This window comes from Bacillus sp. FSL W8-0519 (assembly GCF_038005585.1).
Lineage (GTDB): Bacteria > Bacillota > Bacilli > Bacillales > Bacillaceae_G > Bacillus_A > Bacillus_A paranthracis.
In genome coordinates this window covers 3,732,524-4,193,896 of record NZ_JBBOTL010000001.1, presented here as the reverse complement: position 1 = coordinate 4,193,896, position 461,373 = coordinate 3,732,524, and the positions used below count along the sequence as shown (strand labels likewise).

Sequence of the window (461,373 nt, the reverse complement as noted above, 5' to 3'; positions counted from 1 at the left end):
CTTGAATTGCTCGTTCAATACCTTGAATAATATCATCTGTTGTACCAGTACCACCGTCATTCATGACACGATAAGCTAAAATAGAAGCATTCGGAGCAACGCCTTTAATTTTTCCGTTACCAGCAATAATTCCAGCTACATGAGTACCATGTACGTTACCATCCATTGGATCATTATCTTCATCAACTGTGTCATATCCACCGATATAATTTGCTTTTAAGTCAGGATGTGTATAGTCTACACCAGAGTCGATAATCGCTACTTTCATACCTTTTCCATCAAGCGGTTTGCCAGATGGGTCTTTTAAATTCCATGCTTCAATTGCACCAATTGTTGGTCCGCCGATATTTGGTGCTTCTTCATTAGTAGTACTTTTTGATGTTTCATGTAATTTATATGTTAAGTTCGGATAGACTGCTTTTACTTCAGGTAAAGAAGCAAGAGCGGTAATTTGATCTCCAGGAACTGAAATAGAGAATCCAGAAAATAACGTATTATACACTTCTTTAATTTTTGCACCAGGTGCTTTTTCTTTTATTTTCTTAGTTGTATCTTCTTGTGCTTTTTTAAGCTCGGTATGATAAGACTGTGCATGATTATTTTGTAAATCTGGAGCATGCTGAATGTTACTTTGTGAAGCGAGTGGAGCATGTTGCAATTCTACAATGACAGAAATTTCTTTTGATGTTTTTGTTTCAACATTTTGCGCAATTTTGTTTTCTCCCCATTGTTCAATGTTCGCTTTTAACTGTGGACTAAATTGCTTCTCCTTTTGTAGCGATTCAGCATGTGCGCTTAAAGCTCCAAAACTGGAAAAGACGAGCGCCATACTTAATAGTGTAGATGTAGTTTTTTTCATTGAAACTCCCTCTAATAAAAAGTGCTAATATTCCGAAAAAACATCTTACAAATTGATCTCGAATTACATAATCGGATGTTAGCTAAACTATATTTTCGACATAATTCATACCAATCCTCTATGAATTTAAAATTTCTTGGGAAATTTTTTCTGATTATGTCGAATAGGTATTTTTTACATATTGTAGGTGGACATTGAGGAATGCTATGAGGGAAATGGAGGGGTGTTATGAAACGGTTCATAGTAAGCGTTGGTACAATGTTAGTCGTATTTTTATGTTCAACCATTAATAGTAGCGCAGAAAATAATGAATTTAAAATTGCTTTTATTCGTCATCATGACCTCTGGATTAAAGTTGATGGAAAAGAAAAACAACTTACAAAAGGAGAGTATATAACAGGGCCAAAGTGGTCTCATGATGGAGAGTGGCTGGCATATGTAAAAGGAAAGAAACAAAGTAATCTTGAGTTATATCGGCTAAAAGATGGAAAGAAAGTTACGCCGTTTCACTCAGAAGTATCAAATTATCAATGGTCACCAACAGAAAATATAATTGCATTTATATTTACAGGTACATTACATACCTTCGAGGTAGAAAAAAAGAATGCAGATTTTGAAAATGTATCGGCTGGTGTAGGTGATTATGCATGGTACCCGAATGGAAAGAAGTTTCTTGTATCTTCTGAAGCACACTTACTTCCAACTGGATGGACAGGAGCTCAGCTATATGAAGTACAAAAAGATGCACATATGAATCCTCACAAAATGAAGCATTTGTATGCATTGCCAAATGAACATGATGATTTCCTAGCGTTAGTTGCAAGTGGCTTTCAGTGGTCGCCAGATCAAAAGTGGATTTCATTTTTAGCAGTACCGACAGCTTCATGGTCAGCTGATAGCAATACGCTTTGCTTAGTTCGTGCAGATGGTAGTCGTTTTGAAAAGGTAGATCAAATGTTATTAAACACACAATGGTTCAAATGGGCGCCAGCCAACAATATATTGGCCTATATTGAAGGAAGCGGGAGAGTTGCATTAGAGAATAAACATTTGAAAGTAAAAGAATTGCCAGCACTTCAGCAGAACACATTTACACCGAAAGGATATGTCGATTGGGATTTTACATGGAAGAACGATAACGTAATTATCGTCTCTCGAGCAAAAGAGGGAGGATTTGAAACATTGCCAGAAAAAAGGCCACTACCATCTTTATATGAGGTTGATAGTACAAGCAATGTACAGCATCGAATCACAAAGCCACCTCATAAGCAGGGTGATTATCATCCAATCTTTATGAAGAAGAGCAATCAATTAATATGGATACGTTCAGACCGTAAGAAAGCAGATGTATGGCTTGCTCATAGAGATGGAAAGCATGAAATGAAGTGGATTGAAAATATAGATGTACCAGAGTGGTATTATGAGAAATGGAATTGGGGAAATGTTATATCGGTGAAATAACAATAAAAAATCTGCCTAAAAGATAATTTTAAGCAGATTTTTTATTATTATTTATGTGTTTTATTTGGCTTTTTTTTCGCTGGGTTTCCGTTCCCTTGACGTTTTCTATTTTGTTCATCTTTTGCTTGTTTTTCATGCAGTGTATCTAAAAAGTCATTCGAGTTACTCATTTTTCTATCGCTCCTTTCCTTTCATCTTGTCCTAATTACTATAACCATTTAGGAGGATAATCATGAGATAAAAAGTTAAGCGCTTAATTTTCTTCGATAGTATACGTAAAATATGCCATACGTAATAAATAGCATAAATAAAATTTGTAACTCTACATTTTCTTTTAAAATAGTTGCGACAGAAGTTGGTAAGTATGGTGATGTATTACTCGTTTCTATACCTAACCATTTGTTTAAGAGATTAATGGTACAAAACATAAAAACACCGGACCAGCTTGCAATGATTGCCTTTTGCTTAATTTTTGTTTCGCGTTCATCATCTGTAATCCAAGGGTTAGCAGTTTTATCACTGCTAAAAAATCCGTTTATATACCCCCATATAATCATGCCAATTAAGATAGTTAGCCATTTCATATGCATGTTTCTCCTCTCTCTTGTAAAAAGTATTTTACACATATAATTGTAATGTTTTCCAATTTGTTGTGTCAAATATTTTTTACATATCGATGTTTCATATAGCAGGAATAAAGGATGGAATAGGGAAGAAATATGTAAGAGGATTTTATAGTGAGAGGAGGATGGGGATGAAACTCATCTTTGTTCGGCACGGTGAAGGAGAACATACAAAAGATTCGCCATCAAGTTTACAAGTGCCTCATCCACCGTTAACGGATGAGGGAAGGAATCAGGCTAAATTACTTCAATGCAATGTACCCTTGCAAGAAACGGATATATTAATTGCTAGTCCTACAATTAGAACTTTACAAACGGCAACAATATGGAGTGCGAAAGTAGCTTGTCAAAAAATTGTCCACCCATATGTATCCCCACGTATTTTTCCTTATCGAGAAGGAGCGACAACATTACCATGTGATCACATAGTAGATCAGGGGGTAATAACAAATTTATTTCCACATTTTTTGATAGAGAAAAGTACAAATAAACAGCTATGGACGGAAGGTATAAATACTATTCCAGAGAATCGTTTTCAGCAAATCGTAGATGAATTTCTTCTTTGGTGTTGTCAGCTAGGCGCTGAAAGAATTTGCATTGTATCTCACGACGGGACAATTACTGCGTATCGGCAATATTTACAAAAAGTCGTTTTAACTAGAGCTGATTTTTTGCAAGAAACGGGTATATATGAAATGGATGTATCCCTTAAAATTTTGATTGAGGAGATCTAATTATAGGATGGTGGGTGTATGTGGAATGTTGCACTAGTAGTTGGCTTTAATTCTGATTTAGAGGCACAATCAATCCGAGCATCACTTGAATACTTTGGGGCGAAAGTTATAACGTACTGGATTGGTAGACCGAAAGAATTCATCGACATTCTTTCTGGAAAGGGTTTATATAACGATATTAATTATGTCGTCTTTTGCTTTCATGGTGAGGAAGGAAAGTTTGTCATGGAAGAGTTAGGTGAAGATATATATGAACAAGATGAACCGAGAGGATACTTTGGTGCAGAAGAAATTTATAAATATGCAAAATTGCATAATACAAATATTGTAAATAGTGGGTGTACGTTAGGGGAACAAAAACTAGCAGAATCTTTCTTACGTAGTGGTGCGAAATCGTATATTGGATCGATAGATTATGTAGATGGAAATGCAGCACTTATGTTTACTATACGCTTATTTTATGGGGTTATTAACCATGGGAAAACGTTAGAAGAAGCGTTTCAAGAAGCGAGTTTAATTGATGAGGAGACACATACATTTCGATTATATAAGTAGTGTGAAACACGTTTATTCTATATTCGAATAAACGTGTTTCACATTTAACTCACATTTTTTTTACAATTTTTTCAATGAAAATGATTATCACCTGTGGTATGATATGTTCAAGTTTTTACAGGTAATAAAAGTTACTATATAAACGTTAGTTTTTAATGTTTCCTGCACATGTCACGGATTATTCATAATTAACGTTTGAAAAATAAGTAACTAATGTTATTATATTATCTGTAACTAACTTAATTACAACTTTAGGAGGAAGATATGGTTATTCAATTTTTAAGAGAAAACAAAGCAGTTTCTTTTGTATTAGCAGTAATTCGAGTATATCTTGGTTACACATGGTTAATGGCTGGAATCGGTAAACTACAAGGAAAAGGATTCGATGCAACGGGTTATTTACAAGGTGCAATTGAAAAATCTAAAGGTGCACAACCGGCTGTTCAATCTTGGTGGGCATCATTTTTACAAGATTTCGCAATTCCAAACGTTGATCTATTTAATACACTTGTAACATGGGGAGAAATTTTAGTCGGGATTGGTTTAATTGTAGGCTGTTTAACAAAAACAGCGGTCTTTTTCGGTCTTGTAATGAACTTTTCCTATATGTTTAGTGGGTCAATTGGTGTGAACCCTGAAATGGTTATCTTATCTATGTTTGTTCTTGTGTCCGGTATGAACGCTGGGAAATTTGGAATGGATGGATTCGTTATCCCGAAAGTATTAGGATCAAAAACTCAAAAACGCCAAAAGCAAGCTGCTTAATATATGAAAACGGGTATCTCAAAATGAGATACCCGTTTATTTTTCAGTTATTATAGGGTTTTTGCCAAAGAAATCTTTCACATACCCTACAAACTCCTGTGGTTCCTGACGAAATGGTGCGTGATAGCCTTTCTCGATAATATGGAAAGTACTATTTTTTAAAAATTGATGATACGTTTCTCCTTCTTTCCACGAAACGCTACTATCATTTCTTCCCCATATAATTAAGGTCGGTTGTTGTATTTCATTTGCATTGATTTGAAGACGTCTAGGCCATAATTTCATTTTATTGTAATGTTCTTCATCATTACGTTTAAATTTCACTTTGCTCTCATCATAATCTGCAATGGCAGAAACGGTATTTAAATCAGTCGACAACTGTGGTCTTGGTGATCCTTGTTTATTAACGAGTGTATGAGGACCGCCCGTAGCATCAGTTAAAATAAGGTGGGTAACGGATTCTGGATATAAATATGTTAAATTAAGAGAAATTTCTCCGCCCATTGAGTGGCCCAATATTGCAAACGAATCGTAACCTAGTTTTTTCATTAATTTATAATACAAATTTGCATGAGTTGGGAAAGAATAATAAAAATCCATCGGCTTAGATGAGCGCCCGAATCCTAAAGCATCTACAGAAATAATTGTATGATCTTTTGCTAAGTCTGAGTAAATCTTTTGAAAACCATCTGACGATCCTCCAAATCCATGGATCATAAGTAAAGGTGGTTTTTCATTGCCAATCTTTTTGAAGTAAATGGTTTGACCATCTATTTCTACCATTTTTTCCTCGGTAGCTAGTTTTGCTGTAAGTGTATTTTTAACTTGTTTTACTTGTTCTACTGGCTTTTCTGCTGCACTACATCCTACTAATAGTGTAAGAGTAAGACAACCTACCATAAAATAGCTAAATCGCTTCAATTAGGTGTCCCCTTTCTAACATAACGCTGTATCTATCATAGCAAATAGCATATTACGATTTCCAGGAAGTTCGCTACCATTTTTTATCATAAGAGGTGAAAGGAGCGTTTCTTGGAAATTTTCTATTTGAAGAAATTTGCGAAATGAAAATTGTGAATGTGGAACATCAATTCTTACTGTGCCATTCCAACATTCACATATGTTTTGTAGTAATTGAATAGCATCTTCTTCTCTTTTGGCGATAAGTGGATTGATACATAATATACTATCTTTTTGTATGCATAAGGAAAAAGCTTCTATACAGTTATGTCTCTCAATTTTAAAAGAGTGGCTCGTTCTTGGTAATAGTAATGAATAAAGTAAAGAACGATCGGCACCAGTTGTAATTTGATCGAGGGAAATAAGCGATATAAGATCTTTTTCTTTTATTTGTTTTGTATGAGTGATATGTGTCTTAGTAGTTTGTTTTTCAAAACGATGAATCGTCGTTACTGTTTGAAATCCGCATGATGTATACAGAGGCTCGCCAGCTTTTGTTGCAATAAGTGCAATTGGTTGTTTTGTAAGAGTGTGTTCTAAGCAGTGATTAAGCAAAATACGCCCGATACCTCGTCTTTGAAAATGAGGATGGACGATTAACATGCCAATAGTAGAAAACCTATCTTTAAAAGGAAATACGCCTCCAGCTGCAATCAGTTTATTTTCATGCATATAACCGACAAGTGTACCGAGAGAAAGGTACATTTCGAATTGTTTTTTCATAAATGCTTTATTTTGTAACCATCCAATAGCTTTACAAAGGTCGAGTAAATCAAAAATAAAAGATTCATCAAGCTTTATTATTTTCATACATGCTCACCACATTTCTATTAATTTTCATAAAAGTAGATGGAAAATGTTAAATAAGAGATTTACGTTAAATGAAATCCAACTTGTTTATATTTTGATTGTAAAGGTGAAGATGGTTGATATGAAAAGACAAACTTATACAAATTATAACTGATATTTACATAAGTTAACAAAAAATTTACATATAACTAATTTTCTCTTAATAGTCTTCTATTAAATTTGATAGTGGGAAATGAATAACCTAATTAGGGGGACAAGACAGTGAAAAAGTTTGTGAAAAAAGCATGGCCATTTGCAGTTGTGGCATCATTAGCAGTTACTTCGGTAGCAACATGGAATTTTACACGTTCTAGTGAAGTGAGTGCAGATGAGAACGGAAGCAATGCAAAGATTAAAAATGTCATTGTATTAATTGGGGATGGTATGGGCCCTTCATATATGACAGCTCACCGTTATATGAAAGATAATCCAAAAACTTTTGAGATGGAATCTACAGAGTTTGATAAACATCTTGTAGGAACACAAAAGACATATCCAGAAGATGAACATGAAAATATCACAGACTCTGCATCTGCAGCAACAGCTATGTCAGCAGGAATTAAAACATATAATGCGGCAATTGCAGTTGATAATGATAAAGCAGAAGTGAAAACTGTTCTTGAACAAGCGAAAGAAAAGGGGAAATCAACAGGACTAGTTGCTACTTCTGAAATTACACATGCAACACCAGCTGCTTTCGGTGCGCATGACATTAGTCGTAAAAATATGGACGCAATTGCAAATGATTATTTTGATGAGAAAATTAAAGGGAAGCATAAAGTAGATGTTATGCTTGGCGGCGGCGTAAAAAACTTTGTTAGAAAAGATCGCAATCTTACAGAAGAATTTAAGAAATCTGGTTATAGTTACGTAACAGATCGAGATCAATTGTTAAATGATAAAAATGATCAAATTCTTGGTTTATTTGCACCAGGCGGTTTAGATAAAATGATTGACCGCAATGAGAAGACACCTTCATTAGAAGAAATGACAAATGCAGCAATTGAGCGTTTGAACAAAAATAAAAAAGGTTTCTTCTTAATGGTTGAAGGAAGTCAAATTGACTGGGCAGGACACGATAATGATATCGTTGGTGCAATGAGTGAAATGGAAGACTTTGAAAAAGCATTTAAAGCTGCGATTGAGTTTGCGAAAAAAGATAAAAATACGTTAGTTATTGCAACGGCAGACCACGCTACTGGTGGATTATCTTTAGGTGCAAATGGTGAGTATAACTTTAAAGTAGATCCAATTAAAGCTGCAAAACGCACACCAGACTTTATGGCAAATGAGATTGCAAACGGTGCAAATGTAGAAGAAACATTGAAAAAATATATTGATTTACAATTAACACCTGAAGAAATTAAAGCGGTAAATGATATTGCTCCTTCAAAAGATGTAACAAAGATTGATAATGCGATTGAAGATATTTTCAATAAGCGTTCGGTTACAGGATGGACAACAGGTGGACATACAGGAGAAGATGTAAACGTATATGCATTTGGCCCTGGTAAATACTTGTTCTCTGGCGTTCAAGAGAATACAAATATCGCGAAACGTGTCTTTGATATTGTTGGCGGTGGCGACCCGAATAAAGGAAGACGCTAATTATAAACGAAAGTGAGGCGAAATGCCTCACTTTTCTTTTTAGGAGATGGGAAGATGAGAGCTTTTTTCAGGGGGATAGGACTCTTTCTAATAGGTGTATTATTGCTAGTTGGATGTCAATCCAAAGAGAATCAGATAGAACAAAAAGCTACTACAAAAGCTGAAGGAAAGGTACAAATAACGAAAGAAGAAGAGAAAACGATTCAAGGTGTGATAGAGAAATTTGTACGGACGACAAATGAAAAAAATCTTACTGAACATATGGAGTTATTTTCAAAGAACATGCCTAGTGCTGAAGACTTAAAAACGCAAAAAGAAGCAGCTTTTCAAAAGGGAAATAAGAAAATTGAATTGGAACATATAGACATAAAAGCTAGTAAAGCAGGGTATGTTGTTGTTGAAACAAAAGAAAAGGAAATAGATGGAGAAATCACTCTTCAGAAAAAAGTACAGTATGCACTTGGAAAAGAAGAGGATGGCTGGAAAATTGAAGAGGTTCGCACGATAGAGAAGAAATAAAGTGAAATTTTCCGTAAATAGCGCAAAAAGGTTCTCATTGGCGAGAACCTTTTTTTATAGTGGTAACATAATTTGATCTGAGCATGCTTCGATATCATCAATATCTTGGCGAATGGTTGCCATTTTATTATCAAGATCCTCAGCTTTCATTGCGGCATCATGTAGTTCATCTTTTAAATAATCAGGTATTTTCCCTTCATATTTATAATAAAGTTTATGTTCTAAACTTGCCCAAAAGTCCATTGCGAGCGTACGTAACTGAATTTCTGCAAAGACTTCTTTTGTACCAGAATTCAGTGATAAAGGATATTTAATAATCATGTGTAAACTTTTATATCCATTTTGTTTTGGATTAGCGATATAATCTTTTACCTCTATGATTTCCATATCTTCACGCTTTTGAATGACTTCTTTCAAATGATAGATATCTTCTACGAAGCAACATGTAATACGAATGCCAATGATGTCTTGTAAATGCGTTTGCGCATTTTCAACTGTCGGTAATAAATTTTTACGCTCAAGTTTTTTAATAATACTTTCAGGTTGTTTTAATCTTGTTTTTATATGTTCAAACGGGTTGTAATCCTCTAAAAATTGGGCTTCCCGGTTCATAATTTCAAATTTAGTTTTTAACTCTTCTAAAGCAAATGTATATGGTAGTACAAAAGCTTTCCAGTAGTTAACTGTTGATTGATTATATTCCATTTATATACACACCTTTTCCTATTTACAAGTGAGGTTGTTATTATACTAAACACCAAATCATGTAGGCGCAAGCAGCAAATGATGAGATCATAAAACGATATTTAGTTTTCATACTTTCAACTCCTTTCAAATAAAATTTTATATAAATAAACGTGATTGTTAATAAGTTCACTATGTACAGTTTCTATAGTAATAGATTCGTGTGAATTTCGTATGAACTAATTGTTTCAGCTTTTTGTCTTTTTTTTGCAAATCATCATTATTCTCGATAATTTAAAGTGTTTTTATTTGATTTATTCATTTTTATAAATTAATGTATATTTGAATTTATAGTTATTAAGGAGGCTATACGGTGAACTTTGAAGAATTAGCAATTGCTAGACGTTCTGCAATGAAATTTGTACAAGGAATAGAAATCCCAGATGAGGACTTTTAAAAAATATTTGAGCTCACAAAGCTTTCTCCATCTTGTTACAATTTGCAACATACACATTATGTTGTAATTCGTGATCAAGAGCGCAAAGAAAGATTAAAAGAGTTAGCCTTCGGACAATATAAAGTATCGAGTGCATCTGCGGTAATACTTGTTTGTGGTGACAAGAGAGCATACCAAAATGTCGAAAATATTTATTTCGGTATGAAGGTTTTAAAGATGATTGATGAATGTGAGTATGAAGATACAATTAAGCAAACGAAAGGGTTATATGAAGGAAAAGGAGAACGCTTCATGGAAGAGGAAGCGATTAGAAATGCTTCGCTAAGTGCGATGACTTTTATGTACGCAGCTAAGTATTATGGATATGATACGTGTCCAATGATCGGTTTTGATGAGAAAGCAGTACAAGGTGAATTGAATATGCCAGAGCATGTAGTACCTGTTTTAATGATTACGATAGGAAAAAGTGATACTACTAAAATTCGCCCACGAGGATATAGAAAACCAATTAGTGAGTTTGTTACATATGAGACATTTTAATACAAGGTATAGATTACTTAAATAAAAGGGTTCTATTTAGATCCCTTTTATTTTGCAATTGACAAATAGAATGAAGTTATATAATATATAAATCGTAATCATTACGATTTAGTTTGCGATCTTTAAAAGAAAGGAGAATTACATATGCGTGTAAATATTACACTAGCTTGTACGGAGTGCGGTGATCGTAATTATATTTCTAAAAAGAATAAACGAAACAATCCAGAGCGTATCGAACTAAAAAAATATTGTCCACGATTAAAACGGGTAACGTTACATCGTGAAACGAAGTAGAAGACTAGAGATATCTCTAGTCTTTTTTGTTTATTATCCTTTGGTTTTGTTTGTTATAATTACCTTAAATTGTAACAAGGGGGCGGTATGATGAATCAAAAAGATATAGAAAGAAAAGAGCAAGTGGCTCATATGATCAACATTCCAGATGATTATAGACTTGTTGTAGACGATCAAGAAGGCGTAGATGACCCGTATCATCTATTATGGTGGGAGCATAAAGAGGATGAAGAGAGAACGATACAAATTACGCTGAATAGACATACTGGTAATTTAATTGAATTTAGTATAGATGATGAAAATTCTTTTTCGGACGATAAGGAAGCTCTAGAGGAAAATCAAGCGAGAGAGATTGCAAATATATTTTTAACAAAATATACAAAAGAAGGATATGAATTTTATACATATGTAACTGTTAAGGACGACAGGCGTGGTTGGAAAGAAGTAAATTATATGCAAGAAGTGAATGGCTATCCATTGCCGAATACGGGGTGTGTTGTGCTAGTACATCCATTAGGTGATGTGATGCATTTTCATTATAATGGACAAAAAGCTATCGAGAAAAAACCGTTATGGCCAAGTGATATTGTTGAGGAGAACGTCGTCTTAGAAAATTTGAAGGCTAGACAAGATATGAGACTTGCATTTGTAGATTTAACACACTCCTCATGTGAGTATGAAAATGGAGAAGAAGTAAAAGGGTACCATCTTGTATATGAACCAGATCCTAGCCATGCGTTTATTAAAGCAAGTACAGGCAAAGATTTGTTTGGGCCAGATCACTATAGAATAGCTTCTACAGTACCGGTTGTTAAAGCGATAAAAAACAGTGAAAGAAAAGATGTGCTCGATTTATTAGATTGGGATAAAGAAAAATTTATAAAAGTAGATGAAAAAGAGGATAGGTATGAAATTCAGATGAGATTTGTACTGGAGAAAGAATTACAAAAAGAAAGAAAAGAGAAAGATGCATATTCAATGGAGGAATTCTATAAAAAGTATTCCCCGATATTGAAACATGATAACTTCGTTGTAATTACTTTAGATAAAGAAACAAATCAATTACTTTCCTGTTTAATGTGGAAGGATGAGCGAGAAAGGAAAACGCTCTTATCTAGAGACCAATGTTTAGACAAAGCACTTCAATTTTTGGAGCATATTATTCCGGATGCAACCAATTATGTTCAACTTTGGGATAATTATGAAAAGGAAGATGGAATTGAGAGATTTTCCTTTTCAATATATGTAAATGACATTCAAGTAGAGGGAAAATATATTATGATTAATATTAATACAGAGAATGGTGCTGTGATGCACTACTCTGGAGAGTCTAGCAATTTTATAAAAGAATTGCTCACATACGAAACAACACCAAAAGTAACAAAGGAAAAAGCGTTAGAAATATACAGAGGGGCCATGCGAGTTCATTTAGAATGGTTTTTAGAAAATGAGGTAGAGGAAACAATTTACGAACTATTGTATAAACAAACAACGGATGAAAATCATAAAGAATCCTTCGACTGTAGTCGAGAAATTCGTTATATTGATGCGCATACTGGGGAGAAAATTTGGAGTAAATAAACTTTTAAATAGGGAAAAAGGTCTTCGAGAGAAGACCTTTTTTAGAAAGAACGATTATTCTTCGTATGTATCAATTTTATATAACCACTTCTGTACACTAGCAGGCGGTCCTTCTGTTCTCCACTTTATTGTACACATTCCACAAGAACAGTGAACTTTTCCTTTTGCAAAAATACCGGCAATTTCAGGAGTATATCCCCATGTGTGTTTTGCAATATTCATTTTTCGACGCATTGTACGTTGACGTTGGTGTCTTGTATAAGCACGTGTTCTTTCAAATTTCATATTTGTAATCCCTCCTTGTAGTACAAGTAGCTTGCAAGAGCGTACAAGGAGTTCATCTCTTACAAGCTACTCAGGTACAAGAGGGAAATGAAATATTTCATATTCCACTCTCCAATCTTTTGTTTAAGTATACGTAGTGAAGCTTTATGAGACAATTATTATGCTTAAAAACATACGGGAATGATATCGTACAGACACAAACAACCTCATGCCCACATACACTTAGTAAAGACCACTATTTTGGCGGAGGTGAAAGGTTTGAGTCTATTCGCCGCAATTGGATATATGGTTCGAGAAGTGTTTGTTTTTGTTTCTTATGTGAAGAACAATGCGTTTCCGCAGCCATTATCATCAGACGATGAGAGAAAGTACTTAGAGTTAATGGAGCAAGGTGATGCTCAAGCGAGGAATCTGTTAATTGAACATAATTTACGGCTTGTAGCTCATATCGTTAAAAAATTTGAAAATACAGGGGAAGATGCAGAAGATTTAATTTCAATTGGTACAATCGGGCTCATTAAAGCAATCGAGAGCTATTCGGCAGGAAAAGGTACAAAACTTGCGACGTACGCAGCACGCTGTATTGAAAATGAAATTTTGATGCATTTACGTGTATTAAAGAAAACGAAAAAGGACGTTTCACTTCATGATCCAATCGGGCAAGATAAAGAGGGGAATGAAATATCGCTTATTGATATATTAAAATCAGAGTCTGAAGATGTAATTGATATGATCCAGCTTAGTATGGAGTTAGAAAAGATTAAAGAGTATATCGATATTTTAGACGAACGAGAGAAAGAAGTAATCGTGAAGCGTTTTGGACTGGGGCTTGATAAGGAGAAGACGCAACGAGAGATTGCGAAGGCACTTGGTATTTCCAGAAGCTACGTATCAAGAATTGAAAAGCGCGCTTTAATGAAAATGTTCCATGAATTTGTAAGAGCAGAGAAAGAGAAAAAAGTAAAAGAATAATGTACATTACAAGCAGCTGTATTTTAAAATGGGCTGCTTTTCTTTTTGGAAATAAGGAAAGAAAAAGAGTTGTGTTCAGAAGAAATCCATGTTCACTGTTGAAAATGACGGATTCTATCTGTAATATTAGAAGGTGCTAAACAATTTAAGAATGATACCGTACTTAGTTTTCTGCATGTATAATATGGCGGTTCTATATGATATGTGGGAATAAGAACTAATTTTACATATGATATAGAAGGAAAAGAAGGGGAAGCTAAAGTTATAGACTGATTAGGAGGTTCCGCAATTTGCGACGTACATTATATCGACTTATGATCGAACTTACAAATGGTCGTTTTACTTCTTATATATTACGTAAATTTGCACAATCTCGTTTGAGCTCTATCATTATTCCATCGTATGCGAAAGTATTTCAAATTAATCAAGATGAGATGGAAAAGGGTTTGAAGGAATATAGAACATTGCATGAATTATTTACACGTAAGCTAAAAGAAGGAAAGCGTAGTATTGATACAGATGCATCGAGTATCGTTAGTCCTGTTGATGGTGTTTTTGCTGATCACGGTCCTATTGAGGACACAAAAACATTTGATATTAAAGGCAAGCGTTATTCGATTGTGGATATGCTAGGTAATGAAGAACGTGCACAGCGATATGCAGGTGGTACATATATGGTTATTTATTTAAGCCCAAGTCATTATCATCGTATTCATAGTCCGCTTTCTGGTTCTGTGATTGAAAGATTTGTACTCGGTAGAAAATCATATCCGGTAAATGCAGCTGGTATGGAATACGGGAAAGAACCATTGTCAAAAAACTATCGCTCCGTTACAGAAGTGAATAGTGACGGTGAACATATGGCGCTTGTAAAAGTAGGAGCTATGTTCGTAAATAGTATTGAGCTGCTGCATGAAAGAGACACTGTTCAAAAAGGTGAAGAAATGGCATACTTTACATTCGGTTCAACAGTTGTGTTATTGTTTGAAAAAGATATGATAGAAGTAGTGCAAGAATTGAAGAGTGGACAAGAGCTTCGCCTTGGTGAAAAGATTGCTACTCGATTGGCTCATAAGTAAAAAAGATTTTATAACTGTAAGTAAGATTTATGGACAAAGATGCGTAATGATGAAATTCCCTAGATGGGAGTACTTGTTTATTCGAGAGCCATCGCAGGATGGCTCTTTTTACAAGTTAGTTACTTAAAATTTCACTTTATATGTAATCAAGACGATTTGACGAGCTTGTCCTCTAATGAGCGTCTAATAATTTCTTGTTTTATAAGTAAAATGAAGTCGGGATTTAATTTTAGTTCTTTTGCTTTATAATAAGACTCAGTGAGTAACTCAGTAGATAACTGTTCCATATGTTTTGTTTTCAAGGTGAGTCACCTCCTAATAATATAAGGATTGATTCGTTGTTGCATTTAATGTACCAAAAAAATATGACAGTCACAAACGGGTGGTTATCCACATACCTAGGTGGATAAAATGTGTATAGATTGTTAGTAAATTCCAAATTAACCGAAAAATTAATGTGGAAAATGTGTACAATTTTATCCACAGGCCATATATCGAAATATGTTGTCGAAAAATTTTTATGAAAACTCCTCAAAGAGGTGAAAGAAATTGAAACTATTTTTACCAAATGAATATGTGAAAAATGTATATCATGTTCAACCAGAAGATTTGAAAAAACGTGGAATTAAAGGTGTTATTACTGATTTAGATAACACTTTAATTGAATGGGATCGTCCAAATGCAACGCCACAACTTGAAGAATGGTTTTTGAAAATGAAAGAGCAAGGCATTCAAGTAACGGTCGTTTCAAATAATAATGAGCAACGAGTGAAAGATTTTGCTGATCCATTAGGCATTCCATTTATTCATAGTGCGCGTAAGCCATTTGTTCGTGCGTTTAAGCGTGCGATACGAGAGATGCAGTTGCAACCAGATGAAGTTGTAGTAATTGGGGATCAGTTACTGACAGATGTGCTAGGTGGAAACCGAGTTGGACTGCATACAATTTTAGTTGTACCAGTAGCACAAACAGACGGATTAGTAACGCGCTTTAATCGAAAAATTGAACGAAGAATTATGAGAAACATGAAGAAAAAAGGTTTAATTAACTGGGAGGAATAAAGTTTGACTGAAACAATTAAATGTATTGGTTGCGGTGTAGAAATTCAAACAGAAGATAAAAATGAAGTGGGATATGCTCCTGCCTCATCTTTAGAAAAAGAACAAGTCATTTGTCAACGCTGTTTTCGATTGAAACATTATAACGAAATTCAAGATGTCTCATTAACAGATGATGATTTCCTACGTATTCTAAACGGTATTGGAAAATCGGATGCGTTAGTAGTTAAAATTGTAGATATTTTCGACTTTAATGGTAGCTGGTTACCTGGCTTACATCGTTTCGTGGGAAATAATAAAGTATTACTTGTTGGGAATAAAGCGGATTTAATTCCTAAGTCAGTAAAACATGATAAAGTAAAGCATTGGATGCGCTATAGTGCAAAGCAGCTAGGATTAAAGCCAGAAGATGTCTTTTTAATTAGTGCAGCGAAAGGACAAGGGATTGCTGAGCTGGCAGATGCGATTGAGTATTACCGCGGCGGAAAAGATGTTTACGTTGTTGGATGTACAAATGTAGGGAAATCAACATTCATTAATCGTATGATTAAAGAATTTAGTGATGAGACTGAAAATGTAATTACAACATCTCATTTCCCAGGAACAACGCTTGATTTAATTGATATCCCGTTAGACGAAGAATCTTCTTTATATGATACGCCAGGTATTATTAACCACCATCAAATGGCTCATTATGTTGGAAAACAAAGCTTAAAGCTTATTACACCAACAAAAGAAATTAAGCCAATGGTATTCCAATTAAATGAAGAACAAACATTGTTCTTTAGCGGATTGGCACGTTTTGATTACGTAAGTGGCGGTCGTCGCGCATTTACTTGTCACTTCTCAAATCGTTTAACAATCCATCGTACAAAGCTTGAGAAAGCAGATGAATTGTATAAAAATCATGCAGGGGATTTACTAAGCCCGCCAACACCAGAAGAATTAGAAAATATGCCAGAGTTAGTGAAATACGAGTTTAATATTCGTGAACCAAAAACGGATGTTGTATTCTCTGGATTAGGATGGGTTACTGTGAACGAACCGGGAGCAAAAATTGTTGCACACGTACCAAAAGGAGTAAGTGTTTCATTGCGTAAATCTTTAATTTAATATGGAGAGGGATTTATGAAACAATTATATGGTGTAATCGGAAATCCAATTGGACATTCATTATCACCCGTTATGCATAACGATGCATTTGAACACTTGAATATGGATGCCTATTATCATGCCTTTCTTGTTAAAGAGGAAGTGCTAGGGGAAGCAGTAAGAGGTTTAAAAGCGTTAGGTATTTCAGGATTTAATGTAACAACTCCGCACAAAGTTGCGATTATGGATTATTTGGATGAGATTGACCCGCTAGCAAAACAAATTGGTGCAGTAAATACGGTGGTTCATAAGGATGGGAAATTGATTGGCTACAATACAGATGGAATTGGTTTTGTCAAAGCGCTACAGTCAATTAGTAGTGAACCACTTCAAGAGAAACGTATTTTATTGCTTGGCGCAGGTGGTGCTAGTCGAGCTATTTATTTTTCACTTGCTGATGTAGGTGTAAAAGAGATTGATGTAGCGAATCGTACAGTAGATAAGGCGAAAGAACTTATTACTGCATGTACGGCTACTGTTCATTCTGTTGCTTTATCGTTAGAGGAAGCAACAGAAGAACAAGAGAATTATGATATTATCATTCAGACGACAACGATAGGTATGCATCCACGTGTCGAACATACGCCGTTACAAATTTCTTCGTTGAAAAAGGGAACGATTGTATCAGATATAATTTATAATCCATTTGAAACGAAAATTTTATGTGAGGCGAAAGAGCAAGGTGCAATCATTCAAAATGGTATTGATATGTTTGTTTATCAAGGAGCGCTTGCATTTGAAATGTGGACAGGTTGCGTACCGAATATTGAACGAATGAAACAATTAGTTATAAGAAAGCTTGGAGGCTAACATATATGTTAACAGGAAAACAAAAAAGATTTTTACGTGCACAAGCACATCATTTAACACCAATTTTTCAAGTAGGAAAAGGCGGAGTAAATGAAAATATGATTAAACAAATTGCAGATACTTTAGAAGCTCGTGAGTTATTTAAAGTAAGTGTGCTACAAAACTGTGAATTCGATCGCCGTGAAGTTGCAGAAGAACTTGCAAAAGGTGCACGTGCGGAAATCGTTCAAGTAATTGGAAGTACAATTGTTTTATACAAAGAATCAAGAGAAAACAAGCAAATTAAACTTCCTCGATAAAAATAGCATATGTTATTTTTATCACTAGTAATGGTGTAGAGATCGAAACCAATTGAACTTTTATTAACAGTAAACTCTCTTCGGATGGAAATGAAGAGAGTTGCTGTATGTAAAAGGAAGGGGCGTTTCTTTTGAGAAAAATTGGCATCATTGGTGGTACATTTGATCCGCCACATTATGGACATTTGCTCATTGCAAATGAAGTATATCATGCTTTGAATTTAGAAGAAGTATGGTTCTTACCGAACCAAATTCCGCCGCATAAACAAGGGCGGAATATTACAAGTGTAGAAAGTCGCTTACAAATGTTAGAACTTGCGACTGAGGAAGAGGAACATTTTTCTATTTGTTTAGAAGAGCTAAGCAGGAAGGGCCCATCTTATACGTATGACACTATGCTACAATTAACGAAGAAGCATCCGGATGTGCAGTTTCACTTTATTATTGGTGGAGATATGGTTGAGTATTTACCGAAGTGGTATAACATTGAAGCGTTACTTGATCTTGTAACGTTTGTTGGGGTTGCAAGACCGGGTTATACATTGCATACACCTTATCCTATCACCACTGTGGAAATTCCGGAGTTTGCAGTTTCTTCATCTTTATTACGTGAGAGATATAAAGAGAAGAAAACATGCAAATATTTACTTCCTGAAAAAGTACAGGTATATATCGAGAGGAATGGGTTGTATGAATCGTGAGGAAGCACTTCATATTGTGAAACAACAAATGCATGAAAAACGTTATATACACACAATTGGTGTAATGGAGACGGCAATTGAACTTGCTAAATTATACGGTGTGGATGAAAAAAAGGCTGAAGTTGCAGCTATATTCCATGATTATGCGAAGTGTAGAGCGATTTCAGAGATGGAAGAGATCATTAAAAGTGAAGGTTTGCCGAAAGATTTACTTTGTTATAACAAAGAGTTATGGCATGCACCTGTTGGGGCATACTTAGTAGAAAAAGAAGTAGGTATTACAGATCCTGAAATCCTGCAAGCTATTACATATCATACAAGTGGTCATGAGAAAATGACGATGTTAGATAAAGTAATTTATGTAGCTGATTACATTGAGCCTGGGCGAAAGTTTCCAGGGGTGGAGGAAGCTCGTAAACTCGCATATACAGATATAGATCAAGCTTTATTATTTGCGCTAAAGAGAACAATTCAATTTTTAATGGAAAAAGATCAAACGATTTATCCATTAACATTCCAAACATACAATGCAGTTATCAAGGAGGAAATGAGTAAATGAAAGATAAAGATTTATTAGTATTAGCAGCAAAAGCAGCTGATGATAAGAGAGCAGAAGATATGGTTGTCCTAAATATGCAAGGTATTTCACCAATTGCAGATTATTTCATTATTTGTCACGGTAACTCAGATAAGCAAGTGCAAGCAATTGCACGTGAAATTAAAGCGAAAGCACACGAGTTCCAAATCGACGTACAACGTATGGAAGGTTTTGACGAAGCTCGCTGGGTATTAGTTGATCTTGGAGATGTAGTTGCTCATGTATTCCATAAAGATGAGCGTAATCACTATAATTTAGAGCGTCTATGGGGCGATGTGCCACGTGAAGATATTACAGAAGAGTTAGGCCAATGAACTACGAACAATTTGCGTTGCTGTACGATGAACTAATGAATGATGTCCCTTATGATAAATGGGTGGAATTCACAGAGGAAAGCTTGCAGCAAGCGGATATGAAAGAGGCGAAGATTCTTGATGTAGCATGCGGTACTGGTAATGTAACGCTTCCGCTTGTACAAAAGGGTTACGATGTAATCGGTGTCGATCTTTCGGAAGAAATGTTAGCAGTCGCACAGCAAAAACTAGGCGAGGCAGGATATTTTATTCCTTTTTACCAACAAGATATGCGGGAGCTTGATGTTCCAGGTGAGTTTGACTGTGTAACGATCTTTTGTGATTCATTAAACTATGTATTGCAAGAAGATGGAGTGCAAGAAACATTCCGAAGAGTGTTTCATCATTTACGTCAAGATGGTTTGTTTTTATTTGATGTACATTCTTTATATAAAATACATCATGTATTTCAAAATGAAACATACACAGTGAATGGAGAAGAAATATCTCTTATTTGGAATTGCTTCCCTGGTGAAGATCCAAACAGTGTAGAACATGATTTAACATTCTTTGTTCAAGACCCAGAAGAAGATGTGTACCATCGTTTTGACGAATGTCACGTACAACGTGCATATCCGGTTGAAGAGTTAACGAAATGGCTTGAAGAAGCTGGTTTTACAGTGCTTCGTGTAACTGGTGACTTTGAGCGACTTGAAGTTACAGAACAAACAGAGCGTATTTTCTTCATGGCGAAGAAAAACGGATAAAACAAAAGCAACCGAGAAGGTTGCTTTTGTTTTGTGAAGAAGCTGTAATTTTAGTTCTAGGATAATAAGAAAATGACATACGTGGATTGTGAAAAAGCTAGTTTAAGTAAAAATGTAATGTGAAAAATTAAGTATTTATAAAAAGGATTTGGAATGACGATGACGTATTTGTTATGTGTGTTTATTGAATTGCTGATCAACGCATTTTAAATCTTCATCAAATTTCTCGTGTGTCCGCTCGATTAATTTATGAAACATATCTCCAACATGTTCTTCTAAAACCCGAATACCTTCTCCTGTAACGCCGCCTTTCACACATACTTTTTCTTGTAAAGTAGGCAATGTGAAAATTCCTTTTTCGAGTAGTTTCCCCATTCCAACGACCATTTCACTTACTAAAGTAGTGGCTTCTTCATGTGTAATATTTGTTTTATCTACAGCAGCATTAATGAAACATTGTAATAAATAACTAAAGAATGCAGGGCCGCAGCTTGCTATATCAGATGAAACGCGCGTTATATCTTCTTCTATTACAAGGGGAGTAGAAATGTTTTTGAATAAGCGAAATAGTTTTTGTTGCCATTCTTCAGAGCAGTTACTTCCAAATGTAAATAGTGATGCGCCGGATAGGGCGCGGTTTGTAATGCTCGGAATAATACGGGCAACATGGCAAGGTACAAGTGTCTCTAATTGTGATGGAGATATTGGACTTGTGATAGAAACTAAGCACTTTTCATCAGAAAAATGTTCAGCATATTTTTGCAAGATTGGGTATATATCTATCGGCTTTACGCAAATAAAAATAAGATGTGATCGTTCGATTACCTCATCAATAGTTTTGGCTATATGAACAGAAGGGTGTTTTTCCTTTATATGATATGCTTTGGCGGGCGTCCGATTAATGATCGTAAGGCACGAAGGTTTGACAGCACGGGTTTCTAAAAATGCATCGATTAGTATATTCCCCATGTTTCCTGTCCCTATAATTCCTATGTTCAATGTTTCATCCCTCCTTCGTAACAGCTTTCTCCTAAACAATATGAATGATGTTATAAATTTATGATTAGAGGTGAAAAATGATGTGGGATTTTCCAAAGAAATGGTTAGGATTAGTTGCTATTATTGGAACTGTGCTTTTTCTTATTTTCTGGAAAACGAATGAGCATACAGAGCGATCAGTTATTGCAACGGATGTTCAAGAGAAAGATATAGAGAAGAAAAGTAAACCGAAAATATCGGATACAAAGCAGCAGAAAAAAATAATTGTAATTGATATGAAAGGGGCTGTTGTTAAAGAGGGGGTGTATGAAATGAAAGAAGGGGACCGGGTCAAGGATGCTATTGAAAAAGCAGGTGGTTTTTTGCCTGAGGCAGATAGGATGAAGGTAAATTTAGCACAAATGGTACAAGACCAAATGATTCTTTACGTACCGAATAAAAACGAACAAGTGCAAGAAGTAGCTGCTGTTTCAAAGGGAGAGGGAAAAGTTCAAATAAATGCAGCTTCTAAAGAACAACTTGAAAAAATTACAGGTATTGGTTCTCGGAAAGCAGAAAGTATTTTGAAATATCGAGAGGAACATGGTCCGTTTCAAAAAATAGAAGATTTGTTAGAGATTGATGGGATTGGTGTGAAGTCTTTGGAGAAAATAAAAGATCAAATTATTATTCCGTAAAAGATTGACGAAGTTTTTCTTCATTCGCTACACTACAAGTAGACAAAAAAGTAGGTGAAGAATATGGAACGAATTTCATGGGATCAATATTTTATGACGCAAAGCCATTTGTTATCTTTACGTAGTACATGTACAAGGCTTGCAGTAGGAGCGACAATTGTTCGTGATAAACGAATTATTGCTGGTGGATATAATGGTTCAATTAAAGGTGGCGTACATTGTATAGATGATGGATGCTACGTTATTGACAATCATTGTGTTCGTACAATTCACGCAGAAATGAATGCTTTATTACAATGTGCAAAATTTGGTGTGAAAACGGAGGAAGCGGAAATTTATGTTACGCATTTTCCTTGTTTACAATGTTGTAAGGCGATTATTCAAAGTGGTATTACAGCAGTTTATTATGCACAGGATTATAAAAATCATCCGTATGCCGTAGAGTTATTTGAAAAAGCGAATGTAACGGTGAAACACGTTCCGCTAGAATATGATATTGCAGCATTAGAGGATCAAAAACGTCATATGGAGTTAAAAGAACTATTTGCATCTTTAGAAAAAGAGAACTTATCAATGGAAGAATTACAGCATGTATTCACGAAAGCAAAAATGATGCTATAAGGAGTGGGTATGAGTTGCAAGGACAATGGGGCTATGTTGCAATCTCATTTATAATAGGGATTGCAATTGCCTTCTCCTCTTCAGTTGTATGGCTAACTTGTTGTCTCGTTGTATATGTTTTCTTTTGTTTATATCGTACTTCGCGTAAAACCTTCTTTTATTGTATGATAGCGTGTTTTAGTGGCGCTATGTACACCGCGTATGTTCAAGGGCAAAACAAGCCTCTGAGAGAGTCCTATGAAGCTACAAGAGGAGTGATACATACTACACCTCTTATTAACGGCGATCGCCTCTCATTTCAAGTTGAAGATCAGAATAAAAATATAGTGCAGTTAAGTTACAAAATGAAATCAGCCTCGGAAAAGAAACAAATGCGACAATTACATGCAGGAGTATCATGTGTATTCGAAGGTGAGAGGAAAGAACCACAAATAGCTCGGAATTTTCATGGTTTTAATTATCGTGATTATTTATATAAGCAAAATATTCATTTCATATTGGACGCTACATATATTTCTGAATGCCATAAAATATCGTTGTCACTGGTGCAGTGGATTCTTCTTTTGAGGCAACAAGCAATCTCAGAAGTTACAGAAATGTTTCCAGAACAATCAGGTGCTTTTATGAATGCATTAGTATTTGGTGATAGACAACAAATGACATTTGAAGTTGAAGAGCAATATCAACAATTCGGTCTCGTGCATTTGTTGGCGATTTCAGGATCGCATATCGTATTGTTAATGGTAATCGTGTATTTTATTTTGCTAAGAAGCGGTGTGACAAGGGAGGTAGCGACAGTATGTCTTATCTTCTGCATTCCTCTATATATGATTTTAGCAGGAGCGTCACCATCTGTTATAAGAGCTTCTATAACAGGAGTTTTCATGTTAATTGCTTTTATGTGTTCTATTCGTTTATCTAGCTTAGATGCTTTAAGTATAACAGCTATATGTATGCTTATATTTGATCCATATCTCGTGTTTAATATTGGTTTTCAGTTTTCTTTCGTCGGTAGTTTTGCTTTACTTTTATCTGCCCCGCTTTTACTAGAGAGTGGTAATGGAGTAATTCGAAATTCTATTTATATTTCTCTTATTTCGCAGCTCGTTAGTACTCCGATTTTGTTATATCACTTCGGTTATTTTTCTCCATATAGTATTTTCTTAAATATCCTATACGTTCCGTTTTTATCTCTCGTTGTATTGCCGTGCTGTATTGTTATTTTGATATGTATACCGATCATTCCGTTTCTGGCAAAAAGGCTTGGGAATGTATTATCAATAGGTTTGAATCTTTCTAATGATTTTTTAAGTTATTGCGAAAACTTACCATTTACCCGTCTTAATTTCGGACAAACACCTATACTTCTTGTAGCCCTATATTGCGTGAGTATTATTAGTATATTGATGGTTTGGGAAAGGCGAATGACGAAGGGGATTCTGTTTATATCTGCGGGTGTATTTTTTTTTATTAGTACATGCCATTATGTATATCCGTATTTTCGAGAAAGTGGGAGTGTTACCTTTCTCGATGTTGGACAGGGAGATGCAATATTAATTCGCCTCCCGTATGATCAAGAGATTTACCTTATTGATACTGGTGGAACAATTCGTCCAAACAAGGAAGAATGGCAACGTAAAAAGCATGAATTTTCTGTCGGAAATGATATTTTGATTCCTTATTTACAAAAGGAAGGTATTAAAAAGATCGATAAATTAATTATAACGCATGGAGATGCGGACCATATAGGTGCTGCACAAGAGTTGTTATCAAATATAACCGTAAAAGAAGTTGTATTTGGCCGAAAGGAACAAGATGCGGAATTAGAAAAAATAGTAAAGAAACAGGCTTTAGAAAAGGAAGTGAAAATAAGAGAAGTGAGAGAAGGAGAAAGTTGGAGCATAAATGGAGCGGAATTTTTCGTATTAGCGCCAACAGGGAAGAAGAGCAGTGAAAATAACGCTTCAATTGTAATGTTGGCAAAATTAGGAGGACTAACGTGGTTGTTTACAGGTGATTTAGAAGAAGAAGGTGAGAAGTTTTTAGTAGCTACGTATCCAGAGTTGCGAGCGGATGTTTTAAAGGTTGCTCATCATGGGAGTAATACGTCATCTACAACAACTTTTCTGAGCGTCGTACAGCCTAATATAGCCGTTATTTCTGCCGGTGAGCGTAATAGGTATGGGCACCCTCATAAGGACGTTATAGAGCGTTTTGAGAAGAGGGGGATTGAAATATGGCGTACGGATAAGCAAGGGGCTATCTCCTATGTTTTTAAAGGGGAAAACGGAACCTTTCGCAGCAAAATCACATATGATGAAACACATAATAGATAAAAAAGACTGCCAGTAAGCAGCAGTCTTTAAGAACCGATAAATTTAATAACAGTTGCAATGATGAAAAGTGTTGCGAAAAAACCAAATGAGACGATAAATCCTACCCCTGAATCAATAGCGTCATTGCGTTTACTTTGAACGTTTTGTTCAAAATCATTCATTTAGAATCCCTCCCCAACATTCCACTTTAGTATAAAATATTGTCAGAAAAAAATCTACAATTTCCATGTGAGGAGAAATAGAGCGTTTTTACTACTTTTAGATCATGAAGTAATGTGAATTTTTGTTTCCAAGCATGTTAACAGTTGGCACTTATACTCGAATTTTTATTGCGAATAATAAAGGGAAGGTGATTACCGCACACCAATAAGAAACCCGGGGCTTATTGCGTGGCGTTTAATATAAATAAAGGGACGGGTTATATTGCCTGTTCCTTTGTACTTGTAAAACAAAAGCTAGGGCATTAGTATAAATATATATTGCCAAGTTAGGGAGTAGGAAAAAGTATGAGTGATATACATAAAAAGATTAAAAAGAAGCAGTTTGCTCCGTTATATTTACTGTATGGAACGGAAGCGTTTTTTATAAATGAAACGATAAAGCTTATTACAACAGAAGCGCTTGAAGAGGAAGATCGCGAGTTTAATGTTGTTACATATGATTTAGAAGAAGCGTATTTAGAAGATGTGGTTGAAGATGCACGTACACTTCCTTTTTTCGGAGAACGTAAAGTGTTATTAATAAAATCACCACTCTTTTTAACTTCACAAAAAGAAAAATTGGAACAAAATATAAAAATTTTAGAAGAATATATCGGGGAACCTTCTCCCTTTTCTATTCTTGTTTTTGTTGCGCCTTACGAAAAGCTGGATGAACGAAAAAAAATTACAAAACTATTAAAGAAAACAGCGGATGTAGTAGAAGCGAATGCAATGCAAGTGCAGGATGTTCAGAAGTGGATTGTTGCTCGGGCGGATGAAGTACATGTGCATATTGATCATGCGGCTGTTAGTTTGTTGTTAGAGCTTGTGGGAAGTAATGTAACAATGTTGGCGAAGGAAATGGACAAGTTAACGTTATACGTCGGTATGGGCGGAGAGATTACACCAAAACTCGTTGCAGAGCTTGTACCAAAATCAGTTGAACAAAATGTGTTTGCTTTGACAGAAAAAGTGGTGAAAAAAGATATCGCGGGTGCGATGCAAATTTTGGATGGATTATTTACGCAGCAGGAGGAACCTATTAAATTGCTTGCGTTATTAGTAAGTCAATTCCGTTTACTGCATCAAGTGAAAGAGTTACAGCAGCGTGGTTACGGCCAAAATCAAATCGCGTCTCATATTGGTGTGCATCCATATCGTGTAAAATTAGCGATGAATCAAACGAAGTTTTTCTCTTTTGAAGCATTAAAAAAAGTGATAATGGAATTAGCGGAAGCTGATTATAGTATGAAAACGGGAAAAATGGATAAAAAACTTGTGCTCGAGTTTTTCTTAATGCGGTTAAATCATATGTGATGAAACAAAAAAAGTTCACGTGCTAAGAGCGTGAACTTTTTTGTATATAAAAAAACGATCCGAATGGATCGTTTTTTAAACGCCTTACGCGTTTACTTGTTTCGCTAAGCGAGATTTTTGACGAGCTGCAGCGTTTTGGTGGATAAGACCTTTACGAGCTGCTTTGTCAAGTTTTTTAGAAGCAGTTTTGAAAGCTTCTTTAGCATTTTCAAGATCGTTATTAGTAACTAAAGCTTCTACAGTTTTAACAGCAGAACGCATGTCAGACTTGATAGAAGCGTTATGTGCACGACGCTCTTCGCTAAGTTTAGCGCGTTTGATAGCAGATTTGATGTTTGCCATACTTTTCACCTCCCTGGTGCAATCGAATGACTCGATTCTTAACATAGAACAAGTGATATTCTATCAAACGGTGAAGAGAATTGCAATAGTATATCCATGAAATTTCACGTAAAGGAAAGAATGACCTTATATAACTTTGGGAAATCTAACGATATTTACTATGAATGACGGAGGAGATACGATGAAAGAACCACTAGATTTAAGTAAATATAGTGTTAGAACGGACCTTGCTGTAGAGGCACATCAAATGCTGCAAGAGCGCCAAGAAGAGCAACAAGGGATACAAGGAGTTGTTGTAAAAGAGAGGGAAGAAGAAGGTATTACCATTACAAAAGTAACGATTGATGAAGTTGCCTCGGAATCGATGGGTAAAAAACCTGGAAATTATTTAACGCTTGAAGTACAAGGTATACGTCAACAAGATACGGAGCTGCAACAAAAAGTAGAGCGTATTTTTGCAAAAGAATTTTCGTATTTCTTAGAAGAGGTTGGCGTTACGAAAGAAGCGAGCTGTTTAATTGTTGGTCTTGGGAATTGGAATGTAACACCAGATGCGCTTGGACCGATAGTTGTAGAAAATGTATTGGTAACGAGACATTTATTTCAATTGCAGCCTGAAAGTGTAGAAGAAGGCTTTAGGCCTGTTAGTGCAATTCGGCCCGGGGTAATGGGGATTACAGGAATTGAAACGAGCGATGTCATTTATGGAATCATTGAGAAGACAAAGCCAGACTTTGTCATTGCAATTGATGCATTAGCTGCTCGTTCTATTGAAAGGGTAAATAGTACGATACAAATTTCTGATACAGGAATTCATCCTGGATCGGGTGTTGGGAATAAACGTAAGGAACTCAGTAAAGAAACATTAGGTATTCCTGTTATCGCAATTGGTGTTCCGACTGTGGTGGATGCCGTTTCGATTACAAGCGATACAATTGATTTTATTTTGAAACATTTTGGCCGAGAGATGAAAGAGGGAAACAAACCTTCCCGATCTTTGTTGCCAGCTGGTTTTACATTTGGAGAAAAGAAAAAATTAACAGAAGAGGATATGCCGGATGAAAAAAGCCGAAATATGTTTTTAGGTGCTGTAGGTACACTGGAAGATGAAGAGAAAAGAAAATTAATTTATGAAGTGTTATCTCCTCTTGGTCATAATTTAATGGTGACTCCGAAAGAAGTGGATGCCTTCATAGAGGATATGGCAAATGTAATAGCAAGTGGTTTAAATGCAGCGCTGCATCATCAAATTGATCAAGATAATACAGGAGCATATACACATTGATGAGAAGAGATGATAATCATGTAAGCCGCTTTTCGCTTTTATGTATATGTAGTGCGGCTATATGCTTACTTATGGTAATAGCAGGGGTGGCACTTGCAAATCACGGATTGAAAAGTATGAAAGGATATCAGCAAATGTCGTATGAACAAATCGCTCATATGACAGGAACAAAAGGTGATGCTGCTGAATCAGAAATTTTGGAGAGTTCGTTTTCCGCCACTGAAAAACAAAAACAATTAGAAAGCTTAAAAAGTTTTAATATTGTAGAAGGAATGGGCATGGCGATAGCAAGCGTTGCCTATGAAATAACAAAGTTTGGAACAGATATAGTTGTTGGGAAAGTAAAAGGGATTTTTAGTTAAGAGTCAAACGGAGGACGGTTGTTTTACAGGTTTGTAAGACAGCCGTTCTTTAATTTGAAAAAGGTTTGTCTCTTATGGTTTGTTCGCATAAGATATAAATAGAATGATTTGTATTGTAAGCAGCACGAGTTTTCATTGAATCTTTGCTGCTCTATTGATATAATCAGTGCTAGTGTATATTGGCGAGACTATTAGGAGTTGAGAACATAGATGAACAAAGAAGAAAGAGCAAAAAGACAGTCCAAAATTCGTAATTTCTCTATCATTGCTCATATTGACCACGGAAAGTCAACGTTAGCAGACCGTATTTTAGAGAAAACAAACGCGTTAACACAACGTGAAATGAAAGCTCAGTTGCTTGACTCTATGGATTTAGAGCGTGAGCGTGGTATTACAATTAAATTAAACGCAGTACAATTAAACTATAAAGCAAAAGACGGCGAAGAATATATTCTTCACTTAATTGATACACCAGGACACGTCGACTTTACGTACGAAGTATCTCGTAGTTTAGCGGCTTGTGAAGGTGCAATTCTTGTAGTAGATGCAGCGCAAGGTATTGAAGCGCAAACGTTAGCGAACGTATACTTAGCGCTTGATAACAATTTAGAAATTTTACCGGTTATTAATAAAATCGATTTACCAAGTGCAGACCCAGAGCGTGTACGCCAAGAGGTGGAAGATGTAATTGGATTAGATGCATCAGAAGCTGTACTTGCTTCGGCAAAAGCTGGGATTGGCATTGAAGAGATTTTAGAACAAATCGTTGAAAAAGTGCCAGCACCAACAGGTGATTCAGAAGAACCGTTACAATGTATGATCTTTGACTCTTTATATGATCCATACCGCGGTGTAATTGCGTATATCCGTGTTGTAAATGGAACGGTAAAAGTTGGCGATAAAGTACGTATGATGGCAACTGGAAAAGAATTTGAAGTAACAGAAGTAGGTGTGTTTACACCGAAAACTACGCAACGTGATGAGTTAACAGTAGGTGATGTAGGTTTCTTAGCGGCATCGATTAAAAATGTTGGTGACACACGCGTTGGTGATACGATTACACATGCGAAACGTCCAGCAGCTGAGCCATTACCTGGTTACCGTAAATTAAATCCAATGGTATTCTGTGGTCTGTACCCGATTGACTCTGCACGTTACAACGACTTACGTGATGCGCTAGAGAAATTAGAATTAAACGATTCTGCTCTTGAGTTTGAGCCAGAAACATCTCAAGCGCTAGGATTTGGTTTCCGTTGTGGATTCTTAGGACTTCTTCATATGGAAATCATTCAAGAGCGTATTGAACGTGAATTTAAAATTGATTTAATTACAACAGCGCCAAGTGTTATTTATAAAGTATTCTTAACGAATGGTGAAGACATGATTGTCGATAACCCGTCTAATATGCCGGATCCACAGACAATTGATCGTGTTGAAGAGCCATTTGTTAAAGCAGCAATTATGGTTCCGAATGACTATGTTGGAGCTGTAATGGAAATCTGCCAAGGTAAACGCGGAACGTTTATTGATATGCAATATTTAGATGAAACGCGTGTTACTTTGACATATGAAATCCCATTATCAGAAATCGTATATGACTTCTTCGATCAGTTGAAATCAAATACGAAAGGATATGCATCATTTGATTATGAATTAATTGGTTACAAGCCATCTAAACTTGTGAAAATGGATATTCTTTTAAATTCTGAGCAAGTCGATGCTCTATCATTTATCGTACACCGTGATTCAGCATATGACCGTGGTAAAGTAATCGTAGAAAAATTAAAAGAATTAATTCCAAGACAGCAGTTCGAAGTGCCAATTCAAGCGACGATCGGAAACAAAGTTGTAGCGCGTTCTACAATTAAAGCGATGCGTAAAAACGTACTTGCGAAATGTTACGGTGGTGACATTTCTCGTAAGCGTAAACTTCTTGATAAGCAAAAAGAAGGTAAAAAACGTATGAAGTCTGTTGGTTCTGTAGAAGTACCGCAAGAAGCATTCATGGCTGTACTGAAAATGGATGACAACTAATAGTTGGAATGAAAAAAGAAGTCGTTTATGCGGCTTCTTTTTTACGTATAATTACTTTTTAGACATCTGAGTAGCTCTCATTTACAATAGTGAGAGAGCTTTTTAGTTCATATAAAGTTAGGAGTTTGTTAATGTCCGAAAATATTCGAAAAGATATTCAAGAAAAAATACAAAATGGCAATTTTAATTGTGAAAAGGAATTGACGCTTTCTATTATTAGTGGAAAGTGGAAAGTTGTGATATTGTGGCATCTTGGTGTGGAAGGGCCTCATCGTTTTAGTGAATTACAGCGATTATTTCCGAGCATTTCTCATAAAGTTTTATCAAACCAATTAAAAGAGTTAATGGAAGATGGGATTGTTGATCGAACAGTATACCCAGAAATTCCACCGCGAGTGGAATATTATATGACGGAATTAGGCATGTCGCTTTTACCAATCGTTGAAATGATGTATGATTGGGGAAAAATGCGAATGGAACAAATTCGTAATACGTTAGAGAAGTAAAAGAAGCCTCCCGAGCGTGGAGGTTTTCTTTTTAGAAAGGTAGGAGTTAGTTTTGGTGCAAGCTGCATATATTCATATTCCGTTTTGTCAGCATATTTGTCACTATTGTGATTTTAATAAAGTGTTTATTGAACGCCAGCCGGTCGATCAATATTTAGAGTATTTAGAGAAAGAAATAATAAATACAGTTCAAAAGGTACCGTTTGATAGTATGAAAACGATTTTTGTTGGCGGGGGAACTCCAACAGCATTAAATATGGAACAGACAAAGAAATTATTAAATATTATAAATCGTCGTTTACGTCCGTTTGCCCCGAATTGTGAATTAACATTTGAAGCGAATCCAGGTGATTTGCCGAAAGAGAAATTAAATGTATTGCTAGAAGGTGGAGTGAACCGAATTAGTTTTGGGGTGCAAACATTTCGAGATGAATTGCTTGAGAAAATTGGACGTAAGCATACGAGAGAAGATGCGTTTGTAGCAATTAGAGAAGCGCAAGAAGTAGGCTTTAAAAATATAAATGTAGATATTATTTATGCTCTGCCAGGACAGACGATAGAAGATGTAAAAGAAACATTAGACATTGCTTTTACGCTTGGTGTACAACATTTCTCGGCATATTCATTAATTGTGGAACCGAAAACAGTATTTTATAACTTAATGAATAAAGGGAAATTAAGACTTCCAGGTGAAGACCATGAAGCGAAAATGTACGAAATGGTAATGGATGAAATGGAGAAACATGGCTATACCCAGTATGAAATTAGTAATTTTTCAAAAGGGAATAATGAAAGTAGACATAATCTCACATACTGGAATAATGAAGAGTATTATGGATTTGGAGCTGGAGCGCATAGTTATGTAAATGGAGAACGTATCCAAAATGTAGGGCCGCTCAAGCAATATTTCAATAAAATCGATGAAATCGGATTTCCGTATTTAGATGTTCACGTGGTGACGGAGAAAGAAAAAATGGAAGAAGAATTGTTCTTAGGACTCCGAAAAACAAAAGGTGTATCTAAAATAGCGTTTCAAAAGAAATTTAATATGGAAATGGATCAAGTTTTCGCGAAGCAGTTACAAAACAACCAAGAACAAGGATTGCTTGAAGAGAGCGATGGATATGTTCGTTTAACGCGAAAAGGAAAATTATTAGGGAATGAAGTATTCCAATCATTTTTGATTGACTAATTAAATGTTCCATTAACGTGAAAAAGTTTCATTATTTCGTGACGTTTCCGTTGACAATTGAATGTCAATTTTGGTAAGTTATTAATAGATTTAGCACTCGAAGACAAAGAGTGCTAACAGAGGTGATGATGAGATGCTTACGGAACGTCAGCTCTTAATTTTACAAACAATTATTGATGACTTTATTGGATCAGCGCAACCTGTTGGGTCAAGGACGTTGGCTAAAAAAGATGAAATTACATTTAGTTCAGCTACTATACGAAATGAAATGGCTGATTTAGAGGAACTAGGATTTATTGAGAAAACGCACAGTTCTTCTGGACGTGTTCCTTCTGAAAAAGGATACCGATTTTATGTAGACCATCTTTTAGCGCCGCAAAATTTACCGAACGATGAAATTGTACAAATTAAAGATTTATTTGCTGAAAGAATTTTTGAAGCGGAAAAGATTGCACAACAATCAGCTCAAATTTTATCAGAGCTTACAAATTATACGGCCATTGTTCTTGGACCGAAGTTAAGCACAAATAAACTTAAAAACGTACAAATTGTTCCGCTTGATCGTCAAACCGCAGTCGCTATTATTGTAACGGATACAGGGCATGTACAAAGCAAAACGATTACCGTTCCGGAATCTGTTGATTTATCAGATTTAGAAAAAATGGTTAATATTTTAAATGAAAAGCTATCGGGCGTACCAATGTCGGAACTCCATAATAAAATCTTTAAGGAGATTGTTACGGTATTGCGTGGGTATGTTCATAATTACGATAGTGCAATAAAAATATTGGATGGTACATTTCAAGTTCCGTTATCGGAAAAGATATACTTTGGAGGGAAGGCAAATATGCTTTCGCAACCAGAGTTTCATGACATTCAAAAAGTTAGATCTTTACTTACCATGATTGATAACGAAGCTGAGTTTTATGATATTTTGCGTCATAAACAAGTTGGTATTCAAGTGAAAATTGGTAGGGAAAACTCTGCGACAGCCATGGAAGATTGTAGTTTGATTTCTGCAACATATTCGATTGGAGAAGAACAACTTGGAACAATTGCAATTTTAGGTCCAACGAGAATGCAATACTCTCGTGTAATTAGTTTGTTGCAGTTATTTACAAGGCAAATTACAGATGGACTAAAAAAATAAAGAATAAAGAAGAATACATTCGCTCAAGTGATAAGCAATACATCACTGTGTGTAATATATAACTATACTTAGGTAATCATGCTATGCATGATACCTAATACCTTTTAAGGAGGTGAAAATTGTGGAAGAGCGTAACGAACAAGTTGTAGAAGAAGTGAAAGAAGAAGTAAAAGAAGCACAAGTTGAAGAAGCCGTAACATCTGAAGACAGCGAAGAAACTGTTGAAGAAAAAAGTGAGGCTGCTCTTTTACAAGAAAAAGTAGATGAATTGCAAGCGAAACTGACGGAAACGGAAGGCCGTATGCTACGTCTACAAGCTGATTTTGAAAATTATAAGCGTCGTGTTCAAATGGATAAACAGGCTGCTGAAAAATATAGAGCACAAAGTCTTGTTTCAGATATTTTGCCAGCTCTTGATAATTTTGAAAGAGCGATGCAAGTGGAAGCAACTGATGAGCAAATGAAGTCCTTATTACAAGGGATGGAAATGGTATATCGTCAATTGTTAGAAGCGATGACAAAAGAAGGTGTAGAAGCGATTGAAGCTGTTGGTAAACAGTTTGATCCTCATGAACACCAAGCTGTTATGCAAGTAGAAGACAGCGAATTTGAATCAAATGCGGTTGTGGAAGAATTCCAAAAAGGTTATAAATTAAAAGACCGTGTAATTCGCCCATCGATGGTAAAAGTAAATCAATAATTTACATAAAAGTAGGAGGATTCGCCATGAGTAAAATTATCGGTATTGACTTAGGTACAACAAACTCTTGTGTAGCTGTTATGGAAGGTGGAGAACCAAAGGTTATCCCAAATCCAGAAGGAAACCGTACAACACCTTCTGTTGTAGCTTTCAAAAATGAAGAACGTCAAGTTGGGGAAGTAGCAAAGCGTCAAGCAATTACAAACCCAAATACAATCATGTCTGTTAAACGTCATATGGGTACAGACTACAAAGTAGAAATCGAAGGTAAAGAATATACACCTCAAGAAATTTCTGCAATCATTTTACAAAACTTAAAAGCTTCTGCTGAAGCATATTTAGGTGAAACAGTAACGAAAGCTGTTATTACAGTACCTGCATACTTCAACGATGCAGAGCGTCAAGCAACGAAAGATGCTGGTCGTATCGCTGGTTTAGAAGTTGAGCGTATCATTAACGAACCAACAGCAGCAGCGCTTGCTTACGGTTTAGAAAAACAAGATGAAGAGCAAAAAATCTTAGTATATGACTTAGGTGGCGGTACATTTGACGTATCTATCCTTGAGTTAGCAGATGGAACATTTGAAGTTATTTCAACTGCTGGTGACAACCGTCTTGGTGGAGATGACTTTGACCAAGTTATCATTGATCACTTAGTAGCTGAGTTCAAAAAAGAAAATAACATTGATTTAAGCCAAGATAAAATGGCACTTCAACGTTTGAAAGATGCAGCTGAAAAAGCGAAAAAAGATCTTTCAGGTGTAACACAAACACAAATTTCATTGCCATTCATTAGTGCTGGAGCTGCTGGTCCATTACACTTAGAATTAACATTAACAAGAGCGAAATTCGAAGAGCTTTCAGCAAACCTTGTTGAAAGAACATTAGAACCAACTCGTCGTGCTTTAAAAGATGCTGGTCTATCTGCAAGTGAATTAGATCGCGTTATCCTTGTAGGTGGTTCTACTCGTATCCCAGCTGTACAAGAAGCTATTAAACGTGAAACTGGTAAAGAACCATATAAAGGTGTAAACCCGGATGAAGTTGTAGCATTAGGTGCTGCAGTTCAAGGTGGCGTACTTACTGGTGATGTAGAAGGCGTACTATTATTAGATGTAACTCCACTTTCTTTAGGTATTGAAACTATGGGTGGTGTGTTCACGAAATTAATCGAGCGTAACACTACAATTCCAACGAGTAAATCACAAGTATTCTCAACAGCTGCTGATAACCAACCAGCAGTAGACATTCACGTATTACAAGGTGAGCGTCCAATGTCAGCTGACAACAAAACGTTAGGACGTTTCCAATTAACGGATATCCCACCAGCACCACGTGGTATTCCACAAATCGAAGTAACATTCGATATTGATGCGAACGGTATCGTTAACGTACGTGCAAAAGATTTAGGAACAAGCAAAGAACAAGCTATTACAATCCAATCTTCTTCAGGTCTTTCTGATGAAGAAGTAGATCGTATGGTAAAAGAAGCAGAAGCAAACGCTGACGCTGACCAAAAACGTAAGGAAGAAGTTGAACTTCGTAACGAAGCTGACCAACTTGTATTCCAAACAGATAAAGTTGTAAAAGATTTAGAAGGTAAAGTAGATGCAGCTGAAGTTGCAAAAGCAACAGAAGCGAAAGAAGCATTACAAGCTGCGATTGAGAAGAACGAGCTTGAGGAAATCCGTGCGAAAAAAGACGCTTTACAAGAAATCGTACAACAACTAACTGTTAAACTATATGAGCAAGCTCAAGCAGCTGCAGGGCAAGCAGAAGGTGCACAAGGAGCACAAGATGCTGGCGCGAAGAAAGACAATGTAGTAGACGCTGAGTTTGAAGAAGTAAAAGAAGACAAGTAATTCAACTTTAAACATAATAAGTAAGATGACAAAAAGTCAAAGTCAAGCGTGCCTTGGCTTTGGCTTTTTTCACGAATGAGAAGGAATGTGTAAGGGTCTTAAGTTTTTTACTTTGCATACTGTAAGTGAGGAAACTTTGTTGCAAAGCACTTTCTTTCGGTGTTAAAATTACGTTTATGTGAAAGATTCGGGGGTTGTAAATTTATGAGTAAACGAGATTATTATGAGGTCCTTGGACTTAGCAAGGGTGCTTCAAAAGATGAAATAAAAAAAGCGTATCGTCGTTTGGCTAAAAAATACCATCCAGACGTAAGTAAAGAAGAAAATGCAATTGAAAAGTTTAAAGAAGTACAAGAAGCATACGAAGTATTAAGCGACGATCAAAAGCGTGCGCAATATGATCAATTTGGTCATGCTGGTGCTAATCAAGGCTTCGGTGGCTTTGGCGGCGGAGGAGACTTCGGTGGTGGCTTCGGTTTTGAAGATATCTTTAGTTCATTCTTTGGCGGCGGTGGCGGCAGACGTCGTGATCCAAATGCTCCGCGCCAAGGTGCTGACTTACAATATCAAGTCACTTTAGATTTTGAAGAAGCTATTTTTGGTAAAGAGTTAAATGTTGAGATTCCAGTAGAAGATCCATGTGATACTTGTAAAGGTAGCGGGGCAAAACCAGGAACTTCAAAAGAAACATGTAAACATTGCTCAGGATCAGGGCAAGTAAGTGTAGAACAAAATACACCATTTGGTCGTATCGTAAACCGTCAAGCTTGCGGTCATTGTTCAGGAACTGGGCAAATCATTAAAGAAAAATGTACGACATGCCACGGTTCTGGTAAAGTTCGTAAACGTAAAAAAATCAATGTTAAAATTCCAGCAGGTATCGATAATGGTCAACAAATCCGCGTATCTGGAAAAGGTGAAGCGGGCGTAAATGGCGGCCCAGCAGGAGATTTATATGTTGTTGTTCATGTAAGAAATCATGAATTCTTTGAGCGCGAAGGAGATCACATTATTTGCGAAATGCCATTAACATTTGCGCAAATGGCACTTGGTGATGAAGTAGAAGTTCCTACTGTTCATGGTAAAGTGAAGCTGAAAATTCCAGCAGGAACACAAACAGGAACAGAATTCCGCCTAAAAGGAAAGGGTGCTCCGAACGTACGTGGATACGGTCAAGGAGATCAATATGTAGTCGTGCGTGTTGTTGTACCGACGAAATTAACTTCACAGCAAAAAGATTTATTGCGTGAATTTGCAGGACAAGAAGAGCAGGATGATAGTTTATTCGGAAAGCTTAAACGTGCTTTCAAAGGGGAATAATGGAAATAAAAAATGGAGTTGGTAAATTGTGAAATGGTCAGAAATTAGTATTCATACAACAGAAGAAGCAGTAGAAGCTGTCTCTCATATTTTACATGAAGCTGGTGCTAGTGGAGTTGCGATTGAGGACCCAGCGGAGTTGACGAAAGAGCGCGAGCAACAATATGGTGAAATTTATGCATTGAACCCAGATGAGTATCCGGCAGAAGGTGTGTTAATAAAAGCATATTTCCCGCAAACGGATTCTTTACATGAAACAATTGCAGGTGTAAAATCATCTATTGATGTGCTTCCATCTTACGACATCGAAATTGGTACTGGAAATATTACCGTTAACGAAGTCAATGAAGAAGATTGGGCTACTGCTTGGAAAAAATATTACCATCCAGTACAAATTTCTGATACATTCACAATTGTACCGACTTGGGAAGAATATACACCATCTTCTCCGGAAGAAAAAATTATTGAATTAGATCCAGGTATGGCGTTTGGGACAGGAACTCATCCAACAACAACGATGTGTATCCGTGCTTTAGAAAAAACAGTACAGCCAGGTAACACAATCATTGATGTAGGAACAGGTTCTGGTGTGCTGAGTATTGCAGCAGCAAAACTAGGTGCGTCTTCTGTTCAAGCATATGATTTAGATCCGGTTGCGGTTGAAAGTGCAGAAATGAATGTACGTTTAAATAAAACAGATGATATCGTGACTGTTGGACAAAATAGTCTTTTAGAGGGTATTGAAGGTCCTGTTGATTTAATCGTAGCTAACTTATTAGCAGAAATTATTCTTTTATTCCCTGAAGATGCAGCAAGAGTTGTGAAGTCAGGCGGATTATTTATTACATCGGGCATTATTGCTGCAAAGGAAAAAGTAATTTCTGAAGCGCTAGAAAAAGCTGGATTTACAATTGAAGAAGTGTTGCGAATGGAAGATTGGGTAGCAATTATTGCACGAAATGCGTAATATAGATTTTAGTCTATAATGAAAAGGGGAGTCTCTCACTATAAGGTGAGGGACTTGCCGTTTGTTATATGAAAAATGATAACGTTTCGTTCTTTTCGTAAGTATTGGCTTACGAAAGGAACGAAACTCTACTAAGGTGATTATATGCAACGTTATTTTGTAGAAGAGAAATATGTAAATGAGACAAGTATTCGCATTGTAGGTGATGACGTACATCATATAGCAAGAGTGATGCGTATGTCAGCTGGTGATCACATTTATTGCTGTGTAAACGGAAAAACAGCCGTATGTTCAATTGATGAAATTACCAGTGAATTTATTCATACGGCTATTGTAGAATGGGTAGAGACGTCAAGTGAACTTCCTGTTTTCGTGACGATTGCAAGTGGACTGCCGAAAGGAGACAAGCTAGAGTTAATTTTTCAAAAAGGAACTGAGCTTGGGGCAGCTGCATTCTTACCATTTCAAGCATCTCGCTCTATCGTAAAATGGGATGCGAAAAAAGCTGATAAAAAAGTTGAGCGTTTAAGAAAAATTGTGAAAGAAGCTGCGGAACAATCACATAGAAGTGAAATTCCAGAAGTACACACCCCAGCATCGTTTAAACAATTGCTGTCAATGAGTGGTGAGTATGATGTTTGCCTTGTTGCTTACGAAGAGGAAGCGAAACAAGGCGAGAAATCTAATTTTGCGAAAGCTTTAACGATGATGAAACCAGGTCAAAAGCTATTGATTGTATTTGGCCCAGAAGGCGGTTTAGCTGAGGAAGAGATTACAGCGCTTCGTGAACATAAATTTGTACCATGTAGTTTAGGACCAAGAATTTTAAGAACAGAAACGGCGCCGTTATACGCGTTAAGTGCTGCTTCGTATCATTTTGAATTGATGGGGTGATGATCAATGTCAACTGTTGCGTTCCATACGTTAGGTTGTAAAGTAAACCACTATGAAACAGAAGCCATTTGGCAATTGTTTAAACAAGGTGGATATGAAAGAACTGAATATGAAAAGAAAGCTGATGTATATGTTATCAATACATGTACAGTAACAAATACGGGAGATAAGAAAAGTCGTCAAGTTATTAGACGTGCTGTTCGTCAAAACCCAGATGCGGTTATTTGTGTAACGGGATGTTATGCACAAACATCTCCAGCGGAAATTATGGCGATTCCAGGTGTAGATATTGTAGTTGGTACACAAGATCGTGAAAAGATGTTAGGATACATCGAAGAATTCCGTAAAGAGCGTCAGCCAATTAATGCTGTCCGCAACATTATGAAAACACGTGTATACGAAGAACTGGATGTACCTTATTTCACGGATCGTACACGTGCATCTTTAAAAATACAAGAAGGTTGTAATAACTTCTGTACATTCTGTATTATTCCTTGGGCGCGTGGTTTAATGCGTTCTCGCGATGGGAAAGAAGTTATTAAACAAGCGCAGCAATTAGTAGATGCAGGCTATAAGGAAATCGTATTAACAGGTATTCATACAGGTGGATACGGTGAAGATATTAAAGATTATAACTTAGCTGGATTACTTCGTGATATGGAAGCGGAAGTAGACGGATTAAAACGTCTTCGTATTTCTTCTATTGAAGCGAGTCAGATTTCAGATGAAGTAATTGAAGTGTTAGATAAGTCTGAAGTAGTTGTACGTCATTTACACATTCCGTTGCAATCTGGATCTAATACTGTATTAAAGCGTATGCGTCGTAAATATACGATGGAATTTTTCCAGGAGCGCTTAGATCGTTTGAAAGAAGCGTTACCAGGTCTTGCGATTACATCAGACGTAATCGTTGGTTTCCCAGGTGAAACAGAAGAAGAATTCATGGAAACATACAATTTCATTAAAGAGAATCGCTTCTCTGAGTTGCACGTATTCCCGTACTCAAAACGTACAGGAACACCTGCAGCGCGTATGGAAGATCAAGTTCCTGAAGATGTGAAGAATGATCGTGTTCACCGTTTAATTGAACTATCTAATCAATTAGCGAAAGAGTATGCATCACAGTTTGAAGGAGAAGTACTTGAAATTATTCCAGAAGAACAATTTAAAGAGGGCGACCGTGAAGGCCTATATGTAGGTTATACAGATAACTACTTGAAAATTGTATTTGAAGGATCAGAAGAATTAATCGGTAAATTAGTGAAAGTAAAAATCACAAAAGCTGGTTATCCATATAACGAAGCGCAATTTGTTCGTGTCCTTGAAGATGATGTGAAAAAGGAATCAGCAAGCGCATAAAGTGAAACTTTAATGAGCGTGGGATTCATTCCCCGCTCATTATTAGCCCGCACCAATCGGGATAAAAAAGCATGCAAACGGAAACGATTTGCATGCTTTCTTTTTTAGTGGAGAAGTTAAGTACTGAAAATGTACGAAATGAGTAGTTTTTCCGTACGTTTCTGCATGAAAAAAGGTATAATGACAAAAATATAGTTGCCTTCAGGGGAAAAGATAACAGCTATCTGCATAGTTTTTGAAAAAGGAAGAGCATCTATTCTTCTTTTATTCTGTCAAATAGTTGACCTGAAGTGATAAAATGTATTATAATCGTAAAAGACATGCTGAAGAAGTGTTTCTTTTTGCATGCTGGAGTTAGTATGTAAGTGTGATGTTTCGGAGGGAGGGAAAGAGAATGTCAAAAACAGTCGTTCGTAAAAACGAGTCTTTGGAGGATGCACTTCGCCGTTTTAAAAGATCGGTTTCTAAAACTGGTACACTTGCTGAAGCAAGAAAGCGCGAGTTTTATGAAAAACCAAGTGTAAAACGTAAGAAGAAATCTGAAGCGGCAAGAAAGCGTAAATTCTAAGAGAGGGTGTAAGTTATGAGTCTTCTCGGTCGTTTAAACGATGATATGAAACAAGCGATGAAGAATAAACAAAAAGAAAAATTAACCGTCATTCGTATGGTTAAGGCTGCTTTACAAAATGAAGGTATTAAACTACAGCATACTCTTACTGAAGAAGAGGAACTAACAGTTTTAGCTCGTGAAGTAAAACAGCATAAGGACTCCCTCCTTGAATTTAAAAAAGCTGGTCGTGAAGACCTTGTTAATAAACTGCAAAGTGAAATTCAGATTTTAAGCGCATATTTGCCGGAGCAATTAACGGAAGAAGAGCTAGTTGATATAATCAAGCAAGTTATTTCTGAAGTTGGTGCGACGTCTAAAGCAGATATGGGTAAGGTGATGACTGCTGTTATGCCGAAAGTAAAAGGTAAAACAGATGGATCGCTTGTGAATAAGCTGGTTATCCAGCTATTAGCATAAAAAAACGTCTCATTTCGTATGAGACGTTTTTTTATGCTTTTTTCAGTTTGGACGTGATATTACAAGCTCTTTTTTCATACATATGGGATGAGAGGGGGTCTTTTGGGATGAAAAAATTAGAACAAATGAAGAATTGGTTAACGAAGCAAATAGACCTACCAGTGGATGTGCTAATGGATCTACCTCGGATCACGCTTGTTGGGCAAGTGCATATCTATATAGAAAATCATCGAGGTTTATTAGTGTTTTCAGATAAAGAAGTAAGATTGTTGTTAAAACATGGTCAGTTATTGATTAAGGGGCAGTCCTTTGTTATTAAAACAATCCTTCCGGAAGAACTTTTGCTTGAAGGGATAATTGAGCAAGTGACGTTTTTAGAAGACGAACAGAAAGAGAAGTAAGGGAAACTTCCGTATGTGAAGTTTTTCTTCTTTATTCTAATGATTTGTCCCTACTATTTAAGTTTATCCCGCTTTAATGGGCAGTAAGCCCCCGCCTCAAAATTCAGCGAAAGCAAAGAAGTTAGGTGGGGGTCGGGCTATCCATTAAAGTCCAATTGGTGAGGGCTGATTAAAGTCTCACTTTATCCCGCTATTTATGGAAAATAAAACTCTTTATTTCATTTTCGTACGAGCTATTTTGCTAATTAAAGTGAAAAGTAGTGTGTCTACTTTTGGAAAGGTAGTGAAGGTAGTAGATGAAAAATAAATGGTTTATAAAGTGGCTTGGATATGTGAAGGTACGAATTGAAGGTAGAGGAGCGGAGCGGTTTGTTAACGAATGTGTGCGTAGAAAATTATTAGTTTGGGACGTTAAGAAAATTGCCGATGAAACGTTAGTCTTTTGTATGCTATTACGAGATGTGAAAAAAATAAAGCCGATTTATAGAAAAAATGAGTGTAAACTATATTTTATTGGGCGTTACGGTTTTCCATTTTGGAATAAGCGCTTAATTAAAAATAGTGGATTCTTAATTGGTTTTTTAATTTTCTTCTTTGGTATGATTGCATTATCGAATATGGTTTGGAAAATTGAAATTACAGGAGCGAAACCTGAAACAGAATATATATTGATGAAAGAATTGGACAAAATGGGTATTAAAAAAGGAAAATTACAATTCCAAATGCCTAGTGTAGAAGATGTACAACGTCATTTGACGGACAATATTAATGCGATTACTTGGGCAGGACTAGAAGTAAGGGGAACGACGTACCATTTTAAAATTGTTGAAAAAAATGAGCCGAAAAAAGAAAAAGAACAAAGGCCGCAAAATTTAGTGGCAAAAAAAGAAGCGATTGTTACAAAAACATTTGTTGAAGTTGGAAAACCAGTCGTTTTAAAAAATGATCATGTAGAAAAAGGGCAGCTTCTCGTATCAGGGATATACGGTAATGAGGAGAGTCCAACCATTGTTTCGGCGAAAGGTATTGTATATGGAGAAACGTGGTACACCTCTGAGGTGAATGTACCACTCAAGACGCAATTTCAAGTATATACTGGTAATACGTATAATGAGCATTACCTTACATTTGGGAGTACAAAAATAAAAATATGGGGATTTCAGCATGATAAGTATAAACGTTCTCGTACGGAAAGTGTAAAACATGATGTGAAATTATTTGGTTTTACACTGCCGATTGCATATGAAAAAGATGTAGTGCGAGAAGAGGAAGAGGCGAACCGAGAATATACAGAAAAACAGGCAATGAAAGTAGCGAAAGAAATGGCCGAAAAAGAACTAAAGAAAAAATTGGATGAACATGCTATGATTGTAAGTGATAAGATTTTGAGTAAAGAGGTTGAGGCGGATCAACTAAAAGTCACTTTGCATTATACTGTGATTGAAAATATTGCAGAGCCACAACCAATATCCGAATCCGATATTCAAGGAGACTGAGTAATGGCAGAACAATTAGTAGAAATGAACCAACAATTGGAAAATACTAACGAAGCAATCGCTCTTTTTGGAGTCAATGATGCTCATTTGAAAGTAATTGAACGGGAACTGAATGTATCAATCGTAACTAGAGGTGAAACTGTTCATGCATCTGGAGCAGTTGAAACTGTGACACTCGTAGAAAAAATCTTACAACAACTACTTGTTGTTATTCGAAAAGGTGTGTTAATTACAGAAAGAGATGTTGCGTATGCAATTCAGCTCGCACAACAAGGGAAAATTGCTCAATTTGAAGAGTTATATGAAGAAGAAATCTTTAAAACGGCAAAAGGTAAATCCATTCGTGTAAAAACGATGGGACAAAGAAGATATATTCATGCAATGAAGAAAAATGATATTGTATTTGGAATAGGACCTGCCGGGACTGGGAAAACATACTTAGCTGTAGTAATGGCTGTAAGAGCTTTAAAGCAAGGGTATGTAAAGAAAATCATTTTAACGAGACCGGCTGTAGAAGCTGGAGAAAGTTTAGGATTTTTACCAGGTGATTTGAAAGAGAAGGTAGATCCGTACTTACGTCCATTGTATGATGCTCTGCACGATATTCTTGGACAAGAATATACGCAGCGTATGATGGAGAGAGGTGTAATTGAAATCGCGCCTCTTGCTTATATGAGAGGACGTACGCTCGATGATTCATTTGTTATTTTAGATGAAGCGCAAAATACAACGGGTGCACAAATAAAAATGTTTTTAACTAGATTAGGTTTTAGTTCTAAAATGGTTATTACGGGGGACCCTTCACAAGTAGACTTACCAAAGGGGGTAAAATCAGGGCTTACGCTAGCCGCTAACATTTTATCTGGTGTATCAGGTCTTTCATTCATTACGTTAGAACAAACGGACGTTGTAAGGCATCCACTGGTACAACGTATTATTGAGGCATATGATAAAATGGAATGATCCTATTTGTCAGGATCATTTCTTTTTGTATTAAGGTTGGCGAACGGCATATTTTTTACTATCATAAAAGATAAGAGAAATAAACTATAGGTACTGGTGTATAAAAATGTTACCTAAAAGTATCGTTGGCTAGAAGAAATGAAAGCTATAAATAGTTTCACTTTATTTCTAGAGAGGAGAAGGTATTGAAATCATGTTAAGATCTCAAGAAATTTCTAAGTGGTTTCGTAATTTACAACATTCGAAAAAACTAAGTTGGATTTCTTACGTTTTATTAGGAGCAGTGCTGTTTTTCGCACTTATGAATAATGTGAAACCAGAGCAATTAGATGTTGATATGTATTCTATTGCGAAAAAAACAATTCATTCTCCTATTAAAATTGAAGATAAGGTTATAACGGAAAGAAAAAAACAAGAGGCCGCTCAAAAAGTCGGGGATCAATATACATATAGAAGTGAATATAAACAAAATAGAGTAGATATTGTAAATGATGTTTTTGCTAAGGTGAATGAAGTAATTCAGGAGATGAAAGCTGCTGGACCTGAAGAGCAAAAAAAGATGACCGATGCGAATAAATTAGAAAAGTTGAAGAAGAAGTTGCCATCTAATTTAACGAAGGAATTATCGGATGAGAATTTATTATACTTTATTAATGCAGAACCGGATCAATTAGAATTAGCAAAGAATGCGGCTTTAACGTCTGTTAGCGTTATCATGGGTGGAAATATTAAAATGTCCGAAGAAATGGCAGCGAAAGAGCGATTTGTTAATGAAATGAAAAGCCTGAATGTGAATAGCGGATTGAAAGAAGCTGTGAATGCGCTAGGATCATATGCGATTACAGCAAATTATTTCTATGACCCGGCTGTAACGAAAGAGAAGAAGAAAGCAGAAGAAGATTTAGTTCCACCTGTTTATATTCTTCAAGGACAAGTTATTGTTAGAGAAGGTGAAACAATTTCAAGTGATATGTATAATCAGTTGAAATTAGTCGGTTTATTAGAAAAAGGTAATAGTTTTCAGCCTTATGTTGGATTAGCGGTGCTCATTGGTGTGTTACTATACTTTATGCATAAACAGTTTGAAGTATTTTTACAGCGGAAAAGAGAAGACAAACCGTACATTTTAGCGTATATTACAATTTTGTCTATCACGATTGTTTTAATGAAAATTATTAGTTTGTTTCAAAAGCTTGAATATGCAGGAATTGCGTATGTTGTCCCAGTTGCGATGGGAACGATACTTGTAAAACTAATGATTGGCGATCGATTTGTATTTTTAACAAGTATGATTTTTTCTGTGTGCGGAAGTATTATGTTTAATGAAGGAGTAACAAGTACACTAAATTATAGTGTAGGCATTTATGTGTTATTAAGTTCATTATCAGTGAGCATTTTCTTAAGAGAAAAAAATCGTCGTACGATGATTTTACAAGCTGGTATACTCGTTTCAATCTTAAATGTAGTCGTCTTGGCGGCGTTATTATTATTACGTAATGGGAATTTTTCGCCTCTTGAAATTGGTACCCAATTATTAATGGCTTCCCTTTCAGGAATTATCTCATCCGTTTTGGCTATGGGGATATTACCATATTTAGAAAGTGGACTTGGAATTGTATCAAGTATGAAGCTTATGGAATTATCAAGTCCGAATCATCCGCTGTTGCGTAGAATTTTATTAGAAGCGCCAGGGACATATCACCATAGTGTAATGGTAGCGAATCTTTCTGAGGCGGCTTGTGAAGCAGTTGGAGCAAATGGTGTATTAGCGCGTGTAGGGGCTTACTATCATGATGTAGGAAAAACAGTACAACCACAATTCTTTATTGAAAACCAGATGGGAATTGAAAATCCGCATGATAAATTAGATCCTGTGACGAGTAAAGATATTATCATTGGTCATGTAACCGATGGAGTAAAGATGCTCGAAGAATACCATATTCCGCAAGAAATTATCGATATTGCTGGACAACACCATGGTACAACGCTCCTGAAATATTTTTATTATAAGGCGATTAAAGAAGATAAAGAAAAATATACAGAAGAGATGTTCCGTTATCCGGGATCAAAAGCAACTTCTAAAGAATCGGCAATCGTTGGTATTGCGGATAGTGTTGAGGCAGCGGTACGTTCTATGAATCACCCAACGCCAGATCAAATTAATAATTTAGTACAAAGTATTATTAAAGATCGCCTGCAGGATGGGCAATTTAGTGAATGTGATTTGACATTTAAGGAACTACAAATCGTTGGAAAAACGTTATGTGAAACGTTAAATGGTATTTTCCATTCGCGTATTACATATCCGGAACCACCGGAAGATAAGGAGAAAGAATGAGTTTATTAATTGATTTCATTGATGAAACAGAAGAAGTGAAAGAAGAGTATGTGAATTTAATTCGTGAGATATTAGGAAAAGCAGCTCAAATGGAAAAAATAGAGGATGGTGCAGAGTTATCAGTAACATTTGTAGATAACGAACGCATTCGCGAGATTAATCGTGATTACCGAGATAAGGATCAGCCTACTGATGTCATTTCTTTTGCTATGGAAGAAATGGGAGAAGGAGAAATGGAAATTGTAGGTGTAGAGATGCCGCGTATGTTAGGTGATCTTATTATTTCTATTCCGAGAGCGAAAGAACAAGCTGAAGAGTATGGACATTCTTTTGATCGTGAACTTGGCTTTTTAGCGTTACATGGCTTTTTACATTTACTTGGTTATGACCACATGACAGAAGAGGATGAAAAAGAAATGTTCGGAAGACAAAAAGAAATTTTAGAAGCATTTGGATTAGGACGATGAAAAAAGGAAAACTTATAGATAGTTTTGGGTATGCTATAGTCGGTATATTCTTTTGTCTTCGTCATGAACGAAATATGAAAATTCATTATTTAGCCGCAGTTGTTGTTATATGCTGCGGCTTTTATTTCCATATTACAAAAGTAGAATGGATGGTATTACTTATTGTAATAGGAATTGTAATGAGTTTAGAGATGGTAAATACGGCTGTGGAAAAAACAGTAGATTTAGCGACTACCGATATACATCCGTTTGCGAAAGTCGCAAAGGATGTCGCGGCGGGAGCGGTTTTATTGTTTGCGATAATAGCCGTTATAATTGGTGCTATTATCTTTTTACCGTATGTGGTATAGTTGCATTCCAAAGCTTTTCTTAAGCTTTGAAGGTGCCGTAAAGGCCTTTAATAAGAGAGTGTATCTATTCACAGCTGTGAACAGGAAGGATGCGGGAATATGAATGGTCAACAATTAATTCAAGAAGCAATCGAAGCGCGTAAACAAGCGTACGTACCATATTCTAAATTTCAAGTAGGTGCAGCATTATTAACGCAGGATGGAAAAGTATATCGTGGATGTAATGTTGAGAATGCTTCATATGGCTTATGTAACTGTGCAGAAAGAACAGCTTTATTTAAGGCGGTTTCTGAAGGAGATAAAGAGTTTGTAGCTATCGCAATTGTGGCGGATACGAAGCGTCCAGTACCTCCTTGTGGAGCATGTCGACAAGTTATGGTAGAATTATGTAAACAGGATACGAAAGTATACCTATCAAATTTACATGGTGACGTTCAAGAGACAACAGTCGGGGAATTGTTACCAGGAGCATTTTTAGCGGAGGATTTACATGAATAGAAAAGGTTATAAATCAGGTTTTGTCTCTATTATTGGCAGACCGAATGTTGGGAAATCTACATTTTTAAATCGTATTATTGGTCAAAAAATTGCTATTATGAGTGACAAGCCACAAACAACTCGTAATAAAATTCAAGGTGTATATACAGAAAATGATTCACAAGTAATTTTTATTGATACACCAGGAATACATAAACCGAAACATAAACTAGGCGACTTCATGGTGAAGATGGCGCAAACGACATTAAAAGAAGTTGATATCGTTCTATTTATGGTGAATGCTGTTGAAGGCTTTGGTCGTGGTGAAGAATTCATCATCGAGAAGTTAAAAGAAACGAAACAACCAGTATTTTTAGTTATTAATAAAATTGACCAAGTTCACCCAGAACAATTATTAGAGCTAATTGATCAATATCGCAAATTACATGACTTTGCAGAAATCGTACCAATTTCTGCATTAGACGGTAATAACGTAGAGGCCCTAATTGGTACAATTAAAAAGTATTTACCGGAAGGACCACAATACTACCCAGATAATCAAGTAACGGATCATCCGGAGAGATTTATTATTGCAGAGCTTATTCGTGAGAAAGTACTACATTTAACACGTGAAGAAGTGCCGCATTCTGTAGCTGTTGTTATCGATGCAATTCAAAAACGTGAGGGCGGGGCAGTTTATATTAATGCAACGATTGTTGTGGAACGTCCGTCGCAAAAAGGGATTATTATCGGAAAACAAGGGAAGATGTTAAAAGAAGTCGGTAAGCGAGCTCGTTTTGATATTGAAGCATTACTTGGTTCTAAAGTATTTTTAGAAGTATGGGTAAAAGTGCAAAAAGATTGGCGTAATAAAATGTCTCAGCTTCGTGACCTTGGTTTCCGCGAAGACGAGTATTAAAATAGAGTAAAGCTGTAATCAGCGGATGTTTTGTTCATCCGCTGATTATTGGTTTTTACGAGTTTTGATAAATTAGGAAAAATTTTTCTCACATGAAAATGGACAAAATGGGTCAATTTAATAACAACAAAGGAAATTGGTTTATAGGCTACGCTTATTGAGAAAGGTGGATTCTTATGCTAGATTTTACCTGGAAGTTTTTCTCCAAAACAGGAAGCATTGAGACGTATTTGCTTTTGAAAGAAATGGAAAAAGACGTAAACGATGAGATGGATCAACATGAAGAGGAGCTAGCGCATCTAGACTCTCCAATTTCTTGACCCGTTTTGTTCAAACCTTGGATGGTGACGAACATGTTTCAAAAAGTTGAGGGCATCGTTATCCGTACGACAGATTACGGAGAAACGAACAAGATTGTTACAATATTCTCAAGAGAATTGGGTAAGGTAAGTGCAATGGCAAGAGGAGCGAAAAAACCGAAAAGCCGGTTAGCATCTGTTTCGCAACTTATGACACATGGTCATTTTCTTATTCAAATGGGATCTGGACTTGGAACTTTGCAACAAGGCGAGATTATTTCAACTATGAAAGAAATTCGCGAGGATATATTTTTAACTGCTTATGCATCATTTATTGTTGAGTTAACTGATAAAGCAACAGAAGATAAAAAACATAATCCATATTTATTTGAAATGTTATATCAAACGTTGCATTATATGTGTGAGGGTGTTGATCCAGAAGTATTATCATTAATTTATCAAACGAAAATGCTTCCGGTATTAGGGATGCGCCCGTACTTTGATACATGTGCGATTTGTCATCAAGAAACAGATTTTGTCGCCTTCTCTGTTAGGGAGGGCGGTTTTCTGTGCTCACGTCATGCTGAGCAAGATCAGTATCGTATACCAGTGGGGGAAGCCGTTCATAAATTATTACGTCTTTTCTACCACTTCGATTTACATAGACTTGGCAATGTATCAGTGAAGGATAGCACAAAAAAACAAATGCGTTTAGTATTGAATACATATTATGATGAATATTGCGGGATTTATTTGAAATCAAGACGTTTCTTAGAACAACTTGATAAGTTTCAAATATAATTTGGGGCCGTATACGGTCCTTTTTACATCCTTTCTTTTTCGAATAGCATATTTAGTATATAATATTTAAGAGATAGTATAACTTTTTTCGTTGTGCATTAAAGGTGGTGATTATCATAGAGCTGAATAAACGGCAAGAACATATCATTCAGATTGTAAAAGATCACGGTCCTATTACAGGGGAGTCAATTGCTGCGCAATTGGGATTAACACGTGCAACGCTAAGACCAGACTTAGCAATTTTAACGATGGCTGGTTATTTAGAAGCACGTCCACGCGTAGGTTATTTTTATACGGGTAAAACTGGGGGGCAGTTATTATCTGAAGCTGTTAAGAAAATTAAAGTACAAGATTATCAATCTAGACCGGTTGTAATTGATAAAAATGTATCGGTATACGATGCGATTTGTACTATGTTTTTAGAGGATGTAGGTACATTATTCGTTGTAGATCAATCGACTCTATTAGTAGGCGTTGTATCTCGTAAAGATTTATTACGAGCTAGCTTAGGGAAGCAGGATTTAACCTCACTTCCGGTTAATATTATCATGACAAGGATGCCAAACATTGCGATGTGTCGTAGAGAAGATTCTTTATATGATATTGCGATGGAATTAATAGAAAGACAGATTGATGCGATGCCAGTTGTAAAAGATACGAAACAAGGTTTAGAAGTGGTTGGACGAATTACAAAAACAAATATTACACGTGCGTTTGTAAACTTAGTAAATAACGAATAAGTGTAATTTGTTTAAAGTGAGGTAATGTAATGGATAATAAAATCGTATATGTCGTATCTGACTCTGTAGGAGAAACGGCTGATTTGGTTGTTCGAGCAGCAATGGGGCAATTCCCATTTGCTCCTGATATTAGACGTGTGCCGTATGTAGAAGATACAGGGACATTAAAAGAAGTGATTTCGATTGCTAAGAGCAATCAAGCACTTATTTGTTTTACGTTAGTAAAGCCTGACATGCGCCAATATTTAGTGACAGAGGCTGCAAAAGAAGGTGTAGAGGCATATGATATTATTGGTCCTCTAATCGATCAAATTGAAGAAATTACCGGGCAAGTGCCTAGATATGAGCCTGGTGTTGTTCGTAGGTTAGATGAAGAATACTTTAAAAAGATTGAAGCGATTGAGTTTGCTGTGAAGTATGATGATGGTAGAGATGCACGTGGTATTTTAAAAGCAGATATCGTGTTAATTGGGATTTCGCGCACATCAAAAACACCACTTTCTCAATATTTAGCTCATAACAAACGTTTGAAAGTTGCCAACGTACCACTAGTACCAGAAGTAGATCCGCCTGAAGAATTATATCAAGTGGCTAAAGAAAAATGCTTCGGTTTGAAAATTACGCCAGAGAAGTTAAATCATATTCGAAAAGAGCGATTGAAATCACTTGGACTAAGTGATGGAGCAACATATGCCAATATTAATCGTATTAAAGAAGAGATTGATCACTTTGAGAATGTAGTTAGTAAAATAAATTGTCAAGTAATTGATGTATCGAACAAAGCGATTGAAGAAACAGCTAACATTATTGTGAATGCAGTGCAAAACCAAAAAATGTTTTAGCACATTTACCAAAGGTGAATGTGCTTTTTTCGCTCGTGAGAAACACAGTGCCTGCTGATTTCGTAATAGATGATAGCGAAGTGGTTATGCTTATATTTTTCGGTCTTTTTATTATGCTAAAGGTAGGGTTTCGCTATCCTGAAATAGAAGATGAAAAAATAAAGGGATATGTAGCGTAGTTGAAGAAAATATATTATAATAAAAAATTGTGATAAAAACCTATATTTTACGTTTAGACTTTAATTTTTCAGAATAAACTAGGGATAGGATTTAAGAAATGACATGTAATTACGTTAAATCGACAAAATCTATACAAGAAAACGCACATTATGGAAGGATTCGCAGAAGGGATGTAGAATACAGAAATATGCAAAACATCAATATGGTATGAGTTGATGCAGATGCATATACTGTGAAGGCTGACAATTGTGCGAGCTGGAACGAAATTTCATGTCAAAATTTTGTTTGTCACATCGTATGCTCATCGTTTAAGGAAGCAGCGAGGGAATTTGGATCTATGTAGATGCTGAATAAGCAAAAGTTGATTTCTTTATATGTATCAACATGCAAAAAACAGATCTCGTGATCACATAGGATATGATGCTTGCTAGTCTTCTTATGAAAAAGTGCATATGTATTGTCTCCATGAGGTACATTTGTAATAGATGAGCAAATGGATACAATTTTATATAGTAGGTACGTATCTGCGAAGTTACGCAGAAAAGGGTCTGCAAAATCGCTTGATAACGTGATCGACAACATTTTCTAATAAGTTTAGAAAAAATATTGTCGAATTATAAAGGAATTTTTTAATTTATATCGAATACAAAATACGACACGGAGATGGAGTTATGGGGAACAGAATTCCTGAAGAAGTTGTTGAACAAATTCGGACATCATCCGATATTGTCGAAGTGATTGGTGAATACGTTCAACTTAGAAAACAGGGACGTAACTATTTCGGCCTTTGTCCGTTTCATGGTGAGAATTCTCCTTCATTCTCTGTTTCATCTGACAAGCAAATTTTTCATTGCTTCGGATGTGGAGAAGGTGGAAATGTATTTTCCTTTCTAATGAAAATGGAAGGACTGGCTTTTACCGAAGCTGTTCAAAAGCTAGGTGAAAGAAATGGAATTGCGGTTGCAGAGTATACATCAGGGCAAGGACAACAAGAAGACATATCTGATGACACTGTCATCATGCAACAGGCTCATGAACTTTTGAAAAAGTATTATCATCATTTATTAGTAAATACAGAAGAAGGAAATGAAGCACTTTCGTATTTGTTAAAACGTGGTATTACAAAAGAGATGATTGAGAAGTTTGAAATTGGTTATGCGTCACCTGCTTGGGATGCAGCAACGAAAATCTTACAAAAAAGAGGTTTATCGCTATCAAGTATGGAACAAGCTGGTCTTCTCATAAGAAGCGAGAAGGATGGTAGTCATTATGATCGCTTCCGTGGAAGAGTTATGTTTCCAATCTATACGTTACAAGGTAAAGTGATAGCGTTTAGTGGAAGGGCATTAGGAGATGACACTCCGAAATATTTAAATAGCCCAGAAACACCAATTTTTCACAAAAGTAAATTGTTGTATAACTTCCACCAAGCGAGGCCGTTTATTAGAAAACGTGGGCAAGTGGTCCTTTTTGAAGGGTATGCTGACGTACTAGCTGCGGTAAAAAGTGGTGTGGAAGAAGCTGTTGCGACAATGGGAACAGCTTTAACTGAAGAACAAGCAAAACTTCTGCGACGTAACGTTGAAACTGTTGTTCTTTGCTATGATGGTGATAAAGCAGGGCGAGAAGCGACGATGAAAGCAGGGCAATTATTGTTGCAAGTTGGTTGCCAAGTGAAAGTTACATCCTTGCCAGATAAGCTTGATCCTGATGAATATGTGCAACAATATGGGACAACTGCTTTTGAAAATCTTGTGAAATCAAGTATAAGTTTTGTTGGTTTTAAAATAAATTATTTGCGTTTAGGGAAAAATTTGCAAGATGAGTCGGGCAAAGAAGAGTATGTGAAAAGTGTTTTAAAAGAGTTATCGTTGTTACAGGATGCGATGCAGGCAGAATCATATTTGAAGTCATTATCGCAAGAATTTTCGTATTCAATGGAAACACTTTTGAATCAATTGCACCAATATCGCAAAGAACAAAAGGTACAGCAAAAACAAGTAAAGCAGGTTTCTAAGCCGTCTCAAATTGTTCAAACAAAACCGAAGTTAACAGGTTTTGAAAGGGCAGAAAGAGAAATTATTTACCATATGTTGCAAAGTCCAGAAGTGGCCGTTCGTATGGAATCCCACATAGAAGATTTTCATACAGAAGAACATAAAGGGATTTTATATGAACTATACGCATATTATGAAAAGGGAAATGAACCTTCAGTCGGAACATTTTTAAGTTGGCTCTCTGATGAAAAGTTGAAAAATATTATTACTGATATTTCGACGGATGAATTTATTAATCCAGAATACACAGAAGAAGTGTTACAAGGCCATTTGGAGACGCTTAGACGTCATCAAGAAAAACTTGAAAAGATGGAAATCATCTTCAAGATAAAACAAATGGAAAAAACAGATCCTGTAGAGGCTGCTAAATATTATGTAGCATATTTACAAAATCAAAAAGCGAGAAAATAGCTTTTTTGATAAATTTTTAGTATAATGAATGTTTGTATCTCGCGTAAGGAGGGGAACAGATGGCTGACAAACCAGCTCGTTCTAAACAAATTGAAACTGAAATGACCCTTGAGCAAGTGAAAGAACAACTCACTGAGCTCGGAAAAAAACGTGGCGTTCTTACATATGAAGAGATTGCAGAACGCATGAATGGATTTGAAATTGAATCCGATCAAATGGATGAATACTATGAATATTTAGGTGAACAAGGGATTGACTTAGTTGGCGACAATGACAACGACGAAGGCCCTAATAATCGCCAAATAGCAAAATCGGAAGAAGAATTCGACCTCAATGATTTAAGTGTACCACCAGGGGTTAAAATCAACGATCCTGTTCGTATGTATTTAAAAGAAATTGGTCGTGTAGATTTACTATCTGCAGAAGAAGAAATTCGACTTGCAACGCGTATTGAAGAAGGCGATGAAGAAGCGAAACGTCGTCTTGCAGAAGCAAACTTACGTCTTGTAGTAAGTATTGCAAAGCGCTACGTGGGCCGTGGTATGCTTTTCTTAGACTTAATCCAAGAAGGGAATATGGGTCTAATTAAAGCGGTTGAAAAGTTCGATTATCGTAAAGGTTTCAAATTTAGTACGTATGCAACTTGGTGGATTCGCCAAGCAATTACACGTGCGATTGCAGACCAAGCAAGAACAATTCGTATCCCAGTTCATATGGTTGAAACGATTAATAAGTTAATTCGTGTACAACGTCAATTATTACAAGATTTAGGACGTGAACCATCTCCTGAAGAGATTGGTGAAGAAATGGATCTTGCTCCAGAAAAAGTACGTGAAATCTTGAAAATTGCACAGGAGCCAGTTTCTCTTGAAACACCGATTGGTGAAGAAGATGACTCCCATTTAGGTGATTTCATTGAAGACCAAGAAGCAACATCGCCTGCGGACCATGCAGCGTATGAATTGCTAAAAGAACAATTAGAAGATGTGTTAGATACACTAACAGATCGTGAAGAAAATGTTCTACGTCTTCGTTTTGGTTTAGATGATGGACGAACTCGTACGCTTGAAGAAGTTGGGAAAGTATTCGGCGTAACGAGAGAACGTATCCGTCAAATTGAAGCAAAAGCACTTCGTAAATTGAGACATCCAAGCCGTAGTAAGCGTCTTAAGGATTTCTTAGAATAGGCTACCTTTAAGTTTACTTCACTTTTGTGAAGTAAACTTTTTTATTTTGTTAATTTTTGTTAAACTTTAGCTGTCAGCAACGATTACAATTTCTTGTAATTTATTTTACAGAATTGTCTTTTGATTTGCAAATGCTCATTTTTCGATTTTTCGATTAATTTTGTTTATTCTATACAAAAATATATGTAGAAAAGTGAAAAATATGATGAGAAACGTTAATAATTATCGAAATAATAAGCGATATAACAATAAAAAACAATAAACTGAATTTATGGAATATTTTTAACGATTAGTAGTTTACTCTTTTCTGATAGAGCGTTTTCAAGTACAATGGAAATGACTGAATCATCTAACTATTTAGGGGTATAGAGGGGGGAGAAGAGATATGAAACGTAATCCGCTGATTCCGTTCGCTCTTATTGCAGCATTGGGTATTATCGTTATGTTTGTATTTTCATTTCAGGGGCTAAATAAATCTAAAGAGTTAGCTGATGCAAAAAATGGCGGGAAGCCAGCACAAACAGCATCCAAGCCAGAGGATATTGTGAAGCAAAGCTGTACGAGCTGCCACGGTGATCAATTACAAGGGGCGGTAGGACCTAATTTACAAAAAATTGGTGGGAAACTTTCAAAGGATGAAATTAAAGAAATTCTTTCGAAAGGAAAAGGCAATATGCCAGCGAATATAGTTCCAGCTGATCAAGCCGCTAAAGTAGCTGATTGGTTATCGAAGAAAAAATAAAGTTCCGTATGACAAGCCTTTTGCTTAAGTAAAAGGCTTGTTTTTCTATATTTTCTAAAATACGATGAATGATAGAGAAGTGAATTGTTGTTATAGGCTTGCAACAACTACTATAAATTCATTATCATGGAGACAGACTGACAAGAGAAGGAGTAATGGAAATACATGAATGAAGTAAAGCTTTCAAAACGATTAGAAGAAGTTGTGCGTGAAATACCAGTAGGATCTACAGTTGCCGATATTGGATCGGATCATGCGTATTTACCGTGTTATACAATTATAAATAATATTGCTACTAAAGCAGTTGCTGGAGAGGTTGTAGATGGACCATTTCGCTCTGCGCAGGCAACTGTAGCTGAAAGTGGCTTACAAGATAAAGTAGATGTGCGTAAAGGGAATGGATTAGCTGTTATCGCGCCAGGAGAAGTAGATGTAATTACGGTTGCCGGAATGGGCGGAGCGTTAATTCGTGATATTTTAGAAAGTGGTAAAGAAAAATTAGAAGGTGTAACACGTTTAATCTTACAGCCGAATATTGCAGCGCATCACATTCGTGAATGGTTTATTGCGAATGGATGGGAGCTTATCCATGAAAAAATCGTAAAAGAAGATGGGAAAATTTACGAGATTTTAGTAGGGGAGCGAGGAAATATCACGGTTCCTTACTCTGAAAATAAACAGGCTGAATTATTTATGGGACCATTTTTAATGAAAGAAAAAAGTGAAACTTTCGTTGAAAAGTGGGAAGGAGAATTAAAAAACTTCCAAAATATTTTAAAGCAGTTAGAACGTGCGGCTGATTCTGAAGAAACAAAAGCGAAGCGTGCGGAAGTAGAAGCGAAAATGAAAATGATAGGGGAGGTTTTATCATGAGTAAAATTCCAAATGGCCATGAAATTATTTCGTTATTTGAAAGTATGTATCCGAAGCATTTGGCGATGGAAGGAGATAAGATTGGCTTGCAGATTGGAGCGCTTAATAAACCCGTGCAGCACGTATTAATTGCGTTAGATGTAACGGAAGAAGTTGTGGATGAAGCAATTCAATTAGGAGCGAATGTCATTATTGCGCATCATCCTTTAATTTTTAACCCGCTAAAAGCGATTCATACAGATAAGGCATATGGGAAAATTATTGAAAAGTGTATTAAAAATGATATTGCAATCTATGCCGCACATACAAATGTGGATGTTGCTAAGGGCGGGGTAAATGATTTACTTGCTGAGGCGTTAGGATTGCAAAATACAGAAGTTTTGGCACCGACATATGCAGAAGAAATGAAAAAAATTGTTGTGTTTGTGCCTGAAACTCATGCAGAAGAAGTACGAAAAGCATTAGGAGACGCAGGTGCTGGTCATATCGGCAATTATAGTCACTGTACGTTTAATAGCGAGGGTACAGGTACGTTTGTACCTCAAGAGGGGACAAATCCTTATATCGGGGAAACTGGACAGTTAGAGCGCGTAGAAGAAGTGCGGATCGAAACGATTATTCCAGCTTCACTACAACGAAAAGTGATTAAAGCAATGGTAACAGCACATCCATATGAAGAAGTAGCCTATGATGTGTATCCACTTGATAACAAAGGTGAAACGTTAGGGCTTGGAAAAATAGGGTATTTACAAGAAGAAATGACACTTGGACAGTTTGCGGAACATGTAAAGCAATCGTTAGATGTAAAGGGTGCACGAGTTGTTGGGAAATTAGAGGATAAAGTGCGCAAAGTAGCTGTACTTGGTGGCGATGGTAACAAATACATCAATCAAGCTAAATTTAAAGGTGCGGATGTATATGTAACAGGTGACATGTATTATCATGTTGCCCATGATGCGATGATGCTCGGTTTAAATATCGTCGACCCAGGACATAACGTTGAAAAGGTAATGAAGCAAGGTGTACAAAAGCAATTACAAGAAAAAGCAGATGCAAAGAAACTGAATGTACATATTCATGCTTCGCAGTTACATACAGATCCATTTACATTTGTATAAGAAAAATAAAAAACCGTTGCTCATATAGGCAACGGTTTTTATTATTGTTCTTTTTTCACTTTTACACGAGGTAATATTTTTTGTAACGGTACTTTTCGAACTCTTTCCCATGTAGCAGGATTCATTGGGTCATATTGCTCTAAGAAAGCGATAACCTCTTTTGTAATTGGTGTTGGAGTAGAAGCACCTGCTGTAACAGCTACGTTCTCGACACCTTGTAGCCATTCTAATTTGATTTCACTTACGTCCGCAACGCGGTATGCTTTCGTACCAGCGATTTCTTGCGATACTTGTGCTAAACGGTTTGAGTTATTACTTTTCGGGTCACCGACAACAATTGTTAAGTCTGCAACATCAGCTTGTTTGGCAACCGCTTCTTGGCGAACTTGAGTTGCTAAACAAATTTCCTTATGGAACTCTGCTGTTGGGAATTTCTTCTGAATGTCCTCCATTAAATGTTGAACATCCCATTGACTCATCGTTGTTTGATTTGTAACTAAAATTTTATCCGTTGGAATTTCTAATGTTTTTAAATCATCGGCTCTTTCGATAAGATGAACGATGTCAGGTGCGATACCAACTGCGCCTTCTGGTTCTGGATGATTTTTTTTGCCAATATAAATGACATGGTAACCTTCAGCTTTCTTTGCTTCAATAAGGTCATGTGTTTTTGTAACATCTGGGCAAGTGGCATCGATTGTTGTTAAACCTTTTTCTTTTGCACGTTGTTTAACTTCTGGAGAAACACCGTGTGCAGTGAAAATAACAGTACCAGAATCGATTTTATCTAAAATGTCTAATCGACTTGGACCATCTAGTGTGATGATGCCATCTTCTTCGAACGCATCTGTTACATGTTTGTTGTGAACAATCATACCTAAAATATAAATAGGTCTTGGTAATGATGTATCTAATGCGGCGTTACGTGCAATAACCATCGCGTCCACAACACCGTAGCAATAACCACGAGGGGAAATTTTAACAATTTTCATACGAGTAATCCTCTCCTTCTAAACAAGGGATACTTTTGTGCATAGTCTTTTACATTATAAAGGAGGAGTGGATAGAAAACAAAGGATTGTTACACATATAGTTTTGGTTTTGTTGCTATTTTTTGAACAGGCTCCTCTCGTACTTCTTTTTCTATGACTGGCTCAATCACCATTTTTTTTCTTTTTCTTTTTTTGGATGGAGGATGTGGAGTTGCTACCTCAACCTTTTCTGTTACGTCTTCAGTTTGATCTTCGGTTGGATTTTCTTCCGTACTTTTTCCAGAGGTTAGAATTTTAACAATGCTTGGTAGGTTACGCATAATGGGACCGTACTGTTCGACGACAGGGCTTACAGATTGAACGACTTGTGATACTTTTTCGATATTATTTATCATATTAGTTGGATTCGAAATTAAATTCGAAAAAAAACTACCGATGCCGCTACTTGATGTGTCTGTATTTGCTGCACCGCCGCGCGTGTCGTTTGATTCATACATTTGAGGAGGGATCATTTGCTCGGGATGTTGCTGCATGTATGGTTGATATTGCTGTTGATATTGTTGCGGGTATTGGTGTTGGTATTGTTGCTGATATTGCTGTCGATATTGAGGTGGCGGTTGCTGGTGCATCATTGGCGGTCCTTCCATTTGTCGATAAGGCGGAACCATTTGCATGAAAGCTTCGGTTGGATCGTGTTTTTTAAAGAGTTTAGCAAGAAATCCTTTCTTTTTTTGTGCCATCGGTGGTAGTTGTGGAATTGGATATGGTGTATAAGGTTGCTGCCCTGGATTCGGATACATTTGCCTCATGGGGGATTTTGGAAACATGTGAGAAATCCTCCTTTCTTCAGTTAGGTATATACACATACAATATGCAATAAGAGGGAAGAAGGTTAGTTTTTGAAGTAAAAACCTAAACTAAAGATGGATTTTACTTGTAGATTTCGATATAATGTAGACTTGACTGATTTGTGCGCGCAGTAGAAATTTAGAAAGAAGGTGTAACTTATGACACAACAAACTTTTACACAGTATGATTTTAAACCATTTTTAATAGATGCAGTTCGTGAACTACGCTTTACAGAGCCGACAGGAATTCAACAGAAAATTTTCCCGGTCGTGAAAAAAGGTGTAAGTGTAATTGGACAATCCCAAACAGGTTCTGGGAAAACACATGCATACTTACTTCCTACATTGAACAGAATTAACCCAGGTCGTGAAGAAGTACAACTTGTTATTACAGCGCCTACTCGTGAGTTAGCACAACAAATTTACGAAGAAATCGTGAAATTAACAAAGTTCTGTGCGGAAGATCAAATGATTACAGCACGTTGTTTAATTGGTGGAACTGATAAACAACGATCAATTGAAAAGTTGAAAAAACAACCTCATATTGTAGTTGGAACACCAGGACGTATTAAAGACTTAGTAGAAGAACAAGCACTGTTTGTTCATAAAGCAAATACAATTATTGTCGATGAAGCAGACTTAATGCTTGATATGGGATTCATTCATGATGTAGATAAGATTGCAGCACGCATGCCTAAAAACTTGCAAATGTTGGTTTTCTCTGCAACAATTCCTCAAAAACTAAAACCGTTTCTGAAGAAATACATGGAGAATCCAGAGCATATTCATATCAATCCAAAACAAGTTGCGGCTGGAAATATCGAGCATTATTTAGTGCCTTCTAAACATCGTAACAAAATCGATTTAGTGAAAAGAATGTTGCTACAATTTAAGCCGTATTTAGCAGTTGTTTTCACGAATACGAAGAAAATGGCAGATCAAGTTGCTGACGGATTAACGGAACGCGGCTTAAAAGTTGGACGAATTCACGGAGATTTATCACCTCGTGATCGTAAAAAAATGATGAAACAAATTCGTGACCTTGAATTCCAATATATTGTTGCAACTGATTTAGCAGCTCGTGGTATTGATATTGAAGGAATTAGTCATGTTATTAACTACGAACTTCCATCAGATTTAGATTTCTTCGTTCACCGAGTGGGAAGAACAGCACGTGCAGGCTATTCAGGTATTGCAGTGACGATTTATGATCCAGCAAACGAAGAAGCGTTAGATAGTTTAGAAAAACAACGTCATATCGAGTTTAAACATGTAGATTTACGTGGAGATGAGTGGGCGGATTTAGGTGAACGTCGTCGTCGTAAGAGCCGTAAAAAACCAAATGATGAACTTGATGTTATGGCAACGAAAGTTGTTAAAAAACCGAAAAAAGTAAAACCAAACTATAAACGTAAACTTGCAACAGAACGTGACAAAGTGAAAAGAAAATATAGCAATAAAAAAAGATAAGGGATTTCCCTTATCTTTTTTTATCCAGCTATTTGTGAGAGCCGTAATCAATATGGATAGAAAATATTGATTAAAGTTTCGCTTCATCTAGATAATGTAAATGAAGAGTATAGTCTGTTTAAATAGTCGTATAAATTTATGTAGTGCGTTTTTTGTGAACAAACAATTCACTACATATTTCTACAAATTATGCTATCATTATATCTATTGTATATTGAAGAGGTGATTGTATGTTAAAGATTGGATCTCATGTTTCTATGAGTGGTAAGAAAATGTTATTAGCAGCAAGTGAAGAGGCTGTTTCATACGGTGCAACGACGTTTATGATTTATACAGGTGCACCGCAAAATACGAGAAGAAAACCAATTGAAGAATTGAATATAGAAGCAGGAAGAAAACATATGGAACAAAACGGTATCGAAGAGATTATCGTACATGCGCCATATATTATTAATGTTGGAAATACGACGAAGCCAGAAACATTCCAATTAGGTGTAGATTTCCTTCGTATGGAAATTGAAAGAACATCAGCATTAGGTGTGGCAAAACAAATCGTTCTTCACCCAGGTGCGCACGTTGGTGCAGGGGCAGACGCTGGCATTCAACAAATTATTAAAGGACTGAATGAAGTATTAACGCCAGATCAGACGGTGAACATTGCGTTAGAAACGATGGCAGGAAAAGGAACAGAATGCGGCCGTAGCTTTGAAGAAATTGCCAAAATTATTGATGGTGTAACATATAATGAAAAACTATCGGTATGCTTTGACACGTGTCATACGCACGATGCAGGATATGACATTGTAAATGACTTTGACGGTGTATTAAACGAATTTGATAAGATTGTTGGTATCGATCGTTTACAAGTACTTCATATTAATGATAGTAAAAATGTACGCGGCGCAGGAAAGGACCGTCATGAAAATATCGGTTTCGGTCATATCGGTTATAAAGCATTGCATCATATTGTGCATCATCCGCAATTAATGCACGTACCAAAAATTCTGGAAACACCATATGTAGGTGAAGATAAAAAGGACAAGAAGCCGCCATATAAATTGGAAATCGAAATGCTGAAAAATGGTACTTTTGATGAAGGACTTCTTGAGAAAATTAAAGCGCAATAAGCAATAAGGAGGGGAATATCCCCTCCTTATTTTAGTAGTTGTTGAAATAAAGTATTTACTTGTTGGGCAGTAGCGGGCGAGGTTACTTGAGCTATTTGTTTTAAGAGCGCTAGTCGTTCGTCATTATCGTAAATGTTAATATTCTTTCCTTTCATAAGTCCAACAATTTGATCAGCTTGTGCAGTCGTAATTGGAACATCATATTCTTTACTATATTTCAATAATTCCTTTGTAGAAATATGATTTAATTTTTTATTTACAAGTTGTTTAATGAGGTTCATCGAGTTATCCTCCTTCACACGTTCTTCTATCGAAATATATGAGTACGTAGCTTGTACATATTCATATAGAGCTTCTTTTTTCATGAGAAAAAGAAGCGTATGTTATAATATAAGGACAAAACTATAGAAAAAGAGTATAAGGGAGGACTTATGGAGCAGAAGCAACATCGAAAAGAAAGTGTTATCCATCTTATGTATCGTTTAGTTATGATTATTTTTGGAGCAGCATGCGCAGCGGTAGCGATTGAATTATTTTTAATGCCAAATAAAATTATTGATGGTGGAATTATTGGTATTTCTCTTATATTAGATTATCTTACTCCTAATATTTGGTGGTTAAGTTTCTCTACTTTGGTCGTTATTCTCAATATCCCATTTATGTATTCGGGTTATAAGCAAATTGGAAAAACGTTCATGTTATCTTCGGCGTTCGGTATTGTAGCTTTAGCGTTTATTGAATCAACGTTACATGCTGTTCCGCCATTTACAACAGAGCCAATTTTAGCGACAGTGTTTGGTGGTCTTATTTTAGGGCTTGGTGTAGGGCTTGTTATTCGTCATGGTGGATCAATGGACGGAACAGAAATTATGGGTATTTTATTAACGAAAAAATTACCTTTCTCCGTAGGCGAATTTGTAATGTTTGTGAACTTATTCATTTTTGCATGGGCAGCATTTGTATTTGGTGTGGAACAAGCGATGTATTCTGTTATGACGTACTACATTGCATTCAAAACAATTGATACAGTCATTCAAGGTTTAGATGAAACGAAAGCTGTTTTAATTGTATCAGATCAATATGAGGAAGTATCAAATGCGATTTTGCATCGTCTTGGTCGTGGAACTACAAAGCTTGTAGCGAAAGGCGGTTACACGGATAAAGAAAAAGAAGTTATTTATGCAGTGGTAACACGTCTAGAAGTGACAAAGCTAAAATCAATTGTGTATGAAATTGATGCGAATGCGTTTGTTACGATTATGAGTACACAAGAGACAAATGGTGGTAAGTTTAAATCGGCTATTCACTAAAAAATTAATTATAATATCTTTTGAAAGCAGAGAATTTTTCTCTGCTTTTTGTTATAATAGTAAGGTTTCTTGAAAAAGTAGATATATTTTAGGCAGATTGGTTTACAACTATAATAAGCTGTACTATAATTCAAATAGATATAAATCGGAATCATTCTGAATTAAAATAGGTGAGATGCTATGAACAATATATTAGAAATAGAAGGATTGTCATTTCGATATGAAGATCGAAATGTGTTAGAAGATATAAATTTGCAAGTTCCGAAGGGAGCTTTTTTAGGTTTAGTTGGGCCAAATGGTTCAGGGAAATCCACTTTGCTAAAATGTTTATTAGGCGTTTTAAAGCCAAAACAGGGAAGCATTCGTTTGTTTGGTGTTGATAGTAAGAAGTTTAAAGAATGGAACAAAGTTGGTTATGTGTCGCAAAAGGCAAATAGCTTTAATTCTGGTTTTCCGGCAACTGTGTTTGAAGTTGTGTCAATGGGACTCGTTTCGAAAAAAGGGCTGTTTCGCTTTTTTACGAAAAACGATAAGAAAAAGGTAGAAAAAGCGATTGCTGATGTAGGAATGAGTGAGTTTCAAGGGCGTAATATTGGAGAACTTTCTGGTGGACAACAACAGCGCGTATTTATTGCTCGTGCGCTCGTTAGTGATCCTGAATTACTTATTTTGGACGAGCCCACTGTTGGAATTGATGTGAAGAATGTAGAAAGTTTTTATGAGATATTAGAGGATTTAAACAAAAGGCTAGGAATCACATTAATTCTCGTTACGCATGATATGGGAGCTGTTACCGAGAAAGTAACACATGTTGCATGCTTAAACAAACATTTACATTTCCATGGAAATGTAGAAAAGTTCCGAGAGTTAGAAGATGCAGAAATGTCCGTCTTATATGGACACCATGTTCATCGTTTAGAACACGAGCATGAGCATCACGGGAGGATATAATGATACAAGATTTTTTACAATATGACTTTTTACGTAACTCTTTATATGCAGGAATTTTAATAGGACTTGTTGCGCCGCTTATCGGTGTATTTGTTGTCATTCGCCGCATGTCGCTTATTGCGGATGCATTAAGCCACGTGACATTATCGGGTATTGCTGCAAGTTTACTACTAGAAAAAACAATTTTCACAGGGGGATTTTTAAATCCGTTATATATGGGGATGATTTTTTCTATTGGTGGAGCGTTACTTATTGAAAAACTACGTACTGTATATAAACATTATCAAGAATTAGCAATTCCAATTATTCTTTCAGCAGGAATGGGGATTGGCGTTATTTTTATTTCACTTGCAAATGGGTTTAACACAGATTTATTTAGTTATTTATTTGGTAGTGTAAGTGCTGTAACAAGTACGGATTTAATAATTATCGGCATTGTAGCAATTGTTGTTATCGTAACGATTACTTTATTATACAAAGAGTTATTTTTACTATCGTTTGATGAAGAATACGCTGTATCAACCGGTTTGAGTGCAAAGTGGATTCACTTTATTTTCATTATATTGGTTGCGCTTGTCATTGCAGTATCAATGCGTGTAGTAGGGGTTCTTCTCGTATCATCATTAATGACATTACCAGTTGCAGCAAGTATTCGTATTGCAAATGGATTTAAACAAACAATTTTCTTCTCCATTTTATTTGGTGAAATTGCAGTAATTGGTGGAATGTTTGCTTCGTATCAACTTGATTTAGCACCAGGTGGTACAATTGTTATGATAGCAGTTCTTATTTTAATTGGTGCGATTTTATGGAAGAAGAAAAAAACTGCATAAAGTAGGGATAGATATGAATCTAACAGAAGCTTTACGCCTAATGAAAGATAAAGGATACAAACATACTGGGAAAAGGGAAGAAATGCTCAGGTTATTTGCAGCTCACAATCGTTATTTAACAGCGAAGGACGTTTTAGAGCATATGAAGGATGATTATCCAGGTCTTAGCTTTGACACGATTTATCGTAACTTAACGGTGTTTGCTGAAATCGGTGTTTTAGAACAAACGGAATTAAACGGTGAAAAACATTTTCGTTTTACATGTTCTATTATGGAACATCATCATCATTTTATTTGTTTAGATTGCGGAGGGACGAAAGAGATTACTTCTTGCCCGATGGATTTTATGAATAAAGATTTTAATGGTTATGAAGTAACAGGTCATAAGTTTGAAATATACGGACGTTGTCCAAAATGTGCAAAGTAAAAGCTCGTTAGTTCTATAACTGACGAGCTTTTTTACGTAGAAAAGAAGGTTGCTCACAAATGTTGTGGGCAACCTTCTTTTTATTGTTCTTGTGTTTCTTTTTCTTTTTCTCGTTCAGCAGCCATTTCAGCAGCAATTACGTCGATTTCTTTTTTCAGTTCTTCTACCATTATTTCTTCTGGTACTTTACGAACGACTTGCCCTTTGCGGAATAATAGTCCTTCTCCGCGCGCGCCGGCAATACCGATATCAGCTTCACGAGCTTCCCCAGGACCATTTACGGCGCAGCCAAGTACTGCAACCTTAATTGGTACTTGTAGTGTAGAAATGTACTCTTCCACTTCGTTAGCGATGCTAATTAAATCAATTTCAATACGACCGCAAGTTGGACAAGAAATAAGTGTTGCTGCATTAGATGCAAGGCCGAATGACTTTAATAGTTCACGCGCAACTTTTACTTCTTCAACTGGGTCAGCACTTAATGAAATACGTAGTGTATTTCCGATGCCTTTACTTAAGATTGCTCCAAGACCAGCGGCACTTTTTACAGTTCCGGCAAATAACGTTCCAGATTCTGTGATACCTAAATGTAGTGGATAATCAAAAGCACGTGCAGCTTTTTCGTATGCTTCAATTGCCAAGTTAACATCAGAGGCTTTCATAGATACGATAATATCATGGAAATCTAAGTCCTCTAAAATTTTAATGTGATGCAGGGCGCTCTCAACCATACCATCTGCAGTTGGGTATCCGTACTTTTCTAAAATGTGACGCTCTAATGAACCTGCGTTTACACCGATACGGATTGGAATACCACGCTCTTTTGCTGCATTTACAACAGCTTCTACTTTATGGCGACGACCAATGTTACCTGGATTGATACGTACTTTATCAATGCCGCCTTCAATTGCTTTTAAAGCAAGACGATAATCAAAATGAATATCAGCAACAAGTGGAATGTTGATTTGTTTTTTAATATCAGCAATAGCATTTGCTGCGCGTTCGTCTGGAACAGCAACACGCACGACTTGGCAGCCAGCTTCTTCTAAACGTTTAATTTCAGCAACTGTTGCTTCAACATCATGTGTTTTTGTTGTTGTCATACTTTGTATAATTAATTCATTATTACCGCCAATTGTTAAATTACCGACTTTAACTGGACGTGTTTTTGTACGATGAGTCATTTCATTCACGAATAGATCGCTCTCCTTATAAAAGAAGTTTCTTATTTAGTCCCTTATATCAATGATAGTATACGTGATACAGGGCTATAGAAACCGAAGTGCTCGGTTTCACTTTTACTATTGTATCAGCGCCTTTATGTAATTGACAAGGATTAAGTGATTGCTTATTGATATAACGGGAATTTATAAGACTTTCCAAGTTGTATTTTTGTAGCAGGTGTATTTTTATTTAATTGTTTAAAATCATCAATTACTTTTTCGATAGAAGGAATTTTCTTCTTATTAATCGCTTCTGTAATGGAAAGAACCGTATCACCTGTTTTGACTTCAATTGTTTTATAAGTGACATCTGTTTCTTTTTCCGCTTTGTTTTCTTTCTTTTGTTTTGTATTTGTACTTTCTTGTTTTATCGTTTCGGCCGCATTTGTCTTTTTATATGAACTTAACATCGGTAAAGTGCCGATTTTTATATCGTAATAAAATATATAACCAAGAACAAGCACGAATAAGAATATACCTAATCTCTTCATATTCTTCACTCCTTTGCTAGGAATATATGCTTGTCCAAAAAAAAAATGCCTATTTAGGCATTTTTTTCGTTCGGTTTTGGAACTTCTTTAATTGTTAAGTATAGGACAATTAAAACAACTGCGATATAAATGAATGTTGAGCCAGGTACAACGATTTTGAATAAATCCATAATCATAAAGAAGATGGTTGGAATTGTGTAGCTGTAGGCAGTTAACGTCCATACTTGCTTATAAGATAATTTACGTTGACCACTCATAGCAGAACCGATAAACGCAAGTAAAGTAATTCCTAAGAAAGTAATGAACAATTGGAATAGATATACTAACACTCCGATAACAGCTAATAAAATTGGATAAATACTATCAAATACAGAAATGAAATCTTGCAAATCTTTTTTCTCAAGAGATGTCCCTAATAAATCATTGTAGGAGTATGTTTGCGTCTGGCCATTTCCTATAGAAACTACTTTATCTTTTAAAATAAATAAACCAGTTTTATTTTGATACTTTTCGATATCTGTTGTATTTGGATCAAATACGAAAAGAGCATCTCCCTCTTCTTTTTGAATAGGTTGTTCAATATCAGCTTTTAGTTCACCATTTTCGATTTTAAAATCAGGTAAATCTTTTTCAATTGCTTGATTTACCATAGTAACACTATCTTGGATAAAGCTACCGTAAAAGAATGTTCTTGGAATAGTAGTGATTAGACAAAGTAGCATAATATACAAAATGGTTTTTCCGATTTTTTGAAAACGGAATAGCGCCATATCTTTAGGCGAATATACGCTTTTGACTAATTGGGTAAATATGGACATAGATTCACTTCCTTTATATATGTATAAAATCATTGTAACGTAGGAATCTAGGGAATCTCAAGATATATTATATTTACATATAGTAGCGATAACTAAATTTCTTTTTATTAATTTTCTTCTTTTAAATGAAAAAAATACAATTGACAGTTTTCTTTTCTATATGGTAAATTTATCTTACATTTCTTAAAGGGTATATCCGATAGGAATTCCTTTATTTGATGTATTATTACATACATAATTGTGGACCCTTAGCTCAGCTGGTTAGAGCAGACGGCTCATAACCGTCCGGTCGTAGGTTCGAGTCCTACAGGGTCCATATCCATTTCACATGTTTATTATGTCAGTAGGAAGCTTCCTTGTAGAAGGGAGCTTTTTTTATGAAATATATGAGCATTTTAATTGAAAAGAAGTGGGAATTTTGCTACTTTAATGATAGCAAGACAATGTGATTTATTTGTTTGCACCCTATGGCAATTAGGGTAGAATGTAGTTGTATGTCACTTAAGTGGCAATACATAAACTGGGAGGAATATAACAATGGCAAAACACGAATTACCAAATTTACCTTATGCGTATGATGCTTTAGAGCCTCACTTTGACAAAGAAACAATGAACATCCATCATACAAAGCACCATAACACGTACATCACAAACTTAAACGCTGCTTTAGAAGGTCATGCAGAATTAGCTGACAAAAGCGTAGAAGAATTAGTTGCAAACTTAAACGAAGTACCAGAAGCAATCCGTACAGCAGTACGTAACAATGGTGGCGGACATGCTAACCACACATTCTTCTGGACAATCTTATCTCCAAACGGCGGCGGACAACCAGTAGGCGAACTTGCAACTGCAATTGAAGCGAAATTCGGTAGCTTCGATGCATTCAAAGAAGAATTCGCAAAAGCTGGCGCAACTCGCTTCGGTTCTGGTTGGGCTTGGTTAGTAGTAAATAATGGTGAGTTAGAAGTAACAAGCACGCCAAACCAAGATTCTCCTCTAACTGAAGGTAAAACTCCAGTTATCGGTTTAGATGTTTGGGAACATGCTTACTACTTAAATTATCAAAACCGTCGTCCAGACTACATCGGTGCATTCTGGAACGTTGTAGATTGGAACGCTGCTGAAAAACGTTACCAAGAAGCAAAATAATTGTAATAACGATAGAAAAAGCTAGGAGAATGCTCCTAGCTTTTTTCTATGCTTTCCTTTTACATAATTGAGCTTGTCTTTGGAAGACTAGAACATGAAGTAAAGGAGAGTTGTGTATGAAGTGGAAACATATAATTGGTGACGTTGAAGTGAATCGGGATTTAGTGTTATTACTCCTTATTGGAGGTTTATACACGCTCGCAATTTCTTTATCGAATACGTTTGTTAACATTTATTTATGGAAACAAACACAAAATTATGTGAATCTCGGCTTGTATAATTTGGCCAGCGTTGTATTGCAGCCCCTCACATTTCTTATAGGTGGGAAATTAGCGAAGCGTATTGATCGCTCGATCTTGTTACGAATAGGCGTAGGCACGTTAGCGATTTTTTTTATCGTTGTTTTAGTAGCGGGGAAAAGCGCTTCTCACTATATTTTATTAATGGGGGCTCTTTTAGGAGTCGGATATGGTTTTTACTGGCTCGCGTTTAACTTATTAACATTTGAGATTACAGAACCAGAAACAAGAGATTTCTTTAATGGGTTTCTTGGGCTTCTTACATCCTTCTCTGGCATGATTGGACCGATAGCAGCTGGATACACAATTTCACGTATGGAGAAGTGGAGTGGTTATACGGTCATATTCTTTCTCTCGTTATTGTTATTTGCAATTGCTGTCGTTTTAAGCTTTTTTGTATCTAAGAGAGAATGTGAAGGTCGTTATGAGGTTACACAAGTTTTGAAAGAGCGACGGATTGATAAAAATTGGGGGAGAATTACACGCGCTCATTTTTTCCAAGGATTGAGAGAGGGGACATTCATTTTTGTTATTTCAGTATATGTGTACTTAGCAACCGATAGTGAGCTTGCATTAGGGAAATATAGCTTAGTAAATTCTGCTGTATCATTTGTATGTTACTATTTAGTCGCCCGTATGTTAAAGAAAGAGTGGCGAAAAAAAGCAATTTTACTTGGAGGCATTATTTTATATGCTGTTGTATTTTTAGTTATATTCAATGTTACATACACAAAATTACTTATTTATGCAGCATGCATTGCGATTGCATACCCTATTTTACTCGTTCCATATGGATCGATGACATATGATGTAATTGGTAGAGCGAAAAATGCGAGAGAGTGGCGTGTAGAGTATGTTGTTGTCCGAGAATTATGGTTAAATGCCGGGAGAATTTGTTCAGTTTTAAGTTTTTTATGTGCTGTATTATTCTTTCCGCCTGAAAAGAGTTTACCTGTCTTACTATGTATTTTAGGTGCTGGACATTTTCTTATTTATTTTGCAGTTAAAAATGTCAAATATGATGAAGGAAATGCAGGGAACACAAGTGTCGTAGCGCAAGGAACCACGCAGAATCAAACAGAACCAGAAGGTTAACTTATCGTTTGTTTTATGCTAGAATAGAAAAAGATGTAAGACAGCAGTGAGGACACCTGTATGAAGGTGTCCCTTTCAAATTACATAGCTGTTGGTAGAGGGGGTTTGTATGGGCAAGAAGCAGAAACAACAAAAGAAAAAGACTCACGTGCCTTTTCGGTTAAACGTGCTGTTTTTCTGCGTGTTTTTAATGTTCTCCGCGGTTATTGTAAGGCTTGGTTATGTACAAATTGTTCGCGGTGAGGAATATAAGAATGAAGTGGAGAGGAAAGAAAACTCGACGATAAGTAATCCTGTACCACGTGGGAAAATATTTGACCGTTATGGGCGAGCTGTAGTAGATAATGCAGCTGTACGTACGATTACATTTACAAAAATGAAAGGATCAACTGCAGAGGCTCGCTTAGAAACAGCGAAAAGATTAGCAGATTTGATTGAAGTACCGACAGATAAATTAACAGATCGCGATAAAAAAGATTATTGGCTTGCTATTCATAAAGAAGAAGCGCAAGAAAAAATTACGAAAAAAGATCGTCAAGAGTTTAAAGATAAAAAAATTGACGATAAAGAATTAGATGAGCGTCAACGAAATCGCGTGACAGAAGAAGAAGTGAATCAATTATCCGCAAAAGATTTAGAAGTGCTAGCGATTAAAAGCAAAATGGACGGCGGATATGCGATGACGCCACAAGTCATTAAAAAGGATGCTACAGAACAAGAATATGCGATTATTAGTGAAAATCTAGCAACATTACCAGGTGTAGATACGAATGTTGATTGGGATCGAAAGTATATTTATGATGATTTATTCCGAAGTGTACTTGGCGGCGTGTCAACGTCTGATGAAGGTTTACCTAGAGAAAGACTAGATTACTATCTTGTTCGTGATTATAATCGAAATGACCGCGTAGGGAAAAGTTATCTTGAGCAGCAATATGAAGATAGTTTGCACGGTAATAAAGCGGAAGTGAGAAATATTACGGATAAAAACGGTAATATTTTAGAAACGATTAATGTATCAAAAGGGCAAAGTGGTAACAATCTGAATTTAACAATTGATATGGAATTACAAAAGCGTGTAGAAGAAATTATCACGAAAAATTTATTGAGATATAAAGGGGGACAACCTCTTTTAGATCGCGCATTCGTTGTAATGATGAATCCAAAAAATGGTGAAGTTTTATCTATGGCAGGGAAACAGTTAGTGGAAGAAAATGGCGAAACGAAAGTGCAAGATTTCGCATTAGGAACGATGACAAGTTCTTATCCGATGGGATCAACTGTAAAAGGTGCGACAGTACTTACAGGATATCAAACAAAAGCGATTCAACCGGGTTCCTACCAACTGGATGAACCAATCGTATTGAAAGGAACGCCGAAAAAATCTTCTTGGAAGACGATGGGATCTATTAATGATCTGACAGCATTAAAAATGTCTTCTAACGTATATATGTTTAAAACAGCGATGAATATCGCAGGTGTTCAATATGTGAGAGGTGGTACGTTAGATGTACCAAAAAAAGCATTTGATACGATGCGCTATTATTTCGGACAGTTTGGACTTGGTGTAAAAACAGGTATCGATTTACCAAACGAATCTGCGGGTCAAATAGGTAGAGGAAATCAGCCTGGTTTCTTATTAGATTTATCAATTGGACAGTATGACACATATACACCACTTCAATTAGCACAGTATGTTTCAACAATTGCAAATGGTGGTTACCGTATGCAACCGCAAGTTGTAAAAGAAATTCGTCAACCGGAAGCGAAACAAGGCGAAGTTGGAAAAGTCGTTCACTCAATGGAACCAAAAGTACTAAACCGTATTGATATGCCTGAATCACAAATTAAACGTGTTCAGGAAGGATTTAGACAAGTATTTAATGAGTCTGGTGGTACAGCTGCGAAATACTTTACAGGCGCATCATATAAAGCTGCTGGTAAAACAGGTACAGCTCAAACTGTGTATGGCGGAGATAAAGAGATTGGTAGAAAAGCAAACGGTGAGCGTAAAGAAACATATAACTTAACATTAGTAGGTTATGCGCCACTTGAAGACCCTGAAGTAGCATTTTCTGTTGTTGTACCTTGGGTAGATGATAAATCAGGTATTAACGGATATATTAGTCGTGACATTATGGACGCGTACTTTGATTTGAAAAAGGTAGAAAATGGCGAAGCTACACAAGAGGAAATAGATAAGAAAAATAAAAAGCAAGATGATGAATAAAAAAGTTGTAAAAAAAGCACACTATCTGAAAAGATAGTGTGCTTTTTTTTTTGATTCATGCATACGTTTTAATAAAGTGGACAAGCAGATCATATCGGAATTTTAAGGGACCTTGCAAATAATACGTATGCATTCACTATGGAAGTTATGGACCAATCCTCAGTGAAGATGAACAGTGCTACGGATTAATAATTTACCTAATGTTGATTCTTGTGGAACTTTACAAAACTTTTACAAACAATTAAAACCGAATTAATAGTTTAGCAGTATTCTTATATCTGTAATCCTGTTATTTCCGGTTACTTCTAGGAGGAAGAACACGTGAAATGGATAAGTGCATCAATTAAAGTTTTCATACTGTCGACATGTTTCTTTTATGTTGGCACGTCTACTGCATTTGCTGTGAATGAAATGGGAGAAGTGAGAGTTGATGGATCCTCAACGGTTTTTCCTATTATAGAAGCAGTAGCGGAGGAATATACAAAGGTGCATCCAAACGTGAAAATTTCCATCAGTGTTTCTGGGACAGGAGGAGGATTTAATCGTTTCAGTAAAGGAGAAGTAGATATAAATAATGCTTCGAGAGTAATGAAACAAGTGGAAGAAAATGAAATGAAGAAAAACTCCATTCAGTTTACACCGTTTGAAGTCGCTTATGACGGCCTTACGATCGTTGTGAACCGTCAAAATACTTGGGTAGATAATATGACGGTAGACGAGTTACGTCTATTATGGAGTGAAGATGAAAGTGAAAAGCGATGGTCACAAATTCATTCATCATGGCCACGTGAACAGGTAAAGTTTTATGCGCCAGGTGTAGACTCTGGTACGTATGATTATTTTCAAAATGTCATCTTACAAAAAAGTCGCATTGTAAAAAAAGTCTCTTTGTCTGAAGATGATCAAGTTATTATGCAAGGGGTAATGAATGATAAAAATGCCATTGGTTTTGTAGGATATGCTTATTATATGGCCAATCGAGATAAGGTGAGAGCAATAAAAGTGAATGGTGTACTTCCGACGAAAGATACCATCCAATCAGGTGAGTATAAGCCGTTATCTAGGTCGCTATTTGCTTATGTGAATCATGCATCTATCCGAAATAAAATGAATGTAGCAAATTATATTGAGTTTATGATTCAGCATGTTGGTAATCTTGCTGAAGAGGTTGGATATGTAAAATTACCAAAAGAAAAATACAATGAACAGCTGCGGATGTTAACAGAAATAAAAAGGTAATGTCAGGGTGGAAAGGGGTTTTCATCTTTGGCTTATAATGACAAAAGTCAAATTACATTTTCTGTACAACATTTGATTGAAAGAAATACAAAACATAGAAAAAAAACGCAGCGAATCAATCGAATCGTTCCATTATTACTAAAAATAATTGCTAGCGTGTCTATTGCGACGACACTTGGAATTATTTTTACGCTTTCTAATGAAACAATAATGTTTTTTAAAAAAATATCATTGCTCTCCTTTTTGACAGAGAAAGAATGGTTACCTTTTTTTGAAAATCCTAAATTCGGTATATTACCACTTATATGTGGAACGGTACTTGTAACAGCAATCGCTATGTGCGTAGCAGTTCCTATCGGTTTAGCGTGTGCCGTATTTTTAAGTGAATATGCTTCAAACAGTGTAAGAAAAGTATTAAAACCGATGTTAGAACTATTAGCAGGTATCCCGACAATTGTATATGGCTTTTTTGCATTAACAGTTGTTACACCGCTTTTACAACGGATTATACCTGATTTACAGTTTTTTAATGCGATTAGTCCAGGTATTGTTATTGGCTTTATGATGATACCTACAATTGCATCTCTGTCTGAAGATGCAATGAGAGCTGTAGCAAAAGGAACGAAAGAAGCTTCGTTGGCACTTGGAGCAACTCGGTTTGAGATGGTAAAACAAGTCGTGTTTCCTTTAGCTTTCGCAGGGATTATGGCAGCGATTATATTAGCTGCTTCAAGAGCAATCGGTGAAACGATGATCGTTGTAATTGCAGCAGGGTCCACACCGAACGTATCTCTCGATCCGACACACTCTATTCAAACGTTAACAGCTTATATTGTGCAAGTGAGTTTAGGTGATGCTCCGCATGGAACAATTACTTATTACAGCATGTACGCTGTAGGCGCAACGTTATTCTTGTTTACTTTTATAATGAACATCATTTCGCAGTTTATTATGCGCCGCTTTAGGAGGGTCACATAATATGCGCATGTTGAATCATAAAAAAATACAAGAAAATATGGCATCACGTTTTTTTAAAGATCGAATTTACAAATTGTTATTTTATATGGCAATTTTGTTTTCAATAGTAATCCTGCTTATTTTGCTTTTTCAAATTTTTGAAAAAGGTGTCAGTTACCTTTCGTTAGATTTCTTTACAAACTTCGCTTCGCGTAATCCGAAAGAAGCTGGGATTGCTGCAGCTTTGTCAGGAACAATATTATTTATGAGTATTGTTATACCACTCTCCTTTATATTTGGGGTCGGAACTGCTCTTTATTTAGAGCAATATGCGAAGGAATCTATATTTAAAAAGGTAATAGAAATTAATAATCAAACGTTAGCGGGAGTACCTTCCGTCGTATTTGGATTACTCGGCTTAACCATTTTTGTATACGCTCTTCACTTAGGTGAGAGTATTATTGCAGCGGCACTGACGATGAGCTTACTCGTCTTACCGACAGTTGTTGTAGCGAGTCAAGAAGCGATACGATCTGTACCGAGGTCATTATTAGAAGCTTCTTACGGGTTAGGTGCTACGAAGTGGCAAACGATGTATCAAGTTGTATTGCCATATGCGTTCCCAGGAATTATAACAGGTTGTACGTTAGCGATATCAAGAGCGATTGGAGAAGCGGCACCGTTATTAGTTATCGGGGCACTTGCATTTGCAAATTATGTTCCGTTTAGTATGTTTGATAGATTTACAGTTTTACCAATTCAAATTTTTAATTGGATGAGTAGACCACAGGAAGAATTTCAGTATGTAGCAGCTGCTGGGATGATTGTTTTGTTAGGTTTGTTGCTCTTGATCAATATAGTTGTCCTATGGTTACGAAATCGAAAATAAGTTGGAAATGGATGAAAGGGGAATTCAAATGGTAGCAACAGTAGTAAATGTACAGGTGAAAAACGAGGAGAAAATCGAGACTGCGCCAAAGAAAGTAGTATTTGATACGAAAAACTTAAATTTATGGTATGGAGAAGACCATGCTTTAAAAGATATTAACTTAAGTATTCATGAGAATGAAGTTACAGCAATTATCGGGCCAAGTGGTTGTGGTAAATCAACGTACTTAAAAACATTAAATCGTATGGTAGAGTTAGTACCAATCGTGCGAACTACAGGCGTAATTGAATATAGAGAGCGCAATATATTTGATAAATCATATCCAGTTGAAGAATTACGAACACATGTAGGAATGGTGTTCCAAAAACCAAATCCATTTCCAAAATCTATTTATGAAAATGTAGCATATGGCCCGAAAATTCATGGGATTAGCGACAAGAAAACGTTAGATGAAATTGTTGAAAAAAGTTTACGTGGAGCAGCAATTTGGGATGAGTTAAAAGATCGTTTGCATGATAATGCATACGGTTTATCTGGTGGACAGCAACAGCGTCTATGTATTGCACGTTGTTTAGCGATTGAACCAGACGTTATTTTAATGGATGAGCCAACATCAGCACTAGATCCAATTTCAACATTAAAAGTAGAAGAATTAATTCAAGAGTTAAAGAAAGATTTTAGTATCGTTATCGTAACGCATAACATGCAACAAGCTGCGCGTATTTCAGATAAAACTGCTTTCTTCTTAAGTGGAGAAGTTGTGGAGTATACAGATACAAATAAATTATTTACGACACCTTCAGATAAGCGTACAGAAGATTATATTACAGGCCGATTCGGTTGATGTCGCTAGCAAGGCTAAGAGCAAATACCCTCTTAACAGAGGGTATTTCTTATTTTTACCTTATTTAAGATAGGAGAAGTAATACTTCTCCTATCTTAAGGTTTATTATAAGTAGGCTAGGTAGGAGAGTTATATATAGTGGCACATAATATTGAGGGGGAAGAAACAATGGTACGAGAACAATTTCAATGTGATTTAAAAACGTTACAGCAAAAGGTGATTGAGCTTGGTGAACTAGCGAGAGAAGCTTTATTGCTTGCTATGGAAGGGCTCCATAAAAAGGATGTAGAGAAAGCGTTAGAGGTAATAGATGGTGATTATCGTATGGATAATTTAGAAGAGGAAATAAATGATCTTGCGCTTATGCTCATTACGAAGCAGCAACCTGTAGCGAGTGATTTAAGAAGGATTTTCATTTCAATTAAAACAGCGACAGATTTAGAACGGATTGCAGATCATGCTGTTAATATTGCGAAATCAACCATTCGTCTCGGGGAAAAAGACGTGTCTGTTAGTTTGCACAATCTTGATGAGATGTTTGCGATTGCAAATAAGATGTTACAGTTAGCGCTAGATGCATATGAGCAAGAAAATTTAACTTTTGCGAAGCAAATTGCCGAAATGGATGATTCTGTTGATGAAATATATGGGAAAGCGATTCGTGAATTTATATCTTCAGTTCCAGAACAACCAGAAGCAATTACACAAATTACACAATTATCCTTTGTAGCGAGATATATCGAACGTGTAGCAGACCATATTACAAATATTGCTGAAAATGTTTTTTATTTAGTAAAGGGAAAGCATTACTTATTAAATGAATAAAGAAAAAAGCAGGTGAAACATCACCTGCTTTTTTTAGTCAAAACATGACAAAAAAAGCTCGTTGTTTCCTTTAGTTTATGATGATAAGATGTATCATAATATAATGGAAAAAATAGGGCGTATATGTTATTCGCTTATTAAGTAATATTTTAAAAGTTAATAGTAAGCGCTTTCTTCAGTTGTTGAAAGGTGAATGTATATAAGGGGAACTTTACTGCCTGTCGGCCCGATTGGTCAAGGCTAATAATCAGTAGGGGATGAAGAAAACCTCCACTGATTAAAGTTTCACTTTATTTTATACTGCTAGTTAATGCTGGGTAGATAATATACATATCGTATATGAAGTTACTGAACATTATATAAGTGGAGGCTGAAGTATATGAAGGGGGTTATTTTAGCTGGAGGAAAAGGACGACGCCTTAGACCATTAACATGTAATACTCCAAAGCCGATGTTGCCATTATTAGAAAAGCCAGTTTTAGAATACAACATTGAATTATTGCGTCAGCATGGTATACGTGAGATTGCAATTACTGTTCAGTATATGAGTACAGCTATTAAGCAATATTTTGGTGACGGTAGCAAATGGGGCGTTAACTTGTACTACTTTGAAGACTCTCCACCGCTTGGAACTGCAGGGAGTATTAAACAAGCGGAAAAATTTTTGGATGAACCGTTTGTTGTCATAAGTGGGGATGCGTTAACTGATTTTCAATTATCAGAAGGAATTACGTTTCATAAACAAAAGAAAAGAATGGTAACTATGTTTGTAAAGGAAGTAGAAAATCCACTCTCATTTGGTTTAGTTGTAATGAACAAAGAACAAGAGGTTACACGATACATAGAAAAACCGAGTTGGAATGAAGTAGTCTCTAATATTGTGAATACAGGTATATATATTATGGAGCCAGAAATTTTTTCTTACATACCGCCCCGAGAATTTTTTGATTTTAGTCAAGATGTGTTTCCGTTATTGGCAAATAAGAACGCATTATTTGCATATTTGTCAGAAGGTTACTGGTTAGATATCGGTACATTTGATCAATATCGACAAGCACAATTTGATTTGTTAACGAAAAAATTGCAAGTACCTATCCCATATACGGAAGTATTACCGATGGTATGGATGGGAGAAGGGGTAACGATTGGAAAAGGAACGAAAATTCACGGTCCTTCTTTTATTGGTGAAGGAGCAAGAATTGGTGCTGGATCTGTAATTGAGCCATACTCTATTATCGGGAAAAATAGTGTTGTTTCAAGTTATTCTCATCTTCAAAAGAGTATTATTTTTGCAAATGCGCACATTGGGAAATATTGTGAGTTACTAGAAACGACAATAGGAGAACATACAATGGTGGAAGATGATGTTACATTGTTTCAAAAAAGCATTGTAGCGGACCATTGTCATATAGGGAAAAGTACGGTAATTAAGCAAAAGGGAAAACTATGGCCATATAAGGCGATTGATAGTCATTCGGTAGTAGGATCGGCTGGTGTTCAAGAAAGTGAGAAGAGTGCAGGATGGTTGCAAAAAAGCCGCATTGTAGGAAGAGGTAATGTGGAGATTACACCTCAATTTATTGTAAAGGTTGCGATGGCGTACGGATCTCTTTTTACAAAAGGGGAAAGTATATTAATCGGGAGTCAAGAACATATAGAAACGACTTCTTATAAAAATCTTTTTCTTCATGCAATTCATGGTATTGGGATTCATACGATGGAATGCAAAGAAATGAACGAATCACTTTTTCAGTACAGCATTCAAGATTTGCAATGTGCGGGCGGGGTTTTCATTCAAGCGGAAAAAGAAAAAGAGATTGTTATAAAGTTGTATGGTAAGGATGGGGCACAGTTAACGTATAAGCAGCAAAAAGCGATAGAACAAGTGTATATGTCTGAGTCGTTTTATTACGTATGTGAGAAGGAAATGGGGCGGAATAAGCTAGTACACGTTTCTTTACATAATTATATAGAGGCTGTATTAGAGCGTATTGATATTGAGAAAATAAAAAAACAGAAGTTCCATCTTCTTATTAATAAGAGAAATGATATGTTACAACATTTGCTTATGCTCTTTTTGCAAAGACTCGGATGCACAGTTACGTGGATTTATGCGGGCGAACAAAAGGATCATGTGAAAGCTTTAATGAAATCAAGTAAAGCAAATATGGCGCTTATGTTTTCAGAGCAAGGAAATTATTTCGAGTTATATGATAATCATAGTAATATTTACCAAGGGACGGATTTTGAAGAGATTGATATTCCAGATTTATTACTGGAATCGGCAGGAAATATTTACCCAATGTCTTTGAAATTAGGAGAATGTTATCTTCTATTTTATACGCAGGATGAAAAAAAATCGTTTCAAGCGAGATGGAAGCGAGATATTTTATATCGAATTGGAAAATTATTCGAGTTAATAGCATTGCAGGGAAAAACCTTTCTCAGCATAGTAGAGCAATCCCCGCCGCTTTATTTACTTTGTGATGAAGTTGTATGTTCGTGGAATGAAAAAGGGAAGGTGATGAGGAAATTATTGGCTGATATCGAAAGGAAGGAAGAAGGCATATTTGAAGGAGTACAGTTCAAATATACCGAAAAAGAGTGGTCTTATATCGTTTCTGACACAAAACAACCGAAATTTTTAGTGTATTCACATGCTAGAAACCCAGTAATAGCAAGGGAAAACATGAAAAATCTTATAGAAAAAATTAGACAATATCAAAAGGTGTAGAATTTTTATTTTAAAAGTGGTATTATAGTATAGTCTGATTTAAGTTATTAGTACTGGAGGGAAATAAGAATGCGTGTGAATATTACTCTAGCATGTACAGAATGCGGAGATCGTAACTATATCTCAAAGAAAAACAAACGTAACAACGCTGAGCGTATCGAGCTTAAAAAGTATTGCAAGCGTGACAAGAAGTCTACGTTACACCGTGAAACAAAGTAAGCAGTAGGAATATTTTCCTACTGTTTCTTTTTTTATTCGATTCCTCTCTTAAAAGTGATACACTATCATCGTAGAGCAAAGTATCACTGTGAGGGGGAAAATGTGTGAGAGAAGAGAAACTACGTTTACGTAAACAAATAATAGAGCACATGAATTCTTTATCAAAAGAACGGTATACAACTTTATCAGAGCAAATTGCATTTTCGTTGTATGCACAAAAAGAGTGGACTGAAGCTAAAACAATTGGAATCACTCTTTCAATGGAAAATGAAGTGAATACATATCCTATTATCGAAAAAGCTTGGGAAGAAGGAAAGAAAGTTGTTGTTCCGAAGTGTAATAAAGAAACAAGAACAATGTCCTTTAGGCAAATTAGTAATTTTGATCAATTGGAAACAGTGTATATGAATTTACGTGAGCCAATTCCAGCGCTTACGGAAGAAGTGAATGCAGATGAAATTGACCTTCAAATTGTACCAGGTGTAGCTTATACAGAGCGAGGAGAACGGATTGGATATGGTGGTGGCTATTATGATCGTTATCTCATGCATTATAAAGGGAAAACGCTATCATTAGCTTATAGTTTTCAAATGGTAGACCATATTCCAATAGAGCCGTTTGATAAAAATGTAGAAAAAATTATTACAGAAAAAGGAACAATGGTTAAAAATGGGCTTGTATAGACAAATAAAAATTGACGAGACTTTTTCTTCTTGATTATAATAAAATATGTGAACGTTTTCTTATTATAATTTTTTATAGTAAGTGAGCATAGAGGGTGATGAAATGTTATCTATATATGATATTCAGCAATTGCTAAAGAAATTTGGTACGATTATTTATACGGGAGATCGAATTGCAGATTTACAATTAATGCAAGATGAATTGCGTGAATTAAATCAATCACAGCTAATCGATTCACAAGACTATCAAACAGCTTTATTTTTATTGAAGCAAGAAATTCAAAAAGAGCTAAATAAGAATTAGATAAAGGTAGGTAAGTAACATGGAAGAGAAATGGTTAGTTGGTGTTGACCTTGGTGGTACAACGATTAAATTAGCATTTATTAATGTATATGGTGAAATTTTACATAAGTGGGAAATCCCTACGAATACAAATGAGCAAGGAAAACATATTACACTTGATGTAGCGAAAGCTATTGATAAAAAGTTAGAGGAGTTAGGCGAATTAAAAAGTAAGTTAATCGGTATTGGTATGGGAGCTCCTGGCCCTGTACACGTGGCGTCTGGAATGATTTATGAAGCGGTTAACTTAGGATGGAAGAACTATCCGTTAAAAGATTTATTAGAAGTAGAAACAGGATTACCTGTTGTGATTGATAATGATGCGAACTTAGCAGCGCTTGGTGAAATGTGGAAAGGTGCTGGTGAAGGAGCAAAAGATTTAATTTGTATGACGCTTGGCACTGGTGTTGGCGGCGGTGTAATTGCCAATGGAGAGATTGTACACGGCGTAAGCGGTGCTGCTGGTGAAATCGGACACATTACAGTCGTTACAGAGAATGCTTTCCCATGTAATTGCGGGAAGTCTGGTTGCCTAGAAACTGTAGCATCTGCAACAGGTATTGTGCGTGTTGCTATGCAAAAAATACAAGAGACTGATAAAGAAAGTATTCTACGTTCTATGTTAGCAGAAGAAGGACGTATCACATCAAAAGACGTATTTGAAGCACATGGACAAGGTGATGAACTAGCAGGCGAAGTAGTAGAAAAGGTAGCTTCTTATTTAGGATTAGCTGTAGCGAACCTTTCTAGCACGTTGAACCCAGAGAAAATCGTTATTGGCGGAGGCGTTTCTAAAGCTGGAGATGCACTTTTAGAACCAATTCAACGCTATTTTGAGCAATATGCTTTCTCACGTGCTGTAAAGAGCACGAAGTTAGCTATTGCAACACTTGGTAATGATGCAGGTGTTATCGGAGGAGCTTGGCTTGTAAAAAAGCACAAATACGAAGCGAAGATGATATAAGTTGTGAAGTATGAAAAGAGGAAGGGGAAACCCTTCCTCTTTTTGTGCGAAATCTTGATGAAGACGAGCATGTAAATGAATTAAGCTGCTGGTGGGTACCCGTTATATAGAACAGTCATGATTGTAAACCATCCGAAAACGAGTACAGTTGCAATTGCAAAGCCGCCCGCGAGAAAATTCTTTTCGCGAAGTGTTCTAAGCGTAGCAAATACAGCTAACAGAGTGACAAGCGTAAAAATAATAACAAGGCCCATACAATATCCTCCTCTGTCTACCCATTCCTTAATATGAGTTTTTGGAATATTTACTCTTTTATATTGTACATGTTTTAAAAATGATTGTCGAGATAGCATCCTTTCTTTTCCTAAGAGAAAAAAATGTTGTATCATTGAAAGTAAGTTTAATAATTGGAGGAGATTTTCATATGAAATGGATACAAATGCCGTTAGGCCCATTACAAACAAATGCTTATATTTTAACGAATGAGCAAAATGAGTGTATTATCTTTGATCCTGGTCACGAAGGAGAGAAGCTCGTTACATATTTACAAGAAGAACAATTAAAGCCACTGGCTGTTTTATTAACACATGCTCACTTTGATCATATTGGTGCTGTTGATGCGGTAAGAGACGCTTTTCATATTCCTGTGTACGTACATAAAGAAGAAGCAGATTGGTTAGGCGATGCAACTGTAAATGGTTCTCAAATCTTTATGATGAATCGCAGCATTACAGCAAAACCAGCAGATCATATTATTGATGCAGAAGGTGCATTAGCAATTGGTTCATTTAACTTTGAAATTTTTGAGACACCAGGACATTCTCCAGGCAGTATTTCTTATTACTGTAAAGAGGCGAATGCTGTATTTTCTGGAGATGTATTATTCCAAATGAGTATTGGAAGAACAGATTTACCTGGTGGAAGTTTTGCAGAGTTGATTGGAAGTATTGAAGAGAAATTATTTGTATTACCTGATGAAACAGCGGTGTTATGTGGACATGGTCCAGAAACAAGCATTGGTTTTGAAAAAGAAAATAATCCATTTTTACAGTAAGGAGCTAGTATGGGGATGGAGCTCATTTTAAAAGAATGGATGGAAAAAGAAAAGGATTATTCAATTTCATACAGTACATATATGAACCTCGCATTATATGCAGAGGAACATGGATATTATATGAAAGAACGTGAAAAAATAGGAAGACAAGGGGATTTTTTTACAAGTAGCAACGTATCCTCTGTGTTTGCAAAAACTTTTGCTAAGTTTTTTATTCGTCTTGTTGAAAATGGTGAAGTTGCTCCACATATTTGTGAGATTGGTGGGGGGACAGGAAGGTTTGCCTATGATGTTTTACAAGAATGGAAGCAATTATCACCGGAAACCTTTATTGATTTAAACTATTCGATAATTGAAATGAGCCCTTTTCATAGAAAATTGCAGCAAAAGACTCTTTGTTCGTTTTCTAATGTGTCATATTATACGTCGCATAGTGAAATGGGAGAATCGTTCGAGGGGATTCTTTTTTCGAATGAGTTATTTGATGCATTTCCTGTTGAAGTAATTGAGAAGAGAAATGGAATATTGTATGAAGTACGTGTTACGTACACAGAGGAAGGGAAACTTGCAGAAGTATGTAGGCCGTTACATAAAAGAATTGGTCGATACTTATTGAAATATAATATTCATCTCGCTGAAGGCCAGCGTTTTGAAGTGCCAATTGCGATGGAAGAATATATAAAAGAAATTGCGAAATGGTTTCAACGAGGTGTATGTATTACAGTTGATTATGGATATACAAAAGAAGAATGGATGCATCCTGCACATCAAGAAGGTAGTTTACGAGGATATTACGAGCATAAATTAATTCGTAATCCTTTAGCGTATCCAGGTGAAATGGATCTTACTACTCATATTCATTGGGACGAACTGAAAGAAATGTTTAGCCTGCAAGGTATGAATATGGTATGGCATAAGAAACAATCTGAGTTTTTGTTAGCAGCAGGAATACTAGAGCTGCTTACGAATCATCAAGATCGGGATCCTTTTTCTGAAATTCAACAACAAAATCGTGCAGTTCATTCTATGATTTTGAGCGGAGGATTGGGGAGTGCATGTGATGTTGTTATACATACGAAACATATGCAACAGTTACACTTGGATCGGTATTTGAAAATATAAAAAACAAGACACAGCATAGTTCTGTGTCTTGTTTTTTAATACGACTTATGTAGCATCATATATTTCCTCTCATGATATATATTTATATTAAAGATATGAGATGAAAAATATAAAATACATCCTTTTTTTCTGTCTATGAGTCCCTAACCCAATAATACGCGAACGAGTTGAATAATTGTCTCGTTTTCTACTTTGTAATAAATTTCCAATCCTTTTCTTTCACTTGAAACGATTTTAGCACTTTTTAACTTTGCTAAATGCTGTGAAATTGTAGATTGTGGCATGTTTAAGCCAGTGTACATTGTAGAAACGTTGCTTGGACCGCGTTCAATTAATCCTTTTACAATACATAAGCGAACAGGATGAGCAAGTACTTTCAATAATTCTGCATTGCTTTCATATAGTTCTATTTCTTTTTGAAAGGTTTCTAACATGTTCTTTTCCACCTCCGTGTGAGCTGTTATACCATACTATACATACCAAAAAATTAAAGAAAAGAAAACAGTTGTTGCAGAAAAACATTCCTAAAGTAAAGAAATTGTAAGAAAAGAGACCCTGATGTAAATAAAGTAGATAATTTAGCACGGTTTTGTAAAATGACATTTTTGGGTGAAAATTTCGATGCGTTTTAAAAATTGAAAGATATAGATATATTTGTAACACAATTTTATCATGATTTTCTTATTCTTTCAAATGAATATACGAAATTTTTAAAATAATATGACAAAGGAATTATAATGTTATATATAGAATATAAAACAGGTTAAAAGAAAAGAAGCCGAATGTAGTCAGCTTCTTTATGGTGAAAATGAAATGTTTGAATATAGCTGATAAATCTTAGAATTACCAAGATGTTAGTTATGTATTCTAGATTTCATCTTTCATCAATTTTAAAAATCTGTGGTTCCATATATTTTCATAAAAATCAATTGTCTCTTTTGCGGACATAAATGGATTATTTAACGTAGAGGTTGCTTTCTGGAACATGAAGTTTTCGTACCCTAGTCCATGGGCAAATTTAATCGTGGTATCCATACAGTACTCTGTTTGGGCACCACAAAATTCAATACGATGTACAGATAATTGATCTAAAATCTCTTTCAAGTTTGTGTTATAAAAAGAATTGGCATGTGTTTTTCTTACAAAAAAATCTTGTTTTTGAACATCTAAATCTGAATGAATAGCCCAAAGTTCTTTTTCAGGTACTAAATCATCATCACAATGTTGAACGAAAAGAATTGGTTTATTTGATTTTCTGTATGAAGAAATTCTTTTATTTACTTTTGTAAGTAAATTTTGTAAGTCAAATAAATGTTCTTCGCTATAACATACTCCATTTTGTAGATCGATAACGATTAAAATATCTGCACAAGTATCCATTATTTTTGCCCCTTTTTTACTTCTTAATATATCAATTAATTCATTACTTGGAAATGGGTGTACTCTTTCTTTTTTTATGAACTATACGAAAAGTAAAAAGTATAATCGAAAACATAAAAAGAAGATATGAAAATTTAATTTCATATCTTCTTTTCGCTCTATGCATTTACAGGCTCTTCTACATAAGAAAGGGCATTTTCAAAATCGGATATTAAATCGTCAACATTTTCAAGACCGACGGATAGCCGAAGTAATGAATTTGAAATCCCTCTTTCATCACGAGCTTCTTGCGATAGTGCTGCATGTGACATTTTAGCTGGGTAGGAAAGGATCGATTCGACAGCCCCTAAACTAACCGCAAAGACAGGTAATTTTACTTTTGATAAAAATTGGCGAAGTGCGTCTTCTGATTGTAAAGTGAAAGATAGGACAGCTCCTGCTGATGTAGCTTGAGATTGTTGAATGTTAAATCCAAGATGTGTTTGTAATCCTGGATAATAGACATTTTGAACTTTAGCGTGCTCTTGTAAATAGTGTGCAATTTTATTGGCATTAGCAGCTGAATGCTCAAGACGTACATGCAATGTTTTTAGACCACGAAGTACGAGAGAACAATCTTGCGGGCCTAGAATAGCGCCGAATGAATTTTGTAAAAAGCCAAGTTTTTGAGCGAGATCGGTATCTTTTACAACTGCTAATCCGGCAGTAACATCACTATGACCGGCAATGAATTTTGTGGCACTATGAAGAACGACATCAGCGCCAAGGTCAAGTGGTTTCTGGAATAGTGGTGTCAAAAATGTATTATCAACAAAAGTAAGGGCGCCAATAGATTTTGCAAGTTTAGAAACAGCACGAATATCTGTCACTTTTAAAAGTGGATTGGAAGGTGTTTCTACATAAAAGAGTTTTGTATTTGGCTTAATGTTTTGCTTTATTTCTTCTAAATTGGTCATATCAACAAATGTATGTGAAACACCGTAACGGGAGAGAACTTCAGTTATCATTCGATAAGTTCCTCCGTATACGTCTTCTGAAATGAGTACGTGATCACCTTGTGAAAGGAGGAGGAATGCAGTAGAAATCGCTGCAATTCCTGATGCGAAGGCAAATCCTTTTGTTCCGCCTTCTAATAAAGCAATGATGTCTTCAAGAGCTTCACGAGTTGGATTGCCTGACCTGCTATAGTCATATTTCCCGAACGTATCTACATCAAATTGGTGAAATGTTGATGTGTTATAGATGGGAACGTTAACAGCTCCTGTTTGCGAGTCATGTTTATATTGGTTGTGCAGTAAGAGTGTATCTATAGAATAACTCATATTCTTACACCTTCTTTTACAAGTTTAATGGCTTGCTTTAAGTCTTGAATTAAATCGTTACTATTTTCAATACCAACGGAAAATCGAAGAAGACGATTACATACACCGTTTGCTGTTCTAATTTCTTCAGGAATATCAGCGTGTGTTTGTGTTGCTGGATATGTCATTAAACTTTCAACACCACCGAGACTTTCGGCAAATGTAATTAAGGATAAAGATTGTAAGAATGGATTAATCCATGTTTCATCTTTCAGACGAAACGAGATCATGCCGCCTCTTCCAGGATAAAATACATCTGTCACCCCATCCTCATCATTTAAATAAGCAACAACTGCTTTTGCATTTTCTTCATGTTGTCTCATGCGAAGCGCTAACGTTTTCATACCACGGATTAATAGCCATGAGTCAAATGGACTTAAGACCGCACCAGAGGCATTATGATAATGAGCGATTTCCTCACAAAGTTCCTTTCCTTTTGCAACGACAAGTCCGCTTAGTACATCGTTATGACCACCTAAATATTTCGTTGCGCTATGAAGTACAATATCGGCACCTTCTGTTAATGGCTGCTGTATATAAGGTGTGTAGAATGTGTTGTCTACAATAAGAAGTAGTCCGTGTCTTTTCGCTACAGTTGCAACAGCGGCAATATCGGTAACTTGCATTAATGGATTAGTTGGAGTTTCTATGAAAATAGCCTTCGTTTTCGTTGTGATGGCTTGCTCAATTTGTTTAATAGATTGTGTATTTACGTATCTACATCGAACGTTCCACTTTTTTTCGTGCTCAGAAAATAATCGATAAGTGCCACCGTATAAATCTTCAGAAACAATAAGTTCGTCTCCAGAGCGGAATAGGGAAAGGACAAGAAGAACGGCTGCCATCCCTGAACTACAGGCATAACCTTGTTCACCGCATTCTAAGTCTGCGATTGCCTGTTCTAATAGGCCGCGCGTTGGATTTCCAGTTCGTGAATAATCAAATCCAGTAGATTTACCAATTCCTTCGTGACGATAAGCAGTTGAAAAATAAACAGGTGGATTAACAGTTCCTGTTGTAGTTTCACTCCGGTTTCCGATTTGCGCTAATTTTGTTTCGATAGTTGACATGTGAAAATTCCTCCTTTTTAAATTGAACCATTAGTTGAATATAAAATAAAAAAGCCTTCTAAGAAGAAGGCTTTCGGTTTGAATAGAGTCTTCTTCTCATCTGTCAAATCTTTCACAATTTGCTGGAATTAGCACCTTATTAACAAATGTTAATGGTTGCTGAGGCGTCATAGGGCCAGTCCCTCTACCTCTCTAGATAAGAATGTTCGTATGAAATTTTATTATGTTTTTAACTTTACAACAAAAGATAATTGAATTGCAACTTTATTTTAAATAATTTTTATTTTTCCGCAAGTGTCATTGACTTTTGTATTTGTGCGTGCTAAATTTATAAAAAAATTAACAAACATTGTTAAAAGGGGAACGCATTTCCTTTTAGCTACATAAATAAAATAATAAAGACAAACTCTTATTGAGAGCGGTGGAGGGAAAGGCCCTGTGAAACCCGGCAACCTTCAAACGAAATGTTTGAAACGGTGCTAATACCTGCAAAACGAATGTTTTGCATAATAAGAGGAGGATCGATTATGTCCCCCTCTTCAAAGTGAAGAGGGGGTTTTTATATTGATAGAAATGAGGGAGATTTGTGAAATTACTAGATTTATTATCAAAAGGAATTGTAATAGGTGATGGTGCGGTTGGGACGTTATTACATTCACATGGTTTGCAAAGTAGTTTTGAAGAATTGAATATATCTGATCCAGATTTAATTATATCGATTCATAAGCAATATGTAGCGGCTGGGGCAGATGTGATTCAAACAAATACGTATGGAGCAAATGAAGCGAAATTACGTATGTATGGATTAGAAAATCAAGTTACTGAAATTAATAGAGCGGCAGTAAAACTGGCGAAAGCATCTGTTACAGACAGAAATGCAATTTTAGGCACAATTGGTGGTATGAAACATATCGGGGCGGTTACGACAACTGATATGGAGCGAGAATTTATGTTACTGGAACAGGCAAGTGCATTATTAGAAGAACAGGTTGATGGACTGCTATTAGAGACTTTTTATGATGAGTTTGAATTACTTCATGCTGTCCAGGTGTTACGAAAAGAAACAAATATTCCAATTGTAGCGCAATTGGCGTTACATGAGGCGGGTACGACTCAAAATGGAAATGATGTAAATGAAATATTAAAACAACTTTTAGATTACGGTGCAAATGTTGTTGGATTGAACTGCCAACTAGGGCCACTTCATATGACGGAAGCTTTTAAAATGATATCGATTCCGAAAAATGGTTACTTGTCAGCATATCCAAATGCAGGTCTCCCAAATTATGTAGAGGGACGATACGTATATGAGGGAAGTCCAGCTTATTTTGAAGCGATGACACCGAAATTTATTGAGCAAGGTATTCGGTTATTGGGCGGTTGTTGTGGCACGACTCCAGAACATATTGAAAGTATGAAACGTGCTACTCTAAATGTTACGCCTGTAATAGAAAAGGATACGGTTCAAAGACCGAAAGTAGTTCATACACATGAGAAACGTTCAAAAGCTCATGTCACTTTAGCAGAGAAAGCAAAAAAACAAACGACCGTAGTAGTGGAATTAGATCCACCAAAAACGTTAGATACGCAGCGGTTTTTTGAAGGCGCAAGAGCATTGAAAAGAGCTGGAGCAGATGCTATTACTCTAGCAGATAATTCATTAGCATCGCCCCGTATCTCGAATATGGCAATGGGAGCATTATTAACGAAGCATGATATTCCGGTATTGACGCACTTAACATGTAGAGACCATAACGTCATCGGACTACAATCTCATTTACTAGGATTATCAGCGTTAGGCATGGAAGAAGTGTTAGCTTTAACTGGAGATCCAGCGCGCGTTGGTGATTTTCCAGGTGCCACTTCTGTATATGATTTGTCCTCTATCGAGCTCATTAAAATGATTAAAGAAATGAACGATGGGCGTTCCGTTTTAGGGAAATCCATTGGACCGGCAACAAGGTTTTCTGTGGGCGGTGCATTTAACCCGCATGTAAGACATTTAAAAGCAGCGGTTAAGCGAATGGAACGGAAAATAGATGCTGGAGCAGAATATTTCTTAACGCAGCCAATCTATGATATCGCGTTAATTGAAGAAGTGTATGAAGCGACAAAGCATTTAGAACAACCTATTTTTATTGGAATTATGCCATTAATAAGTAAACGGAATGCAGATTTTCTTCATTTTGAGGTGCCCGGTATTACTTTACCTGAAGCAGTAAGAGAGAGAATGGATGGACATGAAACGAAAGAGGCAGCAATTGAGGAAGGGATTCGTATTTCTCAAGAATTAATCGATGCGGCGATGAAATACTTTAACGGCATTTATCTTATTACACCATTTTTAAAATATGAAATTACAGAACATCTTGTTAAATATGTGAGAGAAAAGCAAGAAGTGAAAGAAGGTATTAATTGATGAAATGTATAGAAGAAAAATTACAAAATAACATCTTACTATTAGATGGTGCAATGGGAACGATGATCCAGCAAGAGGATTTAACTGCGGAAGATTTCGGAGGAGAGGAGTACGAAGGGTGTAATGAGTATTTAGTAGAAACAAGACCAGATGTTATTTTAAAGATTCATAAAGCCTATATTGAAGCTGGAGCGGATATTATTGAAACAAATACATTTGGGGCAACCAATATTGTACTAAGTGATTATGAGTTATCTCATTTAGACGAGGAGCTAAATGAGAAGGCAGCGCGTTTAGCGAAGCAAGCAGTCGAAGAAAGCGGGAAGGAAGTATATGTTGCGGGAGCAATGGGACCGACAACGAAAGCGATTAGTGTTACTGGTGGTGTAACGTTTGAAGAATTAATTGAAGCTTATACGCGGCAGGCAAGAGGATTGTTGAAAGGAGAAGTGGATGTATTACTCGTTGAGACGAGTCAAGATATGCGTAACGTGAAGGCTGCTTATATTGGAATTCAAGCGGCTTTTGATGAACTAAATACAGTTGTACCTATCATGATTTCGGGAACGATTGAACCGATGGGAACGACTCTAGCTGGGCAAACAATTGAGGCTTTTTACTTATCGGTAGAACATATGAAGCCATTATCTGTTGGATTAAACTGTGCGACTGGTCCGGAGTTTATGAGAGACCATATTCGTTCTCTATCTGATTTATCGGAGTGTTACATTTCTTGTTATCCAAATGCAGGTCTTCCTGATGAAGATGGACATTATCATGAATCTCCATCCTCGCTTGCCGAGAAAGTGAAGCGATTTGCAGAAGAAGGATGGGTTAATATTATCGGTGGTTGTTGTGGTACAACACCAGAACATATAAAAGCAATGAAATCCGCATTAACGTCTCTTAAACCTCGTGAACAGCAAGAGAGAGCGGGACATGGGGTTAGTGGATTAGAGGCACTGCAATATGATGACTCTATGAGACCGTTATTTGTTGGTGAAAGAACAAATGTTATTGGATCACGTAAATTTAAAAGATTAGTAGCAGAAGGGAAATTTGAAGAGGCTGCTGAAATCGCTAGAGCGCAAGTGAAGAAAAATGCTCATATTATTGATATTTGTATGGCAGACCCGGACCGCGATGAAATAGAAGATATGGAAAACTTCTTGGCAGAAGTTACGAAAGTGTTAAAAGTACCGATTATGATTGACTCAACAGATGAACATGTGATGGAGCGAGCTCTTACTTATATTCAAGGGAAAGCTGTTATTAATTCAATTAATTTAGAAGATGGAGAAGAGCGATTTAAAAAAGTGACACCGCTTCTTCGTAAATATGGTGCTGCAATTGTAGTTGGAACAATCGATGAAGATGGAATGGCAGTAAGTGCGGAAAGAAAACTAGAAATTGCGAAAAGAAGTTATGAGTTATTGACGACGAAATATGGTATACGCCCATCAGATATTATTTTTGATGCACTTGTATTTCCTGTAGGGACAGGTGATGAAGAGTATATTGGCTCGGCGGCTGCGACGATAGAAGGGATTCGCCTTATTAAAGAAGCATTACCAGAGTGTTTAACGATTTTAGGTGTAAGTAACATATCATTTGGTTTACCACCAGCTGGTCGCGAAGTGTTAAATTCCGTCTTTTTATATCATGCAACGAAAGCAGGGTTAGATTATGCGATTGTAAATACGGAAAAATTAGAGCGCTATGCGTCAATTTCTGATGAAGAAAAACGCCTTGCAGATGCATTGCTTTTTGAAACGACGCAAGAGACGTTGGAGAAATTTACAAACTTCTATCGCGTGGCAAAAAAGAAAGATGTTGTTGTCCAAGAAACATTAACACTTGATGAAAGGCTCGCAAATTACATTGTAGAAGGTACGAAACAAGGTTTACACGAAGATTTAAGTCTCGCACTTACAGAAGGAAGAAAACCTTTGGATATTATTAATGGCCCACTTATGACAGGAATGGATGAGGTAGGAAGATTATTTAATAATAATGAGCTTATCGTTGCTGAAGTATTGCAAAGTGCTGAAAGTATGAAAGCTGCTGTAAGTTATTTAGAGCCACATATGGAATCTAGCGATAGTGCGAAAAAAGGGAAAGTATTATTAGCAACTGTAAAAGGTGATGTGCATGATATTGGGAAAAATCTCGTTGAAATTATTTTAGCAAATAACGGATATGAGATTATTAATTTAGGAATTAATGTTCGCTCGGATCGAATTGTGCAAGAAGTACAAGAAAAGAAGCCTGATATTATAGGTCTTTCTGGTTTATTAGTAAAATCGGCTCAACAAATGGTAACGACTGCTGAAGATTTAAAAGCGGCGGATATTGATATTCCAATTGTTGTAGGCGGGGCAGCGTTAACGAGAAAGTTTACAGATAATCGCATTTCGCCATCTTATAAAGGGCTCGTATGTTATGCGAGTGATGCGATGACGGGGCTGGATATTATTAATAAGCTTCAAAAAGAAGAAGAGCGTGAGAAGATGAAGCAGGATAAAAAAGAACGTCATCTTCATATCGTAACAAAAGAAGAGAAGAAAGTAGAAATTCCAGCAGTAATTGAGCCATTACCGAAGGCTGAGGTTATCGTACCGGATTCAACAAAACGAATTGTATTAAGAGATGTTCCTGTTTCACATCTCGCGCCATTTCTAAATAGACAAATGCTGCTTGGACATCACCTTGGCCTAAAGGGAAGTGTGAAGAAACTTTTGCGAGAGGGAGATAAAAGAGCGCATGAATTAAATGATTTAATAGATGAATTATTGCAGGAAGGACAATCTTGGTTAAAACCGAAAGCAGTGTATCAATTTTTCCCAGCGCAAAGCGACGGACAGAATATTGTAATATATGATCCAGAAGATCATACGCGTGTTATAGAGCGTTTCACATTCCCAAGACAAGGAAAAGCACCATATCGTACTTTAGGTGACTATTTACGCCCAGTTGGAGATGAGATGGACTATGTTGCTTTCCTATCTGTTACGGTTGGAGAAGGTGTTCGTGAAATTGCTGAAGAGTGGAAGGCGAAAGGTGATTATTTACGCAGTCATGCTATTCAATCGTTAGCGCTTGAACTAGCAGAAGGACTTGCTGAAAAAACACATATGCTCATTCGCGATCGCTGGGGGATTCCAGATTCGCCAGAATTGACGATGGAAGAACGCTTCCGTACGAAATATAGAGGGATACGAGTGTCCTTCGGTTATCCAGCATGTCCAGAACTCGCAGATCAAGAAAAGTTATTTCGCTTAATTCATCCAGAGGAAATAGGTATTTCATTAACGGAAGGATTTATGATGGAGCCAGAAGCGTCTGTAACGGCTATGGTATTTTCTCACCCCGAGGCAAGATATTTTAGTGTATTATAGTCTAGAAGGGGGAGACGTATGAAAAAAATAGTCTTTACAGGTGGCGGTTCGGCAGGGCATGTAACACCTAATTTAGCCATCATTCCACATTTACAAGAACAAAATTGGGATATTTCTTATATTGGTTCTCATCAAGGAATTGAGAAAACGATTATAGAAAAGGAAGGCATTCCGTACTATAGTATTGCGAGCGGAAAGCTACGCCGTTATTTTGATTTAAAAAATATAAAAGATCCTTTTCTTGTGATGAAGGGTGTTATGGAAGCGTATGTAAGGATTCGAAAACTAAAACCAGATGTAATTTTTTCAAAAGGTGGTTTCGTATCTGTACCAGTCGTAATTGGAGGATGGTTAAACAGGGTACCAGTTTTATTACATGAATCTGATATGACGCCAGGACTAGCAAACAAAATTGCGCTCCGTTTCGCTTCAAAAATATTTGTTACATTTGAAGAAGCTGCGAAACATTTACCGAAAGAAAAAGTAATTTATACAGGATCTCCTGTACGTGAAGAAGTACTAAAGGGAAATCGTGAAAAAGGTTTAGCATTTTTAGGTTTTTCACGTAAAAAGCCAGTTATTACAATCATGGGAGGAAGTTTGGGCGCAAAAAAAATTAATGAAACGGTTCGAGAAGCGTTACCAGAACTTCTGAAAAAATATCAAATTGTTCACCTTTGCGGAAAAGGTAATCTTGATGATAGTTTACAAAATAAAGAAGGATATAAACAATTTGAGTATGTACACGGAGAACTGCCAGATATATTAGCCATAACAGATTTTGTTATTTCACGTGCGGGCTCTAATGCCATTTTTGAGTTTTTAACATTGCAAAAGCCGATGGTTTTAATTCCACTATCGAAATTTGCAAGTCGTGGAGATCAAATACTAAATGCAGAGTCTTTTGAGAGACAAGGATATGCTTCCGTATTGTATGAAGAAGATGTGACTGTGAAATCTCTTATAAGGCATGTCGAAGAATTAAATCAAAATAATGAAGTGTATAGAACAGCTCTAAAAAAATATAATGGAAAAGAAGCAATTCAAACAATCATTCAACATATTTCAGAGGCATGATGAAACAATCATGCCTCTTTTAGTAGGATGAAAGATTCCAAGAAACGGTGTTTTTATGTTACAATAGCAAATGGATTAGTAGGGAAATTCCAATTAATGAAGCGTGAAAATACGAATGGATTAGGAGTGACTGTGTTGGAGCTAAGTCTCTATGAAAATACTGCACTTATTATATGCTTTGTGTTGTACGTTGGTAGTGTTATTGTTTATATTTCAAGGAAGTTTTCGCAAGAAAGAGAGCTTGAAAAATCAGAAATAACAGCAGAACTAGAAATGTTAGCTGATGAAAGTTATAAAAAACAAAAAATAAAAGAAGACCATGAGGCATCCCATCATTTAAACGCAAATAAGTTTTAAAGATGGGGATTTTTTTTGAAGGAGATGCAGCAGAATTTGCATCTTATGTTATGAATCATGTGAAATAATAGTAACTATCTAAAAGGTTATAAAAGTGATCTTTTGGGTACAGTGATGATAAGAAACATATATAAAGGAGTACATAATATGAAATTAGAAAATGGATGGGAAACGAGCTTTTTAGAAGTCGTACAAAATAGCGAATTTAAGAAAGAGGCACTTCTTAGCCAATTACTTTTTGCAGATAGTGAAGAAGTTGAGGAGCTTGTAGATGATTATGGTTATGAAGAAATCATTGACCGCGAACATGATGATGAATTAGCTGATATTTTAGGAGAAGAACTTTTTAGTGAGATGGAACGACACGTATTCTTATCTTCACAGTCAGAAGAAAAACTTATTTCATTCGTAAATGGATTAGGTTTTCATGTGTTAGATTGGATCGTTCTTCTTGAAACAGAATTTGGCATCGATAGTGCACACTTTACGTCGGATGCTGTGAAAATGTTAGAAAAGCGTTTCAGACAATTTCCATACATAGAAGTTAAAACAATTTTTGACATGACATTTGGAGAAGCAATGGATGTATTAGAGTCTATTACAGGATTACAACTGAAAGAAAAGATGAATGTATAATGTAAAAAAAGAACGTGAGACTATCACGTTCTTTTTTTACATTATAATAATTTTATCATCTAGTTTCGTTTGTCCGCTAAGAAGTGCGTTTAAATATTCCACTTTTCTTATACAGGCTTGTATATGTCTTTCAACCTCTTGTAACTCTGCTTGGTGATGCGTTTCAATAGGATGAATTTGTACGTTGAATTTTTCAAATTGACTACTATATGTTATTTCTGCATAGCCGCTCATAATATCTGTTTCGTTATGAAATAAAAATTGCTTCGTTTTGTCACAGAATGATACATTCTGAAAGCCATATACTTTTAATGCTTCAATTACTTTTTTTATCATTTTTGTATTCATTTTTTTTAACCCTCTTTACGAAGTTCTACTTATACATTATAACATAAAAAATTACATAGAAAGCGCTTCCAAGTGTATTTTATTATAAACTTTACGTTTCAATCACAAAAATGAAACAAAGAAAAAATAATTGTAAAGAAGGAAGGACTCTTTTATTGTTTCGTCATATATATAGAGAAATAGTGCAATGAAAGGAAATTTTCCGAGGTGGAGATCGTATTTCCAATTTGAGCGCAGTAAAAGAGGTGAAGATCTTGAACTTTGATATTGTAGGACAAAAAGCATATATAAAAGATGGACCGCATCGGAACCGAATTGGAATTGTAAAGAAAAACGAGACAAAATTAGAATCGCAGTTTGCTATTGTAATTGGAGAACAAATCATTGAGGTAGAGCTAAAGGATATCGTGTTAGTTGGAGTAGACGTAGGACAATTTCATAAATGGTGCGAACAAAATGGTTATTTGTGAAAAGGACGGGCTGTGAGATAATGAAGTATATGTGAGGAAAGAGAATATGTTATTGTATTCTCTTTTTCTATGTGTAAGGAGACGGAGATGAAGTATACAGAACGAGATTTTACATTGGAGTTAAAAGAGAACATTCAATGCATGGAGAAGGAAATAGAGAGAATAGCATTTAAACTTTTTAAAGATTATTCACATTTGTACATAGAAAAAAACATGGAATTATTTATAGAACTCATCAGAGATAAAGAAAATCCTTTTGAAACAGGATATTCTTCATCAATTTCGATAGCTGTATTAGATGAAGAAGGAAAGATGGTTGAATTTTATACAGTTCCTATCTGGGAATGTTGTAGTTATTTTTTAGGAGTACCGCTTCCAATAAGGTTTTGGGGAAGTAAGTTAAGTGGTGAACTTGTTGATGAATCTTATTGTGAGATAGAGGAGGAGTTAAAGGAGCGGTTGGAAGAATTTTTACAGTTTGCGGGTGAGGAATAATAGTTAATCTGTAGTTTATAATTAATAGTTATTAAAAAAATGAAAAACGGTGTAATTTCTTTATATCTGTACATAGTGTTTGAAACAATATGTTATGCCTTATGTATAAAAGATAAAGAGGAAGATGAAAAGAACTAAAAAAGGACGCTAACCGTTTTGTTAGCGTCCTTTTCATTATGAAGCAATTTCACCAGTTTTTGTATCATCTTGATTGTACGTATCTTGATCTAATTCACCAAGCCATTTACTAGAAATAAGACCTGCTGTCATAGAACCACTTACGTTAAGAGCTGTACGCCCCATATCGATTAATGGTTCAACTGAGATAACAAGAGCGACAATACCGATTGGTAAGTTCATTGTAGATAGTACGATTAACGCTGCGAATGTTGCACCGCCACCAACGCCGGCAACACCGAATGAGCTAATCGCAACGACAGCGATTAAAGTTAAAATAAATTGTGGTTGTAATGGATCAATTCCTACAGTTGGAGCGACCATCATTGCAAGCATTGCTGGATAAATACCTGCGCAACCGTTTTGTCCGATAGATACTCCAAATGAGGCTGCGAAGTTTGCAATCCCTTCAGAAATACCAAGTTTTTCTTTTTGAGCTTCAATATTTAATGGCATTGCACCAGCACTAGAGCGAGATGTGAATGCAAATGTTAATACAGGGAACACCTTTTTCAAATATTGAATTGGATTTAAACCAGATAGAGCAATTAATAATAAGTGGATAACGAACATTACGATAAGTGCCACGTAAGACGCTAACACGAAGTTACCAAGTTTTAAAATAGCATTTATGTCGCTACCAGCAACTGTTTTTGCCATAAGAGCTAATACGCCGTATGGAGTAAGACGTAAAATTAATGTTACCATACGCATTACAATTGCATATACAGCATCAAGCATTTTCTTAAATAGCTCTGCTTGTTCTGGATATTTTCGTTTTACACCTATAAAGGCGATACCGATAAATGCTGCAAATATTACAACAGAAATTGTTGAAGTTGGACGAGCACCTGTTAAATCAAGAAATGGATTTGTAGGTAACAGCTCTAATAATTTATCTGGAATTGTTGTTTTTTCAATAGAAGTAAATCTTTCTTCAACTAGCTTCAGACGAGCAGATTCTGCATCACCTTGTTGCAGACCAGTTGCAGAAACATCAAATCCTGCACTTGCAGCGATACCGACAGCTGCAGCAATTCCTGTAGTCAGAATTAAAATTCCGATAATAAGACCACTAATTTTACCAAGGTTTTTCGTTAACTGTAATTTTGTAAATGCTGAAATAATAGATACTAAAATAAGTGGCATAACGATCATTTGAAGTAACTTCACATAACCGTTACCGATTAAGCCAAACCAAGTATTTGATTCAATAATTACTTTAGAAGTTGGCTCATAAATAAATTGTAATATAAGACCGAAGATAATTCCGACTCCTAAAGCGGTAAATACACGTTTATTAAAAGATACATGCTTACGTTGCATATAATATAATACGCCAACTAAAATGAGCATGACTGCAACGTTAATTCCGACAAGCAGTGTATTCATGATGATTCCCCCTAATTCCAATCTGTTATATAGAATATAAATCAATAAAACCTATAAGTCAACTAGGGAATTCCGGAATTAAAAAAAAGATGGCAAAATGCCATCTTTTAATGTCCAGCCCCAGGGACAAGTAAAAATGTCGTATAGTATGTAAATCCTATGAAGAAAACAGTTAAATATGCCCCGAATACGTATATATACATACGCTCTGTTAAATTTAAATAGCTTAAAAGTACGAAGAATCCTGTTTGTCCTAAAAATAGTAGTGCAGTCGAATGCATATCCCCTACGTAAAACATAACCGAGAAAATTCCAGTCCAAAAGCCGAGAACGCGAAACATGCGCTCCATGCCATCTCCCTCCTTTTCTAAAAAAAGTAAACCTCACTTCATTATAGTTTATTTTTCTTACTATTGTAAATATTCGTTCATATAAAAAGAAGCCAATTATAATTGGCTTCTTTTTATATGAGAAATCAAATTGTTAGTTTATAATTACAAGATTTACATCCATCTAGTAAACTATCATTTCGTGTTAATTCCGTGTTAGGGAATAGGATTTCAAAAATCCCTTTCATCATATCTCCGTGCATATTACAAATTTCAGTTGGGTGATGGACAGCAACTTCTTTAAATGGACAATTGTGTACATCATAGAAAATTTTTGTTCCATCTGCACTTAATTCAAATGCAGGTGATAAGCCAGCTGTTGAAAAGGCTTCCTTTGCAATTTGAACTTTTTGCTCCACTGTTAAAGCATCTTCGCTCACATTTAAGCGCTGCATATGTTGTTGCATTAATTCGGCCCCGAATTGTTTCCCTGTTTCGTAGAGCGCTTTTTCACCAGCAGCACCAAGGCTAAGTAAAGAATTAAACGCGATTCTTGCTAACAATTGATAGTCACGGAATGGGAATTGTAATTGGATAACATCTTCAGATAATACATATAATCTGCTTGGTCGTCCGCCTTTTCCAGTTTTCTTCGTTTCAGATTTCAGCATATGAACATCTTCTAATTTAGATAAATGTAAACGCGCTACGTTTGGATGAATGTCAAACTCATCAGCAATTTCTTGTACAGTTACGTAACTATGTTTTTGAGAAATATATTTATAAATGTAATAACGAGTTGGGTCAGCTAAAACACCTGTAATTTTTAAAGCTTGTTCCATGAGGATCTCCACCTTTATCACTTTATCCAAGATAATAACATTATAATACAGATAAACATGGGTATAGGTAATTTTAGACAATAATTCGGAAATTGTTCATAATTTCACAAACATATTTTTCCTTTTTTATCTAGTGAAAATGCAAAAATACCGATTTTTCAGATGGATTTCTTCATGCTATATACATAGTGGGGAGGGAAAAATGATGAATGGAATTGAAAGCTTTGCGAATACGATTTTGAAAGAGGCGTGTAGGGTACAAGCTTCGGATTTACATATTGTGCCCCGGAAGAAGGATGTAGTGATTCAACTGCGCATAGGGAAAGATTTAATGACGAAACAATACATTGAAAAGGAATTTGGAGAAAAACTTGTTTCACACTTTAAATTTTTAGCATCAATGGATATAGGGGAGAGGCGGAAGCCACAAAATGGTTCACTGTATTTACAAATGGATGGACAGGAAGTGTATTTACGTCTTTCCACGCTTCCAACTGTATATCAAGAAAGTCTCGTTATTCGTCTTCATTTACAAGCATCTATTCAGCCGTTATCTCATCTTTCGTTATTTCCAAGTACAGCGAAGAAACTACTTTCTTTTTTACATTATTCCCATGGGTTACTCGTATTTACTGGACCGACTGGATCGGGGAAGACAACAACAATGTATGCATTATTAGAGGTAATTAGAAAAAAGAAAACACGCCGCATCGTTACACTGGAAGATCCAGTTGAAAAAAGAAATGACGATGTATTACAAATTCAAATAAATGAAAAAGCAGGTATCACATATGAGGCGGGACTAAAGGCTATTTTGCGTCATGATCCAGATGTTATTTTAGTGGGTGAAATTCGTGATGAAGAAACAGCAAAAATCGCTATAAGAGCAAGTTTGACTGGCCATTTAGTAATGACGACACTGCATACGAATGATGCGAAAGGAGCAATACTTCGGTTTATGGACTTTGGCATAACAAGGCAAGAGATTGAACAATCTTTATTGGCTATAGCTGCACAGCGACTTGTTGAATTGAAGTGTCCGTTTTGTAAAAGAAAGTGCTCAACTGTATGTAAATCAATGAGGCAAGTAAGGCAAGCGAGTATTTATGAGTTGTTATATGGATATGAGTTAAAACAAGCGATTAAAGAAGCAAACGGGGAATGTGTCACGTACAAGCATGAGACATTAGAGTCTTCGTTGCGAAAAGGATACGCTTTAGGATTTTTAGAAGAGGATGTTTATGTTTAAGAAAATATGGAGTTTAAGTGATCAAGTAATATTACTGAAACGATTAGGAGAACTATTAGAAAAAGGATACTCTCTTTTGCAGGCATTAGAATTTTTACGGTTTCAATTACCTTTAGAAAAGAAAGTACAATTGCAGCGCATGATTGATGGATTAAAAAATGGAAAAAGTCTACACGATTCTTTTCATCAATTAAAGTTTCATCAGGAGATGTTAAGCTATTTATTTTATGCCGAGCAACATGGTGATATTTCTTTTGCGTTGCAACAAGGGAGTGCACTTCTTTATAAAAAGGATAAATATAGGAAAGATATGATGAAAATAATGCAGTATCCTATGTTTTTGGCGTTCTTTTTAATAATCATGATTTTGATTTTTAACCGCATTTTATTACCACAAGTTGACATGGTATATAGTTCATTTGGTTCTACAGCACCGTTACTCACAGAACAAATATTAAGTACAATTAAGCTACTACCCTATCTTATTTTTAGCACTATTTTTATTGTTATGGTGGGTTGTAGTGTATATATATTGTACTTTCGGAAACTCCCGCATATGAAGCGAGTAAAAATTATGCTTCGTATCCCCCTCGTAAAAACATTTCTTATTTTAAAGCATTCGCATTATTTCGCTACTCAATTGAGCGGCTTATTACACGGAGGACTATCAGTACTTGAGGCTCTAACAATAATGATGGAGCAAAAGTATCAGCCGTTCTTTCAGTATGAAGCGGGCCGAGTTAAACACCAATTAATTGCGGGAGAACCGTTGCAATCTATTATTGCTAAAAGCGGATATTATGAGGAAGAACTTTCTTATATTATTACACATGGTCAAGCAAACGGTAATTTGGCGATTGAATTAGGTGATTATAGTGATCTGATTATGGAAAAGATGGAGCAAAAAATTAAACGTATGTTAGTGATTATTCAACCGATTTTATTTACGTGTATTGGAGCAATAGTTGTTCTTATGTATTTAGCGATGATTATGCCAATGTTTCAAATGATGAATTCTATATAGGAGGCATTTACATGCAGAATGAGGAAGGGTTTACCCTTTTAGAAATGTTATTAGTTATGGTCGTCATCACTGTATTATTACTATTAATTATTCCAAATGTAGTTACGCAGCGCTCATCCGTCGAAGGAAAAGGATGTAAAGCCTATGTGAAATCTATAGAAGCGCAAATACAAGTATATCAACTACAACATAATAAAATTCCCTCGCTAAAAGAGCTAATTGATGGGAAATATATTACAAAGGATGAGTGTCCGAATGGTGAAGCTATTCATATTTCCAATGATGGCACGGTAACAAGTGGGAAACTGTGAAGCAAAAAGGTTTTACACTTTTAGAAATGCTACTCGTTTTATTTGCCATTTCTGTATTAAGTATGGTCACGTATTTTCATGTACATTCATTATACGAAAAACAAAAAATCGAACAATTTTTAAGACAGTTTTCAAATGATATTTTGTATATGCAACAATTAGCTATAAATCGTCAAAAACACTATACATTACGATGGCATAAAGATAGACATATGTATTATATAGGGGAATCGAGTACGGATCATTCTATCATTAAAAGAGAATATGATAGCGATATACAATTGGATTTGAATACTTTTCCAAATCCGATGACATATAATCCGAGTGGAAATATTAATAGAGGTGGCACGATTTTACTTTCGTATCGAAGTTATAAATATGAGATTGTATTCCAGCTTGGAAGAGGGAGATTTACGTATCGTGAAATGTCAAAAAGGGTCAGTGATGGCTGAAATGCTTGTAGCATTAAGTATAGTAATGATGATGGTATCTTTACTACTTCCGCAAACAGTATTGATTATGCAAGAACGAAAAAACATACAAATTCGTTATAAGGCATTTGTATTATTAAAAAAAGAAGCAGCTTTATATATGTATGAGAATGAGGCAAAACAACAGAAAGAAAAAGTCATAAATGGAAATGTATATTACACATATTGGGGAGGAAATGAAGTTTGTGCGATGTGGAAAGATGTGAAAGGAAAAATGATGGAACAATGCTTTTATGCGGGAGAAAAAATGAATTAGAAGTTGGATTTACATTAATTGAAATGATCGTATGTTTTTTTCTGTTATCACTTTTCTTTTTACTCTTACCACGTTTAAGCTTTATTGGAATAGAAAACAAGCAATCAAAAGGGTTAAATAATTGGGAATGGGATGTGTTTGTAGGACAGATACAATTAATTATTTTTATTGTTTTGATTACAATCTAGTTGAACATGAAGAACATTGATAGATAAGGGTTTTGCGGGTTTGTTTTCAGTTGTTTATGAAGGTGAATTCTCTGTGCGAAAACTGATTTGCCCCGCTTTTGCCCCGCTTTTTCTAGAAAATAAATTCTTGCCCCACATAAGCTTCATATTTACTTTGTTCATTTTCTATTATTTTAGGTGTGACATGAGAATAAATATTAGAAGTAATTTCGATACTTTTATGCCCCAATCTTTCTTGGATATATTTCATTTCTACTCCAGCTTCTAAAAGAAGAACAGCATGAGTATGCCTTAACCCATGAACACCGATTTGAGGTAATTCTGCGTTTTTTATAATGCGATCTAAAACATTTTTCAATGTTGATTTTGGTATTGGTTTACCTGTAGTTGTAAATACAAAATCATAAGTTTTATCATACCTAGCACCGAGTTTTAGCTTGCACTCATTTTGATAAGTTTTAAATGTTTTTAGTACAGAGACAAGTCTATCTGAAATAGTAATTGAACGCACAGAATCATAAGTTTTTGTTTTACCTATTAGGTCTTTACTATTCTTCTGTCCGGTAGGAGTATATGCGTGATAATTTATAGTTCTATCGATGTGAATCATTTTGTTATCTAAATCAATATTTGTGTCCCACTCTAATGCTGTTGCTTCGCCTTTACGCATACCAGTCTCTACTAAGGTATAGATTAATACATAATATATCATTTTGTCTTTGTGAGCCGTATTCAATAATTTTGATACTTGTTCTTTTGTTAAGTAATTCTCCTTTTTCGAATGCTGGTTGAAGTGATCCGCAGCAATTAGAATTCTGTTTGTGAAATCTTTGTAGACCATTTCTAAATCTATAGCGCGTTTTATTGAATTAGACATTGTTGAGTTAACAATTTCTACTGTTCGTTTGGAATAGCCTTTGTTTATAAGGTGATTAATAAATTTTTGGTATTCGATTTTATTCATATCCGCTAATTTGATATTTTTAAAATATGGGATGATGTGATTGTTAATATTGTTTTTATGGAGAATATAAGTGCTTTGCCCCACTTTACCTTTTTTATAAGTCTCCAGCCACTCAATTAGATATTCACTTAATAGAGTTTTCTTGCTGTCAGCAGCCATTCCGTGAAATAATTGACGCTCTCTTTCATTAGCATGAAAGGTAGCTTCTTTTTTTGAATCAAATCCACCTTTACTTATTTCTCGTTTTTTACCAGTGGTTTTATCAACGTATCGGATTCGATATTCCCATTTTTTGCCCCGCTTTCTGAAAGTCGCCATCAAAAATCCTCCTTTATATCGTGTCATAATACTTGATGTGGGATATGTTACTGTCGAACTTAATTAGAATAATATCACGACAACCTAATTAATGTAAAAATAAAAAAGAAGAGAGAGCCTTATGCCCTCTCTTCTTTAAATTGTAAAAGAAAGAAAATTTTACAATTTGAAATTGGAAATGATTTCTTTTATGATGAAATCAAATTAAAGTATTTCTTTGTTGTTTTGCAACATTTTCACATACAATGAAACTTGTTTTGCGAAACGGCCTTGCTGACGTCCATCAAGTTCCTCATAGGCTCTTTGGATATCATTAAATAGTAATTCTAATAACGCATCTTCTTTTTTGTTCTCAAAATTAAGAAGTGCGTCAGTGGAGGTGTTAAAATAAGACGCAAGTACTTTTAAACTTTCAAGGTCAGGTTCATGACGATCAGTTTCCCAATTTTTGATTTGTCCGCGCGATAAACCTGTTCTTTCAGATAATTGTTCTTGCGTTAAATCGAAAGACTTTCGTAACCGTTTAATGTTTTGTCCGACTGTAGTTTTCATAGTTTGAGTATAATAATCGCCTTATTACTATACCATAATTGGTCGATATCCTGACTTTTAAATTTATTAATGGTATCTTTAAGGACTTTTAAAAAACATATAGACAAACGTTTGTTTGGTGGTAAAATATTCATATAGAGAATTCGTATGATTTTATGTGAAATGGCATATCCTATTCTGTCGAACATAAGAAACGTTGCTACATAACAGTTTTTCAAATTTCTCAATAATTTTCAGATAACAGTTCGACAGAATTTTGGAAAATTTGTGTTATTATGATAATAAAATACACGGAACGAAAAAAAGACTCACAGCGTGTGTAAGAGTGATTCGCCCCACTCTTACACCGTTCGCCCGACTCACGAGGGGAACATCTGCCATAAGTCTCTTTTCGGTTACTACACGAGTAACACTTACATTATAACATGCCGATATTACTAAATCATTACTATGGTATTATTTTCCCTTTAAAAAAGTTGAGAAAACGAGCGAAGTCTTTGTTCCAATAGGAGGAGCAAAAATGAGAAAGTTAATGAACGAGGTAAGAGGTTTTATTGATTCCAACAATATGGTTAGAAATGATTTAGCCATAAAAATAGGTGTTAGTAATACAACACTATGTAATGGACTAAATGGAAAATTCGAAATGAAATTTGAGAACTTTTTGAAACTGTTGAATGAAGTCTATGATAATCAAAGAGAAATTAGATTGAAAATAAAAAAATTCGCAATGAAATGCACAAGTGATTTAAATGTGAAAAAATCTCTTTTTTATTGTCAAGCAGCTGGGGAATATGACACTATTCAGTATTTAATTAGAAAATATAAAGAAAACGAAAATTTACAAAGGTATATTGATGTATTTGAACTTTTCAATAAGAGGAACCGTAATGAAATGCGTGGACAAGAATTAAGCTATTTGGTCAATAAACTGACGCAAATAGAAGATGTAGATCGCCAAATACTTATTGAATTGTTATTAACAGTATGCATGTATGACCACGGGAATTATAGTGCGATGCTTCCGCATGCTGATAATGCTAGAAATGCACTACCCAAAGTGGAAAATAAGTTTATAAAACAATGTGTAGAATTACATTTTTATGAGCGTCAAGCCTATATACAGCTTCTAAATAACAATGTTAGCGAAAGCCGTAGAATAGCCAATAAAGTCGTAGAATCAAGTTTTAACGCCTTGATTACAAAAGCTACAGCATTATGTTGTATCGGAGAGTCTTATATATTTTCGGGAGAAATTTTAAAAGCTGAAAAGTACATCCTAGAATCTATTAGTTTATTAAAAGAAGTATCTTCTGCACAGAAAACTCGAAAATACAAATCATTTCATACAACATTAGCTTTTCTTTATATAGAACATAACTTTAATCTTGATAAAATTGATTTTACAGCAATAGATAAGGCTGAAATTGCTTTTTTTGAAGCGAAATATGGCGATCGAAACCTTGCTATTAAGTTATTAAATGAGTTGTTAGAAGAGAACGGAAAATTGACTGGGTTTCAATGGTATTACTATGCTTACGCTAGACCAGAAAAAAGAATAGAATATCTTAATAATGCATTGCTAGAGCTTGCCAAAAATGGTAATATATATTACATGCAGGCTATTCGTGAAGCCTTAACGAAAGAGCAGGTGAGTTAAATGAAAAAAATTATTGTAACAGTAATCTGTACCTTTGCCTTATGTACATTAGTATATAAGACAGACACAAAAGTTAGTGCCAATTCAAATGTTACACCTACAATTCAATATATGATGACGGATCCCGGTGGGCTTTAAGCTTAAAATAAGGGGATTTTAAAAAGACGCTACTTCGGTAGCGTCTTTCGTGCATTATAGGCTATAAAACTTTTTAGGGGAACAAGTAAAAGTTTTACGCTTGTGAACAATTCACAATCTATATAGATAAAAACGGGGGTTTTAGGTATGAAAAAGGAGAGTTTAGAAAACGTAACAGCAGCAGAGGTATTGGAATTCGAATTGCAATTATTAGATGTTATGAAAACAGCACATGAAGGTGATGAAAAATCACTAGAAATTATATCAAAAATGAAACAGGCGATCGGTAGCTTCTGATGCTATCAATCGCCCGTTATTTTCATTAAGTCTTTAAATAATTTCATAATTTCTTTTTGCTTTTCTGGATCTTTTTCTCTAAATTGAGCTATTAGTTCTTCGAATTCGTCCTGAGCAGTTGTTACAGGATTCTTTTCATCTGATTCACCTAATACATAAGCTACAGATATATTTGCAAGTTTTGCTATATCTAAAGAAGTTTTTCTTGATGGGCATTTATCTATTTCTTCGTTCTCCCACATTGAAACCGCAGATTTACTTTTTAGTCCGAGTGCATTAATGAATTCAGACTGACTCATTTTTAATATTTCAGTCCTAATTTCTTTTACCCTCTTACTAATTAATTTGTGGTTCATTTGTTTCCTCCCCTTTATAACGTTCACATATACCATTATCTTTTGCGTTTGTACATTAAATATATACTCAATATATATTTAAAATGTAACAGAAAAGTTCACTCAAAGACAACCTTTTTTAAGTTTTTTAAAGAAAATTAAATTTACAGGTTCACAAATAGTGAACATTGTGATATTATCAAATTAACGAAACGAACAAAGGTGATAAACATGAAATTAAATATAGAAAAAGCCAAAGCGTTACGAAAGAATCGTGGTTATAGTCAGGCTTATGTAGGTGATTATCTTGGATATTCAACAAAGTCTGCTTATTCACAACTTGAGTCAGGTAAGAGGCAACCGAGCTTATATAGACTAGGTTTACTATCTAAATTATATGGAGTTTCGGTAGGTGAACTAGTAGAAGGTTAACGAAAAGTTAACTATTATTTTTTAATCAAACGTTCACGAAATGTGAACCGAGAGAGGGGAAGAAAATGAATCAATTACATCTTTTACAGCAGCCAATAAGTGAATTTGTTTTTATTGAAGGAAGCCAAGTGGTCACAGACAGTCTAACAATGGCTCAAATGTTTGGAAAAGAACATAAAAATGTAATCCGAGATGTTGAGGTCCAGATAGAAAAATTGATTGAAGCAAATGAAATGGAATGGGGGCAGCTCAACTTTGAGCGTACCCAATATCAGCATCACCAAAATAAACAATGGTATCCAAAATTCAATCTTACAGAAGATGCATTTGCAATTGTTGCAATGAGCTACATAACACCAGAGGCAATGAAAATGAAAATTAAGTTCTTACAAGAGTTTAAACGAATGAAAGAACATATTCAAAAGTTACAGCAACAACCGAAAAGTGTTGAAGATGCAATTATCTATAGTATGACTGAACTCAAACAAATAAAATCACGACAAGATCATACGGATGAAGAAATGAACAAAATAAAACTTCTGGTAGATAACGAATTATGGCTTACTGAGCAACACAAAGGAGCTGTACAACGAAAAGTAAAACAACGTGTTTTTGAACTTAAAAAAGAAGGTTATGACAATGCATCGTATCAGGGAATCTACGGCGCATTAAAAAGACATTTCGGTGTCGCTAAATACGATAAAATACCAAGAAAATATTATCAAAATGCTATGCGATTTATCGCAGGATGGTATCCACCAGAAAGACCTAGTGCATTAGATGACTATATTTCTTAACCAATAAAATTAAAATTTTATAGAAAAGGAGACATGAAAATGATTAGTGTTCAAGTCGATGAAAAAGAAGTAAGAAATCTTTATCTTGCAAAAGTTGAAGAAGTAGTTAAAGAAATCGATGCGGAGTTAGTGTATTGGGACGCTAACGAGTTAAAAAGAAGAACTTGTATGGGATGGAATACCATACAAAAAACATTCTTTTTTGACCCTAGATTTCCAAAACACAAAGTAGGTGGTAAATGGTATTTCCCAGCTCAACAAGTAAAAGAGTTCTTGTTGCAATGGATATCTGAACAATAAGGAGGTGATCTAGTGGAAGATACAACATCATTAGTAGCATTCGCAATGTTTATCGCATTTAGTAATTGCTACTTTACATTACTTACGAACCGATAAAAAGATGGGCTTGGAGTGACGTAAAACAAAATAAAAAGACCCACGGCAATGGGTCATTTAGAAAAAACAAGTTGTTATAAGTATATCACGGAAAGTAGGGAAATAGTACATGGATTTAATCGAATATCAAGTGCTATTACCTAATAAGTTTTGGGATTTAGCAAAAAGCAAAGATGAATTAAAACGAATGATTGAAAAGTACTTTAAGGTTGGGTATCCACATTATGAAATACAACGCATTATCCAAAGTGGACAAGCATATGTGGCAGTTTGTACGAGGAGGTAAAAATAATGGCAGAAGTTAAATGGATAAAGCTTTCAACAAGTATGTTTGAGGATGAAAAAATACGTTTAATTGAGAGCATGCCTGAAGCTGATACCTTATTAATTATATGGATTAGATTATTAGCGCAAGCCGGGAAAACAAATGCGAGTGGGTACATTTTTCTTAGTAAAAACATTCCTTATTCAGATGAAATGCTTGCAACTCTATTCAATAGACCAATTGCGACAGTAAGGTTGGCGCTTCAAACATTTCAGCAATTTGGAATGATTGAGATAACAGAGGATCAGTACATTTGTATTTCGAATTGGGAGAAACACCAGAATGTTGATGGTCTAGAACGTGTAAAACAATTAAATGCAGAACGGAATAGAAAGTACCGTGAGCGTAAGAAACAACAGCAATTATCACTAGAAAATAAGGGTAGTGAAAGTGACGTTTTCGTGACGTCACGTGACGATACAGATATAGAAGAAGATAAAGAATTAGATAAAGAAAAAGAATTAGAAATAAATAATACATCTTCTTCTGACGAATCAGATACAAAAGTATCAATTCCTTATCAAGAAATCCTAAATTACTTAAATGAAAAAGCGGATAAGAACTTTAACCATAAAGCTGAAAGTCATAGAAAGTTAATTAGAGCTAGATGGAATGAAGGTTATACAGTTGAAAACTTCAAAACCGTCATTGATAACAAGGTATCACAATGGCTTGGAAAGTTTGATAAAGAAGGAAACTCTCTCGATCAATATTTAAGACCAAGCACATTATTTTCTCTAAAACACTTTGATAATTATTTGAATGAAACGGTTAGTAAACCTCAATCTAATCAACAACAATACGGTAATCACATAGATATTCCGGGGTTTAAAGGAAACATGCCATTTTAATGAGGTGAACAGAAATGCAAAAAATGCAGAAGTCATTTGAAAAGATAGCGGCATTAGAATTTGCAGATGAATATTGCGAAAACCATACATTTAGTAAAGGTGGGCAAGTAACTGTAAAGCCAGTAAGAAAGATGATTGATAAAAATGATGGTTCAATTTATTGCCCAAGATGCAAAGTAGAACAGCAGGATTCAGTCTTATTCCAACAAGCCAACAACTATTACAAGAAGATCAATAGAGAACGGCAGAAGAATCTTCTTTTTAAACATAGCGTTATTGAAAATCAATCAATTACAGAATCAAGGTTAGAATCCTATGAAACGGATTGTCCAGAAACTAAAGCAAATAAGAAAAAAGCTATAGCAATTTTGGAGCGTATTAAAAATGGCGAAACTCTAAACGTGTATATTGCAGGTATTCAAGGTGTAGGAAAAAGTCATTTAGCTTATGCAATGCTATATGAACTGGTAAGACATTATTGGACAATCTCTGATGGCGAAGCCCTTAATGATGAATACGCATTTAAAGAAATGAAAAGTTGCTTGTTTGTAGAGATAGAAAAACTAATTCGTTTAATACAAGACTCATTTCGAAATAAGGAGTCAAAATACACGATGGATTATTGTATTAGTTTGATGGTCGATGCGGATTTTCTGGTTATTGATGATTTAGGAGCTGAAAGTGGCTCTATGAATAGAAACGGAGAAGCGAGCGATTTTGTTCATAAAATACTTTATGGCGTTGCTAATGGGCGGCAAGGAGCAAACAAAACAACCATTACTACATCAAACTTATCAAGTAAGCAGCTATTTCAAAAGTATGATCCGAAATTAGCAAGTAGGTTGTTAAATGGAGTATCAAAAGATGAAACAATCGTGTTTAAAACAACAACAGATAAAAGAATTTTAAATTTAGATATTGGTTTCTAAGGAGGAATAAGCATGTGTGTATCATGTCGTAATACAGGCATCATTCGTAAAGAAACTTATCCAGGTGTAATTGAAACGAACGGTTGTAATTGTGAAGTAGCAAAGCAACAGCAACAAAAAGTTAGCTAACAAGAAAAAGGAGGATTTCAGTCGTATGAAGCCTACGAAAGTTGAAATCGATGTTACTGATAATAAAATTTATGTGGTTAAAAATGGTGAAGTTACTCCACTGAATCCTCCAGTAACAGGGTTTGGGGAACAAGTAATCACTTGGCAAGGTGGGAAAGTTGATCGTGTATCAACTACCATCACGGAAAAAATAAAATAACTGGGGATGCGATTATGAAGCAATTAACTATTGATGATGTTATGGGTAGTTTCAACTATGACGCGATAAGTACCAGTGAAAAGTTTTTGAATCCAAGCTATGAAGTCCATTTTTACGATAAAGAAGAACGGCAAAAGATGGATTGTTTTGATGCTAAGACTGAAGTTGAAGCTTGGAATGCAGCTATAGAAGAGCATGGGAAAGGTATTCAGAAGATTAGGATAACTTATTCGAACCGTAACAGAGCCGAATTTTTGGCACTCGATTAGGAGGGGAAATTGATGGCTTTCAATCGTTGGTTAACTGATGAGGAATATAAACAAGCTGAATCAAATGGTATTAGTAGAAGAGTTCTTTACATGAGGATGTACAGATACGGTTGGGAATTGCAAGAAGCATTAACGACACCACCAAGAACATATTGGCATATGGGCGAGGGGAAACACAATAAATGGCTAAAGTTAGCTGAAAAAAATGGAATTAATTCAAGTACTTTTTATAGCAGGGTAAATAATGGTTGGGATCCTAAAGATGCGGCAAGTATTCCGACGCGTAAACAAATGGACAGGAAGGAACTTGTTAAGATTGCTGAATCCAATGGCATAAGTGTAAGTACTTTCAGATCTAGATTGAGTTATGGATGGGACCCGTTAAAAGCAGCTACAACACCAGCTAAGTCCAAAAATAAAAATATTAGTTAAGAGGAGTAGATGAAAATGAAAGTTATGGAAAACGGTGTATTGGAAGCAACTAAATTAATTAGTGAAGCAAGAAAAGGTGAACAGGTTATAAAAGAAGCTACGGTTTTACAGATTGCAAGCATTTTATCAATCGGTGAATTAAACGATTATCAGGAAGCAACTTTACGTACTTGGAATAACAAAACTGATTTTGGAGGACGTGTTTCAAATGCAGCTTTAGGGCTTACAGGAGAAGCTGGTGAAGTTGCTGATATTGTTAAAAAAGCAATTTATCATGGACATGGTTTCCAACCATCGCATTGTCCAGGAGAGGAGGATGGAAACACTTATAAATTAGCTTTAGAACTTGGAGACATTATGTATTATGTATCAATTATGGCGCACGAACTGGGATATACGTTACAAGATATTGCTGAAATGAATATTGCAAAACTAGCTAAAAGATATCCGGATGGATTTAGTCGGGAAGCAAGTCAAAACCGTGTTGATGTGAAATGAAAAAAGGCTAGGATTTCACCTAGCCTTCAATCAAAAGGTTGTCGTACAAAAAAATGGAATGTTGGCAAATATAACATTTGCACTTTTAGTATATAAGGGTTTTTGGGTGAAGGGAATATATTTTATCAATCTTTATAAAAAATTAATATAAAATTTGAATTTTGTACAAAAGGAGAAGTGAAAATATGAGTGGCGGAAGTTTTAACTATTTATGTTTTAAAGACGCGAATGAATTGTTTGAGTATGGAAAAATAGAAGATCTTGAAGCTATGGCAAGTCGTTTAATTGAGTTAGGTTATGAAGATGCAGCGAAAGAAGTACTCAATATGAAATACACTATTCAACAGTCGTTAATAAGGGTAGATGTAATGCAAGAAAGATTAAAAGGCGTGATGAAGGCAGTTGAATGGTATGACAGTTCAGATAGTGGTATTGAAGCAATTGATCAAGCAATAAAGAAATATAGAGGAGAAATTGAATAAGAGTGTCATTTTAATAGAAAAGGAGTTTAGAAGAATGGAGACATATACAGGATTTAAAGCGATTGAGCGTATGAAAACAAACTGGATTACACCTAACTCTAATAATGGCAGTGCCTATAAATATAATGAAGGGGAAATTTGGATGATGTGCGGAGGTCTTGCGGGACCTTGCAATATAACAATTAATTCTTTCTTTGACGATGAATTTGTAGATTATGAAGAGCCATTACAAATGGAAGACTGGGTTACTTCCTTAAAACACACATTCAAAATAAAAGGTAAATATACGAAAGACGGATTAGATTTTGCAATCACTGATTTTTATTCATCTGGTTGTTATCAACACTATCCATTTGAATGCTTAAGAAAAGCTACACCTGAAGAGATTGAAAAAGAAAAACGTCGCAGGATGTTTGAAAATGCAGGGCGTGAACTGAATGAATTCAAAGTAGGTGATTGTGTAAAAGATGATAATGATTCTTACATGAAAGTAGAAGATGTTATCAGCGATCTGAAAATTGTGCTTTGTTCTTATTATGATTCTAATGCATGTGCCATTGTGAGGGGAAGATTCAAATCCGTCGAGTTAATACCAGTATTCTTTGTTGAAAATATTGTGCAAGTAGAAGATTAAAACCAAACAAAAGCGTTATTTTAATCGAAAAGGGGAATGGATATGATTCTTTCGGAAGCTTTGAAGAAACGTGATGCACTCAAGAAAAAGGCTAATGATATTGAATCTTGGCTCTTACATCAGAAATGGACAGAAAAGGCAGTTCCTTGGTATGAGGTTGAAAAGGCTATCGATAATGTAGTCGGAGATATTTATGAAGAATATAACGAACTAGACGAACGAATCGAAAAAGCGATAAAAGGCATAGAAATTTAAACAAAATAGTTATTCGAATAAGAAAAGAGGAGCGGCGATGAAGAAACAAAGATGGAGAAAAACAAAAGTTAAAACTTGTTACTTATGTGACAAGAAATTAAATATAAACCAGATCCGAGGCATAAATGATTGGAGTTATAAAAACAAAATTTTGTATTGGTGTGAGGATTGCGTAGAGTATTAAAACAAAATTCTTATTTTAAAAATAGAGAGCTCTTGCCAAAGAACTCTCTTACCAAAACTTATATTGAATGAATACACACCATAATGTATGCATGTTGTTTAGGTATGTGTAGTTGTACAATAAAATCTTTATTTGGAAAGAATTCAGCCCCTAACGGTGCGCTGTTAGGGGCTGAATCTCGAGAACTTTTATTAAAATTACATGAGGTTGATCAGTGAATGTAACTATCGATCTCTCGAATTATAGCACTAAGTAAATTAAATTTACAACTTAATATTTACATTTAGTGATAAAAGATATGGAGGGGAATGGAACGGATGAGACATACAAGAAATAGACAAATGACAAAAATAGGTGAAGAAAATTTTATGGGAATGAAGAATATCAAAATTTCAACGATACGAAAGTTTGATGGAGAGTTTAATAATAGATTAGATCCAACTTTCCGGTGGCACAGAGATTATCATGGTATGAATATTGTATCTTTTAACCGTAAGGGTGAAGCATTTAAAACTAATGTGATAAAAGTTAGAAATTAAACAAAATCGTTATTTAAATAAAAGAAACCCCGTTTGTCTGCGGAGTTCCTAAGGGTAATTGTCAAGTAATGACGTACTCGACTAAATAACTATATCATGAATTTTTTGGTAAAAATACTGGTAAATGTGTCCAAATGGATAGGAGTATTATTTTGAACAAAAACGCTATTTTAGTTAGAAAGGGTGTGAATATGAAGAAAGAGATTGATCTCTATAACATCGATATAATTATTCAAGCTTTATTAGAAATGAAACAGGAATATATGAAAACAAAAGGATTCAATGAAGAAGCTAAGTATCATAAATGTAGTGTATTAGAATCCAATATAAATCTAATCATTCGATTTGATAAATCGCGAAAATTATGGAATTGCAAATACGGAAAAGACGAGCCTTACTTTGGTAACTTGCTTAAACAATTTTCAAATTTAGAGAATCTTGATCACTATATAAAAGAAATGAAACTATTACGAGAAAGAGGAGCGGATGAATGATGAAAGAAAAAACATACTTACCTGAAGATGCTTATTGTGAAGAGGATATCGCAGCAGTTAAGGAATTGGTTGAAGTTTACGGAATACCTGAAGGGGAAGCGGTTGATTGTTTAGTGAGTCGTACAGCTGAAGAGATGCAAACGGTATTAACTTTCCTTAGAAGATATGGACGTATGATCAAGGTTTTATAATAAAAATTTCATTTTGTAGAAAAGGAGAGAAGACAATGAAATTAAATATTCCGTTACATAAACGTATCCATCAATTGTTTTGTAAACATGAAACAGTAGGTTGGAGTTGTTGCCAAGAAGGGATTAACCGTAAAGAAGGATATGATTACGTAACATATGAATGTGCTGATTGCGGAGTAAGTGTAAGTGAATGGTTTAAAAAGGGAGAATGGATCAAGTTAGATTTCCCTAAACAATATACATTTCAAAATAAAAGAGCAGCTAGCAAAAGCTAACTGCTCGCGTAAGGAAATCGGAGAAAAGATTACCGTGTCATCTACAGTATTGACGGAATATTGAGTTTTATTCAGGGGAGGAAGAGGAAAATGACAGAAAAAACAGAGCCTAAAATGGTTCCTATGGCATCTTATGGGTGGAATAATGAAAAACAATGCGTAGAGTTTCAACTGTTAATAAATGAAGAGATATATGTAATGCCAGTGTATGAGAAAGATGTAAGAGGCATGGAACAATTTTTCTGGTTAAGGAAAAATAATTTAATAAAATAATCCTTTTGAAATTATATAGGCATAATGCATATTCAATCAATTTTTTGAATGTAATAAGGTATTAAATTAATGAAAACACCCAAAAATGGACAGTAAAACTGTTTCGTACGAAGGAGTGAGAGGATTGAATAATTTAAAAAAGAAGAAATTGAAAAAAGCAATTTCTCGTCGTACAAAGGCTATACAAAAATATGAGAAAGAAAGATTAGATAAAGCATGGAGGAACCTTTTCATGCAGACAAGTATGACGAAATAAATATAGTCCGGCTAGAAAACTAGAGGACACCAATTCATTAAAGCGGCAATTAAGGCTGTTTTAGGAATAGGTGTCCTTTTTATTTTGAAAAGGGAGATGGGGAAATGAAGGCACTAAGAGATCAATTACGTGAATGGAAAAAGCAATCCAAGCAAGGAAAGAAGAAAAACCAGAAAAAAAGAAAAGAAAAATTAAGTACTCGTGACATTGAAGATTTAATGGGGATTCGTGGTCCGCGTTATGAACGTAGACGCGGAGCTTTAAGACAAAAGTAAAATTATTTAAGGAGGAACTCAAAATGAGAGAACAGTTATTTTTTAATATGCCAGTTGTTGATACAAAGAAAACAAAGAAAGCGGTAGAAGAAGTGTTGGAGAATTATCGTGAGTATTTGAATACATTGCCAAGTAATCTAATGCCGAAAGTAACGACAATGTTTTCAGAGGTTCCTCCGACATTTACAAATCAATTCCATAGTTCTACTGAAGACATTGCTATTGAAAGAATTGAACTAGAGCAACAAAGAAAAGAATACATGGATTGGGTACATCAAGCTGTGAATACGTTAAAACCTGATGAAAGATATATTATTTTTAAAAGCTATATGGAAGAAGAAATTGAATCAGATTTAAATATTTGGCTTGAATTAGGTGTAGGAAAGACAAAGTATTATAAGTTAAAAGGTTCAGCGTTACTACGTTTAGCGTTTAATTTAAAAGTGGAAGTATACAAGAAGAAAGCAAAACGTAAGGAGGAGGTGAAGAATGTATGAATCTTGTTCAGCCCATTAGAGATAGGGAAGCAATCCAGGAAATGAAGGAGTTTTTCAAGGAGCAGAATGAAAGAAACTACATTCTGTTCCTTCTTGGTATTAATACAGGATTACGCATATCGGATATATTACGTCTTCGCATTCGTGATGTGGAGGGTTGGAGTATCTTTATTCGTGAAAAGAAGACAAAGAAGGTAAAGGAAGTGAAGATGCCTCCAGAATTAAAGAAGGCAATACGTGAGTATGCGAAAGGGCGACCGAAAAATGAGTTTCTTATTAAGAGTAGGAATGGTAAGAATAAACCAATTACTCGATCCATGGCCTACATCATATTGAACCAAGCAGCAAAAGAGTTTGGCTTAGAACGTATTGGGACGCATTCTCTCCGAAAAACATATGGATACCATCACTATAAGCAGTTTAAAGATGTGGCAGTGTTACAACAAATGCTCAACCATACTGATCAAAAAGAAACGCTAAGGTACATTGGGATAGAACAAGATACGCTAAATGATTATCAAAAGAAATTTAAAATCTAGAGACCTATATTTTTTTAGGTCTTTTTTGAATTAGCTACAAAAGAAAAGTGTCAAATTCATTTTGAAGAATTAAAGCAAAGCCTTGTTACTCTAGGAAAAAACGGAATAGGTCAATTCAACACTCTATGGTTTATAGTGAATTCATTTCTAAGGATTAAAGAACATATTTGTTCAAAACTATGCAAAAAGGGACTGAAAAACGGTGCGGAAAAACGCAGAAATAAAAACGCGAACTATTTGCGAACTATTTACGGACACGTTTTGGTTTTTAACATGATATATTTGTATTGTGAGAAGTGGCGGAAAACATTTCTCACAGAATTCCTGATAATGAAAATGGATCGTCATGACCGGTGGCGATGGTTGCAGATTGGATGAATAGTTGTTTCTTGATTTCGCATTCAACTGTAATTTATGTTATTCAAGCGAAGAGGGGCTTTTGCTCTTCTTTGAGCTAACAACATCCTAGGTAGACAGAATTAGGAGAACCTGATAAGTTTTCCGATGGTGTCTGTCGTGGTTGTTAGCTCAAAGAAGAATAAAACTTCACGTACCACAATTAAAATACAAATGAATAATTGAGAGAAAAGCATCCATTCGGGTGCTTTTTATTTTGGAGGAGGATGAGGGATGGAATCTATAACAAAAATAATTGCTGATTTAGAAAAAAGAGTTGACGATTTACAAAGAGATAAAGAAGGTTTAATCCAAACGTTAGAGTGTGTTTTAACGAAGGTAGAAGCAGTGAATAGAAAGGTCGATATGTTAGAAGAAGCGTTAGCAACGAAAGCTGATATAACTCATGTTCAATAAGTGGTTAAACAATCTGAATTAATTAGAAAGAAAGTGGTGAAAGTTGATGAATAAAGCTGAACTTATTCAAAAGAAAATAGAAGAAGGAAAGTTAAGTATCAATGAAGCAAGAATATTAATGGACTTGGAACCTATTGAAACAGATGCGTGTTTTAGAACGGTCAATAACAAATTAATGGTTGAAGTAGGTGTAGATACAACTGAGGCGTTAGAAGGAATTAAAGAAGTAACTGAAGCTGCTAACGAATGTGCAGATGCGTTGGAGAAGTTGGAAAAGGTTATGGATAAGTTTACAAATAGAAGTGATACAGTGGAACTCTATTGTGAAGGTAAATTGTTATCGAAGTCTACAGTTAATCATACAGCTGATTCAATTCAAGGTCGTGTAATTAAAGGAAGTGAGATAAATGAAACTAACTAAACAAGAACAAGCAGTTATAATCAGCACATTCATTTCGATGTTAGGGACAGATCTTGTAAATGAGCGTATCGATAAACAAAAATTAGAAAGTGTGCTTCCTATCTTTAATGAGATGGAAGATAACACAACACCAAAGCAAAGAAGAGAAGCAATGGTTAGTTTGCTCGATAAAACAATAGATGAATTCTTAAAACAATAGCCATAAAAAAAGGAAAAGCAACTCGCATGGGGGCGAATCACTTTTCCAGATGGCAATGTTAATTTCATTATAACAACTTGTATTTATTTGTAAATATATAATCGGAATATTCTTTTAAATGAGGTGAGGTAGATGTGTGAGCATAAGTACCAAGTACTAGATAGCGAGACTACTTCTTTCTGCTTGGAAGATAATCGTTATGTTATAGATGTATCGGCTACTTTCTACTGTGAGAAATGCCTTGATATTCAACGCCGAGAGAAGCGGATTGATACAGGTACGATTGAGGTAAAGGGTAGTGAATGAATATAACACCAAGCAACAACGAAAGTTCTACGATAAATACAAACGGGATAAAGAAGCGAAGAAGTTCTATGATAGCACAGCGTGGCGAAGGTGTAGAGAGCTAGCGTTGATACGAGATAGCTACCGTTGCCAAGAGTGTATGAAGCATGATCCATTGATACCAGTGCCTGCTGATATGGTCCATCATATCAAAGAAAGAAGTGAATATCCTGAACTTGCATTAACATTAGAAAACTTAATTAGTTTATGTAATGCATGTCACAACAAAGAACATCCTGAAAAGGGTGGAGGGAAAAAGAAAAATAAAAGAAAGATTCAGTTCGTAAAAGTAAAAGCGAACAAAGAATTCATATAGCCCCCCTCCTTTTATTGTTCAGATCCGCTTCCGCCCAGACCGGACGCCACCTTCGTGTGCAGCGCAAGTGGTTTTTCTAAAGGGGGGTAAACCCTAAAAATAAGAGCTTTTTAATTTTAGATCGATACTTTTTATCCATAAAATGTAAGTGGGGTGATGTCGTGGATAAAGGATTGAATGAAAGGAAACCGCCTACTCATTTAAAGAAGGTAGGAAAAGACACTTGGATTCGTATTTGGTCTGTTTTAGAAGGAGAAGGTAAGGCTGATATCAATGATCCAATTGTAGTTGAAGCGATTGCCTTCAGTTATCAAATGTTTAGGGAAATGGCAGCCAATGTTAAAAAAGAAGGTCTGACAATGGAGTATACAAATAAAGCAGGCGCTACAAATCTAACTAAGCATACTTTAATTCCAGAGATACCTAAGTATTTACAGCAGATTCGTCAATATTTAGGGGAGCTAGGGTTGACTGGGGCAAGCCGGAAAAAGCTTCAGGAAGAGTTAACTGGAGATTCTGATGATGATTACGACAACTTCTAAGCCATCTGAAATAGCTAAGTGGTATAAAAATTGGCGAAATGAACAGATACAGCATTTTAATATTTTGATCGATCCATCTCCTGAACTAAGAACAACATGGTATGCCGAACAAGTTGTGAAAGGAAACATAATAGCTAGTAAGAAAAACATCTTGTCTTGTCAGCGTCATCTAAATGATTTAAAGAGACAGGGGACTGAGGAGTTTCCTTGGATATTTGATGAAGAAAAGGCTCATAGACCAATACGATATATCGAAAAATTTTGTCGTCCATCAAAAGGTGACTATAAAAGGTTAGTTCTTCAACCGTGGCAACACTTTGTTATAGGTTCTTTATATGGATGGATTCATAAGGATACTGGTTATAGGCGCTTTCGTGAGGGCCTTATTTTTATTGGGCGTAAAAATGGGAAAACGACAATGATTTCTGGTTTGTCTAATTATGCTGTTGCTAAAGATAATGAGCCAGGTGCTCGTGTTTATGTTTTGGCAAATACAAAACAGCAAGCTGGAGAATTGTTTGATGAAAGTCGTGCAATGGTTCAAAAATCCCCCCTTCTTCGGAAGCATTTACGTGAAAATCAGAAAGGCATTTTTCATGATAAAACGCATTCTAAAATTGAACCTCGCGCATCTGACAGTAAGAAGCTAGACGGATTAAATACACATCTTGGTATTTTTGATGAAATACATGAATTTAAGAATTTCAAGTTAATCAATGTTATTAAAAAATCACGTGGTGCACGTAAACAACCAATGATTGTTTATATCACTACAGCAGGGTATCAGCTTGAAGGACCGCTTGTTCAATACTATGAAATTGCAACGGATGTTTTGGAAGGGGTTATCGACCAAGATAGAAAGTTTTATTTCATGGCTGAAATGGATAATGTAGATGAAATTGAGAATCCTGAACTATGGATTAAAGCAAACCCTAATATGGGAGTTTCGCTAGACCTTCCATCGCTTATTGATGATTGGAATACAGACAAGCATACGGATGCTGAAAAAAATGACTGGATTACAAAGCAATTTAACATCTTTGTTGATAATGATGAAATGTCCTTTGTTGGTATTGAGATATTAAAAAGGAATGAAGGAGTTATTGATATAAAGGGATTAGCTGGTAAAGAATGTGTTGCAGGTTATGATTTATCTGCAACAGAAGATTTTACAAGTGCTTGTTTAGAGTTCCCTTTAGATGATGGAAATGTTTTTGTATTATCTCATAGTTGGGTTCCGCAGGCTAAAGTTGATCGTGATAACGAAAATATTAGCTTTAAAGAGTTTAAAGATAAAGGTTGGCTCACTATTATCCCTGGTGAGTATGTGAAATATGAGTATGTGTATGATTGGTTTGTTGAGCAATCTGAACACTATTTCATAAAGAAAATTACTTATGATCCAGCCAATGCTTATCGTTTAAATGAAGATTTGAAAGCATATGGATTTAAAACTGAACCAGTTCGACAAGGTCATTTAACTTTAAGCCCAGCATTAAAGGATGTAAAAGAATTGTTGTTAGATGGAAAAATAATTAGTAATAAAAACCGTCTTTTCCGTTGGTATATGAATAATGTAAAGCTTGTGGAAGACAGGAACGGGAACTTTTTACCATCTAAACAGAGTAAATATCGAAAAATTGATGGTTTTGCAGCGTTTTTAAATGCTCACACAGAAGTAATCCCTATGTTATCTCAATTACAAGGTGATGGAAATATTGAATTTATATCAGTTAACGATCTTTTTAAATAGAAAGGCGGTGAGAAATTGAAACTGATTAATCGTGTTAAGGGGGCAATTAAAGGAGCTTCATTGGGATGGAAAGGTGCTGGATATGACTTCACTTCATGGTTTGGAAGGAAGTTTTGGGGTATTGATAATGCGAAGTTAGCTACAAATGAGACGATTTTTAGTGTGATTAGCAGATTATCTAATACAGTAGCATCTTTGCCATTAAAGCTTTACAAGGATTATGACACGGTTTTTAACCAAGTGTCTGATGTTGTGATTAATGAACCGAATCCAAACATGACCGGATTTGAATGGATAAATAAAATTGAAGTTTCAAGAAATGAGACTGGAAATGGATATGCAGCTATTATCCGTGACATTCGATTTCAAGTGGAATCATTAATCCCTATTGAATCCGCTTATGTAACGCCTTTTTTAAACACTGATGATAATAATTTGTGGTATGAGGTACGTGGGATTGAAGGTACATATTATATCCACAATATGAACATGTTTCATGTTAAACACATCACAGGTATTTCAAGATGGAAAGGTATTTGTCCAATTGATGTATTGAGAAATACTCTTGAATATGATAAGGCAGTACAAGAATTTAGTTTGTCAGAAATGCAGAAGAAAGATAGTTTTATTTTGGATTATGCAACACAGGTAGATAATGACAAGAGACAAAAAATCATTGATGATTTTAGACGATTCTATCAAGAGAATGGTGGTATTTTATTCAGGGAACCAGGTGTGAATATAGAAGAAATGGAGCGGAAATACTTCGCTTCAGATACGTTAGCATCAGAACGGATTACTCGTTCAAGGGTTGCTAATGTTTTTAACGTTCCGGTTACATTTTTAAATGACACGGAAGGACAGAGTTATAGCAGTAATGAACAGCTGATGATTCAGTTTGTTCAAATGACTTTAACTCCTATTGTTCGCCAGTATGAGCAAGAAATGAACCGTAAGTTGCTGAATAAAAAAGAACGGCAAGAAGGCCATTACTTTAAATTTAACCTTGGAGGGCTGTTAAGAGGTGATACGGCTTCAAGAACAGCTTATTATCAAGCTGCAATTAGGAGTGGATGGTTATCACAAGATGATGTTCGTCAAAAAGAAGATGAACCGCCTGTGGGTGGTAATGCTTCAAAACTTTGGGTAAGTGGTGATCTATATCCGATTGATATGGACCCAACTCAACGGAAGGGGGTGAAAAACGGTGGCAAAGAACAAACAGAATAAGTTTTTTCAAATGAAAGCATCTGCCAATGGTAAAACGGCCGATGTTTTTATTTATGGAGAAATTACAAAGTATGCATGGGAAGAGTATGGAGAAGTATCTTCTATTACGTTCAAAAATGAACTTGATGAATTAGGTGACGATATTGAAACGATCAACCTTTACATCAATAGTCCAGGTGGATCTGTCTTTGAAACGATGGCTATTATCGCAATGTTACAAAGGCATCAGGCGAAGGTTATCTCTTATATTGATGGAATAGGCGCTTCATGTGCGTCAGTATTACCAATGATTTCAGACAAAATTATTATGTATGCTAATTCAATGATGATGATTCATAATGCGTGGACATACGCATCAGGAAATGCCAATCAGTTACGTAAAGCAGCGGATGACATTGAACGTATTAACCAGTCGATGGTACAACACTATTTAACTCGTGCTGGCGATAAGTTAGATGAAGATACATTAAAACAATTACTAGATGCAGAGACATGGTTATCAGCTGAGGAAGCAATGAATTATGGACTTTGTGATGAAATTATCTCAGAAAATAATGCGGCAGCATGTCTAGATGAAAAATGGATGAAAGAATACAAAAATGTTCCACAACAATTAGTAAACGCACAAGCTAACATACCATCCAACGAAATGTTAGAAAGACAAAAAATTGCCGAAGAAGCGAAAGCTAATGCGGACTATATAAAGACAATTTTAGGAGGAATTCATTTATGAAAATGAAAAATAAATTTCGATTATCTCTTGGTAACTTTCAATACTTTTCAAAAAATACATTATTTGAATTAAAGCAAAATTTATCCACTATTGGTCAACAGCTCCAAAAAGTAGAGAATGAGCTTTCTCAGAAGGCAATTGATCCATCCGCAACCATGGATAGTCTTCAAGCGTTACAACAATCTAAGAAAGACCTACAAATGCGTTTCGATGTAATTAAAGAACAACATGATACGATGGAAGCTGAACAAAAAGCACAATTCCAAAGTCGAACTGGTTTGCAAGCTATTGAAGATCCAAAACAAAAGGTAGTTGCAGCGAAAGCAGAATTGGTTCGGGCAACAATTCGCGGTGGTACCTTATCACAAGAAGCGCGAGCGGCTCTTGGTGATAAAAATTCCACAGGTGGAGAAAAAATTCTTCCAAGTACGATGACGAACGAACTATTACATGAGCCATTTGTTAAAAATCCATTAAGAGAGGTATCTACATTTACAAGTGTGACTAACCTTGAAATTCCCAAAGTTACATTTACATTAGATGATGACGATTTTATTGCTGATACAGAAACAGCGAAAGAATTAAAAGCTGAAGGTGATGTTGTAATATTTGGGCGCAATAAATTCAAGATTTTTGTCCCTATTTCAGAAACTGTTTTAGCAGCAACTGACACAAACTTAGTACAAACAGTAGATCAAGCACTAGAAAGTGGTTTAGCAGCAAAAGAGAAAAAAGTAGCATTCACAACAACTCCTAAAGCAGGAGAAGAATCCATGTCATTCTATAAAGCTGGTATTAAAACTATTAAAGGTGCTAATTTATACAAAGCTATTAAGTCAGCAATTGCAGATTTACATGAGGATTTCCGTGCAAATGCAACTATTAAAATGCGTTACGCTGATTATCTAGATATAATTGAAATGCTTGCTAATGGCAGTGCAACCTTATATAATGCTCAACCAGAACAAGTTTTAGGAAAACCAGTTAAGTTCTGTGATTCAGCAGTGAATCCTATTGTGGGTGATTTTCGATATTCCCACTTCAACTATGATCCAAATATGATTTATGATCGCGATAAAGATGTGAAAACAGGTATTGAACTATTTGTGTTAACAGCTTGGTTTGACCATAAAATCAAACTGAAATCCGCATTCCGTATTGCAGAAGTACAGACTACACCCTAATCCACCCCAAACTCCAACAGGATTAAAAGTTGATTCTACAACAGTAACAACGGCCAACATTAGTTGGTCTCCTGTTGTGTATGATGGGGGCATTAGAGAATATCAAATATTACGTAATGGTAAACAAGTAGGAACGTCAGTAGCAACAACTTATAAAGATACAGGATTAACAGGTGATACAACATATTCTTATCAAGTGAAAGCTGTTGGGAATAACGGATTAAGTTCAACGTTAAGCGTTGAATTATCAGCGAAAACAAGTGCTTCAGGATCGTAGGTGATAGCATGCTGGAGCTTATAAAAGGAAAATTAAAAATTGATGGGAATGAAGAGGATACGATTATTCAACTTCTAATTGATGGAGCAAAAGAAGCTTTACTAGGTTGTGGTGTTCCTGAAAGTGAAAAAGCCCTTTACAAAATAGCGATAATTACACATGTTTTATTAAACTATGAGAATCAAGATAAATCATTAAATGTCCCTGCGTTAAAACAGTCATTAGAAACTACCATATTACAATTAAGGGACTATAATAACGGTGATAATCATGAATCCAAGTAAATTAAATAAACGAATAACAATTCAAAAGGAAATTACAAATAAAAAAGATGAAGAAGGGAATCCAATTCCACCAGAATGGGAAGATGTTGTCACTGTTTGGGCAAGAGCAAAAACACCATTTGGAAAGGGATTTAACTATGAAATATTCGCTGGAAATACTGAAAATGCCGTGCGTACAGTGAATTTTTTTATGCGATTTCGTAAGGGAATTGATTCGAAAATGCGAGTCTTATATGATGACCGACTCTTTGAAATAAAAGCTGTTGTAGATGTTGATGAACAACATCAAGAGACATGCTTGGTGTGCGAGGAGCGATCTATATGGCAGAAGTAACAACCTTTGGAATACAAGAAGCAATTCAGCGTTTTGAAGCTTTAGGAAGAAGTGTAAAAACAATTGAAAACTCAGCATTAAAGAAAGGTGCTGGGGTAGTAAGGGATGCTTTAGAGGCAGAAAGTCCAGTAAGTGCACATCCGAAACCACCTTCACCAAAAGAATCATGGAGAACAGGTAAACATGCAAAGGACGAAGTGCTTGTCGGAAAAATAAAAAATCGGAATGGGGTTAAATCAATTAGTGTGGGGTGGGAGAAAGATGATAATTCTCCACACTTTTATATGAAATTCCAAAACTGGGGAACCAGTAAAATGCCACATCCACCACATAAAGGATTTATAGAAAAGACAGTAACTCACACGGAAGTAAAGGCAGTTCATGAGATGCGAAATGTCTTTGCATCGGCATTGCATATCGTATGAGATTTTTAGAAAGAGATGTGTTACGCGCTCTTACGAATCCTTTTATTGTAGAGAAAATTGGTGGAGAATATATCTACAATATGGTTCGTGGTGATGATAACGGAAAGACATGGATTACTTATTCTGAATTAGATAACAGTGCTAGCAGATACGCGGAGGGTGCGGAATCTGCTAGCACTGTTTTATTTCAAGTAGATATCTGGTCGTTTAGCCCTGTTAAGGGTGATCTAAAAGAAGCAGTAAATACTTCTATGAAAAATATAGGGTTTCAGCGTATTACAACAGCAAATTTATATGAACCAGATACGAAAATCTATCATTATGGTATGAGGTTTCGTACGGAATTAAAAATTTAGGAGGAAAACAAATATGGCAATTGCAGTAGATTTTAGAGATTTGCATTATGCACCTTTGACAGAAACACCAGATGGTAAGTTTACGTATGGAACACCTAAGAAAATTGGAGATGCGGTAAGTGGTAAAGCATCCCCTAAAAATGAATCTGTAACTTTTTATGCAGAAGGTGGACCACTAGCAACAGCTAGTGCCTTTGGTGGTGTAGAAATAGAATTAGAGACGGCGGATATTTCATTATCTACTTACGCTGAATTATTAGGAAAAAAAATAATTAAAGGTCAAGTAATTGATAATGTAAATGACGTTGCTCCATATGTAGCGTTATTATATCGTCTTCCAAAAGATAATGGGAAAAACCGTTTTTATTGCTACTATAAAACTAAATTTGAAATTCCTGAAGATGAACACAAGACAGCTGAAGATAAACCAACTTTCCAATCAGCTAAAATTAAATGTAAAGCGATTCAACGTTCAGATGGGAACTGGAGACATCGTTTAGATGAAGAAGAAGTTGGTTACGATGTATCAGTTGCATCCAATTGGTTCAAAACGGTACCAAGCCCACCAGCTAGCGCTTAATAAATTAATAAAAAAGGTACAGCATAACGCTGTGCCTTTTATTTATGGAAGGAGATTCAATTATGCAAGAAACACAAAAAACAGAAACGTTTAAATTAATTTTAAATCTATCTATTGGTAAAAAAACATTCTTTCTACCTAATTTTATTTCGGCTACTGATGCGTTTGCAGCGGCAGAGTGGACAGAAAAGCTAAATGCTGAAACTGTTCCGTTTGATTTGTTAAAAGAGGCTACTCAATTTGTGGTTAAAGTATTTGGTAATCGCTTCACCGTAGAGGAGTTTCTTGATGGCATACATGCTTGGTTTCTAACGTCAATTATTTACTCTATTTGTCTAGCAATTGTAGGACGTATTGCTGAAGCGGTTGCTATTATCAATGCAATTGATTCGAAGACAAATTCATCAAAAAAAAAGAAACCACGAAACAGAAGGAGCCATTCAAACCAACAGAAATGATGTTGGGTATTTATAGTATGCTTCAAGATTCTGGTATATCTCAAACGGATATAAATCAAATGGATTTAGTTCTCTTTTTTAAAACAATGGGATACAAGCACCAGCAAGAAGATAAAAATGTTGTTCGAACAGCTGATCAAGCACCAGCTTGGTTATAAAGGTAGGTGAAATAAATGGCTGGAGATATGGAAATTGGTGCAAGGGTCACACTTGACACCCAACGATTTGAAAATGGTGTTGCAGGTATTAATCGCGGTTTACGTTTAATAGATTCAGAGTTCAATTTAACGAGTGAACGTGCAAGATTACTTGGGAGTTCTGTAGATCAGCTACAAAACAAATTAACGCATCTGAATGAAAAATTCACTTTGCAAGGGCAAAAGGTAGAACATTACCGTCAAAAAATTGAACAAGCAAGACAAAAGCAAGAACAATTACAAGCATCCAATTTAACATTGGCAGCATCGATGGAAAGGCTTGAAACACAATATAATCAAGCTGTACAAAACTTTGGACGTAATTCACAAGAAGCTAAACAGTTGAAGCAAGAATTGAAGCAACTTCAAGCTGAATACACATCAAATGGTCAGGCATTACAGCGATTAAATACACAAATTGATAACAATACAATTGCTATGAATCGTGCTGAAACAGCTCAGGAGCGGATTCAAAATGAAATAAGAGAAACTAACCGCGAATTAGCCGAGCAACAGAATCGTCTTCATCGTACTGGAGAGCGAATGCGCGATACAGGAAATAAAATGCAGGATGTTGGCGGGCAAGTTGGAACTACCTTTGCGGCCATGACTGGTGTTATTGGTGCTGGACTTGCGATGGCTGTAAAAGAATCTATGAATTTCGAGCAGAAAATGGCTGATATCCAAGCAGTTTCTGGCGCAACTGGCGATGAAATGAAGAAAATTAGCGAACTTGCTGTAGAGATGGGAGAAAAAACGAAATATTCTTCTGTGGAAGCAGGACAAGGTATTGAAGAGCTAATTAAAGCAGGGGTAAGTCTGACAGACATTATAAATGGAGGTTTAGAAGGTGCTCTAAATTTAGCGACAGCTGGAGAATTAGAATTGGGGGATGCAGCAGAAATTGCTTCTACAGCTTTAAATGCATTTAAAGATGACAATTTATCAGTAGCTCAAGCAGCCGATTTATTAGCTGGTGCGGCAAATGCTTCAGCCACTAGTGTTGGAGAAATGAAGTTTGGATTATCGATGGTTTCGGCGGTTGCAGCTGGTGTTGGACTTAGCTTTAAAGATACAACTACAGCCTTAGCGTTATTTGCACAGAATGGTTTGAAAGGTTCCGATGCAGGTACTTCATTAAAAACTATGCTGGCAAACTTAATCCCTAAATCTAATGAAGCTTATGATATGTTTAGTGATTTGGGATTAATAACAATCGATACTGGAAAAGCAATGCAGTTTCTTGGAGAAAAAGGTATTAAACCAACTTCAAATTCATTTAAAGATGTAACGGGTGCTTTATCTGAATACGCAGCAAAACAAGCCGGTGTGAAGGCTGGGTCTGAAAAAGCAGAGAAGGCGTTTCAAAAATTAACTTTTGAAACGGGTATTATGACAAATGCCTTTTTCGATTCAAATGGTAATTTGAAAGAAATGTCCGATATTGCTGAAATTCTTCAAATGGCAATGCAAGGATTAACGGCTGAGCAAAGACAGTCGTATATGTATACATTGTTTGGATCAGATGCTATTCGTGCAGCTAATATACTTTATAAAGAGGGTGCTAATGGCGTTAAAAATATGTATACAGAAATGTCGAAGGTAACAGCATTAGAAGTTGCCGAGACAAAAATGAATACAACTAAAGGAAAAATTGAACAATTAGGCGGCGCTGTAGATACTCTGAAAAAGTCATTTGGTGATGCGTTGTTACCTATTTTAGTTGATGTAGTATCTGGTGTGCAAGGTGTTGTTGATTGGTTTAATAATCTTGACGAATCCACGCAACAAATGATCGCCAAAAGTGCTTTGTTAGCTTTTGGTATAGCTGGCGTAACTACAGCTGTAGGGTTCTTAGCTATGGGGATAGGGGCGTTGTTGGCGAACCCGATTGCTCTAGCTATAACAGGCGCTGTTTTAGCGGTAGGTGCGTTAGGTATAGCGATAGTTGATTTAAATGAAAAATCAAATCAAGCTCAAACAAATATGGCTAAATTTGGTCAGAATGTAAGTGATGCAACAAGTAAAGCGGCAGGTGCTTATGTTGATTTAAAAGATAAAGCCATTAATAATATGATGGATTTAAAACTCAAAACAGGTGAAGAAGCAAATAAGGCAGCTGACGAAACTATTAAAGCTTTTCAAAGGATGACAAATGAAGTCATTAAAGAGTTAGAAGGAAAGAAAAGTGATTTTAATAATATGATTAGTCAGCTGATGGGAGTTGTACCTGAAAGCGCTAAAGAAACTTTAACACAAGTTAAGGATGAAGTAATAGCGGCAATTGACAAGGAAATGGAGGTTGCTACACAGGCAGGTAAAATTCTTGAAGAAGGAATTAAGAGGTATCAAGGAGATACCTTGAAAATGCCAAAGGATTTCGCTCAAAAATTCGAACAAGCATTACAAGTGGCGGATAAAAATGTTAAACAATTTTATACAAAAGCGAAAGAATTGACGTCTATTTCAAAAGAAATAGAGTCAGGAGGCACACTTTCTTTAGATGCAAGTAAAAAACGTTTTGAAAGCATTATAAAGGTATATGAAGAAGGTGTGAAGTCTTTAGAAAAACAAACTAAAGGCTGGCGTGATAATGTAGAAAAAATGTTTAATAATGGAAATATACTTCCTGAGAAAAGAAAAGCTTTATTAGATACAATTGCACTTTATGAATCAAAGCATGTAAATGACTTACAGACTATCAGAAATGATGGATTTAAAGTGTTACAGCAACATATGAAAGAAGAAGATTCAGAGGTTTTAGCATCACAAGCTAAAAGGATAGAAGCAGAGGATAAAGGGTGGAGCGAAAGGTTCAAAGCGGCATATGGATTCCGTGAAAAATCGGCTGATTTGGAGCAGCGCTTTAGAAGTGATCAAGAAAAAGCTGAAAAAGATTATCAAGATAAGTTACTTCGATACGAGTTGCAATATGGTAAATCTAAAATTGAGAGCATAGGGATGTATCTTTCTGAATTGCAAAAGGGTACAGAATCATCAAGATTATTAGCCGAATCAATGGCAAAGGAAATTGACGGCAAAATGAAAATTGATTTAGGACCGGCTGGACAATTCACAATTGATACATTTTTACAGAAGCTTCAAAAGGGAGAATTAGATTCTTCAGCTGTAGCAATAGCAAATGCCAATAAACTGAAAGAAGTTTATAAAGTGGACCTATCACAAAGTGGTATTGAGTCTATGCAAAAATGGATTGATGGTATTAAAACAAAAGATACTGGTGAAGTGAGAGAGTTTCTAAGTAAAAACATGCAAGGTAATACCACAATTGATTTAGGAATCTACGGGCAAATGACAATGGATTCATGGATTACAGGACTTCAAACCGGAACCTTATCTTTTGATACTGTATTTCAGTTCTTCCAACAGCAAGTGAAAAATGGTGTGAATGTAGATACAACTCAAGAAGGTCAGAATAACATTCAAACTTTAATTAACGGGATGCAAATCGGCGCGTTATCTATACCACAAGTTGCACAAACAATGGGACTAGACATTAAAAGTAATGTTCAAGTGGATTTGGGGGAATCTGGACAATTTAATGTGCAGACACTCGTTCAAGGAATGCAGAATGGATCCATTAATGCTGAACTTGCGGCGAAAGCAATAGCTTTACTAGTTAAAAATGGTGCAAAGTTAGATTTAACGCAAGTTGGATTTGATATTAGTCAAACACAAGCTAATGGTATTTCTGGTAATACATCTCCTGAGAATGCGGCAACAGGAAAGAAACAAGCTGTGGAAAGTATTATGGGAAGTACTACAGATGGTGGCGGTGGAAACAAGAGTGGTAGCCAATTAGGACAAGGAATAATAAGTCAAGATGGTTATATCAAAGGGAGTGCTTTACAGGTTGTTGCTAGCGCTCATGGAGCTTTTAGTACTATTAACGGAAACCCAGCAGGAAATCAAGGTGGACAAGGTGTTGGAAGCGGTATTGTTAATCAAAAAGGCTATATCAGGGGCAGTGCTCTAGAGGCTGTTAATTCGGCTCATACTGGTTTTAATACAATCAATGGTACTCCACAAGGTCAAAAAGGTGGTGGCCAGTTTGCCCAAGGTATGGAAAATACAAAAGGTCAAGCGAGATCAAGTGGTTCTAATGTAGCGGAAAGCGGTAATTCTGGTCTGAAAAGTGTTAGTTCTATTAGCCCTGGCGAAGCGTTTTCTAGTGGGTTTGCTCGAGGTATTTCTAATGGAGAATGGAATGTTAAAAATGTAGCAGCAGCTTTAGCTCAAAGTGCATTTTCGGCTTTAAAGGCTACACTTCATGTAAACTCTCCATCGAGATTAACACGTGATCAGGGTGGTAAGCCTTTTAGTGAGGGATTCGCGCTTGGTATTAGAAAAATGTCCTACATGGCAGAAGATGAGAGTCGTACTCTTGGAGAAAATGCCCATAAGTCCCTTGTAAATACGCTACATACTAATAATTTAGCGTTTGCTGGGGTTCGTATGGCGCAAGGTATTGCTACAGGAATTAAAAGCCAATATTCTGTAGTACGAGATGCTTTGCAAGATACAGTATCGGATGCTATGGATGGTATTCGTTCTATTAAACCAGAAGAAATATTTAGTTTTAAAGGTGATGATCCACTAACAAAGTATTTTAATGCAATTTTTGAAGATGGAGATTGGCAAAACGATTGGATAACACACATTCCTGAGAGTATACGCAAGATGGTATCGGAAATCGGGCGTCAAATGGAGCGTTTTGAAGGTCTTTCAATCAATGATTTGGGTAATCTGTCTGGATGGAGAAAAATATTATCCGATAACCCGAATGTTGTTCAATATAGACAGAGCAACAATAACCAGGATAAACCAACAAGGCAGCCGGCACAAATCGTAAATCATTTTTATAATCAAGACACATCAGAAGTGATTAGACAGCAGCAAAGAGTGTTAAATGAAGTTGCTTTCGCATGGGGAGGGACATCATGAGCAAGCGAGTGATAATTGAAAATCAAAGACTAGAAAAAGTGGAATTCGGACCATTGCTACCATATGTCCTTACTTCAATTGATCTGTCGGGAAGTGAAGCTGAATTTTCTCAAACACAAGGATATATGCAAGATGGTTTTACACCTGTTTCGGTAACGATGAAAGGGATGCAGTATCCACTTGAATTTTATATCGAAGCATCTAACGCCAAAGAATTGTTCGAACTACGCAGGAATTTAAATCGTGTGTTAAATCCAAAGGCAGGGCCATTCACAGTCACTGTACAAATGCCACATGGTACATTTCAAAACACAATTATTATTGAAAATCTACCTAAGTACAGAGTAGAAGATGAACAATTCATGATTTTACAACAAGGATTGCTTCACATTACTACACCAGACCCGTATTGGAAGAACGAAACGGATATTGAAGTACCTTTATTATCTTGGGAACCGGTATTTAGTTTCCCTTTTTCATTCCGTCCTAAAGTGCAGTTTGGGTACAAGGGGGAAAAACAGAATGTAATCAATAATGGTGATGTTGAAACGCCCGTTAAAATAGAGGTGTTTGGGCCTTGTACAAATCCAAAAATCACGAATCTTACAACGATGAAATCTGTACAAATCAATCGGGATATTCTTGCAGGAGAACGTCTTGAAATCAATACAGCATATGGGCATAACACAGTAGAACTAATAAAAAGTGATGGAACGAGAATAAACGCATACAACTGGATTGCTCCAGGAGTACGATTGAATGAATTTAGATTACAAATTGGACTGAATATACTAGATTATAGTGCAAATGCAGGCAGAGAAAGCGCCACAGTTATAATACGTTTCAGAGAAAGATATATAGGAATATAAAATAAAGGAAAGGGGTGAGAACGCATGGCAGGAGAGCGTTCTTTTTTCTTTGATGGTGACGATAAATTATACAATTCTAGTGATTTCGCTCAATTATTTGATATGTTTTTTGGGACTGGGGTCGTAAAAGGCTATATGGACGAGTTGAGTATGGGACCGTTGACTAACGGAATGAAAGTAGTTGTAAATAAAGGATGTGCTGTGATATGCGGCAGGGGATACATTATAGATGGAGTAAAGATTTTTACTCACGACCCAGCACATACTACGCTAGATCGTATAGATCGGATTATCTTACAGTTAAATCTTGCGACTAGATCGATTAATCTTATGATAAAAAAAGGTGCTATAGCAGATGTTCCAGTGCCACCAGCTTTACAGCAAGATGACATGAACAATGGTGGGATTATCTATGAATTACCGATTGCGCAAGTTCGAATTACCAAAGGCAAGGCTTATATAGATAGTACACAAATCACAGATGATCGTAGTTTTTGTGATTTACAAGGGCAAACAGGTTTATATGCAAAAAAACAATTAGGTGTAAAAATGGTACCTAATTATTTAAATTATTGGTCGGATATGATGGTGAGTGACTACAGAAATCCTCTTAGATACTGGGTAGATGGGTACGGAGTCTATCACGTAGAGGGAACTTGTGGCGGTGGAGTTTACGGAACAAATAAAGATATTTGCAAACTACCCGTTGGGCCCTCAAAAGCTCAGGGGGTATTTGCATGGGGTTCTGATGGGAAAGCGCAATTCTTATATTTACATCCAGACGGATCCTTACGATTTACAAGTATTTTTTCGGAGACAAGTACAGTAATTATACCGGAGTTTTGTTTCAGACCATCAAGATTGTAAGGGGGTAAAACATGATTATATATACACCAGAATTAGAAAAAATCGGAGAAATTAATGATTATGAGTCGCTGACTTTTAAGAGAGTTTGGGAAGATGTTGGGACGTTTGAGTTCAAAATTCCGAATGATGCGCAATATGCAATAGCTTTATTTGACGACAATTTCATTTTAATTGATGAAAAACGCGCGGGTATTATTACTAGCTATCATATTGATAAGAATGATATAAGAACCGTTAAGGGCTATCAGATTAAGGCAATATTGAGAAATCGAATTATTATACCACCTTCTCATACAACTCATGATAGAAGGTATGCTGAGGCTGAAACGGTTATGAAACATTATGTAGATAGACATGCTGTGTATCCGTCTGATTCCGCTCGACTGATACCAAATTTAGTTTTAAAAGCAAACCAGAAACGTGGTAATTATCTTCAAGTCGAAAGCCGTCTTAAAAATTTAGCAGAACAGCTAAAGGAAATTTCTTTGGCTTCTGGATTAGGTTGGGATGTTTATTTAGATGAAGAGGCAAGGCAATTTGTGTTTGATGTACAAGCAGGGAAAAATCTGACTAGGAATCAACAGACATATCCGCCAGTTATCTTTTCAACAAGTCTAGAAAATGTCTTGGAAAGAGAATTTGAAAAAGATACATCCAGTTATAAAAACACAGCGTATGTTGGTGGGCAGGGTGAAGGTGAGGATAGACGAATTGTTGAGACGTATACAGAAGCAGCAACTGGACTTGCTCGTAAAGAAGTGTTCATCGATGCTCGAGATATAAGTAATCAAACCGAAGATAAGCAAGAGAAACCTGAATCTGAAATTATAAAGATGCTTAAAGATCGTGGGAAACAAAAATTAGAAAATGAATTTAGTAAGATTGTTTCATTTGTTTCTTATGTCACTGAAAAACCTGGAATGGAATATGAAAAGGATTGGACACTTGGGGATATCGTAACATGTGAAGATGATAAAATCGGTGTTCAAATGGATGCTAGGGTTACAGATGTGGAAGAGGTGTATCAGAACAACAAACGGGAGTTAAAAGTAACATTTGGAACAACACGTTTGGATGTAAGAAAGCTATTGCAGCGTGAATTCGCACAAATAAATAACATTATTAGAAACTAAGACCATAGTATGGGTCTTTTTTATTTTGCATAAAGGAGTGATTTTATGACATTCAAGACCTATGAAATTAACGTAGATTTAGTACATGATACATCAACAACTTATTCCAACCACTTTTCTCAAAATGATAGAAACTCCGCTAAATTATTAGTAACAATAACAAATAAAGGTGCGGAGCTTGATTTAAGCCAAGCAAAATCGGTGCGGATGTCATTTAGAAAACCGGATGGAACTCGTGTATTCCAAAACGATTGCCAACCGATTAATGCAATGAAGGGGAAATATCAAATTGTATTAAAGACTCAAACTTTGGCTTCAGTTGGTAATGTAATTGCACAGATCCATATTGAGGAAGAGGATAGAATCCTTGATACACAAAAGTTCTTTTTTGTAGTAAATGATTCGTTGTCAAGTGATGAAGCGATTGAAAGTACAAATGAATTTACAATTATTCAAAAAGCAATTGAAGCAGGTAAGAAACTTGAGGGTGTAGATATTAACGGGATTATTGCAGCAGGGGAATTAGCGAAGGGAGCATTACCAAAAACGGGCGGAACGATGACAGGTCCTCTTGATATTGATAATAATATCATCATGAGACTCAAGGGAGAAACAGGTAAACGAGATTGGCTTGTCTTTAGGGACTCTGCTCATGATAGTGTCGTAATGGCTCCACGGTTAGCGGATAACTCTGACTGGGACTGGAGCAAGCAAATAGAGTTCAGACCCGATAATTTCATAGTTAATGGTCAGACAAATCTCGTGAAGAAAACAGGCAGTACGATGGAGGGTTGGCTAAGATTTCTTACTAACCAAGAACTACAATTTCACACGAGAGAAGGAAAATCTATAGTTGCTCAAGCTATAGATGGTGAGGGGAATTACTTTGCTTGGAATTCCCCTGCAAGTAGGTATTTGTGGTTTGTTAACGGCAAGACTGGCGAAACAATCGTACAAGCAGACAACCTCCTTTCTAAAAATGGTGGCGCGATGGCAGGTACAGTTACTTATACAAATGCTTTCTCTAGTGTGTATAAGTCAGACTCAGGGAAGAGAGCGTGGGTGCTTCATCATCCTGATAGCGATAGTTTACTTTTTGCCCCTGAGACTACACCCGATAGTGGTGTGTGGGACTGGGCTAAAGGAATTGAGTTTAAAGGTGATGGCACTATCAAGATGGCAAAAGACGGACGTGCTAATTTAGTCTTGACGGCGGATGCTACTGCTATTAATCCAATCGGATACCCTAACGTGGCAACTCGTAGAGGAAATACAGTTACTGTGAACTTAGCTGTAACTCGAAATGTTGGTTCTACTGGAAATATAGTAGCAACTCTACCAGTAGATATGCGACCAATAGATAACTTTTATAGGTACGTGTTATCTGAGGATGGCACTCCCGTCTATATGATGATACAACCCGATGGTGGAATTCGTATAGACGCGTCTGGTAAGAATATGTATATTTCAGAAACTTACGTAGTCGACTAAAAGGAGGAAATATCATGGCTAAATACTACGGTTATTGTTATGACGAAAACGGCAAGTTTACGGAGATGATTCCTATTGAAGAAAAACCGATTTACGAGAAGAGAACTTTCGAACGTGAAGAACATAAAGGAGTTGTCATAGAAGAAAAGTTATGTGAGTTACACCAAACTGATGAAGAAGGTAAATACGAATGTCCTAACTGCGTAATGCGTAGCGTGGAGTTTGTAAAGGTTAAAGTACCGTATGAAGAAGACGTCATTGTAGGGTATGAGCCTGACCTACCTCCTAACTGCACGCTAGAGGTTTGTCCTTGGTTAGCTTATGATCCTGTATTCAAGGAAGGTAAATGGGTGAAAACGGTTGAACCTAAGCCAGAAGAACCACAACCACAAGAACCATCTGAATTAGAAAAAATTAAGAAGCAACAGGAATTAATGCAGCAAGCGATGGATGAAATGATTATACAAAATCCAACTCCAGATGAATTAGCAGAGTTAAAGAAACGCTTGATCCTTATGCAATCGGCGATTGATGATCTCATCATTTCTAATACTCCAGAAACACTAGAAGGAGGTAGTAACTAATGGCTGAATACATGGCACAACGTGTTATCGATGGAGCTTTTACGTATACGTTTATTATTATCAAAATGAAGGTGTACAAGGAGCGTATTGATAAATACCTAACTGACAATGGACGAGCTGATTTAATTACAGATAGCGTAGTAACGGCTTATTTATTATAAAATACGGCTTTGATGAGAAAAAGAGAGACATCATCTCTCCTTTTCTTTAATATAGAAGGAGAATATCCGATTTATGAAGTTAATGAAATATATGAGGTGAATAGATGGAACAGTTTATTTCAATAATTATATTTTCTTTACCAGGAATTCTAGCATATTTTTGGTTACAATTATTTGGATTGAATCCAACTGTGAAACATACTCCCACTGAAATGCTGGGGCTTGTTGCGTTATTATGGGTTCCTATTACAGGATTAACACTTGCAACATATAACTTAACTGTTTTTATATTTGCGTCACCTAAGATTTATATTACAAACCTTAATGAAATAAGTGCTTTATCTATGAATCTTTCATTTTTACTGTTTTATGTATTATTCAGTGTATTCTATAGTTTTGTAACAGCGTATGCGTGGGGAAGATACTTTAATATGGTTGTTTTAAAATTAGTGAATAAAGTGAGAGTTCAACGTAAGGTGTCAGTACTTTCAGAAGAAACCAGTGTTTGGGATGCATTTTTTATTAGTTTAGAAAAAGAGGAAGAGCAGGCTCTAATTGTAGAAATGTATAAAATAGATAAACCTGACGAAAAAATATATGGAGCAGTAATAAGGACGTCCCGCCCTTACGAGACGGAACGATCTTTAGTTTTAGACCAATCGGAGCAATGGAAAAAATCTCATGAGTATTATCAATATCCAGTCAAACGAAGTTATGTAGACGTAAAATCTGGAATGATAGTGAATGAGTTAGACCATTTAAACCCACAAATCCCATTTAATCGCGAGGGGGAGGAGTAGGAGCCTCAAAGGTTGGTCTCTTTACGGAACTATCTGGTAATTTGATAGGTTGTCCAGATGGTTTTGAAGAACCTGACATGTTTTACACCCCCTTCCTTGAGGGATATATTCAATATTAAATGAATTTAATAAATAATTAAATATGTTTATTTGAATGAGAGAAGCTGATTAATTTGCTTCTCTTTTTATTTTGAGGAGATGATCAGTGTGAAACGAATAGTAGATCAAGTAATTTATGAAAAGCATGTTAGCCAAGAAAATAAAAACCTAGTCAAAGATTTTCTAATTGAAAAGAAAGCACAAGGAAAAGCGGCAAGCACTTTACAGCAATATCATTGGGATTTACGAATTATTTTGTTTCTAATACATGAACACTTCGAAAATAAAAATCTTATTGATTTAACCCGAAAGGATATCCGAAATTTATCTATTACTTTTCAGGATATGGGGATGTCTAATGCGCGTGTAAATGGATTGATGAGTGCTTTACGTTCAGCACTTGAATTTTGCGCAGATGATGATGACTATAATTATGAATTCAATGTAGGTTCGAGGGTGCGAGGTTTACCTAAGAATCCAATTAGAGAAATTACATTTATTACTGAGGATCAAATCAATTGGTTAATCGATGAGTTACTTGAACAAGAGAAATATATGCTAGCAACTTATTTAGCTCTTTCTTATTACAGTGCAGCTAGAAAAAATGAGGTTTACCAAGTTCGAAAAGAAGGACTGACAGAACAATATTATACAAATGTTGTCCGAGGGAAGCGCGGTAAAAAGTTTAGATTATACTACAATCCCCGAGTACAGAAATGTATTCGTTTATATATAAATCAACGAGGTAAAGATGCTATTCCAGATTTGTTTGTAAGAGTTTATAAGAATGGTGAACGAAAAACGTTAAATAAGAGCGTATTTAATTATTGGTGCAAAATATTTGCTAAGATGCTATACGAAAAAGAAGGTAAGGAATATAAAATTAATCCTCACTGTTTCCGTCATAGCAGATTAGATAATTTAAAAGTGCAAGGTGTACCACTAGAAAAATTAAAATCACTTGCAAATCATTCGGATATTTCAACAACACAATCCTATTTAAAAGATAGGAGCGAGGAAGATATTGCAGATATTTTCGGAATGGATCCGAGTTGCTTTGCAGCGTAAAGAAGCATAATTTGGCTTCTTTTTATTTTGAAATGAGGTGATTGAAGTGGATGGACTACAAGAAGTAAGAAGTGATGTTCAAGAAATCAAGCAAGATATCAAGGACATTCGTTTAGAAATTAAAAGCTTAGAAATACGAACAACTGGTAACGAAAAAGACATTATCAATATTAACAAACAGCTAGATAAAATCAGTGCCAATACTACTTGGATCTTACGACTTATTGTAGGGGGAATTATTGGCGGAATTCTCACTTTCTTAATGAAAGGAGGTGGCATGTAATGGTTAGTTTAGCTGTAATGATTGGAATTGTAGTTGGTCTTTCCCAGATTGTAAAAACAATTGGATTACAAACAAAATATATTCCGTTATTAAACTTAACGCTTGGCATTGTGCTAGGCGTTTTATTTTTGGGCGGAGATATCAAAACAAATGTGTTTCAAGGAATCATCATTGGTCTATCAGCAAGTGGATTATTTGACCATACAAAAATTATGAAAAAGGATGCTGATGTGAAATGAAAAAGACATTTAAACATATTTCTTCTGTAATCTTTACTGTTATTTTAGTTTTATCTGTCGCAACAAGTGCTTTTGCTGATAGAACGCTTATTATTCCTGATTTACCTAAACAACCATACCGTAATGGTGTTGGTGTGTATGAAGGCGTTGTGGCGCATAGTACAGCAACTCCAGAAGCGCCAGCTATTAATATTCAAAAATATGAGTCTCGTACATGGCGTTCAGCATTCGTCCATTACGCCGTTGATTGGAATGAAACAATCCAAATTGCTGATACGAAATACATTGCTTATGGAGCTGGACCAGGGGCGAATAAACGATTTGTTCATGTGGAGTTATGTGAAACAAGAGATTATGAAAAATTCAAACGTAGCTATGATAAATACGTGAAATTATTGGCTAAAATCCTTCGTGACCGTGGAATATCAGTAGAAAAAGGATTGTGGACTCACTACGATGTGACGAAATATCTTGGCGGTACAGATCATGAAGACCCACTTGATTACTTAAAGTCTCATGGTGTATCAGAAGCTCAATTCCGCGCTGATGTACAACGAGCATACAATAACTCTAATGTTGAAGTTTCTATTCCTGAGAAGCCATCTAAACCAGCGGAGGTTCCAACGGCTGTAACAGATGGTATTGCTTATATTGAAGGTTACAACGTTAACTTACGTAAAGGACCTGGTACAAGCTATTCTAAGATTCGACAGTTAAACAAACCAGAAGCTTATGTTGTATGGGCTGAAAAAGATGGTTGGTTAAACCTTGGCGGTGAACAATGGGTTAAAAATGATCCATCTTATGTGAAATTTAGCAAGAAAAGTACAGTGGATTCCTCTATTGTAGGTAAACGCGTTGTTTCTAAAGTTAATAATCTACGATTCTATGATGCTCCATCTTGGCATGATAAAGATGTTGCTGGTTCTGTAGATGCAGGTTTAGGTTTTACAATTGACGCAAAAATAAACGTAAATGGATCCCCGCAATATAAAGTACACAATAGTAAAGGTAAAACGTACTATATTACTGCAAGTGAAGCCTACTTGTACGTGAAGTGATTTTTATAAAAGAATAGTTTGATGAATAAAATAAGAGCTGTCTTTCTGACAGCTCTTATTTCTGTATTAATATTGAATTTTAAAATTAAATGGCTTCATTTCTAATTCGTAATTTTCACTTGAACCTTCAAGAGATATTTGAATCTCTCCTTTATCTACAGGTAATTTTGGGAATGCTAATGTAGCATCGGCTGTAACTCCAGGCATTAGATCGTTTGGTATTTTAGGATATTTAGCTTCGTAGTTATCTGTACGTTCAAATTGTTGACCATTTACTACTAAATTTGACTTGAATTCGTAGAAATTAAACTTAGCAGCGGCCTCATTTTTTATTGAGAATAATACTCTTGTCTCGTTATCGGCGATTTCAATTTTTTTGATTGAAATTTTGTAACCATTTTGATTTTGTTCTTGATTGACTTCGATTGTTTTCTTCGCAGGAGCAAAAGCAGTTGCATAATCAGACTTCTCAATACTAGAAGCAAGAATTAATGGTGTTTTTAATGTTGCTCCAAATCCATTTTTTCCTTCGAAAGTATCTTTAACTTCACCTTTTATATGTATAATATCTTCGACTTGTACATCAATTTTAGTATCTTTAATACCAATTATAGTATTCATACTGTTGTTAGGGCCAGCCCATCCTTGTATGTATGTTCCGTCTTTGTCTCTTTCAGGTTGAACAAATACTTTAGCATAAAAATCAACTTTTTTCCCTTTATATTCTTTTGGGTTTGAGTACATTTTCTCAAATTCTTCTTTAGTTAAAACTTTTTCAGATTGAGTTTTTTGTGTTTCTGTACCTTTTCCTTTAGATGTTTCTTCTTTTGATGTCGTTTCTTTTGAACAAGCGGAACCTAAAATAATTAATCCACAAACTAAAGATAATAATAATTTCTTCACAGTGTGTCCTCCCAAATAATGTTTTAAAATTACAATATATAGTATATCAAAAAACGCGTTCTTTGTTGGTCAAAATGTAAGATTTTTTAATGATACGCAGATTATTCTTTTTTTGTATCTTCTATCCATATATCTTCTACTCGCACATCAAGGACTTTAGCGATTCTAATCGCAACTAAAAGTGTTGGTGATCCTCCTTGAAGCAAGTTGGTCATTGTAGAATTAGCTATACCAACTTTTTTAGCTACAAATCCGTAACGTAATCCTTTTTCATCTACAATTTGTTTTAAATTGCTACGTAACAAATTCCCACCCCCTATATGTATATTCTTGTGAAATCATTTTTGTCCTTTTAAAAAATAAATTTAAGATGGACAGGCAATGTATTTCATTCTAGTTCATATACCTATATCAAGACCACGAGGAATACCAAGTGGAACTAAGGACATCTAGAGAGGGAGAGGATTACATGCGTTGGCAGTATAACCACTTGAATACAACTCCATATTTACATCCTTCAAAAGAATTACGTCAAATGTATAACGAATCCAAATCAAGACTAGAAACGGAATCAATTATGAATCACATGAAAAATCATGAAGTGTTTAATAACAAGGAGTATAAAAGGTATTTCAGTTTATCCCAGGTTATTGAAGAGGATCTATACGGTGAGGAAGAAGACATTTTAAATTGGGAAACTTTAATGGACTGTTATGATGCAGTCCTTACAAGAAAAGGTATTGTATTCCGTGAAAAAGAGGAGGAATAAACATGACTCTTGCAGGAGAAGCGGTAATTGTTTGGACAGCAACCGGGTTGTCAGTAATTGCTATGAAGGCAGCAAAAAAAATGGGGAGAAGTGTTCCATATTGGCTTCCACGTGTAACCTTGTATACAACACTTACAGGCTCGTTTCTATACCTTCTACGTTATGTTCTAGTTGCGTTTCTATGAAGGAATACAATGTGGAAGATTTGGACATTAGGAAGGGTATAAGAAAAGGCCCGTCCCGTTATATTCCAAAAGAGTGCAACTATATCCTATAAGGATATATTAGGAGTGATTTGATATGTTGGAATTATTGGTGATTCCTACGGCAGCACTTACCTATGCCTTAGTAAGTGATAAGTTTAAAAGTAAAAACGATGATAGAAAGAAGATACAAGTGTTTTTTGAAGTAAGTGGAATTGCAATTAAGAAGGATGAGAAATTACATTATCCAGTCTTTCTTGAACGAAAAGAAGATGATCGTAGTACGACTTATGTATATAAATTACCATTAGGGATGCCATCGAAATTAATACAAAAAGTTGAGGACGTTGTTAGTGAAGGACTTAATAAACCTGTACGTATCAAATACAATAATTACAAATTGATGATTCGTGTTTTTCATAAAGATATACCGGAGAAGTGGGGATGGACTGAAAATTTAGTGGGAAAAGGTAGATGGCGTGTACCAATGGGGCAAAGTCTCGAAAGATTGATTTATCACGACTTTGATAAAACTCCTCATATGGTTTTAGGCGGTCTTACACGGATGGGGAAAACGGTGTTTTTGAAAGTACTACTTACTACCTTGATTGAGGCGAATCCGGAACATGCTCATGTGTATTTAATTGACTTAAAGGAAAAAGGATTGGAATTTAGCGAGTTTAGTAATTTGAAACAAGTGTCAGAAGTTGCTGATTCTGTAGAGAAAGCACATCATGTACTAAATAAAATTATGAAAAAAATTGAAGAGCGTGGAAAGTTTATGAAAAGTAATGGCTATAAAAATATAGTTGAAACAAAAGAAAGGGATCGATATTTCATTATTGTTGATGAAGGTGCAGTGCTTGCTCCAGCAAAAGGGTTACCGCGTCATGTTAACAAGATTCGGGAAGAGTGTCAGTATATGCTTAGTTATATAGCGACTGTATCGGGTGGCTTGGGTTTTCGTTTAATTTTGGCTACACAGTATCCTACGGTTACTTCAATACCATCAGTCGTAAAGCAAATGTCTGACGCTAAGTTAGGGTTCAGATTACCGACATACAAGGCGTCTGAGGTTGTCATTGATGAATCAGGATTAGAGACATTACCGTCGTTACCTGGTAGAGCTATTTATAAAACAGATCGATTAACAGAACTGCAGGTACCTTTTATTAGTGATAAGCAGATGTGGGCACATCTAAAACAATACGAGGTGAAGAAAGATGAACATCCAGACACATATCAAAATCAACCGTCAGATGACGATTCTGACCTCGATTAGAAAGTTGAAATTCGCAACCCGCAGGCATTTAATGGCGGTGCACGATATGGGTGGTATACGTAACGCAAATCGTATTTTGAAGGACCTCAGTCCATACGTAAATAACACAGTGTACCAAAAAGAGTACGTGTATTACTTAAATAAAAAGGGCCGTGAACTGTTCGATGATACAGAAAAGATTGTACCAAATAGTCGATTAGCTCACAGCCTTATGAGAAATGAAGCGTGGCTCTATCTGTTTTGTCCCGATGACTGGCAGATAGAAACACCTATACGTTATAAAATAGATGATAAAAAGCAGACAATTATTCCAGATGTAAAATTCCGAGATGAAGAAGGAATATTAAATGCTGTTGAGATAGATCGAACGCAGATGATGTATATAAACAGTGAGAAAATGAAAAGGTATGGTGAGTTTACAACATACTACAAAGATAAATATAAGGGGAAAATACCAATCGTTCATTTTTTTACAGTAACGGAATACAGACAAAAAACTTTAGAACAATTTGCAATAAAGAATGGCGTTTACGTGAAGGTGTATGTCGTCCCGGAATTTCAATAAAAAAGAGCTGAATGAAAGTCCAGCTCTTTTGCCCCCCTTTTTGTAGTAATGCCCCACCTTTGCCCCACTTTTTAGAAAAGACTAGAAAACAGTTGGAAAAGCTCGTTAATAAAAACCTTGATATAACAAGGTGTTTAAAAGGTCAGAAAAACAAATAAAAGGGGTGTATCTATTTGTAGGACAAGTACAGTTAGAGTTTCGTGAAGTATCATTTGTGGAAAAAATAGTTCCTGAAAATAGAGAGAGTATGTTGCGCTTCCGTCTTCGCACTGGAGATGAAGTGACGTATGAAAAATTGAATAATCACCTTATAAGAAAAGTAAACATGCGCGGAAGAGAAGTTATATTACAAAATGTTGAAATGGTTTCGTATGAAGTAACACCTCATTTGCTCTTTATCAATGTGAAAGATAGGAGCGGGAAAAAATATGAAGGTGTAGCTATAAGGTATAGCGAAATGGGAATACATGTATGATAAAACAAGATGGATTTACGATGCCAGGAACAATCATTTTTCTTATATTATTAACTTCGTTCTTTATATACGAAACGAATATGTTGCTTATAGATAAAAAATTTTATATTGAAATAGAGCAAAAGTTTGTACTGGAGGAAATACTAAATCAATCTATTACAAATATAAAAAAAGACTTACGGCAAAAAGAAAAGGAAGATACTTTTTTCTTTTCATATGAAAAGGGCGAAGCGAGTGGAAATTACGTATTTGAAAACGACGTTATTCTCGTTTCATTGCAGTGCAAAATAAAACAGGAAGTTTTCTATAAAGTAAGCTTTCGGTATAGAAAAAAAGATGAGAAAATATTCGATTGGATAGAAGGATAGTATGTGAAATATATGGATAAAAAACCATGATTTATCATTTGAAAATAGGCTGTTTTTTAAAAGGAAATGGATAAATAAAACAATTAAAAGTTTAAATTTTCTCAAAAAAGAGAAAGGTAGAAAGAATATGATATATTCATGCTATCCAATCATTATTTTTAGGGAGAATAGGGAAATGACAAACAACAATCAAATAGGTGAAAATAAGGAACAAACTATTTTTGATCATAAAGGAAATGCAATTATGACAGAAGATAGGGAAATACAAATTATTTCAAAATTCGAAGAACCTCTTATTGTCGTGTTAGGAAATGTATTAAGTGATGAAGAGTGCGATAAATTAATTGAATTGTCTAAAAATAAATTAGCACGTTCTAAAGTTGGTTCATCACGTGATGTAAATGATATTCGAACGAGTAGTGGTGCATTTTTAGATGATAATGAACTTACTGCGAAGATTGAAAAACGAATTTCATCTATCATGAATGTTCCTGTTTCGCATGGAGAAGGATTACACATTTTAAATTATGAAGTGGATCAACAATATAAAGCACACTATGATTATTTTGCCGAACATAGTAGATCAGCTGCTAATAATCGTATTAGTACGCTTGTCATGTACTTAAATGATGTAGAAGAAGGCGGAGAAACTTTCTTTCCGAAATTAAATCTTTCTGTGCACCCTAGAAAGGGAATGGCAGTATACTTTGAGTATTTCTATCAAGATCAATCACTAAATGAGCTTACGTTACACGGAGGGGCACCTGTAACGAAAGGTGAGAAATGGATTGCAACACAGTGGGTGAGAAGAGGTACTTATAGATAAAGCGAGTATGTTACGTTTTGTTCTTCAGTGTATAAGAAGAACAAAACGTTTTTTTATTAAATAAAGTAGCATCTTTCGTTATAATAACAAGTAATACATGACGATTGAGAGGAACGAAAATGAAATCTATATACATAACCGGCTATATGGGAGCTGGGAAAACAACAATTGGAAAAGCATTAAGTAAAGAACTTCATATGGATGTTATAGATACAGATCAAAAAATTGAAGAGAAGCAAGAGAAGGAGATTCGTGATATTTTTGCCGAAGAAGGTGAAATGGCTTTTCGGGAATATGAAAGTAAGATGTTACGTTCACTACCTGTTGAAAATGTAATCATTACAACTGGCGGTGGAATCATTGAGCGAGAGGAAAACCGAAAGTGGATGAAGGAAAATGGAACTGTCGTGTATTTATATTGTGATCCACATGTAATTGCAGAAAGGCTTCGTGAAGATACGACACGTCCACTATTTCAGAAGAAAGATATAGATGCATTTGTAACGAAATTCGAATCGCGCCGAGCTTATTATGAAGAGGCTCATATTCATATCGATACGACGAATAAGTCTGTAAAGCAAATTATGGATGAATTAAAAGAAAAGATTAATGAATAAAAAAGTGGACATACTAATCAAGTAGAGGTGATGATAATATGTCTACTAATGATTATGTTCGCTTTGTGACACAGCAGTTTGTGTCGTATATGGATGCTCCAAAAGAAGATCGTAAACAAAAGAAAGAACAACGTCGTGCTGAAAAAGAGCCATTTATGAATAAGTGGTTTGGTGTTATGCCGCTAAGTGCTGCTTTGTTTTATCAAAACGTAAAAAATAAAAGAAAAAAATCAAGTTAAAGATTTCGTAATATGTGTAGCAAAATGAAAATCCCCTAGTAGCATCATACTACTAGGGGATTTTCATTTACTGCATAGACTCTTTTTCTTCTGTAACGGCATGTATTTTATTGTTCACCCAGACAAATCCAATTCCGATACAAATGGAAATGCCCCATCCAACAGCGGTCATAATTGCTCTCATTTCACCGTAGCCATCTACACCGAAAACAGAGATGAAATAAATTTTTAAGAAGCTTTTTAATATGAATTGTAGACCGAAAAAGAGCGTTAAATATTGCAATGCTGGATAGATACGACTATCACGATACAGTTCACGACTTTTATCACGGTCATGGCCTTGCAGTGCAGCAATATCTGCTGCGAAATATAACATAAGTGGTTTTTTTATAAAAATTGTGCATATAACGATAATACCGAGTACGATGTGATAATACGCATCGTTCCACAACATTCGTTCAGCTGATCCAGATAATAGATCTACCGTTGTATTAGAAATGAGTGTAATTAAAATAAAGAACCCTGTTACGTTAAACTGTTTTTCTTTTTTAAAGGTATACAGTGTATAAATAATCCCCGGAACAGAGGAAAGTAACATTGCGTAATAAGGATCGATATAAGGTTTTGCAAATTTCCAAATGAGGAATGGGATTACGAGATAAAAGACAAGATCTAATATAGCTTTTTTATTTTGATTCATATACAGCCTCCTTAAGTCATACATATATTTTATAATATAATTTCTGAAAATTGTATAAGGTTTAGTGGAAAAAGAAAAAGAAAAAGAAAAAGTATATGTTTAGTAGATTGAAAAAAATACCCCTAGCGTAGTAAGTTTTTTTAGTATACAATAAAGGAAACGCTTTCATTTTTAGTTTGTTCACAAAATAGACGGAAAATCACATATTTACTATCGATATGTTGCTTTATAATGAAACTAATTAAATATACATGCATACAATATTGTGAAATAAATAACATAAATAATTTATATAAATGTAAACGTTAACAAAAGAGAGAGGTGGAGGCAATGAGTAAATTTTTCTTCAATCATAATCCAGCAACAGTAGAGGATGGAAGGCTTGTTGAATATGCTGAAATTATTTATGGAGAAGGCGGCCGTTCTGTATTAGAAAATTTAATGGTGAAGGCATCTATCAGATTGCGTGATCGTTATCCGAATAAATCTGACGAGCAGATCTCGAACCTAGTAAATAAAGGCATCCATGATATGTTTCAAAAATATGTGAGTGAGTAAGAAGTAAGAGTAGCTAACGGCTGCTCTTATTTTTTTGTATAAGGATGGTGTCTCTAGCTGAAAATAAGGGTGTATTTTGAAAGATATAAAAAGGAGGGGAAATAATGAGCAATGGAATTGGTCGTTCAAAAGAAAATCTTCCAACTGATGCTAATCATGTGAGTGCAAAGGATCGTGCGCATCAAAAACGCATGGCAAAGCAAAAACAACAAGAGCGTAATGGCGATAGAGGATAACTCAAAAAAGCTCCTTCTAAAACAGAAGGGGCTTTTTAAGTTAGAAAATGATTCGCGGTAACATAAAAGAGTCCACCGTTAATAATTTGTACTGTAATGCGGGGTTCATATTGTTCTTGCAGTGCTTGTTTTTCAATTTCATAGCTTTCAGGAAGTTCATCACTTTCTTCATAAAAACGATTTAAAAGGTCCAAATCGTGATTCCAGCGCACTCTTGCTTCTTTCGCCCACGTATGGTCATCTTCTGCAATAATGCTTTTTAAAGCATCCTCTATGCGTTGTAAACCGCTTTGCGGTTTAATAATAGGCGAGAGCGTAAAACAAAAGTCAGGTATTTTCGGTGTAAGTTTAATTTTAGTTAATGTTTCATGAAAGTTTGCAATCATTGTGCCAGAAATAAGATGAATGCCAATCGAGTGGAGGATATCTTTTTTTCGATCACATTGATAGGAAACTTTTATATTTACACCGAGCCACGGATGGAGCGGTGTATGCGTTGCTCCGCTATGCCGTACTTCCTCATATAAGCGTATGTAAGAGCCTAATTCTTTTGTCGTTTGAAAAATTTGATGAAGACGTGGTGAACCGTAGTGAATAAGTTCACCATCGTTTTCTTCATTTTCTGGATTTGTAATAAGAGTAAGGCGCATCGGATTCGGTACGCCTCCTGTCTTCTCAAGATAGTGCCAATAAAAAGGACGGTTCATTAATAATTTATCCATCTCAATTGTTAATTGCACATCCAATAGATGAGGAGAACGTTCTAAAATTTCACAGTTATTCGCCTCAAAAAAATTGTATAAGTAATTATGAATTTCATGTTGCTGCATAGCCTTGCACCTCAGCTTCATTTCGCTTCGCAAAGTCGATAATAGATGTTAAGTTTTCCATCTTAATTCGGATTTCTCCTTCGCTTTTTGATTGCGCAAATATTTCTTGAATGTGTGCGTCGATGTTTTTCATATTAATTCTCGTTAAAATTTCATCAAGTTCACCGATCACACGCTCAAATAAATTAATTTTTTCATATAACAGTTTCAAAATATGTTCTTCCACAGTGTGTTTTGTAGCTAAGTTATAAATATGAACATCATTCTTTTGACCAAGGCGGTGAATACGTCCGATTCTTTGTTCAAGGCGCATTGGGTTCCATGGTAAATCGTAATTGATCATATGGCTACAAAATTGTAAGTTAATTCCTTCACCACCAGCTTCCGTTGCGATTAGCACTTGCGCATGATTTTGGAAAAGTTCCTTCATCCAATCTTTCTTTCCCCGTTTAAATCCGCCGCGGAATGGGACAGAAGAAATACCGTGCTGTTGTAAAAACCATTGTAAGTACATTTGTGACGCTCGGTATTCTGTGAAAATGACGACTTTATCGTCAATTTCTTTTATAAGCTCTAGCGCTTTATTTGCTTTTGAGTTAAAAGGAATACGGTTAATTTTGTCCATTAGCACATCAATATGCGGATCTTTTACGTAATTCTCATTTTCCTTCTGTCGTTTTTCTACATGTTTTTTTAATGAATAGTAAACAGCCTCACGACTACTACACGCTTCCCGTTTTAAAGTTAACGATGAGAAAGCTGATGTGAATGCATCTTGTCCTCGCCAATTTTCAATATTGTTATATAAATCTTGCTCTTCTTTATTAAACTCAACAAAAATTGTACGTACATGTCTCTTTGGCCAATCAATCCCAGTATTATGGCGCCGATTTCGGACCATCACTTTGTTAATAAGAGCTTTTAAATCTTCATCAGATTCGGCTGAACGATTTTTTGAAGCGTAATATTCTTCAAAATTGGATTGATTGCCTAAGTGTCCTGGTTTTAATAAAGAAACAAGGTTGAAAATTTCATCAATCTTATTTTGAACAGGAGTAGCGGTTAATAATAAACAAAATTTCTTTTTTAATCGCTGTGCAAATTCATAGTTTTTTGTTTTATTATTTTTAAGTTTATGTGCTTCATCGATAATAATAAGGTCATATTCTAAGTTCAAAACGATATCACGATGTGGGGAACGTTTTGCAGTATCAATTGATGATACAATCACATCGGCTTGTTCCCACGAGTAGCTTTTCTTTTGAGCTACAGCTGGAATGAAAAACTTTGTATTTAATTCGTATGCCCATTGTGATACGAGAGAGGCTGGAACGAGTATAAGTACTTTTTTCACAAGGCCGCGGACCATATATTCTTTTAAAATAAGTCCAGCTTCAATCGTTTTTCCAAGTCCTACTTCATCTGCTAGAATCGCTTTACCATTCATTTGTTCAATAACATTTTGAGCGACTTCTAATTGATGAGGCAGTGGTGTGAAATGGGATAAATGTTTCGGTGCTTGTAATCCATCAAAAGTAGGAACAAGTAATGATTTTTCTGTTTCATAAGCTAAATGATATAAATCCCAGTTTGTCCAAGGACCATCTTCATCAATTCTATTTAAAAAATTGTTTTGCCACGTTCGATCTATGGAAATATCGACATTCATTACGACTCTCCCACCTTTTATAAACTAAAGTAATTATGAAAAAATCTTTACTATATAAGCCTTGTAATAAGGCGCTATTACACTTACTGAAAGGTAAACAATAAGTAAAGATAAAGGACTAAATCTTAAAAACTGTATGTAATAAGATTAAGCGTAAAAAATTCTAAATTATTTTTTATGCTAGAATATTGATGAAATATAGCGAATAATGTTAGGATAATGGTGTGAAATGTGTGGAATCTTTCGTATTTTATCCAAGAAAGTGATTTTTTATTTACGCTTTCATAAAAAAATATAATGAGATTCCGTATATCCTATCTTTTTAGAATGAAAATGTTTAGAAATGAGTAACAACTTTTATTGATTTGTCAGAGCATAAGGGGGAGAGATCATGATTACATTACAACGTACACCGTTATTTGATGTATACGCGAAGTATGGTGGGAAAACAATCGACTTCGGTGGTTGGGAGTTACCAGTTCAATTTTCAAGCATTAAAGAAGAACATGAAGCTGTACGTACAGCGGCAGGTTTGTTCGATGTGTCTCACATGGGAGAAGTTGAGGTAAAAGGTGTAGATAGTTTAGCATTTTTACAACGTGTTGTTACAAATGACGTATCTACCTTAAAGGTAGGGGGCGCACAATATACAGCAATGTGCTACGAAAATGGTGGTACAGTAGATGATTTATTAATCTACAAACGTGGTGAAGAAGACTATTTATTAGTTATCAACGCATCAAATATCGAGAAAGATTACGAATGGTTAGCTAGCCATGTAATTGGCGATGCGACAGTAGTCAATGTTTCTAGTGAAGTTGCACAGCTTGCAATTCAAGGACCAAAAGCAGAAGGCATTTTACAAAAAGTTGTGTCAGAAGATTTGAAAGAAATTAAGTTCTTTAAATTTAAAAACGATATTCTTGTAGATGGAATTCCAGCACTTGTATCTCGTACAGGTTATACAGGTGAAGATGGATTTGAAATTTACTGTAAGAGTGAAGATGCTGCAAAACTTTGGGAGAAACTTCTTGAAGTTGGAGCAGAAGAAGGCTTAAAACCATGTGGCTTAGGTGCTCGTGATACACTTCGCTTCGAAGCAACATTACCACTTTACGGTCAAGAATTATCAAAAGATATTACACCGATTGAAGCTGGAATTGGCTTTGCGGTAAAACCAAATAAAGAAGCAGACTTCTTTGGAAAAGCAACGTTAAAAGAGCAAAAAGAAAACGGTGCACCTCGTAAGTTAGTCGGCATCGAAGTAATTGAACGTGGAATTCCTCGTACGCATTACCCTGTATTTATTGGAGAAGAAAAAATTGGGGAAGTAACGAGTGGTACACAATCTCCAACGTTAAAGAAAAGCATTGGTTTAGCACTAATTGATGTAAAATACGCAGCAGTTGATACAGAAGTAGAAATTGAAATTCGTAATAAACGCGTCAAAGCAGTAGTTGTTCCAACACCATTTTATAAACGTTCAAAGTAACGGGGAGAGGGGTAGATTTCATGTTGCATCGTTATCTTCCAATGACAGAAGAAGACAAAAAAGAAATGTTACAAACGATCGGCGTTCAAACGATCGATGAGTTATTCTCTGATATTCCAGAGAGTGTTCGTTTTAAAGGGGATTTAAAAATTAAAGAAGCAAAATCAGAGCCAGAGCTTTTAAAAGAGCTATCTCAAATGGCTAGTAAAAATGCGAACTTAAAAGAGTATGCTTCTTTCTTAGGAGCAGGCGTATACGACCATTACGCTCCAGTAATCGTAGATCATGTTATCTCTCGCTCAGAATTTTATACAGCTTACACGCCATACCAACCGGAAATTTCACAAGGGGAATTACAAGCAATTTTTGAATTCCAAACAATGATTTGTGAGTTAACAGGAATGGATGTAGCAAACTCTTCTATGTACGACGGAGGTACAGCTTTAGCTGAAGCGGCAATGCTAGCAGCTGGCCATACTCGTAAAAAGAAAATTCTTGTATCTAGCGCAGTTCATCCAGAATCAAGAGCTGTACTTGAAACGTATGCAAAAGGTCAACATCTTGAAGTTGTTGAAATTAATCATAAAGATGGTGTAACAGATTTAGACGTATTACAAAGTGAAGTAGATGATACAGTTGCTTGTGTAATCGTTCAATATCCAAACTTCTTCGGACAGGTTGAAAAATTAGCTGATATTGAAAAAATCGTTCATCAACAAAAATCATTATTTATCGTTTCTTCAAATCCATTATCATTAGGCGCATTAACACCACCAGGAAAATTTGGTGCTGATATTGTCATCGGTGATGCACAACCATTTGGTATCCCAACGCAGTTTGGTGGACCACACTGTGGTTACTTTGCAACGACGAAAGCATTCATGCGTAAAATTCCAGGGCGTCTTGTCGGACAAACTGTAGATTCAGATGGTAAACGTGGATTTGTATTAACGTTACAAGCACGTGAACAGCATATTCGCCGTGACAAAGCGACGTCTAACATTTGTTCAAACCAAGCGTTAAATGCATTAGCAGCATCAGTTGCAATGACAGCACTTGGTAAACAAGGTGTGAAAGAAATGGCACGTCAAAACATTTCTAAAGCACAATATGCAAAACGTCAATTTGAAGCGAAAGGCTTCACAGTTACATTTGCTGGACCATTCTTCAATGAGTTCGTTGTAGATTGCAAGCGCCCAGTGAAAGAAGTAAACGATGCATTATTACAAAAGAATATTATCGGCGGTTACGACCTAGGCCGTGATTATAAAGAGCATGAGAACCATATGCTTGTAGCAGTAACTGAGCTTCGTACAAAAGAGGAAATTGACACACTTGTAAACGAAATGGGGGCTATCCAATGAAGAACCAAGACCAAGCACTTATCTTTGAAGTAAGTAAAGAAGGACGCATAGGATATAGCCTGCCAAAATTAGATGTAGAAGAAGTGAAACTAGAAGATGTATTTGAGAGCGATTATATTCGAGTAGAAGATGCAGAGCTACCAGAAGTATCTGAACTTGATATTATGCGCCACTATACAGCACTTTCAAACCGTAACCACGGTGTTGATTCTGGTTTCTATCCACTTGGATCTTGTACGATGAAATATAATCCGAAAATTAATGAGAGTGTAGCTCGTTTCGCAGGATTTGCAAATATTCATCCACTGCAAGATGAAAAGACAGTACAAGGTGCAATGGAATTAATGTACGATTTACAAGAGCATTTAATTGAAATTACAGGTATGGATACTGTTACATTACAACCAGCAGCTGGTGCACACGGAGAATGGACAGGCTTAATGTTAATTCGTGCATACCATGAAGCAAATGGTGACTTTAACCGTACGAAAGTAATTGTTCCTGACTCTGCTCACGGAACGAACCCAGCATCTGCAACTGTAGCTGGTTTTGAAACAATTACAGTAAAATCAAATGAACATGGTCTTGTTGACTTAGAAGATTTAAAACGTGTTGTAAATGAAGAAACAGCAGCACTTATGTTAACAAATCCTAATACATTAGGTTTATTTGAAGAAAATATTTTAGAAATGGCAGAAATCGTCCATAATGCAGGCGGTAAATTATACTATGATGGTGCAAACTTAAATGCAGTATTAAGCCAAGCGCGCCCAGGAGATATGGGATTTGACGTTGTGCATTTAAACCTTCATAAAACATTTACAGGTCCTCACGGCGGCGGTGGCCCAGGTTCTGGTCCAGTAGGTGTGAAAGCTGATTTAATTCCGTACTTACCAAAACCAATTTTAGAGAAAACGGAAAATGGCTATCACTTTAACTATGATCGTCCAGAAGCAATTGGGCGCGTAAAACCATTCTACGGTAACTTCGGAATTAACGTTCGTGCATACACATACATTCGTTCTATGGGTCCAGATGGCTTGCGTGCAGTAACGGAGTATGCGGTATTAAATGCGAACTATATGATGAGAAGATTAGCACCATTCTATGATCTTCCATTCGATAGACATTGTAAGCATGAGTTTGTATTATCAGGTCGTCGTCAAAAGAAACTTGGTGTACGTACATTAGATATCGCAAAACGCCTGCTTGATTTCGGTTACCATCCACCAACAATTTACTTCCCGTTAAATGTGGAAGAATGTATTATGATTGAGCCGACGGAAACAGAATCAAAAGAAACTTTAGACGGTTTCATTGATAAGATGATTCAAATTGCTAAAGAAGTAGAAGAAAATCCAGAAGTTGTACAAGAAGCACCGCATACAACAGTCATTAAACGTTTAGATGAAACGATGGCTGCACGTAAACCAGTTTTACGTTATGAAAAGCCAGCTCCTGTACAAGTTTGATTAGAATAACAAAGGAAGAACTCGCTATATGCGAGTTCTTTTTTGTATGGAGAATTTGTTCCGCAATTTGTGGCCTGGTAATCAGTAGAGAGGAACAAAAACACCCACTGATTAAAGTTTCACTTTATGCAGAAGTGGTGAAGAAAATGTTAAAAATTTATATTTTTTGTTTCATAATGGTGTAAAGAGGCAGTTTTATAGGTGATTTTGTTGAAAAAGTCAGTTTGATAAAAGTATTTATTTTTGTTAGAATTTTATTGAAATTAAGAAGATGTGATGAGGCAAAAATTACTCATTTTTATGTATATGTGAAAAAACGAGCAAGACGGGGGTGAAAGTGTGGGATATCGATGTTATAGAATGGTATACCATTTAGAAAATGGAGAAACAATTAAAGATGTAAAAGAATTTTGCTATCGAGACCAAGGAAAAGTACTAGAAAGAGTAGCGCATCGTGTAATGGATAATAGAGAAGTGACGGCAATTGATAAGCAAGGAACGATCATTTCAATAGCATGTGAGGACATTGTAAAGGTGGAACTTGATTACATAACAGAAAGTTAACCTTGAGTCATATCGAATTATTCGATAAAATATACTGTTGAATGGTGAAGTGAGAAGAGAGGAGTTTATCATGGGTAGTACAAGACACTTTTATATGTTTATCTTAGCGTTTGTTCTTGTTGTGGCATTAACGATTTATTTAATTGTTGATAGCACTTGGTACAACACAGTTCATCCGGCGTTCCTTCTGTTTATGTATGTAGGAATTGCGGTAGTGAGTTTCGGAATGAGAGATGAGATGTTAGATCGCTTTGAAAAGTGATACATATACGAAAGGCCAACAGGAAAATGTTGGTCTTTTTTTCTTGCCAAAAATAGGATGGTGTGTATATACTGTATATATAAGGTATATACAGTATATACACACTGGAGGAAAACATGAATATTATTATTTCGAATTCTTCCCAAGACCCTATTTATGTACAGATAAGAAAACAATTAAGCCAGCTTATTTTAAATGGTGGTTTAAAGGGTGGAGACCAATTACCGTCTATTCGTAGCTTAGCAAAGGAATTACAAATTAGTGTAATTACTACGAAGCGTGCGTACGAGGAGCTTGAGAAAGAAGGATATATAGAAACTGTTGCTGGGAAGGGGACTTATGTTTCACGTAAAAATAATGAACTATTAAAAGAACAAAGGCTTCGTCTATTGGAAAGTAAAGCGGAAGAGATTGTAAATGAAAGTAAAGCGTTACAGCTTTCACTTGAAGAATTACAGCAGATGATTGCGTGTTTATATGAGGGGGAATAAGAGATGTTAGAGTTAAAAAACGTATGTAAAAGCTATGAAGATTTTGCAGTAAAAAATATAAGTTTTACATTACCACGCGGATATATTATGGGATTTGTCGGACCGAACGGGGCCGGGAAAAGTACGACGATCAAAATGATTATGAATTTAATTAGAAAAGATAGCGGCGATATAAAAATTTTTGGCAAGGACAACAAGAAAGCCGAAAAGGAAATAAAGCAAAATATCGGCTTTGTATATGATGAAAATCATTATTACGAAGATTTAACGTGTGAGCAAATGAAGCGTATTATTGCACCGTTATATAAAAAGTGGGATGAAGAGCAGTATCAATCGTATATGCATAGATTGCAAGTTCCGAAGTATAAAAAAATTAAAGAATTATCAAAAGGAATGAAAATGAAATTTGCGATTGCCATCGCGCTCTCGCACCACGCAGAATTTATCATCATGGATGAACCAACAGCAGGATTAGATCCAGTTGTTCGAAGTGAATTACTTGATATGTTGCAAGAAATTGTAATGGAAGATGAAGTATCGGTATTATTCTCAACGCACATTACAACAGATTTAGAGCGCATTGCAGATTATATTACGTTTATCAACGATGGAGAAATTATATTTACTGGTGAAAAAGAAGACTTGATGGAGAACTACGTAATCGTAAAAGGAAGTAATGATTTATTAGATCGAGAAGGAAAAGAACTATTTGTTGGATTACGAAAAAATAAATTTGGTTTTGAAGGTTTAGCGAAGGATAAACAAGCAATTATTGACTGGTTTGGAAATGAGGTTGTACTAGAAAAGCCTACATTAGATGATATTATCGTTTACACCGCGAAAGGGAGAAGTGCCTATGCGTCAGCTCGTATATAAAGATTTGTTCTTTTTTCGGGTAATGTGGTTAGTGAATTTTGTTATGCCTCTTTTGTTTTTTATGTTAGAGCCAAGTGGTGAATTTTTATTTCCGATGAGTTGTCTATTTATAACCCTTTCCTCCGTTATGACGTTAACCTTTATGGATGAAAGAAATAAAAGTGACATTATTATAAATAGTTTACCAGTAAGTCGAAAGGATATCATTATTGCTAGATATATTTCCTGTGCAATATTTATTGTCGGTGCCATTCTTTCTACGATGTTAGTTGTTTTTCTTATAAGAGGCATTGTGGTAATTGGTGATATCGGTACATACCATCCGAATCTATACATTGAAATTCCATGGTATGAAGTAATAAATGGAGCTGTTTACGCCTTGCTTTTTGTTGCAATGTTTTTCCCCAGTTATTATGGTACAAAATCAAAGGTAGTGAGAAGTATAGTATCAGCAGCATCAATGGGAGTAGGTGTAATTCTTTGGCTATTTATTAGTGATGGATTGGATGAAACAACGCCTCCATTCATGGAGTGGATTATGAACCCGGTGCATATTGGTGTATTTATAATTGGAGGAATTATATTAGCTAGTGTCTATATCGTTTCTATGCTTCTTACAATTAAAATTTATGAAACGCGTGATTTATAGAGAGGAGAATTCATATGCAACAGTTGATTTTGAAGGAGTTTTTTTTACAGAAGAAGATGTTTCCTTTCTATTTTTTAATCCCTATTTTATCTATTTTTAAGAATTCCGTCGAACCAATGGGGATTGCAATAGGATTATTTATAACATGTAGTACAATTATTTATATTTCTTTTTATCATGAGGAGAAAAGTAAAACAGAAAAAGTATTAGTGAGTTTGCCTATAACGAGAAAAGAGATAGTTATATCTAAATATATTTCAAGCACATTATTTATTATAGCTGGTTTGAGTATAACTTTTATAGTCATAATATTAGGAAATATTTTATTAGACAGAGATATAGTTATTCCTGGATATGCAGTGTTTTCAGCAATAGTAGCAACTTTGATTTATTGTGTAGTAACGATACCGACTAATTACATTGGGGGATATAAAGTTATTACAGTCTTGAATTTGATTATGCTGTTTCCTTTAATAGGCATGATTGGTCTTATGTGCAATATTTTTGGTGATAAAACAATTATGTTAAAAGTACTTCACTCTCAAGAGGCTACGCAAGCAATGGGTGTTCTTGGTATTGGAGTATTAGTGAGTATATTCATATCAATGTTCCTCTCAATGAAAATGTTTCAGCAGGCAGAGTTATAGAAGGGACATTTTCATATTAGGAGGTGCAATACATGATCAAGCAATTAGTTTTAAAAGATATGATGATGCAAAGAAAGTTAGGGTTTGTTTATCTTATATGTTTGGTTTTCCTTGCTATTGTTGATTTTCGTAGTGATAGTTTTCTTATGACGATTAGCGTATCTATACCTTTTCTTAGCACGGTACTGTCAATGAGTTATGAGGGGAAAAATAAAAGTGAAACGATAGTAAATAGTTTACCGTTTGACCGTAAAGATCTTGTCATAGGGAAATACATATTTGTAAGTATTTTAGTTGCTCTAGGTGGATGTTTCTCACTAGTGATTGGTTTCATACAGTTGCAGAATGAGCATATGACTGGATTTATGCTATGGGGAGAAATTCTCGGAGGTATAACAGGTGGGTTTGTTTGTAGCATAATTGTACTTCCGATTGAATTCTCAGTAGGATATAGCAGTGCCAAACAAATTGCTCCGTTCGCCGGACTTGCATTGGGATATTTGAGTGGATTGATTGTAAGTAACGTTTGGTTAGATGTAGAAAATGCTTGGAGCACGAGTCTAGTCGTAAATATTTGTTTTATAGCAGGGCTTCTTATTTTGTATGTTATATCCATGTTACTCTCAATTAACTTATACAATGAGCGTGATTTATAAGGAGGGAGCGATTGTGAAGCAACTTATAATAAAAGACTTTATCGTGCAATGGAAGTATTTAATATGGCACTTAATATATCCTCTTTTCATGTATATGACATTAATAGACATGAAAAGTTTTTACATAATTATGTCAGCTATAATTCCAGTTATAGCAATTTTAAGAACATTTAATGACGATAAAAAATATAATAGTGAAGTAATAGTAAATAGTTTACCACTAGCAAGAACGCAAATTGTGTTAGCTAAATACATAATGGCACTTATTATTTTTATTATAAGTATGATAGTGTCTAGTCCTGTAGTAATTAATCGGTTTGAAGATGGAACTGTTGAATTTATAACGACAACAGTAATTACGATTTCTGGTTTTGTTTTTATATATTTAAGTTTTGTCTTACCGATGTTGTTTTGGGTTAGCTACAAAAAAGCTACTTTTATTACGTTTTTCATACTAATAGCACCGACAGCAATTGGTACCATGTTCTTTGAAATCAGCATGGAACAAATTCAACTATATAACAGCGTGTTATTCATTAGTTCAATATGCATGTTTATAATATCTATCTTCGTTTCAGTGAAATTGTATGAGAAGAGAGAATTTTAAAAGGTGCCTTATGTAAGGCACCTTCTTCAATAGCGACAATAGGAAAGTAAAAGTTTATCCCGCTTTAACGGGCAGTAAGACCCCCACCTCAAAATTCAGTGGAAGCAAAGAAGTTAGGTGGGGGATCAACTGTCCGTAAAAGTCCGATTGGTTCAACTAATAATCAGTGGGGGATGAACAAAACCCCCACTGATTAAAGTTTCACTTTATAAACAGAGAGGCTATTCGGTACAACATCTTTTGGAGTATGTAATATAAAGCTGAAAACGATAACGAGAATAAGAAAGAGGAAAAATAAAAATAGGATTTGCTTATGTATAGAATTTTGCATATTATCCACTCCTTTTTTAGGTAGTATGTCCAAAAGAAAGGAGTGTATGAAAAATTTTAGGAGGGGAGAATGATGAACAAAAGAAAATGGTTATATAGAATAGGGGTATTTTTCGTTTCAATCGGTCTCATATTAGAAAATGTTTATTCAGATATACCACCGTTATTTCCTAGTTTGCATAAAGTGATTGGTATAAGTATTGTCATAGTTGGTCTTCTTTGTCTTATCACATCAAACTTCTACAGAAAGTCTGAATGAATATAAAAAAGGACAGTTACTCTTTTTCAGAAGAACTGTCCTTTTTAAATAACTTATTCCATAGCCTGGCGATACTCCATATAATGACGATTGCAATGGAGGCAATAATGGACCAGACGATTGATATTATTTCAAGTGTCATGTTAGGAAGGAATGTGAGAATGGATACTACTTTATGAAACAACCATTCTATTATGTGAAAACTTATTTGTAATAGAATGACGATACTAAGTGTGATCCATGCTAACAGTTGCTTCCCTTTTTCTTTCCACATGACATTCACCTCACGTTAGCTTAATAGTTTTAAGCCAACAGCGCCGCATAGAATGCAGCTTAAGAAAGCAAGACGACGCCAATCCGCTGATTCGCGGAAAATAAGGATGCCTAGAAGTGCACTTCCGGCAGTTCCGATTCCAGTCCAAATCGCGTAAGCAGTTCCCATCGGTAATGTGTTCATCGCAAGGGATAAGAAGAAGAAGCTTACGCCGAAGTTAGCGATTAAAATAACTTTTGGTGCCCAGCCTTTCTTTTCAGTGGCTACTTTCATAAAGAGTACACCAATAATTTCACAAATACCAGCTAGAATTAAAAATACCCAAGCCATTTTATGCGGCCTCCTTCGCTTCTTTTTCTTCTGTTACTCGCTTTAAACCAATTACGCCAAAGAAGATTAAACCAATTAATAATACTTTTACGATAGAGAATGGCTCTCCGAAAACGAAAATTTCTGTAAGAACGATTCCACCAGCTCCAATTCCAGTGAAGACTGCGTATACAGTACCAACAGGTAAATCTTTATAAGCCCTAAATAATAAGACGAAACTAATTGTAATTAATAACGCAACACCAGCCCATTCAAGTGGAGCCTCCGCGTGTTTTAATCCAATTACCCAAAAGATTTCAATAATACCAGCTAAGATTACATAAATCCATGCCATATGTCATTTCTCCTTCCTACCAGTCGTTAGGTAAAGGGCTTAAAAACGACGCATTGCAAAGGAGCAATCCGTCAGTTTGAAAGTCCACGCCAAAATACTTTCCAAGAAGCGTCTAAACGTGTCTCAAAACGATTTAAACCTGCGTATAGTAGTTCAACCATAAGACCGTCAAGTAAGCATAGAAAAGCCTCTAAGGCGTCTTTTACTTCAATGTTATGCAACTCATCTCGTTCGCTTGCTTTTTTAAATACAGGGAATAAAAGTTTTCCGACGTTTTCAATGTGTACATTTGCTTTATTAATAATTTGTTCGCGAAATGCATCAGGCGGAAAATAAGAAGTTCGTAACCAAAACATTGATTCTTCACTTTCACCAAATCGTTTTGCATAGCCCTTTAGTAGCTGTAAGAGCAATTCTTCAGTAGACGAATTGGAAAACTTTTCGATATCGCCTGTGAAGCTCTGTAAATCTTTTTGAAGAGCGGATTCTAAGCATATAAAATATAGCTCTTCTTTTCCTTTAAAGTGTGCGTAAATTGATGGTTTTTTAATCCCGACTTCTTGAGCAATATTTGCTAATGAAGTTCCTTCGTAGCCGTAGCGTGCGAAATGAGAAAGTGCTACAGCTTTAATGCGGTTTGCTGTCATTTTCATCCCCTACCTACCGTTCGTTAGGTTTATTATATGCGAGTAAAAATATAAAGTCAATAGGTGAAGAGCTGAAAAAGAGCGCTATAGGTAACGCTCTTATTAGACAGTATCTCGTTCGATTAAATGGAATGAAAGCTCTTTTGCGTTCCCGATAATTTGCTCGCTTTGGATTTGTTTATGGAATAAAGAAAACGCATGTGAGCCCATTTCGAGACCGGGATGTTCAATTGTTGAAATTTCTAACGCCTTTGAAATTTCATGATTATCAAATCCGAGGATAGCAAGATCTTCGGGTACTCGAAGACCTTGCTTTCGAGCCTCTGTTAATAAACCAGCTGCAACTTGATCGTTCGCTGTAAAAATAGCGGTTGGACGATTTTTCATGTTTACAATACGATGGAGTATTTGTGCACCGTCTTGCATTGTATAGCATTGGTGAAAAATCCATTCGGGATGTAACGTTTTGCCTTCGTTACGAAGTGTATCAGCAAACGCTTTTTCACGTTCCATAGAATTTACACTTGTTTTTCTTGCTAAACAAATCCCGATTTTTTCATGACCTTTATTGAGTAAATAGGCGGTGCCGAGACGGAAGCCTTCATAATGATCTACGTAGACAGATGAAATGAGGGGGTGGTGCATTTTTTCGCATGAAATAATAGGAGCAAATTTTGCGAAAGTTTCAATTTGTTCCCATGAACTCGTTCGAGAGCAAATAATCATCCCGTCGAATTGTTTCATTTTCATCATTTCCAGAACACGAATTTCTTCGATACTATCGTAATTCGTTTGACATAAATTAATGTGATATCCAGCTGCTAACGCTTCGTTACCGATTCCTTCAATAATGGTACTGAAGTATGGAAGGTTAATGAAAGGGAGCATAACACCGATCGTATATGTTTTTCCTTTTATTAAATGAATAGCATTTATATTTTTGGCATAGTTCAATTCTTCAACAGCATCTAGAACACGCTTACGTTTTTCTTCTTTTACGTAAGGGTGATTATTCAGGACGCGAGAAACAGTTGATATGGATACACCAGCGGTTTTTGCAATTTGTTTTATATTGGCCATATGTATCACCTCTTCCTCTTATTATAAAGGGAAAATAATAAGAATGAAAAAAATCTTGACCTGAAAAGCTTTTCACAAACTATGTTATAAATATGACTTCTGTTATTCGCGTAACCTTTTTATTTGGGCGTGAGAATGATAGGGGTCTTTCTTGCGTCTATAAAAGAATTTTTGTCAAAATGTGTGAGAATAACGTGGAAAGTTTTCAAATGAAAAAACTAGCTGAATTATTCAGCTAGTTTTTGTATGTTATTATTTCTTTTTAATTTTTCCAGTCCACGTTTTAAATCCACCTTGTAATTGGTAGAAATCTTTGTAGCCTTGTTTCTTTAAGTATTGAGCCGCACGACCGGTACGGAATCCACTTTGACAGTATAAGTAAACTGGTTGATCTTTACGAAGTTCTTTATGACGAAGGCGAATTTGTGATAACGGAATGTTACGTGCGCCTAAAATATGCCCTGCAGTATATTCGTCTGCTTCGCGAATATCGATAAGCTGTGCTTTACGGTAGCCAGCGCGAAACTCTTCTTCTGAAAGTGTTGTAATTAATTTCTTCTGATAGAAATACATCCATACAGTGTAACCGATGAACGCTACGATTACGGCTAATAAAATAATCCAAGTTGTTGACACGATTCTATCGCTCCCTTTTTTCTTATCCTACTTTCAATATTATAATGCCCGTATGTATTTATGCAACAGATTCATTTGTATATAAGAAGAAATTTCGTATTCTTTCACAAATTTTGTCGAATTTGGTAGACTAGAGAATGTGAAAAATAATTGGTTATATGAGGTGCAGGATGGGAAAAGAAAAATGGTGTTATATTAACTCTGGTCAATGTTCACCGGCATTTAATATGGCGTTAGATGAATGTCTATTAAATTGGCAAAGTGAAAAGAAAATGCCACCAACTATTCGCTTTTATGAATGGGAAGTACCAACATTAACAGTCGGATATTTCCAGCGTGTTGAAAAAGATATTAATATGGATGTAGTTAACGAAAAGAAATATGGATTCGTTCGTCGTCAAACAGGCGGCAGGGGTGTACTACATAATAAAGAATTAACGTACAGTGTTATTGTGTCTGAAGATCATCCAAATATGCCAAAAACAGTTACAGAAGCGTATCGTGTTATTTCGCAAGGTTTATTAGATGGTTTTAAAGCATTAGGGTTAGAAGCGTATTATGCAGTTCCAAAAACAGAAGCAGATCGTGAAAATTTAAAAAATCCACGTTCAGGCGTATGTTTTGATGCGCCGTCTTGGTATGAAATTGTAGTAGAAGGAAGAAAAATCGCAGGTAGTGCGCAAACACGTCAAAAAGGCGTTATTTTACAGCACGGGTCGATTCCATTAGAAATAGATTTAGATGAGTTATATGATCTGTTTTTATTCCCGAATGAACGTGTGAAAGAACGTATGAAGAGTATGTTCTCATCTAAAGCGGTAGCAATTAATGAATTAACAGACCGTACGTTTACAATCGAGCAGTTAATTAAAGCGTTTGAGGTTGGGTTTGAAAAAGGATTAGATGTAGAGCTTGTTCCGTATGAATTAACAGAAGAACAATTACATGAAGTGCAAACGTTAGCAAAAGAAAAGTATGAAAGTAAAGAATGGAATTATAAAAAATAAGAGGTGGCAATTGCCGCCTCTTATTTTTTTATAGTAAATTAAGTACTTTTTCTACTTTGATTCCTTTATCTTGTAAAGAACGAAGGCGATTGACAACGTCCATAATTTCTTTGTCAAATGTAACGCTAATACCTTGGCTTTGTAGTTCTTCTTTTAAGCCTTCAATAGAATCATCTATGTCGATGCCAAGCTCGTAATCTTGACAAACTTCAATTGTCTTTTTCACGAGTTTCACATAATTTTCTTGTAGTTTTGAATTTGTTTCAGTCAAAGCAGGTTGCTTCGGTTTTGCAGGCGCGACCGGTGCTGTCTCTTGCTTTGTAACCGGAGTTGGTACTTCTCGTTTCACAGGTGCTGGAGTAGATAATTCCACAGCTGCTTCTACACTTACTGGCTTCGGTGCCGGAGTAGGCTTCGGTGTTGGTGCTGTAGCAGGTGTTTCTACACGTGTAACAGGCTTTGGAGCAGGTGTAACTGCTTTTGGAGCTTCTACAACTACTTCTTTTTTCGGAGTAGTTTCTACAACTGTTTCTTCTTGTTCAGCAGCCTCTTTATTTTCTTTACTCCACATAACGCGTTCTATTTCTAGAGAAACATTATTTTTGTTCATCGCTGTTAATGTAACTTTACCAACTTCAGCGTTTCCAGTGAAATCAACAATTTTATAAATAACACTCTTGTTCCAATCCACGTTTCCGCTCAAAAATAATTCTTCGTTACATTTCGGCGTTAAGCCCTCGATTTTAATTTCTGCGTTTACACCGTTTTCACTATATACCATAATTAGCGAAGCATTTACATCTTCGTCTGCTAACATTAGTTCACGTACCATTTTGCCGGTGCGTACTTGCGTTTTCTTCTTAACTGACATCTAATTTCTCCTCTCAAAAATTCAGTAATAATAAAAAAATCGTATAACGAAAAATAATTGCTCACGAAGATTTATGATACCGATAATAAAAGCATCACGTCAACAATTAACTTTAATTATTTTGCATTTTTCTTATTTTCTTTATGAAATTTTTCAATTTGTAAAATTAGACAGAAGAAAAACAGCCTTTTGAAAGGCTGTTAAAACGTGGAAAACTTTAATGCGTTTTAATTTTTCCACGTTCCCCATACTAACGAGAGGAGGGAAGTATATGAAACCGTTTATGCCAAAACTCGTTTACTTTGAACCGAAGGCACTTGAATATCCACTTGGAAAAGAGCTATATGAGAAGTTTACGAAGATGGGACTAGAGATTCGTGAAACGACATCCCATAATCAAATTCGAAATTTGCCGGGTGAAAATGATTTGCAAAAGTATCGTAATGCAAAAGCGACGCTTGTCGTTGGGGTGAGGAAGACATTAAAGTTTGATACGTCAAAACCGTCAGCTGAATATGCAATTCCGCTTGCAACAGGATGTATGGGACATTGTCATTATTGTTACTTGCAAACGACACTTGGGAGTAAGCCTTACGTTCGCGTGTATGTGAATCTTGATGAAATATTTGAGAAGGCACAGCAATATATGGATGAAAGAGCACCTGAAATAACAAGGTTTGAAGCTGCTTGTACATCAGATATCGTTGGGATCGATCATTTAACACATGCATTAAAGCGGGCGATTGAATTCATTGGAGAAAGTGAGCATGGGCGTTTACGTTTCGTTACGAAATATTCGCACGTTGATCATTTGTTAGATGCAAAACATAATGGGAAAACTCGTTTTAGGTTTAGTGTTAATTCACGGTATGTAATTAAAAATTTTGAGCCGGGGACGTCACCCTTTGAAGAGCGTATTGAAGCAGCACGTAAAGTAGCAGGCGCTGATTATCCACTTGGTTTTATAGTTGCGCCACTTTATATGCATGAAGGATGGGAAGAAGGATACCGTGAATTATTTGAAAGACTGTACAATGCACTAAAAGATTTGTCCATACCGAATTTAACATTTGAATTAATTCAACATCGCTTTACAAAACCAGCAAAAAAGGTCATTCAGGAGCGTTATCCGAGTACGAAGCTTGAAATGGATGAAGAGAAGCGTAAATATAAATGGGGACGGTACGGCATCGGGAAATACGTATATAAAAAAGATGATGCGGAAGTATTGGAAGAAACAATAAGAGGCTATATATATGAGTTTTTTCCTGATGCAGAAATACAATACTTTACTTAAGAGGAGTCTGTATACAAATACAGATTCTTTTTTGTTTTATATATTTAGGCTTGTTTTCAACTTGTCACGTTATTCTTTCTGGTGTATCATTTTATTGATTGCTTCGTACGGAATGAGCAAAATGAAATTGGATGGAGGAAACCGATGCCTACCCCTAGTATGGAAGATTATATTGAACAAATTTATTTGTTGATTGATGAAAAGGGTTATGCCCGCGTATCTGATATTGCTGAAGCGCTTAGTGTACATCCATCCTCTGTAACAAAAATGGTGCAAAAATTAGACAAAGATGAATATCTAATTTATGAAAAATATAGAGGGCTTGTATTAACATCAAAAGGTAAAAAAATTGGAGAACGTCTCGTATACCGTCATGACTTGCTAGAGCAATTTATGCGTATTATCGGTGTGGATGAAAGTAAGATTTACAATGATGTAGAAGGAATTGAACATCATTTAAGCTGGGAAGCAATTGATCGCATTGGTGATTTAGTGCAATACTTTGAACAAGATGAGGTTCGAGTGGAAACACTTCGTGGTGTTCAAAAAGCAAATGAAGAGAAAAGTAATTAAAGGGAACGTATGTCGTTTCCTTTTTTATTTCAATCGAAAAGGATGGGAGAATTATGAAAGCAATTATTTTTGATTTTGATGGATTAATTGTGGACACAGAAACAATATGGTTTCACTCTTTCAGAGACGCCGTTCGTGAGTATGGTGGAGATTTACCTTTAGAGGAATTTGCAAAGTGTATTGGAACGACAGATGATGTACTGTATGCATATTTAAATGATCAATTAAAAGAGAAGTTTAACAAGCATGCATTAAAAGAAAAAGTGAAAACTTTACATAAAGAGAAAATGAAAATAACAGAAGCTCGTGACGGGGTAAAAGAATACTTACAAGAAGCGAAAGAAATGGGATTAAAAATCGCATTAGCTTCCAGTTCATCTAGAGAATGGGTTATTCCTTTTTTGGAAGAGCTACAAATTCGAGATTATTTTGAAGTCATTAAAACGAGAGAAGATGTTGAGAAGGTAAAACCAGATCCAGCACTTTACCGAGTGGCAATAGAAGGTTTAGGGATAGATTCGTCTGAAGCCGTTGTATTTGAAGACTCGTTAAACGGATTGAAAGCAGCAATTGCGGCAGGGTTAACGTGCGTTGTTGTACCGAATGATGTAACACGGAATTTACCCTTTGAAAATCATCATCTTCGAATTGAAAGTATGAAAGATAAAAGCTTGAAAGAAGTACTGCAAAATATAAAGAAAGACCGTATTTCCTAAAAGGAAGCACGGTCTTTCTTTTTGTTTTTTTTACCTTCAATGACAGTTAAATGAGATTGTTTTCTTTTTCGCTTTAAAGAAGAAAGATTCCCTTTTTTCCCTTTGTCATTAGAAGCGTTTGATTTAAAGAAAGAATTGCTTAGGGGTGCTACATTTTGTTTCCCATGCTTGCGGCTCGATTGTTTTGCAGCGCGCTTATATGAGCTTTGCGAATTTGCTGAACCGCTAGAGTTTGTAAACATTTTGTAGAGTAAATAAAAGATGCCAACGACAGCCAACATGATACCAATATTTCTTAACACTCCCATTGGATCTGTAATGACAGATGAAACAAGGCCGAATATTGCTAATCCGATAATAAGCACAAATATAGCGAAAGTAAACGAACGACCGTTCATAAGGAACACCTCCTAAAAACATATATTAAAATTAGTATATTAACGATGAGGAAAGGAGTTGAACACCATTTTTAAATAATTATTGTTTGTTTTCTAAACGTAATAATTCTTCAAACGATGCAATGGCTACTTCCACTTGATCATCTGTTGGTTCTTTCGTTGTTAATAGTTGTAGCCATAATCCGGGATATCCAAGTATGCGTAATACTGGAATATCGCGTAATCGATTCGTAAATTGTAACACTTCAAAAGAAATACCGAGAACGACTGGAATTAATAAAATTCGGTTTACCACCCTGGCCCAAAGTGGATCTGTAGGGACAAGGAAATAAACAAACATTCCAATAATGACTGTAAATATAATGAAGCTACTGCCACAACGATAATGAAGGCGAGTTTGTTTTTGAACATTTTCTACAGTCAATGAAAGATTATTCTCATAGGCATTAATTACTTTATGCTCCGCACCATGGTACTGAAATACCCGCTTAATGAGTGGCGTTAAAGAAATAAAGTATATATAGCTCAGTAATAACATGAGCTTAATGACACTTTCGACAATGATTTGCCCTGTATGAGATGGGAAAATCGGTCTCGTTAATTCAGCTAGTAATGCAGGAACTGCTGTGAAAATGACTTTACCGAATATGAAAGATAAAACGCCAACTGCTGCAACTCCTAATACCATCGTTAACTTCGATTGTTCTTCTTTTTTATTTGCAATTTGTTCATCTTCTTCTGGGTGAACATCAAATCGTTCTGAAGCAAAGTTTAAATGTTTTGCCCCGTTCGCGCTTGCATCCACAATAGCGGCAATCCCTCGTAAAAATGGAATTTTTTTCAGGATAGATAATGCTTTATTACGAACGCGTGGTAATCGATAAAATTCAATCGATTTATCTTTACGACGAACCGCTGTAACAGTATATTCTCTACCGCCAAACATAACTCCTTCTATGACTGCTTGCCCGCCATATATTTGTTTTGACTCTTCTGCCATGTTAACACCAACCTGTATTTGTTTCTCTCTTATGTAGAAAAAGAGGCAATTGTCATACTGGGTTCTGTCGTTTTGAAATAAGACAATCACCGAGTTTCCTTTATTTTATCGACAAATACAAGTAGATGACAAGGAAAAATGTTACGAGAGTCGGACATTTCTTATTCTTTTTATAGACAAATTTCGCAGTATTTAAACATGGTTCAAAATAGTTTCGGGCATACTATTGAGCGGAGGTGTTGATGTGAGTCAAGAACATATAGGAACAAGAAATTTTGTGCAAATTGGTTTATTTGGTGGACTCTTTTGGGGAGGAATATGGTATTTCCTTCATATATTTTCATTTACAGAAGCGGGACCGAACTATTTACTTCTACCATTTGCCTTTGGAAGTTGGAAAGAAGGGGTATGGGGAAATGTGTCAGGAATTGTTTGTATGGGACTACTTTCGATTTTAATTGCTTTTTTGTATAAAGCGTTTTTGGCAAAGTTTGAAGGAGTTCTTCCAGGGATTATTTATGGTCTATTTTGGTGGGCGTTACTATTTTTCGGAGTGGGATTAATAGCGCCTGCTATTAAAAGTGCACTCCATTTACCGAAAGAAACAATTGTGACGACGATATGCATTTTTATATTGTATGGTGTATTTATAGCATACTCTGTTTCTTACGCAGTAAATACCAATAAGGCCGAGCGAGAAGGGGAAGAGAAGACAAACTATTCAAACAAGTAACTCCTATGTTAAAATGTTATATAGACATTTAATATTAAGGAGTTTTAAGCATATGAAAAAGGTACTCCTCGTAAACGGTCCTAACCTAAATCGCCTCGGTGTCAGAGAGGTAAATGTATATGGGAAGGGCACGCTAGCGACACTTGAAGCAGATATGAAGCAAGAAGCAGAAACAATGGGAGTGGAGTTAGAATGTTTCCAATCGAATCATGAAGGTGCGATTATCGATCGTATTCATGAGGCGGAAGATATATATGAAGGGATCATTTTAAATCCTGGAGCATTTACGCATTATAGCTATGCGATTCGAGATGCAATTGCAAGCATTTCGATTCCTGTTATTGAAGTACATATTTCTAACATTCATCAGCGTGAGTCGTTCCGTCACGAATCTGTGACGGCAGCTGTTTGTGTGGGACAAATTGTTGGATTTGGTTTTTATGGCTATAAGTTAGCGTTATTTGCATTAATGGAGAAATTGAGGGAGGCATAAAGTAATGGAGAAAATCGAAAGATTAAGAAGTGCATTTGATGAGGCTGGTATTGACGGTATTTTATTAACAAATGAACATAGTCGTAGATATATGGCTAACTTCACAGGAACAGCTGGTGTTGTACTCATTTCGAAAAACCGCGCTCAATTTATTACAGATTTCCGTTACGTAGAGCAAGCTACTAAACAAGCGGTTGGATACGAGATTGTACAGCATGCGGGATTAATTATCGATGAAGTTGCAAAGCAAGTGAAAGAATTAGGAATTCAAAAGCTTGGCTTTGAGCAAGATACTCTTACATATAGTTCTTATTCAGCTCATAAAGAAGCGATCGATGCTGAATTTATCCCAACTTCTGGGCTTGTAGAAAAGTTACGCTTGATAAAGACTGATTCAGAGATTAAGATATTAAAGGAAGCTGCACAGATTGCAGATGCTGCCTTTGAACATATTCTATCATTCATTCGCCCGGGAGTATCTGAAATTGAAGTGTCAAATGAACTTGAATTTTTCATGAGAAAACAAGGAGCAACATCTTCTTCGTTTGATATTATCGTTGCTTCAGGTCTTCGTTCGGCATTACCGCACGGCGTGGCATCTGAAAAAGTGATAGAAACAGGAGATTTCGTTACATTAGACTTCGGCGCTTATTACAAAGGATATTGCTCTGATATTACTCGTACGATTGCAGTTGGTGAACCATCTGATAAATTGAAAGAAATTTATAATATCGTTTTAGAAGCACAATTACGTGGTGTGAACGGTATTAAAGCTGGTTTAACTGGCCGTGAAGCGGATGCGTTAACGCGTGATTACATAACGGAAAAAGGATACGGTGAATACTTCGGACATTCTACTGGTCATGGAATCGGTCTTGAAATCCATGAAGCACCAGGTTTAGCATTCCGTTCTGATACAGTACTTGAACCAGGTATGGCTGTAACAGTAGAGCCAGGTATTTATATTCCAGGTATTGGCGGCGTACGTATTGAAGATGATATCATTGTGACAAGTGAAGGTAATGAAGTAATTACGAAATCACCAAAAGAACTTATTATTTTGTAATACACAGGAGGATTTTTTTACATGATTTCAGTAAACGATTTTCGTACAGGTTTAACAATTGCAGTGGATAATGGCCTTTGGCAAGTACTTGATTTCCAACACGTAAAGCCAGGTAAAGGTGCTGCATTCGTTCGTTCTAAACTACGTAACCTTCGCACAGGTTCTGTTCAAGAGAAAACATTCCGTGCTGGTGAGAAAGTAGAAAAAGCACACATCGAAAACCGTCGTATGCAATACTTATACGCAAGCGGTGAGTCTCACGTATTTATGGATAACGGAACTTATGAGCAAATCGAACTTGGTGAAAAACAAATCGAGCGCGAGCTTAAATTCCTAAAAGAAAACATGGAAGTATCTATTATGACTTACCAAGGCGAAGTACTTGGTGTTGAACTTCCAAACACAGTTGAATTACAAGTTACAGAAACAGAGCCAGGTATTAAAGGTGATACTGCTTCTAACGTAACAAAACCAGCTACATTAGAAACTGGCCTTGTTGTACAAGTACCAATCTTCATTAACGAAGGCGAAACACTTATCATCAACACTGGTGAAGGTAAATACGTTTCTCGTGCATAGTAGAAAAGCACTCGTGATTATCACGAGTGCTTTTTTTATAGAAAATAGGGCAAATAATAAATAGTAGTTATTATAAAACTGAAAGCTGTAAGACTAGCAGCACCTGTTGTGTAAGGACCCCATGTCATTTGAAAAGGTTTTACTGTACCTGTTTTATATATAGTGTGATCAATGTTGTTATTTTGGCTTATATTTAAAGCAACGAGCCAAATTGCCCCGAATATCGCTAAACTACCAAGGAAAAAGGCTTCCATGAATGACCAGCCGACCAATGATGAAAAAAGATAAATAAGAGTTACTTCTACTACGATTGTTAAACTAATTTTTAATCTCTTCATATTTTTCCTCCTCATTTTGTAATTCCAACCAGTTTAAAAATTTTTCACGTGACACGACGTGCAGAGAGCAAGGTGACCTTACTTCTTTCTCTAGTGCAGCGTGTTCGTCTGGAAATTTGTTTTCCACATGCAATGAAATATAAGGTAGTTTTTCTTGTGCTTTTAAAGAGCGAATATTATTCGTTTTAGCACCAGCAAATACATAGGAAAGTTGTAAGTCTAAAAAAGCAATCTTAAAAATTTCTTTTTTTGCAGCCTCATTATATCCTTTTCCCCAGTATGGATAGCCGAGCCAGCTGCCAATGTGAGATTGTTTCTTCTCATAATTAATATGTTTAAGTGTGGTGAGACCAATTATTTCATTCTCTGCATTTACAATCACTCTCGATAAAGACTTCTTTTGACGTTCTTCTTCTATGGCGAAAAGAAGGAATGCTTTCGTGTCTTCGATTGTTTCTACTTTTATTCCTAATGCGTTTTTTACATGTGGATCACTTGATAGCTTGAAAATCGCATTTGCATAACGGAAATCGAGTGGTAGTAAAGTAACTCGTTGCATCATTTTCCCTCCTTTTCAATAAATATACCATAAAATACCATTGTTATTAAGAATATTCAAAATATTATAGGCGGTAGATAAAAATTATGTTTTTAATTCTGAAATAGACAACCTCTGCATATGGTTGTACAAATATATTCTTTTTTAGCACATGCACTAGTAACCGTTATGGGAGAAGGTGGGAGAATGAAACAGTGGCTAGCGGCAATGGAAACATCTGTGCTTGTAATGGGGCTGCTTCGGTTGTTTTCAGGTAGCGCGGAAATATTCGCCGCTTTGCTTATGCTTTATGTGAATGATGCGAAGAAAGCATTGTTTATAAATGGTATGTTGGCGTTTGTTGGACCGACCGTATTAATTTTAACAATGACAATAGGCATAGCGAGTGTGGCAAGTGAGATCTCTTTCTTGAAACTCTTTTTTCTAGCGCTTGGAATTGGCTGCATTTTTATCGCGTTGTTGAAATAAGTAAGTCGAGTATAGTGGGGCGAAGCTGATGAAAGAAGTATTAGAAGTTTTACCAAAAACGATGAAGCAGTTAGTGGAAAATTGTAAGCAGTACGATGCTCTAGAGGAAATCCGTGTTCGAATTGGAAGACCGCTAGAGTGTATTGCTCAAGGTGAAGTGTTTTTTTATGACTATATCGTTACAGCAGAGGATGCTATTTACTTATTGAATAAGTTAAGTCACTTCTCAATTTATACAATGGAAGAAGAATTAAAGCGTGGGTATGTGACACTCCGAGGTGGGCATAGAATAGGCTTAGCAGGAAAAGTTATTACAGAAAAAAGCACAGTGAAAATGATTCGAGATGTCTCTTCTTTTAATATTCGTATTGCTCGTCAAAAAATAGGCATTGCTGAACCACTTTTACCGTATTTGTATGAATCACGATGGTTAAACACGATGGTAATTGGCCCGCCACAAACGGGAAAAACAACACTTTTAAGAGATGTAGCGCGTTGCATGAGTCAAGGTGTAAGTACTTCGAAAATTCCTTCTTGTAAAGTCGGGATTGTTGATGAACGGTCAGAAATTGCTGGCTGTGTGAAAGGCATCCCGCAATATGACTTTGGCACACGAGTAGATGTGTTAGATGCATGTCCAAAAGCTGAAGGAATGATGATGATGATCCGTTCTATGAGCCCAGATATATTAATTGTGGATGAAATTGGTCGTAAAGAAGATAGTGAAGCAATTATGGAGGCTGTACATGCAGGGGTTCAGCTTTTTATAAGTGCACATGGATTTTCCTATGATGATGTTGTGAAACGCCCATCATTAAAGGCAGTGCTAGAGCTCGGCATTTTTGATAGGTTTGTGGAATTGTCAAAAGCAAGAGGGCCAGGAACAGTTATGCAAGTGAAAGATAAATATGGAAAACCGGTATTACCTCATAGAAAGGCTGAGGGCGTATGGTGAAAATATTTGGTGCAGTGTTAATCGTTGCGGTCAGCACCTTTTTCGGGTTTTCATACGCCAAAAGATACAGTGAGAGACCGAGGCAACTTAGATTATTAAAAGCGGCACTGCAATCATTAGAGGCAGAAATTATGTATGGGCATACACCGTTGTCTGAAGCTGCTGAGCGATTAGTGAAACAAATGCCGAAGCCGTTAAATTGGATATTTCAAAGTTTCGCTAGCAGGCTAGAAAGTGGAGAACAAACAGTTAGAGAAGCTTGGATAGATAGTTTGAAAGAAAATTGGAAGCTAACAGCATTTCAACAAACTGAGTATGAGATTTTGCAGCAATTTGGTGAAACGCTCGGACAACATGATCGTGAATCACAACAAAAACATATTCGGTTATGTATTACACATTTAGAGAGAGAAGAAGAAGAAGCGAAAGCATTACAGCTGCAATATGAAAAGATGATTAAGAGCTTAGGAGTACTAGCGGGGCTACTTATCGTAATTTTACTGCTATAGGGGGGAGAAAGGCGATGTCCATTGATGTTGGATTAATATTTCAAATCGCCGGAATCGGCATTGTTTTAGCTTTCATTCATACTGTACTAAAAGAATTAAAGCGTGAGGATATTGCAAATTGGGTTATCCTCGTCGGTTTTGTCGTTATTTTATTTCATGTCGCATTTTTAATTAATACACTATTCGACAAGATTAAAAGTGTCTTTCTCTTCCAGTAAAGGGGGCGGTTCGAATCGAAATTATACAAATTGTCGGATTAGGCCTCGTTGCTACGTTTTTAGCGGCTGTATTGAATCAGCATAAATCTAGCATTACGTCATTATTTATTGTGTTCGTAGGTAGCGTAATGTTCCTTCTTTTAATCGATCAAATTCACGCTATTTTACAAATGATTGAGAGAGTAGCGAGTGAAGCGAAAGTTAGCAACGTATATGTAGAAACGTTGCTAAAAATTATTGGGATTGCTTATATCGCTGAGTTTGGAGCGCAAATTACAAAGGATGCAGGGCAGGGGGCAATCGCTTCGAAAATTGAATTAGCTGGAAAGATTTTAATTCTCGTTATGGCGATCCCTATTTTGACGGTTGTAATTGAAACTATTCTCGGATTTTTACCGACGGGATAAGGGGGAGTGAATGTTGAGGGGGTTTGGAGCTAAGCTGCTATTTGCTTGCTTCCTTTTCTTTTCTTTACCGGTTGTTGTACAAGCTTCTCCTGTAGAGACAAACGTCGTTGATCAACAATTGGATAAGCTCGGAATTGAAGATGTGAAGCAATTTTGGGACGGGCTTGTTACAAAATATGGAGGTTACTTACCAGAGAGTCAAAAAGGTAGCTTTATGGAGTTTGTAAAGGGAGAAAAAGAAATCTCTATAAAAGAGTGGATGCTAGGTTTATTAAAGTACTTATTTCACGAACTTGTTGCAAATGGGAAACTACTCGGAACGCTCATTATGCTCACAATTTTTAGTGCATTGTTGCAATCACTGCAATCTGCATTTTCAAAGAGTAGCGTAAGCAAAATAGCCGATGCAGTTGTATATATGGTACTAATTATTTTCGCTTTAAATAGCTTTTATGTCGTTATGACATATGCAAGAGAAACGATACAAACAATGGTAGATTTCATATTAGCGTTATTGCCTATCTTGCTTGCACTCATAGCGACAGGTGGTGGTGTTGTATCCGTATCGTTTTTTCATCCGATTATCATCTTCTTAATGAATACGAGTGGGCTTTTGATGAATTATATCGTGCTACCACTTTTATTACTTGCAACGATATTAAGTATTGTGAGTACGATGAGTGATCAATATAAAGTTACGAAATTGTCCAAGCTTCTGCAAAACGTTAGCGTCGGGATTATCGGTATTTTTTTAACGATTTTTTTAGGCGTATTATCTGTACAAGGAACAGCGACAGCTGTTGCGGATGGAATCGCTGTGAAAACAGCTAAATTTGTAACAGGAAACTTTATTCCCGTAGTAGGAAGAATGTTTACAGAGGCGGCGGATACAGTTATTAGTGCGTCGGGATTATTAAAAAACACAGTCGGAATTATCGGACTCGTCATTCTATGTTTAATTGTCGCTTTTCCAGCGATTCAAATTTTTTGCATCGCATTTATTTATAAGTTCGCAGCAGCAGTATTGCAACCAGTTGGCGGCGGAGCAATCATTCAATGTTTAGATATCATTGGACGGAGCATCATTTATGTATTTGCTTGCTTAGCTATCGTATCGTTTATGTTCTTTTTAAGTATCACAATTATTATTGCTGCGGGGAACATTACACTTATGATGCGGTAGGAGGTGAAGGGTATGCAATTTGTTACAGAGTGGATTAGAAATATTATCGTTTTTTTACTCTTAGCGACAATGCTTCATCTTATTCTTCCAAATTCCAATTTGCAAAAGTACGTTAAATTCGTTGTAAGTCTATTATTAGTTGTTTTAATTTTAACGCCTCTATTTAAACTATTGCAAACAGATGTAAATGAAGTAATCGCAAATTTTAATGAAGAGAAGTACGTAGCAGAAGGATCTGTAAAAAATTCAATAGATTCGAAGAAAAAAGAAATACAAGCTCTAACACGTGCATATAGTTTAGAAGAGATGGCTACCAAAATGAAAAAAGAAGTAGGAAAAGAGTTTGAGAAACAGTATGGTATGTCAGTCTCTGAAATACAAATAGTCGCAGCGGAAAGCACAGCGGAAGTAAAGTCAGCGAAAGATATTCAATCTGTTGTTGTGACGTTGAAAGAAAAAGAACGTAGTAAAAATGATGCAATCGAAACAGTAAAACCAGTTGAAATTAATACGAAAGAACCACCGAAAAAAGTAGAGGAAACGAATGGAGAAATGAAAGACTTCTTTTCAAGCAGGTGGCAACTAGAGAATAAACAAATCCAAGTTCAAATGGAAGGGAGGACAGGTAGAGTAAATGGACAATAAAGATAAAAATTCGAAGTTCTCATTTTTTCGAAACTTATTGAATGGAGATGAAAAAGAAAGTAATGAGAAGGGAAAAAAGGTAACACCTAAGTTCTTACTTGTCCTACTCATACTTGGAATGTTGCTTATGTTTTCTAGTAGTTTCTTTTCAAGTAAAAAAGAAGAAGTACCTGTATTTAAAGAACAAGAAACTCAAAAACAAGAAAAAGACGTACCAACTTTTGGACAAAAAAATAATGATAATATGTCAAATGTAGAAAAATATGAAAAAGCGTATGAACAAGAATTAAAAGCAGCCTTAGAAGAAATAGCAGGAGTAAAAGATGTAACGATTAATGTAAATTTAGACTCATCAGAGGAAAAAATATTAGAAAAAAATACAGTGAAACGTTCACAAACAACAGGTGAAACAGATAAAACAGGTGGCAAGAGGGAAGTAGAAGATGAGTCTCTTGATGAAAAGACAGTCATTATACGTGAAGGGGATAAAGAAACTCCCGTTGTTTTACGAACAGAGAAACCGAAAGTGCGAGGTGTTCTTGTCGTAGCAAAGGGAGTGGATAATATACAAGTTAAAGCGATGGTAAAAGAAGCTGTCATACGGCTACTAGATGTACCAGCCCATCGCGTTTCAGTTTCACCGAAAAATTGATAGGGAGGAAATAAAGTGTTAAAAAAACAAACGGTTTGGCTATTAACGATGTTAAGTTTAGTTGTTGTACTATCTGTGTATTACGTAACAACTCCAGACAAAATGAATACAGCATCGCCGGCAACAGGTGAAAAGATTGGACAAGAAAAACAAGGTACTGATAAAGCAGTAACAAACGAAGCACCTAAAGAAACGCCTAAAAAAGAAAATACAAACAAGGAAACATCAAATAAAGAAACATCAAATAAAGAAACAAACAAAGAAACAGATAAAAAAGAGAGTGCTACAAAAGAAACAAGCAAAAAAGAAGCTAACGTAACAGTTCAATCAAGTGATGAAAATTTCACAGCATTACGTATGCAAATGGAAGATCAGCGAAGTGAACAAAAAGCAAAATTACAAGAAGTGATGAGTTCAACAAAAGCTTCAGCAACAGAAAAGAATAAAGCGAAAGAAAATTTTGATGCAATCACTACAATGGAAACGAAGCAAGAATTACTTGAGACAGTAATTAAATCTCAAGGTGGATATAAAGATGCCCTTGTAAGAGCCGATGGAACTGACATTAAAGTAACTGTAAAAGCAGCAAAACATTCACAAAAAGAAGCGAATAAAATTATACAACTTGTAAGAAGTGAAGGCGGATCAAAAGATGTAGGTGTAAAATTTGATCCACCAACAAAATAAAACGAATAATCCGCGGGGAATTCCTCCGCGGATTATTCGTTTTTAGTAATCGGATTGTTTGAAAATAGTTAGATAAAAATAATAATAGAAAAAAGCTATCATTTTCGATAGCTTTTTTCTATTTCGTCTTTGTTTTTACTATGTTCAACTCGGAACGGAGAAATACGTTGTGAGTAAAAGATTAGCGGTTCATGGTAGTGATGATTACTTTTTCCGGATTTGACGTGGATGAAGAGAACGAATGCCCAGACCATTACGGCAGGTAAGAAGAGAATGAGCCATATCATATGTCCACACCTCGATACGATATATTTTCTACACTTTGAACATACTATTCTTATATGAAGGAATGATGAACGACGTGTAAACAAAAAAATAATATTTGGTAAAAATACGTTATTGACTATAGATGAGGTGACGAGTAAAGCGGTAATGGTAGGTTTACTTTATAGTATTTTGAAAAGTAAGGAATGTTTTTTCGGAAGTGGTCTTGCCAATTTTGTGTGAAACTTGGTATTATTACTAGGTAATAAATTTTTATTGGAATAATATTTTTACAGGAGTTTCGATTTATTATAAAGAAATATAAATTGGAATGTTTAAAAAATTTATCGTAAGATGGAAATAGTAACTATTTCTATTAGTAAATGAAATACATTTTCTAATAGAGTACATCGTATTTTTACAGTCAATCTAGTTTTAGTGAAGAGAAATCTGTAAAAACGGGACAAACAAGAGTATGGGAGTGGATTTTACATGTTTAAAATTCAAGAAGTTCGTGAATTAATTAAATTAATTGATAGCTCTAATATTGATGAATTTGAATACAAAAAAGATGGTACGACAATCAAAATGAAAAAGCGTGGTAATGAAGGTGTTGCGGTGCAAGCACCTGTAGCAAAACAAGCCGTACAACCAGTAGCACCTGTTGAAGTTGAAACAACAGTAGCGGCAGCACAAGTGGAAGTGCCAAAACAAGAAGAGAAAAAAGCTGTTCAGAATGAAAACCTACATAAAATTACATCACCAATGGTAGGTACATTCTATTCTTCTTCTTCTCCTGATACGCCTCCATATGTAAGTGTAGGAGATAGAGTATCGAAAGATTCTATCGTATGTATTGTCGAGGCTATGAAGTTATTTAACGAAATCGATGCAGATGTAGATGGAGAAATTGTTGAGATTCTTGTTAATAACGGACAGCTTGTTGAGTATGGACAACCGCTATTTCTTGTAAAAGCGTAATAAGGGAGTCTTTGTGATGATAAAAAAAGTATTAATAGCCAATCGTGGGGAAATTGCTGTACGAATTATTCGTGCTTGTAAAGAAATGGATATTGAAACAGTCGCAATTTATTCAGAAGCAGATAAAGAGTCACTTCACGTACAAATTGCTGATGAGGCGTATTGTGTAGGACCAACGATTTCGAAAGAAAGCTATTTAAATTTGACGAACATTATTAGTGTTGCGAAGTTAACAGGCTGCGATGCAATTCATCCGGGATACGGATTTTTAGCAGAGAATGCAGATTTTGCAGAGTTATGCCGTGAGTGTAACTTAATTTTTATCGGTCCAAGTCCAGAAGCTATTTCAAAGATGGGCACAAAAGACGTTGCTCGTGATACAATGAAAGAAGCAGGGGTTCCGATTGTACCAGGTTCACAAGGAATTATTAAAAATACCGAAGAAGCGATCGAACTTGCGAATCAAATTGGATATCCTGTTATTATTAAAGCGACTGCAGGTGGCGGCGGAAAAGGTATTCGTGTTGCGCGTCATGAAGAGGAGCTTGTAAAAGGAATTCAAATTACACAGCAAGAAGCTAGTACCGCTTTTGGGAACCCTGGTGTATACTTAGAAAAGTACGTTGAAGATTTCCGCCATGTTGAGATTCAAATAATGGCAGATACACACGGAAATGCCATTCATTTAGGAGAGCGTGATTGTACGATTCAGCGCCGCTTGCAAAAACTACTAGAAGAAAGTCCATCACCAGCACTTGATGAAAATGTGCGTAAGCAGATGGGTGAGGCGGCAGTTAAAGCGGCGGTAGCGGTTGATTATACAGGTGCTGGTACGGTTGAGTTTATTTATGAATATAAAACGAAAAGCTTTTATTTCATGGAGATGAATACGAGAATCCAAGTTGAGCATCCAGTTACTGAAATGGTAACAGGGGTAGACTTAATTAAAGAACAAATTCTTGTTGCTTCTGGAGAAAAGTTATCGTTACAGCAAGAAGAAGTACAATTTAATGGTTGGGCAATTGAATGCCGAATTAATGCGGAAAACCCTGCCAAAAAATTTATGCCATCTCCAGGTAAAGTAGAAATGTACTTGCCACCAGGCGGATTTGGTATTCGCGTCGATTCAGCTGTATATCCGGGATATTCAATCCCACCTTTCTATGATTCGATGGTTGCTAAATTAATTGTTCACGGAAAAACACGTGAAGAGGCAATTGCAAAAATGAAGCGTGCACTCAGTGAGTTTGTCGTTGAAGGCGTACATACAACAATCCCGTTCCATTTGCAATTGTTAGATCATCCTGATTTTGTAAAAGGTGAGTTTAATACGAAATTTTTGGAAGAGCATGAACTTGTGACGCAGTGATACATTAAAGGAGGTTTTTTTCATGGCTGAACATATGTTAGATATGGGTCAAGATACAACTCTTGGTAAAGTAGAAATTGCACCAGAAGTAATTGAAGTAATCGCAGGTATTGCAGCTGCTGAGGTAGAAGGCGTAGCGGCAATGCGTGGTAATTTTGCTACAGATGTTGTTGAGAAGTTAGGTAAGAAAAATCATGGTAAAGGTGTAAAGGTTGAATTAGCAAACGAAGATATTATCGTTGACCTTTATGTTGTAATGTATTTTGGCGTAGCAATTCCAGTTGTTGCACAAAAGATTCAAGACAACATTCGCCAAGCACTCTTTACAATGACAGGGCTTGAGCCAAAAGAAGTGAATGTTCACATCGTTGGCGTAACATTCGAAACACAAAAAACAGAAATCGAACCAGTGTAAGAATGAAAAAGGTGCCTAGTAACATAGGCATCTTTTTTATCGTTTCATTTCTTCACAAATTACAACCCTCTAATTATTATACTATTTCAAAAAATGAGAAATAAAAAAGAAAATGTTTCGTTTTACCAAAAAACGTACATTGTGATAAGATATGGAACTTGAAGTTAATCTTTTTATTATTTTTCAGCCTTGTAACCCGTGTGTGAAACGATAAATTGTGTTATTATCATTGTATTATAAGGTTGGAAAATCAATGAAAACTGTAAGAGTAAGTGAATTGACGGCTTATAAATTATAATAATATAACAAAGCATAAGGAAAGACTTGAAGCATAAAGGAGAGTTACAATGAAACGTAGGACGGCTAGAGAAAGAGCTATGCAAGCATTATATCAAATGGATATTACAGGTGAATTAGAACCGAAAGTAGCAGTGGAAAACACGCTAGATGAAGGTGAAGAAACAAATGAGTTTCTAGAATCACTTGTTGTAGGTTTTGTAGAAAATAAAGAAGTAATTGATGAAGCGATTCGTCAAAATTTAAAAAAGTGGAAGCTTGAGCGTATTAGTATTGTTGATCGCAGTATTTTACGTGTAGCTGTGTATGAAATGAAATACATGGAAGAAATTCCACACAACGTAACAATTAACGAGGCAATTGAAATTGCTAAAACATTTGGGGATGAGGAATCTCGTCGTTTTATTAACGGCGTTTTATCTAATATAAAAGATACACTGTAATTTCTTTAAGGGGGAATCTTAAAATGGTAGCAGTAATCATCAAAGGAAATGAAGTTGCGGAGAAAAAACGAGCACAATTAACAGAAGAAGTTGTGAAGTTGAAAGAGCAAGGGATTGTACCAGGATTAGCAGTTATTTTAGTTGGAGAAGATCCAGCATCTCGTTCTTATGTAAAAGGAAAAGAAAAGGGCTGTGAACAAGTAGGAATTTATTCAGAGCTAATTGAATTTCCTGAAACAATTACGGAGGAGCGTTTGCTTGCTGAAATCGATCGCTTAAATGGCGATGACCGCATTAATGGCATATTAGTGCAATTACCTTTACCAAAACATATTGAAGAAAAAGCTATCATTGAAAGAATTTCACCAGAAAAAGATGTAGATGGATTTCACCCAATCAGCGTAGGACGTATGATGACGGGACAAGATACATTCCTTCCATGTACACCGCATGGTATTGTAGAGTTAGTAAAAGAAACAAATCTTGATATCTCAGGAAAACATGTTGTAGTAATTGGAAGAAGTAATATTGTCGGCAAGCCAGTGGGACAATTGTTCTTAAATGAAAATGCAACTGTCACATACTGTCATTCTAAGACGCAAAATATGAAAGAGTTAACGAAATTAGCTGATATTTTAATCGTAGCAGTAGGACGACCTAAAATGGTAACAGCTGATTATATAAAAGAAGGAGCAGTTGTAATCGACGTTGGTGTAAACCGTTTAGAAACAGGGAAACTTTGTGGTGATGTTGACTTTGACAACGTGCTAGATGTTGCAGGTTACATTACACCTGTGCCAAAGGGTGTTGGTCCAATGACGATCACAATGCTTCTTCATAATACTGTTGAATCGGCTAAGCGTGCAGGTGTCGTTTGTAAATAATTTGAGTCGGCTATGAGGAGAGAGAAATGGAGAAACAATATTTAACCGTTACAGCGTTAACACGCTATATAAAAACAAAAATAGAATATGATCCGCATTTACAGTCTGTTTGGTTAAAAGGTGAAATTTCCAACTTTAAAAATCATAGCCGTGGCCACATGTATTTTACATTGAAAGATGAAAATGCAAGAATCGCAGCGGTTATGTTTGCGGGTCATAATCGTAATATTAAATTCAGACCTGAAAATGGGATGAAGGTACTCGTGAAAGGGAAAATCTCTGTTTACGAGGCGAGTGGTTCTTATCAAATTTATATTCAAGACATGCAGCCTGACGGAGTCGGAAACCTGCATTTAGCTTACGAACAATTAAAGGTTCGTTTAGAGGAAGAAGGATTGTTTTCTCAAGTTTATAAAAAAACAATCCCTCCTTATGCGAAAACAATAGGTGTGATTACGTCACCAACAGGAGCAGCGATTCGTGATATTATAACAACGATTAAACGTCGTTATCCAATTGGAAATGTTATTGTGTTTCCAGTACTTGTACAGGGGGAGTCAGCAGCTCCCTCAATTGTACAAGCGATCCGTACAGCGAATGAAATGGAAGGGATAGATGTCCTAATCGTTGGGCGCGGTGGAGGTTCTATTGAGGAATTGTGGGCGTTTAACGAAGAAATGGTTGCAAGAGCTATTTTCAAGAGTGAGATTCCTATTATTTCAGCAGTAGGCCATGAAACAGACTTTACAATTGCGGATTTTGTTGCCGATTTAAGAGCACCAACACCAACTGCAGCGGCTGAGCTGGCAGCGCCTAATATTATCGAGTTACAAGAAAAGGTATTACAAAGAACTCTAAGGTTGCAAAGAGCAATGAGAGAGTTAGTACATAAAAAAGAAGAAAAACTACAAGTATTGCAAAAATCTTATGCGTTCCGTTATCCAAGACAAGTATATGAGCAAAAAGAAGAGCAATTGGATAGAGCGTTAGAACAGCTTGTGTTAGCGAAAGAGCGCTATATTGATAAAAAGGTAAATCAGTTAAAACAGCTTTCATTTTATTTAGAGAAGCACCACCCATCTCAAAAAATTATGCAAACAAAGGTAGCAGTTGAAACATTGCAAAAGCAATTGCAACGTGAAATGCAAACGTTACTCCAAACGAAAGAATTTGCCTTTGTAAGAGCTGCTCAAAAACTTGAAGCGCTAAGTCCGCTTAAAGTAATGATGAGAGGGTACGGGCTTGTATATGATGAAGAGAAGCAAGTGTTAAAAAGTGTGAAAGATGTTAGCCTTGGAGATGCTGTTTCAGTTCAATTACAAGATGGAATATTAGATTGTAGCGTATCAGGAATAGAGGAGCGTGAATTGAATAATGGAAAATAAATTAAGCTTTGAAGAGGCAATTTCGCAACTTGAGCACCTCGTTTCTAAATTAGAGCAAGGTGACGTACCTTTAGAAGAAGCAATTTCTTATTTTAAAGAGGGTATGGAATTATCTAAGCTTTGTGATGAGAAGTTGAAGAACGTACAAGAACAAATGGCAGTTATTCTTGGGGAAGATGGAGAGCTTGAACCGTTTACTGCTTTAGGAGATGAAGCATAGTGACAATTGCTTTTGATACTTTTTTGAAAGAAAGTAAAACTTTCGTAGAAGAGAAGCTTGTAAGCTATGCAAATGAATTACAATGTCCAAATGTACTTCGTGAAGCGATGGCATATTCTTTGGAAGCGGGTGGAAAGCGTCTCCGCCCGTTACTTTTATTTGCAACATTACAAGCGTTTGGTAAAGAAAAAAATCTTGGTGTAGGTGCAGCTTGTGCTCTTGAAATGATACATACATACTCGTTAGTTCATGATGATTTACCTTGTATGGATGATGATGATTTAAGAAGAGGGAAGCCCACAAATCATAAAGTATTTGGTGAAGCGATGGCAGTTTTAGCAGGAGATGGTTTGTTGACATATGCTTTTCAAGTTATTATGGCATATGAACAAAAGGAAATCTCTGCTGAGAAAAAAGTAAGACTTGTACTTGAGCTTGCAAAAGCGGCAGGGCCAGAAGGAATGGTTGGCGGACAAGTAGCAGATATGGAAGCGGAAGGGAAACAGCTTACGATCGATGAGCTAGAGTATATTCATAAGCATAAGACTGGAAAACTACTTGAATTCGCTGTACTTGCAGGGTCGATACTGTCTGATGCGACAGAAGAACAGGAAGAAAAATTACTTGAGTTTGCGAAATATATCGGCCTAGCTTTCCAAATCCGAGATGATATTTTAGATGTGGAAGGAACCGAAGAAGAGATTGGAAAACCGATTGGTAGTGATGTTTCTAACGAAAAGAGCACATATACGACGTTATTTACTGTAGATAGAGCAAAGGATATTTTAGAAGAAACGATTGCAAAAGCAAAAGATGCTATTAGTTCCTTGCAATTACAAGATGAATATTTACTATCTATTTGCGATTTGATTGCAAAACGTAATAACTAATATAACAGCGTTTTCATTTGTTGAGTCATTCATCATTTTATGATATAAATGTAGGAAAAGGTTTTTCTTTTCTTGTTATTGGCAAAAATATATGTAGATTACATTGCCGTTATCACTTCGTGTTAGCGGCTATTTTTTTCATCGCCTAAAGAAATATGGTTTATAATAAGATTAGGGCGCAATAGACTGGTTAATAGCAGGACAAGGTGAAAAATAAAAAAAGAGAATTTCTTGTTTTGTGTAAATGTTTTTTATAATATTTGACATGTTGACAGATTATGAAATGAAAGTGAGTGATCCATGTGGATCTAACGCAAATTCAAAACCCTAGTTTTTTGAAAGAGATGTCTATCAGTGAACTAGAGGGATTGAGTGAGGATATTCGTAAGTTTTTAATTGAAGAGCTCTCTCAAACAGGTGGACATATTGCGCCTAATTTAGGTGTAGTAGAACTCACAATTGCTCTGCATAAATTATTTGATAGTCCGAAAGATAAATTTTTATGGGATGTAGGACATCAATCCTATGTACATAAAATTTTAACTGGACGTGCAAAAGAATTCGGCACATTAAGGCAATATCAAGGTCTATGTGGTTTCCCAAAACGTTGTGAGAGTGAGCACGATGTATGGGAAACTGGCCATAGCTCGACATCATTATCTGCTGCAATGGGAATGGCTCTAGCACGTGATTTAAAGAAAACGAAAGAATATGTTATACCAATCATTGGTGATGGCGCTTTAACGGGCGGAATGGCTTTAGAGGCATTGAACCATATTGGACATGAAAAAACAGACATGATTGTTATTTTGAATGATAATGAAATGTCAATTGCGCCAAACGTTGGTGCGCTTCATAATGTGCTTGGACGTCTACGTACCGCAGGAAAATACCATTGGGTAAAAGATGAGCTAGAGTATATTTTGAAGAAAATCCCAGCTGTCGGTGGGAAAGTTGCTGCGACAGCAGAGAAAATAAAAGATAGTCTTAAATATTTACTAGTATCTGGTGTCTTTTTCGAAGAGTTAGGCTTTACATATTTAGGTCCAGTCGATGGACATGATTATGAAAAGTTATTCGAAACGTTGCAATATGCAAAGAAAACAAAAGGCCCAGTGCTTGTTCATGTTATTACGAAAAAAGGAAAAGGTTACAAACCAGCTGAGAGTGATGTTATTGGCACTTGGCATGGAACAGGACCTTATAAAATTGAATCAGGTGACTTCGTTAAACCGAAAGAAGTTGCACCAGCATGGAGTGCTGTTGTTAGTGAAACAGTACTTAAGTTAGCGAGAACGGATGAGCGTATCGTTGCAATTACACCTGCAATGCCTGTTGGATCGAAACTTGAGAAATTCCAAAAAGAATTCCCAGATCGTATGATTGATGTAGGTATTGCAGAACAGCATGCTACAACAATGGCAGCGGGTATGGCAACGCAAGGTATGAAACCATTCTTAGCGATTTATTCAACATTTTTACAAAGAGCTTATGACCAAGTTGTTCATGATATATGCCGCCAAAATTTAAATGTTTTCATCGGAATTGATCGCTCTGGTTTAGTAGGAGCAGATGGTGAAACGCATCAAGGTGTATTTGATATCTCATTCTTACGCCACTTGCCGAATATGGTACTTATGATGCCAAAAGATGAAAATGAAGGGCAACATTTAGTATACACGGCGATGCAATATGAAGATGGACCAATCGCATTACGTTATGCGCGAGGTAATGGACTTGGCGTTCATATGGATGAAGAATTAAAGGCGATTCCAATCGGTTCATGGGAAACGTTAAAAGAAGGTACACAAGCAGCTATTTTAACATTTGGTACGACAATACCAATGGCAATGGAAGCGGCTGAGCGTCTTGAAAAGGCTGGTATTTCAGTGAAAGTAGTGAACGCTCGCTTCATTAAACCAATGGATGAAGCATATTTACATGATCTCTTAGGAAAAAATATACCAATTTTAACGATTGAAGAAGCTTGCTTAATTGGTGGTTTTGGAACAGGAGTAGTTGAATTTGCGTCTGAGAACGGGTACCATAGTGCGTTAGTTGAACGAATGGGTATTCCAGATCGTTTCATAGAACACGGTAGTGTAACAAAATTATTAGAAGAAATCGGTTTAACGACAGATGCTGTTGTAGACCGTATTCATACAATGATTCCATCAAAACAAAAAAGGGCGTAACAAATGAGTGCGAAAAAAGAAAGAGTAGATGTACTATTAGTAGAGCGAGGGCTTATAGAAACACGTGAGAAAGCAAAACGCGCCATTATGGCCGGCCTTGTATATGCGAATGAGATGAGATTGGATAAGCCAGGGGAGAAAATCCCACAAGATACAGAGATTACGGTGAAGGGGCAAGTTATGCCGTATGTAAGCCGTGGTGGTTATAAACTTGAAAAGGCATTAGAGACATTTCATCTTGATTTACAAGATAAAGTTATGATAGATATTGGTTCATCAACTGGTGGCTTTACCGATTGCGCGCTTCAAAATGGAGCGAAATTATCTTATGCATTAGATGTAGGGTACAATCAACTTGCTTGGAAATTGCGTCAAGATGAGCGTGTTGTCGTAATGGAACGAACGAACTTCCGTTACGTAACACCAGCAGACTTAGAACGTGGTTTACCGCAATTTGCTAGTATCGATGTTTCGTTTATATCATTAAAACTTATATTGCCAGTTTTAAAAACAATGCTTATGCCGAATGGGGATGTAGCAGCGTTAATTAAACCGCAGTTTGAAGCTGGAAGAGAGCAAGTTGGTAAAAAGGGTATCGTTCGCGATCGAAAAGTACATGAGGCTGTCGTAGAAATGATTGTCGACTTTGCTATAAAAGAAGGATACGACGTAGAAGGCTTAACATTCTCACCAATTACGGGCGGGGATGGTAATATTGAATTTTTAATTCATCTGAAATGGCATGGTGAACGTGAGAATGGCGAAAATCATTCTCCAGTTTCTGTTGAGCAAGTAGTTACAGAGGCACATGATGTCCTAAAACAAAAAGGGAAAGGGGAATAACATATGTTGTTCCTCTTTTTGTTGTAATTGTATAATGATTGTAAAAACAATTGTGTACAAGTAACGAATTATAAGTTAACATAAATAAGTGAAGTATACCAATGTTTAAACTATGGTAAGAGATAGTGTGAGGTGCAAATGTATGAATAAAGGTCAGCGCCATATTAAAATCAGGGAAATTATTGCGAACAAAGAAATTGAAACACAAGATGAATTAGTTGATATTCTACGTAATGAGGGATTTAATGTAACGCAAGCGACAGTATCGCGCGATATTAAAGAATTGCACTTAGTGAAAGTGCCATTACATGATGGTCGCTATAAATATAGCTTGCCAGCAGATCAACGATTTAACCCGTTACAAAAATTAAAACGCAATCTAGTGGATTCATTTGTAAAATTAGACACGGCAGGACATATGCTTGTGCTAAAAACATTGCCTGGTAACGCTCATTCACTTGGGGCACTTATTGATCATTTAGAGTGGGATGAGATTATCGGAACCATTTGTGGTGATGATACTTGCTTAATTATTTGCCGTACACCTGAAGATACAGGTGTTGTCTCTGATCGTTTCTTAAATATGCTGTAACAAAAAATCTTGTTTGCTTTCCTCTGTAAAGTGGAAAGCGAACAGGATATTTTTATTGGTTAAAAACGTGAATTCTTAATTGTAATATAATATTTTCTTTGAATAAAATTAGGAAATAGGTGGATTGACCCGTAAAACAAATGTTTGGTACAATGGAGCGGTTAGAAAAGTAATTTATACATACAAACATATAGTATGACTATTTGAATAAAGAACTGAGAAAAGCCCTTCATAGGGGATTAGTTTATAACGAGGTGAATGGGGCATTGTTATCGGAATTATCGATTAGAAACTTTGCTATTATTGAGGCATTAAATATTTCTTTTCAAAAAGGATTAACGGTTTTAAGTGGTGAAACAGGGGCCGGAAAATCGATTATTATTGATGCGATTAGTTTACTTGTAGGTGGCCGTGGTTCAGCAGAATTTGTTCGATACGGAACAGAAAAAGCTGAGATAGAGGGGCTATTTTATGTGGAAGATGATAAGCATCCATGTATTGAAAAAGCAGAAGAGTTGGATATAGAAATAGAAGACGGCATGATTATTTTGAAGCGTGATATCGCTGCAAACGGAAAAAGTGTATGTCGTGTAAATGGAAAACTAGTTACCCTTAGTGTATTAAAAGAAATTGGAAAAACACTTGTTGATATTCATGGACAACACGAAACGCAAGACTTAATGAATGAAGAACGTCATCTATTTATGCTCGATCATTTTGATGGAGAGCGTATCGTTAAACAATTAGATATATACCAAAACGTATATGCTGACTATGAGAAATTAAAAAAACAGTTGAAATCGTTAAGTGAAAATGAACAACAAATGGCACATCGTTTAGATTTAATTCAATTTCAGCATGAAGAAATCCGTAAAGCGGATTTAAAGATAGATGAAGAAAATGACTTAACTGAAGAACGATTGCAAATTTCTAATTTCGAAAAAATTTACAAAGCATTAGGGGATGCGTATCGCTCGTTAAGTGCTGACGGACAAGGGTTAGATAATGTACGAAGCGCAATGGGACAAATGGAGAGTATTACACATTTAGATGAAGTGTATCAAGAAAATCATGATTCCATTGCCAATAGTTATTATTTATTAGAAGAAGTTGCCTATCAACTAAGAGAAAAGCTCGATATGATGGAATATGATCCGAATCGCTTAGATGAAATTGAAACGCGTTTAAATGAAATTCGTATGCTAAAGAGAAAATATGGAAATACTGTAGAAGAGATTTTAGCGTATGCTGATAAAATTGAACAAGAAATTTTTACGATTGAAAATAAAGACGTTCATATTGAAACGACGAAGAAACAGTTGAAGGAATTAGAAAGTGTTATTCTGAAAGAAGCAACGTTGTTAAGTAATATGCGTCATGAACTTGCAGAGCATCTTACAAATGCCATTCATCAGGAATTAAAAGAATTATATATGGAAAAAACAAAATTTGAAGTGAGAATTATGAAGCGAGAAGGAAATGCAGAAGAGCCTCTCGTGGAGGGAGCACCGGTAAGACTTACAGCGGATGGTTACGATCATGTGGAATTTTATATTTCAACAAATCCGGGTGAGCCGCTAAAACCACTTTCAAAGGTTGCTTCTGGTGGAGAGTTATCCCGTATTATTTTAGCTTTAAAAAGCATTTTTTCTAAGCATCAAGGTGTTGCATCTGTTATTTTTGATGAAGTGGATACTGGTGTAAGTGGCCGGGTCGCACAGGCTATTGCGGAAAAGATTTATCGAGTATCAGTAAACTCACAAGTACTTTGTATTACGCACTTACCTCAAGTAGCTTCAATGGCGGATTCGCATTTATTTATTCGAAAACAAGTAGCAAATGATCGAACAATTACATCAGTTACCGTTTTAACTATGGAGGATAAAGTAACAGAAATAGCTCGAATGATTTCTGGTGTGGAAATTACAGATTTAACGACAGAACATGCGAAAGAATTACTTACGCAAGCGCATCATTTTAAACAGACAGCAGAGGCTATCCAGTAATGGATAGCTTTTTTTCTCAAATGATGATTTCTTAATTCTTCCGGTTATAAATAAAGCATTGCAAGGAGAGATTAAAAAGTGAAGCCAAAAGGCTGAATGTGGGGTAGGAGCGAGGAGAGTGAACAAATTGAAATTAGAAAGATTTCGCAAAATAATAGGTATTTTTCTCCTTGTTTCTTTAGTTTTTATTGGGTGTTTTAAACCGCTTCGGACGTTTATTTCATCTCCGAAGCAACTTGTTGTTTTTGAAGGACAACAATCAGAAATAGCTTCATTACCAGTATTTAAAGCTTCATCTACAGATCGTCATGTGTTTACAGTAAGTTCAAATGAACAAAAACAAGGACTTATGGTAAATTCTCATCAAAATGGTGAAGCAGATATGGTGTTTCAGCTTGCTGGTTTTCCAGTGAAAAAAGTAAATGTGAGAGTATTAAAAGATTTCAAAGTTATTCCAGGTGGACAATCAATTGGTGTAAAGTTAAACACAAAAGGGGTACTTGTTGTAGGCCATCATTTAATTCAAACTGAAAAAGGGAAAGTATCTCCTGGTGAAACAGCTGGTGTGCAAATTGGAGATATGATTACTGAAATTAATGGTAAAACAATTGAAAGAATGAGTGATGTAGCACCATTTATTCATAATAGTGGGGAAACAGGCGAACCGCTTAATCTCGTTTTGCTAAGGGATGGAAAGCATATCCGCACTAAACTAACACCACAAAAAGACAGTGGAGAATCGTCTTATCGCATTGGTTTATATATTCGTGATTCGGCAGCTGGAATCGGAACAATGACATTTGTTCATCCTGATTCTATGAAATATGGGGCACTTGGTCATGTTATTTCTGATAATGATACGAAAAAGCCGATTCAAGTCGAAGATGGACAAATTATGCGTTCGACAGTTACATCAATTGAAAGAGGTAGTCATGGGAATCCAGGGGAGAAATTAGCGAGGTTCTCACCTGATCGTGAAGTGATTGGCAATATTACAATAAATAGTCCATTTGGTATTTTTGGCAAATTGAATACAAATATGACAAATGGCGTAATGGATAAAGCAATGCCTATTGCACTATCTCATCAAGTAAAAGAAGGACCAGCAAAAATATTAACGGTTATTGATCAAGATAAAGTGGAAGCGTTTGATATTGAAGTTGTGAGTACAGTACCGCAAAAGTTTCCGGCAACAAAAGGCATGGTAATAAAAGTAACAGATAAACGTTTATTAGCGAAAACAGGTGGTATCGTACAGGGGATGAGCGGAAGTCCAATTGTACAAAATGGAAAGGTAATTGGCGCTGTTACACATGTATTTGTAAATGATCCAACATCAGGGTATGGTGTTCATATTGAATGGATGTTACATGAGGCTGGAATTAACATTTATGATCAAGAAAGAAAAGCGAGCTAATTAATAATTAGCTCGTTTTTCTATTGAAAAATTCGTTGAAATTTTGTAAAAGCTCCGCAAGAGGTGTTTTTTGTTGTAAAATAAAAGGAAAGGGTTGAACGTTTCGTTGTTTTTCTATGATGGAATGTGTTGCGAAAAGGAATAATTAAACGATAAACATATTTTTTTGTGATTTTATCGGAAAGTAACAAACTTTAAAAGGGAATTTTCACACAATTGTCGAACAATTCATGTAGCCTAGAAGGATACACATGTCGGAGAATCGATTCGGTAAGGGAGGAAAAGCTGTGGAGAAAATTAAAGTATGTCTTGTGGATGATAATAAAGAATTAGTATCAATGCTAGAGAGTTATGTAGCTGCTCAAGAGGATATGGAAGTAATTGGTACTGCTTATAATGGTCAAGAGTGTTTAAATTTATTAAAAGATAAGCAGCCGGATGTACTTGTATTAGATATTATTATGCCACATTTAGATGGGTTAGCTGTACTAGAGAAAATGCGCCATATTGAAAGGTTAAGACAGCCTAGCGTAATTATGTTGACAGCGTTTGGACAAGAAGATGTGACGAAAAAAGCAGTTGACTTAGGTGCGTCATATTTCATATTAAAACCATTTGATATGGAGAATTTAACGAGTCATATTCGTCAAGTGAGCGGTAAAGCGAACGCTACTATTAAACGTCCACTGCCATCTTTCCGATCAGCAACAACAGTAGATGGAAAACCGAAAAACTTAGATGCAAGCATTACGAGTATCATTCATGAAATTGGTGTGCCTGCTCATATTAAAGGGTACATGTACTTAAGGGAAGCAATTTCTATGGTGTACAATGACATCGAATTACTGGGATCTATTACGAAAGTATTGTATCCAGATATCGCGAAGAAATATAATACAACAGCAAGCCGTGTCGAGCGTGCAATCCGTCACGCAATTGAAGTAGCATGGAGTCGTGGGAATATCGATTCTATTTCGTCCTTATTCGGTTATACAGTATCTATGTCAAAAGCAAAACCTACGAACTCTGAGTTCATCGCAATGGTTGCGGATAAGTTGAGACTTGAACATAAGGCTAGCTGAGAATAGAAGAAGTAAGGGATTTAAGTTTTAATAAAGCTTAATAATTCTTGAAATGTATACTCGATAGTAAATTTAAAACCAATGAACTTTTTAATTAATGACCAATGAATGTTAGAATTCGTTGGTCTTTTTATTGTACATGTTCGAAGTGAAGGTTAAATTGAATCATGGTATATCCAATGAGGGATTTTAGCAAGGAAGCCATCCATGATATAATAGAAAATAATAAAAAGTCCTGCGAAACAGGACTGTATTATTCTTCGTCTTTATTTTGTTTTTCTAATTCAACTAACTTTTGAATTAAAATGTGCTGCGGCATATGCATAAGTTGTTCAAGTGGAACACCTAGTGCTTTTGATAGGCGGACTGCAGTGTCTGGAGAAATTTGTAATGGTCTCATAGAAGTACCTCCTTTTTCGTATAGTATAGCATAAGATTGGGGGAGTGAGGATGACTCTTATATTTGCGCATCGTGGTGCAGCGGGAACGTACCCAGAAAATACGATGATTTCATTTGAAGCAGCTGAATCTTTTAAGACAGATGGAATTGAGCTGGATGTTCAATTAACGAAAGACGGAAAGGTTGTCGTCATTCATGATGAAACAGTGAATCGGACAACGAATGGAAAAGGTGCGGTTCGAAATTATGTATATGAGGATTTATGTAAATTAGATGCGAGTTATAAATTTGGTGATAAAGTAGGATTTTGTAAAATACCTCTTTTAGAAGAGGTGTTAAAATGGATTGAAAAAACAGAGTTGTTACTTAATATTGAACTTAAAAATAATAAAATTCCATACAGAGGTTTAGAAGAAGAAGTTATAACGCTTGTACGGAAATTTAATCTAGAAGATCGTGTTATATTTTCTTCATTTAATCATTACAGTATGAAAAGGTGTCATATGATGGCTCCAGATATTCAAACAGCGATTTTATATCGCGAAGGTTTGCATAGTCCGTGGGCATATGCAAAAAAAATGGGGGCTACAGCAGTGCATCCTAATTATCGTTATCTTCAAGATGCTGTTGCCGAACTAACGATGGAAAGTGATGTAGAGGTTCGGCCCTATACAATTAATGAAGAAACACTTATGCGTAAATATTTTGATATGAATATTTCGGCGATTATTACGGATTATCCTGAAACGGCAAGAGCATTATTGCCAATAAAAAAATGAGACCGCTTGTAACGGTCTCATTTTTTTATTTGTAAATAGTAGGTCTTTCCTATCTTCGAAAGCGAGCTTGTACTTTATTTCGTTTACGATCTCGGTGTAAGACGAAACCACCAAAGATATAAAATCCGAGCGCGAAGCAGAGAGCCCCGATTAAAAATTGTAACCATAGTATAGAGAGTGGAGGAAATAAAATCCCGAATACGGTATCTCTCATTAACTTAATGCCAAACACAGCTAATGAAATAGGGATGAGTGCTAATAATAGAGCAAGGTAACGCTGCATATAAACGCTCCTTTTCAGATTATTTTGTTTATTTTAATGATGTTATATGAAAAGGGGGTTTGTCAAGAGGGGGCTGAACGAGTAAGATAAGGGTGTGAAAAATTTTGCAGAGATACTCCGAGAGGAAGTGTAATATATGAAACAAAAAGTTTTAATTGTTGGTGCAGGTGAAGGTGGTAGTACACTGCTGCGTCTGTTACAGAGTTCGAATATATTTCAAATTATAGGGATTATTGATATAAATCCGATAGCAAAAGGGTTACAGATGGCAAAGGAATACGGGATTGCAATTGGAGAGAGTGTGACTCCGTTTCTTTCTATGCACATTGATGTAATGTTTGATATGACAGGTGACGATGATTTACATAAAGATTTATTAAAGAAAAAGCATAAAGATACTCTTCTTATACCAGGTGATATTGCAAAAATTGTTACGAGATTAGCACATGAGAAGGAAAATTTAATTGGGAAGTTAGAAGAGCAGACGCAGCAAGGCGATTTAATTTTAAACTCTACGCATGACGGTATGATAGTGATTGATCAAGAAGGACAAGTTCGCCTATTCAATAAAAGTGCAGAACGTATTATCGGATATAAAAAAGAAGATGCGGTAGGGAAATATATTTTAGAAGTTATTCCGACTAGTAAGTTGCTTCGTATTATACGTACGAAACAAATAGAAGTAAATTATGAACTGACGCTTGAGAATGGAAAGAAAATTATTACAACCCGTATTCCAATATTAAAAGAGGGAGGAGAAGTGCAAGGGGCATTTGCGATTTTTAAAGATATAACAGAGGTTGTAGATCTTGCGGAAGAAGTTACAGATTTAAAGGAGATTCAAACGTTACTTGAGGCGATTATTAACTCGTCTGAGGAAGCCATTTCGGTCGTGGATGAAAAAGGTCGAGGGTTAGTAATTAACCCTGCATATACGAAATTAACAGGTTTAACAGAAGAGGACATTATTGGAAAGCCGGCTACAACTGATATTGTAGAAGGTGAAAGTATGCATATGAAAGTACTTCGAACGCGTAGGGCGGTACGAGGCATACATATGAAAATCGGACAAAAAAAGCGAGATGTAATTGTAAACGTAGCACCAGTTATTGTGGATGGAATATTGAAAGGGAGCGTCGGTGTAATTCGCGACGTATCAGAAATTCAAAAATTAACAAATGAATTGAATAGAGCAAGGCAAATTATTCGAACGTTAGAAGCGAAATATTCATTTGATGACATTGTCGGAAATTCAGATGAAACAACGGCTGCTATTGAACAGGCGAAACTGGGGGCGAATACACCAGCAACAGTGTTGTTACGCGGGGAGTCAGGGACAGGTAAAGAATTGTTTGCGCATGCTATCCATAATGGAAGTAATCGGAAATATAATAAGTTTGTTCGTGTAAATTGTGCAGCTATTTCGGAGACGTTGTTAGAAAGTGAATTGTTTGGTTATGAGGAAGGGGCGTTTTCTGGCGCGAAAAGAGGGGGAAAACGTGGATTCTTTGAGGAAGCGAATAACGGCAGCATCTTTTTAGATGAAATAGGGGAACTATCTGCAAATACGCAAGCGAAACTCCTTCGCGTTTTGCAAGAGAAAGAAATTGTAAAAGTTGGTGGAACGAAAGCGATCCCTATCAATGTCAGAGTAATTGCAGCGACGCACGTGAATTTAGAAAAAGCCATTCTAGAAGGGAAGTTTAGGGAGGATTTATATTATCGATTAAATAAAATTCCAATTCAAATCCCATCTCTTCGTCAGCGTAAAGGGGATATACCGGCAATCGCAGACAGATTAATTCAAAAAATCAACCAAGATTATGGCCGAAATATAGAGGGGCTCACTAATTCTGCTATTTCATATTTACAATCATATGAATGGCCAGGGAATGTGAGGGAACTTGAAAATATTTTGGGGAGAGCTATTATCTTTATGAATTATAACGAGACCTATATTGATGTACAACATTTACCGCCATTACATAACGAAGAGCAAGTGGAGTCAAAACAAGCTCATTTATTGCCTGAGTTAGAAGAAAAGCCACTTGAGCATTTAGTGACGGAGTTTGAAGGGAATATCATTCATGAATATTTAGAGAGATTTGGTGGAAATAAAACACAAACAGCAAGAGCGTTAGGAATTTCGGTTCGAAATTTATATTACAAGCTAGAAAAGTATGAGTGTGCAAAAAATAGCATGCAATAAATTGCGTACCGTGCAATTTATTGCATGGTATACAAAAAGCGACAAAATAAGACAGAATCTTTTGTTATTTTCCAAAGTATTGATTTTACTGTGTTTTGAATGCGTTTTCATTATTGGTAAGACCACTTTTGAAAGTTGGCACGGTATTTGCTTAATAAAAAGACGAGGGACGACGGAAAGGGTTGATTACAAAATATGAAGTTAGAACACTTAATTGATCAAGCGGCAGGCCAGCCTAAAAAAACTGTGGCTGTAGCAGTAGCTGAAGATCATGAAGTAATTGAAGCTGTAGCGAAAGCAATTACATTACAGCTAGCTCAATTTCGTCTATATGGAAATCAAGAAAAAATAATGGGGATGCTACAAGAACATAGTTTACAAACTTCAGAACATATTGAAGTGATTGCAACACAGTCAAGTGCTGAGGCTGCAGAACTTTCTGTTAAAGCTGTAAGAAATGGCGAAGCAGATGTGCTTATGAAGGGGAACATCCCAACAGCAAATATTTTGAAGGCTGTATTAAATAAAGAGTGGGGACTTCGTAAAGGTAGCGTACTTTCACACGTTGCAGCATTTGAAGTTCCAAACTACAATCGTCTCATTTTTGTTACAGATGCAGCGATGAACATTGCACCTGATGTAACACAAAAAGCTGCTATTATACAAAATACTGTAGAAGTTGCCCGGGCAATAGGAATTGATTTGCCGAAGGTAGCACCAATTGCAGCGGTAGAGGTTGTGAATCCTGCGATGCAAGCGACAATTGATGCAGCGATGTTAACTCAAATGAATCGCCGCGGACAAATTAAAAATTGTGTCGTTGATGGACCACTTGCTTTAGATAATGCAGTATCACAAATTGCAGCAGAACATAAAGGCATAGTAAGTGATGTAGCAGGTAAGGCAGACATTTTACTCGTCCCAACAATTGAAGCTGGAAATGTACTATATAAATCACTCGTATACTTTGCGGATGCAAAAGTAGGAGCAATGATTGCTGGCGCAAAAGCACCGATTGTTTTAACATCTCGTGCTGATTCAGCAGAAACAAAAGTATATTCATTAGCATTGGCAGTTGCCACTGCTTCAAAATAAACCAAATAGGGTAAAACATTAGGGGGAAACGACAATGGCATTAGAAATCTTCGAATACTTAGAAAAATATGATTATGAGCAAGTAGTATTTTGTCAAGATAAAGAATCAGGTTTAAAAGCAATCATTGCAATTCATGATACAACACTTGGACCTGCTCTTGGTGGAACAAGAATGTGGACATATGATTCTGAAGAAGCGGCGATTGAAGATGCATTGCGTCTTGCAAAAGGGATGACATACAAAAACGCAGCAGCTGGTTTAAACTTAGGTGGTGCGAAAACAGTAATTATCGGTGATCCACGTAAAGATAAGAGCGAAGCAATGTTCCGTGCATTAGGTCGTTATATTCAAGGACTAAACGGACGTTACATTACAGCTGAAGATGTTGGTACAACAGTAGATGATATGGATATTATCCACGAAGAAACTGACTTTGTAACAGGTATTTCACCATCATTCGGTTCTTCTGGTAACCCATCTCCAGTAACTGCATACGGTGTTTATCGTGGTATGAAAGCTGCTGCGAAAGAGGCTTTCGGTACTGATAATTTAGAAGGAAAAGTAATTGCTGTTCAAGGTGTTGGTAACGTAGCATATCACCTATGCAAACATTTACACGCTGAAGGCGCAAAACTAATCGTTACAGATATTAATAAAGAAGCTGTACAACGTGCAGTAGAAGAATTCGGTGCAACAGCAGTTGAGCCAAATGAAATTTACGGTGTTGAATGTGATATTTACGCACCATGTGCATTAGGCGCAACAGTTAATGACGAAACTATTCCACAACTTAAAGCAAAAGTAATTGCAGGTTCTGCAAATAACCAATTAAAAGAAGATCGTCACGGCGACATCATTCATGAAATGGGTATTGTATACGCACCAGACTATGTAATTAATGCAGGTGGCGTAATTAACGTAGCAGACGAGTTATATGGATACAATAGAGAACGCGCATTAAAACGCGTAGAATCAATTTATGACACAATTGCAAAAGTAATCGAAATTTCAAAACGCGATGGCATTGCAACTTATGTAGCAGCTGATCGTCTAGCTGAAGAGCGCATTGCAAGCTTGAAAAACTCTCGTAGCACATACTTACGCAACGGTCACGACATTATTAGCCGTCGCTAATCATTCATATATTACTTTTACAAAAGGTGTGGTTACCTCTTATGAGGTTTCCACTTCCTTTTGAATTTATTAGTGGAGGTAGCAACAGTGTCTGTAAATCGAATTCTTGTTATTAATCCGGGTAGTACATCCACAAAAATTGGTGTTTTTGATAATGAAAGACCCGTTTTAGAAGAAACTATTCGTCATGACGAAGAACAGATTGGAAAATATAAGCGAATTATCGACCAATATGAGTTTCGTAAAGAAACGATCTTAGAAGTTCTACATTCTCACGGTATTAACATTTCAAAATTAAACGCAGTTTGTGGCCGTGGGGGATTACTTCGTCCAATCGAAGGCGGAACATACACAGTAAACGATGCGATGTTAGAAGATTTAAAAAATGGTTTTAGCGGTCATCACGCTTCAAACCTTGGGGGCATTTTAGCATATGAAATAGCTTCTGGATTAAATATTCCGGCATTCATTGTAGACCCTGTCGTTGTAGATGAAATGGAGCCTATTGCTCGTATAAGTGGTATTGCTGGTATGGAACGCAAAAGTATTTTCCATGCATTAAATCAAAAAGCAGTTGCTCGTAAAGTAGCTGAACAGTTAAATCACAAATATGAGGATTTAAATTTATTAGTTACACATATGGGCGGAGGTATTACAGTTGGTGCTCATAAAAAAGGAAGAGTAATCGATGTAAATAACGGTTTAAACGGAGAAGGCCCATTTAGTCCAGAGCGCGCTGGTACAGTACCAGTAGGGCAACTAGTAGAAATGTGTTTCTCTGGTGAGTATTACCGAGATGAAATGATAAAAAAACTTGTCGGACAAGGTGGACTTGTAAGTCTTATCGGTACAAATGATGCGATTAAAGTAGAACAAATGGTTGAAAAAGGTGATCCTGAAGCAACTCTTATTTATAAAGCTATGGCATATCAAGTTGCAAAAGAGATTGGCGGAGCTAGCGCTGTACTTCACGGGAAAATCGATGCAATCGTATTAACTGGTGGACTTGCTTACAGTAAAATCCTTGTTGATGAAATAAAAGAACGAGTAGACTGGATTGCAGATGTTATCGTACATCCAGGAGAAGATGAATTACAAGCATTAGCAGAAGGGGCACTTCGTGTACTACGTGAAGAAGAAGCTCCAAAAGAATATATTGTACGTGAAAAAGAAACGGTAGCTAGGGGTTGAGATAATGGCAAAAGAATATGATTTAGTCATCGTTGGCGGCGGTACTGGTGGATATGTTGCTGCAATTCGTGCATCACAACTAGGGTTAAAAACTGCACTTGTTGAAAAAGAAAATCTTGGTGGTACTTGTTTACACAAAGGATGTATTCCTAGTAAAGCCCTTTTACGTAGTGCGGAAGTATACGCAACTGCTAAAAAAAGCGAAGAGTTCGGAGTTATTGCAAGTAATGTAGAACTAAACTTTGCGAAAGTACAAGAGCGTAAAGAGAAGATTGTAACGCAACTTCATAAAGGTGTTCAGCACTTAATGAAACAAGGTAAAATTGATGTGTTTGAAGGTATTGGCCGTATTCTTGGCCCATCTATTTTCTCTCCGATGCCAGGGACAATTTCAGTTGAACTTGCAAGTGGAGAAGAGAATGAAATGTTAATTCCAAAAAATGTACTTATTGCAACAGGTTCTCGTCCGAATTCATTACCAGGTTTAGAATTAGACGGAGAGTATGTAATGTCCTCCGATCATGCCCTAAAAATGGAAACGCTTCCTAGCTCGATTATTATCGTTGGTGGCGGTGTAATTGGTATTGAGTGGGCATCTATGCTTGCTGACTTCGGTGTAGAAGTTACAGTATTAGAGTATGCGAAAACGATACTACCACTAGAAGACCAAGACGTTTCAAAAGAAATGCAACGTCTATTCAAGAAAAAAGGTATTAAAGTGGTAACTGGTGCAAAAGTATTACCAGAAACATTGGTAAAAGATAATGGAGTAACAATTCAAGCTGAACATAACGGTGAGAATAAAGAATTTAAAGCAGAAAAAATGCTTGTATCTGTAGGACGACAAGCCAATACGCAAAATATTGGTTTAGAGAATACGGATATCGTTGTGGAAAAAGGATACATTCAAACAAATGAGTTTTATCAAACGAAAGAATCTCATATTTACGCAATCGGTGATGTAATTGGTGGCTTACAGCTTGCTCACGTTGCTTCTCATGAAGGAATTGTTGCAGTAGAACATATTGCTGGTAAAGAAGTTACACCAATTGATTATTCTATGGTATCAAAATGCGTATATAGCAGTCCGGAAGTTGCTTCTGTCGGTTTAACAGAACAAGAAGCGAAAGAAAAAGGCTATAAGCTAAAAGTAGGTAAGTTCTCATTCCGTGCAATCGGAAAAGCGCTTGTATACGGCGAATCAGATGGTTTCGTAAAACTTGTAGTTGATGAAGAAACAAATGATATTCTCGGTGTTCATATGATTGGACCGCATGTAACAGATATGATTTCTGAAGCGGGTCTTGCAAGAGTACTTGATGCAACACCTTGGGAAGTAGCACATACAATTCATCCGCATCCATCATTATCTGAGGCGATTGGTGAAGCAGCATTAGCTGTAGATGGAAAAGCGTTACACGCATAAAAATGTGGATTTAGGAGGTTATGAAAAATGGCAGAAGTAAAAGAAAAGCGCCATGAAGAGCTTGGCTTAAGTGATGAGCAAGTATTAGAAATGTTCCGTACGATGTTACTTGCACGTAAAATCGACGAACGTATGTGGTTATTAAACCGTGCTGGTAAAATTCCATTCGTAATTTCTTGTCAAGGACAAGAGGCAGCACAAGTTGGAGCAGCATTTGCTCTTGATAGAGAGAAAGATTATGCATTACCATACTACCGTGATATGGGTGTTGTACTAGCGTTTGGTATGACAGCGAAAGAACTGATGCTATCTGGTTTCGCGAAAGCTGGAGATCCAAACTCTGGTGGTCGTCAAATGCCTGGTCACTTCGGTCAAAAGAAAAATCGTATTGTGACAGGTTCATCTCCAGTAACAACGCAAGTACCACATGCAGTTGGTATTGCATTAGCTGGAAAAATGGAAAAGAAAGATTTAGTAACGTTTGTTACATTCGGTGAAGGTTCTTCCAACCAAGGTGATTTCCATGAAGGTGCAAACTTTGCTGGCGTACACAAGTTACCTGTTATTTTTATGTGTGAAAATAATAAATACGCAATCTCTATTCCAGTTGAAAAACAATTAGCATGTAAAAATGTATCAGACCGTGCAATTGGATATGGTATGCCTGGATATACAGTAGACGGAAACGATCCGCTTGCAGTATATAAAGCTGTAAAAGAAGCAGCAGACCGTGGCCGCCGTGGTGAAGGTCCAACTTTAATTGAAACAGTATCATATCGTTTAACAGCACATTCAAGTGACGATGATGATCGCGTTTATCGTGATAAAGAAGAAGTAGAAGAAGCGAAGAAAAATGATTCAATTGTAACATTTGCTGCTTATTTAAAAGAGGTTGGCGTGTTAACTGAGGAATCAGAAAAACAAATGTTAGACGAAATTATGCATATCGTAAACGAAGCAACAGAATATGCAGAAAATGCTCCGTATGCAGCACCTGAAGATGCATTGAAGCACGTATACGCAGAATAGGGGGGAACGTTTCATGGCTGTAATGTCTTATATTGATGCTATTACATTAGCAATGCGCGAGGAAATGGAACGCGATGAGAAAGTATTCGTTTTAGGTGAAGATGTTGGTAAAAAAGGTGGCGTATTTAAAGCGACACACGGATTATATGATCAATTTGGTGAAGATCGTGCGCTAGATACACCACTTGCAGAATCTGCAATCGCTGGGGTTGCAATTGGTGCAGCAATGTATGGAATGCGTCCAATCGCTGAAATGCAGTTTGCGGATTTCATCATGCCAGCAGTAAACCAAATTGTTTCTGAGGCAGCAAAAATTCGTTACCGTTCTAATAATGATTGGACTTGTCCAATCACAGTTCGTGCGCCATTTGGCGGCGGTGTTCACGGTGCATTGTATCATTCGCAATCTGTAGAAGCGATGTTTGCAAACCAACCTGGTTTAAAAATCGTTATCCCTTCTACACCATATGATGCAAAAGGCTTACTAAAAGCTGCAATTCGTGATGAAGATCCAGTATTATTCTTTGAGCATAAACGTGCATATCGCTTAATTAAAGGTGAAGTGCCAGAAGATGATTATGTATTACCAATCGGAAAAGCAGATGTAAAACGTGAAGGTGATGATATTACTGTTATCACATACGGATTATGTGTTCATTTTGCTCTTCAAGCAGCTGAAAAGTTAGCGCAAGATGGCATCTCTGCACATATTCTTGATTTACGTACTGTATATCCATTAGATAAAGAAGCAATCATTGAAGCAGCTTCTAAAACAGGTAAAGTTCTTCTTGTAACAGAAGACAATAAAGAAGGAAGTATTATGAGTGAAGTGGCAGCAATTATCGCTGAAAACTGTCTATTTGATTTAGATGCACCAATTGCGCGTCTTGCAGGTCCAGACGTTCCAGCAATGCCATATGCACCAACAATGGAAAAATTCTTTATGGTAAATCCAGATAAAGTTGAAAAAGCAATGCGTGAACTTGCGGAATTTTAATCGGGGGGACTATACATGGCTGTAGAAAATATTACAATGCCTCAGCTCGGGGAGAGCGTTACAGAGGGTACAATTAGTAAATGGCTCGTTAATGTTGGCGATCACGTAAACAAATATGATCCGCTTGCAGAAGTAATGACTGATAAAGTAAATGCTGAAGTACCATCTTCTTTCACTGGTATTGTGAAAGAGTTGATCGCTGGTGAAGGTGATACGTTAGCTGTAGGTGAAGTAGTTTGTGTGATTCAAGTAGAAGGCGCAGATGAAGTAGCAGCAACAGCTGTTGAGGAAAAAACAAAAGAAGAACCAAAGGCAGAAGTAGCTACGCCTGAAAAAGCACCGAAAGCAAAACAACCAACTGATGGAAAACCTCGTTTTTCACCAGCTGTGTTAAAACTTGCAGGTGAACATAACGTTGATTTAGATCTAGTAGAAGGTACGGGAGCAAACGGCCGTATCACTCGTAAAGATATTTTAAAGCTAGTGGAATCAGGAAATATTCCGCAAGCAGGTACGGCGAAGAAAGAGGAAGCGGTAGCGGCAGTAGTAGAAGCGCGTCCGGAAGCACCAAAAGCAGCGCCAGTAGCACAAAAAGTAGAAGCTGCGAAACCAGTTTCTGTACCAACAATGCCTGGCGATATCGAAATTCCAGTAACAGGTGTACGTAAAGCAATCGCAGCGAACATGTTACGTAGTAAACACGAAGCGCCACACGCTTGGATGATGATTGAAGTAGATGTGACAAACCTTGTGTCATACCGTAATTCAATTAAAGGTGATTTCAAAAAACGCGAAGGCTTTAACTTAACATTCTTTGCTTTCTTCGTAAAAGCAGTAGCACAAGCGTTAAAAGAGTATCCTCAAATTAATTCAATGTGGGCTGGCGATAAAATCGTTCAGAAGAAAGATATTAACCTTTCTATCGCTGTTGCGACAGAGGACGAACTATTTGTACCAGTAATTAAACACGCGGACGAGAAGACAATTAAAGGTATCGCTCGTGAAATTACAGAACTTGCAGGAAAAGTACGTACGAAATCGTTAAAAGCGGACGAAATGCAAGGCGGAACATTTACAATTAATAACACAGGATCATTCGGTTCTGTTCAATCTATGGGTATTATTAATTACCCACAAGCGGCTATTTTACAAGTTGAATCAATTGTAAAACGCCCAGTAATTATGGAAAATGGTATGTTCGGTGCTCGCGACATGGTTAACTTATGTTTATCACTTGATCACCGTGTACTAGATGGTTTAATTTGTGGTAAGTTCTTAGGACGTGTAAAAGAAATTTTAGAAAATACGTCAGAAAATAATACATCTGTATATTAAATAAAAAGCTCGCTTATGCGAGCTTTTTATCATCTTATTTCTTCATCTACATCCTACTATATGTATAATACCTTTCCCAGTAATCTTACAATGAACCATTATGTATTAGGAATTTATGAAAATACATTGCTGATATATGGTATATGGATATAAAATAAGAAAAGAATAATTTTTTTGGCAAATCTTACTGACGAAACTGTAGTATAATATATTGTATTGTATGAAAAAGAGAGTTATTCTATATAAGTGTTTTATAGATAATGTGTAATCAGTCGTCAAAACATGAAGAATGTTGACTCCTGGTTTTTTATTTTGCTGTAACAATGTTTCAGGAGGATGTCATGAAAAGAAGTACCGAGTTTCTAAAAAGTTTAGATGTAAAATTAATTTTAATTTTGTTAGCATTATGTGTTACAAGTATAGCTGCTATATATAGCAGTCAGCAAACTGGCCAATATGGAGAGGCAAACTTTGCGATGAAACAAGGTTTGAACTACATAATTGGGGTTGTATTGTTATTGCTTGTTGCAAGCATCGACTTAGATCAATTACAAAAATTGTCTTGGCCACTTTATATCGTTGGATTTGCTTCACTTATTCTTTTGAAAATACTACCGGTTTCCAATTTCACACCTGAAAAATTAGGTGCAAAAAGATGGTTTGTATTTCCGTTAGTTGGACAAATTCAGCCATCTGAGTTTTTCAAAATTTCATTGCTTCTCGTAGTAGCAAGTATAGCAGTGAAACATAATGCGCAGTATATGGCAAGGACATTTCAAACGGACTTAAAATTAGTAGGTAAAATTATGCTAGTATCCCTCCCGCCTATGGCTGTTGTATATAGCCAACCGGATACGGGGATGGTGTTCTTATACGCTGCTGCCATTGCATGTATTTTATTTATGTCAGGTATTCAGAAGAAATTGATAGCGTTATGTACAGTTATTCCAGTCACCATACTATCCACGTTAATATTTATTTACGTAAGGTATGAGGATTTCTTCTTTAATAAGTTAGTTACGCTACTAAAACCGCACCAACAATCACGTATTTTAGGTTGGTTAGATCCATTTGAACATACAGATCAAGGTTATCAAACACAGCAATCAATTTTAGCTGTAGGTAGTGGCGGTATGGAAGGGAAAGGGTTTGGCGAAGGGAATGTTTATATCCCTGAGAAGCATACAGACTTTATTTTCGCTACAATTGCCGAAGAAGGTGGATTTATCGTAGCAGCGTTAGTTGTATTCTTGTTCTTATTACTACTATATAGAACAATTATTATCGGTTATTCTGCTGATAATTTATTCGGTACATTATTATGTGCTGGGTCAATTGGGATATTAACGGTTCAAATATTCCAAAATATCGGTATGATTGTTGGATTAATGCCTGTAAAAGGGATTGCATTACCTTTCTTATCGTATGGGGGAAGTTCCTTGTTCTCGAATATGATTATGATGGGTCTCATATTATCGGTACGAAAAACGTATAAAAAGTATATGTTTTCCGTTAAGTAAAAAAAGCTGGTTCGTTTTTAAACGAACCAGCTTTTTTACATATATACTCATAAACGTTGCAAACTAAAACAGACTAGCAGTTTAGGATGTAAGGAGTGCAAAGTGATGCATATGCATATTTTTGAGGGAGCACGGCATCTTTCTAATAGTGAATGGGTTATTCGGGCTATTATAGCATACATATTTTTAATATTAGTTGCGAAAGCGATGGGGCAAAGGTCCATCGCACAACTTCGCTTTTTAGATGTTGTATTGGTGTTATTGCTTGGCGGGAATATTTCTAACGCATTGTCTGATGAAAAAGTAGGATTAATGGGCTCGATGATTACAACGTTTATACTCGTTGTACTTCATATTATAAGTTCAGTTTTAATGTTGAAATGGGATAGATGGAGACGCTTTTTAGAGCCAGCACCTATCATTCTTATACACAACGGCTCCATTGATTTTAGCAATTTGAAAAAAGCGAGAATTACCGTGGAATATTTATTTTCAGAACTTCGTATGCGAAATGTGAGCGATATTCAAACAATCAAATTAGCATTATGGGAAGCGAACGGTGTCGTTTCTATATTTCGGTATCCAGAATATGAGGCAGTTTCCCGACTTGATCTAAAAGTGGCGGGAAAAAAATCTCCAGTTTCTTTTGTATTAGTAAAGGATGGGAGCATTCAGCAAGATGTTCTTGCTTTATTAGGGAAAACAGAAGAATGGGCGAGAGAATTTCTAGAGAAAAACGCAGAAGTTGAATCCATTTTGTTAGCTACAGTAGATGAAACACATAAAATAAATATTTTGTTAAAAAAATGAAAAATATACGCATTTTGTCGTTTCATACATATGATACAATAGTGTGGACAACGAAAAAGGAGGGATACGATGGGATATGTAGAAGAATTACGGAAAATAGTTGGTCATCGCCCTTTAATTTTAGTTGGTGCTGTTGTACTCGTTATAAATGAAAATAGATATGTATTATTACAACAAAGAACAGAGCCTTACGGAAAATGGGGGCTGCCTGGTGGATTAATGGAGCTTAGTGAATCACCAGAAGAAACTGCTTTTCGTGAAGTATACGAAGAAACAGGAATAAAGGTGAAGAACCTACGATTAATCAATGTGTTTTCTGGAGCGAACTATTTTACAAAATTAGCAAACGGTGATGAATTTCAATCTGTAACGACCGCTTATTATACGGACGAATACGATGGAGATTTTGTTATGAACAAAGAAGAAGCGGTTCAGCTTAAATTCTTCCCACTAACAGAACTACCTGACTATATTGTTGGGTCGCATAAAAAAATGATTGCTGAATATATGAAGATTATGGAAAAGTGACAAAAAGGTGTTAGAACAGGGTTCTAACACCTTTTCTATATCCAAATACAAGTAAACTTACTTGTATTTCATAAACATTAACTGGTAAGATACAAATAGGTAGTTTTAGAGGAGGGAAAAGATTGATTAATTTTAACTTTTTTATGAATGATGTTGTCCGCCAAGCGCGTGAAGAGATTGTCTCTGCTGGATATACAGAATTGACGACGCCAGAAGCAGTAGACGAAGCGTTTAAAAGAAATGGAACAACACTTGTAATGGTAAACTCTGTATGTGGTTGTGCAGGCGGTATTGCTCGTCCTGCTGCTGCGCATTCTGTACATTATGATAAACGTCCTAACCACCTTGTAACGGTGTTTGCAGGTCAAGATAAAGAAGCGACAGCAAGAGCTCGTGAATATTTCGAAGGGTATCCACCATCTTCTCCATCATTTGCTTTATTAAAAGATGGAAAAATTGTAACGATGGTAGAGCGTCATGAAATTGAAGGTCATGAACCGATGCAAGTTATTGCAAAACTACAATCGTATTTCGAAGAGAATTGCGAAGAACTATAATCAGTGGAGGTGGTTCATCCCAACTGATTATAAGTCCTTATAAAAATAAATGAAAAGGCGGTACGTCCACACTCAAGTGGATGTACCGCCTTTTTTATTTCGTATTAAAATTTGTGGGATATGCATAGTTTTGTTGTTTTATGCAACTTTTCATACATGGATAACTGTGTTTTAACTTGTTTTAACTCGTTTTATATTTATTTTTATTTTATATATTGCATAAAAATAAAAGTGCTGATACAATACAAACATCGAATAAATATTCTATTAAACTTTTAAATATACATTATTAGGGGGAAGAAAGATGAAGAAGTTATTATCAATATCGTTTGCACTTATTTTAATTGTAAGTATGTTCAGTGCTTGTAGTAATGGGGAAGAAAAGGCTACTGGAAAAAATAAAAAAGTACTCGTTATGGGGACTTCAGCAGATTATAAACCATATGAATACGTAGAAGCTTCAAAGAGTGATGAAATTATCGGCTTTGATGTTGATGTTGCTAAATATATCGGAAAAGAACTTGGTTATGAAGTGAAAGTGAAAGATATGGATTTTGGTGGTTTATTAGCATCTCTTAGCTCAGGAAAAGTTGATTTCGTAATGGCAGGTATGACGCCAACTGCAGAGCGTAAAAATAATGTTGATTTCACAGATATTTACTTTGTTGCGAAAAACATGGTCGTTTCTAAAAAGGACTCTAACATTCAATCTGTAGAGGATTTAAAAGGGAAAAAAGTAGGGGTACAAACAGGATCTATTCAAGAAGAGAAAGCAGCAGAATTTAAAAAACAAGTAGATTTCAAAGTTGAGGGACGTGACCGTATACCAGAAATCGTACAAGAAATTAAAGCTGGTCGTTTTGATGCTGCAATTATAGAAGACACAGTTGCTAAAAATTATTTAGAGAAAATGAAAGAGTTACAAGGAATTGAAATTAAAGAAGCTCCAGAAGAAGTTGGAGCAGCAATTGCCCTTCCGAAAAACAGTGATAAAACAGCTGAATTTAATAAAGTAATTAAAAAAATGCAAGAAAATGGAGAAATGGATAAATTAGTGAAGAAATGGTTTGGCAGCGAAAAATAAGCTGCCTTTCACTTTTCTGTGAGGGGAATGAAAAGAATGAACTTAGATTTTTCGGCGATTACGCCTTCGATACCGTATATATTAAAAGGTCTAGAAGTTACTTTGAAAATTGTAGCAGTATCAGCTTTAGCTGGGTTTCTTTTAGGGACGTTATTAGCACTTTGCAAAATTGCTAGAATACGAGCATTAAATATAGCAGCAGATCTTTATACATCAATTTTCCGTGGTACACCACTTGTATTGCAATTAATGATTATTTATTTCGGTGTCCCGCAAATAATTGGTTATGAAATACCGGCATTCTTAGCAGCTGTACTTGCATTTAGCTTAAATTCAGGTGCATATATGTCAGAAGTAATCCGTGCCGGCATTCAAGCGGTTGATAAAGGACAAACAGAAGCAGCGATGGCTTTAGGAATTCCATACGGAAAAATGATGCGAAATATCATTTTTCCTCAAGCTTTAAAAAATATATTACCGGCACTTGTAAACGAGTTTGCGACACTTACGAAAGAATCGGCTGTAGTAACAGTAATAGGAGCAACGGATTTAATGCGTCGTGCTTATATCGTAGGCGGGGAGACTTTTAAATACCTTGAACCATTACTTTTTGTTGGACTCATTTATTATATGCTAGTCATTATTCTTACATTAGTCGGGAAGGCAATTGAAGGGAGAATGAAGAAAAGTGATTAAAATTGAAAACCTTCATAAATCATTTGGAAAAAACGAAGTATTAAAAGGAATTACAACAACGATTGAAAAAGGGGAAGTAGTAGCAATTATTGGACCGTCTGGATCAGGAAAATCAACATTTTTACGTTGTATGAATGTGTTAGAAGCACCGACAAATGGTCACATTTGGATTGGAACGGAAGAAGTAACGAATCCAAAAACGAATATTATGCACGTTCGTGAAAATGTCGGAATGGTATTTCAGCATTTTCACCTATTTCCTCATATGACTGTATTAGAAAATATTACGTATGCTCCTATCAATGTAAAAGGAGTAACGAAACAAGAAGCTGAAAAGAAAGCCGAAAAACTGTTAGAAAAGGTCGGCTTATTAGATAAAAAAGATACGTATCCAAATCGTCTTTCGGGAGGACAAAAGCAACGTGTAGCAATTGCAAGAGCGTTAGCAATGGAACCAGAAGTAATGTTATTTGATGAACCGACATCAGCACTAGATCCAGAGATGGTAAAAGAAGTGTTAGAAGTTATGAAATCATTAGTTACGACAGGAATGACAATGGCGATTGTTACACATGAAATGGGATTTGCAAAAGAAGTAGCAGATCGTGTTCTCTTTTTAGATGGTGGAAAGCTTGTAGAAGATAGTGCGCCAGCAGAATTTTTTGCAGCACCGAAAAGTGAGCGTGCGCAACAATTTTTACAAAAGATATTGTAATATGTAAAGGTTACGTGAATAATAAGTAGAAAAGGATGACATTGTGTCATCCTTTTTTTATACTAACTGTAAATACGTTTATACATATAGGAGCAATGCTATGTTCAAAATTGGATACCGTACAGTAAAAACAGCAATAGGGACAGGCGCAGCCGTTTTTATTGCACAGTTATTAGGGTTGGAATTTTATAGTTCAGCGGGTATTTTAGTTATATTATGCGTACAAAATACGAAACGTAAATCACTTCAAGTGTCGTTACACCGTTTTTTAGCCTGTGTATTATCAATGGTGTTCGCGTTTTGTATTTTTGAAACAATTGGATATACACCACTAGCAATTAGCGTACTATTACTTACATTTATTCCGACTGCAGTCATGTTTAAAATTCAAGAAGGTATTGTTACGAGTTCAGTTATTGTGATGCATCTATATTCATTGAAACAAATTACATGGCTTATTGTTGGGAATGAAATTGCGATATTAACGATAGGGATTAGCGTGGCTCTATTAGTAAATATGTATATGCCAAGTAGTGAAAATAAGCTAAAAGAGTATCAAGGTAAAATAGAAAATAATTTTAAAACGATTTTGTTTGAAATGGTTGTATATTTACGAAACCGAGAAAGTAGTTGGAGCGGGGCAGAACTTATTGAAACTGAACAGATGCTAAATGAAGCTAGAGATTTATCGTTTAAGAAACTTGAGAATGCATTTATGCGAGAAGATGACTATTACTATCGCTATTTCAATATGCGTATGCAACAATTCGAAATTTTAGAGCGAATGATTCCGTTAGCAGCTTCTTTATCATGGACATATGAACAAGCGGACATGATTGCGGATGTGGTTGAAAACATTGGAAATGCTATTAGCCCTCAGAGTACCGGGGTTATTTCTTTAAGGCAGCTTCAAGAAATGCGAGAATTATTTAGAGATATGCCATTGCCGGCTACACGTGAAGAATTTGAGATACGTGCGAAACTTGTTCAACTTGTATACGAAATGGAACAATATTTACTCATTAAAAGTCGCTTTAAAGGAAAGGATAATATAAAAGAACTTATATAGAAGGTAGGAATTATCTATGCCGTATCTTCTCTCTTTCCTATTATGTCTTTCTTTATCGCCTATTTGGCCTCTTGGTGATAATCCGCGTGCCGGTGATCCTTTCATTATTGTAAATAAAGCGACGAATAAACTAGCTTATATTGACGATGGAAAGATTCAAAAGGTTTTTCCAGTCGCGACAGGAAAAACAAATGAATTAACCCCAGAGGGAACTTTTGATATTGTAATGAAAGCAAAGGACCCATATTATATTGCGAAGAATATTCCTGGGGGGTCACCGAAAAATCCACTTGGATCTAGGTGGATGGGATTTAATGCAAGAGGAACTGATGGGAGTAAATATGGAATACATGGAACAAACCAACCGAGTTCAATTGGAAAGTATATTTCACAAGGATGTATAAGAATGAAGAAAAATGATGTGGAATATTTATTTGATCGCATTCCAATTGGAACGAAAGTATGGATTGTAAAATCGAAAAAGTCATTTCAGCAATTGGCAAAAGAAAAAGGAGCCATTGCATATGAAAAAGTCAACGAAAAAGTTGGCTTTTTCTATTGTAATAAGTTGTCTTGACATGTGTACATAACCATGCGTTAATGAGAGTATAAAAAGATAAAATGAGATAAAGGGGTTGCTCATATGTACTTGAATCCAAAACTTTCGTATATGCAGTTTTTTATGGGATTTCTATTTATTATTACATTCATATTGGCAACTTTTAATATATGTTCTTATCTTGTAGCGATTGTATGTATGGCATTACTTAATCTTACTTTTGTTATTGGGGCATTTCAGCAGAAACAATATACAAGTTTTGTGATAGCACTTGTAATGTCATTTTTCTTTAGTATTGTAGCGATTGTGCTTTACATAAAATAAACCATCTCGATTTCGAAATGGTTTATTTTATTATGTGTAAAAAGTAAAAAAAGGACGAACAGATCGTCCTTTTTACCAAAACATACTTGCGCCAGCAAGTAATGTTGTTACAAGCATAGAAATTAGCATTACATAAATCATAACTTTTTGAGCTTTTTTATGCATCGTTAAACCTCCTTGCAAATCAGTACAATATCATTGTAACGAGAAATGATATTGTGGACAAGAGGGAGAGAAATGACAAAATTCGAGAAGTGTGTGTAAAGTATAACAGGAAATTTGTATGTACATAGAGAATATATAAGAATGATAGGGTATAAGTTTTTTGTTATGCAAGCTGAAGAATGGAGATACGATGATGAAAATATATGAAACAAATCGTTTACATTTAAGGGAAATTGATGAGTCGTATGCTGAAAAAGTTCTTCAATATTACGACAGAAATCGTGAATTTTTAAAAGCCTGGGAAGAGTATAGACCGGATGATTTTTTTACGTTAGATTATCAAAAGAAAAAGTTACAAAAGGATAGAAAAGAGATCGCAGAAGGTAAAATCATCAGACTTTGGATTTTTAAAAAAGGTGATGATACGAAAATAATTGGATGTATTTCATTTAATTTAATTGTTCGTGGAATTTACCAATCTTGTGTACTCGGCTATAAATTAGATAAGGAAGAGTTAAACAAAGGTTATACGACAGAAGCGCTTAGAAAAGCGATTCAAGTTGCTTTTGAGGAATTTCAATTACATCGTATAGAAGCACCGATTATGCCACGAAATTTAGCATCTATACAAGTCGTAACGAAGATAGGTTTTCAGTATGAGGGCGTGTCTAGGAAGATGTTAATGGTTAATGGAGTGTGGGAAGATCATATGCGCTGGGTATTGTTAAATGAGTAATAGAAAGCAGATGGTTATCTAGACATATAAACCGTCTGTTTTTTGTCTTGTATTTCGAAACTTTTGCGAAATTCTGTTATAATTAATAGTGTTACATACATAATGGTAGTGCAGGAGGCGCAGTCTTATGATTAATCAAGAACGTTTAGTAAATGAATTTATGGAGTTAGTACAAGTAGATTCTGAAACGAAATTTGAAGCAGAAATTTGCAAAGTATTAACAAAGAAATTTACAGATTTAGGTGTAGAAGTATTTGAAGATGATACAATGGCTGTTACTGGGCATGGCGCAGGTAACTTAATTTGTACATTACCAGCAACAAAAGATGGTGTTGATACAATTTACTTTACTTCTCATATGGATACAGTAGTTCCTGGTAATGGAATTAAGCCTTCTATTAAAGATGGATATATCGTATCAGATGGTACTACGATTTTAGGGGCGGATGATAAAGCGGGATTAGCATCCATGTTCGAAGCAATCCGTGTTTTAAAAGAAAAAAATATCCCTCATGGTACAATTGAATTTATTATTACAGTTGGAGAAGAATCTGGTCTTGTTGGTGCAAAAGCATTAGATCGTGAGCGCATTACAGCGAAATATGGTTACGCGTTAGATAGCGATGGGAAAGTTGGCGAAATCGTTGTTGCAGCTCCAACACAAGCGAAAGTGAACGCGATTATTCGCGGGAAAACAGCTCATGCTGGTGTAGCACCAGAAAAAGGTGTATCTGCAATTACTATCGCAGCGAAAGCAATTGCGAAAATGCCACTTGGTCGTATTGATTCTGAAACAACTGCAAATATTGGACGTTTTGAAGGTGGTACACAAACGAATATCGTTTGCGATCATGTACAAATCTTTGCAGAAGCGCGTTCTTTAATCAATGAAAAAATGGAAGTACAAGTTGCGAAAATGAAAGAAGCATTTGAAACAACTGCAAAAGAAATGGGCGGCCAAGCAGATGTTGAAGTAAAGGTTATGTATCCAGGATTTAAATTTGCTGATGGCGATCATGTTGTAGAAGTTGCAAAACGCGCAGCTGAAAAAATTGGTCGTACACCTTCTCTTCACCAAAGTGGTGGCGGAAGTGATGCAAACGTAATTGCTGGACACGGAATTCCAACAGTTAACTTAGCAGTTGGTTATGAAGAAATTCATACAACAAACGAAAAGATTCCTGTTGAAGAATTAGCGAAAACAGCAGAATTAGTTGTTGCAATCATAGAGGAAGTAGCGAAATAATATAACAAAAAAGCGTGTAAATCAATTGTGATTTACACGCTTTTTACTTTGATTCGATTGCTTTTACAAGGCGGATAAGCCAATACAAGAAAATCCATGGCAGTATGTAAGTTGTTACTACATGGACTAGACGAGGAAAGAAACCAGCTATGTTTATATCAAATATAGGAAGAAGTAAATAATTGATTGCGACGATTAGTATAATTATGAGAAACGTATAATTGAGTTTATCAGTTGATTTCATAATAATCACCCCTAATTACAAAAATATCCACTTCATTTAAATTATAGCAATAAATATGATGGAAAAGAACAAGTAATAATTATAATTATTGTGCAAAATTTGCTATAATAAAAGAACGAACGTTCTGATTAGGGGGTGAGTACTATGCGAGAAATGTATCCAAAAAAAGGTCGTGTTATTTTACATGTAGATATGAATTGTTTTTTCGCATCTGTTGAAATTGCTCATGACTCATCGTTACAAGGGAAGCCGTTAGCGGTTGCTGGAAATGAAAAAGAAAGAAAAGGAATTATCATAACATGTAGTTATGAGGCGAGAGAATATGGAATACGTACAACGATGCCACTTTGGGAAGCGAAAAGGTTATGTCCGCAATTAATTGTAAGGCGCCCTAATTTTACATTATATCGCGAAGCTTCATTTCAAATGTTTCAAATTCTTTCCCGTTTTACGGAAAAAATACAACCAGTCTCAATAGATGAGGGGTATTTAGATATTACAGACTGTTACGCACTCGGTTCACCTCTTGAAATAGCAAAGATGATTCAGCAGGCGTTATTAACAGAATTGCAGCTTCCGTGTAGCATCGGGATTGCTCCGAACCTTTTCTTAGCAAAAACAGCTTCTGATATGAAAAAGCCTCTCGGTATTACCGTGCTCCGAAAACGAGATATTCCAGAAATGATTTGGCCACTTCCGGTTGGAGCGATGCATGGAATTGGAGAAAAAACAGCTGAGAAATTAAAAGATATTCATATACAAACAATTGAACAGTTAGCAAAAGGAAATGAACATATCATTCGCGCTAAAATTGGAAAGCATGGTGTTGATTTACAAAGAAGGGCAAAAGGTGTGGATGATAGAGAAGTTGATCCGAGTCAAATGGGACAACATAAAAGCGTTGGTAATTCGATGACTTTTTCAAAGGATATGGATGAAGAAAAAGAATTACTTGATATGTTAGAAAGGCTATCAAAATCAGTGAGTAAAAGATTACAAAAGCGAACTCTTGTCAGCTATAATATTCAAATTATGATTAAATATCATGATAGGCGGACAGTAACGAGAAGTAAGCAATTGAAAAATGCCATTTGGGAAGAACGAGATATTTTTCAAGCGGCCTCTCGTTTATGGAAGCAACATTGGGATGGCGATTCCGTTCGTTTATTAGGTGTTACAGCTACTGAAATAGAGTGGAAGACTGAATCGGTGAAGCAATTAGATTTGTTTTCATTTGAAGAAGATGCGAAAGAAGAGCCGCTACTTGCTGTCATTGATCAAATTAATGATAAGTATGGAATGCCGCTTTTACAACGAGGTAGTCAATTATTACGTAAGCAAGAAAAGTCTTTTCAGCAACAATTAGAAAATAAGTTTATGTAGAAGGTGTCATGAAGCTGTAAATATCATGACACCTTTTATGTTCAACTTGCTTCTAAATCTAATAAAGTTTTCCAACCAGCTGCAGTAACGCCAGATTCTAATAGCATTCTGCTCACTATTTTTTCAATTAAGACTGCTGTATTTGTGTTGCAGTGTAATGTCGCTTGTATACATACTTTTTGATTAGAATCTACGTCTTCACTATACAATTCTTTTAAACCAATGCCTTCAGAACTTACCATATGCATAAGTAAAAAACGAATATGGGCTTCATGTTCTTCTGAACAAGTGAGAGAAAGTAAGTAGTTCGTTTGTTCAGGTGATTCTTCTTTTGATTTCTGATTCATAAAGAGAGCGATTGGGCGAAGTAGTATGTTTGCTAGTAAAACACCAGCTGCACCTAATATAGCTGCAATGAGGAAAGCAGCGCCTGTAAGAGTACCAACAGCAGCTGCGCACCATAGGGTAGCCGCAGTATTAAGCCCCCTAATACTAAAACCATCGCGGATAATAACGCCGCCTCCTAAAAAAACAATCCCACTGACGACTTGAGAGGCAATACGTGAAGGGCTAGCATCGTGATCAATCATGACGGATAATAAAACAAATATACAGGCACCAAGTGATACGAGAGCATTTGTCCGTAGCCCAGCCATCCTATGTCTCCATTGTCGTTCCATTCCGATGCAAGCACCTACAATAATTGCAATAAATAATCTTAGTACAATGTCATACCATACCATCATGGTCACCTCCATACATATAAGTCCAAGTTATGTTTTTGAGAATGAGCGGGAAGCACCCGCTCATTCTCATTTTTATAACCAGCTATGAAACTTTTTAATATAAAGATTTTTCAGGAATTGTGTTAAGAAAGCATAGCCTAATAGTATCCCTACTAACCAAGGGAAATAGCTAAGTGGTAATGCTTGTAATCCAACGGCTGCTCCAAGTGGCGAGAATGGAATATAAATTCCGATTACCATAATACAAGCGGTTAATAAAAGAACCGGTACTGATGCAGCGCTTTGAATAAACGGAATCTTCTGTGTTCTTATCATGTGAACAATTAAAGTTTGTGTTAGCAATCCAACGACAAACCAACCAGATTGGAATAATGATTGTTCGCTAGCTGTATTTGCACCGAAGACGTTCCACATGACCACATAGGTGATGATATCAAATATGGAACTAATGGGACCGATGCAAATAATGAAGTTCCGTAAATTTGCAGTATCCCATTTTCTTGGTTTTTCTAAAAACTCTTTATCCATTTTGTCCCATGGGATAGACAGTTGTGAAATATCATAAAGTAAGTTTTGAATTAAAAGGTGAATGGCAAGCATCGGCAAGAAAGGAATGAAGGCACTTGCTACTAACACACTAAATACATTTCCGAAGTTAGAGCTCGCTGTCATTTTAATGTATTTCAAAATATTACCGAATGTAGTGCGTCCTTCTAAAATACCTGCTTCTAATATCATTAAACTTTTTTCAAGTAGAATAATATCGGAAGACTCTTTTGCAATATCAGTTGCAGTATCAACACATATGCCAACGTCAGCTTCCCGTAACGCTACGGCGTCGTTAATGCCATCTCCCATATAACCTACAGTGTGTCCATTTCCTTGTAATACTCGTATAATGCGGGATTTTTGCATTGGATTTAGTTTAGCAAAAACAGTTGTTTCTTCGGCTAGCTTTGCTAATGCTTTATCAGGTAAAGCATCGATTTCGTAACCAAGGATAGGCTCGCCAATATTTAATCCAACTTCTTTACATACCTTTTTTGTCACGATTTCGTTATCACCAGTTAAAATTTTTACTTGTACACCATGTTTTTGTAATGCTTGAATGGCAGTAGCGGCAGATGGTTTCGGTGGATCTAAAAAGCCAATATATCCAGCGAGAATCATATCATTTTCATCTTGTACGGCGTACTCTTTATTATTTGTTGGTCTATTTTTTTTATAAGCTACAGCAATAACGCGCATACCTTCACTATTCAAAGTTTCACTTAGTTGTTTTACATGTAAGCGCATGTCATCGGTAAGAGAAGCAATTTTGCCATCTATTTCAGTGTAGTTGCAAATAGATAAAATTTCTTCTACAGCCCCTTTACAGACCATTGTATGTTCACCTGAATTGTTTTTTATAATGACGGACATACGCCGACGAGCAAAGTCAAATGGAATTTCATCTAGCTTTTGAAAAACAGATGGATCAAATTTTTGATTTTCTTCTGTATGTTTTATAACGGCTTTATCTATTAAATTTTTCAATCCTGTTTGATAGAAGCTATTTAAATAGGCAAAGTGTAATACACGATTACATGTATTACCATTAGGATTTAAGTGCCGAACAAGTACAACTTTATCTTCTGTTAAAGTTCCTGTTTTATCGGTACAAAGAATGTTCATAGCACCTAAGTTTTGAATAGAATTCAGCTGTTTTACAATTACTTTCTGTTTAGACATGTTAACGGCACCTTTAGCTAAATTAGCAGTCACAATCATTGGTAACATTTCAGGTGTTAGACCAACTGCGATTGCAATAGCGAAGAAGAAAGCTTCTTGCCAATCCCCTTTTGTGAATCCGTTAATGAGAAGAACGATAGGTGCCATAATAAGCATGAATGTAATTAAAAGCCAGCTTACTTTGTTTACACCTTTATCAAAGCTTGTTTCTACGCGCTTACCGATTACTTTATTTGCTAAAGAGCCAAAATACGTATCGGTACTTGTGGAGATGACAACCGCTCTTGCGCTACCACTTACAATATTTGTCCCCATGAAGCAAAGATTTTCCATATCGAGTGGATTGTAATTTTTTTTCGTGCTTTTCGGTAATAGATGTTTATTTTCTGTATGGTAGCAGTTTTCGTATTTTTCTACAGGAAGTGCTTCTCCTGTTAAAGAAGATTGGTTCACAAATAAATCTTTAGCCGATAAAATACGCACATCAGCTGGAACAATGTCTCCGGCTGAAAGTGAAATAATATCGCCAGGTACAAGTTCCTCAATTGGAATTTCCGTTGTATCAGTTTGCTTTAAATTTTTTACATTTTTTGTTTCGTGTACAAATCCATCTATTCTAAAGACACTCGCCGTTGTTCGAACCATAGCCTTTAACTGATCTGCAGCTTTTTGAGAACGAAATTCTTGTAAAAAGCGAATCGTTGCACTTAGCATTACCATTACAGATACGACAATCGTTCCTTGTATGTCATCTGTGAAAAAAGAAAGTGCGCCGAGAGCTAATAAAACAAAAATAAATGGATTTTTAAATGCCAGCAGAAATTGAATGTACCACGGTGATGTTTTATTATGAGCTATTTCATTAAGGCCATATAAAGAAAGTCTACGAGACGCTTCTTCTTTAGAGAGTCCATTTTCTGTTGTTTCTAAAAGTCGTAACGCTTTGTTTGCATCCTGCGTTGCGACTTCCACTAATAATTTGTGATTTGTTTTCATACAATCTTGATCGTATGAATGTTTCGTTTCTTGTTTTTGTAAATTTAACATCGGTAGTTCCTCCTTTTTCATGAAGGAGGAAACAAGCTGTTACTCGACTATTTAAAATTAGGAGGAACAGTTTCTTTCCTACCTACATGATGAAATATTAACGTAAAACATATGGGTATCTGGGCCGAATCATCAATTGCCAACTGTTCCTCACCTCCGTACAATTTAGTAGTTTCTGAATATGCTATGTTTGTTTCATAGTAAGGTGCATATATACGTAAAAAGACCTTTACTCAAAACGAGTAAAGGTCTGAATTTGTAGTTAAAAGAGTCCACGACAAAGACTGTTAGTAAATATAGATTAAAACAGTTTTGTGTATGACAAAATATACGCACCTCTCCCTCGTTGAGTTTTAGCACTGTATAGCATAGGTACTGAAACCAGCTACGTTAAAAAAGGCCTTCATTCCGACCTTTCCTGTTGACCCATTGGCGTCTCTCGACATTTTTGGGCAGCAGCGTTTCTCTATACAGGAGCCTCACCTAACAGAGACCATATTCAATTACACGTTGAATGTTAGCACTGAAATTTTGTAGTGTCAATATATTTTTTTGAAAACTCAAATAGATTCATCTTGGCTATATAGTAGGAAATAAGAGGGGGTTTTTGGAAATAAGTTTGGAAAATAAATACCGTAATAAACATAAAAAAAGCACTGATTACAGTGCTTTTTTTATAGATTATGAGATTGTAGCATTTTCAAAAATAACAATTTCTGAACGATTTGTTGTTGAAACACGTTGTGCATAATATGTTAAAGCTGAAGAAATATATGTTGGTAACGAGTCATTTGTATGTGTTGTTGTATATTCATGGATTAATTCTTTCAAAGTCGTCCATTCTAATTGTGCTGGGTGATCAGACACGAAAGAACTTACCCAGCGATCAAATGAAGATGAAAAATCAGTTTGTAAGCGAAATGCTTCTTTCATAATAAAACGCTCCCTTAAAATGTAGTATAATCATTTTAACATAAAACACGAACGATTGCTAAGTTTTTTGAGTATAACGTTCGTGATATATAGTTGTCTAGATGATTGGTTATGTAAATTCGATTTGCCATTTGAAATAACATTCCGTAAGATGAAAGGTAGATTATATAAAGAGCTGGAGGAAAGAAAGTGGAATTTGTATTTTTAGGAACTGGTGCAGGTGTTCCTTCGAAAGGAAGGAACGTTTCAGCAATTGCTTTGCAATTGTTAGAAGAACGAGGACAGACTTGGTTATTTGATTGTGGCGAGGCGACGCAACATCAAATATTACATACATCAGTACGTCCACGCCGCATTGAAAAAATATTTATTACGCATTTACATGGTGATCATATTTTTGGATTGCCTGGTTTATTAGGAAGCCGTTCGTTCCAAGGAGGGACTACACCTTTAACAGTGTATGGACCAAAAGGAATTAAACAATTTATTGAAGTCGCATTATCAGTAAGTACGACACATGTAAAATACCCGCTTGAAATTGTTGAGATAACAGAAGAAGGTACTGTGTTTGAAGATAATGAATTTCATGTGGAAACGAAAAGATTGTCACACGGTATTGAATGTTTTGGGTATCGTATTATAGAGAAAGATATACAAGGCGCCCTTTTAGTCGATAAATTGCTGGAGATGGGCGTGAAACCAGGTCCACTCTTTAAACGTTTAAAAGATGGAGAAGTGGTTGAATTGGAAAATGGTACGATACTAAACGGAAAAGATTTTATCGGCCCACCTCAAAAGGGAAGAATTATTACCATTTTAGGTGATACGAGATATTGTGAAGCGAGTAGAGAGCTAGCACAAGACGCTGACGTACTTGTTCATGAAGCAACTTTTGCAGCAGAAGATGAACAACAAGCTTATGATTATTTTCATTCCACATCTAAGCAAGCTGCGAGTATTGCACTTCAGGCAAATGCAAAACGATTAATATTAACTCATATTAGTTCTCGTTATCAAGGGGATACATATAAGGAATTATTGAAAGAGGCAAGAGAGCTATTTTCTAATACAGAAATAGCTACAGATTTAAAATCATTTCCAGTGGACAGATAATAATGTTGTGAAAAAATGGTGACGAAAGGTTGCCATTTTTTTATTTCTAAAAAAAAATAAAAATAAAACTGTTATCATTTTATGCTTATATAGGATGAAACAGAAGGTTTTAATGATGTAAAGATATAAGATGAAACAACATAGTATCGATTGTTTAGAAAAACTGTTATATAAGTCGGACGACATACAAGTAGTACAAATAGCAAAAATGGATTGTTATTCAGAACTTTTAAAATTCATTAAAAGTAAGCGTTTTATTAAAAACAAGCTATAATGAGGACAGATTATAATTTACTGTAGGCTACATGTGTTTGAGACGTTTATCATAACAAGTGAAGTTGAATAAATTGTGAGAGGGCAACATGGAAATTATAATAGGAAGGACATTACTATTATTTGTATGAAGCCTTTTTCACTTTTTAGCTTTAAGGCATCAAAAGGTATGAAAGCAATGGGCGTTTCACTTGTTTATGCTATGCTTGTAAGGGGTTCTGTGTTAAACTTTGGATTGCTACAAGACTTTACTGTAGATTATCTTATATTATGTGTAAATGAAGGTAATGCTAAGTTTCTTATTTCATATTATAACTGGTATTATTTCAGGATATATCGCTTCACTGTTATTCAAAAACGATCCAATTCGTATAGCGGAACAAATTCGTAGTACAACTGGAAAAGCAACCGATTTGGTAGCTTAATAGAATAGTAAAAAATTTTTTCATAGAGGTTTAGGGGGAGTTATGATGAAGTATCGCTCAGTATTTGATATTATCGGTCCAGTTATGATTGGTCCATCAAGTTCACATACAGCAGGCGCAGCAAGAATGGGGCAAGTTGCTCGCCAGCTGTTTCGTCATGAACCAGAAAGAGTAAGCATTTCATTATATGGATCATTTGCAAAGACGTATCGTGGGCATGGTACAGATGTAGCGCTAATAGGTGGGATATTAGGGTTTGAAACAGATGACTTACGTATTCCAGAGGCGCTAGAGATAGCAAAAGAGCGCGAAATTGAAGTGGAATTTATTGAAGAGGATGCCAATGCACCTCACCCAAATACAGCGAGAATTCGTTTGTATAAAGGTGAAGAAGAAATTGAAGTTGTTGCTTGCTCAATTGGTGGCGGTAAAATTGAAGTTGTAGAATTAAACGGATTCGATCTTCAATTATCAGGCACGAGTCCAGCACTACTTATTGTAAATAACGATCGCTTCGGTGCTATTGCAGCAGTAGCTTCAATCCTTGCGAAACACGAGATTAACATTAGTACAATGAGTGTTTCTCGTAAGGAAAAAGGAAGAAGAGCGCTTATGGTCATCGAAACAGATGAAATATTAGCAGATGAAGTGATTGAAGAAATAAAAGCGCAACAAAATATTTGTCAAGTAACTATTATGGAATAATTGCAGGGGGGACACACCATGTTTCGGAACGCAGCGGAACTAGTGGCGCAAGCTAAAGAACAAAATGTAAAAATCGCAGAAATTATGATTCAATGTGAAATGGAAACAAGAAGTATTTCACGTGAAGAAGTAATTGCTGGTATGGAAAAGAACTTAGTCGTGATGGAGCAAGCGGTAGAACGTGGTATTCGCGGAGTGAAATCACCAACTGGTTTAACTGGTGGAGATGCTGTAAAAGTTCAGGCGTATATGAAGAGTGGAAAAGGCTTATCTGGAGATACGATTTTGGACGCAGTGAGTAAAGCTGTTGCAACAAATGAAGTAAACGCAGCGATGGGAATTATTTGTGCAACACCAACAGCAGGGTCTGCTGGAACAGTGCCAGGTGTACTATTTGCACTAAGAGAAAAATTGCAGCCTACACGTGAAGAAATGATTGAATTCTTATTTACAGCGGGAGCTTTCGGTATGGTTGTTGCGAATAACGCTTGTATTTCTGGTGCAGCGGGAGGATGCCAAGCTGAAGTTGGTTCAGCAAGTGGAATGGCAGCTGCAGCTGCAGTTGAAATGGCTGGTGGAACACAAGACCAAGCAGCTACAGCGATGGCAATTTCATTAAAGAACATGCTTGGTTTAGTATGCGATCCTGTTGCAGGACTTGTAGAAGTACCTTGCGTAAAACGTAATGCAGCAGGAGCTGCAAATGCGATGATTTCAGCTGATTTAGCATTAGCTGGTGTAACGAGTACGATTCCATGTGATGAAGTGATTGAGGCGATGTTTAGAATCGGACAAACGATGCCAGTAGCACTTCGTGAAACAGCTGAAGGTGGACTTGCAGCAACACCGACTGGTCGCCGTCTGCAAGAAGAGATTTTTGGGAAGACGAATAACTAAAAATATATGTTTATAAAAAATGGAGCTCAAGTAAGATTGAGCTCCATTTTTTATTTTTCTTTTGTTAATTGTTCTAACGTTTCCCCAAGGTTATGTGATCGTTGCGCTGCCTGTGTAATACAGGAAATAAGCGCTTGTTGAAATTTATGTTCTTGTAATACTTCAATGCCCGCTTCGGTCGTTCCACCAGGAGAGGTAATTTCCTTTCGCAAAATAGACGGGTGTTTTTCACTTGCTTTTAGCATTTCAGCAGCACCAATCATTGTTTGGAGAATAAGTGACTTTGCAACATCTTCTTTTAAACCGATTTTTTTTGCAGCTTCTTCCATCGCTTCTACTACGTAATAAATATAAGCAGGCCCGCTTCCGGATAATGCAGTGACAGCATGCATCTCTTCTTCCTCTACAACAGAGACGAGACCGATCGTTTCAAATAAAGCTATGGCAGTTTGAATATGTTCCTTTGTTGCATGTTTTGAAGATGAGATAGCAGTAGCTGATTTTAAAATAGCTGCAGATGTATTTGGCATGGCACGAATAATCGGAACGTCTTTTTGAAGTAGATTTCTAATTGAATGAGTAGAAACACCTGCTAATAACGAAATAATAAGCAGGTTATTATGTATGTCTTCTTTAAAAGGGGTAAGCGCTTCTGCAACATCTTTTGGCTTCATTGCTAGAAAAAGAATATTTGTATTAGTAAGTAGTTCTTTTTTATTATGTGTACCTTTGACACCGTATTTGTTATGTAGCTCCTGTAACCTTGTCTCATTAGAACGATTACTTACAGTAATTTGTTCGCCTTTCACAACATTTGCATGTAACAAGCCACCAATAATCGCTTCAGCAATAGAGCCCGCACCGAGAAAGGAAATGTTTTGAATAGACATGATGTTCCTCCTTTAATTTTGGTTAGAAATTCTTATAAATGTACATACATTCGTTTTTTTCTAGGAAACACCTCTTTTTATCTGAAAATAATGACAAATATATAAGGAAGTTGTAAACTGAAGAAGTATTCATTTTTGAACCGGAAAGAGACAGGGGGGCTAAGCATGACGGCGATTCACCGAATGGAGATTCCTGTGCCATTTGCAGTTGAAACTGTAAATGTGTTTTTAGTTGAGGGGGAGACATTAACATTAATTGATACAGGGACGAATACAGAGGAGGCAAGAAGTGCGTTAGAGAGTCAATTAGGTGCATTAGGATATGCGCTAGAAGATATTGAAACAGTAGTCATTACGCATCATCATGCGGATCATTGTGGGCTTTTAAATATATTTTCTGAGAAAACGAACATTATTGGACATCCTTGGAACGAGCCGTGGATTACGCAAAATCCAGAGTTTTTAAAGCGGTATCATGAGTTTTTTAGAGAGACAGCCTTGCAATTTGGTGTTCCAGCAGCGTTTTTGAAAGACGAGGCGTTATTGACGACAAGGACATTGAAATATTCTTGTAATAGATCGTTAACGCATACTGTGAGAGAGGGAGATCGTATTGATTCAATGCCTGGTTTTACAGTAATTGAAACACCAGGTCATGCTTCCACTCATATTTCATTATATAGAGAATCTGATGGAATATTAATTGGCGGGGATGCTCTCATTAGTCATATTTCTTCGAATCCAATATTAGAACCACCATATGAAGGACAAACAGAAAGGGCACGCCCATTATTACAATACAATCAAACGTTAAAGCGTTTAAGTGAAATGAATATTTCGCGCATTTTATCAGGACATGGAGAAGATGTTCTAAATGTGAAACAACTTATTGAAACGAGATTACAAAAGCAAGAAACACGTGCATTTAAAGTGCTTGAGTTATTAAAGGAAAAACCAATGACAGCATTTGAAGTATGTGTAAAACTATTTCCGGTATTATATAAGGAACAATTGCCACTTACTATTTCAGAAACGGTTGGACAATTAGACTTTTTAGCATATAATCAACAAGTGATGATTGATGAATCTTCGCAACAATTGATTTATTATGCAAAGTAGGTGACAGCAATGACGGGACGTTTACAAAATAAAGTAATCGTCATTACAGGTGCTTCTAGTGGAATTGGAGAGCAAGTTGCAATGCAAGTTGCAGAGCAGGGAGCGACTCCAGTATTAATGGCTAGAACAGAAGAGAAATTAAAAGCGCTAGCAGACAAAATTAAAGAAACTTATAATACGCCTTGCTATTATTATGTATTAGATGTAAGTGAAGAGACGGGGATAAAATCTGTTTTTTCAAAGGTATTACAAGAAGTGGGACGTATTGATATATTAGTAAACAATGCGGGATTTGGTATTTTTAAAACGTTTGAAGATGCGTCAATGGATGAAGTGAAAGATATGTTCCAAGTAAATGTATTTGGATTAGTAGCTTGTACGAAAGCAGTTCTACCTTATATGGTGAAAAGAAACGAAGGGCATATTATTAATATTGCTTCACTTGCTGGGAAAATTGCAACGCCGAAATCAAGTGCGTATGCAGCGACGAAACATGCAGTATTAGGATTTACCAATAGTTTACGCATGGAGTTATCCAGTACGAATGTTTTCGTAACAGCGATTAATCCAGGTCCGATAGATACAAACTTTTTTGAAATAGCTGATCAATCCGGTACATATGTGAAAAATATGGGACGATACATGTTAAAACCAACATATGTAGCAGAGCAAATTGTAAAATCAATGCAAACGAAAAAGCGTGAAGTAAATTTACCGAAATGGATGGGCATTGGTCCGAAACTTTATGCATTATTCCCAGGTTTATTTGAGCGTGTTGCAGGTAAAGCATTAAGTAAAAAATAGGAGATTTCCATATGGAAATCTCCTATTTTTTTATTTTCCAGTCACATAATCGTAAACGATATCCTCAACTGCCTCGTATACATCAATTTTAGTATTTGAATGAATTATTGCTTGAATATGTTTAACAAGCATTTCCTGATCCTCATTTGACATAGGACTACATTGATATTGCTGAAAACTTTTTATAATCATTTTCTCAATTAATTTTTCATTCATGTTTTCCCCGCCTGTATGTACGTATGTATTGTTTTATTGTACTTGAAGTGAAATAAAAAAACTACTATGCACTATTTTTGTATAAAAATTCGGTTGTGCATATTATTTTTCTAGTAAAATTAAGTTTTTTAAGTTTATAAAATTTATAAATATTTAATTGACTCTATAAATATACAATATTATAATCATACTTAATTTAAAGAATCGATATGAGGAGGAGCATATGAAGGTCGCGATTATTGGAGCAACTGGGTATGGAGGTATTGAATTAATTCGGTTATTAGAGCAACATCCATATTTTTCGATAGTATCTCTCCATTCTTTTTCACAAGTTGGTGAGCGTATAACAAATGTATATCCGCATTTTCAAAATGTTCTTGTTCATACGTTACAAGAAATTGATGTGGAGGAAATAGAGAAGGAAGCAGAAATTGTATTTTTAGCAACCCCAGCAGGAGTATCAGCAGAGTTAACTCCCAAATTATTAGCAGTAGGCTTAAAAGTAATTGACCTATCTGGAGACTTTCGTATGAAAGATCCTTTCATATATGAACAGTGGTATAAAAGGGCAGCTGCAAAAGAAGGAGTCCTTAGGGAAGCTGTATATGGGTTAAGTGAATGGAAAAGGTCCGAAATTCAAAAGGCAAATTTAATTGCAAATCCAGGATGTTTTGCTACAGCTGCATTATTAGCGATATTACCGTTAGTTCGTAGCGGCATAATTGAAGAAGATTCCATTATTATTGATGCGAAATCAGGAGTATCTGGAGCAGGAAAAACGCCAACAACGATGACTCACTTTCCTGAGTTATACGATAACTTGCGTATTTATAAAGTAAATGAGCATCAACACGTTCCTGAGATTGAGCAAATGCTTGCGGAGTGGAATAGGGAAACGAAGCCAATCACGTTTAGTACACATTTAATACCGATATCACGGGGGATTATGGTTACACTTTATGCGAAAGTAAAACGAGAAATGGAAATAGAACAACTTCAAAAATTATATGAAGAGACGTATGAACAATCAGCTTTTGTTCGAATTCGCATGCAAGGAGAGTTTCCAAGTCCGAAAGAAGTGAGGGGCTCAAATTATTGTGATATGGGGATAGCTTACGATGAAAGAACAGGAAGCGTGACAGTCGTTTCTGTTATAGACAATATGATGAAAGGTGCGGCTGGGCAAGCGATTCAAAATGCAAATATAATAGCGGGACTAGAAGAAACAACAGGTTTACAATATATGCCGCTTTATTTATAAGGGGGACATGATGGTTAAAGTAGCGTCTATTACAAAATTAGAAAATGGTTCGATTGTAACACCAAAAGGTTTCTCGGCAATTGGCACTGCAATTGGTTTGAAAAAGGAGAAGAAGGATTTAGGGGCAATCATTTGTGATGTACCGGCATCATGTGCTGCTGTTTATACAACAAATCAAATACAAGCAGCCCCCTTGCAAGTAACGAAGGATAGTATAACGACTGAGGGGAAATTACAAGCTATTATCGTCAATAGTGGAAATGCAAATGCTTGTACAGGGATGAAAGGATTACAAGATGCATACGAGATGCGTGCATTAGGGGCGGAACATTTTGGAGTGAAAGAAAATTATGTTGCAGTAGCTTCAACAGGTGTAATTGGTGTTCCGTTGCCGATGGATATAATCCGAAAGGGAATTGCAACTCTTATCCCGGCGAAGGAAGAAAATGAAGCTCATTCTTTTTCTGAAGCAATCTTAACGACGGATCTTATAACGAAAGAAACTTGCTATGAGATGATGATTGATGGAAAGAAAGTGATGATTGCTGGTGTTGCGAAAGGTTCAGGGATGATTCATCCAAATATGGCAACGATGCTAAGTTTTATTACGACAGACGCTCATATAGAGCATGACGTATTGCAAACCGCATTATCACAAATAACGAATCATACATTTAATCAAATTACGGTGGATGGCGATACTTCTACGAATGATATGGTCATCGCTATGGCAAGTGGATTATCAGAAACGAAACCAATCGATATGGAACATGCAGATTGGGAAACTTTCATATTTGCCTTACAGAAGGTATGTGAAGATTTAGCAAAAAAAATTGCACAAGATGGTGAAGGCGCTACGAAGTTAATAGAAGTAAATGTGCTAGGAGCTCAAACGAATGAAGAGGCAAAGAAAATCGCAAAACAAATAGTCGGTTCGAGTCTTGTGAAAACAGCAATACATGGTGAAGACCCAAACTGGGGGCGAATTATTAGCAGCATTGGACAAAGTGAAGTAGCGATTAATCCAAATACAATTGATATTACTCTTCAATCTATCGTTGTGCTGAAAAATAGTGAACCTCAAATGTTTTCTGAAGAGGAAATGAAAGAGAGATTACAAGAAGATGAAATAGTCATTGATGTGTATTTACATTTAGGTGAAGAGACCGGATCAGCTTGGGGCTGTGACTTAAGTTATGAATATGTGAAAATAAACGCTTGTTATCGTACATAAGGAGAGGGAAGATGAGCGATTATATTGTAGTGAAATGCGGCGGTAGTATGTTGGATCAATTAAATGATGTGTTTTTTGATTGCATAAAGAAATTACAACAGAAGTATAAAGTAGTGATTGTTCATGGTGGTGGCCCAGAAATTGATGCCCAATTAAAAGATTGTAACATCAACGTAGAAAAAAGAGATGGATTACGGGTAACACCAAAAGAAGTTATGGATGTTGTTCAAATGGTGTTATGTGGAAGTACGAATAAAAAACTCGTAATGAATTTACAAAAGCATAATTTACGAGCGGTAGGTTGTTCAGGATGTGACGGCAATCTACTTCAAGTTCAACCTGTCAGTGAGGAGATAGGATATGTGGGAGAAGTAAGGTATGTCGAAACGGCCTTACTAAAAGGATTAATAAATATGAATTATATTCCTGTTATTGCTCCGGTCGGCATAAATGATAATGAGATTTATAACATAAATGCGGATACCGCTGCAGCTGGGATTGCGGCCGCATTATCTGCAAAAGAACTCATTTTTATTACAGATGTAGATGGGGTATTGCATGAAGGAAAGTTAGTAAAGAAAACCGACGAATTTGAGATTGTTAATTTTATAGAAAACGGTGTTATTACCGGTGGGATGATTCCGAAAGTACAGGCAGCACTAGCATCATTAAAAATGGGAGTGCAAAAGGTTAGTATCGTAAATGGGATGAAGGATTTTACCGAGGTTACAGGTGAGTGTATCGGAACGACGGTAACGAGGGGCGTGAGTATTGCATGATAAGTCATCTTTTTCAAACGTATGGGAGAAGAAAGATTGAGTTTGTAAAGGGAAAAGGAACGAAAGTCATTGATAATAACAGTAAGCAATATTTAGATTTTACATCAGGAATTGGTGTATGTAATTTAGGACATTGTCATCCTACTGTTATGAAAGCTGTACAAGAGCAACTGCATGAAATATGGCATATATCTAACCTGTTTACAAACAGCTTACAAGAAGAAGTCGCGTCATTATTAACAGAAAACATAGCATTAGATTATGTGTTCTTCTGTAATAGCGGGGCAGAGGCGAATGAAGCTGCTTTGAAGCTAGCCCGTAAGCATACTGAAAAATCTCTCGTCGTAACATGCGAGCAATCTTTTCACGGTAGAACATTCGGAACGATGAGTGCGACGGGACAAAATAAAGTGAAAGAAGGATTTGGTCCGCTCCTTCCCTCTTTTTTACATACGCCTTTTAACGATATAAAGGCATTAGAGGAAGTAATGAATGAAGAAGTTGCGGCAGTAATGATAGAAGTTGTTCAAGGAGAGGGAGGAGTCATACCTGCTGATCTATCTTTTTTGAAAGCGATTGAAGCATTATGTAAGAAGTTCGGGTCCTTATTTATTATAGACGAAGTCCAAACAGGAATCGGAAGAACAGGGACATTATTTGCTTACGAACAAATGGGAATAACGCCTCATATCGTTACTACTGCTAAGGCGCTTGGAAATGGCATTCCAGTTGGAGCAATGATTGGCCGGAAAGAACTTGGAATATCGTTTCCTGCAGGGTCACATGGTTCAACGTTTGGGGGAAATTATATTGCAATGGCTGCGGCGAAAGAAGTATTGCAAATAATTAAAAGACCATCGTTTTTAAAAGAAGTAAAGGAAAAGGGCGAGTACGTATTACAGAAGTTGCAAGAGGAATTACGACATGTCGAATGTATTCAAAATATACGTGGTAAGGGGCTTATGGTTGGAATTGAATGTACGCATGAAGTTGCAAGTTTTATAGAACAACTAGAAAAACAGGGACTTCTCGTATTACAAGCAGGACCTAATGTTATAAGACTATTACCGCCACTTATTGTAACGAATGAAGAACTAGAACAGGCAGTATATATGATAAAAAAAGTAGTTTGTACAAAAAACGTATCAATCATATAAGGGGGAATTTTCATGTCAACTGTACAAGTACCGAAATTAAATACGAAAGACCTTTTAACATTAGAAGAACTAACGCAAGAAGAAATTATTTCTTTAATTGAGTTCGCAATATATTTAAAAAAGAATAAGCAAGAGCCTTTACTGCAAGGCAAAATATTAGGTCTTATCTTTGATAAACATTCAACTCGTACTCGTGTATCTTTTGAAGCAGGAATGGTACAGCTTGGGGGACATGGTATGTTTTTAAGTGGAAAAGAGATGCAAATGGGAAGAGGAGAAACTGTTTCAGATACTGCGAAAGTATTATCGCAGTATATTGACGGGATTATGATACGTACATTCTCACATGCGGATGTAGAAGAGCTTGCAAAAGAATCGAGCATACCTGTTATTAATGGATTAACGGATGACCATCATCCTTGTCAAGCATTGGCAGACTTAATGACAATATACGAAGAAACAAATACATTTAAAGGAATAAAATTGGCTTACGTAGGTGATGGAAATAATGTATGTCATTCATTGTTGTTAGCGAGTGCAAAAGTTGGAATGCATATGACTGTTGCAACGCCTATAGGGTATGAACCGAATGAAGAGATTGTAAAAAAAGCGTTAGCGATTGCCAAGGAAACAGGAGCTGAAATTGAAATTTTACATAACCCTGAATTAGCGGTGAATGAAGCAGATTTCATTTATACTGACGTTTGGATGAGCATGGGGCAAGAGGGCGAAGAAGAGAAATATACGTTGTTTCAACCATACCAAATTAATAACGAACTTGTTAAGCATGCGAAGCAAACATATCGCTTCTTACACTGTTTACCTGCCCATCGTGAAGAAGAAGTAACAGGCGAGATTATAGATGGATCACAGTCTATCGTATTTGAGCAAGCTGGTAATCGATTGCATGCGCAAAAAGCATTATTAGTAAGTTTATTTAAAAATGTAGAAGAGCTTTCCTAAAGGATGTATACCCCAGTTGCTAGATACGAATAAAAACTGGGGTGTTTTTTATGGTTAAATTCTTTTTAGAAGAGAAAGTAAATACGGTAAAAAGATATTACTTTGAGTATATACTGAATGTACTTAATTACATGGATAGAGGGAGGATATCTATTAGAGAAACAGCTACTAAATTTTTCATTTGTGCCTAGTTTACCAGGAAGGCCTTTTACTTCACATACACTTCGTTTGCCGTTAAGCAGGTTTTATGTAACATGAAGATTTTTAAATATTCTGAAATTTCTATATTTACATTTTTTTCTTTTTGTCTCATAATTTTAATGGGGAGAGGGAGGGAAAAAATGGTTCAAATTAAAGTAACACCTGAAATGCTAGAAGAAGTTGCGAATCGTGCAAGTAATACCCGAATCGCATTAGAATCTATACATAATAATTTATGTAATGAAATAGATCAGTTGTGTTTTCAGTGGATTGGTGCCTCTAATCAACAGTTCATTCAACTGTTCAATGATGCGAGACCAAAAGCTTTTGCATCTATTCATTCACTTGTAAAAGTAGAGGAAGATTTGAAAAGAATTGCTGAAAAATTCCGCAATACAGATAATCAAAATGTTACAATGGAACAAGGAGCGATGTGTGGACCACTATCGTCAGAAAAAGAGGATTTTGATGGTGAAAAACTTGCTAGGGATATAGTAGGTGAAATAAGTGGTGAGTATGATATTCGTCGTGCTTGGGATGGGATTGATCCATCTACTGGCGAAAAACTATCTACTTTGGATAGAGTATTTGCTGGAGGAATGGCAGTAGCAGGGCTTACACCCTTTGGAAAGATAGCTAAAGTAGGTAAAGGAGTTAAAATGAGCTAAGGCTGCTGAGGCTGTGAATAAAGCTAAAAAAGTACCTGTGGAGAAAGTCAATGGAGTTAAGGATACTGTAAAAGCTACAGAGGATAGTATCGTTACTAAAAAACCATATAGTAAAAGCAGGCCTAGTTATGGAAAAGGTCAGGTTGAAGAAGTGTGGGAAAATGCGAAAGATTCTATCGATGGGAAAGTTTATGATCCATCAGGTGTAGAAATAATTTGGGATAAATCTAAAACAAGAAGTGGTCAATGGGATATGGGGCATATACCAGGAGAGAAATATTCTGATATGCATGAATTGTATATGAATGAGATTATTACAAAAGAAGAGTTCTTAAAGTGGTATAGAAACCCTGAAAACTATCGACCGGAATTGCCAAGTACTAACCGAAGTCATAAGTATGAATGAGAGGGTGATAGTATAAATGGATATTAATAAAGCTGATTATGGGACTATTATAAAATTCGGGAATCTTAAATTATTTTTAGAGAAGCTAAAAATTGAGGGAAACTGTATTGAAGAGATTGTAGATTCAATTGATAAAAATGGTATTAGTTTACTTGAAAAATCATTAATTAGTAGAAAGTTTGATATAGCAAACTTTCTATTGGATAATGGTGCAAAGGTTAATATAATTTCTAATGATGGCTGTAATGAGTTTCACTATTTAGCAGCAAATATTAATTGTCAAGGTGCGGTTGAAGTAGCTTGTAGGCTGGTTGATATGGGGGTAGATTTGAATTTAAAAGATAAAAAATTTGGTAATTCTGCAATATGGTCTTTATGTCAAGAAGTATTAAAAAAAAGAACAAAGGAGGGAAATGATTTAATAGTAAAATGTTTGGGAAAACGACCGAATATTAATGATGAAAATAAATATGGATATTCATTAAGAGATTTAATTGAAGAACGTGGAACAGATGATATGAAAAAAGTTTTGGAGATGATTGTTTGAAAAAGAGTAGTGGATTAGGTGGTAGCGTTGTATCTAAGAATATTTTACAAAATAAAGGGAATGTGAAATGGTGTATTAAAGAACAACCAGTTAATGCTATCGATAATGGATGGAGATTTTTGTCGGAAATAGATACAGATGAATATCTTGCTGATGCATCAAATATGTCAGTTTGTGATTGGGGAACTATTATTGAAATAGAACCAGCGGTAATGAATATTTTTAATATGCCAATTGGCACAGATATTACTTTACTAAATGAAAATAATAAAAAGTATTTTGTTTATACTGATTCGGGAGAAAAAGTAGATTTTTAAGAAGGTATTTTAGTGATTAGTACAGCTATATATCTACTAGCATAAAACTTTATGCATATAAGTATATATTTTAAGAAAATAAAAGAATCAATAATCTATACTATGGAATTGGGTAAAATTCTATTGAAACCTTGATTGGCTATATGTCTTTCAAGGTTTTTTAGTAATCTAAAAAGTTTCACATAAAAACTTATGATTTTAAATTAATATTCAAATATGACGACAATGCATTGGGAAATATGTATTTCAAGGTGTTGCATAAGAATTACCTCCCCCCATTAGTCGATAGTTGGTATATTATTAAAAAACTCTAAACTTATTAAGTAAGAGAGGATAACGAATTAAATGATTAAGCCTTTATATGCAGAAAATATTATAGTGGGTGTAGAATATAAAAATATGTTCAATTGGTTATAAACCTACAAAATTTAAGTTTGTAGAGGAGGAGTAGACGATGAATAATTGGAAAGATAAGATAGCTACAATGATTTTAGTGAAGCAGGAGCTAATGAAACAAGATGTAGAAAAAATATGGCCAAACCATTTTCCGGAGGTGGGAGCAAATGAAAAATCTATTCGCATTATTGAACAAGAATTGGGATATAAACTTGATTTAATGTATAGAGAATTTCTTCAATATGCCAATGGATGGGCAGGTTTTTATCAAACGGTGGATTTATTTGGTACGGAGCAATTAAAGGAATCAGCTATAATGGATTATGCTCAGGTACTATTAGAAGCTATAGATGATGTTGTTTTAGAAGAAAGCGGTGTTTTAAGGCCGGAGCTATTACCAATAGCAGTTTCGGAATTTGATAGGGATTTATTTGTTTTATGTTTACCTAATTCTTCTAGACCAGGAGAGATAATTTGGTTTGCGGGTGAAGAAATAGATAGATTTGAGAATTTTGACGAGTACTTTTTAGCAATGATCGACTATAATAGAGAAGAGATATTAGCTTTAAAGGGGTAGTTTATACAGTCATGTTTTTTAAGTGTCTGTTACTGTACAGCTATAAAAACATAAATACTAATACAGCTAAAGCAAAATATATTTGAAGTGAACAGAAAAGAAAATGGATATTAATTGTTAAGATATACAAGTTTTAAGGTTAAGATAAAATCTAGTGCAACTTAAAAACAATATGAACTGAAAGTACTTGATTGTCGATTAAAGGCAACAAGTGCTTTTTTCGTCTTGATATAAAAATAAATGAAATGGGACAAACATTAGGAGAATAAATAAGAACAAAGCTGCTCAACTTGAACTGTACCGCAATTGTTAGACACGAATAACAATTTGAGGTGCACTTTTTTATCTCTTCCGGCAAGAAGACTCCATCTGATTTGTGTTACGGGTGAAACCCAATAATTCAGGTGGAGATGAATTGCCGTCAGTAGGTAGGCTGAACGCTTTTGTTTCGTTCATAACAATTTTTGAGGGCGAATGTTTGTTTCTTTTTGTCCTACAATATTATGTAGATAAGAAGGGAATAGATTGTAAGGCAACGAAATTAGATAATGATTATCATTCAGCTACTTAAGCCAAAAGTAATGAATACGCTTAATGAACTTTCTAAGAAAGGTGGTGAAAACAATGGCTAGAAAGAAGGTAGTGAAAGTATTACGGAAACAAAAGAAAAGAGAAACCATGCAACGGTTCACGCAGAAACAGAATATCGGACGAGCTTGCCTTACTGCAAAAGAATTTCGTTTACTTCAGCGCATGGCGCATAGTTCAAAAGCACTGCGAAATGTTGGGTTGTACACGATAAAACAAAGTTATTTGAACGATAATAAAATGGCTACTGTAAAAGAAGTGGACAATGCCATGCAGGCTGATATGAACTACTCGGGCGTTCAATCAAACTCTGTTCAAGCGATTCGTAGAGCCTTATTTACAGAAATGAAGAGCTTTTTTAAAGCGTTGGAACAGTGGAAGAAACATCCTGATAAGTTCACAGGTCGTCCGAAGTTTCCGAATTATTCTCGTTCCACTGACAAACGAATCATTGAAATCTATCAAGTGCCAAAAGTGGATGAGAACGGATATTGGATGGTTCCGATGAATGTTGCATTTAGAAAAAAATTCGGTTCCATTAAAATACGTATGCCAAAAAACTTAAGAAATAAAAACATCTCCTACATTGAGATTGTACCAAAGCAAAAAGGTCGGTTCTTTGAGGTGCATTATACATATGAAATGCACGTCTCTCAAGTGAAGAAACAACCCACGACTACGAGTAACGCTTTGAGTTGCGATTTAGGTGTAGATAGATTAGTAAGTTGCGTAACCAATACAGGTTATGCCTTCTTAATTGATGGAAAAAAACTAAAATCCATTAACCAGTACTTCAACAAAACGATACGTAATCTACAACTGAAAAATATGGAAAACGGGCTTTCTAAACGTCTTGTAACGAATAAAATTGCTGCACTTTGGCATAAACGAGAAAGACAAATAAACGGTTACATTGCACAAACAGTAGGCCTATTGTTCAAAAAAGTGAAAGAATTCGATATAGATACGATTGTTGTAGGGTATAACGCTGGTTGGAAACAAAAATCTCATATGGGGAAAAAGAATAATCAAACATTTGTGCAAATCCCATTTGAGAAATTGATGGCAGCAATTGAGAATAAATGCATAAAAGAAGGCATCCGCTTTTTCAAACAAGAAGAAAGCTATACTTCAAAAGCTAGTTTTCTTGATAAGGATCCGGTTCCAGTTTGGTCTAAGGATGATAAGACGCAGTATCGCTTTAGTGGCAAACGAATTACGCGTGGTTTGTACCAAAGTAAAGCAGGAACATGTATCCATGCTGATATTAATGGTGCGCTGAATACATTGAAAAAATCAAAAATTGTAGAACTGGATGACAATCTGAAAGTGAAAACGCCGATTCTATTAGAAGTGCAAAAACGTAAGGCTATTGCTTCGCGCATAGCCTAGTGGGTGCGTCAACCATCCATGTGTACGCGACTTGTCGGGGCTTGTAGCACACGCTGGATTCATCCCAGTGGTGGCTTCTTCCATAAGGGAGAACGGCTCTTTTTCGAAAGGGTGGTGCAAGTGGGAAAACAATCGTTTGTTGTCAGTACCAACCAAAAACATACTTGGGGTGTTACCTTAGGGTAGCATGAATGCTAGAGCGTCAAACTGTCTAGCGATAGACGAAAAGACCTAGCGTTCGAACTCAAGCCCCCACTGAAAGGTTTTATCTCAGTGGGGGTGGTTGACAGTGAAATGTCATATGTATATTTAGTTAACTATTTCGATATCATCTATAATAAAAGAGGAAATGAAATTTGTTTTTCGGGGTGTGTAAGGGCATACTAGGTATAAAAATATAGTTAAAGAGATGATGAGAGTGAAAACAACTAAGAAAACATATTCGTTTTTTCAGCGGATGTGGAGAATATTAAAGTTTCAATATTATAAGTTGCTTCGATCACCAGAAGGAGCGAAGAAAGTATCGTTAGGTTTTGCGATTGGTTTTGGTTTAGAGATGTTGGTTATATATACAGCATCGCTCGTCTATTTAATATTTTATCCAATCGTCAGGTTAGCAAAGGGATCTTTTCCTGCCGCGGTGATTGGCAATATTATTGGAAAAATATCGTTTCTCCCAGTAGTTTTATTTCCGCTTGCGTATGCGCTAGGGAAAATGATTTATCCATTTCATGTGCAAAAAATACATCATGAACCCTTTACAATATCGGACTTGTTTTCAAGTCACATTTTTACGATATTAAAGAGCTTATTACAGAGTGAAGTGTATGTATTAATTGGAATGACGATTTTAGGGGTTGTGTTTGGTGTAGTTTCATATTTCGTTGTGCATTATTTATATGAAAAGAACCGTAAGTTACGTTTGAAGAACAGAAAGAAAAGAGCGAGAGAACCACTCATGCAAATATAAAGAGTGTCACACTCATTTTCTCCTTTGAATATGTTTAAGAAAAAGGAGGAGAGAATGAATGTATTATTATTACGTACCGCAAGTATATCCATATGTAAATTATTATCCGGTTTATGATACGAGTAGGCAATATGAATTATATCGACAACAACAACTACCGCAAATACCATCGCAACAACCTACGCAAGATCAAAAACCATATTTAACGACATGGCCATATTCAAATGTATACTATGGCAATTATTACGAATCATAAAGCTGCTTCTATTTAGAAGCAGCTTTATACGTTTGTTTTCAAAATTAAATTTTGAATGGTTTGAAGAGAGTGAATGAGTTTTTCACGTTCTTCCTCAGATAACGTTTGGAAATTTTCTTTTAATTTGTCTAAAATGAATTGTTGATACTGATTTACTAACAATTTCCCTTCAGCTGTCAGGGAAATTAAAATGACCCGTCGATCTTTTTCGCTATAATGACGCTCTATTAGTTCTTCTTGGATCAGTTTGTTTAATAGAGGTGTCATGTTAGGCCGTGAAATCGCTAGCCGCTTGCCGATTTCGGAAACTGCTAATGTGCCATTTTCATGCAGAAGCAGTAATACTTGTGTATGTGATGGCGGCATATGTCTTTGAGAAGAAAATTCTCCAGGAAGCATAAATTTGCGATAAAAAAGAGGCACTAGCGAAAGAAGATGATCAACAATACGTTCCCACTCGCGTGATTCCATATAAAGGCCCCCTTCCACTCTCATTGTAACAAAAAAGACATGTTATAAAAATAGAATTGTTTCATGCGAATTTTAATATTTGTAGGCCAACACTTTTTTTGTAAAGGAATCGGCAATAATCGAATAGCCTTTATCATTTGGGTGTACTTGGTCAAAGAGTAAATCTTTCTTATCATTCGATATTAATTTGCGAATTGGTAAAACGATAGATGGTTGATTTGCTTTTGCAATGGAATAAACGGATTCATTCCATCCGTCTAAAAACATATCTGCATAACTTGCGATGGAGTCATCGAGTTGTAACGGGTTATAGAGTTCAGAAAGAATGAGTAAAGCATCCGGATTTTGATCTCGGACTGTCTTTACAATATTTTTTACATCCGCTTCAAAATGAGCTTTTTCTTTATTTAACATTTTAATACCGTCTATAACACCGACATCACGATTTAAGCGAAATAAATTATTTCCCCCAATGTTAATTGTAATAATATTGGCTGCTCTAATTTTTTGCTTTACATCTTCTGATTCAACCTTTTTAGCGAGACGATCTGTTGTAAGACCGTTTATCCCAAGGTTTTCTACAGTAATTGGTTTATGAATTTGTGCTTCTATTTGTTTAGAGGCTAATTCAGCAAATCCACCTTGTGTCGATCCATATCCTTTGGCGAGCGAATCACCTAGTACGAGATGATAAAAGGAATCGTTTGTTTGCTTATCAATCCAACTTGGAGTAGATGTTTTTTCTGTTTTTTCTTCGGGTTCATTTTGTTTTGTCTCATCGTTCTTTTCAAAATAAGAATAAGAAATGATTAGAAGGAGGAGACAAACAATTGTTAAGATGACTTTTTTCATAATTCATCCTCCTTGTAATTGGTAATTGTATCATATTCAGCAGTATTAACAATGTAAGGGCATATTATATGTTTATGAAAAGTTTACAATAACTTTACAGAAAATTTGTAGAAGTATGTCAAAAAATATTGACGATATGAAAGTACATTATATATGATAATGTCAGATAAGGTGAAATTCTACATAGTGGGAGCTTTATCTCCCGTTAATTGCTAGTCTCCATTAATGGATCGTTTAAGGAGACTACTCGTTAGCGTAGGGTGAAATGAAAATCGTGTATCTACTAGAAGAAAAAAGGTATGTGGTTAGAGAATGCTAGAAATTCATTTCATTATTCTTTGGTAATTGTATAAGGGGGATTTTTTGTGAAAAAGTCAAAAAAAATGCTAGCTGGAGCAACTCTTGCTATTGGTGTTATAGCGCCGCAAGTATTGCCAGCAACAGCTCATGCGGATGAGCAAACTGGGGAGAGTACGGTTAACTTACGAATTCTAGAAACATCAGATATTCACGTTAACTTAATGAATTACGATTATTATCAAACGAAAACCGATAATAAAGTAGGTCTCGTGCAAACTGCAACACTTGTGAATAAAGCGCGTGAAGAAGCGAAGAACTCTGTCCTGTTTGATGATGGGGATGCATTACAAGGGACACCGCTTGGAGATTATGTAGCGAATAAAATAAATGATCCGAAGAAGCCTGTGGATCCTAGTTATACGCACCCATTATATCGTTTAATGAATTTAATGAAGTATGACGTCATCTCTCTTGGGAATCATGAATTTAACTACGGTTTAGATTATTTAAACAAAGTAATTAGTAAAACAGAATTCCCGGTTATTAACTCGAACGTCTATAAAGATGATAAAGATAATAATGAAGAGAATGATCAAAATTACTTTAAACCATATCATGTTTTTGAAAAAGAAGTAGAAGATGAATCAGGTCAAAAACAAAAAGTGAAAATTGGCGTAATGGGATTTGTTCCACCTCAAGTTATGAACTGGGATAAAGCAAATCTAGAAGGAAAAGTGAAAGCAAAAGATATAGTTGAAACAGCGAAAAAAATGGTGCCAAAAATGAAAGCAGAAGGTGCCGATGTTATCGTTGCACTAGCGCATTCAGGTGTTGATAAGAGTGGTTACAACGTTGGCATGGAAAACGCATCGTATTATTTAACAGAAGTTCCTGGTGTAGATGCGGTATTAATGGGACATTCACATACTGAAGTGAAGGACGTATTTAATGGTGTTCCAGTTGTAATGCCTGGTGTCTTTGGAAGTAACTTAGGTATTATAGATATGCAATTGAAAAAAGTAAATGGAAAATGGGAAGTACAAAAAGAGCAATCGAAGCCGCAACTTCGTCCGATTGCTGATAGTAAAGGAAACCCACTCGTACAATCTGATCAAAATTTAGTTAATGAAATTAAAGATGATCACCAAGCGACAATTGATTATGTGAATACTGCTGTAGGAAAAACGACAGCGCCAATTAATAGTTATTTCTCATTAGTACAAGATGATCCTTCTGTACAACTTGTGACAAATGCACAAAAATGGTATGTAGAAAAGTTATTTGCTGAAAATGGACAGTACAGCAAATATAAAGGAATTCCAGTTTTATCTGCAGGAGCACCATTTAAAGCGGGTGGCCGAAACGGTGCTACATATTATACGGATATTCCAGCTGGAACGTTAGCGATTAAAAACGTGGCAGATTTATATGTATATCCAAATACGTTATATGCTGTAAAAGTAAATGGGGCACAAGTAAAAGAATGGCTTGAAATGTCTGCAGGTCAGTTTAATCAAATTGATCCAAAGAAAACAGAAGAACAGCCATTAGTAAATATCGGATACCCTACATATAACTTTGATATTTTAGATGGCTTAAAATACGAAATTGATGTAACACAACCAGCGAAATACGATAAAGATGGAAAAGTTATAAATGCTAATACGAATCGTATTATAAATATGACATATGAAGGTAAGCCAGTAGCTGACAATCAAGAGTTTATCGTCGCTACAAATAACTATCGTGGAAGTAGCCAAACGTTCCCGGGTGTAAGCAAAGGGGAGGTTGTATACCAATCACAAGATGAAACGCGTCAAATCATTGTGAAGTATATGCAAGAAACGCCAGTTATTGATCCAGCAGCAGATAAAAATTGGACGTTTAAACCGATTGTTGCCGATAAATTACATACAACATTCGATTCTTCACCAAATGCACAAAAGTATATAAAGAAAGATGGAAAAATATCATATGTTGGACCATCTGAAAATGAATTTGCTAAATATGCAATTGATATAACGAAGAAGAACGATGATGATAAAGAAACTGGTGGAGAGAATCCAACAACACCGCCAACAGGTGAAGGAAATAATGGAGAAAATCCAACGACACCACCAACAAGTGAAGGAAATAATGGAGAAAATCCAACGACACCACCAACAGGTGAAGGAAATAATGGAGAAAATCCAACGACACCACCAACAGGTGAAGGAAATAATGGAGAAAATCCAACGACACCACCAACAGATGAAGGTAATAATACAGGATCTGGACAAACTACAACGGATAATCAAAACGTAAAAGAAACAACAACTGTAAGTGAAAAGAAAGAAGAACGTGATTTACCGAAAACAGGTACAAGTGTTGTTTCTACAATTGGAGCAGGTTTGGCGTTTGTTGGAGCAGGATTCCTTCTGTTATTTAGAAGAAAGAAAGCAAATAGATAGTGGAGAAATATAAAAAGGATTACCGATTCAGGTAATCCTTTTTGATATATTATGAAAGTGTTACAGCTTTTTCCTTCTTCCATGAAAGGCCAAATCCAGTAAAGCCGACGATAATTGTTACAACTGGACAAGCTAAGCAGAAGATTGCGAATGGAACGTAATCAAAAGTTGGAACGCCAAGGACGTTCGATAAGAATACGCCACTTACTCCCCATGGTACGAGCGGGTTAATAACTGTACCTGCATCTTCTAATACACGTGATAAATTACGACGTTCTAAACCGACTTCATCATATTTATTAGCGAATGCTTGTCCTGTTAAAACGATAGATAAGTACTGCTCACCAAGTAAGAAGTTCACACCGATTGCAGTTGAAGCAGTAGAAATAATTAAGCGTGTGCTAGTTTTTACGAAGCTAGAGATGATATTCATTAGCTGCGTAATAATACCCATTCCTTGTAATAATCCTCCCATACAAAGAGCTAGGAAAATAAGAGCGATTGACATCATCATACTTTGCAGGCCACCGCGAGATAATAAGCTATCAATATCTTTCATACCCGTTTTAGAAACGTAACCGTCTTGCATAATTTTCATTAAATCAGTTAAAGAAGTACTAGGTTTAAATATAAATAGGATAATGATCCCTACTATAATTCCAGCAAGTAATGTTGGAACTGCTGGAACTTTTTTAAATGCGAATAGGAACAGTAATAAAATTGGAATAAGTGTAAAGATAGAAATCGTTGCATTTTTCTCTAATGTGCTAATGAAGTTTGTGAAGTCAACGTCTCCACTAGTACCGCTTCCTAAAATGAAAAATGCGATAAAAGCAATAATGAAAGCTGGAACTGTTGTCCAAAGCATGTTACGAATATGCTCAAATAAATCCACACCCGTTACAGCTGGCGCTAAATTTGTTGTATCAGATAAAGGAGACATTTTATCTCCAAAGAATGCACCAGAAATAATTGCACCAGCGATTAGAGCAGGATCGTATCCGAGAGCACTACCCATGCCCATAAAGGCAAGTCCTACAGTTGCGGCAGTTGTAAAGGCACTACCGATACTTGTTCCAACAATTGCACAAACAACAAAAACAGTTGGAATGAAAATTTTTGGGGATACAAGCTGGAAGCCGTATACCATTAAAGTTGGAATTGTTCCAGCAGCGATCCAAACACTAATTAATACGCCTACAAGTAAGAATATAAAAATAGATGGAATACCAGCTGAAATACTACTTATCATTCCTTTTTCCATCGTAGACCAATCAATTTTTTTCATAAATCCAAATGCTAATAAAAAAACGATACCAAATAAAATTGGGATGTGTGGTGAAACTTCTAATTGAATAACACTAAAGCCAATGCAGAAAAAGATAAATACTGTTAAAAGAACAGATTCAATTTTTGAAACCATTGTTTTCCCCTCCTAAGTAATCTAAAATAGCTCTTTTTTATATAAAATTCGCCAATATTGTTTATTTCCTTCTAAATTTTAGAATTTTGTGACAAATTACCGGTAATTGTTGTTTCTTTAATATGATACGGAAATGAATGGATAAAAAAACGTCCCTGCATATAATTATGCAGGGACGAAGAAATCGCGGTACCACCCTAGCTTGTGAAATGAATGTATCACAAAATAAAGGGTCGTATGATATGCGCTCATAAAATAAAAACGCCCCTGCAACATATGCAGGGACGAAAAGTTCGCGGTACCACCCTAAATTGTGAAACAGTGTCGTTTCACCACTCTTTAGATATAACGGTCTATAACCGTCTTTCACTACTCCTTACGTTTCGCAAAAGAAGCTCCAGGGGGTAATTCATAATTCGCTCTGTACTGGTTCGCACCGACCACCAGCTCTCTGAAAGCAGAAATCGAAATACTACTAAATCCTATCAATGCCGATTCATATGATGTTAGTTAAATTTTTATCATATATTCGTCTCACATGTCAATAAAAATATTCAATGATTTTTTAGGGAAATAAAGGAGAACGATTTTAATCCTATGAAAATGTGCGTTATAATGAATTTGAAAGGGGAGGAAAGAGTGAAGAAAAAAATAATTCTTTTTACCACTTTACTAGTCATTGGCGGAAGTGCTGGCATTTACACAGCTTTTGCAGCTGAATCAGAGCAGGCGAAGCAAAAGCAAATACAGCAGTTAGAAGTGAAGAAAGCGAAAGAAGCTGAAGAGAAGAAGTCGATGGAAAAAGCAGCTGATAAACTAGGGGTTTCTACGGAAGGAAAAACAAAAGAAGAGGTTGCGAAAGAAGTAAATACCGCAAGATTTGAGAAGCGCCATGATCTATTGATTGAACATGCAAAACAACTTGGAATTGAAACAGAAGGAAAAAAAGACGAAGAGATTATTTTAGAAATCGGAAAGATACAACATGGAAAGTAGAACAACTTATCTTATGATAAGTTGTTCTTTTTTAAGAACTACTTGATTTAAAAATAATTGACAGTCATTTAGATTTAATGTTAACTATATTTATAAACTAGTTAACATTAGGGGTGACAATTGTGACTTTTAGTAAGAGTACGACTGACAAACCATCATATACATATGAAGAGTTATCGGAGAAAAATAAAGCCTATGTATGGCATCCATTTACACAAATGAAGGATTATTTAGAAGAAGATCCTGTCATTATTGAACGGGGAGAGGGAAGAAAGCTATACGATGTAAATGGAAATGAATATTGGGACGGTGTTTCGTCTATTTGGTTAAATGTTCATGGACATCAAGTGCCAGAACTAGATGAGGCAATTCGTGAGCAATTAAATAAAATTTCCCATTCTACTATGTTAGGGCTTGCTAACGTTCCATCTATTTTATTAGCCGAAAAAATAATTGAAGTTGTACCAGAAGGTTTGAAGAAAGTGTTTTATTCAGACTCCGGTTCTAGCGCTGTTGAAATTGCAATTAAGATGGCCTTTCAATATTGGCAGCATAAAGGAAAACCGAAGAAACAAAGATTTGTTACATTAAAAGAAGCGTATCATGGTGACACAATTGGAGCTGTTTCAGTGGGAGCAATAGACTTGTTTCACCAAGTGTATAGTTCGCTTTTATTTGAAGCAATTAAAATGCCTTATCCATATACATATCGTTCTCCTTATGGAAATAATAAGGAGGAAATTGTAAAAAAACATTTAGAAGAAATGGAAGAGCTGCTGAAAGATAAACATGAAGAGATTGCGGCGGTTATTGTAGAACCTTTAATGCAAGGTGCTGGCGGTATGATTACAATGCCAAAAGGATACTTAAAAGGGCTACGTAATTTATGTACAAAATATAATGTTCTATTTATTACAGACGAGGTAGCGACTGGATTTGGGCGTACTGGAAAAATGTTTGCATGTGAACATGAAAATGTAACACCGGATATTTTGACAGCCGGAAAAGGTTTAACAGGCGGATATTTACCAGTTGCAATTACTGTAACGACAGATGAAATTTATAATGCCTTTTTAGGAGGCTATGAAGAACAAAAAACATTTTTCCACGGACATAGTTATACAGGGAATCCGTTAGGGTGTGCGGTAGCAATTGCAAATCTAGAACTATACGAGAAAACAAATTTAATAGAAGAGGTGGCACGTAAAACAGAATATGTGGCGACGCAATTAGAAGACCTCTTTGCATATAAACATGTAGGGGACATTCGTCAATGCGGGTTAATGGTTGGAATTGAACTTGTGAAGAATAAGGAAACGAAAGAAGCGTTTGAATGGACAGAGAGAGTCGGTGTTCAAGTATGTAAACGCTCAAGAGAACTAGGTATGATTTTGCGCCCGCTCGGTAATACGATTGTGTTTATGCCCCCTCTTGCTTCTACAATTGATGAGATTGATGATATGTTACGTATTTTGTATAAAGCAATCTCGGATGTTACGGAGGGAGAATAATGAGCGGTTTTTTTATAACAGCAACGGATACTGAAGTGGGAAAAACTGTAGTTGCAGGTGCATTAGCAGGTGTATTTAGAGAACTTGGGTATAACGTAGGGGTCTATAAACCGTTACAAAGTGGACATGTTGCATCAAATCCAGAAGGAGATGCAGCAAGGCTAAAGGCATTATCAGGTGTACCGACAAAAGAAGATGAAATTTGCCCTTACTCTATTGAAGAGCCGCTTGCCCCGAGACTTGCCATGAAAAGAGCTGGAAGGACAGTAACGTTAAAAGACATTATTCATCACTATAATGAACGATTGAAAGATTTTAATAGTCTACTTGTAGAAGGAGCAGGTGGATTAGCTGTTCCATATACAGAGGATGCTTTAGTAATTGATTTCGCAAAAGAATTACAACTTCCACTTATTGTAGTAGCACGCCCTACATTAGGAACAGTAAATCATACAGTTTTAACGATCGCTTACGCAAAGGCATATGGTTTAACAGTAGCAGGTGTCATTTTATCTGGCTGCAAAGAATGCGAAATGGAAAGAGTGCAAGAAAATAAAGAAATGATTGAAGAGCTAAGTGGGGTACCGGTTTTAGGTTTATTACCATTCTTTGCAGGTGAGTTTACAAGAGAAGAAGTCTTGGAATCTGCTAAAGAATATATAATGATTTCAAAATTAGAGGAGCTTATCCGAAATGAATCAAACGTGGCGCACACATCTTCAATCTAAATTGCAACAATTACATGAGCGAGAGCAGTATCGTAATTTGCATGTAACAGAACAAGCAGAAGAGACATGGCTTATTCGAGATGAGAAAAGGATGCTAAATTTAGCGTCAAATAATTATTTAGGGTTAGCTGGAGATGAAAGGTTAAAAGAAGCTGCTATCGCATGTACAAGAAAATATGGAACTGGGGCGACAGCATCAAGGCTCGTGGTAGGAAACTATTCACTGTATGAAGAGGTTGAGAGAAGTATATGCGATTGGAAAGGCACTGAAAAAGCCTTAGTTGTGAATAGTGGATATACCGCAAATATTGGAGTGATCTCTTCATTAGTGAGTCGTCACGATATTGTGTTTAGTGACAAATTAAATCACGCAAGCATTGTTGATGGAATTATATTAAGTGGGGCAGAGCATAAAAGGTATCGTCATAATGATTTGGATCATTTAGAGAAGTTATTGAAAACAGCGTCACCTGAAAAGCGGAAATTAATCGTAACAGATACTGTTTTTAGTATGGATGGTGATACTGCGTATTTGAGGGAGTTAGTAGAGCTGAAAGAGAAATACGGGGCAATTATTTTAGTGGATGAAGCGCATGCGAGTGGAATATATGGAATTGATGGAGCAGGGTTGTCTCATATAGAAAAAGATCTTTCTCAAAAAATTGATATACATATGGGGACGTTTAGCAAGGCTTTAGGGTGTTATGGTGCGTATTTGACAGGTGATGCAATTTATATAGATTATTTACAAAATATGATGAGAAGCTTTATTTTTACTACAGCTTTACCGCCAAGTACGTTAGGAGCAGTGCAAAAAGCAATTGAAATTGTACAAGAAGATCATAAGAGAAGAGAGAATCTTATAGCAAATGGAGAATACTTCAGGAGCAAATTACGAGAAGCTGGATTTGATATAGGGAATAGTTCAACTCATATTATACCGATTGTAGTCGGTTCAAATGAAAATGCTTTACGGTTTAGCAAAAGGTTACAAGAGGTAGGTATTGCAGCTATTGCAATTCGTCCGCCAACTGTACCGATTAATAGTTCTCGAATTCGCTTTGCAGTTACATCGCAACATACAATAGCTGATTTAAAATGGGCTATTGACCGAATTACTCACATTGCGAAAGAAGAGGAGCTTTTCGTATGAAAGAGCTGAAGATTATTTTTATCCCTGGATGGGGAATGGAAGAAAATATTTGGGATTTAGTACTTCCCCATTTTAAAGGATATCCTGTTCAATGCATTAATTGGCGTAACGTGAAAGAACAAAGTGAGTTTGCGAACAGGATTATAGATGTAGCACAGGATGAAAATGTAATTTTAGTTGGATGGTCACTAGGAGCATTAGCGGCAATTCAAGCTTATAAAAAAATTAAGGCAAAGGGTATCGTGCTAATTGGTGGTACTGCTAAATTTACAAATACAAGTGACTATAGTAGTGGATGGAATACTTTGCATGTAGAACGGCTGAAAAGAAATTTGGAGAGAAGGAAAGAAGATACGCTCAAGCGGTTCTATGAAAATATGTTTACGAAAGATGAGTTGAAAGAGAATAAAAGTTTTGAAGACATCGTAAAACATTTTAAAGGTGATTCTATGCAGTCTTTACAATTCGGTTTGGATTATTTAATAGAAACAGATATGAGAGCAGCATTGAAAGAAATTAACGTCCCTATACTACTTATTCACGGAGAGAGGGATGTAATATGCCCATTGTCTGCAGCATGTAGTATGGCTGAGAATGAAACTGCCACACTCAAGGTAGTAAGTGAGGCTGGACATGCATTATGCGTAACGAATTTCGAATATTGCGCAAATGAAATCATTCAATTTGTAGAGGGGATACGACATGATTAACAAAACGTTACTACAAAAACGATTTAACGTGGCAGCTGTATCCTACGATCAATATGCAAATGTACAAAAAAAGATGGCGCATTCATTACTTTCTACATTGAATCGGCGATATAGTGCAAATTCATCGATACGTATTTTAGAACTTGGATGCGGGACAGGATATGTTACAGAGCAATTATCAAACTTATTTCCGAAAGCACAAATTACAGCTATTGATTTTGCCGAAAGTATGATTGCAGTTGCGAGAACTAGACAAAATATAAACAATGTAACATTTTATTGTGAGGATATCGAAAGATTACGACTAGAAGAAACGTATGATGTCATTATTTCAAATGCCACATTTCAATGGCTAAATGATTTAAAACAAGTGATAAGAAATTTATTTCGTCATTTATCTATAGAGGGGATATTACTCTTTTCAACATTTGGACAGGAAACATTTCAAGAATTGCATGCTTCGTTCCAGCGGGCGAAAGAAGAAAAAAATATACAAAATGAAACATCGATTGGGCAACGTTTTTATTCGGAAAATCAGTTGCGCCATATATGTGAGATGGAAACAGGGGATGTACATGTTTCTGAAACGTGTTACATAGAGAGATTTACAGAAGTTAGGGAGTTTCTACATTCTATTCGTAAAGTAGGAGCGACCAATAGTAATGAAGAATCATATTGTCAAAGTCCCTCACTCTTTCGTGCGATGCTTCGCATATACGAAAGAGACTTCACGGGAAATGAAGGGATAATGGCAACGTATCATGCTTTATTTGTGCATATAACAAAAGAGGGGAAGAGATGAAATGAAACAAGTACAAACAAAGAGAGATTGGAAAAAACTTGCATACGACGTAGTAGAAGAGAAAGTGATTACGAAAGAAGATGCAATAGCGATATTAGAGGCTGACGATACAGAGATTTTAGAAATTATGAATGCTGCGTATATCATTCGCCACCATCACTTTGGTAAGAAAGTAAAATTAAATATGATTATTAATACGAAGTCTGGATTATGCCCTGAAGATTGCGGATATTGTTCACAGTCTATTATTTCAGAAGCACCGATTGATAAATATGCATGGCTAACGCAGGAAAAGATTGTAGAAGGAGCGCACGAAGCAATTCGCCGTAAAGCGGGTACGTATTGTATTGTGGCATCTGGTCGTCGTCCGACTGATAAAGAGGTAAATCACGTAATTGGAGCAGTTAAAGAGATTCGTGAAACGACAGATTTAAAGATTTGTTGTTGTTTAGGTTTCTTAAACGAAGATCAAGCAGGACGTTTAGCGGAAGCGGGTGTACACCGTTATAACCACAACTTAAATACACATGCGAATAATTACGAAAGTATTTGCTCCACTCATACGTATGACGATCGTGTTGATACAGTTCAAAAAGCGAAACAAGCGGGTATTTCACCATGTTCAGGAGCGATCTTTGGAATGGGGGAGACAATAGAAGAGCGTGCTGAAATTGCATTCGAATTACAACGTATAGATGCCGATTCAATTCCATGTAATTTCCTTGTTGCTGTAAAGGGTACGCCGCTTGAAGGACAAAAAGAGTTAACACCAGTAGAATGTTTAAAAGTACTGGCGATGATGCGCTTTGTAAACCCAACGAAAGAAATTCGTATTTCAGGAGGGCGTGAAATCAATTTACGTTCTGTACAGCCAATTGGTTTATTTGCAGCAAACTCTATTTTTGTTGGAGACTACTTAACGACAGCTGGACAAGAACCGACTGCAGACTGGGGTATGATTGAAGATTTAGGATTTGAGATTGAGGAATGTGCATTATAAGATAGAAAAAAGCAAACTTATAAAAGAGTTTGCTTTTTTTGTAAATAAAATGTAATAAATAGTTGTGAATGCTTGATACTAGTGGCTTTTGAGCGAAAAAAAGAATTTTGGTGGACGAATTTTCCAAGCCCCAATTGTACATAGTAAATATGTAATTTACATTGGGTTGGAGGATTTTACATGCACAAATATATATTAGCGATTATGACTTGTCTCATTTTACTAAAAGCGATAAGCGCTGATCCAGTTAAGGCCGCCGAAAATCCTGAACAAAAAGAGATGCAACAACGAATTGAACAACATTTTCGAACGAAAGCTGAACATTTTGGATTGAAAACAGAAGGGAAAGATTTAAAGGAAGTACGAAAAGAAATTACTATTATAGAAGAAGCGAAGAAAAGAGAGAATGTATGGAAAACAGCACAGACGCTTCGTATACAAACAGAAGGAAAGACAATGGATGAATTAATAAAAGATGTACGGAGAAAAGTGAAGAAATAAAAAAAGAGGCCGCAGCCTCTTTTTTTATGCCCATTGTTTTGATAAGTGAGCCATTTCAATTGCAGCGACGGCGGATTCATAGCCTTTATTACCAGCTTTCGTGCCCGCGCGTTCAATCGCTTGCTCGATCGTTTCAGTCGTCAATACACCGAAAATAACGGGGATGTCTGTTTGTAGTGATAAAGATGCAACACCTTTTGCTACTTCATTACAAACGTAATCGTAATGTGTTGTAGCACCACGAATGACAGTGCCTAACGTAATAACAGCATCATATTTCCCGCTATTCGCCATCTTTTTAGCGATTAAAGGAATTTCAAATGCACCAGGAACCCAAGCAACATCGATATCAGCTTCTTCTACACCGTGACGCTTTAATCCGTCTAAAGCGCCGCCAAGTAATTTACTTGTAATGAATTCATTAAAACGTCCAACAACAACCCCAACTTTTAATCCTGTACCAACTAAATGACCTTCGAATACCATAATAAATCTCTCCTTTAATTATAAGTTTAGTAAATGTCCTAATTTGTTTACTTTCGTTTGTAAATACGTTTTATTCTCTTCTTTTGCTGGCATTTGTAACGGTACACGCTCGATTACTTCTAAATCGTAACCTTGTAAGCCAGCAATTTTTCTTGGGTTATTCGTTAATAATCGTAAATGTTGTAAACCTAAATCTTTTAATATTTGAGCGCCAATACCGTAATCCCGCAAATCAGCAGGGAAGCCAAGCTTTTCATTTGCTTCTACAGTATCGAATCCTTCTTCTTGTAACTTATAAGCGCGAAGCTTATTCAGAAGCCCAATGCCTCGTCCTTCTTGTCTCATATAAAGAAGAACGCCCTTTCCTTCACGCTCAATTTGAGCAAGTGCAGCATGGAGTTGTGGTCCGCAATCACATCGGCACGAGCCAAATACATCTCCTGTTAAGCACTCTGAATGAACGCGTACAAGTACAGGATCTCCTGTTGAAATATCACCTTTTACGAGTGCAATATGCTCTTTCGAATCTAAGGAATTAGAATAGCCAATTGCATGGAAAGTACCGAAATCTGTAGGTAATGTAATTTCCACTTCTCGCTTCACTAATGTTTCATGGTGGCGGCGATAAGCAATTAAATCTTCTATTGTAATCATTTTTATATCAAATTGTTTTGCGCACTGTAGTAAATCAGGTACCCGTGCCATCGTACCGTCCTCATTAATAATTTCACAAATGACGCCAGCTGGTTCTGCTCCGCAGAGCTGTGCTAAATCGACAGCAGCTTCTGTATGACCAGCCCGGCGCAAGACACCACCTTCTTTCGCAATTAATGGAAAGATATGTCCGGGACGATTGAAATCAGCACCTTTTGATGCAGGATTTAACATTTCTCGTATCGTAGTTGCACGTTCGTGGGCACTAATCCCAGTTGTTGTAGAAACATGATCAATGCTCACTGTAAATGCAGTATGATGCGAATCTGTATTATGAGCTACCATTGGTTCTAATTGTAGACGTTCTGCGTACCCTTCTGTAATTGGTACACAAACGAGACCGCGTCCATGTGTAATCATAAAGTTAATTGTTTCTGGCGTAATATACTCTGCTAAAGCGATAAAATCGCCTTCATTTTCACGGTTTTCATCATCACATACGATCACGACTTTTCCTTGTTTTAAATCTTCTAGAGCTTCTTCAATACGATGAAACATAATGCTTCCCCCTTATAGAAATCCGTTTTCTTGTAAAAAGCTTTCGGTCATTGAACCTGTTCGTTTTACTGGTTTAGAAATAAAGCGTTCGATATATTTACCAATCATGTCACACTCAATGTTTACGATGTCACCGGCATTCTTTTCTCCGATAACAGATTCACTTACTGTGTGCGGGATGAGTGAAATTGTAATGGAAGATTCGTCTATATCAAATATTGTTAAACTCGTTCCATCAACAGCAACGGACCCTTTATGCAAACAATAGCGTAGCAATTCATCAGAAATAGCTATTTTGTAATAGACGGCATTATAGTGTTGTTTTTTGTTTAATATCGTTCCGATGCCATCGATATGTCCTGAAACGAAATGTCCACCGAATCGTCCGTTTGCAGCCATTGCTCGCTCTAAATTTACTTTAGAGTGTGATTTGAGCAGGCGAAGTGATGTTGATTGCATCGTTTCGGGCATTGCATCAACTGTAAATGAAGTAGGTGTAAAGCTTGTTACAGTTAAGCAAATACCGTTAACCGCGATGCTATCACCTAAGTGAACATCTGATAAAATTTTATTGGCATGAATCGTTAACTTCATCGCTTCGCCGCTTTGTTGCATGTTTGCAATCGTTCCTAATTCTTCTACAATTCCTGTAAACATTCCGTCACCTCACTTCGAGCATTTGCAACAATTTTTATATCATCGCCAATTTGTTTCATCTCTTGAATTTCCAAGGAAAGTGCATCTTGTAATGTTGAAAAACCATTTCCACCAAATAAAGTAGGGGCATTACTTCCACCAATTAATTTGGGACTTATATAAGTTACAATTTCATTGAAATGCTTTGTTTGTAAGAAGCTTGCATGAACTGTTTGCCCACCTTCGACGAAAAGAGAAAGAATTTGTTTTTCGCCGAGTAGGTGTAAAACATCCTGTATTTCAATTTGCTTCGTTTTTATTTGGAATATAGCTATATTTTCAGATTCATAAGAAGCTATTTTCTCTGGATTTACATCCTTACCAACTATAATCCATGTCGGTGCTAAACCATCTGTTATGACATGAGAAGATGGTGGCGTTCGTAAATGGGTATCTAAAATAACGCGTATAGGATTTTGCCCCCCGTTAGGAATTCTTGTTGTTAAATGCGGATTATCAGCTATAACTGTATTCACTCCAACAAGAATTGCATCGTGTGCATGACGATATTGATGAACATCAGCCCGTGCTTCTTCACCTGTAATCCATTTACTTTCACCAGTTACAGTTGCTGTTTTTCCATCTAAGCTCATCGCTGTTTTTATTGTTACAAATGGGCGTTTCGTTTTCATGTAGTGAAAAAAGTAACGATTTAATAAAACCGCTTCTGCTTCAAGAACACCGGTAGTTACTTCGATGCCAGCTTCTTCTAATCTCCGTTTTCCATTACCAGAAACGAGAGGATTGCAATCAAGAGTAGCAATTACCACCCGTTTAACTCCTTTTTTTAACAGTAAATCACAGCAAGGTGGTGTTTTTCCAAAATGGCTACACGGTTCAAGTGTTACATACACGGTGGCTCCTTTTGCTTTGTCACCAGCCATATGAAGAGCATGAACTTCTGCGTGTTCTTCACCAGCACGTAAATGAGCTCCCATACCGACGATGTTTCCGTCTTTTACAACAACAGCACCAACCATAGGATTTGGACTTGTTTGCCCAGATGTTCCTTCTGCTAATTGCAGAGCAATCCTCATATATTCTTGATCTGTCATTTTCTTCACCTCTCCTAAAAAAAATCAAAAAACCCCAAGGATTTTAATATCCTTGGGGTTTGGGAGACGTGATTTCTAGAAATATAGTTCGAATACGAAAGTATAGGAAAGAAACCTAACGATGATTGATATTTTGGCATAAGGAAGAAACCTAGCAAAAATATCAAATTTTTCAAACGCTAGTCGTATCTTTTTATTTCAGCATAGAAAGATAAGTATACAAAATAAAACATATATATAGATTTGAATTGAATCTATAAAAATATGCATACTGAAATAAAAGTGTATTCGCTATATAAAATTACTAGAAAACATATCCTTCTCCCATCCAGACTATACTGTCGGCCCTAGAGTTTCACTAGATCCACCGTTTTCGAGTTGAAAACGGGTCACGGACTTAGAAGTTTGCACTTCATCACCGCCGGTTGGGAATTTCACCCGACCCCGAAGGATGCTGTTTGCTCAAATTATAGCACAAAAAAAATAAAAGGCTAGTAAAAAGTATTCGAATGTGAAGAATTGTGTGAAAATATATGTAGGCTGAGATGGAGACAAAAGTATTAGAAATGTTGTAAGGAGAAGGGATATAACGGAGTTGCTAAAAAGAAAAAACATGCACAAAAAAATGTGCATGTCACATGTAAAATTATTCTGCCTCTGGTGCTCTAACAACAGATTCGAATTTACCTTTATGCGAAGCATCGCAATAAGGCATATTTTTTGATAAACCACAACGGCATAAAGAAAATGCCGGTTTTGCTGGGAATACATTCCCTTGTGAATCAACTAATTCCACGTCCCCTGTAACGCGAAAAGAGCCATTATCATTTACTTTAATTTGTACTTTAGCCAACGCTATCCCTCCTTCCCAAACGCTTAATTTCATCATATAATCAAGAGAAGTACTTGACAATATGAAAAGAGCACTTTCTTTGGAAGAGAAGAGAGTGTTATAATGTTTTTTATAACTGACTAGAGTAAGGTGACGAAAGATGGATAAACAATTACGTACATTACGAAATATTGCAAATGAGCGCACGTGGGCTTCATTTTTGAATGATAATCATCCATATAGTTTGTTACACTGGTCCATTGCTGGTGTAGGACAAGAGTCAAAGGATGTTTGGTTACTGCAAGATGAGGTAACATTTCAAACGACAGAATTTCCAACGCTAGATGATGCAATAAAGTGGATTTCTGAAAATATGGAACAAGTTACAGACGTTTTAGCGCAATAAAAAAACAGGCTTATGCAAGCCTGTTTTTTGTTTCTTTTACATATGAGTTTAAAAATTGATCAACGGCTGCTTCATACTCTTCTTTATTTTCGTTATAAGAGCAAGCGTGTGCGCCGTGTTCTGCAATATAAAGTTGTTTATTGTTTTCCTTCGCTTCATAGAGCGCTTTCGTCATATCAGCTAAAATATAATCATCATCTTTACTATGAATAAAGAGGACGGGATTGTTAATGTTTTTTATACAATCGATTGGTGAAACTTCACGAATCGTATAACCGTCACGCACTTTTAAGAAAGCATTTGCTAAAGGTAATAAAGGCCATTTCGGTAAATGGAATTCAACCTTTAAACGATGTTGTAATTGTCCGTAGAAATCAGAAAAAGGACAATCTGCAATATAGAAATCAGCACCATCTTCTACAAGTCCTGCGTACTGAAGAAGTGTTGCAGCTCCCATCGATTCACCATGAATACCGAGTGTTATATTTGTTCCAAAACGACTTTTTAGCCAGTCAACTACAGATTTTAAATCATGCTTTTCATAGTATCCATAGCTTGTTGTTTTTCCGCCAGTTTTACCATGACGACGATGATCATAAATAACGACATTATATCCTCTGTTTAAAAATAACCTTGCATATTTTACAGAGTTCATTTTATTTACAGTTACGCCGTGACAGAAAATCATAAACTTATTGGAATGACCAGCAGGAATGTAATATCCGTGAAGATCATATCCGAATTGCGAAGGAATATGAATTTCTTCTTTATGAAGAGCTTCAAAATCTTCTATACGAAAATGTTTTTTCGTTTCTCTTTCGAGTATTTCTTCCTCTGTTTTTTTCTTTAAGTACATCACCTTATTTGTAAAGAAAATCCCAAGGGCAGTTATCGCACCTAGTATAGTAAACAATGCTGCAAAAAAACGTTTCATACTTTACCTCATCCTCCAAATACCGTTACATGTGATACACTTATATTGTATCACAAGGATAGAAAAGGGGAGAAATAGGAAATGGTGCATATACAAAAAATTACGCCAGCGATGAAAGAAACAATCCGAATGTTCATGTGTGAGAACTGGGGGAGTTCATTGATGGTTTCACGTGGTAAGGGACATCAATTAGAAGAGTTGCCAGGATTTGTTGCGCTCTCAGAAGACAGAATAATCGGAATTGTAACGTATGAATTGATCGGAAATATGTGCGAAATTGTATCGTTAGATAGCTTTGAAGAAAGAAAAGGAATAGGGACAAAACTTGTGGATTGTGTATTACGAGTTGCAGAAGAAGAACGGTGCAGGAAGGTTTGGCTTATAACAACAAATGATAATATGAATGCGTTACGTTTTTACCAAAAACGTAATTTTTTGATGACGAATTTATATGTAAATGCGGTGGAAGAGGCACGAAAAATAAAGAAAGAAATTCCGCGCATCGGGTATGATAATATCCCGATTTTACATGAAATTCAATTAGAATATAGTTTAGTGTAATGATGTAACAATTTTCAGAAATATAAATTATTAACCTTGACGAATATTGTAATTTAGGTTACCGTAAAATTGTAATCTATTACCATATTAAGGGGTGACGATGTGGCAACTATACGTGATGTTGCAAAATTGGCAGGTGTTTCAGTCGCAACCGTTTCACGAGTTATAAATGAAAAAGGATACGTTCATGAGGACACAGTAAAACAAGTAAAGGAAGCAATTGAGGAATTACGTTATAGGCCAAATAGTGCAGCAAAGCCACTATTTAAAGAGAATTCAACGATAATTGCATTACTTGTAGATAATCTATATGACCCATCAAACATCACTTTGCTACATTGTATTGAGGAAATAGCGTATAAAGAAGGATATCAAATTATTGTTTGTAATATAGAGAATAAAGATAGATACATACATATGTTGAAGGAAAATAACGTTGCAGGTGTTATTTTAACAAGGTCCGTTTTTAAAAGTATAGGAGAAATCCCACTTCCGTTTGTTGTGATTGATGAAAAAAAATCTTATGCAAATTATTATGAAAGTGGCCAAAGAGCGGTCTCTTTATTAAAAGAAAAAGGTTGTCACTTTCTTGCTTATTTCGGTGAGGGCGAAGATAGTGAAGAAATGGAAGAGTACATATCAGGATTTTTAGACGCTGTTTGGGAGGAAGGAATCTCTTATCGAGAAGAATGTGTACAAGGGTATACGAATAAACAGTTTGTTACATTATTGCAAACTTATCCGTATATAGATGGAATTGTAACTTCAAGTGATAAGATTACCTTTGAGTTAATTCGAGCAGCAAAAAAATTAAATATCCGTATACCGGATAAATTGAAAATTATTGGACTGAACGGGAGTATAGACAGTGAGTGGGCAGGTCCGTCATTTATGCAAATGGAAAGTTGTATCGAAGAAAATGGGAAAATAGCATTGCAACAATTAAAGGGAAAAATAAAAAAGTAAAAGGTGCGTATAAAACGCACCTTTTATAATGTAATTGCGGCAATAAAGCCGAATATAAGTAACGGTATATTGTAATGTAAAAAAGTTGGTACACACGTATCCCATATATGATGGTGTTGACCATCAGCATTTAAACCGGATGTTGGTCCAAGTGTACTATCTGATGCTGGAGATCCTGCGTCTCCTAGCGCTCCGGCTGTACCGATAATTGCAATGGTGGCCATTGGACTAAATCCAAGCTGAATACAAAGAGGTACAAAAATTGTTGTTAAAATAGGGATGGTTGAAAAAGATGATCCAATCCCCATCGTAACGAGCAGTCCAATTACAAGCATAAGAAATGCAGCGAGTGGTTTGTTATTCCCAATTATATGTGCACTCGTTTGTACAAGAGATTCAACATGTCCTGTTTTTCGAAGAACAGCTCCGAACCCAGCGGCAGAAATCATAACAAATCCGATAAAGGACATCATACGCATTCCGCTTGTTAAAATTGCATCAGCTTCTTTAAGAGGTAGACTACCACTAACTGATAAAACGATAATCCCCGCTAGAGCGCCGAAAATCATTGATTCTGTTGCTAATTGAACAGTTAATGTAGCTAAGATAGATACTAGCCCGAAAGTAATGCTTCGTTTTGTATAGGGAACGATTTCATTTTCAGTAGTATGAATTTGTTCTGTTTCATACGTACGAGGTTTTCGGTACGTAATAAATACTGCCACACATAATCCGATAATCATACCGATTGCTGGAATGGTCATTGCTTTTGGAATAAGTGCGACATCAAATGTAAGACCGCTTTGCGCAGCATTTGTTTGTAATACATCATGATAAATTTTTCCGAATCCTGCTGGAATCCACATATAAGGAGTAATCAATCCGAATGTAATAATACATGTAACAAGTCTGCGATCCACTTTCAGCTCATTTAATACTTTTAAAAGTGCTGGAATTAAGATGGGGATGAAAGCGATGTGAACAGGAATCACATTTTGTGAGAAACAAGCCATCGTTAAAATGATAAATAGAATAAGTATTTTAGAGTAAACTTGTTTTTTCGTGTCTTGTTCATTGCCAATCCACTTTAATGCAGTTTGAATCATAGCATCTGGAAGTCCGGTTTTGGAAAGAGAAATAGCGAAACCACCAAGCATTGCATAACTTAAAGCGATTGGAGCACTGTTTCCAAGACCAGTTGTAAAAGTGTTAATCGTTTCTGAAATACCGAGTCCACCGATAAGTCCGCCTGTTAAAGCTCCAACAATGATGGCGACAATGACCTGGACACGTAACAAACTAAGCAATAGCATAACTGCTACTGCAATGAGTACAGCATTCATAATAAATGTAATCTCCCCAAAATTTTATTGTGTTAAGGCAAGGAAATATGAATCACCTTGCTAGATTTATACATAGTTGCGACATATTATTATAAATTGTTTCTTATGAAATGTAAAAGAGCCTTTTGTTACTAATGGTGAAAAGCTAGCTCTTGTTTAATGGATTGTAAAGAACGAGCGAATAATTCTGGCTCTTCTAAATCGGGAGAATGTGCTGAATTTGGGAACCAAATCATCTTTTTTATCGGTGCTTCTATTACATCACAATATTCCTGAACGAGTGCATAAGGAGTTTGATAATCATAGCGACCAGAACAAAAATAAACTGGAATAGATAAACTCGTAATAGAAGAAAAGAAATCGATTGTCAACATTTCTTCCCATAAAACGCCAGATTTTAAATTTCCTGCGAGAAACTTGAACCAATCTAATAGTGTATATTCGGGAGAAAAGAAGCCTTTTCGTATGAAAGAAAAGGAAGATCCGTTTTGGATTGCACCTCCGAATGTGCCAAGCCATTTTCTTTGAATAATAAGGCGTCTCGTATCTAAAAATGGCGGTTTTCCTAATTTTAAAAGGGACGCTAATGCTTTTTTATGATTATATTTTTTTGCAGAACGAATTAAATGCTGATATAGTAATTCCTCGTTTTGTTTCATATGTACAATTTGCCCAATACCGATATAAGCCTCGATATATTGTGGATAATAGTGTGCTATGTTAAGCCCGATAATACTTCCCCAAGAATGACCAGCGAGAAATAGTTTCTGTTTATTGAACTTTTTAAGTACATATTGAATCACTTCTTTTGCATCGGAAATGAATTGTTCGATTGTAAAATTTGCTCCGAAATCTTTCATTGAAAAGGATTTACCTGCCCCGCGCTGATCCCAATTAATTACGATGAAGTGTTTCTCCAATTCTTTTTGAAAATGACGAATAAATCCGATTTGTGCCATGCCTGGTCCACCGTGACAGCATAATAAAATAGGCTGCTCTACGTTTTGCCCGCGCATAAGGAGAGTTTGTTTTCGGTTGTTAATCATAACGCTTTCCATCGTAGCGATACTATTGGGAATGAGTTTTTTATTTTCATTATAGAACTGCGGGGTATTGCTACGAAAAAGCATATTGAAAACCTCCTTTTCTAAAATCGTATGAATCGCACAGGCTATTCGTTTTGCATATACTGTTAGAAAATCATTGTAACATACCATACTAGTGTCATTTCAATATGGGAGGAGGGAAATTGTGACGATTGGAGAAATTATCGATTGTTTAAATAGGCGTGAATCCATCGCTATTATAGCAAAACGTCTTGAAATAAGCCCGTATACATTATCGAAGAAATTAAGATTGATTGGATACGAATATGATGGAGAACAGAAAAAGCGTATTTTTGTAGGAGATGGAGAAGAACCGCGTCACTTACAACTCCAAGAAGCGACAGCCCTTCAATATGCGAAAACGGATTATCAACTATTAATTTATGAACAATTACAAAGTATTTATGAGTTATTAAGAAAGAAAGAAGAAGTAATTGCCCCCATGATGAATATAAGTACAGAAAAAAAGAAACGTACCTTTTCTATTAATAAAGAAATATTAGCAAAACTAGACGTTATATCAGAATCGAAAGGAATTCAAAAATCTAAACTTGTAGAAGAGGCGTTACAACAATTTTTACAACAATATGATTTTAACAACACATCACATATTGATAAATAAAGAAAAGGATACTATGTTCATTGTAAGAACGAGTATCCTTTTTAGGTTTCACATATATGACGGATAAAAGGTTTATGTGTATCTTTTACGATGAAAAATTAAGATTGTTTATTATGAGTGTACTTAATTTGTTTTTTGAATTCTACCATCGATAATTGGCTGAATAGGTTCTTTTAATTGTTTTACGTAATCGACTAGCGCTTCAAAGTCGTTTGGACCAGTCTCTGGATTTTTACCATTTTTAAATGATACAAATCCATCACCGCCAGAAGCTAAAAAGGCATTTGCCACTACGCTATACGTTTTAGATGGAGATAATTCTTCACCGTTTGTTAAACGTATATTTGTAACTTTTTCACCGTTTGGTTTATTTGCATCCCACGTATATTGAATACCTGAAATTTGAAGCATTCTCGTCGTTCCTTTTTGCCATTGTTGATTTAAAATGTCGCGAATATCTTGACCTGTTAAATCTACTTTAATTAATTGGTTTCCAAAAGGCTGAATGCCGTATAATTCGCCCCATGTAATATCGCCAGCATCTAAGTCATTACGAATGCCGCCCGGATTCATAAGTGCGATTTGAGTTTGCATCGTTTGGCGCTGGGCATCGGCAACTAAATTTCCAAGAGTGGACTCACCAGCATCATTTTGTTTACGGTCGATAGGTGCTGTAGATTTTCCGACAACTTCATTTACAAGCGGTGCAATTTTTTCTTTATATTGATCTAGTTTTTTCTTTACTTGTTTATCAGGTTCTACACCTTCATGGTATGTTGTAACAACTTCAGCTTTTTTCTTTACAATATCTTTTGTTTTACGATCAATTGTTACATCTACATCTGAGAAAGCCATTCCGTAAGAGTTCGCTTGGACGATTAGTTTATTATTTACAGTACCATTTACATACGTGTGACTATGCCCACCAAAAATAACATCAACTTCCGGATCTGTTTCATTTGCAATTCGAGTAAGGTCTCCATTTGTCACACCAGACTCATCTGTTGTTCCACCGACATGAGCAAGGACGACAATGGATTTAACGCCAAGACGCTTTAATTGCTGCGTTGATTTATTAATTGCTTCTACTTCGTCAGTGATTTCTACATTTTTAAGCATAGTAGGCATCACGACATTTGGTGTATCAGTTGTAACTACGCCAATGAATCCTACAGGCACACCATTTACCATTTTTACAGTAAATGGCGGTAAAAATAAGCGGCCAGTGGATTTATTATAGAAGTTTGCAGCGACATAAGGGAAATTTGCACCTTTGAAATTCCCTGTTTTTTCGTGATAGCCACCGTAAATGAGACGTTTCATTTCATCAATACCTTCATCAAATTCGTGGTTTCCGATTGTACCAACATCAAATTTTAAGTCATTTAAAAATTCAATCGTTGGTTCGTCTTGTAACAATGCTGAAACTGGTGGACTAGCTCCGACAATATCGCCAGCGTGTACGAGAAGTGTATTCGGGTTTTGCTTTTTACGTTCTTTTAAATAAGTAGCTAAGTAATCAGCGCCACCAGCTTCTTTGTTATTAATTTTTTTAACAGTATCTAGTTGTCCATGGAAATCATTAATACCAAGCATTTGTACGTCTATGTAGCGGTTTTGTTCAGCTGGAGTCTGGGATGGGGGAGCAGCAAATACGGTTGAAAAAGTAATGGTGCTTAAAACGGCAACAGCAGGAATGATTTTTTTCCACATAATCTAATTCTCCTTTTTTATAATCTGACATCATACGACATAATTTTAATAGATTCATAGGATTATATCTATACAAAAAAATAGTTTTTTCGAAAAATTAACATATTTACAAAAAGTGAATAATAGAGTAAAGGACCTTTTTTATTGTCGAGTTCATTGTGTATCTACTATAATGGAGAAAAAAGTAAAAGGTGAGTAGTATGAAGAAAAAGAAACAAAGACAAATGCAAAGACAGGCGCAAGTGAATCAACAAAAGAAAGAGTCGCTTACATTAGGTGATCAATTAAATGATTCACTCATGCAGCAATTAAAGAATAAGAAGAAAGAGTTGCAAGTGAGAGAAGAGGAAAAAGTGGCAGCTGAACAGGAAAGAAAGCGCCAAGAACAAAAAGAACGTGAAAAGAATAAATCATTTGAAGAACTGTTAAGTGAAAGTAACCTTACTTGGAAAGACTTTAAATAATAACGAAAATGATCAGTGAATAACGCTGATCATTTTTTTGACGAGCTTGTAAGAAAAGGGGAGTTAGAATGAGAAAAATTGTAGTTGTTCCGCATGAAAATCATTGGGGTGAAAAATTTCAAATGGAGGCTGAAAGATTAAAAGCGGCGATGCCAGAAAAGGTGAAGGTCCATCATATTGGAAGTACGTCGGTGCCAGGACTGGCAGCGAAACCAATTATAGATATGATTATGGAAGTAGAGAGTATCGACAGAGTAGATAGGTGGAATGAACGTTTTGAAGAGCTTGGCTATATCGTAAAAGGGGAGAATGGTATTTCAAGACGCCGTTATTTTATTCATGGAACGGAGGAAAAACGCTCGTATCACTTACACGTGTTTGAAAAAGGAAACCCTGAGATAGTAAGGCATTTAGCATTTCGTGATTATATGATGGCTCATTGTGAAGAAGCTGAGGCATATGCAACTTTAAAGAAAGAATTAGCTGAAAAGTATACATATGATGGTGCGTTATATTCGGAAGGGAAAACTGAGTTTGTACGTAATGTTGATGAAAAAGCGAAGAAATGGATGGAAAATAATGTTAATTAATGAGTTCGCATTATTTTAGAAAGTATATAAGCTTATTATGTAAACTGTACATATGTTTTGACTTTTTGGTTGAATCTTGTTCAAATAAAGTGGTGGCTTATAAAAAAATGTAATGATGAAAGGGAGACGACTGTGCACATTCCAACAACTACACTTCACAATGGCGTAAAAATGCCGATGATTGGTTTAGGCGTTTATAAAGCGAAAGAAGGCGACGAAGTAAAACAAGCAGTAAAAACAGCGCTAGAAGTTGGATACCGTTCGATTGATACAGCAACTGTATATGAAAATGAAAGCGGTGTCGGAGAAGCAGTTCGTGAATCAGGGATTCCGAGAGAAGACATCTTTATTACAACAAAAGTTTGGAACGATGATCAAGGATACGAGGAAACACTTGAGGCGTTTGAGAAAAGCTTAAAAAAATTACAAATGGACTATGTAGATTTATATTTAATACATTGGCCAATAAGAGGGAAGTATGTTGATACGTACCGAGCATTAGAAAAACTGTATGAAGAAGGTAAAGTGCGCGCGATTGGTGTTTCTAACTTCCATAAACATCATTTAGAACTGCTATTACCAAATTGCAAAATAAAGCCGATGGTAAACCAAGTGGAACTTCATCCGATGTTAACACAATTTGAATTGCGTAATTTCTGTCAAGGTGAGCAAATTCAAATGGAAGCATGGAGTCCATTAATGAGGGGCGGAGAAGTATTTCAGCACCCGATTATTCAGGCCATTGCTACTAAATATGAAAAAACACCTGCGCAAGTTATATTAAGGTGGGATATTCAAAGCGGGATTGTGACGATTCCTAAGTCTGTTACACCATCTCGCATTCAGGAGAATTTTTCTATCTTTGACTTTTCATTAACAGAAGAAGAGATGACTCAAATTAATACGTTAAATCGTAATTTACATGTAGGAACGAATCCTGATAAATATGATACGTTATAAAAAGACGCTACCAGTATGGTAGCGTCTTTTTATCGGTGTAATGCGTACGCATCACATTTCACAATTTGCTGAAGCTGTGTATATTCTGCTGTTGTTAACTGTGTTTGTTTACTAGCTTGTACATTTTCTCGTAATTGCCCAATAGAGCTTGCACCAGGTATAACAGCTGCAACAGTTTCGTTATGTAAGCAATATTGAATAGCTGTTCCAGTTAAGGAGTTTTCTCCAATTATTTCTTTTACATTCGCAAGCGTCGCATATAATTCATCGTAAGAATAAGAAAGGTAATCTTTTTCTTTTACTCTTTCTATCTTTCTTGTATTGTTATCAGTTAATATTCCTTTCGCAAGTGGTCCGCGAGCAATGACGCTAATTTGATGTTCATTAAGAAGCTGGAACCATTCTTCAGGGCGACGATTCAAAAGGCTATATTCCATTAGAACACTAACGATATTTGAACGCTGTGCATATTCACGGATGACATTTGGACGTATAGAAGAAATACCGTAATGGCGAATGATACCTTCTTTTTTCAATTCTTCAAAGGCTTCAATTACTTCATCTATAGGATCTTCAATCGTCCCGCCGTGAAGTTGATAAAGATCAATATAATCAGTTTGAAGTCTACGTAAACTTTCTTTCACTTCAGCCTTTATGTAATTTTTAGAAGGATCCCAAGACCAGCCGTTTTTTTCTTCTGTCCATCGATTCCCAACCTTCGTTGTAAGGATAATTTGGTCTCGTTTTCCTTTTAAGGCTTTTCCAACAAATTCTTCGTTTAATCCATAATCATATAAATCCGCTGTATCAAAAAAATTGATTCCTACATCGATTGCTTCATCGATAATACGCAAGGCTTCTTTTTCAGATGTACCGAGAGACATACAGCCAAGTCCCATTTCTGTCACAAATAAATCTGAGTTTCCTAATTGACGTTTTTTCATAAGTCAACCTCCTTCTCCTTATTCTTATTGTACGCAAGGGAAAAGAGGTTGACAAACGTTTACTTTTTAGTTGCTGTAATCCACTCTTGTACAGTTGTATACTCTTTGCCATATTGTTTTAGCTTATGGCGAATTTGCCATGCTTTTCCGACTAAAGTGACGCGATTTGGTAAAATATAAACTTTCATTTCTATCACGCTCCTTTCAATGTGGTAAAATGTATGAGGAAAGAATAGGAAATAGAACAGGGAGATGAAGTAGTATGAGTAATCTTGCAGAGAGAACAGTAAAAACTGAGCCGATTTTTGATGGTAGAGTTATAAAAGTTCGTGTTGATGATGTAGTATTACCAAATGGAGCAATGAGTAAACGTGAAATTGTAAATCACCCTGGTGCAGTTGCTATTATTGCTATTACTGATGAGGGGAAAATTGTGCTTGTTGAGCAGTATCGTAAAGCGCTTGAAAAGGCGATTATAGAAATTCCGGCTGGCAAGTTAGAACCAGGTGAAAAACCTGAGGTGACAGCAGTTCGTGAATTAGAAGAGGAAACAGGTTATGTATGTGAAAATATGGAGCTTATTACTTCTTTCTATACATCCCCAGGATTTGCAGATGAAATTTTATATGTATATAAAGCGACAGGTTTGACGAAAAAAGAAAATAAAGCTGCGTTAGATGAAGATGAGTTTGTGGAATTAATGGAAGTATCATTAGAAGAAGCAACTACTCTTATGAAAGATCTTCGTATTCACGATGCGAAGACGATGTTTGCAGTACAATATTTACAACTACAAAAATAAACACTCGCCAAAGGCGAGTGTTTTTAATTAATTTTTGCATATACGCGTGCATCACGTAAGCTACCATCTGGTGCTATGAAATCATTTTCCATTGTACCTTCTAGAATAAATTCTAAACGTTCTGCTAAGTTACATGCATTTGTATTTGTTGCATCAATACGAATTTCAATTCTTCGAGCGCTTAGCTTATCAAAGGCAAATTGAATGGCACCTTTCACAGCTTCGGTCATATAGCCTTGTTTTGTATAAGCGCTATGTAGCCAGAAGTGAAGTGAAAACTTTGGAATATCCCAGTTTTCAGGCTTGAGCGTTATAGCTCCGATGAATGTACCAGATACTTTATCGTATAAGTGAAAATCAAGTGTTTCACGAAGTAAAAACTGTCCGTGAGCGTTACGAACGATTTCTTCAGCACTTTCTTCTGTTTCAGCGTTAATTGGCATCCACGGTACTAAGTCTTCTAGAGAAGCTTGTATTGCTTCATACACTTCTGCACCATCACCTGGAAATGGCTTACGAACCTGTAAGCGTTCAGTTTGAAATAATGTTGGAAAATCTAATAATAATGGTTTCAAGAGAAATCCCTCCTATTCTCTACTTTTTAGTTTAGCAAAGTAGAGCGGAATTTCAATGTTAATTCGTCATACTTTTTTCTTTCTTTCATACATTTTTAGTAAGAGTGTGAACGGAGGGAAGAAAAATGTGGAGAAAAACTTGGCAAGACCGTGTAATGTCTCACATACAGGAAAACTCTTCATTATATATATTTAACGCTGTTTTGTTATTGATGGGAGTAATATTTGGAGCAATTCTTGTAAATAGTTTACAATTAAATCAAAAACAAGATTTATCATTTTATTTGCAACGTTTTTTTGGACAAGTTTCTAAAGGAGAATTTGCTATTGCAGGCGAAATGTTTCGAGAAAGTTACTTTTCACAATTAAAATACATTGGATTTATTTGGATTTTAGGGATTTCAATTATTGGATTGCCACTCATTTTTATTTTATTATTTGCAAAAGGAGTAGTTGTCGGATTTACAGTAGGTTTCTTAGTAAGTCAGCATGGATGGAATGGATTATTATTAGCATTCGTTTCTGTATTGCCACAAAATCTCATTATCATCCCAGTATTTCTCGTTATGACAACAATTGCCGCAAGTTTTTCCTTACGCATGATTAGGCATCAATTTATCCGAAAAATAACTGAGCCGCTATTACCATTATTGATCCGTTATACATGCTTCTTTCTTGTAATTGGAGCGGTGTTAGCTCTTGCTTCTAGTGTAGAGGCTTATGCATCACCAGTTTTAATGAAAGAAGTCGTTGAGGCTATTAATAAACAATAAATACTTTATGAGAATAATTATCAATTTGTTTTTATTGTTTTTCTTTTGACAGAAGCCCTTCTTCTGATATAATGGTGTAAGAGTGGCGAGGAGGGAGTAGTACCGAATGGAAGAAAGAATTGAACGAATTAAGAAGCAATTACATGCAGCGAGCTACAAATTAACACCGCAACGTGAAGCAACAGTTCGTGTGCTGCTAGAAAATGAAGAAGATCATTTAAGCGCAGAAGATGTTTACCTCCTTGTAAAAGAAAAGTCGCCAGAGATCGGATTAGCAACCGTCTATCGAACTTTAGAACTATTATCTGAGTTAAAAGTTGTCGATAAGATTAACTTCGGAGACGGTGTTTCACGCTATGACTTACGCCAAGAAGGTGCGCAGCGTTTCCACCATCATTTGATTTGTACACAATGTGGTGCTGTACAAGAAATACAAGAAGATTTACTTGGTGAAGTGGAAAGGAAAGTAGAACATGACTGGAGCTTTAAGGTGAAGGATCATCGTTTAACATTCCATGGGATTTGTAAAAATTGTCAAGAAAATGAAACGGATGAAAAATAACCTTTTCCTATTTAACTAGGAAGAGGTTTTTTATTTGAATAAGGTATAAATTGGTGAAAGCTTGGCATATGTTGTAATAACTTATATTTTGGAGGAATTTACAATGCGCCGAGCTTTAAAATTAACTTTTGATGGGATAAAAGTATTTTTATTATTTACAAGTTGTACGATTTTGTTTTATTTCGCTATACTATGGATAAATGAAGAATATGAAAGCTATCATCGTTATGAAAAGCCAAAAGAAGAGACTGTAGAAAAAGTATCAGGGAATGAAGAGCCGGCAAAGGATGCTTTCGTAAATAGAATGATGTTTTTCTATGAAAATGGGGAGTAGTGTAGATTGGAAGATCAATTAAAAGATTTTATTCATTATATGGTTGTTGAAAAAGGACTAGCGAAAAATACAGTAGTATCTTATGAACGTGATTTAAAAAGTTATGTAAAGTATTTGCAAAATGTAGAACAAGCGAAAAGCTTTCACGAAGTGACACGATTGCACATTGTTAACTTTCTGCAGCACTTAAAAGAAAACGGAAAATCTTCGAAAACATTAGCACGTCATATTGCATCGATTCGTTCGTTTCACCAATTTTTACTTCGTGAACGAGCGGTAGAGCACGATCCATCCGTACATATTGAAACGCCGCAAGGAGAACGGAAATTACCGAAAGTATTGTCAGTTGATGAAGTAGAGGCGTTACTGCAGACACCAAAAATGACGAGCGCTTTTGGGGTTCGTGATAAAGCGATGCTAGAGTTATTATATGCAACAGGACTTCGTGTTTCAGAATTAATTGCATTAAATTTAGAAGATGTACATTTAACGATGGGATTTGTTCGATGCATAGGGAAAGGGAATAAAGAAAGAATTATTCCACTAGGAAGTTTAGCGACGGAAGCGATTCAAAAGTATATTGAAAAGGGAAGAAGAGAATTGATGGGGAAAAAAGTAGTAGATGCACTCTTTTTAAACCATCATGGCAATCGATTATCAAGACAAGGATTTTGGAAAATTTTAAAACGATTAGCGAAAGAAGCAAATATTGAAAAAGAGCTTACACCTCATACATTGCGTCATTCTTTTGCTACGCATTTATTAGAAAATGGAGCAGACTTACGTGCTGTGCAAGAAATGCTTGGACATGCAGATATTTCAACGACACAAATTTATACGCATGTTTCAAAAACTAGATTAAAAGATGTATATAAACAGTTTCATCCGAGAGCATAGGTACTATGCTCTTTTTTCATAGATTCAAAAGGCTATAGCACTTCACAGAAACTTCACAAACATTTCGTACATTGTTTTCAGCAGAAGACTAGAATATTACAATGTATTTCCTCTATACTAAATAAAGTATGAAGGAGGAAATGATGATGAAAAAACTTATTATGACTTTATTTATCGCGATGCTAGCATTGGCTGGCTGTAATACAAACAAAGAAGAACCGAAAAAAGAACAGAAACTAGAAGCTGTAAAAGTAGCAGTTCAAACAAATCCGAAAGAAATTAAACCTGGTGAAAAAACAGAAGTACAAGCACTTGTTACACAAGGAAGAGAAAAGGTAACAGATGCTGATGATGTAAAGTTTGAAATTTGGAAAGCTGGCGACGAAAAGCACGAGATGCTAGAAGGTAAGCATAAAGGAAAAGGTGTTTATGCTGTAGAGAAAACGTTCGAGACGGATGGCGTATACCATATTATTGCTCACACAAATGCGCGTGAAATGCATGTTATGCCAGAAGTAAAAGTGGCTGTAGGAAATGCGAAAGTAGAAGATGCGAAAAAAGAAAATAGTGATCATGGTGCAGGACATGGTGATCATAAAAGCGATACAATGATTCACCTTATGGCTGGTGACATAAAAGCAAATGCTGAATCAACAATGAAAGTTCATTTAAAACAAAAAGAAGAAGCTTTAACTGGTGCTGAAGTACAACTTGAGATTTGGAAAGATGGTGTGGAAAAACACGAATTCATTCCAGCAAAAGAAGGAAATAAAGGGGAGTATGAAACGAAACATACTTTCAAAGAAAAGGGTTCTTACAAAGTGAAAGTTCATGTTAAAAAAGGCGAATTGCATGAACATAAAGAAGAAACAGTAGAAGTAAAATAAAAAGGTAGCTCTTTAGAGCTGCTTTTTTTATTTTTATTCTGAAAATGATTAGTGGGAAAGAACAAAACCGCCACTGATTAAAATTTCACTTTATATGAAGAAATAAATCATAAAATGATTAGCACTTCTGTGCATAATGGATTACAATAGAAGTGTGAAGAAAATGAGAAATTCTACGAAAATGTATTAAAAAGAAAGCGTAAACATGTTATGATATCAGTATCAGATGTCTGACATCTGACTTAGAAAAAACTAGAAATGTTTTTGAGTCGTTTCAAGGTAAACGAAATAGGTTAGAGAATGATTTAAAGAAGTACTGTTTGATAATGAGAACGAAAGATAATTCTTATGGAGAACAGTTTCACTTTATAGCGTTTTGAACATACTACAAGAAGTAGAACTGAACTTATAGGAGGTCGCAGTTATGAATAAATATAAACGTATATTCCTAGTCGTAATGGACTCTGTTGGAATCGGTGAAGCACCAGATGCTGAACAATTTGGTGATTTAGGATCTGACACAATTGGTCACATTGCTGAACATATGAATGGGTTACAAATGCCTAACATGGTGAAATTAGGTCTTGGTAACATTCGTGAAATGAAAGGCATCTCTAAAGTAGAAAAACCACTTGGATATTATACAAAAATGCAAGAAAAATCTACTGGTAAAGATACAATGACAGGCCACTGGGAAATCATGGGTCTTTACATTGATACACCATTCCAAGTGTTCCCAGAAGGATTCCCAAAAGAATTACTTGATGAATTAGAAGAAAAAACAGGCCGTAAAATCATCGGTAATAAACCAGCTTCTGGAACTGAAATTCTTGATGAACTTGGTCAAGAACAAATGGAAACAGGCTCTTTAATTGTTTACACTTCTGCTGATAGTGTACTACAAATCGCAGCACACGAAGAAGTAGTGCCGCTTGATGAGTTATATAAAATTTGTAAAATTGCACGTGAATTAACGTTAGATGAGAAGTACATGGTAGGCCGTGTTATTGCTCGTCCATTCGTTGGTGAGCCTGGAAACTTTACACGTACACCGAACCGTCATGACTATGCATTAAAACCATTCGGCCGTACAGTAATGAATGAATTAAAAGATAGTGATTATGATGTGATTGCTATCGGTAAAATCTCTGACATCTATGATGGTGAAGGGGTAACTGAATCACTTCGTACGAAGTCTAACATGGATGGAATGGATAAGCTTGTAGATACATTAAATATGGACTTTACAGGTCTTAGCTTCTTAAACTTAGTTGACTTTGATGCATTATTCGGTCACCGTCGTGATCCACAAGGATACGGAGAAGCTCTGCAAGAATATGATGCACGTCTTCCAGAAGTATTCGAAAAACTAAAAGAAGATGATCTATTATTAATTACAGCAGACCACGGTAATGACCCAGTGCATCATGGTACTGATCATACACGTGAATATGTACCGTTATTAGCATATAGCCCAAGCATGAAAGAAGGCGGAAAAGAGTTACCACTTCGTCAAACATTTGCTGATATTGGTGCAACTGTAGCAGAAAACTTCGGTGTGAAAATGCCAGAATACGGAACAAGCTTCTTAAACGAGCTAAAGAAATAGGGGGATAAACAAATGAATCGTGAACTTATTACAAAATCAGCTTCATATTTAAAAGAGAAATTTCAAGAGACACCACAAGTAGGACTAATCCTTGGATCTGGACTAGGTGTATTAGCGGATGAAATCGAGAATGCAGTAACAGTACCTTACAGTGAAATCCCTGAATTCCCAGTTTCCACTGTAGAAGGCCATGCAGGTCAACTAGTATTCGGTACACTTCAAGGTGTAACAGTAGTAGCAATGCAAGGACGTTTCCACTTCTATGAAGGATATGATATGCAAAAAGTAACATTCCCAGTTCGTGTTATGAAAGAACTAGGAGTAGAAACAGTTGTTGTAACAAATGCAGCTGGTGGTGTAAATACATCATTCGAACCAGGTGATCTTATGTTAATTTCAGATCACATTAACTTCATGGGTACAAATCCATTAATCGGACCAAATGATTCTGAAATGGGTGTACGTTTCCCTGATATGTCTACATCATATACAGTAGAGCTTCGCGAAATGGCGAAACAAGTTGCAGCAGACTTAAATATTAAAGTACAAGAAGGTGTATACGTTGGAATGACAGGTCCTGTATATGAAACACCTGCTGAAATTCGTATGCTTCGCACACTTGGTGGAGATGCAGTTGGTATGTCAACAGTACCTGAAGTAATTGTAGCGCGTCACGCTGGTATGAAAGTACTTGGTATTTCTTGTATTTCAAATATGGCAGCTGGTATTTTAGATCAGCCACTTCACCACGATGAAGTAATCGAAACGACAGAACGTGTTAAAGCTAACTTCTTAGCATTAGTAAAAGCAATCGTAAAACAAATGAAGGGGTGACCTCACAATGAGAATGGTGGACCTAATTGCAAAAAAACGTGACGGACATGCATTAACGACAGAAGAAATTAACTTTATTGTTGAAGGATATACAAATGGTGATATTCCTGATTATCAAGTAAGTTCACTTGCAATGGCAATTTTCTTCCAAGATATGAACGATCAAGAACGTGCAGATTTAACGATGGCAATGGTAAATAGCGGTGATACAATCGACTTATCAGCTATTGAAGGAGTAAAAGTAGATAAGCACTCGACAGGTGGCGTTGGTGATACAACAACACTTGTATTAGGTCCATTAGTAGCCGCTTTAGGTGTACCGGTTGCAAAAATGTCTGGACGTGGTCTAGGACATACTGGTGGTACAATTGATAAATTAGAAGCAGTTCCGGGATTCCATGTTGAAATCGAAAATGATGAATTCATGCGTCTTGTAAATGAAAATAAAATCGCAGTTATTGGTCAAAGTGGAAACTTAACACCTGCGGATAAAAAATTGTATGCACTTCGTGATGTAACGGCAACAGTAAACTCAATTCCGCTTATTGCAAGCTCAATTATGAGTAAAAAAATTGCTGCTGGTGCAGATGCAATTGTTCTTGATGTAAAAACTGGAGCAGGTGCATTTATGAAAACAGATGAAGATGCAAAACGTTTAGCAGAAGCAATGGTGCGCATTGGTAATAACGTTGGTCGTAATACGATGGCTGTTATTTCTGATATGAGTCAACCACTTGGTGAGGCTATTGGTAACGCACTTGAAGTACAAGAAGCAATTGATACATTACAAGGTAAAGGACCGAAAGATTTAGAAGAGTTATGTTTAACGCTTGGAAGTCAAATGGTATACCTTGCTGGACAAGCTTCATCTCTAGAAGATGCACGTGAGAAATTAATCGAAGTAATGAACAACGGTAAGGCGCTAGAATCATTTAAAACGTTCTTATCAGCGCAAGGCGGCGATGCATCTGTTGTTGATGATCCTTCTAAATTACCACAAGCACAATTTAAAATTGAAGTGGAAGCGAAGGAAGACGGTTATGTATCAGAAATCGTTGCAGATGAAATCGGAACAGCAGCAATGCTTTTAGGAGCAGGACGTGCGACGAAGGAATCTGAAATTGATTTAGCAGTTGGCTTAATGCTTCGTAAAAAAGTAGGGGACAGCGTGAAAAAAGGTGAATCCCTTGTTACCATTTACGCAAACCGTGAAAATGTAGAAGACGTAAAAGCAAAAATTTATGAGAACATGAAGATCTCTAAAGAGCATGTAGATGCACCAACATTAGTGCACGGCATCGTTACTGAATAATAAAGAAGGGCCAGGGAGTGTTTCTCCTTGGCTTTTTTTACTATTTTTTGTTTATAATAATAATGGGTGAAAATATGATTAGAATTTGTGCAATAACAAAAACAGATGAAGTATTATATGATGTTTCGCTAGAGGAAACAAAGAAAGACCATATTGTATGGTATTGGCTAGATTTATATAAGCCAACGAAAGAAGAGTATACATACATTTTGCAAGATCATTTTAAGTTCCATCCCCTTGCAATTGAAGACTGCATAGAATATGTACAGAGGCCAAAAGTTGATTTTTATGATGGATATAACTTTTTAGTTCTTCATGCATTTGGTGAGGATGGATTAGAACCTCACGAGATTGATTTATTTATTAGTGATCGTTATATTGTTTCTTTCCACTTTTCTCATAACAATGCAATTGAAAGAGTATGGAAAACGCTTGGAGAAAAGAAGCGTATTAAAAATAGTCCCCTGCACGTAGCGCATACAATTATCGATCAAATTGTAGATGACTATTTTGCGCCTGTATATTACATTGAGGATCATTTAAATGCAATTGATGATAATTTAACGGGTGAAACGGCAGGAAGTGTACTAGAAGAAGTATTTGATATACGTGCAGATTTATCGAAGTTAAGACGTACAATTATTCCGATGCGTGATTTATTGTATCGTATTTTAAATTCGACTCGTTTTTACGGTATAAGTGATCATGAAATTTATTTTAAAGATATACATGATCATTTGCTTAAATTGACCGAAATGATTGAAGCAAGCCGGGAGTTAACAGCAGATATTCGAGATAGCTATTTTTCATTAAACTCGCATCATATGAATAACATTATGAAAACATTAACTGTATTCTCGACTATTTTCATGCCATTAACATTTATTGCGGGAGTATATGGAATGAACTTTACGCATATGCCAGAGCTCGGTGGACAATATAGTTATTTTATTTGTTTACTTATTATGGCACTAATTGGTGGCGGCATGATGGCTTGGTTTTATAAAAAAGGATGGTTTAAGTAAAAAACACCGAGGGAAAATTCCTCGGTGTTTTTACTTAACCAATAGCATGTAATACGAACATGGCTAAGAATAAGCATGTAATGATATACATAGACGGTGCGACTTCTTTACGCTTTCCAAGAGCAACTTTTAAGATAGGATAAGCAATAAATCCGAACGCAATGCCATCAGCGATACTATATGTGAGCGGGATCATGACGATAATTAAGAATGCTGGAAATCCTTCTGAAAAATCGTTCAGAGGAATTTGTTGAATGCTTGTAATCATCAGGCCGCCAATAATAATTAAGATTGGTGCAATGGCACTATCAGGAATTAGTTTGACAAACGGAAGTGCAAACAGTGATGCAAAGAATAACAACCCTGTAACGATAGACGTCAGACCTGTCTTTCCGCCTGCAGTAATACCTGCGGCACTCTCTACTGTTGATACGGTAGGGCTTGTGCCAAATAGACCACATGTCATTGCTGAAATTGCATTGGCTTGGTAAGCACGTGGGAATTTACGGTCATCTTCTAATAAACCGTGCAGAAGTCCCATGTTCTCAAAAATAAGCACCATGCTTAAGGAGAATGTTGCAATCCAAAATGGTAAGGAAGAAAGTTTGCCAAATGACATAGCCCCAAACACATCGCCGTAATTAGCGAATGAGAATGAACTATTTCCGATTTGACTTGTATCAACAAGGCCAAACAGCCATGCAATACCAGTTCCTATTGCAATCGTCCATAAAAAGTTTCCACGTACGTTACGAATAAATAATACGAGTGCAACGATAAGAGTAAGCACGGTCGCAAGAACGACAGGGCTACTTAATTTACCCATTGCAACAGCAGTATTTGGATTCGAAACGACTAAACCACCTTTTTGCAATCCGATAAATGCTAAAAATAATCCGATGCCGACAGTGATAGCTTCCTTTAGTGACTTTGGAATCGATACTGAAAGCACGCGAGCGATTGGTGTAAACGCAGCAATTGCAAAAATAATACCAGAGATGAAGACAGCTGCTAATGCTTCCTGCCAAGTTAATCCGAGCGTATGGACAGCAGTGTACGTGAAGAATGCATTTACACCCATACCAGGGACAAGAATAGCAGGTGCATTTGCCCAAAATGCCATGAGCAGACATCCGACAAATGAACTGAAAACAGTTGCTAAAATTCCAGCTTCAAGAGGAATGCCAGCATCGGATAAAATGGATGCATTTACAATCATAATATATACGATCGTAAAAAATGACGTAACTCCAGCTAAAACTTCTTGTTTTGGTGATGTTTCGTGTAAACCTAATTTAAATGTTCTTTCAAGTATTCCTTTCATGTTAAACCTTCTTTTTCATATCCCTCTCCCACCCGTGATATCTCTTTCGTAAGAGCTCACCGTCCTTTATTATATCAGAACATCATGTTTTTACAACAAGGAAAATGATAACGTTTACTTATAAATAGAATTATTTATAAATACGTAAAAATCGCCCGTATTGTAGAAATGATCTCTAATTCTCCCGATTGAATGGGAGGAGCTGCTTGTGCATGTAAAGTAGCATAGGAAGCGACTTCCCTTGGTAATTGAGCAGATTCTTCAACGAATGAGAGTGGAACGGGATTAATGTTTAAATTGTATGTACTCGCAATAGCACGAGCTTTTTCTACAGCTTGTTGCAGGGCTTGAATGAGAGCTTGCTCATAATATTTATTTGGGTGAGATATTCGAAACCGTAAACCTTTTGCTACGTTTGCTCCATTTGAAACGGCTATATCATATACTTCCCCTGCTTTTTGTACATTTAAAACGGTAATTTCATACAAATGTTCCACCCGATATCCTTGTAGTAATGCTTTATCATTTACATACTCGTATTGAGGAGTGATCGTATAAGAAATCGTTTCTATATCTTTATCAGCGATACCAAGCTGTTTAAGTGCATCCAGCAATTGTTTTGATTGTACTGCATTTTCTTCTTGCGCTTGTTTCACATTTTTACTATCAGTTCGAATGCCAAGTGTTAGTATAACGACATTTGGTTTCGCTTTGACAATACCCTCACCTTGTACAGTAATAGTCGCTTCTTTACCAGTATTAGCTGTGCGTACATTGTGTAAATAAGGATTCATTCCACCTTGCATCTTCCATCACCATCCTTTTTATATGTATATGTGTGAATAAAAAAGAAATTTGTATGAAAAAGTTACATAAATGGGAATGTTAAAGAAAGAAAGCATATACAACGAGGGTATTTATAGATTATAATATGTGTAAATATGATAAAAAAGGGACGAGGCTAGTGAACGAAAAAAGAGAAACACTGATTTTAGAGTTATCCGGATCATTTCGAAAGATGATACGTTTATTACAAAATGATATTAATACACGTTTTGCAGAACATATGCCATATAATGAATTTTCTGTATTACGCGCGTTATTTTTAAACAGTCCACAGATGGCTTCGCAAATTGCGAGTGAAGTAAACGTAACCTCCAGTCATATTACAGCTGTTACAGATCGTCTTGTACGAAAAGGATTAGTAGAAAGAAAACGTTCTAATTCAGATCGTCGTATCGTGTACTTAGAAATTACAGAACACGGAAGAGAAGTAACTGAAAAACTAGAAGCTGTACGAAAAGAATATTATAAAGAGAGATTTAAAGGTTGGAGCGACCAAGAAATAGAAATGGTGTTAGAGCTATTTGGCCGCGTATTATAATAAATGAGGATAGGGAGCGACAGCTTTCCTATCCTTTTTCTTTTGAATAAAAACATTTTGAAACTCCAATACTTTAATTAAAAAGAATCGGAGTGAAAAATAATGAAACGTATTTGTACGCTTTTCATTATGATTGGAAGTTTTTTCTGCTTTCATCAATTCGCGGATGCCGCAACACCTCTTCAAGTCGTTCAAAAAGAATTACAACATATTTCAAATAAGCAACCTGTTTTATATTCAAAACTATGGATTCGCTCTATGCAGAATGCTATTTTATTTCATCACAGTGATAACATTCGGCATGAAGATACGATAAGCAATGTAACGAAGTCTTCTCTTGTAAAAGTAAAACAACTTCCACTTCAAAAAGCATCACAGTACATCCCGAGATTATCACAATATATTTCTAAGTTTGAGGCTGAGAATGTGCAAGTGTATTATGTTGCAGCGCGTTATGAAGTAAAAAAAGAAAATCCGTATCAATTAAATGGAATGAATTATTTTATGCAAGTGTTTATTCAACAAGGTGGAGAATGGAGAATTGCTGAAAGTATAGTTGCTCCAACAGATCAAATTGTCGCAAATGGTGACGGGTTTGGAACGAAACAAGAAAAAGGGTATGGGAAAAGAAGAGAGAATGTGAAATAACCTCCTCAATAAGAGGAGGTTATTTTATTTAAAATTCCAAGAGACTTTCCATTTTAATATTTTAGGTAGGAAGAAATATGTAATGAAACTAGTCACTAAAAATCCGATGTAAAAGCTGGACAATGAGTGCGCTCGACTTAGTATTAAACCTCCAACGATCCCCCCAAAGAAAATCGCACAAGCCAAAACTACTTTTTGTAGTTTTGGATATAATAAGTAGTTACCATTTCGCTCATTGATTGAACGGGCATATAAATATATACCGAGTGGTAATAAAATAATGGTATGTACGATAGGGCCAAGCAATGTTTTTGCCGGGGGGATTTTTGTAAAGTTTGGTTCGTTATGACGTACTCCATTTTGATCAGTATAAGCGCTTTGTGGATCATAATTAAAGTAAATATTAAAATCTTCTGCTGGACTAGAAATACGTATGTTTTCCATAACATTATGTATAATACCATTGTTCTCATGAAAGTCGGCACTCGAGTGAACAGCAATGACTCCTGATATTAGAGATGGAAGTAACGCTGGGAAGATTAATATAGCTGCAGTAAGAAATCCTTGCGATATCACATTTCCAGCGATTGTTCCTATACATAAGGCAAGTGTATAAATAGCAATTAATACAATTAACATGTATATAAAGTAACGATGAAAGGGGGAGAATACTTGATATTTATTATGAAAAGTCAACTTTTTCATAATAGCAAATAGTCCCCAGTTTAGAACGACAACAGCGGCGATATTACAGATTCCAAACAACCACTTTGTTATATAAAGGTGCGAACGTTTAAAGGGCATAGACCATAACAAGTCGCTAGCGTTATTTTGTCTTTCCCATCCAATTAACGTACAAGCTAGAACGATTAGCAAACTACCTAACAGCATGATAGAATCTAGAAGTGTTAAATCAAAATTGTAATGATATATAGCTTTCCATTTTTTGTTCATATTTAGAAAATATTGCTGTTGAATAGAAGTCATATAGTATTTATATGATAAAGTACAGAAGCTGACGAGCCAAAATAACCATATAACATATTTACTTTGTTGATACGTTCTTAGCCACAGTGCTTTTTGAAACATAGGATCTCTCCTTTAAAAAACTTTATAATTTGTTAAGCGTGATAATGCAATATAAGTAATGATTCCAGCGAGAAACAAACTGATATAGTAGTTAGGTAAGAAAAAAAATTGATTGATTTTATAGCCACCTAGTAATGCAAAGTAAATGGTTGTCCCCCATATACATATTCGTAAATGCTTTTGGAAAATAAATATCTTTTGACTGTTTTCATTTGGCGATCGTGTATATAAATATGTTCCAAGTAGTAAGTAAACTATTGTATAAAAAATAGGGACTAACATCGATTTAGCTGAATAATAGTGATGAGATGCTGGATCTCTTAAAGTAGTTGAATCGTTGTCCTGCTTTCGGTATTCTGGATTATAATTATAATCAATAGAAAAACGATATATTGGTGCAACTATATTTGTTTTTTGGTTGAATTCATAAAGGTGTTGATCTAATTTATTACTTTTAGTATTGGTAGCCTCTAAATGGTTTAGCGTAAAAGTGTATATTAGCGGAATAAATGTAAGTCCCATTAGTAGCCACGGAATACAAAAAACAAGCTGTGAAACAACACTTCCAGTAAAAGTACCGATGCATAATGCAGCTGTGTATACTGCTACATAAGAAACAATCGCATAAAGAAAGTATCGATGAAATGGACTAAAAGATTGATAATCAAAATGAATCGTTGTTCTATAAATAACATACATAAGGATCCAATTGATAAGTAACGAGACTAAAATACAAAATGAACCAAAAGCCCATTTAGATAAGAAAACATCTTTTCTTTTAAACGGCATCGTCATAAGTAGTGTATTAGATTGGTTGCTACGTTCCCATCCTATCAATAAGCAGGCTAAAGCAATGATAAGAACAGTTAACCAAAAACTATTACCTTCTCCTGAAGAAAAGATATAAAAATAATAATACTGTTTACCTTTTTCTTGTAATTCGTAATATTTATCGAGTTCCATCTGAGCACTTCTATAGTATCCTAAAGATAAAAGATAAAGCGAACTAAAGAAGAATAGTAACACAGCATATTTCCCGCGCTTCCAATTCCACATCCATAACGCCTTATGAAACATACCCATCCTCCTCCAGTGTCGTAACGAAGACATCTTCAAGCGACATTGTTAATTCTTCAATGAGCAGTGGTTGTTCTTTATAAAACTTTTCCAGTGTTGTAGCTACATTTCCCTCGATTAAGATTGTATATACTTTTCCTGTTTGATTTAATATTTTAATATTGCTTAAGTTTTCTAGTTTTTGAGGTAGTGAACGTTCATAAGCTACTTGGATTTTAGCAAATCGTGATTTGGCATCGTCTAGTGATGTAATAGACGAAATAGTATGGCCTTTTAATATAATGATTGTATCTGCAATTTGTTCCACTTCATCTAAATGGTGAGTGGAGATGAAAATGGTAATCTCTTTTTCTGCAACTTCTCCAACGAGAAACTGTAAAATTTTCCTTTTCACGATAGGATCAAGTCCATTTGTCGGTTCATCTAAAATGATATATTCTGCTTTTGTAGAAACAGCTAAAATGATGGCGAGCAGTGCTTTCATTCCTTTTGAGTAACTACGAATTCTTTTGTTTGGTAAGTTAAAACGTTCTAACAGTTCATAGAAATATGCTTCATCAAATGCGGTATAAACCTCTTTGTAAAACTTTACAATTTCTTTTACCGTATATCCATTCAATATGTTAGTAGAATCCGGAACATATACGATTTTTTGCTTTATTTCAGGACACTGATGAACGTTTGTATCTTCATATGTAACAGTCCCTTCATCAGGGTCTAAAATGCCGACCATCGTTCGTAATAAAGTTGTTTTCCCCGCACCGTTTCTTCCGAGTAATCCGATGATACTCCCTCTTTGCAATGTGAAAGAAACATCATCTAAAATCGTTTGATTATCAATTGTTTTCTTCAAGCTTGTCACTTTCAGCATCCGCATTTCCTCCAATCTCTTTATAGTATGAATCTATCCAATCATGAATTTTATCTTTCGTAACACCAAGATAAGAGGCTTCTAATAGTAATTGATGAAATTGCTTTTCAACCATAGCGATTTTCCTTTCGTCTAATGTTGGGGTAATCGATTGGGATACAAATGTTCCTTTTCCTCGTAATGTTTCAATAATCCCTTGTCGCTCTAACTCTTGATACGCTTTACTCACTGTATTTGGATTTATAACGAGTAAAGAAGCGAGTTCTCGTACAGAAGGTAGTTTGTCACTTGGAGCTAACATGTTCTTTAATACGAGTTCTTTTATATTTTGAACAATTTGTTCCCATATCGGAGTGTTGCTTCTTGGATCAAGTTGAATATGCAAGAGCAATGTCTCCTTTCTAACTTGTATTAAGTGTACTATTTCGAGTAATACACTTAATACAATAAAGGTGATGAATTTGTTTGTCAACTGAAAATGTTAGAAAAATATGGTATTAAAAAACAGCGAATTGGAAAAAATAGGTTTGATATAGAATGGAGGGTTAGTCATGAAGCGAGTTTTTGGAATACTTGTTTGTTTCATGTTATTGCTTTCTGGTACTTCAGTTAGTTTCGCACAATCTGAGAAGACGAAGCAGGATAAAACAGAAGAAACAACGCCGAAGTTAGCAGAACAAGCGTCGTCAGCAATCGTAATTGAACAAGATACAGGTAAAGTTTTGTTTGATAAAAATCCAAATGAGAAATTACCGCCTGCTAGTATGACGAAGATTATGACAATGCTATTAATTATGGAACAAGTTGAAAAAGGAAAACTAAAACTGACCGATAAAGTGAGAGCAAGTGAGCATGCAGCTTCAATGGGTGGATCACAAATCTTTTTAGAGCCTGGAGAAGAGATGACCGTAAATGAAATGCTAAAGGGTATTGCAATTGCATCTGGAAATGATGCGTCTGTTGCAGTAGCAGAGCATATCGCTGGTTCAGAAGAAGGTTTTGTAAATATGATGAACAAAAAAGCGAAAGATTTAGGACTGAAAAATACTCATTTTCAAAATCCGACAGGTCTTCCGGCTAAAGATCATTATTCCACAGCAAATGATATGGCTATAATGGCGAAAGAATTGATGAAGTACCCACTTATTCGCAAATACACAGGAAAATACGAAGACTATTTACGTGAAGATACGGATAAGAAGTTTTGGCTCGTTAATACGAATAAGTTAGTGCGTTTTTATCCTGGAGTAGATGGTGTAAAAACGGGCTTTACGACAGAAGCAAAATATTGTTTAACAGCATCGGCTGAAAAGAATGGGATGCGTGTTATTTCAGTTGTTATGGGAGCACCTACATCGAAAGAACGGAACAATCAAGTAACGAAGCTTCTTGACTACGCATTTGGTCAATATATGACAAAGAAATTGTATACACGAGGCGAAAAAATTAAGACTGTCCAAGTAGGAAAAGGGAAAAAAGAAAAAGTAGATTTAGTTGCGTCAGATAATGTATCTCTTCTTATGAAGAAGGGCGAAAATATGGACAAGGTAAAGCAAGAAGTAATTGCTGAAAAGAAAGTGAAAGCGCCGATTAAAAAGGGCGATGCGCTTGGTACACTTGTTATAAAAAAAGATCAAGATGTTTTATTAAAACAAACAATTGTAGCAAAAGAAGATGTTGCTGCAGCGAGCTGGTGGGAGTTATTTAAAAGAAGTTTTGGGATGTTTTCAACATCAAAATAGCGGCAAATATTTTGCCGCTTTTCTATTCGTATGTAAGTAAATAATTGCTGAATGGTTTCACTTTATGGCGAAATAGTTCTTCTTTTGTCAGTAGGAAGGATTCTTATGTTGTATCACGAAAATCTTTATGTATGTAAATGAGTAAAGTTTGAGCATAAGGAGGAAATCGTGTGAGTCTTTCCATGCAATTAGAAGTAAAACGTGACGTCCTATGTGTGAGGCTAGCGGGTGAATTAGATCATCATACTGCTGAAGAGTTGCGAACGAAAGTAACAGATATGATTGAGACACATGGTGTTCATCATATTGTTTTGAGCCTAGAGAACTTATCGTTTATGGATAGTTCTGGTTTAGGTGTTATATTAGGCCGATATAAGCATGTAAAGGGATTAGGTGGAGAAATGGTTGTTTGTGCAATTTCACCGCCTGTTAAACGTTTATTTGAAATGTCGGGCTTATTTAAAATTGTTCGCTTAGAAGAAAGTGAAGCGCATGCGCTCGCGACGTTGGGGGTGGCATAAATGAGAAATGAAATGAACCTTCAATTTTCAGCGTTAAGTCAAAATGAATCGTTCGCTCGCGTTACAGTAGCTGCTTTCATTGCACAACTAGATCCTACGATGGAAGAACTTACAGAGATTAAAACAGTTGTGTCAGAAGCGGTTACGAATGCAATTATTCATGGGTACGAAGGAAATGCAGAAGGTGTTGTTTATATTTCTGTAATTTTGGAAGAAGCAATGGTGAAACTCACGATTCGAGATGAAGGGATTGGTATCTTTAATTTAGATGAAGCGAGACAACCCCTTTTTACAACTAAACCTGAATTAGAGCGTTCCGGAATGGGATTTACTATCATGGAAAATTTTATGGATGAAGTAGAAGTTATTTCAAACGAATCTTTCGGGACAACAATCCATTTGACAAAATACTTATCAAATAGTAACGCTCTATGCAATTAAGGAGAATAGCCTATGGACATAGAGGTCAAAAATGAGAAGAAGAAACCTCAGTTAAAGGACCACGAGCTAAAAGCGTTAATTCAAAAAAGTCAAGATGGAGATCAACAAGCAAGAGATACAATTGTTCAAAGTAATATGCGTCTCGTATGGTCGGTTGTGCAACGTTTTCTTAATCGCGGATACGAACCAGACGATTTGTTTCAAATTGGATGTATTGGACTCTTAAAATCGGTAGATAAATTTGATTTATCTTTCGACGTGAAATTTTCAACATATGCAGTTCCCATGATTATTGGCGAAATACAACGATTTTTACGTGATGATGGATCAGTGAAAGTAAGTAGGTCTTTAAAAGAAACAGGAAACAAAATTCGAAAGATGAGAGATGAGCTTTCGAAAGAATTCGGAAGGGCTCCAACGATTAATGAAGTAGCTGAAGCGTTAGAACTAACGCCAGAGGAAGTGGTTCTGGCGCAAGAAGCAAGTCGTGCCCCTTCATCCATACATGAAACGGTGTATGAAAACGACGGAGATCCAATTACTATTTTAGATCAAATTGCAGATCAATCTGAAACGAAATGGTTTGATAAAATTGCTTTAAAAGAAGCAATTAGAGAATTAGATGAGAGAGAGCGTTTAATTGTATATTTACGCTATTATAAAGACCAAACTCAATCAGAAGTAGCAGAGCGAATAGGTATTTCGCAAGTGCAAGTTTCAAGACTTGAAAAGAAAATATTAAAACAGATGAAAGATCGAATAGATGAATAGTTATCTATTCGATCTTTTTTTATGACTTTAATAGGAGGAGATTGTAAACTTTCTTAAAAATTAACAGAATTTATTGATAATTTAGTAAATTTAAAATATAATCCAATTATGAACTTGTCACAAAGGGGGAAGGAAATATGGAAACGAGGCAACAATGGGGAACGAGGGCTGGATTCATTTTTGCAGCGGTCGGCTCTGCCGTTGGATTAGGAAACATATGGCGTTTTCCTTATACGGCGTATGAAAATGGGGGAGGCGCATTCTTTTTACCGTACTTATTCGCATTATTAACGACTGGTATTTCATTATTGGCGTTTGAATTTGCTCTTGGGCACCGTCACCGTGGTTCAGCACCACTTACGTTCTTCCGTATTCATCCGCGTGCTGAATTTATCGGTTGGTGGCAAATGTGTGTAACATTTATCGTTTCAACATATTATGCAGTAATTATTGCTTGGTCTATTTCATATACGTATTTTGCAATTACTGGCGCATGGGGGAAAGATACGGAATCATTTTTATTTAAAGAGTATTTACATGTTGCAGATAAACCGGGACAGTTTGGAGGGCTCGTACCGGAAGTATTAATTCCACTAGCTCTCGTTTGGATTATTGTGCTTGGTGTTGCTTTTAAAGGAGTTAAAAAAGGAATCGAAGTTGTGAACCGTATTTTCATCCCTTTACTAGTTGTTATGTTCCTTATTATCGTAGTTCGTGCAGTGACGATGGAAGGTGCAATGCAAGGATTAGATGCATTCTTTAAACCAGATTGGAGTCGTATTTTTGACGGAAAAGTATGGCTTGCTGCTTACGGTCAAATCTTCTTTAGCTTATCTTTAGCATTTGGAATTATGATTACGTATTCTAGTTATTTACCGAAAAACTCAGATACAACAAATAATGCCTTTATTACTGGATTTGCAAACTCAGGATTTGAATTATTAGCAGGGATTGGGGTCTTTGCGGCTCTTGGATTTATGGCAAATAATATGGGAGTACCAGTTGATAAAGTGGCAAGTGCTGGTGTAGGGCTTGCGTTCGTAGTATTCCCGCAAATTATTAATGAATTACCGATGTCACCTTTATTTGGCGTATTATTTTTCTTATCATTAACGGTTGCCGGAATTACATCCCTCATCTCGCTTGCGGAAGTATGTTTTGCTGCTGTATCTGAAAAGTTCAGCTTAAGTCGCCAAAAAACAATTGGAATTATGGGGACGCTTCTCGTACTCGTTTCTCTCGTTTTTGCGACACGTGGCGGGCTTATGTTCCTAGATGTTGTGGATTACTTCGCTAATAACTTCGGATTAATTACAATTGCTCTAGCGGAAGTAGTTACGATAGGACTCATTTTACGTCGTTTACCAGTTTATCAAAATCACGCAAACTTCGTATCTGATATTAAGTTAGGGACGTTTTGGAGAGTGAGTTTACTCGTTATTACTCCGCTTATGTTAGGGTACATGTTAATTGATGGTACAATCCAAAATATTAAAAAGAACTATGGAGGTTACCCAACGGAGTTTGTCGTAACATATGGTTGGTCAATTGCAGCAGCGTTCCTTATCATTGCGCTAATCATTAGTTTAAAGAAATGGAATGCACAAATACATTCAGATTCTGCTAAGCTTGAAAAAGAATGGAAAGATCGAGGTGTTTCATAATGAGTGGATCAGCGATTATGATGATGGTTATTGGAATAGTAGTCATTTGGGGAGGGCTCGCATTAAGCATTGCAAATTTATTTAAGAAAAAAGCATAAACTAAAAAACATCTGTACCGAAATGGTACAGATGTTTTTTTATGAAAAAATTGTATTAGAAAAAAATTGAATAACCATACTACAACTACGAGGAAGAGTGAAGAGGTGAATGGAAATTGGAACAAACAATTTATATTAAAATGCGTAATCGATTAAAAGTTTCTCCTACGTATGAAGTAAAGCTGGGAGATGTTGCTCAACTTGCCGGAGATGCTGCAGTAGTTCAGTCGTTACAGGATGAGGTAATTTATAAAATTACAGCGCGTGATAAAACGCATGTTGTAATTGATGTTATGAAAATAATTGAGATTATTAGGCGAAAAACCGCTCATATACAAATTAATTTACTCGGTTCTGGACAAACTCTTGTTGAAATTATATATGAAAAAAAGAAAGTACATCCGATTTTTTTCGGACTTGTATGGTTGTTACTTTTCATTGGAGCAGCTCTTGCCATCATATATTTTCATGAAGATGTAAGCATGCAACAAGTGCACCAACGATTATATTACATGATTACGGGAGAATTTAAGGCGCAACCACTTTTATTTCAAATTCCTTATTCATTAGGTCTTGGGCTAGGCATGGTTTTATTTTTTAATCATGTATTTCAAAAGCGTATTAATGAAGAGCCGAGTCCGTTAGAAGTGGAGATGTTCCAATACCAGCAATCACTTGACCAATATGTAATTGTTCATGAAAACAAGGATAATATGAAACAACTTACCGATGATTGAGTCTGGATTCGTTATTTTAATTGCTTTAGCAGGAGGAATTGCTGTAGGTAGCGGATATGTTGCGTTTTTAGCTGTACTTGGTATAATCCCTCGTCTAGCTCAATTAACGAGAAGTGGAAAGCACATTCAATATTTTGAGTGGGCAGTTATTGCAGGTACATTAACAGGAGCTTGGTGTAGTTTGAAAAACATTACATTTCAAACATCGCAATATTGGCTTGTTATATTAGGAATATTTTGTGGTACATTCATTGGAATGCTCGCTGCCGCATTAACGGAAGTGTTAAATGTTCTACCTATTTTAGCGAAACGAGTAGGGGTAGAGGGGAAGATTGTTGTTTTACTCGTTGCTCTTGTACTTGGAAAAGTAATAGGCTCGTTGTTTCACTGGATTTATTTCGTAAAGTAGGAGGCAATATATAAATGACAGGGCGAAAACTAAAGGACGATTACGTAAATAAAGTGAAGGAATACCATCCGAAGCCAAATTATTTTATAAATTGTGTTAAGGCATTTTTTGTAGGTGGATTCATTTGTACAATCGGAGAAGTATTGATGAAATTTTATATACATTATTTTCATTTTAGTGAACAAGAGGCAGGGAATCCAACAGTCGCAACTCTTGTACTATTATCGGCGATTTTAACAGGTTGTGGTGTATATGATAAAATCGGTCAATTTGCTGGAGCAGGTTCGGCCGTACCTGTTACGGGATTTGCGAATTCTATGGCAAGTGCTGCGCTAGAGCATAAGAGTGAAGGAATTGTACTTGGGGTTGCTACAAACATGTTTAAGCTAGCGGGAAGTGTAATCGTTTTTGGTGTTGTCGGTGCGTACATTATTGGGTTAATAAGATATACTTTTAAAATTTTTATGTCTTAAAGGAGGGGCTAGTATGAGGTTGACAGGAAAACAAACGTGGGTATTTCAAAATGATATTTATGTGAATGCAACCGGTACTGCCGTCGGTCCAAAAGAAGCTGAAGGCCCTCTTGGAAAGGAATTTGATATTTCATATGATGATTTACATTGCGGAGAGGAAAACTGGGAGCTTGCGGAACGAAGATTAATGTCAGATTCTATTCAACAAGTCATGCAAAAAGCAAATGTAGAAACATCACAAATTGATTTCTTTTTAGCGGGTGACTTATTAAATCAAACAGTAACAGCAAATTACGTTGCGCGTAAGTGGGGAATTCCCTTTTTAGGCATGTTTAGTGCTTGTGCGACCTCGATGGAGACTTTAGCGGTCGGATCAGCCTTTATAGATGGCGGATTCGCAAATCGTGTTTTAGCGACGGTAAGTAGTCATAATGCAACAGCTGAAAGACAGTTTCGTTATCCAACAGAGTATGGGGGACAAAAACCAGGAACAGCAAATTCCACTGTTACAGGTGCGGGATCCATATTAATTAGTAAAGAAAAAAGTGCCATTAAAATCAAGGCGGCTACGATTGGAAAAGTGCAAGATTTAGGAATTGCGAACCCTTTAGATATGGGATCGGCGATGGCACCTGCTGCAGCTCATACAATTCAGCAACATTTTGAGGATTTGAAGAGAAGTGCAGCCGATTACGATTTGATTGTTACCGGTGATTTATCAGCTATTGGGACACCAATTGCGAAACAACTGTTACTGGAAGAAGGTTATGATATTGGGCATATATATAACGATTGCGGATTAATGATTTATGATCCCGGTCAAGAAGAAGTATTTGCTGGTGGTAGTGGTTGTGCTTGTTCAGCTGTTGTCACATATGGTCATTTATTAAGCGAGATGCAAAAAGGGAATTTACAACGAATTTTTGTCGTTGCTACTGGTGCGTTATTAAGCCCGATGATGATGCAGCAAAAAGAAACAATTCCAACAATTGCACATGGTGTCGTATTTGAGAGAGTGAAGGGAGAGTGAATTGTGGATTATATATATGCATTTCTTGTAGGAGGCGCTATTTGTGTAGTTGGGCAAGTATTGTTAGATTTCGCAAAGTTAACACCAGCCCATTTAATGGCTACCTTTGTAGTGATAGGAGCAGTTTTAGATGGATTCGGATTGTACGATAAGCTTATAAAGTTTGCTGGTGCTGGGGCGACAGTTCCTATTACAAGTTTTGGACATTCCCTATTACACGGGGCAATGCATGCTGCAGAGAAACACGGATATATAGGGATTGGTATGGGTATGTTTAGTTTAACGTCTGCAGGTATTTCAGCAGCAATATTATTTTCATTTTTTGTAGCACTTATATGTAAACCGAAAGGATAAATCAAATGAGACGAAGGGTTGTTTTGGTCACAGATGGAGATGAATATGCAAAGCGAACAATTGAGCTTTTAACGAAGGAATTTGGGGGAAGGTGTATTTCAGCATCACAAAGTAATCCAACCAAATTGACAGGGAAGAAAGTTGTTGAGCTTATTATGCAAACGCCATATGACCCTGTATTTGTCATGTTTGATGACAGTGGATTTATTGGAGAAGGATCTGGTGAAAAAGCTTTAAAATATGTAGCCACGCATAAACAAATTGATGTACTTGGGATTTTGGCAGTAGCGTCTAATACACACCATTGGGAATGGGCACGTGTAGATGTAAGTGTAGATCGGAACGGGAATTTAACGGAATATGGTGTTGATAAATTTGGACTTCCAGATGGTGAAATTGGCAGAATTAGCGGAGATACAATTTATTGTTTAGATGATTTGAATGTTCCCGTCATTGTTGGTGTGGGTGATATTGGTAAGATGTGTGGAAACGATGAATGGGAGAGAGGCTCACCAATTACGAAAAAAGCAATTCAGTTAATTTTGGAAAGGAGTGGATTTTATGACGAAGCCTAAAAAAATAGATATTCCGATTTCAACTTTCATAAGTGACAATGAAAATTATTTAAAACAAACGGCTGGATTAGGCGTCACATTTGATGTTGGTATTCGTAAATTTCAAATTTTGAATAAAGAAATTGCAGTGTTATTCGTAAATGGACTTTGTGATACAAATTATATTATTCCTATTTTAGAAGAAGCTGTGGATACGAATGAAATAAGGGATGTTGAAGAAGATACTGTAAAGCTTTTAGAGAATCGTTTAATTCATCAGCAAGTAAGTAAAGTGAAAACGATGGATGAAGTAATGCTTCAAGCGTTATCAGGGCTTATTGTTATATTTGTGGAAGGCGAAACAGAAGCGTTCGTGATAGATGTTCGTAGCTATCCAGGACGAACACCGACAGAGCCAGATACTGAAAAAGTAGTACGCGGTGCGAGGGATGGATTTGTTGAAAATATCGTTGTAAATACAGCGTTAATTCGTAGAAGAATTCGAGATCCACGTCTTCGAAATGAAATTATTCGAGTAGGGGATCGATCGCAAACGGATATTTGTATTACATATGTACAAGATGTTGCAAATCCAGATTTAGTAAAGATTATAAAACAAGAATTAAATAACATCGATGTCGATGGCATTACGATGGCGGATAAAACAGTGGAAGAATTTGTTGTAAAGCAAAGCTATAATCCATTCCCGCTTATTCGATATACAGAAAGACCGGATGTAGCAGCAAATCATTTATTAGAAGGACATGTTCTAGTACTAGTTGATACATCACCGAGTGCTATGATTACGCCAACAACATATTTTCATCATTTACAGCATGCAGAAGAGTTTAGACAAAATCCAGCTGTCGGAACATTTTTACGTTGGGTACGCTTTTTAGGTGTTTTATTCTCCTTGTTTTTACTACCGTTTTGGTTAGTGTTTGTATTTGATCCAACTCTTTTACCAGAAAATCTTGCTTTTATTGGACCGACTAAGATGACACATTTACCAATTTTATTACAGGTGATAATGGCAGAAGTAGGACTTGAATTTTTAAGGATGGCAGCCATTCATACTCCAACGCCGTTATCGTCAGCAGCAGGATTAATTTCTGCCATATTAATTGGTCAAATAGCAATCGATGTAGGTTTGTTTGTACCAGAAGTTATTTTGTATGTAGCAGTTTCTATGATCGGTGCTTATGCAACACCGAGCTATGAATTAGGGCTAGGGAATAAGGTTGGAAAATTATTTGTTATTATTTTAACAGGTCTCTTCCATGAGATGGGCTTTGTAATTGGTATGACGATATTGATTTTATTTTTAACGTCTATAAAAAGTTTGCAAACCCCTTATTTATGGCCGTTTTTACCATTTGATTGGGGCGCATTAACAAAAATTCTACTCCGTCCGACGATGTCTAGTTTAAAAGTACGACCAAGTATTGTAAGACCTCAAAATGTAAAAAGACAAAAATAAACGGGATTATACACCCGTTTATTTTTTTAGCAAAAATTTATTGTTTTTTAACAAAAATCAAACATTTTTTGTGTACACTTAGAGTAGATATTGTGTATGGAAGGGGAAGAGGACATGATTAAATTATTTGTAAGTGATTTAGACGACACGCTCGTTTACGATGTAAATCATATGCAAAAAGAAGATGAACGTGCAATTTGTTGGTTAGCTGAAAAAGGGACAAATATTTGTTTTGCCTCAGGCCGCTTTACTCATCGAATTGATGAAGTCGTAAATAGGTTTGAATTCCCATATTACACAACTGGCTTAAATGGAGCGACAATGTTACTTCCGGATGGGAATTTGTTTTATGAATCGAGTTTTGAAAATACGGTTGCCCAGGAAATATATCGATATATACATAAAAAAGGACTAGCGGATATTGTTTGTGCAAATGAGCAGCGATATACAAAAAGGAAGAATGAACATCACCATAATTTTGAAGCGTATATGGGCGTGCATATCGCTGAAATTGAAGCGTTAGAAGAGGAATTTGGTAAAACTGTACATCCTGCGAAATTGTTTGTTTTTGGGGAAGAAGAGACAATTGAAGCATTAGATCAAGAATTACGAGATACATTTCAGAATGAAGCGGAAGTTTTTATGTCTGGTAAACGCTATGTTGACATTATGCCAAGGGGAGTAAGTAAAGGGAGTGCTTTAAGACGACTAATGGAACATTTGCAAATTGAAGCAAATGAAGTTGCATGCATTGGAGATTCTTTCAATGATATTTCTATGTTTGAAGTAACCCCGCATTCATTTACTCTGCACCATGCTCATCCATATGTGAAGGAGAAAGCGAATCATATTGTTCGTTCGGTTGAAGAAGCTATTATGAAATTGCCGTTACTTGTATAAAAAAGAAGCTCGCTACTAGCGAGCTTCTTTTTACTTGAATAACGATTTAACAAAATCAATGATACTTGAGAAGAAATCTTTCACTTTATCTAGGAAACTTTGCCCTTCTTCAGATCCTAAAAAGGCAGAAACGTGTTCTTTTGCTTTATTTAACTGACTGCCAACTTGATTCCAATCAATGTTAAGATTTTTCATTTTATCAAATAGAGCAACTAAGTTATCTAACTGTTCATCCGTTAATGTAATACCAAGTTGATCCGCAATTTTTTTAATTAATGAACGTAAATCTTCAGTCGTTTTTGGCTGCTCTTTCGCAATTTCTTCTTTAATTTTCGCAACAAGTTGAACTGCTTTTTCTTCACCAATTTTATCGCCGAGCTGGGATGTTTGCACCATTTCTTCATTGGCTACTTTTTTTACTTCCTCAGGAATTGCTTTGTTTGATGTTGTCTCATAGGCTTTCATTAAACCAGTTAAAGCAGCAGTTCCAGAAACTTTAAATGGTGCAGTAATTTGAATTTCTGCATCTTTCACACCTGCTGTAATAAGTGCGTTTGTGTACATTGCATCTGTTATTGAATTAATGTTTTTTGAACGTACAATGAGACCAGAACCTGGCTTTGTGTATGTGATCATAGAAGAGGAAATTGCTCTCGTACCAATTTGCGCTTTTGGAACAATCCCTTCTAGAAATTTATGTTCTTCCGCATTAGACACAGTAATAATTGTAGCATCTTTTGGTGCTTTCATTTCTTTTAACAGATCTTGTTTTTGTTGTTCAGACAAGTTTTCTCCTAGTGTAACAATTGATTCTCCTTCGATGATGTCTGCAAACGAAGCTGTTGGCATAATAAATACTGCTACAGCTAATAGCAGAGCTAGTAATTTCGTTTTCACGAAAAATCGCTCCCTTTCTCTTTCTAAAATTTTCGGGCAACACAGTTATTATAGTATATATTTCTTATTTGTCACCTAGCTTTTTCCACATTTCAAAAAAGAAGTATGTAGATTGTCGGATTCTTTTTGTTTCTAGTCATGAATGTGGTAATATAGTGCTGAGATAGTTGAAAGGAGACATATACGTATGAAAACTTTAGGATACATAGTAATGGAAAATGGTGAAAAAATCGATTTGGAATTTTTCCCAGAAGAGGCACCAAAAACAGTAGAAAACTTTAAAAAACTAGCAGAGCAAGGATTTTATGATGGTGTGACATTCCACCGCGTTATTCCTGGCTTCGTAAGCCAAGGTGGAGACCCAACAGGAACAGGTGCGGGTGGCCCAGGTTACTCTATCCCATGTGAAACTGATGGAAATCCTCATAGACACCTTGTAGGATCACTTTCTATGGCTCATGCTGGCCGTAACACAGGCGGTAGCCAATTCTTTATCGTTCATGAGCCACAGCCACACTTAGATGGTGTACATACTGTATTCGGTAAAGTAACAAGCGGTATTGAAACAGTATTAAACATGCGTCAAGGTGATGTAATGAAAGAAGTTAAAGTTTGGGAAGAATAAGTGAATGAGAAAAGAGAGCTATTGCTCTCTTTTTTTAATAGGAATGGGTATTTCGTTTACGGTACATGATACAAGTAGTAATGTGATTGTAGTGAAAATAAGTCGCTTATGAGAACAAAATATTAACAAATTACATAGAATACATTAGATTACACATTTCAATAAAAGTTGTTTATTACATTCATTTTGCTAGAATTCATCTGCTCTAAGGTGATGAATAGTGAAGTGATAATGAGCGGTGGATGTTTTTTTCACTTTCATATAACAGTGTTTCTTCTTTTATCTACTTAACAAAAATAGTAATGAAACGTATATTTGACTTTCTTCTTTTCGCTTTGTATGATTATCAAGTTGTTTTAAGCTCTTCTCACTCTGTTGAAAATATTGTAAAATGAATGTGATATGAAAAGAGTGATTGAGGGGATTTAATAGTTTGTAACTTTTGTAAGAAGGGATAAGGGTTATGTTAATTCGTTTTAAAAAAAGTTATGAAAAGATTGCAATGGGGCTTCTTTCATTTATGCCAACTGAAAAAGATGTGAAAACATTACAATTGACTATGAAAGATTATGAAGCAAAGGATGATTGGCAATTGTATTTGTGGAAACAAAACGAAGATTTTGTTGGGATAATGGGGATTGTAAAAAAAGAGAATCAAGTTTTGGAAATTCAGCATTTGAGTGTGAATCCATCTCACCGTCATATGGGTATTGGGACGAAGATGGTTCAAGAGTTAAAGAGTAAATTTCTTGAATTTACAATTTGCGGAAATGAGCAAACAGCAAGTTTTTGCAAAAAGTGTAAAGGGCTTGAACAAAATATACATTCGTGAAAGCAGAGATAAGTAGTTTATTATCTCTGCTTTCTTTTTTGTAATTGTTCGTTTCGTTCAGCGATGACTTCTGTTCGATCACGTAATGTATGCTTATGTATTATAAATTCATTAGAAGTAGCATTCACGTCTTTCCAAGGAAGGTTTTGTTTCTGACATAATTCTATGCAGTACTTTTCTAATGTTGTATCCGACAATGGTAAAAATAACGGTGTAAAACTTTCTTTTTTCTGGATAGATTGCAATTTATATTTGAGTAAGAACAGAAGTTGTGCCTCATTTATTCCTAAACGAAGTAAATGTGCACTGTTTTTTTCTAAAATCGTTATGGCGCTTTTCATCATCTTCTCTGCGCCATTCCAGTTAGAGCGTCTGTGATGGTATAAAGAAACTGCAATTTGAATGAGGCCGACTAAATAATGATCCCGGTTTCCTCTCGGTTTTGTTTTCCAATATTCTTCCAGTATTTCGTGGCATTCAAAATAATCATAATCTCCGTGAAAATGAATTAAAAACTGTATGTATTCCGTAGGATACATTTTCTTCGCCCCTATCTAACGGTTATAAGTATAAGTTTATCATAGAAATATGAACAATAAACGACTAGGGAATTTCTCCCTAGTCGTTATTGTTCATATTAGCAGAAGCAAGCTGCCCCTACAATAATGAGTAAAATAAACAATACAACAAGTAATGCGAACCCACCGCTAAAACCACAATCAACGTGACCCATAGTTTTTTGACCTCCTACATTGTTCTTACTACACTGTTATCATATGAAGTGGTGGGCATGATGCCATAGGCATAGGTCTATTTTTAATTAAATTTCTTAAAAAGGTTGGATAGAACATGAGTATGCTCTATACTTATGTTGTTATAGAAAAAATGTGGTGGGATGCTTTGTGCAGTATAATTTTAAAGTAGAGGCTTTTGAAGGGCCTTTAGATTTATTGTTACATTTAATACATCGTTATGAAATTGATATATATAATATTCCTGTAGCGGAAATTACAGAGCAATATTTATCTTATGTTCATACGATGAAAGAACTACAATTAGATGTTGCAAGTGAGTATTTAGTAATGGCTGCAACGTTATTACAAATTAAAAGTAAAATGTTGTTGCCGAAACATGAAGAAGATGTACTTGATAACGGTGATGACTTTATAGATGATCCTCGTCAAGAATTGATGGAGAGGTTAATTGAATATAAGAAATATAAGCAAGTTGCTACTGAACTAAAAGAAAGAGAACAAGAAAGAGCACAGCTATATACACGTCCGCCAATTGATTTTACATCGTTGCAACAAGAAGAGGAGACAAGCTTGCCTCTTGATGTTACGTTATATGATATGCTAGCGGCATTTCAAAAATTAATGCGCCGTAAAAAAGCAAAGAAACCTGTGACAACACGTATTACTCGTCAAGAAATACCAATTGAACAGCGTATGACGGATATTTTAAAGCTGTTAGAAATACAAGGTGGTCGTCAAAGTTTTTATGATTTGTTTGTTGATGATGAACGGGAAATAATGGTTGTAACATTTTTAGCGGTTCTTGAGCTTATGAAAAATCAACAAATCGTAATTGAACAAGAACATAATTTTGATGAAATTTTCGTATCAAGCTATACTAAATCTGCATAGAGTTAGTATGGAAAATGGGATAGAAATAGTATATCTCATGCTAGGTTTGAATGTATCGTTTGGAACAAGAGAAAAAATATTGAACCGAACGCATTGATTGTGATTCGGTTTTTTGATGTGTATTTTTATGGAGAAAATAGGAGGAAGGAGCTCGTAAGATGGATAGAACAGAACAGAAATCAATCATTGAAGGGCTTTTATTTGTTTCTGGTGATGAAGGGATTTCTCCTGAACAAATAGCAAAAGTCCTTGAAATTGAAGGAAACGAAGTAATCGATATTTTAGAAGAAATGCAAAAAGAATGTGAAGGTGCACACCGAGGTTTGCAAATTGTACAGTATGCAAAAGTATATCGTTTTGCTACAAAGAAAGAACATGCGTCGTACTATCAAAAACTAATAGATATCCCAACAGCTGCTTCACTCTCTCAGGCTGCGCTAGAAACGTTAGCAATTGTTGCATATCGTCAACCCATTACAAGAACAGAAATGGAAGAGATTAGAGGAGTAAAAACTGATAAGGCGTTACAAACGTTAGTATCACACTTACTTATAAAAGAAATGGGAAGAGCAGAAGGACCTGGGCGTCCGATTTTATATGGAACGACGAAAGAATTTTTAGACACATTTGGATTAAAAACATTAGATGATTTACCTCCGCTTTCTGAAGAAAACGAACAAATGAATGAAGCGGATTTATTCTTTGGTTCTTTACAAGAGATATCGAAATAAAAGCTTAGCATTTTGCTAAGCTTTTTTTTGTATATCAATTATATACCGTGCCATACTAATTGAAAAAAGGAGACGAGTTATGAGAGGTATACGAAGTATTTTATTATTAGTTTCTGTTTTGTTATGCTTTTCTTTAAATAGTGCATCGGCAAAAAGGTATATGATGTCTATTCATACCGCGTCTCCTTTACATATGCAGCGGCAACATTTTGGTAAAATGAAAGTGAGTTTCTTAAAAGTTGGGCAAGGTGATGCAACACTTATTATATTGCCAAATGGACAAACGATGTTAATTGATGGAGGACCTTATGAAGCTGGTGAGGTTATCATCCAAAAGCTAATTGAAAAAGGAATTAACCATTTAGATGCTATCGTCAGTACTCATCCTGATATGGATCATATTGGAGGGCTCATTCCGATTGTAGAGCAAATGCCGGTATCACTTATATTAGATAGTGGAAAAACATATAGTTCTCTTACTTATCATACGTATCGAAATCATATAAAGAAAAGGGGAATCCCTTTCATTTCAGTAAAAGAGGGCCAATACATACCGCTAGATCCGCATGTTTCCATACAAGTATTAAACAATGGGAAGTCCAAAGATGAAAATAATGAATCTTCAATTGTATTAAAGGTTCGGTATGGTAAGGCAGATTTTTTACTAATGGGTGATGCTGATGTGCGGACGGAAACTGAAATATTAAAGCAATTTGATGTACATGCAGATGTGCTAAAGGTGGGACATCATGGCTCATATACTTCAACAAGTGAAAGGTTTATAAAGAAGGTAGAACCACAGTTCGCGATTCTTTCTTATGGTAGCAAAAATCCGTATGGGCATCCGCATCAAAGTGTAGTGAGACGATTAAAACGGCGTGGTATAATGATGTATGGAACAAATAGACGTACGGTAGAAATGGAAACAGACGGCGAACATATTACAATAGGGTCTAGCGGATTAATGCCATTACTTAAGTGATTCATACGTTAGATGATATAGTTCCTTTTTGGAAAAAATGAATAACATATATTATAATTGCGAGAGACGTACTAAGCTTCCTTTTTGTTAAGCAAAGAGGAAATTTCATTAGAATGTATAGACAACTACTCGTGCATATATTAAGATGGAATTAGGCGAATAAGGTAATAATAACAAGTAGGTATTTCATGGGAAAGGATCGATGAAAATGAAAACGCAAGTTGTCATCAATGCCAAAATTTATACAGGTCAAGAAGTAGTAGAAAACGGATTTATTCGTTACGCAGAAACAATTAAAGAAATTGGTTTGATGGCTCAATATGTATCACAAGAAAATGAAACTGTTTTAGATGCGGCAGGGAAAATTGTGATTCCAGGTATGATTGATGTTCATATTCATGGTGGATACGATATTGATGCGATGGATGCAAATAGCGATGGGTTAGTAACTCTAGGGAAAGAAATGTTAAAAGAAGGAGTTACAACTTACTTCCCAACAACAATGACACAAGCTCCAGAAGCAATTGAAGCAGCACTACATGCTGCGAAGGAAGCGAAAGAAAAAGGAGCGCATTTCGAATATATTCACTTAGAAGGACCGTATGTTTCAAAAAAACGTGCAGGTGCACAACCACTTGAACATATTGTTCCTGCGAATATTGAACAATTTAAACAATGGCAGGAAGCAAGCGGAAATTTAATTAAATTAGTAACATACGCACCTGAAGAAGAAGGAGCGTTAGAGTTTGAGCAGTATCTTGCTGAAACTGGTGTTGTCGGCACAATGGGGCATACAGATGCAATTGATGCGCAACTAAAAAATAGAAACATTACACATGCAACGCATTTATACAATCAAATGCGTGGATTACATCACCGTGAACCAGGAGTTGTTGGTCATGTGTTATTAAATCCAGATGTAATGGTTGAAGTAATTACAGATGGTATTCACATTCACCCAGATATGGTGAAATTAGCATATAAATTAAAAGGACCGAAAAAAGTAAGTGTTATTACTGACGCAATGCGTGCAAAAGGTCTTGAAGATGGATTATATGAGCTTGGCGGACAGCCAGTACATGTAAAAGATGGTAGTGCTCGATTAGAAGATGGAACGTTAGCTGGTAGTATTCTAAAAATGGATCAAGCTTTCCGAAATGTAATTGAATTTACAGGTTGTTCAATCGAAGATGCAGTACTAATGACATCAGTGAACCAAGCAGAAGAGTTTGGATTAAATAATAAAGGTGCATTAGCGGTAGGAAAAGATGCAGACTTTGTTGTGATGAATGAAGATTTACATGTATATGATACGGTTCGTTTAGGAATTCATATGAAGGAAGGGAAGTAATGAAATGAATATTCTTGTTGTAAAAACTCCAGAAGAACTAGCAGAAGCAGGTTATAAATTAATTGAAGAAGTTGTAAAAACAAAAGAAAATCCAACATTAGGAATGGCTACAGGAAGCTCTCCATTAGGTATTTATGCAGAAATGCGAAAAAATAAACTTGATACAAGCCGTGTAACCACTGTAAACTTAGATGAGTACGTAAATTTACCACATGAAGATAAAAACAGCTATCACTATTTCATGCAAGAACAGTTGTTTGATCATCTTCCATTTAAACAAACTTATGTACCAAACGGGATGGCAAGTGATTTAGAGGAAGAGTGCAAACGTTACGAGGGCATTCTAGCTGCTAACCCAGTTGACCTACAGATTCTTGGAATCGGTGAAAACGGTCACATCGGATTTAACGAACCAGGAACACCGTTTAATTCTCCAACAAACATTGTTGAATTAACAGAATCTACACGCCAAGCAAACCTTCGCTTCTTCGAAAAAGAAGAAGATGTGCCAACTCATGCAATTACAATGGGAATTGGAAGCATTATGAAAGCGAAACAAATTCTACTTGTTGCTATGGGTTCTAAAAAGGCAGAAGCTGTTAAAGAATTATTGCAAGGTGCATATAGTGAAGCGTGTCCTGCTACAGTTTTACAACGTCATCCGAATGTAACCGTAATCGCTGATCAAGAAGCTCTATCTTTATGCAGTGAGGCGATTGCTGATGAACATCGACAAGTATTCACCATTTCCGATCTATTATCAGATTCAAGAGTGGGTGAAACAGCTAATTGAGGACGGCGAATGGAAGCCGGGAGATAAAATCCCATCTGAGAATGAACTTTGCGATAAGTTCGAAGTGAGTCGTATGACAATCAGACAGGCGATTAATAATTTAGTGGAACAAGGTTATTTATATCGGAAACGTGGAATCGGTACGTTTGTCCAACTTCCGAAAGTGGAACAAAAACTGCAAGGAATGACAGGATTCACGGAAGATATGATTTCTCGTGGGATGAACCCAAGTAGTCAATTATTAAGTTTCCGCCTAGTTCCAGCTACTGTGAAAATAGCAGACCGGCTGAGAATACAGGAGGGAGAGTCGGTTTATGAAGTGAGGCGTATTCGCTTAGCTGACGATGAACCGATTGCTTTTGAGACGACATATTTGTCGCCAGCTCTTGTAAAAGATATTAACGAAGAAATATTGCAACAATCTTTATATGAACATTTAGAGAAAAAACTGGGCTTCAAACTTGTTAGCGCTACTCAATCAATTGAAGCTTCAATTGCAACGGATAATGAAGCGGAACATCTGCATATTCCTAAAAAGGCGCCAGTGCTTGTCATGCGTCAATGGTCATATTCAGAAGGTGAAGTACCGTTAGAGTATGTGAAATGTATTTATCGTGGAGATCGTTATAAGTTTATTACAAACATCGCACGTAACAAATAATATATTTCAGTTTGTGAAGTACAGTAAATGTCAAATTGTTTAACATGTAAAGAAAAAATACGACTCATCCTTACAAGGAGTGAGTCGTATTTTTATTATGAGCAATTACGTGGTTAACAGCTTCTTTAACTGTATTTACTACATAGTGAGCGTGTTCTTTTACTGCGTCATCTGCTTGAGCCATAGCAAAACTGTGAGGAGTTAGAGCAAACATTGGAATATCATTATAAGAATCCCCTATGCAAGCAACTTCCTCTGGTTGTAATTGAAACTCTTTTAATAAAACAGAAATAGCAGAACCTTTACTAATATTAGGTGGCATTACATCTAAGCATTGTTCTGCTGAAATGAACGTACTAACTTTTCCATGAAATTTTTCATCAATTTTTTTCTGAAGGAGTTGTAAGCTCTCCTTTGTGCCACCGACAGAAATTTTATTCGGGAAAATTGTATCATCTATTTTCTGTAATAAATTTGGTTCTTCGACAGAAGTCATCGTTACTTGTTGCTCAAGTTCGTGAATAAACGGTGTTTTTTCTTCAATGTAGTAATTATGTTCATCACTAACATAACGGAAATAAGGATCTTCATTCGTCATGTGTAACAATTCAGGAAGAATGCTGGAATCAAAAGTTGCAGATAATAGCTGCTTATTTTCATTTGTATATACAAAAACACCATTAACACTAATGCGGTGGAAATTTGTATTTACAGCTTTCATTAAGTCTGCAATTTCATTATCAAGTCGGCCAGAAGCGAAACAAAGAATCACATTTTGTTCAGCAAGACTACGAAGTGCTACAATATCCTGTTCGTCAATTAAACCTCCGTGTTGCATCATTGTACCGTCGATATCACTTACAAACATTTTAATCATGTTGTTATCTCCTTTCTATGTACAGTTGCTCTTACATTATACGCATCATATATAAACATGTCTAAAAAATGAATTTTTATGAAATGGTAGATGTTTTACATTGACGACAAAGAAGAATATTCTGTAACATAAAAGCAGGCTATTTAAGTACGAGGGTGGTGTTATATGAGTAATTATCTAGAAATTAAAAAAGTTTTAAATAATAATGTCATCATTGCTAGCCATCCTGAACATGAGGAAGTAGTAGTGATTGGTAAAGGAATTGGATTTGGGAAAAAAGCGAAAGATGTATTGGAGCAAGAACAAATTGAAAAAATGTTTGTTCTAAAAAATGAACGTGATCGTGAACAATACAAACTGCTAGTTCCACATGTGAGTGAAAAATTAATTGAATTAATGAATGATATTATGTTCTATATTCAAGAAAAAGCAAAATCCCCATTGAATGAACATATTCATATCGCTTTAACAGATCATATTTCTTTTGCAATTAAGCGTTTAAAACAAGGGTTTACAATTGATAATCCTTTTTTAGTTGAAACGAAAATGCTCTATCCAGAGGAATATAAAATTGCTGAAGGTGTTGTAAACCTTTTAAATTCTCGTTTGCAAATTACATTGCCAGAAGGAGAAATCGGGTTTATTGCACTGCATATTTACAGTTCACTTACAAATTCAGATTTATCTTCAGTTAATCAAAACTCCCGTCTCATCGCACAGCTTGTATCTTTAATTGAGACGAACTTACAAATTACATTAGACCAAGAAAGTATTCACTATTTACGCCTTATTCGTCATCTTCAATATGCTATTGAGAGGGTGAAAAAAGGAGAAAAAGTAGAGGAATCGCAAAGTTTTGCTGATTTATTAAAGGCGGAATATCCTGTCTGTTATAATTTAGCTTGGAAGCTAGTTAAGGTTATGCAAAAAGAATTGCAACTTCCTGTTTATGAAGCAGAGAGTATATATTTAACGATGCACCTGCAGCGCTTAGTGAAGGCAGAGCATGTGTAAAATGACATATATTTTTGTCGAAAATGAAAACGTTAAAAAAAATCATTGAATCGCTTACAATAGTTATGTATAATAACTATTGCAAAGTTATACAAATTTCGACAAACACATTAAGGTATAAAACGAAAACGTTTGCCTTAATTATAGTGAACTTATACGTAAACCTATTTTTGACACGTGTTACTGATTCGATCAGGCATGAGTGGAGAAAAGTAAGGAATGTAAGCTAGAGAAAGGGATATACTACCCTTTGTATAGCTATCGTTCTATCTTTTTTTCCTCATGCCTTTTTGGCGTTTGTCGGAAGGTATCAATATAGATAAGAGAGGAAGGGTTTCCATGTTTAAGAAGATCTTTGGTGTTCTTCAAAAAGTCGGAAAAGCGCTTATGCTTCCAGTAGCGATTTTACCGGCAGCAGGTATTTTACTTGGATTTGGTAATGCATTTCAAAATCCACAGTTAACAAATGTTATTCCTGCTTTAAAAGCAGATTGGTTCGTAATGGTAGCAAAAATTATGGAACAATCTGGTGATATTATTTTCGCTAACCTTGCATTACTATTCGCAGTTGGGGTAGCAATTGGCTTAGCTGGTGGAGACGGAGTAGCTGGTTTAGCAGCATTCGTTGGCTACTTAATTATGAACAAAACGATGAGTGTGTTCTTAGAAGTAGATAAGCTAGTGAAAGTAACAAGTTCTGGAGCAGACCCAGTAAAAGTTGGATTTGCAGATCCAGCGTATGCAAACGTATTAGGAATTCCAACGCTACAAACTGGAGTGTTTGGTGGTATTATCGTCGGGATAGTAGCGGCATATTGCTATAATAAATACTTCAACATTGAATTACCATCATACTTAGGTTTCTTTGCAGGTAAGCGTTTCGTACCGATCGCAACTGCAACATTCTCTTTAATAGTAGGTATTATCATGTGCTTCGTTTGGCCATACATTCAAGGTGGCTTAAACACGTTCTCACATCAAATGATTGATGCAAATAGAACGTTAGCAGCATTTATTTTCGGTTTAATTGAACGTTCACTAATTCCATTTGGATTACATCACATTTTCTATTCACCGTTCTGGTTCGAATTCGGTCAGTATACAAATGCGGCTGGCGAATTAATTCGTGGTGACCAAAAAATCTTTATGGCACAGTTAAAAGACGGTGTAGAATTAACAGCAGGTACATTTACAACTGGTAAGTATCCGTTCATGATGTTCGGTCTTCCAGCGGCAGCTTTAGCAATGTACCATGAAGCACGTCCAGAAAATAAAAAATTAGCAGCTGGTATTTTAGGTTCTGCTGCATTAACATCTTTCTTAACAGGTATTACAGAGCCACTTGAATTTTCATTCTTATTCGTAGCACCAGTATTATTCGGAATTCACGCTGTATTCGCTGGTCTATCATTTATGACAATGCAAATTTTAGGTGTTAAAATTGGTATGACATTCTCTGGTGGTTTAATCGACTTCCTATTATTCGGTGTGCTACCAGGCCGTACGGCATGGTGGTGGGTAATTATTGTTGGTCTTGTACTAGCGGTTATTTACTACTTCGGATTCCGATTTGCAATCCGTAAATGGGATTTAAAAACACCTGGCCGTGAAGTTGCAAATGGGAATGAAGGTACAGGAAAAGCAGAAGCTGGTGAACTTCCTCGTGAAGTATTAGTAGCACTTGGTGGTAAAGAAAACATTGCTTCTTTAGACGCTTGTATTACTCGTTTACGTGTTCAAGTTAACGAACAAAAGAATGTAAATAAAGATCGCTTGAAAGAACTTGGAGCAGCTGGTGTACTTGAAGTTGGAAATAACATTCAAGCTATTTTTGGACCGAAATCTGACACATTAAAATCACAAATTCATGATATTATGTCAGGTCGTACACCTCATGTTGAAAAAGCAGAGCCTGTAAAAGTAGAAGAAGCTCCTCAAAAAGTTGATGAAAACGAAACAATCGTTTCACCAATTGAAGGGAAAATCCTACCTATTACAGAAGTGCCGGATCAAGTATTCTCAGGAAAAATGATGGGAGATGGATTTGCAATTGAGCCAACAGAAGGAACAGTAGTTTCTCCAGTTAATGGTGAAATTGTCAACGTATTCCCTACAAAGCATGCAATTGGTATTCAATCTGAAGGTGGAAAAGAAATTTTAATCCACTTTGGTATTGATACTGTAAAATTAAATGGTGAAGGTTTTGAAGCACTTGTAGCGCAAGGTGACAAAGTGAAACAAGGACAACCATTATTAAAAGTAGATCTTGCATTTGTAAAAGAAAATGCACCATCTATCATTACACCAATTGTATTTACGAATTTACAGCAAGGGCAGCAAGTCGAATTGAAAAAAGATGGAAATGTTAAGAAGGGCGAAAACGCTATTATTGACATTCAGTAGGAATTTGACGCAAAATGTTTATAATTATAATAGGTGATGTGGTTGACCGAACATCGCCTATTATATACAATAGATGATGTAGTACTCACGTCTATACAACTAAAAAAATACTGTAATTTAAAGGAGATAAATTATCATGGAAAAAATCTTTAAAGTAACTAGCGACTCAGGAATTCATGCTCGTCCAGCAACTCTACTTGTAAACACTGCAAGCAAATTTGGTTCTGACATTAACTTAGAGTATAACGGAAAGAACGTTAACTTAAAATCAATCATGGGCGTTATGTCTTTAGGTATTCAACAAGGCGCGGAAATTAAAATCACTGCAAATGGTGATGATGCAGCTCAAGCACTAGCAGCTATCGAAGAAACTATGAAAAACGAAGGATTAGGAGAATAATGACTCTTAACATTCAAGGGATCGCTGCATCAAGTGGGATTGCTATTGCAAAGGCTTTCAGACTTGAAAATCCTGAATTTAACATCGAAAAGAAATCAATTACAAACGAAGCTGCAGAAATTGCACGCTTAGAAGCTGCGCTTGAGAAAGCAAAAACTGAATTAGAAGCTATTAAAGACCACGCTTTTGCTGAGCTAGGTGCTGACAAAGCTGCGATCTTTGAAGCACATTTATTAGTGTTAAATGATCCAGAACTAGTAAACCCAGTAAAAGATAAAGTAAATAGTGAAAAAGTAAATGCTGAATTTGCAATGGATGAAGTTGCATCAATGTTTATTTCTATGTTTGAAAACATGGATAACGAATATATGAAAGAACGTGCTGCGGACATTCGTGACGTAACAAAACGTGTTCTTGCACATTTACTAGGCATTAACTTCTCAAATCCTGGTACAATTTCTGAAGAAGTAATCATTATTGCTGAAGATTTAACACCATCTGATACAGCTCAGTTAAACCGTAAGTATGCAAAAGGTTTTACAACTGATATCGGTGGACGTACATCTCACTCTGCAATTATGGCTCGCTCTATGGAAATTCCAGCTGTTGTTGGTACGAAAGTTGTTATGGAGAAAATCCAAAACGGCGATATCGTAATCATCGATGGTTTAGATGGAGAAGTAATTGTTAATCCATCAGAAGAAACTCTTCGCTCGTTTGAAGAAAAGAAAGCGAAATTTGAAGAGCAAAAAGCTGAATGGGCAAAATTAAAAGATCAAGCTACTGTAACAAGTGATGGACATCACGTTGAGCTTGTTGCAAATATCGGAACACCAAATGATGTACAAGGTATTATCGATAATGGCGGAGAAGGCGTTGGTTTATACCGTACAGAATTCTTATACATGGGCCGTGACAATCTTCCAACAGAAGAAGAGCAGTTCGAAGCGTATAAAGCAGTTCTTGAAGGTGTAAAAGAAGGTCAACCTGTTGTTGTTCGTACACTTGACATCGGTGGAGATAAAGAGCTTCCATACTTACATTTACCAAAAGAAATGAACCCATTCTTAGGATACCGTGCAATTCGCTTATGTCTTGATGAGCAAGATGTGTTCCGTACACAACTTCGTGCATTACTTCGTGCTAGCGTATACGGTAACTTAAAAATTATGTTCCCAATGATTGCAACTCTTGATGAGTTCCGTCAAGCGAAAGCGATCTTATTAGAAGAGAAAGCAAAACTTGTAGAAGCGGGTACAACTGTTTCTGATTCTATTGAAGTTGGTATGATGGTTGAAATCCCAGCTTCAGCAGTATTAGCAGATCAATTTGCAAAAGAAGTTGATTTCTTCTCTATCGGAACAAACGACTTAATTCAATACACAATGGCTGCAGACCGTATGAACGAACAAGTATCTTACTTATACCAACCATATAACCCATCTATTTTACGTCTTGTAAAAATGGTTATCGATGCTGCTCATAAAGAAGGCAAATGGGCTGGTATGTGTGGTGAGATGGCGGGAGATTCACTTGCGATCCCATTATTATTAGGATTAGGTTTAGATGAGTTCAGTATGAGTGCAACATCTATTCTTCCTGCAAGAACACAACTAAGCAAGTTGTCAAAAGCAGAAATGGAAACATTAGCAGAAAAAGCATTAATGATGTCAACTGCTGAAGAAGTTGTTGAACTAGTTAAAAGTATATAATCAATAAAAAAACCTGAGTCGATTTGAAATCGGTCTCAGGTTTTTTCTATGAGAAAAGTAAAACTTATTTTCTTACTTTTGAAGATAAGGAACAAAATTAGATAGCGATAGCAACGATATCAGCTGGGCATACACGTAAAATACCAGTAAAAGTATTTCGGTTTTGATTGTGCTTATCGTCTTTATTGTTATCTTTGTTATCTTTGTCATTGTTATTACGAGCTAAAGCAGAGAAAAGAGCAACACCGTTACAGAAACCTTCAAAAATTACATTGTTGAAAGATCCAACACCTTTAACGCTTAATAGAGAAAGCTCTGTTCCAACTGAAATGCTAGCAAGTACGTTACATACAGCTGGTTGTTGTGGTCTAACTACTTCTTTCTCTTTCTCTTTCTCATGATGTCTGCACTCTCTTTCATGATGATGACAGTCTCTAAAGTTATCACAGCATCCAAATGATCCAAACATAATCCTCATCACCCCCTTCACACTTATAATCTATGTAAGTTCGGTAGTGAGTGACTGGACAGAGAGTGGAATTTTTTCTAGGGGAATTTCTCATTTTAAAAGACTAGCTGGGTGTTTATTACGGAATGATGTTTAAAATAGGATAGATATCACAAAAAAGTGTAAAGACCACCGAAATGAATGAAATAGGTAGCCTTTACACTTTTTTGCTTTTATATAAAACGATGATATATACAGGAAGAGCTAACAGTAGCGGTACAATGGATCGTGCAGTATGTTTTTCTGATTCTAATTGGAATGCTTCTTCTTTTGGAAATTGTAAAACTGAAATATTTGCAGCATCGCCAATAAAATATAGAAGCAGTACAGTTACTATGTAACATAAAAGTGCAATAAAGCTTCCGTATGAACTCAATGAAAATCCCTCTCTTGTTATCTATTTGTTATCATTGTATCATAATTGTAACAAAAACACACGGTTATATTTCGATGCTTTAACAAAATTCGACACGAAACGTCATTTATATGTATGTGAATAGCATGAAATTTACTGTTTTTTATGTGTGGATGTCGAATCATACATTTTAGTATTACGGATGTGTGACAGAATAAAAAAGAAACGAAGGTAATGAAATTACCTTCGTTTCTTTTTTATTCGTATGAAAGGGCAGTAAGACCCTCACACTGATTCAAGTTTCGCTTTATTATTTTGCCCATTCACTCACTTGTTCTACGCTCATTCGTGGTGCAGGATGGCCTTTTAAAGTTGATTCCCCAATTGTAATAAGCATAATTGGTACGTAGCGAGATGAAACATTGAATTCTTCTGTAAGTGCTTGTGGGTTGAAACCACCAATCGCACAAGTATCCCAGCCAGTTGCTTTAGCTGCAAGCATAAGTTGCATTGCTGCTAAAGATGCATTTGAAAAGGCTGCATCTCTTGGGAATTGCTCACGGGCATATGCAGACTCAATATTTTTAGCTAAGCGTTCTTTTGCTTCTTCTTTCATAAATCCTTGTTCTACAATTGGACCATAAACGGGTTCAACGTTTTTATAAGCTTCTAAATCACCTAAAATAGCGACTACAGCAGAAGCATCAAGAATTTGTTGTTGGTTATAAGCAATTGGATGTAATCGTTTCTGTACATCTTCACCTTGGAATACAAGGAATTTCCAATGCTGTAAATTCCAAGCGGAAGGTGCTTGAGCAGCTCCCTTTAAAATCTCGTGTAACTCTGTAGATGAAATTTCTTTCTCTGGGTTGAATGCACGTGTAGATGTGCGTTCATATAAAACATTAAAAAAGTTTTCATTTGTCATTATATATCCTCCAAATTACATATCAAATTATGAAAAAAATACATGTAATATATTCTACTTACATTTTGTAAGTTATCGAATTTAAGAATATAATATCTTTATTTTAATTGTCAAGTTTTCAAGCGGAAGCTAGGGCATTCATACAAACGATACAATTCCTATAATCATACACTAAAAAAGGAATTTATAGAGTGAAAAAGCAAAGATAACATTCTCAATTAGCTTGTTAACATGTATCCCTCACTCATTAAAGTTTTTAGAGAACAGTTTTTTATAAAATGTTTGTGAGGAATTCTGTAGAACAAGATATATGAAGTGAGTGAAGACTAGTGATGAACATACTACATTTTTTATTAGAGAATACGGTTTTCCAAAATGTATTACAAGATCTTCAGTTAAATGTCCTTTATATAGAAAATGGATGCACACATCAACAAACGATAGAAAATATCCATCCAAAATGTATGTTTATAGCAAATAGTTTTGAAGAAGGAGAAGTATTATTTCAGAGGACTAAACCACATATTGTAATTATGTATGTAACAGATTTTTCTCAAATAAAATATATAAAGAATATGTATAATCCACAGAGTACATTTATTGTCATTTGGGATCAACAAATAACAAGCGAGTTTGCAGAGGTGCTTACGTTAGGAATACGTAATATTGTGATAGCCCCTGTGACTCCGCAAATGGTGTTAGAGGAAGTAAATAAAAGTTTATATCAGCTTTCTTTAGTGCGACAAGTAAGTTTGCAACAAGAACTACTTCAAACGATGTTTGATTTTCGAAATGATCTATTATTTATAGTAGAAGACGATGAGATTGTTGATTGTAATACAAATTTTTTAGAGTTTTTCGGATATGAAAATTTGTTTGCTTATCGTGAGCAACATTTAGTATTTGCTGAACATCTTATTAGAGAAAATGGATACTATTCAACAACTCATGATATAACATGGTTAGATGATACATTATCATATGATAGAAGAATTAAGATGTCCAACTATGAAGGGGAAGTGTCAACTTTTTTATTGCGTGCGACACCATTGCCAGAAGATTTATCAAGATTTATTGTGAAGTGTACAGAGATTACCGAATTAGATGAAATCTATCAAGAACAAGAAAGACTTGCTATGATAGATTCGTTAACAGAGATTTATAATCGTTTGAAATTCCAACAAATACTCGAGGCAGAATGGGATAATGCGATGCGTAATAATGAAAACATAGCACTTATTTTATTTGATATAGATAATTTTAAAGCAGTAAATGACACGTATGGCCATGATTTTGGTGACTTAGCATTAATTGAGCTTGCAGAGCTCATGAAATCTAAAGTGGAGCAGCAACATGTATTTGCTAGGTGGGGAGGAGAAGAATTTATTATTTTAGTAACGAATACAGTAGAAAAAGAAGCATTTCAAGTTGCGGAATCATTACGATTTTTCATTGAAACAAAGCAATTCTCAGGGATTTCGAAATTAACAGCGAGCTTTGGAGTTGCATTATATGAAAAAGGGATTACAAGAGAAGAATTAATGCAACGAGCGGATATTGCATTATATGAAGCGAAAAAAAATGGGAAAAATCAAGTGTGTGTATATAGAAAAGAAAAAAAGTGATTTTTCGCAACAAATTGTTGCGATTTTTTTTTATTACTTGATAATAGAGTGTAGGGGGGATTTTGAACGAAGGAATTATGGAGGAACAAAATGATAAAAAAAATAATGATGATAGTTTCAATATGTGCTTTAGTTTGTGGAGGAGTATACTATTTTCTCTATAATTCTAATATAAAGGAAAATAAAGAATTAACAACTAAGGTGAATCCTGCTGTTGAATCAGAAGTACAAGAGAATATAGAAGAAGAAAAAGAAAAGCAAATTGATTACGCTAGCATATCTCAAAAATTAGATCAATATTTAGTCGGAAAGCAATTCAATGGAACAGTTTTGGTAACAGATAAAGAGCATGTTATATTGAATAAAGGATATGGGTATGCTGATGTTCAAAATAAAATAGAAAATACGCCTCACACAAAATATCGTATCGGTTCTATTACGAAAACAGTTGTGGCTACATCTATTTTACAACTGCAGGATCAAGGTAAGCTAAATATTCAAGATAATGTAAATAAATATATTCCTTCATTTCCGGAGAATAAAAATATTACGTTATATCATTTATTAACGCATACCTCTGGTTTACCTGAACACGCAAAAGGCAATGTTAATGCTGCTTCCCGTTTACAGTTAATTAATTGGATTGGACGTCAAAATTTAGAATTTCCTGCAGGAACAGGTTGGAGATATACAGATTATAATTATATGGTGCTTGCCTATATAATAGAACATATATCGAAAAAACCTTTAGGAGATTATATAAAAGAAAATATATTTACAAAAGCAGATATGTATGAATCTGGTATGGGAAATATGGTACCTGGAGATAAAAATTTTACAAAGGGTTATGTGAAAAAAAATCAAGAGCTTGTACCAGCGCAGAAGGTAGGCATAGATTGGCTATATGGTTGTGGTGAGATGTATACGACAGTTGGAGATATGAAGAAATTAGACGAAGCAATTATAAATGGAAAACTTCTTTCTGAACAAAGTATACAAGCGATGTTTTCACCTTCACCAGAACGAAAATATGCATTTAGTTTTTACATATATCCGGATTATTTTCATAATCATGGTGTACTATCTGGTTGGAACACTTTCAATAATTTTAATAAAGAAAAAGGGACTTTTGTTATTTTATTTTCAAATGTGAAAAATAGTATGGATGATGACTTCAATAAAGATTTCCGAAAGATGGTAAGTGATTTATTAGAACAAAGGGGATGAGAAAATGAAACATAAAAATGTATCAATTGGTTTCATTGGTATTGGTGTAATGGGAAAAAGTATGGTGCGTCATTTCATGCAAGACGGTCATACAGTATATGTATATAATAGAACAAAATCGAAAACAGACTCTTTAGTACAAGATGGTGCAAATTGGTGTGATACACCGAAAGAGTTAGTAAAGCAAGTTGATGTTGTAATGACTATGGTTGGGTATCCACATGATGTAGAAGAAGTGTACTTTGGGATAGATGGAATTTTGGAGAATGCAAATGAAGGTACGATTGCAATTGATTTCACGACATCTACACCAACATTGGCAAAACGTATTAATGAAGCCGGTAAAAGTAAGAATGTATATACGTTAGATGCACCTGTATCTGGAGGAGACGTTGGTGCGAAAGAAGCAAGACTCGCAATTATGGTCGGTGGAGAGAAAGAAATATATGATAGATGTTTACCGTTATTTGAAAAACTAGGAACAAATATTCAGTTGCAAGGGCCTGCTGGAAGTGGACAACATACAAAAATGTGCAATCAAATTGCGATTGCTTCTAATATGATTGGAGTATGTGAAGCTGTTGCTTATGCAAAAAAGGCTGGATTAGATCCTGATAAAGTATTGGAGAGTATTTCAACGGGAGCAGCAGGTAGCTGGTCATTAAGTAATTTAGCTCCTCGAATGTTAAAGGGAGATTTTGAACCAGGTTTTTATGTAAAGCATTTTATGAAAGATATGAAGATCGCGTTAGATGAGGCTGAAAGATTACAATTACCAGTACCAGGTTTAAGTTTGGCGAAGGAATTGTATGAAGAGCTAATAAAAGATGGGGAAGAAAATAGCGGAACACAAGTGTTATACAAAAAATATGTAAGGGGGTAAATGAGATGGATCTTCAAAAATTTGATGAGATGATTGATACTGTACAAAGAGCAACATGTATACAAATTAATGAAAAACAAAAAGAAGCTTTTAAACAAAAATATGATTTTGAACCGAATTTCGAATATGGAAGAGATGAGAAAGGGCATTACGTTATTCGAACTTCAAAAAAGATGCTAGAAGAAATGGAATTTTATTTGGCATTGAAATATGATCGAGATGGAGTTGACCTTTACATGGAAGCGGAGATTGATGGTATATATCATGTATCTGTTAGCTATAGTGAAGACGCTTTGCACCTACAAGAATTGTTTCAATTTCTAGAAGAAAAAAAATAAAAGTCCTCATTTGAGGACTTTTATTTTTAATTTTGTAATTATAAGCTAGAAGCCCGGCGGCATCGTTCCATTGGGAATGGAATAACTTGCGCGATGTGATTAGGACCAAATTGTTTTGTACGAGCATGGCGTATTATATAAAATGCACACAGAATTGAAACAGGAATAGCACCGAACAACCCGAAAAATAAAGCGCTTACACAAGATGCAACAAAACCTAAAACACCAACTTCTAATTCTTCCATAATAGCTCCTAGAATAATAGGAAGTGCTCCACACGTAACCCCTAGTATAAGTGCGATAAGTAAACTCATGATTATCCCCCTCTGTTTGCGATATTTTTTCCTTCTTAGTTAGTTGTAGTATATCATATATAAAACAGAATTTTCAGAAAAAATTCAAAAAAAGTTCAATAAATGTTCAAAAAGTATTAATAAATATACTTGAAAAATTGAAGGGAGAGATTGTACTGAAAAGAAGGAATAATACGGTTAGAACCATAAAAAATCAGGCTTATTTCAAAATGAAATAAGCCTGTTCCATAGGAGGATGTATATATGTAGAGTGAATAAAAGGTTGGAAAAGGGGGTCCAAGACCTTTTATTCAACTAACTACCTTAATAGATTGGAACCCAACCTTCAGTTGTAACAAAAATACGAATAGCTACAACTTGACGATCATCTTGCAAGGTAAAATAATGTCTTGCATTTTCAGGAACAGATATGAGATCGCCTGGCTCAAGTTCAACGTCAAAGAATGTCCCATCTTTTCCTTCAATGGCAAAGATGCCATGACCACTAACAATAAAGCGAACTTCATCATCAGTATGATGGTGTTCTTTTTGAAAATTAATTAATAATTCGTCAAGGTTAGGTGTGCTATTTGAAAGTGAAATTACATCATGTGCTTTATAACCTCGGCGTGCTGAAACATCAGCAATTTCTTTTGAAAACACAGCTAATATTTCAGCTTTGTTTTCATCTGTTAATGAGTAATTTTCTTTTAAATGAGTAGGAAGTTTGGAAATATTCCATTTCTCATATAAAACGCCTTCCTCTTGTAGAAATTTTGATACTTCCACTTCATTTTCAATGCGAGTATTTATTTCATGAATACGAATTTGCGCCATTAGAAACGCCTCCTTGAATTGATAATAGTTTTATATGAAATTGGAATAAAAACTCATAAGCTTCTAATCTTTTCTTTGCATCAAAGCTATCTCGGCCCCATACGGTAATACCATGGTTACGGATTAATACTGCCCCCGAATCTCCTTGTATATGCTTGCGGAAGTTTTCTCCAAGCGTTGGGATATGAGCATGGTTTTCGATAATAGGAATGTGAATTGTTGCATCTTCTTCCCAAATATCGAGAGCTTTAATAATTTCTTGATTTTGAAGTGTGACTGCATCACTATATAAATTTGTGATAACATTGTTATCAGTTGTATGAACATGAAGGACACACCCAGCATTCGTATTGTTATAAATATGTGTATGCAAGATTGTTTCTGCTGAAGGGCGTAATTCAGTCTCTAATACGGGAACCCCTAGATGATCTACTAGTAGAAAGTCATCTGGAGTCGTTTTTGTTTTATCTTTACCGCTTGCTGTAATGAGAAAAGTGAGTGGTTCATGACTAACCTTTATAGAAATATTACCACTCGTTGCTGGAAACCAATTTCGTGTTGTTAATTCTTTTTTTATCTCGCTTAAGTCATACCATTGACGAAAAAGTTGTTTCATAATTTCACCTCCAACAAATGTTTTAATTCAGTTTGAACATCGTGAAACGTTTCAAATGCTGTATAAGAAATATGATTTTCTTCGCATTTTGTAATAAGGAAATCACGAGCGAACACTTTATCCGCTTGTTTCGCAGCTTGTAAATCGGTAATTGAATCTCCAATTACAATATGGAAGTCATTCGTATCACTCAATTTACGGATGAGTGATGATTTACATAATCCGCAATGATTTTGACAAAGACGATCACAAGGATGAGGCCAATTCACCGTAATGTATTCATTTGAAAAATCTGTTTCATTACAGTAAATTTGCTCTTTTGGAATGAGTCCTTGTAAGAGTGGATAGACGAAGAAATCCATTCCACCTGATATAACATAAAAGGAAATATTGTTTTCATTTACAAATTGTATAAATTCATGAAAACCGTTACGAATTTCAGCAGTCTCTATTAAAAATTGAATAATTTCATCGTGCAGATTAGTAGGTATGAATTGAAATAATTGAGAAACACCTTCTTGAATAGATAGCTCTTGTGATAAAATTTTATTCTTTACTTCTTCAGCTTCTGGTGGTGCGAATTTTTCCATAATGGACATAATGTTATCATTATTTGTAATCGTGCCATCGAAATCACAAAATACTTGAATACTCATAATTTCACCTCATGAGAGGGATTTCCCCATATTTGTAGTGCGCTATGCAAATTTATGTCATCTACTTCATGGAGTGGTTTATTTTGCAAAGTAGCATCAATTGCAGCACGGAAAGCTTTACCGCCGCCCTGCGCCCCATTTGGATGTCCATGTATCCCGCCGCCAGCATTAATAACAACATCTTTACCGAAATCTCGTACAATAAAGGGAACGAAACCAGGATGAATACCAGCAGACGGAACAGAAAAGCTCTTCTTGAAAAATACATCGTCTTCAGTTAAATATTTTGAGATAGCAAGAGCCTCCTCTTTTTCTAGCGCAACACTTCCGTATGGAGATGGGAATAATGAAAAGTCAGCCCCAGCATAACGGAGTAGCTTTCCAAGTAATAATGGTGATGAAACTCCATATAACTTGGATGCTGAATAAGCACCACTTACAGCAGGATGTGCCATAATAGGAACTGGGATTTCATCATCTTCTGCAAGTGATTGTAGTACATCTAGTCCGTAAGAGAATACGTTAAATAATAGAATATCGGCTCCAGCTTGCACTGCACGTTTCGCATTTTCTTTTAAATCAAAAGTTCGTCCTGTTAAATTTACGGCATATAACGTTTTATGTCCGTACGTTTCATATACGGATTGTAAAACTTCTTTTCCAGATATGATGCGTTTCGTAAGTGGTGTTAATGCATTTTCAAATAATATTTCATCATCTTTTACGATATCTACACCACCAATTGCTTGATCGCGTAATTGCGTTTTTAAATACCCAATATTTCGTCCAATCATTCCTTTAAAAATACTCATTAAAAGGGGACGATCATGTACTTGTAAAAGATTTCGAATACCATCTATCCCGAATTTTGGACCAGGAAAATGTTTTTTTAACTCGTCTGAAAAAGTTAAGTCAATTAATTTTACTTCGCCATCAAGGGATAGCTTTCCGAATGTAGTTGTTAAAATAGCTGGTAAATCTGGACTGAAATTTAATAACGGATATTCAATTTTAATAATCCCGCGTGTTACTTTTTTACGTAAATACGAATTGGTATGTTCATGTTCAGCTAATTCCTCAACATGAATGACGTTGCCTTTATGTTGTTTTAATTGTTCTTGCAATAAATGCGGCAAATGAGTCCAAGAGCCAATTGTTAAACCGAGTGCAATTTGTTCAGCTTTTTTTTCTAAGTTATGTGAATCATCATGGATTAAATATGTCGCTATAATTCCGCTCATTGTTATAACCTCCTAGTTAAATAAAAAAACCTCTCAGCTAAGGAGAGGTTTTTTTACAACCAGCTCCTTATCTGTCAGCGTAATGCTGCGAGAATTAGCACCGTGTCTACAATTGTAGATCGGTTGCCGGGTTTCGTCGGGCTCGTCCCTCCACCTGCTCTTGATAAGAAGTATTTAGAAATGTTTAAATTTTTAAGATAACTGAATTTTGTCAGATATTTTTCATGTTGTCAATTACTTTTTGAAAAAATTTAATTTATCGATTCGATTAATGGCTTCTCGTAATCTATCTTCTGTATGCAAGAGACCAATGCGGACGTACCCTTCACCATGCTCACCAAATCCAACACCAGGAGCAACTGCGACATGTGCTTTTTCTAGTAAAATATTAGAAAATTGCTCAGAAGTATATCCTTTTGGAACAGGAAGCCATGCAAAAAATGACCCTGTTGGAATGTCTACATTCCAACCAATTGAGTGACAAGCTGAAATAAGAGCGTTTCTTCGAGATTCGTAACTATTTACAAGGTCTATGACGCAAGACTGTGAACTTAATAGTGCTTCGCGGGCAGCATCTTGAATGGCACCAAAAATACTAACATACATATGATCTTGTAATAAGTTAATGGTTTCAATGACACTTTCATTCCCTACCGCAAAAGCGATGCGCCAGCCAGCCATATTGAAAGTTTTCGATAATGTGTAAATTTCGATTCCTGTATCTTTGGCACCATCTGCTTGTAAGAAACTAACAGGTTTTTGACCATCGAATCCAATCGCACCGTAAGCAAAATCATGAACGACTAATATATTATGTTTATTAGCAAAATGAATGGTTTCATCAAAGAAATCTTTTGATGCAGTAGCACCGGTCGGATTATTTGGATAGTTTAAAAACATTAATTTTGCACGCTCGGCAATAGAGTCGTCAATTTTTGTATAATCTGGTAAAAACTTATTTTCTGCAATAAGCGGCATTGTTTCAAATTGTGCTTTCGCTAAAGCAACTCCTGATAAATAATCTGGATAGCCTGGATCGGGAACGAGAATTGTATCACCAGGGTTTGTAAAGCAAACTGGTAATTCTACTAATCCAGCCTTTCCACCAAACAATATAGCAACTTCAGTTTTCGGATTTACTACTACATCATATTCACGTTGATAGAATGTTGCCACGGCTTCTTTTAAGCTTTCATGTCCGCGAAATGGCGGATATTTATGATGAATGGTCTTTTCTGCAGCATCTTGCAAAGCTTTTACGATATGCTGCGGTGTTGGTTGATCTGGATTACCTTGACCTAGATTAATAACATCGTGACCAGCTGCTACAACTTTGTTAACTTTTGCAACAAGTGAAGCGAAAAATTGTGTTGGCAATGATGTTACTATCTCAGAAGGTTGAAATGATTTCATACTTTCCACCTCTTTTGAAAGTTGTTACAATTCTAGTGACAAATGATATAATCTTTCCAGTATTTTGTAAAGAAAAAAATAAGAATGGGGCTGAAAAAATGAAAGTCGCATGTATTCAAATGGATATTGTCTTTGGAGATGTAGAAAAAAATATTGAGAATGCTAAAAATAAAATAAGTGAAGCGATGAAAGAAAGACCAGATGTTATTGTTTTACCAGAACTATGGACAACAGGTTATGATTTAACGAGACTCTCTGAAATTGCAGATAGGGATGGATTGGAAACGAAAGAAAAGTTGATAGAATGGTCGAAACAATATGGTGTACATATTGTTGGTGGTTCTATAGCAAGGCAAACAGAACAAGGTGTTACAAATACAATGTATGTTGTAACGAATAAAGGAGAACTAGTCAATGAATATAGTAAAGTGCATTTATTTCAGCTTATGGATGAACATAAATATTTAATCGCTGGAAATCGTACTGGTGAATTTAAGTTAGATGATGTAGAGTGCGCCGGCACCATTTGCTATGATATTCGTTTTCCGGAGTGGATGCGCGTTCATACTGCTAAAGGTGCAAAAGTTTTATTTGTTGTAGCTGAATGGCCATTAGTTCGTTTAGCGCATTGGCGTTTACTATTACAAGCAAGAGCAGTTGAAAATCAGTGTTATGTTGTAGCATGTAATAGGGCAGGGAAGGATCCAAATAATGAGTTTGCTGGCCATTCTTTAATTGTCGATCCTTGGGGCGAAGTTGTTGTAGAAGCAAATGAAGAAGAATCAATTCTATTTGGAGAGCTTACACTCGAGAAAATTAAAGAAGTACGCAAAGGAATTCCAGTTTTTGCGGATCGACGTCCAGAATTATACAAATAAAATGTTGACAAGTGATTTTTATTCTTGGTATAGTCTTCAACATAAAGTTAAAAATTCTAAAAAATTATACAACTCTTATCAAGAGCAGGTGGAGGGATTTGGCCCGATGAAGCCCAGCAACCGACCGTAATACCATTGTGAAATGGGGCGTTTATGACGCCAAAAGGCACGGTGCTAATTCCAGCAGAAAGTAAAACTTTCTGGCAGATAAGAGGGGAGAAGATAAACTTCAAACCTCTTTCTTAGTGGAAAGAGGTTTTTCTGTGTTAGAAAAACCTCTGAATTAAAAAAAGGGGGAGAAGACGATGGGATATTATTCATTAACAGAAGTAACCGCTGTACAATATGCGAAAGAACATGGCTATTTTGAAAAGAAAGCAAATGTAGTTTGTCATGAAATTGGAGATGGAAATTTAAATTACGTGTTCAAATTAGATGATGGAGAGAAGTCTATTATAATAAAACAAGCACTACCATATGCGAAAGTAGTTGGTGAGAGCTGGCCGTTGTCTATAAAAAGAGCGACGATTGAAAGTAAGGCGCTGCAAATTTTTGCAAAGTATGTGCCGGAATATGTGCCGGTAGTGTATAGTCATGATGAAGAATTAGCGGTAACAATCATAGAAGACTTATCAAAATTAACTATTACAAGAAAAGGATTAATAGATGGAGAAGAGTATCCACTTCTATCCCAGCATATCGGTCGTTTTCTAGCGAATGTTTTATTTTATACTTCAGATTTTGGTTTACAGTCAGAAGAGAAAAGGGTACTAGAAGGTACATTTGTAAATCCAGACCTTTGCAAAATTACAGAAGATTTAGTGTTTACAGATCCGTTTGGGCATTACGATACGAATGATTATGAGTCGGAGTTACAATTGGCTGTAGATGAACTATGGAGTGATAAAACTTTAAAACTAAAAGTAGCGCAATATAAATATAAATTTTTAACGAGAAAAGAGGCACTCATTCATGGAGATTTACATACTGGAAGTATTTTTTCATCACCTTCTGAAACGAAAGTGATTGACCCAGAATTTGCAACGTACGGTCCATTTGGATTTGACATCGGGCAATTTATTGCAAATCTATTATTAAATGCTCTATCTAGAGAGGAAGAACAGAGAAGTGTGCTATTTTTCCATATTGAGAAAACATGGAGCTATTTCGTAGACACTTTTACGAAGTTATGGATTGGAGAAGGTGTAGAAGCATATACGAAAGAGAAACAATGGTTGCCGATTATTTTGCAAAATATTTTTACGGATGTGGTCGGATTTGCTGGATGTGAGCTTATCCGAAGAACAATTGGCTTAGCACATGTAGCTGATTTAGATGAAATAGCAAATAAAGAAACGAGAATTCAAGCTAAGAAACAAGCGTTATCCTTAGGTAGAGAACTAATAAAATATGAATCTAAAAACGCTGATATTCAACTGTTCCGATCATTATTCCAACAGACAGTTTCTGGAGGGGTAAAAGCATGAGTACAGTTGTTACGATTCCGAGGTCTGTCAGTTGGAAAGGTGATGCCATTGCAGTATTAAATCAAACAAAGTTGCCGCATAGCACAGAATACAAAACATTAACGACGATTGAAGAGGTATGGAAAAGTATTGTCATGCTAGAAGTACGAGGAGCACCTGCAATTGGAATTGTAGCTGCATTTGGCTTGGCGCTTGCATCAAAAAAATATACTACTTTACATATTGAAGAATTTCAAAAGAAGTTTAATAGAGATTGTAATTATTTAGGGACGTCACGCCCGACAGCAGTCAATTTATTTTGGGCAATCGATCGTATGAGAGAATCTATTCAAGAAATTACTACAATAAAAGAAGCGCAAAAAATATTAGAAGAAGAAGCGCTTCGTATTCAGCAAGAAGATGAAGCGGTATGCCGGAGTATTGGAGAACATGCATTAACATGCTTTAAAGACGGTGATAACATTTTAACAATTTGTAACGCTGGCAGTATTGCAACTGCTAAATATGGTACTGCATTAGCACCGTTTTATATTGGGAAAGAAAAAGGTGTACATTTACATGCATATGCATGTGAAACGAGACCGGTTTTACAAGGCGGTCGCTTAACGACTTGGGAATTAAAACAGGCAGGTATTGATGTAACACTTATTACAGATAATACGGCAGCTCATGCTATTCAAACGAAAGAAATCAACGCAATTATTGTAGGAGCGGACCGAATTGTCGCAAATGGGGATACAGCAAATAAAATCGGAACGATGAATTTAGCTATATTAGCAAAGTATTTCGATATCCCGTTCTACGTTGCAGCTCCACTATCTACATTTGATATTACGAAACAAACAGGTGCAGAAATTGTTATTGAAGAAAGAGATGAAACAGAAGTTACGAAAATTTTTGGGAAACAGGTAACGCCAGTTGGAACTACTGTTTATAATCCTGCATTTGATGTAACACCGAATGAATTAATTACAGGTATTATTACTGAGCAAGGTATTATACGTGGAGATTATAAGCGAGAAATTGCATCATTGTTCGAAAAAACAAGCTAATACATAATAGCTTGTTTTTCTATGCCTAAATGTGTTCTTTTTTCTTATTTATATAATGAAAGGAGGAGAAAAAGATGGAAGAGTGGATCAAGATGATAGGTAATGTAGGGTTTCCAATTGTTGTAACATTATATTTACTTCATCGAATTGAAAGTAAATTAGATGGGGTAATTGTTGCAATAGAGAAGTTGCCACGGCAATTACTACAGTATGATGATCCTCGCGATAAAAAATAAAGTTTGCTCTTCGTGAGCAAACTTTATTTTTTATTGAGCAGTATAACCACCATCGATAACGACAGCTTGTCCAGTTATACCTTTAGCTTTTTCGCTCGCTAAAAACATCGCATAATCAGCAATCTCTTGTACTTGTAATAAGCGTTTTTGTGGGACAAGTGGATAAATGACATCCTCTAGAACATTTTCAAGTGGTACATTTCGTGTAGTGGCCAAGTCTTGTAATTGATTCCGTACGAGAGGGGTATCGACATAACCGGGACAAAGCGCATTAACAGTAATTCCGTGAGTAGCCCCTTCTAAAGCGGCAACTTTTGTTAATCCAATTACACCATGTTTTGCGCTATTATAAGCAGCTTTTCCAGCGAATCCAACGAGGCCATTAATGGAAGCTACATTAATAATTCGGCCATATTTTTGCTTTTTCATAATGGGAAAGGCATGCTTAACGGCGATAAAAGGAGCGATTTGCATAATTTTAATTAGTAGCTCGAATTTTTCGGTTGGAAAATCTTCAATTGGTGAAACGTGTTGCATGCCTGCATTATTAATTAATATGTCTAATGAACCGAAATGAGTAACAGTTTGAGAAATGGATGCTTCTATTTCTTCTTCGGATGTAACATCACATTTTAAGCCGATAGCTTGAAAGCCCTCTTTTTGTAGTTGTTCAGCAGCTTCTTTTGCACGTTCTTCAAGACGATCGGTAATAACAACTTTTGCCCCTTCTTTTGCAAAAGCGTTTCCCATTTCATATCCAATACCACTTGCAGCACCTGTTAAAAAAACAACTCGATTTGTAACCATGATGAAAAACATCCCTTCGTAATAAAGTTCTCATATTGCTCTATTTAGAGAGTGGATAAGAAAAATCCTGCAAAGATTTGGAAAAATATTGTTGGCTATCTTGTTTTGCAAAATAGTCTCTGCTATACTATTTTGTAAAGCAAGATACTTACGCTTATCTATCTTGTAAAACAAGATAGTAGGAGGATTTGAATTATGTCGACAAGTCAAATGCTGAAAGGGATTTTAGAAGGATGCTTACTTGCTATTATTTCTGAAGGTGAAATATACGGTTATGAAATGAGTGAGAAGCTAGCAAAGTATGGCTTTACAATGGCGAGTGAGGGAAGTATTTATCCGTTATTAATACGAATGCAAAAAGAAGGATTCATAAAAAGTGTAATGAAGGAATCCCCATCTGGTCCAAAACGGAAGTATTACACGTTAACAGAAGATGGCGAAGATGCACTGGATGAATTTATGGATCGCTGGGAAGCGATGCAAAGTAGTGTGGAACGTCTACTTGAAGGGAAGGGGAGAAGAAAATAATGCTATCAAATGAAGCACGAAAGTTTTTATTAGATATGAGGTTGTTTTTGACTGCAAAGAGTGTGAAAGAAAGCGATATTGAAAGCTTTATTGAAGACGCAGAACTTCATTTAATAGAAGGTGAGAGTAATGGAAAAAGCGTAGAAGAAATTTTCGGAAGCTCACCGAAAGAATACGCAAATGAACTTGTAAAAGTGATGGAAAGAGATAGACAGGAAACGTGGAAGCAAATTGGTTTTACAGTAATGAATATCGTATCGTTTTGGATTATTGCTTCTGTTCTAATAGTAAATAACGGACTATTACAGATGTCACTTATTCAGTGCGTTGGATATAGTTTGTCATTAATTTTAGTTGTGATAGGTCCTAATTTTCTACTTCGCAAAATGACTTTCGTAACAAGTTTTACAAAAACATGGTTTGCTATGTGGTCGTTAGTCATAATCGCACCAATGTTTCTAATAGGGGCTGTAACGATATTAGATGTGATTTATCCTACAAAAATGTTTATATTCACCCAAATGCAAAGTTATATATTAGCTGGTAGTATTTTCATCATTACAGTAGCAATAAATATATATTTTAATGGATGGTTTAAAAACTTATATTTAATCATCCCGCTTTCTATTATGTTAGTGTTTAAAACATTTACATCAGAAGACCTTGTTCCAATGTTATTTCAAATTATATGTTTATACGGAAGTTTGTTTATTTTAATTTTTGTTGAAATTATGATGAAGACGAATAGAAGAGAAGCGATTAAATAAGGGAGGGAGTATCATGCAGATTTCTAAAGAAGGAGAAAAGTTTTTAATCGATACGAAAGTGTATTTAACAACAAAAGGAATGAAAGAAGAAGATGTGGATGCCTTTTTAGAAGATGCAGAGCTTCATTTAATAGAAGGTGAGAAAGAGGGAAAGACGGTAAGTGATATATTTGGTGATTCACCAAAAGAGTATGCGGAAGAATTAGCGAAAGAGATGGAGAAAGATAAAGGCGGGAGTATAAAGAATATTTTAGGAATGATAATTGGTATTGGCGGGTATTGGTTACTTACAAATATTTTATTTGAAAGCCCAAATCATGAATTTACATTAACGAATGTACAATTAATTGGATACCCAATTGTTTTAATGATTACGATTGTAGGAATTATATTTGCTTTTAAAATGTCTTCATTTAAGAGTAAAATAAAAGAATTTAGCATTCTTTATGTGGCATCTTTGCTACCAATTTTATTACTAGTATTATTAATGTTTATGAATAAATGGTATGGGACACCTGTATTACAATTAACGACTATACAAAGTTATATACTAGCTGGAGTTATCTTGTTAGTACTGTTAATTGGGGAAGCGTACATACTTGGCTGGATTGGGATATTAGCTGTTATTGTCCCGCTATTCATTATGTTTGTATTTAAAGAATTAGGGAAGAACAACCCATATTGGGGAATGCTAGAGCCGTTACTTCTGTACGGAAGTTTATATGTATTAATGAGATGGTCTTTGAAAATTGAGGAGAAAAAAACTGTAAGCTAGCTTTATATTAATAGCGAACGAACTGAATTTTTTATTAAGAGGAGAACAAATATGCAAAGTATATTTCTAGGTATATTGTCTATTACATTTTTAGGTTTAACGATTTTTGGGCTATATACTACCTTTTCTAAAAAGGTACACGATGACTATTTCGATACTTTATTAGATGACACATCAGGTTATGTTTTGTTCTTCAGTTTAATAGGAAAGTGGCTGCTCCGGATATGCAAAAAATTATTTCCAAAGAAATATTATATAGAGATTTTTAAAGTAATTGTATTTATGTTTAGTTGTATATTTGCATCCGTTGCAGCCGGAATGTGGTTTATTGATTGGAATCTATTGTTTTAAACAGTAACAAAATCGTTACTGTTTTTTTCTTTGCAATAAAGAGCTTTGTAAAGAGAGAGCTTTTTGTTCGTTCGTTAATAGAGACTGAATATGGACATTTTCAGGGCGAGGGACGATCGGATACATAAGATTTGTTGGAGAAGGATGGTGCTCCGAGCCAGTTGGGGAATGAGGATCTGCGTGAGTAAGTTTTCCGTGAACACGTCTTGTAAATAAAATATGACCAATTTCATGAGCGAGCGTATATATATTTTTCATAGGAGCAGCCGAGTTTGTTAAAACGATATACCCTGTAAGTTGCTGTTGTTTTGCTAAAGAGTAGGCACAGGCAATTACTGCTGTTTCTTTGAAATAATCACTGCCAATATAACAAATGTAAAGGTCGCATGCAGGAGCTTCATTTACACAAGTTTGAAAAAAGGATGCTAATTTTTCCTGACTTTGAATAGAATCTTTATAACTAATTTCACGGTCAGAAAAACGAAAAAGTTCATTTAAAACAATTACTTCTTGAATTTGAAATGTAATGGGGTGCCAAATTGACTCTGCAACTGCTAAATCTTTTGCAATACGGTCATCAGAAATATCGGCGCCTGGCGTAATGCAAATACATATATTGACGTATGGATCCATAAGGAACACCTCAACTGAAAAAATTCTTTCTATAATATATGTTGGGAAAAGATCCTATGTATGGATAAACGCCTTGTTTATTACAAGTCGAAAAAATTTCATAGTTCTATAACATGGTTTGGCTGTCTTTTTGATATAGTAAAGGAAAGGGGGAGAATATATGTATACATTAAAAATCGTTTCAGACAGAGAAGCACTGTATCAATTTGCAAGTTATGTAAGAGTTGTACAAGGGGTGGAAGATGTATATGTAGAGGTGGGAGAACCTTTATATGAACATCCTTTAATGAAATTTTATGTACATATTAAGCTTGAGGAAACATATGAGCAACATAAAGCGTTACAAGAAATAGCAAGATTAGTAGAATTAGGGCGTTTTACATATGTCCATTATCGTAATGATGAAATAGAAGAAGCTTTTGAAGCTGTAAAATATGAAAGTTTTAAGAAATAAAGGTGAAAAAAGGGAGCGAAAGCTTCCTTTTTTCTTTAAAATTACATCAACAAAAGGAGAAAAATTTTGTTATGATAAGGGAGGGTGAGGAAAGGAGAGTTTACATATTGGGGTATATTGAAGAGTTACGCAAAGTCGTTGGTACAAGGCCGCTTATTCTAGTAGGATCAGCAATTATTATCTTAAATGATAATCAAGAAGTATTGCTTCAATATCGTTCAGATACATATGATTGGGGTGTACCTGGCGGGGCGATGGAGCTAGGAGAAACTACAGAAGAAACTGCTCGTAGAGAACTATTTGAAGAGACGGGACTAAATGCGAAAATTATGCAATTTATCGGGGTTCTTTCGGGAAAAGAAGTGTACTTCCAATATCCAAATGGAGATGAAATTTTTAATGTCATTCATCTGTATCAGGGGCATCATGTGAGCGGGGAATTAAGGCTTGACCATGAAGGATTACAGCTTCAATATTTTCCTGTAGATAAGTTACCGAATTTGAATAAAACAACTGAGAGAATTTTACAAAAATTTCTATACGCATTAACAGAATAGAAGGTTAATTCCTTCTATTTTTATTATATTAAATATTTTGATTTTTTAGTATGTTTATAGTATGATAAGTGTAGACATACATCTTATGGAATTTCACCTAAAAACTGACTAGGGTACATAAGAGAGGGGCAAGTGCAAAATGCATAATGTTGTTATTACAGCTGCAGTTCGTTCGCCAATTGGAACTTTTGGGGGAGCGCTAAAAAATGTAACGCCAGTAGAATTAGCTGTTCCTGTACTTCAGGAAGCTGTAAAACGAGGCGGGGTAGAACCACACGAAGTTGATGAAGTGATTTTAGGTCATTGTATTCAAAGAACTGATGAAGCAAATACGGCAAGAACGGCTGCATTAGCGGCAGGATTTCCTGACACAGTTACAGGTTATACAATCCAACGCCAATGTTCTTCAGGTATGCAAGCAATTATGTCGGCTGCAATGCAAATTCAATTAGGTGTAAGTGAAGTTGTCGTTGCAGGTGGAGTAGAAGCAATGAGTTCAAGCCCTTATGCATTAAAACAACACCGCTGGGGACAACGCCTACAACACGGAGAAATTCGTGATACGGTGTGGGAAGTATTAGAAGATCCAATTCATCATATTATGATGGGGGAAACAGCGGAAAATTTAGTTGAACAATATGAAATTACAAGAGAGGAACAAGATGAAGTTGCGCTTCGTAGTCATACATTGGCATTGAAGGCAATCGAGTCTGGATACTTTGACGATCAAATTGTTCCTATTACAATAAAAGAACGTAGAAAAGAAGTAGTATTTTCAAAGGATGAACATCCACGTGCTGACATTACAGCAGAAAAATTAGCAGGATTAAAACCAGCTTTCCGTAAAGACGGATCTGTAACGGCAGGGAATGCATCTGGCCTGAATGACGGAAGTGCGGTTCTAGTATTAATGAGCGAAGAAAAAGCGAAAGAAAAAGGCTTACAACCGTTAGCTAGAATTGTTGGATATTCAGTAGCTGGAGTAGATCCTAAAATTATGGGTATTGGACCAGCACCAGCAATTCGTAAAGGGTTAGAAAAAGTAGATTGGTCATTAGAAGATGCAGATTTACTGGAAATTAATGAAGCTTTCGCTGCACAATACTTAGCTGTAGAGAAAGAATTAGGTTTAGATCGTGAAAAAGTGAATGTAAACGGTAGTGGTGTAGGACTTGGACATCCAATCGGTTGTACAGGAGCTCGTATTACTGTAAGTTTAATTCATGAATTAAAAAGACGCGGGTTAGAAAAAGGAATTGCCTCTCTATGCGTCGGCGGCGGTATTGGAGTAGCATTATTTATAGAAGCACTATAAAAAAGAAGCAGCAATCGCTGCTTCTTTTTTTATGATTCAAATAAATGATGAAATAATCGATCACGATTTTCAAAGAAAAGTTTCGTCGTTTGGTAATGCTCAGTTTCTTCTAATGTGGATTCATGAATCCCTTCTTGTGTTAAAGAATATATAGTGGATTCAGGATAAGCCATTAAAATAGGAGAATGCGTTGCGATAACAAATTGTGAACCTTGTTCCGCTAGTTCATGCATTCGAATGAGCATAGAAAGTTGTCTCATTGGTGATAGAGCGGCCTCGGGCTCATCTAAAATGTATAAGCCTTGTCCTGAAAAACGATTCATAAATAAGGAGAAAAATGACTCACCGTGTGATTGGGCGTGTAGTGAAGTACCACCATATGAGTCAATAATTGGATTTCCACGTGCTTCTGAATCGGCATCCATTTCATCAATATAAGAAGCAACATTATAAAACGATTCAGCACGAAGAAAGAAACCATCGTTTGGTGTATTGAAACTTTTGGAAATTCGAAGATGTTCATGTAAAGATGAATGTGAATCGTTTGTACTAAAACGGAAGTTTTTCGTTCCACCTTCTGCATTAAATCCTAAAGCAATTGCAATCGCTTCGAGTAATGTTGACTTCCCCGTTCCGTTTTCTCCAATAATGAATGTTACATTTGGATGGAAAGCTAGTGATTGTAATGTTCGAATAGCGGGTAAACAGTAAGGATATGCGGAGAAACTAGGGATATTTTCTTTTTTTAATGTGACATTTTGTAAAAAGGGTACGTCAATCAATATAGAAACCTCAATTCATAACGGATTTTGATTCTAAAAAAGCAGCAAATACAAGGGTAAGACAACTTGCAAATAGTATTGTATATTGAAGTGCGCCAAAGCCAAGACCTTCCCAGCCGAAAGTCATTCTCTTCCATATGAAAATAAAAAGAATACTTATAAAACCAACGAGAGCAGGTATATATTTTATAATTTTGTAGTGCTTCCATAGATAGAAGCCAATGTATGTACTTAAAAACAAGGTAAACAGAACAAGAAAAAAGACAAGTGTTAATGACACGTGAATCCCTCCTTATTTTCTGAATATTTTATGTGGATTATATCATTTAAACTATCATATTCCAATGTGAAAATAAATATTGCATGGAGATTATTCATGTCGTTATGATAGTATGTAATCTATTGTAATTATAAAAAGGAGTTAAAACATGCCGTTTACATTTGCACATCCAGCAGCAGTTCTTCCTTTTGCAAAAAAGTATTCTCAACATATTTCAGTAACGGCTCTTATATTAGGTAGTATGGCGCCTGACTTTGAATATTTCCTACACTTTAGACCGTATGGTGTAATTGGGCATACGTGGCTTGGATTCTTATATTTTAATTTACCACTCGTATTTTTATTAGCATACATATATCACTACATTTTAAAAAAGCCGTTTATAACACATTTACCTAAACCATTTGCTGGCTACTATACATATGCAGTAGATGAGAGGTGGGGGCTTTACACAAGGAAAGATTTCTTTGTATTTTGTTATTCAGCATTATTCGGTATGTTAACGCATGTTGTTTGGGATGCATTCACTCATAAGACAGGCTATTTTGTTATGAAAATACCATTATTGCAAAGAGAATGGTACGGTATCTCTGTTTATAAATATATGCAACATGGAAGTACATGTATTGGTTTTCTGTTATTAGTATACGTTTTATGGAAGTGTAGAAATGCAATGGGTAAAGACCTTATTTTAGCTTTGGAAAAAATAAAATATTGGATTTCGGTAATTGTTGTGGCAACTATTATATTTATCGTGCACGCGTTCGTAGATCCCTATTTTCATATTTTCCAAATAGGGGGTATAATAGTATCTGGACTGACAAGTTCGTTTTGTGGACTTCTCATTGTTTCTATAGTTTACAAAGCAAAGGACTAATTAATATTAATGAATGATAGTGTTAGGAGAAATTATATGATGAAAGCATGGAAAAGTATTTTTGTTTTATGTAGTTTTCTTCTTATGTTAAGTGGTTGCTTCCATCAAGAAGAAAAGAAAGCTGAACCGAAGAAGAAAGAATCTATTCCTGAAACAAAAGAATATGGTGGGCGTGAGCTGAAAAAAGTAGGACAAAAAGTGAAAGAAACAGGATGGGGTACTTTTAAATTAGAACAAATTCATTCTGTGAATCAAACATTTGAAGTAGCACCAATGAAAATTCACGTACAAGATGTGAAAGTAATCTCTTTATCGCAGATGAGTAAAGATGCAAAAAATACATTAAAAGTATATACGGCATTAACTCCTGAAGAAGTAAAGCGTAGATTAGGAGATAAAGTCAGTCAAGAAGATGCGGAGTTATATGCATCGCTAAGTGGTACAGAGATTAGTGATACGATTCGTTACGTTGAAATTACATATAAGGTGGAAAATAGCGGGAATAAAAATATACAATTTTTCTCTATGAATGATGTTGCGATTAATGATAAACAACATTTTAAAGTAGCAACGCAAAACTTTTTATATGATGAAGATACGCTCGTTGGTACAAAAAATGTATCAAGGGAAGACTATAAGCCAGGTGAAACAAGAGATGGTATTATCGGCCTAATACTTGATGATGGAAAAGAAAAGGTAAAGGATATTAAATTTACAACAGATAATGTAATCGCAGCAAATACAGAAACGCAAGATGTTGTAAAAGAGCCACAAACTTTTAATATCTCACTTTCTGAGTAAGTTGTTTTTAAATATATGCAAGAAAAAACAGTCAGTGCTCAAACTATTATGCTGACTGTTTTTTCTGTTCTTCTATGTATGAATCTACACTTTGAAAAGGTACCTTAATTTTAAACGCATCTTTTTGTTCATGAAATTGTTTTTCATTATAGGGGCCAAAACGTTTATTATGCTTTACGTCAATAATCCAATAATGCTCGCTTTTTTTATTTGCAATTGCTGCGTCAGGATTATTAGGATCTGACTTTTCCTCAGTTTGTTTTGCAATAATGTATTTATCATCCCAGGCTATGTCTGTAATTTTTGCAGGAATGTATTGTGTGGCATATACAGCATCTTGCGTGGGGAAAAGTTCAAATGCATTTCCAGAAGTACGTATGAGTTCGTATTCATCGTTAATCGTATATGTTATATGATTTGTATTTCCAGCACAACCGGCTAATAGGAATGCGACGAATAGGATTATCCATTTTTTCAATATGGGAACCTCCTTTACAATGCTGTTGTAACACATTGTACAAGAAAAGTAAGAGAAACGCTAGTTTACAATGTTTTTTAGAAGTGGTACGATGAGACGGGTAAAGAAGGATATGAAGGAGTCGACATAAAAATGAAGTTAAAGATGCATCGTCCAGCGCTTGTAATGAACCGCATAGGTGCTTCCCTAATTGACATGTTTTTAATCTCGGTTATGTATGGTGCAGTAGTAGCTGTTATGACTGGAAATTATAGTGCTATTTTTAATCGCTTTAATATTAGTTTTGGCGATTATAGATATGATCTTGCAGTAGTTTTTATATTAATGGCGATATATTTTATTTTGCTACCCTTTATTTGGAACGGTGTAACACTTGGTAAAAAGGTAACGAGAATAAAATTAATTTCATTGAAGAGTGAAAAGTTAACATTACAAACATTAACGATTCGTTTTTTTGTATTGTTATTACCGAACATATTACTGCTTGGAATTCCGATATTATGTAACGTATATATGATGTTATTCCGCAAAGATAATTGTGGTTTTCAGGATTTAATTACAAAAACGAAAGTGATAAGTCTTGTATAACCAAAAGAGACCTTTGTATATACAAAGGTCTCTTTTGGTTATACAAATATATTTTAATGGATATATAATAGGGAAAAAGTTAATCTATATCATTTTCGGATTTAATAGATTGAAAATTAAGAAAATGTTATAATGATTAAAATAATATGTTTATATAATAAGGGGGAAATTGAAATGACTGGAGGTAGCGTAATCTTTTGGGGGATTTTAATTTTCATCGGTTTAGTTTTCGATCAGCGTAATAGTAAGAAAAAAGAAGGAATAAAAAAGTAACCGTTTACAAATGAATAAGCAACTTTTCTTGCTTGCAGACTAATCTCATAAAGGAGTATACTGAATGACGGTAAGACTTATAGAAGGGGTAATGAAAATGAAGCTTGCAGGAAAAGTTGCTATCGTAACTGGCGGTGGCATCGGTATTGGACGTAATACAGCTCTTTTGTTGGCTAAACAAGGCGCAAAAGTAATTGTGACGGACATTGATCAAGAAAGTGGACAAGCAACAGTGGAGGAAATTACGAATCTAGGCGGAGAAGCACTTTTTGTATCCTATAATATGGAAAAACAAGGAGATTGGCAACGCGTAATCAGCATTACTTTGAATGCATTCAGTCGCATTGATATGCTTTTTCAAAATGCTGGTTTATATAAAATAGATTCTATATTTTCACGCCAACAAGAGAACGATTCCAATGTACTTTGTATTAATGACGTATGGATAGAGATAAAACAATTAACGTCATCTTTTATGAAACAGCAAGAAGAAGTGGTGCTAAGTGACTTACCGATTTTCGGTATTATTAGCACGAAAGGACAATCATTTCATACAGTAGAAGCCCTCGTATAATAGTGAAAACCGCCCTCAATATATGTGGACGGTTTTTTTGTATGAAAATTATTTTTTAACGAATGCGTTGTTCGTTTTGACTATCAAAGAAATGCGCTTTATTCATATCAAATGCTAGTTTAATTTGGTCACCAGGTGAAAATGTATGTCTTGCATCAACACGTGCTGCAAAATCTTGATTTCCAAGTTTCATATATAAAATAGATTCAGCACCTAATAACTCAGCAACTTCAATTTTTGTTGTGAAGGCAGTAGATTGTGAAGCTTCTAAAAATAATAGTTCATCATGAATGTCCTCAGGACGAATACCTAAAACAATGTCTTTATTTACATAGCCTTGTTCACGTAATATCTTCATTTTTCCTTCAGTTACTTTAATTTTTGCAGCATTGTCTATAACGAAATCGGTTTCAGTTAATTTACCACGGAAGAAATTCATCGCTGGAGAGCCGATAAATCCACCAACAAAAATGTTTTCAGGTGTTTCATATACTTCTTTTGGAGTACCGATTTGTTGAATTTTTCCGTCTTTCATAACAACAAGACGAGAAGCCATTGTCATCGCTTCAGTTTGATCATGCGTTACATAAATTGTTGTCGTACCAAGGCGGTGGTGTAACTTAGAAATTTCTGAGCGCATTGCAACACGTAATTTAGCGTCTAAGTTAGATAATGGCTCATCCATTAAGAACACTTTCGCGTCTCGAACGATTGCTCTCCCTAACGCAACACGTTGACGTTGTCCACCAGATAATGCTTTCGGTTTTCTATCTAAATATTGTTCCAGTCCTAAAATTTTTGCTGCATCTTTTACACGACGATCAATTTCATCTTTTGGTATTTTTCTAAGTTTTAATCCAAATGCCATATTATCATATACACTCATATGTGGATATAGGGCATAGTTTTGGAAGACCATTGCGATATCGCGATCTTTTGGAGGGACATCATTCATTAGCTTACCATCAATTGAAAACTCTCCTTTTGAAATATCTTCTAGTCCAGCAACCATTCGTAATGTTGTAGATTTTCCGCATCCAGAAGGACCGACAAATACGATAAATTCTTTATCTTGAATGTGTAAATTGAAGTCTGTTACAGCTGTTACATTATTATCATATATTTTATAAATGTTTTCTAATTTCAGTTCTGCCATGGTATTTCCCCCTAGAAATAATTATGCAAACGTTTTCTTTGAGTTCATTATAAACGAATAGATTCAAAAAATAAACAAAAAAATAAAACGTTTTCATGAATTGGAAGAATATTAGTAAATTTCGTATGTTTTCTTAGAAAAATAAGAATAAAAGTTGTAAGCGCTATTTTAAATTAAGATAGAATCTGTTATCATTCATTAATGAAAACGTTTGCGCCTTGAAAAAGAGAAAATCGAATTATGAATGAAATGGGGTAGCATAATGGAAAAACAGTGGTGGAAAGAAAGCGTAGTATATCAAATTTATCCTCGTAGCTTTATGGATAGCAACGGTGATGGCCTCGGGGATCTTCGCGGTATTATTTCAAAGTTAGATTACTTAAAAGAATTAGGGATTGATGTAATTTGGTTATCACCAGTCTATGAATCTCCAAATGATGATAATGGTTATGATATAAGTGATTATTGTAAAATTATGAATGAGTTCGGAACAATGGAAGATTGGGATGAGCTATTACATGAAATGCATGAACGTAATATGAAACTTATGATGGACTTAGTTGTTAATCATACTTCTGATGAACATAATTGGTTTATTGAATCACGTAAATCAAAAGATAATAAATATAGAGATTACTATATATGGCGCCCTGGAAAAGAAGGAAAAGAGCCGAATAACTGGGGAGCAGCGTTTAGCGGATCTGCATGGCAGTATGATGAAATGACAGATGAATATTATTTACATCTGTTTTCTAAAAAACAGCCAGATTTAAATTGGGATAATGAAAAGGTAAGACAAGATGTTTATGAAATGATGAAGTTTTGGTTAGAAAAAGGAATTGATGGCTTCCGTATGGATGTTATTAATTTTATTTCTAAAGAAGAGGGATTACCAGCTGTTGAAACAGAAGAAGAGGGGTATGTTTCAGGTCATAAGTATTTTATGAACGGTCCAAACATTCATAAATATTTACATGAAATGAATGAAGAAGTATTGTCTCATTATGATATTATGACGGTTGGTGAAATGCCTGGTGTAACGACAGAAGAAGCGAAATTGTATACCGGGGAAGAACGAAAAGAACTGCAGATGGTATTCCAATTTGAACATATGGATTTAGACTCAGGAGAAGGCGGAAAATGGGATGTAAAACCATGTTCACTTCTTACTTTAAAAGAGAATTTAACGAAGTGGCAAAAAGCATTAGAACATACAGGCTGGAATAGTCTGTATTGGAATAACCATGATCAGCCTCGTGTTGTATCTCGTTTTGGTAATGATGGAATGTATCGCATTGAATCTGCGAAAATGTTAGCGACGGTGCTTCATATGATGAAAGGAACACCTTATATTTATCAAGGCGAAGAAATCGGAATGACAAATGTTCGATTTGAATCGATTGATGAATATCGAGATATTGAAACATTAAATATGTATAAGGAAAAAGTGATAGAGCGCGGTGAAAATATAGATAAAGTGATGCAGTCTATTTATATAAAAGGCAGAGATAATGCTAGAACACCGATGCAGTGGGATGATAAAGATCATGCTGGATTCACAACAGGTGAGCCCTGGATTACGGTAAATCCTAACTATAAAGAAATCAATGTGAAACAAGCGATCCAAAATAAAGATTCAATTTTTTATTATTATAAAAAGTTAATTGAGTTACGCAAAAATAACGAAATAGTTGTGTATGGATCATATGATTTAATATTGGAGAATAATCCATCTATTTTTGCATATGTAAGAACGTATGGAGAAGAAAAACTTCTTGTTATTGCAAACTTTACTGCGGAAGAATGTGTATTTGAATTGCCTGAGGACATTAGTTATAGTGAAGCAGAGTTATTTATACACAATTACGACGTAGAGAATGGACCGATAGATAACATGACATTACGTCCGTATGAAGCAATCGTGTTCAAATTGAAATAAGAAAAATCCTTATACCACTTTGGTATAAGGATTTTTTTGGTTACCATTTTAATATGGAGAATCCATATGGAGGAAGTGTAACTTGTAATACACTTGCTTCCGCTGAAAATTCTTCGTTTGTATAAATATTAATGATTTTCTTTCCGGTAACATGGAGAGGCAGTGAAGCTGTAATATCACTATTAGTCGGATTTAAAACGAAAAAGATAGTTTCATCTTCATATGTTTTTGTATAAGAAATATAATTATGTTCATCATTTGCTTCAATGAATTGGAAAGTACCATGTCCTCCAAATGCTTTATATTGCTTTCGTAACGAAATTAATGTTTGTACATGTGTAAATAATAGATGATCTTGTTCTTTCGTATCCCAAACCATACATTTGCGGCAATCAGGGTCCATACCGCCATCCATACCAATTTCGTCTCCATAATAAATACAAGGAGAGCCGATGAAAGAAAGGTGGAATACATAAAGTAACTTTAACTTATTTTTATCTCCGTTACATGTTGTCAATATTCTTGGTGTATCATGGCTGTCTAATAAATGAAATGCTGCTTCATTTACATTCATAGAGTAGGAATGTAGAGATTCTATAATTTGTTTCATAAATTCATTTGCCTTAATGGAATTGTTAGCAAAGTAAGACAGTAGAGCGTTTGTAACAGGGTAGCTCATTACAGCATCAAATTGATCTCCTTGTAGCCAAGGAAGTGCATCGTGCCAAATTTCTCCTAAAATATATACTTCAGAATTTAATGCTTTTATCTCACTTCGGAACTCTCTCCAAAATTTATGGTCGACTTCATTTGCTACATCAAGGCGCCAACCGTCTATATTGAATTCTTTTACCCAATAACGCCCTACTTCAAGTAAGTATTCTTTTACATCCGGGTGTGCAGTGTTTAATTTCGGCATATACGGTGTAAACGCGAAAGTATCATAATTCGGAAGTGGCTCAGTTCTAATTGGGAACTCATGAATATGAAACCATTCTTTATATGCTGACTGTTCACCATTTTCTAGTACGTCTTGAAATTTATCGAAAAAGTATCCACTGTGATTGAATACGGCATCGAGCATTACTTTTATACCGTGTGTATGACATGCCTCAACGAGTTCTTTGAATGTTTCTTTTGTGCCAAATTGAGGATCGATTTCCATGTAGTCAATTGTGTCATATTTATGGTTTGAATGTGCTTTGAAAATAGGTGTGAAATATATTCCTGAAATTCCAAGCTTAACAAGGTAATCGAGGTTTTGCATAATACCAGCAAAATCTCCGCCGAAAAAATTAGTTGGAGTTGGTTCAGCGCTTCCCCAAGGAAGGGTGTTTTCTGGATTCAACGTATGATCTCCATTAGCGAACCGTTCTGGGAAAATTTGATACCAAACAGTATCTTTAATCCAGGAAGGTGCTTTGAATACATCATTTGCATGAATAAATGGAAAACAGAAAAAGTTACCAACGTCATCATTTGGAATGCTAGAAAAAAATCCGCGTTCTGCATAAATAAGCGTTTCTGTCTCTGCTTTTAATTCAAATCCATAACGTAAGCGCTTAAATTTTGGCTCGATGGAAATGGACCAATAATCAAATAATGCAGTAGAACCAGTTTTTTTCATCGGTGCACTTGAAGAAATCCACTTCCCGTCTGTCCATTCATAAGGATCACCATAAATAAGATTGGTGCTTTGAACATCGTCTCTTTTCGTACGTATTCGGATATGAATCGTTTTTTCATCGTAAGCGTATGCGTAATTATCTTTTGGCCTATGATAGATGGCGTCTTTAAGCATATAAAAAATCCCCCTTTACTATCTCTATGCATATTGTTCCCTTAAGTATAATAATAAAGCATATGTTGCAAACGATTGCTTTTTGCATAGCTTTAATATTGCTTATAAGAGTAGTATTCATTTCATATAAAGTCAATCTATAAAGAGTGTAGTAATAATATTTTAAAAATTAATATTTGCAAAATGAATAAAAGAATGTATAATGATAGACAAATAGCGCAAACGTTTTCATAGATTGAGATATCGTTTGCGCTTCTATTAAACTATTTAATGCAAACGTTTTCAATTAGTAAGGTACATATACAATTCAGGGAGGTTTTTGGGATGAAGAAAGCATTATCATTATTAACGGTTTCAGCATTATCAATTGGTATGTTATCTGCATGTGGACCGAAAGATTCAGGGAAAAAAGAAGAAAGTAAAGCAAAGAAAGATTACGATCTACTCGTTTGGGAAGATGATAAAAAAGGTGTTGGTTTAGAACCAGCAGTGAAAAGCTTTGAGGAAAAATATAAAGTAAAAGTAAAAGTTGTTGAAATGCAAATGACAGATCAAGTGAAGAAGTTACGCCTTGATGGACCAGCGGGGACGGGACCAGATGTTGTAACATTGCCACATGATCAAATCGGAAATGCAGTAACAGAAGGTTTACTTTCTGAAGTGAAAGCTGATGATGCTGTAAAGAGTAAATTTACTGATTCATCAATAGAAGCACAGACATATAACGGAAAATTATATGGTTTACCAAAAGCAATTGAGACACCAGTCTTTATTTACAATAAAAAACTAATGCCAAAAGCGCCAGAAACGATGGACGAGCTGTTTAACTTCTCAAAAGAATTTACGAAAGATGGCAAGTACGGATTTTTAGCATTAGGAGATAACTTCTACTTTGCTAATGCATTCATGGCAGGTATGGGTGGTTATGTGTTTGGTGAAAAAGATGGAAAGCCAAATGCAAGTGATGTTGGATTAAATAATAGCGGAGCAGTACAAGGTGCTGAGTATCTTCAAAAATGGTACAAAGAAAAGTTATTCCCGAAAGGTATTATCGGTGAATCTGGTGGACCTGCTGCTGATGGGCTATTTAATGAAGGAAAAGCAGCATCTATCATGAACGGCCCTTGGGCGTTCCAAGCAATGGAAAAGAACGGAATTGATTATGGCGTTGCTCCAATGCCGAAATTACCAAATGGTCAACCAATGAAAACGTTTGTTGGGGTTAAAGGATGGCATGTAACAAGTTTCTCTAAACAAAATGATTTAGCTACAAAGTTCACTGAATGGGTAACGAATGAAGAAAACGCAAAAATTCGATTTGAGAAGACGAAAGAAATTCCTCCAGTAAAAGCAGTAATGGAAGATCCAATTATTAAAGATAACGAAGCTGCAAAAGCAGTTGCAACACAATCTGAAAATGGAATTCCAATGCCAAACATTCCAGAAATGCAAGAAGTATGGAAACCAGCTGGAGATGCGCTTCAATTAGTTGTTACGGATAAAGAGGCACCAAAAGCAGCACTTGATAATGCAGTGAAGCAAATTAAAGGTAATATTGAGGCAAATCATAGTAAGAAAAAATAAGGTGAAATTCGTGCCTCTAATATGAGGGGCACGAATTCTCTCCCAAGAAAAAAGGGGGAAGGAACATGCAAACATCTATGGAACCAGCAAACGGCTTAAACGGTTCAAAACATAGGAAAATGGCAACCATGTTATCAATCATTCCAGGCGTGGGCCAAATGTATAATAAACAATTTGTAAAAGGTCTTATTTTTCTAGTATTAACAGGTTCATTTATTGTAGCCTTTGCTGATTTATTAAATATGGGATTATGGGGAATTGTAACGCTTGGTACAGAAGTTCCACGTGACCATTCTGTCTTTCTATTAGTAGAAGGAATCTTGGCACTCATTGTCATCGTGTTTGGACTCGGAATATATGCATTTAATTTATATGATGCATACCAAAACGGAAAGAAACGGGATATAGGAACACCGTTAAACTCTGTAAAAGAGCAATACCGTAATTTACTAGACCAAGGTTTTCCGTATTTAATGGTTTCACCAGGGTTTTTATTACTTATCTTTGTCGTTGTATTTCCAATCATTTTCGTAATTTTAATTGGATTTACGAACTATGATTTATATCATTCTCCTCCAGCTAAATTAGTAGATTGGGTAGGATTTAAAAACTTTATTGATATCTTTACATTACCGATGTGGAGAGAAACGTTTTTAAGTGTATTTTCTTGGACTGTCATCTGGACATTCGTTGCAACGACATTACAAGTTGCACTTGGTATTTTCTTAGCGATTATCGTAAATCAGCCTGGTATTAAAGGGAAGGCGATTATTCGAACAATCTTCATTTTACCGTGGGCGGTCCCAGCATTCGTATCTATTCTTGTTTTCTCTGGTATGTTTAATGAAACATTTGGAGCGATTAACAATCAAGTATTAGCTTTATTCGGAATTGAAAAGATTGCTTGGATGACAGATCCATTTTGGGCGAAGATTGCTTTAATTATGATTCAAACGTGGCTTGGATTCCCGTTCGTCTTTGCAATGACAACAGGTATACTGCAATCGATTCCAGGAGAATTATACGAAGCGGCTACAGTAGATGGAGCTACAGCTTGGCAACAGTTTCGTAAAATTACATTGCCACTTGTTCTATATGCAACAGCACCAATATTAATTACGCAATATACGTTTAACTTTAATAACTTTAGTATCATCTATCTATTTAACGGCGGAGGTCCTGCTGTAGCTGGACAAGACGCAGGTGGAACAGATATTTTAATTTCATGGATTTATAAGTTAACGATGACTTCCGCGCAGTACGGAAAAGCAGCAGCTCTTACAATGATCTTATCGTTAATCGTTATTACAGTTGCGTTATGGCAATTTAAGAGAACAAAATCATTCCAAGAAGAGGATATGATGTAAATGAATATTAAAAGACAAAAGATGTTACGTCTCTCATTAAGTTATCTCGTTATTTTCGTAATGTGTGCCATCATTTTCTATCCATTATTATGGATTATTGGCTCATCGTTTAATCCGGGTGATAGTTTATCTGGATCAAGTATTATTCCGCAAAATGCAACACTAGATCATTATCGTAAGTTATTAGATTTAGAGAATAGTAATTATTTACTATGGTATAAAAACACATTAAAAGTAAGTGTTTTAACGATGATTTTTTCAGTGTTAGCAATTAGTTTTACTGCTTATGCATTTTCGAGATACCGTTTTGTTGGAAGAAAAAATGGTTTATTAACATTTTTAATTTTGCAAATGATTCCAAACTTTGCAGCGTTAATCGCTTTATACGTATTAGCACAGTTAACAGGATTAATTGATACGCACCTTGCATTAATTTTAATTTATGTAGGCGGGGCAATTCCAATGAACACATGGCTTATGAAAGGGTATTTTGATACGATTCCGAAAGAATTGGATGAGTCAGCTCGTATGGATGGAGCAGGGCATTTCCGTATTTTTTGGCAAATCATTATGCCACTTGCAAAGCCAATCGTAGCGGTTGTAGCGTTATTTACTTTCATCGGCCCATTTACAGATTTTATTTTAGCGAGTATTATTTTGCGCACACCAGAAAATTATACGTTAGCAGTTGGATTATATGAAATGGTGGCGAAGAAATTTGGGAATGAATTTACAACGTTCGCAGCGGGTTCCGTATTGATTGCAATCCCAATTTCAATTTTATTCCTATCACTACAAAAATACTTTATCTCTGGTTTAACTGCTGGAGGTACGAAAGGATGAAAAATGGGACAGTATGTCCCATTTTTCTTTTCATCTTCCTATAAAACATTTTATAGGGAGATGAAAAGAGATTTGACATCCCATATGAAAAGAAGTGAAATAAATAGTATATTATAGTATAGGAAAAAAGAGCTCTATCCCTTACAATACATGGAGAGGGAGAATATGATAGGTTTTACAAGATAGAATCAATGAAAGTTTATGACTTCCCCTATTACTTGCAACGGGTGCAAGATGAAAATATATAAAATGGCAGAGAAGTGAAAGGAGGGGGATTTTTATGACAGTTACAATTAAAGATGTGGCGAAGAAGGCGAATGTAGCACCATCTACCGTTTCTCGTGTAATTGCTGATAATCCAAGTATAAGTGAAAAAACAAAGCGTCGTGTTCGGAAAGTAATGAGTGAACTAGGGTATCATCCTAATTTAAACGCAAGAAACCTAGCTAACCAAACAACAAAAACACTTGGCCTTGTTATGCCAAGTTCTGCAAGTAAAGCTTTTCAAAATCCGTTTTTCCCAGAAGTTATAAGAGGGATTAGTTCGTTTGCACATGTGGAAGGGTATGCGCTTTATATGTCGACAGGTGAAACGGAAGATGAAATTTTTAATGGTGTTGTAAAGATGGTGCAGGGGCGCCAAATTGGTGGCATTATTCTTTTATATTCAAGAGAGAATGATCGGATTATTCAATATTTACATAAACAAAATTTCCCGTTCGTATTAATCGGGAAACCATATGATCGTAAAGAAGAAATTACATATGTAGATAATGACAATTATACAGCTGCAAGAGAAGTAGCAGAATATTTGATTTCATTAGGTCATAAACAAATCGCGTTCATCGGCGGTGGATCAGATTTACTTGTGACGAGAGATCGTTTGGCTGGTATGAGTGATGCTTTAAAATTAGCAGACATTGTATTGCCGAAAGAGTATATTTTACATTTTGATTTTTCAAGAGAAAGTGGTCAACAAGCCGTGGAGGAATTAATGGGGCTAAAGCAACCACCGACAGCAATTATGGCAACGGATGACTTGATTGGACTTGGTGTGCTAAGTGCACTTTCTAAAAAAGGATTCGTTGTACCGAAGGATGTTTCAATTGTAAGCTTTAATAATGCTTTATTATCAGAAATTGCGAGTCCTCCGCTTTCAACAGTTGACGTGAATATATATCAGCTAGGATATGAGGCAGCAAAAGCTTTAGTTGATAAAGTAGAGAATGCGGAGTCTACTGCAAAGTGTATCATTATTCCGCATAAATTACTGAAGCGTCAAACTTGCGATCATTATGCATAAAAAAAGCTAAGAGTTTAACTCTTAGCTTTTTGTTGTAGAAAGGCTTCTAAACGGTCACAGCCTTCTTTTAAAGTTTCAATACTATATGCATAGGATAAGCGAAGGTAGCCTTCACCATATTCAGAGAATGCTGTTCCAGGAACGACGGCAAGTCCAGCTTCTTTCACAAGATCAAGTGCAAAATCAAATGATGAAGATGTTAAATGGCCAACATATGGGAATAAGTAAAATGCACCTGTTGGCTTTTCAACTGTTAAGCCCATTTGAATAAGTCTATTATATACGTAATCACGTCGTTTTTTGTATTGATGACGCATCATTTTTGGTGCATCTTTAGCAGCTGTTAAAGCTTCAATTGCAGCATATTGAGCGATTGAAGTAGCGCACGTTACGTTGTATTGATGAACTTTTAATATATGCCCAGCTAAATAGTTTGGTGCGAATAATAGACCGATACGCCAGCCAGTCATAGAATGCGATTTTGATAAACCGTTAATGACGATAGTCTTTTCACGCATTTCTGGGAAATGAGCGATCGATGTATGTGTCTGTTCATATACAAGTTCGCTATAAATTTCATCAGAAAGAACGAAAATATTTTTATCTTTTAAAACATCTACAATATCCTGTAGTTCTTCTTTTGATAAAGTTACACCAGTTGGATTAGAAGGATACGGCAGTACGACGCATCTTGTTTTTTCTGTAATGGCCTTTTCCAGTGCTTCGGCTGTTAAACGGAAGCCAGTTTCACGAACATCGATAAAAATAGGTGTTGCGCCGCATAATCGAATAATCGGTTCGTACCCTGGATAAATAGGGGCAGGTAAAATGACTTCTGTTCCTGGCTCTAAAATCGTTCGAAATGCAACATCAATTGCTTCACTAGCACCGATTGTAACGATGGTTTCGTTTTCAGGTGAATAATGTAAATCATAGTTATCTTTTACAAAGTTACAAGCTGCCTTGCGTAACTCTAGTAAACCAGCGTTATGTGTATAGCTTGTATAATTTTCTGTAATAGCCCGTTTTGCCGCTTCTTTTACGAGAGAAGGTGTAGGAAAATCAGGTTGTCCAATTGTTAAAGAGATAAGATTATCATAGTTTTGAATCATGTTAGAGAATTGACGGATTCCAGAAATTTGGATGTCCTTTACTCTAGGGTTAATGAATTGTTCCATTGTATCTCCCTTTCTTCCGTTTGAAAATTAAGTTCATTTTAACATATTTTCTATCATTTCGCTTGCGTATATGGTATGTAGAAAGAGAGGAATAATAGAAAAAAAGCCGCTGTAAGCGACTTTTTAATATCCGTATTCCCAATCTATTTCATCTTCATTCCAAAGTACAGAGGATACTTTGCCAAGGTGAACAACTGATTCATTCACAGCGCATGTGCAATTTTCTTCTCCTGTTTTATGCTGTAACTCTTCATACACTGATTTTTCAACGTTTTCTAGAACGACCAAATTTTCTTCTTTTAAAACAAGCGTAGTACCCGCCATATTTATCTTCCTCCTACTAAAATAATGATCACTTATTTGTAAACATAGATAGTATGGATTATATGCTGTATTTTGCTATAGTTGTCCGTCTTATGAAGTATTTTTTATTTTCTTTGTAATCCGTATTCATTGTATACTGTCGGGCAGAAATTTGGTACAGGGTTTACATTCATTTCGAAAATCTGTAACAATTATTATGTGTTGTTAACAAAGAATTAACAAATATGTTAAGAAAAATCAAAATTTTAAAACAAACAAACCTGTAAAATGATATAATCATATCAAAATACATATAGGGGATGAGAGGCTATGGAGCTTATCCGTGATTTAATGATCCAAATTGCAATCATTATTTTGCCACTATTTTTATACGAAGCGATTCGTTTAAATCGTTATCAAGAAATGCCTCCGAAGCCGAACCGCTACTTTATTATGTTTTTATCTAGCATTACACTCGTTCTCTCTATGACATATTCTATTTGTTTTGGGGACGTTTGCGGGTATAACTTTCACCCAATCCCAATTGTTAGTGGTTTTTTATATGGTGGGATTGTTGGTTTAATCCCGGCCGTTATTTTTGTTATCTATGAATGGGCGCTAAAGGGCATAAACCTTCTTCCAGTCATAGAAGTAATATTTCTATTGATAGTTCCATTATTTTTATCAAAGAAATGGTCTCTATTTTCAAGGGATAAGAAGCTAATTTTAGCATTTATGATTTCATCATTGTACGTACTTGTTTCTTTAGTGATTGGTATGATTAACGTTCTGTTAGAAACGGGGTTTACACCATATGTTTCGCACTTATATAGCGGATATATATTTGCTTCGCTTATTATGGTTATGACAATGGTATTTCAGGTGTACTTAACAGAATATTTAAATGAAAATGCAATACTACGTACAGAGATGCAAAAGTCAGAGAAACTTAATATTGTAAGTGAGTTAGCAGCAAGTGTTGCACATGAGGTTCGAAATCCGCTCACTGTTGTTCGTGGTTTTATTCAATTGCTAGAAAGTACGGAAGATGTGAAGAACAAGGATTATATGCGTCTCGTATTAGCTGAATTGGACCGGGCAGAACAAATTATTTCAGATTATTTAAATTTAGCAAGGCCACAAATTGAGAAAAAAGAACATATTTGCTTATCAGCTCAATTAATAGAAATGACGACTCTTATGTCATCATTTGCAGCGATGCAAGGTGTATATTTGCAAGTTGAGATTTCTGAAAGTCTTTATACGATCGGTGATAAAACGAAATTGAAGCAAGCTATTATGAATGTTGTTAAAAATGGTATTGAAGCAATTCAAGGAAATAAAGGATATTTAAAAGTAACGGCTATACAAAAAGATGAAACGATTGTAATAAGAGTTAAAGATAGTGGTGTTGGAATGACGAAAGAACAATTAGCAAGGCTCGGACAACCGTATTATTCTTTAAAAGAAAAAGGGACAGGATTAGGACTAATGGTAACATTTAGTATTTTACAAGCGCATAATGGTACGCTGGAATATAAAAGTGAAAGTGGGAAAGGAACTGAAGCGATTATTATATTGCCAGCTGTAAGAAATAAGGAATAAAAGTTACCGATAGAAGGTAACTTTTTATTTTATATTAGAAAAAATATATTATGCTATTCAGTTGTTTTTTCTTGTTTTGTTCGGCTAAATAAACTTCTAAATGATTGGAAAAAGCTTTGTTCTTTTGAAGCGGCGACTAATCTTTTTGTTTCTTGAATTTCGCGAATGACTTGCATAAGTTGTGCATCACGGTTGCTATCTTTATTATAAATTTGATTTACGAGTTTATTCATTTTTTCTTCTTGTTTAGATTCTCGTTTATACATATGATTCATTAATAAGTCCATCTTTTCTTTTTGCAGAGCATCTGTTTGAGCGGCATGATCCACTAACTCTTGTAGCATTTTTTCCTGAGATCCTTCTTTTACATAAACTTGTTGCATCAACTCATCTAGCTTTTCATCTTTTAAACGATTTTGGGTAATAAGGGTAGAATTTTGATGAATAATGGCTTCATTTAGTTGAGCGAGCATTTCAAGTTTTAACATGAATTCCTCGAAGTTGCGCCCATCTTCTTTTTCTTTCGGTTGTATTTCTTGCGTATTTTGTATAACTGGTACAGGTGGGGCCTCTTTTTCTTTTAAAATAATTGGTATCGTTTCTGAAATATCTTCCTGCAATGTAGCAGCTCTTTCATGTATAGATTTCAATAGTTTTAAATCATCAAGTTTATAAATACGAGCATCAGCTGTTTTGGAAATTATATAACCATGTTCTTCTAACAGTTGACTATATTTGCGGACTATATGTTTTGGGATGCCTGTTTTATTCGTCACATCTTTCGTTTTATAGGTAGCTTCCATAATATTTCCTCCCCAAAAAGTATCGTATATATCATTTCAATCTTTTATGAGGACTTCCTTTGAAAAAGAATGTCGGAAGGTTATTAGTTTTCTACAGCATTAGTGAAAAGATGAAGAAAAATGAGAGTTTTTGGCGGAATGGCGAAGAAGAGCTAAAATAATGTCTGAAAACATATACAGGAGAAGTTTGTTATAATAACTGAGGAAAAGAAACTGGTAGAATCATGGAGGTATACATGAAGCAATTAAAAGGTATTATCATTTCAATTATTGCAATTCTTTCTATTGTAGTAGCGGTGTATGAAGTGCTTGTTCCAGAGGAAACAAGTATTAAAAAAACAAATGCGTATGATCAAGTTCTAGAATTTCCGAAAGATCGATACCCAGAGACAGGGAAACATATTACGGATGCTATAAAAGAAGGGCATTCAGAAGTGTGTACAATCGACCGTGGTGGCGCTGCGGATAGAAGAAAATTATCGTTAGCTCCATACCCATCAAAAAAAGGGTATGATCGTGATGAATGGCCAATGGCGATGTGTAAAGAAGGCGGAAAAGGAGCGCACATCGAATATATAAGTCCAGCAGATAATCGCGGAGCAGGCTCTTGGGTAGGAAATAAGTTAGATAAATACCCAGATGGTACGCGTGTAAAATTTGACGTAAAGTAGTAGTTGTATATTTCATAATGAAGGAGGAGGGAAACGATGGAGTTAACAATTTCGTATTCGCAATTAATGTTGATGAACTATGACGGTGATCAGCCTTACGTTGACTGGACGGATGAAGATTTTGAGAGAGGTTATGCGAAGACGGATGGAACTGTTATTTTTGAAGCACTTTCTGATTATACTTGTGAAGTAAAAGTGACCCCAGGGAAACATATTGAGAAAGAAGAAGTAATTAGAACGGTTACAGTTCCTTTTACAGTTGAAAATGAATGTATCGTTGTAACAAGTATTCTTTCAAATAAATTTCAAATTCCTATTCCAAATGGTGAGTATACGGTTGTATTACAGGCAACACCCCTTGAAGAACCAACGGATGATGAATTATATAAAATACAATATGAATTCTTTTTTGAAAGTAAAGAATAAAGAATGGGGTATCCTCAAAAAGGATACCCCATTTTTATTATGCGTTTGTTTTTAGCAAGGAACGAGCGTCTTTTGCCGCTTGCACCATGTGCTCTAAAGCTGGAATAACTTCTTCTGTTCTTCTCGTTTTTAAACCACAATCAGGATTAATCCAGAAATATTTAGGATCGCATACTTTTAAAGATTGTTCTACGATTTTATACATTTCATCTTTACTTGGTACACGTGGGCTATGAATATCATATACACCTAGACCGATGCCTTTTTCATATGTTGTATGTTTTAATGTATCAATAAATTCACCGTGACTTCTTGATGTTTCGATAGAAATCACATCTGCATCTAATGCGCGAATCGCATCAACGATATCTTCGAAGTTACTGTAACACATATGAGTATGAATTTGTGTTTCATTTGCTACAGATGAAGTGGCTAAAAGGAAGGATTGTACTGCCCATGTAATATAAGCGTCCCAATCTTTTTCTTTTAGTGGCATTCCTTCACGAAGTGCTGGCTCATCGACTTGAATTACTCGAATTCCGGAAGATTCAAGTAGTTCAATTTCATGACGAAGAGCTAATGCAATTTGATATGAAACTTCTTTTCTTGGAATGTCATTTCGAACGAAGGACCAATTTAAAATCGTAACAGGTCCAGTTAACATGCCTTTTACAACTTTCTCTGTTAAGCTTTGTGCATAAACAGTTTCCTTAATAGTCATTCCGTTAATAAAGGCTACATCACCATAAATAACAGGTGGTTTTACGCAGCGGGAACCGTATGATTGCACCCAACCGTTTTTAGTGAATGAGAAACCAGCAAGGCGTTCACCAAAATATTCGACCATGTCAGTTCTTTCAAACTCACCATGTACAAGAACATCAAGACCAATTTCTTCTTGGTAACGAATCCATTTTTCTGTCTCTTTTTCAATAAATTGTTCATATTGTTCATTTGAAATAACACCGTTACGCCATTCTTTTCGCGTTTGGCGAACTTCAGTTGTTTGCGGGAAGCTACCGATAGTTGTTGTTGGTAACAACGGTAACTTCAAAGCAACTTGTTGTAATTCATATCGTTTTTCAAATGGAAGAGGTCGTGAAAAATCTTCTTCTTTTAGTGCTGTTCGTGCTGCTTTGACATCTTCTCGGTTACGTGCAGCAGATGAACGAATTGTATGATGTACATTTCGATATGTTTCCAGCTCATTACGAATACTTTCTGTACCTTGAGTTAGAGCGGAATGAATAAGAACTAACTCTTCTAATTTTTGATTTGCAAATGCCAACGCGTCAAATAGCTCAGTCGATAAGTGAGTTTCTTCTGTTTTATCGATTGGCGTATGCAATAAGCTACAAGAAGGCTGAACGATGAAGTTTTTCGTTTGGACTTGTTTTTGTAACGTTGTAAATAACGTAAGAACTTCATCAAGATCGGCTCTCCAAATGTTACGGCCATCTATACAACCAACAGCTAAAGTTTTATCAGCTGGGAATCCATATTTTGAAATAGCATGTAGATTACCTTCTTTACCATGAATGAAATCTAATCCAATACTTGATACTGGGAATGTAATGATTTCTTCATAGTTTTCTTCTACACTATCAAAATATGTTTGTAAAAGAAGATTCGCATTTGGAACTTCTCTACGAATAGCTTCATAAATTTCTTTTGCTTGTTGAACTTCTTCTTTCGTTAAAGAAGCGAAAATCGGTTCATCAACTTGAATGATTTGTGCACCAGCTGCATGTAGTTCTGAAAGCAGTTGTACGTAAGGTGCAACTAACTGTTTTAAAATAGTAGCAAATTGCTCTTGTGTATAGCCTTTAGCTAATTTCAAGAAAGTATATGGCCCTAAAATAACAGGTTTTCCATCTACTCCTAATTCTTGTTTTGCCTCTTCGTATAAGCGAAGTGGACGATTATCTTTTAAAGAGATTTGTAATCCCTCTTCATATTCTGGAACGATATAATGATAGTTTGTATTAAACCATTTTGTCATTTCGGAAGCTACGTGATCTTTAGAGCCACGCGCCATTGCGAAATATACATCAAGGTAAGATGTAAACTCAGAAAAACGTGATGGGATAAATCCTAGCATATAAGCAGTATCCAAAACGTGATCGTAATATGTAAAGTCGCCAATTGGAATAAGTTCAATCCCTTTTTCTTGCTGTGCTTTAACGTGTTGAAGACGAATTTCTTTCATTGTTGTTAAAAATTGTTCTTCATCGATTTTATTAGACCAAAAAGCTTCCAATGTTTTTTTCCACTCTCGTTGTAGTCCGATACGTGGATAACCTAAGTTACTTGTTTGAATTGCCATTTCAAATTCCTCCCTAATTGAAAGTAAGCATTTCCGTTTACTAGGAAATACCTATAACAAAAAGCATATAGGCATAGAAAATAAGCCTTCCTTTTTGTTTTAACACCTCATCATCATCCGTGAATCTATCAGTGTTGTTAAAACAGGCAGGTCTCCTGACTTATGCTTCATATGATTTCTTTCACCTTCCCGTTTTCACAGTGGCATTAAAAAGAAATCTCAGCATTTACAGTGGCGGGACCGTGTTGGAGTTTCACCAAGCTTCCCTTTTAAACACGAAACAAACTGTTCGTGTACCCATTTTCCTTTTGAAAGGAATTTAACAAGCGATATGATATTGAAACAAATTCTAACACAATTTTTGGAATTTTGTCTACTGTTTTGAAATAAGAAAATTCTAAAGTTTTTTATTTTAATTATTTGTATTTTTCTGATTTTTTAGAGTGAAGAAACATGAGGAGAATTGAAATAAAGTGCAATTAAATTTATAAAGAAATGGGTACCTATACATACATAAGATGCCAGTTATGTTATTAAATAATTGGTTTATCTTATATAGAAAATTAAACAAGCATAACCTCAACCTAAATTAGAATGGGGTTATACTTGTTTTAGACTTTGAAATAAAATAACTATATTGTCATTTTACAGTTTCTATTTTAAAAGTTTAATCCGTATCAATATCAATTTCTGAAAGTCGACCGGCAACAGCATCTGCAAGAAGGGTGTTTAACCATTGCAATTCGACTGTAATATGTTCAATAACGCTTTGCAAAATATATAGTTGTGCACGTGGAATTTGTCCGTTGCTACAGTCATAAATAGTTTGCATGTTATGTAAATATTGAATGGTATCATTTTTCTTTTTTTCTAAAATCGGAACTAACTCTTGGTCATCACCAAAATGAGCGAAAGAGAGTGCCGAATAAATTGGTTTATATATTTGATTTTTTGCCTCGAATTGTTTTAATAGTAACGTGTGAAATAACCGTTTACCTTCGTCTGTTATATGAAAAATTGTTTTATCTGGTCTATTTGTATCTCGAACAATAGTTGTAACACGAATTGCACCTTGCTTTTCTAATTGCTCGAAGGCGTAATAAAGTGATCCTTTTGCATATTTAATATAACAATCCATTTGTCTTTCTTTCATGATGTGTTGCACTTCATATGGATGTTTATCTCCTTCGAGTAGTAAGCCGAGAATGACTAATTTCATGCTCATTCTGTCTCAACTGCTACTAAAAATATAGACAAATGTATATTCTTAGAGTATTCCTGCTTCTACGTGCCCTGCCTCGCTAATCACTTGCTACTACAGTTTGCTGTGACACTCCACAGGCGTAAATTCCGATGTAGCCCACCGTACATATATACAAACTATTTACGTTAGTATTGTATATTCTTTTGCTTGTAAAAGGTTGATCGCTGCGTTCAAATCTCTATCCATTACATTGCCACATTCACATGTATATACTCGGTCAGATAGCTTTAAATCCGCTTTCTTTTGACTGCAACATGAGCATAACTTTGACGATGGATAAAACCGGTCTACTTGACGTAATTCAATTCCATATTCCTCACATTTCGTCAAAAGCCACGTTTTAAAAGTAAAAAAAGACTGCTTGGCAATTGTTTTAGATAAATGTTTATTCTTCATCATACCTTTCACATTCAAATCTTCCACTGTAATAAACGTTGGTTTGGTTTTCACCACACTCGTTACAATAGACTTTACATACTCTATTCGAATATTCGCTAATCGAGCATGCAACTTTTGCACTCTAAGAACATTTTTATCTATATTCACTCTTTTATTAGTAACAGATTTTTCACCTCTTTTTTTTAGATTTTCAAATTTACGTGCTAAAGAGCGTTGTTCACGTTTTAACCGTCTTTCTATCTTTTTTACTTTTATTGTTTTGTTGATGTTTTCATGAACGATACCATCGCTACGTGTAGCAAAATCCTTCACTCCTAAATCAATCCCTAGACCTATTTTATTGAGTGCTAACTTTGTTGCCATTTCTTCCAATTCGCAAAGTACAGATACAAAATATCTTCCTTTTGGGTTTCGGTAAGCAGTTAAAACACCTTGATTGTCCCACCTTTGCAATGTCTTAACAGAGACATTAAGCATTTCTGAAAATTCTTTTGGTTTATATTGTTTCATAATTACTTTTTTGCTATATATGCACACTTTTGTCTATGTTTTTGTTTACTGTTTCTTTCTCCTGTATATAGAAACTTGATCCCGATTGGTGAGGGATAATAACCAGTAGGAATGGTTCCTTACTGATCAAAGATTTACTTTATATATTATAAACGGCATACCCTTTTTCATAAAGGGTATGCCGTTTCTTTTTTCTATACTAACTTACCTGCTTTTGTTTTTGTTTCGTTTTTGGTCCTGTAAAAAGACGCTCATTTCCCATAAGTAAAATGCAAATAATACTTAGTACAGCCGGGATCAGTGCCCAGAAGAATGTACTGGCAATAGATGTAGCTAGAGCTTCTTTAATACCAGTTAATATTTCAGTTGGTATTTTATCGGTAGCACCTGGTGATAATAAGAAACTTGTGTCTCCACCCTTTGGAGCTAATTTTGCTAGTTCAGGTGGGAAGAGAGTGTTTAGTTTATCTGTAAAAATATGATTTTGAATTGTACCGAAAATCGTTACACCAAGAGTCATACCGAGTGAACGGAAAAATGAGTTTGTTGATGTAGCAGAACCACGGTCTCTCATTTCTAATTTGTGAATCGAAGACATACTTAAAACTGAGAATGAGAAACCAACACCAAGTCCAGCGAGAACCATAAATAGTGTTACGAGTAGGCGAGGTGTGTCCATTGTTAAAGTGCTTAGTAAATAAATGCCAAGAACGAAGAAAACTCCAGATGCCATCATAATGTTACGATAACTTGTTCGAGAAGCTAACTGTCCACCCGTTTGACTTCCAATTACAGAGCCAATCATCATAGGTGTTAAAATTAATCCAGCATTTGAGGCTGAACCACCGAGAACACCTTGAACGAAGATTGGGATATAAACTGTACAGATGATAAAAGCGGCACCATAGAAAAAGGCAACACCTTGGCTAGCTGCGAATAAAGGTTTTTTAAATAGATGGAAAGAAATGATAGGCTCGGTTGCTTTTCGTTCTACGAAGAAGAAAATAATAAGCATAATAACAACTGTTGTAAATAAGCCGATAATCACAGTGGAATTCCATGCGTATTCTTTACCACCAAGTTCTAATGCGAACATTAAGCAAACGATACTAATAACAAGTGTAATAGCGCCAGCCCAATCAATTTTTTGTTTTCTAAATTCTAGAGATTCACTATAATATTTCGTAATGAAGAAGAAGGAGATAAGTCCTAATGGAATATTAATATAGAAGACCCAGTGCCAACTTATATAGTCTGTAATATAAGCACCTAATAAAGGGCCGAATACACTAGATGTTCCGAAAACAGCACCGAATAGCCCTGTCATTTTTCCGCGCTTTTCTGGTGGGAATATGTCGTACATAATAGTGAAGGCGATAGGCATAAGAGCTCCGCCACCAATTCCTTGAATTGCTCTATAAATACTTAATTGCTCAATACTAGATGCTGTTCCACAAAGTGCAGAACCGAACAAGAAAAGAATAAGGCCACCAATATAAAAGCGTTTCCGTCCGTACATATCAGAAAGTTTTCCGAAGATAGGCATTCCTGCCATTGTTGCTACCATATATGCAGACGTGACCCAAACGAACTTGTCAAATCCTCCTAGGTCTCCAACGATTGTTGCCATTGCTGTTGCAACGATTGTATTATCCATTGCCGCCATTAAAATACCAAGTAGTAAACCCGCAACAACAAATTTTGTCTTGCTGGAGTCTTTTTTTGATAATTGAGATTCCAAAGATAACCCTCCTTTAATAATAAGTAAACTATATTAAGTTTTGAGTGCAGCGCATAAAAATTATAAATATATTTTTAAAAATCAATTTACACAAGTGCACTGACAAAGCCATAAAGAATATTATAGTCAAGTTTGACTAAAAGGCAAACTTTTTCTTCCGTCAAAATATTCTGTTGTATGGACAGCGAAAGAGTGAGTAATACTTAGTATTGGTAAAAAGTCAATGAAGGAAATTGTAAAAAAATATTTCAGTAAGAATACCTGCTGTTAACAGATGAAAAATGGTTTTTTCTTTACTTTGTCGAATAGGATAAAAGGAAGAGTAATAACTATATATCGTTTGTAACGAGCTTTATTAATATTGTGTAGAGAGGCAGAATAAGGTCGTATGGATATGAAGCATCTGAAATGGGGTGAATATTATTATGAAAATATGGAAACGAATTCCGGATCAAGGAAGGCGTTCAATACCGCTACAACCGGTATTATGGATTGATGGCTCAAAAAAGGAAAATGAATGTCCTAACGTAGCAGTTACATTACAAATCCGTAGTATGTATAAAGAAAAATTTTCATATGAACTGACCTATGATGTAAACGACATACTTATTATTCGAATTGAAGTTGAAAATAAAGGAATGGAAATGATTTCACGAGTTGTAGTAAGTCATATGATTCGAGATTATTTTGCCTATATTCCAAATTCATTAAAGGTTGATAAGGGGATGAGCGAGTTTCTGTTCCAGCTTGTAAGGTGGAGAATCGATAATTTATTACCAAATGAGAAGGTAGAGTTAATTTGTAAAATAAAAGCAAATAAAGATAAAGAACTCAAAAACACACTATTTCAGGCTACATATACATTTCAATATAACGGAGTATCATATGGTCCGTTGCAAACAAATGAAGTTGTTGTACGGCAATGATAAAAAGGAACCTGTATGAAAGGTTCCTTTTTGATTCCCTTTTTTGTTCGATCCATATTTACAATAGCGTCGATTTGATTGTATGTAATGAAGTTTACTCCGAAAGAATTAAATAGTAATTTTAGCGACTACAGAAACCCCGATAGTAAACGTATAATATCTGATAGATTTTTCTTTTGTAGCATGTAGGTCACCATATTTCTAAAATGATGCATGGCATATATATGAAATAGAATAGAAATGGTAGACAAGCTTAAGCGGAAATGTACACTCAATATGTACATTTTTTATTTTGTAGAAAAACATAATTGTTATAGAAACATATATTGGTATAGAAGGGAGGTGAAGTATGAAACATAAAGGGAAAATTAGTGGATTATTACTTGGGAATACAGTGGCAGTTACAGAATGGATTGCGCTTCAGGATGTAATTACAAAACTGGATTCGCGATCATTTTATACCGTCTTTATTATTTATATATTGCAAATGATACTCAGCTATTATTTTGGACATTGGTATGATAAAAAAGCGAGTGGGCGTATGGATACGGAAGTAGGAGGAATGGCAAGTAATGATTTTGTAGTTGATTTTTTTGAGAAAGTAGCTGCTTTATCAGAACGAGATTCTCATAATATTACAGTGTACATTCTTTCTGTGAAAGAATGGAAAGGACTAAAAGAAACAGTGCAAGAAAAAAAATTGGAGGTGTTAGTACAAAAATTGGAGGGCACGATTGTAAAGACAATTCGTAAAGGCGATGTCGTTACGAAGTGGGATGAAAATAAGTATGTGATTGTGGCAATTGATAACGGACATGAAAAGTCGACAATAACAAACCGATTAATGAAAAATATTGAAAGTGAAATAGAAAATGGTTTGTTAAGTATGACTCTATTATTTGGGGCTGCTAGTTATCCTATAGAAGGAAAAACGTTTGAAGAATTGTTAAGAAAGGCACAAAATCAATTGTACCAGCATAGAAATTTGTAAAAAAATAAGTGAAATTTTGATTTGAAGAAATATGATATGAAGAAGTTTTTATTGTAACATTTTTTTGACTTTTATTACAAAAAGAACTTTTTTTGTAATAAAAGTCTTTAAAAATATATGAAATAGGCATATAATTATGATGGATGTGTCAATGCATTTTGCACAATGTGTTTCATTTTAAAAGTGTAGAGGAAAGTATACTCTACACTTTTCCTTTTTAGGGAATGGCAAGAATAATTGTAAGTTGTTGCAAGATAGCATTTATACTGTGTAAAATGAACGAAGAGATTATTTGATAGAAAGCGGGAAAGGGAATGATAGAATGATAGACGTGTGAGAACAACGAACATCTTTTATCAGGTGAATGATTACTGTTGTTCTTCAAATTATTATGGTTGTGATGAATTCCGTTGTACTTTTGTGTAATACATAATATCAATAGGTTTTAAAAAGTGCCAAGTAAAAGATGGATATGGAACTGCTATTTAGTTCAAAAACGGAAAATGTAATTTCAAGTAATACAATTTGTACAAGCATTATAAACAATATGAATGATTTTCGTGAAAAAGGTGCGAGTGTGGAGTTTATAGAAGGTTATATAATTTCATAGCTTTTTACACGATGATCGTATATAAGTAGGAGGAAAAAGATGTTGAAATATAGTAAATTAGCAATTGTAACTGCATTATCAATGACTTTACTAGCGGGTTGTTTCGGGCCGAAACCAGAAGAGGAATTATATGTTGCATTTGAAAATGCTGCAAAGCAAGAAAAAACAATGTTTGAAGATGCAAAAAAACTTGAAACTTTAGAGAAAGAGGGACAAGAATTATATAACCAGATTGTTCAAGAAGGAAAAGATAATAATCAAACTGTTAAGGAAAAACTAAACCAAGCAGTGAAAAATACAGATGAACGAGAAAAAGTGCTTAAAAAAGAAAAAGAATCTTTAAATAAGGCACAAGAAGAAGTGAAATCGGCAGATAAATATGTGAAGAAAATTGAAGATAAGAAATTGAAAGATCAAGCGGATAAAGTGAAAAGCACATATGAGAAACGACATGATTCATTTAACAAAATGTATGATAGCTATAATAAATCGTTAAAACAAGAAAAAGAATTATATACAATGTTACAAGATAAAGGTACGAAATTAAAAGATATTAGTGAAAAAGTAAAAGTAGTAAATCAGTCTTATAAAGATATTGAATCAGAAAAAGACAAGTTTAATGAATTTACGAAGTCTTATAATACAGAAAAAATTGCTTTTTATAAACAAGCAAATATTAAAATTAAAGAAGAGAAAAAATAAAACAGTTTGGCCTACAATTGGCCAAACTGTTTTATTTTTTTGTATAGGTACGACTATACCATGGGACAGGTTCACTTAATTTCTTTTCTTGTTTTAGCGCTTCAGGACCAATATAATCTTGAAGTGTTTTTTTTGCTACTGTTAAAGATAAGGTTGTTTTCGGATTTCGATAGGAGGATTCAAGATGACCGAGATGTGGTAGGATTCGAAAATCTTCTTTTGTAGGAGGAATATGGAAAAAGTAATCACCTAAACGTATAAGAACATCAGATTGTTGTTGGCTAAAACGTGGATTTCTAGAGAAATGTAATCCTTCTTTAATAGCTTTTTTTTCAGTAATTAAGCGTTCTAAAGCTGTCTTTTTTAACCAGTATAAATACTTCGGATTAGTTGCAGCTTTAGCATGACGATTCACAACGAAAATAGATTGAGCTAGTCGATTAATAGAATGTTGGTTTTGTAATTGAGATTGTGGTTGTGAAGGTTTCATATTAAATCTCCTTTCAATTTTTCATTATTATACCATAAGTAAAAAGCGATTTTTATTATATGCAAAAAGTGATTGTATATATTTTCAATATTAAAGCAATATTGTTACAAAAAACAACTATTTTGTATAATAGTAATAGAATGTGTTTTAGAAATTTGATAATGAAAGAGTGAGAAGTTTGAAAGAAATATTAAAACAGCAATATGCCATTATAGATATTGGATCTAATACAATGCGTTTAGTTATTTATGAAAAGCAAAACGGAGGTTTTTATAAAGAGATTGAAAATACGAAAGTGGTTGCAAGGTTAAGGAATTACTTAGTCGATGGTGTGTTGATTGAAGAAGGAATAGAGGTATTGTTACAAACATTATTTCAATTTCAAGAAAGTACACGATTCCATCAGTTGCGCCATGTACTTTGTGTTGCAACAGCAACAATTAGGCAGGCTGAGAATCAAGAGGAAATTAAAAAACTTGTTGAAGGACAAACAGACTTTACTCTTAGAGTATTATCAGAATATGAAGAAGCACGTTACGGCTATTTAGCAGTTATGAATTCAACTTCGTTCTCTGAAGGAATTACAGTAGATATTGGTGGAGGAAGTACGGAAGTTACATACTTTCGAAATAGAGAGATTTTAGAGTATCATAGCTTTCCTTTTGGAGCACTTTCTTTAAAGCAACAATTTATTAAAGGGGACATACCTACTGAAGAAGAGTTGGAAAAGCTTCAAACGTACTTAGAATATCAATTTCGAACATTACCATGGTTAATTGATAAGAAATTACCCCTTATTGCAATTGGTGGTAGTGCGAGGAACTTAGTGAAAATTCATCAAAATTTAATTTGTTATCCTATAGCAGGAGTACATTTATACAAGATGAAAGAAGAAGATATTAAAAATGTGAAAGAAGAATTGGAAGGCTTGTCGTTCATAGAACTTCAAAAATTGGAAGGATTGGCAAAAGATCGAGCGGATACAATTGTTCCCGCAGTCGAAGTATTTCATACGCTTGTTAATGTTATAGAGGCACCAGCATTTGTATTAAGTAGAAAAGGATTAAGAGAAGGTGTTTTCTATGAAGAGTTGACAAAAGATTTGGGGATTTCATATTATCCGAACGTGGTCGAAGAAAGTTTGTATTTATTATCACATGAATATGAAATGGACATGGAATTTGTAATACAGCTTATTAAACATGGAAGATTGATTTGTCAACAACTTGAACAAACAGGGCTGATTTCTATGTCAGTAAAAGACTGGGAAGTATTCCATCAAGCAGCGAAAGTATTTAATATAGGCAAATATATAGACGAAGAAGCGAGCCGCTTACATACGTTTTATTTATTAGCGAATAAAACAATTGATGGTATGATGCACAAAGAGCGAGTAAGATTAGCGCTTATTGCGTCTTATAAATCAAAAATGTTATTCAAACAACATTTGTCACCATTTGAAGGATGGTTTGATAAAAATGAACAAAAGAAAATTCGCCTTTTAGGGGCTGTTTTACAATTTTCAGCAGCTTTAAATATAAGACAAAGATCGCTTGTTGAATCAATATCTATAACAGAAAGTAAAGAAGGATTAACATTTGAAATTGTATGTGAACAATCGGCGTTAGCGGAAAAAGTGCAAGCTGAAAAGCAGAAGAAACAGCTAGAAAGAGTATTGAAAACAAATATTAACTTATTATTTAAATTAAAGCATTGAGTTGTACGGATGTCTTTACAAAAAATTTACACTTTATAATATTGTAATTTGCTAAAATGAAAGTAACTAAATTATAGTAAAAAAGTTTCAAGGGGAAGTGTGAAGAGAATGGAATTATCGAAGGGGAATATAGTAAATTTAAATGATACAGCTTATTACAACAATCGAGAGTTAAGTTGGTTAGCATTTAATGAACGTGTACTACAAGAAGCACAAGATGAAACGAATCCACTCTTAGAAAGATTAAAGTTTATTAGCATTTTTAGCTCAAATTTAGATGAATTCTTTATGGTACGCGTGGCAGGATTGAAGGATCAAGTGAGTGCTGGTTTTAACCAACCAGAAAATAAGGCCGGCTTAACACCAAAAAAGCAACTAAATAAAATTGCGATAAAAGCACATGAATTAATGACCGTACAGTATGGTACGTTTAAAAATTATGTGTTGCCAGCGCTGGAGTTAGAGGGGATTGAGCGTTTAACATTCCATGATTTGACGAAAGAACAGAGAGAATTTATAGAAGAGTATTTTGATGAACAAATTTTCCCAGTCTTAACACCTGTGGCTATCGATGCATATCGTCCATTTCCGATGTTATTAAATAAAAGTTTAAATTTAGCTACTCTTTTATATGATGAGAAACAAGTGGAAGAAGAAAACCGCACGAAGTTAGGAATTGTACAAGTTCCTTCACTACTGGAACGTTTCATATTTTTACCGAGTGAAGGACAAAAGCATAAATTTATTTTATTAGAAGACGTAATTAGTAGTTTTACTCATAAATTATTTACAGGATATAAAGTATCATCTGTTACTCGTTTCCGTATTACACGCAATGCGGATTTAACAATTCACGAAGAAGGTGCGAGAGATTTATTAAAAGTAATTGAAAAAGAATTAAAAAAGCGTAAGTGGGGAGCTGCTGTACGTTTAGAAGTTGGCAAAGAACACATTGATGAAAGAGTATTAGCGTTATTATATGAAGTGTTGGAAGTAAAAGATGAAGATGTGTATATAATGGATGGACCGTTAGATTTAACATGTCTATTTTCTTTATATAAAAAACTAGCGCCTTTATATGAACATTTAGTATATCCGGCTCTTATTCCACAACGACCTCAAGATTTAGGGGATGCGGAAGATGTATTTGAAAAAGCAATTGAGCATGATATTTTATTACATCATCCGTTTGAATCGTTTCAGCCAGTAGTTGATTTTGTTCGTGATGCAGCAGACGACCCGAATGTACTTGCGATCAAACAAACATTATATCGAGTAAGTGGTGATTCTCCAATTATTCAGGCGCTAAAGGTAGCGGCTGAAAAAGGGAAACAAGTGACGGTATTAGTTGAGTTAAAGGCAAGGTTTGATGAAGAAAATAATGTGCATTGGGCTAAAGAATTAGAACAGGCGGGTTGTCATGTTATTTACGGTGTAAGTCATTTGAAAACACATAGTAAAATTACGCTAGTTGTAAGAAGAAAAAACGGAAAAATTGAAAGGTTCGTACATCTTGGAACCGGAAATTACAATGATGCAACCGCAAAGCTATATACTGATTTTGGCTATATTACATCACGAAAAGACTTTGGGGTCGATGCAACAAATTTCTTTAATTATTTGAGTGGTTATACAACAAAGCCGCATTTTCATCATTTATCGGTTGCACCATTTGATATAAGAGAGCAATTTATCGATTTAATAGATGAAGAAATTCGTTATCATAGACAATATGGAAATGGATATATCATTGCTAAAATGAATTCATTAACTGATAAACCACTTATTAAAAAAATGTATGAAGCATCACAAGCTGGAGTAAAGGTAGAGCTCATCGTTCGAGGAACATGCTGCCTACGACCTGGTATTCCAAATGTAAGTGAAAATATTCGGGTAGTTAGTGTTGTCGGGAGATATTTAGAACATAGCCGTATTTATTATTTCCATCATAATGGAGAAGAGAAAATATATTTATCTTCAGCTGACTGGATGACAAGAAATATGGAGAAACGTGTAGAAATATCTTTCCCGATATTAGATATTGAAATGAAGGCACGAATTAAGGCGATTTTACAGCTTACTTTAGCTGATAATGTGAAAACACGTGAACAAAATAAAGACGGTGACTATTATTATGTTATTAATAATGGGGCAGAAGAGATTGATAGCCAAGTGAAGTTATTTAAGATGGCGTATCAAAACACAGATGCCGAATAATGAGAACAAAGTAAAAACCTCTTTTTAAAAAGAGGTTTTTACTTTGTTCTCTACTTATTGTATGTTCTCAAAATAGAAGCATGCGTAGAGAGAATAGTTTTTATTGTAAGCATGTTAATGGATTATGAATCGGTTAAGAGAGGGAATAACATTGGTAGAATTGTTGCGGTACATTAATAATAGTATGGCTGTTGACAAGGTCCACCATAACAAGGGTAAGGTGCTGGCGGTGGAAAAGGTGGTGGATATGGTGGGTAATATGGTCTAGGACCGAAAGCTAATGCCCCGCCAAGCAGTCCACCAGCAATACCAGCTAGAAATGGAACTCCAAAAAATGGAAAGAAGCGTGAGTCGCCTACTGGACCAATAGGTGCTGAACGGACTGGGATTGGTTGATAATATGGATACATGAACAAACCTCCTTTATTGGACTCACTTTTATCATATGGTAAATGAAACGTGGATGAGCGCGTACAAGAAAGGATATGTAAGAAAATAGGCGAATGATTACGAATGTTGGAGCGTGAAAATCGTAATTTCAGGTTTTGACATAAATCGGAAGGGGACACGAGTTCTTCCGAGGCCTCGGTTGACATAGAGAGCTAAATCTTGGATCGTATAGAAACCTTCTACATAGTTTTTAGCAAGTGCTGGGGTAATAATAGCGCCCAAAAAAGGAATTTGTACTTGTCCGCCATGACTATGACCAGAAAGCTGTAAGTTAACTGGATAGTTAGCGATTTGCGGTGCAATATCTGGTTCGTGAACAAGAACAATGTTATAAGTGTTTTTCCGAGCGCGCTGTAGTGTCTCCTTTATTTTTGGTTTGCCTAATAGTATATCATCAAGACCGAAAATGGAAATCTCACTATTATCCAGCAGACGGATTTTCTTTTCGCTATTTAGTAATAGTTCAAATCCAGATTCACGCATGATGTGTTCGTAGTACTCCGTTCCATATCCGCCGTGATCATGGTTACCATAAATAGAAAATTTACCGAAGGGAGCTTGTATATTTTTTAAAATGGATGCAACGAAAGGAGTGTCAGTATATGTTTGATAATTATCAATGAGATCGCCAGTAAAAAGAACAATGTCGGGTTTTACAGCATTAATTTTAGAAACGATTTTAGATAAATGGTGGAGAGAGAAATAGTATCCGAGATGTAAATCGCTGAATTGAAGAATCTTCATACCATGAAAACTTTTTGGTATGAGTTGTGATTTCAGTGTATGTTCTGTAAAAGAGAGTAGATGAGGCTCAATATATTTAGCGTAATAGTATCCGATGCTAGTCGTTATAAATGAATATAGACAAGTTCGCATTCCAGTTTTTAAAAAATCTCTTCTTGTAATTTTCTTCATAAAAATATGAGTATACCTATTTGACTTATATCATATATGTTCGCTCTATTTACAGGTTACTCAAACCTCCTTTTCAGTTTATTTGAAATATATTTTAAATAATAAAAAAGTAGTATTGATTACGAAAAAACGAATGAAAAGAAATCTCTTTACGTTAAAATATCAGAAAAGTTTAAAAATATAAAGATTTCTATTAAATAAAATGATAAAATGAATGTGTATTCATTTTTTGGAGGGGATATATATGAAAGAAAAAGTAGTTATTATAACAGGTGGATCGAGTGGAATGGGAAAAGGAATGGCGACTCGTTTTGCAAAAGAAGGGGCACGAGTTGTTATTACAGGACGTACAAAGGAAAAACTAGAGGAAACAAAATTGGAAATTGAACAATTTCCAGGACAAATATTACCGGTACAAATGGATGTAAGAAATACGGATGATATTCAGAAAATGATTGAACAGATTGATGAGAAGTTTGGACGAATTGATATTTTAATAAATAATGCAGCTGGAAACTTTATTTGTCCAGCAGAAGATTTATCCGTGAACGGCTGGAATTCGGTTATTAATATTGTGTTAAACGGTACATTTTACTGTAGCCAGGCTGTCGGAAAATATTGGATTGAAAAAGGTATAAAAGGAAATATCATTAACATGGTAGCAACATATGCGTGGGATGCAGGTCCGGGAGTTATTCATTCGGCTGCAGCGAAGGCTGGAGTATTAGCAATGACGAAAACACTCGCTGTTGAGTGGGGACGTAAATATGGAATCCGAGTTAACGCTATTGCGCCAGGACCAATTGAACGTACGGGCGGTGCTGATAAATTATGGATTTCAGAAGAAATGGCTAAGCGTACGATACAAAGTGTTCCGCTTGGAAGACTGGGTACGCCAGAAGAAATTGCAGGTCTAGCTTATTATTTATGTTCAGATGAAGCTGCGTACATAAATGGAACGTGCATGACAATGGATGGAGGACAACATTTACATCAATATCCATTTTAAAAGGGATAAGAAAAATGTGACGGAATTGTGACATATGAAAGAAAAGTGTTTACAAGAGGTCATATATACGTTATATTTAAGACCTCTTTTTTCTTCATAGTAGAATTGCTAATTCCCCTTAGCATTTTACCCCTCTAATCCCTTCAGGAAAACTGAAGGGATTTTTTATTATTTTTCCGTAAATATCATGTTATAATTTTTGAAAAGTAAAGGGAGGGAAGCACGTTGATAGATGCATTAGATGTAATGAGTAACTTGGATAAAGTCCTTCCTTATTATCAAGCAATTTTTAGTGCTGATGAACATACTGTAATTGGATATGAAGTAGTAGGGCGTATTCAAACAGAAGAGGGCATACAAAGTTTAGCTTCTTTCTTTCATGATGACTCTATTCCAAGTGAGTTTCAACTAGAAGCGGATAACATTATAGTAGAAAAAGCTTTAAATCGTTATTTAGAAAGTGATCAAAAACTATTATTATTTATACATCGAAATGCTAACGTATTAATGAACGATGATGATGAAAGTTTGCTTCAACTTTTATTGATGTATGAAAAACAAGGTTTAAATTTGAAAAACATTGTTTTAGAGATTACAGAACATGAATGTAAAGAAGATATAGAGCAATTTAATCATTTGCTTATGTATTATCGTACATATGGTATTCAAATTTCGATTAATAAAGTCGGAACAGGTACAAGTAATTTAGAACGTATTAGCGTGTTAGCACCTGATATTTTAAAAGTAGATTTAACAAATTTAAGGCAAACTGCACTTTTACAATCTTATCAAGATATTTTATATTCTTTATCATTACTTGCTAGAAGAATTGGTGCGACATTGTTATATGAAGAAATAGATGCTTTTTATCAATTACAATATGCATGGAAAAACGGTGGTAGGTACTATCAAGGGAATTATTTGAAAGAATGCTTACCTGATTTTATTGAAACGAACGTTTTGAAAGAACGACTTGGTAATGAGTGTCATCAATTTATTCAACATGAGAAGAAAAAACTACAAAAGATTTATAATTTAACAGAAATGTTACGTGATCGAATTGGCGATGTTTTAGCCAAACAGAAAAAGAATGAAGATATAAATGATTGGTTATTACAATTTAGCCAAAGTGTATCACAATGTAGTTTTCGTATATTTATTTGTAACGAAGATGGTTTCCAACAATCAGGAAACGTTATGAAAAAAGATGGGGAATGGATTGTGATGCCTGAGTATTATATGAAGAACTGGAGTTGGCGCCCGTATTTTCTAGAGAATATTATGAAAATGCGTTTTGAGAATAAGGCAAGACTTTCAGATTTATATGCTGATATTGAAACCGGTGAGATGGTACGAACATTTTCTTTCCCGATTGATGATGAAAACTTTTTATTTATAGATTTATCGTATGAATATTTATATGAAGAAGATGTTTTATTTTAATGCACGAAGAGATTCGTGCATTTTTTGTTTGTTTTTATCATAAATTGGTAATAGTGAAAATGGTGCCGAAAATGCTGTCTATCGTTGTAAAGATTTTACGAACGAAACCAGCCCTTTCTTTGCATAATCATTGTTACAATGAATACTACAAAGACAAGTTTTCTTAAAAGGAAGGTGAAAAAATGAGAAAATATGGAATATGGTTAGTTCTATTTGTATGCGTTGCCTTTCTAGTTGGTTATAGTGTTACAACTGTTTTAGGAAAAGAGGAAGTGAAAGTCGATCGGAAAGAAGTGTTTGTAACGATACAAAAAGGCTATGAAAGCCAATTTTCAATTCGTGGGAAGCGTTTGCCGATGAATAAGATGATAGAAACGTTATCACCATATTTTACAGAGAATTTCCTTCAAGTATTTACAGATGAAAATAGTAGAAGTGATAAACAAAGTGGTGAATATTTACTTCCAGCAAAAGAAGCGCCATTTTCTTTTAATTCAGAAACGAAAATGTCATATGATGAAGAGCATAAAATTTTATATGTTTATGAGCGGGCGAAAAGTGGACAATATCAAATTGTAACATTGCAAAGAGATCAAGGGAAGTGGAAATTGGCTGGATATCATGAAAGTCAAGAACTTTTAACTGAAATAAAAAGGTTACAACAATTATAAAGTGAAACTTTAATCAGGGGCATATCCCGTTTAATATGAACTTGCCACAATCGGATGCATACTTCCAAAATATATCGGGATAAAAATAGGAATAGGTCTTTACCTATTCCTATTCTATATTCAGAAGTTGTTGTAATTTTTCAATTTGAAAACCAGCAACAACTTCTCCATCAATTACAACCGTCGGAGTTGAATAAGAATCATAGTCATATAAAAGACGATTGCGAGCAGCGGCGTCTTTTTTTACGTCAAACTCTTCGTATACAACGTTATTATGCTTTAAAAATTCTTTCACAATAACACATGGCGGACAATCAGGTTGTGTGTAAACCTCAATTTTTTTCATTGCAATTCCTCCTTTTTACTGTTTTTTTATTATATTCTTCCAGTATAAAAATCGCAATAAAGAAGGGAAAAGATGTTCTTTCTGTTTTTTTCCTTCGTATTTCGACAAATTTTTAGTTGAGTTTCTGGCCAATAACCTTTATCCTAGAGTGTGGAACATTTTTTCTGTTATGACGGATAGAATGAGTATAGCTGTAAAACCTATTGGTAGGAAGATCAGAGAAAGGAGAGATTTCATGTCTCTACTCCAAGGAATTTTAACTCGACTTGTTAGTCTACAAGAACAAGCTGAAAGCGGTGAAGTAGCACAACGCTATTTTGAAGTGAACGGTGAGCGCAAATGTAGCGTGAAATTTTTCGATAAAAGTGAAATGTATGAGTTAGAAGTGTATCAACAAGGTGAAAAACCTCAAGTGTATCAATTCGATAATATCGACATGGTTGCAATTGAGATTTACGATATCATTTCTTGATACATATAAAAAAGGTGTTGCCATGGGGCAACACCTTTTTTAGTTCTATTACTTTTAGTATATATGTATAAGGATTTTTCATTTTTCCTACAATGGTAATAAAGTGAAAGTGTAATTAGTAGGGTTCCTTCATCCTATACAGCTTATTATCCATCACCAATTGAGGACGGATAGTAAATAGCGGGATGAAAATAGTGAGGAGGTGTGTTATATGGAACGTTTACCAGTTGTGATTTGTCCTAATTGTCACAATTCTGCTGAGATTATTCATGTACTAACGGCTCAATCGAATCAAAACGTAATTTATACGTGCCAAGTTTGCCATTATGTAATTCGGAATATTGAAACGAATAAAGGGTAGGGAGTTATAATTTTTGTTTTTGTCCCATACAATGAGAATACGAAAAGTCTGTCTAATTGAAAGGACGTGACTATGTGGCCGGTGAACATAAATTTTATAATGTTTCAGAGAGACATTTAAATTTTGATATGGTCTTTACCCGTATTTGTAACTTTATTGAAAAGGATCCGCGAAATTTATATCGTTTATCCATTGGGACAGACTCACAAGCACATCAAAAGGATACGAGGTTTATTACGGCAATTCATATTCATCGCGTTGGAAAAGGAGCCTGGGGGTGTTTACACCATCAATCAGTAAAAGATAAGCCAGAAACTTTACGTGAGAAAATATATTTAGAGACGCAGTTTAGTCAAGAAATTGCATGCCTATTTACTCCAAATCATATACAAACAATATGGGATTTATTGCATCCATATGCTCAAGATGGGGCTGGTTTTATAATGGAGATTCACTTAGATATCGGAAATGATGGTTTAACAAAAGAATTTATTCTAGATATGACAGCGAAAATTCAAGCGATGGGATTAACTGCAAAAATTAAGCCAGATGCTTATGCGGCGTTTAGTTATGCGAATCGATATACGAAATAAAAACAATTTATATATTTCTTTCACTAAAAACTGAATATTACATCTATTAAATAGGCTGAAAATTTTATATAATAATGGTAACGATGCGAGTATAAGGAGAGGGGTATATGAAAAGGGAATTTGTTTTAACGGAAGAAGAGGAAAGTTTGTTACTAGATATTTTATTTCAGCAAAATTATGCGAGTGAAATTTTAGCTGTGGAACTTACAGATATCGAGAATGGTTTAAAAAAGACAGACGTGATGCAATATAAAAAAATCACAAGGTTATTTTACAGATTAAAAAATAAAGGGTATTAAGCGCTACCGGAATGGTAGTCTTTTTTTTGTGTTATATGCTAAAATAGCTGTGTAATTTTGTTTTTTACTGAAAGAATGTAAGGACAAAATAATAATATGAAAACGCTGTCATAAAATGTGAATAGAGCCGGTGATTATAAGCAGGAAAAAGGGAAAATGGGGGATGTAATATGATTAGTATTCCAAAAGACGAGTTTCAACAAATTTTTGTAAAAGATTTAATGATTTCATCAGAAAAAGTAGCACACGTTCAAATAGGGAATGGTTTAGAGCATGCTTTACTCGTACTTGTGAAATCTGGATATTCGGCGATACCTGTTTTGGACCCGATGTACAAATTGCACGGGTTAATTAGTACTGCTATGATTTTAGACGGTATGTTAGGGCTAGAACGCATTGAGTTTGAAAGACTTGAAGAGATGAAAGTAGAGCAAGTAATGAAGAAAGATATTCCGGTTCTTAAGTTAGAAGATTCGTTTGCAAAAGCATTAGAAATGACTATTGATCATCCATTTATTTGCGCTGTCAATGAAGATGGGTATTTTGAGGGGATTTTAACACGTCGAGCGATTTTAAAATTGTTGAATAAAAAAGTAAGGCAACATAATCGATAATGTGAGAAAAGTGACTTCATAGAACCGAAGAAGTCACTTTTTTTTCGTGCATATCAGTTGTGTATGTATTATATTTAAAAAGATAAAAAATATAAGCGTATGTAGTTAAATTACGGATGAAAAGCTTATTGAGATAAGGTGTATGGAAGCTAAGGAAAGAGGGAGAAAGTTGCAAATTGATGATTTTCAAATGATGGTTGTGTTAGCACAGGAATCAAATATGAGAAAAGCGGCGGAACGTTTATTTGTTTCACAACCTGCGCTTAGTCAACGATTACAATCTATGGAGAAACAATGGGGAATGAAGTTTTTTATTCGCTCGCAAAAAGGATTGACAATTACACCTGAAGGGGAAAAAGTTGCAAATTACGCAAAAGAAATGCTACAAAGGGAAGAGGATATTAAAAGTGAACTAGCTGTTTTTAGAACAGAAACTCACGGGACGTTAAAAATTGCTGTCGCATCAGTTATTGGTCAATATTGGCTTCCTCCTGTTTTGAAGAAGTTTGTACATAAATATCCTTCTGTAAAAATATCGCTGTTTACTGGCTGGAGTAGTGAAGTGCAAAAGCAATTTTATGAAGGAGACGTGCATGTTGCTATATTGAGAGGAACACAAGAATATAAAGGCCAGAAGCAACAATTATTTGAAGATGAACTTTATTTAGTGGATAAAGAAATAAAAGATATTTCGATGTTAAAAGAAACAAATAGACCATTTATTCAATTTAAAAGTGATTCGACTTATTATGGACAAATACAAAATTGGTGGTATGGTTTATTTTCTAATCCACCTAAGAGAACGATTGTCGTTGATCAAATTGAGACTTGCAAACAACTCGTTTTAAATGGTATAGGTTATGCTCTTTTACCTTCTACTGTTCTAAAAGAAGTACAGGAAAATATGTATAAAACACCTGTCCAATTAACGAGAGAAACATGGTTGTTGACGAGTGAATCAGCTAGACAATTGAAGCAAGTACAAGCATTTTTAGAAATTATAGAAGAAATTCAAATGGAAAAATAGGATTATTATCTTGCTACTCGCCCTATCGTTTGGTAGAGTAACATTATAAATGGATTTAGGAGGCAACAAGAATGAAAATGATGGACGCTAACGAAATTATTTCGTTTATTCAAAAAAGTGAAAAGAAAACTCCTGTAAAGGTATACATAAAAGGGGATTTAAAAGAAGTAACATTCCCTGAAACGGTACAAGCATTTGTAAATAAAAAGTCTGGTGTATTATTTGGAGAATGGTCTGAAATTAAGACAATTCTAGATGAAAATAGCAAGTACATTGTTGATTACGTTGTTGAAAATGACCGTCGTAATTCTGCAATTCCAATGCTTGATTTAAAAGGTATTAAAGCTCGTATTGAGCCAGGTGCGATTATTCGTGACCACGTTGAAATCGGCGACAACGCTGTTATTATGATGAATGCAACAATTAATATCGGTGCTGTAATTGGTGAAGGGTCTATGATCGACATGAACGCGGTACTTGGTGGACGTGCAACTGTTGGTAAGAACTGTCACGTAGGTGCAGGCGCAGTACTTGCAGGTGTTATTGAGCCACCTTCAGCAAAACCAGTTATCGTTGAAGACGATGTTGTTATTGGTGCTAACGTAGTTGTGTTAGAGGGAGTTACAGTAGGTAAAGGTGCAGTTGTAGCAGCAGGAGCTGTTGTAACAGAAGATGTACCTCCATATACAGTTGTAGCAGGTACTCCAGCACGTGTAATTAAAGAGATTGATGAGAAGACAAAAGCAAAAACTGAAATTAAACAAGAACTTCGTCAATTAAACCCAGAGAAATAAAAACAAAAAAGCGTAAGAGCATAAACAGGCTCTTACGCTTTTTATAGATAGAGGTGCAAAAATGGCAGTAAGCAAATTCGTTCAAATTCGTAGAGACTTACACAAAATACCGGAAATTGGATTTAAAGAGTGGAAAACACAACAGTATATTTTAGATTACATAGGAACGCTTTCGAATGAACATGTGGAAGTGAAAGTATGGAGAACGGGTGTCATTGTTAAAGTAAAGGGAAAAAATCCAGAAAAAGTTATAGGTTATCGCGCAGATATAGACGGTTTACCAATTACAGAGGAAACTGGATATGAGTTCGCTTCTGTTCATGAAGGAATGATGCATGCATGTGGACATGACTTACATACGACAATCGGTTTAGGCCTTCTAACAGCAGCTGTAACAGAAAGAATAGATGATGACCTTGTATTTCTATTCCAACCAGCTGAAGAAGGGCCTGGAGGGGCTCTTCCTATGTTAGAGAGTGAAGAGTTAAAAGAATGGAAGCCAAATATTATTCTCGGCCTTCATATTGCACCTGAATACCCTGTAGGGACAATTGCTACAAAAGAGGGGCTATTATTTGCAAATACATCAGAGTTATATGTTGATTTAAAGGGGAAAGGTGGACATGCAGCTTATCCTCATACTGCAAATGATATGATTGTCGCAGCTAGTCACCTTGTTACACAGCTTCAGTCTGTTATTAGTCGTAATGTAAACCCACTTGATAGTGCAGTAATTACAATCGGAAAAATAACAGGCGGTACAGTTCAAAATATCATAGCAGAAAAGTCTCGATTAGAGGGAACGATCCGAACGTTATCAGTGGAATCGATGAGCCGTGTTAAAAGTAGGATTGAGGCAATTGTTGCAGGTATAGAAGCTTCCTTCCAATGTGAAGCCGTTATTGACTACGGAGCGATGTATCATCAAGTATACAATCATGAAGCATTAACGAGAGAGTTTATGCAATTTGTAAGTGAACAAACTGATATGAAAGTAATTACATGTACTGAGGCAATGACAGGTGAAGATTTTGGTTATATGCTTCAAGAGATTCCTGGATTTATGTTTTGGCTTGGGGTAAATTCAGAATATGGTTTACATCACGCAAAATTAAAGCCAGATGAAGAGGCTATTGAGAAAGCTATCGTATTTTTAGATCAATATGTAAAATGGAAGGGAACTAGAAAGTAAATTTGCTCGCCAACTTGGTGGGTATTCGTTAGTTCCAAGGTGAAAACATCTTTCATATTTGTTTTGAGTACACATCGGCATACAAATGGATAAAATAATGAGCAGTGGTTTTGAGCCGCTGCTCATTATTCATTATCGCTTATTGAGAAGATGATTAGTTAACTAGCTTATATATGTTTACAATTCGTGTGGAAAGTGTGTAAAATCAAGGTGAAACGTAGAAAAAAGGGTGGGGAATTACGTGCAGATTAGCAGTGCGATTTTATGTTTTGTTTTATATACATATGTTATTATTGCGGCGGTTTATTTTGGGATAAGTTTTTATGCCTACCGTTTAGCGAATAATAATGAATATGAAGAGACATACAACTGGGTGAAAAGGTATTTATCACCTGTACTAGAAATTATGAATGGGTTCGTTCTTTTTTTATTTATTGGATTAATTGCTTTTTCAACGAGCTTAGTAGGAAATAAGACTACATTATTTGTACTAGGTATCATTATTTTTATGCTATTAGGAATTCGTATTGGTAATACGGTATTTTGGAATGAGAGAAAAGTAGATGGTTGGACGGGAATGCTAATACCGTGTATGCTAGCTGCTATCGTGACGAATATAGAACATGAATATTATCAGTTGCATTTTTGGCTCATAATTGTTTTAACAATTCTCTCTGTGTTGTATATAAGTACTGTCGTGCTAACATACATTGCAAATGAAAAGGGAGATGTAAAAGGTACGCATTTCTTTAGAGGGCGTGCATTGTTATGGAGTGTGCCAACGATGGCGGTTATAGCAATTATTGCGATATTAGTAAATGGGTATCAATTTACGAATTGGCAACTGTTTTTAGAAAATTGGTGGATTTTTATTCTTTCGTTTATCGCTTTTTTAGGTGCAACGCATTATTTATTTCATCAACACCATTATATATTGGCATTGCTATTCGCATTCACACAACTATTATTTGCTTTCTTCGGACAAGAAACGTTATTATTCGTTTTTGAAACGTTTAGTTCATTTGGAAACATATTTGTATTTGGTATGTTAATTTTCAGTATCGCATTTTATTTACAACAGTATTTTTATATGCAAAAACAAAAATAAAGAATGATATACAGGTTTTTGTAGCAAATCTAAAGTATGTTACAATAAAAATACATAGTATTCGATGTTATTGGAGGAATTCCTGTGGGTGAAAAAGAGAAAGAATTTGCTGTCATTGGGCTTGGGCGTTTTGGTGGAAGTATTTGTCGAGAACTTGCTCAATTAGGTATGGAAGTAATGGCAATTGACTCAGATGAGGATAAAATTAATGAGTTTGCAAATATAGCTTCACATGCTGTAATTGCAGATTCAACAGATGAGATGGTATTAAAAAGTCTTGGTATTCGTAATTTTGATCATGTAGTCGTTGCGATTGGGGACAATTTGAATTCAAGTATTTTAACAACGTTAATTCTGAAAGAGTTAGGTGTAAAAAATATTACTGTAAAAGCTCAAAATGATTACCATGAAAAAGTATTAAGTAAAATAGGAGCAGATCACATTGTGCACCCAGAGCGTGATATGGGAAAAAGGATTGCTAATAATATTGCATCAAGTAATGTATTAGACTATCTTGAGCTTTCAGATGAGCATAGTATTGTAGAGATTATTGCAAATAAAAAAATCGATGGTCATTCTTTAATCGAATTAGATATTCGTGCGAAGTTTGGATTGAATATTGTAGCGATTAAACGTGGTAAAGAAGTTATTGTATCTCCTCGAGCTACGGAAAACATTCAAGCGGGAGATATATTAATTGTAATTGGTCATGACGATGAAGTAGATCGTTTCAAGCACTTTTTAAGATAAGAGAAAAGGACAATACCATAAAGGTATTGTCCTTTTTCTTATATCTCCATAATGATTGGTAAAATCATTGGGCGACGTTTCGTTTTCTCATATAGGAATGGTGCTAATGTATCTGTAATTTCATTTTTAATTTCAGACCATTGCGTTGTTTTACGTTCCATTACTTTTTCTAAATGAGTTGTAATTAATGTTTGAGCATCATTAATTAAATCACTACTTTCGCGCATATAAACGAAACCACGTGAGATAATATCAGGCCCTGCTGCAACTTTAAATTCTTTCATATCAATGCTTACAACGACAATAACAAGTCCTTCTTCAGAAAGGATACGACGATCGCGTAATACGATATTACCGATATCTCCAATACCATTTCCGTCAATATAAACAGATCCAGATGGTATTTTACCAGCTACACTTGCTTCATCTGAACGTAAGGCAAGAACATCACCATTATCCATAATGAAACAGTTTTCTTCTGGAATACCACAATCATTTGCTAATTTCATATGCATACGTTGCATACGATATTCACCATGAATTGGCATGAAATACTTCGGTTTAATTAGACGAAGCATTAGTTTTTGTTCTTCTTGTCCACCGTGTCCACTCGTGTGAATGTTTGACAGTTTTCCGTGGATTACATCAGCACCAGCACGGTACAACATATTAATTGTACGGCTTACACTAATTGTATTACCAGGGATTGGTGAAGAAGAGAACACAACTGTGTCGCCAGGAATAATTTGAATTTGACGATGGGTACCATTAGCAATACGTGAAAGTGCTGCCATTGGCTCCCCTTGACTACCTGTACATAAAATAACAACTTTATTAGCCGGTAGACGATTTAATTGAGATGCATCTATGAATGTATCTTTCGGACAGCGAATATAACCGAGGTTTTGTCCGATTTCAATCGCTGCCTCCATACTTCGGCCAAATACAGCCACTTTACGATTGTTTTCAACAGCCGCTTCAACGACTTGTTGCAAGCGATGGATATTTGATGCAAAGGTTGCGAAGATAATACGACCTTCTACTTTGCGGAAAATATCTTGAATACTATCACCAACACGGCGCTCAGACATTGTAAAGTTTGGAACTTCACTGTTTGTACTGTCAGATAAGAGACAAAGTACACCGTCTTTTCCGATTTCAGCCATTTTTGTTAAGTCCGCTGGTTCACCAACCGGTGTGAAGTCAAATTTGAAATCTCCAGTATGAACCACTTGTCCTTGAGGTGTTTTCACAACAACTCCGTATGAATCTGGGATACTGTGAGTTGTACGGAAGAAGGAAACAGATGTCTTTTTAAATTTAATAACATCATCTTCTTGAATTTCATAAAGCTTTGCTTTACGAAGTAATCCGTGCTCTTCTAATTTGTTTTTGATTAGTGCAATTGCTAATTTTCCGCCATAAATCGGAATGTTCACTTGACGTAATAAGTAAGGAATTCCACCGATATGATCTTCGTGACCATGTGTAATGAATAGCCCTTTAATTTTATCTTCGTTTCGCACAAAATAAGTGTAATCTGGTATTACATAATCGATTCCGAGGAGTTCGTCTTCTGGAAACTTAATTCCAGCGTCAATTATAATAATTTCATCTTGAAATTGAACAGCATATGTATTTTTACCGATTTCACCAAGACCACCTAAAGCAAAAACGGCTGCTTGATCATTCTTTAGAAATTTCATATGACTATACGATTTCCGCTAATGTTAAATCAGCGTTTTCTTTTTCATATTCAAGATGATTGCCAGTCACAGACTGAACGAATTCGATATTATATGCGAACTTATTTAATTTTGTACGAACATCCTTCTCAGACGTAGCCTCTAAATATAAAACTTTTGTATTTTCACGTACTGGAACCTCAGTCATTTTTTCTTGATAAAATACTTTAAAAATCATTTGGAAAACCTCTCCTTGTCTATGTTTTGCATTATCTGTTACTTATTATAAAGCAAACAGTCACGATTTTCATGTTTTTTCGAATGAGAATGAAGAAAAAGCCCGAAATGGGCATAATTTAAGCGATCGTCTTTTTACGGACTAGATCTTTTAAATAACGCTTCAGCTTTTTCTTCAGCTTCTTCAGCATGATTACTCCTTCCTTTCCTTATTTTAAACATGCATATTACTAGTGAAAACGCCGTCTCTGATATAAGAAAGAGGACAAAAGTGAATGTTGAATCTTGTCTTTTCTCATACAGAGAAAGTTATTCTATAGTAACGATTAGTAGCCGTTAGTTATAGCTATAGTATGAGAAAGAATAGAAAAGAAAATTCATACGAACAAGTATCCACATTTTTTACTAATATATATATGCAGGTTTCATAAATAAGGTCAGAAAGTGAACGCTTTCTTCACAGATGTTTAATATGTTATACTTTTTTTTAGTATTTGAAAAGCGATAATCAAAATAGGAATATAGAGTAACAGAAAGGATTTTGACAAATGAATGATAAAATTGTCTTTTTTGATATTGATGGAACATTATTAGATCATGATAAGAAGATTCCGCAATCTACGCGAGACGCAGTAAGGCAGTTACAAGAAAAAGGCGTGCATGTAGCAATTGCGACAGGACGTGCGCCATTTATGTTCGAAGATATTCGTAAGGAACTTAATATCCACAATTATGTTAGCTTTAATGGACAGTACGTTGTATTTGAAGATGAGGTAGTATTTAATAACCCATTACATCCAGCTGCTCTACATAAGTTTACTCAGTTTGCAAAACAAGAAGGATATCCACTTGTATATCTTGATCATCAAGAAATGAGAGCATCAGTGGAATATCATGATTATGTGAAAGAAGGGTTTGGCAGTTTACATTTTGAGCATCCGGCATATGAACCTGATTTTTATGAGAAGCGTAATATTTATCAAACACTTCTTTTCTGTGAAGTAAATGAAGAAGAAAAGTTTATAAATCAGTACCCAGACTTTCATTTTATTCGCTGGCATGCGTATTCAATGGATATTATTCCAAATGGTGGTTCTAAGGCAAAAGGGATTGAGAAATTCATTGAAAAGCTAGGATTTAACCGTGAACAAGTGTATGCATTTGGGGATGGCTTAAATGATTTAGAAATGATTGAAGCAGTTGGGACAGGTATTGTGATGGGGAATGGTCATGAAGACTTGAAAAAACTTGCAAATCATGTGACAAAGGATGTTAGTGAAGACGGTATATATCATGGTTTAAAATGGGCTGGATTGCTATAAGTGAATATGGAATCTATTTCATATAGTAAAAAGGCGGAAGAGTATATTCCGCCTTTTTTACTATCGCTCTAGAGGTTTTGAATCGTCAGGAGCGGCAAATGGATTTTCTTTATTAATGTGATCATAGAACATAACACCATTTAAATGGTCAATTTCATGTTGAAATACAATTGCTGGTAACCCTTTTAAACGTAACTTTACTTCTTCGCCGTTAATAGAAGTTGCTTTCACTGTAATTCTTGTATAACGAGGGACATAACCAGGTACTTCACGGTCTACTGATAGACAGCCTTCACCACTTTGTAAATATGTACGTTCAACAGAATGGCTAATGATTTTTGGATTAAATAATGCATGACTATATAACGTACCGTCCGTATCTGTTACATGAACCGCAATCATTCTTTTTGAAATACCGATTTGCGGAGCCGCTAATCCGATTCCAGGGCGTAAACTATATTTTTCAGCCATTTCAGGATCTTGGCTATTTATTACAAATTCAATCATTTCCTTAAGAGTATTTGTATCTTCTTCGCTCGCTGGTAGTACTACCTCTTCTGCAACGTTTCGCAAAATAGGATCTCCTTCGCGAATTACATCTTTCATTGTAAGCATATGTAATCTCTCCTTTCCTTTTTAGTCTACCAAAGGAGATGGAAAAAGTCATCGGCAAGTAAGGGGAAGATAGATCGGTTATGTAGGAATAAAAAGAAAGAGACGGCAGAGCCGTCTCTTTCTTTCCATAGTTGTTTCATTTTACATTAGCGAATGCAAGCAGCACCAACGATAATTAAAAGAATAAACAACACAACGATTAAGGCGAAGCCGCGTCCAGACCCGCCACAAGAACCGCCATAACCGTAGGAAGGATATGAACAAGTTGGATAGCAATATGAATATCCGTACATGAGATGACCTCCTTTATCATTTCCCGCTAATACTGCGGTTACTATAATGTATGGAGGGAAGAGTAGAAATGTATGGGTAATTACCTATAAAAGGAAGAAGAGTTTGTATATTTTTGCTAAGAAGAGAGAAAAACTAAAGGGAATTAAATCGTTTACATATTATTCTAAGAGAAAAAACAAGTTAAAAAGGGAATAATATAACAGTAGGTTAATGCTTACTAATACAGATGTGAAAAATAAAAACACGTTTGTGTAGGAGAAACCTGCAGATTATTTATAAAAAAACGTATTCAAAGTAATTGACATCGTAATTAGAATAGTTGTAAACTAAAAAACGTGATCAAGATTGTATTAATATGTTTCTGAAAAAACATTAGTACAGATTGTTAGGTACACAAAATTATTCTCAACCGACAAATAAATTTGTTGGTTTACATTGTTGCGGTTTCCATCTAGCTAATAGATAGTGAAAGCGTTTCAGAATATGGTTCAAGAGAGGAAGAGGTGAACGGAATGGGTACTAAAACAAAAAAGACCCTATTTAATGTTGATGAGCAAATGAAAGCTATCGCAGCTCAATTTGAAACATTACAAATTTTAAATGAAAAAGGCGAAGTTGTGAATGAAGCAGCTATGCCTGAATTATCTGATGATCAATTAAAAGAATTAATGCGCCGTATGGTGTATACTCGCGTACTAGATCAACGTTCTATTTCTTTAAACCGTCAAGGACGTTTAGGTTTCTACGCACCAACAGCTGGACAAGAGGCTTCTCAATTAGCAAGTCATTTCGCACTTGAAGCAGAAGATTTCATCTTACCAGGATATCGTGATGTGCCACAATTAGTATGGCACGGTTTACCATTATACCAAGCATTCTTATTCTCTCGTGGACATTTCATGGGTAACCAAATGCCTGAGAACGTAAATGCACTTGCTCCACAAATCATCATCGGTGCGCAAATCATCCAAACTGCTGGTGTTGCGTTAGGTATGAAATTACGTGGTAAAAAATCTGTTGCAATTACTTACACTGGTGACGGTGGTGCTTCACAAGGTGACTTCTACGAAGGTATGAACTTTGCGGGTGCATTCAAAGCTCCAGCAATCTTCGTTGTACAAAACAACCGTTATGCAATCTCTACTCCAGTAGAAAAGCAATCTGCAGCTAAAACTGTAGCACAAAAAGCAGTAGCAGCAGGTATTTACGGAATTCAAGTAGACGGTATGGATCCATTAGCTGTATACGCAGCAACTGCTTTCGCTCGTGAGCGTGCAGTAAATGGTGAAGGTCCTACTTTAATCGAGACTTTAACATTCCGTTACGGTCCACATACAATGGCTGGTGATGACCCAACTCGTTACCGTACAAAAGATATCGAGAACGAATGGGAACAAAAAGATCCAATCGTACGCTTCCGTGCATTCTTAGAAAACAAAGGCCTATGGTCTCAAGAAGTTGAAGAGAAAGTAATCGAAGAAGCAAAAGAAGATATCAAACAAGCAATTGCTAAGGCTGACCAAGCTCCAAAACAAAAAGTTACTGATTTAATGGAAATCATGTACGAAAAAATGCCTTACAACTTAGCTGAACAATATGAAATTTACAAAGAAAAGGAGTCGAAGTAAGCCATGGCTCAAATGACAATGATTCAAGCAATCACTGATGCTTTACGCGTTGAAATGAAAAATGACCCTAACGTACTTGTGTTTGGTGAAGACGTTGGTGTAAACGGCGGTGTATTCCGTGCTACTGAAGGTTTACAAGCTGAATTCGGTGAAGACCGTGTAATGGATACTCCACTTGCAGAGTCTGGTATTGGTGGACTTGCAGTTGGACTTGCACTTGAAGGATTCCGTCCAGTTCCAGAAATCCAATTCTTCGGTTTCGTTTATGAAGTAATGGATTCAATTTCTGGTCAATTAGCTCGTATGCGTTACCGTTCTGGTGGACGTTGGACTGCTCCAGTAACAGTTCGTTCTCCATTCGGTGGTGGTGTTCATACTCCTGAACTACATGCTGATAGCTTAGAAGGTTTAGTGGCTCAACAACCTGGTCTAAAAGTTGTTATTCCATCTACTCCATACGATGCAAAAGGTCTTTTAATCTCTGCGATTCGTGACAACGATCCAGTTATCTACTTAGAGCATATGAAATTGTACCGTTCATTCCGTCAAGATGTACCAGAAGGTGAATACACAATTGATTTAGGCAAAGCTGACATCAAACGTGAAGGTACAGATGTATCTGTTATCGCTTACGGTGCTATGGTTCACGCTGCATTAAAAGCTGCTGAAGAACTTGAAAAAGAAGGTATCTCTTTAGAAGTTGTTGACTTACGTACAGTTCAACCATTAGATATCGAAACAATCATCGCTTCTGTTGAAAAAACAGGCCGCGTAGTTGTAGTTCAAGAAGCTCAAAAACAAGCTGGTATTGCAGCTAACGTTGTAGCGGAAATTAACGACCGTGCAATTTTAAACTTAGAAGCTCCAGTTGTACGTGTTGCAGCTGCTGATACAGTATTCCCATTCTCTCAAGCTGAGAGCGTATGGTTACCAAACCATAAAGATATTGTTGAAGCTGTTAACAAAGTAATGAACTTCTAATTTTTACTTATTCATGTGCAAAAGAAATCAGCACATGCTGATTTCTTTTGCCATATTCCATAATAAAGAAATGAATCAGGGGGCTGAATTCCGTGGCATTTGAATTTAAACTACCAGATATCGGTGAAGGTATCCACGAAGGTGAAATCGTAAAATGGTTTATTAAACCAGGCGACGAAGTAAACGAAGACGACGTACTTCTTGAAGTACAAAATGATAAAGCAGTAGTAGAAATTCCTTCTCCTGTTAAAGGTAAAGTACTTGAAGTACTTGTAGAAGAAGGTACGGTTGCAGTAGTTGGAGATACATTAATTAAATTTGATGCTCCTGGATACGAAAACCTTAAATTTAAAGGCGACGATCATGACGAAGCTCCTAAAGCTGAAGAAGCAAAAGAAGAAGCTCCTAAAGCTGAAGCTACTCCAGCAGCAACTGCAGAAGTAGTAAATGAGCGCGTAATCGCTATGCCATCTGTTCGTAAATATGCTCGTGAAAACGGCGTAGACATTCATAAAGTAGCTGGTTCTGGTAAGAACGGTCGTATCGTAAAAGCTGACATCGATGCATTTGCAAATGGTGGACAAGCAGTAGCAGCAACTGAGGCTCCAGCAGCAGTAGAAGCTACTCCAGCAGCAGCGAAAGAAGAAGCACCAAAAGCACAACCAATCCCAGCTGGTGAATATCCAGAAACTCGTGAGAAAATGAGTGGTATCCGTAAAGCAATTGCGAAAGCAATGGTTAACTCTAAACATACAGCTCCTCACGTAACATTAATGGATGAAGTAGATGTAACTGAACTTGTTGCTCATCGTAAGAAGTTCAAAGCTGTGGCAGCTGACAAAGGTATTAAATTAACTTACCTTCCATACGTTGTTAAAGCTTTAACATCTGCATTACGTGAATACCCAATGTTAAACACTTCTTTAGATGATGCTTCTCAAGAAGTAGTTCATAAACATTACTTCAACATCGGTATCGCAGCTGATACAGACAAAGGTCTATTAGTACCAGTTGTTAAAGATACAGATCGCAAGTCTATCTTCACAATTTCTAACGAGATCAATGATCTTGCTGGTAAAGCACGTGAAGGTCGTTTAGCTCCTGCTGAAATGAAAGGCGCTTCTTGCACAATTACAAACATTGGTTCTGCAGGTGGACAATGGTTCACTCCAGTTATCAACCACCCAGAAGTAGCAATCCTTGGTATCGGCCGTATCGCTGAGAAACCAGTTGTGAAAAACGGTGAGATCGTTGCAGCTCCAGTATTAGCATTATCTCTAAGCTTTGACCATCGTTTAATTGACGGCGCAACTGCTCAAAAAGCATTAAACCAAATTAAACGTCTATTGAATGACCCACAATTATTAGTAATGGAGGCGTAATAACAATGGTAGTAGGAGATTTCCCAATTGAATTAGATACAGTCGTTGTTGGTGCAGGTCCTGGTGGATACGTTGCGGCAATTCGTGCAGCACAATTAGGTCAAAAGGTAGCGATTATTGAAAAAGCTAACCTTGGTGGCGTATGCTTAAACGTTGGATGTATTCCTTCAAAAGCGTTAATCAATGCAGGTCATCGTTATGAGAATGCAATGCATTCTGATGACATGGGTATCACTGCAGAGAACGTAAAAGTTGACTTTACAAAAGTTCAAGAATGGAAAAACGGCGTAGTTAAGAAATTAACTGGCGGTGTTGAAGGCCTTCTTAAAGGTAACAAAGTTGAAATCATTCGCGGTGAAGCTTACTTCGTAGATGCTAACACATTACGCGTAATGACTGAAGATGCAGCTCAAACTTATACGTTTAAAAATGCTGTTCTTGCAACTGGTTCTACACCAATCGAAATTCCAGGATTCAAATACTCTAAACGTGTTATCAACTCTACAGGTGCTTTAAGCTTACCTGAAATTCCTAAAAAACTTGTTGTAATCGGCGGCGGTTACATCGGTATGGAATTAGGTACTGCATATGCTAACTTCGGTACAGAAGTTACTGTAGTAGAAGCTGGCGACGAAATCTTAGCTGGTTTCGAAAAAGCTATGAGCTCTGTTGTTAAACGTGCTCTACAGAAAAAAGGTAACGTAACAATCCATACAAAAGCTATGGCTAAAGGCGTTGAAGAAACAGAAACTGGCGTAAAAGTTAGCTTCGAAGTTAAAGGTGAAATCCAAACTGTAGAAGCAGATTACGTATTAGTAACTGTAGGTCGTCGTCCAAACACTCAAGAAATCGGTCTTGAGCAAGTTGGAGTTAAAATGACTGACCGCGGCATCATCGAAATCGATGAGCAATGTCGTACAAATGTACCAAACATCTATGCAATCGGTGATATCGTTCCTGGACCACCATTAGCTCACAAAGCTTCTTACGAAGGTAAAGTAGCTGTAGAAGCAATTAGTGGCCATGCGTCAGCTATCGATTACATCGGAATTCCTGCAGTATGCTTCACTGATCCAGAATTAGCATCTGTTGGTTACACTAAGAAACAAGCTGAAGAAGCTGGAATGACTGTAACTGTATCTAAGTTCCCATTCGCTGCTAACGGTCGTGCATTATCATTAAACAGCACTGACGGTTTCTTACAACTTGTAACACGTAAAGAAGATGGTCTTCTTGTAGGTGCTCAAGTTGCAGGTGCAGGCGCTTCTGATATTATTTCTGAGATTGGTTTAGCTATCGAAGCTGGAATGACAGCAGAAGATATCGCTCAAACAATCCACGCTCACCCAACATTAGGTGAAATCACAATGGAAGCAGCTGAAGTTGCTCTTGGAATGCCAATTCACATTGTAAAATAATTTAAGTAATGAAAATAGCCCATCTCTTATTTAAAGAGATGGGCTATTTTTTATTTTATAATAAAAGTGGCTTGCAAGGTCTTTATACGTACTTGTCGAATGAATATATAATAATTTAATTGAATTGTTAAAACATATATAAATCCAAAAGCCATATATATGCTTTCGTGTAATATGTAATTGATTCAAACTTAATACCATATATTAATAAAATAGAGCATGTCAAAGGAGAAGGTTCCATGAGAATATTACATGTTATATTTTATCATTTTTTATTATGGAGTGGTTTTTCCGTTGTATTATCATTGTCAAATGGTGATAAGTTGCATTATAAAGTTATTCTATTTTTTGTATTTCTTTATTTAGCATATGTGATCGCATATTTTGTATTGCAAATTAGAAAGCAGGCATTATTCCTTACGTGTTCAAATTGCATACTTTTCTTAATTATATTTTCTATTTTTTAAATTAACGTTTATAGAAATACATTGTTCTTCCATTAAATAATTTTAACTCTCCTTCTAATTTCTTCGCTAGAAAACGGCAAAATTCATTTGCTTTTCCTTTATCACCAAATGTTGCATTAGGTGGTAAAGAAACTTGAATATAAGTTTGTTCCTTTTCTATACCGACACCAACATAAATGGAGTCATATCGATCGTGAGTAGATTGTAGTTTGAATGTTGTTGCTGATGTATCTAAAATTTCATACGGAAAAGCGGTATTTGTATAAGCGTAATTAATTTGAACACCGGTTTTGGAAGTAACTGTTTTATAATAATGAAAAAGTTGTTTTATATCATCTATTGAAACAGATTGTTGATTGGATTTAGGTACAAGCGTAATAAAGGCATGTTGCATATAAGTTCCCCCTAACTTAGTAGAATACTCTCATTCTACATCCTACTGAATTTTTTGACAATTAAAAGGAGTATTCCTTTTTTTGTTTAATATACTAATGAAAGGTGATGTAGAAAGGTGGAAACCGATGTTTGAAAAATTGTATGATGAGCATGAAAGTGTGAAGGTACGATTTTTGGGGTTTATGACACATGATAATCGTTATGATTTTGGTGTTATTTATACAAATATGTTCTTTGGAAAGCCACTTATTGTTTGCATGCAAACAGGAAGGTCTACTTTACTTGGACGAGATGATGTAGAGAATGTTCAACATTTACAGGAAGTTTTCAAATTAGGCTCAGAAGAGGAAGCAGCTGAGTTATCTCAGTTTTTCTCATTTCTAGTTCCATCTACATCTTTGCATGCGGAATACGAAGAATAAATAATGTAAAACAGTCGTACGTATAAATATGGCTGTTTTTTTATTTGAATATCGCACACTAATTTAAATTTAAAATATTTAATGTGTTATACTAAAAACCTATTGACGTAAAAAGTATAACATATTAAAATAAAGACAGAAAGTTAAGCGGTTACAAAAAGTTTTTGGGATTATAAACTTAGGGGGAAATGAAAAATGGGAACAATCGTATGTCAAGATTGTGAAGGTACAATTGCACACTTCGAGGATGAGAAAGTAACAGTACTTTACGGGAAATGTGGATCTTGCGGATGTGATCACACAGAGCATACAAAAGCCCAATAATTGATAGGAAATGGACAGCTGAAAGTTTTTAGGACCATAAACTTAGGGGGAAATGAAAAATGGGAACAATCGTATGCCAAGTATGTGAAGGAACAATCGGACATTTTGAAGATGAAAAAACGACAGTGCTTTACGGAAAATGCGGAACAAATTGTGACTGTGCTAGTAGAGATAATGCGAAAGCTTAATGATAAATAAATAGATTACTATTAAAACTCAGGGGGAAATGAAAAATGGGAACAATCGTATGCCAAGTATGTGAAGGAACAATCGGACATTTTGAAGATGAAAAATCAACAGTACTATACGGGAAATGTGGATCTCATTGCGACTGTGACCATAAAGAACATTCAAAAGCTTAAATAAAAAAAGCGCCTACATATGTAGGTGCTTTTTTTAATAAACTGTAGTTGTGTTGCCAACTGTTGCAACAATTGCATCATCTCTAATCGGAATAAATCCTATGGATGTCTGTGGTGTGCTAGGAGAAGCATGGTAGCTCATGAGACGGCTATCAATACGGGTAATAGTATCGGTTAAGAAAGCGGAAATGAAAGCGTAAGGGACTCGTCGCTCATTTAATGCGTATATAATTTCTTCTTTTGTTTTTACACCTACGCCATGCCCATAAAAAAAGAAATTTCCTAGATAGATAGTATTTTCTCCTTGCCACTCGATTGTAGCTGGATTCACTTGTGGATTTTTAAAGTAAACGAGATCACCTGGGACAAGATCGCCACCTGTCTTTGTTATGAGCTTTAAATCTTGATCGTAGTCCCACGTATAAAGTAAAAGGTTTGCAAAGAGACGGTTGAAAGTTTCTTCCTCATATAATGCTAGTAAAGCTTTGTAAAAAATAATGATCATAGCGGTGGCACATTCAGTTCCATATAGTTTTCCGTTTTTGAAAATATCTTGTATGGCAATGGAAGGGGGTATGTTTGGAAGGAGCTCGAATCCTCCAAGAGATGTTCTTTTCCAATACTGAGGGTTACAAAAAGATTGTTGAAATGTACGAAACTGAAAACCACTTTGAAAAAGTTCTAATGCAGAAGTAATAATATTAACACGCAAATTTAGATCAAAGCTGAGTTCACCAGATGTTCGGAAGGAATAGATTTCTTGATTTCCTGCCATTATAGATAAAATTTGTTGTTTCTCATTTGCAAATGGCTCATATTCATTTGTGATATAAGGATGTACAATAGAACGGCCTATTACAATCATAATAGTATCCCCACCTATACGTTACATTACATAATATCGTATGAGAAAAGGCCAAAAGGGTGAAAGAAAAGCCTATCAACTGATAGGCTTGTACTCTTTAATCACGCGTAATGTTTGTAATGTCATATCTTCAGGACCTTGTACAGGTAAACCTGCTTCTAAGTTTTTACGAATATAATCTAAGTTATCTTGTGTAATAATTTCCCCCGGAGTAAAGATTGGAATCCCTGGCGGATAAACCATAACGAAATCAGCTATAATACGACCTGCTGCATTTTCAAATGGGATGACTTCTGTTTCCGAATAAAAAGCATCTCGAGGAGAAAGTGCTAACACAGGTATTTCTGGAATTTCTACTTGCACTTGAACACCTTTATCAGCTTTATTTTTAAATGTTGCTGATAAATCTTGTAATGCCGCAATAAGTGTATTCGTTTCACTTTCTGTATCCCCAAAAGTGACAAGACATAGTATGTTGTATAAATCTGAGAGTTCTACTTCAATGTTATATTGCTCTCTAAGCCATACTTCAGCCTGATGGCCTGTAATACCTAAATCTTTTACAGATACAATTATCTTTGTAGGATCATAGTTAAAAGTAGCATCCGTACCTAGCATTTCTTTCCCTGGACAGTAAAGATGTTCAATATCATTTATAGCATTACGAACTTGTTCCGCTAATTGTATTGTTTGTTCTATGAGCGCCTTTCCTTCTGTAGCAAGACGTTTTCTAGCAACATCTAGGGAGGCTAACAAGATGTAAGACGTTGATGTAGTCGTAAGCATGCTAATAATAGATTGAACATGTTTTACGTTCACAAGGCCTTCTTTTACATTAAGAATAGAACTTTGCGTTAAAGATCCACCTAATTTGTGAACACTCGTTGCTGCCATATCTGCACCGGCTTGCATCGCTGACATCGGCAGTTCATCGTGAAAATGAATATGAACACCATGAGCCTCATCAACGAGTACAGGGATATCGTAAGAATGTGCTAATTGTACAATCTGTTCTAAGTCCGCAGCAAAGCCAAAGTATGTTGGATTAATAACAAGTAAGCCTTTCGCATCTGAGTGCTCTTCAAGTGCTTTTTTGACAGATTGGATTGTGATTCCATGTGAAATACCAAGTTTTGGATCGATTTCAGGATGCATGAAAATAGGTTTTGCACCTGAGAAAATAATAGCTGACATTACTGATTTATGCACGTTTCGTGGCACTAGTATTTTGTCACCAGGACCGCAAACGCTCATCACCATTGTCATTATTGCGCCACTTGTACCTTGAATAGAAAAGAAAGTATGATCCGCACCAAATGCAGCGGCTGCTAAATCTTGTGCTTCTTTAATCATACCTTTTGGATGATGTAAATCATCGAGCGGCGCAATGTTAATTAAATCAATTGCTAATGCATTATGCCCAATAAATTCGCGAAATTCAGGATCCATGCCTTGCCCTTTTTTATGACCTGGAATATGGAATTGAATTGGATTTCGCTTACTGTGCTCAACTAAAGCGGTAAACAATGGTGTTTCGTATTGGGACAATCTATACACCCCTTCTTTTTTTATATTTATTAGAGTTTGTTTTATATAATCTTGTTCTAAAAAAGTTACGTTCTTTTTTAGAATGAGACTTGTTTTTCTGCCATTCACAAAAGCTTTTTTGAGATGGGAGCTTCACTTTATTTCCTATAAAACAAAAGCATTATATCACCAATAATTATAGATGTATAGCAAAAAATATTTTTACGGTGAGTATGTTAAATAGTAGCTGCCTACTAACTTCTAGTGGAAGGCAATTCCATTAAAATGAATAAATAGTGTATAATGCAAAGTGACTATAGTGAAGTAGAAAAAATCACTTTAAGATAGCGTATTGAAATAAGAAGAAATGATAAATGAGGTGCGAAATGGAATATCAATATCCGTTAGATTATGATTGGTCAAATGAGGAAATGGTTACAATTGTGAAGTTTTATGAAGCGATTGAGAAAGCATATGAAAAAGGAATTGTAAGAGAAGAATTAATGGGTTTATATCGTCGTTTTAAAGAGATTGTTCCATCGAAAGCAGAAGAAAAGAAAATTGATAAAGAGTTTCAAGAAGTAAGTGGATATTCTATATACCGTGCGATTCAGAAGGCTAAAGAAATTGAAGAAGAAAAGCTTGTGAAAATGTAAAAAATATTTTGAAAAATAAAAACTGAAGTGATATAATGTGATAACAACTAAAAACGGACAATATAAATTGTCCGTTTTCTACTATCGATTACAAAGTGCATATAAAGGAAGGAGTGATTGCATCGTAGATTCAATCTTAGCAAGGAATTGTTCGTTGGTCATTGCTGAAAACTCCTCTGGTGATATATGAATACCAACTAATAATTCTGCTTTTTTTACAGTAGCTAGACGTTCAATCATCTTTTGTAAATCATTTGTTTCAAGTGTTTTATGTAATTTTACACTTGGTTTAGTATGGTCAATGGACCAAACGAAGTCATTTGGAATATTTGTTTTTAAATCATTTATATGTTCTAAGAAGGCGTGAGCCGTCTCCACTTTTTGTGGACACTCATAGATTAAACCAAAGTATATGAAGGCATGAGTACCCCATAATCCAATTTGGAAATGTGGTAGCATTTTATATCCGCGTTTATTTGTTGAAAAAGCAACCCAAGTATCGTTTGGTGGATTGACTTTGCGACGTGCGTGTTTTGCTACATGATAAAAAAAGTTCTCATCAGTTTGTTTGGATAAATACGCTGCAAACTGTTCCCCTAAAGCTTCTAGCTTAGGATGAATGTTCGTTTTAATTGCACTCATTCGTTCTTCGAGACCATCAACTGTAAAGACCTCAAAATCAGTTGATTTGAATGTTTGTAGTGTCATGATTGTTCCTCCAACTCCTATTTTGCTTTTATTTTAGCATAGCTTGTACTATTCATAAAAAAAACAGCACAAAAAAATTTAAATAAAAAAATATAATTTTGTTGCATAGATGATTTATCCAACATAGTATAGTATAAAACAAAAAATCAGAAAATTTAATTAATTCTAGTCCGAGGGCAGACGAATATTGGGAGGAGGCAAATATTATGAGACAGGTGATTAATGCGTTAAAGAGAACAGATGCTGAAAAGAGAATACCGGTGCTACGTTTGGAGCTAGATTATGAATTAGCAACTTTATATGATGCAATGATGGAAGATGATAAACAGAAAAAAGAAGAGTGTGTACAAAAGTTAGAAGTGTTAAGACTTGAAATGATTCGTTTAGAAGCGTAATAATAGTATATGTATAAAAAATTAGTTGGTGCGAACCTTATAAAGGGTTCGTTTTTTCTGTGAACAGTATAGATCGGAGTGTTTAAACATGCAAGAAGTATGGAAAGACATCGATGCACACGCCAAACAGTGGATTCGGGATGCGGGAGAGCATTTAATGGCATCAATGAAAAAAGCACTTATTATAGAAACAAAATCAAATGCAGCTGATTTAGTAACAAATATGGACCGAGAAATAGAACAGTTTTTAATTGGGAAAATTAAAGAAACATTCCCACATCATCATATTTTAGGTGAAGAGGGCTATGGAGACGAGGTAACTTCTTCTGACGGGGTTGTTTGGTTAATTGATCCAATTGACGGCACGATGAACTTTGTTCACCAAAAAAGAAATTTTGCAATTTCAATTGGAATTTATGAGAACGGTATCGGAAAGATTGGACTTATTTATGATCCAGTTCATGATGAATTATATCATGCGTTAAAAGGGGCTGGAGCATTTTGTAATGAAGTACCGATACCTTTATTAGAAAAAGGTACTGTAGAGCAAGGTATTGTAGCTTTAAATGCGATATGGCTTACCGACAATCCATTGCTTAATATGGAAAGTATGATGGCACTTGTTAAGAAAGCAAGAGGCACGAGATCATATGGCTGTGCAGCATTAGAGATGGTATACGTTGCAACTGGAAGAATCGATGCATATGTAACGCCTAGGTTATCGCCATGGGACTTTGGCGGGGGACAGATAATTGTAGAGGAAGTTGGAGGCAAGGTAACAACATTCTCCGGAGCGCCACTTTCTATCGTAGAGAAGAGTAGCGTATTAGTTGCGAAGCCAGGGGTGTATGAAGAAGTGTTATCGTTTATCCCGATTGGTGAGGGCTGATAATCAGTGGGAGATGAAGAAAAAAACCACTGATTAAAGTTTAACTTTATATCCAAGTAACAAAAAAAGTAAGAGGCTGTATACAGGCTTCTTACTTTTTGACGTTATTGCGATTTACGCATTTTTCTTTTTGTTACAAAACCGTATCCAACTGTAACAAATGTGCCGATAATGCAAATAATAATACCGATTGGACTATTTTCAGCAATCATAATGCCGATACCAATTAAGAAAATAACACCGATAATTGCAGTTAATAAAAAGCGATATTGAATGTGTTCCATTTCTTCACCCTCCAATCTCATTTTACTTTCACAAAAGTAAGAATACAACTATATTTTCATTCTTGATTTTATTTTAATTGCTATTGTATCCCCTTCGCTCTTATAATAGAGAAGGATTAAAAAGACATTAGGAGTTGGACATGTTGAAAAAACGACAAGATTTACGTAATATAGCAATTATTGCCCACGTTGACCATGGTAAAACAACACTTGTTGACCAGTTATTACGTCAAGCGGGGACTTTCCGTGCGAACGAACACGTTGAAGAGCGCGCAATGGATTCAAATGATCTAGAAAGAGAGCGCGGTATTACAATTTTAGCGAAAAATACTGCGATTCACTATGAAGATAAAAGAATTAACATTTTAGATACACCAGGTCACGCTGACTTCGGTGGAGAAGTAGAACGTATTATGAAAATGGTTGATGGTGTTTTACTTGTTGTTGATGCATATGAAGGTTGTATGCCACAAACACGATTTGTTTTAAAGAAAGCTCTTGAGCAAAACTTAACTCCAATCGTAGTAGTAAATAAAATTGACCGTGACTTCGCTCGCCCTGATGAAGTAGTTGATGAAGTAATCGACTTATTCATCGAACTTGGTGCAAATGAAGATCAATTAGAGTTCCCAGTTGTATTTGCATCAGCAATGAACGGAACAGCAAGCTTAGATTCAAACCCAGCAAATCAAGAAGAGAATATGAAATCATTATTTGATACAATTATTGAACATATTCCTGCACCAATTGATAACAGCGAAGAGCCACTTCAATTCCAAGTAGCACTTCTTGATTACAACGACTATGTTGGACGTATTGGAGTTGGACGCGTATTCCGCGGTACAATGAAGGTTGGACAACAAGTTGCTTTAATGAAAGTAGACGGAAGCGTAAAACAATTCCGCGTAACAAAATTATTTGGTTACATGGGATTAAAACGTCAAGAAATTGAAGAAGCAAAAGCTGGAGACTTAGTAGCTGTTTCTGGTATGGAAGACATTAACGTTGGTGAAACAGTATGTCCAGTTGAACATCAAGATGCGTTACCATTATTACGTATTGATGAGCCAACACTACAAATGACGTTCCTTGTAAATAACAGTCCATTTGCAGGTCGTGAAGGTAAATACATTACATCTCGTAAAATTGAAGAGCGTCTTCGTTCACAATTAGAAACAGATGTAAGTTTACGTGTAGATAATACAGAGTCTCCTGATGCATGGATCGTATCTGGACGTGGGGAACTACATTTATCTATCTTAATTGAAAACATGCGTCGTGAAGGTTATGAACTACAAGTATCTAAGCCAGAAGTAATTATTAAAGAAGTTGATGGCGTAAGATGTGAGCCTGTAGAGCGTGTACAAATCGATGTACCTGAAGAATACACTGGTTCTATTATGGAATCTATGGGTGCTCGTAAAGGTGAAATGTTAGATATGGTGAATAACGGAAACGGTCAAGTTCGCCTTACTTTCATGGTTCCAGCACGTGGTTTAATTGGTTACACAACAGAATTCTTAACATTAACTCGTGGTTACGGTATTTTAAACCATACATTCGATTGCTACCAACCAGTACACGCTGGACAAGTTGGTGGACGTCGTCAAGGTGTTCTAGTTTCACTTGAAACAGGAAAAGCATCACAATACGGTATTATGCAAGTTGAAGATCGTGGTGTAATCTTCGTTGAACCAGGTACAGAAGTATATGCTGGTATGATTGTCGGAGAACACACTCGTGAGAATGACTTAACAGTTAACGTTGTGAAAATGAAACAACAAACTAACATTCGTTCTGCGACGAAAGATCAAACTTCAACAATGAAAAAACCACGCTTAATGACTTTAGAAGAATCATTAGAGTACTTAAACGATGACGAGTTCTGTGAAGTAACTCCAGAATCAATTCGTTTACGTAAAAAGATTCTTGATAAGAGCGAACGTGAAAGAGCTGCTAAGAAAAAGAAATCTGTAGAAGCGTAAAATAGTAAAACAGCTACCTTTAATTAAGGTAGCTGTTTTTTTATGTTTATTTTTTAGAATATTTACTCTTTTTGTGGACAGTATTTTTTTCACAGGTTACTCTTGTATTAAGTACATAAAGAAAAATGGTTTGATTTATGAGGAAGGGGGATAAATGGTGTTAGAAAGAATGTCGTTTTTTGCGAAGTTATGTAAAGTCGATGAAAATCCAGAGCTAGGGATGTGGTTACTGTATGGCGTCATTATTATATTAAGTGCACTTGTGTATAATTTAGGTTTTGCAAGAAAACTATCTATAATAAAAAATATAGTGATATATATATCGTTAGCGATTGGGTGTACAGTGTTAACTTTCTTTGCAGTTTTTTTACCTGTTGGAGAGGGGCTTGTTGTAGCAGCAATTGTACTTGGGATTTATAGGTTGCGATTACGTCAAGCAAGACAACAAAAAGCAGGATGAGGGGGAGTTTTATGCGTTCCGTACAAGATGCGTTATATAATTGGTTAACAATTAAAACAGTTGCCGAAGCACGTCCGGATGATAGTGCTGCAAAAGAAACGTATTTGTTATTTCAAAATATGATATATGAAGAACATAAATTGAGAAATGTGGAAGTTAAGAAGAACGAGGAAATGTATTTAGTTACATATGAAATAAATGGAGAAAGAAAATCTGCAAGGTTTCCATTAGAAGCTATTGATTGTTTTTTGGATCAAATGAATCGCGAACCTGAAAAATATAAATAAGTCCTTTATCATATTGATAAAGGACTTATTTATATTTTACCAATCGTCTTCGACTTTTTTATCACGATATAATCGGAAATTACCACTTGCATGACGTTCCATCGTACGTTCAGCAATTCGTTCCGAACATTCCATGCACATGTATGTATGAATAGGGCGATTACGCAGCTTTTTTGCCATAGGATTTTCATCATCTAACATATCTTTTTTATCACAAATCATACATTTGACTCTCATTTCGTCACCTCAATACGAATTCTATCAGTATAAGTATATCATGGAAGTGTAATGTTTTTGAATAATAGTGGGAAAAAATAATATTTTCGCAATTCGAAAAATAGGTTATGATAAGGATATATGAAGTATATTTGGAGGTGGAAATATGGCGAATGTAGTAGAGCCCACATTAACAGATGATTTAGTACAAACGTTACGTAAAGAGTGTATTGTTATGGTAGCAACAACAGATTTTGAAAAACAAGTTCCTAACGTAAGTGCTATTTCTTGGGTGTATGCAGTGAGTAAAACTAGTATTCGATTTGCAGTAGATCAACGTTCACGTATTGTGGAAAATATAAGACATAGTACTGGAGTGGTATTGACTATAATGGCGAATGAATCCGTATTTTCCATAAGTGGTGCAGGTGAAATTTTGACTGATAGAATGGAAGGCATTCCTCTAAAATTAACTGTAATAGAAGTAAATGTACAAGAAGTACGTGATGTTATGTTTTATGGTGCAAAACTTGCAATTGAGCCAACATATGAAAAAACGTATGATCTTCGTGCAGCTAAAAAGCTCGATAACCAAGTACTAGCAGGAATGAAAGAATTATAAATGTGATAAATAAGAAAGTCAGTTATTAACTTTTGTAATCGCTTATTGTGATTTTATGTTAATAATTATAATTAAAAGTAATATATTGAATAGAAATGAATAAAAAATAAATAAAAGGTTTAATGGCTATAAATTTCGATTCTACCTCGTTTATACGGTACATATAATTATAACAATGGTTCGTCCATATTTTATGGATGAAACCCTTGTTCTACAAATTTAAAAGTGGAGTCAGGGGGTAACAGGTTGGATAAAATTTATGTGTTAGATACGAATGTACTTTTGCAGGATCCTTTATCTATTTTTTCATTTGAAACCAATGAAGTAGTGATTCCAGCAGTTGTATTAGAAGAGGTTGATTCGAAAAAACGTTATATGGATGAAGTAGGACGAAACGCTCGTTATGTATCTAAGTTAATAGACAAATTTCGTGAAATAGGAAAACTGCATGAAAGTATTCCGCTAGAAAACGGCGGTACATTTCGTATTGAATTAAATCATCGTTCGTTTGTCCAACTACAAGATATTTTTGTAGAAAAAACAAATGATAATCGAATTTTAGCTGTAGCAAAAAATCTATCTTTAGAAGAACAAGAAAAAGAGGACGGGAAGTCTGTTATTTTAGTAAGTAAAGACGTGCTCGTAAGGGTAAAAGCAGATGCAATAGGTTTAAAGGCGGAAGATTATTTAAGTGATCGGGTTATTGAAGTGGAAAATATATATTCAGGATTTTTAGAAGGATATATATCAAAAGAACAATTGGATTATTTTTATGAAAAAGGCGAATTGCCTTTATCCGAAATTGCAAATCATCCTTTTTATCCAAATCAGTTTGTAGTAATGAAAGATGCGTTAGGTGGATCTAGTTCAGCACTAGGCATTGTGGATCATTTAGGTAAGAAGGTAAAGAAACTTATTTTTCCAAATGAACAAGTATGGGGAATACGACCACGAAATGTGCAGCAAATTATGGGATTAGAATTGTTGCTTCGTGAAGATATTCCACTAGTTACGCTAACAGGGAAAGCTGGTACAGGAAAGACATTACTAGCTTTAGCTTCGGGGCTCATGCAAACGGAAGATTTAGGGTTATATAAAAAACTACTCGTTGCACGGCCAATTGTTCCAGTTGGGAAAGATATCGGTTATTTACCGGGAGAAAAAGAAGAAAAGTTAAGACCGTGGATGCAACCGATTTTTGATAATCTAGAGTATTTATTTAATACGAAAAAACCAGGAGAGTTAGATGCTATTTTAGCTGGAATGGGTTCGATAGAAGTAGAAGCTCTTACGTATATACGCGGGAGAAGTATTCCAGATCAATTCATTATAATTGACGAAGCACAAAATTTAACGAAGCATGAAGTGAAAACGATACTAACGAGGGTAGGAGAAAAAAGTAAAATCGTATTAATGGGAGATCCTCAGCAAATTGATCATCCGTATTTGGATGAATATAATAACGGTTTAACATACGTTGTAGAGAAGTTTAAAGAGCAACGTATTAGTGGTCATGTAAAGTTTGTTAAAGGGGAGCGATCTAATTTAGCTCAACTAGCCGCAGATTTACTATAAAAAGGAGTGAGCAAAAGCTCACTCCTTTTCTTTAAATAATTGTAAATTTGCGGATGTTACGGATTGGATTTTGTCTATTAGATCCATCATTGTAATATAAATGAACAGGTCCATCTTCTTTTAATGGTTTTCCTTCTTTTGAAAAACCAAGAATAGCATGTTTGACAGTTTCTAGTGGAAGCGTTATTGTATCATCTACTGTTTCGATCTCGACTTGCGTAGCGTCATCTGAAATTTCGGCATTAGCAAGAAAAGGTTGAAATGGTATACCGAACGTTCCAGTAATTAGCTGTTCTTTTTTAAATTTCTTTACACTTTGTTGTATCGGCGGGAAAGCAGCACCATCACGGATTTCGCGATCCCAATGTTCCGAAGTGTTTTTTAAATAAGCTTCTAGTTCTGAAGTGTTTTCTCTCGTTTCATCAAAGTAAGTTGTCAAATCTACTTTTCGATCATCAAAGATCCAAACGGTTGGATCGATAGTGATTGGAAAACGAACTTTTCCATTAATAAATAAAATTTCGCTCATTGTTGTTCCCCCATTTGTGTTATACTCCCACTTTTCAGTATAATAGTATTAGACACTATTGTCACAAAAAATGTTTCTATTGCAATTTATTAAAACTATCGCTAATATTAATAGATAGGAGAGAGTAGGACGGAAACGGAGGGAATCAATTTGGCGTCTGAGACAGTATCAAATCATCAGGAAAAGGCACTAGCCCTTCTACAAGCGGATGCGGAGAAGATTTTAAGACTTATTAAGGTGCAAATGGACCATCTTACAATGCCGCAATGTCCATTATATGAAGAAGTGTTAGACACACAAATGTTTGGACTATCCCGCGAAGTCGATTTTGCAGTTCGCCTTGGTCTTATTGCAGAAGAACAAGGGAAAGCAATGTTAGGAGAGCTTGAACGTGAGTTATCTGCACTTCATGAAGCATTTACAAACAAACAACAATAACGGGTTCAAATAAGGGGGCTCAAACTGAAAAAGTTTGAGCTTTTTATTTGTATAATAAAGCAGGAAGAATCAATGTACATATGGAATACAACAATAATTAAATTGAAACAGAGAGAGGAAATGAAATGAAAAGAGTATGGAAATCAATGGATTATTCATTATTACTTCCTCTTGTTATCTTATGTGTGCTGGGAGTTATAATGGTATATAGTTCTAGTTCCATTGTTGCGATTTCATCGAAATATAACTGGCCGGCAGATCACTTTTTTAAAAAACAATTAGTTTCTCTTGCTATTGGAACGGTAATGCTAGTGATTGTCGCTGTAGTACCTTACAAATTTTGGAGGAAGAAAATAGTTCTTGCAGCTATGGGGTTAGGGGGGATTGGCTTACTAACAGCAGCCTTCCTTTTCGGTAAGGTAATCAATGGTGCAAAAGGATGGATACTAGGTATACAACCAGCTGAGTTTGTAAAAATAGCAGTAATTATTACGTTAGCAAGTTTTTTTGCTAAGAAACAAGAGAGGCAAACCCCTTTTTTACAAGGGATAATCCCCCCCTTATTTGTGGTGGGTGGATCGATGGTATTAATTTTATTACAAAATGACTTAGGGACTGACATATTAATAGGTGGAACAGTGTTAATTATGTTCTTCTGTTCAGGAGTTAATGTTAACCTGTGGATAAAAAGGTTTATATTAACATCTATCGTATGGGTTCCTGCATTGTATTTTATTGGGAATTATAAATTGAATAATTACCAAAAAGCCCGATTTTCAGTTTTTCTTGACCCGTTTAACGATCCTCAAAATGATGGATTCCAATTAGTTAATTCTTTTATTGGAATTGCCTCAGGTGGGTTAAATGGTAGAGGATTAGGGAATAGTATACAAAAGTATGGCTACTTACCAGAGCCGCAAACAGATTTTATTATGGCAATTATATCTGAAGAACTAGGTTTTATAGGGGTAGCTATTATTTTAATCTGTTTATTACTTATTATTATTCGTTCGTTTAGAGTAGCACAAAAATGTAAAGATCCATTTGGAAGTTTAATTGCAATCGGAATTGCAAGTTTAATTGGAATACAAACTTTTGTTAATGTCGGTGGTATGTCTGGATTAATACCGCTTACAGGGGTACCTTTACCGTTTATTAGTTATGGTGGTAGTTCTTTATTGGCTAATTTAATTGCGATGGGTATATTGTTAAATGTAGCCAGCAATGTAAAACGACAAGAGAAAGAGCAAAATACGATAATGAAAGAAAGAGAACAAGATGGACCACGTCTTGTAGTTGTAAAATAAAAACACATTGTGCTTTAGAGCGCGATGTGTTTTTTGTTTTTAAATAGGATATACCATTTTGTTTTTTAACGAAAAAATATATCACATTTAAATTAATGTGATATACAATTAGGTTGTTACATAAGGAAGAGGTATGCTATACTATTTTTGTGAGACAAATTGCTCAGAAAACTTATCATTTGTTAAAAAATAAGGTATGATGGATAAAAATAAAGTGAAGCTTTCTAAGTATAATATAATGTGGAAAGTGAAGAACTTCACGCTCTTTATGGTGTGTATATATTTTATCTCTAGAGTGGTAGGAAAGTAGAGGGGGAAAATCATGACAAAGCTGCAACGTATTCAAAAAGTATTGGTAGCTAACCGTGGAGAGATTGCAATTCGTGTGTTTCGAGCTTGTTCGGAACTGGGATTAAAAACAGTTGCAATCTATTCTAAAGAGGATAGTGGTTCTTATCATCGTTATAAAGCCGATGAATCCTATTTAGTTGGGGAAGGAAAAAAGCCAATTGATGCTTATCTAGATATTGAGGGCATTATTGAGATTGCGAAAAGTAATCATGTAGATGCAATTCACCCTGGATATGGTTTCTTGTCAGAAAATATTCAATTCGCAAAACGTTGTGAAGAAGAAGGGATTATCTTTATCGGTCCAAAAAGTAAGCATTTAGATATGTTTGGAGATAAAGTAAAAGCAAGAACACAAGCGCAGCTAGCACAAATTCCAGTTATTCCTGGTAGTGATGGGCCAGTAGATTCATTAGAAGAAGTCGAAAAATTTGCTGAAAAGTATGATTACCCGATTATTATTAAAGCTTCCCTTGGCGGGGGCGGTCGTGGTATGCGTATTGTACGTACTAGTGAAGAATTAAGAGAATCGTATAATCGAGCAAAGTCAGAAGCAAAAGCAGCCTTTGGTAATGATGAAGTATACGTAGAAAAATTCGTTGAAAAACCTAAACATATAGAAGTTCAAATTTTAGCAGATGAAGAGGGCAATGTTGTTCATTTATACGAGCGAGACTGTTCTGTACAACGTCGTCATCAAAAAGTAGTAGAAATTGCACCTAGTGTGTCGCTTTCAGATGATTTGCGTCAGCGTATTTGTGATGCTGCTGTAAAGTTAACGAAAAATGTAAATTATTTAAACGCAGGAACAGTTGAATTTCTTGTAAAAGATGATAATTTCTATTTCATTGAAGTGAATCCGCGTGTTCAAGTAGAACATACAATTACAGAAATGATTACAGGAGTCGATATCGTTCAATCACAAATTTTAATAGCTGATGGACATGCATTACATAGTAAAATGGTAGGTGTTCCAAAGCAAGAGGAAGTTGTTGTACATGGATTTGCAATACAATCTCGTGTAACGACCGAGGATCCACTAAATAATTTCATGCCGGATACAGGAAAAATTATGGCATATCGATCAGGTGGTGGATTTGGGGTTCGTCTTGATACAGGTAATAGTTTCCAAGGTGCTGTTATTACACCGTACTATGATTCTTTACTCGTAAAAGTTACAACATGGGCGCTTACTTTTGAACAAGCTGCTGCAAAAATGGAACGTAACTTAAAAGAATTCCGTATCCGTGGTATTAAAACGAATATTCCATTCCTAGAGAATGTAGTAAAACATAAAAACTTCTTATCAGGGGAATATGACACTTCATTTATTGATGCGTCACCTGAACTATTCTTGTTCCCGAAACGTAAAGACCGCGGAACGAAAATGTTAAATTACATCGGGACAGTAACAGTAAATGGCTTCCCGGGGGTAGGGAAAAAAGAGAAACCAATTTTCCCAGATGCTCGTATACCGAATGTATTACACTCAGAGCCAATCCAAAATGGAACGAAACAAATTTTGGATGAGCGTGGGGCAGACGGATTAGTAAAATGGGTACAAGATCAAAAACGTGTACTTTTAACGGATACAACGTTCCGTGATGCGCATCAGTCATTACTTGCAACGCGTATTCGCACAAAAGATTTACACCAAATTGCAGAGCCGACAGCGAGAATGTTACCGAACTTATTCTCAGCAGAAATGTGGGGCGGTGCAACGTTTGATGTTGCATATCGTTTCTTAAAAGAAGATCCGTGGGAACGATTACTAGATCTTCGTGAAAAAATGCCAAATGTTTTATTCCAAATGTTACTTCGTTCTTCAAACGCGGTTGGTTACAAAAACTATCCGGATAATTTAATTCAAAAGTTTGTGGAGTGTTCTGCCCAAGCTGGAATTGATGTGTTCCGTATTTTTGATAGCTTAAACTGGGTAGAAGGTATGAGAGTTGCGATTGATGCTGTACGAGATACTGGTAAAATTGCAGAAGCAACGATGTGTTACACAGGGGATATTCATGATCCACTGCGTAGTAAATATGATTTAAATTACTATAAAAATTTAGCAAAAGAATTAGAAGCATCAGGAGCTCACATTTTAGGTATTAAAGATATGGCGGGCTTACTAAAACCAAATGCAGCATATGATTTAGTTTCAGCATTAAAAGAGACGGTATCGATTCCGATTCACCTGCACACACACGATACGAGTGGAAATGGTATATTAACGTATACGAAGGCAATTGAAGCAGGTGTTGACATTGTCGATGTAGCAGTAAGTTCTATGGCTGGTCAAACGTCACAACCAAGTGCGAACACGCTATACTATGCGTTAGGTGGAAACGAAAGACAGCCAGATGTTAATATAGATTCATTAGAAAAATTATCTCATTACTGGGAAGATGTACGTAAATACTACGCACCGTTTGAAAGTGGTATGAATGCTCCTCATACAGAGGTATATATGCACGAAATGCCAGGCGGACAGTATAGTAATTTACAACAACAAGCGAAAGCGGTTGGCTTAGGCGATCGTTTCGATGAAGTGAAAGTAATGTACCGCCGTGTGAATGACATGTTTGGTGATATTGTTAAAGTAACACCATCATCTAAAGTTGTTGGTGATATGGCATTATTCATGGTTCAAAATCACTTAACAGAACAAGATGTTTTAGAGCGTGGACATTCTATGGACTTCCCAGGATCTGTTGTTGAAATGTTCTCTGGAGATTTAGGACAACCATATGGTGGTTTCCCGAAAAAGTTACAAGAAATTATTTTAAAAGGGAAAGAACCATTAACAGTAAGACCAGGTGAATTATTAGAACCAGTAGATTTCGACGCGTTAAAAGAAGAGCTATTCCATAAACTTGGACGCGAAGTGACGATGTTTGATGTAGTTGCATATGCATTATATCCAAAAGTATTTATGGATTACGAAAAAGTTGCTGAGATTTATGGAAATGTATCTGTGCTTGATACACCGACATTCTTCTATGGTATGAGACTTGGTGAAGAAATCGATGTGGAAATTGAACAAGGTAAAACATTGATGGTTAAATTAGTATCAATTGGAGAGCCTCAGCCGGATGGAAATCGTGTGCTTTACTTGGAGTTTAACGGTCAACCACGTGAGATTGTTGTGAAAGACGAAAGTGTGAAAGCGACAGTTGCACAACGTGTGAAAGGAAACCGTGAAAATCCAAACCACATTAGCGCAACAATGCCAGGAACGGTTATTAAAGTAGTTGTAAAAGAAGGCGATGAAGTGAAAAAAGGCGATTCTATGGCAATTACAGAAGCGATGAAAATGGAAACGACAGTTCAAGCGCCGTTTAATGGTAAAGTGAAAAAAGTATATGTTAACGATGGAGATGCAATTCAAACGGGTGACTTACTCATTGAATTAGATCACTAAAATAAAAAAGAGTTGCGGAAACGCAACTCTTTTTTATTACGAAAAAATACCTTGCCAATTCGGGCAAGGTATTTTCATTTATTTTGTTTGTTTAGAAATTGATGCAGCTTCTTTTGCATTCACTTTACTTCTTGTACCTAACATAACTAAATAGCATAGTACAGCAAACAAGCAAGAAATGAATAGGGAATGTAATAATGCCATTGATAAACTAGCATTTGTAAATACGACTAAAATTCCTACGATAGCTTGAAGTGTAACAAGGATAAATGAGATGATCCATCCCCAGTATACGACAGGCTGCTGTTTGTAATGGCGGATAGCGAGAATCATCGCGTATAGTATCCAAGCGAAAATTAACATCGCTGCAACTCTATGTCCCATTTGAACCCATTCATGTAATTGAGTTGGCATAGGTCTATTTTTGCTGCATAAAGGAAAGTCTGGACAGGCTAAGCTAGCTCGTTCGTGACGTACTAAAGCCCCTGTGTAGACGACAATATAACTGTAAATTGTTACACCATAAATATGAAATTTCATTTTTTTGTCCATAATAAGTGAACGTGCATCGAATTTTTGGTCAATTTCAAAGATAAGACACGTTAATAAAATGACAGAAGCAAATGAAATTAAGGAAATACCGAAATGGATAGCAAGTACAGCTGGCATTTGCCCCCAAACAACCGCTGCGGCTCCCATTAATGCTTGTGCAACTAAAAATACGAAGGATAAAATTGCTAACGTTTTTGTTTCGCGCACATGTTTATAATATTTCCAGGACAAAATACAAAGGAGAGTGACAAGAATTCCTGCTGATCCTGATGTAAGGCGATGACTTAGTTCAATAATAGTTTCCATTGATAAATTAGATGGAACAAATTCACCGTTACAAAGTGGCCATGATTTACCGCATCCTTGGCCAGAGCCTGTTTTTGTAACTAAGGCGCCTCCTAATAAAACTATTAATAAATCAAGACTCGTAATGACTGCTAACCATTTAATAAAGCGTTGCAATCTCTTTCACCATCTTTCTGCTATGAAGTTATTGCGAAATATTTTCATTCCATTATGTATAGAATAAAACGCGCTAGTTCCTATGATATATAAAAAATAATAAAATAGCAAAGAAATGGAGGGGGAAGACAGGGAAGAGAAAACGGGTGTGGAAATAAGGTTTATAAGGAAATTTTTAGGTGAAAAATAGGCTATTTTGAAAAGAAATGGGGAGAATACGTGTTAAATATGACAAAAAAGTTTATTATAGAAGGTAACATCATGTTATGATATGGATAAGTAACAATTAAGTTTTTTATGTTCGACACAAAAAGTTCATGTTTTCTTCACAAAATGTTCGGGAAATATGATTTAATATATTGGAGTATGGGCGTAGATTAGTAGTAGAATGGGTTAACAATGTTTCTACTGTAATAATATTGCTATATAGAAGCGAAATATTTCAATTTGAAATAGGCGCAAAAAAGAAAGACGAAAGTTTTAAGAGGGGGTTAAAGTGATGAACCATGCAACAAGTGAGCTGCATGATGAGTCTGCTGTTACAAGCGTACCGGAAACAACTCGGTTACAAGATTTAAAAGCGCTCGTTAAAATGGGGATTGTAAACTCAAATACACTTACTGTATTTACAGGATTTTGGTTGGCATTACACTTTAATGGATTAAGTGTAATGGACAATCTGGATAAGTTATTCTTTACAATCGTTGGTTCTGGATTAGTTATGGCAGGGGTATGTTGTTTAAACAACTACATTGATCGAGACATCGATCCATTAATGGAAAGAACAAAGACCCGTCCAACGGTTACTGGAAAGTATAAACCAGGATTTGCACTTACATTTGGACTAGTTATATTACTTCTTGGTTTTGTATTTTTATTATTAACAACACCAATGGCAGTCTTAATGGGATTTATTGGTGCTTTCACATATGTTGTTCTATATAGTTTATGGACAAAGAGAAAGTATACACTAAATACTGTTGTAGGTAGTATATCTGGTGCAGTTCCACCTTTAATTGGATGGGCAGCAATCGATCCATCTTTAGGCCATCCAATTGCTTGGATGTTATTTTTAATTATGTTTATTTGGCAAATCCCACATTTCCTTGCATTAGCAATGAAACGTGTTGATGAATATCGAAACGCAGGAATTCCAATGCTTCCTGTAGTTCATGGATTTGAAATTACGAAACGCCAAATTATGATTTGGACAGTATGTTTATTACCACTACCATTTTATATGAGTGGACTAGGGATAACATTTATGGTAATTGCAACACTGCTTAACATCGGATGGATCGTTTTAGGTTTTTATGGCTTCCGTAAGAAAGATGACATCAAATGGTCTGTGCAAATGTTTGTTTATTCCCTAAATTATTTAACAATCTTATTTGTATCAATGATTGTAGTTACATTCTTCTAAGACAACGACATAATTGGATTTCTTTACGTTGAGATTTACTTTACTTAACTATAAAGTACAATCTAATTCACAAGGAAAGTGGGGGTTGTTTGTATGAAGAAACAGTGGCGACTGCTTTCGTTCGTTTCACTGCTGGCTTTACTGTTAGGGGGATGCGGTAAAGCCTTTCAATCTACTTTAATTCCGCAAGGAGAAGTAGCAAAAATGCAATATGATCTGCTCTTACTAGCAAGTGCGATCATGGTAGGAGTAGTACTAGTAGTTACTATTATTTTCTTATATGTAATTGTGCGTTTCCGACAAAAGAAAGGTCAGGAAGATTATATTCCGGAGCAAGTTGAAGGGAATCACAAACTGGAAATTATATGGACAGTTATTCCGATTATTCTTTTGCTAATCTTAGCTGTTCCGACGGTTACATATACATTCAAACTTGCTGATGTAAGTGCGATGGAGAAAAAGAATATTGATAAAGATACTATCGTTGTTGATGTAACAGCGAATCTTTATTGGTGGGAATTTTCTTATAAATCAGAAAAGATAGTAACTTCCCAAGATTTAGTCATCCCCACAGGTAAGAAAGTGTATTTGAATTTGAAGGGTGCCGATATTAAACATTCGTTTTGGGTTCCATCTTTAGCTGGGAAAATGGATACAAATACAGATAATGTGAACAAAATGTGGTTAAAGGCAGATAAATCGGGCACTTATAATGGTTTTTGTACAGAATTTTGCGGCCCATCACATTCTTTAATGCAATTCAAAGTGAAAGCTTTAGATGAAAGCGAGTACAAAAAGTGGCTTGCTGATATGAAGAAAATTGATGGGAAGAAAGAAGTAGCTTCAACAAAGGCGCAAGAAGGCCAAGAAATATTTAATAAAAGCTGTATTGGTTGTCACGCAGTTGGATCTAATGATAGTAGACCACCTTCCGCTCGTATCGCACCAAACTTAGCAAACTTTGCGGATCGCGATACAGTTGCCGGCATTGCTGAAAACAATGAAGAAAACTTAAAAAAATGGCTGAAAGATCCTGAAAATATGAAACCAGGAAATAAAATGACTGGTAAATATGGCAACTTAACAGACGATCAAATTGATGCATTAAATGCATACTTACAAACGTTAAAAGTTGAAAAGTAAAGAGGGATTATTCGCGAAGGGGAGGTTGAAAACGTGAGTTCTGTAGCAAAAAAACAGGGGATGGGTGCTGTCATATGGGATTATTTAACGACAGTAGACCATAAAAAGATTGCCATTCTCTATTTAATTGCAGGTGGATTGTTTTTTATAATAGGCGGAATAGAAGCTCTATTTATTCGCCTTCAATTAGCGATTCCTAACAACGCTTTTCTTGTTGGGGATGCTTATAATCAAGTATTAACTATGCACGGTACAACAATGATTTTCCTCGCAGCTATGCCACTCGTGTTTGCATTTATGAACGCCGCTGTACCACTTCAAATTGGTGCACGTGATGTAGCGTTCCCGTTTTTGAATTCACTCGGATTTTGGTTATTTTTCTTTGGTGGAGTATTTTTAAATTTAAGTTGGTTTTTAGGTGGAGCGCCTGATGCAGGATGGACATCTTATGCATCTTTAGCTTTAGCCTCTAAAGGCCATGGTGTTGATTTTTATGTGCTTGGCTTGCAAATCTCAGGTATTGGTACATTAATTGGAGGTATTAACTTCCTTGTAACCATTATTAATATGCGGGCGCCAGGAATGACGTACATGCGTATGCCGATGTTTACATGGACGACATTTGTAACATCTTCGCTTATATTATTCGCTTTTCCGCCGTTAACTGTAGGATTAGGACTTTTAATGTTAGACCGCTTATTTGGAACAAGTTTCTTTAATCCAGCACTGGGCGGGAATACAATTATATGGGAGCACTTATTCTGGATTTTCGGTCATCCAGAAGTATACATTCTTATACTCCCAGCTTTCGGAATATTCTCAGAAATCTTCGCGACATTTTCGAAAAAACGATTGTTTGGTTATTCATCGATGGTGTTTGCGACTGTATTAATTGGATTTTTAGGGTTTATGGTATGGGCGCACCATATGTTTACTGTTGGACTTGGTCCAGTTGCTAATGCTATTTTCTCGGTCGCAACAATGGCGATTGCGGTTCCAACTGGTATCAAAATATTCAACTGGCTCTTTACAATGTGGGGCGGAAGTATTCGTTTTACGACACCGATGATGTGGGCAGTAGCCTTCATTCCATCATTCGTAATGGGAGGAGTTACAGGTGTTATGCTAGCATCTGCACCAGCTGATTATCAATTTCATGATAACTATTTCGTAGTAGCGCATTTTCATTATGTAATCGTTGGCGGTGTTGTATTTGGTTTACTTGCAGGAGCTCATTATTATTGGCCACTGATGTTTAATAAAGTATTAAATGAAACATTAGGAAAGATAACGTTCTGGCTATTCTTTATCGGTTTCCATTTAACGTTCTTTATTCAGCATTTCCTTGGCTTAATTGGTATGCCACGTCGTTACTACACATATCTTGAAGGTCAAGGGTTGGAAATGGGCAATATGATTAGTTCTATTGGAGCGGTATTTATGGCTCTTGGAACGATTGTTCTTCTATTCAATGTAATTAAAACAACAGTATCAAAAGAAAAGGCTGGTCGTGATCCGTGGGATGGGCGTACATTAGAATGGACAATGCCAGCACCTACACCAGAATATAACTTTAAACAATTACCATTTGTTCGCGGGTTAGATCCGTTTTGGATTGAAAAACGTGAAGGGAATAAAGAGATGACAGCGGCGGAACCAGTGGGTGATATTCATATGCCAAATCCATCATTTTCACCATTTATCATTTCTTTAGGATTGTTTATAGCGGCATTCGGTGCAATGTATATGCAGGGTGGAAAAGATAAGTTTTGGTTATTAGTAGCAATTATTGGTTTAATTATTACGTTTGGTACAATGTTCCTACGTTCAGTAATTGATGATCATGGATATCATATTCATAAAGAAGATTTAGAAGATAAGGGGGGCAAGGCGTAATGCATGTAGATGAAAAATTAACGAATGAAACATTTCCAGCAGAGCCTGAAAAAGCAACCCTTGAGGGGAAAAATAAGTTTGTCGGTTTTTGGTTATTTCTTGGAGGCGAAACAGTATTGTTCGCTTCCTTATTTGGCACATATTTAGCGTTAAAGAATTCTACAAATGGCGGACCAACATCTCAAGAGATGTTCCAAATGCCACTCGTTTTCATTATGACGATGCTTTTATTAACGAGTAGCTTAACGAGCGTATATGCGATGTATCATATGAAAAACTTTAATTTTAAGAAAATGCAACTTTGGCTACTAGTAACAGTGTTGCTAGGTTTAGGGTTTTTAGGATTTGAGATATATGAGTTTTATCATTATACGCATGAATTTAAGCATACTATGAGAAGTAGCGCATTTGGTTCCGCGTTTTATGCTCTTGTTGGTACACATGGACTCCACGTATTGTTTGGATTGTGTTGGATTTTAACATTAATCTTTAGGAATGCGAAGAGAGGTCTAAATTTATACAATGCACCGAAGTTTTATGTTGCATCGATTTATTGGCACTTTATTGACGTAGTTTGGGTGTTTATTTTCACTGTAGTATATTTAATGGGAATGGTGGGATAAACAATGGCGATAAAGCAAACGAATAATCCTAAAGTTGATCTTGTTTATCGGAAAAGAAAAAGTGCGGAGGAAATGAAGCATCAAGTTATTACATTTGCATTAATGATTTTTTTAACATTAGTTGCATTTGCAGCGGTAGCATATCCGAAAACTTTTAGTCCGACTTTTTCAGTACCATTTATTTTACTATTAGCGGTGGTACAAGTAATTTTTCAATTGTATTATTTTATGCATATGAGTCATAAAGGACATGAAGCGGCAAGTTTCTTTCTTTATTCTGGTCTGTTGATCGGATTAATTACAATTTTAGCTTTTATGACAATTGTGTGGATTTGAAAAGTGACGAATAAGGGAGCTTGTGTTGACACAGCTCCCTCTTCATATTATGTGAACGGATAACCTTAAGAAGGTAGGTGTGAAAATGAGTAACTTGTGGATATTTGGTTTTCAAGCGCTATGGAGTCCAATCTTTTTATTATTTATGCTTTCGATCCTCATTGGATATTTTTTAATTATTGGGCCGTATAGAATGCGATTTGAACATGCGACAAAGGTAAGTAAGAAGCAAGTTTTTTATTTTACGACTGGAATTGTTCTTTTGTATTTTGTAAAGGGAGGGCCTATTGATTTAATTGGTCATATTATATTTAGTGCACATATGTTTGAAATGGCAGTTATGTATATTGCCGTTCCGCCTTTGTTGTTGCTTGGTATACCAGTTTGGTTATATCGTTATATTACTTCTTTTAAGTTCGTTCAAATTATATTAAAGATATTTGCTAAGCCACTTATTGCATTGTTTGTATTTAATGGCCTGTTTTCTTTTTATCATTTACCAGTTGTTTTTGATGCAGTAAAACAAAGTCAAATTGCTCATCCTATCTGTCTCGCTATATTGTTCTTTACGGCAATCATGATGTGGTGGCCGATGCTAAATCCATTACCAGAATATCAAACGTTAAGTGATATAAAGAAACTTGGTTATATGTTTGCTAACGGTATATTATTAACGCCAGCTTGCGCGTTAATTATTTTTGCAACGGCGCCGTTGTTTGCAACGTATACGGATCCGGCTGCTTGGATGAAGGCGATGGAACTATGTGTACCGGCGGGAACTTTATCTGATTTAAATATAACTGGACCAGAATTTTTACACTGGATGCCGATCGTACAAGACCAACAAACAGGCGGCATCATTATGAAAATTGTCCAGGAAATAGTGTACGGTACAATTATTGGTTATGTGTTCTTTCGATGGGCGCGTCGAGAGCGTGAAAAGGATAAAGAGCAGTTACAACAATTGCCGCCGTATTTACAAACGAAGTAAAAAAGTGTATGGGTTTCCATACACTTTTTTAGTTTTACTAAACTTTAATAGATTGAATTTTCTAATTATTTATGTTAAGTTAGTGTAGGCATGTACTAAAGTGGATATAAGATTTACTACTAGCTTTAATGCATAATAATTCCATGTGTAGTACAAGTTTTTTAGAGAGTTACAAATTTATATTGTTATCTTTAATAAAACAAGGACTATTTTAAGGGGGAATTTAAATGGGTAGTAGTGGAAGTATGGTAAAGCCAATTAGTGGTTTTTTAGCAGCATTAATACAATATCCAGTACCGGTAGTAGAGTCACGTGCAGACATTGATAAACAAATTAAACAGATCATAAAAACAATTCATTCAACTAAAGCAGGGTATCCTGGATTGGAATTGATAGTATTTCCAGAATATAGTACGCAAGGGCTTAATACAAAAAAATGGACTACAGAAGAGTTTTTATGTACGGTCCCTGGGCCAGAAACAGACTTGTTTGCTGAGGCATGTAAAGAGTCTGAAGTATATGGTGTTTTTTCTATAATGGAAAGAAATCCTGATGGTGGAGAACCGTATAATACAGCAATAATTATTGATCCACAAGGTGGTGCGACACGTTCCTAAGTGAAAAGCTTAGGCATTGTCGAACTTACAGTTCAACAGTGAACTGTCATTCCAAGAAGTCAAATGATAGGGTAACGCCTTGAAGGGCTTCCTTTAATACTCCGACATGCAGTGAAGTTAGCAAGAACTGAACTGTATGAAGCTCGGTGAAGTCGGTTGAGAGTTACCGTAATCCTATAGGATACGAAAGTCACTCAGAGGTGGGTGGTGTAACCTATAAACCGGAAGTCTATAAATTACCTATGGTTAGTATGCACTATGAACCAATAGAGTATGGTATGTGCGGACGAATCTCTGATGGTACGGGTCTATATCGGAAGTAAGTCGAAAGGCTTACTGACACAATTAGTGTCGCTACTGTGGATGAGTAAAACTCGCCTTTATGAAAGTCCATATATTGTTACAGGCAATATCAAGGTAGCAGGCTCATAGGAGAAACCTAACGGTATATGCACAGATAGGAATGACGGAACGTGGTAAGCTGTCAACACTGAGGGCTTGCTTCCGATGAAGTGGTTCTAGGGAAAACAATTGTAAATTGTATAACCTAGGTTTATGACAGTGAAAGTGGTGGCACAGTACCTATGAAACGTGTAATGAACGTGGAGGGATAGCCACTAGTCGATTGAAAACTGACTGTTACTTATGGTTGACATGGTTTCGAGTAAGACTAAAGAGATGTAAACCTCCAGTAAATAAGGGGAGGTTACAGCCCATGTTAAAGAAAACTAAACTAAGGCACAGTGAATATTACGACATGCAAAGAAAGTATGATGAGTTATATTCTAATAGCCTTAATGGTAACAATTTCTATAAATTAATTGATATTATCGGTTCGGAAGAAAATATTAGATTAGCATACCGCAACATCAAAACTAATAAGGGGAGTAACACGGCTGGAGTTGACAATTTAACCATTAAAGATATTTGGCACCTAAACGATACAAAGATTATTCATGAAGTTAGGAAACGATTAAATAACTATCAACCACAAGCAGTTAAAAGAGTCCTTATCCCAAAAGAGGGCAGTGATAAGAAGCGACCCCTGGGGATTCCAACAATTTGGGACAGATTAGTACAACAATCTATCCTCCAAGTATTGGAACCTATTTGTGAAGCTAAGTTTCATAACCATAGTTATGGATTTAGACCGAACAGAAGTACACACCATGCACTAAGTAGAGTTGTAAGTCTTATTAACATAGGTCACCAACACTACTGTGTTGATATTGACATTAAGGGGTTCTTTGATAATGTATGCCACAAAAAGCTATTAAGGCAAATGTGGACTCTGGGAATAAGAGACAAATCACTTCTATGTGTTATTTCAAAAATCCTTAAATCTGAGATAGAAGGAGAGGGTATTCCCAATAAGGGTACTCCGCAAGGAGGAATTATTTCTCCTTTACTTTCCAACATTGTTCTAAATGAACTTGATTGGTGGATAAGTAGCCAATGGGAAACCTACAAACCTCACAGAATCTCTACTCGGCATTTAGGGTTTCGACAATATGCTAGGAAGTACACGAATCTAAAATGTGGTTATGTAGTGAGATACGCGGATGACTTCAAAATAATGTGTCGGACTTATGATGAAGCACAACGCTTTTATCATGCGACAGTTGATTTTCTCAAATCCCGCTTGGGATTAGAAATTAACCCCAAAAAGTCCAAAGTGGTTAATCTCAAGAAAAACTCGTCAGTTTTCCTTGGATTCAAAATCAAAGTGGTTAAACAAGGTAAAGCTAAATTTGGATATATTGCAAAAACCAGTATGTCCGACAAAGCTATTACAAAAGCTAAAAGACAACTAAAAGAACGAATCAAAGGAATTCAAAAGGAGCCCACTTCAGAGAAAGTTACTCAATTTAATTCAACCCTTCTTGGTATACAAAATTACTTTAAATATGCGGTTACAATTTACATGGATTTAACGGAGGTAAATTACTCTCTGCGAAGAGTCATAAGAACCAGACTTAGAAACAATATGAAGCACATGAAGTTCTGTGAAACATCTGTGAATTTTAAAAGGAAGACCAAAGGAATACAACCTAACACTAAGATTTACGTTGTACAGAACACTCCACTCTTACCAGTTACAGGAATACATCATAAAAACCCGTGGAATTTTTCGCAGGTTATCTGTAACTATACGGAAACGGGGCGTAATAAAGTACATAGTAATCTTAAGGCAATACCTAAGGATGTTCTCAACCAAGTTATGAGGACTTATTCGAAGAATAAAAGTATTGAGTACAACGATAATAGGATATCAAAATACGTTGCTCAATATGGTAAGTGTTATGTAACTGGTGAGGAAATTGGTATTGAACGTGTTCATTGTCATCACATTGTTCCCATTAAACAAGGTGGGGATGACAAGTACAACAACTTGGTAATTGTAGATTGGTTTATACACAAACTGATTCACATGACGAATCTTAATAAGATTACACATTACCTTCGGTCTTTTAAACTTAACAAGAAACAAATGGATAAACTGAATGTGCTAAGAACTAAAGCTGGAAATGAACCGATAGTAACATAATTTGATTTTAAAGTCAGTTGGAAACGATGGAACGCCGTATGCTAGGAAACTAGCACGTACGGTGTGAGGTGGGGGAAAAGGTGGAGATTACATCAAAGCCTTACCTATCATCATAAATGATTTTGAAGTATCGTAAGCTAAATCCTTGGGTGCCAGTTGAACCTTGGAAGGCTGGAGATTTAGGTTTACCTGTTTGTGATGGGCCAGGAGGAAGTAAATTAGCTGTTTGTATTTGTCATGATGGTATGTTTCCTGAAGTAGCTCGTGAAGCAGCTTATAAAGGTGCAAATGTCTTGATTCGTATTTCTGGATATAGCACACAAGTTAGTGAACAATGGATGTTAACTAATCGTTCGAATGCATGGCAAAATTTAATGTATACATTGTCGGTGAACTTAGCCGGTTATGATGGTGTATTTTATTATTTTGGTGAAGGACAAGTATGTAATTTTGATGGGACTACTTTAGTGCAGGGACACCGAAATCCTTGGGAGATTGTTACTGCTGAAGTATATCCAGAGCTAGCAGATCAAGCTAGATTAGGATGGGGTCTCGAAAATAATATATATAATCTAGGTTCAAGGGGATATGTAGCGACTCCTGGTGGGGTGAAAGAAAACCCATATACGTTTGTAAAAGATTTAGCTGAAGGTAAATATAAGGTTCCTTGGGAAGATGAGATTAAAGTAAAGGATGGAACTATTTATGGGTATCCAGTCAAAAAGACGATTCATTCTTAAGTAAGATAAATAGAACAAGCGCATCATATTGATGCGCTTGTTCTATTTACTCAATGATTTGGAATTCTTTTAACTCTTTTTCGATATTTTGTAGGAGTTGTTCGCTTTTTTGAATTACATTCGTTGGGAAAGTTTCACCATCACCATATTCAACGCCGTGAGGATAATAATGTTTACCTAATAAGGGAGGGAGTAGCTTTATTTCAGCGTGTCTGCTGCCAATGTCACCTTCAACAGCTAAACCTTGTACACGTAAATAATAAACATCGTTTAATATTTCGAATTTATAATCGTATGTAACTCGTTCATAATCCCACTGTCCAGCAAGTACAAAATGGTTCTTTTCCATAATCTCTGTTAATAGTGTTAAATCAACGACTGCCCCATTAAATTTCGTATTTGTAAATTGCATAAAATACCTCCTTTTTTAATGTTACACCATTATTTTTATAATAGTATGAATAATAAGAAAGTGCAATTCATATTGAGAGAAAAGGGATAATCCAGACTTTTTTTGCGAAAATATGATATAGTGAAAAGAGTACGGTACACACAAAAAAAGGAAAGAAAAGGATTTGTGTATATCTCAATTTTATGTTTTTTGCAGGAGGTATATCGATTGAAGAAATTATTGCGTATCGTAATGATTACAATTTTAATTTTAGCTGTTGATTTATACGGGAAATTACTCGTTTCACAATATATATTAACCCCATCTCAATCAAAGCAAGAAAATAAAATTGTGAAAAAGAAAAAACAAGTAAATGAAGACTCTTCTGATACGGTTTTAAATATGATTGGTGGGGACTCTGAAAATTTATTAGCAAAATGGGGCGAACCTTCTCGAATAGAACCATCTGCTTACGGATATGAATGGTGGGTATACAATCAAGATTTAGCTCAGTATGTTCAATTTGGGGTTGCTGAACGTAAAATTGTAACGGCGTATGTCGCTGGTGAGCAAGTTAAGGTGCCACCTTATTATATAAATGAAAAGTATGAAGATGTGTATAAAAAGAATCCACTTTCTCATGAGATTTCGTTAAAAAGAGGAAAGAATAGTTATCAATTTGAGTTATCTGATACCGAAGTGATGGAACAACCATTAGTACCAGTAGAAGATGGTTGGGCACAATTATATTTTGATCATTTTACGCATGAGCTTGTCGGTGTTCGTTATATGGATGACGAAACGTTATTGCGTCAAAGACCGTATCAGCTCGTTTATTCGGGTGAATTATTAGCAGAACAACCATTAACTCCAGACAAAATGAAACAAATAGAGAATGGGAATATGCAACAAATTTTTGATTTAACAAATATTATTCGAAGTCGTCATAATTTACCGTTATTAGCGTGGGACCAACAAACGGCAGAGGTGGCAATCGGTCATAGTAAAGATATGAAGGATAATAATTATTTTTCACACGATTCACCTACATTAGGTACGTTAGGAGATCGTTTACAGCGCGGGAAAGTAGGGTTTCAACTTGCCGGTGAGAACATAGCGGCGCAACATAGTGATGGGGTTGCGGCATTGCAAGGTTGGTTAAATAGTGAGGGACATCGAAAAAATTTATTGAATGAACAATTTACAGGATTAGGTGTTGGCGTATACGATAAGTTTTATACACAAAACTTTATTCGGAAATAAAATGAAACTGTAAATTGTGGATGGGAATCTTCCCCTATGCAAATAGTAGGATAAAAAGGTGCATGAATCGTCTAAAAATAGGCGAACCATGCGCCTTTTTTTTCTTATTATATAGTAGATATACATGAAGAGGTGAGGATTATGCCGACAACAAAAGGACCGTTACATCCATCGGTTCAACAGTTTAAAGAGTTTGTAAACCATCACCCTAAAATGGTTCATGAAGTTCGAAGTGGTCATAAAACTTGGCAACAGTTTTATGAGGAATGGTACTTACTTGGTGAAGAAGATCCAATATGGGCAACTTTTAGACCGGATGGAGCGCCTGCTTTTTCTTCGGTAAAAGAAAAGAAAAAAGAAAATGGAAAAGAAAAGGATACTCGAACTGAAGAGGAAAAAACTGCTGATGTGATGGGACAAATGCTTTCTTTCTTTAAAAAGTTAGACGTGGAACAAATGCAACATCATTTAGCCAATGTGACGAGTGCTATTGGGAGTGTGCAACAAGTTTTTCAACAATTTCAAGGAAAACGCACGCAGCAAGAAGAGAGTACTTCCGAAAATAATCCATTTTTCTTTCAGAAGGATTAGGAGGAAAGCGGATGAGAGCAGAAATTATGGAGTTTATAAAGGCTGATGAGGATTTATCTCGCTATATTAGGGAGCAACCTTACTGGTATAGAAAACTAACGCGAAACCCTGAAGAAAAAGAGGCATTTGAGTTAGCAGCTATGCAACATTTCAAAAAAACGATACCAGATAAAGTTGAGAAATTTCAAAATCAATTGGCAGTTGCTTCCATTATGATTGATATGTTTCAGTATATGAAGCAGCAAAATGCAACATAATTGGAAGGGAAAACTATGTCCGTCATGCAGAACTTTTGATACAATAGAAGCGGATTATTTAAAAAGGAGTTGCAGCATGAGCATGACGGAAATTTGTTTAGTACGACATGGACAAACTGATTGGAATTTTCAAGAGATTATTCAGGGGCGTGAAGATATTCCGCTTAATGAAGTGGGGAAGAAGCAAGCGAGTCAAAGTGCAGCTGCTTTGCAAGCGGAGGCATGGGATATAATTATAAGTAGCCCATTAATTAGAGCGCAAGAAACAGCTAAGGAAATTGCAGAGGCAACTGGATTACAATCAATTTTATTAGATGAGCGATTTGTTGAACGTAATTTTGGTGAAGCTTCTGGGAAGCCAGTTGCGACTGTTAGGGAATTAATTGCAGAAGGTAAAGTAGAAGGTATGGAGCAAGATGAAGAAATTGTAGCTCGTTGTTTTGCTGCGGTAAAAGATGTTGCAGAAACTCATTCTGGCAAACGTATTATTATTGTAGCCCATTCTCATGCGATAAAAGCAATTTTACATGCAATTGCTCCGGAAGATATTTCGTTTAAAACACCGTTAAAAAACGCATGTATTAGTTATGTGAATGAAAATAGTGGGAAGTGGGATGTTGTTAAATACAACATCGCGGAACATATTAATGTATAAATGTGTACTGAAATTATTAAAAAATAGTTAGAATGATATCTTTCTGTTTAGTGAGACACTTCAATTAGTAGTTCTATTCTAAATGTGGTATGATAAATACTCGGAGGTGTCTCTCATGATTGTAGCGACGCTAGAAAGCGTATTAATATTAGATAAGGCAGAGCAGCTTGCAAAAGCGATCATCTGTTCAGATATAGCAGAAGATTACCGTAAATGTTATAAAGACTTGCATGAAGATATGGAAGTTCAGGCGTTAATTCAGCAATTTACAGCGATGAAAGAACGATATGAGGAAGTGCAACGTTTCGGTAAATATCATCCTGACTATACTTTCGTTTCGACGAAAATGAGGGAATTGAAGCGTTCTGTAGATTTACATGATAAGATTGCAGCTTTTAAACGAGTAGAAACGGCTTTACAAAAGTTGTTAGATGAAGTTAGTGTAGCAATCGGTTCTGAGGTGTCCTCTTCCATCAAAGTTCCAACAGGAAATCCATTTTTTGATGCTGGTGGCTGTGGTGGCGGTTGTGGTACCGGCGGAGGTTGCGGTTGTAAAAAAACGGGGTAAATCACCCCGTTTTTTAGAAGGTAGAAGAAAACGTATACAGAGTTTGTCCTGTAATGTCATAAATTTCTGATTGGTTTTCATAAAATATAAAATATATGTTTTTAAAAGGAGAAGATGGAGAAGATTATGTTCGGGCAACGACAAAGTATGATTGTTTATTTACATTCATTGAAACATGCCAAGATTTTAAGAAAATATGGTAACATACATTACATATCAAAACGTTTAAAATATGCAGTAGTATATTGTGATATGGAACAAATTGAGCATATGATGCAAAAGTTGAACAAACTTCCTTTTGTGAAAAAGATAGAACAGTCGTACCGCCCGTATTTAAAAACGGAATTTGAAAATTCACGTCCTGATCGGGCAAAAGAATACGATTATAGCTAATAGAAAAAATCCCCTGCTAATTTTAACAGGGGATTTTTTATTTGAAATAACACATTATTTCATTGGAGGAATAAAATTATTCATTCGTAAAATACCAATTAAATGATTGAAAAACAGTTCTTTTTCTGGGAAAGTTGTGGATGGTTTTACCGTAAAGGTAGTCACTTTTTTTCCAAGTTGTTCTGCCGTTTCTTCAAATAAAATGACGCGTTTACTTTTTTTATTTTCAAGTACAGGAATGCCTTCACGACATATGTATAATGGTTGGAAATCACCAGTAGTAGTTGGTTTTAATATTACAACAAGTGAGCACACTTTTTTTTCATTTTTAATTGTTTCAAATTGTAACATATGTGTTATACGTTCTTGATTTGCTTTGGCAATTTCAAGTAATTCATATAAATCAGAGTAGCCCTCTCCGAGTTCTATAAAGCGTTGAATCATATCTTTTCCTCCTCTTTCTTTTACTGTACCATCTCACTTTTTAAATGAAAAGTAGACAAAGAAAAAAAACCCTGCAAAGCAGGGCCCTTCTTATACTAGCATGTACTAGTAAGAAGGCAAAGGGAGAGGAGAAACCGGAGGAAGAACTTATGGGGAAACGTAAGTCTTCTCCGCGGTTGGCAACAACATCGAAGGTGATGTTGTTATAGTTATTTATGTCCAATCTAAATGAAGATATACATGATGAAATTAAATTTTATGTTGGGCTTTTTATTTTTCTTTTTTTTATTTTATGATAGGATAAAAAAGATAAAGTGAAACGAATAGTTCGTGTTAGCGAATGGTGAGATGAATACATAAAAATGCAGAGCGGTTATTTTAAGCTAAGTTCTTCTAGTCTTCGTTGGAAGATGAATGGAATCGTAAAGTTTGGTAGCGGTTACCGAATGGAGAAGGGCTTTCTATAATTGCTCTATAGATTGAAATAAAGGTAGTGACAACAGATGAGAGTAGTTTCAGGAAAATGTAAAGGACACCCACTTAAAGCGGTGCCAGGTAATACAACACGTCCAACGACTGATAAAGTAAAAGAATCCATTTTTAATATGATAGGCCCTTATTTTGATGGGGGTGTCGCTCTTGATTTATTTGGTGGTAGCGGTGGTCTTGGAATCGAAGCTATAAGTAGAGGGATTAATAAAGCGATTTTTGTTGATCGAGACAATAAAGCGATAAAGGTAATCCATCAAAATTTAGAAAGTTGTAGAATACAGGAACAAGCTGAAGTATATCGGAATGATGCAGAACGTGCGATAAAAGCACTTATAAAACGTGAAATATCATTTGATCTTATATTAATTGATCCTCCATATAAAGATCAAAAAATTGTATCTTTAATTAGTGTAATGGATCAACATGGATTGCTACATAACGATGGTTTAATTATGGCGGAGCATGGTAATGATGTAGTTTTACCTGAGGCTATAGGAAGACTTGTAAAAGTGCGAGCTGAAAATTATGGCATTACAGCGATATCGATTTATAAGTATGAAGGTGAGGGGACGGAATGACAAGTATAGCTATTTCTTCGGGAAGTTTTGATCCAATTACCCTTGGGCATCTGGATATTATTAAAAGGGGAGCAAAAGTATTTGACGAGGTATACGTAGTAGTTTTAAACAACTCGTCAAAAAAACCGTTCTTTTCAGTGGAAGAGCGTTTAGATTTAATTCGAGAAGCAACAAAGGATATTCCTAATGTCAAAGTAGATTCACATAGTGGACTATTAGTTGAGTATGCAAAAATGCGTAATGCGAACGCGATTTTACGTGGATTACGCGCAGTTTCTGATTTTGAATATGAGATGCAAATTACTTCTATGAATCGAAAGTTAGATGAAAACATTGAAACCTTTTTTATTATGACAAACAATCAATACTCATTTTTAAGCTCGAGCATTGTGAAAGAAGTTGCGAGATATGGAGGAAGTGTAGTAGATCTTGTACCTCCTGTTGTAGAACGTGCTTTAAAAGAAAAGTTTCAAACCCCGTTAAAGTGAACGGGGTTTTTCTTTGTTGCTCCGAAAAAATAATAAGATGACATATACATATAAGCAAAATAATGTAAATATCGGTCCGTAGTGTATAAAAGATGTCCAAAATTCATGCAGAATAGAAGAATGATTCGATAAAAAGACAGGGATATCTTTTTGCATAGGTGAGAAAGAGCTTACTTTTTCATAAAATGGTTTCCAAAATATAAAAGTAAAAATAGGGGCAAGAATACTTTGGATAATTCGTGCGAAAAAATAGGGCTTAAATCTAATGTCTGTTTCAGCTAATATGCTAGCGACTTGTGCCTGAATAGAAAGGCCGCTAAATGCTAAAATAAAGCTTGTTACCATAGCTTGCTGCAGGAGGGGTGTTTCAGTTATTTGACTAATCATTTGGCTTCCAAGTGTCATTTCAAACATGCCAGATAATATTGGGATACTAAATTCAGTAGTTAGTTGGAAGAATGATAAAATATGTTGCATAATAAAAGAAAGGGCTGCTGTAATATGAAATACAGTAATCATTTTATTTAAAACAGAGAATAAAATAATAAATCCACCAATCATAAGTAGCGTTTGAATAGAAGAAACGATAGCGTCCCCAAGTAATTTTCCTATTGGTCTTTTTTCTTGCATACGTGTCTCGTGTAGAATTGAAAAAGGGTTTTGAAAAGGGTGTTTTTTAGTAACATGTTTATCATGCGTGGAACTGTTGTTATTGCCATAAAAACGCATCAGTAACCCGACGGCAAAATTACTTACATAATGTGCAGCAGCTAATACGATTCCTAATTTCGGATTATTGAAAAAACCGATAGAAACAGCGCCAAAAATAAAAAGTGGATTGGATGAGTTTGTAAAAGATACGAGGCGCTCTGCTTCAATTTGTGTTAGCTGATTGCTTTTGCGCAGTCTAGCGCTTAATTTGGCGCCAGCGGGAAAGCCTGAAGCCATTCCCATTGCCCAAACAAATCCGCCTATTCCTGGAACGCGGAAAAGTGGTCGCATAAGTGGTTCTAATATAACGCCTATAAATTTTACGACACCAATACTAATGAGAAGTTCGGCAATGATGAAAAACGGTAAAAGTGAAGGGAATACAACTTCCCACCATATATTTAACCCTCGAATGGAAGCTTGTAAAGCAGCTTGGGGGTGGAGTACAAGAGAAAAGGTTAAAAAAAGTGTTGATATGGTAAGGAAAGCCGTTTTCCATTTTTCATACATGTAAGTAAATCCCCCTTTGTCCCAAAAAACGTTCATTTCAGTATACGTGGATACGTAGTGAATTTAGACCATAAGTATGAAAAAGGAACGAAAAAAATTAAAGGGTGAGAAAAGTGAAAGAACCGAAAATTGGCTTAGCTCTTGGATCTGGGGGCGCAAAAGGTTTTGCTCATATTGGTGTTATAAAGGTTTTAAGGGAAAATGATATACCGATTCATATGATTGCAGGAAGTAGTATGGGGGCTTTAGTAGGTACATTTTATGCGGCTAGTTCAAACGTTGAAAGACTGTATAAACTGGCAAATGTTTTTAAGAGGAAATATTATTTAGATTTTACGGTTCCGAAAATGGGATTTATTTCTGGAAAACGTGTCAAAGATATGATTAAAATGTTTACATATAATAAAAATTTAGAAGAATTAGATATCCCGACGGCTGTTGTGGCTACTGATATCTTAAAGGGGGAAAAAGTAGTTTTTACAAGTGGTCCAGTTGCAGAGGCGGTGAGAGCAAGTATTTCTGTACCTGGAGTGTTTGTGCCAGAGAAAATAGATGGACGATTATTGGTAGATGGCGGAGTAATTGATCGCATCCCAGTATCGGTTGTGAAAGAGTTAGGTGCCGATATTGTCATTGCTGTTGATGTATCCCCGATTAAAGTAAATGGAGAGGTTACGTCTATTTATGATGTAATTATGCAGAGTATTGAAATTATGCAACATGAGCTTGTGATAAATCGGCAAATTGCATCTGATTTAATGATGCGACCAGCTGTAGAACAATTTAGTTCCCGGGCTTTTACAAACATTGAAGACATTATTCGAGTTGGAGAGGTAGAAGCGGAAAAGCATGTTGCAAATATTCATTTATTAATTGAGCAGTGGAAGGAGAAACATAATGTTTAAGCGTTTTCGGTTTATATATGCAATTTTAATAGGGGTTATATTGGCAATGTTACTTGTTTATGTACGTCTGCCGTATTATGTAACGAAACCAGGAATGGCTGCCAAATTAGAGCCTTACGTTCAAGTTGAAGGGGGAACAAAAGAATCAGGTGATTTTATGCTTGTTACGGTTTCAATGGGACCGGCAAATGTAGTGAATTTAATAGCGGCACAGTTTAATAAATATACACATATTTCAAAAGCGGAAGAAATATTGCAAAAAGGTGAAAGTGATGAAGAATATCAATTTCGCCAAAATTATGCGATGAAAGATTCGCAAAATGCAGCGATTTATAATGCTTATAAACGTGCAAATCGTACTGTTTCTTTTGAAAATAAAGGTGTGTTGGTTGCTGGTGTAGCGAAAGGGATGCCTTCAGAAGGAAAGCTTAAACTTGGAGATGTTATCATTGCCGTCGACGGAAAAACATTTGAAAAGACAGAACAATTTATTGAATATATGACAGGGAAAAAAGAAGGAGATACAGTAAATATTGAGTACAAGAGGGATGGGAAACAGTTAAAAGAAAATTTAAATGTAAAGACTATTCCGAATGGAAATGGACGTGTTGGTATAGGTGTTTCTATCGTTACGGAAAGAGAATTAGTGGTAGATCCGAAAGTGAAAATTGACTCTCATGAAATAGGCGGACCATCGGCAGGCCTAATGTTTACATTAGAAATATATAATCAACTGGTGGAAGATGATTTAACAAGAGGGCATGAAATAGCTGGAACAGGGACGATCAATGAAAAGGGAGAAGTTGGCCCGATTGGCGGTATTCAGCAAAAAGTGGTTGCTGCAAGTGATGCTGGTGCTGAAGTGTTCTTTGCACCAAATGAAAAAGGTGCAGAGAAATCGAATTATAAAGATGCACTTGAGGCTGCGAAAGATATTAAAACGAAAATGAAAGTTGTGCCAGTTGATACGTTGGATGATGCATTAATGTATTTGGAAAAAATGGGCAATAAATAAAAAAATCTCTCTTTTTCAGAGAGATTTTTTTATAGGAATTTTGCAGTTGTTTCATCGTAACGAATTGGGTGATGTGTTGCATCTTGTTTTAGTAGTTGTGTTCGTAATGGTTCTTGTATGATGGAGAAATATACAGAATTGGCTTTTCGATCTATGTGTAAAGTAGGATGGTCAAATGTTTTTGTATGGGTAAGGATTGGAAGCTCTATTTTTTTCTTGTTTTTTGAAAGGTACGTTTGTCCTTTTTGTGACATGCCTAATAGACGAATGTATGGTGCATGTTGCTCTATATTTGCGCAATGTATTTCTTCTTTTGTTGTATTTGTTAAAATATGTGTACAAGCTCTTTGTAATCTAGTCCATGTATAACGTTTCGTTTTTAACGCTTCCATGAATGAATGGAAGGAGGAACTGGTTTGTATTTTTGATAAAATACGATGCTCTAAACCTTCCTCAATTTCATATATATGTCGTAAGTCTTCTGGAGACATCGTCATAAGTTTGTATTTAAAAAATGAAAAGTATTGTTCCCAATTATGTAATGTCCCGTAGTTTTGTTTATAACTCGCTAAAAGAGAAGCAGTCGCTTTTGGGATGAAAGGCTCAATTTCTGTAAAGGAACTATTTTCACTAAAAAGTTGTTTGCGAATACTTGTTGCGCTTGCAATATGTTGGTCGTTAAATGTTTCATCATGATAATGAGATGCGAATCTTTTTATCGTTTGTGCTTGCATAGAACTATTTTGCATTAGAATTGCTTTTATGTATTGGAAGCCTAAAATGTTATTTGGTTGTGACATGTCTATATTTTTTTCAGAAGATAAAATGTGTAGGAAAGCTTCAGATGTAGCTTTTGCGTAACTATTACCTGCGTTCATAAATTGCTTTACAAGACGATTAAAAGTCTCTTCTTCATTTTTCTGCACAGAGATGGTGTTATAAAAATTTTCGATTTGTCCATCTTCACTGCCGAAACAAATTTCAGAAACGTGTAGGGCGTTTAAAATAGAAATAGCGCCATTTGCAAAGGTTTCGGCCTTTTGCGTTGAAAAGGCATAAGGAAGCTCTACAACGAGGTCTACACCGCATGTTAAGGCCATTTTGGTACGATACCATTTGGATACGAGTGCTGGCTCACCACGTTGTAAAAAAGGGCCACTCATAACAGCGATTGTAATATCAGAGTGTGTTAACTTTTTTGTTTGTTGCACATGATAAGCATGACCGTTATGAAAAGGGTTATATTCAACAACAATACCACTGGCTTTTATGGTAATCTCTCCTTTCGATGTAGCATCTTTTTGAAAAACGTGATACTCTATATATTATTTACTATGATGACTTCATTATAGTGTAAAGAAAAAACATTGACAAATATAAAATGGCTAGCTATAATTTTGTTTGTTGCCTTGAGGTGATATGATATGAAATGGTCCATCCATCAATTGAATAAATTGAGAAATAAAGGATTGACATTGGATGAGATGGTAGATGTAAGTGAGCTAAAAGAGGTCGAGAAAGATATTCGTGAAATTAATCCTGTTCACGTAACAGGAAGAGTTGATTTTGGCTCCGGTAAGTTTACGTTCCATCTACATATAACTGGAAGCATGGTTTTACCATGTTCTCGCTCTTTAGTAGATGTGACATTACCATTTGACATTAAAACAACTGAGGTGTTCCAAACTTCACAAGAAGAATTTGAAACTGAAGCTGAAATTCATTGTTTAGAAGGAGAAGTACTTGACTTACTGCCCGTAATCAAGGAAAATATACTTTTGGAGATTCCAATGCAAATTTTCAGTGATGATGTTTCTGGTGGAGCACCGACGCAAGGTCAAGACTGGCAAGTGATTTCGGAAGAAGACAAAGAAAAGCCTGTTGATCCAAGATTGGCAGGACTTGCAAAGTTTTTTGACAAATAATCGGAAGACTGGTTCAGGCCTTCATATGAAAATAACTATTTCTTTTAAGGAGGTGGGAAGAATGGCTGTACCTTTTAGAAGAACTTCTAAAACAGTAAAAAGAAAGCGTCGTACGCATTTCAAATTATCAGTACCTGGTATGGTAGAGTGCCCAAGCTGTGGTGAAGCGAAATTAGCTCACCGTGTATGTAAAGCATGCGGTACTTACAAAGGTAAAGAAGTAATCAGCAAGTAATTGCGGGAAAATAAACGTAGAAGATATCTTCTACGTTTATTTTTTTTTGTCTTATTCTTCATTTGTTGTATTCTATCTTTTCTAGTAACTGCATATGTTTAATAAAAAATGCATAGGGAGGACTAGAGAGATGGCGACAACAAGACAAGATGCTTGGACTGATGATGAAGATTTGCTTCTGGCAGAAGTAGTACTCCGGCATATTCGAGAAGGTGGAACGCAATTATCTGCCTTTAAAGAAGTGGGAAGACATTTATCTCGTACACCAGCAGCATGTGGCTTTAGATGGAATTCTTACGTTAGAAAGCAATACAAAGAACGTATTGAAGAAGCGAAGCAACTGCGTAAAGTGGAAAATTATGAAGTGAAAGAGACGAAGGTATTAGAACCTACGTCAATTACATTGAATGATGTTATTGATTTCTTGCAAAATTATAAAGATGAAAACTCTTTAGTGGTGTTGCAACAGCAAATTGAATCGTTACAAACAGAGAAAGAGAGCCTGTTGGAGCGATTATCAGTATATGAGGAAGAATATAGAACATTGCTTGATTATATCGATCAAAAAAGAAGTGTAATGGTAGCGGAAAGAAATAGCGCTCGTTCGAATGGGAAATTAGAGAAGTTAAAGAAATAAAAAAACAGCTGCTATGTAGCTGTTTTTTTATTTCTTATGCAGACTCTTCATTTGTAACCGCATTCAAATTTGTTTCTGGGTGCCAAACGTAAAAATCACCATCAGGTACTGACACAGGTTGGAAATTTAATTTATCCCAAAAACCAGCTGAATGGATACGTGCGATCGTTTTAATTGGGAACTGCAGTCCCTTCGCATAATTTACAAGCATTTCTCCGAATCCTTGTTTTTGGAAAGTTGGTAATACTTCAAGTTTATAAAGTTCTAGGTAAGTACCTGTAATTTCGAATGGTTCCCCGCCGTTCCTTTTCATGTATAGACTCATACGTGCAATGAGTGATCCACCGTAATAAATACCGTAAAATGGAGATTCACTATTGTTTTCAATAATGTTTGCTTGTAATTCTTCTAACATGGATAGTTCTTGAGCTCCGCAGCCTTTAAATTTTTTAAACTCGTCTAATGTTTTATAATTGATGAGCAAGCGCTCAACTTTTGGGAATCCCATAACATCACATCCTTTTTGTCTCGTTGAATGCAGAAAAGTGAAAATATTTATAATAATATTATAACTCATTTTTTTATTTTTATGAAGATGATAGTGTATTTCTTTTATTATTTTTTTGAGGATTTGCTAAACTAAGAGTAGAAGTATAGTAATAAGTAGTATATACATATTGAAAGAAGAGGTGGCATTTGATCATCTTTAGTTAATTATGATTCCGTATGAATCGGGGGTTCGCGGAATAAAAGAGGAGGGGAAAAAGGGACTTATGTATCGTGTTCAAATGAGTTCCTTGTGTGAAAATGAAAATTGGAGTTGTGGGACCAGGAGCTATTGGTCTATTGTATACATTTTATTTACAAAAAAGTAATCAAGATGTTACGTTGTTTACAAGGACAGCTAAGCAGGCTGACGAATTAAATATAACGGGTGTAACTTGTATTAGGGAGGGGAAACGTGAAACGGTATTCCCGCCAGTATTACCAATAGAAAGCATGCTAGACCAGCAGCTAGATTATATATTTATTGCTGTTAAGCAATATCATATAACTGACATACTACCTTTTGTGCGAGGGAAATCCTCAGTAGTCTTTTTGCAAAACGGAATGTCACACCTTCATGCTATGCAGAAAATAGAGAATGAAAATATTGCAGTTGGAATTGTAGAGCATGGTGCGAAAAAAGAAGAAAGACATACCGTTTATCATACAGGGATAGGTGTAACGAAGTTTGGAATCGTGCGCGGTCGGTCTATACATTTTGAAAAAATATTTAATTGCTTTCCTTTTCCGCATTTTCCAATTCGAATAGAAGATAATTGGAAGGATGTTATGCACAAAAAATTAGTAGTGAATGTATGTATCAATCCATTGACGGCATTATTACAGGTCAAGAACGGAGAATTGATCACGAACCCGTTTTTTTATCAGATGATGGAGCAAGTATTCAAGGAAGTCGTTTTTCTCGTTAAAGAAGAAAAAGAAATGGTATGGGAAATGGTACGTCATGTATGTGAAAGAACATCTCATAATACATCATCTATGCTGGCAGATGTAAGGGCGAATAGACAAACAGAGATTGGTGCGATTGTTGGGTATGTATTAGAAGAAGCTAAGAAACAGCAACGATCCGTTCCGACACTTCAATTTTTGTTCGATGCAATAAAAGGGTTAGAAGTAAAAGTATAAGTGTAATTCTTTGCTTTTACGTGAAACATTGACTACAATGTGGATTGGTGAGAGAACAGGATACGAAAGGAAGAATTATATGGAGATAAAAGAAATCTCTGTTCCGCAACAAGGTGTTGTAGCGGACTATATGAACGGTAAAAAAGAGATACAGTCGTGTTTTGATTATATGTTAACAGAAGATGCTTTTAAACAGCGTGTACAAGATTTGCGTGAGAGGGAGTTTTTCCGCCAAGATTTAGTAGCGCGTTTATTAGAATATAATACAAAATTACAAGCGGGAGAAGCTACAATTCAAAATGTAAAAGCGCTTGAAGATGAAGATACATATGTTGTTATAGCTGGACAACAAGCTGGGTTATTAACTGGGCCACTTTATACGATTCATAAAATTATTTCAGTTTTACAGCTTGCGAAGGAAAAGGAAGAAAGTTTAGGCGTTAAAGTTGTTCCTGTTTTCTGGATTGCTGGTGAAGACCATGATATGGATGAAATTAATCATACTTTTGTAACGAAGAATAAAAAAATAAAAAAGACCATTTTTCATGATCGTAATCCGAAAAAGGCGAGTGCTTCAGAGTCTGAGCTTTCTTTGGAAGACTGTAGAAAGTGGATTGAAGAAATTTTTAAAACATACCCTGAAACGAATTTTACAAAGGATGTACTGCGATTTATTGATGATTCTTTACGGAAATCGAATACGTATGTAGATTTCTTTGGTCACCTTATTATGAAAATGTTCATGAATTCTGGTTTAATTCTTGTCGATTCGCATCATCCTGAATTAAGAAAATTAGAAGTGCCGTTTTTTAAACAAATTGTAAGTAAGTATAAAGAAGTGCAAGAGGGGCTTCATAACCAACAGGAAGTAATTAAAGAATTAGGATATAAGCCAATTATTGAAACAAAGTCTAATGCAGTACATATATTTATGGAAATTGATAATGAGCGAGTGTTGCTTGAAGACAATCAAGGGAAGTTTGTTGGGAAAGATGGGACGTATTCCTTTTCATATGAGGAATTGATTGAAGAGATGGAAAGAAGCCCAGAGCGCTTTAGTAATAATGTTGTAACGCGCCCTCTTATGCAAGAGTATGTATTTCCTACGTTGGCGTTTATTGGAGGTCCAGGGGAATTAGCTTACTGGAGTGAATTACAACAAGTCTTCCATACTATCGGCTTCCGAATGCCTCCTGTCGTTCCTCGTATTACAATTACTTATATTGAGAGGGATATAGCGACAGATTTACACGATTTACAATTGCAAGAGAGTGACCCGTTTTTGAATAACGTAGATAAGTTGCGTGAAAACTGGCTATCTAATCAAATAGAGGAACCGATAGATGAACGATTTGTAGAGGCGAAAAAAGAAATAATTGATATTCATAAGTCATTACAACAGTTTGTGAAGAAAATAGATCCTGGATTAAGTTCGTTTGCAGGGAAAAACGAGTTCAAAATTAATGAACAAATTGAACTGTTGGAAAGAATGTTGAAAAGAAATGTTGAGAAAAAACATGAAGTGGAACTAAATAAATTCCGTCGTATACAATTTGCACTACGCCCATTGGGAGCGCCACAAGAGCGTGTGTGGAATGTATGTTACTATTTAAATCAGTTCGGTTTAGATTTCGTTGATCGTGTAATGGAAAAACCGTTCTCTTGGAATGGAAAACATCACGTTATAAAACTATAGAATCTTGCTCTTAGGAGCAGGATTTTATTTTTATTCCGTTGAATTTACTGTGAAGTGAAATTTTTCTGAATTATTAATTTTAAAAAAGCTAATATCGTAATTATGCAGGATACTTAAATATATGACAAAATAGCACAAAATGTAAACGTATTATTATCTTTTTCGACAGTTTTTTATTTAAATTCCCGCAAAAGATGATAAAATTTAGTATATAATAAAAGAAAATGGCGATTTGTATAGTATGCTGCCTTTGTAGGCAAGTTAAATGAGTCGTTCTTTCATAGTATTTCGTTCTCTAGTCGTGAAATATGCGTTTAGAGGAGGAGATACATTCAACATAATTAATTGGAAAAAGAGTAGGTGCAACAATGTTTAATCACGTAACAGTGCTTTTGAAGGAAACAGTAGATGGCTTAGATATAAAGCCAGGTGGTACATATGTAGATTGTACACTGGGGGGAGGAGGACATAGTTCTTATTTATTATCCCAATTAACTGAAGGCGGAAGATTAATCGCGTTTGATCAAGATGAGATAGCAATTCAAAATGCGAAAGAAAAATTCTCTTCATACGGTGAGCAGTTCATAACAGTAAGGAGTAATTTCCGTTACCTATCTGAAAAACTACAGGAATTAGGTATAACAGAAGTAGACGGTATTTTATTTGATTTAGGTGTTTCATCCCCGCAATTAGATACACCAGAGCGTGGCTTTAGTTACCATCATGATGCACCGTTAGATATGCGAATGGATCAAGATGCCCCATTAACAGCCTATGATGTTGTAAATAGTTGGTCATATGAACAACTTGTAAGAATTTTCTTCCAGTATGGCGAAGAGAAATTTTCAAAACAAATAGCAAGAAAAATTGAAGCGTATCGTGAGAATAAAGCTATTGAAACGACAGGGGAATTAGTAGAACTAATTAAAGAGGGTATTCCAGCTCCTGCTCGTAGAACGGGTGGACATCCTGCGAAGCGAGTGTTCCAAGCGATCCGTATTGCGGTAAATGATGAATTGAAAGTATTTGAAGAAGCGTTGGAATCTGCAATTGAGATGGTTAAGCCAGGCGGAAGAGTTAGCGTTATAACATTCCATTCTTTAGAAGACCGTATTTGTAAAACGACGTTTAAGCGAAATAGTACAACGCCACAATTGCCACCAGGATTACCAATTATTCCTGATGAATTTAAGCCGAAATTAAAGCTTATTACAAGAAAACCGATTTTACCTTCTGATATAGAGTTAGAAGAAAATAATCGAGCGCGTTCTGCGAAATTGAGAATCGCTGAAAAACGATAAAAAGGGGAGAGAGGTATGAGTAACTTAGCTGTAAAGTACAAGCAACAAGCGCAAGAAGAGGTTCAGATTCAAACGCCCCCACAGCAGATGGTTCAACCAAAAGCTAAAGCGAAGATTACAAGAATCGAAAAACTGTTGTATGTAGCGTTTATTGGCTTTTTATTGTATGCCTGTGTAGCGTTTATTGGAAATAAAGCAGGCCTTTATCAAGTTAATGTAGAAGCTGCGACAATAGAACAAAAAATTGTACAGCAGCAAAAAGAAAATCAAGAGTTACAGGCTGAAGTAGAGAAGTTAAGTCGTTATGAACGAATCGCTGAAGTTGCAAAAAAACACGGGCTAGAAATTAATGCGAATAATGTGAAAGGCCTCAAATAAGGCAATAGGTGTGAAGGGAAAATGAAGAGAAATATGACTAAATTTCATACCAATAAGGGAGCAGGGTATTTTATGATTTTATTCCTCCTGCTCTTTTTGCTGTTATTAGCCCGATTTTTTTACATACAAGCGACAGGAACAGTGCATAATCAGGATTTGGATAAACTCGCTCAGCAAAAACATAGTAAAACAGGAGTTCTGGAAGCGAATCGTGGGACGATTTATGATCAAAATTCCCATGTGTTAGCGCAAGATGCAAACTCTTATAAACTTGTAGCGGAATTAAAAGGTGCGAAGCCTGTTGAGAATAAAGAGGATACTGCTAAGAAAATTGCGGGCGTACTCGGAAAAGATGAAGAGAAGATTTTAGCTACTTTAAATAAAGAGGGTAGAAGTCAAGTAGAGTTTGGGAAATTAGGTAAAGGCTTGACGAAAGAACAGAAAGAACAAATAGAAGCATTGAAATTACCAGGTATATCTTTTATTACTGAAAATGCAAGAGTGTATCCGAACGGTGATTTTGCATCTTATGTTGTAGGTCATGCGAGACCTGATGAAAAGGGAATCGCTGTAGGTCAATTTGGTTTAGAAAAGAGTTTGAATAAGTATTTAGGTGCTTCCAATGGAGAGGTAGCTTATACAGGCGATCGTAGAGGCGTATCTCTTGACGGTGGAAAAGTGAATGTGAAGGCACCTAAAAATGGAGATAATGTATATTTAACACTCGACCAGCGTATTCAAAGTTATTTAGAAGATGCAATGAAAGAAGCGAGTAAACATTATGAGCCAGAAAGCTTAATAGGAATTGTTGCGGATCCAAAAACAGGGAAAATATTAGCGATGTCTAGTAAGCCTAGTTATGATCCGAACCAAGAGAATAATAATTATTTTTATAATGACGCAATTGCAAATGCATTTGAACCTGGATCAACAATGAAAATTTTTACGCTAGCAGCAGCTATTAATGAAGGTGTGTATAAGGGACAAGATTATTATCAGTCTGGTACATATCAAGTCGGGAACCGCAAAATAAAAGATCATAATGGCGGTGCTGGATGGGGATCTATCACATTTGATGAAGGTGTAGAGCGCTCTTCCAACGTAGCGTTTGCTATTTTAGGGGATCAAAAACTTGGTCCAGACCGTTTCCGGAAATATATCCATGCTTTCGGATTAGATGAAAAAACGAATATTGATTTACCTGGTGAAGGTTCAAATACCATTTTATTCGATCAGCAAATACAGCAAGTAACAACAGCTTTTGGACAAGGTTCTACTGTAACACCAATTCAGCTTGTACAGGCTGCAACTGCTATTGCGAACGATGGGAAAATGATGAAACCTTATACAATTGATAAAATTGTAGATCCGATAACAGAGGAAGTAAAATTAGAACATAAACCAGAAGAAGTGGGAAAACCTGTTACAAAAGAGACAGCAGCGCAAGTAAGACAGTTATTAGAACGCGTTGTTACATCGCCGAAAGGAACAGGAACTGCTTATAAAGTCGATGGCTATTCAGTTGGTGGTAAAACAGGAACGGCGCAAATTCCGGATGGAAAAGGAGGCTATATGACGGGAAGAGAGAATTATATATTCTCATTCTTAGGTATGGCACCTATGGACAATCCGCAACTTGTTGTGTATGTAGCTGTTAAAAAGCCGAAATTGAAAGATGATGAGAGCGGCGCACAACCTTTAGCTGATATTTTTAAATATGTAACGAAGAATAGTTTAGAGTATTTAAAGATTAAGCCTAATGAAGTGAAAGATCCGAAGAAATATGTGAAAGAGCAGCAAACTGCTGTTCCAGATGTAACGGGAAAAACGATGGAAGAAGCGAAAAAAGCCATTGATAAAGCAAAACTTCGCCCAATCGTATTAGGTGAAGGGAAAGTACAGCATCAAGTACCGAAAGCAACTGAACAAACATTGAAGGGTGACCGAGTCTTCTTAGTGGGAGATAAACCTACAATGCCAAATATACAAGGCTGGGCACTTCGTGATGTTATGAATTTAGCAAAAACATTAAAGCTTAATCTAAAACCTACTGGTACAGGATACGTAACCGAACAAAGTGTACCAGAAGGAACATTGTTGCAACCTGGTACAGAGTTAGGTGTAACACTTGTACCGCCACTTGAACCACAACAAGAAGCAGAAAAGCCGTAATGCTAAAAGAGAAGAAGTTCTAATTAAATAAGTACAAGCATATATTGGAACAAGCTAGGCGTAAGGGAGGCTTGTTCCAATATGCGTGTATCAAATGTAACAGTTAGAAAACGACTTATTTTTATACTCATATCAGGTATACTTATTTTCACTATCATCGATATTCGTCTTGGATATGTGCAATTTTTTCTTGGGAATATGTTAACGGATCGTGCGAAAGATTCATGGAGTCGTAATATTACTTTTGAACCTGAACGTGGAAAAATTTTAGACCGAAATGGTGTGGAACTTGCCACGAATAAAAGTGCTCCAACTGTCTTTGTTGTACCGAGGCAAATTGAAAAACCAGCAGAGACTGCAGAGAAGTTAGCTGCAGTATTAGGTGTGGAAAAAGATGAGATTTATAAGAGGATTACAAAAAAAGAATCAATTGTAAGGTTAGATAAAGGCGGAAGGAAAATATCACATGATAAGGCGAAAGAGGTAAGAGGATTAAGTTTGAAAGGTGTTTATATCGCAGAGGACTCTATCCGGTACTATCCATTTGGCAACTTTTTATCACACGTATTAGGGTTTGCAGGTAGTGATAACCAAGGTCTTATGGGACTAGAAAAATATTATGATAAAGAACTGAATGGTGATGAAGGTCATGTGCGCTTTTTTGCAGATGCAAAAGGGCAAAGGATGCCTAATGTTGGCGATGATTTCAAAAAACCAGAAGCTGGTTTGAATTTAGGCTTAACAATTGATGCACGTATTAATAGAATTATGGAAAGAGAAATGAATATCGCAGAGTCGACATATAATCCAGATGGTATGATTGCGATTGCGATGAATCCGAAAAATGGTGAAATTTTAGGTATGTCGAGTCGGCCGAGTTTTGATCCGGCAGATTTTCAAAGTGTTTCTCCAGAAGTGTACAATAGAAATTTACCAGTATGGAGTACGTATGAACCTGGTTCAACATTTAAAATCATTACGTTAGCCGCAGCTTTGAATGAAAATTTAGTAGACTTAGAGAAAGATACGTTTTATGATGATGGAGCAGCTGAAGTTGGTGGAGCAAGATTGAAATGCTGGAAAGCAGGAGGCCATGGTAGCCAAACGTTTTTAGAAGTAGTTCAAAACTCTTGTAACCCAGGATTTATCGAGCTGGGTGATCGTCTTGGTAAAGATCGATTGTTTAAATACATTCGTAATTTTGGCTTTGGACAAAAAACCGGAATTGACCTGCAAGGTGAAGGTAGTGGGATTTTATTTAATTTAGACAAAGTCGGTCCAGTCGAGCAAGCAACAACTTCATTCGGTCAAGGTGTTTCTGTTACGCCAATTCAACAAGTGGCGGCGGTAGCAGCAGCTGTAAATGGTGGAACATTGTATCAACCGTATATAGCTAAAGAATTTATTGATCCGAAAAACAATCAAGTTGTAAGTAAAAAGACACCTGTGGAAAAAAGAAAAGTTATTTCCAAGGAAACTTCAGAAAAAGTTCGGTATGCATTAGAGAATGTTGTAGCAAAGGGATCTGGTAAAGGTGCTTTTATTGATGGGTATCGTGTAGGCGGAAAAACAGGTACAGCCCAAAAAGTGAAAGATGGTAAATATTTAGAGAATAATTATATCGTATCTTTTATCGGTTTTGCTCCAGCAGATGATCCGGAAATTGTTGTATATGTTGCTGTTGATAATCCGAAAGGTGTAACGCAATTTGGTGGAGTAGTAGCAGCTCCAATTGTTGGAAATATTCTGCGGGATGCACTTCCTGTTATGGGAGTGAAACCGAGAAAAGAACAAGTTGAGAGAGAATATAAATGGGGCGATACACCAACTGTGGAAGTTCCGAATTTAATTGGTATGAAAAAGAAAGACTTACAGACACAACTCGTTGATTTGAAGCTTGATATAAGCGGAGAAGGAGAGAAAGTCATTAAACAGTCCCCAGAAGCAGGAGCTAAAGTGAAAGAAGGCTCAAAAATTAGAATTTACTTCGGGAATTAAAGGTAACCTAGTACGTTTTATGGTACAATTGGTGGAAGTGAGTTCTTTATAGAAGAGTTACTTAATTTGAGACCGCAAGAGTCTCGGTTATAAATAGGTCTATTTATTAGACACAGTAGCACTTACCTCCTATTTTACATAATTAGGAGGTAACGTGTTGCTTATTAATAAAAGAGATAAATACACAATGTAGAGAGGGTTTAGTGAAATGAAGTTGCATACACTTGTATCATGTTTGCATGATTTTCCAGTTGTTCCAAAAGAAAATCCAGAAATCACATCTATAGAAGCTGATTCACGTAAAGTGAAAGAAGGAAGCTTATTTGTATGTATGAAAGGATATACGGTTGATAGCCATGATTTTGCTAAGCAAGCAGCGGCACAAGGAGCGGCTGCTATTGTTGCGGAAAGACCAATTGATGTTGACGTTCCAGTTGTACTTGTGAAAAATACTTTTCGTTCGTTAGCGGTTTTAGCTGATTATTTTTATGGTCAACCAACACACAAGTTACATTTAATCGGTATTACAGGTACAAATGGAAAGACAACAACATCGCATATTATGGATGAGATTATGCGCGCACATGGTCATAAAACCGGGCTAATTGGAACGATTAATATGAAAATCGGTGATGAAACATTTGAGGTGAAAAATACAACACCAGATGCACTAACACTTCAACAGACGTTTGCAAAAATGGTTGAACACGGTGTGGATAGCACAGTAATGGAAGTTTCGTCACATGCTTTAGATCTTGGCCGTGTACACGGATGTGATTATGATGTCGCAGTGTTTACAAATTTAACACAAGATCATTTAGACTATCATAAAACGATGGAAGAATATAAACATGCAAAAGGGTTGCTATTTGCGCAACTTGGCAATAGTTATAATCATAATCGTGAAAAATACGCGGTATTGAATAACGATGATGCTGTAACAGCGGAATATATGAGAAGTACTGCAGCAACTGTTGTAACGTATGGAATTGATACAACAAGTGATGTTATGGCAAAAGATATCGTTATGACAAGTGGTGGAACTACATTTACGCTTGTAACACCGTATGAGAGTGTAAATGTTACGATGAAATTAATTGGGAAATTTAATGTATATAACGTACTAGCTGCGACAGCGGCAGGACTTGTTTCTGGTGTAAGTTTAGAAACAATCATTGATGTAATAAAGGAACTAGCTGGAGTTCCAGGACGTTTTGAAGTAGTTGATGGTGGACAAAATTATACAGTTATTGTTGATTATGCACATACACCAGATAGCTTAGAAAATGTATTGAAAACAGCAAAACAGTTTGCAAAAGGTGACGTATATTGCATCGTCGGTTGTGGCGGTGATAGAGATAGAACGAAGAGGCCAATCATGGCAAGTGTTGCAACACGATATGCAACTCACGCCATTTACACTTCAGATAATCCAAGAAGTGAAGAGCCAGGAGCTATTTTAGATGATATGGTACATGGTGCAAATGGAAATAATTATGAAGTAATTATTGATAGAAAAGAAGCGATATACCATGCAATTGCTAACGCAAAAGCTGAAGATATTATCATTATTGCTGGTAAGGGTCATGAAACATATCAAATTATTGGTAAAGATGTTCATCATTTTGATGATCGTGAAATCGCTAAAGAAGCAATTACAGAGCGTTTAAACAACGAAGAGTAACAACGTGAGAGGAGGACTACATGTGCTTGAGCAAGGTTTATTAGTAACGGCTGGGGTAGCATTCTTAATTTCTGTTGCCCTTTCGCCATTGTTTATTCCATTTTTAAGAAAATTAAAGTTCGGACAGAGTATTCGTGATGAGGGACCAAAATCACATCAAAAAAAATCAGGGACACCGACAATGGGTGGTATCGTCATATACGTATCTATGATGGTAACTTCACTTATTATGGCGATTAAGTTTAATCATTTAGGTGCAGAGGTATCGTTATTACTATTAGTGACATTTGGTTACGGATTGATTGGATTTTTAGATGACTACATAAAGGTAGTTAAGAAGAGAAATCTTGGTTTAACATCAAAACAAAAATTAGTAGGTCAGCTTGTTATTGCTATTGCGTTCTTTTTAATTGGAAAAGGGCAAGCGTTCCACACATACATCATGATTCCGGGAACGGATGTTAAGTTTGAATTAGGTTGGGCGTATTTTGTACTTGTACTATTTATGCTTATTGGTGGATCAAATGCAGTTAACTTAACTGACGGTTTAGATGGTTTATTATCAGGAACAGCTGCTATTGCATTTGGAGCATTTAGTATTATTGCTGTGGCACAAGAGCAATTTGGAGTAGCGATATTCTGTATGGCAGTTGTAGGAGCTGTACTTGGATTTTTAGTATTCAATGCGAATCCAGCAAAAGTGTTTATGGGAGATACAGGTTCATTAGCTTTAGGTGGAGCCATTGCAGCTGTAGCGATTTTATTAAAACAAGAATTGCTACTTGTAATCATTGGCGGAGTATTCGTAATGGAAACTTTATCGGTTATTATTCAGGTCATTTCATTTAAAACAACAGGAAAACGTGTCTTTAAAATGAGTCCACTACACCATCATTATGAATTATGTGGTTGGTCAGAGTGGCGTGTCGTTGTGACGTTTTGGTCTGTAGGATTTTTATTAGCTGTGTTAGGAATTTATATCGGGGTGTGGATGTAATTGAAAACTGTAACTGAATTTCAAAATAAAAATATTCTTGTATTAGGCATTGCAAAAAGTGGTTATGCAGCAGCTACATTGTTACAAAAGTTAGGGGCAAATGTTATTGTAAATGACGGAAAGCCTTTAGCAGAGAATGTACTTGCTGCAGAATTACAAGCAAAAGGAATGGATGTTGTATGCGGTGGTCATCCTTTAGAATTATTAGAGAGAAATATTTCTCTTGTAGTAAAAAATCCAGGAATCCCGTATTCTAATTCAATATTAGTTGCTGCGAAAGAAAAGCAAATTCCAATTGTTACGGAAGTTGAATTAGCATATCGTATTTCAGAAGCACCATTTGTTGGGATTACGGGGTCTAACGGTAAAACGACGACGACAATGCTTACATTTGAAATGCTAAAAGAAGGACAAAAGCATCCCGTAATTGCAGGGAACATTGGAACTGTAGCGTGTGAAGTTGCACAGGATGCGAAAGAAAATGAAGTTGTAGTTACAGAACTTTCATCGTTCCAATTGATGGGAGTAGAATTGTTCCAACCTAAAATTGCTGCGTTTTTAAATTTATTTGAGGCCCACTTAGATTATCATGGGACGAAGAAAGAATATGGTTTAGCAAAAGCGAATATTTTTAAAAACCAAACAGAAAATGATTATAGTGTAATAAATGCAGATGATGCAGATGTGATGGCTTTATCTGCTTATAGTAAAGGTCAAAAAGTACTGTTCTCAACAACGAAAGAAATTGAAGATGGTGCGTGTATAAAAGATAATGCTCTTTATTTTAAAGGTGAAAAAGTTGTTGAAGTAGGCGATATCGTTTTACCTGGTCAACATAATTTAGAAAATATTTTAGCAGCGATGAGTATCGCAAAATTATTGGGTGTTTCTAATGAAGCAATTACGGCAGTTTTAAAACGTTTTACAGGTGTAAAACATCGTTTAGAATACGTAACAACTATAAACAACCGTAAGTTTTATAATGACTCAAAAGCAACGAATATGTTAGCGACAGAGAAAGCTTTATCTGCGTTTACACAACCGACTGTGTTATTAGCAGGTGGGCTAGATCGTGGAAATGAATTCGATGATTTAATTCCGTATTTCAAAAATGTTAAAGCGATTGTAACATTTGGACAAACAGCTCCAAAATTAGTAAGAGCTGCAGAAAAAGCGGGATTAGATACAATTGAAAGTGTCGATACTTTAGATGAAGCTGTAGTGAAAGCTTATGCTCATTCTACAGATGGCGATGTAATTCTTCTTTCTCCAGCATGTGCAAGCTGGGATCAATTTAAAACATTTGAAGAAAGAGGAGACATTTTTATACAAGCTGTGCATAAACTTATATAAAGTAAATCAAAACATCAGTAGGCTAACACCTACTGATGTTTTGTTACATAGGGCAAAAGTTTCTGCCTAAAGAGGTGGTGTTTATGGGTAATGAAGAAAACGCCTGATTTTATTCTCATCATCGTTACACTTGCGTTGTTAACAATCGGAATGATTATGGTTTATAGTGCGAGTGCGGTTTGGGCCTCTTATAAAATGGGGGACTCATTCTTTTTTGCAAAAAGGCAATTGCTATTCGCAGGTCTTGGTGTAGTGGCTATGTTTTTTATTATGAAAATTGATTATTGGGTGTGGCGTACGTATTCAAAAGTAATTTTGCTAGTTTGCTTCATTCTTCTTATTCTCGTTCTTATTCCTGGAGTAGGTCTTGTTCGAGGAGGAGCGCGAAGTTGGATTGGAATCGGGGCATTTTCCATTCAACCGTCCGAATTTATGAAGTTTGCGATGATTATTTTCTTAGCGAAATTTTTAGCGGAACGACAAAAATTAATTACCTCTTTTAAACGTGGTTTACTACCAGCTTTAGGTTTTGTATTTCTTGCTTTCGGAATGATTATGTTACAGCCCGACCTTGGTACAGGGACGGTAATGGTTGGGACATGTATCATTATGATATTTATCTCAGGAGCAAGAGTCTTTCACTTTGCAATGTTTGGTTTGCTTGGTGTAGCAGGATTTGTAGGGCTAATTGCATCAGCACCGTATCGGATGAAACGTATTACATCATATTTAGACCCGTGGTCAGATCCGCTTGGAAGTGGATTTCAAATTATTCAATCGTTACTCGCAATTGGACCAGGTGGATTATTCGGGCTTGGACTTGGACAAAGTAGACAAAAGTTTCTTTATTTACCTGAACCGCAAACAGACTTTATATTTGCAATCTTATCCGAGGAATTAGGTTTTATTGGTGGTTCATTTGTGTTATTATTATTTAGTCTATTATTATGGCGTGGGATTCGTATAGCTTTAGGAGCGCCAGATTTATATGGTACGTTTTTAGCAGTAGGTATTGTGGCGATGATTGCGATTCAAGTAATGATTAATGTTGGTGTTGTAACAGGATTGATGCCTGTTACGGGTATTACTTTGCCGTTTTTAAGTTATGGTGGATCAAGTTTGACATTAATGTTAATGGCAGTAGGTGTATTATTAAATATAAGTCGCCATTCTCGCTACTAAACCCTGTTTTATAAGACAGGGTTTTTCGTATGTGTACGAAGAAACAATATGTATATAGAAATAAATACGACTGTAATAAGAAAAAGAGAAGCGGAGGAGTTAGTAGTGCGTGTATTAGTAAGTGGTGGGGGCACTGGAGGTCATATTTATCCGGCTCTTGCTTTAATAAGAGAAATAAAAAAATTGAATCCGGAAGCAAGGTTTTTATATATTGGAACGGAGAATGGATTAGAGAGCACAATCGTGCCCAAAGCAGGTATACCGTTTCAATCTATTGTTATAAGTGGATTTAAGCGTAAAATATCGTTAGACAACGTGAAAACGGTGATGCGTTTTCTAAAAGGTGTACAAGATAGTAAACGATATATTCGTCGTTTCAATCCAGATATTGTAATTGGAACAGGTGGATATGTATGTGGACCTGTTGTATATGCTGCGGCAAAATTAGGTATTCCAACTATTGTACATGAACAAAATAGTGTACCTGGTGTAACGAATAAATTTTTAAGCCGCTATGTTGATAAAGTTGCAGTTTGTTTTGAAGCGGCTGCAGAACATTTTCCGCAGTCAAAAGTGGTCATGACAGGAAACCCACGAGCGTCAGAAGTAATGGATCAAAATGGAATGAAAGGAAAACGTTCAGTAGGTTTATCTCTTCCTAAAAAATCCGTGCTTATTTTTGGTGGCAGCCGTGGGGCTAGACCAATTAACGATGCTTTCGTAGAGGCAATTGAACAGTTTGGAAATAAAAGTTACGAAATATTGTATGTAACAGGTGAAGTTCATTACGACAAAGTGATGGATGCAGTGAAGCAAAAAGGGAACCCGAATAATGTTATTATTAAACCTTTCATTCATAATATGCCAGAAGTACTTACAGGTGTAGACCTTGTTGTCTCAAGAGCTGGAGCAACAACACTTGCAGAATTAACAGCGTTAGGTAAGCCAAGTGTGTTAATTCCGAGTCCTTATGTAACAAATAACCATCAGGAAAAAAATGCACGTTCTGTTGTCGATAAAGGAGCAGCAAAAATGTTGCTTGAAAAAGATTTAACAGCTGAAACACTTATTCGTGATATTGACGAGATTTTATTAGATGCACAAACATTACAAAATATGAAGCTTGCTGCTGGGCAATTAGGTATTCCAGATGCAGCAAATAAGTTGTATGAAGTAATGAATAAGCTTGTAAAAAAATAACGTTAGGTGAACGCCCTGCATACTACTGTAATAAGGATGCTTAGTATGGGGGAGATTGTTTATGGAGCAATTAGTAAATGAGCTTATAGAAGCAAATGTTGGTCGCGTGTTAGTGGATGAACCGTTAGCACGTTATACAACTATGAAAATAGGTGGACCAGCTGATATTTTAATTGTGCCAAAGCATGTTGCCGGTATTGAAAAAACGTTGCAGTTAGTAAAGAAATATAAAACAAAGTGGACTGTAATTGGTCGCGGTTCGAACCTTCTTGTATCTGATCTAGGTATAGAAGGTGTCGTTATTCGTTTAGGAGAAGGATTAGACCACTTAGAAGTCGAAAAACATAGAGTAAGAGTTGGTGGTGGGTATCCCCTAATTAAATTATCAACTTTACTTAGTCGGCAAGGGTTAGCCGGTCTGGAGTTCGCAAGTGGTATTCCAGGAAGTGTTGGCGGTGCAGTGTATATGAATGCAGGAGCACATAATTCGGATATATCAAACATATTATCAAAAGCTCTTATTTTGTTTGAAGACGGAACAATTGACTGGTTAACGCATGGAGAAATGGAGTTTTCCTATCGTACATCTGTATTGCAAACGAAACGTCCTGGTATTGTTTTGGAGGCTGAGTTTCAATTACAAATAGGTGAGCGTGAGAGAATTGTAAGTGTTATGCAAAAGAATAAAGATTACCGTCGTGAAACACAGCCATGGAATCATCCGTGCGCAGGAAGTGTGTTTCGGAATCCAACTCCATACTTTGCAGGAGATTTAATAGAGAAGGCGGGGCTTCGTGGTTATCAAATAGGTGGAGCTCAAATTTCTGAAATGCATGGGAATTTTATTATTAATACTGGGGGAGCCAGCGCGCAAGATGTCTTATCTTTAATTGCATTAATAAAACAAACAATTAAGGATGGATTTGGCGTAGAAATGCATACAGAAGTAGAAATCATTGGAAGATAACGGTTATTCGTTCCGCTCATTATCATTTATGTTATAATAAGAAGATAAGAACGGCATGAGGAACATGCCGTTCTTTATGTTACGTAGGGGGATCGTACATGAAAAATAGTAAAGTAATTAAACTACAGGATCGTGTACCAAAGTTAAAAAATCAACAGAAAAAAAAGAAGAAAAATGTTAATCATCGGTTGATTTTATACATATCAATTTTATTTCTATTAGTTCTCTTTTTAATTTATTTTCGGTCTCCGCTTAGCAATATAAAAAAGATAAGTGTGTTTGGAAATCATTATATGACAGATGAACAAGTGATGAAGGAATCAGGTGTGACGTATGATACAAGTTATTTCCGGGTGACAGCACATAAAGCTGAAGAAAATTTAACGAAACGAAAAGAAATTAAAGCAGTAAATGTAAAGAAACGTTTTCCAAATAAAATTGACGTTCATATTGAAGAATATTTAACGATTGGTTATATAAACAAAGAAGGGAAATTACAACCGTTATTAGAGAATGGGAAAACACTTGATGTACTCCCGAACGGAAAACTTCCTGTTGCAGCGCCAATTTTTGAACCTTTTAAAGAGGAAAAAATGAAGGAGTTAATTGCTGAGCTTGAAAAATTAACCCCAACTATTTTAAGGTCTATTTCTGAAATTCGTTATTCACCGACGAATGCGAATGAAGACCACCTTACTTTATATATGAATGAAGGGTATGAAGTGAGCACTACGATTCAAAATTTCGCAAAACGTATGGAAGCTTATCCACTTATCTTAAAAACAATTGAGCCGGGTAAAAAGGTATTAATTGACTTAGAAGTAGGGGCATATACGAAAGAATTAGGGGCGGAAGAAAAAAAAGAATAGAAAGATAGTGTTCGCTACGTTATTGTAGAAAAAACGAAACGAACGTTCTATTGGGTGTGCCTGAATTTACAAGAATGGTTCATTTGATGAAAAAGATGTAAAAATTCTTAGATTCATACTAGGATTGGTACAAGTTTCACTTTTCTATGAGTACATCTTAGTGTAGACTTATACTTGGCGGTAATCTTTACACTTGAAATGGAATTATTTCAAGATAAGCAGTTATTCACAGTTTACTGCGATATTCTTAAATGAATGTTAAATAAAAATAAGAAAAATATAGGGTTAAAAAAGGGAAACGTATAAAGACGTTGAATATTTTTCTTATAAATAGTAAAGTTGCGATTGTTGTTCCATATATTGAGTTGTATGGTATAAATAAAGAAGGAGGTGCCAAAGAATGAACAGCAATGAAATATATGTTAGTCTTGACATCGGTACATCCAATGTTAAAGTCATCATTGGTGAAATGGTTAATGACAGCTTAAACATTATTGGTGTTGGAAATGTAAAATCAAATGGTTTAAAGAAGGGATCGATAGTTGATATAGACGAGACTGTTCGATCAATTAAAAAAGCAATTGAACAAGCTGAGCGCATGGTGGGAATCCACATTGAGCAAGTTGTAGTAGGTGTCAATGCAAACCAGGTACAGCTACTTCCTTGTCACGGAGTAGTCGCTGTTTCAAATGAAGATCGTGAAATCGGGAATGAAGATGTCTTACGCGTTCTAGATGCAGCACAAGTTGTGTCAATTGCTCCAGAACGTGAGTTTATTGATGTGGTACCTCGACAGTTCATTGTAGACGGTCTTGACGAGATTAACGATCCACGCGGGATGATCGGTGTAAGATTAGAAATGGAAGGTACACTTATTACAGGCTCGAGAACTTTACTACATAACCTACTTCGTTGTGTAGAAAAAGCAGGTCTTGAAATTGTTGATATTTGTCTTCAACCTTTAGCGGCTGCAACAGTTGCTATATCTTCAGATGAAAAAAATAGAGGAGTAGCCCTTGTTGATATGGGCGGAGGATCTACAACTTTATCTATTTTTAAAGATGGAGAGTTACAAGCGACGAGCGTATTACCATTAGGTGGAGACCATATAACGAAGGATATTGCAATTGGGTTGAAAACTTCAACAGAAAATGCAGATCAAATTAAGTTGAAATATGGACATGCTTTTTATGATACAGCATCTGAAGAAGAGATGTTTACGGTTCCTATTATGGGAAGCGATCAAACAGAACAATATTCTCAGTTGGAATTATCGGATATAATAGAGGCTCGTGTAGAGGAAATTTTAATGTTTGTTCAAGATGAAGTGCGTAAGTTAGGAGTAAAGCAAGTAGCTTCTGGTTATGTACTAACTGGTGGAATTGCTTCTATGCCAGGTGTCCTTGATCTTGCATATGATATTTTACATGAAAATGTTCGTATAGCAACTCCTGATTATATTGGTGTGCGTGAGCCACAATATACAAGTGGAGTAGGATTAATTAAACATTCTTATCAAAAAGCTAAATTACGTGGGAAAAATGTACAGGAAAAGCAAGAGCATTTTGAACCAGTACCAGCACAAGCTCCAGCGCCGGTACAACAGCAACCTGCGAAACAAAAAACTCGTAATCAAAACAATAATAATCAAAATGATGACCGTATGATGTCAAAAGTAAAACGTGTATTCCGTTATTTATGGGATTAAAATTGGACACGAAAAATGAGGTTCTAGGGGGATTTCGACATGTTAGAGTTTGATACTACTCAAGATCAATTAGCGAATATAAAAGTTATCGGTGTCGGCGGTGGCGGAAACAATGCTGTAAACCGTATGATTGAACACGGTGTACAAGGTGTAGACTTTATCGCTGTGAATACTGATGCACAAGCATTAAATCTATCAAAAGCTGAAACAAAAATGCAAATTGGTGGAAAATTAACACGTGGACTTGGTGCAGGTGCAAACCCTGAAGTAGGGAAAAAAGCTGCAGAAGAAAGTAAAGAACAGATCCAAGAAGCACTTCGTGGTGCTGATATGGTATTCGTAACTGCTGGTATGGGCGGCGGAACTGGAACTGGTGCAGCGCCAGTTGTTGCTCAAGTGGCAAAAGAATTAGGTGCATTAACAGTTGGTGTTGTAACACGTCCATTTACATTTGAAGGACGTAAGCGTGCAACACAAGCGGCATCTGGTATTGCAGCATTTAAAGAAAATGTAGATACACTTATTGTAATTCCAAACGATCGCTTATTAGAGATTGTTGATAAAAACACGCCAATGTTAGAGGCATTCCGTGAAGCGGATAACGTATTACGTCAAGGTGTTCAAGGTATTTCTGATTTAATTGCAACACCAGGTTTAATTAACTTAGACTTCGCAGACGTAAAAACAATTATGTCTAATAGAGGTTCTGCTTTAATGGGTATTGGTTCTGGTAATGGAGAAAATCGTGCTGCTGAAGCTGCGAAAAAAGCGATTTCTAGTCCATTATTAGAAACATCTATTGATGGAGCTCAAGGTGTTATCATGAATATTACTGGTGGAGCTAACTTAAGCTTATATGAAGTACAAGAAGCGGCAGATATTGTAGCTTCAGCTTCAGATCCAGAAGTAAATATGATCTTCGGTTCGGTTATTAATGAAGGATTAAAAGATGATATCGTTGTAACTGTAATTGCAACTGGTTTTGATGATACAATTGCAACTCAACCACCAAAACCAATTATCCGTCCGAATGTGAATCACACGCAACAACAGCAACAGCCAGTAGCTCAACCACCAAAACAACGTGAAGTAAAACGTGAAATGAAGCGTGAAGAGCCAGTTGTACATGAGCGTCATTCAGATTCAGATGATATCGATATTCCAGCATTCTTACGTAATCGTCGTAGACGATAAAAGAAAAGGAGCATTTATGCTCCTTTTTTGTTTTATACGGGGAAAAGATCTGCCTAAGCAGGTCTTTTTTTATTTTATATATTTTAATCTATTTCGCTATTTGCCGGATAACATGATTGGTGCGTGGTGATTAAAGTTTCACTTTATATGTAAGTAAAAAGTATATAGCATTCTATGAAACATATACTTTTATTTTTTACCGACAGATTATGTCTAGAAAGCACAAAATAACAAAAAAACACCTCCGCAAATTGACACACTTTCCTATTGGATATGCATTATACTAGTCTCAACTTAAAAAAAGAGGTGAATTGTTTGGTTGTTTACGCCGACGTTGTTTGGTTGTTAAACGCCTGCATTGATTTTCTTTTACTTTTATTAACGGCTACCGTGTTAAAAAAGAAGATCAAAAGATGGAGGCTTGTGTTAGGGGCATTGATAGGTTCAACCATTGTTATTTTTGCCTTTACTCCTTTTGCTTCTATGATGACACATCCGATTATGAAACTACTGTACTCGTTACTTATTGTGTATACAGCATTTGGGTTTACAACATTTAGAAATTATGCACAAACTGTTTTTACTTTTTACTTTGTAACCTTTATGGTTGGCGGAGGATTAATGGGCACTCATTTCTTTTTGCAAACGAATGAAATGGTAAATGGGTTGGTTCAATCTCAATCAATTTCTTATGGTGACCCAATTAGTTGGTTGTTCGTTATTTTTGGTTTTCCAGTCATTTATTATTTTTCTAAAAAGCGTATTGAAAGCGTAGAGGTTACAAAAATACACTATGATCAAATTGTGAAATTGAAAATTCAATTAGCTGAAGAGGAACTAGAACTCGCAGGTTTAATTGATAGTGGGAATCAACTTTACGACCCGTTAACGAAAACACCTGTTATGATTATGCATATTTCATCGTTAGAACATTGTTTACCAGCTTGGTTAACAGAACAAATTTATTCCAAAACAGAGATTCCTCAAATACCAGAAAATGATTCTGGGTGGGCGACAAAATTACGCTTAATTCCTTTCCGAGCAGTAGGAGTAGAGAATCAATTTTTATGGGCAATTAAGCCAGAAAGTGTACAAATTTATCATGAAGGTAGTTCTATTGTCGTCAATAAAGTATTGATTGGATTAAATACACAACAGTTGTCAACCAATGGAGAGTATCAATGTATTGTGCATCCGAAAATGTTAATTTCGCAAAAAATGGTAATTGCTTAATAATGGGAGGCGGGATAATATGATGAAATTAAAATTTTATTTAGTATACCTTTGGTATAAAGTATTGTTGAAATTAGGAATTAAGACCGATGAAATTTATTACATTGGTGGAAGTGAAGCGTTACCACCACCGTTAACGAAAGAAGAAGAGGAAGTTCTTTTGAATAAATTGCCAAAAGGAGATCAGGCAGCAAGGTCGTTACTGATTGAACGCAATTTACGGCTAGTTGTATATATAGCAAGAAAGTTTGAAAATACAGGGATAAATATTGAAGATTTAATTAGCATTGGAACAATTGGGCTTATTAAAGCGGTAAATACATTTAATCCAGAAAAGAAAATAAAATTAGCAACATATGCATCACGTTGTATAGAAAATGAAATTTTAATGCATTTGCGCCGGAATAATAAAAATCGTTCAGAAGTTTCTTTTGATGAACCGCTTAACATCGATTGGGACGGGAATGAACTTTTATTATCAGATGTATTAGGGACAGACGATGATATTATTACAAAAGATTTAGAAGCTACGGTTGATCGTCATCTTCTAATGAAAGCATTACATCAATTAAATGATCGTGAAAAACAAATTATGGAACTTCGGTTTGGGCTTGCTGGAGGAGAGGAAAAGACGCAAAAAGATGTAGCGGATATGCTTGGGATTTCACAGTCATACATTTCGCGTTTAGAAAAAAGAATCATAAAAAGATTACGAAAAGAATTTAATAAAATGGTGTAAAGAATAAGACCAGCCGTTATGTAGGCTGGTCTTATTCTCTTTCGTTGTATGAGGAAGGACAACGAAAATGAAAAATGAAGAGAAAACCGCATGCATAAAATCTCCTTCAAAGGAAATACTTTACACTGTACAGCAACTCCCGATAGGAGGGAACACTTTGACGAGAAACAAAGTAGAAATTTGCGGTGTTGATACAGCTAAACTTCCCGTACTAAAAAATGATGAAATGCGTAAATTATTTCGTGAAATGCAAAGTGGAGAGATAAGCGCAAGAGAGAAATTAGTGAATGGAAACTTACGTCTTGTACTGAGCGTCATCCAAAGATTTAATAACAGAGGAGAATATGTTGACGATTTATTTCAAGTTGGTTGCATCGGACTTATGAAATCCATTGATAATTTTGATTTAGGCCAAAATGTAAAATTTTCAACGTATGCTGTGCCGATGATTATTGGGGAAATACGCAGATATTTGCGTGATAACAATCCGATTCGCGTATCTCGTTCATTACGAGATATTGCGTATAAAGCGTTACAAGTAAGAGAAAAGTTGATTGCAGAAAATTCAAAAGAACCAACAGCAATGGATATTGCAAAAGTGCTTGAAGTGACTCATGAAGAAATCGTTTTTGCTTTAGATGCAATTCAAGATCCAGTTTCATTATTTGAGCCGATTTATAACGATGGGGGAGATCCTATCTTTGTTATGGATCAGTTAAGTGATGAAAAACAAAAGGACGAGCAGTGGGTTGAAGAGCTAGCACTAAAAGAAGGAATGAAGCGTTTAAATGATCGTGAGAAAATGATTATTCGCAAACGTTTCTTCCAAGGGAAAACACAAATGGAAGTTGCAGAAGAAATTGGGATTTCTCAAGCACAAGTGTCACGTTTAGAGAAATCAGCTATTAAACAAATGAATAAGACAATTCAAGGATAAGGTTTCACCATTTATGGTGAAACCTTTTTATATGTCATATAGTTTGTTTGCGCTCATAGTAGGGTAGCTGTGTTCATATAATGAAAATAATATGAAGTTGGTAAGAGGTTGCTTCCTGTTCATTTGAGAAACAATGTTTTTTCGATTCGTCATATATAAGGGAGAGGATGAAAGTGATACAAATTTCGGAATTGCAGATGAAAGATATAATAAATGTTTCAGACGGAAAAAGGCTGGGTAATATTGGTGATATTGAAATTGATATGAACACAGGGAAGATCGATTCTATTATTATTTCTAAACAGGCACGTATGTTTGGGATTTTTGGGAAAGACGTAGAAATTGTAATTCCTTGGAAAGAAATTGTGAAAATTGGGGAAGATGTCATACTTGTTAGAGTAAATCCTGTTAATTCTGTAACAGAATCAATACAAACACCGACAATTTCATAAAGAATATTACAAATTCCTCTTTTTTTTCTGTTAGGATTATGAAAAAATAAAAGTATGGTAAAATAGACAGGAAGTACCATGCTTTTTTATGTTATTTTAATTAAAAGGAGCCGCTGTTATGAGAGAACCATTTAAATATGTGGACGGTATACTGTATTTAGAAGCGTGGAAAGAACTTGGAAACATTACTGCTGGATTTACGACAAAAGATGGTGGGGTAAGTACGGGCTCCTTTCATGCAATGAATTTAGGATTACATGTGAATGATATTGCCGAGAACGTTCATGAAAATAGACGCATTTTAGCAAATAAGTTACAAAAACCATTAGAAAACTGGATTTGCTCTGAACAAGTTCATGATCATCATGTTGAAAAAGTAGGACAACAGGAAAAAGGAAGTGGCGTTTATTCATATGAAGACGGCATTTCAAAAACAGATGGCATTTATACGACTAATAATGATGTTCTTTTAACATCTTGTTATGCTGATTGTGTTCCACTCTATTTTTATGCACCATCACATGGTATGATAGGACTTGCGCATGCTGGATGGAAAGGGACTGTAAAAGAGATTGCAAAAGAAATGATTCAAAAATGGAATGCAGAAGGGATTTCGAGTGATGAAATTCATGTTGCGATTGGACCAGCAATTGGATCTTGTTGTTATGTTGTTGATAATCGAGTGTTAACAGCAGCAGAGCAAGTAGTAAACGGTTCTGTTCCTTATAAAAAAGTTTCTGACGGACAGTACGCAATTGATTTAAAAGAAATTAATCGTATATTATGTGTACAAGCAGGCATAAAAGAAGAGAATATTGTAATGTCATCTCTTTGTACAAGCTGTGAAGAACAACTGTTTTTCTCTCACCGTCGTGATCAAGGTAAGACAGGGAGAATGTTGAGTTTCATAGGTTTTAAGGAGGATGAAAGCAAGTGACAGTACAAACAAATTTAACAACTGTAAACGAAGCAATTAAACAATCTTGCGCGCGAGCGGGACGTTCTTTGCAAGATATTAAACTCGTTGCAGTTACAAAAACGGTAGGAATTGAAAAAACAAACGAAGTAATTGAAGCAGGAATTATCGATTTAGGTGAAAATAGAAATGAAGGTTTCTTACAGAAGTATGAACATTTCGGTTCAAAAGTGAATTGGCATTTTATTGGATCATTACAAACGAGAAAAGTAAAAGAAATCATTAATGAAATCGATTATTTACATTCATTAGATCGTCTTTCACTTGCAAAAGAAATTCAAAAACGTGCGGATAAGAAAGTGAAATGTTTTATTCAAGTGAAAACATCATCTGAAGAATCAAAGCAAGGATTGGCAATAGAAGAAACCGTTTCTTTTATTCAAAGTTTGCAAGAATTGGATAAGATTGAAGTGGTTGGACTAATGACAATGGCTCCGTTTACAGAAGAAGAGGAAGAAATTAGACGCTGTTTTAAGACATTACGTATGCTACAAACAGAGGTGCAGGAGTTAGAATTATTACATGCGCCATGTAAAGAATTATCAATGGGAATGTCTAATGATTACACGATTGCAATTGAAGAAGGTGCTACATACATTCGTTTGGGGACGATTTTAGTAGGAAAAGCGTAAAAGGAAGGAGAATCTTATTATGAGTTGGTCAAAAGTAAAATACTTCTTTTTTGATACACCTGAAGAAAAAGAAGCAGCTCAATATAGTTATGAAAAGGAGCAAACGGACATGAAGAAGCAGCAAGATCCGCCAGAACAACAAGATGTTACGTTTCCAAAAGCGCAAACGAAACAAAATGTTGTGAGCATTGAAACAGCGAAGCAATCCTCAAAAGTTGTTTTATTAGAACCACGCACATATTCGGAAGCGCAAGGAATTGCGGACCATTTAAAAGGTAGACGAGCTGTTGTAATTAATTTACAACGAATGTCTACGGATCAAGCTGTACGTATCGTTGACTTTTTAAGTGGTACTGTATACGCTATAGGCGGGGACATTCAAAAAATAGGACCGAAAACATTTATGTGTACGCCTGAAAATGTAGATATAGTTGGTGCAATTTCAGAGTTATTCGGTGAAGAAGAAGACACAAATATAAAGAGGTGGTAATACGCCATGGAAACCGTTTTAAGACTTTTAGTTTATGCTATCGAGATTTACTCGTGGGCACTTATTATTTACATTCTCCTATCATGGTTCCCAGGTGCAAAGGAATCAACTTTCGGAGAGTTTCTTGCGCGTATTTGTGAACCATATTTAGAACCATTTCGCAGATTTATTCCGCCGCTTGGTATGATTGATATTTCGCCACTCGTTGCGATCTTTGCTTTAAGACTTGCGACAAATGGTTTAATAAGTTTATTCGGCTATTTCTTATAGTAAGAGGTTATATGTATGAGCATCTACGAGCATTTTAGACCTGATGAAGTGGTCTTTGTGGATAAAGTGTTAGAGTGGAAGCGAGCAGCGGAGTACCATCAAGTGAAATTAACAGATTTCCTTGATCCAAGGCAACAACAAATTGTTACTATGGTAATAGGCCAAGGGGATGTTGCTGTACAATTTGATGGTGCAACGTCTCAAGCAGAGCGCAAAAGAGCACTCATTTATCCGGACTATCTAGTAATAAATGCAGAGGAATTTCAAGTAGAAGTATTGGAAATTGACTATCCTTCCAAGTTTTATACGCTAGAGCATAGGCAAATATTAGGTACATTTATGTCTCTTGGTTTAACGAGAGAAAAATGTGGTGATATTTTGCTTCAAGAAGATCGTGCCCAAATTGTAGTCGCGAAAGAAGTTGTATCTTATATTGAGATGAACTTACAATCTATAGGAAAAGTGAAAGTCTCCTTATCACCAGTGCAAGGGGAAAAAATTCTACAGATACAAGAAACGTGGGGGGAGAAATCCGGAACGGTTTCTTCACTTCGTTTAGATGTTATGTTAGCTGAAATGTTACATATATCTAGGCAAAAAGTACAACCTTTCATAAAAAATGGTTTAGTAAAAGTGAATTGGAAAACAGTGGAGCAAACCTCTTATGAATGTTATCCAGGAGATGTTTTTTCAGTGAGAGGATATGGACGCAGTAAATTGTTTTCTGTAGAAGGTAGAACAAAGCGCGACAAATGGAGAATTTTGTATGGTATACTAAAATGATTGGTTTTTTAGAAGGAAATCCTCCTATTTTGTCGAAGAAAAGATATAATTGAAAGAGGAAATTTAGATAACTACTTGGAGGTGGCGTTGTGCCGTTAACACCATTAGATATTCATAACAAAGAATTTGGTCGCGGATTCCGTGGCTATGATGAGGATCAAGTAAATGAGTTTCTTGATCAAATTATCAAAGATTATGAATTAGTCATTCGTGAGAAAAAAGCTTTAGAAGAACAAGTTGCGCAATTAGAAGGGAAGTTAGATCATTTCTCTAATATTGAAGATACGTTAAACAAATCTATCGTTGTTGCACAAGAAGCAGCGGAAGAAGTAAAACGTAATGCCCAAAAAGAAGCGAAATTAATTGTACGTGAAGCTGAAAAGAATGCAGACCGTATTATTAACGAAGCTTTAGTAAAATCAAGAAAAGTTGCTTTTGATATTGAAGAGCTAAAGAAACAAGCGAAAGTATTCCGCACTCGTTTCCGTATGTTATTAGAAACACAGCTTGAAATGTTAAACAACGATGATTGGGATAAACTAATTGAGTTAGAAGACGAAGTAGACGAGCTGTTGAAAAAAGAAGAAACAGTGTAAGCTTGACGTTTTTCTCATTATTACATATAATTTTAAACAACATATTTATTAAGAAAAACGAAGATAGGGATAAGTACCTTTTTCATACCTTATATAGCGAACTGAGGATGGTGTAAGCTCAGGATAAGGAGATAATGGGAATATCACCCTGGAGTTCCGCGCTGAACAAATAGAGTAAGCGTAGGCGTATATTCGCGTTAAGAATATAAAGAGGATTGTATACATACGTATAGAATCTACTAGGGTGGTACCGCGGGAGACTTTCTCGTCCCTTTTTGGGATGAGAAAGTCTCTTTTTTATTCCGTTTTTTAGGTCTTTCTTTTATACATGTAAGGAGGAATTGAGCATGGAGTACAAAAATACATTACTAATGCCAAAAACAGAGTTCCCGATGCGTGGGAATTTACCAAAACGTGAGCCTGCAATGCAAGAAAAGTGGGCGGAAATGAATATTTATGAAAAGGTACAAGAACATACGAAAGGTCGTCCTTTATTTGTACTGCATGATGGACCTCCATATGCGAATGGTGACATTCATATGGGACATGCATTAAATAAAGTATTAAAAGACTTTATCGTTCGTTATAAATCAATGACTGGTTTCTGTGCACCATATGTCCCAGGTTGGGATACACACGGTTTACCAATTGAACAAGCTTTAACAAATAAAGGTGTGAAGCGTAAAGAAATGACAGTTGCTGAGTTCCGTAAGTTATGTGCAGAGTATGCATATGAACAAGTAGAACGTCAGCGTGAGCAATTTAAGCGTTTAGGTGTACGTGCTGATTGGGATAACCCATACATTACCTTAGAGCCAGCATATGAAGCACAACAAATTAAAGTGTTTGGTGATATGGCGAAAAAAGGTTATATCTATAAAGGGCAAAAACCAGTTTACTGGTCACCAACGAGTGAATCAGCTTTAGCAGAAGCTGAAATTGAATACCAAGATAAGAAATCAGCATCTATTTACGTAGCATTTCCTGTAAAAGATGGAAAGAACGTATTAGAAGGTGATGAGAAATACATTATCTGGACAACAACGCCTTGGACGTTGCCTGCAAACTTAGGTATTTCTGTTCACCCAGAACTTGAATACGCTATTGTAAAAGTAAATGGTGAAAAATATATTATTGCTTCTGAACTATTTGAGACAGTTGCAAAAACGTTAGAGTGGGAAAACGCTGAAGTTGTGAAAACAGTAAAAGGTAGCGAGCTTGAGTATACAGTTGCAAAGCATCCATTCTACGATCGTGATTCATTAGTTATGCTAGGAGATCACGTAACAACAGATGCAGGTACAGGTTGTGTTCATACAGCACCAGGACACGGGGAAGATGACTTTATTGTTGGTAAAAAGTATGGCTTAGAAGTACTTTGCCCAGTTGATGATAAAGGTGTATTAACAGAGGAAGCACCTGGATTTGAAGGCTTATTCTATGATAAAGCTAACAAGCCAATTACAGAAAAATTAGAAGAAGTAGGCGCATTACTGAAGCTAACATTCATTACGCATTCATATCCACATGATTGGAGAACGAAAAAACCTATTATTTTCCGTGCGACAGCACAGTGGTTTGCATCTATTGAAGCATTCCGTAAAGAGTTATTAGAAGCTGTTGCGGAAACAAAATGGGTACCAGCATGGGGCGAAACTCGTCTTCATAACATGGTTCGTGACCGTGGTGACTGGTGTATTTCTCGTCAACGTGCATGGGGTGTGCCAATTCCTGTATTCTATGCTGAGAATGGTGATCCAATCATTACGGATGAAACAATTAACCATGTAGCTGATTTATTCCGTGAACACGGTTCTAACGTATGGTTTGAGCGTGAAGCGAAAGATCTATTACCAGAAGGATTTACACATCCAGGTAGCCCAAATGGTGAATTCCGTAAAGAAACAGACATCATGGATGTATGGTTCGACTCGGGTTCTTCTCACCAAGCGGTATTAGAAGAGCGCAATGACTTACAACGTCCAGCAGATTTATATTTAGAAGGATCTGACCAATATCGTGGTTGGTTTAACTCTTCATTATCGACAGCAGTTGCTGTAACAGGAAAAGCGCCATATAAAGGCGTACTAAGCCACGGTTTCGTATTAGATGGTGAAGGACGTAAAATGAGTAAGTCGATTGGAAACATCGTCGTACCGAAGAAAATTATGGATCAATTAGGGGGAGATATTTTACGATTATGGGTATCTTCTGTTGACTATCAATCTGATGTACGTATTTCGGATGATATTTTAAAACAAGTAGCAGAAGTGTATCGTAAAATCCGTAACACATTCCGTTTCTTATTAGGAAACTTAGACGACTTTAAGCCAAGTGAAAATACAGTAGCTGTAGCTGAACTTCGTGAAGTAGATCGTTACATGTTAGTGAAATTAAATGACTTAATTACAAAAGTAAAAGAAGCATATGAGACATACGACTTCGCTGCTGTATATCATGCAATTCATAACTTCTGTACAATTGATTTAAGTTCATTCTACTTAGACTTTGCAAAAGACATTTTATACATTGAAGGTGCGAACCATGAAGATCGTCGTGCAATTCAAACTGTATTATATGATGTTCTTGTTGCATTGACGAAACTTGTAACACCAATCTTACCGCATACAGCTGATGAAGTATGGCCATACATTCCAGGTGTAACAGAAGAAAGTGTACAATTAACTGATATGCCAGAAGCTGTACAATTAGATGGTGCAGAAGCATTAAAAACAAAATGGGATGCATTTATGACATTGCGTGATGACGTATTAAAAGCGTTAGAAGTAGCTCGTAATGAAAAGGTAATCGGTAAGTCATTAAATGCAAGCATTACGCTATATCCAACTGCAGAAATGAAAGCTATGTTAGAGTCTATTAACGAAGACTTAAAGCAATTATTCATCGTTTCTGAGTACAAACTTGGTGGCATGATGGAAGAAGCGCCAGCAGATGCACCGAAGTATGAACATACAGCGGTTGTTGTTGTTCAAGCAACTGGTGAAACATGTGAACGTTGTTGGGTAGTTTCAGAAACAATTGGTAAA

Annotated in this window: 525 protein-coding genes, 1 tRNA gene, 8 pseudogenes, 7 riboswitches and 2 other annotated features (2 of these 543 only partly in view); of the genes and pseudogenes, 407 read left to right on the top strand and 127 right to left on the bottom strand. The window is 35.7% G+C overall.

Going from position 1 to position 461,373, the window contains the following annotated elements:
• Nucleotides 1–859: the start of a S8 family serine peptidase gene (locus tag NST14_RS22065; protein ID WP_000754134.1), read on the bottom strand. 1,895 nt of this gene lie to the left of the window's left edge; 859 of the gene's 2,754 nt are visible here — the first part of the coding sequence; its start codon is at nt 857–859; its stop codon lies off the left edge, out of view.
• Between the two features lie 228 nt (nt 860–1,087).
• Here NST14_RS22065 and NST14_RS22060 point away from each other — a divergent pair, with 228 nt between their 5' ends.
• Nucleotides 1,088–2,320 (top strand): eIF2A-related protein, encoded by a 1,233-nt coding sequence (locus tag NST14_RS22060; protein ID WP_000819451.1) that lies wholly within the window; start codon nt 1,088–1,090, stop codon nt 2,318–2,320.
• A 47-nt stretch (nt 2,321–2,367) separates the two neighbouring features.
• Here the strand turns inward: NST14_RS22060 and NST14_RS22055 are convergent, their stop codons facing one another.
• Together NST14_RS22055 and NST14_RS22050 are read right to left on the bottom strand one after the other, a co-directional pair.
• Entirely contained in the window at nt 2,368–2,490 is a 123-nt protein-coding gene (locus tag NST14_RS22055; protein ID WP_000071861.1) for a DUF4023 domain-containing protein, read from the bottom strand.
• A gap of 75 nt (nt 2,491–2,565) precedes the next feature.
• On the bottom strand, nt 2,566–2,904 hold the full coding sequence (locus NST14_RS22050) for a hypothetical protein (protein WP_000871756.1): 339 nt from the start codon (nt 2,902–2,904) through the stop codon (nt 2,566–2,568).
• Between the two features lie 170 nt (nt 2,905–3,074).
• On the opposite strand from NST14_RS22050, the gene NST14_RS22045 reads away from it, so the two are divergent.
• The 3 genes from NST14_RS22045 to NST14_RS22035 all read left to right on the top strand — a co-directional run bounded on the left by NST14_RS22045 (nt 3,075) and on the right by NST14_RS22035 (nt 4,997).
• Nucleotides 3,075–3,677, top strand: a complete 603-nt coding sequence (locus NST14_RS22045; protein WP_000766621.1) for a histidine phosphatase family protein — start codon at nt 3,075–3,077, stop codon at nt 3,675–3,677.
• An 18-nt stretch (nt 3,678–3,695) separates the two neighbouring features.
• Complete coding sequence (locus NST14_RS22040; protein ID WP_073541146.1) at nt 3,696–4,232, top strand: delta-aminolevulinic acid dehydratase; 537 nt, start codon at nt 3,696–3,698, stop codon at nt 4,230–4,232.
• Between the two features lie 264 nt (nt 4,233–4,496).
• Nucleotides 4,497–4,997 (top strand): DoxX family protein, encoded by a 501-nt coding sequence (locus tag NST14_RS22035; protein ID WP_000236601.1) that lies wholly within the window; start codon nt 4,497–4,499, stop codon nt 4,995–4,997.
• Nucleotides 4,998–5,033: 36 nt separating this feature from the next.
• On the opposite strand, the gene NST14_RS22030 is transcribed toward NST14_RS22035, so the two are convergent.
• Together NST14_RS22030 and NST14_RS22025 are read right to left on the bottom strand one after the other, a co-directional pair.
• On the bottom strand, nt 5,034–5,918 hold the full coding sequence (locus NST14_RS22030) for an alpha/beta fold hydrolase (RefSeq protein ID WP_080492477.1): 885 nt from the start codon (nt 5,916–5,918) through the stop codon (nt 5,034–5,036).
• Nucleotides 5,919–5,933: 15 nt separating this feature from the next.
• The gene (locus NST14_RS22025) at nt 5,934–6,767 is read right to left on the bottom strand and encodes a GNAT family N-acetyltransferase (RefSeq protein WP_061535608.1); all 834 of its coding nucleotides are present in this window, start codon (nt 6,765–6,767) and stop codon (nt 5,934–5,936) included.
• Between the two features lie 261 nt (nt 6,768–7,028).
• Between NST14_RS22025 and NST14_RS22020 the strand changes: the two genes are divergently transcribed.
• A complete protein-coding gene (locus NST14_RS22020) occupies nt 7,029–8,414 on the top strand; it encodes an alkaline phosphatase (RefSeq protein WP_000714927.1) in 1,386 nt (461 codons plus the stop codon).
• A gap of 54 nt (nt 8,415–8,468) precedes the next feature.
• A complete protein-coding gene (locus NST14_RS22015; RefSeq protein ID WP_048557582.1) occupies nt 8,469–8,933 on the top strand; it encodes a hypothetical protein in 465 nt (154 codons plus the stop codon).
• A gap of 54 nt (nt 8,934–8,987) precedes the next feature.
• Here NST14_RS22015 and NST14_RS22010 read toward each other — a convergent pair whose 3' ends face one another.
• Complete coding sequence (locus NST14_RS22010; protein ID WP_000456216.1) at nt 8,988–9,638, bottom strand: GTP pyrophosphokinase; 651 nt, start codon at nt 9,636–9,638, stop codon at nt 8,988–8,990.
• A gap of 352 nt (nt 9,639–9,990) precedes the next feature.
• Here NST14_RS22010 and NST14_RS22005 point away from each other — a divergent pair.
• The 3 genes and pseudogenes from NST14_RS22005 (at nt 9,991) to NST14_RS21995 (ending at nt 12,489) form a co-directional block, all read left to right on the top strand.
• Nucleotides 9,991–10,614 (top strand): annotated as a pseudogene (locus NST14_RS22005) (nitroreductase family protein).
• 144 nt (nt 10,615–10,758) lie between these two features.
• Entirely contained in the window at nt 10,759–10,908 is a 150-nt protein-coding gene (gene rpmG / locus NST14_RS22000) for a 50S ribosomal protein L33 (RefSeq protein WP_001265617.1), read from the top strand.
• A gap of 87 nt (nt 10,909–10,995) precedes the next feature.
• Entirely contained in the window at nt 10,996–12,489 is a 1,494-nt protein-coding gene (locus tag NST14_RS21995) for a YcdB/YcdC domain-containing protein (protein ID WP_001998288.1), read from the top strand.
• 54 nt (nt 12,490–12,543) lie between these two features.
• Here the strand turns inward: NST14_RS21995 and NST14_RS21990 are convergent, their stop codons facing one another.
• Nucleotides 12,544–12,774 (bottom strand): hypothetical protein, encoded by a 231-nt coding sequence (locus NST14_RS21990; RefSeq protein WP_000667454.1) that lies wholly within the window; start codon nt 12,772–12,774, stop codon nt 12,544–12,546.
• 258 nt (nt 12,775–13,032) lie between these two features.
• On the opposite strand from NST14_RS21990, the gene sigK reads away from it, so the two are divergent.
• Both sigK and NST14_RS21980 read left to right on the top strand, forming a co-directional pair.
• Nucleotides 13,033–13,746, top strand: a complete 714-nt coding sequence (gene sigK, locus NST14_RS21985; RefSeq protein ID WP_087985268.1) for an RNA polymerase sporulation sigma factor SigK — start codon at nt 13,033–13,035, stop codon at nt 13,744–13,746.
• A gap of 290 nt (nt 13,747–14,036) precedes the next feature.
• Complete coding sequence (locus tag NST14_RS21980; protein ID WP_048557583.1) at nt 14,037–14,825, top strand: phosphatidylserine decarboxylase; 789 nt, start codon at nt 14,037–14,039, stop codon at nt 14,823–14,825.
• A 146-nt stretch (nt 14,826–14,971) separates the two neighbouring features.
• Here NST14_RS21980 and NST14_RS21975 read toward each other — a convergent pair whose 3' ends face one another.
• Nucleotides 14,972–15,127: a sporulation histidine kinase inhibitor Sda gene (locus NST14_RS21975; RefSeq protein WP_000850094.1), complete on the bottom strand. Its 156-nt coding sequence runs from the start codon at nt 15,125–15,127 to the stop codon at nt 14,972–14,974.
• A gap of 247 nt (nt 15,128–15,374) precedes the next feature.
• Here NST14_RS21975 and NST14_RS21970 point away from each other — a divergent pair, with 247 nt between their 5' ends.
• The 8 genes from NST14_RS21970 to NST14_RS21935 all read left to right on the top strand — a co-directional run bounded on the left by NST14_RS21970 (nt 15,375) and on the right by NST14_RS21935 (nt 20,504).
• Complete coding sequence (locus NST14_RS21970) at nt 15,375–15,887, top strand: YqeG family HAD IIIA-type phosphatase (RefSeq protein WP_000765311.1); 513 nt, start codon at nt 15,375–15,377, stop codon at nt 15,885–15,887.
• 3 nt (nt 15,888–15,890) lie between these two features.
• Complete coding sequence (yqeH, locus tag NST14_RS21965) at nt 15,891–16,997, top strand: ribosome biogenesis GTPase YqeH (RefSeq protein WP_000140795.1); 1,107 nt, start codon at nt 15,891–15,893, stop codon at nt 16,995–16,997.
• A 15-nt stretch (nt 16,998–17,012) separates the two neighbouring features.
• A complete protein-coding gene (gene aroE, locus NST14_RS21960) occupies nt 17,013–17,846 on the top strand; it encodes a shikimate dehydrogenase (RefSeq protein ID WP_000812102.1) in 834 nt (277 codons plus the stop codon).
• A 5-nt stretch (nt 17,847–17,851) separates the two neighbouring features.
• Nucleotides 17,852–18,145 (top strand): ribosome assembly RNA-binding protein YhbY, encoded by a 294-nt coding sequence (yhbY, locus tag NST14_RS21955; RefSeq protein WP_000955224.1) that lies wholly within the window; start codon nt 17,852–17,854, stop codon nt 18,143–18,145.
• A 131-nt stretch (nt 18,146–18,276) separates the two neighbouring features.
• The gene (gene nadD / locus NST14_RS21950) at nt 18,277–18,846 is read left to right on the top strand and encodes a nicotinate-nucleotide adenylyltransferase (RefSeq protein ID WP_001226058.1); all 570 of its coding nucleotides are present in this window, start codon (nt 18,277–18,279) and stop codon (nt 18,844–18,846) included.
• Complete coding sequence (gene yqeK / locus NST14_RS21945; RefSeq protein ID WP_001078246.1) at nt 18,836–19,405, top strand: bis(5'-nucleosyl)-tetraphosphatase (symmetrical) YqeK; 570 nt, start codon at nt 18,836–18,838, stop codon at nt 19,403–19,405. The genes nadD and yqeK overlap by 11 nt, the downstream gene beginning before the upstream one ends.
• Nucleotides 19,402–19,758: a ribosome silencing factor gene (gene rsfS, locus NST14_RS21940; RefSeq protein ID WP_000653200.1), complete on the top strand. Its 357-nt coding sequence runs from the start codon at nt 19,402–19,404 to the stop codon at nt 19,756–19,758. The genes yqeK and rsfS overlap by 4 nt, the downstream gene beginning before the upstream one ends.
• The gene (locus NST14_RS21935; protein ID WP_001105567.1) at nt 19,755–20,504 is read left to right on the top strand and encodes a class I SAM-dependent DNA methyltransferase; all 750 of its coding nucleotides are present in this window, start codon (nt 19,755–19,757) and stop codon (nt 20,502–20,504) included. The genes rsfS and NST14_RS21935 overlap by 4 nt, the downstream gene beginning before the upstream one ends.
• A gap of 171 nt (nt 20,505–20,675) precedes the next feature.
• On the opposite strand, the gene comER is transcribed toward NST14_RS21935, so the two are convergent.
• On the bottom strand, nt 20,676–21,503 hold the full coding sequence (gene comER / locus NST14_RS21930) for a late competence protein ComER (RefSeq protein ID WP_001020541.1): 828 nt from the start codon (nt 21,501–21,503) through the stop codon (nt 20,676–20,678).
• A gap of 77 nt (nt 21,504–21,580) precedes the next feature.
• On the opposite strand from comER, the gene NST14_RS21925 reads away from it, so the two are divergent.
• The 3 genes from NST14_RS21925 to NST14_RS21915 all read left to right on the top strand — a co-directional run bounded on the left by NST14_RS21925 (nt 21,581) and on the right by NST14_RS21915 (nt 25,137).
• On the top strand, nt 21,581–22,180 hold the full coding sequence (locus tag NST14_RS21925) for a helix-hairpin-helix domain-containing protein (protein WP_046197814.1): 600 nt from the start codon (nt 21,581–21,583) through the stop codon (nt 22,178–22,180).
• Nucleotides 22,181–22,243: 63 nt separating this feature from the next.
• Nucleotides 22,244–22,801, top strand: coding sequence for a ComE operon protein 2 (locus NST14_RS21920; RefSeq protein WP_000439783.1), 558 nt, complete (start codon nt 22,244–22,246; stop codon nt 22,799–22,801).
• Nucleotides 22,802–22,815: 14 nt separating this feature from the next.
• Nucleotides 22,816–25,137, top strand: a complete 2,322-nt coding sequence (locus NST14_RS21915; protein WP_073536027.1) for a DNA internalization-related competence protein ComEC/Rec2 — start codon at nt 22,816–22,818, stop codon at nt 25,135–25,137.
• A 26-nt stretch (nt 25,138–25,163) separates the two neighbouring features.
• Here NST14_RS21915 and NST14_RS21910 read toward each other — a convergent pair whose 3' ends face one another.
• A complete protein-coding gene (locus NST14_RS21910; RefSeq protein ID WP_000997609.1) occupies nt 25,164–25,298 on the bottom strand; it encodes a YqzM family protein in 135 nt (44 codons plus the stop codon).
• A gap of 345 nt (nt 25,299–25,643) precedes the next feature.
• Here NST14_RS21910 and holA point away from each other — a divergent pair, with 345 nt between their 5' ends.
• On the top strand, nt 25,644–26,654 hold the full coding sequence (gene holA, locus NST14_RS21905; protein WP_001279919.1) for a DNA polymerase III subunit delta: 1,011 nt from the start codon (nt 25,644–25,646) through the stop codon (nt 26,652–26,654).
• A gap of 84 nt (nt 26,655–26,738) precedes the next feature.
• On the opposite strand, the gene rpsT is transcribed toward holA, so the two are convergent.
• Complete coding sequence (gene rpsT, locus NST14_RS21900; RefSeq protein ID WP_001274011.1) at nt 26,739–26,996, bottom strand: 30S ribosomal protein S20; 258 nt, start codon at nt 26,994–26,996, stop codon at nt 26,739–26,741.
• A 181-nt stretch (nt 26,997–27,177) separates the two neighbouring features.
• On the opposite strand from rpsT, the gene gpr reads away from it, so the two are divergent.
• From gpr to NST14_RS21745, 31 genes are all read left to right on the top strand, one after another.
• Entirely contained in the window at nt 27,178–28,281 is a 1,104-nt protein-coding gene (gene gpr, locus NST14_RS21895; RefSeq protein ID WP_000662638.1) for a GPR endopeptidase, read from the top strand.
• Nucleotides 28,281–28,643, top strand: coding sequence for a YqxA family protein (locus NST14_RS21890; protein ID WP_001250498.1), 363 nt, complete (start codon nt 28,281–28,283; stop codon nt 28,641–28,643). The genes gpr and NST14_RS21890 overlap by 1 nt, the downstream gene beginning before the upstream one ends.
• Nucleotides 28,644–28,853: 210 nt before the next feature.
• Nucleotides 28,854–30,677, top strand: a complete 1,824-nt coding sequence (gene lepA, locus NST14_RS21885; protein ID WP_001030957.1) for an elongation factor 4 — start codon at nt 28,854–28,856, stop codon at nt 30,675–30,677.
• A 131-nt stretch (nt 30,678–30,808) separates the two neighbouring features.
• Nucleotides 30,809–31,183 carry a winged helix-turn-helix transcriptional regulator gene (locus tag NST14_RS21880; protein WP_001293546.1) on the top strand — a complete coding sequence of 125 codons (375 nt, stop codon included), beginning with the start codon at nt 30,809–30,811 and terminating at the stop codon, nt 31,181–31,183.
• A 52-nt stretch (nt 31,184–31,235) separates the two neighbouring features.
• Nucleotides 31,236–32,375, top strand: a complete 1,140-nt coding sequence (gene hemW / locus NST14_RS21875) for a radical SAM family heme chaperone HemW (protein ID WP_033688206.1) — start codon at nt 31,236–31,238, stop codon at nt 32,373–32,375.
• Nucleotides 32,376–32,508: 133 nt separating this feature from the next.
• Nucleotides 32,509–33,525 (top strand): heat-inducible transcriptional repressor HrcA, encoded by a 1,017-nt coding sequence (hrcA, locus tag NST14_RS21870; RefSeq protein WP_000954950.1) that lies wholly within the window; start codon nt 32,509–32,511, stop codon nt 33,523–33,525.
• Nucleotides 33,526–33,646: 121 nt separating this feature from the next.
• Nucleotides 33,647–34,225: a nucleotide exchange factor GrpE gene (gene grpE / locus NST14_RS21865; RefSeq protein ID WP_000392720.1), complete on the top strand. Its 579-nt coding sequence runs from the start codon at nt 33,647–33,649 to the stop codon at nt 34,223–34,225.
• 26 nt (nt 34,226–34,251) lie between these two features.
• The gene (gene dnaK, locus NST14_RS21860; protein WP_000034690.1) at nt 34,252–36,087 is read left to right on the top strand and encodes a chaperone protein DnaK; all 1,836 of its coding nucleotides are present in this window, start codon (nt 34,252–34,254) and stop codon (nt 36,085–36,087) included.
• A gap of 204 nt (nt 36,088–36,291) precedes the next feature.
• Complete coding sequence (gene dnaJ / locus NST14_RS21855) at nt 36,292–37,407, top strand: chaperone protein DnaJ (protein WP_000043935.1); 1,116 nt, start codon at nt 36,292–36,294, stop codon at nt 37,405–37,407.
• 28 nt (nt 37,408–37,435) lie between these two features.
• Nucleotides 37,436–38,374 (top strand): 50S ribosomal protein L11 methyltransferase, encoded by a 939-nt coding sequence (gene prmA / locus NST14_RS21850; protein ID WP_000872108.1) that lies wholly within the window; start codon nt 37,436–37,438, stop codon nt 38,372–38,374.
• Nucleotides 38,375–38,518: 144 nt separating this feature from the next.
• Nucleotides 38,519–39,268, top strand: coding sequence for a 16S rRNA (uracil(1498)-N(3))-methyltransferase (locus NST14_RS21845; protein WP_001190152.1), 750 nt, complete (start codon nt 38,519–38,521; stop codon nt 39,266–39,268).
• Nucleotides 39,269–39,274: 6 nt separating this feature from the next.
• Nucleotides 39,275–40,627 carry a tRNA (N(6)-L-threonylcarbamoyladenosine(37)-C(2))-methylthiotransferase MtaB gene (mtaB, locus tag NST14_RS21840; RefSeq protein ID WP_000108677.1) on the top strand — a complete coding sequence of 451 codons (1,353 nt, stop codon included), beginning with the start codon at nt 39,275–39,277 and terminating at the stop codon, nt 40,625–40,627.
• A 394-nt stretch (nt 40,628–41,021) separates the two neighbouring features.
• Nucleotides 41,022–41,195, top strand: a complete 174-nt coding sequence (gene rpsU / locus NST14_RS21835; RefSeq protein WP_000048061.1) for a 30S ribosomal protein S21 — start codon at nt 41,022–41,024, stop codon at nt 41,193–41,195.
• Between the two features lie 15 nt (nt 41,196–41,210).
• Nucleotides 41,211–41,654 (top strand): GatB/YqeY domain-containing protein, encoded by a 444-nt coding sequence (locus tag NST14_RS21830; protein ID WP_000054571.1) that lies wholly within the window; start codon nt 41,211–41,213, stop codon nt 41,652–41,654.
• Nucleotides 41,655–41,761: 107 nt separating this feature from the next.
• Nucleotides 41,762–42,055, top strand: coding sequence for a sporulation protein YqfC (yqfC, locus tag NST14_RS21825; protein WP_000732266.1), 294 nt, complete (start codon nt 41,762–41,764; stop codon nt 42,053–42,055).
• A gap of 296 nt (nt 42,056–42,351) precedes the next feature.
• On the top strand, nt 42,352–43,551 hold the full coding sequence (yqfD, locus tag NST14_RS21820; RefSeq protein WP_000792485.1) for a sporulation protein YqfD: 1,200 nt from the start codon (nt 42,352–42,354) through the stop codon (nt 43,549–43,551).
• A gap of 3 nt (nt 43,552–43,554) precedes the next feature.
• Nucleotides 43,555–44,514, top strand: a complete 960-nt coding sequence (locus NST14_RS21815) for a PhoH family protein (protein WP_000840514.1) — start codon at nt 43,555–43,557, stop codon at nt 44,512–44,514.
• Nucleotides 44,515–44,707: 193 nt separating this feature from the next.
• A complete protein-coding gene (locus NST14_RS21810) occupies nt 44,708–46,852 on the top strand; it encodes an HD family phosphohydrolase (RefSeq protein WP_000946451.1) in 2,145 nt (714 codons plus the stop codon).
• A complete protein-coding gene (gene ybeY / locus NST14_RS21805) occupies nt 46,849–47,319 on the top strand; it encodes an rRNA maturation RNase YbeY (protein ID WP_000054692.1) in 471 nt (156 codons plus the stop codon). The genes NST14_RS21810 and ybeY overlap by 4 nt, the downstream gene beginning before the upstream one ends.
• Nucleotides 47,316–47,669: a diacylglycerol kinase family protein gene (locus tag NST14_RS21800; RefSeq protein WP_000715482.1), complete on the top strand. Its 354-nt coding sequence runs from the start codon at nt 47,316–47,318 to the stop codon at nt 47,667–47,669. The genes ybeY and NST14_RS21800 overlap by 4 nt, the downstream gene beginning before the upstream one ends.
• Before the next feature lie 99 nt (nt 47,670–47,768).
• Nucleotides 47,769–48,167 (top strand): cytidine deaminase, encoded by a 399-nt coding sequence (locus NST14_RS21795; RefSeq protein WP_001014347.1) that lies wholly within the window; start codon nt 47,769–47,771, stop codon nt 48,165–48,167.
• Nucleotides 48,160–49,065 carry a GTPase Era gene (era, locus tag NST14_RS21790; RefSeq protein ID WP_001080241.1) on the top strand — a complete coding sequence of 302 codons (906 nt, stop codon included), beginning with the start codon at nt 48,160–48,162 and terminating at the stop codon, nt 49,063–49,065. Before NST14_RS21795 ends, era begins: the two co-directional genes overlap by 8 nt.
• Before the next feature lie 176 nt (nt 49,066–49,241).
• Nucleotides 49,242–49,385 (top strand): YqzL family protein, encoded by a 144-nt coding sequence (locus NST14_RS21785; protein ID WP_000883924.1) that lies wholly within the window; start codon nt 49,242–49,244, stop codon nt 49,383–49,385.
• A 33-nt stretch (nt 49,386–49,418) separates the two neighbouring features.
• Nucleotides 49,419–50,165, top strand: coding sequence for a DNA repair protein RecO (gene recO / locus NST14_RS21780; RefSeq protein WP_000487010.1), 747 nt, complete (start codon nt 49,419–49,421; stop codon nt 50,163–50,165).
• Between the two features lie 107 nt (nt 50,166–50,272).
• Entirely contained in the window at nt 50,273–50,905 is a 633-nt protein-coding gene (locus NST14_RS21775; RefSeq protein ID WP_000583759.1) for a helix-turn-helix transcriptional regulator, read from the top strand.
• A 29-nt stretch (nt 50,906–50,934) separates the two neighbouring features.
• On the top strand, nt 50,935–51,747 hold the full coding sequence (locus NST14_RS21770; protein WP_000368943.1) for a pyruvate, water dikinase regulatory protein: 813 nt from the start codon (nt 50,935–50,937) through the stop codon (nt 51,745–51,747).
• A gap of 851 nt (nt 51,748–52,598) precedes the next feature.
• Nucleotides 52,599–54,395 carry a DNA primase gene (gene dnaG, locus NST14_RS21765; RefSeq protein WP_000528216.1) on the top strand — a complete coding sequence of 599 codons (1,797 nt, stop codon included), beginning with the start codon at nt 52,599–52,601 and terminating at the stop codon, nt 54,393–54,395.
• A 59-nt stretch (nt 54,396–54,454) separates the two neighbouring features.
• Nucleotides 54,455–55,582 (top strand): RNA polymerase sigma factor RpoD, encoded by a 1,128-nt coding sequence (gene rpoD, locus NST14_RS21760; RefSeq protein ID WP_000764060.1) that lies wholly within the window; start codon nt 54,455–54,457, stop codon nt 55,580–55,582.
• A 385-nt stretch (nt 55,583–55,967) separates the two neighbouring features.
• On the top strand, nt 55,968–56,324 hold the full coding sequence (gene cccA / locus NST14_RS21755) for a cytochrome c550 (protein WP_000828141.1): 357 nt from the start codon (nt 55,968–55,970) through the stop codon (nt 56,322–56,324).
• A gap of 165 nt (nt 56,325–56,489) precedes the next feature.
• On the top strand, nt 56,490–57,197 hold the full coding sequence (locus tag NST14_RS21750; protein WP_001006537.1) for a tRNA (adenine(22)-N(1))-methyltransferase: 708 nt from the start codon (nt 56,490–56,492) through the stop codon (nt 57,195–57,197).
• Nucleotides 57,194–58,315 carry a Nif3-like dinuclear metal center hexameric protein gene (locus NST14_RS21745; RefSeq protein ID WP_000036212.1) on the top strand — a complete coding sequence of 374 codons (1,122 nt, stop codon included), beginning with the start codon at nt 57,194–57,196 and terminating at the stop codon, nt 58,313–58,315. The genes NST14_RS21750 and NST14_RS21745 overlap by 4 nt, the downstream gene beginning before the upstream one ends.
• 41 nt (nt 58,316–58,356) lie before the next feature.
• Here the strand turns inward: NST14_RS21745 and NST14_RS21740 are convergent, their stop codons facing one another.
• Complete coding sequence (locus NST14_RS21740; RefSeq protein WP_000706669.1) at nt 58,357–59,307, bottom strand: 4-hydroxy-3-methylbut-2-enyl diphosphate reductase; 951 nt, start codon at nt 59,305–59,307, stop codon at nt 58,357–58,359.
• Between the two features lie 89 nt (nt 59,308–59,396).
• Nucleotides 59,397–60,134 (bottom strand): VrrA/YqfQ family protein, encoded by a 738-nt coding sequence (gene vrrA / locus NST14_RS21735; RefSeq protein ID WP_000484140.1) that lies wholly within the window; start codon nt 60,132–60,134, stop codon nt 59,397–59,399.
• Nucleotides 60,135–60,314: 180 nt separating this feature from the next.
• On the opposite strand from vrrA, the gene NST14_RS21730 reads away from it, so the two are divergent.
• Both NST14_RS21730 and NST14_RS21725 read left to right on the top strand, forming a co-directional pair.
• Nucleotides 60,315–61,625, top strand: coding sequence for a DEAD/DEAH box helicase (locus NST14_RS21730; RefSeq protein WP_000194027.1), 1,311 nt, complete (start codon nt 60,315–60,317; stop codon nt 61,623–61,625).
• 230 nt (nt 61,626–61,855) lie between these two features.
• Entirely contained in the window at nt 61,856–62,752 is an 897-nt protein-coding gene (locus tag NST14_RS21725) for a deoxyribonuclease IV (RefSeq protein WP_000912469.1), read from the top strand.
• A gap of 26 nt (nt 62,753–62,778) precedes the next feature.
• Here the strand turns inward: NST14_RS21725 and NST14_RS21720 are convergent, their stop codons facing one another.
• The gene (locus NST14_RS21720) at nt 62,779–63,033 is read right to left on the bottom strand and encodes a DUF2624 domain-containing protein (protein ID WP_001048963.1); all 255 of its coding nucleotides are present in this window, start codon (nt 63,031–63,033) and stop codon (nt 62,779–62,781) included.
• Nucleotides 63,034–63,183: 150 nt separating this feature from the next.
• Here NST14_RS21720 and NST14_RS21715 point away from each other — a divergent pair, with 150 nt between their 5' ends.
• The 4 genes from NST14_RS21715 to NST14_RS21700 all read left to right on the top strand — a co-directional run bounded on the left by NST14_RS21715 (nt 63,184) and on the right by NST14_RS21700 (nt 66,273).
• Nucleotides 63,184–64,062 carry a YitT family protein gene (locus NST14_RS21715; protein WP_000435966.1) on the top strand — a complete coding sequence of 293 codons (879 nt, stop codon included), beginning with the start codon at nt 63,184–63,186 and terminating at the stop codon, nt 64,060–64,062.
• A gap of 180 nt (nt 64,063–64,242) precedes the next feature.
• Nucleotides 64,243–65,013, top strand: a complete 771-nt coding sequence (locus NST14_RS21710; RefSeq protein ID WP_001059652.1) for a metal ABC transporter ATP-binding protein — start codon at nt 64,243–64,245, stop codon at nt 65,011–65,013.
• Nucleotides 65,013–65,846, top strand: coding sequence for a metal ABC transporter permease (locus NST14_RS21705; protein ID WP_000613823.1), 834 nt, complete (start codon nt 65,013–65,015; stop codon nt 65,844–65,846). Before NST14_RS21710 ends, NST14_RS21705 begins: the two co-directional genes overlap by 1 nt.
• Nucleotides 65,847–65,859: 13 nt before the next feature.
• On the top strand, nt 65,860–66,273 hold the full coding sequence (locus NST14_RS21700) for a Fur family transcriptional regulator (RefSeq protein WP_001054512.1): 414 nt from the start codon (nt 65,860–65,862) through the stop codon (nt 66,271–66,273).
• 80 nt (nt 66,274–66,353) lie between these two features.
• On the opposite strand, the gene ispG is transcribed toward NST14_RS21700, so the two are convergent.
• The 3 genes from ispG to NST14_RS21685 form a co-directional block, all read right to left on the bottom strand.
• Entirely contained in the window at nt 66,354–67,457 is a 1,104-nt protein-coding gene (ispG, locus tag NST14_RS21695) for a flavodoxin-dependent (E)-4-hydroxy-3-methylbut-2-enyl-diphosphate synthase (protein ID WP_011040674.1), read from the bottom strand.
• A gap of 164 nt (nt 67,458–67,621) precedes the next feature.
• Nucleotides 67,622–67,987 (bottom strand): hypothetical protein, encoded by a 366-nt coding sequence (locus NST14_RS21690; protein ID WP_000825406.1) that lies wholly within the window; start codon nt 67,985–67,987, stop codon nt 67,622–67,624.
• Nucleotides 67,988–68,040: 53 nt separating this feature from the next.
• On the bottom strand, nt 68,041–68,805 hold the full coding sequence (locus tag NST14_RS21685; protein ID WP_000021910.1) for a DUF1189 domain-containing protein: 765 nt from the start codon (nt 68,803–68,805) through the stop codon (nt 68,041–68,043).
• A gap of 242 nt (nt 68,806–69,047) precedes the next feature.
• Here NST14_RS21685 and NST14_RS21680 point away from each other — a divergent pair.
• The 14 genes from NST14_RS21680 (at nt 69,048) to glcK (ending at nt 83,275) form a co-directional block, all read left to right on the top strand.
• Nucleotides 69,048–69,121 (top strand) — tRNA-Ile (locus NST14_RS21680).
• A 221-nt stretch (nt 69,122–69,342) separates the two neighbouring features.
• On the top strand, nt 69,343–69,954 hold the full coding sequence (sodA, locus tag NST14_RS21675; protein ID WP_001052031.1) for a superoxide dismutase [Mn]: 612 nt from the start codon (nt 69,343–69,345) through the stop codon (nt 69,952–69,954).
• A 116-nt stretch (nt 69,955–70,070) separates the two neighbouring features.
• Nucleotides 70,071–71,348 carry an MFS transporter gene (locus NST14_RS21670; protein ID WP_000871368.1) on the top strand — a complete coding sequence of 426 codons (1,278 nt, stop codon included), beginning with the start codon at nt 70,071–70,073 and terminating at the stop codon, nt 71,346–71,348.
• A 109-nt stretch (nt 71,349–71,457) separates the two neighbouring features.
• A complete protein-coding gene (locus NST14_RS21665) occupies nt 71,458–73,578 on the top strand; it encodes a peptidoglycan D,D-transpeptidase FtsI family protein (RefSeq protein WP_000516826.1) in 2,121 nt (706 codons plus the stop codon).
• A gap of 321 nt (nt 73,579–73,899) precedes the next feature.
• Nucleotides 73,900–74,817, top strand: coding sequence for a phosphate ABC transporter substrate-binding protein PhoX (gene phoX / locus NST14_RS21660; RefSeq protein WP_000871259.1), 918 nt, complete (start codon nt 73,900–73,902; stop codon nt 74,815–74,817).
• Nucleotides 74,818–74,844: 27 nt separating this feature from the next.
• Nucleotides 74,845–75,795 carry a phosphate ABC transporter permease subunit PstC gene (gene pstC / locus NST14_RS21655; RefSeq protein WP_061535604.1) on the top strand — a complete coding sequence of 317 codons (951 nt, stop codon included), beginning with the start codon at nt 74,845–74,847 and terminating at the stop codon, nt 75,793–75,795.
• Nucleotide 75,796: 1 nt separating this feature from the next.
• A complete protein-coding gene (gene pstA / locus NST14_RS21650) occupies nt 75,797–76,663 on the top strand; it encodes a phosphate ABC transporter permease PstA (protein ID WP_001242539.1) in 867 nt (288 codons plus the stop codon).
• A 28-nt stretch (nt 76,664–76,691) separates the two neighbouring features.
• Nucleotides 76,692–77,507, top strand: coding sequence for a phosphate ABC transporter ATP-binding protein (pstB, locus tag NST14_RS21645; protein WP_000226683.1), 816 nt, complete (start codon nt 76,692–76,694; stop codon nt 77,505–77,507).
• Between the two features lie 168 nt (nt 77,508–77,675).
• Nucleotides 77,676–78,332, top strand: a complete 657-nt coding sequence (phoU, locus tag NST14_RS21640) for a phosphate signaling complex protein PhoU (RefSeq protein ID WP_000251231.1) — start codon at nt 77,676–77,678, stop codon at nt 78,330–78,332.
• A gap of 379 nt (nt 78,333–78,711) precedes the next feature.
• Nucleotides 78,712–81,066 (top strand): sugar phosphate nucleotidyltransferase, encoded by a 2,355-nt coding sequence (locus tag NST14_RS21635; RefSeq protein WP_000679296.1) that lies wholly within the window; start codon nt 78,712–78,714, stop codon nt 81,064–81,066.
• Nucleotides 81,067–81,135: 69 nt separating this feature from the next.
• Nucleotides 81,136–81,285, top strand: coding sequence for a 50S ribosomal protein L33 (gene rpmG, locus NST14_RS21630; protein WP_001265616.1), 150 nt, complete (start codon nt 81,136–81,138; stop codon nt 81,283–81,285).
• A gap of 104 nt (nt 81,286–81,389) precedes the next feature.
• Nucleotides 81,390–81,968, top strand: coding sequence for a 5-formyltetrahydrofolate cyclo-ligase (locus tag NST14_RS21625; protein ID WP_001206419.1), 579 nt, complete (start codon nt 81,390–81,392; stop codon nt 81,966–81,968).
• Nucleotides 81,969–82,071: 103 nt separating this feature from the next.
• Nucleotides 82,072–82,272, top strand: coding sequence for a YqgQ family protein (locus tag NST14_RS21620; RefSeq protein ID WP_000949156.1), 201 nt, complete (start codon nt 82,072–82,074; stop codon nt 82,270–82,272).
• A 19-nt stretch (nt 82,273–82,291) separates the two neighbouring features.
• Nucleotides 82,292–83,275, top strand: coding sequence for a glucokinase (glcK, locus tag NST14_RS21615; RefSeq protein WP_000391706.1), 984 nt, complete (start codon nt 82,292–82,294; stop codon nt 83,273–83,275).
• A gap of 80 nt (nt 83,276–83,355) precedes the next feature.
• Here the strand turns inward: glcK and NST14_RS21610 are convergent, their stop codons facing one another.
• Nucleotides 83,356–83,529 carry a DUF2759 domain-containing protein gene (locus NST14_RS21610; protein WP_000524853.1) on the bottom strand — a complete coding sequence of 58 codons (174 nt, stop codon included), beginning with the start codon at nt 83,527–83,529 and terminating at the stop codon, nt 83,356–83,358.
• A 170-nt stretch (nt 83,530–83,699) separates the two neighbouring features.
• Here NST14_RS21610 and NST14_RS21605 point away from each other — a divergent pair, with 170 nt between their 5' ends.
• Nucleotides 83,700–84,329, top strand: coding sequence for an MBL fold metallo-hydrolase (locus tag NST14_RS21605; RefSeq protein ID WP_000871248.1), 630 nt, complete (start codon nt 83,700–83,702; stop codon nt 84,327–84,329).
• A 9-nt stretch (nt 84,330–84,338) separates the two neighbouring features.
• Nucleotides 84,339–85,451 carry a class I SAM-dependent methyltransferase gene (locus NST14_RS21600; RefSeq protein ID WP_001998250.1) on the top strand — a complete coding sequence of 371 codons (1,113 nt, stop codon included), beginning with the start codon at nt 84,339–84,341 and terminating at the stop codon, nt 85,449–85,451.
• Nucleotides 85,452–85,594: 143 nt separating this feature from the next.
• Here NST14_RS21600 and NST14_RS21595 read toward each other — a convergent pair whose 3' ends face one another.
• The 4 genes from NST14_RS21595 to metI all read right to left on the bottom strand — a co-directional run bounded on the left by NST14_RS21595 (nt 85,595) and on the right by metI (nt 89,262).
• Nucleotides 85,595–85,885 (bottom strand): ArsR/SmtB family transcription factor, encoded by a 291-nt coding sequence (locus NST14_RS21595; RefSeq protein ID WP_000894375.1) that lies wholly within the window; start codon nt 85,883–85,885, stop codon nt 85,595–85,597.
• Between the two features lie 433 nt (nt 85,886–86,318).
• Nucleotides 86,319–86,831, bottom strand: coding sequence for a cysteine hydrolase family protein (locus NST14_RS21590; RefSeq protein WP_000379161.1), 513 nt, complete (start codon nt 86,829–86,831; stop codon nt 86,319–86,321).
• 158 nt (nt 86,832–86,989) lie between these two features.
• Nucleotides 86,990–88,153, bottom strand: coding sequence for a cystathionine beta-lyase (gene metC / locus NST14_RS21585; protein ID WP_000122291.1), 1,164 nt, complete (start codon nt 88,151–88,153; stop codon nt 86,990–86,992).
• Complete coding sequence (gene metI, locus NST14_RS21580) at nt 88,150–89,262, bottom strand: cystathionine gamma-synthase/O-acetylhomoserine thiolyase (protein WP_000103875.1); 1,113 nt, start codon at nt 89,260–89,262, stop codon at nt 88,150–88,152. Before metI ends, metC begins: the two co-directional genes overlap by 4 nt.
• Nucleotides 89,263–89,355: 93 nt before the next feature.
• Nucleotides 89,356–89,465, bottom strand: a riboswitch (SAM riboswitch).
• Nucleotides 89,466–89,668: 203 nt separating this feature from the next.
• A riboswitch (SAM riboswitch) is annotated at nt 89,669–89,778 on the top strand.
• 70 nt (nt 89,779–89,848) lie between these two features.
• Between metI and NST14_RS21575 the strand changes: the two genes are divergently transcribed.
• From NST14_RS21575 to NST14_RS21555, 5 genes are all read left to right on the top strand, one after another.
• Complete coding sequence (locus NST14_RS21575; RefSeq protein WP_000770334.1) at nt 89,849–91,681, top strand: bifunctional homocysteine S-methyltransferase/methylenetetrahydrofolate reductase; 1,833 nt, start codon at nt 89,849–89,851, stop codon at nt 91,679–91,681.
• A complete protein-coding gene (metH, locus tag NST14_RS21570; RefSeq protein WP_000649711.1) occupies nt 91,681–95,079 on the top strand; it encodes a methionine synthase in 3,399 nt (1,132 codons plus the stop codon). Before NST14_RS21575 ends, metH begins: the two co-directional genes overlap by 1 nt.
• Nucleotides 95,080–95,097: 18 nt before the next feature.
• Nucleotides 95,098–96,156 carry an undecaprenyldiphospho-muramoylpentapeptide beta-N-acetylglucosaminyltransferase gene (gene murG, locus NST14_RS21565; protein ID WP_000724754.1) on the top strand — a complete coding sequence of 353 codons (1,059 nt, stop codon included), beginning with the start codon at nt 95,098–95,100 and terminating at the stop codon, nt 96,154–96,156.
• Between the two features lie 96 nt (nt 96,157–96,252).
• On the top strand, nt 96,253–96,513 hold the full coding sequence (locus NST14_RS21560; RefSeq protein ID WP_000817964.1) for a DUF3966 domain-containing protein: 261 nt from the start codon (nt 96,253–96,255) through the stop codon (nt 96,511–96,513).
• Nucleotides 96,514–96,660: 147 nt separating this feature from the next.
• Entirely contained in the window at nt 96,661–97,149 is a 489-nt protein-coding gene (locus tag NST14_RS21555) for a hypothetical protein (protein ID WP_000764272.1), read from the top strand.
• A 36-nt stretch (nt 97,150–97,185) separates the two neighbouring features.
• On the opposite strand, the gene NST14_RS21550 is transcribed toward NST14_RS21555, so the two are convergent.
• On the bottom strand, nt 97,186–97,497 hold the full coding sequence (locus tag NST14_RS21550; RefSeq protein ID WP_001093243.1) for a hypothetical protein: 312 nt from the start codon (nt 97,495–97,497) through the stop codon (nt 97,186–97,188).
• A 254-nt stretch (nt 97,498–97,751) separates the two neighbouring features.
• Here NST14_RS21550 and NST14_RS21545 point away from each other — a divergent pair, with 254 nt between their 5' ends.
• Together NST14_RS21545 and NST14_RS21540 are read left to right on the top strand one after the other, a co-directional pair.
• Nucleotides 97,752–97,967 carry a DUF3912 family protein gene (locus NST14_RS21545; protein ID WP_001008331.1) on the top strand — a complete coding sequence of 72 codons (216 nt, stop codon included), beginning with the start codon at nt 97,752–97,754 and terminating at the stop codon, nt 97,965–97,967.
• A gap of 87 nt (nt 97,968–98,054) precedes the next feature.
• On the top strand, nt 98,055–98,462 hold the full coding sequence (locus tag NST14_RS21540) for a hypothetical protein (protein WP_000877912.1): 408 nt from the start codon (nt 98,055–98,057) through the stop codon (nt 98,460–98,462).
• Nucleotides 98,463–98,636: 174 nt separating this feature from the next.
• Here the strand turns inward: NST14_RS21540 and NST14_RS21535 are convergent, their stop codons facing one another.
• The 3 genes from NST14_RS21535 to NST14_RS21525 form a co-directional block, all read right to left on the bottom strand.
• Complete coding sequence (locus NST14_RS21535; RefSeq protein ID WP_001094339.1) at nt 98,637–100,031, bottom strand: L-cystine transporter; 1,395 nt, start codon at nt 100,029–100,031, stop codon at nt 98,637–98,639.
• Nucleotides 100,032–100,138: 107 nt separating this feature from the next.
• A complete protein-coding gene (locus NST14_RS21530; RefSeq protein ID WP_000440714.1) occupies nt 100,139–100,381 on the bottom strand; it encodes a DUF2626 domain-containing protein in 243 nt (80 codons plus the stop codon).
• 125 nt (nt 100,382–100,506) lie between these two features.
• The gene (locus tag NST14_RS21525) at nt 100,507–101,202 is read right to left on the bottom strand and encodes a helix-turn-helix transcriptional regulator (RefSeq protein ID WP_000434109.1); all 696 of its coding nucleotides are present in this window, start codon (nt 101,200–101,202) and stop codon (nt 100,507–100,509) included.
• A gap of 205 nt (nt 101,203–101,407) precedes the next feature.
• On the opposite strand from NST14_RS21525, the gene comGA reads away from it, so the two are divergent.
• From comGA to NST14_RS21495, 6 genes and pseudogenes are all read left to right on the top strand, one after another.
• Entirely contained in the window at nt 101,408–102,451 is a 1,044-nt protein-coding gene (gene comGA, locus NST14_RS21520; protein WP_001013206.1) for a competence protein ComGA, read from the top strand.
• On the top strand, nt 102,444–103,475 hold the full coding sequence (comGB, locus tag NST14_RS21515; RefSeq protein WP_000473554.1) for a competence type IV pilus assembly protein ComGB: 1,032 nt from the start codon (nt 102,444–102,446) through the stop codon (nt 103,473–103,475). The genes comGA and comGB overlap by 8 nt, the downstream gene beginning before the upstream one ends.
• Before the next feature lie 11 nt (nt 103,476–103,486).
• Nucleotides 103,487–103,786 (top strand): competence type IV pilus major pilin ComGC, encoded by a 300-nt coding sequence (gene comGC, locus NST14_RS21510; RefSeq protein ID WP_001178694.1) that lies wholly within the window; start codon nt 103,487–103,489, stop codon nt 103,784–103,786.
• The gene (gene comGD / locus NST14_RS21505) at nt 103,783–104,238 is read left to right on the top strand and encodes a comG operon protein ComGD (RefSeq protein ID WP_000810387.1); all 456 of its coding nucleotides are present in this window, start codon (nt 103,783–103,785) and stop codon (nt 104,236–104,238) included. Before comGC ends, comGD begins: the two co-directional genes overlap by 4 nt.
• Nucleotides 104,231–104,533 carry a competence type IV pilus minor pilin ComGE gene (comGE, locus tag NST14_RS21500; RefSeq protein ID WP_000829518.1) on the top strand — a complete coding sequence of 101 codons (303 nt, stop codon included), beginning with the start codon at nt 104,231–104,233 and terminating at the stop codon, nt 104,531–104,533. Before comGD ends, comGE begins: the two co-directional genes overlap by 8 nt.
• Nucleotides 104,503–104,691: pseudogene (locus NST14_RS21495) on the top strand (prepilin-type N-terminal cleavage/methylation domain-containing protein); the annotation flags it as partial. The gene comGE and the pseudogene NST14_RS21495, both read left to right, overlap by 31 nt.
• A 142-nt stretch (nt 104,692–104,833) precedes the next feature.
• Here NST14_RS21495 and NST14_RS21490 read toward each other — a convergent pair.
• Both NST14_RS21490 and NST14_RS21485 read right to left on the bottom strand, forming a co-directional pair.
• Nucleotides 104,834–106,003, bottom strand: a complete 1,170-nt coding sequence (locus NST14_RS21490; RefSeq protein ID WP_000190217.1) for a site-specific integrase — start codon at nt 106,001–106,003, stop codon at nt 104,834–104,836.
• A 204-nt stretch (nt 106,004–106,207) separates the two neighbouring features.
• Nucleotides 106,208–106,555: a helix-turn-helix transcriptional regulator gene (locus tag NST14_RS21485; protein ID WP_000859168.1), complete on the bottom strand. Its 348-nt coding sequence runs from the start codon at nt 106,553–106,555 to the stop codon at nt 106,208–106,210.
• A 520-nt stretch (nt 106,556–107,075) separates the two neighbouring features.
• Between NST14_RS21485 and NST14_RS21480 the strand changes: the two genes are divergently transcribed.
• Together NST14_RS21480 and NST14_RS21475 are read left to right on the top strand one after the other, a co-directional pair.
• Complete coding sequence (locus NST14_RS21480; protein WP_001228856.1) at nt 107,076–108,215, top strand: AimR family lysis-lysogeny pheromone receptor; 1,140 nt, start codon at nt 107,076–107,078, stop codon at nt 108,213–108,215.
• 285 nt (nt 108,216–108,500) lie between these two features.
• Nucleotides 108,501–108,650, top strand: coding sequence for a hypothetical protein (locus NST14_RS21475; RefSeq protein WP_000712278.1), 150 nt, complete (start codon nt 108,501–108,503; stop codon nt 108,648–108,650).
• A 5-nt stretch (nt 108,651–108,655) separates the two neighbouring features.
• Here NST14_RS21475 and NST14_RS21470 read toward each other — a convergent pair whose 3' ends face one another.
• Nucleotides 108,656–109,006, bottom strand: coding sequence for a helix-turn-helix domain-containing protein (locus tag NST14_RS21470; protein WP_001015843.1), 351 nt, complete (start codon nt 109,004–109,006; stop codon nt 108,656–108,658).
• 210 nt (nt 109,007–109,216) lie between these two features.
• Between NST14_RS21470 and NST14_RS21465 the strand changes: the two genes are divergently transcribed.
• From NST14_RS21465 to NST14_RS21210, 52 genes are all read left to right on the top strand, one after another.
• Nucleotides 109,217–109,417 (top strand): helix-turn-helix domain-containing protein, encoded by a 201-nt coding sequence (locus tag NST14_RS21465; RefSeq protein ID WP_000773128.1) that lies wholly within the window; start codon nt 109,217–109,219, stop codon nt 109,415–109,417.
• Between the two features lie 65 nt (nt 109,418–109,482).
• Nucleotides 109,483–110,214: an ORF6C domain-containing protein gene (locus tag NST14_RS21460; RefSeq protein WP_001072504.1), complete on the top strand. Its 732-nt coding sequence runs from the start codon at nt 109,483–109,485 to the stop codon at nt 110,212–110,214.
• 39 nt (nt 110,215–110,253) lie between these two features.
• Complete coding sequence (locus NST14_RS21455; RefSeq protein ID WP_000626615.1) at nt 110,254–110,514, top strand: hypothetical protein; 261 nt, start codon at nt 110,254–110,256, stop codon at nt 110,512–110,514.
• Between the two features lie 205 nt (nt 110,515–110,719).
• Nucleotides 110,720–110,896, top strand: coding sequence for a hypothetical protein (locus tag NST14_RS21450; RefSeq protein WP_000364156.1), 177 nt, complete (start codon nt 110,720–110,722; stop codon nt 110,894–110,896).
• 5 nt (nt 110,897–110,901) lie between these two features.
• Nucleotides 110,902–111,786: a phage replisome organizer N-terminal domain-containing protein gene (locus NST14_RS21445; protein ID WP_046941895.1), complete on the top strand. Its 885-nt coding sequence runs from the start codon at nt 110,902–110,904 to the stop codon at nt 111,784–111,786.
• Nucleotides 111,787–111,800: 14 nt separating this feature from the next.
• Nucleotides 111,801–112,715, top strand: a complete 915-nt coding sequence (locus tag NST14_RS21440; protein WP_046941894.1) for an AAA family ATPase — start codon at nt 111,801–111,803, stop codon at nt 112,713–112,715.
• A gap of 154 nt (nt 112,716–112,869) precedes the next feature.
• Complete coding sequence (locus NST14_RS21435; protein WP_000805174.1) at nt 112,870–113,043, top strand: DUF3954 domain-containing protein; 174 nt, start codon at nt 112,870–112,872, stop codon at nt 113,041–113,043.
• Nucleotides 113,044–113,057: 14 nt separating this feature from the next.
• Nucleotides 113,058–113,312, top strand: coding sequence for a hypothetical protein (locus NST14_RS21430; protein ID WP_016718368.1), 255 nt, complete (start codon nt 113,058–113,060; stop codon nt 113,310–113,312).
• Nucleotides 113,313–113,324: 12 nt separating this feature from the next.
• The gene (locus NST14_RS21425) at nt 113,325–113,744 is read left to right on the top strand and encodes a hypothetical protein (protein ID WP_016718367.1); all 420 of its coding nucleotides are present in this window, start codon (nt 113,325–113,327) and stop codon (nt 113,742–113,744) included.
• A gap of 15 nt (nt 113,745–113,759) precedes the next feature.
• Complete coding sequence (locus NST14_RS21420; protein WP_016718366.1) at nt 113,760–114,242, top strand: nucleoside triphosphate pyrophosphohydrolase family protein; 483 nt, start codon at nt 113,760–113,762, stop codon at nt 114,240–114,242.
• A gap of 185 nt (nt 114,243–114,427) precedes the next feature.
• The gene (locus tag NST14_RS21415) at nt 114,428–114,724 is read left to right on the top strand and encodes a hypothetical protein (protein ID WP_073340191.1); all 297 of its coding nucleotides are present in this window, start codon (nt 114,428–114,430) and stop codon (nt 114,722–114,724) included.
• Nucleotides 114,725–114,758: 34 nt separating this feature from the next.
• Nucleotides 114,759–115,358 (top strand): hypothetical protein, encoded by a 600-nt coding sequence (locus NST14_RS21410; RefSeq protein ID WP_073340196.1) that lies wholly within the window; start codon nt 114,759–114,761, stop codon nt 115,356–115,358.
• A 42-nt stretch (nt 115,359–115,400) separates the two neighbouring features.
• Entirely contained in the window at nt 115,401–115,613 is a 213-nt protein-coding gene (locus NST14_RS21405; RefSeq protein WP_046952021.1) for a hypothetical protein, read from the top strand.
• Between the two features lie 501 nt (nt 115,614–116,114).
• Nucleotides 116,115–116,336 (top strand): hypothetical protein, encoded by a 222-nt coding sequence (locus NST14_RS21400; RefSeq protein ID WP_001216585.1) that lies wholly within the window; start codon nt 116,115–116,117, stop codon nt 116,334–116,336.
• A gap of 152 nt (nt 116,337–116,488) precedes the next feature.
• Nucleotides 116,489–116,830 (top strand): hypothetical protein, encoded by a 342-nt coding sequence (locus NST14_RS21395; protein ID WP_341119130.1) that lies wholly within the window; start codon nt 116,489–116,491, stop codon nt 116,828–116,830.
• On the top strand, nt 116,827–117,021 hold the full coding sequence (locus NST14_RS21390; RefSeq protein ID WP_229143777.1) for a hypothetical protein: 195 nt from the start codon (nt 116,827–116,829) through the stop codon (nt 117,019–117,021). The genes NST14_RS21395 and NST14_RS21390 overlap by 4 nt, the downstream gene beginning before the upstream one ends.
• A gap of 35 nt (nt 117,022–117,056) precedes the next feature.
• A complete protein-coding gene (locus NST14_RS21385) occupies nt 117,057–117,296 on the top strand; it encodes a hypothetical protein (RefSeq protein WP_341119129.1) in 240 nt (79 codons plus the stop codon).
• A 90-nt stretch (nt 117,297–117,386) separates the two neighbouring features.
• On the top strand, nt 117,387–117,569 hold the full coding sequence (locus tag NST14_RS21380) for a hypothetical protein (protein WP_000137019.1): 183 nt from the start codon (nt 117,387–117,389) through the stop codon (nt 117,567–117,569).
• Nucleotides 117,570–117,693: 124 nt separating this feature from the next.
• Complete coding sequence (locus tag NST14_RS21375) at nt 117,694–117,825, top strand: DUF3983 domain-containing protein (RefSeq protein WP_001061241.1); 132 nt, start codon at nt 117,694–117,696, stop codon at nt 117,823–117,825.
• Between the two features lie 104 nt (nt 117,826–117,929).
• On the top strand, nt 117,930–118,100 hold the full coding sequence (locus tag NST14_RS21370; RefSeq protein WP_000645945.1) for a hypothetical protein: 171 nt from the start codon (nt 117,930–117,932) through the stop codon (nt 118,098–118,100).
• Between the two features lie 23 nt (nt 118,101–118,123).
• Entirely contained in the window at nt 118,124–118,597 is a 474-nt protein-coding gene (locus NST14_RS21365; RefSeq protein WP_001209121.1) for an ArpU family phage packaging/lysis transcriptional regulator, read from the top strand.
• Nucleotides 118,594–119,136 carry a tyrosine-type recombinase/integrase gene (locus NST14_RS21360; protein ID WP_001055139.1) on the top strand — a complete coding sequence of 181 codons (543 nt, stop codon included), beginning with the start codon at nt 118,594–118,596 and terminating at the stop codon, nt 119,134–119,136. Before NST14_RS21365 ends, NST14_RS21360 begins: the two co-directional genes overlap by 4 nt.
• A gap of 630 nt (nt 119,137–119,766) precedes the next feature.
• On the top strand, nt 119,767–119,949 hold the full coding sequence (locus NST14_RS21355; protein WP_000443960.1) for a hypothetical protein: 183 nt from the start codon (nt 119,767–119,769) through the stop codon (nt 119,947–119,949).
• A 118-nt stretch (nt 119,950–120,067) separates the two neighbouring features.
• Nucleotides 120,068–120,370 carry a hypothetical protein gene (locus NST14_RS21350; RefSeq protein ID WP_073540846.1) on the top strand — a complete coding sequence of 101 codons (303 nt, stop codon included), beginning with the start codon at nt 120,068–120,070 and terminating at the stop codon, nt 120,368–120,370.
• A complete protein-coding gene (locus NST14_RS21345) occupies nt 120,357–120,569 on the top strand; it encodes a hypothetical protein (RefSeq protein ID WP_000778977.1) in 213 nt (70 codons plus the stop codon). Before NST14_RS21350 ends, NST14_RS21345 begins: the two co-directional genes overlap by 14 nt.
• A 132-nt stretch (nt 120,570–120,701) precedes the next feature.
• Nucleotides 120,702–120,875 (top strand): hypothetical protein, encoded by a 174-nt coding sequence (locus NST14_RS21340; RefSeq protein WP_341119128.1) that lies wholly within the window; start codon nt 120,702–120,704, stop codon nt 120,873–120,875.
• Nucleotides 120,868–121,230 (top strand): HNH endonuclease, encoded by a 363-nt coding sequence (locus NST14_RS21335; protein ID WP_001008172.1) that lies wholly within the window; start codon nt 120,868–120,870, stop codon nt 121,228–121,230. The genes NST14_RS21340 and NST14_RS21335 overlap by 8 nt, the downstream gene beginning before the upstream one ends.
• Nucleotides 121,231–121,391: 161 nt before the next feature.
• Nucleotides 121,392–121,772, top strand: coding sequence for a phage terminase small subunit P27 family (locus NST14_RS21330; RefSeq protein WP_000357495.1), 381 nt, complete (start codon nt 121,392–121,394; stop codon nt 121,770–121,772).
• Nucleotides 121,753–123,525 (top strand): terminase large subunit, encoded by a 1,773-nt coding sequence (locus NST14_RS21325; protein WP_000633617.1) that lies wholly within the window; start codon nt 121,753–121,755, stop codon nt 123,523–123,525. The genes NST14_RS21330 and NST14_RS21325 overlap by 20 nt, the downstream gene beginning before the upstream one ends.
• A gap of 15 nt (nt 123,526–123,540) precedes the next feature.
• On the top strand, nt 123,541–124,755 hold the full coding sequence (locus NST14_RS21320) for a phage portal protein (RefSeq protein ID WP_000767176.1): 1,215 nt from the start codon (nt 123,541–123,543) through the stop codon (nt 124,753–124,755).
• A complete protein-coding gene (locus NST14_RS21315) occupies nt 124,733–125,488 on the top strand; it encodes a head maturation protease, ClpP-related (protein WP_001107318.1) in 756 nt (251 codons plus the stop codon). The genes NST14_RS21320 and NST14_RS21315 overlap by 23 nt, the downstream gene beginning before the upstream one ends.
• A complete protein-coding gene (locus tag NST14_RS21310) occupies nt 125,485–126,672 on the top strand; it encodes a phage major capsid protein (RefSeq protein ID WP_341119127.1) in 1,188 nt (395 codons plus the stop codon). The genes NST14_RS21315 and NST14_RS21310 overlap by 4 nt, the downstream gene beginning before the upstream one ends.
• Nucleotides 126,647–126,949: a fibronectin type III domain-containing protein gene (locus NST14_RS21305; protein WP_073536182.1), complete on the top strand. Its 303-nt coding sequence runs from the start codon at nt 126,647–126,649 to the stop codon at nt 126,947–126,949. Before NST14_RS21310 ends, NST14_RS21305 begins: the two co-directional genes overlap by 26 nt.
• Before the next feature lie 8 nt (nt 126,950–126,957).
• A complete protein-coding gene (locus tag NST14_RS21300; protein ID WP_046941678.1) occupies nt 126,958–127,233 on the top strand; it encodes a head-tail connector protein in 276 nt (91 codons plus the stop codon).
• The gene (locus NST14_RS21295; RefSeq protein ID WP_046941679.1) at nt 127,220–127,567 is read left to right on the top strand and encodes a phage head closure protein; all 348 of its coding nucleotides are present in this window, start codon (nt 127,220–127,222) and stop codon (nt 127,565–127,567) included. Before NST14_RS21300 ends, NST14_RS21295 begins: the two co-directional genes overlap by 14 nt.
• Nucleotides 127,555–127,992, top strand: coding sequence for an HK97-gp10 family putative phage morphogenesis protein (locus NST14_RS21290; protein ID WP_046941680.1), 438 nt, complete (start codon nt 127,555–127,557; stop codon nt 127,990–127,992). Before NST14_RS21295 ends, NST14_RS21290 begins: the two co-directional genes overlap by 13 nt.
• On the top strand, nt 127,989–128,348 hold the full coding sequence (locus tag NST14_RS21285; RefSeq protein ID WP_046941681.1) for a structural protein: 360 nt from the start codon (nt 127,989–127,991) through the stop codon (nt 128,346–128,348). Before NST14_RS21290 ends, NST14_RS21285 begins: the two co-directional genes overlap by 4 nt.
• Before the next feature lie 13 nt (nt 128,349–128,361).
• A complete protein-coding gene (locus tag NST14_RS21280) occupies nt 128,362–128,928 on the top strand; it encodes a major tail protein (RefSeq protein ID WP_046941682.1) in 567 nt (188 codons plus the stop codon).
• 62 nt (nt 128,929–128,990) lie between these two features.
• Entirely contained in the window at nt 128,991–129,386 is a 396-nt protein-coding gene (gene gpG, locus NST14_RS21275; protein WP_046941683.1) for a phage tail assembly chaperone G, read from the top strand.
• A 17-nt stretch (nt 129,387–129,403) separates the two neighbouring features.
• The gene (locus tag NST14_RS21270) at nt 129,404–129,544 is read left to right on the top strand and encodes a LysR family transcriptional regulator (RefSeq protein ID WP_046941685.1); all 141 of its coding nucleotides are present in this window, start codon (nt 129,404–129,406) and stop codon (nt 129,542–129,544) included.
• Between the two features lie 15 nt (nt 129,545–129,559).
• Nucleotides 129,560–134,548, top strand: coding sequence for a phage tail tape measure protein (locus tag NST14_RS21265; RefSeq protein WP_153012454.1), 4,989 nt, complete (start codon nt 129,560–129,562; stop codon nt 134,546–134,548).
• Nucleotides 134,545–135,417, top strand: a complete 873-nt coding sequence (locus NST14_RS21260; protein ID WP_048548306.1) for a phage distal tail protein — start codon at nt 134,545–134,547, stop codon at nt 135,415–135,417. The genes NST14_RS21265 and NST14_RS21260 overlap by 4 nt, the downstream gene beginning before the upstream one ends.
• A 24-nt stretch (nt 135,418–135,441) precedes the next feature.
• The gene (locus NST14_RS21255) at nt 135,442–136,284 is read left to right on the top strand and encodes a hypothetical protein (protein ID WP_000896731.1); all 843 of its coding nucleotides are present in this window, start codon (nt 135,442–135,444) and stop codon (nt 136,282–136,284) included.
• An 11-nt stretch (nt 136,285–136,295) separates the two neighbouring features.
• The gene (locus tag NST14_RS21250) at nt 136,296–137,417 is read left to right on the top strand and encodes a siphovirus ReqiPepy6 Gp37-like family protein (RefSeq protein WP_341119126.1); all 1,122 of its coding nucleotides are present in this window, start codon (nt 136,296–136,298) and stop codon (nt 137,415–137,417) included.
• A 45-nt stretch (nt 137,418–137,462) separates the two neighbouring features.
• On the top strand, nt 137,463–138,908 hold the full coding sequence (locus NST14_RS21245) for a BppU family phage baseplate upper protein (RefSeq protein WP_341119125.1): 1,446 nt from the start codon (nt 137,463–137,465) through the stop codon (nt 138,906–138,908).
• Nucleotides 138,909–138,922: 14 nt separating this feature from the next.
• Nucleotides 138,923–139,492 carry a hypothetical protein gene (locus NST14_RS21240; RefSeq protein WP_046952024.1) on the top strand — a complete coding sequence of 190 codons (570 nt, stop codon included), beginning with the start codon at nt 138,923–138,925 and terminating at the stop codon, nt 139,490–139,492.
• Nucleotides 139,492–139,653 (top strand): hypothetical protein, encoded by a 162-nt coding sequence (locus NST14_RS21235; protein WP_168419601.1) that lies wholly within the window; start codon nt 139,492–139,494, stop codon nt 139,651–139,653. The genes NST14_RS21240 and NST14_RS21235 overlap by 1 nt, the downstream gene beginning before the upstream one ends.
• 104 nt (nt 139,654–139,757) lie before the next feature.
• Nucleotides 139,758–140,453, top strand: coding sequence for a hypothetical protein (locus NST14_RS21230; RefSeq protein ID WP_000434603.1), 696 nt, complete (start codon nt 139,758–139,760; stop codon nt 140,451–140,453).
• 207 nt (nt 140,454–140,660) lie between these two features.
• The gene (locus tag NST14_RS21225) at nt 140,661–141,620 is read left to right on the top strand and encodes a tyrosine-type recombinase/integrase (protein ID WP_046941734.1); all 960 of its coding nucleotides are present in this window, start codon (nt 140,661–140,663) and stop codon (nt 141,618–141,620) included.
• A gap of 46 nt (nt 141,621–141,666) precedes the next feature.
• On the top strand, nt 141,667–141,903 hold the full coding sequence (locus NST14_RS21220; RefSeq protein WP_046941736.1) for a hemolysin XhlA family protein: 237 nt from the start codon (nt 141,667–141,669) through the stop codon (nt 141,901–141,903).
• Nucleotides 141,903–142,142, top strand: coding sequence for a hypothetical protein (locus NST14_RS21215; RefSeq protein ID WP_046941738.1), 240 nt, complete (start codon nt 141,903–141,905; stop codon nt 142,140–142,142). The genes NST14_RS21220 and NST14_RS21215 overlap by 1 nt, the downstream gene beginning before the upstream one ends.
• A complete protein-coding gene (locus tag NST14_RS21210; protein ID WP_046941739.1) occupies nt 142,139–143,203 on the top strand; it encodes an N-acetylmuramoyl-L-alanine amidase in 1,065 nt (354 codons plus the stop codon). Before NST14_RS21215 ends, NST14_RS21210 begins: the two co-directional genes overlap by 4 nt.
• 66 nt (nt 143,204–143,269) lie before the next feature.
• Here the strand turns inward: NST14_RS21210 and NST14_RS21205 are convergent, their stop codons facing one another.
• Both NST14_RS21205 and NST14_RS21200 read right to left on the bottom strand, forming a co-directional pair.
• Entirely contained in the window at nt 143,270–144,106 is an 837-nt protein-coding gene (locus NST14_RS21205) for a hypothetical protein (protein ID WP_046941741.1), read from the bottom strand.
• A gap of 101 nt (nt 144,107–144,207) precedes the next feature.
• On the bottom strand, nt 144,208–144,411 hold the full coding sequence (locus NST14_RS21200) for a helix-turn-helix transcriptional regulator (protein ID WP_046941743.1): 204 nt from the start codon (nt 144,409–144,411) through the stop codon (nt 144,208–144,210).
• 164 nt (nt 144,412–144,575) lie between these two features.
• On the opposite strand from NST14_RS21200, the gene NST14_RS21195 reads away from it, so the two are divergent.
• The 9 genes and pseudogenes from NST14_RS21195 (at nt 144,576) to NST14_RS21155 (ending at nt 149,450) form a co-directional block, all read left to right on the top strand.
• Nucleotides 144,576–144,875: a hypothetical protein gene (locus NST14_RS21195; protein ID WP_046941744.1), complete on the top strand. Its 300-nt coding sequence runs from the start codon at nt 144,576–144,578 to the stop codon at nt 144,873–144,875.
• Nucleotides 144,876–144,877: 2 nt separating this feature from the next.
• A complete protein-coding gene (locus tag NST14_RS21190; protein ID WP_046941746.1) occupies nt 144,878–145,060 on the top strand; it encodes a hypothetical protein in 183 nt (60 codons plus the stop codon).
• Nucleotides 145,061–145,175: 115 nt separating this feature from the next.
• Nucleotides 145,176–146,360 (top strand): FtsK/SpoIIIE domain-containing protein, encoded by a 1,185-nt coding sequence (locus NST14_RS21185; RefSeq protein ID WP_046941748.1) that lies wholly within the window; start codon nt 145,176–145,178, stop codon nt 146,358–146,360.
• Nucleotides 146,302–146,925: a replication-relaxation family protein gene (locus NST14_RS21180; RefSeq protein ID WP_046941749.1), complete on the top strand. Its 624-nt coding sequence runs from the start codon at nt 146,302–146,304 to the stop codon at nt 146,923–146,925. The genes NST14_RS21185 and NST14_RS21180 overlap by 59 nt, the downstream gene beginning before the upstream one ends.
• Nucleotides 146,926–147,073: 148 nt before the next feature.
• Nucleotides 147,074–147,400: pseudogene (locus NST14_RS21175) on the top strand (competence type IV pilus minor pilin ComGF); the annotation flags it as partial.
• The gene (gene comGG / locus NST14_RS21170; protein WP_000595196.1) at nt 147,397–147,768 is read left to right on the top strand and encodes a competence type IV pilus minor pilin ComGG; all 372 of its coding nucleotides are present in this window, start codon (nt 147,397–147,399) and stop codon (nt 147,766–147,768) included. The pseudogene NST14_RS21175 and the gene comGG, both read left to right, overlap by 4 nt.
• A 175-nt stretch (nt 147,769–147,943) precedes the next feature.
• Nucleotides 147,944–148,594 carry a 2OG-Fe(II) oxygenase gene (locus tag NST14_RS21165; RefSeq protein WP_000183848.1) on the top strand — a complete coding sequence of 217 codons (651 nt, stop codon included), beginning with the start codon at nt 147,944–147,946 and terminating at the stop codon, nt 148,592–148,594.
• A gap of 119 nt (nt 148,595–148,713) precedes the next feature.
• Nucleotides 148,714–149,211, top strand: coding sequence for a shikimate kinase AroK (gene aroK / locus NST14_RS21160; RefSeq protein ID WP_000836628.1), 498 nt, complete (start codon nt 148,714–148,716; stop codon nt 149,209–149,211).
• A 38-nt stretch (nt 149,212–149,249) separates the two neighbouring features.
• Complete coding sequence (locus NST14_RS21155; protein ID WP_000106079.1) at nt 149,250–149,450, top strand: YqzE family protein; 201 nt, start codon at nt 149,250–149,252, stop codon at nt 149,448–149,450.
• A 67-nt stretch (nt 149,451–149,517) separates the two neighbouring features.
• Here the strand turns inward: NST14_RS21155 and NST14_RS21150 are convergent, their stop codons facing one another.
• Together NST14_RS21150 and NST14_RS21145 are read right to left on the bottom strand one after the other, a co-directional pair.
• Nucleotides 149,518–150,150 carry a VC0807 family protein gene (locus NST14_RS21150; RefSeq protein WP_001073109.1) on the bottom strand — a complete coding sequence of 211 codons (633 nt, stop codon included), beginning with the start codon at nt 150,148–150,150 and terminating at the stop codon, nt 149,518–149,520.
• A 140-nt stretch (nt 150,151–150,290) separates the two neighbouring features.
• Complete coding sequence (locus NST14_RS21145; protein WP_071727059.1) at nt 150,291–150,407, bottom strand: GTP pyrophosphokinase; 117 nt, start codon at nt 150,405–150,407, stop codon at nt 150,291–150,293.
• Between the two features lie 73 nt (nt 150,408–150,480).
• Here NST14_RS21145 and NST14_RS21140 point away from each other — a divergent pair, with 73 nt between their 5' ends.
• Together NST14_RS21140 and NST14_RS21135 are read left to right on the top strand one after the other, a co-directional pair.
• The gene (locus NST14_RS21140; protein ID WP_000032699.1) at nt 150,481–150,708 is read left to right on the top strand and encodes a hypothetical protein; all 228 of its coding nucleotides are present in this window, start codon (nt 150,481–150,483) and stop codon (nt 150,706–150,708) included.
• 104 nt (nt 150,709–150,812) lie between these two features.
• Nucleotides 150,813–150,944, top strand: a complete 132-nt coding sequence (locus NST14_RS21135; protein ID WP_000064661.1) for a hypothetical protein — start codon at nt 150,813–150,815, stop codon at nt 150,942–150,944.
• 35 nt (nt 150,945–150,979) lie between these two features.
• Here the strand turns inward: NST14_RS21135 and NST14_RS21130 are convergent, their stop codons facing one another.
• Together NST14_RS21130 and NST14_RS21125 are read right to left on the bottom strand one after the other, a co-directional pair.
• Entirely contained in the window at nt 150,980–151,774 is a 795-nt protein-coding gene (locus NST14_RS21130; protein WP_001183971.1) for a YqhG family protein, read from the bottom strand.
• Nucleotides 151,761–153,443: a DEAD/DEAH box helicase gene (locus NST14_RS21125; RefSeq protein WP_001100027.1), complete on the bottom strand. Its 1,683-nt coding sequence runs from the start codon at nt 153,441–153,443 to the stop codon at nt 151,761–151,763. Before NST14_RS21125 ends, NST14_RS21130 begins: the two co-directional genes overlap by 14 nt.
• Before the next feature lie 391 nt (nt 153,444–153,834).
• Between NST14_RS21125 and gcvT the strand changes: the two genes are divergently transcribed.
• The 11 genes from gcvT (at nt 153,835) to NST14_RS21070 (ending at nt 162,523) form a co-directional block, all read left to right on the top strand.
• Complete coding sequence (gcvT, locus tag NST14_RS21120; protein ID WP_000631771.1) at nt 153,835–154,935, top strand: glycine cleavage system aminomethyltransferase GcvT; 1,101 nt, start codon at nt 153,835–153,837, stop codon at nt 154,933–154,935.
• Between the two features lie 20 nt (nt 154,936–154,955).
• Nucleotides 154,956–156,299: an aminomethyl-transferring glycine dehydrogenase subunit 1 gene (gcvPA, locus tag NST14_RS21115; RefSeq protein ID WP_000903231.1), complete on the top strand. Its 1,344-nt coding sequence runs from the start codon at nt 154,956–154,958 to the stop codon at nt 156,297–156,299.
• A complete protein-coding gene (gcvPB, locus tag NST14_RS21110) occupies nt 156,296–157,771 on the top strand; it encodes an aminomethyl-transferring glycine dehydrogenase subunit 2 (RefSeq protein ID WP_000795699.1) in 1,476 nt (491 codons plus the stop codon). The genes gcvPA and gcvPB overlap by 4 nt, the downstream gene beginning before the upstream one ends.
• Before the next feature lie 360 nt (nt 157,772–158,131).
• Nucleotides 158,132–158,335 (top strand): DUF3929 family protein, encoded by a 204-nt coding sequence (locus NST14_RS21105; protein ID WP_000262495.1) that lies wholly within the window; start codon nt 158,132–158,134, stop codon nt 158,333–158,335.
• 70 nt (nt 158,336–158,405) lie between these two features.
• Complete coding sequence (locus tag NST14_RS21100; RefSeq protein WP_000535935.1) at nt 158,406–158,597, top strand: hypothetical protein; 192 nt, start codon at nt 158,406–158,408, stop codon at nt 158,595–158,597.
• Between the two features lie 116 nt (nt 158,598–158,713).
• On the top strand, nt 158,714–159,088 hold the full coding sequence (locus NST14_RS21095; RefSeq protein WP_001021352.1) for a GntR family transcriptional regulator: 375 nt from the start codon (nt 158,714–158,716) through the stop codon (nt 159,086–159,088).
• Nucleotides 159,089–159,091: 3 nt separating this feature from the next.
• Entirely contained in the window at nt 159,092–159,964 is an 873-nt protein-coding gene (locus NST14_RS21090; RefSeq protein WP_000891297.1) for an ABC transporter ATP-binding protein, read from the top strand.
• A complete protein-coding gene (locus tag NST14_RS21085) occupies nt 159,945–160,613 on the top strand; it encodes an ABC-2 transporter permease (RefSeq protein WP_001249562.1) in 669 nt (222 codons plus the stop codon). The genes NST14_RS21090 and NST14_RS21085 overlap by 20 nt, the downstream gene beginning before the upstream one ends.
• A gap of 14 nt (nt 160,614–160,627) precedes the next feature.
• Nucleotides 160,628–161,260 (top strand): ABC-2 transporter permease, encoded by a 633-nt coding sequence (locus NST14_RS21080; RefSeq protein ID WP_001186556.1) that lies wholly within the window; start codon nt 160,628–160,630, stop codon nt 161,258–161,260.
• 32 nt (nt 161,261–161,292) lie between these two features.
• Complete coding sequence (locus NST14_RS21075) at nt 161,293–161,916, top strand: ABC-2 transporter permease (RefSeq protein WP_000595388.1); 624 nt, start codon at nt 161,293–161,295, stop codon at nt 161,914–161,916.
• A gap of 13 nt (nt 161,917–161,929) precedes the next feature.
• A complete protein-coding gene (locus tag NST14_RS21070) occupies nt 161,930–162,523 on the top strand; it encodes an ABC-2 transporter permease (RefSeq protein ID WP_000811438.1) in 594 nt (197 codons plus the stop codon).
• Between the two features lie 193 nt (nt 162,524–162,716).
• Here the strand turns inward: NST14_RS21070 and NST14_RS21065 are convergent, their stop codons facing one another.
• Nucleotides 162,717–162,854: a hypothetical protein gene (locus tag NST14_RS21065; RefSeq protein WP_002193780.1), complete on the bottom strand. Its 138-nt coding sequence runs from the start codon at nt 162,852–162,854 to the stop codon at nt 162,717–162,719.
• A gap of 69 nt (nt 162,855–162,923) precedes the next feature.
• Here NST14_RS21065 and NST14_RS21060 point away from each other — a divergent pair, with 69 nt between their 5' ends.
• Nucleotides 162,924–163,112 carry a hypothetical protein gene (locus tag NST14_RS21060; protein ID WP_001998230.1) on the top strand — a complete coding sequence of 63 codons (189 nt, stop codon included), beginning with the start codon at nt 162,924–162,926 and terminating at the stop codon, nt 163,110–163,112.
• Nucleotides 163,113–163,128: 16 nt separating this feature from the next.
• Here the strand turns inward: NST14_RS21060 and NST14_RS21055 are convergent, their stop codons facing one another.
• The 6 genes from NST14_RS21055 to NST14_RS21030 form a co-directional block, all read right to left on the bottom strand.
• Complete coding sequence (locus tag NST14_RS21055; RefSeq protein WP_000265386.1) at nt 163,129–163,386, bottom strand: DUF3975 family protein; 258 nt, start codon at nt 163,384–163,386, stop codon at nt 163,129–163,131.
• Between the two features lie 15 nt (nt 163,387–163,401).
• Nucleotides 163,402–163,716 (bottom strand): DMT family transporter, encoded by a 315-nt coding sequence (locus tag NST14_RS21050; RefSeq protein ID WP_000312623.1) that lies wholly within the window; start codon nt 163,714–163,716, stop codon nt 163,402–163,404.
• A gap of 1 nt (nt 163,717) precedes the next feature.
• On the bottom strand, nt 163,718–164,050 hold the full coding sequence (locus tag NST14_RS21045) for a DMT family transporter (protein WP_000312349.1): 333 nt from the start codon (nt 164,048–164,050) through the stop codon (nt 163,718–163,720).
• A gap of 71 nt (nt 164,051–164,121) precedes the next feature.
• Entirely contained in the window at nt 164,122–164,703 is a 582-nt protein-coding gene (locus tag NST14_RS21040; protein ID WP_061132209.1) for a TetR/AcrR family transcriptional regulator, read from the bottom strand.
• 96 nt (nt 164,704–164,799) lie between these two features.
• Complete coding sequence (locus NST14_RS21035) at nt 164,800–165,777, bottom strand: LacI family DNA-binding transcriptional regulator (RefSeq protein ID WP_061132210.1); 978 nt, start codon at nt 165,775–165,777, stop codon at nt 164,800–164,802.
• A 252-nt stretch (nt 165,778–166,029) separates the two neighbouring features.
• On the bottom strand, nt 166,030–166,413 hold the full coding sequence (locus NST14_RS21030) for a rhodanese-like domain-containing protein (protein ID WP_000108655.1): 384 nt from the start codon (nt 166,411–166,413) through the stop codon (nt 166,030–166,032).
• A 170-nt stretch (nt 166,414–166,583) separates the two neighbouring features.
• Between NST14_RS21030 and NST14_RS21025 the strand changes: the two genes are divergently transcribed.
• Nucleotides 166,584–167,420, top strand: coding sequence for a lipoate--protein ligase family protein (locus tag NST14_RS21025; protein WP_229136238.1), 837 nt, complete (start codon nt 166,584–166,586; stop codon nt 167,418–167,420).
• 28 nt (nt 167,421–167,448) lie between these two features.
• Here NST14_RS21025 and NST14_RS21020 read toward each other — a convergent pair whose 3' ends face one another.
• Entirely contained in the window at nt 167,449–168,291 is an 843-nt protein-coding gene (locus NST14_RS21020) for a hypothetical protein (protein WP_061132211.1), read from the bottom strand.
• Nucleotides 168,292–168,562: 271 nt separating this feature from the next.
• On the opposite strand from NST14_RS21020, the gene splB reads away from it, so the two are divergent.
• The 3 genes from splB (at nt 168,563) to NST14_RS21005 (ending at nt 170,877) form a co-directional block, all read left to right on the top strand.
• Complete coding sequence (gene splB / locus NST14_RS21015; protein WP_000802124.1) at nt 168,563–169,588, top strand: spore photoproduct lyase; 1,026 nt, start codon at nt 168,563–168,565, stop codon at nt 169,586–169,588.
• 144 nt (nt 169,589–169,732) lie between these two features.
• Nucleotides 169,733–170,161 carry a transcriptional regulator MntR gene (mntR, locus tag NST14_RS21010; RefSeq protein WP_001143073.1) on the top strand — a complete coding sequence of 143 codons (429 nt, stop codon included), beginning with the start codon at nt 169,733–169,735 and terminating at the stop codon, nt 170,159–170,161.
• 53 nt (nt 170,162–170,214) lie between these two features.
• Complete coding sequence (locus tag NST14_RS21005) at nt 170,215–170,877, top strand: HAD family hydrolase (protein ID WP_000643907.1); 663 nt, start codon at nt 170,215–170,217, stop codon at nt 170,875–170,877.
• Here the strand turns inward: NST14_RS21005 and NST14_RS21000 are convergent.
• Together NST14_RS21000 and NST14_RS20995 are read right to left on the bottom strand one after the other, a co-directional pair.
• Nucleotides 170,874–171,275 (bottom strand): SA1362 family protein, encoded by a 402-nt coding sequence (locus NST14_RS21000; protein WP_001014446.1) that lies wholly within the window; start codon nt 171,273–171,275, stop codon nt 170,874–170,876. The genes NST14_RS21005 and NST14_RS21000 overlap by 4 nt on opposite strands.
• Before the next feature lie 79 nt (nt 171,276–171,354).
• Complete coding sequence (locus NST14_RS20995) at nt 171,355–172,275, bottom strand: DUF1385 domain-containing protein (RefSeq protein WP_000807112.1); 921 nt, start codon at nt 172,273–172,275, stop codon at nt 171,355–171,357.
• A gap of 244 nt (nt 172,276–172,519) precedes the next feature.
• Here NST14_RS20995 and NST14_RS20990 point away from each other — a divergent pair, with 244 nt between their 5' ends.
• From NST14_RS20990 to efp, 4 genes are read left to right on the top strand one after another with little or no spacing between them, the layout of a single operon-like run.
• Nucleotides 172,520–173,008 (top strand): YqhR family membrane protein, encoded by a 489-nt coding sequence (locus NST14_RS20990; protein WP_000076576.1) that lies wholly within the window; start codon nt 172,520–172,522, stop codon nt 173,006–173,008.
• Nucleotides 173,009–173,060: 52 nt separating this feature from the next.
• Nucleotides 173,061–173,501, top strand: coding sequence for a type II 3-dehydroquinate dehydratase (gene aroQ / locus NST14_RS20985; RefSeq protein WP_000757088.1), 441 nt, complete (start codon nt 173,061–173,063; stop codon nt 173,499–173,501).
• A 4-nt stretch (nt 173,502–173,505) separates the two neighbouring features.
• Nucleotides 173,506–174,567: a Xaa-Pro dipeptidase gene (gene pepQ / locus NST14_RS20980; RefSeq protein WP_000411051.1), complete on the top strand. Its 1,062-nt coding sequence runs from the start codon at nt 173,506–173,508 to the stop codon at nt 174,565–174,567.
• Nucleotides 174,568–174,588: 21 nt separating this feature from the next.
• Nucleotides 174,589–175,146, top strand: coding sequence for an elongation factor P (gene efp / locus NST14_RS20975; RefSeq protein ID WP_000626512.1), 558 nt, complete (start codon nt 174,589–174,591; stop codon nt 175,144–175,146).
• A gap of 35 nt (nt 175,147–175,181) precedes the next feature.
• Here the strand turns inward: efp and NST14_RS20970 are convergent, their stop codons facing one another.
• Both NST14_RS20970 and NST14_RS20965 read right to left on the bottom strand, forming a co-directional pair.
• The gene (locus tag NST14_RS20970; protein ID WP_000825746.1) at nt 175,182–175,484 is read right to left on the bottom strand and encodes a hypothetical protein; all 303 of its coding nucleotides are present in this window, start codon (nt 175,482–175,484) and stop codon (nt 175,182–175,184) included.
• Nucleotides 175,465–176,043, bottom strand: coding sequence for a GNAT family N-acetyltransferase (locus tag NST14_RS20965; RefSeq protein WP_001190071.1), 579 nt, complete (start codon nt 176,041–176,043; stop codon nt 175,465–175,467). Before NST14_RS20965 ends, NST14_RS20970 begins: the two co-directional genes overlap by 20 nt.
• A gap of 186 nt (nt 176,044–176,229) precedes the next feature.
• On the opposite strand from NST14_RS20965, the gene NST14_RS20960 reads away from it, so the two are divergent.
• The 9 genes from NST14_RS20960 to NST14_RS20920 are packed head-to-tail and all read left to right on the top strand — an operon-like array spanning nt 176,230 to nt 181,767.
• The gene (locus NST14_RS20960; RefSeq protein ID WP_000816054.1) at nt 176,230–176,511 is read left to right on the top strand and encodes a YqhV family protein; all 282 of its coding nucleotides are present in this window, start codon (nt 176,230–176,232) and stop codon (nt 176,509–176,511) included.
• A gap of 28 nt (nt 176,512–176,539) precedes the next feature.
• A complete protein-coding gene (gene spoIIIAA, locus NST14_RS20955) occupies nt 176,540–177,466 on the top strand; it encodes a stage III sporulation protein AA (RefSeq protein WP_000665886.1) in 927 nt (308 codons plus the stop codon).
• Nucleotides 177,460–177,975 carry a stage III sporulation protein SpoIIIAB gene (spoIIIAB, locus tag NST14_RS20950; protein WP_000238697.1) on the top strand — a complete coding sequence of 172 codons (516 nt, stop codon included), beginning with the start codon at nt 177,460–177,462 and terminating at the stop codon, nt 177,973–177,975. Before spoIIIAA ends, spoIIIAB begins: the two co-directional genes overlap by 7 nt.
• A 14-nt stretch (nt 177,976–177,989) precedes the next feature.
• Nucleotides 177,990–178,193, top strand: coding sequence for a stage III sporulation protein AC (gene spoIIIAC / locus NST14_RS20945; protein WP_000020914.1), 204 nt, complete (start codon nt 177,990–177,992; stop codon nt 178,191–178,193).
• 23 nt (nt 178,194–178,216) lie between these two features.
• On the top strand, nt 178,217–178,600 hold the full coding sequence (gene spoIIIAD / locus NST14_RS20940) for a stage III sporulation protein AD (RefSeq protein WP_077317075.1): 384 nt from the start codon (nt 178,217–178,219) through the stop codon (nt 178,598–178,600).
• A gap of 10 nt (nt 178,601–178,610) precedes the next feature.
• Complete coding sequence (gene spoIIIAE, locus NST14_RS20935) at nt 178,611–179,783, top strand: stage III sporulation protein AE (RefSeq protein ID WP_000943695.1); 1,173 nt, start codon at nt 178,611–178,613, stop codon at nt 179,781–179,783.
• A gap of 12 nt (nt 179,784–179,795) precedes the next feature.
• Nucleotides 179,796–180,428, top strand: a complete 633-nt coding sequence (spoIIIAF, locus tag NST14_RS20930; RefSeq protein ID WP_001161050.1) for a stage III sporulation protein AF — start codon at nt 179,796–179,798, stop codon at nt 180,426–180,428.
• Nucleotides 180,418–181,080 (top strand): stage III sporulation protein AG, encoded by a 663-nt coding sequence (gene spoIIIAG, locus NST14_RS20925; protein ID WP_229143025.1) that lies wholly within the window; start codon nt 180,418–180,420, stop codon nt 181,078–181,080. Before spoIIIAF ends, spoIIIAG begins: the two co-directional genes overlap by 11 nt.
• A 15-nt stretch (nt 181,081–181,095) precedes the next feature.
• On the top strand, nt 181,096–181,767 hold the full coding sequence (locus NST14_RS20920) for a SpoIIIAH-like family protein (protein WP_000914703.1): 672 nt from the start codon (nt 181,096–181,098) through the stop codon (nt 181,765–181,767).
• A gap of 98 nt (nt 181,768–181,865) precedes the next feature.
• On the opposite strand, the gene NST14_RS20915 is transcribed toward NST14_RS20920, so the two are convergent.
• A complete protein-coding gene (locus tag NST14_RS20915) occupies nt 181,866–182,054 on the bottom strand; it encodes a hypothetical protein (protein WP_033670699.1) in 189 nt (62 codons plus the stop codon).
• Nucleotides 182,055–182,523: 469 nt separating this feature from the next.
• On the opposite strand from NST14_RS20915, the gene accB reads away from it, so the two are divergent.
• From accB to spo0A, 14 genes are all read left to right on the top strand, one after another.
• A complete protein-coding gene (gene accB, locus NST14_RS20910) occupies nt 182,524–183,012 on the top strand; it encodes an acetyl-CoA carboxylase biotin carboxyl carrier protein (protein ID WP_229143024.1) in 489 nt (162 codons plus the stop codon).
• 16 nt (nt 183,013–183,028) lie between these two features.
• Nucleotides 183,029–184,381: an acetyl-CoA carboxylase biotin carboxylase subunit gene (gene accC, locus NST14_RS20905; RefSeq protein ID WP_000592876.1), complete on the top strand. Its 1,353-nt coding sequence runs from the start codon at nt 183,029–183,031 to the stop codon at nt 184,379–184,381.
• Between the two features lie 22 nt (nt 184,382–184,403).
• A complete protein-coding gene (locus NST14_RS20900) occupies nt 184,404–184,796 on the top strand; it encodes an Asp23/Gls24 family envelope stress response protein (protein WP_000807630.1) in 393 nt (130 codons plus the stop codon).
• Between the two features lie 347 nt (nt 184,797–185,143).
• Nucleotides 185,144–185,536 (top strand): N utilization substance protein NusB, encoded by a 393-nt coding sequence (nusB, locus tag NST14_RS20895; RefSeq protein WP_000830249.1) that lies wholly within the window; start codon nt 185,144–185,146, stop codon nt 185,534–185,536.
• 23 nt (nt 185,537–185,559) lie between these two features.
• Nucleotides 185,560–186,420, top strand: a complete 861-nt coding sequence (folD, locus tag NST14_RS20890) for a bifunctional methylenetetrahydrofolate dehydrogenase/methenyltetrahydrofolate cyclohydrolase FolD (RefSeq protein WP_000226726.1) — start codon at nt 185,560–185,562, stop codon at nt 186,418–186,420.
• Between the two features lie 26 nt (nt 186,421–186,446).
• A complete protein-coding gene (gene xseA, locus NST14_RS20885; RefSeq protein ID WP_000415266.1) occupies nt 186,447–187,805 on the top strand; it encodes an exodeoxyribonuclease VII large subunit in 1,359 nt (452 codons plus the stop codon).
• A complete protein-coding gene (gene xseB / locus NST14_RS20880; protein ID WP_000428423.1) occupies nt 187,795–188,025 on the top strand; it encodes an exodeoxyribonuclease VII small subunit in 231 nt (76 codons plus the stop codon). The genes xseA and xseB overlap by 11 nt, the downstream gene beginning before the upstream one ends.
• Nucleotides 188,025–188,915, top strand: a complete 891-nt coding sequence (ispA, locus tag NST14_RS20875) for a (2E,6E)-farnesyl diphosphate synthase (RefSeq protein ID WP_000150360.1) — start codon at nt 188,025–188,027, stop codon at nt 188,913–188,915. The genes xseB and ispA overlap by 1 nt, the downstream gene beginning before the upstream one ends.
• A 302-nt stretch (nt 188,916–189,217) precedes the next feature.
• Nucleotides 189,218–191,110 carry a 1-deoxy-D-xylulose-5-phosphate synthase gene (dxs, locus tag NST14_RS20870; RefSeq protein WP_000366458.1) on the top strand — a complete coding sequence of 631 codons (1,893 nt, stop codon included), beginning with the start codon at nt 189,218–189,220 and terminating at the stop codon, nt 191,108–191,110.
• A 3-nt stretch (nt 191,111–191,113) separates the two neighbouring features.
• Nucleotides 191,114–191,953, top strand: coding sequence for a TlyA family rRNA (cytidine-2'-O)-methyltransferase (locus tag NST14_RS20865; protein ID WP_001274742.1), 840 nt, complete (start codon nt 191,114–191,116; stop codon nt 191,951–191,953).
• Between the two features lie 142 nt (nt 191,954–192,095).
• Complete coding sequence (argR, locus tag NST14_RS20860; protein WP_001032581.1) at nt 192,096–192,545, top strand: arginine repressor ArgR; 450 nt, start codon at nt 192,096–192,098, stop codon at nt 192,543–192,545.
• 266 nt (nt 192,546–192,811) lie between these two features.
• Nucleotides 192,812–194,551 (top strand): DNA repair protein RecN, encoded by a 1,740-nt coding sequence (recN, locus tag NST14_RS20855; protein WP_000947749.1) that lies wholly within the window; start codon nt 192,812–192,814, stop codon nt 194,549–194,551.
• 118 nt (nt 194,552–194,669) lie between these two features.
• Complete coding sequence (gene spoIVB / locus NST14_RS20850) at nt 194,670–195,968, top strand: SpoIVB peptidase (protein WP_002028467.1); 1,299 nt, start codon at nt 194,670–194,672, stop codon at nt 195,966–195,968.
• Nucleotides 195,969–196,255: 287 nt separating this feature from the next.
• Nucleotides 196,256–197,050: a sporulation transcription factor Spo0A gene (spo0A, locus tag NST14_RS20845; protein ID WP_014297988.1), complete on the top strand. Its 795-nt coding sequence runs from the start codon at nt 196,256–196,258 to the stop codon at nt 197,048–197,050.
• Between the two features lie 253 nt (nt 197,051–197,303).
• On the opposite strand, the gene NST14_RS20840 is transcribed toward spo0A, so the two are convergent.
• The gene (locus NST14_RS20840) at nt 197,304–197,450 is read right to left on the bottom strand and encodes a YycC family protein (RefSeq protein ID WP_001247671.1); all 147 of its coding nucleotides are present in this window, start codon (nt 197,448–197,450) and stop codon (nt 197,304–197,306) included.
• Nucleotides 197,451–197,500: 50 nt separating this feature from the next.
• Between NST14_RS20840 and NST14_RS20835 the strand changes: the two genes are divergently transcribed.
• Complete coding sequence (locus NST14_RS20835) at nt 197,501–198,229, top strand: glycerophosphodiester phosphodiesterase (protein ID WP_000172565.1); 729 nt, start codon at nt 197,501–197,503, stop codon at nt 198,227–198,229.
• A gap of 49 nt (nt 198,230–198,278) precedes the next feature.
• Here NST14_RS20835 and NST14_RS20830 read toward each other — a convergent pair whose 3' ends face one another.
• On the bottom strand, nt 198,279–198,512 hold the full coding sequence (locus tag NST14_RS20830; protein ID WP_001190187.1) for a DUF2627 domain-containing protein: 234 nt from the start codon (nt 198,510–198,512) through the stop codon (nt 198,279–198,281).
• Between the two features lie 136 nt (nt 198,513–198,648).
• Between NST14_RS20830 and NST14_RS20825 the strand changes: the two genes are divergently transcribed.
• The 18 genes from NST14_RS20825 (at nt 198,649) to NST14_RS20740 (ending at nt 216,791) form a co-directional block, all read left to right on the top strand.
• On the top strand, nt 198,649–200,721 hold the full coding sequence (locus NST14_RS20825) for a sigma-54 interaction domain-containing protein (RefSeq protein ID WP_000811008.1): 2,073 nt from the start codon (nt 198,649–198,651) through the stop codon (nt 200,719–200,721).
• Between the two features lie 195 nt (nt 200,722–200,916).
• Nucleotides 200,917–201,816: a phosphate butyryltransferase gene (gene yqiS / locus NST14_RS20820; RefSeq protein ID WP_000763079.1), complete on the top strand. Its 900-nt coding sequence runs from the start codon at nt 200,917–200,919 to the stop codon at nt 201,814–201,816.
• 34 nt (nt 201,817–201,850) lie between these two features.
• Complete coding sequence (locus NST14_RS20815; RefSeq protein ID WP_001162675.1) at nt 201,851–202,951, top strand: leucine dehydrogenase; 1,101 nt, start codon at nt 201,851–201,853, stop codon at nt 202,949–202,951.
• A gap of 87 nt (nt 202,952–203,038) precedes the next feature.
• Nucleotides 203,039–204,142, top strand: coding sequence for a butyrate kinase (buk, locus tag NST14_RS20810; protein ID WP_000115774.1), 1,104 nt, complete (start codon nt 203,039–203,041; stop codon nt 204,140–204,142).
• Nucleotides 204,143–204,146: 4 nt separating this feature from the next.
• On the top strand, nt 204,147–205,568 hold the full coding sequence (gene lpdA / locus NST14_RS20805) for a dihydrolipoyl dehydrogenase (protein ID WP_001051291.1): 1,422 nt from the start codon (nt 204,147–204,149) through the stop codon (nt 205,566–205,568).
• Nucleotides 205,569–205,595: 27 nt separating this feature from the next.
• Nucleotides 205,596–206,597 (top strand): 3-methyl-2-oxobutanoate dehydrogenase subunit alpha, encoded by a 1,002-nt coding sequence (bfmBAA, locus tag NST14_RS20800; RefSeq protein WP_000852555.1) that lies wholly within the window; start codon nt 205,596–205,598, stop codon nt 206,595–206,597.
• Between the two features lie 13 nt (nt 206,598–206,610).
• Nucleotides 206,611–207,594: a 3-methyl-2-oxobutanoate dehydrogenase subunit beta gene (gene bfmBAB, locus NST14_RS20795; RefSeq protein ID WP_000290076.1), complete on the top strand. Its 984-nt coding sequence runs from the start codon at nt 206,611–206,613 to the stop codon at nt 207,592–207,594.
• Nucleotides 207,595–207,609: 15 nt separating this feature from the next.
• Nucleotides 207,610–208,929, top strand: coding sequence for a dihydrolipoamide acetyltransferase family protein (locus tag NST14_RS20790; protein ID WP_229143023.1), 1,320 nt, complete (start codon nt 207,610–207,612; stop codon nt 208,927–208,929).
• Between the two features lie 341 nt (nt 208,930–209,270).
• Nucleotides 209,271–210,449: an FtsW/RodA/SpoVE family cell cycle protein gene (locus NST14_RS20785; RefSeq protein WP_000831200.1), complete on the top strand. Its 1,179-nt coding sequence runs from the start codon at nt 209,271–209,273 to the stop codon at nt 210,447–210,449.
• Between the two features lie 105 nt (nt 210,450–210,554).
• Complete coding sequence (locus NST14_RS20780; protein WP_000550968.1) at nt 210,555–211,259, top strand: DUF421 domain-containing protein; 705 nt, start codon at nt 210,555–210,557, stop codon at nt 211,257–211,259.
• Nucleotides 211,260–211,328: 69 nt separating this feature from the next.
• Nucleotides 211,329–211,787, top strand: coding sequence for an NUDIX hydrolase (locus tag NST14_RS20775; RefSeq protein ID WP_000542556.1), 459 nt, complete (start codon nt 211,329–211,331; stop codon nt 211,785–211,787).
• Nucleotides 211,788–211,930: 143 nt separating this feature from the next.
• A complete protein-coding gene (locus tag NST14_RS20770; protein WP_001998211.1) occupies nt 211,931–212,344 on the top strand; it encodes a BrxA/BrxB family bacilliredoxin in 414 nt (137 codons plus the stop codon).
• A 304-nt stretch (nt 212,345–212,648) separates the two neighbouring features.
• The gene (locus NST14_RS20765) at nt 212,649–213,428 is read left to right on the top strand and encodes a transporter substrate-binding domain-containing protein (protein WP_000735475.1); all 780 of its coding nucleotides are present in this window, start codon (nt 212,649–212,651) and stop codon (nt 213,426–213,428) included.
• A gap of 36 nt (nt 213,429–213,464) precedes the next feature.
• Nucleotides 213,465–214,124: an amino acid ABC transporter permease gene (locus NST14_RS20760; RefSeq protein ID WP_001046921.1), complete on the top strand. Its 660-nt coding sequence runs from the start codon at nt 213,465–213,467 to the stop codon at nt 214,122–214,124.
• The gene (locus NST14_RS20755; RefSeq protein WP_000590218.1) at nt 214,117–214,839 is read left to right on the top strand and encodes an amino acid ABC transporter ATP-binding protein; all 723 of its coding nucleotides are present in this window, start codon (nt 214,117–214,119) and stop codon (nt 214,837–214,839) included. The genes NST14_RS20760 and NST14_RS20755 overlap by 8 nt, the downstream gene beginning before the upstream one ends.
• Before the next feature lie 100 nt (nt 214,840–214,939).
• On the top strand, nt 214,940–215,908 hold the full coding sequence (locus NST14_RS20750; RefSeq protein WP_000472680.1) for an aromatic acid exporter family protein: 969 nt from the start codon (nt 214,940–214,942) through the stop codon (nt 215,906–215,908).
• A 16-nt stretch (nt 215,909–215,924) separates the two neighbouring features.
• A complete protein-coding gene (locus NST14_RS20745) occupies nt 215,925–216,485 on the top strand; it encodes a L,D-transpeptidase (RefSeq protein WP_001146558.1) in 561 nt (186 codons plus the stop codon).
• Nucleotides 216,486–216,551: 66 nt separating this feature from the next.
• The gene (locus NST14_RS20740) at nt 216,552–216,791 is read left to right on the top strand and encodes a DUF3894 domain-containing protein (protein WP_000281163.1); all 240 of its coding nucleotides are present in this window, start codon (nt 216,552–216,554) and stop codon (nt 216,789–216,791) included.
• Between the two features lie 72 nt (nt 216,792–216,863).
• On the opposite strand, the gene prli42 is transcribed toward NST14_RS20740, so the two are convergent.
• Nucleotides 216,864–216,956 (bottom strand): stressosome-associated protein Prli42, encoded by a 93-nt coding sequence (gene prli42 / locus NST14_RS20735; RefSeq protein ID WP_000549038.1) that lies wholly within the window; start codon nt 216,954–216,956, stop codon nt 216,864–216,866.
• Between the two features lie 190 nt (nt 216,957–217,146).
• Here prli42 and NST14_RS20730 point away from each other — a divergent pair, with 190 nt between their 5' ends.
• Both NST14_RS20730 and NST14_RS20725 read left to right on the top strand, forming a co-directional pair.
• Entirely contained in the window at nt 217,147–217,692 is a 546-nt protein-coding gene (locus NST14_RS20730) for a GNAT family N-acetyltransferase (protein WP_001993297.1), read from the top strand.
• A gap of 127 nt (nt 217,693–217,819) precedes the next feature.
• Nucleotides 217,820–218,938, top strand: a complete 1,119-nt coding sequence (locus NST14_RS20725) for a tripeptidase T (RefSeq protein ID WP_000609811.1) — start codon at nt 217,820–217,822, stop codon at nt 218,936–218,938.
• A 43-nt stretch (nt 218,939–218,981) separates the two neighbouring features.
• On the opposite strand, the gene NST14_RS20720 is transcribed toward NST14_RS20725, so the two are convergent.
• On the bottom strand, nt 218,982–219,182 hold the full coding sequence (locus NST14_RS20720) for a hypothetical protein (protein WP_000842869.1): 201 nt from the start codon (nt 219,180–219,182) through the stop codon (nt 218,982–218,984).
• 144 nt (nt 219,183–219,326) lie between these two features.
• Here NST14_RS20720 and NST14_RS20715 point away from each other — a divergent pair, with 144 nt between their 5' ends.
• A complete protein-coding gene (locus NST14_RS20715; RefSeq protein WP_229143022.1) occupies nt 219,327–220,565 on the top strand; it encodes a DNA polymerase IV in 1,239 nt (412 codons plus the stop codon).
• 41 nt (nt 220,566–220,606) lie between these two features.
• Here the strand turns inward: NST14_RS20715 and NST14_RS20710 are convergent, their stop codons facing one another.
• The 3 genes from NST14_RS20710 to NST14_RS20700 form a co-directional block, all read right to left on the bottom strand.
• Nucleotides 220,607–221,308 (bottom strand): MgtC/SapB family protein, encoded by a 702-nt coding sequence (locus NST14_RS20710; protein ID WP_229143021.1) that lies wholly within the window; start codon nt 221,306–221,308, stop codon nt 220,607–220,609.
• Between the two features lie 75 nt (nt 221,309–221,383).
• Complete coding sequence (mgtA, locus tag NST14_RS20705; RefSeq protein WP_229143020.1) at nt 221,384–224,089, bottom strand: magnesium-translocating P-type ATPase; 2,706 nt, start codon at nt 224,087–224,089, stop codon at nt 221,384–221,386.
• A 330-nt stretch (nt 224,090–224,419) separates the two neighbouring features.
• Nucleotides 224,420–224,587: riboswitch (M-box (ykoK) riboswitch) on the bottom strand.
• A 183-nt stretch (nt 224,588–224,770) separates the two neighbouring features.
• The gene (locus NST14_RS20700) at nt 224,771–225,022 is read right to left on the bottom strand and encodes a DUF3932 family protein (RefSeq protein WP_000656493.1); all 252 of its coding nucleotides are present in this window, start codon (nt 225,020–225,022) and stop codon (nt 224,771–224,773) included.
• Nucleotides 225,023–225,211: 189 nt separating this feature from the next.
• Here NST14_RS20700 and rnz point away from each other — a divergent pair, with 189 nt between their 5' ends.
• The 4 genes from rnz to sdaAA all read left to right on the top strand — a co-directional run bounded on the left by rnz (nt 225,212) and on the right by sdaAA (nt 228,435).
• Complete coding sequence (rnz, locus tag NST14_RS20695; protein ID WP_000397443.1) at nt 225,212–226,135, top strand: ribonuclease Z; 924 nt, start codon at nt 225,212–225,214, stop codon at nt 226,133–226,135.
• 560 nt (nt 226,136–226,695) lie between these two features.
• Nucleotides 226,696–226,833 (top strand): hypothetical protein, encoded by a 138-nt coding sequence (locus NST14_RS20690; protein ID WP_154214285.1) that lies wholly within the window; start codon nt 226,696–226,698, stop codon nt 226,831–226,833.
• A gap of 45 nt (nt 226,834–226,878) precedes the next feature.
• A complete protein-coding gene (sdaAB, locus tag NST14_RS20685; RefSeq protein ID WP_000877446.1) occupies nt 226,879–227,538 on the top strand; it encodes an L-serine ammonia-lyase, iron-sulfur-dependent subunit beta in 660 nt (219 codons plus the stop codon).
• An 18-nt stretch (nt 227,539–227,556) separates the two neighbouring features.
• Nucleotides 227,557–228,435 (top strand): L-serine ammonia-lyase, iron-sulfur-dependent, subunit alpha, encoded by an 879-nt coding sequence (gene sdaAA / locus NST14_RS20680; protein WP_000489462.1) that lies wholly within the window; start codon nt 227,557–227,559, stop codon nt 228,433–228,435.
• A 50-nt stretch (nt 228,436–228,485) separates the two neighbouring features.
• On the opposite strand, the gene proI is transcribed toward sdaAA, so the two are convergent.
• Nucleotides 228,486–229,325 carry a pyrroline-5-carboxylate reductase ProI gene (proI, locus tag NST14_RS20675; protein WP_000027266.1) on the bottom strand — a complete coding sequence of 280 codons (840 nt, stop codon included), beginning with the start codon at nt 229,323–229,325 and terminating at the stop codon, nt 228,486–228,488.
• Between the two features lie 165 nt (nt 229,326–229,490).
• On the opposite strand from proI, the gene NST14_RS20670 reads away from it, so the two are divergent.
• Together NST14_RS20670 and NST14_RS20665 are read left to right on the top strand one after the other, a co-directional pair.
• Nucleotides 229,491–230,444, top strand: a complete 954-nt coding sequence (locus NST14_RS20670) for an MBL fold metallo-hydrolase (RefSeq protein WP_000125145.1) — start codon at nt 229,491–229,493, stop codon at nt 230,442–230,444.
• Nucleotides 230,445–230,453: 9 nt separating this feature from the next.
• Nucleotides 230,454–231,248 carry an SDR family oxidoreductase gene (locus tag NST14_RS20665; RefSeq protein ID WP_000147806.1) on the top strand — a complete coding sequence of 265 codons (795 nt, stop codon included), beginning with the start codon at nt 230,454–230,456 and terminating at the stop codon, nt 231,246–231,248.
• 30 nt (nt 231,249–231,278) lie between these two features.
• Here NST14_RS20665 and NST14_RS20660 read toward each other — a convergent pair whose 3' ends face one another.
• Nucleotides 231,279–231,464 (bottom strand): YqzH family protein, encoded by a 186-nt coding sequence (locus tag NST14_RS20660; RefSeq protein WP_001003229.1) that lies wholly within the window; start codon nt 231,462–231,464, stop codon nt 231,279–231,281.
• Between the two features lie 223 nt (nt 231,465–231,687).
• Between NST14_RS20660 and argC the strand changes: the two genes are divergently transcribed.
• The 12 genes and pseudogenes from argC (at nt 231,688) to NST14_RS20600 (ending at nt 243,176) form a co-directional block, all read left to right on the top strand.
• Entirely contained in the window at nt 231,688–232,725 is a 1,038-nt protein-coding gene (gene argC, locus NST14_RS20655; RefSeq protein WP_000861266.1) for an N-acetyl-gamma-glutamyl-phosphate reductase, read from the top strand.
• Between the two features lie 10 nt (nt 232,726–232,735).
• Entirely contained in the window at nt 232,736–233,959 is a 1,224-nt protein-coding gene (gene argJ / locus NST14_RS20650) for a bifunctional glutamate N-acetyltransferase/amino-acid acetyltransferase ArgJ (protein WP_000241356.1), read from the top strand.
• Between the two features lie 11 nt (nt 233,960–233,970).
• Nucleotides 233,971–234,738: an acetylglutamate kinase gene (argB, locus tag NST14_RS20645; protein ID WP_001286785.1), complete on the top strand. Its 768-nt coding sequence runs from the start codon at nt 233,971–233,973 to the stop codon at nt 234,736–234,738.
• Nucleotides 234,735–235,895, top strand: coding sequence for an acetylornithine transaminase (argD, locus tag NST14_RS20640; protein WP_000623327.1), 1,161 nt, complete (start codon nt 234,735–234,737; stop codon nt 235,893–235,895). Before argB ends, argD begins: the two co-directional genes overlap by 4 nt.
• Nucleotides 235,896–235,907: 12 nt before the next feature.
• A complete protein-coding gene (argF, locus tag NST14_RS20635) occupies nt 235,908–236,858 on the top strand; it encodes an ornithine carbamoyltransferase (protein WP_229143019.1) in 951 nt (316 codons plus the stop codon).
• A gap of 341 nt (nt 236,859–237,199) precedes the next feature.
• Nucleotides 237,200–238,133, top strand: a pseudogene (locus tag NST14_RS20630) (WXG100 family type VII secretion target).
• A 16-nt stretch (nt 238,134–238,149) separates the two neighbouring features.
• Nucleotides 238,150–238,680 (top strand): ankyrin repeat domain-containing protein, encoded by a 531-nt coding sequence (locus NST14_RS20625; RefSeq protein ID WP_073540837.1) that lies wholly within the window; start codon nt 238,150–238,152, stop codon nt 238,678–238,680.
• Complete coding sequence (locus NST14_RS20620; RefSeq protein WP_000749724.1) at nt 238,677–238,997, top strand: immunity protein Imm33 domain-containing protein; 321 nt, start codon at nt 238,677–238,679, stop codon at nt 238,995–238,997. Before NST14_RS20625 ends, NST14_RS20620 begins: the two co-directional genes overlap by 4 nt.
• A 454-nt stretch (nt 238,998–239,451) precedes the next feature.
• The gene (locus NST14_RS20615; RefSeq protein WP_001067166.1) at nt 239,452–239,970 is read left to right on the top strand and encodes an SMI1/KNR4 family protein; all 519 of its coding nucleotides are present in this window, start codon (nt 239,452–239,454) and stop codon (nt 239,968–239,970) included.
• Between the two features lie 624 nt (nt 239,971–240,594).
• A complete protein-coding gene (locus NST14_RS20610; protein ID WP_000101508.1) occupies nt 240,595–241,950 on the top strand; it encodes an RNA-guided endonuclease TnpB family protein in 1,356 nt (451 codons plus the stop codon).
• Nucleotides 241,951–242,359: 409 nt separating this feature from the next.
• Entirely contained in the window at nt 242,360–242,920 is a 561-nt protein-coding gene (locus tag NST14_RS20605; protein WP_073540839.1) for a DUF2062 domain-containing protein, read from the top strand.
• A gap of 58 nt (nt 242,921–242,978) precedes the next feature.
• Nucleotides 242,979–243,176: a hypothetical protein gene (locus NST14_RS20600; protein ID WP_000291952.1), complete on the top strand. Its 198-nt coding sequence runs from the start codon at nt 242,979–242,981 to the stop codon at nt 243,174–243,176.
• Between the two features lie 24 nt (nt 243,177–243,200).
• Here NST14_RS20600 and NST14_RS20595 read toward each other — a convergent pair whose 3' ends face one another.
• Nucleotides 243,201–243,647: a MarR family winged helix-turn-helix transcriptional regulator gene (locus NST14_RS20595; protein WP_000445819.1), complete on the bottom strand. Its 447-nt coding sequence runs from the start codon at nt 243,645–243,647 to the stop codon at nt 243,201–243,203.
• Nucleotides 243,648–243,719: 72 nt separating this feature from the next.
• The gene (locus tag NST14_RS20590) at nt 243,720–244,499 is read right to left on the bottom strand and encodes a GDSL-type esterase/lipase family protein (RefSeq protein ID WP_000755836.1); all 780 of its coding nucleotides are present in this window, start codon (nt 244,497–244,499) and stop codon (nt 243,720–243,722) included.
• A gap of 365 nt (nt 244,500–244,864) precedes the next feature.
• Here NST14_RS20590 and cpdB point away from each other — a divergent pair, with 365 nt between their 5' ends.
• On the top strand, nt 244,865–247,249 hold the full coding sequence (cpdB, locus tag NST14_RS20585; protein ID WP_048557603.1) for a bifunctional 2',3'-cyclic-nucleotide 2'-phosphodiesterase/3'-nucleotidase: 2,385 nt from the start codon (nt 244,865–244,867) through the stop codon (nt 247,247–247,249).
• 49 nt (nt 247,250–247,298) lie between these two features.
• Here the strand turns inward: cpdB and nhaC are convergent, their stop codons facing one another.
• Nucleotides 247,299–248,672 carry a Na+/H+ antiporter NhaC gene (nhaC, locus tag NST14_RS20580; protein WP_000253748.1) on the bottom strand — a complete coding sequence of 458 codons (1,374 nt, stop codon included), beginning with the start codon at nt 248,670–248,672 and terminating at the stop codon, nt 247,299–247,301.
• A gap of 277 nt (nt 248,673–248,949) precedes the next feature.
• Nucleotides 248,950–249,170, bottom strand: a binding site (T-box leader).
• Nucleotides 249,171–249,311: 141 nt separating this feature from the next.
• Here nhaC and NST14_RS20575 point away from each other — a divergent pair.
• The 8 genes from NST14_RS20575 to NST14_RS20540 all read left to right on the top strand — a co-directional run bounded on the left by NST14_RS20575 (nt 249,312) and on the right by NST14_RS20540 (nt 256,073).
• The gene (locus NST14_RS20575) at nt 249,312–249,668 is read left to right on the top strand and encodes a hypothetical protein (protein WP_000726889.1); all 357 of its coding nucleotides are present in this window, start codon (nt 249,312–249,314) and stop codon (nt 249,666–249,668) included.
• Between the two features lie 122 nt (nt 249,669–249,790).
• Nucleotides 249,791–251,179: an adenosylmethionine--8-amino-7-oxononanoate transaminase gene (gene bioA / locus NST14_RS20570; RefSeq protein ID WP_061535572.1), complete on the top strand. Its 1,389-nt coding sequence runs from the start codon at nt 249,791–249,793 to the stop codon at nt 251,177–251,179.
• Nucleotides 251,179–251,907, top strand: coding sequence for an ATP-dependent dethiobiotin synthetase BioD (gene bioD, locus NST14_RS20565; RefSeq protein ID WP_061535571.1), 729 nt, complete (start codon nt 251,179–251,181; stop codon nt 251,905–251,907). The genes bioA and bioD overlap by 1 nt, the downstream gene beginning before the upstream one ends.
• On the top strand, nt 251,873–253,060 hold the full coding sequence (bioF, locus tag NST14_RS20560) for an 8-amino-7-oxononanoate synthase (RefSeq protein ID WP_061535570.1): 1,188 nt from the start codon (nt 251,873–251,875) through the stop codon (nt 253,058–253,060). The genes bioD and bioF overlap by 35 nt, the downstream gene beginning before the upstream one ends.
• Nucleotides 253,057–253,770, top strand: coding sequence for an alpha/beta fold hydrolase (locus NST14_RS20555; RefSeq protein WP_000661275.1), 714 nt, complete (start codon nt 253,057–253,059; stop codon nt 253,768–253,770). Before bioF ends, NST14_RS20555 begins: the two co-directional genes overlap by 4 nt.
• A complete protein-coding gene (bioC, locus tag NST14_RS20550) occupies nt 253,763–254,572 on the top strand; it encodes a malonyl-ACP O-methyltransferase BioC (protein WP_000608931.1) in 810 nt (269 codons plus the stop codon). Before NST14_RS20555 ends, bioC begins: the two co-directional genes overlap by 8 nt.
• 1 nt (nt 254,573) lies before the next feature.
• Nucleotides 254,574–255,572, top strand: coding sequence for a biotin synthase (gene bioB, locus NST14_RS20545; RefSeq protein WP_000815866.1), 999 nt, complete (start codon nt 254,574–254,576; stop codon nt 255,570–255,572).
• 180 nt (nt 255,573–255,752) lie between these two features.
• On the top strand, nt 255,753–256,073 hold the full coding sequence (locus tag NST14_RS20540) for a hypothetical protein (protein ID WP_000549777.1): 321 nt from the start codon (nt 255,753–255,755) through the stop codon (nt 256,071–256,073).
• 24 nt (nt 256,074–256,097) lie between these two features.
• On the opposite strand, the gene ribH is transcribed toward NST14_RS20540, so the two are convergent.
• The 5 genes from ribH to NST14_RS20515 all read right to left on the bottom strand — a co-directional run bounded on the left by ribH (nt 256,098) and on the right by NST14_RS20515 (nt 260,375).
• A complete protein-coding gene (gene ribH / locus NST14_RS20535; protein WP_000230889.1) occupies nt 256,098–256,559 on the bottom strand; it encodes a 6,7-dimethyl-8-ribityllumazine synthase in 462 nt (153 codons plus the stop codon).
• 18 nt (nt 256,560–256,577) lie between these two features.
• Nucleotides 256,578–257,771 carry a bifunctional 3,4-dihydroxy-2-butanone 4-phosphate synthase/GTP cyclohydrolase II gene (gene ribBA, locus NST14_RS20530; RefSeq protein WP_000468996.1) on the bottom strand — a complete coding sequence of 398 codons (1,194 nt, stop codon included), beginning with the start codon at nt 257,769–257,771 and terminating at the stop codon, nt 256,578–256,580.
• A 12-nt stretch (nt 257,772–257,783) separates the two neighbouring features.
• Complete coding sequence (gene ribE, locus NST14_RS20525; protein ID WP_000493913.1) at nt 257,784–258,428, bottom strand: riboflavin synthase subunit alpha; 645 nt, start codon at nt 258,426–258,428, stop codon at nt 257,784–257,786.
• Nucleotides 258,410–259,522, bottom strand: a complete 1,113-nt coding sequence (ribD, locus tag NST14_RS20520; RefSeq protein WP_229143018.1) for a bifunctional diaminohydroxyphosphoribosylaminopyrimidine deaminase/5-amino-6-(5-phosphoribosylamino)uracil reductase RibD — start codon at nt 259,520–259,522, stop codon at nt 258,410–258,412. Before ribD ends, ribE begins: the two co-directional genes overlap by 19 nt.
• Nucleotides 259,523–259,834: 312 nt before the next feature.
• Nucleotides 259,835–259,978, bottom strand: a riboswitch (FMN riboswitch).
• 190 nt (nt 259,979–260,168) lie between these two features.
• A complete protein-coding gene (locus tag NST14_RS20515; protein ID WP_001151582.1) occupies nt 260,169–260,375 on the bottom strand; it encodes a CDGSH iron-sulfur domain-containing protein in 207 nt (68 codons plus the stop codon).
• 139 nt (nt 260,376–260,514) lie between these two features.
• On the opposite strand from NST14_RS20515, the gene NST14_RS20510 reads away from it, so the two are divergent.
• Entirely contained in the window at nt 260,515–260,760 is a 246-nt protein-coding gene (locus tag NST14_RS20510; RefSeq protein WP_000360809.1) for a YqkC family protein, read from the top strand.
• Nucleotides 260,761–260,770: 10 nt separating this feature from the next.
• Here NST14_RS20510 and NST14_RS20505 read toward each other — a convergent pair whose 3' ends face one another.
• Nucleotides 260,771–261,694: an alpha/beta hydrolase gene (locus NST14_RS20505; protein ID WP_000819219.1), complete on the bottom strand. Its 924-nt coding sequence runs from the start codon at nt 261,692–261,694 to the stop codon at nt 260,771–260,773.
• Nucleotides 261,695–261,775: 81 nt separating this feature from the next.
• Between NST14_RS20505 and NST14_RS20500 the strand changes: the two genes are divergently transcribed.
• Together NST14_RS20500 and NST14_RS20495 are read left to right on the top strand one after the other, a co-directional pair.
• The gene (locus tag NST14_RS20500; protein WP_000233414.1) at nt 261,776–262,255 is read left to right on the top strand and encodes a GNAT family N-acetyltransferase; all 480 of its coding nucleotides are present in this window, start codon (nt 261,776–261,778) and stop codon (nt 262,253–262,255) included.
• 102 nt (nt 262,256–262,357) lie between these two features.
• On the top strand, nt 262,358–263,221 hold the full coding sequence (locus NST14_RS20495) for a LacI family DNA-binding transcriptional regulator (RefSeq protein WP_109630130.1): 864 nt from the start codon (nt 262,358–262,360) through the stop codon (nt 263,219–263,221).
• Nucleotides 263,222–263,244: 23 nt separating this feature from the next.
• Here NST14_RS20495 and NST14_RS20490 read toward each other — a convergent pair whose 3' ends face one another.
• Together NST14_RS20490 and NST14_RS20485 are read right to left on the bottom strand one after the other, a co-directional pair.
• Complete coding sequence (locus tag NST14_RS20490) at nt 263,245–264,564, bottom strand: Na+/H+ antiporter family protein (protein ID WP_000994774.1); 1,320 nt, start codon at nt 264,562–264,564, stop codon at nt 263,245–263,247.
• A 131-nt stretch (nt 264,565–264,695) separates the two neighbouring features.
• Nucleotides 264,696–265,694 carry an alpha/beta fold hydrolase gene (locus tag NST14_RS20485; RefSeq protein WP_000898953.1) on the bottom strand — a complete coding sequence of 333 codons (999 nt, stop codon included), beginning with the start codon at nt 265,692–265,694 and terminating at the stop codon, nt 264,696–264,698.
• A 121-nt stretch (nt 265,695–265,815) separates the two neighbouring features.
• On the opposite strand from NST14_RS20485, the gene NST14_RS20480 reads away from it, so the two are divergent.
• Nucleotides 265,816–266,292, top strand: a complete 477-nt coding sequence (locus NST14_RS20480) for a ribbon-helix-helix domain-containing protein (protein ID WP_000151910.1) — start codon at nt 265,816–265,818, stop codon at nt 266,290–266,292.
• Between the two features lie 123 nt (nt 266,293–266,415).
• On the opposite strand, the gene NST14_RS20475 is transcribed toward NST14_RS20480, so the two are convergent.
• Complete coding sequence (locus tag NST14_RS20475; RefSeq protein WP_000265584.1) at nt 266,416–268,005, bottom strand: bifunctional metallophosphatase/5'-nucleotidase; 1,590 nt, start codon at nt 268,003–268,005, stop codon at nt 266,416–266,418.
• 200 nt (nt 268,006–268,205) lie between these two features.
• Here NST14_RS20475 and NST14_RS20470 point away from each other — a divergent pair, with 200 nt between their 5' ends.
• The 3 genes from NST14_RS20470 (at nt 268,206) to NST14_RS20460 (ending at nt 270,019) form a co-directional block, all read left to right on the top strand.
• On the top strand, nt 268,206–268,469 hold the full coding sequence (locus NST14_RS20470; protein ID WP_000727549.1) for a YqkE family protein: 264 nt from the start codon (nt 268,206–268,208) through the stop codon (nt 268,467–268,469).
• Nucleotides 268,470–268,537: 68 nt separating this feature from the next.
• The gene (locus NST14_RS20465; protein WP_001227170.1) at nt 268,538–269,059 is read left to right on the top strand and encodes a GrpB family protein; all 522 of its coding nucleotides are present in this window, start codon (nt 268,538–268,540) and stop codon (nt 269,057–269,059) included.
• A 132-nt stretch (nt 269,060–269,191) separates the two neighbouring features.
• Nucleotides 269,192–270,019 carry an aldo/keto reductase gene (locus NST14_RS20460; protein WP_000547999.1) on the top strand — a complete coding sequence of 276 codons (828 nt, stop codon included), beginning with the start codon at nt 269,192–269,194 and terminating at the stop codon, nt 270,017–270,019.
• 29 nt (nt 270,020–270,048) lie between these two features.
• Here NST14_RS20460 and NST14_RS20455 read toward each other — a convergent pair whose 3' ends face one another.
• Together NST14_RS20455 and mciZ are read right to left on the bottom strand one after the other, a co-directional pair.
• On the bottom strand, nt 270,049–270,963 hold the full coding sequence (locus tag NST14_RS20455) for an aldo/keto reductase (protein ID WP_000747194.1): 915 nt from the start codon (nt 270,961–270,963) through the stop codon (nt 270,049–270,051).
• A gap of 59 nt (nt 270,964–271,022) precedes the next feature.
• Entirely contained in the window at nt 271,023–271,151 is a 129-nt protein-coding gene (gene mciZ / locus NST14_RS20450) for a Z-ring formation inhibitor MciZ (RefSeq protein ID WP_000870299.1), read from the bottom strand.
• 74 nt (nt 271,152–271,225) lie between these two features.
• Between mciZ and NST14_RS20445 the strand changes: the two genes are divergently transcribed.
• Nucleotides 271,226–271,765, top strand: coding sequence for an NUDIX hydrolase (locus tag NST14_RS20445; protein ID WP_000067038.1), 540 nt, complete (start codon nt 271,226–271,228; stop codon nt 271,763–271,765).
• A gap of 23 nt (nt 271,766–271,788) precedes the next feature.
• Here NST14_RS20445 and NST14_RS20440 read toward each other — a convergent pair whose 3' ends face one another.
• On the bottom strand, nt 271,789–272,340 hold the full coding sequence (locus NST14_RS20440) for a GNAT family N-acetyltransferase (protein ID WP_000803491.1): 552 nt from the start codon (nt 272,338–272,340) through the stop codon (nt 271,789–271,791).
• 155 nt (nt 272,341–272,495) lie between these two features.
• Here NST14_RS20440 and spoIIM point away from each other — a divergent pair, with 155 nt between their 5' ends.
• From spoIIM to corA, 9 genes are all read left to right on the top strand, one after another.
• Nucleotides 272,496–273,113: a stage II sporulation protein M gene (gene spoIIM, locus NST14_RS20435; RefSeq protein ID WP_223290733.1), complete on the top strand. Its 618-nt coding sequence runs from the start codon at nt 272,496–272,498 to the stop codon at nt 273,111–273,113.
• 106 nt (nt 273,114–273,219) lie between these two features.
• Nucleotides 273,220–273,675: a ferric iron uptake transcriptional regulator gene (gene fur, locus NST14_RS20430; RefSeq protein ID WP_000392655.1), complete on the top strand. Its 456-nt coding sequence runs from the start codon at nt 273,220–273,222 to the stop codon at nt 273,673–273,675.
• A gap of 103 nt (nt 273,676–273,778) precedes the next feature.
• Nucleotides 273,779–274,009 carry a YqzK family protein gene (locus tag NST14_RS20425; RefSeq protein WP_001250432.1) on the top strand — a complete coding sequence of 77 codons (231 nt, stop codon included), beginning with the start codon at nt 273,779–273,781 and terminating at the stop codon, nt 274,007–274,009.
• Nucleotides 274,010–274,015: 6 nt separating this feature from the next.
• Nucleotides 274,016–274,906, top strand: a complete 891-nt coding sequence (gene xerD / locus NST14_RS20420) for a site-specific tyrosine recombinase XerD (protein WP_000390084.1) — start codon at nt 274,016–274,018, stop codon at nt 274,904–274,906.
• Between the two features lie 143 nt (nt 274,907–275,049).
• Entirely contained in the window at nt 275,050–275,793 is a 744-nt protein-coding gene (locus tag NST14_RS20415) for a FixH family protein (RefSeq protein ID WP_061535567.1), read from the top strand.
• A 424-nt stretch (nt 275,794–276,217) separates the two neighbouring features.
• A complete protein-coding gene (deoB, locus tag NST14_RS20410) occupies nt 276,218–277,402 on the top strand; it encodes a phosphopentomutase (protein ID WP_001046082.1) in 1,185 nt (394 codons plus the stop codon).
• 12 nt (nt 277,403–277,414) lie between these two features.
• A complete protein-coding gene (locus tag NST14_RS20405) occupies nt 277,415–278,236 on the top strand; it encodes a purine-nucleoside phosphorylase (protein ID WP_001078446.1) in 822 nt (273 codons plus the stop codon).
• A 7-nt stretch (nt 278,237–278,243) separates the two neighbouring features.
• Entirely contained in the window at nt 278,244–279,548 is a 1,305-nt protein-coding gene (locus tag NST14_RS20400; RefSeq protein WP_001243079.1) for a pyrimidine-nucleoside phosphorylase, read from the top strand.
• A 62-nt stretch (nt 279,549–279,610) separates the two neighbouring features.
• The gene (corA, locus tag NST14_RS20395) at nt 279,611–280,573 is read left to right on the top strand and encodes a magnesium/cobalt transporter CorA (protein ID WP_001998197.1); all 963 of its coding nucleotides are present in this window, start codon (nt 279,611–279,613) and stop codon (nt 280,571–280,573) included.
• A gap of 34 nt (nt 280,574–280,607) precedes the next feature.
• Here corA and NST14_RS20390 read toward each other — a convergent pair whose 3' ends face one another.
• Both NST14_RS20390 and NST14_RS20385 read right to left on the bottom strand, forming a co-directional pair.
• On the bottom strand, nt 280,608–281,897 hold the full coding sequence (locus NST14_RS20390) for an NCS2 family permease (protein ID WP_000676253.1): 1,290 nt from the start codon (nt 281,895–281,897) through the stop codon (nt 280,608–280,610).
• A gap of 134 nt (nt 281,898–282,031) precedes the next feature.
• Nucleotides 282,032–282,703, bottom strand: coding sequence for an SIMPL domain-containing protein (locus NST14_RS20385; RefSeq protein WP_001161441.1), 672 nt, complete (start codon nt 282,701–282,703; stop codon nt 282,032–282,034).
• Between the two features lie 158 nt (nt 282,704–282,861).
• Between NST14_RS20385 and NST14_RS20380 the strand changes: the two genes are divergently transcribed.
• Both NST14_RS20380 and NST14_RS20375 read left to right on the top strand, forming a co-directional pair.
• Nucleotides 282,862–283,281 carry a MarR family winged helix-turn-helix transcriptional regulator gene (locus NST14_RS20380; RefSeq protein WP_001003315.1) on the top strand — a complete coding sequence of 140 codons (420 nt, stop codon included), beginning with the start codon at nt 282,862–282,864 and terminating at the stop codon, nt 283,279–283,281.
• Between the two features lie 102 nt (nt 283,282–283,383).
• The gene (locus NST14_RS20375) at nt 283,384–283,929 is read left to right on the top strand and encodes a hypothetical protein (RefSeq protein ID WP_000820920.1); all 546 of its coding nucleotides are present in this window, start codon (nt 283,384–283,386) and stop codon (nt 283,927–283,929) included.
• 24 nt (nt 283,930–283,953) lie between these two features.
• On the opposite strand, the gene NST14_RS20370 is transcribed toward NST14_RS20375, so the two are convergent.
• The 4 genes from NST14_RS20370 to NST14_RS20355 are packed head-to-tail and all read right to left on the bottom strand — an operon-like array spanning nt 283,954 to nt 287,351.
• Nucleotides 283,954–285,018 carry an ABC transporter permease subunit gene (locus tag NST14_RS20370; RefSeq protein ID WP_000486524.1) on the bottom strand — a complete coding sequence of 355 codons (1,065 nt, stop codon included), beginning with the start codon at nt 285,016–285,018 and terminating at the stop codon, nt 283,954–283,956.
• Between the two features lie 12 nt (nt 285,019–285,030).
• Nucleotides 285,031–286,095: an ABC transporter permease gene (locus tag NST14_RS20365; RefSeq protein ID WP_000468549.1), complete on the bottom strand. Its 1,065-nt coding sequence runs from the start codon at nt 286,093–286,095 to the stop codon at nt 285,031–285,033.
• Nucleotides 286,085–286,966, bottom strand: a complete 882-nt coding sequence (locus NST14_RS20360; protein ID WP_000922152.1) for an ABC transporter ATP-binding protein — start codon at nt 286,964–286,966, stop codon at nt 286,085–286,087. Before NST14_RS20360 ends, NST14_RS20365 begins: the two co-directional genes overlap by 11 nt.
• Complete coding sequence (locus NST14_RS20355; RefSeq protein ID WP_000548033.1) at nt 286,932–287,351, bottom strand: GntR family transcriptional regulator; 420 nt, start codon at nt 287,349–287,351, stop codon at nt 286,932–286,934. Before NST14_RS20355 ends, NST14_RS20360 begins: the two co-directional genes overlap by 35 nt.
• 166 nt (nt 287,352–287,517) lie before the next feature.
• On the opposite strand from NST14_RS20355, the gene dacF reads away from it, so the two are divergent.
• The 14 genes from dacF to NST14_RS20285 all read left to right on the top strand — a co-directional run bounded on the left by dacF (nt 287,518) and on the right by NST14_RS20285 (nt 298,140).
• Nucleotides 287,518–288,708 carry a serine-type D-Ala-D-Ala carboxypeptidase DacF gene (gene dacF / locus NST14_RS20350; protein WP_000831986.1) on the top strand — a complete coding sequence of 397 codons (1,191 nt, stop codon included), beginning with the start codon at nt 287,518–287,520 and terminating at the stop codon, nt 288,706–288,708.
• A 170-nt stretch (nt 288,709–288,878) separates the two neighbouring features.
• Nucleotides 288,879–289,229 carry an anti-sigma F factor antagonist gene (spoIIAA, locus tag NST14_RS20345; protein WP_000059133.1) on the top strand — a complete coding sequence of 117 codons (351 nt, stop codon included), beginning with the start codon at nt 288,879–288,881 and terminating at the stop codon, nt 289,227–289,229.
• Entirely contained in the window at nt 289,230–289,670 is a 441-nt protein-coding gene (gene spoIIAB / locus NST14_RS20340; RefSeq protein WP_001243400.1) for an anti-sigma F factor, read from the top strand. It begins immediately after the preceding gene.
• Between the two features lie 12 nt (nt 289,671–289,682).
• Entirely contained in the window at nt 289,683–290,441 is a 759-nt protein-coding gene (gene sigF / locus NST14_RS20335; protein WP_000350729.1) for an RNA polymerase sporulation sigma factor SigF, read from the top strand.
• A 137-nt stretch (nt 290,442–290,578) separates the two neighbouring features.
• Nucleotides 290,579–292,105, top strand: coding sequence for a sodium-dependent transporter (locus NST14_RS20330; RefSeq protein WP_000450064.1), 1,527 nt, complete (start codon nt 290,579–290,581; stop codon nt 292,103–292,105).
• Nucleotides 292,105–292,203: a methionine/alanine import family NSS transporter small subunit gene (locus NST14_RS20325; protein WP_000016826.1), complete on the top strand. Its 99-nt coding sequence runs from the start codon at nt 292,105–292,107 to the stop codon at nt 292,201–292,203. The genes NST14_RS20330 and NST14_RS20325 overlap by 1 nt, the downstream gene beginning before the upstream one ends.
• Nucleotides 292,204–292,319: 116 nt before the next feature.
• A complete protein-coding gene (gene spoVAA, locus NST14_RS20320) occupies nt 292,320–292,940 on the top strand; it encodes a stage V sporulation protein SpoVAA (RefSeq protein ID WP_000438355.1) in 621 nt (206 codons plus the stop codon).
• Nucleotides 292,933–293,349, top strand: coding sequence for a stage V sporulation protein SpoVAB (gene spoVAB / locus NST14_RS20315; protein ID WP_000572932.1), 417 nt, complete (start codon nt 292,933–292,935; stop codon nt 293,347–293,349). Before spoVAA ends, spoVAB begins: the two co-directional genes overlap by 8 nt.
• 14 nt (nt 293,350–293,363) lie before the next feature.
• On the top strand, nt 293,364–293,822 hold the full coding sequence (spoVAC, locus tag NST14_RS20310; RefSeq protein ID WP_000147735.1) for a stage V sporulation protein AC: 459 nt from the start codon (nt 293,364–293,366) through the stop codon (nt 293,820–293,822).
• A gap of 13 nt (nt 293,823–293,835) precedes the next feature.
• Nucleotides 293,836–294,852: a stage V sporulation protein AD gene (gene spoVAD / locus NST14_RS20305; RefSeq protein ID WP_001241148.1), complete on the top strand. Its 1,017-nt coding sequence runs from the start codon at nt 293,836–293,838 to the stop codon at nt 294,850–294,852.
• Between the two features lie 3 nt (nt 294,853–294,855).
• On the top strand, nt 294,856–295,206 hold the full coding sequence (spoVAE, locus tag NST14_RS20300; RefSeq protein WP_000384637.1) for a stage V sporulation protein AE: 351 nt from the start codon (nt 294,856–294,858) through the stop codon (nt 295,204–295,206).
• Nucleotides 295,207–295,211: 5 nt separating this feature from the next.
• Entirely contained in the window at nt 295,212–295,781 is a 570-nt protein-coding gene (locus NST14_RS20295; RefSeq protein ID WP_001254415.1) for a stage V sporulation protein AE, read from the top strand.
• Nucleotides 295,768–297,240 (top strand): spore germination protein SpoVAF, encoded by a 1,473-nt coding sequence (spoVAF, locus tag NST14_RS20290; protein ID WP_000165582.1) that lies wholly within the window; start codon nt 295,768–295,770, stop codon nt 297,238–297,240. The genes NST14_RS20295 and spoVAF overlap by 14 nt, the downstream gene beginning before the upstream one ends.
• A gap of 96 nt (nt 297,241–297,336) precedes the next feature.
• On the top strand, nt 297,337–298,140 hold the full coding sequence (locus NST14_RS20285) for a Cof-type HAD-IIB family hydrolase (protein ID WP_001998169.1): 804 nt from the start codon (nt 297,337–297,339) through the stop codon (nt 298,138–298,140).
• A 30-nt stretch (nt 298,141–298,170) separates the two neighbouring features.
• On the opposite strand, the gene NST14_RS20280 is transcribed toward NST14_RS20285, so the two are convergent.
• Nucleotides 298,171–299,037, bottom strand: a complete 867-nt coding sequence (locus NST14_RS20280) for a DUF1002 domain-containing protein (protein ID WP_000850502.1) — start codon at nt 299,035–299,037, stop codon at nt 298,171–298,173.
• A gap of 187 nt (nt 299,038–299,224) precedes the next feature.
• Here NST14_RS20280 and NST14_RS20275 point away from each other — a divergent pair, with 187 nt between their 5' ends.
• The 3 genes and pseudogenes from NST14_RS20275 (at nt 299,225) to ribT (ending at nt 300,494) form a co-directional block, all read left to right on the top strand.
• On the top strand, nt 299,225–299,662 hold the full coding sequence (locus NST14_RS20275; protein WP_000853792.1) for a peptidylprolyl isomerase: 438 nt from the start codon (nt 299,225–299,227) through the stop codon (nt 299,660–299,662).
• 213 nt (nt 299,663–299,875) lie between these two features.
• A pseudogene (locus NST14_RS20270) lies at nt 299,876–300,057 on the top strand (hypothetical protein).
• A 68-nt stretch (nt 300,058–300,125) separates the two neighbouring features.
• Nucleotides 300,126–300,494, top strand: a complete 369-nt coding sequence (gene ribT / locus NST14_RS20265; protein ID WP_000908397.1) for a GNAT family N-acetyltransferase RibT — start codon at nt 300,126–300,128, stop codon at nt 300,492–300,494.
• 20 nt (nt 300,495–300,514) lie between these two features.
• Here ribT and NST14_RS20260 read toward each other — a convergent pair whose 3' ends face one another.
• The gene (locus NST14_RS20260) at nt 300,515–301,033 is read right to left on the bottom strand and encodes a DUF309 domain-containing protein (RefSeq protein WP_000283587.1); all 519 of its coding nucleotides are present in this window, start codon (nt 301,031–301,033) and stop codon (nt 300,515–300,517) included.
• Between the two features lie 98 nt (nt 301,034–301,131).
• Nucleotides 301,132–301,227 (bottom strand): YjcZ family sporulation protein, encoded by a 96-nt coding sequence (locus NST14_RS20255; protein ID WP_000510194.1) that lies wholly within the window; start codon nt 301,225–301,227, stop codon nt 301,132–301,134.
• 169 nt (nt 301,228–301,396) lie between these two features.
• On the opposite strand from NST14_RS20255, the gene scpA reads away from it, so the two are divergent.
• The 6 genes from scpA (at nt 301,397) to NST14_RS20225 (ending at nt 306,658) form a co-directional block, all read left to right on the top strand.
• Nucleotides 301,397–302,140, top strand: coding sequence for a segregation/condensation protein A (gene scpA / locus NST14_RS20250; protein WP_001199760.1), 744 nt, complete (start codon nt 301,397–301,399; stop codon nt 302,138–302,140).
• 158 nt (nt 302,141–302,298) lie between these two features.
• Entirely contained in the window at nt 302,299–302,871 is a 573-nt protein-coding gene (scpB, locus tag NST14_RS20245) for a segregation/condensation protein ScpB (RefSeq protein ID WP_000376222.1), read from the top strand.
• A 79-nt stretch (nt 302,872–302,950) separates the two neighbouring features.
• Nucleotides 302,951–303,853: a ComEC/Rec2 family competence protein gene (locus tag NST14_RS20240; RefSeq protein ID WP_001214090.1), complete on the top strand. Its 903-nt coding sequence runs from the start codon at nt 302,951–302,953 to the stop codon at nt 303,851–303,853.
• Between the two features lie 208 nt (nt 303,854–304,061).
• Entirely contained in the window at nt 304,062–305,204 is a 1,143-nt protein-coding gene (gene nagA / locus NST14_RS20235; RefSeq protein ID WP_001983978.1) for an N-acetylglucosamine-6-phosphate deacetylase, read from the top strand.
• 4 nt (nt 305,205–305,208) lie between these two features.
• A complete protein-coding gene (nagB, locus tag NST14_RS20230; RefSeq protein ID WP_001024206.1) occupies nt 305,209–305,997 on the top strand; it encodes a glucosamine-6-phosphate deaminase in 789 nt (262 codons plus the stop codon).
• Nucleotides 305,927–306,658 (top strand): GntR family transcriptional regulator, encoded by a 732-nt coding sequence (locus NST14_RS20225; protein WP_012644586.1) that lies wholly within the window; start codon nt 305,927–305,929, stop codon nt 306,656–306,658. Before nagB ends, NST14_RS20225 begins: the two co-directional genes overlap by 71 nt.
• A gap of 70 nt (nt 306,659–306,728) precedes the next feature.
• On the opposite strand, the gene NST14_RS20220 is transcribed toward NST14_RS20225, so the two are convergent.
• The gene (locus NST14_RS20220) at nt 306,729–307,535 is read right to left on the bottom strand and encodes a Cof-type HAD-IIB family hydrolase (protein WP_000594236.1); all 807 of its coding nucleotides are present in this window, start codon (nt 307,533–307,535) and stop codon (nt 306,729–306,731) included.
• Between the two features lie 165 nt (nt 307,536–307,700).
• Here NST14_RS20220 and glcT point away from each other — a divergent pair, with 165 nt between their 5' ends.
• The 4 genes from glcT to ptsP all read left to right on the top strand — a co-directional run bounded on the left by glcT (nt 307,701) and on the right by ptsP (nt 313,064).
• A complete protein-coding gene (gene glcT, locus NST14_RS20215; RefSeq protein WP_000073863.1) occupies nt 307,701–308,549 on the top strand; it encodes a glucose PTS transporter transcription antiterminator GlcT in 849 nt (282 codons plus the stop codon).
• 339 nt (nt 308,550–308,888) lie between these two features.
• Nucleotides 308,889–310,952, top strand: a complete 2,064-nt coding sequence (gene ptsG / locus NST14_RS20210; RefSeq protein WP_048557607.1) for a PTS glucose transporter subunit IIABC — start codon at nt 308,889–308,891, stop codon at nt 310,950–310,952.
• A 136-nt stretch (nt 310,953–311,088) separates the two neighbouring features.
• Nucleotides 311,089–311,352 carry a phosphocarrier protein HPr gene (gene ptsH / locus NST14_RS20205; RefSeq protein WP_000411079.1) on the top strand — a complete coding sequence of 88 codons (264 nt, stop codon included), beginning with the start codon at nt 311,089–311,091 and terminating at the stop codon, nt 311,350–311,352.
• A complete protein-coding gene (ptsP, locus tag NST14_RS20200) occupies nt 311,352–313,064 on the top strand; it encodes a phosphoenolpyruvate--protein phosphotransferase (RefSeq protein WP_000174221.1) in 1,713 nt (570 codons plus the stop codon). Before ptsH ends, ptsP begins: the two co-directional genes overlap by 1 nt.
• 97 nt (nt 313,065–313,161) lie before the next feature.
• Here ptsP and NST14_RS20195 read toward each other — a convergent pair whose 3' ends face one another.
• The 3 genes from NST14_RS20195 to NST14_RS20185 form a co-directional block, all read right to left on the bottom strand.
• Nucleotides 313,162–313,533 carry a DUF3915 family protein gene (locus tag NST14_RS20195; protein WP_000468014.1) on the bottom strand — a complete coding sequence of 124 codons (372 nt, stop codon included), beginning with the start codon at nt 313,531–313,533 and terminating at the stop codon, nt 313,162–313,164.
• Nucleotides 313,534–313,729: 196 nt separating this feature from the next.
• Nucleotides 313,730–313,948, bottom strand: coding sequence for a hypothetical protein (locus NST14_RS20190; protein WP_000100487.1), 219 nt, complete (start codon nt 313,946–313,948; stop codon nt 313,730–313,732).
• Between the two features lie 289 nt (nt 313,949–314,237).
• Entirely contained in the window at nt 314,238–314,855 is a 618-nt protein-coding gene (locus NST14_RS20185) for a nitroreductase family protein (protein WP_000180604.1), read from the bottom strand.
• Between the two features lie 332 nt (nt 314,856–315,187).
• Here NST14_RS20185 and NST14_RS20180 point away from each other — a divergent pair, with 332 nt between their 5' ends.
• The 4 genes from NST14_RS20180 (at nt 315,188) to NST14_RS20165 (ending at nt 318,928) form a co-directional block, all read left to right on the top strand.
• Entirely contained in the window at nt 315,188–316,480 is a 1,293-nt protein-coding gene (locus NST14_RS20180) for a GGDEF domain-containing protein (RefSeq protein ID WP_001023204.1), read from the top strand.
• A gap of 90 nt (nt 316,481–316,570) precedes the next feature.
• The gene (locus NST14_RS20175) at nt 316,571–317,707 is read left to right on the top strand and encodes a serine hydrolase domain-containing protein (protein WP_000591950.1); all 1,137 of its coding nucleotides are present in this window, start codon (nt 316,571–316,573) and stop codon (nt 317,705–317,707) included.
• 4 nt (nt 317,708–317,711) lie between these two features.
• Nucleotides 317,712–318,590 (top strand): NAD(P)-dependent oxidoreductase, encoded by an 879-nt coding sequence (locus tag NST14_RS20170; RefSeq protein WP_000681095.1) that lies wholly within the window; start codon nt 317,712–317,714, stop codon nt 318,588–318,590.
• 5 nt (nt 318,591–318,595) lie between these two features.
• A complete protein-coding gene (locus tag NST14_RS20165; RefSeq protein ID WP_000365613.1) occupies nt 318,596–318,928 on the top strand; it encodes a DUF3909 family protein in 333 nt (110 codons plus the stop codon).
• A gap of 38 nt (nt 318,929–318,966) precedes the next feature.
• Here NST14_RS20165 and NST14_RS20160 read toward each other — a convergent pair whose 3' ends face one another.
• The 6 genes from NST14_RS20160 to NST14_RS20135 form a co-directional block, all read right to left on the bottom strand.
• Nucleotides 318,967–319,242, bottom strand: a complete 276-nt coding sequence (locus NST14_RS20160; RefSeq protein ID WP_000054669.1) for a hypothetical protein — start codon at nt 319,240–319,242, stop codon at nt 318,967–318,969.
• A 303-nt stretch (nt 319,243–319,545) separates the two neighbouring features.
• On the bottom strand, nt 319,546–320,058 hold the full coding sequence (locus tag NST14_RS20155) for a 1,2-dihydroxy-3-keto-5-methylthiopentene dioxygenase (RefSeq protein WP_000057306.1): 513 nt from the start codon (nt 320,056–320,058) through the stop codon (nt 319,546–319,548).
• Complete coding sequence (locus NST14_RS20150; protein WP_000811326.1) at nt 320,036–320,674, bottom strand: methylthioribulose 1-phosphate dehydratase; 639 nt, start codon at nt 320,672–320,674, stop codon at nt 320,036–320,038. Before NST14_RS20150 ends, NST14_RS20155 begins: the two co-directional genes overlap by 23 nt.
• Nucleotides 320,671–321,330 (bottom strand): 2-hydroxy-3-keto-5-methylthiopentenyl-1-phosphate phosphatase, encoded by a 660-nt coding sequence (gene mtnX, locus NST14_RS20145; protein ID WP_000027458.1) that lies wholly within the window; start codon nt 321,328–321,330, stop codon nt 320,671–320,673. Before mtnX ends, NST14_RS20150 begins: the two co-directional genes overlap by 4 nt.
• On the bottom strand, nt 321,327–322,571 hold the full coding sequence (gene mtnW, locus NST14_RS20140; protein ID WP_000014190.1) for a 2,3-diketo-5-methylthiopentyl-1-phosphate enolase: 1,245 nt from the start codon (nt 322,569–322,571) through the stop codon (nt 321,327–321,329). Before mtnW ends, mtnX begins: the two co-directional genes overlap by 4 nt.
• A 64-nt stretch (nt 322,572–322,635) precedes the next feature.
• Nucleotides 322,636–322,741: riboswitch (SAM riboswitch) on the bottom strand.
• 64 nt (nt 322,742–322,805) lie between these two features.
• Nucleotides 322,806–323,984, bottom strand: coding sequence for a pyridoxal phosphate-dependent aminotransferase (locus NST14_RS20135; protein ID WP_229143017.1), 1,179 nt, complete (start codon nt 323,982–323,984; stop codon nt 322,806–322,808).
• A 14-nt stretch (nt 323,985–323,998) separates the two neighbouring features.
• Between NST14_RS20135 and NST14_RS20130 the strand changes: the two genes are divergently transcribed.
• From NST14_RS20130 to NST14_RS20115, 4 genes are all read left to right on the top strand, one after another.
• On the top strand, nt 323,999–324,862 hold the full coding sequence (locus NST14_RS20130) for a carbon-nitrogen family hydrolase (RefSeq protein ID WP_033671968.1): 864 nt from the start codon (nt 323,999–324,001) through the stop codon (nt 324,860–324,862).
• A gap of 72 nt (nt 324,863–324,934) precedes the next feature.
• Nucleotides 324,935–325,076, top strand: a riboswitch (SAM riboswitch).
• Between the two features lie 91 nt (nt 325,077–325,167).
• Nucleotides 325,168–326,349, top strand: a complete 1,182-nt coding sequence (gene mtnK / locus NST14_RS20125) for an S-methyl-5-thioribose kinase (protein ID WP_000542706.1) — start codon at nt 325,168–325,170, stop codon at nt 326,347–326,349.
• Nucleotides 326,346–327,401, top strand: coding sequence for an S-methyl-5-thioribose-1-phosphate isomerase (gene mtnA / locus NST14_RS20120; protein WP_000109054.1), 1,056 nt, complete (start codon nt 326,346–326,348; stop codon nt 327,399–327,401). Before mtnK ends, mtnA begins: the two co-directional genes overlap by 4 nt.
• Before the next feature lie 74 nt (nt 327,402–327,475).
• Nucleotides 327,476–327,637: a YvrJ family protein gene (locus tag NST14_RS20115; RefSeq protein ID WP_000393331.1), complete on the top strand. Its 162-nt coding sequence runs from the start codon at nt 327,476–327,478 to the stop codon at nt 327,635–327,637.
• 30 nt (nt 327,638–327,667) lie between these two features.
• On the opposite strand, the gene NST14_RS20110 is transcribed toward NST14_RS20115, so the two are convergent.
• Nucleotides 327,668–328,444: a 3-hydroxybutyrate dehydrogenase gene (locus NST14_RS20110; RefSeq protein ID WP_000258438.1), complete on the bottom strand. Its 777-nt coding sequence runs from the start codon at nt 328,442–328,444 to the stop codon at nt 327,668–327,670.
• A 195-nt stretch (nt 328,445–328,639) separates the two neighbouring features.
• On the opposite strand from NST14_RS20110, the gene NST14_RS20105 reads away from it, so the two are divergent.
• Genes NST14_RS20105 through NST14_RS20090 form a run of 4 tightly spaced genes read left to right on the top strand, consistent with a single transcriptional unit; the run spans nt 328,640 to nt 330,865 of the window.
• Nucleotides 328,640–328,972 carry a PadR family transcriptional regulator gene (locus tag NST14_RS20105; RefSeq protein WP_000107963.1) on the top strand — a complete coding sequence of 111 codons (333 nt, stop codon included), beginning with the start codon at nt 328,640–328,642 and terminating at the stop codon, nt 328,970–328,972.
• Nucleotides 328,972–329,739, top strand: coding sequence for a DUF1129 domain-containing protein (locus tag NST14_RS20100; RefSeq protein ID WP_074531981.1), 768 nt, complete (start codon nt 328,972–328,974; stop codon nt 329,737–329,739). Before NST14_RS20105 ends, NST14_RS20100 begins: the two co-directional genes overlap by 1 nt.
• A 13-nt stretch (nt 329,740–329,752) precedes the next feature.
• Complete coding sequence (locus NST14_RS20095; protein ID WP_061535561.1) at nt 329,753–330,514, top strand: DUF1129 domain-containing protein; 762 nt, start codon at nt 329,753–329,755, stop codon at nt 330,512–330,514.
• Between the two features lie 51 nt (nt 330,515–330,565).
• Entirely contained in the window at nt 330,566–330,865 is a 300-nt protein-coding gene (locus tag NST14_RS20090) for a hypothetical protein (RefSeq protein ID WP_001190636.1), read from the top strand.
• A 15-nt stretch (nt 330,866–330,880) separates the two neighbouring features.
• Here NST14_RS20090 and NST14_RS20085 read toward each other — a convergent pair whose 3' ends face one another.
• Entirely contained in the window at nt 330,881–331,498 is a 618-nt protein-coding gene (locus NST14_RS20085; protein ID WP_074531983.1) for an ImmA/IrrE family metallo-endopeptidase, read from the bottom strand.
• 160 nt (nt 331,499–331,658) lie between these two features.
• Between NST14_RS20085 and NST14_RS20080 the strand changes: the two genes are divergently transcribed.
• From NST14_RS20080 to NST14_RS20070, 3 genes are all read left to right on the top strand, one after another.
• Complete coding sequence (locus NST14_RS20080) at nt 331,659–331,952, top strand: DUF3928 family protein (RefSeq protein WP_000288327.1); 294 nt, start codon at nt 331,659–331,661, stop codon at nt 331,950–331,952.
• A gap of 107 nt (nt 331,953–332,059) precedes the next feature.
• The gene (locus tag NST14_RS20075) at nt 332,060–332,509 is read left to right on the top strand and encodes an NUDIX hydrolase (RefSeq protein WP_000540525.1); all 450 of its coding nucleotides are present in this window, start codon (nt 332,060–332,062) and stop codon (nt 332,507–332,509) included.
• 139 nt (nt 332,510–332,648) lie between these two features.
• Nucleotides 332,649–333,824: an acetyl-CoA C-acetyltransferase gene (locus tag NST14_RS20070; protein WP_000552083.1), complete on the top strand. Its 1,176-nt coding sequence runs from the start codon at nt 332,649–332,651 to the stop codon at nt 333,822–333,824.
• A gap of 29 nt (nt 333,825–333,853) precedes the next feature.
• Here the strand turns inward: NST14_RS20070 and NST14_RS20065 are convergent, their stop codons facing one another.
• The gene (locus NST14_RS20065; RefSeq protein ID WP_000567994.1) at nt 333,854–334,606 is read right to left on the bottom strand and encodes an AAA family ATPase; all 753 of its coding nucleotides are present in this window, start codon (nt 334,604–334,606) and stop codon (nt 333,854–333,856) included.
• Between the two features lie 10 nt (nt 334,607–334,616).
• A complete protein-coding gene (locus tag NST14_RS20060; RefSeq protein WP_000059970.1) occupies nt 334,617–334,886 on the bottom strand; it encodes a hypothetical protein in 270 nt (89 codons plus the stop codon).
• 148 nt (nt 334,887–335,034) lie between these two features.
• On the opposite strand from NST14_RS20060, the gene NST14_RS20055 reads away from it, so the two are divergent.
• Nucleotides 335,035–335,763, top strand: coding sequence for a DUF4184 family protein (locus NST14_RS20055; protein ID WP_061535559.1), 729 nt, complete (start codon nt 335,035–335,037; stop codon nt 335,761–335,763).
• A 36-nt stretch (nt 335,764–335,799) separates the two neighbouring features.
• A complete protein-coding gene (locus NST14_RS20050; protein ID WP_000973892.1) occupies nt 335,800–336,564 on the top strand; it encodes a hypothetical protein in 765 nt (254 codons plus the stop codon).
• A 46-nt stretch (nt 336,565–336,610) separates the two neighbouring features.
• Here the strand turns inward: NST14_RS20050 and NST14_RS20045 are convergent, their stop codons facing one another.
• The gene (locus NST14_RS20045) at nt 336,611–337,042 is read right to left on the bottom strand and encodes a DUF3997 domain-containing protein (RefSeq protein ID WP_000758783.1); all 432 of its coding nucleotides are present in this window, start codon (nt 337,040–337,042) and stop codon (nt 336,611–336,613) included.
• Nucleotides 337,043–337,174: 132 nt separating this feature from the next.
• Here NST14_RS20045 and NST14_RS20040 point away from each other — a divergent pair, with 132 nt between their 5' ends.
• The 3 genes from NST14_RS20040 to NST14_RS20030 all read left to right on the top strand — a co-directional run bounded on the left by NST14_RS20040 (nt 337,175) and on the right by NST14_RS20030 (nt 338,477).
• Nucleotides 337,175–337,630 carry an RDD family protein gene (locus NST14_RS20040; RefSeq protein ID WP_000769088.1) on the top strand — a complete coding sequence of 152 codons (456 nt, stop codon included), beginning with the start codon at nt 337,175–337,177 and terminating at the stop codon, nt 337,628–337,630.
• Nucleotides 337,631–337,804: 174 nt separating this feature from the next.
• Nucleotides 337,805–337,903: a hypothetical protein gene (locus tag NST14_RS20035; RefSeq protein WP_000145656.1), complete on the top strand. Its 99-nt coding sequence runs from the start codon at nt 337,805–337,807 to the stop codon at nt 337,901–337,903.
• 64 nt (nt 337,904–337,967) lie between these two features.
• Nucleotides 337,968–338,477 (top strand): SDR family NAD(P)-dependent oxidoreductase, encoded by a 510-nt coding sequence (locus NST14_RS20030; protein WP_000218426.1) that lies wholly within the window; start codon nt 337,968–337,970, stop codon nt 338,475–338,477.
• 55 nt (nt 338,478–338,532) lie between these two features.
• Here the strand turns inward: NST14_RS20030 and NST14_RS20025 are convergent, their stop codons facing one another.
• Nucleotides 338,533–339,633 carry an ABC transporter ATP-binding protein gene (locus NST14_RS20025; protein WP_000818923.1) on the bottom strand — a complete coding sequence of 367 codons (1,101 nt, stop codon included), beginning with the start codon at nt 339,631–339,633 and terminating at the stop codon, nt 338,533–338,535.
• Between the two features lie 262 nt (nt 339,634–339,895).
• Between NST14_RS20025 and malL the strand changes: the two genes are divergently transcribed.
• A complete protein-coding gene (malL, locus tag NST14_RS20020; protein ID WP_080450174.1) occupies nt 339,896–341,572 on the top strand; it encodes an oligo-1,6-glucosidase in 1,677 nt (558 codons plus the stop codon).
• Between the two features lie 40 nt (nt 341,573–341,612).
• Here the strand turns inward: malL and NST14_RS20015 are convergent, their stop codons facing one another.
• Nucleotides 341,613–343,373: an alpha-glycosidase gene (locus NST14_RS20015; protein ID WP_000910090.1), complete on the bottom strand. Its 1,761-nt coding sequence runs from the start codon at nt 343,371–343,373 to the stop codon at nt 341,613–341,615.
• 324 nt (nt 343,374–343,697) lie between these two features.
• On the opposite strand from NST14_RS20015, the gene NST14_RS20010 reads away from it, so the two are divergent.
• From NST14_RS20010 to malR, 4 genes are all read left to right on the top strand, one after another.
• Entirely contained in the window at nt 343,698–344,957 is a 1,260-nt protein-coding gene (locus NST14_RS20010) for an extracellular solute-binding protein (RefSeq protein ID WP_000709918.1), read from the top strand.
• 65 nt (nt 344,958–345,022) lie between these two features.
• Nucleotides 345,023–346,324 carry a maltosaccharide ABC transporter permease MalC gene (malC, locus tag NST14_RS20005; RefSeq protein WP_001194989.1) on the top strand — a complete coding sequence of 434 codons (1,302 nt, stop codon included), beginning with the start codon at nt 345,023–345,025 and terminating at the stop codon, nt 346,322–346,324.
• A complete protein-coding gene (gene malD / locus NST14_RS20000) occupies nt 346,325–347,167 on the top strand; it encodes a maltosaccharide ABC transporter permease MalD (RefSeq protein WP_001022608.1) in 843 nt (280 codons plus the stop codon).
• A gap of 280 nt (nt 347,168–347,447) precedes the next feature.
• Complete coding sequence (gene malR, locus NST14_RS19995; protein ID WP_000219043.1) at nt 347,448–348,470, top strand: maltose operon transcriptional repressor MalR; 1,023 nt, start codon at nt 347,448–347,450, stop codon at nt 348,468–348,470.
• Between the two features lie 14 nt (nt 348,471–348,484).
• Here the strand turns inward: malR and NST14_RS19990 are convergent, their stop codons facing one another.
• Together NST14_RS19990 and NST14_RS19985 are read right to left on the bottom strand one after the other, a co-directional pair.
• The gene (locus NST14_RS19990; protein ID WP_000434564.1) at nt 348,485–349,648 is read right to left on the bottom strand and encodes an aminotransferase A; all 1,164 of its coding nucleotides are present in this window, start codon (nt 349,646–349,648) and stop codon (nt 348,485–348,487) included.
• 123 nt (nt 349,649–349,771) lie between these two features.
• On the bottom strand, nt 349,772–349,972 hold the full coding sequence (locus tag NST14_RS19985) for a hypothetical protein (protein WP_000929285.1): 201 nt from the start codon (nt 349,970–349,972) through the stop codon (nt 349,772–349,774).
• 309 nt (nt 349,973–350,281) lie between these two features.
• On the opposite strand from NST14_RS19985, the gene kinB reads away from it, so the two are divergent.
• The gene (kinB, locus tag NST14_RS19980; RefSeq protein ID WP_000420384.1) at nt 350,282–351,556 is read left to right on the top strand and encodes a sporulation sensor histidine kinase KinB; all 1,275 of its coding nucleotides are present in this window, start codon (nt 350,282–350,284) and stop codon (nt 351,554–351,556) included.
• A 53-nt stretch (nt 351,557–351,609) separates the two neighbouring features.
• Here kinB and NST14_RS19975 read toward each other — a convergent pair whose 3' ends face one another.
• A complete protein-coding gene (locus NST14_RS19975; RefSeq protein ID WP_000388462.1) occupies nt 351,610–352,359 on the bottom strand; it encodes a DUF3967 domain-containing protein in 750 nt (249 codons plus the stop codon).
• Nucleotides 352,360–352,595: 236 nt separating this feature from the next.
• On the opposite strand from NST14_RS19975, the gene nucA reads away from it, so the two are divergent.
• Together nucA and comJ are read left to right on the top strand one after the other, a co-directional pair.
• Entirely contained in the window at nt 352,596–353,030 is a 435-nt protein-coding gene (nucA, locus tag NST14_RS19970; protein WP_000811499.1) for a DNA-entry nuclease, read from the top strand.
• 36 nt (nt 353,031–353,066) lie between these two features.
• On the top strand, nt 353,067–353,456 hold the full coding sequence (gene comJ / locus NST14_RS19965) for a competence protein ComJ (RefSeq protein WP_000424017.1): 390 nt from the start codon (nt 353,067–353,069) through the stop codon (nt 353,454–353,456).
• Between the two features lie 37 nt (nt 353,457–353,493).
• Here comJ and metE read toward each other — a convergent pair whose 3' ends face one another.
• The 4 genes from metE to NST14_RS19945 form a co-directional block, all read right to left on the bottom strand.
• Nucleotides 353,494–355,782, bottom strand: coding sequence for a 5-methyltetrahydropteroyltriglutamate--homocysteine S-methyltransferase (gene metE, locus NST14_RS19960; protein ID WP_001007595.1), 2,289 nt, complete (start codon nt 355,780–355,782; stop codon nt 353,494–353,496).
• A gap of 128 nt (nt 355,783–355,910) precedes the next feature.
• Nucleotides 355,911–356,098, bottom strand: a riboswitch (cobalamin riboswitch).
• Between the two features lie 351 nt (nt 356,099–356,449).
• Nucleotides 356,450–357,007, bottom strand: a complete 558-nt coding sequence (locus NST14_RS19955; protein WP_000062073.1) for a PadR family transcriptional regulator — start codon at nt 357,005–357,007, stop codon at nt 356,450–356,452.
• 159 nt (nt 357,008–357,166) lie between these two features.
• Nucleotides 357,167–357,955 (bottom strand): RNA-guided endonuclease TnpB family protein, encoded by a 789-nt coding sequence (locus tag NST14_RS19950; protein WP_073536030.1) that lies wholly within the window; start codon nt 357,953–357,955, stop codon nt 357,167–357,169.
• Between the two features lie 199 nt (nt 357,956–358,154).
• Nucleotides 358,155–359,696: an MDR family MFS transporter gene (locus NST14_RS19945; protein ID WP_000445753.1), complete on the bottom strand. Its 1,542-nt coding sequence runs from the start codon at nt 359,694–359,696 to the stop codon at nt 358,155–358,157.
• Between the two features lie 425 nt (nt 359,697–360,121).
• Between NST14_RS19945 and NST14_RS19940 the strand changes: the two genes are divergently transcribed.
• A complete protein-coding gene (locus NST14_RS19940) occupies nt 360,122–360,622 on the top strand; it encodes a hypothetical protein (protein ID WP_000708168.1) in 501 nt (166 codons plus the stop codon).
• On the opposite strand, the pseudogene NST14_RS19935 reads toward NST14_RS19940, so the two are convergent.
• A pseudogene (locus tag NST14_RS19935) lies at nt 360,562–360,807 on the bottom strand (hypothetical protein). The gene NST14_RS19940 and the pseudogene NST14_RS19935 sit on opposite strands and share 61 nt — an antisense overlap.
• 164 nt (nt 360,808–360,971) lie before the next feature.
• On the opposite strand from NST14_RS19935, the gene NST14_RS19930 reads away from it, so the two are divergent.
• Both NST14_RS19930 and NST14_RS19925 read left to right on the top strand, forming a co-directional pair.
• A complete protein-coding gene (locus tag NST14_RS19930) occupies nt 360,972–361,613 on the top strand; it encodes a diguanylate cyclase domain-containing protein (protein ID WP_000680835.1) in 642 nt (213 codons plus the stop codon).
• A 649-nt stretch (nt 361,614–362,262) separates the two neighbouring features.
• Complete coding sequence (locus NST14_RS19925; RefSeq protein WP_000922491.1) at nt 362,263–362,925, top strand: YkyA family protein; 663 nt, start codon at nt 362,263–362,265, stop codon at nt 362,923–362,925.
• A gap of 31 nt (nt 362,926–362,956) precedes the next feature.
• Here NST14_RS19925 and NST14_RS19920 read toward each other — a convergent pair whose 3' ends face one another.
• Nucleotides 362,957–363,415 carry a YkyB family protein gene (locus tag NST14_RS19920; RefSeq protein WP_000804868.1) on the bottom strand — a complete coding sequence of 153 codons (459 nt, stop codon included), beginning with the start codon at nt 363,413–363,415 and terminating at the stop codon, nt 362,957–362,959.
• Between the two features lie 178 nt (nt 363,416–363,593).
• Between NST14_RS19920 and ppx the strand changes: the two genes are divergently transcribed.
• Complete coding sequence (ppx, locus tag NST14_RS19915) at nt 363,594–365,132, top strand: exopolyphosphatase (protein ID WP_000658870.1); 1,539 nt, start codon at nt 363,594–363,596, stop codon at nt 365,130–365,132.
• 108 nt (nt 365,133–365,240) lie between these two features.
• Complete coding sequence (locus NST14_RS19910) at nt 365,241–367,349, top strand: polyphosphate kinase (RefSeq protein ID WP_000423563.1); 2,109 nt, start codon at nt 365,241–365,243, stop codon at nt 367,347–367,349.
• 173 nt (nt 367,350–367,522) lie between these two features.
• On the opposite strand, the gene NST14_RS19905 is transcribed toward NST14_RS19910, so the two are convergent.
• The gene (locus tag NST14_RS19905) at nt 367,523–367,759 is read right to left on the bottom strand and encodes a hypothetical protein (protein WP_000283743.1); all 237 of its coding nucleotides are present in this window, start codon (nt 367,757–367,759) and stop codon (nt 367,523–367,525) included.
• Nucleotides 367,760–367,856: 97 nt separating this feature from the next.
• A complete protein-coding gene (locus NST14_RS19900; protein ID WP_000724508.1) occupies nt 367,857–368,714 on the bottom strand; it encodes a metallophosphoesterase in 858 nt (285 codons plus the stop codon).
• Nucleotides 368,715–368,958: 244 nt separating this feature from the next.
• Between NST14_RS19900 and fadH the strand changes: the two genes are divergently transcribed.
• The 3 genes from fadH to NST14_RS19885 all read left to right on the top strand — a co-directional run bounded on the left by fadH (nt 368,959) and on the right by NST14_RS19885 (nt 371,837).
• Nucleotides 368,959–369,723, top strand: a complete 765-nt coding sequence (fadH, locus tag NST14_RS19895; protein WP_000660909.1) for a 2,4-dienoyl-CoA reductase — start codon at nt 368,959–368,961, stop codon at nt 369,721–369,723.
• A gap of 225 nt (nt 369,724–369,948) precedes the next feature.
• A complete protein-coding gene (locus tag NST14_RS19890; RefSeq protein ID WP_000564304.1) occupies nt 369,949–371,166 on the top strand; it encodes an EAL domain-containing protein in 1,218 nt (405 codons plus the stop codon).
• A gap of 182 nt (nt 371,167–371,348) precedes the next feature.
• A complete protein-coding gene (locus NST14_RS19885) occupies nt 371,349–371,837 on the top strand; it encodes a DUF3993 domain-containing protein (protein ID WP_001233820.1) in 489 nt (162 codons plus the stop codon).
• Nucleotides 371,838–371,946: 109 nt separating this feature from the next.
• Here NST14_RS19885 and NST14_RS19880 read toward each other — a convergent pair whose 3' ends face one another.
• On the bottom strand, nt 371,947–372,183 hold the full coding sequence (locus NST14_RS19880; RefSeq protein WP_000717880.1) for a glutaredoxin family protein: 237 nt from the start codon (nt 372,181–372,183) through the stop codon (nt 371,947–371,949).
• A gap of 235 nt (nt 372,184–372,418) precedes the next feature.
• On the opposite strand from NST14_RS19880, the gene NST14_RS19875 reads away from it, so the two are divergent.
• The 10 genes from NST14_RS19875 (at nt 372,419) to NST14_RS19830 (ending at nt 379,393) form a co-directional block, all read left to right on the top strand.
• The gene (locus NST14_RS19875) at nt 372,419–372,655 is read left to right on the top strand and encodes a YkuJ family protein (RefSeq protein WP_000055151.1); all 237 of its coding nucleotides are present in this window, start codon (nt 372,419–372,421) and stop codon (nt 372,653–372,655) included.
• A 211-nt stretch (nt 372,656–372,866) separates the two neighbouring features.
• Complete coding sequence (locus tag NST14_RS19870; RefSeq protein ID WP_000440537.1) at nt 372,867–373,016, top strand: hypothetical protein; 150 nt, start codon at nt 372,867–372,869, stop codon at nt 373,014–373,016.
• A 74-nt stretch (nt 373,017–373,090) separates the two neighbouring features.
• Complete coding sequence (locus NST14_RS19865; RefSeq protein WP_000896651.1) at nt 373,091–373,609, top strand: ribonuclease H-like YkuK family protein; 519 nt, start codon at nt 373,091–373,093, stop codon at nt 373,607–373,609.
• Nucleotides 373,610–373,716: 107 nt separating this feature from the next.
• Entirely contained in the window at nt 373,717–373,908 is a 192-nt protein-coding gene (abbA, locus tag NST14_RS19860; RefSeq protein WP_000817794.1) for an antirepressor AbbA, read from the top strand.
• A gap of 170 nt (nt 373,909–374,078) precedes the next feature.
• The gene (gene cbpB, locus NST14_RS19855; RefSeq protein ID WP_000623568.1) at nt 374,079–374,522 is read left to right on the top strand and encodes a cyclic-di-AMP-binding protein CbpB; all 444 of its coding nucleotides are present in this window, start codon (nt 374,079–374,081) and stop codon (nt 374,520–374,522) included.
• Nucleotides 374,523–374,664: 142 nt separating this feature from the next.
• Entirely contained in the window at nt 374,665–375,549 is an 885-nt protein-coding gene (locus tag NST14_RS19850) for a LysR family transcriptional regulator (RefSeq protein WP_001984809.1), read from the top strand.
• A 71-nt stretch (nt 375,550–375,620) separates the two neighbouring features.
• Complete coding sequence (gene dapD / locus NST14_RS19845; RefSeq protein WP_000783248.1) at nt 375,621–376,343, top strand: 2,3,4,5-tetrahydropyridine-2,6-dicarboxylate N-acetyltransferase; 723 nt, start codon at nt 375,621–375,623, stop codon at nt 376,341–376,343.
• A gap of 61 nt (nt 376,344–376,404) precedes the next feature.
• The gene (locus NST14_RS19840) at nt 376,405–377,535 is read left to right on the top strand and encodes an N-acetyldiaminopimelate deacetylase (RefSeq protein WP_000301165.1); all 1,131 of its coding nucleotides are present in this window, start codon (nt 376,405–376,407) and stop codon (nt 377,533–377,535) included.
• A gap of 241 nt (nt 377,536–377,776) precedes the next feature.
• Nucleotides 377,777–378,643 carry a hypothetical protein gene (locus tag NST14_RS19835; protein ID WP_001167329.1) on the top strand — a complete coding sequence of 289 codons (867 nt, stop codon included), beginning with the start codon at nt 377,777–377,779 and terminating at the stop codon, nt 378,641–378,643.
• Between the two features lie 84 nt (nt 378,644–378,727).
• Nucleotides 378,728–379,393, top strand: coding sequence for a potassium channel family protein (locus tag NST14_RS19830; RefSeq protein WP_000504032.1), 666 nt, complete (start codon nt 378,728–378,730; stop codon nt 379,391–379,393).
• A gap of 38 nt (nt 379,394–379,431) precedes the next feature.
• Here the strand turns inward: NST14_RS19830 and rnjA are convergent, their stop codons facing one another.
• Both rnjA and NST14_RS19820 read right to left on the bottom strand, forming a co-directional pair.
• Complete coding sequence (gene rnjA, locus NST14_RS19825; protein ID WP_000670368.1) at nt 379,432–381,099, bottom strand: ribonuclease J1; 1,668 nt, start codon at nt 381,097–381,099, stop codon at nt 379,432–379,434.
• A 4-nt stretch (nt 381,100–381,103) separates the two neighbouring features.
• On the bottom strand, nt 381,104–381,316 hold the full coding sequence (locus tag NST14_RS19820) for a DNA-dependent RNA polymerase subunit epsilon (protein ID WP_000576444.1): 213 nt from the start codon (nt 381,314–381,316) through the stop codon (nt 381,104–381,106).
• 547 nt (nt 381,317–381,863) lie between these two features.
• Here NST14_RS19820 and NST14_RS19815 point away from each other — a divergent pair.
• Entirely contained in the window at nt 381,864–382,637 is a 774-nt protein-coding gene (locus NST14_RS19815; protein WP_000998288.1) for a Cof-type HAD-IIB family hydrolase, read from the top strand.
• Nucleotides 382,638–382,697: 60 nt separating this feature from the next.
• Here NST14_RS19815 and def read toward each other — a convergent pair whose 3' ends face one another.
• Nucleotides 382,698–383,252: a peptide deformylase gene (gene def, locus NST14_RS19810; protein ID WP_000957059.1), complete on the bottom strand. Its 555-nt coding sequence runs from the start codon at nt 383,250–383,252 to the stop codon at nt 382,698–382,700.
• A 146-nt stretch (nt 383,253–383,398) separates the two neighbouring features.
• Complete coding sequence (locus tag NST14_RS19805) at nt 383,399–383,545, bottom strand: YjcZ family sporulation protein (protein WP_000274562.1); 147 nt, start codon at nt 383,543–383,545, stop codon at nt 383,399–383,401.
• A 513-nt stretch (nt 383,546–384,058) separates the two neighbouring features.
• On the opposite strand from NST14_RS19805, the gene pdhA reads away from it, so the two are divergent.
• The 5 genes from pdhA (at nt 384,059) to NST14_RS19780 (ending at nt 389,422) form a co-directional block, all read left to right on the top strand.
• Nucleotides 384,059–385,174 (top strand): pyruvate dehydrogenase E1 component subunit alpha, encoded by a 1,116-nt coding sequence (gene pdhA / locus NST14_RS19800; protein WP_000536893.1) that lies wholly within the window; start codon nt 384,059–384,061, stop codon nt 385,172–385,174.
• A gap of 3 nt (nt 385,175–385,177) precedes the next feature.
• Complete coding sequence (gene pdhB, locus NST14_RS19795; RefSeq protein ID WP_000068166.1) at nt 385,178–386,155, top strand: pyruvate dehydrogenase complex E1 component subunit beta; 978 nt, start codon at nt 385,178–385,180, stop codon at nt 386,153–386,155.
• A 92-nt stretch (nt 386,156–386,247) separates the two neighbouring features.
• On the top strand, nt 386,248–387,537 hold the full coding sequence (gene pdhC / locus NST14_RS19790; protein ID WP_000863427.1) for a pyruvate dehydrogenase complex dihydrolipoyllysine-residue acetyltransferase: 1,290 nt from the start codon (nt 386,248–386,250) through the stop codon (nt 387,535–387,537).
• Nucleotides 387,538–387,542: 5 nt separating this feature from the next.
• Entirely contained in the window at nt 387,543–388,955 is a 1,413-nt protein-coding gene (gene lpdA / locus NST14_RS19785) for a dihydrolipoyl dehydrogenase (protein ID WP_000260111.1), read from the top strand.
• Nucleotides 388,956–389,194: 239 nt separating this feature from the next.
• Nucleotides 389,195–389,422: a hypothetical protein gene (locus NST14_RS19780; RefSeq protein WP_001221351.1), complete on the top strand. Its 228-nt coding sequence runs from the start codon at nt 389,195–389,197 to the stop codon at nt 389,420–389,422.
• Between the two features lies 1 nt (nt 389,423).
• Here NST14_RS19780 and NST14_RS19775 read toward each other — a convergent pair whose 3' ends face one another.
• Nucleotides 389,424–389,816, bottom strand: coding sequence for a DUF1885 family protein (locus NST14_RS19775; protein WP_001163309.1), 393 nt, complete (start codon nt 389,814–389,816; stop codon nt 389,424–389,426).
• Nucleotides 389,817–389,943: 127 nt separating this feature from the next.
• Between NST14_RS19775 and NST14_RS19770 the strand changes: the two genes are divergently transcribed.
• From NST14_RS19770 to NST14_RS19755, 4 genes are all read left to right on the top strand, one after another.
• The gene (locus NST14_RS19770) at nt 389,944–390,240 is read left to right on the top strand and encodes a DUF3055 domain-containing protein (RefSeq protein WP_001993838.1); all 297 of its coding nucleotides are present in this window, start codon (nt 389,944–389,946) and stop codon (nt 390,238–390,240) included.
• A 195-nt stretch (nt 390,241–390,435) separates the two neighbouring features.
• The gene (locus NST14_RS19765; protein ID WP_000536778.1) at nt 390,436–390,564 is read left to right on the top strand and encodes a GapA-binding peptide SR1P; all 129 of its coding nucleotides are present in this window, start codon (nt 390,436–390,438) and stop codon (nt 390,562–390,564) included.
• A gap of 59 nt (nt 390,565–390,623) precedes the next feature.
• Complete coding sequence (locus tag NST14_RS19760) at nt 390,624–390,752, top strand: GapA-binding peptide SR1P (RefSeq protein WP_000536805.1); 129 nt, start codon at nt 390,624–390,626, stop codon at nt 390,750–390,752.
• A 45-nt stretch (nt 390,753–390,797) separates the two neighbouring features.
• On the top strand, nt 390,798–390,926 hold the full coding sequence (locus tag NST14_RS19755) for a GapA-binding peptide SR1P (RefSeq protein ID WP_000536793.1): 129 nt from the start codon (nt 390,798–390,800) through the stop codon (nt 390,924–390,926).
• A gap of 34 nt (nt 390,927–390,960) precedes the next feature.
• Here the strand turns inward: NST14_RS19755 and NST14_RS19750 are convergent, their stop codons facing one another.
• Together NST14_RS19750 and speA are read right to left on the bottom strand one after the other, a co-directional pair.
• The gene (locus NST14_RS19750; protein ID WP_000635351.1) at nt 390,961–391,791 is read right to left on the bottom strand and encodes a protein-glutamine gamma-glutamyltransferase; all 831 of its coding nucleotides are present in this window, start codon (nt 391,789–391,791) and stop codon (nt 390,961–390,963) included.
• A gap of 75 nt (nt 391,792–391,866) precedes the next feature.
• Nucleotides 391,867–393,339: an arginine decarboxylase gene (speA, locus tag NST14_RS19745; protein WP_000084881.1), complete on the bottom strand. Its 1,473-nt coding sequence runs from the start codon at nt 393,337–393,339 to the stop codon at nt 391,867–391,869.
• Between the two features lie 365 nt (nt 393,340–393,704).
• Between speA and NST14_RS19740 the strand changes: the two genes are divergently transcribed.
• The gene (locus NST14_RS19740; RefSeq protein WP_000456556.1) at nt 393,705–393,974 is read left to right on the top strand and encodes a UPF0223 family protein; all 270 of its coding nucleotides are present in this window, start codon (nt 393,705–393,707) and stop codon (nt 393,972–393,974) included.
• 81 nt (nt 393,975–394,055) lie between these two features.
• On the opposite strand, the gene NST14_RS19735 is transcribed toward NST14_RS19740, so the two are convergent.
• The gene (locus tag NST14_RS19735; RefSeq protein WP_000175082.1) at nt 394,056–394,682 is read right to left on the bottom strand and encodes a YktB family protein; all 627 of its coding nucleotides are present in this window, start codon (nt 394,680–394,682) and stop codon (nt 394,056–394,058) included.
• A 206-nt stretch (nt 394,683–394,888) separates the two neighbouring features.
• On the opposite strand from NST14_RS19735, the gene NST14_RS19730 reads away from it, so the two are divergent.
• Nucleotides 394,889–395,077, top strand: coding sequence for a hypothetical protein (locus tag NST14_RS19730; RefSeq protein ID WP_001250164.1), 189 nt, complete (start codon nt 394,889–394,891; stop codon nt 395,075–395,077).
• An 88-nt stretch (nt 395,078–395,165) separates the two neighbouring features.
• Nucleotides 395,166–395,966 carry an inositol monophosphatase family protein gene (locus NST14_RS19725; RefSeq protein ID WP_001158692.1) on the top strand — a complete coding sequence of 267 codons (801 nt, stop codon included), beginning with the start codon at nt 395,166–395,168 and terminating at the stop codon, nt 395,964–395,966.
• A 104-nt stretch (nt 395,967–396,070) separates the two neighbouring features.
• Here the strand turns inward: NST14_RS19725 and NST14_RS19720 are convergent, their stop codons facing one another.
• Entirely contained in the window at nt 396,071–396,250 is a 180-nt protein-coding gene (locus tag NST14_RS19720; RefSeq protein ID WP_000400127.1) for a DUF5325 family protein, read from the bottom strand.
• Between the two features lie 140 nt (nt 396,251–396,390).
• Between NST14_RS19720 and typA the strand changes: the two genes are divergently transcribed.
• The 3 genes from typA to NST14_RS19705 all read left to right on the top strand — a co-directional run bounded on the left by typA (nt 396,391) and on the right by NST14_RS19705 (nt 398,982).
• Nucleotides 396,391–398,235, top strand: coding sequence for a translational GTPase TypA (gene typA, locus NST14_RS19715; protein ID WP_000914763.1), 1,845 nt, complete (start codon nt 396,391–396,393; stop codon nt 398,233–398,235).
• A gap of 157 nt (nt 398,236–398,392) precedes the next feature.
• Nucleotides 398,393–398,695, top strand: coding sequence for a YlaH-like family protein (locus NST14_RS19710; RefSeq protein WP_000893666.1), 303 nt, complete (start codon nt 398,393–398,395; stop codon nt 398,693–398,695).
• A gap of 11 nt (nt 398,696–398,706) precedes the next feature.
• The gene (locus tag NST14_RS19705; RefSeq protein WP_001258148.1) at nt 398,707–398,982 is read left to right on the top strand and encodes a hypothetical protein; all 276 of its coding nucleotides are present in this window, start codon (nt 398,707–398,709) and stop codon (nt 398,980–398,982) included.
• Between the two features lie 36 nt (nt 398,983–399,018).
• Here NST14_RS19705 and NST14_RS19700 read toward each other — a convergent pair whose 3' ends face one another.
• Nucleotides 399,019–399,219: a YlaI family protein gene (locus tag NST14_RS19700; RefSeq protein WP_001995040.1), complete on the bottom strand. Its 201-nt coding sequence runs from the start codon at nt 399,217–399,219 to the stop codon at nt 399,019–399,021.
• A 145-nt stretch (nt 399,220–399,364) separates the two neighbouring features.
• On the opposite strand from NST14_RS19700, the gene NST14_RS19695 reads away from it, so the two are divergent.
• On the top strand, nt 399,365–399,820 hold the full coding sequence (locus NST14_RS19695; protein ID WP_000024588.1) for a pyridoxamine 5'-phosphate oxidase family protein: 456 nt from the start codon (nt 399,365–399,367) through the stop codon (nt 399,818–399,820).
• A gap of 246 nt (nt 399,821–400,066) precedes the next feature.
• Nucleotides 400,067–401,395 carry a PhoH family protein gene (locus tag NST14_RS19690; protein WP_000358084.1) on the top strand — a complete coding sequence of 443 codons (1,329 nt, stop codon included), beginning with the start codon at nt 400,067–400,069 and terminating at the stop codon, nt 401,393–401,395.
• 31 nt (nt 401,396–401,426) lie between these two features.
• Here the strand turns inward: NST14_RS19690 and NST14_RS19685 are convergent, their stop codons facing one another.
• The gene (locus tag NST14_RS19685; protein WP_001289788.1) at nt 401,427–401,924 is read right to left on the bottom strand and encodes a hypothetical protein; all 498 of its coding nucleotides are present in this window, start codon (nt 401,922–401,924) and stop codon (nt 401,427–401,429) included.
• Between the two features lie 150 nt (nt 401,925–402,074).
• Here NST14_RS19685 and NST14_RS19680 point away from each other — a divergent pair, with 150 nt between their 5' ends.
• The 3 genes from NST14_RS19680 to pyc all read left to right on the top strand — a co-directional run bounded on the left by NST14_RS19680 (nt 402,075) and on the right by pyc (nt 407,438).
• Nucleotides 402,075–402,362, top strand: coding sequence for a YlaN family protein (locus NST14_RS19680; protein WP_000135695.1), 288 nt, complete (start codon nt 402,075–402,077; stop codon nt 402,360–402,362).
• Nucleotides 402,363–402,487: 125 nt separating this feature from the next.
• The gene (gene ftsW / locus NST14_RS19675) at nt 402,488–403,669 is read left to right on the top strand and encodes a putative lipid II flippase FtsW (RefSeq protein WP_000832781.1); all 1,182 of its coding nucleotides are present in this window, start codon (nt 402,488–402,490) and stop codon (nt 403,667–403,669) included.
• 322 nt (nt 403,670–403,991) lie between these two features.
• Nucleotides 403,992–407,438: a pyruvate carboxylase gene (pyc, locus tag NST14_RS19670; protein ID WP_000164061.1), complete on the top strand. Its 3,447-nt coding sequence runs from the start codon at nt 403,992–403,994 to the stop codon at nt 407,436–407,438.
• 78 nt (nt 407,439–407,516) lie between these two features.
• Here the strand turns inward: pyc and ctaA are convergent, their stop codons facing one another.
• Nucleotides 407,517–408,452, bottom strand: a complete 936-nt coding sequence (ctaA, locus tag NST14_RS19665; RefSeq protein WP_001188736.1) for a heme A synthase — start codon at nt 408,450–408,452, stop codon at nt 407,517–407,519.
• Between the two features lie 499 nt (nt 408,453–408,951).
• On the opposite strand from ctaA, the gene ctaB reads away from it, so the two are divergent.
• From ctaB to NST14_RS19620, 9 genes and pseudogenes are all read left to right on the top strand, one after another.
• Nucleotides 408,952–409,875, top strand: coding sequence for a protoheme IX farnesyltransferase (ctaB, locus tag NST14_RS19660; RefSeq protein WP_001015058.1), 924 nt, complete (start codon nt 408,952–408,954; stop codon nt 409,873–409,875).
• Between the two features lie 93 nt (nt 409,876–409,968).
• A complete protein-coding gene (gene coxB / locus NST14_RS19655) occupies nt 409,969–411,018 on the top strand; it encodes a cytochrome c oxidase subunit II (RefSeq protein ID WP_000745271.1) in 1,050 nt (349 codons plus the stop codon).
• A gap of 60 nt (nt 411,019–411,078) precedes the next feature.
• Entirely contained in the window at nt 411,079–412,914 is a 1,836-nt protein-coding gene (ctaD, locus tag NST14_RS19650; protein ID WP_011040617.1) for a cytochrome c oxidase subunit I, read from the top strand.
• Nucleotides 412,914–413,537, top strand: a complete 624-nt coding sequence (gene ctaE, locus NST14_RS19645) for a cytochrome c oxidase subunit III (RefSeq protein WP_000557861.1) — start codon at nt 412,914–412,916, stop codon at nt 413,535–413,537. The genes ctaD and ctaE overlap by 1 nt, the downstream gene beginning before the upstream one ends.
• Nucleotides 413,538–413,540: 3 nt before the next feature.
• The gene (ctaF, locus tag NST14_RS19640; protein ID WP_000985699.1) at nt 413,541–413,873 is read left to right on the top strand and encodes a cytochrome c oxidase subunit IVB; all 333 of its coding nucleotides are present in this window, start codon (nt 413,541–413,543) and stop codon (nt 413,871–413,873) included.
• Between the two features lie 85 nt (nt 413,874–413,958).
• Nucleotides 413,959–414,864: a cytochrome c oxidase assembly factor CtaG gene (gene ctaG, locus NST14_RS19635; RefSeq protein WP_000069012.1), complete on the top strand. Its 906-nt coding sequence runs from the start codon at nt 413,959–413,961 to the stop codon at nt 414,862–414,864.
• A gap of 227 nt (nt 414,865–415,091) precedes the next feature.
• Nucleotides 415,092–415,463, top strand: a pseudogene (locus tag NST14_RS19630) (nitrilase-related carbon-nitrogen hydrolase); the annotation flags it as partial.
• 733 nt (nt 415,464–416,196) lie between these two features.
• Entirely contained in the window at nt 416,197–418,029 is a 1,833-nt protein-coding gene (gene ltrA / locus NST14_RS19625) for a group II intron reverse transcriptase/maturase (protein ID WP_000914978.1), read from the top strand.
• Nucleotides 418,030–418,145: 116 nt separating this feature from the next.
• Nucleotides 418,146–418,769, top strand: a pseudogene (locus tag NST14_RS19620) (formamidase); the annotation flags it as partial.
• A gap of 46 nt (nt 418,770–418,815) precedes the next feature.
• Here NST14_RS19620 and NST14_RS19615 read toward each other — a convergent pair.
• Nucleotides 418,816–419,181, bottom strand: coding sequence for a YugN family protein (locus NST14_RS19615; protein ID WP_001160940.1), 366 nt, complete (start codon nt 419,179–419,181; stop codon nt 418,816–418,818).
• A 207-nt stretch (nt 419,182–419,388) separates the two neighbouring features.
• Here NST14_RS19615 and NST14_RS19610 point away from each other — a divergent pair, with 207 nt between their 5' ends.
• The 6 genes from NST14_RS19610 to NST14_RS19585 all read left to right on the top strand — a co-directional run bounded on the left by NST14_RS19610 (nt 419,389) and on the right by NST14_RS19585 (nt 422,887).
• The gene (locus NST14_RS19610; protein WP_000735391.1) at nt 419,389–420,423 is read left to right on the top strand and encodes a CAP domain-containing protein; all 1,035 of its coding nucleotides are present in this window, start codon (nt 419,389–419,391) and stop codon (nt 420,421–420,423) included.
• A gap of 141 nt (nt 420,424–420,564) precedes the next feature.
• Entirely contained in the window at nt 420,565–421,014 is a 450-nt protein-coding gene (locus tag NST14_RS19605; RefSeq protein WP_001143335.1) for a YlbD family protein, read from the top strand.
• An 11-nt stretch (nt 421,015–421,025) separates the two neighbouring features.
• Nucleotides 421,026–421,271, top strand: a complete 246-nt coding sequence (locus NST14_RS19600) for a YlbE-like family protein (protein WP_001200990.1) — start codon at nt 421,026–421,028, stop codon at nt 421,269–421,271.
• Nucleotides 421,272–421,353: 82 nt separating this feature from the next.
• The gene (locus NST14_RS19595; protein WP_001998138.1) at nt 421,354–421,926 is read left to right on the top strand and encodes a histidine phosphatase family protein; all 573 of its coding nucleotides are present in this window, start codon (nt 421,354–421,356) and stop codon (nt 421,924–421,926) included.
• Nucleotides 421,927–422,041: 115 nt separating this feature from the next.
• Nucleotides 422,042–422,494 (top strand): YlbF family regulator, encoded by a 453-nt coding sequence (locus NST14_RS19590; RefSeq protein ID WP_048557619.1) that lies wholly within the window; start codon nt 422,042–422,044, stop codon nt 422,492–422,494.
• 126 nt (nt 422,495–422,620) lie between these two features.
• Nucleotides 422,621–422,887 carry a YlbG family protein gene (locus tag NST14_RS19585; protein ID WP_002080814.1) on the top strand — a complete coding sequence of 89 codons (267 nt, stop codon included), beginning with the start codon at nt 422,621–422,623 and terminating at the stop codon, nt 422,885–422,887.
• A gap of 54 nt (nt 422,888–422,941) precedes the next feature.
• Here NST14_RS19585 and NST14_RS19580 read toward each other — a convergent pair whose 3' ends face one another.
• A complete protein-coding gene (locus tag NST14_RS19580; protein WP_000616011.1) occupies nt 422,942–423,331 on the bottom strand; it encodes a DUF7147 family protein in 390 nt (129 codons plus the stop codon).
• A gap of 503 nt (nt 423,332–423,834) precedes the next feature.
• Here NST14_RS19580 and rsmD point away from each other — a divergent pair.
• Both rsmD and coaD read left to right on the top strand, forming a co-directional pair.
• A complete protein-coding gene (gene rsmD / locus NST14_RS19575) occupies nt 423,835–424,401 on the top strand; it encodes a 16S rRNA (guanine(966)-N(2))-methyltransferase RsmD (protein ID WP_001266990.1) in 567 nt (188 codons plus the stop codon).
• Nucleotides 424,398–424,889, top strand: a complete 492-nt coding sequence (coaD, locus tag NST14_RS19570; protein WP_000200598.1) for a pantetheine-phosphate adenylyltransferase — start codon at nt 424,398–424,400, stop codon at nt 424,887–424,889. Before rsmD ends, coaD begins: the two co-directional genes overlap by 4 nt.
• On the opposite strand, the gene ylbJ is transcribed toward coaD, so the two are convergent.
• The gene (gene ylbJ, locus NST14_RS19565; RefSeq protein ID WP_000273104.1) at nt 424,881–426,110 is read right to left on the bottom strand and encodes a sporulation integral membrane protein YlbJ; all 1,230 of its coding nucleotides are present in this window, start codon (nt 426,108–426,110) and stop codon (nt 424,881–424,883) included. The genes coaD and ylbJ overlap by 9 nt on opposite strands.
• 113 nt (nt 426,111–426,223) lie before the next feature.
• Here ylbJ and NST14_RS19560 point away from each other — a divergent pair, with 113 nt between their 5' ends.
• Both NST14_RS19560 and NST14_RS19555 read left to right on the top strand, forming a co-directional pair.
• A complete protein-coding gene (locus tag NST14_RS19560; protein WP_000662598.1) occupies nt 426,224–427,015 on the top strand; it encodes a patatin-like phospholipase family protein in 792 nt (263 codons plus the stop codon).
• The gene (locus tag NST14_RS19555) at nt 427,008–428,030 is read left to right on the top strand and encodes a SepM family pheromone-processing serine protease (RefSeq protein ID WP_000476307.1); all 1,023 of its coding nucleotides are present in this window, start codon (nt 427,008–427,010) and stop codon (nt 428,028–428,030) included. Before NST14_RS19560 ends, NST14_RS19555 begins: the two co-directional genes overlap by 8 nt.
• Before the next feature lie 29 nt (nt 428,031–428,059).
• Here NST14_RS19555 and NST14_RS19550 read toward each other — a convergent pair whose 3' ends face one another.
• Nucleotides 428,060–429,241 carry a nucleotidyltransferase gene (locus tag NST14_RS19550; protein WP_048557620.1) on the bottom strand — a complete coding sequence of 394 codons (1,182 nt, stop codon included), beginning with the start codon at nt 429,239–429,241 and terminating at the stop codon, nt 428,060–428,062.
• 213 nt (nt 429,242–429,454) lie between these two features.
• On the opposite strand from NST14_RS19550, the gene NST14_RS19545 reads away from it, so the two are divergent.
• The 3 genes from NST14_RS19545 to NST14_RS19535 all read left to right on the top strand — a co-directional run bounded on the left by NST14_RS19545 (nt 429,455) and on the right by NST14_RS19535 (nt 430,827).
• Entirely contained in the window at nt 429,455–429,955 is a 501-nt protein-coding gene (locus NST14_RS19545; RefSeq protein ID WP_000872145.1) for a YceD family protein, read from the top strand.
• Nucleotides 429,956–430,016: 61 nt separating this feature from the next.
• On the top strand, nt 430,017–430,190 hold the full coding sequence (gene rpmF, locus NST14_RS19540) for a 50S ribosomal protein L32 (RefSeq protein WP_001984764.1): 174 nt from the start codon (nt 430,017–430,019) through the stop codon (nt 430,188–430,190).
• Between the two features lie 130 nt (nt 430,191–430,320).
• The gene (locus NST14_RS19535) at nt 430,321–430,827 is read left to right on the top strand and encodes an RsfA family transcriptional regulator (protein WP_000246478.1); all 507 of its coding nucleotides are present in this window, start codon (nt 430,321–430,323) and stop codon (nt 430,825–430,827) included.
• A gap of 34 nt (nt 430,828–430,861) precedes the next feature.
• Here the strand turns inward: NST14_RS19535 and NST14_RS19530 are convergent, their stop codons facing one another.
• On the bottom strand, nt 430,862–431,335 hold the full coding sequence (locus NST14_RS19530) for an N-acetyltransferase (RefSeq protein ID WP_000506707.1): 474 nt from the start codon (nt 431,333–431,335) through the stop codon (nt 430,862–430,864).
• Nucleotides 431,336–431,628: 293 nt separating this feature from the next.
• Here NST14_RS19530 and panE point away from each other — a divergent pair, with 293 nt between their 5' ends.
• The 26 genes from panE to ileS2 form a co-directional block, all read left to right on the top strand.
• Nucleotides 431,629–432,519 (top strand): 2-dehydropantoate 2-reductase, encoded by an 891-nt coding sequence (gene panE, locus NST14_RS19525; protein WP_000782392.1) that lies wholly within the window; start codon nt 431,629–431,631, stop codon nt 432,517–432,519.
• Nucleotides 432,520–432,598: 79 nt separating this feature from the next.
• The gene (gene bshC, locus NST14_RS19520) at nt 432,599–434,215 is read left to right on the top strand and encodes a bacillithiol biosynthesis cysteine-adding enzyme BshC (RefSeq protein ID WP_229142897.1); all 1,617 of its coding nucleotides are present in this window, start codon (nt 432,599–432,601) and stop codon (nt 434,213–434,215) included.
• Between the two features lie 368 nt (nt 434,216–434,583).
• The gene (gene rsmH, locus NST14_RS19515; protein ID WP_000481790.1) at nt 434,584–435,516 is read left to right on the top strand and encodes a 16S rRNA (cytosine(1402)-N(4))-methyltransferase RsmH; all 933 of its coding nucleotides are present in this window, start codon (nt 434,584–434,586) and stop codon (nt 435,514–435,516) included.
• A gap of 15 nt (nt 435,517–435,531) precedes the next feature.
• Nucleotides 435,532–435,894, top strand: a complete 363-nt coding sequence (gene ftsL / locus NST14_RS19510) for a cell division protein FtsL (RefSeq protein WP_000067081.1) — start codon at nt 435,532–435,534, stop codon at nt 435,892–435,894.
• A 21-nt stretch (nt 435,895–435,915) separates the two neighbouring features.
• Nucleotides 435,916–438,066, top strand: a complete 2,151-nt coding sequence (locus NST14_RS19505) for a penicillin-binding protein (protein WP_078417222.1) — start codon at nt 435,916–435,918, stop codon at nt 438,064–438,066.
• A gap of 81 nt (nt 438,067–438,147) precedes the next feature.
• Complete coding sequence (locus NST14_RS19500; protein ID WP_074542172.1) at nt 438,148–440,064, top strand: stage V sporulation protein D; 1,917 nt, start codon at nt 438,148–438,150, stop codon at nt 440,062–440,064.
• Between the two features lie 208 nt (nt 440,065–440,272).
• Nucleotides 440,273–441,748 carry a UDP-N-acetylmuramoyl-L-alanyl-D-glutamate--2,6-diaminopimelate ligase gene (murE, locus tag NST14_RS19495; RefSeq protein ID WP_000766300.1) on the top strand — a complete coding sequence of 492 codons (1,476 nt, stop codon included), beginning with the start codon at nt 440,273–440,275 and terminating at the stop codon, nt 441,746–441,748.
• A 22-nt stretch (nt 441,749–441,770) separates the two neighbouring features.
• Nucleotides 441,771–442,745, top strand: coding sequence for a phospho-N-acetylmuramoyl-pentapeptide-transferase (gene mraY, locus NST14_RS19490; protein WP_000893058.1), 975 nt, complete (start codon nt 441,771–441,773; stop codon nt 442,743–442,745).
• Nucleotides 442,746–444,098 (top strand): UDP-N-acetylmuramoyl-L-alanine--D-glutamate ligase, encoded by a 1,353-nt coding sequence (gene murD, locus NST14_RS19485; RefSeq protein WP_101218891.1) that lies wholly within the window; start codon nt 442,746–442,748, stop codon nt 444,096–444,098.
• A 90-nt stretch (nt 444,099–444,188) separates the two neighbouring features.
• Entirely contained in the window at nt 444,189–445,280 is a 1,092-nt protein-coding gene (spoVE, locus tag NST14_RS19480) for a stage V sporulation protein E (protein WP_000753510.1), read from the top strand.
• A gap of 105 nt (nt 445,281–445,385) precedes the next feature.
• Nucleotides 445,386–446,480 carry an undecaprenyldiphospho-muramoylpentapeptide beta-N-acetylglucosaminyltransferase gene (gene murG / locus NST14_RS19475; protein ID WP_001265415.1) on the top strand — a complete coding sequence of 365 codons (1,095 nt, stop codon included), beginning with the start codon at nt 445,386–445,388 and terminating at the stop codon, nt 446,478–446,480.
• 61 nt (nt 446,481–446,541) lie between these two features.
• The gene (murB, locus tag NST14_RS19470) at nt 446,542–447,447 is read left to right on the top strand and encodes a UDP-N-acetylmuramate dehydrogenase (RefSeq protein ID WP_000437042.1); all 906 of its coding nucleotides are present in this window, start codon (nt 446,542–446,544) and stop codon (nt 447,445–447,447) included.
• 98 nt (nt 447,448–447,545) lie between these two features.
• Nucleotides 447,546–448,316 carry a cell division protein DivIB gene (divIB, locus tag NST14_RS19465; RefSeq protein WP_000798230.1) on the top strand — a complete coding sequence of 257 codons (771 nt, stop codon included), beginning with the start codon at nt 447,546–447,548 and terminating at the stop codon, nt 448,314–448,316.
• A 400-nt stretch (nt 448,317–448,716) separates the two neighbouring features.
• The gene (gene ftsA / locus NST14_RS19460; RefSeq protein WP_001087555.1) at nt 448,717–450,024 is read left to right on the top strand and encodes a cell division protein FtsA; all 1,308 of its coding nucleotides are present in this window, start codon (nt 448,717–448,719) and stop codon (nt 450,022–450,024) included.
• Nucleotides 450,025–450,063: 39 nt separating this feature from the next.
• A complete protein-coding gene (ftsZ, locus tag NST14_RS19455; protein ID WP_000888991.1) occupies nt 450,064–451,218 on the top strand; it encodes a cell division protein FtsZ in 1,155 nt (384 codons plus the stop codon).
• A 315-nt stretch (nt 451,219–451,533) separates the two neighbouring features.
• Nucleotides 451,534–452,451: a sigma-E processing peptidase SpoIIGA gene (gene spoIIGA, locus NST14_RS19450; protein WP_000261993.1), complete on the top strand. Its 918-nt coding sequence runs from the start codon at nt 451,534–451,536 to the stop codon at nt 452,449–452,451.
• Between the two features lie 19 nt (nt 452,452–452,470).
• Nucleotides 452,471–453,190 carry an RNA polymerase sporulation sigma factor SigE gene (gene sigE / locus NST14_RS19445; RefSeq protein WP_000976948.1) on the top strand — a complete coding sequence of 240 codons (720 nt, stop codon included), beginning with the start codon at nt 452,471–452,473 and terminating at the stop codon, nt 453,188–453,190.
• Nucleotides 453,191–453,347: 157 nt separating this feature from the next.
• Nucleotides 453,348–454,127 carry an RNA polymerase sporulation sigma factor SigG gene (gene sigG / locus NST14_RS19440; protein ID WP_000197753.1) on the top strand — a complete coding sequence of 260 codons (780 nt, stop codon included), beginning with the start codon at nt 453,348–453,350 and terminating at the stop codon, nt 454,125–454,127.
• A 167-nt stretch (nt 454,128–454,294) separates the two neighbouring features.
• Nucleotides 454,295–454,579 (top strand): YlmC/YmxH family sporulation protein, encoded by a 285-nt coding sequence (locus tag NST14_RS19435; RefSeq protein WP_001998116.1) that lies wholly within the window; start codon nt 454,295–454,297, stop codon nt 454,577–454,579.
• A 118-nt stretch (nt 454,580–454,697) separates the two neighbouring features.
• Nucleotides 454,698–455,516 (top strand): peptidoglycan editing factor PgeF, encoded by an 819-nt coding sequence (pgeF, locus tag NST14_RS19430; RefSeq protein WP_061536483.1) that lies wholly within the window; start codon nt 454,698–454,700, stop codon nt 455,514–455,516.
• The gene (locus NST14_RS19425; RefSeq protein ID WP_000218169.1) at nt 455,513–456,187 is read left to right on the top strand and encodes a YggS family pyridoxal phosphate-dependent enzyme; all 675 of its coding nucleotides are present in this window, start codon (nt 455,513–455,515) and stop codon (nt 456,185–456,187) included. Before pgeF ends, NST14_RS19425 begins: the two co-directional genes overlap by 4 nt.
• 19 nt (nt 456,188–456,206) lie before the next feature.
• On the top strand, nt 456,207–456,677 hold the full coding sequence (locus tag NST14_RS19420) for a cell division protein SepF (protein ID WP_000119138.1): 471 nt from the start codon (nt 456,207–456,209) through the stop codon (nt 456,675–456,677).
• A gap of 6 nt (nt 456,678–456,683) precedes the next feature.
• On the top strand, nt 456,684–456,947 hold the full coding sequence (locus NST14_RS19415) for a YggT family protein (protein ID WP_000450920.1): 264 nt from the start codon (nt 456,684–456,686) through the stop codon (nt 456,945–456,947).
• A gap of 15 nt (nt 456,948–456,962) precedes the next feature.
• Complete coding sequence (locus NST14_RS19410) at nt 456,963–457,730, top strand: YlmH family RNA-binding protein (RefSeq protein ID WP_229142895.1); 768 nt, start codon at nt 456,963–456,965, stop codon at nt 457,728–457,730.
• 89 nt (nt 457,731–457,819) lie between these two features.
• Nucleotides 457,820–458,326 (top strand): septum site-determining protein DivIVA, encoded by a 507-nt coding sequence (divIVA, locus tag NST14_RS19405; RefSeq protein WP_001131612.1) that lies wholly within the window; start codon nt 457,820–457,822, stop codon nt 458,324–458,326.
• Between the two features lie 51 nt (nt 458,327–458,377).
• Nucleotides 458,378–458,602: a binding site (T-box leader), on the top strand.
• A gap of 71 nt (nt 458,603–458,673) precedes the next feature.
• A protein-coding gene (ileS2, locus tag NST14_RS19400) for an isoleucine--tRNA ligase (protein WP_000455935.1) crosses the window boundary here: on the top strand, nt 458,674–461,373 show its 5' portion. Its footprint extends 66 nt past the window's final position; the window shows 2,700 of its 2,766 coding nt (coding positions 1–2,700); the start codon lies at nt 458,674–458,676; its stop codon lies beyond the right edge, outside the window.

Bases quoted from the DNA above. Each gene is read 5' to 3' on its own strand.
- NST14_RS22060 (WP_000819451.1), top strand. From the start codon at position 1,088: ATGAAACGGTTCATAGTAAGCGTTGGTACAATGTTAGTCGTATTTTTA.
- NST14_RS22055 (WP_000071861.1), bottom strand. From the start codon at position 2,490: ATGAGTAACTCGAATGACTTTTTAGATACACTGCATGAAAAACAAGCA.
- NST14_RS22050 (WP_000871756.1), bottom strand. From the start codon at position 2,904: ATGAAATGGCTAACTATCTTAATTGGCATGATTATATGGGGGTATATA.
- NST14_RS22045 (WP_000766621.1), top strand. From the start codon at position 3,075: ATGAAACTCATCTTTGTTCGGCACGGTGAAGGAGAACATACAAAAGAT.
- NST14_RS22040 (WP_073541146.1), top strand. From the start codon at position 3,696: ATGTGGAATGTTGCACTAGTAGTTGGCTTTAATTCTGATTTAGAGGCA.
- NST14_RS22035 (WP_000236601.1), top strand. From the start codon at position 4,497: ATGGTTATTCAATTTTTAAGAGAAAACAAAGCAGTTTCTTTTGTATTA.
- NST14_RS22025 (WP_061535608.1), bottom strand. From the start codon at position 6,767: ATGAAAATAATAAAGCTTGATGAATCTTTTATTTTTGATTTACTCGAC.
- NST14_RS22015 (WP_048557582.1), top strand. From the start codon at position 8,469: ATGAGAGCTTTTTTCAGGGGGATAGGACTCTTTCTAATAGGTGTATTA.
- NST14_RS22010 (WP_000456216.1), bottom strand. From the start codon at position 9,638: ATGGAATATAATCAATCAACAGTTAACTACTGGAAAGCTTTTGTACTA.
- rpmG (WP_001265617.1), top strand. From the start codon at position 10,759: ATGCGTGTAAATATTACACTAGCTTGTACGGAGTGCGGTGATCGTAAT.
- NST14_RS21995 (WP_001998288.1), top strand. From the start codon at position 10,996: ATGATGAATCAAAAAGATATAGAAAGAAAAGAGCAAGTGGCTCATATG.
- NST14_RS21990 (WP_000667454.1), bottom strand. From the start codon at position 12,774: ATGAAATTTGAAAGAACACGTGCTTATACAAGACACCAACGTCAACGT.
- aroE (WP_000812102.1), top strand. From the start codon at position 17,013: ATGAAACAATTATATGGTGTAATCGGAAATCCAATTGGACATTCATTA.
- yhbY (WP_000955224.1), top strand. From the start codon at position 17,852: ATGTTAACAGGAAAACAAAAAAGATTTTTACGTGCACAAGCACATCAT.
- yqeK (WP_001078246.1), top strand. From the start codon at position 18,836: ATGAATCGTGAGGAAGCACTTCATATTGTGAAACAACAAATGCATGAA.
- rsfS (WP_000653200.1), top strand. From the start codon at position 19,402: ATGAAAGATAAAGATTTATTAGTATTAGCAGCAAAAGCAGCTGATGAT.
- NST14_RS21935 (WP_001105567.1), top strand. From the start codon at position 19,755: ATGAACTACGAACAATTTGCGTTGCTGTACGATGAACTAATGAATGAT.
- NST14_RS21925 (WP_046197814.1), top strand. From the start codon at position 21,581: ATGATGTGGGATTTTCCAAAGAAATGGTTAGGATTAGTTGCTATTATT.
- NST14_RS21920 (WP_000439783.1), top strand. From the start codon at position 22,244: ATGGAACGAATTTCATGGGATCAATATTTTATGACGCAAAGCCATTTG.
- NST14_RS21910 (WP_000997609.1), bottom strand. From the start codon at position 25,298: ATGAATGATTTTGAACAAAACGTTCAAAGTAAACGCAATGACGCTATT.
- holA (WP_001279919.1), top strand. From the start codon at position 25,644: ATGAGTGATATACATAAAAAGATTAAAAAGAAGCAGTTTGCTCCGTTA.
- rpsT (WP_001274011.1), bottom strand. From the start codon at position 26,996: ATGGCAAACATCAAATCTGCTATCAAACGCGCTAAACTTAGCGAAGAG.
- gpr (WP_000662638.1), top strand. From the start codon at position 27,178: ATGAAAGAACCACTAGATTTAAGTAAATATAGTGTTAGAACGGACCTT.
- NST14_RS21890 (WP_001250498.1), top strand. From the start codon at position 28,281: ATGAGAAGAGATGATAATCATGTAAGCCGCTTTTCGCTTTTATGTATA.
- lepA (WP_001030957.1), top strand. From the start codon at position 28,854: ATGAACAAAGAAGAAAGAGCAAAAAGACAGTCCAAAATTCGTAATTTC.
- NST14_RS21880 (WP_001293546.1), top strand. From the start codon at position 30,809: ATGTCCGAAAATATTCGAAAAGATATTCAAGAAAAAATACAAAATGGC.
- hrcA (WP_000954950.1), top strand. From the start codon at position 32,509: ATGCTTACGGAACGTCAGCTCTTAATTTTACAAACAATTATTGATGAC.
- dnaK (WP_000034690.1), top strand. From the start codon at position 34,252: ATGAGTAAAATTATCGGTATTGACTTAGGTACAACAAACTCTTGTGTA.
- dnaJ (WP_000043935.1), top strand. From the start codon at position 36,292: ATGAGTAAACGAGATTATTATGAGGTCCTTGGACTTAGCAAGGGTGCT.
- NST14_RS21845 (WP_001190152.1), top strand. From the start codon at position 38,519: ATGCAACGTTATTTTGTAGAAGAGAAATATGTAAATGAGACAAGTATT.
- mtaB (WP_000108677.1), top strand. From the start codon at position 39,275: ATGTCAACTGTTGCGTTCCATACGTTAGGTTGTAAAGTAAACCACTAT.
- rpsU (WP_000048061.1), top strand. From the start codon at position 41,022: ATGTCAAAAACAGTCGTTCGTAAAAACGAGTCTTTGGAGGATGCACTT.
- NST14_RS21830 (WP_000054571.1), top strand. From the start codon at position 41,211: ATGAGTCTTCTCGGTCGTTTAAACGATGATATGAAACAAGCGATGAAG.
- yqfC (WP_000732266.1), top strand. From the start codon at position 41,762: ATGAAAAAATTAGAACAAATGAAGAATTGGTTAACGAAGCAAATAGAC.
- yqfD (WP_000792485.1), top strand. From the start codon at position 42,352: ATGAAAAATAAATGGTTTATAAAGTGGCTTGGATATGTGAAGGTACGA.
- NST14_RS21815 (WP_000840514.1), top strand. From the start codon at position 43,555: ATGGCAGAACAATTAGTAGAAATGAACCAACAATTGGAAAATACTAAC.
- NST14_RS21810 (WP_000946451.1), top strand. From the start codon at position 44,708: ATGTTAAGATCTCAAGAAATTTCTAAGTGGTTTCGTAATTTACAACAT.
- ybeY (WP_000054692.1), top strand. From the start codon at position 46,849: ATGAGTTTATTAATTGATTTCATTGATGAAACAGAAGAAGTGAAAGAA.
- NST14_RS21800 (WP_000715482.1), top strand. From the start codon at position 47,316: ATGAAAAAAGGAAAACTTATAGATAGTTTTGGGTATGCTATAGTCGGT.
- NST14_RS21795 (WP_001014347.1), top strand. From the start codon at position 47,769: ATGAATGGTCAACAATTAATTCAAGAAGCAATCGAAGCGCGTAAACAA.
- era (WP_001080241.1), top strand. From the start codon at position 48,160: ATGAATAGAAAAGGTTATAAATCAGGTTTTGTCTCTATTATTGGCAGA.
- NST14_RS21785 (WP_000883924.1), top strand. From the start codon at position 49,242: ATGCTAGATTTTACCTGGAAGTTTTTCTCCAAAACAGGAAGCATTGAG.
- recO (WP_000487010.1), top strand. From the start codon at position 49,419: ATGTTTCAAAAAGTTGAGGGCATCGTTATCCGTACGACAGATTACGGA.
- NST14_RS21770 (WP_000368943.1), top strand. From the start codon at position 50,935: ATGGATAATAAAATCGTATATGTCGTATCTGACTCTGTAGGAGAAACG.
- dnaG (WP_000528216.1), top strand. From the start codon at position 52,599: ATGGGGAACAGAATTCCTGAAGAAGTTGTTGAACAAATTCGGACATCA.
- rpoD (WP_000764060.1), top strand. From the start codon at position 54,455: ATGGCTGACAAACCAGCTCGTTCTAAACAAATTGAAACTGAAATGACC.
- cccA (WP_000828141.1), top strand. From the start codon at position 55,968: ATGAAACGTAATCCGCTGATTCCGTTCGCTCTTATTGCAGCATTGGGT.
- NST14_RS21750 (WP_001006537.1), top strand. From the start codon at position 56,490: ATGAATGAAGTAAAGCTTTCAAAACGATTAGAAGAAGTTGTGCGTGAA.
- NST14_RS21745 (WP_000036212.1), top strand. From the start codon at position 57,194: ATGAGTAAAATTCCAAATGGCCATGAAATTATTTCGTTATTTGAAAGT.
- NST14_RS21740 (WP_000706669.1), bottom strand. From the start codon at position 59,307: ATGAAAATTGTTAAAATTTCCCCTCGTGGTTATTGCTACGGTGTTGTG.
- vrrA (WP_000484140.1), bottom strand. From the start codon at position 60,134: ATGTTTCCAAAATCCCCCATGAGGCAAATGTATCCGAATCCAGGGCAG.
- NST14_RS21730 (WP_000194027.1), top strand. From the start codon at position 60,315: ATGACACAACAAACTTTTACACAGTATGATTTTAAACCATTTTTAATA.
- NST14_RS21725 (WP_000912469.1), top strand. From the start codon at position 61,856: ATGTTAAAGATTGGATCTCATGTTTCTATGAGTGGTAAGAAAATGTTA.
- NST14_RS21720 (WP_001048963.1), bottom strand. From the start codon at position 63,033: ATGAACCTCATTAAACAACTTGTAAATAAAAAATTAAATCATATTTCT.
- NST14_RS21715 (WP_000435966.1), top strand. From the start codon at position 63,184: ATGGAGCAGAAGCAACATCGAAAAGAAAGTGTTATCCATCTTATGTAT.
- NST14_RS21710 (WP_001059652.1), top strand. From the start codon at position 64,243: ATGAACAATATATTAGAAATAGAAGGATTGTCATTTCGATATGAAGAT.
- NST14_RS21705 (WP_000613823.1), top strand. From the start codon at position 65,013: ATGATACAAGATTTTTTACAATATGACTTTTTACGTAACTCTTTATAT.
- NST14_RS21700 (WP_001054512.1), top strand. From the start codon at position 65,860: ATGAATCTAACAGAAGCTTTACGCCTAATGAAAGATAAAGGATACAAA.
- ispG (WP_011040674.1), bottom strand. From the start codon at position 67,457: ATGACTCATCGTACAAAAACACGTCCAGTTAAAGTCGGTAATTTAACA.
- NST14_RS21690 (WP_000825406.1), bottom strand. From the start codon at position 67,987: ATGAAGAGATTAGGTATATTCTTATTCGTGCTTGTTCTTGGTTATATA.
- NST14_RS21685 (WP_000021910.1), bottom strand. From the start codon at position 68,805: ATGTCCATATTTACCCAATTAGTCAAAAGCGTATATTCGCCTAAAGAT.
- sodA (WP_001052031.1), top strand. From the start codon at position 69,343: ATGGCAAAACACGAATTACCAAATTTACCTTATGCGTATGATGCTTTA.
- NST14_RS21670 (WP_000871368.1), top strand. From the start codon at position 70,071: ATGAAGTGGAAACATATAATTGGTGACGTTGAAGTGAATCGGGATTTA.
- NST14_RS21665 (WP_000516826.1), top strand. From the start codon at position 71,458: ATGGGCAAGAAGCAGAAACAACAAAAGAAAAAGACTCACGTGCCTTTT.
- pstA (WP_001242539.1), top strand. From the start codon at position 75,797: ATGCGCATGTTGAATCATAAAAAAATACAAGAAAATATGGCATCACGT.
- pstB (WP_000226683.1), top strand. From the start codon at position 76,692: ATGGTAGCAACAGTAGTAAATGTACAGGTGAAAAACGAGGAGAAAATC.
- phoU (WP_000251231.1), top strand. From the start codon at position 77,676: ATGGTACGAGAACAATTTCAATGTGATTTAAAAACGTTACAGCAAAAG.
- NST14_RS21635 (WP_000679296.1), top strand. From the start codon at position 78,712: ATGAAGGGGGTTATTTTAGCTGGAGGAAAAGGACGACGCCTTAGACCA.
- rpmG (WP_001265616.1), top strand. From the start codon at position 81,136: ATGCGTGTGAATATTACTCTAGCATGTACAGAATGCGGAGATCGTAAC.
- NST14_RS21620 (WP_000949156.1), top strand. From the start codon at position 82,072: ATGTTATCTATATATGATATTCAGCAATTGCTAAAGAAATTTGGTACG.
- glcK (WP_000391706.1), top strand. From the start codon at position 82,292: ATGGAAGAGAAATGGTTAGTTGGTGTTGACCTTGGTGGTACAACGATT.
- NST14_RS21610 (WP_000524853.1), bottom strand. From the start codon at position 83,529: ATGGGCCTTGTTATTATTTTTACGCTTGTCACTCTGTTAGCTGTATTT.
- NST14_RS21605 (WP_000871248.1), top strand. From the start codon at position 83,700: ATGAAATGGATACAAATGCCGTTAGGCCCATTACAAACAAATGCTTAT.
- NST14_RS21600 (WP_001998250.1), top strand. From the start codon at position 84,339: ATGGGGATGGAGCTCATTTTAAAAGAATGGATGGAAAAAGAAAAGGAT.
- NST14_RS21595 (WP_000894375.1), bottom strand. From the start codon at position 85,885: ATGTTAGAAACCTTTCAAAAAGAAATAGAACTATATGAAAGCAATGCA.
- NST14_RS21590 (WP_000379161.1), bottom strand. From the start codon at position 86,831: ATGGATACTTGTGCAGATATTTTAATCGTTATCGATCTACAAAATGGA.
- metC (WP_000122291.1), bottom strand. From the start codon at position 88,153: ATGAGTTATTCTATAGATACACTCTTACTGCACAACCAATATAAACAT.
- metI (WP_000103875.1), bottom strand. From the start codon at position 89,262: ATGTCAACTATCGAAACAAAATTAGCGCAAATCGGAAACCGGAGTGAA.
- metH (WP_000649711.1), top strand. From the start codon at position 91,681: ATGAAATGTATAGAAGAAAAATTACAAAATAACATCTTACTATTAGAT.
- murG (WP_000724754.1), top strand. From the start codon at position 95,098: ATGAAAAAAATAGTCTTTACAGGTGGCGGTTCGGCAGGGCATGTAACA.
- NST14_RS21560 (WP_000817964.1), top strand. From the start codon at position 96,253: ATGAAGCGTGAAAATACGAATGGATTAGGAGTGACTGTGTTGGAGCTA.
- NST14_RS21555 (WP_000764272.1), top strand. From the start codon at position 96,661: ATGAAATTAGAAAATGGATGGGAAACGAGCTTTTTAGAAGTCGTACAA.
- NST14_RS21550 (WP_001093243.1), bottom strand. From the start codon at position 97,497: ATGAATACAAAAATGATAAAAAAAGTAATTGAAGCATTAAAAGTATAT.
- NST14_RS21540 (WP_000877912.1), top strand. From the start codon at position 98,055: ATGAAGTATACAGAACGAGATTTTACATTGGAGTTAAAAGAGAACATT.
- NST14_RS21535 (WP_001094339.1), bottom strand. From the start codon at position 100,031: ATGAATACACTGCTTGTCGGAATTAACGTTGCAGTCATGCTCATTTTA.
- NST14_RS21530 (WP_000440714.1), bottom strand. From the start codon at position 100,381: ATGGAGCGCATGTTTCGCGTTCTCGGCTTTTGGACTGGAATTTTCTCG.
- NST14_RS21525 (WP_000434109.1), bottom strand. From the start codon at position 101,202: ATGGAACAAGCTTTAAAAATTACAGGTGTTTTAGCTGACCCAACTCGT.
- comGA (WP_001013206.1), top strand. From the start codon at position 101,408: ATGAATGGAATTGAAAGCTTTGCGAATACGATTTTGAAAGAGGCGTGT.
- comGB (WP_000473554.1), top strand. From the start codon at position 102,444: ATGTTTAAGAAAATATGGAGTTTAAGTGATCAAGTAATATTACTGAAA.
- comGC (WP_001178694.1), top strand. From the start codon at position 103,487: ATGCAGAATGAGGAAGGGTTTACCCTTTTAGAAATGTTATTAGTTATG.
- comGE (WP_000829518.1), top strand. From the start codon at position 104,231: ATGGCTGAAATGCTTGTAGCATTAAGTATAGTAATGATGATGGTATCT.
- NST14_RS21490 (WP_000190217.1), bottom strand. From the start codon at position 106,003: ATGGCGACTTTCAGAAAGCGGGGCAAAAAATGGGAATATCGAATCCGA.
- NST14_RS21485 (WP_000859168.1), bottom strand. From the start codon at position 106,555: ATGAAAACTACAGTCGGACAAAACATTAAACGGTTACGAAAGTCTTTC.
- NST14_RS21480 (WP_001228856.1), top strand. From the start codon at position 107,076: ATGAGAAAGTTAATGAACGAGGTAAGAGGTTTTATTGATTCCAACAAT.
- NST14_RS21475 (WP_000712278.1), top strand. From the start codon at position 108,501: ATGAAAAAGGAGAGTTTAGAAAACGTAACAGCAGCAGAGGTATTGGAA.
- NST14_RS21470 (WP_001015843.1), bottom strand. From the start codon at position 109,006: ATGAACCACAAATTAATTAGTAAGAGGGTAAAAGAAATTAGGACTGAA.
- NST14_RS21465 (WP_000773128.1), top strand. From the start codon at position 109,217: ATGAAATTAAATATAGAAAAAGCCAAAGCGTTACGAAAGAATCGTGGT.
- NST14_RS21460 (WP_001072504.1), top strand. From the start codon at position 109,483: ATGAATCAATTACATCTTTTACAGCAGCCAATAAGTGAATTTGTTTTT.
- NST14_RS21455 (WP_000626615.1), top strand. From the start codon at position 110,254: ATGATTAGTGTTCAAGTCGATGAAAAAGAAGTAAGAAATCTTTATCTT.
- NST14_RS21450 (WP_000364156.1), top strand. From the start codon at position 110,720: ATGGATTTAATCGAATATCAAGTGCTATTACCTAATAAGTTTTGGGAT.
- NST14_RS21445 (WP_046941895.1), top strand. From the start codon at position 110,902: ATGGCAGAAGTTAAATGGATAAAGCTTTCAACAAGTATGTTTGAGGAT.
- NST14_RS21440 (WP_046941894.1), top strand. From the start codon at position 111,801: ATGCAAAAAATGCAGAAGTCATTTGAAAAGATAGCGGCATTAGAATTT.
- NST14_RS21435 (WP_000805174.1), top strand. From the start codon at position 112,870: ATGAAGCCTACGAAAGTTGAAATCGATGTTACTGATAATAAAATTTAT.
- NST14_RS21430 (WP_016718368.1), top strand. From the start codon at position 113,058: ATGAAGCAATTAACTATTGATGATGTTATGGGTAGTTTCAACTATGAC.
- NST14_RS21425 (WP_016718367.1), top strand. From the start codon at position 113,325: ATGGCTTTCAATCGTTGGTTAACTGATGAGGAATATAAACAAGCTGAA.
- NST14_RS21420 (WP_016718366.1), top strand. From the start codon at position 113,760: ATGAAAGTTATGGAAAACGGTGTATTGGAAGCAACTAAATTAATTAGT.
- NST14_RS21415 (WP_073340191.1), top strand. From the start codon at position 114,428: ATGAGTGGCGGAAGTTTTAACTATTTATGTTTTAAAGACGCGAATGAA.
- NST14_RS21410 (WP_073340196.1), top strand. From the start codon at position 114,759: ATGGAGACATATACAGGATTTAAAGCGATTGAGCGTATGAAAACAAAC.
- NST14_RS21405 (WP_046952021.1), top strand. From the start codon at position 115,401: ATGATTCTTTCGGAAGCTTTGAAGAAACGTGATGCACTCAAGAAAAAG.
- NST14_RS21400 (WP_001216585.1), top strand. From the start codon at position 116,115: ATGAGACATACAAGAAATAGACAAATGACAAAAATAGGTGAAGAAAAT.
- NST14_RS21390 (WP_229143777.1), top strand. From the start codon at position 116,827: ATGATGAAAGAAAAAACATACTTACCTGAAGATGCTTATTGTGAAGAG.
- NST14_RS21385 (WP_341119129.1), top strand. From the start codon at position 117,057: ATGAAATTAAATATTCCGTTACATAAACGTATCCATCAATTGTTTTGT.
- NST14_RS21380 (WP_000137019.1), top strand. From the start codon at position 117,387: ATGACAGAAAAAACAGAGCCTAAAATGGTTCCTATGGCATCTTATGGG.
- NST14_RS21370 (WP_000645945.1), top strand. From the start codon at position 117,930: ATGAAGGCACTAAGAGATCAATTACGTGAATGGAAAAAGCAATCCAAG.
- NST14_RS21365 (WP_001209121.1), top strand. From the start codon at position 118,124: ATGAGAGAACAGTTATTTTTTAATATGCCAGTTGTTGATACAAAGAAA.
- NST14_RS21360 (WP_001055139.1), top strand. From the start codon at position 118,594: ATGAATCTTGTTCAGCCCATTAGAGATAGGGAAGCAATCCAGGAAATG.
- NST14_RS21355 (WP_000443960.1), top strand. From the start codon at position 119,767: ATGGAATCTATAACAAAAATAATTGCTGATTTAGAAAAAAGAGTTGAC.
- NST14_RS21350 (WP_073540846.1), top strand. From the start codon at position 120,068: ATGGACTTGGAACCTATTGAAACAGATGCGTGTTTTAGAACGGTCAAT.
- NST14_RS21345 (WP_000778977.1), top strand. From the start codon at position 120,357: ATGAAACTAACTAAACAAGAACAAGCAGTTATAATCAGCACATTCATT.
- NST14_RS21340 (WP_341119128.1), top strand. From the start codon at position 120,702: ATGTGTGAGCATAAGTACCAAGTACTAGATAGCGAGACTACTTCTTTC.
- NST14_RS21325 (WP_000633617.1), top strand. From the start codon at position 121,753: ATGATTACGACAACTTCTAAGCCATCTGAAATAGCTAAGTGGTATAAA.
- NST14_RS21310 (WP_341119127.1), top strand. From the start codon at position 125,485: ATGAAAATGAAAAATAAATTTCGATTATCTCTTGGTAACTTTCAATAC.
- NST14_RS21300 (WP_046941678.1), top strand. From the start codon at position 126,958: ATGCTGGAGCTTATAAAAGGAAAATTAAAAATTGATGGGAATGAAGAG.
- NST14_RS21295 (WP_046941679.1), top strand. From the start codon at position 127,220: ATGAATCCAAGTAAATTAAATAAACGAATAACAATTCAAAAGGAAATT.
- NST14_RS21290 (WP_046941680.1), top strand. From the start codon at position 127,555: ATGGCAGAAGTAACAACCTTTGGAATACAAGAAGCAATTCAGCGTTTT.
- NST14_RS21285 (WP_046941681.1), top strand. From the start codon at position 127,989: ATGAGATTTTTAGAAAGAGATGTGTTACGCGCTCTTACGAATCCTTTT.
- NST14_RS21280 (WP_046941682.1), top strand. From the start codon at position 128,362: ATGGCAATTGCAGTAGATTTTAGAGATTTGCATTATGCACCTTTGACA.
- gpG (WP_046941683.1), top strand. From the start codon at position 128,991: ATGCAAGAAACACAAAAAACAGAAACGTTTAAATTAATTTTAAATCTA.
- NST14_RS21270 (WP_046941685.1), top strand. From the start codon at position 129,404: ATGCTTCAAGATTCTGGTATATCTCAAACGGATATAAATCAAATGGAT.
- NST14_RS21265 (WP_153012454.1), top strand. From the start codon at position 129,560: ATGGCTGGAGATATGGAAATTGGTGCAAGGGTCACACTTGACACCCAA.
- NST14_RS21260 (WP_048548306.1), top strand. From the start codon at position 134,545: ATGAGCAAGCGAGTGATAATTGAAAATCAAAGACTAGAAAAAGTGGAA.
- NST14_RS21255 (WP_000896731.1), top strand. From the start codon at position 135,442: ATGGCAGGAGAGCGTTCTTTTTTCTTTGATGGTGACGATAAATTATAC.
- NST14_RS21250 (WP_341119126.1), top strand. From the start codon at position 136,296: ATGATTATATATACACCAGAATTAGAAAAAATCGGAGAAATTAATGAT.
- NST14_RS21245 (WP_341119125.1), top strand. From the start codon at position 137,463: ATGACATTCAAGACCTATGAAATTAACGTAGATTTAGTACATGATACA.
- NST14_RS21240 (WP_046952024.1), top strand. From the start codon at position 138,923: ATGGCTAAATACTACGGTTATTGTTATGACGAAAACGGCAAGTTTACG.
- NST14_RS21235 (WP_168419601.1), top strand. From the start codon at position 139,492: ATGGCTGAATACATGGCACAACGTGTTATCGATGGAGCTTTTACGTAT.
- NST14_RS21230 (WP_000434603.1), top strand. From the start codon at position 139,758: ATGGAACAGTTTATTTCAATAATTATATTTTCTTTACCAGGAATTCTA.
- NST14_RS21215 (WP_046941738.1), top strand. From the start codon at position 141,903: ATGGTTAGTTTAGCTGTAATGATTGGAATTGTAGTTGGTCTTTCCCAG.
- NST14_RS21210 (WP_046941739.1), top strand. From the start codon at position 142,139: ATGAAAAAGACATTTAAACATATTTCTTCTGTAATCTTTACTGTTATT.
- NST14_RS21195 (WP_046941744.1), top strand. From the start codon at position 144,576: ATGCGTTGGCAGTATAACCACTTGAATACAACTCCATATTTACATCCT.
- NST14_RS21190 (WP_046941746.1), top strand. From the start codon at position 144,878: ATGACTCTTGCAGGAGAAGCGGTAATTGTTTGGACAGCAACCGGGTTG.
- NST14_RS21185 (WP_046941748.1), top strand. From the start codon at position 145,176: ATGTTGGAATTATTGGTGATTCCTACGGCAGCACTTACCTATGCCTTA.
- NST14_RS21180 (WP_046941749.1), top strand. From the start codon at position 146,302: ATGAACATCCAGACACATATCAAAATCAACCGTCAGATGACGATTCTG.
- comGG (WP_000595196.1), top strand. From the start codon at position 147,397: ATGATAAAACAAGATGGATTTACGATGCCAGGAACAATCATTTTTCTT.
- NST14_RS21165 (WP_000183848.1), top strand. From the start codon at position 147,944: ATGACAAACAACAATCAAATAGGTGAAAATAAGGAACAAACTATTTTT.
- aroK (WP_000836628.1), top strand. From the start codon at position 148,714: ATGAAATCTATATACATAACCGGCTATATGGGAGCTGGGAAAACAACA.
- NST14_RS21155 (WP_000106079.1), top strand. From the start codon at position 149,250: ATGTCTACTAATGATTATGTTCGCTTTGTGACACAGCAGTTTGTGTCG.
- NST14_RS21150 (WP_001073109.1), bottom strand. From the start codon at position 150,150: ATGAATCAAAATAAAAAAGCTATATTAGATCTTGTCTTTTATCTCGTA.
- NST14_RS21145 (WP_071727059.1), bottom strand. From the start codon at position 150,407: ATGCATGTATATTTAATTAGTTTCATTATAAAGCAACATATCGATAGT.
- NST14_RS21140 (WP_000032699.1), top strand. From the start codon at position 150,481: ATGAGTAAATTTTTCTTCAATCATAATCCAGCAACAGTAGAGGATGGA.
- NST14_RS21135 (WP_000064661.1), top strand. From the start codon at position 150,813: ATGAGCAATGGAATTGGTCGTTCAAAAGAAAATCTTCCAACTGATGCT.
- NST14_RS21130 (WP_001183971.1), bottom strand. From the start codon at position 151,774: ATGCAGCAACATGAAATTCATAATTACTTATACAATTTTTTTGAGGCG.
- NST14_RS21125 (WP_001100027.1), bottom strand. From the start codon at position 153,443: ATGAATGTCGATATTTCCATAGATCGAACGTGGCAAAACAATTTTTTA.
- gcvT (WP_000631771.1), top strand. From the start codon at position 153,835: ATGATTACATTACAACGTACACCGTTATTTGATGTATACGCGAAGTAT.
- gcvPA (WP_000903231.1), top strand. From the start codon at position 154,956: ATGTTGCATCGTTATCTTCCAATGACAGAAGAAGACAAAAAAGAAATG.
- gcvPB (WP_000795699.1), top strand. From the start codon at position 156,296: ATGAAGAACCAAGACCAAGCACTTATCTTTGAAGTAAGTAAAGAAGGA.
- NST14_RS21105 (WP_000262495.1), top strand. From the start codon at position 158,132: ATGGTATACCATTTAGAAAATGGAGAAACAATTAAAGATGTAAAAGAA.
- NST14_RS21100 (WP_000535935.1), top strand. From the start codon at position 158,406: ATGGGTAGTACAAGACACTTTTATATGTTTATCTTAGCGTTTGTTCTT.
- NST14_RS21095 (WP_001021352.1), top strand. From the start codon at position 158,714: ATGAATATTATTATTTCGAATTCTTCCCAAGACCCTATTTATGTACAG.
- NST14_RS21090 (WP_000891297.1), top strand. From the start codon at position 159,092: ATGTTAGAGTTAAAAAACGTATGTAAAAGCTATGAAGATTTTGCAGTA.
- NST14_RS21085 (WP_001249562.1), top strand. From the start codon at position 159,945: ATGCGTCAGCTCGTATATAAAGATTTGTTCTTTTTTCGGGTAATGTGG.
- NST14_RS21080 (WP_001186556.1), top strand. From the start codon at position 160,628: ATGCAACAGTTGATTTTGAAGGAGTTTTTTTTACAGAAGAAGATGTTT.
- NST14_RS21075 (WP_000595388.1), top strand. From the start codon at position 161,293: ATGATCAAGCAATTAGTTTTAAAAGATATGATGATGCAAAGAAAGTTA.
- NST14_RS21065 (WP_002193780.1), bottom strand. From the start codon at position 162,854: ATGCAAAATTCTATACATAAGCAAATCCTATTTTTATTTTTCCTCTTT.
- NST14_RS21060 (WP_001998230.1), top strand. From the start codon at position 162,924: ATGATGAACAAAAGAAAATGGTTATATAGAATAGGGGTATTTTTCGTT.
- NST14_RS21055 (WP_000265386.1), bottom strand. From the start codon at position 163,386: ATGTGGAAAGAAAAAGGGAAGCAACTGTTAGCATGGATCACACTTAGT.
- NST14_RS21050 (WP_000312623.1), bottom strand. From the start codon at position 163,716: ATGGCTTGGGTATTTTTAATTCTAGCTGGTATTTGTGAAATTATTGGT.
- NST14_RS21045 (WP_000312349.1), bottom strand. From the start codon at position 164,050: ATGGCATGGATTTATGTAATCTTAGCTGGTATTATTGAAATCTTTTGG.
- NST14_RS21040 (WP_061132209.1), bottom strand. From the start codon at position 164,703: ATGAAAATGACAGCAAACCGCATTAAAGCTGTAGCACTTTCTCATTTC.
- NST14_RS21035 (WP_061132210.1), bottom strand. From the start codon at position 165,777: ATGGCCAATATAAAACAAATTGCAAAAACCGCTGGTGTATCCATATCA.
- NST14_RS21025 (WP_229136238.1), top strand. From the start codon at position 166,584: ATGGGAAAAGAAAAATGGTGTTATATTAACTCTGGTCAATGTTCACCG.
- NST14_RS21020 (WP_061132211.1), bottom strand. From the start codon at position 168,291: ATGTCAGTTAAGAAGAAAACGCAAGTACGCACCGGCAAAATGGTACGT.
- splB (WP_000802124.1), top strand. From the start codon at position 168,563: ATGAAACCGTTTATGCCAAAACTCGTTTACTTTGAACCGAAGGCACTT.
- mntR (WP_001143073.1), top strand. From the start codon at position 169,733: ATGCCTACCCCTAGTATGGAAGATTATATTGAACAAATTTATTTGTTG.
- NST14_RS21005 (WP_000643907.1), top strand. From the start codon at position 170,215: ATGAAAGCAATTATTTTTGATTTTGATGGATTAATTGTGGACACAGAA.
- NST14_RS21000 (WP_001014446.1), bottom strand. From the start codon at position 171,275: ATGAACGGTCGTTCGTTTACTTTCGCTATATTTGTGCTTATTATCGGA.
- NST14_RS20995 (WP_000807112.1), bottom strand. From the start codon at position 172,275: ATGGCAGAAGAGTCAAAACAAATATATGGCGGGCAAGCAGTCATAGAA.
- aroQ (WP_000757088.1), top strand. From the start codon at position 173,061: ATGAAAAAGGTACTCCTCGTAAACGGTCCTAACCTAAATCGCCTCGGT.
- pepQ (WP_000411051.1), top strand. From the start codon at position 173,506: ATGGAGAAAATCGAAAGATTAAGAAGTGCATTTGATGAGGCTGGTATT.
- efp (WP_000626512.1), top strand. From the start codon at position 174,589: ATGATTTCAGTAAACGATTTTCGTACAGGTTTAACAATTGCAGTGGAT.
- NST14_RS20970 (WP_000825746.1), bottom strand. From the start codon at position 175,484: ATGAAGAGATTAAAAATTAGTTTAACAATCGTAGTAGAAGTAACTCTT.
- NST14_RS20965 (WP_001190071.1), bottom strand. From the start codon at position 176,043: ATGCAACGAGTTACTTTACTACCACTCGATTTCCGTTATGCAAATGCG.
- NST14_RS20960 (WP_000816054.1), top strand. From the start codon at position 176,230: ATGAAACAGTGGCTAGCGGCAATGGAAACATCTGTGCTTGTAATGGGG.
- spoIIIAA (WP_000665886.1), top strand. From the start codon at position 176,540: ATGAAAGAAGTATTAGAAGTTTTACCAAAAACGATGAAGCAGTTAGTG.
- spoIIIAB (WP_000238697.1), top strand. From the start codon at position 177,460: ATGGTGAAAATATTTGGTGCAGTGTTAATCGTTGCGGTCAGCACCTTT.
- spoIIIAC (WP_000020914.1), top strand. From the start codon at position 177,990: ATGTCCATTGATGTTGGATTAATATTTCAAATCGCCGGAATCGGCATT.
- spoIIIAE (WP_000943695.1), top strand. From the start codon at position 178,611: ATGTTGAGGGGGTTTGGAGCTAAGCTGCTATTTGCTTGCTTCCTTTTC.
- spoIIIAF (WP_001161050.1), top strand. From the start codon at position 179,796: ATGCAATTTGTTACAGAGTGGATTAGAAATATTATCGTTTTTTTACTC.
- spoIIIAG (WP_229143025.1), top strand. From the start codon at position 180,418: ATGGACAATAAAGATAAAAATTCGAAGTTCTCATTTTTTCGAAACTTA.
- NST14_RS20915 (WP_033670699.1), bottom strand. From the start codon at position 182,054: ATGATATGGCTCATTCTCTTCTTACCTGCCGTAATGGTCTGGGCATTC.
- accB (WP_229143024.1), top strand. From the start codon at position 182,524: ATGTTTAAAATTCAAGAAGTTCGTGAATTAATTAAATTAATTGATAGC.
- accC (WP_000592876.1), top strand. From the start codon at position 183,029: ATGATAAAAAAAGTATTAATAGCCAATCGTGGGGAAATTGCTGTACGA.
- NST14_RS20900 (WP_000807630.1), top strand. From the start codon at position 184,404: ATGGCTGAACATATGTTAGATATGGGTCAAGATACAACTCTTGGTAAA.
- nusB (WP_000830249.1), top strand. From the start codon at position 185,144: ATGAAACGTAGGACGGCTAGAGAAAGAGCTATGCAAGCATTATATCAA.
- folD (WP_000226726.1), top strand. From the start codon at position 185,560: ATGGTAGCAGTAATCATCAAAGGAAATGAAGTTGCGGAGAAAAAACGA.
- xseA (WP_000415266.1), top strand. From the start codon at position 186,447: ATGGAGAAACAATATTTAACCGTTACAGCGTTAACACGCTATATAAAA.
- xseB (WP_000428423.1), top strand. From the start codon at position 187,795: ATGGAAAATAAATTAAGCTTTGAAGAGGCAATTTCGCAACTTGAGCAC.
- NST14_RS20865 (WP_001274742.1), top strand. From the start codon at position 191,114: ATGAGTGCGAAAAAAGAAAGAGTAGATGTACTATTAGTAGAGCGAGGG.
- argR (WP_001032581.1), top strand. From the start codon at position 192,096: ATGAATAAAGGTCAGCGCCATATTAAAATCAGGGAAATTATTGCGAAC.
- NST14_RS20840 (WP_001247671.1), bottom strand. From the start codon at position 197,450: ATGAGACCATTACAAATTTCTCCAGACACTGCAGTCCGCCTATCAAAA.
- NST14_RS20835 (WP_000172565.1), top strand. From the start codon at position 197,501: ATGACTCTTATATTTGCGCATCGTGGTGCAGCGGGAACGTACCCAGAA.
- NST14_RS20830 (WP_001190187.1), bottom strand. From the start codon at position 198,512: ATGCAGCGTTACCTTGCTCTATTATTAGCACTCATCCCTATTTCATTA.
- NST14_RS20825 (WP_000811008.1), top strand. From the start codon at position 198,649: ATGAAACAAAAAGTTTTAATTGTTGGTGCAGGTGAAGGTGGTAGTACA.
- yqiS (WP_000763079.1), top strand. From the start codon at position 200,917: ATGAAGTTAGAACACTTAATTGATCAAGCGGCAGGCCAGCCTAAAAAA.
- NST14_RS20815 (WP_001162675.1), top strand. From the start codon at position 201,851: ATGGCATTAGAAATCTTCGAATACTTAGAAAAATATGATTATGAGCAA.
- lpdA (WP_001051291.1), top strand. From the start codon at position 204,147: ATGGCAAAAGAATATGATTTAGTCATCGTTGGCGGCGGTACTGGTGGA.
- bfmBAA (WP_000852555.1), top strand. From the start codon at position 205,596: ATGGCAGAAGTAAAAGAAAAGCGCCATGAAGAGCTTGGCTTAAGTGAT.
- bfmBAB (WP_000290076.1), top strand. From the start codon at position 206,611: ATGGCTGTAATGTCTTATATTGATGCTATTACATTAGCAATGCGCGAG.
- NST14_RS20790 (WP_229143023.1), top strand. From the start codon at position 207,610: ATGGCTGTAGAAAATATTACAATGCCTCAGCTCGGGGAGAGCGTTACA.
- NST14_RS20785 (WP_000831200.1), top strand. From the start codon at position 209,271: ATGAAAAGAAGTACCGAGTTTCTAAAAAGTTTAGATGTAAAATTAATT.
- NST14_RS20780 (WP_000550968.1), top strand. From the start codon at position 210,555: ATGCATATGCATATTTTTGAGGGAGCACGGCATCTTTCTAATAGTGAA.
- NST14_RS20775 (WP_000542556.1), top strand. From the start codon at position 211,329: ATGGGATATGTAGAAGAATTACGGAAAATAGTTGGTCATCGCCCTTTA.
- NST14_RS20770 (WP_001998211.1), top strand. From the start codon at position 211,931: ATGAATGATGTTGTCCGCCAAGCGCGTGAAGAGATTGTCTCTGCTGGA.
- NST14_RS20765 (WP_000735475.1), top strand. From the start codon at position 212,649: ATGAAGAAGTTATTATCAATATCGTTTGCACTTATTTTAATTGTAAGT.
- NST14_RS20760 (WP_001046921.1), top strand. From the start codon at position 213,465: ATGAACTTAGATTTTTCGGCGATTACGCCTTCGATACCGTATATATTA.
- NST14_RS20750 (WP_000472680.1), top strand. From the start codon at position 214,940: ATGTTCAAAATTGGATACCGTACAGTAAAAACAGCAATAGGGACAGGC.
- NST14_RS20745 (WP_001146558.1), top strand. From the start codon at position 215,925: ATGCCGTATCTTCTCTCTTTCCTATTATGTCTTTCTTTATCGCCTATT.
- NST14_RS20740 (WP_000281163.1), top strand. From the start codon at position 216,552: ATGTACTTGAATCCAAAACTTTCGTATATGCAGTTTTTTATGGGATTT.
- prli42 (WP_000549038.1), bottom strand. From the start codon at position 216,956: ATGCATAAAAAAGCTCAAAAAGTTATGATTTATGTAATGCTAATTTCT.
- NST14_RS20730 (WP_001993297.1), top strand. From the start codon at position 217,147: ATGATGAAAATATATGAAACAAATCGTTTACATTTAAGGGAAATTGAT.
- NST14_RS20725 (WP_000609811.1), top strand. From the start codon at position 217,820: ATGATTAATCAAGAACGTTTAGTAAATGAATTTATGGAGTTAGTACAA.
- NST14_RS20720 (WP_000842869.1), bottom strand. From the start codon at position 219,182: ATGAAATCAACTGATAAACTCAATTATACGTTTCTCATAATTATACTA.
- NST14_RS20715 (WP_229143022.1), top strand. From the start codon at position 219,327: ATGCGAGAAATGTATCCAAAAAAAGGTCGTGTTATTTTACATGTAGAT.
- NST14_RS20710 (WP_229143021.1), bottom strand. From the start codon at position 221,308: ATGGTATGGTATGACATTGTACTAAGATTATTTATTGCAATTATTGTA.
- mgtA (WP_229143020.1), bottom strand. From the start codon at position 224,089: ATGTTAAATTTACAAAAACAAGAAACGAAACATTCATACGATCAAGAT.
- NST14_RS20700 (WP_000656493.1), bottom strand. From the start codon at position 225,022: ATGAAAGAAGCATTTCGCTTACAAACTGATTTTTCATCTTCATTTGAT.
- NST14_RS20690 (WP_154214285.1), top strand. From the start codon at position 226,696: ATGCTAAGTTTCTTATTTCATATTATAACTGGTATTATTTCAGGATAT.
- sdaAB (WP_000877446.1), top strand. From the start codon at position 226,879: ATGAAGTATCGCTCAGTATTTGATATTATCGGTCCAGTTATGATTGGT.
- sdaAA (WP_000489462.1), top strand. From the start codon at position 227,557: ATGTTTCGGAACGCAGCGGAACTAGTGGCGCAAGCTAAAGAACAAAAT.
- proI (WP_000027266.1), bottom strand. From the start codon at position 229,325: ATGTCTATTCAAAACATTTCCTTTCTCGGTGCGGGCTCTATTGCTGAA.
- NST14_RS20670 (WP_000125145.1), top strand. From the start codon at position 229,491: ATGACGGCGATTCACCGAATGGAGATTCCTGTGCCATTTGCAGTTGAA.
- NST14_RS20665 (WP_000147806.1), top strand. From the start codon at position 230,454: ATGACGGGACGTTTACAAAATAAAGTAATCGTCATTACAGGTGCTTCT.
- NST14_RS20660 (WP_001003229.1), bottom strand. From the start codon at position 231,464: ATGAATGAAAAATTAATTGAGAAAATGATTATAAAAAGTTTTCAGCAA.
- argC (WP_000861266.1), top strand. From the start codon at position 231,688: ATGAAGGTCGCGATTATTGGAGCAACTGGGTATGGAGGTATTGAATTA.
- argJ (WP_000241356.1), top strand. From the start codon at position 232,736: ATGGTTAAAGTAGCGTCTATTACAAAATTAGAAAATGGTTCGATTGTA.
- argB (WP_001286785.1), top strand. From the start codon at position 233,971: ATGAGCGATTATATTGTAGTGAAATGCGGCGGTAGTATGTTGGATCAA.
- argD (WP_000623327.1), top strand. From the start codon at position 234,735: ATGATAAGTCATCTTTTTCAAACGTATGGGAGAAGAAAGATTGAGTTT.
- argF (WP_229143019.1), top strand. From the start codon at position 235,908: ATGTCAACTGTACAAGTACCGAAATTAAATACGAAAGACCTTTTAACA.
- NST14_RS20625 (WP_073540837.1), top strand. From the start codon at position 238,150: ATGGATATTAATAAAGCTGATTATGGGACTATTATAAAATTCGGGAAT.
- NST14_RS20615 (WP_001067166.1), top strand. From the start codon at position 239,452: ATGAATAATTGGAAAGATAAGATAGCTACAATGATTTTAGTGAAGCAG.
- NST14_RS20610 (WP_000101508.1), top strand. From the start codon at position 240,595: ATGGCTAGAAAGAAGGTAGTGAAAGTATTACGGAAACAAAAGAAAAGA.
- NST14_RS20605 (WP_073540839.1), top strand. From the start codon at position 242,360: ATGATGAGAGTGAAAACAACTAAGAAAACATATTCGTTTTTTCAGCGG.
- NST14_RS20600 (WP_000291952.1), top strand. From the start codon at position 242,979: ATGTATTATTATTACGTACCGCAAGTATATCCATATGTAAATTATTAT.
- NST14_RS20595 (WP_000445819.1), bottom strand. From the start codon at position 243,647: ATGGAATCACGCGAGTGGGAACGTATTGTTGATCATCTTCTTTCGCTA.
- NST14_RS20590 (WP_000755836.1), bottom strand. From the start codon at position 244,499: ATGAAAAAAGTCATCTTAACAATTGTTTGTCTCCTCCTTCTAATCATT.
- nhaC (WP_000253748.1), bottom strand. From the start codon at position 248,672: ATGGTTTCAAAAATTGAATCTGTTCTTTTAACAGTATTTATCTTTTTC.
- bioD (WP_061535571.1), top strand. From the start codon at position 251,179: ATGAGCGGTTTTTTTATAACAGCAACGGATACTGAAGTGGGAAAAACT.
- bioF (WP_061535570.1), top strand. From the start codon at position 251,873: ATGAATCAAACGTGGCGCACACATCTTCAATCTAAATTGCAACAATTA.
- NST14_RS20555 (WP_000661275.1), top strand. From the start codon at position 253,057: ATGAAAGAGCTGAAGATTATTTTTATCCCTGGATGGGGAATGGAAGAA.
- bioC (WP_000608931.1), top strand. From the start codon at position 253,763: ATGATTAACAAAACGTTACTACAAAAACGATTTAACGTGGCAGCTGTA.
- bioB (WP_000815866.1), top strand. From the start codon at position 254,574: ATGAAACAAGTACAAACAAAGAGAGATTGGAAAAAACTTGCATACGAC.
- NST14_RS20540 (WP_000549777.1), top strand. From the start codon at position 255,753: ATGCACAAATATATATTAGCGATTATGACTTGTCTCATTTTACTAAAA.
- ribH (WP_000230889.1), bottom strand. From the start codon at position 256,559: ATGGTATTCGAAGGTCATTTAGTTGGTACAGGATTAAAAGTTGGGGTT.
- ribBA (WP_000468996.1), bottom strand. From the start codon at position 257,771: ATGTTTCATCGTATTGAAGAAGCTCTAGAAGATTTAAAACAAGGAAAA.
- ribE (WP_000493913.1), bottom strand. From the start codon at position 258,428: ATGTTTACAGGAATTGTAGAAGAATTAGGAACGATTGCAAACATGCAA.
- ribD (WP_229143018.1), bottom strand. From the start codon at position 259,522: ATGACAGATCAAGAATATATGAGGATTGCTCTGCAATTAGCAGAAGGA.
- NST14_RS20510 (WP_000360809.1), top strand. From the start codon at position 260,515: ATGGATAAACAATTACGTACATTACGAAATATTGCAAATGAGCGCACG.
- NST14_RS20505 (WP_000819219.1), bottom strand. From the start codon at position 261,694: ATGAAACGTTTTTTTGCAGCATTGTTTACTATACTAGGTGCGATAACT.
- NST14_RS20500 (WP_000233414.1), top strand. From the start codon at position 261,776: ATGGTGCATATACAAAAAATTACGCCAGCGATGAAAGAAACAATCCGA.
- NST14_RS20490 (WP_000994774.1), bottom strand. From the start codon at position 264,564: ATGAATGCTGTACTCATTGCAGTAGCAGTTATGCTATTGCTTAGTTTG.
- NST14_RS20485 (WP_000898953.1), bottom strand. From the start codon at position 265,694: ATGCTTTTTCGTAGCAATACCCCGCAGTTCTATAATGAAAATAAAAAA.
- NST14_RS20475 (WP_000265584.1), bottom strand. From the start codon at position 268,005: ATGTGGAAAAAAATCATTCCTGCTGTTGCCGTTTTAAGCACCATTACT.
- NST14_RS20470 (WP_000727549.1), top strand. From the start codon at position 268,206: ATGAAGAAAAAGAAACAAAGACAAATGCAAAGACAGGCGCAAGTGAAT.
- NST14_RS20465 (WP_001227170.1), top strand. From the start codon at position 268,538: ATGAGAAAAATTGTAGTTGTTCCGCATGAAAATCATTGGGGTGAAAAA.
- NST14_RS20455 (WP_000747194.1), bottom strand. From the start codon at position 270,963: ATGAAAAAACGTCAATTAGGAAACTCAGATTTATTTGTGACAGAAATG.
- mciZ (WP_000870299.1), bottom strand. From the start codon at position 271,151: ATGAAAGTTTATATTTTACCAAATCGCGTCACTTTAGTCGGAAAAGCA.
- NST14_RS20445 (WP_000067038.1), top strand. From the start codon at position 271,226: ATGAGTAATCTTGCAGAGAGAACAGTAAAAACTGAGCCGATTTTTGAT.
- spoIIM (WP_223290733.1), top strand. From the start codon at position 272,496: ATGTCTCACATACAGGAAAACTCTTCATTATATATATTTAACGCTGTT.
- fur (WP_000392655.1), top strand. From the start codon at position 273,220: ATGGAAGAAAGAATTGAACGAATTAAGAAGCAATTACATGCAGCGAGC.
- NST14_RS20425 (WP_001250432.1), top strand. From the start codon at position 273,779: ATGCGCCGAGCTTTAAAATTAACTTTTGATGGGATAAAAGTATTTTTA.
- NST14_RS20415 (WP_061535567.1), top strand. From the start codon at position 275,050: ATGATGAAAAAACTTATTATGACTTTATTTATCGCGATGCTAGCATTG.
- deoB (WP_001046082.1), top strand. From the start codon at position 276,218: ATGAATAAATATAAACGTATATTCCTAGTCGTAATGGACTCTGTTGGA.
- NST14_RS20405 (WP_001078446.1), top strand. From the start codon at position 277,415: ATGAATCGTGAACTTATTACAAAATCAGCTTCATATTTAAAAGAGAAA.
- NST14_RS20400 (WP_001243079.1), top strand. From the start codon at position 278,244: ATGAGAATGGTGGACCTAATTGCAAAAAAACGTGACGGACATGCATTA.
- corA (WP_001998197.1), top strand. From the start codon at position 279,611: ATGGGTGAAAATATGATTAGAATTTGTGCAATAACAAAAACAGATGAA.
- NST14_RS20390 (WP_000676253.1), bottom strand. From the start codon at position 281,897: ATGAAAGGAATACTTGAAAGAACATTTAAATTAGGTTTACACGAAACA.
- NST14_RS20385 (WP_001161441.1), bottom strand. From the start codon at position 282,703: ATGCAAGGTGGAATGAATCCTTATTTACACAATGTACGCACAGCTAAT.
- NST14_RS20375 (WP_000820920.1), top strand. From the start codon at position 283,384: ATGAAACGTATTTGTACGCTTTTCATTATGATTGGAAGTTTTTTCTGC.
- NST14_RS20370 (WP_000486524.1), bottom strand. From the start codon at position 285,018: ATGTTTCAAAAAGCACTGTGGCTAAGAACGTATCAACAAAGTAAATAT.
- NST14_RS20365 (WP_000468549.1), bottom strand. From the start codon at position 286,095: ATGTTTCATAAGGCGTTATGGATGTGGAATTGGAAGCGCGGGAAATAT.
- NST14_RS20360 (WP_000922152.1), bottom strand. From the start codon at position 286,966: ATGCTGAAAGTGACAAGCTTGAAGAAAACAATTGATAATCAAACGATT.
- dacF (WP_000831986.1), top strand. From the start codon at position 287,518: ATGAAGCGAGTTTTTGGAATACTTGTTTGTTTCATGTTATTGCTTTCT.
- spoIIAB (WP_001243400.1), top strand. From the start codon at position 289,230: ATGAGAAATGAAATGAACCTTCAATTTTCAGCGTTAAGTCAAAATGAA.
- sigF (WP_000350729.1), top strand. From the start codon at position 289,683: ATGGACATAGAGGTCAAAAATGAGAAGAAGAAACCTCAGTTAAAGGAC.
- NST14_RS20330 (WP_000450064.1), top strand. From the start codon at position 290,579: ATGGAAACGAGGCAACAATGGGGAACGAGGGCTGGATTCATTTTTGCA.
- NST14_RS20325 (WP_000016826.1), top strand. From the start codon at position 292,105: ATGAGTGGATCAGCGATTATGATGATGGTTATTGGAATAGTAGTCATT.
- spoVAB (WP_000572932.1), top strand. From the start codon at position 292,933: ATGATTGAGTCTGGATTCGTTATTTTAATTGCTTTAGCAGGAGGAATT.
- spoVAC (WP_000147735.1), top strand. From the start codon at position 293,364: ATGACAGGGCGAAAACTAAAGGACGATTACGTAAATAAAGTGAAGGAA.
- spoVAD (WP_001241148.1), top strand. From the start codon at position 293,836: ATGAGGTTGACAGGAAAACAAACGTGGGTATTTCAAAATGATATTTAT.
- NST14_RS20295 (WP_001254415.1), top strand. From the start codon at position 295,212: ATGAGACGAAGGGTTGTTTTGGTCACAGATGGAGATGAATATGCAAAG.
- spoVAF (WP_000165582.1), top strand. From the start codon at position 295,768: ATGACGAAGCCTAAAAAAATAGATATTCCGATTTCAACTTTCATAAGT.
- NST14_RS20285 (WP_001998169.1), top strand. From the start codon at position 297,337: ATGGAAGGGGAAGAGGACATGATTAAATTATTTGTAAGTGATTTAGAC.
- NST14_RS20275 (WP_000853792.1), top strand. From the start codon at position 299,225: ATGAAAACTTTAGGATACATAGTAATGGAAAATGGTGAAAAAATCGAT.
- ribT (WP_000908397.1), top strand. From the start codon at position 300,126: ATGTTAATTCGTTTTAAAAAAAGTTATGAAAAGATTGCAATGGGGCTT.
- NST14_RS20260 (WP_000283587.1), bottom strand. From the start codon at position 301,033: ATGTATCCTACGGAATACATACAGTTTTTAATTCATTTTCACGGAGAT.
- NST14_RS20255 (WP_000510194.1), bottom strand. From the start codon at position 301,227: ATGGGTCACGTTGATTGTGGTTTTAGCGGTGGGTTCGCATTACTTGTT.
- scpB (WP_000376222.1), top strand. From the start codon at position 302,299: ATGGATAGAACAGAACAGAAATCAATCATTGAAGGGCTTTTATTTGTT.
- NST14_RS20240 (WP_001214090.1), top strand. From the start codon at position 302,951: ATGAGAGGTATACGAAGTATTTTATTATTAGTTTCTGTTTTGTTATGC.
- nagA (WP_001983978.1), top strand. From the start codon at position 304,062: ATGAAAACGCAAGTTGTCATCAATGCCAAAATTTATACAGGTCAAGAA.
- nagB (WP_001024206.1), top strand. From the start codon at position 305,209: ATGAATATTCTTGTTGTAAAAACTCCAGAAGAACTAGCAGAAGCAGGT.
- NST14_RS20225 (WP_012644586.1), top strand. From the start codon at position 305,927: ATGAACATCGACAAGTATTCACCATTTCCGATCTATTATCAGATTCAA.
- NST14_RS20220 (WP_000594236.1), bottom strand. From the start codon at position 307,535: ATGATTAAAATGTTTGTAAGTGATATCGACGGTACAATGATGCAACAC.
- glcT (WP_000073863.1), top strand. From the start codon at position 307,701: ATGAGTAATTATCTAGAAATTAAAAAAGTTTTAAATAATAATGTCATC.
- ptsG (WP_048557607.1), top strand. From the start codon at position 308,889: ATGTTTAAGAAGATCTTTGGTGTTCTTCAAAAAGTCGGAAAAGCGCTT.
- ptsH (WP_000411079.1), top strand. From the start codon at position 311,089: ATGGAAAAAATCTTTAAAGTAACTAGCGACTCAGGAATTCATGCTCGT.
- ptsP (WP_000174221.1), top strand. From the start codon at position 311,352: ATGACTCTTAACATTCAAGGGATCGCTGCATCAAGTGGGATTGCTATT.
- NST14_RS20195 (WP_000468014.1), bottom strand. From the start codon at position 313,533: ATGTTTGGATCATTTGGATGCTGTGATAACTTTAGAGACTGTCATCAT.
- NST14_RS20185 (WP_000180604.1), bottom strand. From the start codon at position 314,855: ATGACAAATGAAAACTTTTTTAATGTTTTATATGAACGCACATCTACA.
- NST14_RS20180 (WP_001023204.1), top strand. From the start codon at position 315,188: ATGAACATACTACATTTTTTATTAGAGAATACGGTTTTCCAAAATGTA.
- NST14_RS20175 (WP_000591950.1), top strand. From the start codon at position 316,571: ATGATAAAAAAAATAATGATGATAGTTTCAATATGTGCTTTAGTTTGT.
- NST14_RS20170 (WP_000681095.1), top strand. From the start codon at position 317,712: ATGAAACATAAAAATGTATCAATTGGTTTCATTGGTATTGGTGTAATG.
- NST14_RS20165 (WP_000365613.1), top strand. From the start codon at position 318,596: ATGGATCTTCAAAAATTTGATGAGATGATTGATACTGTACAAAGAGCA.
- NST14_RS20160 (WP_000054669.1), bottom strand. From the start codon at position 319,242: ATGAGTTTACTTATCGCACTTATACTAGGGGTTACGTGTGGAGCACTT.
- NST14_RS20155 (WP_000057306.1), bottom strand. From the start codon at position 320,058: ATGGCGCAAATTCGTATTCATGAAATAAATACTCGCATTGAAAATGAA.
- NST14_RS20150 (WP_000811326.1), bottom strand. From the start codon at position 320,674: ATGAAACAACTTTTTCGTCAATGGTATGACTTAAGCGAGATAAAAAAA.
- mtnX (WP_000027458.1), bottom strand. From the start codon at position 321,330: ATGAGTATTCAAGTATTTTGTGATTTCGATGGCACGATTACAAATAAT.
- mtnW (WP_000014190.1), bottom strand. From the start codon at position 322,571: ATGAGCGGAATTATAGCGACATATTTAATCCATGATGATTCACATAAC.
- NST14_RS20135 (WP_229143017.1), bottom strand. From the start codon at position 323,984: ATGAAATCATTTCAACCTTCTGAGATAGTAACATCATTGCCAACACAA.
- mtnK (WP_000542706.1), top strand. From the start codon at position 325,168: ATGGGATATTATTCATTAACAGAAGTAACCGCTGTACAATATGCGAAA.
- mtnA (WP_000109054.1), top strand. From the start codon at position 326,346: ATGAGTACAGTTGTTACGATTCCGAGGTCTGTCAGTTGGAAAGGTGAT.
- NST14_RS20115 (WP_000393331.1), top strand. From the start codon at position 327,476: ATGGAAGAGTGGATCAAGATGATAGGTAATGTAGGGTTTCCAATTGTT.
- NST14_RS20110 (WP_000258438.1), bottom strand. From the start codon at position 328,444: ATGGTTACAAATCGAGTTGTTTTTTTAACAGGTGCTGCAAGTGGTATT.
- NST14_RS20105 (WP_000107963.1), top strand. From the start codon at position 328,640: ATGTCGACAAGTCAAATGCTGAAAGGGATTTTAGAAGGATGCTTACTT.
- NST14_RS20100 (WP_074531981.1), top strand. From the start codon at position 328,972: ATGCTATCAAATGAAGCACGAAAGTTTTTATTAGATATGAGGTTGTTT.
- NST14_RS20095 (WP_061535561.1), top strand. From the start codon at position 329,753: ATGCAGATTTCTAAAGAAGGAGAAAAGTTTTTAATCGATACGAAAGTG.
- NST14_RS20090 (WP_001190636.1), top strand. From the start codon at position 330,566: ATGCAAAGTATATTTCTAGGTATATTGTCTATTACATTTTTAGGTTTA.
- NST14_RS20085 (WP_074531983.1), bottom strand. From the start codon at position 331,498: ATGGATCCATACGTCAATATATGTATTTGCATTACGCCAGGCGCCGAT.
- NST14_RS20080 (WP_000288327.1), top strand. From the start codon at position 331,659: ATGTATACATTAAAAATCGTTTCAGACAGAGAAGCACTGTATCAATTT.
- NST14_RS20070 (WP_000552083.1), top strand. From the start codon at position 332,649: ATGCATAATGTTGTTATTACAGCTGCAGTTCGTTCGCCAATTGGAACT.
- NST14_RS20055 (WP_061535559.1), top strand. From the start codon at position 335,035: ATGCCGTTTACATTTGCACATCCAGCAGCAGTTCTTCCTTTTGCAAAA.
- NST14_RS20050 (WP_000973892.1), top strand. From the start codon at position 335,800: ATGATGAAAGCATGGAAAAGTATTTTTGTTTTATGTAGTTTTCTTCTT.
- NST14_RS20040 (WP_000769088.1), top strand. From the start codon at position 337,175: ATGAAGTTAAAGATGCATCGTCCAGCGCTTGTAATGAACCGCATAGGT.
- NST14_RS20035 (WP_000145656.1), top strand. From the start codon at position 337,805: ATGACTGGAGGTAGCGTAATCTTTTGGGGGATTTTAATTTTCATCGGT.
- NST14_RS20030 (WP_000218426.1), top strand. From the start codon at position 337,968: ATGACGGTAAGACTTATAGAAGGGGTAATGAAAATGAAGCTTGCAGGA.
- NST14_RS20025 (WP_000818923.1), bottom strand. From the start codon at position 339,633: ATGGCAGAACTGAAATTAGAAAACATTTATAAAATATATGATAATAAT.
- malL (WP_080450174.1), top strand. From the start codon at position 339,896: ATGGAAAAACAGTGGTGGAAAGAAAGCGTAGTATATCAAATTTATCCT.
- NST14_RS20015 (WP_000910090.1), bottom strand. From the start codon at position 343,373: ATGCTTAAAGACGCCATCTATCATAGGCCAAAAGATAATTACGCATAC.
- NST14_RS20010 (WP_000709918.1), top strand. From the start codon at position 343,698: ATGAAGAAAGCATTATCATTATTAACGGTTTCAGCATTATCAATTGGT.
- malC (WP_001194989.1), top strand. From the start codon at position 345,023: ATGCAAACATCTATGGAACCAGCAAACGGCTTAAACGGTTCAAAACAT.
- malD (WP_001022608.1), top strand. From the start codon at position 346,325: ATGAATATTAAAAGACAAAAGATGTTACGTCTCTCATTAAGTTATCTC.
- malR (WP_000219043.1), top strand. From the start codon at position 347,448: ATGACAGTTACAATTAAAGATGTGGCGAAGAAGGCGAATGTAGCACCA.
- NST14_RS19990 (WP_000434564.1), bottom strand. From the start codon at position 349,648: ATGGAACAATTCATTAACCCTAGAGTAAAGGACATCCAAATTTCTGGA.
- NST14_RS19985 (WP_000929285.1), bottom strand. From the start codon at position 349,972: ATGGCGGGTACTACGCTTGTTTTAAAAGAAGAAAATTTGGTCGTTCTA.
- kinB (WP_000420384.1), top strand. From the start codon at position 350,282: ATGGAGCTTATCCGTGATTTAATGATCCAAATTGCAATCATTATTTTG.
- NST14_RS19975 (WP_000388462.1), bottom strand. From the start codon at position 352,359: ATGGAAGCTACCTATAAAACGAAAGATGTGACGAATAAAACAGGCATC.
- nucA (WP_000811499.1), top strand. From the start codon at position 352,596: ATGAAGCAATTAAAAGGTATTATCATTTCAATTATTGCAATTCTTTCT.
- comJ (WP_000424017.1), top strand. From the start codon at position 353,067: ATGGAGTTAACAATTTCGTATTCGCAATTAATGTTGATGAACTATGAC.
- metE (WP_001007595.1), bottom strand. From the start codon at position 355,782: ATGGCAATTCAAACAAGTAACTTAGGTTATCCACGTATCGGACTACAA.
- NST14_RS19955 (WP_000062073.1), bottom strand. From the start codon at position 357,007: ATGAGCATGAAATTAGTCATTCTCGGCTTACTACTCGAAGGAGATAAA.
- NST14_RS19950 (WP_073536030.1), bottom strand. From the start codon at position 357,955: ATGAAACAATATAAACCAAAAGAATTTTCAGAAATGCTTAATGTCTCT.
- NST14_RS19940 (WP_000708168.1), top strand. From the start codon at position 360,122: ATGAAAATATGGAAACGAATTCCGGATCAAGGAAGGCGTTCAATACCG.
- NST14_RS19930 (WP_000680835.1), top strand. From the start codon at position 360,972: ATGAAACATAAAGGGAAAATTAGTGGATTATTACTTGGGAATACAGTG.
- NST14_RS19925 (WP_000922491.1), top strand. From the start codon at position 362,263: ATGTTGAAATATAGTAAATTAGCAATTGTAACTGCATTATCAATGACT.
- NST14_RS19920 (WP_000804868.1), bottom strand. From the start codon at position 363,415: ATGAAACCTTCACAACCACAATCTCAATTACAAAACCAACATTCTATT.
- NST14_RS19910 (WP_000423563.1), top strand. From the start codon at position 365,241: ATGGAATTATCGAAGGGGAATATAGTAAATTTAAATGATACAGCTTAT.
- NST14_RS19905 (WP_000283743.1), bottom strand. From the start codon at position 367,759: ATGTATCCATATTATCAACCAATCCCAGTCCGTTCAGCACCTATTGGT.
- NST14_RS19900 (WP_000724508.1), bottom strand. From the start codon at position 368,714: ATGAAGAAAATTACAAGAAGAGATTTTTTAAAAACTGGAATGCGAACT.
- fadH (WP_000660909.1), top strand. From the start codon at position 368,959: ATGAAAGAAAAAGTAGTTATTATAACAGGTGGATCGAGTGGAATGGGA.
- NST14_RS19885 (WP_001233820.1), top strand. From the start codon at position 371,349: ATGAGAAAATATGGAATATGGTTAGTTCTATTTGTATGCGTTGCCTTT.
- NST14_RS19880 (WP_000717880.1), bottom strand. From the start codon at position 372,183: ATGAAAAAAATTGAGGTTTACACACAACCTGATTGTCCGCCATGTGTT.
- NST14_RS19875 (WP_000055151.1), top strand. From the start codon at position 372,419: ATGTCTCTACTCCAAGGAATTTTAACTCGACTTGTTAGTCTACAAGAA.
- NST14_RS19870 (WP_000440537.1), top strand. From the start codon at position 372,867: ATGGAACGTTTACCAGTTGTGATTTGTCCTAATTGTCACAATTCTGCT.
- abbA (WP_000817794.1), top strand. From the start codon at position 373,717: ATGAAAAGGGAATTTGTTTTAACGGAAGAAGAGGAAAGTTTGTTACTA.
- cbpB (WP_000623568.1), top strand. From the start codon at position 374,079: ATGATTAGTATTCCAAAAGACGAGTTTCAACAAATTTTTGTAAAAGAT.
- NST14_RS19850 (WP_001984809.1), top strand. From the start codon at position 374,665: ATGGAAGCTAAGGAAAGAGGGAGAAAGTTGCAAATTGATGATTTTCAA.
- dapD (WP_000783248.1), top strand. From the start codon at position 375,621: ATGAAAATGATGGACGCTAACGAAATTATTTCGTTTATTCAAAAAAGT.
- NST14_RS19840 (WP_000301165.1), top strand. From the start codon at position 376,405: ATGGCAGTAAGCAAATTCGTTCAAATTCGTAGAGACTTACACAAAATA.
- rnjA (WP_000670368.1), bottom strand. From the start codon at position 381,099: ATGAAATTTCTAAAGAATGATCAAGCAGCCGTTTTTGCTTTAGGTGGT.
- NST14_RS19820 (WP_000576444.1), bottom strand. From the start codon at position 381,316: ATGATTTTTAAAGTATTTTATCAAGAAAAAATGACTGAGGTTCCAGTA.
- NST14_RS19815 (WP_000998288.1), top strand. From the start codon at position 381,864: ATGAATGATAAAATTGTCTTTTTTGATATTGATGGAACATTATTAGAT.
- def (WP_000957059.1), bottom strand. From the start codon at position 383,252: ATGCTTACAATGAAAGATGTAATTCGCGAAGGAGATCCTATTTTGCGA.
- NST14_RS19805 (WP_000274562.1), bottom strand. From the start codon at position 383,545: ATGTACGGATATTCATATTGCTATCCAACTTGTTCATATCCTTCCTAC.
- pdhA (WP_000536893.1), top strand. From the start codon at position 384,059: ATGGGTACTAAAACAAAAAAGACCCTATTTAATGTTGATGAGCAAATG.
- pdhB (WP_000068166.1), top strand. From the start codon at position 385,178: ATGGCTCAAATGACAATGATTCAAGCAATCACTGATGCTTTACGCGTT.
- lpdA (WP_000260111.1), top strand. From the start codon at position 387,543: ATGGTAGTAGGAGATTTCCCAATTGAATTAGATACAGTCGTTGTTGGT.
- NST14_RS19780 (WP_001221351.1), top strand. From the start codon at position 389,195: ATGAGAATATTACATGTTATATTTTATCATTTTTTATTATGGAGTGGT.
- NST14_RS19775 (WP_001163309.1), bottom strand. From the start codon at position 389,816: ATGCAACATGCCTTTATTACGCTTGTACCTAAATCCAATCAACAATCT.
- NST14_RS19770 (WP_001993838.1), top strand. From the start codon at position 389,944: ATGTTTGAAAAATTGTATGATGAGCATGAAAGTGTGAAGGTACGATTT.
- NST14_RS19765 (WP_000536778.1), top strand. From the start codon at position 390,436: ATGGGAACAATCGTATGTCAAGATTGTGAAGGTACAATTGCACACTTC.
- NST14_RS19760 (WP_000536805.1), top strand. From the start codon at position 390,624: ATGGGAACAATCGTATGCCAAGTATGTGAAGGAACAATCGGACATTTT.
- NST14_RS19755 (WP_000536793.1), top strand. From the start codon at position 390,798: ATGGGAACAATCGTATGCCAAGTATGTGAAGGAACAATCGGACATTTT.
- NST14_RS19750 (WP_000635351.1), bottom strand. From the start codon at position 391,791: ATGATTGTAATAGGCCGTTCTATTGTACATCCTTATATCACAAATGAA.
- NST14_RS19740 (WP_000456556.1), top strand. From the start codon at position 393,705: ATGGAATATCAATATCCGTTAGATTATGATTGGTCAAATGAGGAAATG.
- NST14_RS19735 (WP_000175082.1), bottom strand. From the start codon at position 394,682: ATGACACTACAAACATTCAAATCAACTGATTTTGAGGTCTTTACAGTT.
- NST14_RS19730 (WP_001250164.1), top strand. From the start codon at position 394,889: ATGAGACAGGTGATTAATGCGTTAAAGAGAACAGATGCTGAAAAGAGA.
- NST14_RS19725 (WP_001158692.1), top strand. From the start codon at position 395,166: ATGCAAGAAGTATGGAAAGACATCGATGCACACGCCAAACAGTGGATT.
- NST14_RS19720 (WP_000400127.1), bottom strand. From the start codon at position 396,250: ATGGAACACATTCAATATCGCTTTTTATTAACTGCAATTATCGGTGTT.
- typA (WP_000914763.1), top strand. From the start codon at position 396,391: ATGTTGAAAAAACGACAAGATTTACGTAATATAGCAATTATTGCCCAC.
- NST14_RS19705 (WP_001258148.1), top strand. From the start codon at position 398,707: ATGCGTTCCGTACAAGATGCGTTATATAATTGGTTAACAATTAAAACA.
- NST14_RS19700 (WP_001995040.1), bottom strand. From the start codon at position 399,219: ATGAGAGTCAAATGTATGATTTGTGATAAAAAAGATATGTTAGATGAT.
- NST14_RS19695 (WP_000024588.1), top strand. From the start codon at position 399,365: ATGGCGAATGTAGTAGAGCCCACATTAACAGATGATTTAGTACAAACG.
- NST14_RS19685 (WP_001289788.1), bottom strand. From the start codon at position 401,924: ATGAGCGAAATTTTATTTATTAATGGAAAAGTTCGTTTTCCAATCACT.
- ftsW (WP_000832781.1), top strand. From the start codon at position 402,488: ATGAAAAGAGTATGGAAATCAATGGATTATTCATTATTACTTCCTCTT.
- pyc (WP_000164061.1), top strand. From the start codon at position 403,992: ATGACAAAGCTGCAACGTATTCAAAAAGTATTGGTAGCTAACCGTGGA.
- ctaB (WP_001015058.1), top strand. From the start codon at position 408,952: ATGAACCATGCAACAAGTGAGCTGCATGATGAGTCTGCTGTTACAAGC.
- coxB (WP_000745271.1), top strand. From the start codon at position 409,969: ATGAAGAAACAGTGGCGACTGCTTTCGTTCGTTTCACTGCTGGCTTTA.
- ctaD (WP_011040617.1), top strand. From the start codon at position 411,079: ATGGGTGCTGTCATATGGGATTATTTAACGACAGTAGACCATAAAAAG.
- ctaE (WP_000557861.1), top strand. From the start codon at position 412,914: ATGCATGTAGATGAAAAATTAACGAATGAAACATTTCCAGCAGAGCCT.
- ctaF (WP_000985699.1), top strand. From the start codon at position 413,541: ATGGCGATAAAGCAAACGAATAATCCTAAAGTTGATCTTGTTTATCGG.
- ctaG (WP_000069012.1), top strand. From the start codon at position 413,959: ATGAGTAACTTGTGGATATTTGGTTTTCAAGCGCTATGGAGTCCAATC.
- ltrA (WP_000914978.1), top strand. From the start codon at position 416,197: ATGTTAAAGAAAACTAAACTAAGGCACAGTGAATATTACGACATGCAA.
- NST14_RS19615 (WP_001160940.1), bottom strand. From the start codon at position 419,181: ATGCAATTTACAAATACGAAATTTAATGGGGCAGTCGTTGATTTAACA.
- NST14_RS19605 (WP_001143335.1), top strand. From the start codon at position 420,565: ATGCCGACAACAAAAGGACCGTTACATCCATCGGTTCAACAGTTTAAA.
- NST14_RS19600 (WP_001200990.1), top strand. From the start codon at position 421,026: ATGAGAGCAGAAATTATGGAGTTTATAAAGGCTGATGAGGATTTATCT.
- NST14_RS19595 (WP_001998138.1), top strand. From the start codon at position 421,354: ATGACGGAAATTTGTTTAGTACGACATGGACAAACTGATTGGAATTTT.
- NST14_RS19590 (WP_048557619.1), top strand. From the start codon at position 422,042: ATGATTGTAGCGACGCTAGAAAGCGTATTAATATTAGATAAGGCAGAG.
- NST14_RS19585 (WP_002080814.1), top strand. From the start codon at position 422,621: ATGTTCGGGCAACGACAAAGTATGATTGTTTATTTACATTCATTGAAA.
- NST14_RS19580 (WP_000616011.1), bottom strand. From the start codon at position 423,331: ATGATTCAACGCTTTATAGAACTCGGAGAGGGCTACTCTGATTTATAT.
- rsmD (WP_001266990.1), top strand. From the start codon at position 423,835: ATGAGAGTAGTTTCAGGAAAATGTAAAGGACACCCACTTAAAGCGGTG.
- coaD (WP_000200598.1), top strand. From the start codon at position 424,398: ATGACAAGTATAGCTATTTCTTCGGGAAGTTTTGATCCAATTACCCTT.
- ylbJ (WP_000273104.1), bottom strand. From the start codon at position 426,110: ATGTATGAAAAATGGAAAACGGCTTTCCTTACCATATCAACACTTTTT.
- NST14_RS19555 (WP_000476307.1), top strand. From the start codon at position 427,008: ATGTTTAAGCGTTTTCGGTTTATATATGCAATTTTAATAGGGGTTATA.
- NST14_RS19545 (WP_000872145.1), top strand. From the start codon at position 429,455: ATGAAATGGTCCATCCATCAATTGAATAAATTGAGAAATAAAGGATTG.
- rpmF (WP_001984764.1), top strand. From the start codon at position 430,017: ATGGCTGTACCTTTTAGAAGAACTTCTAAAACAGTAAAAAGAAAGCGT.
- NST14_RS19535 (WP_000246478.1), top strand. From the start codon at position 430,321: ATGGCGACAACAAGACAAGATGCTTGGACTGATGATGAAGATTTGCTT.
- NST14_RS19530 (WP_000506707.1), bottom strand. From the start codon at position 431,335: ATGGGATTCCCAAAAGTTGAGCGCTTGCTCATCAATTATAAAACATTA.
- bshC (WP_229142897.1), top strand. From the start codon at position 432,599: ATGGAGATAAAAGAAATCTCTGTTCCGCAACAAGGTGTTGTAGCGGAC.
- rsmH (WP_000481790.1), top strand. From the start codon at position 434,584: ATGTTTAATCACGTAACAGTGCTTTTGAAGGAAACAGTAGATGGCTTA.
- ftsL (WP_000067081.1), top strand. From the start codon at position 435,532: ATGAGTAACTTAGCTGTAAAGTACAAGCAACAAGCGCAAGAAGAGGTT.
- NST14_RS19505 (WP_078417222.1), top strand. From the start codon at position 435,916: ATGAAGAGAAATATGACTAAATTTCATACCAATAAGGGAGCAGGGTAT.
- NST14_RS19500 (WP_074542172.1), top strand. From the start codon at position 438,148: ATGCGTGTATCAAATGTAACAGTTAGAAAACGACTTATTTTTATACTC.
- murE (WP_000766300.1), top strand. From the start codon at position 440,273: ATGAAGTTGCATACACTTGTATCATGTTTGCATGATTTTCCAGTTGTT.
- spoVE (WP_000753510.1), top strand. From the start codon at position 444,189: ATGAAGAAAACGCCTGATTTTATTCTCATCATCGTTACACTTGCGTTG.
- murB (WP_000437042.1), top strand. From the start codon at position 446,542: ATGGAGCAATTAGTAAATGAGCTTATAGAAGCAAATGTTGGTCGCGTG.
- divIB (WP_000798230.1), top strand. From the start codon at position 447,546: ATGAAAAATAGTAAAGTAATTAAACTACAGGATCGTGTACCAAAGTTA.
- ftsA (WP_001087555.1), top strand. From the start codon at position 448,717: ATGAACAGCAATGAAATATATGTTAGTCTTGACATCGGTACATCCAAT.
- ftsZ (WP_000888991.1), top strand. From the start codon at position 450,064: ATGTTAGAGTTTGATACTACTCAAGATCAATTAGCGAATATAAAAGTT.
- sigE (WP_000976948.1), top strand. From the start codon at position 452,471: ATGATGAAATTAAAATTTTATTTAGTATACCTTTGGTATAAAGTATTG.
- NST14_RS19435 (WP_001998116.1), top strand. From the start codon at position 454,295: ATGAAAGTGATACAAATTTCGGAATTGCAGATGAAAGATATAATAAAT.
- pgeF (WP_061536483.1), top strand. From the start codon at position 454,698: ATGAGAGAACCATTTAAATATGTGGACGGTATACTGTATTTAGAAGCG.
- NST14_RS19420 (WP_000119138.1), top strand. From the start codon at position 456,207: ATGAGTTGGTCAAAAGTAAAATACTTCTTTTTTGATACACCTGAAGAA.
- NST14_RS19415 (WP_000450920.1), top strand. From the start codon at position 456,684: ATGGAAACCGTTTTAAGACTTTTAGTTTATGCTATCGAGATTTACTCG.
- NST14_RS19410 (WP_229142895.1), top strand. From the start codon at position 456,963: ATGAGCATCTACGAGCATTTTAGACCTGATGAAGTGGTCTTTGTGGAT.